This is a genomic window from Peribacillus sp. Bi96 (assembly GCF_918698115.1).
In the GTDB taxonomy this organism is placed as follows: Bacteria; Bacillota; Bacilli; order Bacillales; family DSM-1321; genus Peribacillus.
This window is the reverse complement of sequence record NZ_CAKKLV010000002.1, coordinates 1-461,373: the sequence shown is the minus strand read 5'-3', so window position 1 is coordinate 461,373 and position 461,373 is coordinate 1. Positions and strand designations below refer to the sequence as shown.

Here is a 461,373-nt window from a genome sequence, read left to right as displayed (position 1 = left end):
GGCATCCTGTAACAAGGCACCTTTGTGAAACAAAAGCGCACAATATTCTTTAAATCCATGTATTAAAACTACGTTTTTTTTCTCAAACGTGTAACAAGGATGCATCCACTTAAATTCTTCGGTCAGCTCACAGTCAAGAACGATATTCCTCAACTTCTCATATTCTTCGTTCCAATTTTTAGCTTTACTTAAAAATTCATCAACCTTAGGATTCATTCTACTATTTGTCATCAAGGAACTCTCCTCTTTAATTTTTCGATAAGCTGACAGTCATGAATGATCATTCTTAATTTCTCCACAATTGACATCTAGTCCCTAACCTTATTAGTGCTCGGTAGAATTGGTTGGTCAGCCCTGTAATCATCACAATATCCTGCAATTCCGTCCCATCTGGCTTGCGATTACAGTCGCCACGACTCACTTAAAATCATGACAAAACCTCCCATTAGAGTATTAAGTCTAGTTTGCTTCAAATGGAAGGTTTTCAATTTGTCTGAATTAAATTTCTCCAATAATTTAGCATGGAGGGAGGGGATAGTTAGTACCGAATGCGGTTATTGTTCCAGCACTTTTTCAAGCTCGCCGCACCACTTACTCCAGCCATACTTGGCTCCATTGAGGGCTTGAGCATTGGAGATTCCGGTTTGTTCAAGATGAAGGTTAACCTTTCCGTCGCCTAAATCCTGCAGCGTCCAGATGATTGTGTGCTTCTCTCCTCCACTGGCCCAAGTATAGGACAACCGGTTTGGTTCGTCCACGATAAGCACTTCGCCTTCAACAATTCCATCCCAATATTCGGTCGGCGGTGTGCGAAATTGAAAACGGTGTCCTATGACGGGCTTAAAATCATTTTCCATCGCCTGACCGCTGTGGATGTTGACCACCCACTTGGCAAGCTTGCTTGAATCGGTTATGGCGGACCAAAGCTTCTCAATCGATGTCGTGTACTGAAAATCCAATGATAATGTTAAACTCATTCTTCTTCCTCCTCTAAAAGTTGCTTCAAGCGCAACATATTCGTGCTCCAGAACTTACTGTAATCAGCCACCCAATCTTGAATTTCTCTGAGTGGATGGGCGTTTAGCCTAAATCGCGTTTCTCTGCCGACTTTTCGGTCAAATACAAGGCCGGCCTCTTTAAGGATTGTCAAATGCTTGGATACCGCTGTACGGCCCATTTGAAACTGTGCCGTTAATTCATGAAGCGGTATTTCCTCTGCCTCTGCTAACAGACGAATCAGTCGGCGCCTAGTTGGATCTGCAATCGCGTCAAACACATCACGTAATCTGTTGTTCTCACTCACAACACTCCCTCCCAAATAAGATTTTCTGTAGTAGAGATCTATTGATGGTACGAAGGGTCTTACGTTCATTTCACCAACTTCCTAGAGTTTGCGGCTCTTCGGACGTAACGCCCACGAGGCGATATTAAGTGCAGCATAAAAAAGCGGAAGGATAATAGAAAACCCGAAATCACCATTATCGTTAGCAAACGCATGAGATAAAGCCGCACCAGTCATTAAAAAGAAGATACCAGCGTGAACCCATTCTTTAAGCCGAGGAAAACCTGGCAAGACGAGAGCGATGGCTCCAAGCACTTTCCAAGTCCCGAGAATGGTCAAGACGTATAATGGGTAACCAAGATTCGTCACTAACTCGATGTTTCCCCCATATTGCATAAGTTGCCCGATACCACTTAACATAACAGATGCTGCGAGTAGTAATGTCACTGACCAATAAGCAATCATTTTTCCTCGGGGCTGGGCTTCTACTTTTGCGGCTGTTTCCGTAACGATAATTTTACTCATTTGTTTCCTCCTCATAATTGATTGAAGTGAAACTTATTCGGGTTCCAAACTTTCCAAAAGACTAACTCCTAATTGGACACCATTTGGTGTTGCTTTGATAATACAACACCAAATGGTGTCCTGTCAATCTGTTTCCTTTTTGTTCCAATAATATTATGAATTCAAATATTAACAGGGGTAATGAATCATGATTTTTGGATATGGACGGGTACCGACACACGAACAAAACCTGGAGTTACAATTAGAAGCACTTAAAAAATTCGGGTGTGAAAAAATAAGGTGTCCGGTGCAAAAAAGGAACGACCACAACTAGATGAATGATGGAAGGTATTACGAAATGAAGACATAAATTAGATCGTATTTCACGCTCTACAAAACACTTCATTGAAATAAGTAATACTTTTCAGGAGTTAGTTCAATAGTTGATCATATTGACACTTCAACGGCTATGGGTAAATTAGGTTCTTATTCTCGTCAAAATAGTATAGCTAAAGCCTTACGAGAAATGGGGGAGAATTGAGAAAACCATATTTATTTTAGACTACATTTCAAGTGATTATTAAGAAGGGAAATCTAGAAAGGATTAAACAAAGGAGAAGAAATGCAGGGTTAGCTAGGACTATTTTCTTTGGAAAGCATGGAGAACTTCGGGAGAGGGTACTAAAAAATCAATTGCAACTTGCTAGTGCACTTAAAATCATCATAAATGATATTAAAGTATCTGGTATACCGTTTATTTATCAAAAGCTATTGAATACAAAAAACTGACGATGAAATTATCAAAACAAACTTCTCCGTTAGGATGGGAACATATTAACTTTTTAGGAGAGTATATTTATAACTATGATCAAGGAACAACACTTAATTTCCTCCGCCCACTAATAACAAATTAGAAGAAAAACCAGTCCACTTATCCTAATCAACACATCTAGCCGATTTACCCTTTTATCGTACATTATCCTTAGCATATTTTTTGTTAAAATGTTGGCTTTGCCCCTATTTCACTTAATCATCTAACCGATAGCAAAAAAGACAAAGAAAGCATATTCCAATCTATTAATTCAAGTGACCGGACAAAGCTTGGACTTTAGGGAATGAATAAATGGGTACTAGCATAAATTTAGATGAAGGGGGTGGATAAATGCACATGTTCATTAAATTAAGTGTGGCAAGTGTTTCTGGAGCCGTTGTGTATTTGATATATAATGTCAACCAGACGCTGCGTAAAGGAATGGAAACGCTCGAGGAAACAAATAAGACACTTGCAGAGGTAAGGAATGCAGTTCATGGATTGACGCATGAGTCCAAACAATTGATCCACTCTGCTAATCAAATAACGACAGATGTAAAAGGCAAGATGGAAAATGTCGATCCCTTGCTGGAATCCGCTCAAGATGTTGGGGAAATGATTCATAATGTAACCCATTCCATGAAAGAAGCCAGTTTAAATAACACGAAAGATCTTCTGTCCACTCCGACAGTTTCTTCCACTCAAGCAAAAGCTGAGGACGTACAAATAAAAATAAAATAGTACGAGCCACATAAAAAAACAAGACACCCTGGGATCCACTAACATATTTGATTAAACGCTTTTACATTTACTTTAGAGGGGAGCGTTATCATGATTATCGAATATAGTGTGGCCGCAATTGCTTTAGCGTTCATTTGGTTGGTAGTTTTTTTGATCAGTACACTTCAAAAGGGAATGGTTACGATAGGAGAAGCCAATCAAACATTGGTTGAAGTGAGAAATGCCATCCACGATCTATCTGACGAATCGAAACAACTATTGCAAACAGCAAACGAAATCACTGATGATGTTAAATCTAAAATGAAAACGGTGGAACCGCTTTTGGATTCTGCTCAGGATGTCGGGGAAGCGATACATTCAGTTACAAACTCTGTTAAAAAAGCTACTACTAACGGCTTTCGCACAGATTTTCCTTCGAAAAAAATCAATTCAATCAATCCGACGAGCCAAAGCAGGTAAAAAGATCAGAATAAAACAAGAAAGACACTACCTGGATGGGGAGTGTCTTTTTACTAGTATGTAAAGCTATATAATTGGGGTTACCCGGTTATATATAAAAATTAGACCCATTTCTCTCATACAGATCTCTTAACACCCTGTATGAGAATATGGAACATATGTCTTGTGTGGATTTAATCGAAACAATTATTTTTCAGCCTTGTCAGGTTGGCCCGCTGACTTGGAGTCATTGGAATGTTTGACGCCTTTACTTACATATGGCTTGGCGCTTTTTTTCTTGTTGGCACCCGTTTTCCAACGATTCCAGCCCTTTTTGCCTGTTCCTGTGCCCGTACCTTTACCTGTCCCACTCTTAGCCTTAGCTTTACTCATGAAATCACTCCATTACTATTGTATGGTTCGTTTAAACCATTTTACTTGATTATTACCCAAGTATGTTGAAATATACAGCAACTACGGTGATATGTACAGGGGTAGGCTCAATATTTTTATGTTAAATCCTTAGAAACACATAAACGAATGGAATTTTGCAGAGGTACTTGCTTAATTAAAGTACTGTTTTTTGCTGCTTTTGAATTAGATGGATCATCCTGCCTATCACTTTATTGATATGGATCTGGATTTCGTTAATAAGATGCTTATCCCAATCTTTTTGCAAATGGTCAAGTAGTGCATCAGAGTTAGCAAAACTGCTCCTGTATTCATTCCTATAATGATGCCTCCCATATTAAGTGAAGCTTGAGAGCCTAGGATATACATCATTAAAAATGAAACGATATGGGACCATACTGTATGGATGAAAGCATCTTTCACTAAACCTAAGCCGATAAGATAGGCTTGCATGGGAATGACAAAAAAATGAAACAGGAAATAGGGACATAATAATTTTACATAGTAAGCGGCGGATGTTGAAGAAAAAAAGAGCGAGGTCAAAGGTTCCGCAAAGAAATAAATGAAGAACACCGCGGGAACTCCATACAATACGGTAAATGACATCGATTTTTGCAATAAGACCCTTAATTTTTCCTTATCTTGCTTCTTGTACGCATTCGATACATTCGGAATGAGCATGATCATGAGGGAATGCGCGATAAAAGCCGGAAAAAAGCCGATTGTCATCGCAACACCAGTAAGCATCCCAAAATGCTCAGTAGCCACGACAGCACCGAATCCTGCTGAAAGAAGGGCTGTATGAATCAAAAAAGGTTGAATCGCATTTGTTATCGCATGAAAGATCCTTAACCCCATAGTCGGCAGCGAAACGGCCAATAAGGTTTGTCGTGCATGTTTACCAGTTGTTCGTGAGTTCATACCGCGTCCCATGATTCGCATTTGAAGGATCAGAAGGTTGATCAAGTAAAGGAAAACGAGGAACTCACTGCCTATCAAAACAAAAAAGGCCATCAACAGAGACTTTTCTTGGTTAAAATGAAATAAGTTAAAGAGTAGGAAAAGCAATCCAAACTGAATGACATCTTTTAAAAAGTTGGACAAAGCTATCTTCCCCATTTGTTGGACACCCATGAAATAGCCTCTTGCAATCGACGAAAATGCAACGATGGGGATTGAGGCGATGAGCAACCACTTAATATAAGGATGATATTTGTCCATAATCGATGAATAGGAAAGGATGAAAGGCATGACTACACACATAACCAACACGACGACTGCAGCCATTTTAAGGGCATGAATGATCAGGTTATAATGCAATGCCTGCTTATTTTCTGCAACGAATTTTGAAATGGAAATATGTAATTCAAGGCTGGCAATCACATATATCAAAAAGAAAATAGGCAATAGGGACATATATAACCCCATGCCTTCTTCGTGTAACTCCCTGGCTAGGATCATGTTCACTAAAAATTCGATGCATTCACCAAAAAACGCTGCAACAATCAAAATGAGCGTTCCTTTATAAAAAGACTTCATGATGCCCCACTCCTAACAAGGTGTTTGTATAAAGATATGAGACATGCCATGGATTATTCATCATGAACTCCATTAAGCGGTGATACGTACTCCGTTATTGTCTAGCGAAATACTAAGATATCCTTTATTTGAAAGTTAAAACGGGAAAGGGGAAGGGAGATGAAATGGATTGTTTTTTTTGTAAAGATTTTATTAACACACCCTCCACCACCATCCAAAAACGCTTCATTCATTTATGTTGATTTCATTTCTTTTGAAGTCAAAGACATGAAAGGCTAATAAAATTAATTTTATTCTGCGCATAAATGGGTCATGTTGGTTCAACAGGCTTAATTCGGGCAGGAGAGCATGATGAATCATACATCATTCGATGGAGTTTGATTCTTACTTTCGTTTTGTAATTCATGCTATATTTTGCTATCCTTTAGCAGAGGGGATGATCAATATGAAATTCACATCTATTAGTCAATCAAATATAGATGAATTGTGCATTGCGTTTGAAAGTTGTCTTACAGAACATGACATTACATTTAAATATGTGGACATGACTGAAGATGACGGAATCATTTCGTTTATTTTTTGCAATGATCCGGAGCAGGCGAGATCGGTCGAATTAGAAAGTGAACGGTTCATTGGATTGGATACTGATTACATAGCCAAGGAAATTTTAGAGCCAATCCTGCCTAGATTAAAAGAATATGCAACAGAATAAAATCATCGATTACGATGATTTTTTGTTGTGCTCGATAAATCTCACAAGAAATAGAACAAGAAAATTTACCTTCCTATTATATATACCCTTCCAATGACAGGGGATGTACCATTTTTGTCCATGAAAATAAAAAATGGGGAACCTCATGTGAAGTTATCTAGGATATGATTGCTACCTAGGTGATGGGTATGCCAGAATTGTAAAAAAAATGCCCTGGATTTAGGAAATCTCCAGGGCATTTTTTCTTTCTATAGCATTGATCTTATGGAAGTATGGTAACAAAGATTATCACCATTTTTTCTTCCCAAACAATCCGGTTAGATTTAAATGACCATTTTTTTACCGGCAGTTAATTCAACCTCCTGCATTGGAGATTCCACTTTCTTGTTTTTCTTCACTCTAAAGTGATAAACCGCATAACAAGCAATGAAGAACGTTCCCCCGCAATAAAGGGCCATTCGCTGCTCAGGAACAAACGCTAGACTGATCATGACGATGCAGTTTGCTATCAAGGCAAGCATGGGAATGAATGGATATAGCGGTACTTTGAATTTCAAGTCTTCCACCTGTCCACCATTGCGGATATATGATCTTCTGAAAGCAAGAAGACAAGCCGCGATGGCAATCCAGCCAATTTGTGCTCCTAATCCTGCAAGGGAGAGAAGAAAAACAAACACTGTTTTGGCGGCTACTACACTTGAAAGTAAAGACAAACCAGCTATTGCAAGGGTGATAAGTAAGGCATTAAGCGGAATTCCTCGATTATTTACCATACCGAGCTTTGGACTTGCCATGCCTTCCTTAGAAAGCGAGTAAAGCATACGTGTTGCCGCATAAAGGCCGGAGTTTGCAACAGACAAAAGCGCTATAAGAATGATGAAGTTCATAATATCAGCCGCATAAGGAACACCGATACTATCCAGAACAACAACGAACGGACTTTCAACGATTCCTGCCTGTTCCCTTGGAATCAAAGCTGAAAGAACAGAGACAGAAAGAACGAAGAAGAAAAGGGTACGCCAAACGGTTTGTTTGATCGATTTAGGTATGACCTTTTCTGGATTTTCACTTTCTCCCGCGGCAATTCCGATTAGCTCTGTGCCCTGGAAGGAAAAGTTCACTGTAATCATTGTGATAAGCAGGGCCGATATTCCATTCGGGAAGAGGCCTTCGCTGAAAAAGTTGGAGAAAAATGGTGCTTCTTGTCCACCTTTCATATCAATAAGTCCAAACATGGCAGCACCGCCAACTACGATAAACAGGATTATGGCCAATACTTTTATGCTGGAAAAAACAAATTCAGATTCGCCAAATGCCTTTGCTGATAATGCGTTCAGTAAAAATATGAGTAAAGCAAAGATTGCACACCACATCCAAACGGGTGATTCAGGGAACCATCTCTGCATAAGCTGTCCAGCTGCCAAAAACTCCAAGGCAACCGTAACAGCCCAACCTAACCAGTAAAGCCATCCTATGGCAAAGCCGGTTCCAGGACCGATGAATTTAGTCGCATATGTCTGAAACGAACCGGAAACAGGCATAGCAACCGATAGTTCCCCGAGACAAAGCATCGTTAAATACATGATAAAACCACCGACTATGTATGAGAGGATAGCCCCGATGGCCCCAGCTTCATGAATGGTGTAGCCTGAACCAATGAAAAAGCCAGTACCAATACATCCCCCTATTGAAATCATAAATAAATGTCTTGCTTTCATGCTCCGTTTTAATTCATTTGGTTGATTTTCTATTGTCTTCATTGAAAAACTCCTTTACCTGATGGGTGCAAACGGTTTCATTTATGTCTGGACGTTTAGGGAATTTGTGTATTTTACTCACAAATGTAAAAGATTTGATTTGAATCTTAGATGTTGTTGAATTCCCTAGAATAAGAGATTATTTCTGCATTTAGAGATAGATAGGTTCCAATGCAGAATTAATTTCAGGTAGCGCCGCTTATAAAGAAAAGGAAGCCAAGCGTCAGGAAACTAGGGATGAATGGCTCCGTGTGGACCATCCTTCAATGGGTAACATGCACCCTGTTGAAGTAGGGGCTATTTCCACTGGGCCATCTATTTAACGAAATCTCTCATAATGTACTACAATACCAGTTATCTAGAAAGAAGTTCAACTATTTAACATCAACCAGTAAATCAGAAGTATTAAATTGGTCTTCCGCTCCATAAAGTAATTTTTCACCAAGCAATGAGCCCATTAATGCGACAGCAACTTCAGCAGTTTTATTATGCTCGTCCAATATTGGGTTTATCTCTACAAATTCAGCAGATGTAATGATATTAGCTTCGGCGAGCATTTCCATGGCAAGATGGCTTTCACGGTAACTAATGCCTCCCATTACAGGTGTTCCAACCCCAGGTGCGTCATCTGGATCAAGACCATCAAGATCAAGGGATAAATGTACAAGATCCGTACGTTCTTTCAGATAAGCAATTGATTCTTCCATCACTTTTGTCATACCTAATCTATCAATCTCATGCATTGTAAAAACTTTAATCCCTTTTTCCCTGATTAACTCTTTTTCCCCTTGGTCTAAGGAACGGGCACCAATAATGACAATATTCTCTGGTTTGACTTTTGGGGAATATCCGCCAATGTTAATCAATGCAGGGTGGCCAAGGCCCAAACTAACAGCTAGGGACATACCATGAATATTACCAGATGGAGAAGTTTCTGCTGTGTTCAAATCGCCATGCGCATCATACCAAATTACTCCTAAGTTCTTAGAATGCTTCGCTAAACCGGCTAATGTACCGATAGCGATACTGTGATCTCCGCCCAGTACTAAAGGAAAACGATTTGATTGGATGACTTCATCCACTTTTTGACTCAATTTTTCATTGCCTTCTGCTACATCCTGCAGATTCTTTAAATTTGTGTCTAAATCACTTTGTGCTCTTTCTTGTATTTCTACTTTAATATCACCTTCATCACGAACAGTGTATCCTATACTTTCAAGTCTTTCGCTCAATCCTGCATATCTGATTGCGCTAGGACCCATATCGACTCCTCTTCTAGTTTGACCAAGATCCATTGGAACACCAATGATTGAAATTTCCTTCTTCATGTATATTTCTCCCCTTTCAATTTTTCTTCCCTAGTATAAGGGTAAAAGTATAGATGACTCAACTCGACATTTTTTTGAATATTTATACGATTGAGAAAAGGGTAAAAGTCTTGGGTTAATATCCCTATTTTAAATTTTATGAAAATGTCGAAAACTTTACCGAATGGGGTATATGGAATAATTGGAAAGTGCGTTAAATACAAGAATCCCCCCGCTACTATTGGGTTTGAAAACTCAATAGGAGCGGGGGGATTCTTCCGTTTAACGTTTATTGTTAACGGTATTATAGAGTTTATGAATCTATTTTACTAGGTACATTTATTCATGAAATGGAGCTATAACTCAGATGAAAGGATTTATAATTCTCAAAATGAATAATAAGGTAGACTAAAAATAGATGATTTTACACCTCATTTCACTTTGTTAGCATAATATATTTTTTCGAAATATATATATTTCGAAAAAATATAATGTACTTTTTACAAAAAGTTAGGATGAACACAGTGGGAAAAAGGCCTGGAGCCAAAGGATTGAAAGAATTCAGTATTTAACGAACCACTGCTCAAGAAAAAATTGATAAAAATTTTTGCTGTGTATTTTATTTGAATAAATCTCAAACCTTTAAAATGATTTGTTCCATTCCTCATCTTCCAAAGGCACACCATTCGTACTAATATATTCTACTATCATATGTCCATGTTTAAGCCCTCCATCGTTTTTAAGGGCAACAATCATTTTATTAAAGCGGTCATCATCTGTATCTTGTTTCTTACGTGATAGGGTAATCCGAATGGTCGGGGCAACTTTGTAATCTTTATAGCTGGTTGGCTGGTTCGGATCAATATTCAATTCTTTCACAATCGTTTCATCAAAAACCACGGATAATTGAATGGAATCGCCTATTTTTTCTTGAATCTCTTCCCAATCATCACTTTTTACGATATCTCCAATATCCTTTGATATCAACACGTTCCCTAGTTCATTTTCAAGATAAGGCCTTAACTCCATTTCAGCATCATCTTGCCATTTATCGGAAATGAAGGTATCCTCCATTTCTCCAGTTCCATCATTAAAGAAAACTAAAAATCGAGTGCCATATTTTTCATGTTTCACTTTAGCTGCATATTCAAAATATCCGTTGTTTCCCATATTATCGAATAGGACATCATATATTTCTGTCCGATCATCAAAGTTTTTCTCTAAATATCGCTCATCTTGATTTCTAACCTTTTTTTCTTCATCAGGATCTGCTTTCATACTCTGTGTGAATGAAAACATAAAGATTACGACACCTGCTAAAATGATTAAAAAAACTATTAGTAATGTTAGTAAAATCCTTTTGGTTTTGCTCAAAGAATACCCTCCTGTTATCCGGACTTCCCTTCAATAATTCCCATATTATTCTAATATTTGTATAGTGTATACATCTATGGAAATTGTGAAATGTAGGCGTGATCTTTTTTTTGTGTAAATTCTATACAAATTCCCTTGTTCTCCACATTATCGGGATACTTTGATACAATATTTTAATTGATAGTACCCAAAGGGAGAGATTTACTTGGAAACATTTCAAAGAGAAATGAATCATAATCGAGATGAATTCAGAAAGACAAGGTGGACTCAACATCGTAAACAAATCACAGGATTATTCGATGCCGTTTTTTCAAAAAAAGAGATTGTTGAAAAAGTGGCGATAGTTGGTGCAGGAAATTGCGACGATTTGGATATTGAGTATCTTGCTTCTAAATGCAGCTCGCTATATTTATTTGATATTGATAGGGGAAGTATGGAAAAAGCGACGAATAATTTGCCTGAACATACTCGAAAAAAAATTCAGCTTGTGGAAATCGATGTTACAGGTCTTGATAAAATGAAGTTTGAAGACCAACTAACCTCCATGCTGAATCGCGGTGATAGGGCAGAGGACATTATTCAGTATGTAAAGGAAATAGAAAATCGGTTAAGTCAGGTTTCTGACAGTATTTTCGCCAAGTATTATAATGGATTTGATATTGTTGCAACATCTGCCATTTATACTCAACTTTTTTATAATTGGGCCATTGACCTGCTTTCTCATTTTGAAAAACAATATCAGGAAAATGATGCAGAAGAGATAAAGGATGGATTTTTAGATCTAAGGGATCAGATAGTGCGTACGTTGAATCACTCTGTATCAAAATGTATCAAAGAAGATGGATTCTATATTACATGGTCAGATATTTTAAAGATCGAACCTGAGTATATGGAGACCATTAATGAAGGGCTTAATGCCATCTTTGCCTTAGCTTCGAACGTGGGGTATGGAGCAGCATTGATTGGCATAAAAGATTATATGGAAAAAGTGGATAAAAGTGAATTATCCCTGCGCTATTGGCCGTGGGATTTTAATACCAATAAACAATATTTGACCATTGGGATTATCGGCAGATTGAAAGAGGGATATAAATGAAAATAGATTTATGGGGTAGGTACGCGAAGCAGCAGCTGTATCTACCCTTTTTTGAATGGTTAAAGTCTAAGATGATATTGTTTCTTTCAACCTCTTTCTAAGGAATGATAAATAGAGGGGTGAGCCCGTGAATCATATGAAATTAAGACATAATCTTATGAAAAGTATAAAATAACGATAAAATTTTTAACGATTTGTCTAATGATTTCACAATCTGATGTAGATATAATGAATCTATTGAAAACTGAATATTCCAACAAGTGGAGTTTAGATGTGGAAGTGATTATTGGAGAAATGGTTCGAGTAATAGGGACCATCATTAAGGAAGGAGTGAGGGTTTGAAAGCTAATATCGTATTCATAAACGGCGAGGTCATTACAGTTGATCAAAAAAATTCTGTTGCTGAAGCGATCGCGATTAATGGGAATCGTATCTCGGCAGTCGGAACGAATCAGGAAATTAAAGTTTTAATCGGAGAAGAAACTAAAGTGATGGATTTACAGGGGAAGTCCATACTTCCTGGGTTTATAGATTCTCATATTCATCTTATTTTATACGGTGTCAATCAATTGGCAGTAAGTTGTAAAGCTGGACACATCGAATCTGTAGAGGATTTGTTAAACGATCTTAAGGAAAAAGCTTCTGTTATCCCTAAAGGTGAATGGATCCGGGCATGGGGGTTCAATGAAACCGCTGTGAAAGAAAAACGTTATCCAACAATCTCAGAATTGGATGCCATTTCAACAGACCACCCCATAATGGTTACCAGAACTTGCAGCCATATAAGTGTTGTGAATCGAAGGGCGATGGAGTTTGCAGGACTGGATGAAAACTCTGAGAATCCAGCTGGTGGCATCATTGAAAAGGATAAGGAGGGGCGGATTACAGGCAAACTCATTGAAACAGCAAATATGTTAATGGCCGATATGGCAAGTTATACAGAAAGCGAACTGATGAAAGCAGTCAAAATCGCTTCGGAGCATTTCATCGCCTCAGGCATAACAAGCATTCATGAAGCTGGTGCTTTTGGTCCTGAAAGTTTCCGTTTAATGCAGCAAGCCATTAAATCTAAGGATATACGTGTGCGCATCTATGCGATGGTCGGTTCATTGAATAATTCGCATGAATTTGTAAATAAAATGGTAGAGTCTGGAGTCGTAACCGGTATTGGGGACGAAAAATTTAAAATTGGACCAGCTAAATTGTTTACGGATGGCAGCAGTACGGGCCCAACCATTGCAACCCGCGAGCCCTACACGAGTGATCCCGGTTATTCCGGCATTCTTTATTATGAAGAAGAGGAAATCTATCAAATATTAGGGGAAGCACATAAAAATGGCTATCAGATCACCGTGCATGCCCAAGGTGACAAAGCGATCGAAATGTATTTAAATTGTGTGGAAAAAGCGCTGCAAGAATCTCCAAGAAAAGATCATAGACACAGGATAGAACATGCTGGCATCTCTGCTCCAGATTTACAAAAGAAGATGAAAGAACTTGGCATCATCCCAATCCCCAATCCTCCATTTCCTTATGAATTCGGTGATATATATATCAAACACTACGGCAATAGGGTCAATCACATGTACGCCGCCCGTGACTATATTGATAATGGCATCATGGCTGCTGGTGGGTCCGATGCACCCGTTACTGATCATAACCCGTTATTAGGCATACATGTTGCAGTTAATAGAAGAAGTAAGTCTGGTACGAAAATAGGTACTGGTCAATCGATCAGCGTTATGGAAGCCATTAAACTATACACCTGGAATGGCGCTTTTGCAAGTTTCGATGAAGATGTCAAAGGCAGCATAGAAGTAGGGAAGCTGGCCGATTTAGTCGTATTGAATGATCGTATATTGAAAGTCCATCCCCATAATATCAAGGATTTAAAAGTCGAATCAACGATTTTAAATGGAGAGATTCTTTATCGTAGAGAAACATTGGTAGAAATATAATCTAGATTACGTACGTATGTATTTTTAGCAGGTTATCTTGAAGGGAGATATTCGATATGAAAAAACAAAAATTAGTCATTAATAGTGAAAGGCTGAGCCGTACGCTCGAGGAATTTGCCGATTTTGGACGCACCGAAAACAACGGAGTCACACGGTTATCTTTGTCCGAAGAAGATCGATTGGTCCGTGATTACTTTTGCTCTTGTTGTAAAGACCTGGGAATGGCGATTAAAGTTGATGATATGGGGAATATTTACGCTACTTTAGCAGGTCTTGAAAACAAACCGCCCATTGTAATGGGATCACATATGGATTCCGTAAAAAAGGGCGGGCGGTTTGATGGTATCTTGGGGGTAGCTGCAGGCTTGGAGGTCGTGCGCACTCTCGTGGAAAATAATATCCAACCTAAAATCCCGGTTATGATCGTCAATTTTACAAACGAAGAAGGAGCTAGATTCGAACCTTCCATGATGTCATCCGGAGTTCTTTCAGGTAAATTCGAAAAATCCATCATGATGCAAAAGACGGATAGTGAAGGAACCTCTTTCGAAAATGCCTTACATGCCATTGGTTATGCAGGGGATAAAGAGTCACGTCTAAAAGAAGCGACGGCGTTTCTAGAGCTGCATATTGAACAAGGGCCCATCCTTGAACGTGAATCATTAACGATTGGTGTCGTTGAATGTGTTCTTGGTATGGTGTGCTATGAGATAGAAGTTACTGGAGAATCCGATCATGCAGGAACCACACCAATGAATATGAGAAAAGATGCTTTCTTCACTGCGAATAGTTTGATTATGGAGGCTCGTCAAAAGCTAGGCATGCTTGATGACGATTTGGTTTTTACGATGGGAAGGGTGAATGTATTCCCAAATATCCATACGGTCATTCCTAATAAAGTGGTTTTTTCGTTAGAAGCAAGACATAAGGACCCCAAGGTCATCAAACGGGTAGAAGATATTATCCAAGGTCTTGCAACCACAGGTTCAGAGAGTGGCTGCGACATCCAGGTGAGTAAATTATGGGATAGGGATACCGTTTGGTTCGATAAATCAATTTGTGATTTGCTTGAACAATCAACCATTTCATTAGGTCTATCATATAAAAGAATGGTAAGCGGTGCAGGACATGATGCTCAGTTCATAGCTAGCTTTATTCCTACAGCCATGGTATTCGTGCCAAGCATCAACGGTAAAAGTCATTGTGAAGAAGAACTTACAACGTGGGAAGATTGTGAAAAGGGGGTCAATGTACTATTGGAAACCGTCCTTGCCATACAGTCCACTTAAGGTGAATATCTGGTTTGTTGGCTGAAAGCAGGAAGTGACTGTAACGAACATTGATGCTATAAATCCATCAGTATAGTATGAAATCCTGCTTTACTGATGGTTATCTATCAATGTTAAGAAGCTATTAACAGGGAGGGTATAATTTGAATGCTATTAAGCTATTGCTTTTGGTTCCGTTTATAGGGTTCTTAGCGTTCTTGCCTTATGCAAATAAAATAGAACCGTACATATTGGGAATGCCTTTTTTGTTATTTTGGGTTGCATTTTGGATGGTGATGGCATCGGTTATCTTATTGATTGTCTATAAGTTCGATCCTGATAATAAAGGGAGTGATCCTGAATGAATATCTCATTACTCATCATATCCATCTTTTTGGTGTTAGCACTTTATTTAGGGATCAAAGCAAGAAAAGGGAAGGATATGAATATGGAGCAATTTGCCGTAGGGGGCAGGGGCTTTGGTACATTCTTCATTTTTCTGCTGATAGCAGGTGAAATTTATACCACTTTCACATTTCTGGGCGGTAGTGGATGGGCTTACTCTAAAGGGGCTGCTGCTTATTATGTTCCAGCCTATATATTCCTAGCCTACGTCCTATCATATTGGTTGGTTCCCAAAATCTGGAGATATTCAAAGCGTCATTCCATCATCTCACAGCCTGAGTATTTTGCATCTAAATTCAAGAGTCGATCAATGGGGATGATCGTTGCGGTATTGGGAAGCTTAGCCCTCGTCCCGTACATAGTCATACAGCTTAAAGGTTTAGGTATCATTGTTTCAGAAGCATCCTATGGAGCCATTTCTCCGGTGGCAGCAAGCGTGATCGGTGCTGTAGTCGTAACTACTTATGTAATGATTTCAGGCATTCATGGGTCAGCATGGACAGCCATACTAAAAGATTTCATGATATTGGTAGTCGTAATCTTTTTGGGGATTTACATTCCCTTTCATTACTTCGGTGGCATACAGTCAATGTTCGAAACCGTCCAAGCTGCTAAACCGGAAATGTTGGTTTTGGCAGATCAGGGGTTGAGTCAGTCCTGGTTTGTCTCCACCGTTTTGTTGAATGCACTGGGATTTTATTTATTGCCACAAACATTTATGGTCGTTTTATCGTCGAATGGGGAAAGAACTCTTCGCAAAAATGCGATTGCTTTACCCTTATACACCCTGTTACTGCTTTTCGTTTTTTTCATTGGATTTACAGCCATCATGGAAATACCGGGTTTGCAAGGAGCTGACGGTGACCTCTCACTTTTGCGGCTGGCGATTCAAACATTCGATCCATGGGTGATAGGAGTGATCGGAGCTGCAGGTTTATTGACGGCCCTTGTACCGGCTTCCGTCATGCTAATGGCAGCATCGGTAGGTCTGACAAATAGTTTTTTCAATGTGCTGGTCCCTGCTGCGACTGAAAAACAGCAATTGATCGTCTCAAGATTCATTATTATCGGCATCTCGATCATTGCTTTGATTGTAACGGTTACAGGAGGCGAAGCGCTGGCCATCTTGAATATCATGTCATATAGTTTGATCACCCAATTGGCACCTTCCTTGTTTTGCAGTTTGCCAAAAAACAATATGATCAATAAGTATGGTGCGATGTCCGGAATATTGGCAGGTGTAGGAATCGTGTTATATGCGACAATTGCCAATGTTAAGGTTGCTACATTCCTTCCGGATATCCCACCTGTCATCAATGATATCAGTACAGGTGTCATAGCTTTGTTCATTAATATGATCGTAACTTTCGTAGTAAGTGCACTGACTAAACATAATACTATGCAAGAGAAAGAAATGAATGATATGAATAAGATTTCCTGACCTTCATTTTTAGTCATCTGGGTCGATGGGAAAGGGTTAATGGGAAGAACTATTTGGGAGGTCTTTTGTGAAAATTAAAATAACCGCTTGTCAATTCCGTGTAGAAAAAGTGTCCTCTTTCAATGAATTTCAAAAACAAGTAGAAGACTTAATCAGTCAAGTTCCAGAAAACTCGGACTATATCATTTTTCCGGAGCTGGTGACTATCGGGTTATCAGCGGCTAGTGGAGAATTGGATGTTTCGCCCGTGATCAAGAGTGATGAATACACCAGTCAATATATTAATCTTTTCCGTTCCATTTCTAGGAAAAGAAAGCAGGTAATCATTGCTGGCTCGCATCTGGAACGGCGTGAAAATGAGTACTTCAATATTGCCTACATTTTTGATAAAGACGGTTCATACGTTGAGCATAAAAAAACTCATATTTTTCCCGCTGAAGCAAAATGGCAAACTTCTGAAGGGAACGATCTTGAAGTGTATTCCATAGGTCCTGTTAAGATTGGAATAGCTGTGTGCTATGAAGCGGAAATACCCGAAATTTCAAGAATTTTAGCTGTAAACGGAGCTGACATCATTTTTTGCCCATCCTATACATTTACAGAGGCTGGCTTTTGGCGAGTGCGCCATTGTGCCCATGCACGCGCAATCGAGAATCAGGTTTTTTTCGTTCATTGTCCCACTGTTGGCGAACCAGGGGCACCTTTACCGAACGGATATGGTCGCGCGAGTATACTAAGTCCTTGTGACAACGCTTGGCCAGCGAATGGAATAGTAGCTGAGGCGGAAATGAATGAACATACTGTAATCACAGGTACGGTGGATATGGATGAACTTTATGAGAATCGACAAAGTGGTGCAGCTACCACTTTCAAAGATCGTAATCGCCGAAAAGGTATGTATGCGAAATATGAGCCATATGGAGAACCAAAATAATCAATATGAGAAAAACCACTATTGTTTTAATAGTGTTTTTTTCTTTTATATCCTTTGGGAAATTATAAATGAAGGTAGAGGGTACCTAAATCAAGCATATAGGTTCCGCATACACTTTAAATTAAGTGAATATTCGAACTAATCATTTAAAGAAGAGTCATTTATCGGTTAATATAGAAAGAGAATGATCATGATCGTTTTATTGATCGAATAAGAAATCTATTTAGTAAAGAAATGTACAAAGATTAGCAGAGGGCGCATGCCGTGAAAATTTCTATTATTCAAGCAAAAGACATCACTCGAGATTCGGCCAACCATCGTTACCGTAAGTATTTACACTACAGACGAAGCTCATCCTGATGGCTGTACTTGGCAGTCTACTGGGCACCTATTTTGGAATTCTTACATCATATATACTCTCAAGCTTTAAGGAAGGGTTGTTATTATGAGAATTGAAAGTTTACAAGTATCAGTGGAAAGTTTGCCGCTTGTCAAGCCGTTCAAGACTGCGTTGCGTACCGTAATGGAAATTGAGAATATCAATGTTTCTGTGAAGTTGGAGAATGGAACGGAAGGGGTGGGGGCAGCAGCTCCTACAGTTGCGATCACTGGTGATTCTACAAAGGGGATCGTCAGTATCATTGAAGAAGTGATCTCTCCAAACCTGATTGGCCTAGAGATCGAGAATATCAATGTACTCTCACAGCTGATCCAACTATCCTGTGTAGGTAACACAAGTGCAAAAGCTGCTGTTGAAATCGCTTTATACGACGCTGTCAGCAAACGATGGCAGCTCCCTTTATATCAATATCTAGGCGGTAAGTCGAATGTACTGAAAAATGACATGACAGTCAGCGTTGATGAACCTGAAGAAATGGCTAAGGCGGCATTGTCCCTCATCGATGACGGTTTTTCAACGTTGAAGATAAAGTTAGGAAAAGACTGGAGGGGAGATGTGGAACGAGTTGCCTGCATTCGTGATGCTGTTGGCGACCAGGTCAAGATCAGGATTGACGCGAATCAAGGATGGACGACAAAACAAGCGATTTCCATCATTCATGAACTAGAGGAAAAAAGGGTGGACATTGATTTGGTGGAACAGCCCGTGCAAGCCCATGATATCGAAGGGTTAAAAGAAATAAGGAGATGTGTCCAAGTGCCGATCATGGCTGATGAAAGCTTGTTTTCCCCTCGTGATGCCATGAGACTCCTGAATGAACACGCTGTTGATTTCCTTAATATTAAATTAATGAAAACAGGGGGCATTCGCCGTGCACTACAAATCGCTGATATGGCAGAAGCAGCCGGAGTGGAATGCATGATTGGAAGTATGATGGAATCATCTATAAGTGTAGCAGCCGCAGCACATCTGGCAACCGCCCATCCAAATATAACGAAGATTGATTTAGATGCACCATTGTGGATTAAGAATGAACCCTATGAAGGCATTCAATTTATAAAGGATCAACTCCACATAGCCGATCGACCAGGACTCGGAGTCAAGAGGAAAACCTCTTTTACTCAATAATAACTATTCGAAAGGGTGATTTTTATTTTGAAAAGGTTAACCGTTTTAGTACTATCCTTATTTGCTCTTGGCAATTTAGTATTCAGTCCAAATGAAGCCAGTTCAAAAGAGAAGGAGAAAACCGCTTATATTGATGTAACGGCTGCAACTCTTTGGACGGAGCCAGGCCTTTTAAGGGAACTGGATGCCCCTTCAGCATCGAACCCCGTCGATTTGAATGCATGGATCGGTTCCATGAAGTATGAAGACAAACTGTGGCTTGTGGGTAACCTTGAAACACAAGCGTTATATGGCTCCAAAGTGACTATTCTTGAAGAACGTGGCGAATGGGTAAAAGTAGCAGTAGCCAATCAGCCAACGCCCCGTAATGATGCTGGTTATCCAGGGTGGATGCCAAAGGGGCAAATAAAGATGGGAAAATCCTTTGAGAAGCAGTTTAAGCGAGGATTTGCCCTTGTAAATGCAACAAGGACCTGGCTTTATTCAGATTCGAAACATCGGTCCAAATTCATGGAGGTAAGCTTCGATACTCGTCTTCCGCTATTGCAGGTGAAAAAGGATAAGGTAAAGGTGATGACACCTGGTGATGGTGCAAAATGGATAGACAAAAAAGAGGTGTCTGTCTATCAAAACGAAAGTCAAATTCCAATTACAACAGGTGAGGATATCGTAGAATCAGGAAAAGAATTTTTAGGGCTTCCTTACCTATGGGCTGGAATGTCCGGGTTTGGATTCGATTGCTCGGGCTTTACGTATACAATGTACCATGCTAATGGAATAACGATCCCAAGGGACTCTTCCATTCAGGCGCAGCATGGCAAAAAGGTAGAACAAGCAGAACTTCAACCAGGTGATCTACTATTTTTTGCCCATGATAAAGGGAAAGGAAAGGTCCATCATGTTGGCATGTATATCGGTGACGGGAAAATGATCCATTCACCAAACAGCTCTACACATGTAAGGATAGATGAAATAAAAACTTCCGGATACGGAGAGGAATATGCCGGAGCAAGAAGATATATTGATTGATTTTTTTGAAAACCTGAGAGCACGGTGCCCTCAGGTTTTTTAATAGGTAAACAAAATTTCAAATTTATCTAATGGATGTCCAATAAATGCCCATATCTTGCTGCATACATTGAAAAACCACCATTTCTTCTTGTCTCCTCATCACAATCTATTTCCTCAAAAGTTATATTTTGATATACTTTTTTATTGTTATTAGGTTTATTCTATTTTTTGTGATGTGTGATGAATTCATATGGGGTTTCATGAAAATGAATGGATACAAGTTTTAGGAAAAACAGCCATTCAAAGCGAACGCACGTATCTTATAATTGAAGATAGGAATAGGATAGAAGAACCTGAAATTCTAAATACGATTAGGGTATATTAAGCTGGAACAACCAATCTGTTTTTTCATATTGGGGATTTGACCTTTAAAAAGACAATAAACACCAGTAAAGGGGGCATTAATTTTTGTCGTCCCACTGGTGTTTTCATCATATAAGTTCTTTTGAAATAATTTACTGTAATATTTATTTGATAGAATCGGAACTTTATAGTCTTTCTACTTGATCGTTTCAAAAAGACGCTCTAGATCCTTATCCATTATGAAAACTTCAATTCTTTCACCTGTTTTGGTGCTTATGTCACTGTGAGAAGAAAGAACCTTACATCCCGTATGATCTTCAACAATTTTTTCGTAATCCTTCGTGTACATTTCACGAAGCAGCGAACGCATTTTCTTTACAAGCTTTTTGCCGGAATTGTGACTCACAAGGTGCTTTTCCTCAACAGTCAGAACACCCTTGAAACGGGTTATCAACATATCATTGATAATATACGTTTTAGTTTCTTGAGGTCCTCTTCCTATCAATTCGCGCTGGAACTTAATGAATGCCTCACTTATTTCAGCTTCAAGTCTTTTTTTTGTATTTATCATAATGCCTCCAATTATTTGACCAATTTATGGGATTTATCATAATGCCATGTTTGAGTTCTTGTCAATAACAGTTTGTAAAACTTTAGAAAAAAGAGAAATAGTTAGTATTTTAAAGAAAGAAAGCGATTTTGTATTTTAAATGGTTAAATATGGTCTGTGATGAACGTATATGGATGTTTTTGAAGATTTATATGAGTTTACAAACCTTTGGTGAGGGGCGTACAATAACGTCAAGAAAAACAATTTGATATCGGCCAAATCTCAAGTGATTGAGAACGGAGGACCCACTATTTTTGGGGTTAATTCTGCATTTGCAGAAGGGATGAGATACTCTTTCGCCATCCTACCCGTCAGCTAACTTCGTCGGCTAAAGCGAAGGAGGTCATAAGACCACCTTGATTTCGGGAGGCTCTTTTGTTGTGTCAAAGCAAAAGGGCAACCTGACATTTCCGTAGGTCTTTTTATTATGCCTATAATTGAAAAGGTTTCTTGGAAGGCGGATCGCAAAGTAAGCTTTATGGCTTGCTGGGCGTTAAGTAGACCAATGATTTCTTTTCTCCATCTATATGTTTGCTTCTGCATATCTTTCTTTTTCTGATGCGTCAAAGCTCTTGACGCTGTAGGGATAGAGATTTATTTGGGCAGGGCAGCTGTACTGGAGGAAAGTAAGCATTGGTCTATTTTTTTTATGCCTTAACTGACGTTTTCCCCTCCCAGGGAAAAGTCAAAGTGTTTAAAAATCGAAAGAGGGTGCCCTATTTCATTCAAAGAAATGGGATGTAAACGATTGAAACGGTTTTAGGCTTTTAGCAAAACTTCTAGATTAAGATACTTACCTTTTAAGGAGGTGGATGGGAATAAAGGTTGTTAATAGTTGTGTGGGAGGAGTGATACAAAATGGATGTGATAGCAATTTTACTAATGGTTACACCGTTTATTCTCTTTTTAGGGTTCATTCATTTTTGTAATAAAGTCATAGCAAAAGAGGGTGAGTAGCGAAATGTTACTAATGATCATCGTCGGAGCGGTTACGCTGTATTTAATACATGCCTTAATATATCCGGAAAAATACTAATGGTGACTATCGGAGGAATTGCAAATGGATCTATTACAAATCGTTGTGGTATTGGCAATTGCGGTTATATTAGCCGTGCCATTGGCAAAGTATTTAACGAGTGTTTATTCCCTTGAAATAACGAAACAAGATCGCGTATTTGGAAGGATGGAACGATATATCTTTAAACTGTCTGGAATGAAGACGCATGATATGACATGGCAGCAGTACGCCAAGTCCCTGTTATTGAGTAATTTAGTGATGTTCTTTATCTCTTATTTGATTCTTCGTTTCCAAGGGGAGTTACCAGGCAACCCCAGTGATGTAGACAGCATGGAGCCATTGCTGGCATTCAATACTGCTGCAAGCTTTCTTACGAATACCAATTTACAACATTATAGCGGGGAATCGGGCCTGTCATATTTATCTCAAATGGCAGTTATCATATTCTTGATGTTCACGACCCCCGCTACAGGCCTTTCATTATGTATGGCTTTCTTTAGAGGGTTGACGGGTCAGAGGAGTCTAGGAAACTTCTATGTGGATTTGATCCGTACGATTACTCGAGTGCTGCTTCCCTTATCGATTTTGATTGGTTTAATCCTTGTGTCCCAGGGGGTTCCGCAAACTTTCGGCCCTACTGCAGTAGCTGAAACATTAGAAGGAGCGACCCAACATATAGCAAGGGGACCTGTAGCGGCACTGGAATCGATTAAGCACATAGGTACAAACGGAGGAGGGTTCTTTGGGGTTAACTCAGCCCATCCATTTGAAAATCCTAATGGATTTACGAATGCATTAGAAATATTATCCATGTTCCTTATACCTGCTGCCCTCCCGTTGACGTTTGGAAATATGGCGAGAAATAAGAAGCAAGGCTGGATCTTATTTTCAGCGATGGGACTCATGCTACTTCTCTTCTTGGGCATGACTTATTTCAATGAAAAAAATGGTAATCCAGCTTTAGAACAAATTGGCCTTTCACAAGAGAATGGGAGTATGGAAGGGAAGGAGGTTCGTTTCGGGGTAGCTCAGAGTGCATTATTCACTAGCATCACTACAGCTGCCACTACAGGGTCGGTAAATAATATGCATGATACTCTAACGCCTCTGGGAAGTATAGCTCCACTCGCAATGATGATGTTGAATTGTGTATTTGGCGGAGAAGGTGTGGGGACAATCAATATTCTCATGTATTCAATAATGGCTGTATTTCTTGCCGGCCTTATGGTGGGACGTACACCTGAGTTTTTGGGTAAGAAGATTGAAGGGCAGGAGATGAAATTAATAGCTATAGCCATTCTTCTCCACCCATTGATCATATTAGTTCCATCTGCCATCGCGTTAGCGACACAAATGGGATCAGCAGCTATTTCAAATCCTGGCTTTCACGGTATTTCTCAAGTAGTTTATGAGTTTACCTCTTCTGCTGCCAATAATGGTTCCGGTTTTGAAGGCTTAGGTGACAATACACCTTTTTGGAATATTTCCACCGGTTTAGTCATGTTGTTCGGCCGTTACTTTTCCATGTTCGCAATGATCGCCGTCGCAGGATCATTACTGGTAAAGACACGTGTTCCTGAAACGATGGGAACCTTCAAAACGGATAATGGTACCTTCCTTGTCATTCTATTAGCAACGGTTTTAATTATTGGAGCTTTGACTTTCTTTCCCATAATGGCACTTGGACCAATTGCTGAATGGCTTACGATTAGATAAATGTTGAAAAGGGGCATTCAAAATGAGTACAGAGCGAATAGCAAATTTAAATAAGAACATTATTTATGAGGCAGGTAAAGATGCACTCAAAAAATTGAATCCAAAAGTCATGGCTCGTAATCCAGTCATGTTTGTTGTTGAAGTGGGCTTTGTCATTACCTTAATTCTGTCTATTTTCCCTGAAATTTTTGGTGGAATAGCTGACAGGGGGTATAACTTTGCAGTAACCATCATTTTATTTGTAACGATCATTTTCGCTAATTTTGCGGAAGCTCTTGCTGAGGGACGCGGAAAAGCACAGGCTAATAGCCTGAAAAAGACAAAGCAGGATACAAAAGCAAGGTTAATCCAGAAAGATGGTTCCATAAAAATAATCGATGCCTTGCATTTACGTAAAGGCGATATTGTTTTAGTGGAGGCAAACGATTTAATACCAACCGATGGAGAAATCATCGAAGGAGTGGCTGCCATAGATGAATCAGCGATCACGGGTGAATCAGCTTCCGTAATAAAAGAACCTGGTGGAGATTTCAGTTCAGTAACAGGCGGTACAAAAGTTATCAGTGATTATATCAAAGTTAAAGTCAGTGCAGATCCTGGGGAATCTTTTCTTGATCGGATGATTAATTTGGTGGAAGGAGCTAAAAGGCAAAAAACACCGAATGAAATCGCATTGGGTACACTATTGGTCAGCTTGACCATTATCTTTTTGCTTGTATGTACGACGCTTGTGCCAATTGCGTCATATATACACGTTACCTTGCCCATCACTACACTTGTAGCTTTACTAGTTTGCTTGATCCCCACAACGATAGGCGGTTTGCTCTCAGCCATAGGAATAGCGGGGATGGATAGGGTAACACAATTCAATGTTATTGCGAAGTCTGGAAAATCGGTGGAAGCGGCTGGTGATATCAATACGATCATCCTTGATAAAACAGGAACGATAACACATGGTAACCGCATGGCCTCTGCCTTAATACCGGCTATTGGTATAAGTCAGGAGGAGCTTACCCAATGTTCCGTATATTCATCTTTACATGATGATACCCCTGAGGGCCGTTCCGTTGTGGAATTCGCCAAAAAAAACGGTTTGCCTGAAAACGCGCTGAATAAAACCGATTCGGTAGGAATTGAATTTACAGCTGAAACGAGAATGAGCGGAACTGATTTTCCTGATGGGAAAAGGATCCGAAAAGGTGCGGTTGATACGATCATGAAATATATAGTGCAACAAGGGGGAGAAGTGCCAGACGGTTTAAAAGATACTTGTGATGAGGTGGCCAAAAAAGGCGGTACCCCACTGGTTGTAACAGAGGGAAACCGTATACTTGGCACAATCTACTTGAAAGATACAGTGAAACCAGGCATGAAGGAACGATTTGATGAGTTAAGGAAAATGGGGATTAAAAGCATAATGTGCACGGGGGATAACCCTTTAACCGCTGCAACTATTGCAAAAGAAGCAGGTGTCGATGATTTTATCGCCGAGGCTAAGCCGGAGGATAAAATCTCCGTCATCAAGCGGGAACAAGCGGAGGGCAAGCTTGTTGCTATGACTGGAGATGGCACAAACGATGCCCCTGCATTGGCACAGGCAGATGTAGGGTTGGCGATGAATACAGGAACGAATGCGGCGAAGGAAGCCGCTAATATGGTGGATTTAGATTCAGATCCCACAAAAATCATTGAAGTAGTATCAATTGGGAAACAGTTGCTCATGACCCGGGGGGCACTGACAACCTTTAGCATTGCAAATGATGTAGCTAAATATTTTGCGATAATCCCAGCCATGTTCATGTTGGCGATACCTCAAATGAAAGCCCTGAACATTATGGGTTTAGCAACACCTCAAAGTGCCATATTATCAGCTTTAATATTTAACGCCATTATCATTCCATTGCTAATACCATTGGCCATGAAAGGGGTTAAATATGTTCCTATGAGCGCTACAAGATTGTTGAAGAGGAATTTGGCCCTTTATGGAGTAGGAGGAGTGTTAGTTCCTTTCGTTGGAATTAAAGTGATTGATTTACTTCTTGTCGTGTTAAGAGTGGTTTGAAAATATAAATTAAGGGTGGAAATCCATGTTAAAAAACTTACGTTTGGTTATTGTGCTTTTTCTTATATGTGGAGTGGCCTATCCGGTTCTGATGACAGGCCTGGCACAGTTGACGATGCCCGCAAAAGCAGAGGGCAGTTTAATTAAGAATGAATCGGGAGAAATGATTGGTTCCGAATTGATCGGCCAATCCTTTATAGATCCTCGGTACTTTCAAGGTCGTGTTTCATCTATTGAATATGATGCAGCTAATTCAGGTACGTTAAACTACTCTCCTTCAAATGAGGAGCTCATTGATCGGACAAAAAAGGATATTTTAAAATTTTTAGAAGAAAACCCTACTGTCGATAAAGCAGACATACCATCTGATTTAATGACAAATTCGGGGTCTGGGCTTGATCCCAATATTTCTCCTGATGGTGCCAAGGTACAGGTTCCTCGTATTGCTCTTGAAAGGGAATTGTCTGAAAAAAAGGTATATCTTCTTGTGGAAAAGTATACAAGCAGCCGATCGTTTGGACTTTTTGGAGAACCTCGAATTAATGTTTTGGAGTTAAATATGGCCTTGGACGAATTAAAATAAATTTGTTGTAGAGAGAGATTTTCTCTCCGATTGCAATAGAACTAATAAGGAGGTGGGATTATGTCGGAACAATTTCGCAGAAAAACATCGGATGAAATTCTAGAGTCGATTTCCAATATCCAAAGGGGAAGGCTAAAAATCATACTTGGAGCCGTGAGCGGTTCGGGGAAGACCTACCATTTGCTTCTTGAAGGAAATGAATTGAAAAAACGAGGGATTGACGTTGTTGTCGGAATAGTCAGCAAGCCCTGTAGTCCTAAAACGCTTAAACAATTAGGCAGTCTCGAACTTATACCTGCTATAGAATGGGAACAAAACGGACCCGGAGAGCAGGATCTTGATTTGGAGGGTATTTACAAGCGGAATCCAGAGGTGGTTTTAGTTGATCGATTAGCACATGAAAATCATTGTCATGCAAAAAATCCAACTAGATTGGACGACGTTAAAGAATTAATTAAAAATGAAATCAGTGTCATAACGACCATAAATATTTATGAGTTGAAAGGGGTGAAGGAAGTTGCCGAACAATTACTGAAACTTCCCTTTCACTTACAAGTTACAGTGCCCGAAGATACTCTGACAAATGCTGATGAAGTACGTCTTTTGGACGTCACCCCTGAAGCCATTTTAAAACGACTGCAAAAAGGGGAAATCGAGAAAAAAGACGAAGGGTTGTTACAGTTTTACAACAATGGTAATCTCGCCACTCTTAGGGAATTGTCGCTTCGATATTTAGCTGAAGAAGTTGAAGAGAATCTGACTGAACAAAGGGAACAAGAAGGTTTATTGGGTCCTTCAGGTGCAACGGAGCGAATCTTGGTCTGTGCGCAATACCATTTGAATGGCTCCATATTAATAAGACGAGGAGATCAAATTGCCAAGCGTTTGGGCGGTGAGTTCATAATAGCTACCTTTATCTCAAAAACAAGAAAACTCTCAAAAGAGGAAGAAATCTTTAAAAGGTCCATGCAAAAACTGATCACTAAATTAAAGGGAACGTTTATTGAGATAATAATGAAGGAAGACGAAATAGCAGATGAAATAGTCGGATTTTCCATGCAGCATCAAATAACCCGAATTATCCTTGGCCAATCCAAAAAGTCAGCTTGGGAGGAGATGATCAACGGTTCCATTATCAATAAAATATTGAGAAAATCGAAGAACATTGATGTATTTATTGTAGCAGACAGGGGTAAAGCATTTGGTGAAAGAATCATCCCTGCAATGAAGACGGAAAAAAGGAGTGGAAATCCATATCACAGACTCACAGCTGATGAATTGCACGAAAAAGTCGAAGGGGTGAAGAGAGGGACATTTAAGATTTATATCGGGGCTGCTCCTGGTGTTGGAAAAACATATACGATGCTAAGGGAGGCAAACCACTTAAAAGAAAATGGACTTGATGTGGTAATTGGATTACTGGAGACACATGGGCGAAAAGAAACAGCCTCCCAAGTGGGGAATTTAGAAATCGTGCCTAGAAAGCTCATTCCATATAAAAACGTATTATTGGAGGAAATGGATCTTGATGCCATTATGATACGAAATCCTGAGGTGGTCCTGATAGATGAATTAGCACATACGAACGTACCAGGAATCAAAAATCGAAAAAGATATCAAGATGTAATGACCATTTTGAACTCCGGAATTTCGGTAATTTCCACAATGAATATTCAACATATAGAAAGTTTGAATGATAGTGTAAAGCAAATAACAGGTGTTTCAGTTAGAGAAACAGTACCTGACAGCATTCTACAACTAGCGGATGAACTTGAGTTGATCGATATCTCCCCTAAAGCGCTCCGGCAAAGGATGGTAGAGGGGGATATCTATGCCAAGGATAAAGTGGAACAGTCACTTAGCCATTTCTTCAAGACACAAAACCTTATAGCTCTTAGAGAACTTGCACTCCGTGAATTGGCGGATGAAGTGGATGACAGGTTAGAGTCATTGAAACGTAAGGAAGGAGTAAGGGGGCCATGGAGAGAAAATGAAGTGATTTTTGTCAGCGTCAATCTACGAGCGGATTCAGAGCGACTAATTAGAAGAGGGTTCCGCATAGCCTATCGTCTTAAAGCAAATTGGTTTGTTATATTCGTAAAATATCAAAAAGAGCTGCGGACTGATGAAGAGCTGATACTTGATAAACTCGTAAGCCTTACACATCGATTAGGAGGCCATTTTGTATTGCATACAACCAGGAATAAACGTTCAGTGGTCAATGATATCAAGAAGCAACTACATGACAAAAAAGCTACACAAATTATTTTATCGCAAGCAGCAAGAACGAGATGGCAAGAAATGAAGGGAGGGTCCATTGTTGTTCGTCTTTTAAGGGAAGCTAGACACCTTGATGTTTTGATTGTAGCTGATTAAATTACACGGCAGGTATTTTTTTTGAAAAGATCATGTGGAGTTCAGGGATGCTTTGTCTGTGTAAATTAGGTAAAATATGGTATAGTTAATTACAGATTTTTCATTATAGTATAAATATAGGGGGTTGCAAATGATGATCACTTTTCCAAAACCTGATGTTGAGCAGTTTCTACGGACTTTTTCCATTAGTAATTTTGCGGTTAGTCCAGATGAAAAACAGCTTGTATTCAGCACGAATTTAAGCGGAAAGTATAATCTATGGGCAATGGATTTACCAAATTCCTTTCCATATCCACTTACATCCATTGATCAAAGCTGCCAAGAGCTGCTATATGATAAGGAGAGCAGGTTTATCATTGCTGGTTTTGATCATGACGGTAATGAAAATACTCAGTTTTACGGGATTCCTTTGAAGGGCGGGACAATGAAGGAAATTGCTCATCATGAGAATACCCGAAATTTTATGCCGATTATATCCAATGACAGCAAAAAACTCTATTATACGACCTCGAGAGGAAATCCTTCCTATTTGAATGCTTATTGTATAGATTTAGAATCAGGTCGTGAAACCGAGGTTCTTGAAGGTGATGATGCAGCAACGTATTTATTTGGCATTAGTCCGGATGAAGAAACCTTACTATACTATAAACACTTTGCTAATACATATACACTTCTTTATGCGAAACGCGGGAACGAAAATATCCTGCTTACGCCGCCTACTGAGAAACAACACACAGTTAGTGACGGTGTTTTTGTTACAGATTCAATGATATATTTATTGACTGATTATGATTCGGACTTTACCTATTTGGCATCATACAACCTTGAAACAAACCATTTCAGTAAAGTTAAAGAATTGGAGAATGAGAGTTTTAGTGTCTTGAAATATAGTAAAGAGAATCAACTATTATATGTAACCAGTCAAAAGGGTGTAGAGGATCGATTATATGAATTCAATCTGCAAAATGAAGAATGGAGAAATATCCCTGTGCCGTGCAGCGTTATTAATAAACTTGAGGTTGCTGCAACAGGAGCGCTTTACTTATTTGGCATGAGCGCAACCAAGCCACATAATATTTATAAAAAAACAGGTGACGAGTGGGTATCATTAACTAAATATACTGTTCCTGGGGTCGACTCAAATGAATTGGTTGAACCGGACATTATTAAGTACCGTACATTTGATGGCTTGGAAATTGAATCGTTATTTTTTAGGTCAAAAAAGGAAAATGATAATGGTGAAGTCATTTTTTGGCCCCATGGAGGACCTCAAGCGGCAGAACGAAAATCTTTCAGAGCATCTTTTCAATTTTTCCTGAATCAAGGCTACAGTATTTTTGCTCCAAACTTTCGCGGTTCTACTGGTTATGGTTTGGAATTCAAGAAAATGGTAGAAGGAGATTGGGGAAATGGACCACGCCTTGATAATGTAGCCGGCCTTGATTGGCTCATTAACCAAGGGCATGTACAAAAAGGTAACATTCTATTGATGGGCGGAAGCTTCGGAGGGTATATGGCACTTCTGCTACACGGACGACATGCGGATTATTTTAAGGCGGTTGTCGATATTTTCGGCCCATCCAACCTATTCTCATTCATCAATTCCGTTCCAGAAGACTGGAAGCCAGTTATGGATCAATGGGTAGGGAACCCTGAAAAAGATAAGGAAAAACTAATCGAGTACTCACCCATCACCTATTTAGACTCCATGACAAAACCAATGCTTGTCATTCAAGGAGCCAACGATCCCCGTGTCGTCAAGGAGGAATCAAATCAAATCGTTCAAGCATTGAAGGAAAAAGGAAGAGATGTTGATTATATGCTTTTAGAAGATGAAGGGCATGGATTTTCCAAAAAAGAAAATGAAATTGCCGTTTATCGAAAAATCCTATCATTCTTAAATCAATTCGTGGGAGTAACAGAAAAAGCATAACACGCATCAATCATTCAAGGCATTTACAATATTAAAAAACCCTGCCATTCACGGTCGATGTGACGTAGCAGGGTTTTTCATGTTGGAAAGCTGGATGTTATTGTGGGTTTTCCGGTTTGGGAGTTAGTAAATAGGACTTCCTGATATGTCGTTTTTAGGGGTTCAGCCGAGATACATGTAAAAATGGATAATAGGCATATACAAAAAAATTAAAGAAACACGAATTTTAGAGGCTAAGATATTTTTTGGAAGTAAAAACCTTGATTATTCTGCTTAGTGTAAAAAAATCAAGGTTTATTATTTGTAGAGTGACAATAAAGTTATTTAATTATTGATGCAGATTACTTCACCGCACTTAAAAATATAACAATAAAGTCGTTTAAATCTAAGAGTTATTTCATAATCGCGCCCGATAGTGGAAAAGTGAAGACTGTGAAGGAGTTACATTAATAATCCTCAGTTATTTTACTAAAACTCCCGTGAACCCAAAAAGAAAAACGTCCACACATCTTTCAGGAACGCATAATAAACATATTATTAAGAACATAGGTCTACGAAGTTCTTCTTTCATTTCGGGAATACTCTTTAACATTTTTTCAGAAGGAATTGGCCACTGGAAGTAGGAGAAAACCTCATCGTTTTCACACCAGAGAAACCGGGAACCTACATGTACAGCTGCTGGATGGGAATGATCCACAGTGTAAGCATAGGAGGAAGTAAAAGCTCCAAAAAGAAAATCGGCAGTATCCAATGGGGATAGCTGACTTTAAAAATATTTAGAAAATCCAGTTGACAGCCCAACTACTAGGTGTTACGATATACCTGTAATAGGTCACACTGGATACCGACACCACTGAATAGTGAAATTGCAAAAATTTTTTTAAGAAAAATAGTTGACACCACAACTACTCGGTGTTACAATTTACACGTAATAAGCAATACTTAATAGCGTAATTCCCCAAAAGCTATTCAGTAAATTTTTTTCCTTAGTACTAAGTTATACTTAATATAAGTCAGACTAAATAGAGGAGGCTCTGCACATGGAAAATTTAACTGAAATGCTGAAGGGTTCGCTGGAAGGCTGCGTGCTGGAAATCATCAGCCGCCATGAAACCTATGGCTATGAGATTACCCGCCGCCTGAACGAGCTCGGGTTTACTGAAGTCGTGGAAGGGACGGTCTACACCATCCTCGTGCGCTTAGAAAAGAAACAACTGGTGAACATAGAAAAGAAACCATCAGATATGGGACCGCCCCGCAAGTTTTACTCACTTAATGAGGCTGGCCGCCAGGAACTTGAATTGTTTTGGAAAAAATGGGATTTTGTATCATCAAAAATCAACGTCTTAAAGTCAATCTAGCTTCATAAGATATTCCGTACGATATTTTTGGAGTGTCTTGTTCAGCTTTATAAAAAAGGAGGAAAAATAACATGATAGAAATGTTCAAAAAAATGATTGGTGATAAAAAGGAGTACAAAATGATGATGGCACGGGTTGAAGCCTTGCCAGAGGACTACCAGTTTGTATTTAAGAAAATTCAAAACTACATGTGGAATTTCTCAGCGGGCAACGGGATGGATATGCTGCACATGCAGTATGAATTAATCGAGTTGTTCGAAGCCGGTGCGGCTGAAGGAAGACAAGTGCTGGAAATCACTGGGGACGACGTGGCGTCCTTTGCCGACGAACTAGTGGCAAACGCTAAAACCTATGTTGCCAAGTATCGTGAAGATTTGAATCAGAGTATCATGAAGCGATTGGGAAAAAATAAATTCAATGGATAATACCGACTGAATAGCTGGTTACAAATGTGAATTGCCACCATTGCTATTCAGTCATACTTTTAACTCAGTAATAAGTTATACAGATTATCAGTCAGACTAAATAGAAGAGTATAGGTAACCTAGCTCCGCAAGGCGCTCGACCGGATAATTACGGAGCTCGGAAGCGGCCTTGCAGCGCAATTTATAAGGAGGAAAAAAGTATGAGCAATGCAGCGATTACTGTAAAAGGGTTAAAAAAATCCTTTAAAGACAAGGAAGTTTTAAATGGGGTGGATTTTGAGGTGCGGCGTGGCGAAATTTTCGCACTGCTGGGATCAAATGGAGCGGGCAAGACGACGACGATCAACATCCTCTCGACGCTGATGAAAGGCGATGGCGGCGAAGTAGGTATTTGCGGCTTTGACGTACAGCGTCAACCGGATCATGTTCGCCAGAGCATCAGCCTGACAGGGCAGTTCGCGGCTTTAGACGGCATGCTCACCGGGAGGGAAAACCTGATGATGATCGCCAAGTTGCGGGGAGTTTCCAATCCCGCTCAAGTCGCCGACAATCTGCTTGTAAAATTCAGCCTGACCGATGCGGCCAACCGCCGGGCGGATAAATATTCCGGCGGGATGAAGCGCCGGCTTGACATCGCCATGAGCCTGATCGGTACGCCAGCAGTCATTTTTCTCGACGAACCGACGACAGGACTTGACCCAGAAGCGCGAATTGAAGTCTGGGATACCGTTAAGGAGCTTGCCGGCAGCGGCACGACCATCTTGCTGACGACCCAGTACCTGGAGGAAGCCGAACAACTGGCGGACCGTATCGCCATCCTGCATGGCGGAAAAATCATCTCTACCGGTACCCTTACCGAACTCAAGGAGATGTTCCCACCAGCGAAAGTGGAGTACATCGAGAAGCAGCCGACATTGGAGGAAATTTTCCTCGCGATCATCGGCCAAAAGGAGGAGATGTAAATGAAAAGCAAAACAGGGGTATTACTAGGGCGTTTAATGCGCAACATCATGCGCAGCCCGGATACAATTATCACGGTCGCGATTACGCCAATTATGATGCTGCTGCTGTTTGTCTACGTATTTGGCGGCGCCATAGAAACAGGCACGGACAACTACGTCAATTATTTATTGCCGGGAATCTTGCTGATGGCTATCGCATCCGGCGTCGCTTACACTTCCGTGCGGCTGTTTACTGATGTAAAGAGCGGGCTGATGGCGCGTTTCATTACCATGCCCATCAAACGCTCGTCGGTATTGTGGGCTCATGTGTTGACCTCGCTTGTTTCCAATGCGCTTACTATCATGGTGGTTATCCTCGTAGCGCTCTTGATGGGCTTCCGTTCCAACGCTGATATCCTGGATTGGCTCGCGGTAGCTGGGATACTCGGGCTGTTTACACTGGCGCTGACATGGCTGGCGGTCATTCCCGGATTGACAGCGGGGTCTATGGAAGGGGCGACAGCCTACTCGTACCCGCTGATTTTCCTGCCGTTTATCAGTTCGGCCTTTGTCCCCACCGAAACCATGCCGAAAATTGTTCGTGCGTTCGCTGAGAACCAGCCTGTGACTTCAATCGTAAATGCGATTCGTGCCCTCTTATATGAAGGGTCTGTTGGCAACGATATCTGGATCGCGCTTGCCTGGTGCGTCGGCATCATGGTCATCGCTTACTTCTTCGCCAGTAAAGTATTTAAACGCCAATTAGGGTAAGTACACCAGTATGTGATTAGCCATATCAATAGTCAGCTGCTACGATGAATGCATTTGCTATCACATGGAAGGCTGCTTAGCGAGGTTTGCCATGTATGCTTTAGAAGTATTTACAGCGGGTAGTGCTCTTTTGCAGGAGGAGAAATTAAAAGAATAAAGCCTATAGATATAATTGACAGTAAAAGAGTAGATTCCGAAGCAAAACTTTGGTAATAATTGTCAAAATTAAGGGGCTATGGATTACATTTCAGTTGGAGTGCGATTCATAGTTTTTTTTCGATTGAAGGAAAAAATTTTATTGCAGCACGAAAGGAGAGAATTTTTCTCCCTTAAATCGGATTTTAAGTTGTTGTATTCTATCTTATGCATTAATAGGCTTTCCTTTTGTATATGTGATGCCTGTTTTTCGAACTCGTTGACTGTTCATATTTCCTTCCCTTTCGTATAGGAACGATTTCCTTGAGAATCTTGTTGTGCAATAGATTATATATGCTCCCGTTCCGATGGCTCTTCCCTCAACCATAATGACAATAAAAATCGTTTTATATACCCCACCGCCATATTTATGTTGATTTTCATTTTGTGCTAATAATTCTCTTGAACAATCTCTTCTTCAGCTTCATTTTGGATAGTTTGCAGAAGGTTAAAAACATACATCTGACTATAGATGTCTTGACTAAATGCTGTTATTTTTCAGAATGTTGTTTATATAACGCTCATTTTATGGTCTCTCATGAAGGAAGGGAATAAGTTTTCGAGAGAATATCTTGTTATGCTGAGTCCATACCTTACAAGGCACCTTAAACGTTTGGTGATTATGACATCAATTTACAAAACAGTAGAGGAGAATATACCGATATAAAAATTAAATGGGTCGTCGTCTGAAAAAAAAGTAAGTCTATGGCCCATTTTTACACGTATCTCGGCTGAACCCCTTTTTATCAATCCTGACATTTCAAATTCAGAATTCCCTGAATAAACTCTAGTCACCTAGTCATAAAGTGCTATATAATATACGGAAAAAGTATTTTTTGTTAAACGGAGTTGATTCGCATTGCCACGGGAATTATTGTTATACATACTCGTTGTTATAATGGCAGGTGCTTTAAGCTTGTTCCTGTGTTTGTTTGCAAAGTTAAAGATCAAGGATGCACCTGGAGCAAAGCCCTATATTCTCGTGACATTATTGTCTTCCATTTTTACTTTTTCCTATGCTTTCGAACTTTCCAGTACATCTTTAGAACAAATCAAATTCTGGTTAAGGGTCGAATACTTGGCCTTACCATTCATCCCAGTATTCCTATTGTTGATGTGCATTGAATATGTAGGCGGTGTTGGAAGACCGGTTGAAATTCGTACAAGTAGAGGAACCGTACATCGGGGAATCGTACACCGGGTTACGCCGAACCGTGTATATATTCGTCCACTTGACGTTGGCGGAAACCTTGGGGGTTTTGGTTATGGAGGTTTTAATGCAGGATATGGTTGGGGTGCCGCTAATGGATTTGCTTTTGGTGCAATTGCATCTTTAGTCTTTCTCGCATTTCTCTGGTAATCGAATGATAAAAATATTAAAAAACCTGAAAAATTATCAGGTTTTTTATTTTGTTCCCAATGGACCATTACCAAAAAACAGAAATAAATATGAAGAGATGTACGACTAAGAGACATGTAAGTCAGGTCATTTTTCTGGATTTTAATCTTTGCTGCTCTTTCTTTTTGCTGATATTACAATGCATTAAAATGTCTGTAATAGAACCTTTCATACTATCCTCTTAATCGAGGGGGCAGAAATACTAAAGAAAGTACTGCTGTTTTTTCAATTCTATGATAAAAAATTGAAAATCAAATCCATTATTGATCAATAACGGTCTTAAAAGTTGCTTTTATTGTATTGAAGCTTTTTTCGATATGGGAATGCATTTCCTGTTCGGCTTGTACTGGATCTTTATTCTGAATGGCTATAAGGATCCGTTCATGATCATCTACAAAATCGGAAAAGTTTTTAAAATGTACTTTTAAAATACTAGTCCTTATATATAGTATTTTCGTCTTGATAACATCGCATAATTGGATTAATTGATGGTTGTGGGAAGCAAGATCAATAATATCGTGAAATTCCTGATTTAGTTGTGTAAGCTTTTTTGTATCATTCATATCCACGGCTATTTTAGAGTCATTTATAACTTCGACCAACTTGCTTAATTCCTCGTCAGTGATATTTTGAGTTGCTAATTTAACAGCTAAAGATTCAAGGCTTATTCGGCATTGATATACATCAATTATGTCCTGTGCGCTAGGGTTATAGACAGAAATGGCCTTACCATTACGAACGAGTAGGTAATCTTTCAATAACATCTGAAAGGCTTCTCTAATTGTACCCCTGCTAACCCCGATTCTTTCAGCAACTCTGGTTTCGACCAAACGCTCTCCAGGCTGATATTCACCGTCTATAATCATACCCTTCAGGATATGATATACCTGATTATGAAGCAGTTCAGTTTTCTGTATTTCTTTCATAATAGTGCCCCCTATGTAACAAATTAATATCTATTTAACAAATGGTCTTCAATTTATTTGGGTTTTTCAGTTCATAGATATATTTCAATAATAAAAGCTTAACTCCTACTTTAATAGCTCAAATTATAACATAAAAAAATGTCGACGGTTAACCGTTGACATAGTAACTATTGTCAATTATTATAAGAATTATCAAAAAATTAGGAAAGTTTTTGTTTTAATTGAATTGATTTTTATAGAAAGCAAGCGTTTATATGTAACCGTAATCTACCTAGATAGAAATACTAAAAAGAGGTGAATGCTCATGGGTGAAGTTATAAATCAGGGTGCGTTGAAGGGATTAAAGGTTTTGGAATTAGGGAGTTTGATAGCTGGTCCTTTTGCCGGAAGATTAATGGCCGACTTTGGTGCCGAGGTAATAAAAGTAGAACCTCCAGGAAAGGGGGACCCTATCAGAAATTGGAGATTGCTATATGAGGGCACATCCTTATGGTGGTTTGTTCAATCCAGGAACAAAAAAAGTATTTCATTGGACTTACGCAAAAAGGAAGCCCAAGAAATCATTAGGGAATTAATAAAAGAAGTGGATATTATTATTGAAAATTTCAAACCCGGGACTATGGAAAAGTGGGGGCTTGGCTATGAGGATTTAAGAAAAATTAATCCTAAGATCATAATGGTCAGGGTATCAGGATATGGTCAAGATGGACCGTACCGAAATAAGCCAGGGTTTGGAAGTATTGGAGAAGCAATGGGGGGACTCCGTTATTTAACAGGTTATCCTGATAGGCCACCAACAAGGGTTGGGGTTAGTTTGGGAGATTCTGTAACTGCATTATATGCTGTTATGGGGGCACTAATGGCTGTATATCATAGAGACCAACCTGGGGGAGAAGGACAATGTGTTGACGTCGCTCTATATGAATCAATCTTCAGTTTAATGGAAAGTGCAGTTCCAGAATATGACCATTACGGAGTGGTTCGTGAAAGAACAGGAAGCACCTTACCAGGAATTGCTCCTTCGAATACATATCCTTGCCGGGATGGGAAATACATTGTAATCGGTGCAAATGGAGATGGCATTTTCAAGAGGCTAATGGACGTTATCAAAAGGCCTGATTTAAGGGATGACCTTAAATTCTCAACTAATGACGGTCGTGTACAGAATGCCGAGTATCTAGATGAAGTAATTGGTGGTTGGACAATTCAACATAATTTAGCTGATGCCTTGGTATTACTTGATGATTCAGACATACCCGCAGGATCAATTTATAATGTTGAGGACATGATGCAGGATCCACATTTCCTTGCAAGGGAAATGATCTATAAAATGGATGTTGAAGGCATTGGAAAACTTAAAGTTCCAGGCATTGTACCCAAGTTGAGCAAAACCCCCGGAAGTATTAATTGGGCTGGCCCAAAACTAGGTGAGCACACAGAACAGGTTTTAAAGGGGGATTTGGAAATCGCGGAGGATAAATATGATGAGTGGCTAGCTTCCGGGGTTATTTCAGATCATGAAACTATTAAGCTGAAAAAATAGCAGCACAAAATGAGGAGATGAAATAAAAATGAACTTACCAAAACGTGTTGAAATTATAGAATCTGGACCAAGGGACGGAATTCAGAATGAAAAAATCTTTATTCCAACTGATTCGAAATTGCAATTGATACATGCGCTGAGTGAGACGGGAATTAAAAGAATGGAGGCTACTTCATTCGTTTCACCCAAACATGTACCACAAATGGCAGATGGAGCCGAGGTTTTTAGAAAGATCAACAAACGAGAAGATGTGCAATACATGACATTGATTCCGAATAAGCGGGGATTTGATTTGGCTAGAGATGTAGCGGCAACCAGCCTGGCCTTGTTTGTTGCAGCAAGTGAGACGTTCAATAAAAAAAATGTAAGGATGTCCATTGTAGAATCCTTATTCCAGTTATCCTCTGTCGTAGAGGAGGCTAAGAATGAAAATATGTTCATACGGTTCCATATCTCAACAGCTTTTTATTGCCCATATGAAGGTCTGGTTCAGGAAGAGACAACCCTTGGTCTAGTTCAGGCATTGGAAAAATTAAATGTGGACGAAATTGTGCTTTGCGATACAATTGGTCGGGCTAATCCTAAGCACGTATATCATTTGTTCGGTAAAACATTAGATCTCTCACCCACTGCAAAAATCACAGCCCATTTCCATGATACTTATGGTTTATCAAAAGCCAACTCATTAGCAGCATTGCAAGCAGGTATCACATCTTTTGATACTTCCATAGGAGGATTAGGTGGTTGTCCCTTTGCGCCGGGAGCGGCAGGAAACGATGCAACTGAAGACTTTGTATTCATGCTTCATGAAATGGGAATAGAGACTGGCATTGATTTTGATAAACTAATGCATTGTGTAACTATGATAAAAAAAATGACGAATCGTACATTGACTGGTCACCTCCACAAAATAGCAAATCCATACTCCCCAGATAATAACACCGATGATATTGTAAAACAGAACTCTTAACCGTTTTTTCAGACAAATATATATTACTCTCTCCATATAAAGGGCAACTTGTGATTTCACTTCATGATAAGAAATGTAACCGTTTTCCCGGAAAGTTTGAAAGGTTTTTAGAAATTTCCCTCAAATCCTTTCGTTTGAAATAGATATGAAGGCTACAAATAAATCATTTACAAGGGGATATGTGAATGGCTATTTTAGGATTTCTGATGATTGGTACATTTCTTTATTTAGTAATGTCAAAACGAGTTTCTGTTTTAATCGCATTTGCACTTGTGCCGATTATATTTGCACTTATCGGCGGTTTTGGTTTGGAAATAGGGAAAATGATGTTGGATGGAATTGCAAAAGTTACACCGACAGGTATTATGATTGGTTTCTCCATTTTGTATTTTGGTTTGATGATTGATAGGGGCTTATTTGACCCAATGATATCCCGGCTCATTCGTTTTGCAAAAGGAGATCCTCTAAAAATAGTTATGGCCACGGCTTTCATAACTTTAGTAGTTGCTTTGGATGGGGACGGATCTGCAACTTTCATGATAACAGTCACGGCTTTGTTGCCAATTTATAAGAGGTTGGGCATGAGCTCACTTACCTTAGCAGGGGTAGTAGCGTTGGGTGCGGGTGTCATGAATATTATTCCATGGGGAGGGCCGCTAGCTAGGGCAATGGTTTCCCTTGGGGCGGAATCCTCTGAATTGTTTAATCCCATTATTCCAGCCATGTTAGCTGGGGCTGTATGGGTAGTATTTGTATCGTATATATTTGGTAAGAAAGAACGTAAAAGAATAGGCATTATTACTATTTCGAACAAAGGTGATTCAATGGAATCGGGAGAAATCGCGGCAACATTAGAAATATCATCGAGTCTACCGAAACTCTATTGGTTCAATTTAATCTTAACCATTTCTTTGATTGTTGCTTTAATAATGGAAATAATTCCAGTTCCCGTCTTATTCATTGTTGCGTTCGCCATTGCTTTGTTAGTGAATTTTCCCGACGTGAATAAACAGCAAGAACAAATTGCTTCTCATGCCCAAAGCATGGTTATGGTCTGTACTACCATATTTGCGGCTGGTATTTTCACAGGGATTCTTTCTGGAACTAAGATGATTGACGCTATGGCTGTTTCTATGGTTTCAGCCATACCGGATTGGCTGGGAGGACATTTGCCAATCCAATCCTGGTAGCCGTGGTCAGTATGCCTTTAAGTTTGATATTTTCTCCTGATGCCTTTTATTATGGGCTACTTCCGGTCCTAAGTGAGGCCGGGGCAGCCTTTGGAGTGGACCCAATAGAAATTGGCAGGGCTGCTTTATTAGGGAACGGGACAACGGGCTTTCCCTTGAGTCCATTGAATCCGTCTGTTTTTGTCCTCATTGGATTATGTAAGGTCGATTTAGGAGATCTGCAGAAAAAGATTTTTTTCTGGGCTTTTGGAAGTACTATCGTGATGACAATCGTGGCATTGCTTACAGGGGCAATACCTCTTTAAATAAGACAGGTTGAAAAATTCAATTAGGGAGTGGTTCAATGTTACCTCTTGAGGGAATTACAGTTGTGTCATTAGAACAGGCGGTGGCAGCTCCCTTTGCCTCTCGCCAATTGGCAGACTTGGGAGCGCGTGTGATAAAGGTAGAAAGGCCTGGATCTGGAGACTTTGCACGAAACTATGATGCAACCGTTCACGGAATGTCGAGTCACTTTGTCTGGCTCAATCGATCGAAAGAATCCTTGGCGCTTGATCTAAAACAGGATGGAGCAAAGATGGTTTTGGATAAACTGCTTTCGGAGGCGGACGTATTTATTCAAAACCTGGCACCCGGTGCTGTTGATCGACTTGGTTTTAGTTCCTCTGTCCTCAAAAAAAAATATCCTCATCTTGTGATTTGCGGAATTTCTGGTTATGGTACGTTTGGTCCTTATATGGATAAAAAGGCATACGATTTACTCATTCAATGTGAGACAGGAGTCGTTTCCATTACTGGAACAGAAGACACTCCATCGAAAACAGGCATATCGATTGCAGATATTGCAGCAGGTATGTATGCGTACTCTGGTATATTAACTGCACTTATTTCCCGTTTTAGGACAGGTAAGGGCAAGGTGATGGAGGTTTCCATGCTTGAGGCGTTGGGAGAATGGATGGGATATCCACTTTACTATTCTGGGTATGGTGGGACGGATCCGAAGCGAACTGGGGCAAATCACGCCACGATTTATCCTTATGGCCCGTTCCTTGCAGGGGATGGAAAATTAGTATTCTTTGGCATTCAAAATGAGCGGGAGTGGAAAAGCTTTTGTACACAAGTGTTAGAAAAATCGGAATTAACTACTGATAGAAGGTTTCATAGTAATGCATCACGAGTTTCTAATAGCAGTATTGTCAAGGAAATGATTGACGCTGTTTTTCAAAAAATGAACTCGAGTGAGATAATCGAAAAACTTGAAAAAGCAAAAATTGCGAATGCCCATTTAAATACGGTAGAGGAATTCATCAACCATCCACAATTAAAGATCCGGAAACGTTGGCGAGAAGTCGATTCTCCTGCTGGAAAATTAAATGCACTCATCCCTCCTGTTACTTTCGAAGATGTGGAGCCGGTCATGAATCCTATACCAGATGTTGGCGAGCATACAGAGTCTATACTAAAGGAGTTTGGATTCGAAAACCAAATCATCGGAAAAATATAAGGCATTCAATGCCTAATTATGGGGAAATGCAAAGGGGTGAGGTTATGATTCCTCGGACATGGATGTTCATTCCTGGATCTGATGAAAAGAAATTAAAGAAAGTGCAGCAATTATGTGCAGATGTATTCATTTATGATTTAGAAGATGCTGTTTCTCCAGAAGGAAAAAAAGATGCAAGAGCGTTAGTAAGGAAAGTTATCAAAGCGAATCAGGAAAAAGAAAATTTCATCAGAATAAATGGATTCCACACGCCATATTTTTACGATGATTTACTTGATCTAATCGATTCCGGCCTGACTGGAATTGTTTTACCGAAAACTGAGACAAAAGAAGAAATTATGTCTTTAGATCATTTATTAGTTGAAAGGGAATCTAAAAGGAATTTAAATAAAGGCCAAATAAAAATTGTACCTTTAATAGAGTCTGCTTTAGGATTATATAATTCTTTTGAAATCGCATCTGCTAGTCAGAGAGTTCAGCAGCTTGCATTCGGATCCATGGACTATGCATTCGATATAAAAGCAATATTAACGAAGAATGCCCGTGAATTGCTCTATGCAAGATCCCAATTGGTTGTTACTTCCAGGGCTGCGGGAGTTGGACCTCCTATTGACACGGTCTATGTTGACATTAAAGATCATAAAGGCTTTCTAGCCGAAACCCAGCTTGTTAAGGAGCTTGGATTTCAAGGGAAATTAATCATTCATCCTGATCAGGTCGACCTTGTAAACCAGGTATTTACTCCAAGCCCTGAAGAAATTGAGGAAGCAGAAAGAATTGTAAGAGCGTTCGAACAGGCATTAGTCAAAGGGGAAGGCGTTTTGCAGCTTGACGGGAAAATGATTGACCTTCCTATTGTAGAACGTGCTAAACGTACCCTTCAATCCGTTAATTTATATCAATCGTGACGATCAAGTATCGCTCCAGTTCCTACTGGAGCTTGAAGGGAGGACTTTATTATGAAGAAGATTAGAATTGGTTCGGGTGCAGGATACGCAGGCGATCGAATTGAGCCGGCGATGGAATTAATTCAAAAAGGAGATTTGGATTATATCATCTTTGAATGCTTAGCAGAAAGAACAATTGCCCTTGCCCAGCAGGAGAAAATGAAAAATCCAGATAAGGGGTACAATCATTTATTGAAGTATCGTATGGATAAGGTTTTATCTCTGTGTGTCGAGAATAATGTCACATTAATCACCAATATGGGAGCAGCAAACCCTCTCGCAGCCGCTAAGGTTATTAAGCATTTAGCAGAGGAAAAAGGCATCAGTAATTTAAAAATAGCAGCTGTAAGTGGAGATGATGTATATCTGAACATTGGGAATTACATGGATTGCACAATTATTGAAACCGGAGCCTCATTGAAAGAGTTGAAGTCGTCCATAATTTCTGCAAATGCCTATATCGGAATTTCTGGAATTGTTACCGCTTTGCGGGAAGGGGCTGACATTGTAATTACGGGCCGGGTATCAGACCCTTCATTAGTAGTTGCACCACTTAAGCATGAATTTAATTGGCAGGATACAGACTATGAGCTTCTTGGTAAGGGGACAGCCGCTGGACATTTACTCGAGTGTGCGGCGCAAGTGACCGGTGGTTATTTCGCAGATCCGGGGTATAAGGATGTTCCTGACTTATGGAATGTCGGTTATCCGATCGCCGAAGTACAGGAAAATGGGGACTTTTTTTTAACCAAGCTTGAGGATTCGGGAGGCATGATTACGACTGCTACCGTAAAGGAACAGGTTGTATATGAAATTCACGACCCAGCCCGATATCTTACTCCCGATGTTATCGCTGATTTTTCTCAAATAGAAGTGATAGAAAAAGAAACAAACCAAGTGCATATTAATGGTGTGTCTGGAAAAGAGAAGAGCGGTTACTATAAAACGAGCATCGGCTATTTGGACGGATACATAGTTGAAGCAGAAATTAGTTACGGAGGTTCGGGTTGTTTGGGAAGGTCAAGACTGGCGGAAGAAGTAGTGAGACATCGGTTGATTCAGGCTAATATTGAGATTCAAGAAATGAGAATCGATCATATTGGTTCTAATTCTCTATATGGTTCTTCTATTTCAGCACCGTTGTATGACAGAGAAAGACTATCGGAGGTACGATTAAGGGTGGCAGCCAGGACTGCTGATAAAGGAGCCGCTTATGTGATCGGCCAAGAGGTGGAAGCTCTATATACTAATGGACCTGCTGGAGGCGGTGGTGTTCGGGTTAGTGTCCAAGAGGTTGTATCAGTTGCCTCAATTCTTATTCCTAGCGAAGATATTACAATCAACGTAACGTACGAGGAGGTCGACAAGATTGAAACTCAAGCAAGTCACTCACTCTAGATCAGGGGATAAAGGAAATATTTCAAATGTTTCCGTCATCGTCTATCGTATGGAAGATTTTGAAAAAGTAAAAAAACAGGTAACCGCAGAAAAGGTTAAGGATTACTTTCATGAAATAGTGAAGGGTGATGTGGTTAGGTATGAACTGCCAAAAATCGGAGCGTTGAATTTTGTCATGCAAAACGCACTAGGCGGAGGCGTCACAAAATCACTTACTTTGGATCGGCATGGAAAAAGCTTGAGCTCGGCTCTAATGGATATGGAAATCGATATGGAGGTCGATGTAAATAACTCAAATTATTAATATTGATACGAAGGCGAGCCATTTTGGGGGCTCGTTTTTTGTTTTCCGAAATTCTTGGGACGATAAAAGCTATCTAATATTTAAGCTTTCAATTTGTTATAAATCATTTGGCTTATACATTCCGGTCGCTACGTTAAAGTTATTCTATATCTGCTTGGTTAATATAAGTTAAAGAGCAAGAGAGCTGTAGAATCCCCCTTTTTTAATATCCTAACTATACCAAAAAGGGGTTTGTAATAGATATATTGGCATTTAGATTTTGGTTATGTATTTCAAGTAGTTTTTGAGGTTTTAGAGAAGTTCTCTGTTTTTAACCAAAAACGGTCGTTTATGGCATTTATCCATAACTAATGAATTAAATGACTTTTTTAATTTTGTTCAACAATCGGGCCATTTTCTTGAATTAGAGGAGGGATTATTCGTACGTAAATCGAAGTTAAATCAGGTGATGTTATTTAGTTTATGGTAACTAGAAATGTAGATGGTCTATAGGTTTAGTTTACATACAGGTTTTTTTGGATATGAAGAGAATTATATTATTAGGAGGAGATTGAACTGAAGTTATTACAAATCAGACTGTTGGTTAATGATTTTAAAAAAAGCTCCAATTTTTACAAAGATTTATTAGGACTTTCAATAAGTTGGTACGAGGAAGAAATGGAATATGCACTTTTCAATAATGGAGAAACGAAAATCGAGATTTTATCCCGAAAAGCCATGGCAGAAGTGGTCGGAGAGGAAAATAAATTTTTAGAAGGGGAATCTCAATCAAAATTTTTACTTCAATTTGAAGTAGGAGATGTTGATAAGACCTATTACCGTTTAAAAGAAAATGGGATTGAATTTATTACTAAACCACACGATCGTAAAGAATGGAGATCACGTATTGCACATTTTCGAGACCCAGATAGGAACCTTATTGAAATATATAAAATGCTGTAATTGATTAGGAATTTATCAACACAAATAACTCCGCTTCAATTTATTCGACCGTGTTATTTGTGTTAACTGAAAATGCACCGTATAAAAAACGAATTACTAGAATAATATTAAAAAAGAAAAAGGAGGAATTAACGTGAGAATAAAAATTGAAGAATTTGAACTTCCTTATATAGATTCAGGTCCTTATGGAATTACTAGGGGAAAGGATGGTGCCCTATGGTTTACACAACATAAAGCGAATCAAATAGGTCGAATGACTGTTGATGGTAAAGTGACTCATATTGATCTTCCTACTGTCAATGCAGGTGTGCTATCTATCACTTCTACAGATCAGGGTGATATATGGTTTACTGAAAATAGGACAAATAAAATTGGTAAACTAACAGTAACAGGTGAAATTACTGAATATACGCTACCGAACAGTGATTCGGGACCTTTTGGAATCACGCAAGGACATAATGGAGACATTTGGTTTACAGAAATGAACGGAAATAGAATTGGGAGAATCTTATCATCAGGTGAAATTATTGAGTATAGTTTGCCTATTCCTGATTCTTATCCCTCTTTTATTGTGGCTGGATCTGATCATGCTCTATGGTTTACTCAGAATCAGAGTAATCAAATAGGTCGGATTACGATAGGCGGGGAAGTAACTGCATATAAGTTACCCACAAAACAGGCTGGTCCTGTGGGTATTACAAATGGACCGGATGGTGCCCTTTGGTTTGTAGAAATTAACGGAAATAAAATTGGCAGAATTACTACTGCTGGAATAATAAGTGAGTTTACCATTCCTACTCCGAATGCTCGTCCACACGCAATTGTAACCGGCCCTGATCGTGCTTTATGGTTCACTGAATGGGGAAGTAATCAAATAGGTCGAATTACAATAAACGGTGAAATTACGGAATATCCTATTCCTACGAAAAATGCGGAGCCACATGGTATGGTAGTAGGACCTGACAAGGCCTTGTGGTTCGCTGAGGAATGCAATAAGTTAGGCAGGTTAAGCTTTGAATAAAAACCATGAAAGGTAGTGACTACCTATGGAATCAAATAAGCAGCATGGACCGAATCCTACAGATAAATATCCGATTAAAGGAAATAATATTTTACAATTTATTAAAAATACAATTACGAGACCAAATATTATTGCAGGTGAATATTCTTATTACGATGCAAAAAATGGAGAATCCTTTGAAGATCAAGTGTTGTATCATTACGAATTTTTTGGTGATCGACTTGTTATAGGGAAATTTTGTGCCATTGCACCAGGTGTAACGTTTATTATGAATGGAGCTAATCATAGGATGGATGGCTTCTCCACTTATCCGTTCAATATTTTTGGACAAGGTTGGGAGAAATACACACCAACGCTAGATCAATTGCCGTTTAAAGGGGACACGATAATTGGAAATGACGTCTGGATTGGGATGGATACGGTCATTATGCCTGGAATCAACATAGGTGATGGTGCTATTATAGCAGCCAGATCAGTTATTACTAAAGATGTAGAACCATTTACAATTGTTGGAGGAAACCCTGCAAAGAAAATTAAAACCCGTTTCTCAGAAGAAATCATTAGCAAATTGCTAGAAATAAAATGGTGGAATTTAGATATTGAAGTTATTTCTGATCATATTGGTTTGATAGTAAATGGAGATATAGATAATCTAGAAAACCTGAAAAATAAAATATGACAAATTAACAACTGCCTATAGCACTCGTTATGGTAACAAAAAAAGTTAGGTACTTTTTTAGATATCCAACCTTTTTTGCCGATAAGACACTATATGAAAGTTCTGCAGTAAACACCATTTGAATTAAATTAATCGATCTAGGAGGATTATCATGGTCTATGTCGCACTGCTTAGGGGAATCAATGTTGGTGGGAAAAATAAAATTGACATGAAGTTGCTTAAAAAAACTTTTGAACGAGTAGGTATGAGCTCTGTAGGTACATATATCAATTCAGGTAATATTATTTTCACAGTGAATGGCCAATCAAAAACAACAATATCCCATATTTTAGAAGAGGCTATACATACAAACTTCGGATTACAAATCAAAGTTTTAGTCCGTAGTTTGCATGATTTAAAAAAAGTCATACACTCCCTTCCAGAGTCATGGACGAACGACCAACAGATGAGAAGCGATGTACTGTTTTTATGGGACGAAATTAATGATGAGTCAGTGCTTAATAAGCTGGTCATCAAACCAGAAATTGATACGGTAAAATACGTTCCTGGAGCCATTCTATGGTCGGTTGAAAAAAAGAATATTAGCAAATCCGGTATGACTAAACTCATTGGTTCAAAGTCATATCAACAAATAACAATCAGGAATGTAAATACAACTCGCAAAATATACGAACTTATGAAAGCAACAGAGGCGTGAATTACATGATACTAGCAAGAACAATTTTCTGGTAATCGGAAAATATCTGACAGATTAGAGCCAGAACCCTGTCAATGGGCCTACTAGGCGAATCCGAATAGTTCTATAAATGATTGGATGTACATAATTAAGAAACCCAGCTAATCTTCTCATGTGAAGGTAGCTGGGTTTTATAGTTGGATGTGCAAAATAACACTTAAAATATACACAAATTATCGATCAAAGTGACAGACTAGTAGCATGATAAGAGATTGTTACAAAAAATATGGATTGGGTTATTTATATTAAAAAGAAAGACAAATTAGTGCATAATCAATATTCCAGAAAAGGGCGCTTTAATGAAATAACTAAAGCCTAATTTTTAGGTGTTAAAAGCGAGAAATTAGGCTTTTTTTTATATTTGGATTTCCTTACCGTTGTAAACCCGTATTTTCCTGATGTTACTCTCTTAGCGTATGTTTTCCGCGTTTTGTTGGTAGGACCCCTATATGATAAGGAGAGCAGGTTTATCATTGCTGGTTTCGATCAAGACGGTACAGAAAATACCCAGTATTACGGGGTTCCATTTAATGGCGGGACAATGAAGGAAATTGTCCATCATGAGAATACCCGAAATCCCGCATCAATCATTCAAGGCATTTACAATAGTAAAAACCCTGCCATTCACGGTAAAAGTGACGTAGCCGGGTTTTTACCTTTTGATCCAGCTTGTTGGCAACGTTATGGGGATTTGATCCCGTTCAAATAGGTAAAAAAGAAAAATATTTCTAATCTTTAAAAATATTCAATTTTCGACTTGTCTAGATATTGAATCTGGATAGGATATTAATTTTGTATCATGAGCATTTCATCATAGATTAAGTTTTGTCTAAGCTCAGTTGCTGTTTTTGTGGATATTCGATCCTCTTCAACCATTTGCTGAATGATATCCCGTTCGATTTGCATCGCATTCAATTGAAAATGACTCACCATTTCGTGTAAGCGATTTGCTTCTTTTTCACTTAAAGTTCCGAATGGATTCAGGTAACGATTATATCTTTGGATGACAAGCATGACTTCATGGCGGTTTTCTGGTGTAGTTTGTTGTTTGATTAACGAAATGGCTTCCTTTGAAGCTTCTTTTTGAGCTTTACGGAACTCCCGGATCAGTTCCGAGTTTTTATCCAAGGAGTCCTCCAATTTTGCTTCCCATTTTTTATCCCATTTGACATTGAGCTTTTTCTTGAAAAGAAATGCCTGCAAAAAAATCCAAGCTCTTTGTAGATATGATTTTTGCATGTAATTTAATTTTCTGGAAATATACACTTTATATAGCTCAAAGGCTGTTTCCGATACAGTTCCTTTTTCGACTAATCCAGAAACGACTTCCAATTCCGCAATGGCCCCTTGCTCCACTAAGTTCTGTATTGTCCGATTGTCCGGTCTATTCGTAATGCCTCGTTCCAAATCTATCAGTTGTTCATTTAAATCATCCATTACTTGATAAACCGCTTTTTGATTGTCCATGTTTGATTCTTTGCTCAGCTGATTGATCGTTTTTGTTAATACAATTTTATAAGCTTCCTCAGAGGTTAGGCGTTCATCTGCATATTCAGTCGGTGTCTTTACAAGTATCGGCAAGAGAACCGTTGCCAAGAAGACACTTAACAAAATAACGCAAGCTGCGATAAACAAGACAGTATTACGCATAGGGAATAAGGTGTCATCCGGCATAAAGTATGGCAAGGATAAAGCGGTAGCTAATGTAATGGTTCCGTGAATGCCGCAAACGGATGTCAATAATGCATATCGTGATCTTGTAACATTCTTATCATCGGTGACTTTGATCTCTTCGCGATGGATTCGGGACATAATGAATTGCTCTAATGGATTCACTCTGTTTTTTGTGAAAGTATCATGCAGGATGTATACCCAAATGAAGCGGATCACCAATAATAAAAGAACGATCAATACACTTATTCCAAAGAGAGCACCCCTATTTAAGTTGGACTCGATTTCCTGATAAACGCTCGGCAACATAAATCCTAATAAAGTAAATGCAAGCCCATTCAGTAAATAACCTAATACTGACCATGTATTGGTCGATACAATTTGCAATTTAGTTGTTGAACTCTGAAGGCGGTCCCGCTCAATGCCATGAATGACACCTGCTGAAACCACTGCGAGGATTCCGGAAACATGGAATTCTTCAGCTGCCATATAGATGACAAAAGGTGTAATCAACTCAATTACGATAGACATGGAAATTTCTTCGAGTCCATGAATCCGTAAAAACAATCGCAATTTAACGATTAAATAGCCCAAAAGGAGGCCGATTATGATTCCCCCTAAGGCCACAAATATAAAATTAAGCGAAGCGTCTTTTATAGAAAAAACACCTGTTAAAGCAGCGGCCAAGGCAACTTTAAAAGCAACGATTCCGGCGGCATCATTGAAAAGTGATTCTCCTTCAAGGATCGGCATCATATTTCCCGGCAACTTCAATCCTTTTGTAATCGAGTGAACTGCTACCGCGTCCGTAGGGGTAATTGTAGCTGCCAAAGCAAAAGCAACAGCCATTGGCATATCCGGTATTAACCAGTGTATGAAATACCCTCCTGCAAACACAGTCACAAAAACCAACCCAAATGCCAATAACAGAATAGGCTTGCGCAATTCAAGCATTTCTTTTCGTGAGGTATTTTTCCCTTCTGTAAAGAGTAGTGGAGCTATGACACAAATCATAAATAATTCCGAATGAAAATCCAATGATAAGCGAAGTGGCAATAATGAAAGGGCTGCTCCGATGGCTATCTGGTAAATCGGTAGTGGAATACGAGACCATTTGGCATTTAATACTGTAGCGAGTATTATGGAAATTAATAATCCGAGCAAAGTGATTAAAAATGACATAGAGTCCCCCTATCTTCTTTAATAGTCTGTGGGCCCAACCAAATATTCCTTTATTAAAAGGATAAAAAACAGGGGTATTTTAAAGTGATTATCAATCCTTTAAAAAAGAACCCCTACTTTATAAGTATTGTATTTATATTCAGCATCCACCTAACTGACATGCAGGCATATGTTGTTCAAGAAAAGAGTGCTTAGACAGAAACTTATGTTACTAACATACCCGCCCACGGAATCGTTAATCCTGTCAACATCTATAATTATGGATCACGTAAGCCCAAGATGTTTAGGGAATAACTTCCGCAGCTCCGTTGAAGGATGGCCAAGCTCACGAACTATGTAGAGTAAATCTACAGTAATCCAGCTGGAACCATATAAAAAGCAATTTAAAAGATTAGGCAATGATAAATCGTCCATAATTTATTAATAAGTTTGTAGGCTAAAGAATACAAATAATGGCAGATCATAAGTAGCGTGAAGAATGTTATTATTTAACGAAACTCACTGAATTGACAAACTCGGAAAAACCAAACTGCGATCCAGCAAAACCTCGGCTTGTGGATTAACAAAGTACACAAGGAGACCTCTTATGAATTGGGCTCTATATTTGTTGTATCTACCGGAAAAAGAGGATATGTACACACTTCGAAGAGGCGTTCGGTCACAATCTTTCTGAGCTTTTCCATCTGACATGGTTTACTACATTATTCTTGGTCACTTCCATAACAGGTGCTGTAAAATTATAAGGAAGTTAATTCCTATCCTTATGTTATACTAAAATTAATTATAGAAGTATAGGAGTGCTGAAAGATGTTTGGAAATACTTCCAATTTTACAGATGGCATTTATTTTGGAGAATCGCTGCCACAACAAATCGCTAAACACATTTTAAAAAAAATCATTGAAGGGGAAATAGAAGCTGGAGAGAAAATCGTCGAAGAAGACATTTCCAAAGAATTGAATACGAGCCGCGCACCAGTTCGGGAAGCCCTTTATCTATTGCAGGTTGACGGGATTGTTGAGAGAATACCGAGGCGGGGTACCATCGTCAAGCCATTTTCACAAAACGAAATCGTTGAATACAATGATGTTACGATCGGGTTGATTCAGATGGGCATTGAATTTTCCCAAGGGAAGTGGCATGCAGAAAATAGGCAAGCATTACGTAACCATTTGGAAAGCGCAACGGTTGAGTGTGAGAAAAGTAATGTAATGGAGTATCAAAAAAGAGCTGAACAGATATTTCGATATATTTTTTCAATCGCTAAAAACAAAGCTTTATCCAGGTTTTTTGAGGAAGCCAGTCATATCCTCATGGTTTTTGCCCAAAGTCAATGGAATACAGAAACGATGGAAAATTTCCATTTAAGATTACAAATGTCTATTGAGGCCATTCTCGAAGACGATTTCGTAAAAGCAAAAAATGAAATTCAAGAAGCCTTGAATCGTGGAGTGATGTAGAGTCTTTGACTCTAAAATCAAATTGTCGACAATCGACAAAAATAATGATATGATGTAATCGTATTCAAACAAGAATATCATCACCAAGATCAAAGGGAGAAAGGGAGAATACTATGCAAGCTTTTGATTTTACAGAAAAAGTTGCAATTGTTACCGGTGGCGGCGGGGGAATCGGCCTGGCAGCGTCTATTACACTTTCAGAAAATGGAGCTAAAGTTGTTGTTGTAGACCTTTCCGAAGAGGCTGGCATGTTAACGGTAAATGAAATCAAAGAAAAAGGCGGCGAAGCGAAGTTCGTTAAAGCCGATGTTTCAAAGGAAGACGATATCAAAAATTATGTTCAAAAAACGATAGATTCTTATGGGAAAATCGATATTTTCCTGAACAATGCAGGGTGGGAAGGCAAAATCATGCCGCTTATCGATTATCCTACTGAGGTTTTCGATCAATTAATGTCAATAAATGTACGCGGCGTTTTCTTGGGCTTAAAACATGTATTGCCCCATATGATTGAACAAAAAAGCGGGGCGGTCGTGAATACTGCTTCTGGAGCTGGGTTACTGGCAACGCCAAACATGGTGGCGTATGGCGCAAGTAAACATGCGGTTCTTGGAATGACGAAAACAGCTGGCGTCGAAGCTGCTCCCCACGGTGTCCGGGTGAATGCCGTCTGCCCAGGTGTCGTCAACACGGCTATGATGCGGTCGATAGAAAGCGGCTTTGGTCAAGGTGATTCCGCGGCAGCTGAAACGGCTAGAAAGCAATTGGAAGCAACGACTCCTGATGGCCGATATGCTGAGCCGCAGGAAATTGCAAATCTAATGATGTACTTAGTATCCGATCTTTCCAGCCACATTACGGGTCAAGAACTTGTAATCGATGGCGGGGCCATTTTAATCTAATAAGCAAAAAACTTTATTATAGGGGGACGAATACATGAGTTTAGAAGGAAAAGTCATAGTAATTACAGGAGCAGGCAGTGGAATAGGAAAGGAAACGGCATATAAATTAGCTGAACAGGGAGCTATTGTCGTCGCGGCGGATTACAATGATGTGGCCGCTAAAGAAACGGCTGAGACTATTCAACAAAAGGGAGGCACAGCTTCTTTTGTGAAAGTGGATGTAGCTAAAGCGGAACAAGTTGAAGCGATGGTTGAAGCTGCAGTTGCCAAACATGGCACCATCGATGGCATTTTCAATAATGCTGGAATTGGGCTTGTAAAACCATTTTTAGAGATGGATCCAGAGTCTTACCACAGAGTCGTGGATGTTGACCAACACGGTGTTTACTATGGCATGTATTTTGCAGCAAGGAAGATGGTGGAGCTTGGTGTAACCGGCGCAACGATTGTTAATACAGCCTCAATATATGGGACGATGGTTTCAATTGGCAGCTTTAACTACCATGCGGCAAAAGCTGCAGTCATCGCCATGACTAAATCTGGCGCTATTGAACTTGCGCAATATGGGATTCGTGTTGTCGGTGTGGCACCAGGTTTTATCGAAACTCCGATCATTGGTGATAATCAAGAATTCCTGGACAGTTTGGCACAACTCCATATGAGGAAAAAATTGATTCAGCCAGAAAAAGTTGCTGAAGTTGTAACGTTCTTATTCTCTGAAAAAGCTGATGCCATAAATGGACAAGTCATTCCTGTTGATGATGGATTCTTAAGCTTTAAGGGGTAATCAGTATAATCAAATAGATTTCCAACTAACATAAAGGGGAGTTTTGACATATGAGCAAACGATTCGATGGGAAAGTTGTAATCATAACTGGTGCAGGATCAGGTTTAGGACAAGCAGCTGCATTGGAAATGGCTAAAGAAGGAGCAAAACTTTCTTTAGTTGATTTAAACCATTCATCTTTAGAAGTAACAAAAAAATTAATCTTGGAAATTGCACCAAATTCTGAAGTGCTTTTGATGACTGCAGACGTATCGGATGAAGAAGCAGTAAAAAACTATGTAGACGAAACAGTCAGGAAATACAGTAGAGTCGATGGATTCTATAATAATGCTGGTATCGAAGGTAAACAGGCACCTACAGCGGAATACGATAGTGAGGTTTTCAACAAAGTAACGGACATCAATATCAATGGTGTATTTTATGGTATGAAATACATTCTGCCAATCATGAAAGAACAAGGGACAGGGGCAGTGGTGAATGTTGCTTCTGTGGGTGGAATTCGTGCTGTGCTTAACCAAACTGCGTACGTTGCAAGTAAACATGCTGTAGCAGGTTTAACAAAAACAGCGGCCATAGAATATGGTCAATACGGAATCAGCATAAATGCCATTGCACCCGGAGTAATCTTAACAGCGATGGTAGAAGGATCATTCAGGCAAATAGGCGGAGAGAATTGGGAAGAAGCAATGGCGGATTTCGTCAGTGTGAATCCTAAGAAACGCTTTGGTAAACCTGAAGAAGTCGGCCGTTTAGTCGCCTTCCTTTTATCAGGGGAATCAGAGTTCATCAACGGTGCAGTCATTCCGATTGATGGCGGACAATCTTCACAATACTAATTAAGTAAAGGGAGTGACAGTATTAGGTCACTCCCTTTACTTAATTATATGGCAAAATTGATGTTTATGTAATGCTTTATAGTAAGTGACAAAACGTATTGGGATAGGGAATTCGACGACTTTATAGGTTTTTTTGTATGTCCAAATAATCAGTTTAGATAAAGCTACGTACGGACCTAAAGTATAAGATTCAAGAGTTTCAATAGCGATGAAACTCATAAAAAAAAAACGCCATACAAGGCGCTTAACAAAACTATTAAAGGTACTAATCGTTACTTTTCTTTATCGTGAAGCTTATCCTCATATTCGGTTTCCAGCATCCCATACAAACCATTCATCTCTTGTTCGTCTGGATCTGCCCCAAAGTCATTCGTATATTTATTCTTATTTCTTTCTTCAAGTATTTCTTCTTGATCAATTTTCTTATCCATACATATCACCTCCAACTACTAGGGTGTCTCATTGTCACAAAAATATACGTTTGTGACTAAGTCAGAAATTTATGAGAATACCCATTTAAAAGTAAAAGCAAGATCAATATAAATGGAATTCTAAATAGTTATTACTCTTACTATTTGTTAATATATGAATATATAACCTAGGAATAACGGAGAGATATTGTGAAGAAGAAACGAAAGAAAAGAAAGAAATCAAAGAACATTTTTATCATTTTTATCCTGATTTTTGCATTTTTGCTCATAAAGGAAATCATGAAAAGCCCGTTTTCAGGCAATGTTTCCACATCGGTAAATTCGATTAATTCTTTTACGAACGTCGAAAAGTATCGTTCCCCTCTCAATAACGAATTAGCAAAATATGGCCTCGAGGATCATACCGCGACATTGATTGCTTTGATGCAGCAAGAAAGTCGCGGAAGGGGTGGTGATCCCATGCAGGCCTCAGAATCTGCCGGACTTGATCCGAATACAATCACAGATCCAACGGAGAGCATTAAGTATGGAGTGAAACATTTCAAGAGGATCAATGAATACGGCAACAAAAAGGACGTGGACTTTGCTACGATCCTTCAAGCTTATAACATGGGAATTGGGTACATTGATTACATTGCAAAGAGAGGGGGCAAACATACTGAAGTGCTTGCGAAGAAGTTCTCAATGATTCAGGTCGAAAAAAACCCCACGCTTTATGATTGCGGCGGAGACAAAGGAAATTTCCGATATCCCTATTGCTACGGAGACTACTCATATAGTGCGAAGGTAAAGAAGAACATTGATGAACTTGAAAGCATATCTGCTCAAGCAGATGGAGAGTAAAAAAACTTTTTCACTTTTTAAGTAACATTTTTAAAATCTATTTTCATACAATGAAGACTACTGGCCTACCAAATGAATGTAGGCCTCTTTCTTTTGTGAAGAACCTAGTCTCTAACAACTATTAATTGTTATCAGTTGTTCCACAAGGAAAGAAGGTCTTCATGTTTATATGAATTCTCAGAATCAGAAAGCGTTTGAGAAAGGATACTATCAATGGAATCCAATAAAGTGTTTAGAGATTGTCGGACAGACCCATTCTCAAATCGGTCTAAAGGCACAGGTAACTCGTCCTCGTCTAAAATGAAGTGGTTCCCATTAGGAAGAACCAAAATATCAATGATCAAATCCTCAAAAGAAACCAACCTATCCGTCATATATGTATTTTTTACAATATTGAAATAGGAGCCTAAATAATTCCCTTCATGATCTCTCCAGATGTACAAATTATAAGGCCGGTCTTTCCAATAATATGCGATTGTATAACTGCCGATAGGAATGGTTAATTTTGTAGGACCCGCTTTCATCGTGAAGGAATCCATGATTTCATGAAAAAGCACGACATGTTGTTTGTGTGCTTTTAACAGCAAACAGTTATGTTCTACTACTAAGGAGTCGTAGCGGATTTTTCTTTCTATTAATTCATCTCCACGTTGAATGGCTGGTGTAAATATATTGTCCATCGTTATATTTCTCCTTAAAAAGCTATCTAAATCATTTTACATGTATACTTTGAAAGATTTTTCTTTTCTAATAGGAATTACAACTTAATAGCACAACCTACAAGATTATTTCTTGGATCTTATTCCTTGTATGCCTGCATTAAAGTTTTTATGTCAATTTTCTTCATTTGGAGCAGTGCTTTCATAACACTTTCCGATTTTTCATGATTGGATTCGTTCACCATCTCGGATAGATTCGCAGGGACAATTTGCCATGACACACCAAATTGATCTTTCAGCCAACCGCAGACTTGCGCCTTTTCATCTCCGCCTTCTGAGAGTTTTTCCCAATAATAGTCCAGATCTTCTTGATCCTCGCAATGGATGATAAAAGATATTGCCTCTGTAAATCTGAATTGCGGACCGCCATTTAGCGCTACGAATGATTGTCCTTCTAGTTCAAATTCAACGGTCATTACTGATCCCTCTGGCATTCCGTGGATTTGATTTCCTTCATTTCCATAGCGAGTGATTCTTCCGATCTTAGAATTTTCGAAAATAGAAGTGTAGAACTTCGACGCCTCTTCAGCTTGTGTATCAAACCACAAGTTTGTTGTGATTTTTTGAATTTTATTTTTCATAATTTCTCCTTTTCGGTTTACATGTTTAATACGCTTTTAATAAGTATACCCTGCTGTAATAGGGGGTATCAGTATATGAGGATTTATTCGATAAGATTAAATATCTTGAATGTACCCTAATACTATACACCATTAATCATGAACCAAGAAAACGATGACAATAAGGATTGCTGAAGTCATAAATGTTTTGTGTTATTCATCTTTTACTAACCCTTCTTTTATCAAATCCCTCTATTTTAAAGGCCTTTATATAGCAGCCCCATCATGTCATCTCTATAGATTAACGAAAAGTTATTTTTTTATATGCTAGTATCAGGCATCTTTGCATCATGTTGATGGAAATTACAAAAAGGATATAGAAGCTTTTCACCAGTGAAAAGCCCCATATCCATATTGCAGATGCCTCAAAAAAGTTTCATGTACTTTTCTTAGCTACCAACGTTGAATTGCCAATTAATCCCAAATTTATCCGTTAACTGACCATATAGTTTACTCCAGAATGTTTCTTGAAGATCCATTCCGACCGTGCCGCCTTCCTTAAGTTTATTAAAGACCGATATAATCTCATCCAAATCATTAGAAACAAATGCAAGGCTGATATTATTTCCTTCAATAAAAGGCATACCAGGAAACACATCCGAAAACATGACATTGCTTCCATTAATATTCAGCCTTGTATGCATGACTAAATTTTTTGCTTCATCTGGCAGGGGAAATTCAGGGCTAGGTGGTGTTTCTCCAAAGGTCATGATTTGTGGTGTTTCCGTTCCGAAAACCTGTGCGTAGAACTCGACTGCGTTACGACAATTTCCATTAAAATTAAGATATGCATCAACTGACATTTAACTCACTCCTAAACAAATATAGTTTCTTGAATTCCTAAGTTTTCACTTTTTTTTATAAATGATTCACAAAGATATTAAGTTGCTTTTAATAGACTCGCTTCATGTTCAAATATGCTTATGAATTAGACTATTCCCTGACGAAAAATTCCGGTGGTTCAATCCCAAGTGTTCTAAGATAGATAAAACCCTGTCCCCTATGATGGATCTCATTTTCCAAGGCATATTGAAGTCTCGAAAAATGGCTTTGTGCTGGTCCGAAAAATGGATCCTTTTCAACCACTTCGAGTGTTTCCTCGGTAATTTCCTGCCACATCTTTCTAGTCTCTTCCCTTACTTTCTCACATGCTTTCAGTAGATCGTCTTTTTTAGAAATTGAAGCAAATGAATCTTGAAATTCCCATTCGTTAAGAGCAATTCCACGTATATAAGCTCTCTCAATGTTCATAATTTCTTTAACCATCACTGCAAAAGGACGAAGTTTCTCAACAGGTGTATAGTGAAATAATTCCTCTTCAGGAAAAGCTTCAATCGCCCGGATTGTCAATCTCCTGTTTCCTTCCCATATATCTAGCAAACCTTCTTTCGATAGAAACATATTTCACTCCCCTTTGATTCAATACTCTGTATAGTTGTTCTATGGAAAATTGAAAAGTCCTGCAAATTCTACAATAAATAGCAATTTTGCTTATTTTCAGGGAAGACTCCTTTAAAAAGAGGTATAATTATAATGGGTTTAACGATTGGATAGTTAATGGGGAGAAATTACAAAGTATGTTCGGTTTCTTAAATAAAACAAAATTAATTACAAATGATTTAAAGGGTATGGCTAAACTTATGTATCTGGATGTATCAAAAGATACTTGGGATCAAGAAAACCTATCGAAAAGAAATTTAGACTTCACTATTGAAAGCATTCGTTATATGGATGTTTATACGAAAAGATTACTGACTACTGAAACGGGGAAGTCACTGTTACTTGCTCATTTTGATACGTTAGTGATACGAACCGGTGCATATATTGGAGAAGTAATAAAAAGTGAAATCAAAAAGGATTATAAATGGTATGAGTTTGATTCTGTATTTCATTATTCCTCTATACTTGATGGAATACCTAGAGCCATTAAAGAAGAGACAGTTCTTTACTCCAAAAAGGAAGATATCGCTATATTACCTTTAACGGAGGTAGCGCAATATATGACAGCAAAATCGACGTACCCAGATTTGTTATCATATGTAGAAGAAATGATTAAGCAATATTTGTAAGTGAATTGATTAGCGGAGCAATGGCAGATAAGTTCTCAGACAAGTATCTATAAACATGAGGAGCCTTTGAAAGTGTCCTGTTTCTAAAGCAACAAGTTGGGAAGGTTTCAAAGAAAAAACGGTGGCGCGTTTTTAATTGAATAACCTAGAAGTTATGGGTTATGGTAAAAATTTACTAAATCTCACATTTGGTATAATTTAAATAAGTAGTTGTATGTTAAATGCATTGGTATAACGCTCAAACGAAAAAATAATAATGAAAACAGAACCAATGGAAAGGGAGTAAACAAATGATCAATCAAGTCGGCCAAATAATGTTATATGTAAATAACCAAGATGAGACATTGAAATTTTGGACTGAAAAAGTGGGGTTTAGGGTAGTTTCTGAAGAAGATAACGGCCAAGGGCTAAGGTGGATTGAAATTGCTCCAACAAAGGATGCACAAACGAGTATTATCCTCCACAATAAGGAATTCATTGCTAAAATGCAGCCTGAATTAAATCTTAATACACCCTCTTTAATGTTTTTCTCGGAAAATCTCGATGAATTATATAAAGACTTTTCGGATAAAAACATCAAGGTCGGAGAAATGGTAAGTATGCCTTCTGGACGAGTATTTAATTTTGCTGATAATGAAGAAAATTACTTTGCGGTCATGGAAAAAAAGTAACATGAACGATTATAAGCCGTTTGGATGTTTAACTGAATCACTATAGCAATAGTAGTCAGATATATAGCATTACAAATCGGTATGCAAATCCCCACAAGCGTTGACAGATTGCTGTCGATGCTTTGTGGGGATTTTTGTTTGTTAGTGGGCCATGCTTGTCCCCGCTTAATTGACTCAACATTTATCTACCAGTTGATGCCGGTTCCAGCTTATATTTTTGATGTTAGGATTTTATGAATGGTCCGCTAAATAATATCGGTTCATTTTAGTCAGCTGGTCTTGGTCCAGCGTCAATTCGAGAGTTTTCTACAGTCATGATCGGTCGAATGGTTATGTCACCACTCACATATATTTGACAAGATAAACGCAAATGGTCTTCCATTCCTTTTTCCTCCAAAGCCTTTTTTTCTTTATTTGTTACCTCGCAAAAATCACCTGCCAATATTTCTATTCTGCAAGTCGTACATTTTGCTTTCCCTCCACAACGATGGAGAATATTTATACCGTTATCTTCTAGTGCTAATACTAACTTTTTCCCCATTTCTACTTCAAAAGTTCCCCGGTCAAATACAGTTACGTTAGGCATTTTATACCACCTCAAATTATAAAATATCTTCCAACTACCTTCTAACATGTTTTAGGCTTTAGTTTGCCCCATATGACATTATAAAATGTAGCAATTATTGATGGTGTTAAAGATGAAAGAAGAATGGAAAACTACTTTTGTTTAACATGCTTATTCCATAATGAATAAATAATTCCCGTGAAGACAAACTTTAAGTACATTAATAAATATTTAACAAGCCTTATTAACTGAACTTTTGAGGCAAATTCATTTAGAAGAAAAGGGAGGTACATGGCTGTGAATAATGCCAATTGCGACTTTTCACCAATGAAACAAATTTTAAAAGAAGATATTCGCCAAGTAATAATGGCTTTACAAAATAATTTAGAAGCAATGGATGATGAAAACTATTGTCTCCTCGGAAATTTCGAGAAAATTAAAGAAAATTTTGTAAACATTGATATGAAAGCTGCAACCTTTTATTTAAACTGTTATTTGTCTCCTTTTACTGACAAATATCCGGAATTAACAATTGGCGTACAAAATATGTCGAATTTGAGACATGGTGGATTAATTGTGATTCAACGGGAGGATTCTCTTGAATCTTTGATTCAACCAGGTATTCCAATCAGAGCAGAGTTAACCCATTCTTTATTGGAATCAATTTTCTTTCCTGGAAATCCGCTTCATGATGGTGCTGTCCTGGTTAGTCTTAATCAGATAAATTCAGCAGCAAATGTCCTTCCACTTTCAGATAGATCATCAGGCGGCAAAAAGCTTGGAACACGCCATCGCGCTGCTTTAGGTTTAACTGAACGAAGTGATGCGCTTGTAATGGTTGTATCTGAGGAAACAGGCAGAGTTTCATTTGCCTTAAACGGGAACCTGTACCCAATTACTAATCATGGGTCTCTATAAATGAAATTTTCAGTGCAACCATCTTTTTATTAATTTCAGAAGAACTGTTAATTTGTTAGGCCCTTTTTTGATGTGTATAAAAATAGGTGTTTATTCTTTACAGTACCCAACTTTGGTGGTGGTCTTATCAAAAAGAACGATTCAAACGAATATATGTAGAGCGTGTTTTTGATTAGAAACATTTTCAAAACAGGCTCTTTCTTTGTCCGTTATCAAGGTTAATCGTGAAAATTTGAGTAAACATTCAATTTCATTTTTTTGTAAAAAATATAGCTTGAACAATATTGACCATAGAGGTCAATGGCAGTACAATTTGATTGACTAATGTGGTCAACCGTAAAATTAGAATGAAAGAAAAGAGGGCTCCCCCTATGTTTTCAAAATTTTTAAACATGGATAAGGAAAAACAAGACCGTATAATAAATGCTGCGATAAAGGAATTTGCCCAGAAGGGATATGACAATGCATCCACCAATGAAATCGTCAAGGAAGCAGGAATATCAAAGGGGTTATTATTTCATTATTTTCAGAATAAAAAGCAATTATATTTATTCTTGTATGAACATATGATCGATATTTTAATGGAAAAAATTATGGAAAATATAAATTGGGAGGAAAAAGACATTTTTGTCCGCTATCGGCAAATCGCATTGCTGAAAATTGAAATATATAAAATTTATCCTGAAATGCTAAATTTCGTTAAGTCAATCTATAAAGACTCCTCCCCTACAGTGAAAATTGACATTAACAGCAGGGGTAAGGAATTGTTTGAAAGCTCCTTTAATAAATTATTTTCCGATATTGATCTTTCTAAATTTAAAAAAGGGATTGATAGTAAAAAGGCGATTAACATTATTAATTGGACAGTGGAAGGATTCGCGTATCAAATGCAAGAAAAAGCATTGTCCCTATCCCTGGAGCAAATCGCTAGCGATGAGACAATGGCAGAAATGGAAGAATACTTGGAAATACTAAGGGATTCTTTGTACGAATAAGGCAGTGATCAATCATATATAAAATTAGTAATTCCGCGTACTGAGGAGAAAAAGGGAGGTATGATAAATGAACGTAATAGAAATTAAAAATCTAACCAAAACTTACGGCAAATCTAGAGGAATATCCGATATTAGTTTTAATGTTGAACAGGGTGAAATTTTCGGGTTTATTGGACCGAATGGTGCAGGGAAGTCGACAACGATTCGTACATTATTATCGCTCATTTACCCAACGAGCGGCAGCGCCACGATTTTTGGGAAAGACTGTATTCGATTTGCTCCAGAAATAAAAAAGGAAATTGGCTATTTACCATCAGAAGTCTTTTACTATGACAATATGAAAGTAAAGGAACTTTTAAAATACTCAGCCAGTTTTTATAAAAAGGATTGTAGTAAGAGAATCAAAGATTTAGCGGAAATTATGGACTTGGATCTCAATAAAAAAATTGATGACCTTTCCTTAGGAAACAAGAAAAAGGTCGGGATTGTTCAAGGGCTTCTCCATGAACCTAAACTTATTATTTTGGATGAACCCACGAGCGGGCTTGACCCATTAATGCAGCAAAAGTTCTTTGAACTATTAGAGGAAGAGAATAAAAAAGGTGCAACGATCCTATTTTCGTCACACATCCTTAGCGAGGTTCAAAGATTATGTAATCGAGTTGCCATCATTAAAGAAGGTAAAATCATAACGGTAGAAAAGATTAGTACGTTACAGGAGAACAACTATAAAAAGTTTAAAATTGAGACGAAATATGCTCTAGACAAGGATTATTTCCAAATCGGCGGGGTTAATAAATTAGAGGTTAACAATAACGTAATCAGCTTTTTATTTAGAGGTAATATCAATACGGTGATGAAAAAAATCGCGGAAATCGATATCGCGAACCTGTGGATCGAAGAGCCAGACCTTGAGGAGATCTTTATGCATTATTACGAAAAGGAGGCCTAGGAAACCATGAATATCTTTATGCATGAATTGAAGGCTTATCGAAAGTCTACGATCATATGGTCGCTATCGTTAATTGCGATCATCGTTATTTTCATGTCGATGTATTCTTCATTTGCTGAGGATGCAGAGGATTTTAAAAGAATATTGGAAAATTATCCAGAGGCGTTAAGAAACGCACTCGGGTTTAATCAAGAAAATTTCTTTACTATTTTAGGATTCTATAGCTTCCCATTATCGTTTATTACTCTTTGTGCAGCAATCCAGGCTATGAATCTAGGCACTTCCATTGTCAGCAAGGAAGTCCTTGCAAAAACTGCGGACTTTTTGTTAACGAAGCCTTTTACCCGTAATAAAATTTTGACAGCCAAGTTATTGGCAGCTTTTGTTTCGATTGTCATGACGAATGTCGTTTATTTTGCGGCAGCTAGCTTTGTGGCATTACAAGTCAAGACAGATGATTTTAGCTTGAAAATTTTCTTTTTGCTGTCGCTTACAATTTTTTTCATACAACTCCTATTCTTAGCCTTTGGGATCATCATTTCTGTTATTGTCCAAAGAATCAAATCCGTGCTGACCGTCTCGCTTGCCACTGTCTTTGTTTTCTACTTTGTGGGAATGTTCAGTGATACGACAGGTGATGAAGTGAAACGTTATATTTCGCCGTTTAAATATTTCGACGCGGCCTATATCATTAAACATTCCAGCTATGAAGCAACATTTTTGATTGTTGGTGCAGTTATTATCCTTCTTGCCATAGCAGCTAGTTATGTCGTCTATAACAAGAAGGATATACATGCTGTTTAAGAGTGCTTGCTTTACTTGTGGAACACTAAATGGAGGGGTTGGGTCATGAATATATTTTTAAAAGAAATGAAGTATCATCGAAAATCGCTCATATTTTGGAGCATCGGTGTCTTCCTTATGGTGATATCAGGAATGACTAAATATGAAGCATATTCGTCATCGGGGCAATCGATAAATGATTTGATCGCAGATATTCCAAAATCGTTGCGGGCTGTATTGGGTTTCAGTGATTTAGATTTAACGAAGGCCAGCGGTTACTATGGAATGCTTTTTCTCTATTTATTATTAATGGCAACCATTCATGCGGTAATGCTTGGAGCGACCATTATTGCAAAAGAAGAAAGGGATAAAACATCCGAGTTTTTATTCGTCAAACCAGTATCTAGAAGTAAAGTCATTACAACTAAGCTATTGGCCGCTTTCACTAATATCATAATCTTTAATCTCGCAACATTCCTTTCGTCCATTATTCTGTTAGGGAAATACAGCGATGGAGAGGCGGTTAATAGTGAAATAGCGATATTAATGGCGGCAATGCTCTTTTTACAGGTCTTGTTTATGGTCATCGGCAGCGCACTTGCTGCTGTAAAAAAGAAGCCAAAGTCGGCTGCATCAGTAGCGGCTGGAATCCTTTTACTAACGTATATGTTATCAATCGTTATTGATTTGAATGAGAACATTGAAGGCTTAAGGTATTTTACACCATTTAAATATTTTGAAGCGAAAAATGTAATGTATGGCGGCGGTTTGGATGTATTATTTGTAGTCATTTCACTAATATTGATTCTTACACTTTTGGTCGTCACCTATGTTTTTTATAAAAAAAGAGATTTGAATGTTTAGTACAATGACCGTAATCACTAATCCAATGGCGTGTAAGATGACGAGTTTGTCCAGCAAGAGCTTCCGAAACATGCTATCCACCTTTTATTTACGTCTGGTTTTCCTCAGGGAGAGTCTTGGTCATGATTGATAATAATCAAGCCATAACCTAAGTCAGAGCTAACAACCCCAGTCACGGGAGACGATCTGAAGAAGTATTAGCCATCAAATTATTTTGTTTGTCATCAGATGATTATGGATAAGGAAAGGATCAATTTATTAACCCTGTGATTTTAACCGGGTTTTTGGTTGCTTTTTATATAAAAAAAGGCATATGATAAAAAAGGAGTCTCAATCAGAAAAGATATTAAACGAAAGAGGATTTTAAATGATTACAATAAAAAGTGAACGAGAAATACATTTGATGCATGAAGCTGGCAAGCTTCTTGCTGCGACGCATAGAGAAATCGCTAAAATGATCAAACCGGGCATTACGACTTGGGAAATTGAAGAGTTTGTCGACAAGTATCTTGCAGAGCATGGTGCAACGCCGGAACAAAAAGGCTATAATGGCTACAAATATGCAACGTGCGCATCAGTGAATGATGTAATATGCCATGGCTTCCCGCAAAAGAAAGCTCTAAAAGAGGGCGATATCGTAACGGTTGATATGGTCGTGAATCTTAACGGCGGTTTGGCGGATTCTGCTTGGACATATGCAGTTGGTGAGGTTTCAGAAGAAGCCCAGCGATTGATGGATGTTACCAAGAATGCCCTCTATAGAGGCATCGAAGTGGCACGGGCAGGAAATCGTCTCGGAGACATAGGTCATGCCATTCAATCCTATGCTGAAGGTGAAAAATTTTCTGTCGTCCGCGATTTCACAGGACACGGAATCGGGAAAACCATGCACGAAGACCCAACAGTGCTTCATTATGGGAAACCAGGTAAAGGTGCACGACTAAAAGAAGGAATGGTCATCACGATTGAACCCATGTTGAATGCAGGAACATGGCATATGAAGATGGACCAAGATGGCTGGACGGCAAGAACGGCAGATGGAAAGTTTTCGGCTCAATATGAACATACTCTCGTCATTACAAAAGAAGATCCAATCATATTAACGGAACAGTAATCAATAAAAAGGAATGGCCTAATCATGGGCTGTTTCTTTTTTTTTGGTTAAGACTATTCCATAATAAACCTCGACAGAATATTCTGAATACACTTATCCTAAAATGGAGTAAATCCGCAAAAATAAGTACTAGGTAATTACGGATTAAACACTTTACTAATATGTGGCAGCACAGGATAATAAGGGAGAAGGAAGAAATATTTAATGGATGAGTCATATAACAGGATATCAAGGAGGTTTTGACAGTGAAGAAAGGGGAAAAATTATCGACAACGGTAGAATCGGTTGGGTTAAGTCAACGAGAATTTTTAACGATTTTTTTACTTCATTCTTTGAGAATAAAAGCGAATTATCCAAGGGCGATTCATCAGGACCTGAAAAATACGTTTACTGGAAAAGTGCATAGCTATGACTATCTATGTAAAATATCTAATACGCTTGTCGAATCCAACCATTTATCATTATACACAAGTAAGGGAAGAAATTATTATCAAATAACGGAAAAAGGAAACGAGCTTTATGTATGGTACCAAGAGCATTTCCTGGAAAGGTTTTCAGAAGTGAAAAAGGTCATTGACCGCTTCATGTTCGATTTGAGGGGTTCGGGTGAAAATCCTCCCGTACTTAAAGAACTTCCAGAAGAATATAGGTCGTATTTCTCGAAAATAATATCGGTGAAGGACCTTGTCCGTTATGTCACATTAAAAGCGGCTTTTACTAAAAAGCCCATTTACATGGGGGAAATTGGCGATTTGCTTAAAAATCAATTCGGCTGGATTGCTTCTAACGGGTATTTATACGATCTTTCTCACGAGATGGAAGAGAACGGACTTCTGGTTGGCAGATGGGAAAGTGAAAAACGAACAAAACGTTATTTACGAATTACCGATGAAGGTCAGCATCATTACAAACAGATTGCGGATTCCGCTGCTTTTCAAGTACAGGAAATCCAAAAATACATGGCCAGTGTCGTAATGTTCCTAAAAGAAAAGTCTTAAATCATTATCAGAAATGGTACCCCTTATGCTTGTGAGGAAGATTCAAGTAACGTGCTTAACTTGAATCGTTCAAGGGTAAATGTTACATAAAAACACTTCAAAACAAGGGGGAATGCACGGTGGTAGGAAAACACGATGAAATGGGAAGCATATTCGCTTTCATTAAAGGTCAGGTAGATAAGCTGCCAATTTCACAATCGAAAAAGAACAAAATGCTCGACCAGCTCTTGAAGCTTAAAACGATGACAGTAGATGCAAGGGAACCACGAATTGCTCTGGTCGGGAGGCGCGGGTCCGGAAAGTCATCACTGATTAATGCGATGTTTGGCCAGGAACGGCAATATGTCAGTTCCGTAAAAGCTGGAACAGGTAAGGGTAAATGGCTTTGGTACCCCAGTGATGCAGAGCCCAAAATACGTCTTTTGGATTCCCGCGGATTGGGGGAAAGTGAAGCTCCGACGGAAGAATTTGAAGAAGAAACACCGATGGATGAATTGATAAAAGCGGTTACCGAAGAACAGCCTGACGTGTTTCTTTTCCTGATTAAAGCAAAAGAAACGGATTCACGGATTGAAGAGGATTTACAAGAGTTGAACAAGCTGCGCAAGATCGTTAAAGAGATACACCATTATGAAGTACCCGTTATCTGTGTAGTCACCCAAGTGGATGAATTAGATCCGCCACATTATAAACAAGCGCCTTTTGATGCCAATCCTAAGAAAAAACAGAATATTGATGAAGCCATCGCGTTGATGTCCAAGCGCTTTAACGAAAGTGACATCCCACTATTGAACATCATTCCCATTTGTTCATATATTGATTTTGATGAAAATGGAAATATTGAATACGATATGCGTTGGAACATCGATTTGCTATCTGATTACTTAATCGAGGCCTTACCCAGTGAAGCGAAACTGAAGACGGCCAAAGCGATACAAAGCCAATTCGTTAAAAGGAAATTTGCGCGGACGATCGTGGGAACGTTTACGGCCATCGCCGGCTTAATTGGTGCAGAGCCCATTCCTTTCGCCGATTTTCCCATATTGACAGGCATTCAAGGGTTGATGATTGTGGTCATTGGTTTTATCGCGGATAAGGACATTAATACTAAAACGGCGAGTGAATTCATTACAGCATTAGGGATCAATGTTGGTATCGGTCTCCTTGTCAGGGAAGGTGTCAGGGCAGCAGTCCGATTCATTCCAGGAGCTGGTCTAGTCGTTTCAGGGGCTGTAGCCGGCGCGGTCACGTATGGAATTGGTCAGGCTGCGATCGCTTATTTTATTGAAAACAAAGATATGGATCAGGCGAAGGCAGCTTATAAGAACGCCAACAAAGCGTATAAAAATGAAGACAATGAATCTGAATAAGCAGTTTCAAACCATAAACTCCACTAAAGTGATATGATAAAGGGGAGTTCTAGCGGGCACTGTTTTTGCTGCTAGATGGGTCGGGAATATTGTTTATTACAGAAGGGATGATCTTCATGTCTTTTTTTCAAACACAGAAGCAAAAAGAATATATACAAAAATTAGAGGAAGCGATTCAGTCCTTTTCCGGTCGATCTGAAGCACTGGATGAGTCGAATGGTTTTCCCTTTGAAAACATTCAGGAGTTAAAGGAATTTGGATACCCTAAATTAACGTTAGCAAAAGAGGATGGGGGGTACGGTGGTTCCTTATATGATTTCCTCCTATGCCAAGAAAAAATAGCTCAGCATTGCGGACCAACTGCTTTGGGAATAGGCTGGCATGTCGGAACGGTATTATGCTTAACTGAAAAAAGACCTTGGGAAAAAGAGGTCATGGATGAATTGTTTGATCACGTATCGAAAGGCGCTCTCATCAACACGGCAGCATCAGAGGCGGGTACTGGAAGCCCGACGCGTGGAGGCCGTCCGGAAACGATTGCAATCAAAAAAGGGGAACAATGGTGTTTGAATGGGAGAAAGACGTTCACTACACTCTCTCCCGTCCTTGATATTTTTCTTGTAACCGCATGGGTACCCGAAGATGAACAGCAAGGCACCTTTTTAGTTCATCGTGATGTATTGGGGGTCAGTATAGAAGAAACTTGGGATATGATTTCCATGCAGGGAACAGGAAGTCATGACTTAGTGTTAAATGATGTCAGCGTGCCTGAAAAGTATTTTGTCATGAAAAGCAATGGTCAAAAAAGAAAGCCTGAAGCGTGGCTGCTACATATTCCTGCTTGCTACTTGGGAATTGCTGTGGCTGCCAGAAATTATGCTGTGGAATTTGCAAAGACCTATTCTCCCAATAGTTTACCGGGACCGATCAGAGATCTTCCGAATGTCCAAAGAACAATTGGGGAAATGGAACTTGAATTGAACGAGGCACACCATTTTCTCTACTCTGTTGCTGAAAAATGGGAGCAACACCCCGAAGATCATGAAGAACTATCAAAACAATTGGGTGCGGTCAAATATTCTGTCGTCAATAAATCGATTTCGATTGTCGATAAAGCGATGAGAGTTGTTGGAGCAAAAAGCTTACAACGGAAAAATCCACTGCAACGCTTCTATAGAGATGTGCGTGCAGGACTTCATAATCCTCCGATGGATGATGCGACTATCACATTGCTCGCAAAATCAGCTCTATATTAATGAAAATAATTCCTTATGGCACTGAGATGACTTTGTCGTTTCAGTGTTTTTTCCTGTTCTTTTCTTTGGATGGCACCTCTAAGCCTTAGCTGCCTATTTTTCAGTCCCGCATGATAATTTTACTAGCTTATCATTCTTTATCTTGTTATTATTAAAACACCTGTCTAAATCTTCGAAAAATATCGAAAGTTCGGTGTAAAAATGAATCTTATGACAAAAGATTTACTTATTAACTTTTTAATTATCCTTTTTCCGCTCTTTTTATTGCAAATGAGCTATCTAGTGAAGTTCGTGTACCGTTTAGATTCATTGAAAGGATGGTTCCTATCCATTTTCCCCATTCTTTCACTTGTCCTATGTATGCTATTTCCAGTGGTCATTGAAGCGGATTTTGTTTGGGACCTTCGATGGATCCCTTTTCTTTTAGGCGGTTTATATGGGGGCTGGAGGTTAGGGACCCTATTAATAGTGATCACTTTGCTTATTCGTTTTTTAACTGGGGGGGAAAATGGATTTTATATATCATGCATCACTTTTCCATTAATTGGAATTTCTCTGTTTTTTATATCTAAATACTATCTCAGAATATCTGTCAGTAAAAAAATCTTCATCGGTGTCTCATTAATCTTTTTTGTTCACATTCTCACACAGTTTATTTCAACTCAAATATTTGGTCTAACTATCGGTATAAGTCTATGGAAACAATATTTTACGATCCAAGTCATAGGAATCGTCGTTGTCATCATACTATGTGAAGTCATTTTGGCGAATTTTCAGGTTCTCGATGAATTAGTGAAAGCGGAAAAGTTACAAATCGTTAGTCATCTCGCTGCAAGCATATCTCATGAAGTTCGTAATCCCCTTACCGTTACAAGGGGATATATTCAAATGTTGAGTGAAGATGTTTCTACACAAACAAAGATAAATTATGCGAATATTGCGCTGAAGGAATTAGATCGAGCTACGGATGTCATTAATGATTATTTGACGTTTGCTTCCATTAGTCCTGAAAATAACGAAAGATTAAGGGTATCCGATGAAATTCAGCATGTCGTAAACAGTATCATTCCCTTGGCTAACAATAATGGGACAAAATTGAAGTTATCCCTATTCGAAGATGAAGCTTATTATATCTTGGGGGACAGGAAGAAATTTCAACAGTGCTTGTTCAATATCTTAAAGAATGGCATAGAATCGATGAAGGATGAGGGAGAATTATACATACATTTAATTCAAGCTGCCACTACGATCCAAATAAAGATACAAGATCAAGGAATTGGAATGACCCAGGAACAAATATACCGTTTAGGTGAGCCTTACTTTACGACCAAAAATAAAGGTACTGGATTAGGTATGATGGTTTCATATAGCGTTATCAAAAGTATGGATGGAACGATACATGTGTCAAGTGTACAAGGGAAAGGAACATGTTTCTCTATTAACCTCCCTATTCATAGCCATGAACCCATTTGAGAATAGGGTGTAAATTGACGGTTTTATATGGATACCTTACAATTTAATTAAACCACCAATTATTAGAAAAAAATTCAATAATGCATTAGATACCTAAGGGAGATGATTGTATGAAATCGCTTACAGATGGACAAATCATTTGGGAACCGACAAACGAACAAATCGAGCAAACGGTATTGACTCAATATGTAGGATGGTTAAAAGAAAAAAAGGGTTTATCATTTCATGATTATCACGAATTATGGAAATGGTCAGTTAATGAACTGGAAGACTTTTGGGCTTCAATTTGGGAATATTGTGAGGTAAAAGCCGATAGGAAATATGACACGGTTTTAACGGAACATTCAATGCCAGGTGCGAAGTGGTTCGAGGGGTCTAGGCTTAATTATGCTGAAAATGCATTATTGAATGATCAAGGAGAGAAAACGGCGATTTTTTTTCGTTCCGAACATATCAAACAAAAAGAGGTTAGTTGGAGGGAACTGAAAGAGAAAGTAGCTTCATTCGCCCATTCATTAAGGAAACTCGGTGTGAAATCCGGCGACCGGGTTGTTGCCTATATGCCAAATATACCCGAAGCGGTCATAGCCTTCTTGGCAACAGTGAGTATAGGTGCCATCTGGTCCAGTTGTTCACCTGACTTTGGGGCAAGAAGTGTCATAGATCGTTTCAAACAGATTGAACCGGTTGTATTATTGGCGGTTAATGGGTATCAGTATAATGGAAATGTATATGATAAAACATCCGTTGTATCACAGCTTCAAAAAGAATTGGTCACTGTTAAGCATACAGTATTGGTTCCTTACATAGATAAAAAGATTTTAGAAGAAAATCTAGTAGATACCATTCCATGGGATGACCTTTTAATAGAAACAGCGGAATTATCATTTGAAAGTGTTCCGTTCGATCATCCGCTGTGGATTCTCTATTCATCAGGTACAACAGGAATGCCAAAGCCAATTGTACAAGGGCATGGCGGTATATTATTGGAGCATTTTAAAGCAACAAGATTGCATCAAGACATGACTTCCGAGGATACGGTATTCTGGTTTACGACAACAGGCTGGATGATGTGGAATCTCCTTATGGGTGGTTTGCTGAATGGGGCGAAGATCGTTCTTTATGACGGCAGTCCTTCTTATCCGAATATGGGTGCCCTTTGGGAATTGGCTGAAGATACAGGCATGACTTTCTTTGGAACAAGTGCACCATTCCTTACGAATTCCATGAAGTTAGGCATCAATCCAAAGGAAAACTATGATTTGTCGAAATTGAAGGCCCTTTTTTCAACTGGAGCACCATTGTCGGGTGACGGATACAAATGGGTATATGAGAATGTTAAGAAGGATATCTGGCTCAGTTCATCCAGTGGCGGAACCGATGTATGTGCCGGATTTGTAGGTGGTGTTCCTACATTACCAGTAAGAATCGGGGAGATACAAGGAAGAGCATTAGGTGTACGTGCAGAAGCCTTTGATGAACAAGGTCAAACATTGATTAATGAAGTCGGTGAATTGGTCATTACGAAACCGATGCCTTCCATGCCGCTATATTTCTGGAATGACCAAAACGGGACAAGATACTACGAGAGTTATTTCGATACCTATCCTGGGATATGGAAACACGGTGATTGGATAAAAATCGACGACAAGGGCAGTTGTATCATTTACGGACGTTCCGACTCGACCATCAACCGTTCCGGTGTACGTATGGGAACTAGTGATATCTACCGGGCTGTCGAAGCGATCGACGATGTTATGGAAAGCCTTGTTATTGATAGGGAAGTGCTTGGACGCGGTTCTTCCTTGCTGCTGTTCGTTGTCCTTAAGCCAAGTTTAAACCTCGATGCAACATTGACAGCAAAAATCAAGGAACAAATCAGAGGGCAAGTATCCCCTCGCTTTATCCCTGACCAAATCTATGCTGTTGATCAAATACCTAAAACGTTGAACGGAAAGAAAATGGAAGTCCCGATACGTAAAGTGTTGTTAGGTTTCGAGTTTGATAAAGTAGTGAATGCAGATTCCATGGGGAACCCTGAATCGCTTCAATTCTTCAAGGATTTAGCCATTGAGTTAAATGAGAAAAAAATATTCTGAGATTCCAAGGCGGAGCAAAAAGCTCCGTCTTTTTTGTATGAAATTTTAATAATTGAATGAATCGTGGTCAATAAACGAGACAAAACGAGACATCAATCTCATTTTGTCTCGTTTTGTCTCGTTCAAAAATAATAAAGTCCTAATTTACCAACCTTCCATTTTGGCACGCTATTTGCACTATATATGATTGACTCATTATTAATGATTGGGGGCTGAGAAAATGGAAACGGTTCAATCGAATGAACAAAAGTTATCACAGGACAAGGCTTATTGGATGTATAAAAAAATGCTGGAGATCAGAAAATTCGAAGACCAAGTTCATGAATCCTTTGCAAAGGGTATTTTACCAGGTTTTGTCCATTTGTATGCTGGGGAAGAAGCGGTAGCTGTAGGAGTATGTGCTCACCTAACCGAAAAGGACAGCATTACGAGCACTCACCGAGGCCATGGCCACTGTATTGCAAAAGAATGCGACCTTAACGGGATGATGGCTGAAATCTATGGGAAAGTGACTGGTCTTTGTAAAGGTAAAGGCGGCTCCATGCATATAGCCGATCTGGATAAAGGGATGTTAGGCGCAAACGGGATTGTCGGCGGAGGGTTCCCACTTGCATGTGGTGCAGCATTAACTGCCAAGTATAAAAAGACGGATCATGTAAGTGTTTGTTTTTTTGGTGATGGTGCCAATAATCATGGGACATTTCATGAAGGGATTAATCTGGCGGCCATTTGGAAGCTACCCGTTATATTCATCGCTGAAAATAATGGCTATGGGGAAGCGACGCCTTTCAACTATGCTTCTAGCTGTAAAACGATAGCCGATCGTGCGATAAGCTACAATATCCCGGGTGTCCGGGTGGATGGGAAGGATGTAATGGCTGTGTACAAGGCGGCTGAAGAAGCCGTTCTTAGAGCTCGCAGAGGAGAAGGCCCCTCATTAATTGAATGCGTTACTTATCGTAATTATGGACACTTCGAGGGAGATGCCCAGAAATATAAAAAAGAAGAAGACAAAAAGGAACATAAACAAGAAAAAGATGCGATTGTTCAATTTAGGAATTACTTACTGAATCAGAATCTGCTGGCGGAAAAAGAATTGGTTTCTCTTGAGAATTCAGTTGAAGAGGCTATTAAACAGGCTGTTAAGTTCAGTGAAGATAGTCCGTATCCAGAGGCATCCGATTTATTGAATGATGTATATGTATCTTATTGAACAAAATAAGGGGGAATTAGGATGAGCAGGAAAATCAGTATGTCACAAGCGATAAATGAAGCAATGGCCCTTGCCATGAGAAAGGATGAAAATGTCATCCTTATGGGAGAAGATGTAGCCGGGGGTGCAGAAGTTGACCATCTGCAGGATGACGAAGCATGGGGCGGTGTTTTAGGTGTCACGAAAGGATTGGTTCAAGAATTTGGTCGAGACAGGATCCTTGATACACCTATTGCAGAAGCAGGTTATATGGGAGCGGCCATGGCAGCGGCTTCAACGGGTTTACGTCCGATTGCCGAGTTAATGTTCAACGATTTCATTGGCAGCTGTTTGGATGAAGTATTAAATCAAGGTGCGAAGTTTCGGTATATGTTTGGGGGCAAAGCCCAGGTACCCGTGACGATCCGTACGATGCATGGTGCAGGATTCAGGGCTGCAGCTCAGCATTCACAGAGCCTTTATGCCTTGTTTACAAGCATTCCTGGATTGAAAGTGGTCGTACCATCTTCCCCTTATGATGCAAAAGGGCTGTTACTCTCAGCCATTGAGGATAATGATCCAGTCATTTTTTTCGAAGATAAAACGCTGTATAACATGGTAGGAGAGGTCCCTGAAGGCTACTATACCATCCCAATCGGTAAAGCTGAAATTAAAAGGAAGGGCTCGGATTTGACGATTGTTGCCATCGGTAAACAAGTTCACACGGCAATGGAGGCTGCCCAAAAACTTACAGGTAAAGGCATTGAAGTTGAAATTGTAGACCCACGTAGCTTGTCACCACTGGATGAAGAAACAATTCTCTCCTCTGTAGCCAAGACTAATCGGTTAATCGTTATGGATGAAGCGAATCCAAGGTGCAGCATGGCGACCGATATTGCCGCATTGGTTGCGGATAAAGGATTTGATACGCTCGATGCGCCAATAAAAAGGATTACTGCTCCACATACACCAGTACCTTTTTCACCTCCACTTGAAGATATATATCTTCCAACATCAGAAAAAGTGATCCAAGTCGTTTCAGAATTGTTGGGAGAGCCTTCCATTCTTGGGGTTTAATTTACTCAACATCAAGCTCCAGCTTATCATAAGTTGGAGCAAGAACATCCATTATAGACACCAAAACAAATTTGAAGGGAGATAAAAGATATGGCGGTCGAAGTGGTAATGCCGAAATTGGGCATGGCGATGAAAGAGGGCACTGTTTCGTTATGGAGTAAGGAGGTTGGGGATCCGGTTGAAAAAGGTGAAGCAATCGCAAGCATTAACTCGGAGAAAATAGAAATGGATATTGAATCTCCTGCAGAAGGAACCATTCTGAACATAGCTGTTCAAGAAGGACAGGGTGTACCTCCAGGAACCGTTATCTGTTATATCGGAAATCCGAATGAAAAAATTATGATTGATGAGCCTGTTGCTAAAGAAAACGAGCAGGAAATTCCTGAACACGAAAAGCTGAAAACGACAGAGTCACCGATTTTGCCAAGGGGTGAACGAGTGATGATCACCCCGGTTGCACGGAAAATGGCACAGGCCGCTAATCTAGATATTGAAAAAATTCAAGGGACTGGCCCAAGCGGAAGAATCACAAAAGATGATGTACAGAAAGCTATGAAGCCTGATTTAAAGCCAGAAAATAAGGAAGAAAGTATCTTCGTCCAGGCGCATTCCTTAGACAAAGCACAAGAGATTCCTGTAAATGGGATGCGGAAAATCATTGCCACTCGTATGCAGAATAGCTTGCAAACCAGTGCTCAATTAACTCTCACCATGAAAGCTGATATTACCGATTTAATTATATTACAAAAACAAGCTACTGAAATATTACAAAAACATGAATCAAGTAAACTGACAATAACGGATTTTGTTGCCAAAGCTGTCGTACTTTCACTGAAGGAGCACCCTAAAATGAACAGTGCTTATGTAGATGACAAAATCCATTTGTTTGAGCCTATCCATCTAGGCGTGGCTGTTGCTTTGGAAAAGGGTTTAGTTGTTCCAGTCATAAGAAATGCGGAAGCCTGTACACTAAGGCAGTTAGCAGATAAGGGTAAGGAGCTGGCTAAGCGTGCACGCGACAGTCAATTGCCTAGTGAAAACATGCAAGGTTCAACTTTTACGATCAGTAACCTGGGGGCCTTTGGAGTCGAGCACTTTACACCGATTCTGAATACACCGGAAACAGGAATCCTTGGAATTGGTTCTGCTTTTGATACCCCGCTGTATATTGGCGATGAATTGGAACGGAGAACGATCTTGCCACTCAGTTTAACTTTTGATCACCGTGTACTCGACGGAGCTCCCGCTTCTGCCTTTTTACAAACCATTAAACGGTATTTGGAAGAGCCGCTCACCGTAATTTTATAGAAAAGGAGGGAAAGCTCTTGGATCGTATAGCTATTATAGGTGGAGGTCCTGCTGGGTATGTAGCGGCAATCACTACTGCCCAGCAGGATAAGGAGGTCATACTGGTAGTCGAAGGGCATTTGGGGGGAACTTGTTTAAACGAAGGGTGCATGCCAACGAAGTCATTATTAGAAAGTGCCGATACGTATGAAATGGTGAAAAATGCCGGCCAGATGGGAATTCGCCTTCCCTCCAATTTAATTGAAATCGATTGGGAAGCTGTTCAAGAACGAAAGAATGGTGTCATATCTAATCTCGTGCACGGCATTCAATATTTAATGAGTAAGAATAAAATAAAAGTCATACAGGGAAAAGCATCATTCCTGTCGAGCTCTCGACTAAGGATCGAGAACGGAAATACCATTGAGGAAATTGAAGCTAGTAAGATCATCATTGCAACGGGATCTGAACCAATCCCATTACCTTTTGCTCCGTTTGATGGTGAATGGATCATCCACAGTGGTCAAGCTATGTCACTTCCAGTCATTCCCGATTCACTTTTAATTATCGGAGGGGGCGTCATCGGCTGCGAATTTGCCAGTATTTATAGCAGGGTTGGCACCAAGGTAACCATTATCGAGATGGGGGAAAAGTTACTTCCAGGGGAAGATGATGATATCTCGAGCATCCTGCATCAAGAATTGATTAGCCAAGGAGTAACAGTCCATACCTCGACATCCGTAAAAAACATAAATACAACGAGTAAAAAGGTATTTTGGGAAAAAGAAGATGGTAGAATGGAAGAATTTCATGCTGATTATGTACTGGTTTCAATAGGGAGAAAACCACGAGTGAATGGAATGGACTTAGAGGGCCACAATATTGATTTTTCCCGTTTTGGCATCAAGGTGAATGATCGCATGCAAACTAGTAATTCTTCGGTTTATGCCTGTGGTGATGTGATAGGGGGCATCCAACTTGCCCATGTAGCATTTCATGAGGGTCGGGTAGCTGCTTTGAATGCCTGTGGTCAATTGGCCCAGGTTAATTATCGGGCGATCCCTCGATGCATTTATACCTCGCCGGAGATTGCCAGTGTAGGCTTAACGGAGAAAGAAGCGAGGAACATTTATGGGGAGATTAAAGTTGGGGAATTTGCTTTTTCAGCAAATGGGAAAGCGGCCATTTCCAATAAACAGATTGGAAAGGTCAAAGTCCTTGTGAATCCTCAATTTAACGAGATTTTAGGCTTTTCCATCGTTGGTCAACATGCAACAGAACTAATTGGTCAAGGAACGATCATGCTGCATGCAGAAATAACGACAGATATGTTGGAAGATTTAATAGCGGCACATCCAACCTTATCGGAATCCATCCATGAGGCTCTATTAAATGTTGTTGGTCAAGCTGTACATTCTTAATACAGTCATTGGATATAAATGATTAAAAGGGGGGATTGTATGGCAAGCATTCAACGAACGGCGGTTGTCACTGGTGCAGGACGCGGTATCGGACGTGCCATTGCTCTAAGATTAGCTCAAGATGGATTGAATGTAGTGATTAACGACGTCAATCTGGATACGGCCGAATCGGTCGCAAATGAAATTAAGGAACTAGGACGTGAAAGCTTTGCTATTAAAGCGGATGTAAGCGATAGACGGGAAGTATTCGAAATGGTCGATCAAGTTGTGGAACGTTTTGGGCAACTGGATGTTATGGTTTCAAATGCAGGAATTGCTCAAATCAAGCCACTCTTGGAAGTAACTCAAGAGGATCTTGAACAGATTTTCAATATCAATGTAAATGGTGTACTTTTTTGCCTGCAAGCCGCTGCTGAACAAATGAAAAAGCAAGAAGGAGGGAAAATTATAAGTGCTGCCAGCATCGCCAGTTATAAAGGCTTTAGTTTACTTGGTACATACTCGGCCACAAAATTCGCCGTAAGAGGCATTACACAAGCGGCAGCACAAGAATTGGCCCAGTTCGGCATTACGGTGAATGCATACTGTCCAGGCATTGTCGGGACGCAAATGTGGGAGCTAATTGATGAAAAAATGGGTCAATATATGAATCTTGCTAAAGGGGAAACATTCAAAAAGTTTACTGATTCCATAACCTTAGGACGCTCCGAATCCCCAGAAGATGTTGCGAAGTTCGTATCTTATCTTGCTTCACCTGATTCTGATTATATGACAGGACAATCCATCATGATTGATGGAGGAGTCATTTTTTCATAAACGGATGGTATGATTGGGAAGCTTCATGTGAATCATCACGTGAAGCTTTTTTTTGATAAACTAAACTCTATATATTGTAAGCGTATACATAATCTACTATAATTAAGTGGACCTCGATCAACATCCTTTTTTATTACTCCATGGTTTTTTTTCTCTTGATTGACTAACATATTTTCATTTCATATGAAGGTTTAAACCAAATGATTAGAGGAGGATCATATGCTATCCACTAGTTGTTATCTGCGTACATGGGAACGCTTTGTCAGTGAAGGGGTTCTCGATTCAAATCGTCTGAACAAGCGAATAATGGAATCTTGGCATCGCTGTAAAAAAGAACAAGTCAACCCATATCTCAATAAAGCCGAGCACATATTGACAAATGAATTATTGAACATTCAAAGAGAAAAGAACTCCTTCCTGTTAGAAGTAGCATCGCCCCAATTAATAAGGATGAATCAATCCATAAAAGAATCGGGAATGATGGCTTTATTAGTTGATCCTGATGGATATGTCCTCTCACTTTCCGGAAACGAGAAAATCCTGGATGAGGCAGGCAGAATAAACTTTGTCGAAGGTGTATGCTGGACAGAGGGTGAGGTGGGAACAAACGCCATTGGAACAGCTTTGAAAACGGGAGAAGCCGTCATGATCCAAGGTACTGAACACTATTCCATTGCCTCACATAAATGGAGTTGTTCTGCAATGCCCATTTTAAATGAAGACGGAATGATAATGGGCGTTTTGGATATATCGTGTCCAGTAGAATATTTCCATCCGTCCATGCTGGGTATGGTAGCCAATTTGGCGTATACGATCGAACAGGAAATGGGAGTTCGTTCATATAAAAGAGAGCTGGCTCTGACCCAGCAGTCCATAGAACTTGCAGAAACCTATCCAGAACAGCCCTTTATCGTTTGTAATCATAAAGAAATGATCATTTCGGCCAGCAAACAGGTCCGTAAAAAAATTCCTCAATCCATCGGTATGACATTGATAGATCTATTAAACCATGGATATCGAATTGTTAAGGAAAACCCGCTGCTATCTAAAGAAGATAATAAGATTTCCGGTAAATGTTTATTCTTATCAGAGAAGCAAGGTCATAAAACCAATAGACTCTTTCCAGCTTCCATGCCTTCTGAGGTGTTTAGCTTCAAAGGAGAAAGAGGGATTAGTGAATCCTTTCAAAACACATTACATAAAGTGAATCTTGTTGCACCGACAGAAGCGAATGTGTATATATCTGGTGAAACAGGCGTTGGAAAAGAGCTTATTGCCATGGCTATTCATGAAAATAGCTCTCGTAAAAATGGGCCGTTCATCACGATAAATTGCGGAGCCATCCCTAAAGATTTAATGGAGAGTGAATTATTCGGGTATGTTGAAGGTGCATTTACAGGGGCTAAACGGCAAGGGTACAAAGGAAAGTTCGAGCAGGCTAATGGAGGGACCATTTTTCTCGATGAAATCGGTGAAATCCCCCTAGCGATGCAAGTTGCTTTACTGCGTGTACTTCAAGAAAGAAAAATCGTTCCGCTTGGTGGTTCTAAACTCATTTCATTGGATATTCGCATTATCACTGCGACTCACCGAAAGCTTGAGGAGCTTGTCAATGAAGGGTCCTTTCGCGAGGATTTATACTATCGATTGAATGTTTACCCCATTCATGTCCCCTCTTTAAGAGAAAGGATTGAAGACATTCCTTATCTAGTCAACTACTTGTGCACAAATAATAATTGGAATATTCCATTAACGGAGGATTTATTGAATCGTTTAAAGAATTACAATTGGCCAGGCAATATAAGAGAGCTACAGAATGTTCTCCAGCGGTTAACCATCTTACATGCAGAAGGGACCGTTGATTATGAAGTGTTTAATTCCATGAATTCGATGCCCCTTACGAGGCGTAATGAGTCCCCACCATTGAAGGAAGACGATAAAAATTACAAGAAGGAAAATGAACTGACGATCCGTGAAAAAATTCAACGAGATCTAATGTTAGAGGCATTACAAAAATCAAGTGGAAATGTCGCCGCCGCTGCTAAATTGATGGATATACCAAGAAGTACATTTTATAAGCGGCTCCATAAGTATGGTATATAGCCATGGCGTGTGAACATTATATAGGAAAAGTAGATTTATAGAAATTCATGAAAAATGAAAGGAGTATGGCAAATGAAAACGAAAATTACTGAATTATTAGGGATTGAATATCCGATTATATGCGGTGGGATGTTTCAAGTTGGCCGAGCCCCGCTCGCAGCGGCCGTATCCGAAGCAGGAGGTCTAGGTATCATAACCTCCAAAACACAGGCGACCCCCGAAGGTCTACGTGATGAAGTACGCAAAGTGAAATCTTTAACGAAGAAACCGTTTGCTGTAAATCTAAATCTATTTCCAAGTCAAACGCCAACTCCAAATGATGAGTTTATTGATATTTTAATTGATGAAAATGTAAAAATTGTTGAAACGAGTGGCCGAAGTCCAGAAGGAATTATGCCTAAACTTAAAGAGCACGGCTTTACCGTGATACATAAAGTAGCGGGGGTCAAAAACGCAATCTCGGCAGAGAAATTAGGAGTGGATGCTATAATTATTGTAGGGAATGAAACAGGGGGGCATCCTGGCATGGGGGATGTAGGCACGCTTGTCATGCTCCCTAGAGTAGTTGACTCCGTTACTATACCTGTAATAGCAGGCGGGGGATTTTCGGATGGCAGAGGCCTTATTAGTGCCTTGTCACTCGATGCTGAAGGGATTGTCATGGGAACTCGCTTTATGGCCACGCAAGAAGCGCCGATTCATGATAACGTGAAGAACTGGATGGTATCAGCCGATGAGCTGGATACGGTTGTCATCCAACGGAATATTGGCAGTCGTTCGCGTGTAGCATTAAATGGCGTCAGTAAAGAAGTGGACAAACTTGAAAGTGAAGGAGCCACTTTAGAAGACCTTATTCCGCTAATAACGGGACAAAGGAGCAAAAAAGTATACTTTGATGGCGATTTAGACGGAGGCATCTGGTCCTGCGGTCAATCCGTAGGCCTGATAAAAGAAGTTTTGACCGTCAATGAACTCATAAACCAAATCGTCCAAGAAGCAAAAACCTCGTTCGAATTCATCCAAAGCCGTATCGAATCCCTTCGAACATGAATAACCCTTCGTTCAAAAAGGAACATGAGATCAATGCGATTTCATGTTCCTTTTTTTCTTGTTCAAATCCTTTTTAAAATTACATGAAACAATACATCGATAAAATTTATGAAATATGTGAAGGAGCCACTACCGATATTCATGACAATCGTAAAACCCCCATATAAAATGCTTTGCTATTTTATATGGGGGTTTTTTGCACAGTTTCAATACCTGTAAATTAGCGTGTTACCCAAATACGCTAGAGCTTTATAAGATAAAAGATCGATCTGTTCTTTTGTCATTCTACATTTCTCTATAAGTTGCTGAAATATAATTGAATCTGGATACTTGATCAAAATGGATCATCGCTTTATAACGAGTGCAAAGTAACATTAAGAAGTCTTGTGAGAATTATGGGATAAAAAGAGCACCATATTGTCATTTTTGCTGGAAAGCGGAACCTTTGAGATGAAAAACCGTTTGATTAGTTGTTGTTATCGTTATATTTATATAATTATTTCAAAGTGTTAACCCGTGATTTTTCTCATTTCGCCACTATTTTTGTATATCAATATAATAAAATAACAAGAAAAGCATGATTATACAGGAAATGTACCTTTAGCAAAACACATGTTGATGGCGATTATTGTAATCACGACTTAATAAAGGTCCATAAAGAATCAGGAAAAAGAAGAAAAAGATGGGGGGGGAACAATGGTTATAGCTGCGTATTTGATAGGAGGGGGCATACGTTATTATTTTAAAACTTAATACCTTTTCGAAGTACCTAAAAACGCTGTGCGGGTCATGACTATGAACAAAGGTACAATTATGATTGTTCATAGTCATCTGTAAAATACGTCATGCCTTATGGTTTTTGATTAGGCATTATAACGAATGGGTGGAAAATGGGAGAAAGAGAAGAGGCTCACGTTATACATAAGTGACAGCGTTAAATTTTATCTCTAAAACTAAACAATTAAATATTAGAGTGAAATGATAAAATATTGTAAACACTAATAATGTGCATTAATGGAATCAATTGCGCCAATAAAATATGTCATGGCCTAAAAATGATTTTATAAAGTGATTACAGGCAATTAACAGATAATGATAAGAATCGAGTGAAAAATATCGATTTAAATTACTTTAGATTTTAAATTATTGCTTGATCAAATTATTCATATGAAATTCTATAAGGCAATCTTAAATACTAAAATGACCGTTTAAAATCAGATGATATAATAACAATCATTTAATATTTGTTAAATCTAATGAGTCATTTGATAAAATGATTTAAAAATAAAATTGGATTGTTACAATTGAAAATTTCATATTTTGTCTCACTAAGTTAAGTATTCTTAAGATATGAGATAAAATCAACAATGAAAATATAACTTCCTATAATATATATTATGTAAACTAGAATAAAAAAATTATTATTTTAGCGATTACAACTTCAGTTCTCATATTCTTCATTAGTATCCCCTAACTTCGCTCAAGCTGCCACCTGCTTCCTATAACTCTCATGGTTCTTCCTTTAAGTTGGTTGGTTCTCATAATAGATGGTTTCAAACATAGTTCCTTCGGTTGAACTGAATAATTCCCAGGAGTTCAGTTCAAGCTGCAGCTAATTATCTGATGTACATTACCGATCATTTGACTTAGATGATCTTATATCGTCCAGGATGTGTCGTTTTGACTGAATTTGGTGTATAAATCATTAGGTGTTTGCATGAAATCCGACTACTCAGCAGGTATTCAAACACCTAAAGCTGTTAAAAATCCACCTATATATATGACCTTATTGGAGCTTCACAAATTATTGACCTATTTAGAACATCATCCGCGGCACAAAAGAATTAGTAATGAGGAATGAGACGCCAAGAATTAATAATAATGGAAGCAAGTTAATTTAGATAATCAAACGATCTTAGTTCAAAAAAAAGGGAGAAATGGACGCCTCCTCCCCTTCATCCCATTTGTCTTACCGTTATTGGAGCAGCAAAAAGTGAACCGATCGTTTCCGATATATTTTCAGCCCTTCCCATTAGTTTTCTAATGCCATATTAACAGATTCAACGGCATGAATTACCGTGGTATCAAATAAGGGTACTTCTGAATCCTCTGGTTTTACTAATAATCCAATTTCTGTGCAACCTAATATTATTCCTTCAGCTCCATCATCAACTAACCTCTTGATAACCTTTTTGTAATAATCCCTTGATGATTGTTGAATTTCCCCTAAACATAACTCTTCATAAATTACCTTATTTATTACTTTTCTTTCCTCATTATTTGGTATTAAAACCTTAATACCATTAAACTCAATTCGCGTTTTATAAAAGTCTTGCTCCATCGTATATTTAGTACCAAGTAAACCCACCGTTCTTATTCCGGCCTTTTGAATTTGATTTGCCGTCGAATCAGCAATGTGCAGGATTGGTAAACTAACTTTTTCTTCAATATATTCGATCACTTTATGCATCGTATTTGTACAAATCACAATAATTTCTGCACCTGCCTTTTCCAAAGACTGAGCAACATCCCCTAATAATTTACCAGAACTTTCCCAATCTCCTTGAGCTTGATAGCGTTCGATTTCATCAAAATCCACGCTGTATAAAATGCACTTGGCTGAATGTAATCCTCCCAATTTGTTTTTCACTTCTTCATTAATAATACGATAATATTCTAGCGATGACTCCCAACTCATTCCACCAATAAGGCCAATTGTTTTCATAAAACATTCCCCTTTTCATTTGATATATACAGAAAACCCCATTTGCATTCAAGGACTTTGTACAGTTTGGTTATTGCTTGGTTATGTATGTTTGTGTACTGTAGCAGTTTGAATAGAGATTTCCCCTCTTTATCTAAGCCTTCGAGGGCATCATAAACCCTCTTTAAATCATCCATGTCCAAATGCACGGCTTATGGATTTAAAAGGTTGTCCAAGGACGCTGGATGCCTAATAGGAGTTCGTCTCGTTATTAGTTTTAGTCCACTAAAATCCTATCACCTTTACTTGTCGGCTGAGAAGTCACCAAAAACTCAACTTCATTATTTGACTTGTTAAACATTTGGTGTGACACCAAAGGAGGAACTTCCACTCCCTCTTGCGGATTTAAAGTAATCTCTTTACCATCTACCTCAATGGTTGCTATACCTGATAAGACAAAGAAAAATTGGCGTGCGTGTTGATGATAATGTTTTATTTCAGATGTATGTGCAGGCATACGTTCATGAATGATACTTAAATCTTGATTTTTCACTACATGCCACCCATCACAATTGTCTCCCCATAAGTAATGTTCAGCATTGTGTTTACCTTTTTTCATCATTTCTATTCCCCCTAGTATTTATAATACATTCTTACGCATACCTTATGGAACTATCCTGTAGTAAAAAAAAAGCTGCCCAGCAACCCTGTTTTTGCAGGAGCTGCCTCAGCAACATATCAGCATTAAGAACATTTTTATAGTGCCTTACAACGTTTTTCAGAGGTTATTAGCTTTTTTGCAATGAATAATTAAATTAAAGTTTTTTTACCCTAATTGGACTTACCATTAAGAAAGCAAGCAATAAAGTAATCCACGCATTGCTATATAAAAAGAATCCCATACCAGCCAAAGGTAATCCAGCAGCAGGAATAGGTAATCCTTTAAAATATCCAATGGTTGGTTTAACACTAAACTTAGCTAATCTTAATGCTCCCATCGTTGGGAAAAGGATAAATGCCAAAGACGTTAAAATCGATGGTGCTGCTATCGAATGAAATAGAATGGCAGGAGCTACTCCGAAACTAATAATATCAGCCAAGGAATCCAATTCCACACCAAATTCACTGTTCACTTTTAATTTTCTTGCAACCCTTCCATCAAAAAGATCTAAAAAAGCCGAAAAGAAAATTAAAACCGATGCTACTTCCAAAAAGCCACTCATGATATAGGTAATTGATAATACACCGCACAATAAATTTCCAATCGTAAATAAATTGGGCACAGCTTTTACTATCTGATTGAACAAGGTAGTTCCCCCTGACGTCCTGGAGCATTTTCTATATATTCTTCAAACATACAATGAGTTTGACAATTAACCCGATATTTCTCCTTAAAGCGACTTTTATGAAATACCCCTTCTTAATCGATTTCTTCTCTTCCATAAAAGATAAAAGAATATTGTAAGGACCAATATACTCGTTATCAAATAAATTCTGTATGTTGAAATATACAGTTCAACATTGGTCCAATTTTCGCCTAATATCCTGCCTAGTGTGATAAAAGTAAAACTCCATATTAATGCCCCAGCATAGGCGTAAATAATAAATTTTCTAAAGGAGAAGCGATTGACAGCTGCCATATACGCTGTAAGGTGGCGTACCCCAGGAATAAAATAACCAAATAATAAAAGATAAGGTCCGAATTTCTTGAACAAATTCTTTGTTCTATTAATTTTTTGTTCGGTAATGTGAATTTTGGGTCCAAACTTTTCTAATAAAGGCAGCCCAAATTTATAACCAATGAAGTAGCTAAGCGAAATCCCCACAGTTGCTCCTACAAAGGCACTTACTATTGAAATTAAGTAAGATAATTCACCTTGAAATACATTATAACCAATATATGTAAGGAGAACCTCGTCGGGTATAGGAAGTCCTACAATACCTCCGATTAAAGCAAATATTATTCCGAAGTACCCATAATGCTCTAGAAGGTAAGTAATTTGATTTTCCACTTTTTCACTCCACCTTTTAGGTAATGTCTAATAATCATTCGAAAAGAAAGAATACGAAATGTGTGTGTGTAAACTATTTTATGTTTAGGTTAAATGAACAAAAAAATTCATGATTAAATTTAACAAAAATAAAGAGGCTGTCAATCATATAACGGGTTAGGGATGCAGCATTCCAAGTAAATAGGCTTCTATTGCTGTTTACCTTTAAGTTGATATCCTTAACTTTCGACATAGAGAACCTCTCAATCTCCTTTGGTTTATTTTCCGCTTTCAGCCGCTTCACTACCGTTTCATGAGGTCCTTTTCCCACGGTTTCACTGTTTTATTGCTAAACATTAATGAATGGCATATAGGACAATTAAAATTTACTATTAATAAGTTAACAAGCGATAATGATCTTACTTATTCTATCCCACTAACGCTAAAGTTTTTCTTTTCATTAAAGGGGGTACAGACTATATTATAAAGAGCAGGTAAAAAAAGTAATCTATATTATTGGTTGGAGGAAGCCCTTGTGAACAATGAATTAATAACGTTAGGCAAAATGATTATAGACAAGAAACATGAAATTGCCCACACTGTTCATACAGACAGAATGGCTGGAATCCAAATGACCGAACAGGAAAAAAAGGAGTTTCAACAAATAGAAGCACATATTTTGGACATTCGAGGTAATTTAATTAGCTTATTCGGTGAATCATTAATTGAACATGCTGACAATGAAAAATCCTTTCAAAAAATATTCCAATGGGGGAAAGAAACTGGGGAATACTTTTATACGCTGGGAGCACCACTTGACGAAGCGTTAAAAGATACGAGCTATTACCGAACCTATATATGGAAAGCCGTTGAGAAAGAAGTAAAAGAAAAAAACATGTCTGCATCTACCGTATTTGACGTCATCCATATCTTTGACCCCCTCTTAGACCGAGCTGTTTATAGTTTTAGCCTGACCTATGTAAAATCCTTTCAAAAAACGTTGGAAAATGCGAAAAGTGCATTTTTGGAACTTTCAGTGCCGGTTATTCCTCTTACAAAAGGTATAGGTGTACTGCCGTTGATCGGGAATTTAGATACTGAAAGATCCCATTTACTTATGGAAGAAACACTTAGTCGTTCTAATGAACTAAAGCTATCTCACCTTATCATTGACGTATCTGGAGTTCTGCTTGTTGATACGATGGTAGCCGATCAACTATTTAAAGTAATTGATGCCTTAACTCTTACTGGGGTTGAGACCATAATTACAGGAATTCGTCCAGAGGTTGCCCAGACAATGGTGAGCCTCGAAATCAATTTAACTAAATTAAACTCGAAAGCAAACCTTCAACAAGCATTCAATGAGATTCAATCACTAAAAAACCTTAATTATAACGGGTGTTAAATAAAAAATAAACAAGCAGATGTACTAATTAGTACATCTGCTTGTTTGCAGTACAACACTTACTATGATTTTATCTTACAAATGTAATAAAATCTGTGTTAGCTGGATAATGAGAAATGTTTTGAAGTTTTCTTCATTTTGTTAATTAAGTTTTACACAAATCGCTATATCACCTTCCGACCATATAGGCAATGTTAACTGTCCATTCCTTTTAATCTAGTTACCCATACTTGTTCTGCATAAAGGATATGAGAAAATAATCTTTTCAACTATTGGTTGTCACCCTCAACATTTTGTAACGTATATAGAATGCATGGATTAGCCCAATTTACATGCTCATACATCTTTTGAATTGTTTTCAATGAGTACCTCCCCCACACCATCAATCATCCGGTTTGTATAAATTCTATAAAGCAGCTCTATCCCTTCTTCACTTACCTTTCCTTTGTACAATAAATAACCTTAATATCCGTATGTAGAGTTAGTTTTTGATAGTCATCTGTTGCACATCGAGTGTTGATCGATTCACCCCTGCAGAATGATAATTATTTTGTTGAAACATATGAATAGGGTGCTATTTTTTATCATAGCACCCTCCCCTGTCACCTTTTACCATTCACCGTGATATCCAAAGAATTATTCATTTGACTGACTTTCAATTTGCCGGGTAACCCGTTCCCCCAGTTCCGCTGACGCATTATTCAGATAGGTCAGGACCATGCTTCGCGTCTCATGGGATATCCCGGCAAGATCGGCGGAAAGGTTGTTTACCAGATGTTCTTGACCCGCAGGAGACAGAGTTTGATAATACTGGCCGGCCTGTATGAAATCGTCCTGTTTGGACAGGTCGGACCTTACGAGATGACCCTCTACATATCTTCCTTCTCCGCTTGTTATAAGTGAAGCCGGCGTCCAGTCTTTCTGATCGTTAACGGGTATTCCCCGAAAATCCGGACCGATCCGCCGACGCTGTGAATCCGTGTAAATGTTTGCGCGTCCCTGCAGCATCTTATCGTCTGATAGTTCCGCTCCTTCCAAAAGATTAGACGGCGAAAAAGCCACTTTCTCTACCTGCTCCATATAGTTGTCCGGATTGCGGTTCAATACCATCCGGCCAACCGGTATCAAAGGGTACTGCCGTTCATCCCAGACCTTGGTATCATCCAATGGATCAAAGGGAAGAGTGGCCTCGTCATCAGGATTCATAAGCTGCACATAAAGCCCATATTCAACGGTCTTTCCCGCTGCAATGGTATCATACAAATCCTTGCCTGCAATATCGGGATTCTCGCTATTCCACCTGGCGGCTTCTTTACTGTCTATATACTGCTCGCCAGCAAGAGGAACCCAGTGGTATTTCAGATAATGGCGAACGCCTTGGTCGTTTCTCCAGACGTAGGTGTTCACACTATGGCCAGGGATATGGCGCAAACTTTTTACCGTGCCTGCGTCAGAATAGAGCCTGACAACAAAATGAGTGGATTCCGGCGCTCTGGCAACAAAACTCCAAAACCGTTCGGGGTCGATCAGATTGTTTTTCGGCGAGGGCAAAAAGGCTTTGATGGACTCTGGAAAACGTATGGCGTCACGTACGGAAAACACAGGAATATGGTTGCAAATCAGATCAAAAATTCCTTCTTCCGTGTAAAACTTGGTGGAAAATCCGCGCACATTTCGGGAAGTATCCGGAGTTCCTTTCGTGCTAACGGCAAGCGAAAACCTTACAGTGACTGGAACCTGCTGTCCAGGAGTTTGCAAGAAGCTAAGCTTTGTATATTCCGCCATGGAATGCATGTTCTCAAAGTAACCGAAAGCACCAAAGCCTTTGACGTGCACCGGCCTTTCTATGATTTTTTCATGGACAAAAGTCTCCAGTGTTTCATGTAAAATACTGTCTTGTTCAGTAACGGGACCTCTTTTACCTACAGTCTGTGAATGGAAAGCTGCGGGTATATCCCCTTCCCATTGTGGAGGGCTATTCCTTTTGATCGGTTCATCCTTCACAGTATCCTGCACTGATGACTTTTGAGGAATCATTTCCTTAGCCTGTATTTTTAATTTTGATATATTGTCATTCGTGGGATTTCTTTTGCCTGTTTCATCTTTTACAGTATCCTGCACAAAGGGTCTTTGTTGATCATTTTCGTTAGCCTGTATTACTGACTCTGATATATGATCATCGGTTCTTTCAGTTTCCTGATCTTGTTTTTGCATGCTTTGCTCTCGAACCGACGGACTTTTGGATATAGTTCTGTTTAGGGGCTTTGTGCTTGGTAAGGGAGATTTTGCTTCTAATTGAAACCAACCATTGTTTTCTTCCATAATCCTACCTCCCATGTCCACAATTCTTTCTGATATATTTATGTGAACTGCAAGGCAATTATGATTATATACACTAATTGGAAATGCTTATATCCATTCAACAAAATACAATTTCAGGTAGGAAATAGCAGATCGCGATTGATTTATTCTCAGTAAGCGGGTGAATGATGCTCTATGAAAATTCATATTTATTTCTATAAGGGATGACCATTTAGTAGTGGTAAAAATAAGATGACCCCTATTAACAGGGGTCATCATTTCCTATCATCACATTGTCCTAAATCTAAGATTTCACTTCATTAAACAATTGCGGCAGATCTTCTTTATGCGCTTCATGCATCTCATCCAATATTTTTTTGCGATGGTGTCTGATAGTACGAGAGGATTAATGGTCATCGCTGCTACCAATGCTTTATGATAATCTCCTGTAACGGCAGCTTCAGCAGCCATTCTTTCAAAAGATTTAATTTGCTGGACAAGTCCCCGGACTGCCACTGGCAGGTCGCCGAGGGCAATGGGTCTTGGTCCTTCCTTTGTGATCACACAGTTGATTTCGATGGCTGATTCGTCTGGAATACTAGCAATCGCTCCGTTATAACGTGTGTTAATTGGCTGTAGATCCCGCTTATCGTTATAAATTGAATTGATGAGACTGCACGCCGCTTCACTGTAATATGCTCCACCGCGTTTTTCTAGTTGAGTCGGTTTAACATTCAGTTCTGGGCCCTTTTACAATTCGAGATTCAAAAAAAGCAATTCACATGATGTGAAATTGCTTTTAAAAAACGGCGTGGATAGATATAATAACTCATTTTAACTAGATTTGTTGTTTATTAGATTTATTTAGCTTTACAAATATATACACTATGCCTATTTGAAAACCAGCTTTATTTGTTTCTTACTAACGATAAAATCGTAATGGTGATAATAATGCAAAGTGTACCAAGCCACTCGGCGAAACCGAATGTTACATTTAGCCAGATAACGGAAATAAATGTAGCGGATAATGGCTCAACCGATGCAAATAAACTAACCTCGGAAGCAGAGATGTATTTTGTACTTTCCAAATAAAAATAAAAGGCGATGATCGTCCCGAAAATGATGATGAACAGAACGGCAATAAGGGAAGAAATCGTCCAATTTCCTTCAAATGCCCATGGAGGATGAATGAAACTAAAAGCAATGCCGCCAATTAACATGCCCCATCCAACAACAATCATGGAACCCCATTTTGAAAGTAGTTTATATGGTTGCAATGTATAAAAAGCCAGTGAAAAAGCTGATGTAATTCCCCAAAACACCGCCCACCCCGATATGGAAAGTGCTCGGACACTGCCCCCTGTTACAAGCAAAAAAGTGCCTAGAATCGCTATTATCACAGCAATACTAACAGTACTGGTTGGAAAACGTTTTAAACGAAATGCTATATAACATGTGATTATGGCGGGTGCTAAGTATTGAAGAACAGTGGCAGTAGCTGCATTGCCATGTTCGATTGCTGCAAAATATGTGTATTGGACAGAAAGCATACCCAGAATTGCAAAAAGGATGATTTGGAAGCGATCAGTTTTAGCTTTCAAAATTCCCCAAACTTGTTGTTTTTCCTTTTTATACGCAAGCCCCAATAAGATAACGCCTGAGAGCAATAAGCGAACAACCGTGAGCCATTCAGGACTGAATCCTTGGCGTTGAAATAAATACTGGGCCGCAGTTCCAGATACCCCCCATAATACTGCGCCTGTAAGGACTAAAGCAATCCCTTTATTCCTTGAAGACGATAAAACTAGAGGATCGATTAGCATATTATTCTTCCCCATTTTTCTTATCCTCCTGGTGCGTTTGAATTCTATAAAAACTTTCTTTCCAATTCTTTTCTATCGTTTCAAGCACCAAAGGGAGATTTCTTTGCCTTAATGCCTTTATAATCTGATCATGTTCATCAATTGAAAGGTGAACATCGCTGACTTGATTAAAATAAAACAGTTCAATTCGTATAAGTTTTCGTTTTAGTCCTGAGAGAATCCGCTTCAATTCATCATTTGTAGAAAGATTGCTGTAAATGGAGTGAAATTCATTATCTTTCTGTACTGCAGTACTTTGATTTTCTTCGTTCATTGCTTTTTTCAGCTGCTGATTGATAACGTCCAACTCATGTATGTGTTTTTCTTCAATGATTTCAAAAACTTGTTCCATGGCTAACTTTTCAAGTGTCCACACTAGGGAATAAATGTTTAATATCTCATCGAACCGAATGGGGGACACAATGGTTGAACGACTTGGCTTAGTTTCTACAAATCCCTCATCTTCGAGCCTTAGCAATGCTTCTCTAATAGGGGTACGGCTAACTCCTAATTGTTCTGCTAATTCTTTATCACGTAATTGTTGACCTGGCAGGAGGGCCCCTTGGACAATCCAATCCATTAAAATTGTATAAGCTTCTTCACGTACAGAAGTACGATTGATTTTTTGTGTTGAATGTACCAATGACGATGTCCTCCTTATTATTTTGATTTACCTCACAATATGCAATATATCACATATTGCATATTGTGAGGTAAAGTTTTGAAAAGTTTCATTTTTTTCGGATGTGCATTACTTGGCGTATGACTCAGTCCAGGTGATCTCGTCTCTGAAGACAGAAAAAGCAAAAAATAATATTAGACACTAAAAAAGTTCATACATACCATAAATGCCAAAAAGACAACACTCCAAATCAGAGTACTGTCTTTTTGGCATCTTCTTTTTCGCAGTCCATTTAATTGGATTATTATAAAACTAATCATTTTATTCCGACTAATTACAATGCCGTATTATACCCATTCTGGATCGGTTATTGGTGGTCTTCCGATACTCTTATATCCTTAGAAAGCTTAAAACAAATCGAATCTTTTATAATTAATGAACTGTATAAAAAACTATATATTAAATAAAATTTAAATCCTTCTCTCCATTATCCATCACGATTCCTTTTACGATCTTCAACACCCCTTCGGCATCATTGAGATTAACCAATTCAACTGGAGAGTGGGAATATCTGCGCGGTGTTGATACAACCCCTACCGGTATCCCTTTATTCGCTGAAGTCAAACTTGCGGCATCCGTCGTATAGGCGTCCCCGACTAATGTCATCATTTGCAATGATACATTTACTCTAGCTGCCTGTTCTTCAATGATTTCTCGCACTTTAGGATGGATGTGGTTGAATACCATTGTTCCTCTTACCCCATCCGCAATAGGACAAGCTGGTCCATTCCCAAGGTAGACGGGAAGTGATACTTCCGTATTTATATCCGGCGTATCACCTGCTGGGATAGTATCTAGAACGATTGCATAATCTGGCTCAATTGCATTACCTACCATTGCAGCTCCCAGTTGGCCCACTTGTTCTTGAACAGTTACGACACCATACAACGTTCCAGCAAATTCCGCGCCTTTTAATTCTTTAAATAACTCTATTAATATTGCACAATGAATGCGATTATCCACTGATTTTGTACATACTAGATCTTTGTTTACCATCTCCATAAAATCACTTTGAAATACAATGTTTACTTTCTGTACACTGTGATTAAAATGAACACGCCGTACAAATGGATTTGGATGATTTGTACTCACGAAATGTTAAAACAAAGTTGATTTGATTGGAACGGAAGGTACAAGACCCCTGCGGGAATACGCGTCCAAGGGAGACCCCGCAGGCGCAATGCGCCGAGAGCGGACCGCCCGCGGAAAGCGAGTGCCTGCAGTGGAAATTAACATTCGAAACAGGTAGGACACTTGGTCTTTCAATTGAATTTAAAGCAACGGTCGGTGAAGGGGGTTATGGGTTTATACACCTGATAAATTAGTAGACCTGCTTAGGGAAAAACACAGCTTTTTGCGTTGCTATGTTTATATCTCCTCGGTAATGCACGGTGTAAAACCAGAATGTACCTATTGACTAGTTATGAAGGTGTACTTGTTTTGATGCGCATTAGCTATTGTTTCAGCTGGATTTTCGTTCCGCTCTACGGAAAAAAGCAGAAAATATCGGAGAGGAATACTTCCCTGAATTGTTGGTCATTTTTCAAAAACCAAAGCAAATCGGAGTTAGTGGAACTTTTAACCTCGCAATTTAAACTTCTGATTGCGAATGACTCAATCTTTAACGAATCTCCAAGCCCATTCAAATTCGTTGGACTATTTCTAAAAAAATGTCTTGAAAATCTCTTGGTGCTGACTGCACTCATTACAGGAATATTCTATTTCAAAAGCATCTTCACTTACCGTATGAACTGTCTCTTTTTTACACGTTTCACAAAATCTCTTTTCGGTAATTTCTTTCATTTATCACTCACACTCCGTTTTCTCTTCATTTTTTGTAGGCTTGTTAATATATTTTGCGAATAACTAAAATAAAAATACCTTTTTCCTGAAGTTCCTCAAAAAGAGGAAAAAGTATTCAGGAAAAAGGTACCAAGATATTCAATTACCCTTCGGATTCCAATACATCAAAGCGGCATGAAACGGATATTCGTATTCGAAAACTCCATCTTTTTCCTCGACATATTTATCAAGGATTGTTTTTACTTCATCATGAGAAAAGTCCTCATCTAGAATTTTTGTCGTATTTTCGCGGTACAATTCTTCATATGTAGAATAGATTTTTTTGCTTTTCAATTTCACGATCTTACAGTCCGCCAGTATTCCAAGTTGATACAAAACATTCAAGATGTGTATGTAATCTCGCTTTCTTACATTAATTGTATATCCTCGTTGCTTCAATTCCATATAATGAGGTTTTTCTGGTCCAGTTGTCATACCCACGATAACTAAACGGGTTGCTGACTCATTCATTTTTAATAAGGTATGGCCGATTTCTTTCATACGGTAATAACAATTAAAACCAAAAACCACATCATATTTGTCTCTTTTGGTCTCACTTTCCCACTTATCATGAATCAACTCCATGTTTTCGAAACCTTTCACGTTCGCCTGGGATTTCAAAAAACTGATAATGCTTTTTGAACTATCCATGCAAGTTATCTTCTTGACTTCTTTTGCAATATCAAATGTATAATTGCCCCACCCAGGGCCGATTTCCAATACATGATCGTCGGTTTTTAATAAAGCCATTAACTCTTGCTGCACCAGTTTTGCATAAGGATCTGGTTCATGTTGTTTTTTTCCTGCAACCCTGGAGGACCAAAAAGCTTCTTCTGCTGCATCATCTTTTAGCCTGTTAGGTATTTTTCCTGTATGATCTACCATTGCCTGTCTCCAAAGCTCAATATAATCAGTCATTTTTTCTCCTACCTCAGAATTCATGTACTTTTACGAATTCTCTTTAATTGTTCTGCCGCTTTGTTGCATATTGAAGGTGCTCCCGTTTTAGTTATGGATATGTTAAAAGTCTTTGTTATAATAATTTTCTCAGAAATTCCGAGTGGTAAATGATAATCAAATTCATTTTTTCAAAACCTTTTCTCCTTTATCCACACTTCTCTACATTATAAGTTCTAATCTTTAAGTATCACTGATTATATTTACCCATTTTATTACAGGTATTTGTTTAGTTCCTTTCATAATAGAGGTGTCTATTAACGTGAGAGCATTAGTTGATGCAGTGGTCATTTAAGAGGTTAATGAACTGTTCTTTAAAAAACGTTCCCTACCCCTTAATTATTACGTTTATTTGTCCGAAATCATCGCTATGTGAAACCATATGTTTTGGCGTAGAGGCAAAGTCCTATGATAGTAGGCAATTGTGGTGTATCTACAAATTCACAAATATATTCAGGGTTTTCTCCATATCTTAACGGCCTATAAGTTCTGAATTGAGGATTCAACACTCTGCCCAGGCGATCAAAATAGAAGGTTTCACGCCCACCAAAAGCTAAGCCCATGCTCATTGCACCCATTATTTGCCCTTCTGCAGTTTTTTGATTCAAAACCCTTCCTGCATCAATGACAGATACTGCCCTTATTATCTTGTACGTATATTCACTTATGTCATACTCTATTTCTACTCCTTGTGCACCAACGGTCCATTCAGGGCCTGGTTTGCCTGCACCTGTATCGGGATTCAAATTTGTAATGTGTGGAATGGTATAATACCCTCTGCCGATTATCTGACCTCCAACTGAACTTCCATCAGGATATGTATACCCATATACAAGTTGGTTAAAAGGAATCTCCATATTTGGTTCCCCTCTGACATAGACCTTCTCATGACCAAGGACGATGTCTTCAACGGGTACTCTTAACACACTGGAAGCGAGTTTCTTTACTTGTAAAAGTGCATCTTCAGCAGCCTTGATCGCTGCTCTCCCTGCCATGAAAGTCCCACGGCTTGCGACAGTTTTCCAATGTTCTGGAGTATTTTGAGTATTTACCTCCATCTGAACGTTAACTCGATCAATATCGAGCTTTAATATATCTGAGACAATCTGGGCCAATACCGTTTTCGTTCCAGTACCGATTTCTACTAATCCTGATATAAGGTTTACACTTCCATCAGGATTAAACGTTAAAATGACACCAGATCCGGCGTTGGTATCAATTGTAGAAGTCTTCCATATACAAGCAACCCCTTTTGCCCTTATTTTCTTTTCGTTTATTTTAACTAACTGACCCTCTTCCCAATTCATTTTCTTCTTTAGCACTTGTATACACTTAGGTAGATTACCTACCGAGCTAGAATTTAATTGAACTTGCGTCGGGGTGGAATCCCCTGGGAGTATGGCATTCATTTCACGAAGTTCAAGTGGATCCATTCCGAGCTTTTTTGAGAGAGAATCCATAGTCCGCTCAAAGGCAAATAATACTTCTGAATGCGCAAACCCACGATAAGGCGAAGCGTATGGATGATTTGTATACATACAAAGTGAATCACACCAAATATTTTCAATATGGTAAGGGCCCGTGCAATCAACTGCTCCAGCACGACTTAGATCAGTGGCCTTGTCGGCATAAGCTCCTCCATCCCATAAATACGTCATTTCAGCCATCTTTAGCAAACCAGATTGTGTACAGCCTAATTTCACAATAGCGTCTAGTCCGATATGACAAGGTGATGTCAAAATATCCTCTTCGCGACTATTTTCAACTTTTACTAACCTTCCATTAACGGCCTTTGACGCGATATAGGCTAATAGTTCAAGCTGTACCGAGGCTTTGCCTCCGAATCCGCCTCCAACAAGTGGAGTGTTTACGATGACGTTCCCGATTTCCACACCAAAGTAATCACTAATCAAACGCTTAATCATGAATGGAGCTTGAGAAGATGAAGTGATTATGACCTTACCGTCTGAGTGAATTTCTGCTAAAGAACATCTTGTTTCCATGGCTGCATGATCAGAAGGAGAAAAAGAAAACTTTTCTTCAATAATGATTTCGCTCTGTTGCCAACCTGTTGTTTTATTTCCTTTCCTGATTTTTGTTCGATTTGCTATATTTGTCCCAGGCTCGGGAAATACCTCGGAAATTTTTTTATAGGATTTTAAATCCGGATGCAGTATCGGAGAATTAGGTTGAAAGGCTGATGTTGGTGAATTGATAACAGGTAAAGGATCATAAATCACTTGAATGGCGTCTGCAGCCATTTTTGCTTGTTTCGGTGTTTCAGCAACAACAAGTGCGACAACTTCTCCATGATATCGGACTTTATCTTGAGCTATGGGGTACCGATCTCTAATTTCTTCTCCTGTTAACGGTAAATTCCCACCAGTAATAATAGCTCGAACACCAGCAACTTTTTGAGCCTTCGTTTTGTCTATATTTTTGATATGTGCATGTGCATAAGGACTAATTACCTTTTTAACATGGAGAATTTTTGTTTCGTTATGGTCCCCAGTGTAAATCGCTTGCCCCGTGACCTTATCCCATGCATCTTTACGAATTACCCCTTTTCCGATAATATCCATATAGATCTCCTCGTTATCAATATTATTTAATGGTTATCTATTTTTTCCAAAATAAGTATTCTTTCATATTGTCAATGTCAACAAACCATTATTCCTCATATAAAGGAACAAGTTTCCCAACTTCTCTCTTCTCCATAAGGATCTATTTTGCACCTTGGTCTCCTGGTAAATGGTTCATTTCGGAAAAAAATCTATATCAATTAGAATGGGAGGTTGTAAACTAGAAGCAACAAAGGCGTAATTGTGGTTTCTTTTATACATTTCGATGAGTTGATTTGTGGCCGTCACCCTGACTATAGGGTTTACATCCAATCCAGCTCCAAAAATGACTAAACGGAATTTTTGTGTAGTCATTTGCCTATATATGTAATGAACATTTATTTTTTTGGATTCCATGATACATTCATGCTCTGTTTGGCAGTCTGTTGTTAATAAGTTCCAATCAACTCTAATACTTCCGATGAATGATTGTCTTACCTTCTTTGATAGAATTCAACATACAAGAAAGGTTTTCTTTCCATGTTTGGTCACGTACTCAAGCAATATACAGTTCCGTTACAACCTGTCCCAACTCCAGATACCTTCACGCAAGGACGCTGAACCTTCCATAAGAACCATATAGCCCATACACATTCCGTTGAGGTCGATGGAGCCTCTTCGAGAATAGTATAGAGTTGATTCATTAATCTTCCTCCGCTTTTTGGTGAATTCGAACATTCTACTATTAACTTTATGTTGAGTTATAAAGAAAATGTGTTTAAGCAGGAAATAAATGGTGTTATTCTATATTGCGCATAAAGGATTAGAAAATATGGTTTTTATCGGAATACATTTTATAGATACTTAGTCATGTAATCTTTGTATATAGAGGATGTCTCATTTGGAGTTTAATAGGAAAGGTGTAAGGAGTGTATTTCTTTTTTATAGGTAAACGATAAGAAACAGGAGCAAAAATCTTGCTCCCGCATCAAGTATGACATATTTATCTTTTAGTGGATGAACTTTTATCTTTTTGATAAAGCAGACCAAGTGTCTTCAAGCCACTTATCAAAGTCTGCACCTTTTTCACCTTCATAGGCATCATATATATCCATTCTCATCTTCTGCAGTTTCTCCTTGAAATCAGTATATGTGTGATTTTCTGGTAAACTCTTCTTGATCCGGACTAAGATTTTGGTTAATCCTTTAACCAACTCGCCTTTTTTTCTAGCAGGTAGCTGAACATCCTCACCTAATCTTTTCAGTTGACGGTAGGCGGCTTCTTGAACCTTATAGACAGCATCACTATTCATGATATGTGTTAAAACATCGATTACTTGTTTATTTTTCGATTGACCTAACTCTTCTATCGCATCTAAACGTTCTCTCCAATTAGATTTACGATTGGCGGATTTTTTCAATTCCTCATAATTTGCAGGTAACTCGATAGCTTTTGTTTCTTTATTATTCAAATCAATCATTTCTCCTTCTGTCTTTATGTATCGGGATAGTGACGGAAATATTTCCGATCCTACAAATATCCCATACTAAAAATGAATTATTACTTACTTATTATACCCTTTTCCATATCTTAATATAGTTATATTTCTTATTAACATGCCGCTTCTTTCTTTTAATGTACAAAATTCGCCCTTTTTTCCATGTATATGTTCTCCCAGACATGGCAGCATAACCTTTTATGCCTATAACAATCTAATTTATGGTTAATACCGCAAGATTTAATGAAGAAATAAAAACGTCAGCAATTCCTCCAATGAAGCAGGAAATACTGACGTTTCTTTTTTCAACATTTCTTTTTTCAATCCAAGCCGCAAGCCTTGGCTAGAATTTCAACAAGATGCATGCTTTTTATTTGATTTGCGGCTGCGCCCTCCCTTTGAATGCCAATGCTCATTTGCATTTGGCAGCCAGGGTTAACGGTAACAATTGTCGTGGCTTTTGTTTCTTTTAGGTTCCTCATTTTTTCATCAAGGATTTTCATGGATTCATCAAAATGGAGAAGGTTGTAGATGCCTCCTGATGCACAGCAACGATCGTACCCTTCCATTTCCACATAGGAAATTCCCGGTATGGATTGCAGCAATGAACGCGGTTCTTGTTGTACCTTTTGAACATTGCGTAAATGACAGGAATCTTGGTAAGAAACAACGCCTTGCCATTCTTCAGTAAAGGGGAGTGGCCCCAATTGATACAGGATTTGACTAATATCTTTAGATTTCTTTGAGAAATCCCTTGCTGCTCCAGACCATTCGTGTTCATTGGCCAATAGATGTTCATATTCGAGAAGCGAAGCGCCGCATCCTCCTGCGTTATTAACAATGACATCAGCTTCTGCCTGCATGAAAGCACGAATATTGCTTTTCGCTAACTCTTTCGCTTGTTTAGTTTCACCTTGATGAGAATGAAGAGCACCGCAGCAATTCTGATTCTCGGGAAGAATGACCTCACATCCCACTAAGGTTAGCAGTTCGATCGTAAGACGATTGATTCGTGACATCATGGAATCCATGATACACCCTGTGAAAAACGCAACCCTTAATTTGGTTTCCCCTTTTGCCGGTATTATCGTACCCTTGCGTATGCGTTTGGAGGAAGACTCGGTCGTTGGAAGTGCTTGCTCTAAATGAGCAAGTGCAGGGGACACCTTTTGTAAAACATTTGATCTACGGATAAGTTTGGATAATCCTGTTTTTTGATAGAGATGGACGACACTTCCGACCCGATTCATTCGTTTTGGAAAAGGAAATAGGTGAACCAATGCCAGCTTTTTCATCTTTGTCATTTTATTCTTTTGGTTTGCAGGCTGGGAATTTTCTATGGCCTCCTTCGCCGCTTCCAGGATATGTCCGTAAGGTACACCGACTGGACATGCCGTTTCGCAAGCACGACAACCTAAGCATAGATCGATCGGTTGGGCTAAATCCTTTTGGAAATCTATTTTTCCTTCAGCTGCCATTTTAACTAGATTGATTCGGCCTCGTGGTGAAGCGGATTCTACACCCATTGATTCATATGTAGGGCATGCTGGTAAACAGTACCCGCATTTAACACATTGGTTTGTCCAGTCATAGGCATCAGAATATAAATTTTGAACCTCTGCATTTGTTTCTTTAGATTTAACAGGTAGATTCATGTAACCAACACGACCTTTGTCTGGCCCTTTTCAGGAAAAATCTTTCCGGGATTCAAGATATTATTGGGATCCCAAGCTTCTTTGATTTTTTTCATCATATTCACCCCTGTAATCCCTAATTCCATTTCCATATATGGTGACTTTAACGTACCAATTCCATGTTCTCCGGATAGGGTTCCGCCAAGTTCTATCGCAGCTTCAAAAATTTCACTAACGGCAAGCTCCACTTTTTTCATCTCTGTTATATTGCGTTTATCTGTAATGATGTTCGGGTGTAAATTCCCATCCCCTGCATGACCGAAAACAACCAAGTTCAACTCGTATTTCTCCCGGATTTGGTTTAATCTCTCCATCATCGCCGGAATTTGACTGCGTGGTACTGTCGCATCCTCAGAAATCTTTGTAGGACCCATTTGTGTAATCGCCGGTGAAACCAATTTTCGCGCACTCCAAATGGTTTGCCGTTCTTCCTCCGTTTCAGCGATTTTGACGTAGGAAGCACCCTCAGCCCTGCATAAATCGGCGCATTTAATGATTTCTTCCTCGATGGCCAAAGGGTGACCATCTATTTCTATGATCAAAATGGCTTCTGCATGGAGAGGCAAACCTGAAGGCCGATAGCTTTCAACAGCACGGATACAAGCATTATCCATTAATTCCAAGGCTGATGGTAAAATTCCTGACGATAATATGCTTGTTATGGCATGGCCGGAGTCTATCAAATGATTGAAGTGGGCGACAAACGTATTTTTAGATTGCGGTTTCGGGATTAAGCGAATGATGGCTTCTGTCACAATGCCCAAGGTGCCTTCTGATCCTACAATTAAACGTGTCAAATCGTACCCTGTTACATTTTTCACGGTCTTTCCGCCTGTACGTATAATTTCTCCTGTGGGTGTGACCACCTCTAACCCAATAACATATTCTTTTGTCGTTCCATATTTTAAACCCTTAGGTCCGCTGGAGTTTTCTAATAGATTCCCTCCAATTGTAGCAACATTGGAACTGCTTGGATCTGGTGGGTAGAACAAACCTGCCTCCTCGGCTTTTTTATGGATATTTGCAGTTATTACGCCTGGAGAAACAATGGCAAGCATATTTTCCCGATCAATAATCAATTTATCTCGTAAAAGGGTCATATCAAGAACCATCCCTCCTTTAACAGGTAAGGGACCGCCGCTTAGCGATGTCCCGGAACCCCGAGGGTAAACAGGTATTTTGTGTATATTAGCCAACTTCACTACTTCACTGATTTCTTTGGCGTTTTTTGGCTGTATAACGATTTCTGGTAAATATTCACCGAAAGAAGCATCATAGCTATAACAATACCTTTCTGCCAGGTCAAGGAATATTCTATCACCTGGAATTACTCGGCTAAGGTCGTCTAGGACCCCTTTCTCCATGCTGCACACTTCCTTTCATGACTTAACAGATATTATGGAAACTTCATTCACATGTAATATAATGGAATTTTAATGTTTTGCTAGATATAATGGTGAAAAGAGTAGGAGGGTTTTTATTGAAAATCGCACTGATTCACGCAACCACAACAGCACTAAAACCAATTGAAAGGGCATTTCAGGAAGTTGCTCCATCCATTGAACTCCTTCATTTCATGGATACGAGCCTTCTCTCCTTGATGGAAAAAAGCGGCAAGTTAACCCCGGAAATCATTCACCGCTTTTCTGCATTAGTGAATTTAGCATACAATTCCGGTGTTTCATGTATCCAACTTACTTGCTCTGCCTTTAATGACGTTACTACCATTTTACAACCTCTTTACACTGTAAAATTATTTCGTTCAGATGAAGCCATGCTTGACGAAGCACTACGTTATACGAAGATTGGCTTGGTTTCAACCGTAAAAGAAACGCCGATCGCCCTTCAAAACTACTTATTGAACAAGAATCCAGACTGTATGATCCAATCATTGGTGGATCCCGGTATCATCCACTTATTATCACATGGAAAAAGGAAAGAACATGACGCCCGCGTTATAAAGATGGTGGAGCAATTGGATGGAAAGACAGACGTGATTGTGCTTTCCCAATATAGCATGGAGCATATTGCAAAGCAGGTTAATCCTTCTGTCCCAATCCTAACGGCCCCACTGTTAGCAGCTAAAAGATGTCTAGATCATTTGAATGAAGAGTTTTGATGACATTTTCACATGATGGATTGGTACATTACTTTTTATCCGTTCGTATGATGAGAACCACCAAAAACTTTTCCAACACCTTGAATTTTTTCAAGAATGACGATTAGTAGCACTGATATGAAGATAACCACGCTTGATACGGAAGCAACGATCGGATTGTAGGCATCTTGCATTTGCGAGAAAATCTCAATTGGCAGGGTTCGCATTTCAGGTGATACCATAAAGAGAGAGACCGTTACGTTATCAAATGATGTCAAAAATGCGAATAGCCCTCCTGAGATAGCTGCTGACCCAATTAAAGGCAGCGTCACTTTCATGAATACGGTCAATGGGTTAGCTCCCAATATAGCCGCAGCGCGTTCAAGATTGTAATCAAAACCGCTTAAACCGGTTAATACGAGCCGCATTACATATGGGATACATATGACGATATGGGCAATTAAGAAACCAGTAGACGTACCGGCGAGCATCATTGGTGTAAAATACATTAAGAGTGCAATTCCTAGAACTAATTGCGGCACACTTAATGGTGATGTTAAAAGGGCAGTAATATATGACTTTCCTGGTATATCATATTTTGCGATGCCAAGAGCTCCCAGCGTACCGAAAATGACGGAGAAAAGAGCAGCTAATGCGGCGAACTTCGCACTGTTCAAAAATGCTTCCAAAAATTCAGGACGCTCCAAGATTTTGCTATACCACTGCAACGAGAAGCCCTCAGCCGGAAAACTTGGATAATTGGCACTTGTAAAAGAAGCCGGAATAACCACGATGAGCGGTATCAAGATATAGATTATTGCCAACAAGGCTACGGCAATCCGAAGGCCACCAAACGTTTTCATCATCGGAATACCTCCTTGAATTTCCCTTTTTCAAACACTCTAGTAAAGATGGCAACCGAAATGACAGTTGTTGCTAATAGAATATAAGAAAGGGCAGATCCAAATGTCCAGTGAAGCAGGTTATTTATTTGATCATATATGACTACTGGCATAACTGGTACATTGGCTCCCCCCATCAGTGCTGGCGTAACATAAGCACTCATTGACAAACTAAATACAAGAATGCAACCAGATACGATACCTGGGATACTTAGCGGCAATGTAATGGAAAAGAATCTTCTGAACGGGCTAGCCCCTAGTATAGCTCCTGCCTTGTCCAGGGAAGGATCAATATTATACAAGCTGGCAACGATGGATAAGATCATAAAGGGCAGATAGGCATTTGAAAGCCCAATCACAACTCCGATTTCTGAAAATAATAGTTTCAATGGCGCATTTATTATCCCTAAGGACATCAAGGTTTGATTGATCGTCCCGTTAGGCAATAGCAAGAGGTACCAGCCAAAATTGCGGACCACTATACTTACCAAAAGGGGTGACACGATCAAGAGAGTGATATACCCTCTGATCCGAGCTGAACTTTTTGCCATGGTCAAAGCTACCGGATACCCTAAAAATAAAGCAACCAAGACCGAATACAAACTGATTTTTACAGTCAACCATAAGGATGATAGGTAATAGCTATCGGAAAATAATTGTGTGTAGTTTTTGATGCTATATACAGCATCATTCGCTCCAAGATTATCTGTGGATATGAAGCTTAAATATAAAATGTACAGCATCGGTATGACAAAGAAACCAAATATAAATAATAAGATTGGCGTTAATAGGAGTAATCCCGGTACCCAGACTTTCCTTTTCTTTAATTTAGGTTCCTTTTGCGGCTCAATCTGATTCGTTTCCTGTTTTATTTCTTGACTAGCATAACTTCTGATGGGCTCCATCCGATAAACACCTCACTTCCATTTTTCCATGATGAATCGATGTCAGAAGTTAATACTTGTATGCTTTTCCCTTGTAATAAAACATTGATTTCCCATGAGGTACCTAGATAGTTTATTTGGCTGATATTAGCACGATGGAAATCAATAGGTGAAAAAGAGGTTTCTTCAGCAGAAACAATTTTCAGTTTTTCTGGTCTAATATAAATCTTCACCTCATCCCCTGTTTTCAAGTCACTGTCATTCCCCATGATATTATCCGCGTCGACAAGAGAAATGTCAGAACCTATCTTGACTGAGATTGTCCTCTTATCCACTGCTGACACTTTCCCTTCAAAACAATTCGATTTACCGATGAATTGAAAGACGAATTCTGTCTTGGGATGATTGTAAATATCAGTTGGAGTACTGATTTGTTCAATTTTCCCTGCATTCATGACAACTACTCGATCTGACATGGAAAGAGCTTCTTCTTGATCATGGGTTACAAAAATGGTCGTTACGCCAATTTCTTTTTGTAAACGCTTTATTTCCGCTCTTAATTCATGACGTAATTTGGCGTCTAGGTTTGAAAGTGGTTCGTCGAGCAACAAGAGCTCAGGCTCAACTACAAGTGCCCTGGAAATTGCAACGCGCTGGCGCTGACCTCCCGATAATTCCCTCGGATAACGATTTTCCAATCCAGACATTTTAACTAATTCAAGAGCTTTACTTATCTTCTTTTTTTGTTCGGCTTTACCAACCTTGCGCAACTTCAAGCCAAAACTAAGATTTTCATAAACAGTCATATGAGGAAAAAGTGAATATGTTTGAAAAACCATTCCTAAATCTCTTTTATAAGGAGGAACCTTTGTAACATTGTTTCCTTTAATATGGACTTCGCCCCGATCGGCATCGAGGAATCCTGCTATGAGGTTCAAGGTTGTGGATTTACCGCACCCGGAGGGGCCAAGAAGAGTGAGTAACTCTCCTTGTTTCACCTCCAAATCAATGCCATTCAGGACAACATTCGATCCAAATTGTTTAAACGCGCCCTTAATCTCTACATCATTTTTTTTCGACACACTCTGTTGGACTGGCTCCAGGTGATGCCTTTTGATTTCCACGTCTTTTTTTAATACTTCCATGTGATCAACACGCTCCTTTTTATTTTAGTTTTTTTCCTAATTCAGGAGTAACCTCTTTCGCCCATCTGTCTGAAACCTCTGCTCGAATTTCGGCAAACTTGGCAAAATCAGGTTTGAATGTTTTATCACTTTCTTTAAGTCCGATTGATTCTTCATATTTTTCTGCGATTTTCATACCTTCTACCGTAGGATAAAATCCTTTTTCGGAAATTAATGCTTGTGCTTTTTCACTTATTAAATAGTTCATGAATTCAAGAGCTTCTTCACTATTAGGCGTATTTTTCACAAGCCCCGCGCTGAAAGCTTGAAGCGGCACACCTTCTTTAGGGACAGCCATTTTAATCGGAACTCCTGAAACGGCTAGTTCACCTATAGAGTAACTTCCCATGACCGTTACATCAGCGGCTCCCTGTTGAATGGCCGGCATCATTTGCGTTGAGTTTTTATAAAACGTATTGGAATATCCTGCAAGATCCTTTGCTTTTTCAAGACCTGGTTCCATGTCATCGGTGCTGCCCCCGTTTGAAATCGCTAAGCCATTAAGAGTATTGAAACCCCAGTCATTCGTAATATCTGAAAAAGCCGTTTTACCTTCATAATCTGGAGAAATAAGATCGTTCCATGATTCAATCGGTTTTAATCCTTTCTTTTTAAAGGTATCCGTATTATATCCTGGTGCAATGACTAAGCCGAATACAGGAGCAGCTGCCTTTTCCATCGCACTGAATCGTGGGTCGACGGATTTCATGTTAGGCACATTTGATTCATCGACTGGCACAATCAGATCCTTTTCCTTGGCACGTATTACATCAACAGGTACAAAAAAGGCGATATCTATTTGTGGAGCGTTCTTTTGTAATTCAACTTTAGAAAGGATTTCACCTGATAAACCAGAAATATAATTAACCTTGATACCCGTTTCTTCTTCGAACTTTGGTGCAATCTCATCTCGAATCGTTCTTTCTATGACTCCGCCGTTACCTGCGATCGTTATTTTTTTCACTCCTTTTTCACCTGCACTTGTTTGTGCTGTTTCCCCTGGCTTTTGCGGAGTGGGATTCCCACATCCAGCAAGGGCAATCAATACGATTATCGATAAAAGACTTAATACTTTCTTCATTGTCATTACCTCCCATTTTTCATTGGTTTTCAATAATTCCTTGTTCGGTAAAATAACTCATGGCTCCTGTATGAAAATCGAGTGGAACTTGTTTGGTTGCTTCAATAATTGAAATATCAGAAGCGGCCGGATGTGTATCCTGTAGCTCAGGCAAATGTTCATAAAATGTTTTCACAAGATTGTAAGCATGCAGGTCAGACATTTCATCGTAGGTTACCAAAACATTTTTAATTGAAATCGTTTTGACACTTTTTTTCATCCCCTTGTATGTATTACTGGGAATTTCATTATGAGTGTAAACGCCATATTGTTTCTGAAGGCGTTCGATGATGCCTTCCGGAATTGGAATAAATGAGAGTTCCGTTTGTTTGGACATGTAAGCGATATCATTATTCGGAATGCCAGAAGAGAAGAAAGCCGCATCAATGGTACCATTTCGCAATGCTTCTGCAGATTGAGAAAAAGAAAGATAAGATAAATTCAATTGATCAGGTGGTAAATCAGTTTCTAAAAGGATTCGTTCTGCAATCAGCCTTGTACCGCTTCCGGTTGTACCAACACTAATGCGTTTCCCAACTAAATCTTCTAAGGAATCAATATTACTTTGTTTAGTAGTAACAATTTGAACATAGTTGGAATATAGGGCCGTTAAAGCACGTAACTTTGATCTATCGGTTTCAGGCAAATCTAGTACATCTACTGTGGTAAAACCAATTTCTGCTCGATGCCGGCTTACCAACTCGGTATTTTCGATGGAAGCATCGGTGATTCTTGTCCCCGACACGGCTCCATTATATTTTTCATACATGTATGACAATTTTTGTCCTAATGAAAAATAAACGCCTGACATATCTCCGGTTGCAATGATTAGCATCCTATTATTTAAACCCTGTCCTTCTGAAGTTAATTGTCTCTGAATCAAGGTAGTAGCAGGTTTAGATATTTCCTGCTGCTCATTCATAAAAGTACATCCTGTTATGAAGCAAAATAACAAAGCGACTTTTATAAAGATTGCTCCATATTTCATAGTGGCCCTCCTTTCTTAATGAATTAAAATGCAAGTACTATGCCAATTAGATAAAATGCACTAAAACGCAAATTCTGCCGAATTATTGTATCGTACACTGTTAAAAACCGGCAATTTTTGCCGGTTATCCAGAAAAAAATGCCGATTCATACTAGACATCTATTTTGCCTTTTATTCTCCTTTTGAAATGAGCTTAATTTTATCGCGAAGGCTTCTTTCAGAAATTTTTAGAATTTGAGCTGTCTTTTGCCGATGGTTTTTACAGTATTGAAGAGTGGCCGTAATGACTTTTTCTTCTATTTCTTTCATTGAGATGCCAAGGGGGATCCTAAAACTGTTACCATCCTCGTCAAGGCTATCCGGCTGAAAGATGAACTTCTGTTCTTGAACATATTGTGGCAAGTCGCTATCTTCCATGATTTTCGAGTTTGATAGAGCAACTGCATATTCTATTATGTTACCAAGCTCGCGGACATTCCCAGGGTAATGATATTCCAGCAAAATCCGTCGTGCGCTTGCTGAGAACGTCTTGTCTTCCCGATTCATTTCCTTAGCATGTTTTTTCATAAAATAATCCATAAGGATTGGTAAATCTTCTTTTCTATCTCGTAATGGCGGCATGGAAATGGGAATGACATTTAACCTGAAATACAAATCCTCCCTAAATTCCCCCTCCATCACCATTTGTTCCAGGTTTTTATTGGCTGCACTTATTATACGGACATCCAGTGATATTTTTGCATTGGAGCCTAAGGGAGTCACTTCCCGTTCCTGCAACACCCGTAATATTTTGGCTTGAAGGGGAAGGGGCATTTCACTGATCTCATCCAGAAAAAGAATGCCTCCATTTGCAGCAACGAATTTCCCTTCCTTCCTTTGAGTTGCACCTGAAAATGCTCCCTTTTCATAACCGAACAATTCGGATTCCAGCAGCATCTCCGGAATTGCAGCACAATTGACAATCTGCATGGGTTTGTTTTTCCTTCTACCTAGCGTATGGATGTTCCGGGCTACAAGCTCCTTTCCGGTTCCACTTTCACCTGTAATAAGGACACTTGAATCAATGTCCTTCACCCTTTCGATCATTGAAAAGATACGTTGCATCGCTTTGCTGTTACCAAGGAAGTTCCCAAACCCCCTTTGCATCTCCAATTCTTCATGAAGTGTCTCCAATTGATTCGACATCTGTTTGAATTCTGCTGCCCTCATCAAAAGCAGCGAAAGTTCTTCTATATTGATGGGTTTTTCAATATAATAGTAGGCCCCTTTTTTTATGGCATCGATCGAAGTTTCAATAGATGAATAGGCAGTCATCATAATGACTGTCACGTTAGGCGCTACTTTTTTGATTTTCTGAAGAATATCAAGTCCGCTTATATTTCCAATTCGTAGATCAAGCAAAACAATATCAAAATAGTGATTTTCGATTTTTCGAAGACCTTCTTCCGGCTCCGTTGTTGTCACGACTTGATAAGAATCTTCCAACGCAAAGCTAAGAGCGGTGCAAATAGCTGGTTCATCATCGATTACTAATACATGTATCTTCATAGTACTCGTCCTCCTTCATGGCTACTGTTCAATATACAAAGGCAGTAAAATAATGAATGTCGTTCCTGAATTAGGATAGCTTTTCACTTGTATATCTCCGTTATTTTCTTTAATGAGCCTATACGATAGCGTAAGGCCCAAACCGACACCCTTTTCTTTATTTGTGAAGAAAGGCTCGAAAATATGGTTTTGGTCCTCCTGTTTCATCCCTATTCCGGTATCGGATATGGTAATCCGTCCAGTCTTTTCATTCTCTTTATCAATGGTGATTTTAATGGTCTTTTCCTTTGTTTCTTCAACGGCTTGAATGGAATTTAGCACTAAGTTAAGTAGAACTTGGTGAATTTGCTGTAAATCTATATAAAATATAAGGTCCTCATCAATTGCCTGTTCAAAATTAATTTGTTTTTTTTCCATCGTCACCTTATGAAAAGCAAGTAATGATATAAGTTCATGCGCGTAGCAATTTGTTTTATTTGGCGGGCGAGGTCTTGCATATTCAATCAAATCAGTAACAATTGCATTTAGCCGGTTAACTTCATTTGGCAAGTGCTCCATTAGCACTTGTCGGAATTGAGGATTATCATATTTACTCGGAAGTAAATCAATGAATGTTTTAATGGATGTTAAAGGATTTCTAATTTCATGTGCGACACCTGCAACTAGTTGCCCCAGTGCGTGAAGCTTTTCTTGTGTAACCAATTTTTTCTCCAATGTTTTCTTCTCCGTCTCATCATTCATGGAAAGTAAGTATCCGGTTTGGATTTCTTCAGAATTGAACATCTTATGCATGGAATAAGAAATGACCTTCTGTTCATTTTCCTCATTTATTACCAAGATCCGAAAAGAACCTGTACCGTTTTTCTCTTTTTGATCTTGATGAGATGCTTCGAATAACTTCATTAGTCGTGAATGATTCGAAAGATTCAGAATCATTTCCTTGGAAATGTTAAGAATGTCCGATGCCTTTGCATTGCAGCTAGTAATCATGAAATCGAGGTCGAATGTTATGATGCCTGTATTGATATTGTTTAAAATTTGATCTTTGAATGCTTTACTATTAGCGATGTTTTGACGTTGTTTCTCTAAATCCATATTCAATAAATGTAATTTCATCGTTTGGCTATGAACGGATTTTTTTAGTTTTTGATTCCATATGTAAATAATTAGAAGGATTAGAGCTACTGCAGTTAAGATTATGATTAACCAGAATATGAATTGCTCCAACCTGGCGATTTTTTGATTGGATTGTGGCATGACCCATTTATCGATTATCCCGTTTAAATTTCGATTGGCTTTAAGTTGAGTGAGTGTATTGTCCAACATGAAAAGGAGCGTTTGATTCCCTTTTTTAACTGCAATCGTATAATCGGCGGGCTCAATGACTTCATCGAGAATGATGTACTGCTTTTCTTGGCGGAATTTTTTCAAGTAGAAATCTGCAGTCCATTTGTTTCCGATGAAAGCATCCGCACGGTTGTTCAATAATGTTAAAATACCCGAATATTGATTCGAAACAGTTGTTAAGTTTGTATTCCTCATATTCAGAAAAGTGCTGATTACAGGCGTATTATGATCAAGAACAACATGTGAATCACGTAAATCCGTTAACGTATGAATATCCTTTTTCCTTTGACTAGGGATAATGATTGACTGAGACATTGTGAAATAGGATTGAGTGAAATCAAGCTGATAATCTTTTTCAGTACTATAGGTATTGCCGACAATTGCATCAATGGTTCCGTTCATTAAGGCCTTTTCCGCATCTTGCATCCCCATCGGAATATATTCGAAATCAACCCCATTATATTCAGCTATTTCCTCCATTAAATCAATATTGATACCAGTCAGTTCACCAGCTTCATTTTCAAATGAAAACGGGGGAAGAGCGCTTTCCCCCGCAATGATAAAAGTACTTTGCTCGGCAAAAACAGCATGAGACCATGATATTTGTAAAAAGAAAATAATAAAAAATATACTAAGTAATTTATACAGCTGTTTTTTAATTAGTAGCCCTCCTTTTTGTCGATATTCATGCAGTTAACAATCCTCGGCTAAAAAAACATCTTGATAATAATACTTCTCCAATTAGGACTTGAACCCTTTAAAATGTAAAAGATTATTCATAAAATCTGACACAATCTAACAATTACCTACAAATTTATGTATTTCAAAACGCATGAAACCAATGATTACAAGGTTGCGTTGCAATTGGACTAGTGGAGTATAACGTAAAGGTAGACTCTAAAAACTAAATATAAACCCAGCATTCGGTGCTGGGTTTAAGTCAGGATTTCATACTCTATTTAGAAATCCTTATTAGGTTATATCACTTTTCAATTTCAAGCGTCTTTATCATTTGTCTTAATGCTCCAAGGTGATAAGCCGAGTGGGCAATGGTAGCGTTGACATTTGTCAGCCAATTCTCTAAATCGATTGTATCGATCTCGGTCAAAAGAGTTACGTATTCCCTGTGTAATCCCTTCCTGATTTCCGACCATTTCTCCTCATCAACTTGAGTTATGGTCCAGCTAGCATCCCAATCCTTTTCAAAATCTACGCCACGTATCATTGTTCGAATTACCCATAAATAATAACGTGTATGGTCCGAGTGAGCAGCTATTGTGGAACCATTTATGGAAAGTGAAGCATCTTCTGCGGTTAAGCCCTCAAGTGTACCAAAAATACCTGTATTAGGTCTTGAATCAGTATAATAACTCCCTCCATTTCCCGGCCCCTCAAACGTTTCTTTCAAAAGCGTTTTTATTGAACTCGCCCACGTCTCGCTCATCCCTATTCCCCCTCAAGAGTTTTAATCAACTTGCATTCTTTTATAATACACTAGAAAAATAGATAATCGTTTTTGTTTTGTAAAATAAATCCAAACACAATAAATTAATGAGTAACAAACTCATGTATATACAAGGTGGAAAAACACTGAACTCTAAAAATTCAAGTAGCCCTGTATATCAGGCGCAAATGAAAACTATAAAGGGCTTTTACTGCTGGGAACAGTTCAAACATTCCGTTAAAAGGGGAGATGTTCGACCTTCTTGGTCGCGTGTACGTAATGAACAATAAAAAAAGACCATTCCTTAAATTGATAAGGAATGGTCTTTTTTATCTGAATACATAAATTAAATCTGGAAAGTTAACAACGTAATGTAAAGGCTTTAAATATTTTAGTAGCTTTTCAAACGCTCCTCCAGAGACAAAATTCTAAACCTTAGTTCTTGATTCGAATCTAAGCACCCTATTACAATCTGATTATCTTCCGTAATGGTGACATACCTGAAAGTTTCATCACCATGAATCTTTATTTTTGTTTCCAATGTTGTTTCCATTTTTGCAAAGACATGATCTGTGTACGTAAGCGGAAGAAAATCATCTAATCCTTCTTCAGGGCTACCAAGCCATTTAAACATGAAATCTTTCAATGAATATTGTTCTATCATAGATAAATGATCTTTGAAATTCAATTTGTCTATTGTTATCTCTTTCAACTTAACCACTCCTCAACAGTATATAAAGTTTATATCGATAAACTCCTAACATCAAGGGTATTCCAATGACAAAGGATTACATTTAGATTACTTGCTGACTAACTTGCTTACTAAATAGACCATCTTTACCGATAAATGGTTTAGAATTAAATGATGTAGTACACCAACCAAATAGATATCGACATTCCGTGGAATAACTTCCTTCGGGTTTTCATGTTAGGGTAGTTAATGTTTTATGTTTAAAGTATCCGTTATCAAAATGATCATTTTTGTCAAAAACAGCCTCCGTTTAGTGAAGGAAACGGAGGCTGTTTGTCAATACATAAAATACTTTACACTAAACCTTATAACTTTTTATTTCCTTTAACACCATTTATAGAATAGCTCATGATAATATTTGCATTCAATGAGTGGTATACGGAACAGTACGTATTTTTCGATAACTGGATTGCACGGACCACTTTATCTTCAGGCAGTTCCCCCTCGAGGATATAGTGGATATGAAAGTCGGTAAACCGTTTTGGATGATTTTCTGCGCGTGATCCTTCAATTTCTATTTGAAAACCAGTTGTATCAAATCGCATTTTTTTTAATATCATTACAATATCAATTCCAGTACACCCCGCAAGTGAATGTAAAAGTAACTCTGTAGGTCTTGCTCCACTATTTGTTCCGCCTGATTCTTTGGCAGCATCCATCTTTATTTCATGCCCTGAGGGAGTTGTGCCAGAAAAGGCCATTTCCCCTTCCCATGTAATCATTGTCTTCATTAATGTCATTCCTCCCTTTCTAGTTGCCCGAATAAATCGTTAACATGTCTATTAAAAGTAATTAAGAATCGATTAGTCTTACATAATATTTCCCGTGATTTTTATCCCCTTCAATCAGTGTTACATTTCAAGATCGTCATTTCATGAGGGCCGAAAAAAGGGATCTATACCTTCTATTCTTCCCACAAGCCCTTCTTAGTTAGTCATACTGATTTTGGTTTGTAAAATAGAAGAAACGATTTTCTGAATCATCATTGTATATTTCCTTGGAATCTTATAACGATATCGTTTTCCAGTTTCATTCAACCGTTCCTTTGCTTTCCTATTCCAAGGCTTTTTAAATCTTCATCTACCATGAAGTTTTATAGGTTCCGTTGCCCTTTACAGGAGTTTTATAGCTATTATTTTCGCCGTCTTGCCATGTAATATTCCCATTTTCATCTTTCATGACGAACTTGAATTCATAGTAACGATCTGCGGCTAAATGGAATGTTCCGCTCCAGCTGCCTTCTGGATTTTGAGTGAGCTTATATTCGTATTCTTCAGGCTTCCACCTGCCGATTTCCCCTCTATCACCAATCAAGTAAACACCATGATTCGGTTTGGCAGGTACATTTTCAACAGTGAATGTAACGGTTATTGATTTCCCTTCCAATTTATCTACCATCAGCTTGAACTCATCTGTTGGATTTCCATCTTCATCGAATAAATTAGACATTCTTAGGAAGGTAAAGGCTTCAAAATCATAGTTAAAAATCATTTCTGCAATATTATCAAAGCCCCCTTCATTATTGATCACCGGGAGTGCATTTTCGCCATTTAGAGAAATCCCTTTTTCATTAGCTAAATGAGCGATTTGGGTAACCAATGTTTTTGGAGCGCTATAATATGGTGCTGTATGTGCGTTTTGATCTCCCATTTCCAAACAAGTGAATGTAAGGGCCATATTTGACTTCTTAAATTGATCAAGTAGTTGGGAATAGTTATAGTACCCAGCACTATACTCAGCTGAGTGCGGCATGAGCGGATCATTCATTTTCCAATGGACACCTGAGATCTTAGCGCCAATTGGTACGTTAAAGACTTCATCAAAATGTTTATGGGCAAATTTCGAGATTTTTGAAAGGTGCTTTTCAAGAGTACCTTGATACCACTGCATAAAGTCGTTACCGAATTGTGTGTCGATTGCTCCACCTCTAGTGAAAAACTCATCCCCATTAATAGGTGGTTGAATCTCATTCCAGTTTTTATACTTTTTGCCCCAAGATGCATTTAGTTTTTTTATAGTTGAATATTTTTCTTTCATGGCAAGCCTGAAATCCCGTTTTGCACCCTCCGTATAAACTTGAAGCTGTCCCCTTTCAGGGTATTCCCAACCATCTGCATTTTGATAAGAAGGATATCTTAGTTCTCCTGCTGGACCCGCACTAAGATATATTTTAACGATTAGATCTTTTTTATCAGCAAAGTTCTTTGCAAATGATTTGTACAATTCGTCATATTGAACGGCTGTACCTTCCCACCAAGGTGCAAGTACTTCTTTATTCCAATAACCTCTTTCACTCTTGAAGGCCATGTTTTCGGCAGTGTCTTTATTCCAGAGCCAACTTGGGATAGGATAGTTGCAATCATCCCCCACATTACCGCCACATTGATGCGTAGATAAAATGGGCACCCATTTTAAACCGGAAGCTTCCACTACTTCCCCATACTTTTTATAATAGGACCAATCAAACTGATTATCCTTTTTACTTTCGACCATTCCCCACCATATATCTGTTGTTATTGCATATACTCCATGTTCCTTCAATTGAACCAACTCTGCTTTAAATGCATCCCAATCTGTTATTTCGCCCAATGGGGCCATCACATAAAGCCTGTAATCTGGTTTTACTTCTGCAATTACAGGTGAAGTACTTGATGAAGGAACAAAATACAGCATAAAGGTAACAACACCTATAGATAAATTTTTCAAAAAAAAACACCTCTTCCCCATACTGATAGTAGAAACCGAGACTAAATTAAAATTCAAAACATAGGGGTCATGTTGCAAAAGCGTTTCCTTCTTTATAAAAAAGTTGTTCCTATAAAAAAAGTATATTTCACTTGGAAATATTTATCAATTAATAGTGGGGTTTTCTTCAAATTTCCTTCGCAGTGTAATTGCAAGCAGGCTTCCCATTTGTTCATTTGGATGCTCACTTCTCAAAAAAATAAAAAGGGCTATCCATTTCAGAATGTAGACAATTTAAACGTTAATTTCCCCTCCAGGCACTCGCTTTCCGCGGACGATCTCCCGTAGACACGCTTTTCTAAGCAGGAGTCTCGCACCTTCCGCTCCAATCAACTTATTTATAAATTTAGATAGAACCTCTTTTGCTTTCAGTCTTTTTTGTTTTAAAATGAAAGTAAAAAAACTTGAGGTGATGAGGATGCTTTCTAAACATGATTCTATTCAGCGAGATCAACTTGAAGTGATTACTTTTGATCAATTGGTTCCAGCGAATCACTTGGATCGAAAAAATGGAGGCGGCCATTGACTTTTCTTTCATTTATGATTTGGTAAAAGATATGTATTCTGAGGTAGGACGCCTTCAAGATGAAATAAATCAAGTTCGTGAAAACCATGAAAAAAAGCCTTTTCCACCAGATAAATTTGATAAGGTAGAAAACAAAGCAATTAAAAAAAGTAAAACAGATCTTGAGAGTGGCTATTATGTGGGAGATGAAGGAACAAAACAGTTTGCCTATTCATTCCACTCGACCGCAGACCGCAACGGTTTTGTATTAAGAACGATTGTAACACTGGGTAATACACATGACAGTCATATCTTAGAACACTGTTGAACAAGTGATTGAGAAGGTTGGAAAACCGGAAGCAGTTGCCGCAGATGCAGCTTATAAAACGCCAGCGATTACTAGCTTCCTATTAAGCAAAGAAATCACCTGCTTTCCCCTATACACGTCCTCGCAAAAAAAAGGATACTTTCGCAAACATGACTATGTTTACGATGAACACTTTGATGGTTACCATTGCCCTTCGGGCGAAAATTCTAAAGGGATTTCAAAAGGGGTTCGGAATTTTTTAATTCCGAACCCCTTTTGTCTACAAACTGAAATGGGTAGTCCTTAAAAGGGCTATCCATGTTCCCGATCAACCTTTTTCTTTTACATTCAATTTTATAAAACAATATAAACATCACCATTTTCTATTTCAACATTGAATGTTTTAACGCAGCCATTATCAGGTTTTTGGACTTTTCCATTCTTGACACTGATTTTCCAGTCATGCATCGGGCAAAAGACGTGATCACCACTCACAATGCCTTCCACCAGAACTCCACCTTTATGTGGGCACCGATTTTCAATAGCCCGGAATTCACCATTAGCTAAATGAAAAAGAGCAATTTCTTGAGAGCCTATGGTTACTGTTTTCCCCAGATTTTTTGGCATTTCCTTTACTGTTGAAACCTTTATCTTTTGAAGCGTTTTCCCCATTTAGGCTTCCCCCATATTCATTTATTTGATATAGCTGGAATTTTCACTTTTTGAAATAAACCGGTTTGGATCGCATTGCTCTCAATGATTTCTTTCCACGGTTCTTGCAATACAGATAAAGCTTCATTTAAACGTTGATTAAGCTCAATCCTTTTTTGCTTATCACTAGTAATCGCCTTAATGGAATCGACCCCTACACGCTCAACCCAGACAGACGTTCTTTCTAAATAATTGGCTGTCTCCCGATAATGTTGAATGTATGCACCTGTAATTTCAATTACCTCATCACTTGTTTTCACCTTGCATAATAATTCAGCGGCTCTTAAATGGGTTCCGCCGTTGCCGCCAATATAAATTTCCCACGCACCGTCTACACCGACAACACCAAGATCTTTGATACCGGATTCAGCACAATTACGAGGACATGCAGACACAGCCATCTTAACCTTATGCGGTGTGCCTACACGTTCAAATTTCTTCTCCAGGGCAATGCCCAGCCCAATTGAATCTTGGGTGCCAAAGCGGCAAAAGTTTTCACCGACACATGTTTTCACAGTTCGGAGGGTTTTTCCATATGCATATCCAGAAGGCATATCCAGGTCGGCCCATACACTTGGAAGGTCTTCTTTTTCAACACCGAACAAATCTATTCTTTGCCCGCCTGTAACCTTAAGTAACTTAACATTATACTTATCGGCAACATTTGCTATTTTCCGTAATTGATCAGGATTAGTGACGCCCCCATACATTCTTGGCACAACAGAAAATGTGCCATCCTTTTGAATATTTGCATGCAGTCTTTCATTGACATAGCGGGATTCTTTTTCATCTTCATATTCAACAGGATGAATCATCCCTAAGTAATAGTTCAGTGCCGGTTTACACTTCGAGCATCCGTCACTTGTATTCCAGCCGAGAACATTCATAACTTCTCGAGTATGGGTCAGATTTTTTTCGCGTATTTCAGCAACAACCTCATCTCTGGATAAAGTGGTGCACGTGCATATGGATTCCTTCTGGTTTGACTCACTGAAATCAGCGCCCAATGTCATCTCGAGAATATCACCGACTAACGGCTTACATCCTCCGCACGATCTTGAAGCACTTGTGCAGCCTTTTACTTCCTCAATACTCGTTAACCCATTAGATTCGATAGCCGTCATGATATCGCCTTTCGTTACTCCATTACAACCACAGATGATATCTTCATTTGACATCGTAGTGACCAGGCTGACACTGGGTCCTTCACTCGCTCCAACTTCTAAATATTCGGAAACTTCAGCATTTTTATTAATCATGCTCAATAGGTTATTGCTTTCTGTGGTATCCCCGAATAATACCGCACCAGAAATTCTCCCATTTCGAATCATTACTTTTTTGTAAGTACCATTCCATTCATTAAATTCCTTGATTGATTTAGCTTGTTCATCCTCGAAAATTTCTCCAGCCGAAAATACATCAACACCGGATATTTTTAGCTTAGTAGAGAGCACTGAACCCTCGTAGGCTTTGCCTTCCATCCCGCAAATCCTTTTGGCTAGTACTTTGCCCTGTTCATAAAGGGGAGCGACCAAACCATATACCATCTCACGGTGTTCCGCACATTCACCAACCGCAAAAATATTCGGGATTCTAGTTTGCATATAATCGTCCACGATAATTCCTCGATTGACAGGGATGCCGCATTTTTGGGCCATTTGAACATTTGGTTTAATCCCAACTGCCATGACCACTAAATCGGCGCTGATTTCATCGCCATCACTAAAGCGTAATCCTTTAACATCAATTTCACCTAAAACCTCTTGAGTCTGCTTCCCCAGATGAAAATTCATTCCCTGGCTTTCAAGTTCCCTTTGCAGCATTTTTCCTGCTGTTGGATCTAACTGCCTATCCATCAAATATTCCGAAAGGTGAATAACCTCTACCTGCATTCCTAGATTTAAAAGACCCCTGGCTGCTTCAAGACCCAGTAATCCTCCACCAATAACTGCAGCCTTTTTATTGCTTTTTGAATATTCAATCATTTTTTCGCAATCTTCAATATTTCGAAAGGCTGTCACTCCTTTTTTATCCGCCCCCTTTATAGGTAGTATGAAAGGGATTGATCCGGTAGCTAAAATTAATTGATCATATTCGACTTCACGATTTGTATCTGAGTAAATGATTTGCTTTGCCATGTCGATGTTCATGACCGTTTCACCTGAAAAAAGTGTAATATTGTTTTCTTTGTACCAGTTCCAATCATTTATTGTTATATCATCTATCGTCGTAGCCCCTTGCAATACATTCGATAGTTGGATTCGATCATAATTCGGATGTGGCTCACTTCCGAAGACAGTAACCTCAAACATTTCTGGTTGAATTTTCAAAATTTCTTCTATACATCTTACTCCAGCCATACCATTCCCAATGAGTGCCAATTTCTGCTTAGCCATGTTTTTTCCCCCAATAAGATTTTTTTGAAAGGATTATGTGTTTGATTATAGGTGAGGTCACTATTTATAACAACAAGTGTGTTATAAAATCTTACATGATTTTTGAAAATTAATAATTAATGTTAGTTTTTATTACAAATATTCAGAAAATTAGGATATAATAACCTTATTGAACTAGCATTAATCAAAAATGAGGTGATTTTCATCGTCCAGCAAAAAGAATCTTATATAGACAGAAAAGTAATTTCCATAGGAGTGGTCAGAGAATTAACCGGACTATCAGATAGACAGATCCGCTATTATGAAGAAAGAAAACTAGTTTTCCCCGAAAGGTCTAAGGGAGGTAACCGTAAATACTCTTTTTCCGACGTCAAGGCATTAGTGGAAATCGCCGATAAAATAGAGGATGGAGTACAAACCAATGAAATTAGACAGGAAAAATTAAAAGAAAACAAAAAAATCGAACAGGAAAAAATGCGAAAAAAAATGCTGCAAGGTCAATTAAATGCTCACTTTGGGATGCGCAATTGATTTTGTGTCACTTCCGGCAATATGTACGATTCAATTTTGTTCAATAGCGCACATGTTCAGACGCCGATAAACCTATTCCCGAATTTACACCTTGCTTTTTCGCCCTAAAGTTTGTTTACTAATCTAACATTGCTAGGGATATGGCATCTTCCATGTCCTTTTTTCATTTACTGGAGATTCATAGCGATAAAGGGGAGTCTCACTTTGTTCGGTCGATATTATTTCATTAACGAAGTGAGACCGAATTCCTAAAATGGGATTTTGAACTGACCTCTTTTATCCGAGGGAACTAGCTAGGTAATAAAGAATGACCAAATTCATTCCTTCTGTACGAACTCCTTATCTTTTGTCCTTTCTGAAAACCATGATAATGTACCGGATAATTTCACTACTTCTCCTATTACAATCATTGCGGGATTGGAGATCCCCTCCCTTTTAACAACCTCCACAATTGTATCGATCGTGCCTGTAACGGTCCGTTGAAAGCCAGTCGTTCCTTGTTCAATAACCGCTATAGAGGTTTTGGGTTTCATTCCACATGATTGTAATTGACTGCATATATAAGGAAGGTTATTAATTCCCATATAAATAGCAATCGTGTCAACACCATGTGCCAAATGGTGCCAGTGGATGTTATCCAGTTTACCGTTCTTACAGTGTCCTGTGACAATTGCAAAGGAACTTCCCCACTCCCTATGCGTCACGGGAATTCCCGCATAAGCTGGCGCAGCAATTCCTGATGTAATTCCAGGAACTATTTCAAATTGAATACCGTGCTTTACAAGCTCTTCCGCTTCCTCAGCGCCTCGTCCAAATATGAAAGGATCTCCCCCCTTTAAACGAACGACCATTTTCCCCTCCATTGATTTACTGATTAACAATTGGTGAATTTCCACTTGGGAGACACAATGTTTACCAGGCGCTTTACCACAATAAATGAATTCAGCATCCTTCTTGGCGTATAGCAGCAAATCACGATTTACCAATCGATCATACAGAATAACATCTGCTTGCGCGATGCATTTGGTTGCTTTGACAGTTATTAGATCTGGATCCCCAGGTCCGGCACCAACAATATAAACCTTACCTTTTCCCATACTATTGCCCCTTTTTTCATGAGTCATGAACAAATGCTTTTTCCTCGAAATTTCATTCGGGTGTGTATTTTAATCTTCATTGAAACAGCATAGAACCTGCCTTGTTATATCACTTTAATTCGACGCTTTCTCAATAATAGGATTCACGTTTACCGCACTGACTTTAAAACCAGGCATTTTGCATGTCGGGTCTAAATCCTGCGACACGAGCCGATTGACATTTTGTGAGTCTGCCCAATGAAAGGGAACGAATATAGTATCATGACGAATGGTATCTGACCATTTACTTCTTACAACAATACTTCCCCGCCTTGATTCAATTTTGACCAAAGAATTGTCTGGAATGTGATATTTCTTGGCTGTATCCGAATGAATTTCCATAAATGATTCAAAATTTCTTGCTGCCAATGATGAGCTTTTTCTCGTTTGTACTCCTGTTAAATATTGTGACATGACCCTTCCAGTTGTTAAGTAAAGGGGAAACTCCATACATGTCCGTTCTTTTGGAACAATAGGCTCATTATTAACGACAACCATAGCTGCCTTTCCATCTGGGTGCGCAAAAGACGATTCGAATAACCGTTTTGTCCCTTTATGGTCAAGGTTTGGACATGGCCACAAAATGCCTCCTTCTTTTCTTAGACGATCATACGATATACCATAATAATCAGCAGCTCCCCCGCGGCTTGCCACTCTTAACTCGTTGAAAATCTCTTCTGCAGATTGAAAGGAGAAATGCTCCCCTTTTCCAAGAACTTTTGCTATGTCGCAAATGATTTGCCAATCATGCTTTACTTCTCCCGGTGATGAAAAACTTGCTTCCCTCAAGGTGACTCGTCCCTCTAAATTTGTCATCGTTCCTTCATCCTCCAAATAAGAAGAAGTAGGTAAAATTAAATCTGCCAATCTAGCAGTTTCTGAAACAAACATATCTACTGCGACAAGAAACTTTAATTTTTTCAAAGCTTTTTTAACAAAGTTAGCATTAGGGTTAGAGACAATAGGATTAGAGCACATTAAAAACATGCCGGTAATTTCACCTTCATTTATTTTCTCTATCATTTCGAATGCTGATACACCTTTTCTTGGCAAATCATCAACATCGGTTCCCCATATTCTTGCCATATGTAATCTGTGTTCTTCATTTTCAATCATACGATACCCCGGCAGCTGGTCTGCCTTTTGGCCATGCTCTCTTGCTCCCTGTCCATTTCCCTGTCCAGTAATTGCTCCATAACCCGAATTTACTTTACCGATTTTGCCTGTAGCGATAAGAATATTAAGGAAATTACGAACGGCCGCAGAACCATCTGTTTGTTGCTCAACACCCCTTGCTGTAAAAATCATCCCTGATTTTTCTTCCCCGAAGATTGTAGCTGCTTTACGGATTTGTTCGCTTGGAACTCCAGACAACGATGCAATCTCTTCCAATTTTAAAGAGGAAACATACTCTTTAACTTCCTTAAAGCCATTTGAACGTTCCAGAATAAATGTTTCATCAATAAGCCCCTCATCAATGATTACTTTCAATAATCCGTTTGCTAAGGCGGCATCCATCCCAGGTTTTACTTTCAGATGTAAGTCAGCCATTTTCGTTGTTGCTGTTTCTCGCGGATCAACAGCAATGATATATGCCCCATTCTCTTTCGCTTTCTCAAAGTACGGCATGATTGTCGGTTGGCATTCCGCGATATTTGTACCCGCCAAGATAATGCACTTTGTGAACGGAACTTCTGACAAGCTATTGGTCAGGCCCCTGTCCATACCAAATGTTTGACTTGCAGCAGAAGCAGCCGCGGACATACACAAACGGCCATTATAATCAATATACTTTGTCTTCAAAGCTACTCTTGCAAATTTCCCGAGTAAATAAGCTTCTTCATTCGAAATGGAGGCACTTCCGTAAACGGATAATGCATTTATACCATCTTCCGTTTGAATCTTATTGAAATTCTCCTTAATATGGTTTAATGCTTCCTCCCAAGATATGCGAACAAATTCACCATTTTTTTTAAGCAAAGGGTATTTAATTCGATCGTTATGCAACGCATGTTGGTGTGCATTCATGCCTTTAATGCATAAGCGCCCCTCTGAGGTTGGATTATCTTTTCCAATTGTCATATACTTTTTTCTTGTGACTATTGTTTGTTCCAGCAACTGCATCTTACATTGCACGCTGCAAAATGGACATTGTGTATCATATCTTTTTTCTGATTGGACTTCAATTTGCTTCATACGGAAATACTTTAATAGTAATTCAGTCAAGTCTCCCACCCTTTACTCATGGATTTCTTTGGAACGTTTTCATCTTTAACTGACATTTACCGTATGTCTTAAAGCAAAGAAAGGTGTACTTGCCACTGCTTTCTCCGAGCTACGCCATTTCCAATCGTTGAGACAGTTGCTGATTAAGCTCTTTATCAAATAATACTTCCCTAACATGAATTAATCCCACTCGTTCAATCCATTGCCAAGTACGTTCTAAATAGTTAGCTGTCTCACGATAATATTGAATAAAGCCGATGATGATTTCAATCGCTTCTTCATTTGTCCTGGCTACACATAACAGTTCACCGGCACGTACATTACGCCCGCTGCTTCCGCCCACATAGATTTCCCAGCCCCTGTCAATGCCCATAACTCCTATATCTTTCGTTGTTGATCCTGCACCATTATGCATACAAGCGGATATGCCCATCTTTATACGGTAAGGTGTTAATAGATGCTCCAATCTTTTTTCCAAGTCTACAGCAAGTAAAATGGATTGTTGTTTATCACAATGGCAAACATGTTCCCCGATACATGTTTTGACGTTGTGAACGGTATTGCCATATTTCGAACTTAACGGCATATCTAAATCAGCCCACACACCTGGAAGGTCTTCTTTTTTTACACCCATTAAATGAATCCTTTGTTCACTTGTTATGGCTAACTGCGATATATCATATTTATCTGCAACATTTGCAATTTTTCGCAAGTCTTTCGCATTCGTCATACCGCCGTACATTTGTGGGATAACAGAGAATCTGTCATCACTTTGAACGGTTGCATTCTTTTGTTCGTTTATGTAAAGAGTTTCCTGTTCAATCTCATACTCTGGATGAATCATTCCTAAATAATAGCTCAGGGCTGGCCGGCATGTTGCACAACCTTCGCTATTTCCCCAATCCAGAACATCCATCACTGCTTGAACAGATGTTAAGTCTTGAAGCTGCATTTGATACACCACTTCATCTTCCGTTAATGTCGTACATGAGCACATTACCTTTTGTATCTTAGAATCATCAATAGGATTACTTTGAATAAATGCCAAAAGCTCGTTCACTGCCGGCTTACACCCACCGCAAGAACCGGAAGCCTTTGTACATTGTTTAATTTGTTCCACAGTTGTTAACCCTTTATTTTGAACGGCATCAATGATTGCCCCTTTTGAAACAGCATTACAATTGCAAATGATTTCATGATTTGCCATAGATGCGATTACACCCTCACTCGTATCTGATGAGTGAAACAGCATACTTTTTGCCTCTGTCGATACTTCTTGCCCCTTTAAAATCAGATCAAGTAATCGCGAGCTGACCTTTGTATCTCCATAAAGCACAGCACCTATGATTTTTTTCCCTTGAAAGACCACTTTTTTATAAATACCATCTAATTCATCGAAAGTTGTGATTGATTTCGTCGTTTCATCCCCTAGGAATTGTCCAACAGAGAATAACTCAACACCTGATATTTTCAACTGGGTCGAAAGCACCGAACCCTGGTATCCATGGCATTTCATCTTACAAATGTGCTTTGCCAGCACTTCTCCTTGTTCATATAGAGGTTTCACCAGTCCATAAACAATGCCCTGATGTTCAGCACATTCACCCACCGCATAAATATGAGGGATGCTTGTTTCTAAATGGTCGTTTACAATAATGGCACGATTTGTATCAATTCCGCTTTCTTTGGCCAACTGTATATTCGGTCTGACTCCCGCAGCCATGACAACTAAATCGGCTTCCAGCTCCGTTCCATCTTTAAAACGGACTCGCTCTACACGCTCATTGCCGATTATCTCCTGTGTCTCCTTTTTTAAAAGAAAGTGCATTCCCTGGTCTTCCAACTCTTTTTGAAGCAAAACGGATGCCGTTGTATCAAGCTGCCTTTCCATTAAATGTCTAGAAATATGAACGACATTCACTTCCATGCCAAGATTTAGCAGCCCTCTCGCTGCTTCTAGACCTAATAAACCTCCTCCAATGACAACGGCTTTTTTATACTTCCGTGAAGTTTCAATCATCCTTTGGCAATCTTCAATCGTCCGAAAGGCAATAACTCCTTCTTTATCAAAACCGGTAACTGGAAGAATAAATGGGACAGAACCTGTGGCAAATATGAGCTTATCGTAGTGGACTTCCCTTTCTTTGTCTGTTTTTATCTTCCGAGTCTCTTTATCGATTTTTACGACCGTTTCTCCCGTGTATAATTGGATATTATGCTTCGTATACCAGTTCCGTTCATTTAGCGTAATATCTTCAAACGAGGTATTGCCTTGCAGCACAGACGACAATAAGATTCGATTATAGTTAACATGTGATTCACTTCCGAAAATAGTAATCTCAAAAGCATTCGGATCATTTCTTATAATCGACTCAATGCAGCGCAATCCCGCCATTCCGTTCCCTACTAAGACTAGCTTTTGTTTATTCATTTTATCCCCCCAACAAAAAATGAAAGAAGCCAGTATAACTACATGGATTTAAATCTTAACTGAATTCTTTCCAAGTACCCACGTTTTTCTCCATGAAAGCTGAGCTAGAACCAAGATCATGAACGCCACAATTCCAATTGCTGAAAACACTACAAATCCTGTAGCGTATGTTCCGGTAATCTGTTTTAATGTTCCAAGTATGTTAGGGACCAAGAATCCACCAACACCTCCAGCAGCTCCAACAATGCCAGTAATAAAACCAATTTCGTTAGAAAATCTCTGTGGAACTAACTGAAAGACAGCTCCGTTGCCCATACCAAGAAATAGCATTCCGATAAACAGTAAGATTGTAACGGTAGAAAATGAATAAAGAAAGCTAATTCCAAACATACATAATGTAAGTCCAATGAATAAAAACATAAGCAGTTTAACTCCACCTATTTTATCGGCAATAAATCCTCCCACGGGACGAAAAAAGCTTCCAGCGATGACACATAATGTGACAAACTCCCCGGCCCTTACTCTTGTTAACCCATACTCATCAACAAAAAAGATGCTTAAAAAGCTAGTAAACCCAACAAATCCCCCAAAAGTAACACTATAGAGAATACAGAAATACCAAGTATCTCTTATTTTAAATACGTTTAAATATTCCTTGAGCGGTTTTGCAGGCGGTTGAGATGGCGCGTCCCTTGCGATTAAAATATAAATGACAAACACGATGGTTAAAGGAATCAATGCTAAACCCATCACATTATGCCAGCCAATAGACTCTGCAATACGCGGCCCAAACAATGTCGCAAACAAAGTTCCACTGTTACCAGCTCCCGCGATGCCCATCGCAAGTCCCTGCAAGTGTGGGGGATACCAGCGGCTTGCCATAGGAAGTGCTGCAGCAAAACTTGCACCTGCCACTCCGAGTAAAATCCCAATTAAATATAGTTCTGCTAAACTTTCTCCGAATAACCATCCCCAAAAAAGTGGAATCATCGTAACAAGCATTCCTCCGATTGCAGTTTTTCGTGGACCGATGCGATCTGTCAAAAAACCAAGAACAAGCCGGAAAAACGAGCCTCCCAAAATGGGAATAGCTACAACCAGACCCTTTTCTGCTGGAGAAAGCCCGAAATCTTTTGTAATATAGACACCAAGCGCACCTAATAATACCCAAATCATGAAACTAATATCAAAATATAGGAATGAAGCTAATAAGGATGGGGCATGACCGCTTTTTTTAAAATCAGATATTTTCATTTTTCATCTCTCCTATGCTTTATTAATTGAATATTCGTTTATTTTACTATTATAAAAGAGAGATTTCTTGGTTTATGTAAGAAAACATCACATACTTTTTTTAATAGATATATAATACGGTTTTTTCAAGGAAGTTAGTAGAGAGAAATTCCATAATTGCAGGCTAGATTTCCGTCCATAAACCTCTAACTCTGCAAATCTTTAGGATCATGTCAGTATTCTTACTTGGGTGACATATAAATTCACAAATCGCTGCCGTTAAAGAAGGCTGCATCAATCATTACCTCCAATTGGCTTTTTTCGTAACATCCGTGACATTTCTCTAACAAAAAAAGTGAAGCACGGGTTCTTGGCTTCACTTCATTACATATTAAATATAAGGAGACGATAATATTCTATTGATGATTTTTAAGGATTTATATATATGTACCATGCGATACAATGAGCCTTCATCAGCAAGGTGACTTGTTCCACCAATAGCTCTAAATTGGAGTTTTCATTAAAGATTTTACAACCTTAATATGAACACATTCTTGCTTTATGATGAAAACATCTTTATCTGTGGGTTGGTTCTTCTTATTGCACAAAACAAGGATCCCCTTCATATGATGTATTTAAGGGAACAAGCAGATTTTTTTTCAATAGGTATTAATAGTCGGAGAAAGGTTGGGTGCAATAAAATATGAGGCAATATCCATTTCATAATATTCCATTTCAAAATCTCCAGGAAAAAAACATGTCATTTGAAGAGGTATTCGATCACATTGTAGATTTCATGAAATTAGATCCAGCGGGTAACTATCGATTAATGATCGGTACAGATTCGCAAGTACATAAAAAACATACGGTTTTCATTACAGGCATTGTGATCCAGCTGGTCGGAAATGGTGTGTGGGCTTGTATAAGAAAAGTGATGATACCAAGAAGGATGACGCAATTACATGAACGTATTTCCCATGAATTGTCGTTAACTGAGGGGATCGTATCCATGTTTACGGAGGAAAGAAAAAATCAGTTAATCGATATTGTCCTGCCTGCTGTATATCAAGGGGCAACATTCAGCATGGAAGGCCACATTGATATCGGGATTGGAAAACGGAACAAAACAAGTGAGTTCGTAAAAGAAATGGTTGCCAGGATTGAGTCCATGGGAGTGGAACCTAAAATTAAACCGAATGCTTTCGTTGCCTCAAGTTATGCAAACCGGTATACAAAGCAAGAGTAACTGTTGCCAAAAACAATAGGTTAGACGCCTAAGCGGTGAACATTTGGATTTATCTCTTCCCTCCCTTGTCCGTTTGTCGACAAAAGCCATTTCTAATTTTCACAATAATAGTGATTCGATGTTACACTATTTACAGTTTTTATTTTAGAGTTTTCCTTAACGATTTCTACCAAGGGTGTACAAGCTCTAACGGATCGTTATCTAACCAAATTTTGGAGAAGTTACTTTACGATAATGAACTGCATGCAGAATTCCTTAAGAATAATTTACTATTGATCAAAATAACCGATAAAATCCCCTTTGTTTTTATCTTGTGCATATACTACCGTTTCTTTGTCAGAAAATGTAGGCAGGCCAAAATTTTGTTTATATTTCTCAATTCCCTTTCCTGTTATAATAATCCAATCCCCATCCTTCCCTGCTTGTAACGCTTCCTGAATAGCAAAGGTCCTATCTGGAATAACCATCCCATTTCCAGAAGAGTAATCGCATTGAAGTTTATGGAGTGATGTTTCCATCACCTCCATCCCCTCTGTATTCAAATCATCCATCGTCAAAATTGATACATCACTTAGTTCTGAAGATACCTTAACCATTTCTGCCCTTTTGGTTGTATCTCGACCACCACGGAAACCAAAGATATGATAAATCTTTTCTGCCCCGCATTCTTTTGCAGTTTGAAGCATGTGATGAATGGCATCAGCAGTATGTGCATAATCGATGACAATTGTCGGCCCATCTTCTTTTTTATACATTTCAAATATCCCTGGAACTCCAGAAAATCGATTAAGAGAGAAGAGAATATCCTCTTTTTTAATCGGGAACATCTTCGCTACCGAATAGGCTGCGGTTGCGTTATATAAATTATGAAGTCCAGGCAATGGTAAATTGATTTTCACAGATACATGGTTCTCATTCAATGAAATAAAGGGGTTCTTTGCTGTGTTATAATTGGTGATCAATATATCGCACCGCTTGGATTTACCAAAAACGTAGGTACTGACTTTCTTCTCTCGTAAGTATTCTTGTAATTTTTCTCCCCAGAAATCATCTCCGTTAATAATCGCAAGCCCATTGGTTTTTAATTTTTCAAAAAGCAGTAATTTCGCCAGGAAATAATCCTCCATCGTTCCGTGGAAATCAAGATGGTCATGATATAAATTCGTGAAGACGCAGAAATCAAATTCAATTCCTTCTAAACGGTATTGGGCTAATCCATGTGAAGACACTTCCATGATGACAACCATGTCCTCACTAGCAGACAGTAAGGTATTCAATTCCACCGTACCGGGAGTCGTATTATGAGAATCGACTTTGTTTCCATTGATTATATGTTGTATCGTACCTATGACGGAACAGGATATTCCATTCTCTTCTAAAATTTGTTGAAGCATATAACTTGTTGTGGTTTTACCATTCGTACCCGTAATCCCTATCATTATTTTTTGATTGCTGGGATCCCCATAAAACCTTTTAGCGATTCCCCCTAATACTTTGCGGCTGTTCTTCACTCGTATATAAGGGACATCCAACCCCTTTATATCTCGATCCCCAACCACAACGGATGCCCCTAGACGAATGGCATCTTTAATGTAATTATGTCCATCTGCCTTATAACCGTTTACAGCAACAAAAATGTATCCATTTTTTATTTCCTTAGAGTTATCGGTTACACCTGTGATGAATATATCTTCAACGTCCTTCGGCAAAACCCAGTCGATTGTGTCTTTTATTATATCCTTAAGGATCATTACCTTTTCTCCTTTATTTTAGCTATTAGCATATTCCAAAATATGCGTCTCAAAAAAAGATTTTTATTAACATGCCATTTTTAGTATTCACCTGCACTCCAAAAATACTTGTCATTCAAGAATTTGTTTGATTGTAAAAATACAACTTTCTTTTATCTAATAACCTGGCAGTGAGAACCTCCTTGTCAAAAGGGTAACCTTTCATTTAAAACAAAAAAGACTGTAGGCACAAGTTGATTGGAGCATAAAAGTGCGGGACTCCCGCTGTAAGCGGTGACCTACGTTCCAATCAACGGATTGTAAAACCCATAAAAAAACTGTAGACAAACTCAATTTTCATCGAGTTTATCTACAGTCTGAGGCAGCCGATTCCGGCTGTCTTTCTTTAGGTTCTTTCTACATAGAATTGAAGACATTGACACACTGCAAGAAACTACCCCATCTTAGGGGAATTCCCTATATTGAAGAATGTAATCTCATAATCTCCAGTCAAGCTAATCACTCCACAACCCTTTTTTTAATGCTTCTATTGAACTTCCACGGATTTCGTTTCCATTTTTTGATTGTACAATGGCAAAATGAAAAACATCCCAAGAATAAAAAAGAAAGCCGCGATTTCAAATATGGCAACGAGTGAAAATTGCTCTTTCAACATACCTGCTGCGCTCATGGTCAATACCATCGAACCAGTGAACAACGGGCTTAAGATTCCATTGACTCTTCCAATGAACTCCCCTTCTGTCCTCTGCAATATCAATGTATTAATTCCGATTTGGATACAAGGCAGCATAAGCCCATTAAAGAATTCGGCGGTAAGTGTAATCCAAAGGTTTGTAGAAAGCCCCATTACCGCTAATCCAATGGCATTCATCAGCATTCCTAAGGCTAATAATCTCTGAGGCGCCACCTTTTTGGCAAAAATCATCACTCCAGCTCCGCCTAAAATCATACCAATGCCATTCACCATGAATAACCATTGAAGATTTTCCTTTGGCAAACCTAATTGTTCAGTAACAAGGAAAATCGAAAGCGGCTGAATGAAACCAAGTCCGAGGCCAGCTGCCAGAAAACATAAACCAAGAAGACTCAGTTCTTTTTTCCTCAACACATATTTCACTCCACTTTTCATTTCCTGCCATATTGTTGTTTTTACGGTATCCGCATCCAGTTTGCGATCTTTTGGAAGGAAAGCCAGCGCACCAGCGGAAAGTAAAAACGCTAGACCAGTAATCCCTATGGAGATGTTGATTCCGAATGATTGGAATGCAAATGTACCGAGGATCGGCCCTAAAACCATGAATACGGCAAATACAGTCTGGTATATTGACATCCCTGATTGAATTTGACTTTCCGGCAAATGCATCTTAAATAGCTTCATGCCCGATGGCTGTGAAAATTGTGAAAGTATCGCAGAAATCAAAGTTGCAAAAAATACCACTTTCCAAGTCCCGAAGATAAGGGCGATAAGCACAGCAAAAACGGATATTGCACTTAAAATATCACACCAAACCATCGTTTTTTTCGGGCTCCAACGGTCCGCAAACGTTCCTCCAATAAATGAAAAAATAAAAATGGGTGCAAATTCCGCTACTGAAATCATTGAAATGGCAAAGGCATCACCATTTGTCTGTTCCATGACGAATAACAAAACGGCAAAATTCCGTACCCATATCCCTATTTGTAAAAATAAGCCTGAAAAGATAATGGCCCGAAATACACGATTTGTGAATATGTTAGGTTCCTTATTACTTAATGGTACAGATACGTTTTTTCCCAATATAAAAACCTCCTATCAAATATCTGGACAGGAGGCAGTACAATACAAATTAAAAAGGCAAAATATCCCCAATGGGAGGAATACAATGATCTTTGTTTGTATTTTTAAGTACAGACTAATCCTATCCAGAAAAAAAGATCGTATTTAACACGCATTTTTTCTTAAAAAATAGGATTAAATGATCATTGTTTAAAGGTCACCCTTCCATTTTTTGTTAAGTTTATAATAATCGAATCATTCACATTAATCAAGGTAAATTTCATAAAAATCATGCTATTTTTTTGACCTAACTTGTTCAAGTCTTGTCTATATGACAGTCATTCTTCAAATGAAGAACCGTTATACCCTTACGCTTCCATTGGCAAGAGCTGTGGCCCTTTGAATGAACGCCTTTTTTTCATGACCCTTTCCCGGAATGGCACAAGTGAAAATGAGGATTCTTTTTAGTTCTCCATCAAACGTTCATGTTTTGGATTTGTCTGTACAAGTAAATGGGAAGATGGCATTTGAATTTGGTGCTCATGTAAGGCAGATATCATCTCAAACCTTACATTTCTTGCTGTTTCAAAGTAATCATCTGGTTTCACAAGCCCCACTAAACATAGCTCATATCCAACATATTTAAGATTCGGATTTAAATCCGTGATGCCGATATATCTAAAATCCTCTTCAGGTGTGCCGTCTTCCAGTCTTAAAAGGCTTTCACCATACTTCTCGTTGCAGATAAGACAGATATCTTCCAACAACCGTTTCACCTTATCAGGATTTTCTTGGTAACTAACCGTGATGCGTTCAATGATTCGCATTTTCCCTTTATTATAATTTTGAATCGTCCTGATTTCACTATGTGGAATGGTCAGCAGTTTTCCTGACCATTCCCGAATCTGCATGAACCGGATTCCGATTTCTTCAACCGTTCCGGAGCTTGTCCCATTAAATGTCACAAAATTCCCCACTCGGAATTCATTATCTGACAGCCTTACAAATCCTAATAAAATATCCTTTAGCATTTGCTGAGCGGCAAATCCGATAACGACCCCTACAATCCCAGCTCCAGCTAAAATTCCTTTTAGGTCTATAAACTGTCCAATCAAATAAATGAGGAAAAGCGCGGAAATGCCGTACCTAAGAGAAGAACGAGTAACCCCCTGTATCGTTTTTTCGACTTCTTCCTCAAAAAAATAGGACCTTCGAAAGAACCATTCAACCAATTTATTCAAAATATAATAAATGGCCAATAACATTAAAGCCAATATAAAAAGCCTCAATAATAAAAATTCTTCCAAATAATCCATAGCAAGCTCAGTTAATTTTAAGATATTCATGTTCTCACCTCAATTTCAACTCTTATTCAGAATCGATTAAAATCCAGTCATCATCCTTGCCTATTATCCCTTTATCAAGTATTAGTCTCGTTTTAAGGCGATAGGAAACACCTCGCTTATATGGCTCATTCAATATAGGCAAACAAAAGTTAAAAGGAATTTCATTACTTTCCCCTGAATTTATTTCTCTTGTTGACAAAATGGTGCTCGTCTTAAGGACTTCTTCCATTCCGGTAGAATGAGTATCCATAATTAAATCACATTCGATCCTCCTTATTCTTTGCTCCAAGGTACCACCCTTAATCAAGAAATAACCATTTATGCATTCACCAGATTTATACGTATTTTTCGGAAGGATTAAATCTATCTGTGCAGACCCTATTCCTAAAAGTAACAAAGATTTTCTCAGTATCAAAGAATACACTCCATTTATCATTATTTTTTTCTTTTATCTTCCAACTACTTAAACATTTCTTGAAAAGTCTTTATACTACAGACCTAAAAAAACCTTTACCCATTTTGGTAAAGGTTTTTTAACAGAAAATAGACCTTTACCACTAGGTAAGGTCTGGCTAACAACGATATGTTGCCAACAACACCGAGAGTATGTTACTCCGTAATGACGACATTGTTGTAAAAGCTACTCCCCTTAGGAGAATATATTCAAGTATATTGTTTATCATACGGTAAGATTGGAAAGATTGTCAAACCTTTATATACTATTAATTTAATAATCTGCCCAAAAATCGGGTTCATTGAGCATATGTTTATCGTAATGAAAATATATTGAATGTACTTGCTTGTTTATCCTAGAGAAAAGGTAATATTGAATATTTCAGAATCGGGTTTTAGGTGAACTTGAAAGGGTAATATGAATATAAGTAAACGCACTCTCACTCATAAATCACTTATGGGCACTTACAATGGGGTGAACCTTCCTTTTAGAAATATTAAAATGAACAGTTTGTGAATGTTTTAAAGAAAACTAAAAAAATATAATAAAATTTACAAGATTTCTCTTTTACTTATGGCAAGTTTATTGTAATATAAATGTAACAATTGTAATAGTAATTACACTTTCGTTACATAAGTATCCTAATATGGATTGGGGAGAGAAAGTATGAAAAAATTTTCAGGTATGCTATTATCCATCATCATTCTATTTTTCACATTAAGCTCGGGAGTTACAGCACAAACCACATCACAGAATTTATCTGACACAAATGCGTTAAAGATAGCCGATAATGCCAGCAAGCATTTTTGGAATGCATTACATGGATACAAAAGTCGTTCTTGTTCACAAAAAACGTTCAACTATAAAGGAACAGAGTATTCTTACCTTTGCCAAGAATTCAATACAAAAGATAAACTTGCTGACTACTTAGCAGAAACATTTACTAATAATGCAGTTGAAAAAGGGTTGTCAAAATATAAATACATTACCCATAAAGGAAAATTAGCCCGTCCTATCGGCGACGGCGACGGCATGTTAGAATGGAAAAAAGCAAAAATTAAATTGGTCTATCAAAAACTAAACGTTAGATCCTATAATTTAACTGTACCTACTGTCGACGGTGAATCTGTTAAAAGAACGGTTACCTTTTACAAGTCAGGATCAACGTGGAAAGTCAATCAGTTCGATGCAGTTCAATAAGTTCACGTCTTAATTGAAGTTCCTCTTATGATGTATAGTTAAAAACTATATGTCATAAGAGGTTTTTTATTTGCATGTTTTCCCACCTCAGTATTAAAGAGCTTCCCATTATTTATATACACCCTTCACTCTCTAATTGTTGCTTTCCCTTAATCTCGTTTTTACACTGCCAAATCTTTACACCCTAAAACAAAAAAACACAGCAAGCATGCTGTGTCTTAACGAATTTTTGCTTTGCGGAAGCCTTGAAAAGAATCGTGTGCTGCAAAAAATATGGTCAGTAGGATGAGACCCCAATAAATCGAACCATGCCATTCAAGCGTTGAAAATAATTTTGACATATACGCAATAAATTCATGGGTCAATAAATTCGGATTACTGATGATGATGATGAAAGTTATTGTGGTCAGAAGCTGATACCCAGCATGGAACCAGGCAAGTTTTCGAGTCCATTGCCCTGCAAGCAGTTTATAGATGGCGAGGAAGGCTCCTAAGATGATGATGCAAAATATCAGCGGCCAATAGGAATTCAATACCTCTTGATTAAAAGAAGGTGTCACAAAAGTGAGGCCATCATTACTTTTTTCATAGACTCCCAAAAGATTGGCCGCATTGAAATAAAGGGCAGCAAAAATGGATATACCTAGCAAACTTCCAAAAACCTCGATCTTTGGAACCGCTTTTTTCTTTGATATGTTCGGAATATGTTTTAAATCATCTGGAGTCCAGCGTTTCAAACCTATAGTTAAGGGCAATGAATCCTTTGAAGTATCCGTTCGTTCTAATACGGCAAATAAAAGCGTTAACCAAAAAAATACTTGGATCCCTGTACTGATGATACCTGCTATCCCTTTCCCGATGATGATGATTACAACTTCAATGACCGTTTTTTCACCAATATTGCTAAACAGATCATCCCCAAGTAATGCGATCAGTGAAATAACTGCCGCGATTGGTAAAATCATTTTCAATAAACTGATATATACGTCATAATAACGTGGTCCAATTAGGTGCATCGGCCGATCTCTATAACCACTTGCCAGTGTAGCCGGATCTCCTAACTTTGAAAGAACCCCTTTCACGTCTTGTTCGGTATAATTCTCCGGAAGCATATCTTCAATTGTTGAATGAAGTTCAAGTGCAATATCCTCCCGGTTTTTTTCTGGCAGCCTGCGGGTCACTTCCTGTATATAAAGTTCAATCAGCTCCATCTTCTTCCTCTCCTTTTAATAAGATATAAAGCTCTTGAGACGTTTTTTCCCATTCCTGCTTTAACTGATTGAAGATTTCATCCCCGTAATCACTTAAAGAATAATACTTTCGTGGTCTACTTTCAGAAGTATCCCAACTGCTGGTCACCAATTCTTGCTTTTCCAGGCGGCGAAGCAACGGATATAAAGTACTTTGATCAATAGGTATTCCCGACTTCTCTAAACGCTGGACAAGCGAGTACCCATACTGGGGGCTTTTGAGCTGACTTAGAACCGCTAATGTCAGAGTTCCTCTGCGGAGCTCAGTTGTTAATGAATTAAGTAAAGTGCTCATCCAATCACCTCTCCTCTATACTATGTGACGTACACCATACCTTATACTATGCATCATACACTATTTTAGTTCTAATACTAACATGAAAATGAAAATATATTTTATTAAACCTGAACAAACTCTATGAAAATCTAGTTGTCTACATTTTTTTATGGCTTGTACAATTTGGACGTTGATTGGAACGTAGGGCACTCGCTTTCCGCGGGCGGTCAGGGAGCCTCCTCGGCTTTCGCCTGCGGGGTCTCCCTTAGACGCGCTTTTCCCGCAGGAGTCTCGTACCTTCCGTTCCAATCAACTTTGTTTTAACTTTTAGATAGAACCCTTTTGCCTAGAGTCTTTTTTGTTTTAAAATAGAAGTATTAAAACCTGAGGTGATGAGGATGCTTTCTAAACATGATTTTATTCAGCGAGATCAACTTGAAATGATTAGTTTAGATCAACTGGTGCCACCGAACCATTAGGTTCGTAAAATGGAGGCTGCCATTGATTTCACTTTCATTTATGACTTGGTGAAAGATGAACGAACAAAACAGTTTGCCTATTCATTCCACGCGGCCGCAGACCGCAACGGTTTTGTATTAGGAACGATTGTAACACCTGGAGATACACATGATAGTCAAATCTTAGAGCCACTTGTTGAACAAGTGATTGAGAAAGTTGGAAAACTAGAAGCCGTTGCCGCAGATGCAGCTTATAAAACACCGGCGATTACAAACTACCTATTTAACAAAGAAATCATACCGGCATTACCCTATACACGTCCTCGAACAAAAGAAGGTTTCTTTCGCAAACATGACTATGTATACGATGAACATTTTGATTGTTACCTTGCCCTTCGGGTGAGTCATTAACGAACTCAAAAACAAATAAAGAGGGCTATCGCGAGTACAAATCGCGCAAACACATCTGTGCAACCTGCTCATCTTTATCACATTGTACAGAAAGCAAAGTTTATCAAAAAGTGGTGACACGGCATATCTGGCAAACACATGTGGAAGAAGCAAATCATCTGCGTCATCATCAAGATGTAAGACCTATATATGCGAAACGTAAAGAAACGATTGAGAGTGTATTCGCAGATGCAAAAGAAAAGCATGGTATGCGTTGGACTACTTTAAGGGGACTTAAAAAATTGTCGATGCAGGCGATGTTTACTTTCGCTGCCATTAATTTAAAGAAGATGGCCGATGGACATGGCAAGGTCCCAAAATGGCCTACATAGTGGGCTCGTAGATCCCCAATCTCTTAACTTGAGGCGAAAATTCAAAAGGGATTTCAAAAGGGATTTCAAAAGGGGTTCGGAATTTTTTAATTCCGAACCCCTTTGTCTACAAACTGAGAGAAGCGCTTTACGCTTCTCTGCATTTCGTTTATAAAAATCGGACAAGAGTGCACCCTATTATCATCGTAAGAATTATCGTACTACTACCTATAACAAGGTGCCATCGTTTGAGCTTTGTAAGCATACGGATTGACCACCGAAAAGGAGCTATCATTCACTTGGATTTCAGCCATAAGAACCAGAACCAGTGGAAAGCTCATTTAATATCCGTGGTGGCACCATTGGGGCAAGCAATGAAGTGATGACTAAGAATTCAGTGGCAACATGGAGCTACCGGTACTTTTTCACGTCTTACACAATGATTATCCCCTAATTTTAATGGATGCCAAAAATGTTCGCATTACTTGTTCAGCTGAAAGTTCTAAAAATTCAGCTCCCCTTTCCATAGCTTCCATTAGTGTCATAGGAGCGTTTACAAGACTATGGACGCTGGTGATGCCGTGGTCATATAAACTATCAATACCAGTTCCGATTGATCCAGCTAAAACAAATACGGGAATACCGTGCTTTTTCGCTTCTTGCGCCACGCCCATGGGTGTTTTACCTGAAGCTGTTTGGTAATCAATTTGTCCTTCACCAGTAAAGACACAATCAGCATCGCACATTTTTTCTCTTAGTTTTGCATATTCCATAACAATATCGATGCCCCTTTTTGTTTCTGCCCGGAAAAATGCCTGAAACGCACTTCCAATTCCTCCAGCTGCACCAGCACCGGCTTTATCATGCAAGTGAATACCTGTCTTTATTTCGACCAAATCTGCCCATGAAGATAAAGCTTTATCAAGAATGTCAACCATGACAGGGCTCGCCCCTTTTTGGGGTCCAAATACATACGATGCGCCATCTGGACCGACTAGAGGATTATGAACATCCGAGGCAATCAAAAACTCGGATTCTGCTATTCTTGGATCAAAATCTTCCATATTTATTTCTGATATACGCAATAACTCCGCACCACCGAATCCAATCGGTTTACCTTCATCATCCAATATTCTCATTCCCAAAGCCTGGAGCATTCCAACGCCAGCATCATTAGTCGCGCTTCCGCCAATCGCTAATATGAACTTACGACAGCCAGCATTCAATGCCTTTTGAATGAGCTCCCCTGTCCCGTATGTAGTAGTGATCAACGGGTTCAAATCACCTGGATCGACTAGGCATAAACCGGATGCACTTGCCATTTCAATCACACATGTTTCCTGATCGCCCAATATTCCATATGCTGCCTGTACCTCATCAAGTAATGGTCCTTTTACTGCCACTTCAACTTTTCGCCCATTTGTAGCAGCCACAAGGCTATCCATTGTTCCTTCACCGCCATCCGCTACAGGAACCAATTCCGTTATGGCATCTGGAAGTGCCTTCCTGACCCCTCGCTCGATTGCTTTCGAAGCTTCAAATGATGACAAACTTCCTTTATAGGAATCTGGTGCAATAACAATTTTCATGCTCAATTCCCCCTCGAATGAATTTTTGTTATATTAATTATAATCTTCAGAAATAATTTAATCAGCGGTCAACCTATAGGAAAATCAGTATGACAAGTTTGTTTTTTTTGGCTATTCTATATAGATAATGATTTAAGAAGGTATCATGTCATTTTGCCAATTTCATAATGTATATGAAAGCTGAAGGCTCAAAGTTTGAATCCTATCCTTTTCAAAAAGAAACATAGCTTGTTTATATGAAATATTTTTACCATTGTACTACCAAATAGGATAACTAACTATAAAAACCTTGAAGGATGATTTGCATGTTGGAGCGATCAAAGTGCTGAAGACGGAAAAACCATTTATCATTCATAAAAAGAATCGTCATCTATGTGGTGACGTTTTTTCAGGAATTAATTTACCCATCAACTTCCAAAATGTAATAAAACACCTTAAAATCTTATAAATTAACTAGGTTATGTGAAAGTATATTGCTCTTGAGTAGGACGTTTTTCACATCAAAAAAAGCTCATATGAAATGAGCTTGAATCATATAAGAGCTGGTAAATAAATATCAGATAGATTGATAATACCAAATTCCATCACGCTTAAACTTTCTGCATTGGTCATTCAAAAAGAGGTATTCAAGATGAGCCAATGTTTCACCAACAGCAAATCTAGATTCGTGAATGGGTAGATTTCCAAACAGAATCATGCAAGCACTTTTCACAGTAATAGGCTCCTTCATGTTTTCGTGAATGAGGTGCAATCGGTCCTGATGGTGATCCAATAATTCGATGATTCTTTCATTGGCATTTCGAAACGGCTTCCCATGTGATGGGATGACATATTCAACGTCCAACTTTTGTATTTTTTTCAAAGAAGTAAAAAACTCTTCCAATGGGTTGGAGAGCCCTTTAAACGGAGATATCCTAGGTAATATATGATCTGTTGAGAAAAGGACACTATTTTCCTTATTGTATAAGGAAATCAGGCCATCAGAATGTCCAGGAGTAAAAATCACTTCATACTCGCACTTGCCAAAACGTAACATCATCCCTTCGTCAAGATGATGATTTACAGTAGGATAGGGTTTTACCTTAGGCATAAAGCTGCTTTCGTCACTGGATAAAGCTACGGCTAAGTCCTCATCCATTCCACATGCATCATAATTTTCTTTAAGCTGTTTCAGTGAATCCGATTCCCAATACGTCGTCCCCGTATGTTCATCCACTTGTGTCATCCAAACATCCGCACCGGTTAATTGTTGTAAAGTACCTGCGTACCCGAAATGATCTGGATGATAGTGGGTGATGATAATGTCTTTAATATCATATTTTTCAATAATGGGGTTCCATATATCCCTTGTTGTTTCATTATTTAATCCCGTATCGATGATTGTCCATCCTTTTTCACCTTCTGCTAGGAAACAATGGACATGGTCCAGCCTAAAAGGCATTGGAATGGTAACTCGAGTAACTTTCAATTCGTTCAGCAAGTATAACTTCTCCTTCCAATGTAACTTTCTATCTCCCTTTACTTCAAACAAGAATGAAATGAATTTGCTAAATAAAGGTATATCAATAATCAATTCGACGAATTCCTTCATGTTCCTCTAATCAGCTTCTACATTTATCACATTGATCAAAATATAATGACCAAGGATATGAGCAAAAAAAGACCGCCATCAAAATTGATGACGGTCTTTCGAATTACATCTCTTCCTCGATTGTTTGAACAAGGACAAAAAGAAAATGATGGATCAAATCAAATGCTTCTTCTAATGACAAGTCTTCTCGAAACCCTTTTACGTTATCCAAGGCAAAATTCACATCCCATAGACCGTCGCCCTGGTTAAACATTACACTGAATGATCCGATGCCTTCTTGAAGTTCCTTATTTAAATACGTTTTTAGAACTTCACCCATTTTCTTTTGGAATTTCAATCCGAACATCGCGTTATATGTACCGAAAACATCATCCACTTCAAACGAAAGTGCCTGAACCCCGATTAATTCGAACCATTTAGATTCAAAGTAAAGGAACTCTTCTTTATTATTTTTTAAATAATCGATTGGTTGGGATAAAAATGCAGACTTCTCTACAGAAATCAATTCTTCACTCTCTTTATTGCTGCGCTCAATATAAGCATCTGTAAAACGAGATGTATTTTCTAGTTCCACTATAGTGACATTAGCAGGGATCAATTCATGCTTTACTGCATAATCCCTCTCTTCTTTAAACAACTCAACTTTGTTTTCAATTATGGATTTTGATATGTATGATTCCAATTGTTTTTTTAACATGGTATGTCCTCCTAGTATCTTTTCAAGCTTACGCCTTCTCAATCATAGCATATTCACTACAGATAAAATAACTTTGTGAAAGAAAATACAATATCGGTTGTGGCAATGGTTTCTTGTCTTCGATATAGTAGTAGTAAGCGTTTATACATATGAGAGAAATGAGATGTTAAATATGCAAAAAATCATTGTAGTCGGAGCTGGGATTTTGGGAGCCTCCACTGCCTATCAGCTGACTAAAAATGGAGCCGAAGTGATCATAATAGACCGCCAGGATAATGGACAGGCAACCTCTGCTGCTGCAGGAATCGTATGCCCATGGATTTCGCAAAGGCGCAATCAAGCTTGGTATCACCTTGCTAAAAATGGGGCGGCTTTTTATCCCGGGCTAATTGAAGAACTTAAACGGGATGGAGAAACCGAGACTGGTTATGCCCAAGTCGGGGCAATTAGTTTACATACAGATGAAGAAAAACTGATCGCGATGAAGAATAGAGCTCAAAAACGGAAAGAAGATGCACCGGAGATCGGGACGATCACAATACTTTCCCCTGAGGAAACAAGTGAACTATTCCCACCTCTCTCCAGTGAATATGCAGCAGTTCACGTAAGTGGTGCCGCTCGGGTCGATGGACGCGCACTTCGTGATTCCTTATTGCGGGCTTCACAAAAAAACGGCGCAAAACTTATATATGGTGAGGCTGTACTTAAATATAGCGGTGCACAAGTGCTAGGTGTAACAGTAAAAGATGAATTCATCCCTGCGGATATTGTGATTGTTTGTGCTGGAGCATGGGCCCCGGAATTACTGAAACCCCTTGGCGTGAATTTTCAAGTCAGCTTTCAAAAAGCTCAAATCATTCATCTGGAACTACCACATGCAAATACGGATAACTGGCCTGTCGTCATGCCTCCCAGTGATCAATACCTCTTGGCATTCGATAGCAATAAAATTGTCGCAGGTGCGACACATGAAAATACGGAAGTGTTCGATAATCGTATGACCGCAGGAGGGTTGCAGGAAGTTTTCAATAAAGCCTTGACTACCGCCCCCGGTTTGGCAGATAGTACGTTTGTTGAAGCAAGGGTCGGGTTTCGTCCATTCACGCCTGGATTCCTTCCAGTTATTGGTCCATTACCTGATTGGGATGGCATAATCGTTGCAAATGGTCTCGGAGCTTCCGGATTAACAATGGGTCCCTATGTTGGATCCCAATTGGCTAACCTCGCACTAGACAAAGATATTGATATCGATTTAGAAAAGTATGATGTAAGAGGTGCGATAGAAATATAAATGCCAAATCATCACCTACCTGTCTGAATGTATCTCTAGTTACAAATAACTAAATTGAACTATAATATCACATTATCAAAGACATTAAAGAAGACCATCATACATCAGTGGTCTTCTTTATTTTGCAGAACCTTTAGTAGACCGATGTAAAAGTCCCTCTTATTAAAGTCGTTAGCTATTGTCATTTTCAAAATAGAAACTTTCCATTTACAAGTTTCTGTTGCTCTACTTTTAAACTAATATTGTTAGCAATGTTTTATCTGAATCAATAACCTGCGCTTTAATGTTGTAAACCTTGAATGTGTCATCCTTATTTAACCCATGGTCATATCTTTCGAAAAATAACGCTGTAACATCAGTCGCATTTGTTCTTTATTTTCAGCAAATTGCTTATGTCGATGACCATTTCCGCCTGATGGGTGGGGAAACCCTAGGAGTATGTTGTTTGAATCCAGATAATCTTGGTCAGCTAAATAGTTTAATACCTTGGAAACGTTAACTCCTAAAGGAATAATAAGGGGACGATCGATAGCACCTATTTCGGTTGCAAAGCCATCCATAATATATTTCTTAAGCAACTCTGTCTTCAATATGTTCGGGGTTGTTCCACTGTAGTTTTTCCCGTTGTAAAAGACAGGATAGGCTAAAACGGAGGATGTATGAACTAAGTAACTAGCTTCATTAAAAAGATCGAGAGTGGACGATATTCCTAAGTATTCGTGTAACCCAAGCTCATCTAACATTTGAACCAAATTTTTTCTCATAGGTCCTTCAAAGCTAGATTTCTTTTTTACTTCGAGCAGGATTTCTTCATCGATATGTATGTGCCCTTTTGCGTTAATTACGGTAGAATAAGATTTTTTCATTTGATGTAAACCAGGCGTGATTCCGACGATCACCACTTTGGCCTGTTCATTTACATATTCAAAAGGTGCGTAATAGATTTCGAGTTTTTTCTTTTCATCTCTTTCAAGTAAGAATTCCTCGCTCTGTATCATTTCATCTGTATAGGCAGCAGGTAATGCATTAATTAAGTCCTTATATTTCGTGTAATTAGAAAAATTAGCGATCCCCATAAAATACTATCCCCTTTTTCTTTCATCCATTTTTTTTAGCTATATCAGTATAGCAGAAAAACAGGTTCGCCAACGACCATATAGGGGGCGTTATACTGTTCATTAATAGAAGATACTAAACAACTAGTTCATATCAAGTGTTATAAGCTCTTTAACCATGAGGGGGCATGTCAGCATACTAAAAGGAATTAGACATAGACTTCGCTCCCGTTCTTTATCGTAGAGGACACAATGTTTAAGGTCCTCTTTTTACATTCTTATCTACCAACTTTATCTTTAATAGAACATTTCAAAAAAAAAAGATAAATGCTTTCCAACCATAAGGGTTGAAAAGTATTTATCTTAAAATATAGTTTGGGGATGGAGAAAAACACTTGGGTTTACAAAATGATACTATTGATTGAATCTTCCACGCTGACGAAGTAATTCACGGTTCAGGTTCGAATCCTTTTCGAACGCTGCACGACCGTGCAGCCAAAAAATATTATTAACAACAACTAGATCACCAACAGGAAGTTCCAGTTCTATTACACTTTCATCGTTTTCCAATGAAGCGGATAAATCGCGTAAGTATTTTGCTTGTTCAATGGATTCAGGATATACAAATTGATCGATAAAGCATACACCAGGTTTGTTATTATGATTGAAGAAAGTCAATCTTTCAATTTCTTGATCAATATTTTTACTTTTTGGGGCCTTATACGTGAATTTGTGGCTTGATAATGGATGATTTACGTACGCATCAAGCTCTTTCCAATCGTCAAGGTGCAATAATCGTGATTCGCCACCGCGTGCATTTTGTTCGATCGTCTTCATCATCAGTAACCAGTCCGTTGGTTCATCTACAAAGGTTCCGTCCGTATGAAGTGTAAATAAACGATAGGCCTGACGTAAATATGAATCGCTGCCATCCGTGTCTTGAACACTAAATCGAGCATAATATTTTCCTGACATCGCATCATGGTTTGGCGTTCCCAGCAGGTATGAAATGGCCGTTGCAAAAATAACGTATTCATCCGTATTTTCAGTTACCCCTTCCAAGCCGAGAGTAAAGCCGCCGGAATCCCGATCATAAACGATGTTACGAAGCACTTCGCCAAAGTCTTCCCCTACTTGATCCAATAGATATGATGCAATGATAAGTCTTGCATATGGTGTATATTCCAGATGTTGAACAGACTGATTATCCTTCGATACGTTTTCTAAAAAAGCGCCAATAGCCTCTTTTGAAATTTCAACATGATATAAACGGCTTGTTTGAGGGTGAACTTTCACTTCGTATTTTTCTGTTTTCCTTTCAAATTTAGCTCTCTTCTTTTCTGCAATGCTCATGAATAATTCCTCCTGTTATTTGTAATATAGGTGACAAAGTTAACGGGAAATATAAAAAGCCAGTCGCACATGATCCCCAAATAAAATAGGGATCCAACTGTACAACTGGCTTATATTCACTTCACTGCTCTATGCAAATAGAGTCACAGCGAATATGCAGTTTATGTATGATTTATTTTTCCTGTTTCCAATCATTAAGAGCTTTACACGATTCTGAAAAGGTATTTTCCAAAAGGTGTTAATGTCTTAATATTAGCTTAATTCAATTAAAACGTTTTTTCGTGAAATTGTCAACACTTTTCACAAATTATTCTGATAAATCATATTCCTAACTTGGTAGTTTCGTTTTTTCTCCTGCTTTAATTTGCTTAAAGTGGAGATCCAAATCCTTCAAGGCAGCAATCAAGGCATTAGCTGCTTTCCCCCGGTAATAGGATTGAATCGATTCTATCGCGTCTTCAACACCATCATTCAAACTGATCCCTTTTAACAAACGCCCTATAAATTCCCGGCCATGCTCTGTTGCGAGTGTACAAGATGCTTCCAGGACAACCCCGTATTTAGCATCGACTTCTGCAGTGATGGTCAATGTTTCAAAGACACTTTTCGCTGCCATCCCTTGAGGTAAACGTGCATGACCTGCAATAAAAATTGTTTTACCATTGAACATGAGGCTTCTTCCTCTCTTTCATGTATTTTATTTTGTCAAAATAGCTTCCAATAAGTGTGTTTGTTCTGGAATGCGTGTAACGACCTCTTTTCCAATTTCAATCGATGCTGTTGCTGCAGGTGACGGTGCATTGCATACATGAATGGTCCGTTTCCCCATGATGATATGAAAATCATCCACCATATTACCATCATCCTGTAACGCCTGTGCCCGGACTCCAGCAGGTGCAGGGATTAAATCATCTTCTTGAATTTCCGGAATTAACTCCTGCAGGCTTTTCGTAAATTGCTTTTTGCTAAAAGAACGGACATATTCATCCATCCCTTCCTTCATGAATTTACTGGCCAGTTTCCAAAAACCTTTATAACTTAAAACTTCAGCTAAATCTTTCGCATTGAAGTCGGTTTTTTTATAACCTTCCCGTTTGAAACTCAGTACAGCATTTGGACCCGCATCTACTTCCCCGCTAATCATCCGCGTAAAATGAACCCCTAAAAATGGAAACTTCGGGTTAGGTACCGGATAAATTAAATGATTGACGAGGTAGCGCTTTTCAGGCTTCAATTTAAAATACTCACCGCGAAACGGGACAATTTTCATATCAGTTTTATACCCTGCGGCTGCTGCGATACGGTCACTGTGCAACCCTGCGCAATTAATGACCATCCTGGCCTTTATGGTACCGTTGCTTGTTTCGATGATGACGTCATCAACATCCTCGTCAATCTTCTCCACCTTTGTATTCAGCTTGATTTCACCGCCATTTTCCTTGATGATATCCGCCATCTTTTCACTTACCTGTCGATAATTAACGATGCCGGCTTGCGGGACGCGAATCGCACCAAGCCCATTAACATGTGGTTCGATTTCTTTTAACTCATCCACACCGATCTTTTGTATAGCTAGCTCATTTTGCAAGCCGCGTGTATATAAATCATCTAGAAGGGGCATCTCATCTGGCTTCGCTGCAACTATGACCTTGCCGCAAATATCATGTTCAATTCCATGCGTTTGACAAAATTCCGTCATTGATTTGCTTCCTCGGCGGGCAAACCGTGCCTTGAAGCTCCCCGGTTTATAGTAAATTCCAGAATGGATGACGCCACTGTTATGTCCCGTTTGATGATCAGCTACAACGGCCTCTTTTTCGATGACTACCACTTTTGCATTGGGAAAACGCTGATAAAGTGCCATTCCCGTTGATAAACCTACAATACCCCCACCAACAATTGCGAAATCATACACATTTAACACTCCTTTTATTGATGATTTTTAGTATTCAGTAACTCCATATACGTGATTAAATTATTCTTTGTCCGTAAAATGTGATATTCTACTGCTGCCCTTAATTCTGTTGGGTCGCCCCTTAGTGCCGCTTCATATATCATCCGGTGTTCCCGTTGCGTTTCTGGGTAATAATCAATTAGTAAATTGGGCGCAATAGGAGAGATGCCTAAGGTTTCAACCATTTTTTGAACCCTTGGCCAAGGGCACCCTTTTCGGAGGGTTTCATGAAAAGCCGCATTTAACTGAATATAATGCTCATTGGTTTCGTCAGATAACTGTAAACCTTCCATCTCAATCAAAATTTCCTTTAATTTTTCTTTATCCTCCTTCGTCAAAAAGGGAAGTGATTTTTCTACGGCAAGTCCTTCAAGCAGGGACCGGGTATGGTATATTTCTTCGATATGATCCCGGGTGATCGGTGTGACGATAGCTCCTTTATGCGGAACCATTTCCACCAACCCTTCCATTTGAAGCTGTGTAAGGGCTTCACGAATGGGCATTCTGCTTACATCCAGGCGATCGGCCCATTCTTCTTGAATCAGTCGCTCACCCTTCTTCAGCGTCCCATTTAAAATCGCTTTCCTAAGGCTTTTTGTTACATTTTTAACGATTGTTGACTTATCACTATTGGATTTAGCTTTATCCAATTCAACGTCCACCTTTCGATATTGGATACAATTTTAACTATATCAAGTATATAATGCGTTTACAATACTGAAAATTAAATAAATTGTATCCAATTTAAAAAATACTGGATACAATATGTTTGGAAAACATCGAATTCATATATGAATATAATTTGTGACACCCATTCATATATTCTATTTAAATAACTACCGAGACCATTAAAATTAACAAAGTCCAAACCAAGAACTAGCGACAAGACCAACCCTAAGCACTAAAAGATGCTGGTCATCTGATATGAGTATGATATCATTGATATAACATCCAATTTTATACAAATAAGGAGTTGCTAGTTAATGAGTAAAGAAGTTTACGTTATTGGCGAAATAAGGACGAATAATTTCTCGGATAAGGATCTTTTCGAGAAGATCGGATCACTATGGCGTAAAACAAATGATCATAATATTGAAAATGATATGAAGTATGGTATATACCATCAATACGAAAATCATTATCGTGGTGACTATACCTTATCAATCGCCACAGAAATCCCTTTATCGAATGAAAAAATTCTCATTCCTGAAAACAAATACAAAGTGTTTGAATGCATACAAGATGAACATTCAGTAGGTGAAACTTGGAAAAAGATATGGCAGCTGGAAGATGAAAAAAAATTAAACAGAAATTATAGTCTGGATTTTGAAAAATATTATCCTGATGGAAAAGTGGAAATACATATAGCGATTAAATAATGCCATAAAAAAAATTAGAATTTTTTTATGGCCAAAACATAGTATTATCACAAAAAATGATATATCGCCGCTTATTAAAACTCTTAATACGTGATGATTTATCATATCACTAGTTACCATAATATAATTATCGTAACCAATGGTTTGAAACTCCATTTTTCCGAAAATGGATTGATTCACCCTCATTACATATTCAAAAATGAGAGTACAATAGTGTAAAATGTTTTTAGTATACTAAAGTAAGTATTAGAGAAACAAAAAAAGACTATATTATAGTCTTTTTGAGAAAGTTATTTGGTAGATATAAGTCCCCGGCCAATAAGATTCGCTGAAACAGGTTTTTTCCCTACTTCTCTTGCCCAAATGGATAAATGTCCTGCATGGTGGATTTCGTGAGCAATGACATGACGCATTATCTCACCCCACGTATCCGTTACAATTCTTCCATCCGGCATGGTATCGTAAAATAGTTTATCTCCCATTTCATCTTTCCACCTGTATACAAAGTCCTTTACTTCCGTCTGAAAAGCAAGGTCAAGGTCCACTACTTTCCCCAAACTCTTGTAATTTTCAAAGCTCTCATTAAATTCTTTTTTTCCTTGTAAAAGGCGTATCCAACTCCACTCTACATCAACTATATGGAAGAGTGTTTGCAGAATACTCCCCACTCCGCCAGTTCTGGTGCGGAGAAGCTCTTCCTCCTCCACCTCTTCACACCAATGATACCAGTCAGCACGAATCATCCAGTTATATCGAAATAATGTTTGCACGGGGCTACCTCCCTTATTTAGAACGATAATGAGCAAACGAAAATTACTGAGTAATCAGAAAAAGTTACAACTTCCCATTCTATTAATAATAGAAGTCCATCAATGTTTCGTCCATCAAATCTTGTGTGAGTCCTATGTAAATCATCGTATCTTTTGGATTGGAGTGATTAAGGATTTGCTGTAGTAACGCGATATCCTTGAATTTTTGATAATGCAAATAGCCGAAGGTTTTTCGAAGTGTATGTGTACCGACATCCGGAATATCTGCCATTTCAGCTGCTTTATTTAAGACCCGGTAGGCCTGTACCCTGGTGATTGGGCCATTTCCTTTTCTACTTGGAAACAAATACTGTTCATTTTTCAGGTTCATTTTCCGGACATATTTCCTTACTTCCTTTCGAAGTTGAGGATTGACAAGGAACCGTTTAATTTTCTCTGTCTTTTGTTCGACTATGACGATATGCGTTCCTTCAAGGATATCCTTCACACGCAACTGCAAAAGATCCCCTATACGTAACCCAATGTTTATCCCGATTGTAAACATCATATAATCCCTATAACTGCAATATTTTAATAGTGACTTTTTCATCTTTTCTATGTGATCCAGTCGGCGTATCGGCTGGACATTCTTGATTCTTTGAGAGGTTGCTTGCATGAGTGGCTCATCCCCCTTTCCTCTATATTCATTGTACGTGAACACGCGAAAAAAAGGCAAGTTTTTTAAAATTAGATACTCTTAAAAACGTTGATTTAAAGGGATTTTGAATGTATCAATAGAGGTCCTTTGTTACATTCGGAATATTCTTATAATATAAGATGATCTACTACAAAAAAATACCAACACCAAATAACCTCTCTATAGGTTTAATAGAGGCGTTTTAACGCAATCTAGACCAATGACTCTAGTAATTTAAAACAAACTCTTTAAAAGCTAAATATGAAGCCCGTTTTTTTGTCTTTTCTACTTTTTTTTCGAAAACATGGCTTATTAATATTCTCTATATTGTTCTCAGTATTTATAATGTTTGCAGCCCTTAAAGTATTTGTGTACCGAGGAAGCGCAGGAACTAAAAAGAGTATGATTGCAGGTGAGGCCGGTATTAGCCAAGTTCTTTCCTACCACTATTTCAAATCCAAAGAGGAGTTTTTTTACTTTGCTCGTGAAAGAAGCCATGGAAGAAGCACAGGAGACACTTACTTCTAAAAGTGAATAGAGTATCGAATTAACAATAATCATGTTATGTAAACTAAATCCATTGATAAAGAATCTAATCCATATCCTCTTTATCAAATTTTTGTTATACAGTGAATCAGTGAATATAAAAACTGGCATCATCGATGATCTCTATTTCTTTGTATGCCTTCAGTTGATCCATCAAGTGGAAAAGTGCCCCATCCTTTTGCTTCGCTTCAATCATGCAATCCAATTGCGGTAAGCTTCCTTTAATATGTTGTAAAAATTCCATGAACATACTTGGATCCACATAGTCAGCATGTGCTCGAAATTCTTTATCTGACCTTGGGCTTGAAATATGCATTTTAGGAGGTAGTTTGGAAATACTCCAGGTATTTAGTATACGTGCCCAATGCTCTGTCCATTCTTCACTTGGTAACTGATGTGCTAAGTAATGGTGATAATCAAATACCATTGGTATTCCCAATTTCTCACATAAGTAAAGGGTTTCCGACAATGTATATGTCGTGTCATCATTCTCAAGAATCACCATTCTTTGAATCGGTTCAGGTATCAAGCCCCAATTATGGATAAATTGCTCTAATGCCTGTACGTGTTCTCCATAGCCTCCACCAACATGCAATACACAGCGATGCTCGGGATTCACCCCCATTTTTTGCAATAAAGTATGATGCATTTTTAACGTTTTTAATGATGTTTTCAATATATCGATATGAGAACTATTCAAAACAACAAAATGATCTGGGTGAAAATCTATTCTTATTTCTGGGTGATCGGAAATGAAGGTTCTTAATTTGTCCAGTTCTTCTGAAATTGGATCTATGTAATCCCATTCTGGAATTTCTGGATGATTGGCTAAAGGGATGAGTTTGGATGAAAGCCTAAAAAACTGAATATTATTGGCTTCGTTATGAATCAGTAACCGCCAGCAATTATGCAGATTGGAAATTGAAATGCGTTCAAGTTTTCTTATTGCTGCATCTCTGTCTTTAATTTTCGAAAACTGAGTAAATGTCATCGTTTGGGATGGGGAACAGTTTGGCACATGAGTACTCATGGCTACATAACCAAGGCGGATCAATGTCAAATGGATATCTCCTTTACATTTTATTATTTATTAAAAGTATTCCCGTTACGATCAATAATAATTTCATATTTTAGAAAATCCATAATCCGTAAAAAAATGGCCTTTTTCCGAATGAATTTTCGGGAAAAGACCATTTTCATAATAACCATTTTTACAATCAAATTTTCCTTTGGTGATATTCAATCCCTTAAACTTCAGGAGTTGGTGTTGGTTTGGCATATCCACTTTTATATTTTTCATCCACTTTATTCCTGATATCTTTAATGCTCATACCATCATTCAAGTCCAATATGGATTGTGCTGCTATTTCTAAGCAAACCCCGCATCTCGTCCCATGGTCATCCCAAACCACTTCACCATCTTCTTTATTCTCATGGATAAAACAATCGTAATTATTTTTATGGTTAGCTGATTCCCCGCACCCACAGTAACAAGGTATTTTTTCTAGTAAATCTTTATTTTGAGCAACAGCTAAATAGATTGTCTTCATATCGTCTGGTTTTTCAGATAGAAAATCCGGTGCTATTTCCTTACTGCTGGTCTCCTCCTGAAGATCTCCGGATACTGCATGTTCCGAATGTCCTTCATGGTTGCTTTCTTTTTTTTCGACCACACTTTTTTCTTCACTCGCACAAGCTGAAAGCATTAAAGAAGAGCAGATCGCTATCATCTTCATTAATTTAAGATTCATTTATTCACTCCTCGATCCATTTTGTTACCCCCATTTTATGGCATACAATCCATTTCTACAAGCATAAGGCTCCATCAATTTAAGGTTAAAAGAAAAATTCCATGAACTTCATTATTCAAAATTAAGTGAGTCCTGATTTTTTATAAGATAATACATCCATTTCTATCAGCGGCTATAGATAAGCATCATTGTAATCTATCTTAACTAAATTATCCTGATGTTTTAGTGCATATTTTGATAAGGTAAAGTGAAAGTATTCACTCACTTCTTTATTTTATCTCATCCATTACAAATTTGTTTTAAAACGAATGAACTTAAAGCGGGAACTGTTATATGCCCCCCTTTTATCCTTTCTATTTCTTCCAGACCCGCCTGCTGACCATTCACTAATACGGACCAATTCCCTTCTTGGGGAAGAGTAATGCTTATCGCGTCCCAATTTGCATTATGAATCACTGCGATTTTTGAATCATCTGCACGTAGAGTGTATGCAACGACATTCGATGGGGAATCAATGAATTGTAAATGCGTTTCGATTTCTTCGGGTGTACTTAATCTAAAAACCGAATGGTTTTTTCTTAGCGAAATGAGCCCTTTCATATATTCGACCTCGTAATCAAACTCCGCTCTTCTTTTCCAATCCAAACGGTTAACCCAGTCAGATGATTGATAGCTGTTTTCATCCCCGTCCTTCGTGCGCATAAATTCTTGTCCAGCATGAATCATCGGTATGCCCTGTGACAGTAAGACAATGGCGGAAGCTAATTTATGCATCTGTTTACGGCCATGTTCTGTTGCTTCCGGATTCGTGATGTTAAGTTTATCCCATAAGGTGAAATTATCATGCGCTTCAACATAATTGATGACTTGATCTGGTTTTTGATAAGTTGCAATATGATCATCGTATTTCAATCCGGCAGCGATACTTTTTCTTATAATATCCTCCATACCTGGCTTCCCATTAATAAATCCTTTATCATGCGCGTTCATCACGAATCCTTTTAACCCATCCCGGATTGTATCATTAAAATGTGCGATCCCAGGCATTTTACGTGCGTTTTTTTGATTCGCTTTTTGATCTTGGGCCAATGGTGTATTCATATCCCAGCCTTCGCCTAAAACAATGATGGTGGAATCAATTTCCACAAGTGCTTTTTTCACTTCATTCATCGTTTCCACATCATGAATCCCCATTAAATCAAAACGGAAGCCATCGAGGTTGAATTCTTCGGCCCAATAGGTGACGGATTCTACGATAAATTTACGCATCATTTTATGTTCAGAGGCCGTGTCATTTCCTACACCCGTGCCATTCGATAATGTACCGTCGGCGTTATAGCGAAAAAAGTAGGTGGGTACCAGTTTATTGAAGTTTGAATCAGCCACCGAATAAACGTGATTGTAAACCACATCCATGATCACACGCAGTCCCTGATCATGTAGACCTTGGATCATTTCCTTCAACTCCCGGATCCTTACTTTTGGTTGATACGGGTCAGTCGAGTATGAACCTTCTGGAGCGTTATAATTCTGAGGATCATATCCCCAATTATATTGCGGTTCATTTAATTTTTTTTCATTGACGGTAGCAAAATCGAATATGGGGATGAATTGCACATGGGTTACACCTAAATCTTTAATATGATCCAGACCCGTTTTCACACCATTCGGGCCTTTAGTGCCACTTTCAATTACTCCTAAGAATTTACCTTTATGTTGAATTCCACTTTCAGGATGAATCGACAAATCTCGTGTATGCAATTCGTAGATGATGATGTCCTCTGCTTTTCCGAGCGGTGGTTTATTCCGTGTCCACTTTTGTGGATTCGTGTCCGCTAAATTTATCACGACTCCTTTCTCTCCATTGACAGTGACTGCACGAACATAAGGATCTACAGCTTCACTCCAGATTTCTCCGACTTTTACCTTGTATGTATAAATCAATCCATCCTGATCACCGGTTAATTCAACTGTCCAGGTTCCCTTTTCCGAACGATCCATTTCAATTTCCATTCCATTGGAATTATCCCAATGTTCATAAGTGACAAGCTTAACTTCAGATGCAACGGGGGACCATAACCTGAAAGCCGTTTTATCTTTATGATAGGAATTTCCTAAGTCTTTTCCTTCAAAGTAATATAGCTGATCCAATTCTGCCGGGTTTAGTGAATGAATATTGGCAGTAGGCAGGGATTCCAATTGATTTTCCGTTTCTTTATCAGTAGGTTTTCGATTATTAGTATTTTCCTCTTCAAAATAAGAAAGTGAATCATTAATAGGTCATTCCTCCATTGAAATCCCCATTCCAAAACAGGAATTTATTTAATATATTTTTTCATATGCCTTGTTAAGAATAGGCTTTATCATACACTATTTGATCCCCTTTACCTATGATTCCACCGGAATGACGCTTAAAAACATTCGCACAAAAAATTATGGAGAAAATTCTGAAATTCGTTTCCGGATTATTAGAATTGTAATGTATCAATTTGTTTCGCTTCAATTTCTAACCTATTATAGACCTCTGAAGAATCAAGATAATAAGGAAAAACTTAAAAAAGATAAAAAAATGCCTCCATAACAGTTTTACGGTCTTGGAGGCATTTCTAGTACTCTTTATGGTGTTTTAATAATTTTCATCTGGTTATCTTCAACAATTGCAGTAAAGTTCATCACTTCAGGCTGCTCAAAGATAAAGTCGGTAATGCCGTCTTCGAGTTGTTCCTGAATGACTCTACGAAGCGGTCTAGCCCCGAATGTTGGATGGTATCCTAATTCAATCAGTTTTTGTTTTGCTTCATCTGTCACAACTAATGTTAATTCTTGTGCAGAAAGTGTTTCGTCAAGTTCAGAAATCATGATATCAACGATTTGCAGAAGATCTTCCTTCTTCAATGCTGAGAATTCAATGATGCTATCAAATCTGTTCAAGAATTCCGGCTTGAAGAAACTGCCCAATGACTGCAGAATGGACGCCTCTTCCACGGCTGTACTAGTACCGAATCCCATTACTTTTTGTTTTTCTCCAACACCAGCATTACTTGTCATGATAATCACAGTGTCTTTAAAAGTAACGGTTCGGCCTTGACTGTCGGTCAAACGCCCATCTTCTAGAATTTGCAGGAACATATGCATAACATCTGGATGTGCCTTTTCAATCTCATCCAATAAAATAATACTGTAAGGTTTACGACGAACTTTTTCAGTTAATTGTCCTGCTTCCTCGTGTCCAACGTATCCAGGAGGTGAACCAATTAACTTGGAAACACTATGTTTCTCCATGAACTCACTCATGTCTAGACGAATCATCGCTTCCTTATCTCCAAACAATTCCTCTGCAAGGGTTTTTGCCAATTCTGTTTTACCTACTCCAGTTGGACCAACAAAAAGGAAAGAACCGGTAGGACGTTTTTTGGATTTTAACCCTGCACGACTTCTTCTGACGGCTTTTGCAACCTTTTTAACGGCCTCTTTCTGACCAATGACTTTTTTCATAAGTTCCGCTTGAAGATGAATCATTCTTTCTTGCTCATCCTCCTGTAACTTACCTACCGGTATACCGGTTTTTTGTTCAATGATGACTTGAATATCCTCGACGGTAACAATTGGTTTGACTGAATTTTCTCCAGCTTGCAAGGACTTTTCCAATTTTTCTTCTTCATCACGCAGAACCGCCGCTTTTTCATATGCTTCTTCTTTTAGTGCCAGTTCTTTTTCTTTATAGATTTGGGCAAGACGCTCTTTCATATCTTCTTCCTGACCGTCTTCTATGGTCAAGTTCAATTTAGAACCCGCCTCATCCATCAGGTCAATCGCCTTGTCAGGGAGAAAACGATCTTGAATGTAGCGGTTTGAAAGTTCTACTGCAGCTTTCAGTGCTTCCTCACTATAACTGACCCCATGATACGCTTCATAACTTTCTTTTAATCCTTGTAAAATGACAAGTGCTTCATCTGTGGTCGGTTCATCGACCTGAACGGGCTGAAAGCGACGTTCAAGTGCTCCGTCTTTTTCAATTTTTCGATATTCAGACAATGTAGTCGCTCCGACAAGTTGAAGCTCCCCTCTAGCAAGCGCTGGTTTTAAGATATTTCCAGCATCCATTGATCCTTCTGCTGAACCAGCCCCGACAATTTGGTGAATTTCATCGATGAATAAAATGACATTTTTTCTTTCCTGTAATTCACCGATCAACTGCTTCATCCGTTCTTCGAATTGCCCCCGAATACCAGTGTTCGAAACAAGTGACGCGATATCAAGCATATACACTATTTTATTTCGTAACTTAACAGGTACTGAACCTTCAACGATGGCGAGAGCCAACCCTTCAGCAATGGCTGTTTTACCTACCCCAGGTTCACCAATTAAAACAGGATTATTTTTATTACGTCTATTTAGAACTTCTATGACTCGTTTTATTTCTTCATTCCTGCCGATAACCGGATCAATAAGTCCTGCTTTTGCAGCATCGGTCAGATTGTGTCCATACTCCTCAAGCAATCCTTCGTCTTCGTCTTCAACAGAATCCGATTGTGGCACTTCATTATAATTAAATGGATTGAATGAATTTTGGAATCCATTATATTGGAATTTTCCAGTATTCATCCCCCCCATCGCTGCTCCAAGTTTGTTAGTCTCTTCTTTATAACAAGTGGAGCACAGTTTCACATCATGCTCCTGACCATTCATATTTAGGTGAACATTAATATTAGCGTGGTTTACATGGCATTTTTCACAAAGCATGTAGTACTCCTCCTTTAAAATTATTACATTCACAATAAAACTTTGACCTTCTTTGACTTTCTGACTTTATTATACATTGACCTTCTTTGGCTTTCAATAATTTTGAACTGGAATTTTTTCCATAAAGAAATTAGGAATTTTCTAATACCAATAAGGATAGGTAACTTCATAGAAACATCCGGATTGGTTTGCTAATCATATTAAACTATCTATTTCCAGTCAAATAAAAAGATTCCATGTATGTCCTCTTTTATTGATTACCCCTTTGAGGACGAATCATAACATACACTCTTCTACTTAATTGCATCAAGGTGTCTTAGAGCTAACAAATATGGTTAATGTTGACCATGTCTCATCGACCCTTTTTTTAAACAAAAAAAAGAGACTTCATGAAGTCTCATACTCGTTACTATAAAGATGCTTTCCTTCTATTAAATGCGTTTTGCTCCAATAAACTTTGGCTTCCAATAACTATTATTGGTTTTAGCGTATGACACTCCCTTTGATGAGGAAGAGTGAATGAATTGATTGTCACCTATGTATATTGCCACATGTGTGGGTTTTTTAGCTTTATTTGGTGCAAAAAACATTAAGTCACCTTTTTGTAAGGTCTTAACCTTTGTTCCTTTTTTGTATATATCAGCAGCTGTCCTTGGTAGATTCTTGCCAGCTTTTTGATATGAATATTTCACTAAGCCTGAGCAATCAAAACCTGATGAGGAAATGCCACCCATTTTATATTTTGTACCTAATTCACTTTTGGCCACTTTAATCGCTTTTGTATGATATGAAGCTGCTTCCGCTTGCTCCCCTGCAAAAGATACCAAAGCAAGCATAATAGCTAATGACAATCCGACGACAATTTTCTTGAACAAAATATTTTACCCCCTGATGTAATCTGCTAAACCTAATATACTTGAAAAGCTATATCATTCGCATCACAGGAACTTTACAATTATGTTACATTTAGTAGATATAGGAAGAATGACCATATAAAAACTAAAAAAAAGTCGAATTTTGGCATGGATAATCAACTTTAATTCAATTTACATTTAAGTATCATTTTTCAAAACTAGTAAAGCTTCATTTCATAAAAAACAGTGGTACTGGTATTCAGGCCCAAGGAGACCCAGCAGGGGCAAAGAGCAACGAGTTCGGACTCGCCCCTGAAAGCCAGTACCCTACGTTCCAATCTATGTTCGAATTTTTATAAACCCTGAAAAAAACTGTAGATAAACTCTCGGCTTTCTTCGAGTTCGTCTACAGTCTGAATAGTGGAACTGGAATCCACTATTAAAATTCTTTTGAGAAAAATGGCAAAAATAACTTTACCCCTCGCTTATTAAAAGGTAAAAATTTCATGTCAGCGATTAAATGGCTTATGTATCCTAATAGACAAGTAGTGAAAATTCCTTCGATCTCAAGCGATGCTTGAATTTGAAAAGCAATGATGCCAAAGAAAGCGATGCCAGCAATCGAATGTGTATAACTTCTATGTGGTGTAAAGGATGCTAGAATAATATAAATGCCTAACAGCCATAACCAGTTTTCCTGTAAGGATATTCCGACACCTAAAACCCCTAATCCAGTCAGGGTCAACATATGCCTTTGTGTAATGAATGAGGATATTATGATCAGTCCAATTCCTGCCCCTACACCAATCCACTTTTCCTTTTCAAAACCTTCCAATACACTATAAATAATCAATAGAATCCCAATCGTTTGTGCTAACGTTCGGATAAACTTGTGTGAAAAGGTAATCCTATTACTTAACTTCCCATCAATATCCATGTCTGGCATCAGGCCTGAAACGCCCCCCATCCCAACCAAAAATAAAGTGGTGGTTGGATCGGTTTGTAATGTGTTTGCCGTTAAGAAGCCAACCGTTGCCCCTATTGCCATGTGTGCTGTACCGTTCACTGTCTCTCTCCTGTTCCACTATTGAAGTCGTCTTGCCTCAAAGAAACGAATGTTTGTTCGAACTCTTTATTATTACTATACAATACTTTTGATGGAATTTCTTTATTTCTAATTAAAAAAATGCAGGATTTATTATATTAACTTCTTCAAGAATGTCTATTTAAATGTTTAGATTGATTCAATCCAGTTCTTAATCTCCAAAACATTTTTTAATAAAATGGGGTTTTTCATGAAATTTTATCCAAAATATGAATATACTAATCTATAAGGGGAGTGATTCAGATAGCTTTTTTAAATGCCTTCAATAATTTTAAAAATGGGAAAAAGTCTAAGAAAATAAAGAACATGGATTTTCGGGAACAACACGTAAAGAAATCGTCTGAGCTCATTGGTAATAATGTAATTGTCCAAAATATTATTAACAATCATCTTTCCAAAAAAAATAACCACTTGTAGGGTGGTTTTTTTATTTACTGTGAAAAATCGCTTCATTTTTCTCCATCTTCTCGCTTACTTCATAAATATAGTTATACTGAAGATAGTAATCGTATATGACATTTTGCAGGATCTTGAGTAGTGATTTATCGAACGTATCAAATTCCGTTTGATAGCTATTAAGGACGGTGACAAATTTCCCATCCATGTTTTCAAAATAATGCAATAGGAAGTTCTTGTAATATTCACTATCACTGTTGCTTTTGTTCGAGATGCATGGATCACCAGTTTGGATCGACTTATCAAGCATCGCTTTAATGGATTTAGGCAGTTTTGCTTTCTTGAATTGGTTCAGGGTATATATATCATAAGTGAAGGTCAGTCCCAATTGATTGGAATAAAAGTCCACGGCGCTGTCCAGTGTATATATTAAGGGTGATTTAAAATCCTTGCTATTGGCAATTTCCTCTGATATCTCCAATTGATATTCTTCAGAAGTTAAATACGCTGCAAATTTCATTTTCGAACTGCTCATGCTAAATACTTCATAAACGGCTGCATCTTGTTTTTCAATTTCAATTTCGATATTAAAAAACTTAAAGTGCTTTAAACGGTAAAAAGCAATCGGTGCTAATAGGAAAAGCAGTATCCAAACAAGGTAAAGAAATAAAGTGTTAAAGATGATTTGATAAAATTCAGACGTTACGATCGGTTCGATGATTAATGTTATCAATGTATTTTCAAAGCCCTGAGAAATAGGTGGATTTGTGGCAGGAGCCACGGCTTCCTCTGGCTTATTCAAAGTTTGGATACCTAAATGAGCCATCGCTACTAGCGTATAAACAAAAATTAAAATGGTTCCAATCACATAAAATTTTGGCATGAATCCTATAATCCTGTCGAAAACAGAAATCCGCTTATCTTTCTGCTTCTCTATAGCCAATGTGGTTGCTCCTTTTAAGATTATTAATATCAGGAAAAGTCAAACAGGGACTTAGAACTTCCTGGAGACTACCTACTTAATTTATATGTTTGCAATAATGTGAAAATACGTAAAATTAGCTTATTGATTGACATATTCCAAAATACTTTCGACGTTTTCATTAAAATTAAAAATATTTCGTCGTTAAAAATGCCCACCCTCTTCATTATGAAAGGATGAGCAAATGTTTAGGGTTATTATTTAGGACGGCCCTTTTATCGCATATTCTTCGACCTTCCTTAAGAACAACTCCATGGCTTTTGATGCTTCAAAGTCTTTCTTTTTCACGATTGAAAAAGGTCTGATAATGGGTTCATTTTTCACATGAAAGGTTTTCAACTCATTGGATTTCAATTCTTTTTGTACTGTCAATCTGGATAACAGGGCAATGCCAAGTCCTGCCATCACCGCTTCTTTCACACCTTGGATACTGGTGAAAATGAAGCTTCGCTTGATGCTTAGCTCCAGGCTGCTCAGTAGTTTATCCGAATATGTACGAGTTCCCGATCCTTGCTCCCTAAGTATCCATATTTGGTTTTGCAGCATGTCACCCTCTATAATATCCATCTGTGAAAGTGGATGGACTGGGGGAACGACCACAATCATTTCGTCTTTCATGAATGGGATGACATCGATATCTTTATAATCCGTTTCCCCTTCAATCAAACCTATATCAATCTGATTGGAACGTATCCCTTGAATGACTTCATTAGAATTCGAGATGATGATTTGTATGTCCACCAGCGGATATTTAGCAGCATATTCTGCTAAAACTTTTGGAAGATAATATTCCCCTATCGTGAAGCTTGCCCCTATTTTCATCGTTCCGCTCACCACGTTATTAAATTCATTTATTTCTCTTTTTGCTGTTTCATAATGATTAAGCATTTGCTTTGCATGTCTATACAATATTTTTCCCGGCTCTGTTATTTGAACTTGTTTGGGAGAACGATAAATTAATTTCGTTCCTAACTCATTTTCCAAATTTCTTATGTGCAGACTGACTCCTGGCTGCGACAGGTTCAGTATATCCCCTGCTCTTGAAAAGTTTTTCTGTTCGATTACGGTTACGAATACTTTTAACGGATCCATAGTTACCTCCCTATTTACCTATGCGATTCATTTTATCATAAGTATAAGTTATCATTGATATAGCAAAAATATATTTCACTTATTTTTAATTTAGCATTAATGTTAAGGCATCAACAATGATGGAGTGATCACACTGGAACAAACAAACGTTAAAACAAAAAAACTTGGATTTACAAAAGGAATAGCATTGACTTTGCTAATTGCACTTGCAGCAAAATACTTAGCTGAGCTTCCATTCCTTCATATAATGGGACAGTTAGTCATTGCGATACTGATTGGTGTTGTTTGGAAATCGATAATTGGCGTTCCAGCTTACGCCGTTGCAGGGACAAATTATTCAAGTAAAGTCCTTTTGAGAATGGGCATTATCTTATTAGGAATGCGCTTGAACCTGAAGGATATTTTTAATGCGGGTCCGAAAACATTTGCGGTAGGCGCCATTAGTCTTGTATTTGCTATATTAGTAGTTTATGGATTGACCCGCCTATTTAAAGTTGAGAAAAAGCTAGGCATATTGACAGCTTGCGGAACGGGAATTTGTGGAGCTGCTGCCATCCTGGCAATTTCCTCCCAAATAAAAGCAAAAGAAAAAGATACCGCAATAGCTGTAGCGACGGTTGCTGTATTAGGTACAACCTTCACTTTCGGTTATACGATCCTATATCCAATATTGGAGTTATCCAATCCAGGATATGGTATATTTTCGGGTGCGACACTCCATGAAATTGCTCACGTCATCGCGGCAGCAGCACCGGGGGGAAATGAGGCAGTGGATTTAGCTGTCATGGTCAAGTTAACAAGAGTAGCCCTGCTTATCCCTGTTGCCATGATAATTGGATTCATCATGAATTGGAAAGAGCAATCCCGGGATAACGGAAAGGAATCTTCTTGGAAATCCATTCAGATACCATGGTTTATTTTTGGGTTTTTATTAATGAGCGCTCTCTATTCCTCAGGAGTTGTTCCTGAGTATATAGCCGAAAAGCTTGTTATGCTTTCTTATATCCTCATGGCTATGTCAATGGCCGGACTAGGATTGAATATTGACCTCGTAACCTTTAAGAAATATGGCGGAAAACCTTTTGTCGCTGGGTTGATAGGCTCTGTTCTATTAACATGTCTCGGGTATGGATTGGTTCTCGTTTTCCATTTAAATTAACATTAGCTAAACAAGCATCCCCTTATTAGGAATGCTTGTTTTTCTCTAATGGATGGGGAACATTTGCACCATAAAAAATTTCATCCATCTCCGTTCGAAGCCTTTCTATTATTTCCTGCCTTTCCTCTGTATTTAGTTTTTCCTCTGTATAACCGAATAAATAATTATTAATATCGAATCTTTTTAGTTTACATTTCGTATGGAATATATTTTCCTGATATACATTTACATCTATCATGTCATATAACCCCTTTACTTCTTCGGGGATATAGTTTTGGATCGAATTAATATCATGATCTATGAACAATTTCCGGCCATTTTTATCTCTGGTAAACCCTCTTACACGATAATCGATCGTGATAATGTCAGTATCGAAGGAATGTATGAGATAATTAAGGGCTTTAAGCGGAGAAATCTCTCCACAAGTAGAGACATCGATATCCGCCCTGAAGGTGCTAATGCCTTCATTTGGATGAAATTCAGGGTATGTATGTACGGTTATATGGCTTTTGTCCAGTTGCATGACCACATTATCAGGTAGAGGCCCTGGTGATTCCTCATAAGTTCCAGTGGGTACCTCAACGACAGGACCTTCTGAAACAAGTATGGTTACACTGGCGCCTTGTGGGACATAATCCTGTTTGGCCGTATTTAAAACATGCGCTCCAATTAAATCGGAAACGTTATGCAAAATCTTCGATAGCCTCTCTGCATTGTATTGTTCATCGATATAATCAAGATACGCCTCTCTCTCTTCCCTCGTTTTTGTATAACAGATATCATACATATTAAAGCTTAAAGATTTCGTAAGATTATTAAATCCATGAAGTTCAATTCGTTGCTCTGGTGTTAGTTTCATGATCGATTCCCCTTATATTTTTTTTACGACTACCCTTATAGTTACCCTTTATTTAAAATAAAAAACAAGGCAGGATAAGTTCAACTTCCAATTTCTAATGGTACTTGTACTTTTCGCTAAAAATACTTAAGAAAAAAGCCATTGCATGAAGCATGCAATGGCTTTTTTCCTGTCGTGCTTTGTTTAGATTGTATGAAATTTTTTCTTTTTTATCGGTGAAAGCACTCGTTCCAACCAACCGAGTAAAAGATCTGACAGAATGGCCATCAAAGCCGTCGGGATTGCTCCTGCTAGTATGATTGCAGTCCCATTTGAAGCATTGGTTCCCCTGACAATGATATCCCCGAGACCGCCTGCACCTACGAATGTACCAACGGCAGTTACTCCTATTGCAACAACAAGCGCTGTACGTAAACCAGCCATGATGACAGACAGGGATAATGGCAGTTCGACCATTCTTAATAACTGGAACTTCGTCATGCCCATTGCTTTACCGGATTCTAAATACGCATGATCTATATTTATAATTCCGACATACGTGTTCCTCATGATTGGCAGTAGGGAGTATAAAAACAATGACAAAATTACGGTATTTGTTCCTAACCCCATCACTAGCATAAGTAGAGCAAGCAGAGCCAATGCTGGTGTAGTCTGGATGACATTTGTGATCGAAAATACCCACTTACTCAGTTTTTTATGTTTTGCGATGAAAATGCCTACTGGGATCGCTATGATTGCAGCAAATAATACACCATAAGCGGACATTAAAAAGTGACGATAAAACTCTGTAAGTACATACAACCAATTTTGGGAATAATAAGTTCCTAGCTGTTGTAAAATTTCCATTAGTTTGCACCTCCCATTTATTCAAAATATTTATGTGCTTTGAGGAATTCCGTTGCCACGACCGATGGCTCTTTCAAGTTCCCATCAACTTCATAATTCAATTCCTGCATGGTTTCGGTATTAATTTCGCCAATTAACTTGTTAAGTTCATCTTCTATCTCCGGATACCTTTCCAATAAGTCTTCAGTAACGACTGGAGAACAATCATAGGGAGGGAAATATTGTTTGTCATCTTCTAATAGCTTCAAATCATTAACCTTAATCCGGCCATCTGAAGAGTATGCAAGGACAATATCCATCTGCCCACTTTTGACGGCATCGTATACGAGACCAATCTGCATCGGGTATGTTTCACCAAATTCCAAGCCATATGTATCGACGAATCCCTTATATCCATCTCCTTTTCTTTTCAGCCAAGCGCTATCGACACCTAACCTTAAATGATCGGCATCCTTTTCCAAATCAGATATTTTCTGATAGCCTTTTTTCTCTGCCAATTCATTTGAAATCGTAAAGGCATATGTATTATCAAAGCCATAAGAATCGAAAAATTTAAATCCATATTGCTTTTTAAATTCCCTTTGAACAACCTCCATTGCCTTTACTGGATCCTTTTCAATATCTTGTCCAAGAACGCTTGTTAAGTCCGTTCCCGTATAGCGAGTGGCGGCTATATCTATATCACCGCTCTCCATCGCTTTTTGCTGAACGAAATTCGAGCCTAAATTTTTGATGATTTTCGTATCGAGGTCCGTATTTCGTTCAAGGAGCTGAGCGATCATGTTTGCCAGGATTTCGGATTCTGTCATGCTTTGAGCACCGATTTTTACAGTGGTTTCAGACGACGAACCCAATCCAGGCAAGGAGCAGCCGCTGATGATTAATGTACAAACTATTAGGGCGATTATGATTGAACTTCTTATTTTTTTATGCATGGTATTCCTCCTCAAGCAACTTCCTTCATACCCTTTAATCCTTTTGGAACGACTTTTCGTTCTATGATCGAGAACACATAATCGACGAGGATGGCCATGATGATGACAGGTACTGCCCCAGCGATGATATATTCTGTTTGGTATAAATTCAAACCGATAAAAATGTAATCTCCAAGTCCCCCGCCTCCAATAAAAGAAGCCAAGGTGGCCCATCCAATTAAATAGACGGAAGCCGTACGGATACCAGCCATAATGACGGGGAGTGCAAGTGGGAATTCAACCAGACGAATTCTCTCCCAACTTGTCATACCGATGCCACGTCCGGATTCCAGCAGATTTTCATTTACGCCTTTGATGCCTGTGTATGTATTCCTGAGTATGGGTAAAACAGAATAGAAAAATAACGCAATAATTGCGGGTGTTTTCCCGACGCCTAAGAAAGGAATGAAAAAGGCTAGTACTGCAAGGCTCGGCAGCGTCTGCATAATATTTGCAATTCCAATGATAATGGAGGCGCTCCTTTTCATTCGAGTCAACATAATGCCAAGTGGTACTGCAACGATTATTCCAAGGAACACAGCGATCATAGATATGTATAAATGCTCCCATGCTTTATAAATCAATTCTTGCCAATTCGTTTGTAAAAAAACGAGCAATGATTCCATCTTCTACACCTCCTAGAACATTTCAGCCATTTCAGCCATTTGATTTTCTTCCTCTCCCCATATACTGTCATATACGATGTCGACCAATGTTGCTCTCGTTACAATTCCGACCAATTGTTTATTGTGGTCAACTACCGGCACGTATTTGAATCCCCGCTTCAGTATCTTCTGAACGGAATCACGGATTAAAGAGTCTTGATTCACTGAATAAACTTCTGTATTGATCATTTCACTAATGAATTTAGCTTTTTTACGGTATTCACTGATAGTTTCTACATCTACATACCCCTTTAAGGCATTTTGCTCATCGACCACAAGCAAGGAATCCACCCTTTTCTCGCGCATAATCTTGATGGCATCGGTAAGGGACTTTTCCTCTGTAATGGAAATCGGATTACGACTCATGATTTGTTCCACCAACTCAACATGCGGTCTTGTTTGAAGCAATCGATCTTTACCGATGAATTCTTCGACGAATTCATTCACTGGGTTTCTGAGAATTTCATCCGGTGTCCCCACTTGAACGATTTCCCCAGCCTTCAATATGACGATCCGATCCGCTAACTTAATCGCTTCATCCATGTCATGAGTAACAAAAACGATGGTTTTGTTAAGTGTACGCTGGAGATTTTTGAATTCCTCCTGAAGGGCATCACGAGTAATCGGATCAAGTGCACCAAATGGCTCATCCATTAAAATAAGTGGCGGATTGGAAGCAAGAGCTCTGAGGACCCCAATTCTTTGCTGCTGGCCTCCGCTCAATTCGTGTGGATACCTATCTAAATATTCAGGACCCATATCGACAAGCTGAAGCAATTCAAGAGCCCGGTCTTTTTTTCGTTTTTCCTCCCATTTAAGAAGTTTTGGAACGAGAGTGATATTTTCCAGAATCGTCATGTGTGGGAAAAGTCCGATTTGCTGAATAACGTACCCAATTTCCCTTCTTAACTGAACCGGATCTTTATCCATTATATTTTCCCCATTTATCAGGATCTGTCCTTCTGATGGTTCAATTAGACGGTTAATCATTTTCATGGTTGTCGTTTTACCGCAGCCACTTGGACCAATGAAGCAAATGAACTCCCCTTTTTTTATGTCCAATGAAATATTCTTTACAGCCTTCTTTCCTCCCTTATAGTTTTTCGATACTTTTTCAATTTTTAACATAACAAGCACCTCCATCATTCATAAACAATTACAAATTTTACAAAAACATTTCCTTTTTTTACGCACAGTCTGTTATACCCAGACGATAAGTTCCTTAAACATTTATAGTGTAAAACACTAGTTCTTTGTATTTATATTGAAAAAATGGAATAAAAAAACCACCTTTTTTTAAAAAAGGCAGTCAGTAGATTTACGTTAGGATCATGCCTCAAAACCCGTTATGATTGGCAATGAGGGTTTTCACAGTTGCATCTGACCCAGTATGGAAGGATGGCACAGTAATGTCTCGATGACGCCTGATAATTTTTTCGTCACCCTTATGTCCGTACCCATCATGTAACTGCATGCATCTTACAGAGATTCGCTTAGACATTTCCGTAATCCAATATTTTGCCATCGAAACCTCGGTAATGATATTCTCCCCATTCATATGTTTACAGACTAAATCATCGACAAAAGTACTGCCCAATTGAATATCGGTCGCTATTTCAGCAATGGTAAACCGTGTTTTTTGACATTGACTAATATTCTTATTAAAAGTTTTACGCTCTTTTACATATCCCTTCGTCAAGCGAAACATGTCTTTTGCAGCCACTAAAGATCCTATTGCACACAAAAGTCTTTCCTGCTGCAGGTTTTGCATGATATAAGAGAGACCTTTCCCTTCCTCCCCAAGGAGGTTGCCTACAGGTACTGCAACATCATCAAAAAAAAGGTCAGCTGTTTCCGAGCCATTCCCTCCATCTTTTTCTAGTTTTCTTCCACGTGTTAAGCCCGGAGTATCTTTATCTACCAGCAGCAAACTGATTCCGTCAAGAGAAGAAACAGCGTCAACATCGGTTTTGCAGGCTACAATCATCAAGTCGGCCCTTAACCCGTTTGTGATGAATGTTTTGGCTCCATTGATTCGATAATACCCATCTTTCTTGACGGCTGTGGTCTGAATATTTGCTAATTCGGGACCCGTTCCTGGCTCTGACAGAGCAAAGGCAGAAATCATTTCTCCAGTACTGAATTTAGGTAAATACCTATGTTTTTGATCTATTGTTCCGAATGAAGCAATATAAGGGGCCACAACATCAGAATGAATGGATATCCCTGCTAAGCCAGATCCGATCCTTTCCAATTCCTCTGACAGTACAACTGAATAGCCAAAATCCGCTCCGAATCCACCGAATTCCACATCAAGCCATGGACATAAAAATCCATTTTCTCCGATTCCTTTCCAAAGTAAACGTGGTACTTCCCCATCTTTTTCCCATTGATCATAATAGGGGATAGCTTCCTTTTCAAGAAATTCACGAAATGACTGTTGAAATAATAAGTGTTCCTTCTTGAAGAAGGAACGTGGTTTATCGTTAGTGACCGCCACCGTGTTAAACATAAGTTAACCTCCATTAGCAAATGATTTTGGTTGGTGCATCAATGTGAAATATCTTATATTCCACAACCATTCTCAAAAACAAAGATAATTGAAATATTAATGTAAGCGGTTACGATAAATGAGTTTTCAAACTGATAAAAATGGACCATAATATTCAAGTTCAACAAAACTATGGAATTCCCTTTTATAAATCTATTTTTTACCATTTGGAATTCCTTTTTGTATAGTATATTACATATTGCATACTAAAGAATGTGGTTGATACTTAACTGCCATATTATGGTGTTTCTTATATATTCTGACGAGGTTATTTTTAAAATATTAATCTATTATCATAACATGTGCTATTTAATGAATTTTTGAAGCTATCACACTGCCTGATGGACTAATCGGTTACTATATCAGTCTGTTTCTTTACTGCTTTAATTTATTACTGCCATACCTCGCTAACCTTTACATCTTGTATCGACCTGACCGTATAATCCTTGGAGTTTATTTGATTTACCTTAAGTCCATTTGATTGTTTATTTTTAACACTTCCAAATTAATTGGTTTTACATACCATATTACCGCCAATGATGCGAATATGGCTAAACTACCCGCTAATAGAAATGCTGCTGTATATGTCCCAGATACCTGAACAAGGTATCCTGTTACAGTTGGTCCAAGTATTCCAGCCGTATTTGCTAAGAAGTGCATAAAACCTCCAACTGAGCCAACATTTTGTTGATCTACAACATCCTGAACTATCGCCCAGTAAATAGATCCCGTTAAATACAAGAATAATACAGATGAAGCCACTAAACTTACAGCTCCTATAGTTGTTGTTACAATTCCTGCAAGTCCAATACACACTGCAGAAATAAACAAACATGTAACTAACACAACCTTACGAGAAAATAATATTCCTTTTCCAGCGAACTTTTTGTATACAAAATCGGATAAAAATCCACCGGAAGCTAATCCAATAAAACCCAATATCCACGGGATGACTGTAACAACACTCATTTCTTTGACATTTAATCCATGAGTATCTATTAAATAACTAGGAAACCAAGTTAAAAAGAAAAATAGAATATATGAATATGCAAAATAAGCAAAGGATGTAAATAAAACTGTTTTTTGTTTTAAATAAAAACTTAATGGAATTTTTTTATTTGAGGAAACTTTATTAACATGTTGTTGATTGCTTGGAATAGTTTCATTGTTAACTGCAGGTCTTTCTTTACTAAATAACCACCAAGCTATAGCCCATGCAAAGCCCAGTAGCATGATTATTATAAAAGAGATTCTCCAACCAAAACTAAGTGCTATTATACCAACAATAGGTCCTGCAATCGCTCCCCCTAAAGGAGTACCGCTATTTGCTAAACCGATAGCACCTGCTCGTTTGTCAGCTGGAAACCAATTATTAATCATTTTATTTATTGTTGCAGATAATGGTCCTTCTCCCATTCCAAAAAAAACACGAATAATAATTAAACTGACAAGTCCAAATGTCAGAGCAATTGCACCACTAAATATTGACCAAATAATCATGGCAACAAATAGCGTTAGTTTCGCTCCATAACGATCCGATGCCATTCCTCCAAGAAAATTGAACACAGCATACCCAACAGAAAAACTGCTAAAGACTATGCCCATTTGAGTAGGTGTTAAATTTAAATCATCTTGAATAAAAGGCGCTGCAATCGATAGTGCCGATCTGTCCAAATAATTAATAACACCAGCTAAGAAAAGCAAAATCATAATAGAAGTTCTACCCTTTGAAAACATATTCTTCCCCCTTAAAGTAAGCAGTGCATTTACTAACAACGAGCAGGTTCACCAAAGAATGAAGCCTGCCCGAAATCAAAAGGAATTAATTAGTGAACTATTTGATGTCGCATCCTAATTATCAAGCTAGCAGGAAATTTATGTTCTATTTTTTATTATAGAATCCTTTTCTTGAATAAATGTATTTGTTAATACTCCCAGCTTTTCAATTTCAACGGAAACGACATCGCCAGGCTTTAAATAAATCTGTTTTTCTTCCGGATAACCTAAAATAACTCCCTCCGGCGTTCCTGTTAGAATGATATCACCCGGAACTAACGTCATATGATTGGAAATATAACTCACAATATGGGCAACAGAAAAAATCATGTCCGACGTATTAGAGTTCTGACGCACTTCTCCGTTTACGATTGTTTTTATATTTAAATTCTGGGGATTTCCCACTTCGTCAGCCGTTACCAAATATGGACCCATTGGGCTGAAATCATCACATGTTTTTCCAAGCAGCCATTGTGGTGTCTTAAGCTGTAAATCCCTAGCGGACAAATCATTTACCGGACAATACCCAAACACATAATCGAGAGCATTTTCTTGTGAAACGTATTTTGCTTTCTTTCCAACTACAACACCTAGTTCTACCTCATAGTCTACCTTTTCTGTCATTTTAGGGAGGGCAATATCACATTGATGGCCTGTTAGTGTATTATTAAACTTGTTAAAAAGAATCGGAACTTCCGGATAAGGTGCATTTGTTTCATCTGCATGTTTACGGTAATTAAGCCCAACACAAATGATTTTATTTGGCTGAGTCACACAAGGTTCCCACTTTATATCCTTTTCATCCAAAACATAGGTATTACCACTATATAAATCATGGCGATTTACATATCTTTCTAATGCTGCTACTGCTGTTTGTCCACCTTCGATCACTTCCATGATATTCGTCGGTACGTTTTCCCCACCAATAACGGATAATGCAGATACTATATCAACAATACCATTATCCACTTTCACCCCAAGAGATTGTTTACCATTTTTCTTGAAAGTTAATAATTTCAAAATAACTCCTCCTCATAACCTTTCAAACTATTTCATATCTTTTTTCTCTCATGCATTTTTTCCGAAGACGACGCCACCGTCAATATAAAGCGGGGAGCCCATCATAAACTTTGATTCATCAGACGCTAAAAATAAAGCCGCTTTTGCAACATCTTCCGGTTTTCCGACATCGCCGCTTAATTGGCGAGTTTTTATATGTTCCATCGCTTCTTCCGGATTATCGTAAGAGGTTTTTAAATATTTTTCCACAAATGGTGTTAAAATCGTTCCCGGCAACAGCGCATTAACACGAATTTTGTAAGGAGCGTAATCAACCTGCATTGATTTTGTAAGTGCCAAAATGGCTCCTTTTGTAGTAGCATAAGAGGCTCTTCGCGCCAAGCCAATTTCGGCAACACATGATGACATATTGATAATGGATCCATTTTTTCTCTCCATCATGTGGGGCAAGACATATTTACTTGGCAAATAAACTCCTTTAATATTTACACTCATTACCCTATCCCAGTCGTCGGGTTCAATTTCATGCAGTTCGCCTATACCGCTAATGCCAGCATTATTGAAAAGAACATCAATTCTAGAATATTTTTCAACGACCTGTTGGACCATTTTTTTAACAGAATCGGTATCCGTTACGTCAGCTTGAATAAAGGTGGCTTCCCCGCCTAATGAAGTAATTTCCTCTACTGCTTGGTTCCCTTTATTTCCATCAATATCATTCACGATGATAGTGGCCCCTTCTTTTGCAAAAAGCAGCGCCGTACTTTTTCCAATGCCAGAACCCGAGCCAGTGATTAAAACTATTTTCCCCTGTAATCTCATCACACTCACACCTTTCGTTTCACTAAATTTGCTTCTTATAAGCTAATACCGATTCGATTAATACTAAACTCCTGATGACCGAGAATTTCTGACTTTGTTAAACTTCCCGATGATATATCCACAATCCCATCAAAAATCCGCTTTCCTGCCAGTTCTAACGTTTCTATTCCTTGCAATACAGTACTTATATCAATATCAATGTTATCGTTCATCCGTTTTCCAGTTAGCTCATTTCCGGTAATTTTAATGACTGGGACGATCGGGTTTCCTGTAGGAGTCCCACGGCCGGTTGTAAAGCAAACAACTTGTACCCCGGCGGCTGCCATGCCAGAAACACACTCGATATCATTTCCAGGTGAATCCATAAAGTAAAAACCTTTTCCTGGGATAGATTCCGCGTATTCCACTACCCCTTGCAATGGTGAAGTTCCTGCTTTACTAATACACCCTAACGATTTCTCTTCAATACTTGAAAGTCCACCTTCGATATTTCCTGGACTTGGATTGCCACCACGCATATCAACACCCATACGTTCGATTTCTTTTTCAAACCTCTCAACATAAGAATATAGTTTGTGACTAATGTCTTCGGAAACGGCTTTTTCAGCTACAATATGCTCTGCTCCAATAATTTCCGTTGTTTCTCCCATGACAATGCTTCCTCCTTCGCTGATGATTAAGTCTGAGGCGTTCCCTAAAGCAGGATTACTACATAATCCGGATGTTGAGTCTGATCCTCCGCATTTCACCCCAACAATGATTTCAGACAAAGAAATGTCTTCCTTAGAGATTTGTTGGATATCCATAACAAGTTTACGAGCTGAATCTATGCCTTTTTGAATAGTTTTAACTGAGCCTCCTTCATTTTGTATATCTAACCAGATGACGGGTTTGCCAGTCTCTCTTATTTCATCGCGAATTTGGTCGGCTTTCATCACTTCGCATCCAAGGCTTACGATCAATACAGCGCCGACGTTGGGGCTTTTCCCCATTCCTACAAGTACTTGATGTGTTCTTTCTTTATCATCCCCTACTTGACTACAACCATGTTGATGAGGAATCGCAACTGCTCCCGGCACTTGCTGCTGTATTCTGTTTACTACCTGATTTGCACAAACAACAGTAGGTAATAATAAAACATGATTTCGAATACCTACCTTTCCGTCTGTTCTACGATAACCTTTAATTATTGTCATTATAATTCCTCCTACTGCTCTGCTTTTTGATCTCCGCGTCCTCGAATGCCTTCAATATTATGAACATGTACATGTTCTCCTTCATCAATACACTCAGTTGCTGCTCCAATTGATTCCCCATACTTAATAATACGCTCTCCTTTTTTAAGCGAACGAATCGCAACTTTGTGACAGAATTTCACATCTTGCTGAACGATTATGTTATGTTTAATTCCGTTAAGAATAAAGGAAAGGTTTTCCCCCGCTTTGATATCACAAAGTAAAGTCACTACATTGTCCTTGGAATCCATGACAATACAAGAAACACCCGTTTTAAAAGAATATTCCCCCATCTATTTACACCTCACCACTACTAATTTTTTGGTAAGAAATGATCCAGTCTCCATCCAATATTTGACTGAAAAAAAAGCTCTTTTGAAAGAAAAATGATAGAATTCCCACGTACCTTCGTCCAAAAAAGCATCACAACTGAAGGATTAAGAAGTTTCATTTTTATATAATTTTTAATTTTCAGACTTTTATATTCAAAAAAATTCAACTACATACTTTCTTTAGCTGATAGAGAATCATTAATGAAAATTTTCGTAGGATCTGCCAGTAATTCTGTCCCCTCCTTTATGTTAGTTAAAAGTTTTGGATAATGCTTTCAAATTTCATTACAATTAATAAAGTGTAATCTTTATTAATAAATACCATTGTTTGGCTCTGAAACTTTAACAACATGAGACTTATTTTTTTTCTTATAATTATTGTATCATCAACTTTTTAAACATAAATTCCGGATTTTGTCGTATTTATACGGTTTTTTGATAAATTAGTGTTACCTACAAAACTATAGGGGTGATTTAATTGAAACCAGTGCAAAAAAAATTTGATAACAATACTCTTTTCCCTCTTTCCCTCGTCTATCAAGACACCAAAAGTACCGAAAGTGAACTGCCTGCACATTTTCATGACCGGTATGAAATTATATATGTTTATGATGGAGAAGGCATCTTTTTCATAGACAATGTATTTCATAATATTAAAAAAGGAGATCTAATTATTATCCCGGGGAATACTATTCATCACACAATTCATGATAAGGATAACCCTGTTACTTGTACGGTTATTTTCTTTAATCCTTTACTTATTCACAATAACTCTCTTGGAGAATCCTTCTCTTATCATCAACTTTTTGAAAAAAGCCAAAAAGCAAAGTACTATAAGTATTCCATGCAATTTAATCAACAAAAAGTGTTAGAATCTCATTTTGAAGATATGAACAGAGAGTCGACTGATGCAGAGTTTGGATTTAAACATGCCATTTTATTACAACTTCACATGGTGTTGCATTACCTTAACAGAATGGTTTTTCCATACAAATGCGAGTTCGCTTCTCCTAATTGGGGACCTTTATGGATGAAAGATATTTTATCTTATATTGAAAATAACTTTACGAATGGTTTGAGTCTGGTTGAACTTGCTAATAAGGCAAACGTTAGTACTGCACATTTTAGTAGAGTATTTAAGCAAATGATAGGATTAAACGTCTCCGATTATATCGTCCAAAAAAAAATTATTATGGCTAAAGAACTCCTACTGCATACCGATGAAAACATCTCGGTTATTGCTGAAAGAAGCGGATTTCAAAGTATGCCTCATTTTCATCACACATTTAAAAAACACTTAGGTTCTACACCTGGTGATTATAGGAAAAATAGGATCTTAATACTGGAAACATAATGAATGTGCAAAAGACATGAAAATCACAACGAATTAGAAGTACATTTAACGAAAGAAAGTGAACAATTGAATACAATGCCAAGATGTAATGTGTAAAAAACAAAAGTTTGCATTAAGAAATCATTACAAACTATTTAATTATGAGACAAACTAACCGAATTGTGCAGAATGATGCATAACTGCTAAAGATGGTTTTGTAATATATTCTAGCGAGGTAATGTTTGTAATATTGAATTTGCTTTATATCAGCTTTAACTGACATATAAAATTCCCCAGTCTTCAGCATCCTCTCAAACACTCCAACTCTGATGAGATGATTATCTGTTGTTTTTTGGGAACTTTTAACCGTTGATATTGGGTATTTTAGCACCGATGATGACAACTTCCTTAAGATTCCAAGAATCACGTATTATTATGAAGAAAAAATACCTTCACAAACAGATGAAGTAACCCCCAAGGTAATTGAAATTTTCCATACCAGCTGTCAAAACTATGGCACGCGGAAGATTAAAGTGGAACTCCAGAAATGCGGGTATCAGATTTCAAGAAGACGTATTGGTCGAGTGATGAAAGAAGAAGGCCTCGTGTCCACTTATACGATTGCCCAGTTTAAGCCCCATGGCTCAACGTGTAACGAATCGAAAAAAAAGAATGAGTTAAACCGAGAGTTCAGACAAGAAGAAGCATACAGCGTGGTTGTCAGTGATTTAACGTATGTAAGGGGCGAGAATAAATGGCATGACATCTGTGTATTGGTCGATCTTTATAATTTGGAAATTATCGGATACGGAACTGGCGCTCGGAAGGACGCACAGTTAGTGTACCAAGGCATTTCTTCCATTAAAGTTGAGCTAAATAAGATCATGTTATTCCACACGGATCGTGGAAGTGAATTCAAGAATAAATGGATAGATGAAGCATTAGAAACATTTGAAATCAAGCGTTCTTTGAGTATGAAAGGCTGCCCATATGATAATGCCTGTATTGAATCCTTTAATGCCCTATTAAAAAAGGAAGAAGTCAACCACGTACAATATCTAGACTATCAAACAGCTAAATTAGCGATGTTCCAGTTTATTGAAGGTTGGTATAACCGAAAAAGAATTCACAGCAGCTTGGGCTATCAAATCCCACAAGCCATTGAAGATTTGATTAGGAATACAGCTTAAGATTTAACTTTTTTGTGTCCAAAATATTGACTCACATCCACTGTCTACGAACAGAAACTAGTTCGTAGCTAATTCCTCTGTTTTAGACTTCCCTCCACGCTTTCGAAGTTTACAGTCAGTAATACCGTTTTCCTTTGAAAAGTCGTTTCTCTCATTTCATTAATTAAAAGACCACCAGCAAAAGAAGAATGTCCAACATAGTGTTTACCCCATCGTTAAACTTGTTCTTTTTAGTCAGCTTGACATGATTTAGTAAGAAAATCGTTCGCAATTAAAGGCTCACGGGATATATACAAACCGGATTAAAATCGAATTTGTCTACAATTGTTTAGGTGTGTACCAATAGAACGGTGATTGTATCGTAGTGCACTGTTTTTGAGCGGACGCTCCGCTCTCGGCTTAAGCCTGCTGAATCTCATTTAGACGCGTATTTCCTAAGCCAGATTCTGGCACCTTACGCACCATTCAACTTGGTTTTAACTTTTAGCTTAGTAAAACTTGAGGAATTGAAGTTTCTATCTAAACATGATTCTATTCAGCGAGATCAATTGAAATTATCTATTGATTAATGAATTTATACCGGTTGCTTTCGAACAAAAGAAGGGCCCTTTTTCTTCGCCCCAATACCTGAACCTCTGGCGAAGCAAAAGGAATTACAAAAGTGCGATCCCTTACTGATCATCCGAAGTTGCAAGCTTCTCGATTTCATCAGAATGATAAAGATGAACGCCTGCAGTCGATGTTTGGGCTGCAATAAACATGGCTGCAGCTACCTTTTTTGTTTCTATGGCACGGTAGGGACGCAGTGGTCCAATAAAGATGAATTGGGCGATGGAACTCAATATACCTGAAATCTTCTCACCTGCCCGGAATTCCTCCCGTTCGCCAAGAAGTAGTGAAGGGCGAAATATATGGACTGATTTCATGGCTAATTGTTGAAGTCCGCCTTCGACATCGCCCTTTACACGACTGTAAAAAAAGGCTGATTTTGAATTGGCTCCCATAGCCGTTATGACGAGTAATTTCTCAACATTGCAGCTCTTTGCGATTTTCGCCGCCTCCATAACATAGTCATAATCCACTTTACGAAACGCCTCTTTTGATTTTGCCTTCTTGATTGTTGTACCCAAGCATATAAAAACATCCTTGACGTTAAATAAATGCGCAAACGAAGATAAACGTTCGAAATCTACAGTATGTACGGTGCAATTCGGTTCATTAATTTCCACATGCCTTCTTGTCAGTAAGTGGATTTCCTTATAATTATGGCTATTGCTTAGTTGTTTAACGAGCTGGGTACCGACGACTCCCGTTGCCCCTAAAACCATTGCCGTCTTCTTATTAATCATGATTTCCTTCTTTCCTTCATGAGTTGGTGAAACGCATCCTTCGTTTCATTTATCTGTTATAGCATTATGATAAATGAGTTACTTGATTAAAGTCATTTATGATCCAAGAATCGGCCTCGAATCTAATCGTACTCAAACATGCATTAAACAATCGCATTTCAGTGGAAACGATTGACTCGTTTGACATCAACCGTAATATAAAATGAATCACAGCGCCATGTGCAACGAGTATTACTCTTTTCTTTGGAAACTCTTTTTGAATTTCTTGGAGCCCCTTCATCAGCCTGTTTCGTAAAGATTCTTGACTTTCCTGACCAGGATATACTTTATCTATGTATTTCGCTTCCCTTTCAGCTGATGTCAATCCTTCAGCGACGCCAAAATTCTTTTCAATGAATTCGATTTTTTCAATGACCGGAACATCCATATAATGAGCAATGATATCAGCCGTTTCCCTTGCCCTTATAAGCGGACTTGTAATGATTACATCCCAATCTTCTTTCATCAAAAATTCACCGCATTGCCGTGCCTGTATTTTTCCATGTTCATTCAAAAGTATATCGGTCTGCCCCTGCAGTTTTCCCTGTGCATTCCAATCCGTTTGGCCATGCCGTACTAAACAAATAGTCGTAATTGTCATCAAGCCTTTCTATATTGGATTAAGTTATCTTCCCTGTTCTTCAATGATCGAATGTCCTTCGGTCTGCTCAATATCTAACCATTTCCATTTTTCATGCAATCGTATTCTTCCGTCAGTCAATATCTCTGGTGTGGAAAAACAGCTGCCTCCTCTAATTTCCCCTTTTTCATTGATATGATTATACCTAAATTCTAGAGATCCATCCATATTGACAAACCCTATTAATGTCCCTTTAACAATCTCTCCACCCAGATAACTTCCTGAAAGAATGGAGCCTTCTTGTGAATAATGGAAGGTAGTATTTCCTGATACTTCTCCATTCTCTGAATTGACTTTAGCTTTGAATATCCGCCCATCATAACTAATAATGATACCAAATTAATAAAAAAAAGAATATTGAAAAATCTTATATTATTTTTATTCTATGTTAATGGATATGACACAAAAAATACATAATATTCCCCATTGAATTCTCCTATAATTTTGTGGTTAGATTATGGAAGATGTTACTTATGGAATGAACATACCCAAGAAGAAACATCTAATAATACTGGAAGATATTGGTGAGGTGCTAAATTGAAAGAAATACTTCTGATTCTACTATTGCAACTTATTTATGTTCCGATTTACACGCTGCGAACCATTTTCTTAGTAAAAAATATTACCATACTTGCCTCGATACTGGGTATCGCAGAAATGTTAATATACGTTTTTGGTTTATCCCTAGTATTTGGCGGTGACCAAAGCATACTCGCCATGGTTGTATATGCAGTCGGTTTTGGAATCGGAATAATTTTTGGTACGAAAATTGAGCAAAAACTCGCTATTGGTTTTATTAATGTAACCGTTAATACTCAAACCAAAAATGAACAGTTAGTTGATACATTGAGGAACAACGGATTTGGCGTCACTCTTTATACGGGCGAGGGCAGGGATAGCAACCGTTATCGGATGGAGATCTTGACAAAACGAAACCGGGAACAAGAATTGATAGCAACCGTTGAAAAGTTTGAGCCTAAGGCCTTTATCATTTCATATGAACCTCGTTATTTTAAAGGCGGATTTTTACTTGACCGGTTGAAAAATAAAGCAAGCTGAAATAAAAGGCAAAAGCCATGGGCTTTTGCCTTTTATTTGGTTTTTGATTTTCTTAACTTGACTGCTTTCGTTGCAGGTTGCTTTTTAATCCACTTTACATATTTTTTTAATGATTCATCATCTTTTAGCAAAACTACGTTATATAGTCGGATGGATAGCTCTCGGTTAGAGTACAAGGCGTGAATCTGTTTATGACATGATTTACAGAGATAGGCGATTGGTAAATGGATGCCGCCTTCCTCTCTTGGTGTTAAATGATGAATGGTTAATTCAATCTCATCCCTGTTACAAAGCTCACAAGTACCTTTCATCTCATCACACGGCCGTTACGGCTTTACGGATTTTCCTTCTTCAACAATATGAAACATCAAATGGGCAAGATGATGGATTGGCCCATACTCTTCGTTGTCTTCATCTTTATCATCTTCCGCTTCATCTTCATCCATGCCTTGTAAATAAAGGGCCATGAATTCATAAAAATCGTTTTTAGAAAAGGAGTAACAATCACTTGGATCTTGATTATCTTCTTCATACTGTAAAACAAGATGAGATAAATCCCCCTCATCATCTTCTGCATCAAAAAAGACGAAATACCCAATATTTGTATCCAGTTCGAATAATCTGCGAAATCCACGCGATGTTGTTTTTTCAAACTCAGCTGCCGTCAGTTTTTGCACTTGCATGGTGTCAACATTATCTTCTTGATGAAAGCTCACGATGAATGTGTTCATAATCTAACCTCCTGTTGAATATGGATAACCAATAGTATCCCCATTTAAACGAATTTATTCGATTTTAAAGGTTTGTTTCCAAGACAACCGGGCAATGATCACTGCCCATTATATCGCAGTGAATGTTAGACTCTATTAGAGAATCAGACAAACGTTTTGAAACAATAAAATAATCGATTCTCCACCCAATATTCCGCTCTCTTACTTTACTCATATAGGACCACCAAGTATAGGCACCTTCCTGGTTCGGATAAAAATGGCGGAACGTATCGATAAAACCTGCATCAAGTAGTTCAGACATCTTCCCGCGTTCCTCAGTAGTGAAACCAGAATTCCCAATATTAGGTTTTGGGTTCTTCAAGTCGATTTCCTGGTGTGCGACATTTAAATCGCCACAAAAGATAACTGGCTTCACCTTATCCAGTCCTTTAAGGTAATCAATCATCCCATCTTCCCATTCAAGCCGGTAATCAAGTCTCGATAAATCCCTTTTGGCATTCGGTGTGTATACATTCACCATATAAAATTTCTCGAACTCCAGGGTTATGATTCTTCCCTCCGGTTCCTCATCCTGCCCGCCTACACCATATTTCACTGAAAGTGGTTTTTCCTTAGTGAATATAGCTGTACCGGAATATCCTTTTTTCAATGCATAATTCCAATATTGATGATATCCTTCCAATTCAAGCGAAATTTGTCCTTCTTGTAGCTTAGTTTCTTGAAGGCAAAAAATATCGGCATCCACATCTTTAAAGTAATCTAAAAAACCTTTTTTAACACACGCTCTAATTCCATTAACATTCCAGGAAACCAATTTCATAATCTCTCTAATTCTCCTTATAGCCAACTAATGATTTCATTACATATCAACTATACTATTGATCTTGAATTTTTCCCATTAGAGTACATTCGAAAACAACCTGGCAAATGATTCTTTTGAACGTTCAAGCAGCCCGCGATTGTTATACATGATTGGATCTAATTTGTCGCAATCCTTCATATCCTCTTTGTAATGGCTGACAAGGTCATCTATGGAACGTGTTCCCATAAGAAAGACATTCACTTCGAAATTCAAATGAAAACTCCTCATATCCATGTTTGCCGTCCCTATAGAAGCGGTATCACCATCAACAATGATAAGCTTCTGATGTAAAAAACCTTTTTTATATGAGTATACCTCTACACCGAATTGAAGCAGCTCCCCGAAATAGGAACGACTTCCGTATTGGGTTAAAAAACCATCATTTACTGCCGGAACCATAAGTCTAACTTGTATCCCCTTTATCGCGGCATGTTTGATTGCCGCTTTAATCGCTTGGTTAGGTACGAAGTATGGACTTGCAATCCAGATTGATTCAGTAGCACTAGTGATAAGCGAATAGTAAAAATCACTCATGATTCCCTGTTGTGTATCCGGTCCACTTGCTACAACCTGTACAGCTCCATCACCTTTTTCGATTTTGTTTTTAATCTCCGGACGTTCTTGCAATACACCTTCTCCGCTGACATATTCCCAATCCATAAGGAAAACAGTATGAAGCATATATACAGCTTCCCCTTTAAGGACCATGTGTGTATCTCTCCAAAATCCAATGTTTTTATTTCTTCCTAAATACTCCTCACCTACGTTCAAACCGCCGACAAAGCCAATTTTGCCATCAACGATGATGATTTTTCGGTGATTCCTAAAATTAAACTTTTGATTGAAAAAACCGTGTTTCAAAGGGGAAAATGGATAAGCTTTTATCCCTGCATTTTTCATTCGCTTAACTTCATTATTTGAAAGGCTTAAACTGCCGGCGGCATCAAAAATGAATAAAACTTCCACACCATCTTTTGCTTTTTCAATCAGGATATCTATAATTTCCGTTCCAAGCCTGTCCGATCTAAAAATATAATATTCAATATGGATGAATTTTTCAGCCTTTTTTAACTGTTTAATGATTTCTGTAAATGTTTCATTGCCATTTTTCAAAACTTCTGTTTGCGATGATGTACTTATGGTCGTCTCAGATGCATTTTTGGCAAAATCGGCAAATGTTTGCTGATGATTATTCAAGAACGATAAATCTGGTGAAGATACATGCGTGACAAGACTCTTCCATTCTTCCCGGTCCTTTTTCCTTTTACTTTGAAACAAATACCCCTTTAAATAGAGCTGACCAGAAAATAGATAAAACATATATCCAAATACCGGAATAAACAAAAGCACATACATCCATAAAAGCGTTTCGTGAGCAAATCTGTTTTCCAGCATGAGTGAAAACATCGTAATAAACATAACAAAAATATATAATCCAATAAAAAATAGCTTCACGTCGAAGCTAACATCAGTAAATAGGATCATATACACTGCAGCAATTAAAATAAATAAAAATACGAACTCCATTCTTCTTCTTTTCATCTTTTCATTCTCCTACACAGCAATATTTTATATATATCTATACATATACCCATATTTGATGGTAAAAGAAACAAAACACTCGCGAAGACTTATTTTCGCAAGTGCTTTGTGTAATGCCTATCCAGTTTTCATTTCAATACAGGAGTCAAGCTTTCATATAGCTCCATATATTTTAAGGATGATGATGTCCAACTGAAGTCCAACTTCATTGCATTTTCGGTCAGCTTCTTCCATCTCTTCGGCTGGAATTTGTACAGCCCAACAGATTGTTCAATTGAATGCAGCATATCATGTGCATTATAATTCGTAAAACTGAAGCCATTCCCCTCACCAGTAAATTGATTATAGGGGATGACTGTATCACGAAGTCCGCCTGTCTCTCTCACCAACGGAAGAGTCCCATAACGCAGCGCCAGAAGTTGGCCAATGCCACACGGTTCGAATTGCGATGGCATCAGAAATAAATCAGATCCTGCATATATGCGCCTAGCTAAACCCTCATCAAAATATGTATTTACCGAAACTTGATTTGGATACTGCTCAGCTAAATGACGAAAAGCTGATTCATATTGCTCTTCACCAGTTCCTAAAAGAATGAATTGTATTCCTTGGTTCATCATTTCATGGAAAACATGGAGGATAAGGTCTATTCCTTTTTGATCAACTAGCCTGGTCACCATCGATATAACCGGAATGCCATCATTGACTGGAAGATTCAACGATTCCTGTAACTGACGTTTATTCTCCATCTTCCCCTCATAGGTATCGAAAGGAACTGCAAGGTATTCATCTGCGACAGGATCATATTCATCATAATCAATTCCATTGATTATACCTTTAAGGTCACCATTTCTTTTCCGTAAAAAACCATCCAAATTCTCCCCAAAATAGGGACTTTGAATTTCTTCTGCATAACTTTGGCTTACAGTTGTGACTATGTTAGAGAAGGCTAAGCCTGCTTTCAAATAACTGACATTTCCATGGAATTCAAGACCATCGACATTAAAATATAGCTCACTCAAATCCAGTAATTCTGCTAAAACAGATTTAGAATAAACTCCTTGATAGCGTAAATTATGTATGGTAAATATCGTTTTAATCTCCTTGTAGAAAGGATGATTGTGATAATGGGCTTTCAGTAATACACTGACAAGTCCGGTTTGCCAATCATGACAGTGGATGATATCCGGCTTTTCTTCTAAATAGGGTAAAGCCTCCAATACCGCACGGGAAAAGAACGCGAATCTTTCGCCATCATCGAAAAAACCATAACTCCCATGTCTTTTGAAATAATATTCATTATCCAAAAAGTAATATGTAATTCCATTTGCAACAAGTTTTTCTATTCCGCAAAATTGCTGGCGCCAGCCAACTGGAACTTCGATACTCGTCATATGCTTCATTTCTTGTTTGTAATGGTCAGGAAGGTCCCCATATTTTGGTAGGATGACACTTACATGGACTCCCTGTTTTTTTAGCGCTTTCGGGAGCGCGCCTATTACGTCTCCGAGCCCTCCCGTTTTTATAAAAGGGGCGCATTCTGAAGCAGCAAATACAACGTTCATTGCCGCACCTCCTCTATTAAATTACTTCCGCTTTTTTTATTACAGTTGGCTGATTCAAACCAATGACTGTTTTTTCACTCGTAATTTTCACTTCTTTATCAGTTATGATATTTTCTACGATAGCATCTTCTTCAATCTCACCTTTTTGCATGATGATGCTATTTCTTATGATTGCGCCCTTTTTCACCTTCACCCCTCGGAAGAGTATACTGTTTTCGACAGTTCCTTCAATAACACAACCGTTCGCTATCAAAGAATTGGTAACCTTCGAAGATCGTGAATATTTTGTCGGTGCTTCATGTTTGATCTTAGTATAAACATCCCATGTATCACCGAAGAAAGAACGGATGACGGTAGGGTTCAAGAAATTCATATTACTGGAATGAAAACTTTCAATGGAATGGATGAATGGCATATCTCCAGTAAAATTGTATCCTTTGACTGTAAAACGATGGAGATTGGCTTTCACAGCATCTTTCAAAAAGTCATATTCTCCACTGGCAACACAACTTTTGATCAAGTTCACCAATAAGGCTTTACTAATGACAAAGGTTTCTAAACAAACATGGTCACCAGGTTTTGGAATGGTATAAAAGCTAATGTCCGTGATATCCTCATCGGAATCTACTGAGCAAGTGTTATAGATTGGTTTTTCAATTAACTCCCCTACATAATCCTTATATACGACTGTGATATCCGCTTTATGTTTTTTATGGTAATCAAGCACTTCATTAAAATCCAATTTGCACACATGGCATCCAGGGGAAATGATGACAGTATCTGCCTCTGCCCGCTCGAAAAAGCTAAGGTGATCATAGAATTGCTTCATATCGCCTGTTACTTTTTCATCCGGATGGATCGGTGGCAAGATGTGTAATCCTCCTGACCGCCGATCCAGGTTCCACTCTTTTCCTGAGCCTAGATGATCCATTACTGAAAGATATTTTTCTTTTGGAAAAACGGCTACTTTTGATACATCTGCATTTATGAAGTTCGACATCGTAAAATCAATCAAACGGTAGCGTCCACCAAATGGCACAGATGCTACATTACGGTGAGCGGTCAGCTCTTTTAAATGTTGTTTTTCATTGATTAAGTTAATAATACCCAACACATTTTCCATAGCATCTTCCCCTTTTTCTAGTTAAGAGTAATCTTTTTTTTGTTTGGATTTATAATAGTCTGATTTTCGCCGATTAAAGTAATATCGGATGTAACCGCTGAATTACCAACTACGGCACCATTTTCAATAATGCAATTGCTGGCTATGATGCTTCTTTCTATATGAACATTTTCACCAATTGTAACATTAGGCATGATCACTGAATCTTTTATGGTTGAGCCATAGCCCACCTGTACATTATAGGATAAAACAGAATGTTCAATCTTACCATGTATCATGCACCCTTCATTGATAAGCGACTGACTAACCTCAGCATCTGATGAAATATATTGCGGAGGATGATTTGCATTACGGGCAAAAATTTTCCATTGCTGATCATCCAACTGAAAGTTTGGCTTTTCCTCCAATAAATCCATATGGGCCTGCCAAAGGCTCTCGACCGTACCAACATCTTTCCAATAATCATTAAAACGATAGGCATATAGCTTTTTTCGATCTTCAAGCATTTTTGGAATGATATTGCTACCGAAATCATTAGAAGAAGTTGCATCTTTTTCATCGTTTATTAAATAACGTCTTAGGGTCTTCCAATTGAAAAGGTAAACACCCATGGAAGCGAGGTTGCTTTTTGGATACTTTGGTTTTTCATCGAATTGGGTGACCTTATCATCATCATTGGTATTCATGATTCCAAAACGACTTGCTTCTTGCCATGGCACTTGAATGACAGCTATAGTAGCCTCTGCATTTTTTTCGATATGATAATCCAGCATCTTACTGTAGTCCATCTTATAAATATGGTCACCGGAGAGAATCAGTACATGCTCCGGATCATAGTTATCAATGTATTGAATATTTTGATAAACGGCATTTGCCGTCCCTTTATACCACTCACCGCCTTCTTTCCCTTGATAAGGGGGAAGAACGGAAACTCCGCCAACATCCAAATCCAAATCCCAAGCTTTACCGTTCCCAACATAATCATTTAGAATTAATGGCTGATATTGGGTCAGTACCCCAACCGTATCAATACCAGAATGAGTGCAGTTACTTAATGGAAAATCGATGATTCTATATTTACCGCCAAAGGGAACAGCTGGTTTTGCCAAACCAATGGTTAATTCACCTAACCTTGAACCCTGGCCTCCTGCCAATAACATTGCTATCCATTTTTTCGCTCCCACTATTCGTTCACTCTCCCCCGTCTTTTTTTTGTTTGCTTCATATAGATTGAAATGCCTAGTGGAGGTACAGTTATTTCCATACTGAATGGTTGATTTTGATAAGCTTCTTTTTTAACATTAATGGGTTCTTCATTGACCTGACCAGATCCTCCGAAAGCTGCTGAGTCACTATTGAACACCTCAATATATTTTCCCTGAGATGGTACACCGATTTGATAATGTGTATGAGTCTGTGCAGAAAAATTACAGACCACAATACAATAATCGCCTTTGCGTTTACCTTTTCTCATAAAGGTAATGATACTCTGACTACTATTGTTTGGATCTATCCATTCAAAACCCTCCTGGACATGATCAAGTCTCCACAAGGAGGAAGTTTCTCTATAAAATTTCTGTAGAGTGCGGAAGTAATAGGACAGTTTTTCATGAGATTCATATTCCAAAAGCAGCCAATCCAATTGTTCCTCATCTTTCCATTCTATGAACTGGCCAAATTCACCGCCCATAAAGAGAAGCTTCTTTCCAGGATGCGTCATGAAATATCCAAAGAGCAAACGCAAATTCGCAAATTTCTGCCAATAGTCACCTGGCATCTTATTTAATAGCGACCTCTTGCCATGAACTACTTCATCATGTGAAAAGGGTAAGACAAAATTTTCTGAAAAAGCATAGAAAAATGAGAATGTTAAGAGACTATGGTGATATGGCCTTTCCCCAGTATCAAGTTTCATATATCGCAGGATATCGTTAGTCCATCCCATATTCCACTTATAATTAAACCCTAGACCGCCTATATCGGTAGGTGAAGTGATAAGTGGCCGATCTGTTGCTTCTTCAGCCATCATTAATGCATTGGGATATTTCTTGAAAACCACTTCATTAAGTTTTTGCAAGAATTGAATGGCCTCCAGATTTTCCTCACCGCCAAACTGGTTTTTTAACTTGACCGGCAAAGGGTTGTCGTGATTTAAATAAACCATTGACGATACAGCATCGACACGTACCCCATCAATATGGTATTCATCCATCCAAAACATTACATTCGATATTAGGAAACTGATCACTTCCGGTTTGGTGAAATCAAAGTTATATGTTCCCCATAACGGCCGATCTGCCTTGTTATGATCGATCGGTTCATAAAGTGGCGTACCATCAAAACGGGAAAGTCCATGATCGTCTTTACAAAAATGGGCTGGAACCCAGTCCAAGATGACACCTATACCATTTTGGTGGCAAAGGTTAATCAAATACTTAAAATCTTCCGGTGAACCGTAACGACTAGTTACAGAATAATAGCCCGTAACCTGGTATCCCCAAGATTTATCAAATGGGTGTTCCATTATGGCCATTAATTCTATGTGTGTAAAACTATTATCAATCACATAATCAACTAATCTATCAGCCAAATCACGGTATGAGTAAAATTCACCGCTTTCCGTCTGTTTCCATGTTCCGGGGTGCACTTCATAAATGGACATGGGTTTATGATAAATATTTTCCTTTTTCCTATCCGCTATCCACTTCGAATCTTGCCATTCAAAATTATCCAGCCTTTTAATGATCGAGGCTGTTTTTGGTCTGACTTCCGAATAAAAGGCATATGGATCGGCTTTAAGGATACGTTTATTTCCAGGTGTATGTATTTCGTATTTATAAAGTTCCCCTTCTTGTAATTCTGGTACGAACAACACCCAGATACCTGAACGCCCGATCCGTTTCATCGCATGATCTTTTCCGTCCCAATCATTAAAATTACCGACTACTGAGACTTGCTTGGCATGGGGGGCCCAAACGGCGAATCTTACTCCTTCTTTACCTAATGATGTTACAATGTGTGCCCCAAGCATTTTATAACTTTCATAAAGGGTGCCTTCATGAAATAAAAACAAATCGAAATCGCTTGGACAGTTCTCTTGTAGCTGGTCGATAATTGTATCCAATAAAACCCCTCCATAAATATGAACTCGATAGTATTTTAACCATCCTTCCCCAGTTATTATATATATTCGGTGAAAATGATGTTAATCCTTCCAATGGAGGAGAAGTTATTGTAATAAATGCCCGTTTTTTTCAAAATTAAAACATTTTTTCGAGAAAAATAACCATTTTATGTAAAAATAATGTTATTTCAATAAAAGCTCTCCCTATTTTTTAGGAAGAGCTCTACGTTTTCCTGTATGAATACTTCATGTTACTTGTTCGGTGCGCATCATGTGAGTTTTCGTTAAGAATAAATAAGATAAAGAGACGGACCATGCCAAGGGAGTATTCCTGTTAGGAATATTACTGCCTCCAATATATAACTCAGGGACTTCCCAATTTTCTGGAATGATCATTTTCGTTTTATCTATATATTCCTTTACTTTGTTCATCATACCAAGTTCATGATAGCATAACCCCAACCACGGAAGCCCGAAACACCATTCCGCCTCTTGGCCTTCATTATAATAAAGGTCCTTTTCATATCGTATACAGCCGCTCGTTCTCTCAAGCCGCTCAGTGACATCCTTCAATATTTTAAGCGCTATATTACGATCGACGAGTCGATAAGGATAAATTAAGGATAAAAGAGCTAAATCCGTATCTTTTGAAGAACTTTCTCTTGGAAGTAGGAAACGGAGTGTTTCTTCTCCCTTTTTAATTAGTTCCTCCTTTACGTTGACCAGCATTTTGACTGAATTCAGACCAGCAACACATGCACCGATGCTTGAGGCGTGAATTTCGACATTTTCTTCCCACATCCCGTTATCTTCCGACTGCCAATATTGCAGGCATTCTAAATAATTGACCAACTTTTGAACGATTTGTAAATCACGTTCATTTCTTATCACCCTTTTCCCATGCCTGTATCCTTCTCCAACACCCCATAAAAAGGCACCTACCGCATCATTTTGAGCATGCCCCCACTCATCGGGCAGTTCTTTTAGCTCAGGGGAATATCGGGCATGGATATATTCATATAGATATTGGGGTTTCTGTTCAGTATGAATATCTATCTTCCACTCATAGGATTGAAATAAGTCGAATAAAGCGTGATATGCCTTCTCATAACGATTGGATGGGTCATTTATAAAAGGCAGTACTGTATAAACGACATCCCTTATCCAGACATAATTATAATCATTGGAAACGCTCGCAGTGTACGCACCATTAGGAAGCCGCATACGATCAAGAACCTCTAGGGCACCATTTACATTCATTAATTGAACACCTCCATAGTTACTTGCTTATTCCCATTGTTGACAGACTGCCGTTTTCTAAACGTTGGTTCATTCATTTTAAATTAGAAGCGCTTTCAATTCAGTTAAGCTAAACTGACGTTTCAGAAGTTCATTTACCCTAGTTTATGTAATCACTGCCTTTTTTGATAATCAAGCTTCCAATGTTCATTAAAAAGCGTTATATGCCTAGCCAATTTGAACGGATTCAAATAGGAGCTTGTTTTAAATTAATGAAAATGATTTTTTTTTGCATCTGCGAATTCACGCTCTATCGTTTTGATTTCTTTACACCTTCATCACCTCAAGTTCTAATGCATCTATTTAAAACAAAAAAGACTGTAGACAAAAGGACTATGTAAAAACAAAGTTGATTGGAACGGGTGTGCAAGACTCCTGCGGGGAAAACGCCTCCAAGGGTGACGGTTCCGAGGAGGCTCCCCGGCCACCCGAGGAAAGCGAGTGCCTGGAGCGGAAATCAACGGTCAAGTTTTACAAACACTCAAATGGTCTATAGCAATATCAATTATTATCAAGTTTGTAGGAAAAAGGAGTTCTATCTATCGGTTATTACAAAGTTGATTGGAACGGAAGGTACGAGACTCCTGCGGGAAAAGCGTGTCTACGGGAGACCCCGCAGGCGCAGGGCGCCGAGGAGGCTCCCGGACCGCCCGCGGAAAGCGAGTGCCTGGAGTGGAAATCAACGGTCAAATTTTAAAACCCCCAAAAAAACTGTAGACAAACTCATTATTATCGAGTTTGTCTACATGCTACATTCATGGCAGCGAAAGTAAGCATCGCATGTATCGACAATTTTCTAAGTATTCTTAACGTAGTCCAATGCAAATGGACTTGGAGAGGGCTAAATGTGACCTAAATAATGACCTAGGATATGCCATGGCTTTTCCTTTCAGCTTTATCCTGATCCATCTCATTTTTTAATAAATTTCGTTAATGGGATTCCAATTTGTGGAGCAGAATTGGTATCTCCCTATATATTTCAATGATTTCTTCTATCCGCATTCTCACTAATCCACTGGATGAAGGGGCAACGAATTCCATGCTCCTTTTTGATGAAGGATCTTCTTGCAGACCCCATGCGATTTTTCGTAATTGCCGATATTCCTGATAAACACCCTTGCCTACGAAACAGACAAGTTTAGGTTCATACTTTTCAATTTTCCTTTTTAATTGCTTCCTTCCTTTTATGTACTCTTCTTTTGTGATTTCGTCAGCACCTTTTGTAGGCCTGGAAACGATATTTGTAAAACCATAACCTAAATCCAGTAAAGAAGAATCCTCAGTCGGGTGATATTTCCTTGGTGTCAGCCCGGACTCGAAGAGGATTTTCCAAAAACGGTTGTTAGGATTCGCATAATGATGGCCTGTCTCTCCTGACCGGATACTTGGATTGAATCCAACAAATAATATTTCCAAATTTTCTTTTATATGATCGGGTATGCCTTTCATTTTTTTACTCCTTTTCTAATCCCTTATCTAATTATTGTACAAAACCGAAAAATATTTAACTACCTTTTCCGCCATTTCACAGTACCTTACACTATATACAAGAAAAAATCACAGATTAGGATTCTACAACCATTGAAATATCGGCTAATAACGAACAAAAGAAACAGCCACCTGATAGATGGCTGCTTCTTCTTATAAATTATTGTGCGTTATCTACGCGTACAAATTCTATTTGATCTAATGGGATAGTAATAATATCCAAATCACTTTCATAACCTGGGGCCGATTCTGTTATTCGAATGATTTGGTTGGTTACCCCATGTAACACTCCCTCAAATAAATCACTGCTCGTAGCCACTGTGACCGTGTTCCCAATGTAATGTCTTAATTGTCGATAAAAAATACTAGCTAACAATGCATTCTCCTCCTTAAATAGGCTCTCTAACTGAATTGATTGCTCTTAATGGAACAAATACAACAGTTCCGGCGGTTTCGCTAATTACGATATAATCAGATTCAATAGCACTTAAGATCCCAGTCACTGGGGCAAAGTCATTGGAAACCGTTACTGTTCTTCCTAGTAATTTTCTTAAAACGCTTTTTAAATCATTATACGACTCACCAGTTGGCTCTGTTCCAGGTCTCCCCGGACGCCCATTTTCAACAAGCCATTTATAGAAGAGATAGTCTGAGGTATTGTTTGTACATTGCTTCTCACTTTGCTTCTCACTTTGCTTCTCGTTACTCATTTTTTTACCACCTTTTTGATTGTTATTTCTTTACCTTAATGCTCGCATTTCTTTTTCTAATCTTCCTTTCGGTCCCCCTTTCTTTTCTTTCATACAGCAATGAACTCATTCTCGATCGAAAATGTGAATGCTGGTATGGATCCGACTAAAAATGAATTTTCGGTCTGGATTTGTGCTAGGATTTTTGCCTAGATTCGATCTTCTTGAATTCCTTGATCCACTAGAGTCACTTGATTTCTTTGAGGATCTTGAAATTTTGCTGCGCCTTTCTTATATCGCTTCAAAAGTAGTATATTGATGACTTATCTTTTTGGCTTGGACTAAACCACCTTTTTTTTCATTACTTGAATTTATATTTGAAGGTTTTACAAAACCATGTCCAATTCTTAAAGAACTGAATATGATACGGTTGAGGTGATAATGGTGACATATAGACGAATAAAGGATTACAAAAGCATTGTTCAAACAGATTATGCGGACGGTAATAATGGTTGCGCCATGATAAATGGGATGGTTCTAGATGCCCTCTCTAAATTCTTCATTAAAAAAAGTTCAACTCAAATTAAAGTTCATTCATTTCATGAATCGGACGAATTTTGCCTAATAGGAAAGATATCATGAAAGCCACAAGAGTTCTGATGGTGTTAGATACAATGGATGTAAGTGGAACGGAAACGCATGTGTTAAGTCTTGTGAAGGAATTACAGTCTAGAGGGATATACACAGCGGTACTTACTGGAAATGGAAGCATGATAAGTCGATTACGTGAAACGGGATGTACCATTCATCACATGAATTTCCCTGCCGCATTAACAATAAAGTCAAAGACGGAATCTCTATTGTTAAAAGGGCTGGTTGATTTAATACGTCAAGAACAGATAACACTAGTGCACGGTCACCAGATTACTTCCGGCCACATCTCGGCCAAGGCAGCGAAAATCTCTAATATTCCGTTCGTTTTCACACTTCACGGGACATACTTCCCTGATTGGGAGATTAGAAGTGTCTTACAGTTTACAGATGCCGCGATTGCCGTAAGTGAGCCGGTGAAAAAATATATTCAGCCTTTTTTCCCTAAGAATATATCAGTGATTGCTAATGGAATTGATACTATCGATTTTTCCCCTTCCCCTTCATTGGAATTAAGAAAAAAAATGAATATTCCTTTGAACGCTAAAGTAATTGTTTACTGCAGTAGGATTACTCGTCATAAAGCAAAAATCTGTATGCTTTTAATCAAAGCCTGCAGGGATTTAAAATTAAACGATATTTCCAATCTCCATGTAATCATCGTCGGTGACGGGAGACAACTCAAGGATATTAAGAATATGGCAGCAAGTATCCAATCTTCATGTAAGGAGGAATTCATTCATTTCACTGGGGAACAAAAGAATGTTAGGGACTATTATGCACTTGCTGACTATGTCGTTGGTACGGGGAGAGTGGCATTGGAAGCAATGGCATGCGAAAAGCCCATCATTTCTTGTGGAAATCACGGCTACTTCGGAACGGTAAATAGGAATAATTTTCAACAAGCGTGGGAGTGCTACTTTGGGGATCACGGGGCAAAACAAACATGTAACCAAGCCATTCTATATCAGGACTTACGCAACCTTCATCAATCAAATATCGGTGTTCAAACAGGAAAGGATTTAAGAAAGTTGGTAGTAAAACAATTCGATAGTAAAAAAAACATATTACCGCTTATTGAATTATATGAAAGTACGATTCAATCATTTGAACAGCAGCAGACCATAAACTAATGGTCCTGCTGCATATTCCATAAATGGGATAGATAAAATTGAGCTGATTTTAGGATAGGGGAGCTTTTCATGCCTTATTAGGAGAATAAAGCTACATAGAAACTAGCCGCAGACGTCTCTCAATTATCAAGACAGCCAAAAAGCGAGAAAAATAACAATATGATATAACACTGCTATGTTCTATCTTAGGAACTATAGGGATTCTATCTATGAAACGAATCTAGGAACCCACTTACAAACCTTTCATTAAATGACTTTTCTCGTAGGTATTCTATGAACCTATGATTATTTACATAAAAGCTGCCACTGTCCACCTCGGTTTTTAGGAGGCATTCCGCTGTTGTTCGATATGACCATGTTTTTTTGCTGTGGACATCTTATTGATGGTAAAAAGGATTCCCGAAATCCAAAAAATCACAATACCAGTATAGATATATATATGGGATTCAACCGGAACCCATGCAGTTAAAAGTGTTCGAACATTGATTAATATAATGAAGCCACCTACTAAGACACCCATTAGTTGAGCAGGAAGCATCCTGACGAGCCAGGCTGCGATTGGTGCGGCAACCACTCCACCTATTATCAATGCTACTACCCAAAGCCAATTGACCGCTTCCCATCCAAGAGAAATGATAAAACCGAGACTTCCGAAGAAAGCAATGGCAAATTCACTCGTATCTACAGTCCCTACGGCTTTTCTAGCAGTCATGCCTTTTTTCGACAATAAAACGGGCGTTGCGATCGGGCCCCAACCACCTCCGCCTGTTGCATCACAAAAACCTGCAAAAAGTCCTAATGGAATGGATTGTTTTGCTGTTAATGGTTTTACAGTTTCATTTTCCTTTGACGGTTTAAAAATAAATAAAAAGCGGAACAAAACGTATACCCCAAGACCAAATAAAAATATGGCAATATACGGTTTAGCTAATTCGGCAGGCAGATTGCTCAGGAAACATGCACCTACAAAAGCGCCTACCGAACCAGGAATGACCAAACGGTAGACCATGTTCTTATCCACGTTCCCAAACTTTATGTGTGATGCTCCTGACACAGCTGTCGTAACGACTTCCGATAAATGAACAGATGCTGATGCTACTGCAGGGGCAATCGCAAATGTCAACAAAAGGGAAGTGGAACTCACTCCATACCCCATTCCAAGTGAACCATCGATTAATTGGGCTAAAAACCCGATAAAGGCTAAAACAATTAACTTTTTCATGACCTTCCCCTTTTTCCACTAAAATAGAACCTTGATATCATAGACCCGAATGGCGGTTACAGTTTGCCTGAAAAGAACATTCAGATTTCAATTCAGATACAAAAGGCACCTAACCAATGTAAAACACATGTTGGTTAGGTGCCTTCAGTTTTCTGATCAGCCCAATGATTTTTATTCAGTTTCTACTGGCAAAAGCCTGGCTAAAAAACGATATCTTTCTTTATGGGAATATTTATAAATATCCTCTATGGAATCTTTCAACAACTTAGATTTTTCCTCTTTTGAAAAAGAACCCTTTTTAATGATCATCCTTGCTTCGAAAAGAAATTCAAGATATTCTTCATATGACTCATCATACATTTCCCCTAAGTCATTCCGGATTTTTTTTGCGAGAGCTGGACTTGCACCTTGGGTAGAAACGCTTATGGAAAGCATGCCTCTATTCAATGTTGCTGGTATATGAAAATTACCCAGCTCATGATTACTAATTACGTTGATCAATTGATTTTGGGATGCATTCTCATACACTAGTTCATTAACTTCAGTAGAATCTGTTGCAACAATGATTAAAAAAGCATCTTTATAGTCATTTTCTTCCACTTCTTTAAGAAAAACATGAACCTTACCTTCTTTTTCCAATCGTTGAAATCCTTCGCATACCTCGGGACTTACGACGGTCACTTCAGCACCAGCTTCTAATAAGGGGCCAGCTTTAAAGTAACCTATTTTACCACCGCCGATAATGACACACTTTCTGTTCTCAATATTAAGCGTAATTGGATACATAAGCTCCCTCCCCACTCACTTCATGAATTCGTTCCGATATAGCTTGTTCAATCATTGGATGATAACCTAGATAACGGCAAAGTATGATTTGTTGTTCTCCCTTTTTCTGGATCTTTTTCAAATTGCTTTGGATGGACTGCATTAAGATACCGGTAAACAATAGATACGGAATGATAAATACTTGGTTTGATTGAGAATTCTCTGCAATATCCAATGCTTCTGCAAAGCTTGGTGATGCAGCGGTCAGATAACATTCTTCCACTTTGCTTTTTGGTAACCTGCTCCTTAGTAAATCCGCTAATTGACCTAAATCCCGTTTTACATCGGGATCGCTGCTGCCCCTTCCAACCAATAAAACCAATGAATCCTCCGTAACCTTTTCATTTGTTTCTTCCAACCGTTCCACTAATATGTCAACCATTTTATCACTGACACCTATGGGTCTTCCGTATTTCAAGACTACATTTGGATACCGTTGTTTCATTTTGTTCAAAATGACCGGAATATCATATTTTGCATGTACAGCAGTTAGCAATAGAACTGGAATGGCAATGATTCTAGTCGCACCTTGTTGTACACACCTTTCGTAAGCTTCTTCGATCGTAGGAGTTTCCATTTCTAAAAAGCAATACTCCTGAATGGCATTTGGCTGTGCTTCCATACAAACTTTAATAAAATCAATGGCTTGGGCTGAAGCTTCTTTAACACGGCTGCCATGGCAAATATATAAAATGGCCTCCATTAATAGGCCTCATTTGCCAACAAATTTTCGGTTTGTTTTGCTTCAAACCATTTGATTTTTTCTCGTAAATGAACGACATCGCCCACTACTATCATGCAAGGGTTGGAAATCTGTTCGTCATTGGCCGTTTCCACTACCTTAGCCAATGTACTGACAGCCGTTTTTTGCGTTTTTAATGTCCCCCAGTGAATAAGAGCTACAGGGGTTTCTGGACTTTTACCATGCTCCAATAGTTTCCCTTGAATATATGGCAGGTTTTTTACTCCCATGTAAATGGCTAATGTATCAATCCCTTTTGCCAGGGACTCCCACTTGATATTATCCTCTTCATCCTTTTTCCGATGACCGGTAACAATCGCGAAGGATGAAGCGTGATCTCTATGGGTGACTGGAATTCCTGCATAGGCGGAAGCAGCAATTCCAGCCGTAATTCCTGGTACGATTTCAAAGCTCACACCACTTTTGGCAAGGGCTTCCGCTTCCTCTCCACCGCGTCCAAAGACAAATGGATCGCCACCTTTCAAGCGGGTGACTACTTTTCCTTTTTTTGCAAATTTGACTAAGAATCGATTGATCGTTTCTTGCTGCAACAAATGATAATTTGGCAGTTTACCACAATTAATCAATTCCACACCGTCTTTTGCATAATTTAGTAGTTCTTTATTGACAAGTCGATCATATAAAATGACATCAGCTTCTTGAATACATTTTAATCCTTTTAATGTAATTAAATCTGGATCTCCGGGACCGGCTCCTACTAGATAGACTTTTCCCATTTTTGCAACCTGCCCTCCCTTAGAGAATTGTTTCGAATTCCGCTAAAACGAAACCTGCTCCATTTTTAATTTTCTTTTTTTCGTATAAAGAAATATCATCAACTTCCGGCATTTTCAAATAATGCTTTTCCAGCTCAATATCAACAAGCTGAAACGCCTGTTCATCTGAATCAGCGACAATGATGACATGGATTGGTTCTTCCTTGATCGTGACTTCAAAACGATATAGATTCATAAATAGCTTACCTTCCCTTAGACGGCCACTTCTTCTAATATATCATCAAGCTTGCTTTGTAACTCTGTTTTCCCTACCCTTTCCACAAAATCAAGGAAGGTTTCGGAAAGGAGCTTTGTTTCTTTGAAAAATAGGATAAGTTCTTTCAGAACATAATAGAGTTGTTCAGCCTCCACTTTCCCTTTAAGTTTTTCATTGAACTTCCCGCCCTCATTCAGGGTACCGCCGATGTATATCTCAAAAGCTTCCACCATCTGTTTTTCCTGGTTTTTCATTTTTATGCCTTGCAGTCCTATTTCGGCAATCGCTCTTTGACCACAGTTATTAGGACAACCTACCATATGCATCCTTACTGGTACATCCAGATCGATTTCCTCATCAAGTGTTTCAGAAATGGTCCTCATTCTGTTTTTTGTTTCGACGAGTGCCAGGTTACAATACTCGATGCCTGTACAAGATACGGAATAACCAATGAATTTTTTTGGTTGATAAGGAAATCTTTCAAAGATGGGTTCCTGTTTCAATTCCTCAAGTTTTGCATCCGGCACATTTGGAATAATTAGATTTTGAGAATTACAGTTGCGGATTTCACCATTACCATATTTTTTAGCAAGTTCTGCAAACTCAATCACTTCGTCTGGAGTTAGACGGCCAACTGGAATATTGACTCCAACATAGTTGAGTCCTTCTTGCTTTTGTTTATGGATGCCGTAGAAATAACCTGCATTCCACCCCTTTACTGCACTTTCTCCCTTTTCAGGAAGCGGACCGGTGTATTCCAGCAATTTTTCCTTGAATTTTTCAGGACCCCAGTCAGCTACAAGAAATTTCAATCGCGAGCGATGCCGTTTTTCACGGTACCCAAAGTCACGGAATATCGTCGTGATGGCGGCCGCCACTTCGACTGTTTTTTCAGGTAAAATGAATAAATCAAGTTCTTCTGCCAGCATCGGAACGGAGGATAGCCCGCCTCCTACTTTTACGTGAAAACCTACTTCCGTTACTCCATCAATTACTTTAGTAGCTGGATTGAAAGAGACACAGTTGATTTCGGCATTGGAAGCATTGTGAATATTAGCACTAATGGACATTTTATATTTCCTTGGAAGGTTTGAATAGTCTTCGTTAAGGCGGAAATATTCAAATACATCATAAAGGACATCACGTGTATCAAAAAGTTCGTCACGATCGAGACCAGCTAATGCATTCCCGATAATATTACGTGTAATATCTCCACAAGCACCAGCCGTAGTCATTCCAACCTTTTCCAAACGATTTAAGATATCCGGGACTTGTTCGATGGTCAGCCAGTGGAATTGAATGGCTTGACGGGTTGTAATGTCATATACATCCCTCCCATAATCTTTGGCGATGTTAGCTAGTGTGATTTGTTGATCATAAGAAAGGATTCCCCCGGGAATAACGACACGCATCATCCAATAACCAGCTTCTTTTGGGCGTTGCAAGTAAAGACCTGCCCACTTGAACATATCCCAATTCTCTTTAGGGATGGATTCAAAACCATTTGCAGCGTAATGTGGAATATCATCAAATATCTTCAATCCGTCTTTTTCCAATTTCCAGATTTCCGTTTTATTTTTAGCGATTAGTGGATTTTCCGACCAAAACTTCTCATAAACCATTACATTTCCTCCTTGATTAAATCGCTCTCTTTGCTGTCAAATAACCAATGACCTGTTCAACGCACTCTTCAATGCTGTATTGGTCGGATTCTAAAACGATTTCCGGTTGTACAGGTTCTTCGTACGGAGAATCGATTCCAGTAAAGTCTTTAATGATACCCTTACGAGCCTTGTCATAAAGACCTTTAGGATCCCGAACTTCACACTCTTCGATTGGGCACTTTATGTATACTTCAATAAACTCCCCGTCTTCAAGTAAATCACGCACAATCTGGCGATCTGCCCGAAAAGGCGATATAAAAGCGGTCAATACGAACTGCCCACTATCCACGAATAGCTTGGAAACCTCACCGATCCGCCTAATATTTTCTGTTCGATCCTCTTCAGAAAAACCCAAATCTTTATTTAAACCATGACGGATATTATCCCCATCCAAAACATAACTTCTAATATTCCGGTTATATAACTCCTTAGCCACTGCATTCGCAATCGTTGATTTTCCTGACCCAGATAGTCCCGTAAACCATAGAACAGTACTCTCATGTCCGTTCTGTTTTCGGCGAAGTTCCTTGGTCAATGTCGATTCATGCCAAGTTATGTTAGTATTTTTATTCATTATGATCCCCCTCTTACTTCATTCCTTCATTTTGAAACGCTTTAGTTAAAAACTTCATTCTTCTTTAAACCCTCGATCAATACCTCGATTACTTCTTTACGACTAAAGGTAACTGGAGGAATTTCACCATTACGTAACATTTCCCTAACCTTCGTACCGGAGAGGATAACATGGTCTTCCTTGCCATGCGGACAAGTTTTAGCAGAAGCCATATTGCCACATGCTTTACAATAAAAACTATGTTCAAAGAATAATAGCGTGATCCCTAACTCATCAGCGTTAAAATTCCCAAAGATTTTTTGAGCATCATATGTGCCATAATAATCGCCCACACCTGCATGATCACGTCCGACAATAAAATGGGTGCAACCATAATTTTTACGGACCATCGCATGGAAAATGGCTTCCCTTGGTCCTGCATAACGCATTGCAGCAGGGAAAACGGCAAGGGAGACGCGATCCTTAGGATAATATTTTTCAAGCAGAACTTTATAGCTCTCCATTCGTACATCTGCTGGAATGTCATCCGATTTGGTGGCACCTACAAGAGGATTCAAGAATAAACCGTCGACAATCTCCAGTGCTGTCTTTTGTATATATTCATGTGCACGGTGAACAGGGTTCCTCGTTTGGAATCCAACAACCGTTTCCCAACCTTTTTCTGCAAAAGCTTTCCTTGTCTCAACAGGATCCAAATAATGATCTTGAAATAACGGACGCTCGATTCTCTTAACCAATTTTATCTCTCCACCGACATATACATTTCCGCGGTTATATAAATTTTTCACACCTGGATGCTTCTCATCATCCGTTTGATATACTAATGTCGCTTCCAATTGTTTATCAGGTGTGAAAATATCGGAAACAAGGAGAACTCCGTATGTTTCACCTTCATGATTCAACTTTACTTCTTCTCCGATCGTGATTGTTTTTGCAGATTCTTCGGTTAACGGCAGTGTAATCGGGATGCTCCATACATGACCGCTACTAAGCCTCATATCTTTGACAACTGCCTCATAGTCACTTTTTGTGAAAAAACCTTTAATCGGACTGTAGGCACCAGTGCCTATCAATTCAAGATCACTTAAAGCAATTTCATCAATTTCGATTGAATTTGTTATTTTACTAAAATCATATTTTGGTTCCCAAAGATCGATTAATGTTCCTCCGTGCGGTAAACTGGTTGTCATGCTAATTTCCCCCTATGGTTTCTATTTATTTAAGATAAATGCAATCCGCATTCTGTTTTTTGAGCCCCTTGCCAACGGCCAGAGCGTAAATCATCTGCATTGAAGGCAGGTGCCGTACACGTTTTACAGCCAATGCTCGGATATCCATTATCATGTAGGATATTATATGGAAGTCCATTTTTGTGTGCATAACGCCAAACATCTTTCCATGTCCAATGAATGAGTGGACATATTTTAACTGACTTGAATTTATTATCTTTATTGACATACTCGGTAAGAGCCCTTGTTTCTGATTGCTCCCGCCTCAGTCCTGAAAGCCAAGCTGTCGCCGTTGAGAGCACATCGGTAAGCGGGATGATTTTACGGATATTGCAACACTTGTTGGAATCATTAACCCATAATTCATCGCCATATTCCGCTGCTTGTTCCTCAAGCGTCAAAGCAGGTTTCTTCATTTCTATAGAAAGCTTTGGATACCGCTTTTTCACTTGGTCGATCAATTGGTAAGTTTCCTCAAAATGAACATCGGTATCCAGGAAAACAATCTTTGCCGAAGGATTGACCTTTGCCAATAAATCCGTAAGCACTATGCCTTCAATTCCAAAGCTACATGCATATATGAGTTTATTGCCATATTGTTCATTTGCCCATTGCAGAACTTCTAATGCTCCTTTTGTCTCACTTTCTTCAGGAAAAGCAGGTAAAACTTCAGTGTTGAAATTTTCATAGTTTATTAATGCAGCCAACTTTATTGCCCCCTCTAAAACTTGCAGTATGTTTCACTGGCTAGAGTAACTGGTGATCAATATCCGCTGTAATTTTCTCAAGTTTATATGACTCTAGGAAAAAGAGACGAATTTAACCAATACTCTCTTTATATTAGTTAAACACGCCTCTAGTTTTTCTAGTCAGCAGATACCTTATTTAATTCTCAGCTTTTCATTTCTTTCCATTTGAATGATTTTACCATCCTGGACAATAAGTGTAATGGACCCATATTTCATTGACTGAAGCATTTCTTGAAGTCGTTCAAATATTTCTTCAAGCTGATTCTCTTTTTCCAAACCTGTTCCTCCTTTAAGAAAATCCGCGAATCATTTATTTCACCGCTGATTAATTGAATTCTTAAATTTTTATAATTTATATAATTCCAAACAACCTTACATTGTTATGGTTTGCCAACGATTTTTTTCAAAAACAAAAATCTTTCCATGATGGAAAGATTCCTAGGTAAATATTCTTTACCTTATCTTCCAAAATGATCAACATTTTGTTGGATGTAGCACCTTGCATCCATCATGCAGGTTGCTGGACTTCAAAGGGCCAATTCCCTCCGTCGCTCTGGATAAGTTTTATTATTTTAAATATTAACATAAATTTATTCCTTGTCAATGGAGTTTTCTTATAAAATAACTTGGATTTATAAAATGGATGAACTGTTATTATTATACACATTATTCCACTTGTAATTATATGTTCTTTTTCATATGAATATAGACTCATTTTTTTTTAGAGAAAGTCTCTAAAAAAATGAGTCTATTTTACAATTCTGTCAATCATTCAAAGGATAAGTACTCAAATATTCCTTATCTGAATCGCTTCTACAAATTCTTGAACCTGACTCTGAACGCGATCAACTAAATTCATGTCCTTAATAGGGCTTTCCGGATCCTGTTTATCAATTTCCTTATCTACAAAATAGATGCCCTGCAACGGCTCACCTTTTAATATAGAAATTAATGGTTTAAGCGCAAAGTCAATTGCCAATAAATGCCTGTTACTTCCACCAATCATAATTGGCAGCACAGGCTTTCCCTTAAAAGCTCCTTCAGGCAGCAAATCAATCAAGGCTTTCAACACACCTGTGTAAGATGCTTTATATACCGGTGAACCAATAATGATACCTCTAGCTTCTTGAATTTTTTCTGAGAGCTTTATAATATCTTCACTCTTATATCGCCCTTGAAATAAATCATCAGCTGAAAAATCCGTAATTGAGTAATATGCCGAGGTATATCCTTCTTTTTCAACCAATGATTGAATATGTTTTAGTGAAATGTCCGTTCTTGATGGAATCGCTGGGCTTCCTGATAAAATTACGATATCGCTCATATTTATCCCCCTATTTTACATGATATCCTGATACGAATCCTCGAAATAGCTTTTCATGAAGCATGCATTTATCGTAATAGTCTGAAAAATATATGTCAAATCTTAAACTCCAGTTTATTGATATTGGCACGGATTCACCAGTTCATCAGCTTGCTTGATTGCTACCTAATCGAAAAAACGGTCCTATTTGTGGCATGATACCCATGCCTTTAATAGGACCGTTTCATTATGTATGATTTTATTTTCCGTGAATACCATAAACTAAAAGCTGGGCAATGCTATTGATTCTTTCAGAACTAAAATATGGTTCCTTTTTCTGGTGATGTATCTCATTATGAGTAGATAATGCCAATGTAAAAGAAATAATCCCAACATTAAATAGGGTGATATCAGAGATATATTGTATCTCTCCTCTATCTATTCTCTTCTGTATTTCAATATGTTTGGCATTCGGCTTAAAAATTTGTTCAATATATTGTTTTGAAATATCTTGATCGAGTTGTGTTTCCCTGAATAATATTGAAAACTGTTCTTTATTTTCAAGAATTTTCTTTATCATTGTGGAAACATGATTCTCCATAAGATCATCTGTAGATAGATGGCTAATCCCTTCTTCAGACTCTTCTTTTTCATTAGGTGTAATTGTAGCCAAAAGTAAATCTTTTTTACTAACAAAATATTTGTAAATAGTAGCTTCGGAAACATTGCAAGCAGAGGCAATTTCATTCGTCCTGGTCATATCAAAACCTTTAGTGGCAAAAAGAGTCCGGGCTACATTCATGATTCGTTCTTTAGTTTGCTGCCCTTTTTTCAAAAATATCAACCTTCTTTTAAAAAGATAAAACTGTTTCACCCATCATTTTTTCATTATTCTTAGATGGTATTTAACAGTCATTATTACCTTTGATCATTGAGAAATCCCATTTGTAGAAAACAGTGTCTATGAAATGATTTCTTTTCTAAAAAATCATGTATAAAATGCCTAGCCATCCTCAACCATGACTACACTTCAACTGATCGCTTAAGGTCACATTAATATACCGCGCATATCTCTTGCATTCTTTATAACCTTGATTGAAACGAGCATCCTGCTCCATCTTTTCATTAATATATGCAACAACGACATGGTCCTCTTCAATGTTCAAAACTAAAGATGTGAGTGACCACTCACTTATTTAGTATAGATTTATCGAATGGTAAATTCAAGCAATATGATTTCGTTCCCTTTTTGGAAAGGAGCATACAAAAGCTGTCCTAATAATAGGACAGCTTGATGATGTTTAGCAGGTTTTCAATTCAGCTTTATTTATAGATGTCTTTACCATTTGAATAAAAAGTTGCATAATACGATCATCCCCTGTTAATTCTGGATGAAACGCACTAACCAGGACATGTTCTTGTCTCGCGGCCACAACATTCTCTTCATAAACTGCCAATATCTCTACATCTTCTCCAATATCCTCCGCGAATGGCGCTCGGATGAAAACAGCTTTAAATGGTTCATCCAATCCTTTGATTGAGAGATCGGCTTCGAAACTATCCCGTTGACGTCCAAATCCGTTCCTTTTCACGGAAATGTCCATTAGTTCAAGATAGGCCTCCTCATCACCAGTCAATTGATTGGCCGCCAATACCATCCCCGCACATGTACCGAAAATAGGTTTTTTATCTTCGAAGAAAGTTTTGATTGGTTCCATAAATCCGTATCGATCCATTAGCTTTCTCATCGTAGTGCTTTCTCCGCCTGGAATGATTAAGCCATCGATTTCTTCCAACTGTTCTGGTTTTTTTACTATGATTGCTTGTTCACCAGCAGCTTTGATTTGGTTCAAGTGTTCTTCAACTGCACCCTGTAATCCCAAAACACCGATCGTTAACATATTACCAACCACGTTCCTGCATCCGTTCTGCTGGAGCCAGTTTGGAAATATCAATTCCTTTCATTGCACTGCCCAACTCTTTTGACAATCGGCCTATCAATTCATAATCAGTGAAATATGTAGTTGCTTGAACGATTGCGGATGCGAATTTTTCTGGATTTTCAGATTTAAATATACCAGATCCGACAAATACGCCATCTGCTCCCAATTCCATCATCAGTGCTGCATCTGCAGGAGTGGCAATTCCGCCAGCTGCAAAGTTAACTACCGGCAATTTACCTGTCCGTTTGATTTCTCTTAGAATCTCATAAGGAGCACCTAAGATTTTTGCTTCTGTCATTAATTCATCGTCACTCATTACGCTCACTTTACGAATTTGGGACAAAACCTTTCTCATATGTCGCACAGCTTCCACAATATTTCCCGTTCCAGGTTCTCCTTTTGTACGAAGCATTGATGCTCCTTCGCCAATCCGGCGTGCAGCTTCGCCTAAGTCACGGCATCCACAAACGAAAGGTACTGTGAAATCGCTTTTTAACAAATGATATTCTTCATCAGCAGGCGTCAGCACTTCGCTTTCGTCAATATAATCAACCCCCATTGATTCCAGAATCCTGGCTTCAACGATATGACCAATCCTTCCTTTTGCCATGACAGGAATGGAAACAGCATTCATTACTTCCTCAACGATTCGAGGATCTGCCATTCTTGCTACACCACCAGCTGCACGAATATCAGAAGGTACCCTTTCTAATGCCATGACTGCAACAGCACCAGATGCTTCAGCGATTTTTGCTTGTTCGGCATTAATGACGTCCATAATTACGCCACCTTTTTGCATTTGTGCCATTCCTCTTTTTACTGTGTCAGTTCCTAATAATTTTTCCATTTCTCTTCCCCCTAATATTTGCATTTTTTTGATTTGTTAGGCTTAGTATAAAAAAATGTTGACCGCATTGAAAGTGTCAGTTTTAATTAATTTAATGGGTTCAGGTTATTTTATCTAAAAAGGTGGAAACAAAATGAATATGCTTTCATGCGATTTAAATCGGTTTAGTGATGTACCTTTGTACGAACAATTATATTCACATATTAAAAAAGAGATTATTGATGGCCGTCTTCTTTTTGGTACAAAACTGCCTTCAAAACGTAAATTGGCAGAGTTCCTTCAGATCAGTCAAAATACTGTCGAAACTGCATATGAACAGTTAACTGCTGAAGGATATGTTGAAGTCATACCAAGAAAAGGGTACTATATTCAAACGTACGAAGATTTAGAGTATACGCAAACGAACCAAGTTTCCTTGGAACAAATGAGGGATAATGAAGGGGAATTGCTGTACCATTTTCATCCCAGCCAAATTGACACGGAAAACTTCCCATTTGAAAAATGGCGAAAATATACAAAAAATAAAATCGATGAATCACATCAAGAGTTGCTTTTACTGGGGGATTCCCAAGGGGAATATGAATTGCGGTGTGAAATTGCGCATTATTTGTATCATGCACGTGGTGTTCAATGTGTACCTGAACAGATCATCATTGGCGCAGGAATGGAAATTTTATTGCAGCAGCTAGTCCTTCTTTTCGATAAAAATACGATATATGGTGTAGAAGATCCTGGTTATCACTTGATACACAGGATTTTACGCAGCTACCCAAATGAAGTCCATCCCCTGCAAATTGATGAGGAAGGCGTAAAGGTCAACCCAATTGAAGATTCCAATATCGACGTAGTATATGTCACGCCTTCCCATCACTTTCCCTATGGGACGATCCTTTCCGTTAACAGAAGGACGCGATTGTTGAACTGGGCTCAAGGTGCAGCAAACCGCTATATAATCGAAGACGATTATGATAGCGAATTTCGTTATAGTGGAAAAACGATTCCTTCCTTACAAAGTATGGATGCTGGAGAAAAGGTGGTTTACTTAGGATCATTCTCCAAATCATTGATGCCTTCCATTCGGATCAGTTATATGGTTCTTCCCGCTCCGTTGTTACAAAGGCATCAACAGGAATTATCTTTTTACCATTCTACCGTTTCTAGGATTGATCAACATGTATTGACACAGTTCATGAAGGAAGGGGATTTCGAAAAGCATTTAAACCGGATGCGGAAAGTATACCGGCGCAAATTGGATAAAGTGATCGATTTGTTTAAGCCCCATTCACAAATATCCATCATTGGTGAGCGGTCAGGATTACATATCGTCCTGATCGTGAAGAACGGCATGGATGAGCAAACACTCATTCAAAAGGCAAACGAACACCATATTAAAATTTATGGATTATCCTCATATTCAATTGAAAAGTTTGACGAACATCCTCCAAAAATCATATTGGGCTTTGCAGGGATCCCAGAAGCTGAATTGGAAAAAGCGATTCACCTTTTATTGAACGCATGGGGTTTATAAGGAACAAAAGGTTCACGACAGTGATCTTCTCAGACTGTAGACAAACTCGCTGAAAATCGAGCTTGTCTACGGTTTTTTGGTTTGTACAATTTGAACGTTGATTTTCACTACAGGCACACGCTTTTTCCATGGGCGGTCCCGGCAGCCTCCATGGCGCCTTTGCGGCTGTGGGGTCTCCCCTTTAACGCGCTTTTCCCAAAGGAGTCGTGTACACCCGTTCCAATACACTTTGTTTTAATCCTGTTATTTTAGTTAAACGAACTTCATTCCATATATTTTCTGTATTCGCTCGATACGTAAGGCCATTGAGGAGAAATATACGAACAAAGCCTATCGCTGGTTTTAGTTACGTCTTTCATGATAAAGGATCTCTTCTTTAAAAACTACGAGCGTCGCTTTAAAGATCACTAAAGAGATTCAGTAAATCGGTACAGAAACACGTTTTGTTGATTCCACACAAGTGAAGGAGAATGAAATAAACGTAAATTTGAAAAGAGGATTGTGCGGAAGAAACGCGTGCTTATCAAGAACTCCAAAATGAGATGAACGAAGACCGTAAAGACCACGAAAAAGTCAATCTCTCCAAGAAAAGTTTTGATAAGTAAGTGCGACAAAGACGAACGTACAAAACAGTTTACTTATTCATTCCAGCCTGCTTCAAATCCAATAAAAATCAAAAGGGTTTCGGAATGAGACCATTCCAAAACCCTTTTGTCTTTAAACTAAGAATATCACCACTGTGGACATTTTTTTAGATAAATATTGTTCCATCATATCTTTTGGCATCATGCTGCCGCCTGTCGCCCAAATGATAGGAGTGGACTGGTTCATTTTATCCAGCGGTTTTTGATCCATAAGATAATTCCTACCTTCCAAACGTGACAAAAGTTGGACGGGAACAAATGCTCCTGCGAGAGCAGATGGCTCTAAATAATCCCCCACTGTCTCAGCCATTTTTAGCAGTTCAAATAACCTATTATCCTGAATGGTATAGCTGCCGCTTAGAATGAGGGTCATCAATTTTGAAACTAGTTCCGAAGGCCTTTTTTTGCATGGAAGGAATCTCTGCAAATGGTGAATCAATGATCCCCTTCAGCCGCTTTAACCTGTTCCTTTTGAACGACTGTGTTTTCCTGATCAGATGCGTAATCTGGATTCATCAAGAAGACTTCATCCATCACCATACGTCTTTTTAGTAATGGATATCTATCCTTCCACTCCATCATCGATAAACCTGCAATTTTTTGAGCATTCATTATCAACTATAACTCAACAAATTGCTATGCAGGTCAAACTATTCTTTTTTCAGCCATACATATCCATTTATAATATTAAATGTACTTTTAATCTCCCCCGCACACTATTAATAAACCAAATTTCCTCAGCCATATTAAGATCAGCCTTTGAAATTAGTTTTTCCTTGATTTCCTTCTTCCTTATTAAGTCGCAACGAAAAGTGCCAGCAAGTAGACCTGATTCAATTGGAGGGGTATAAAGGTCCCCATTTATCTTCACCACAACATTTCCATTCGTGAATTCCGTGATGTATCCTTCTTCATTCCAAAGCAGAACGTCATAGAAGTCAGGATGATTCTTTTGAAAACTTTCATAAACTTCACGATTCGTCGTCTTATGAAAAAGAAATGGATTTCCACTTGATATGGGAGTTTCAGCCACAATCACCTTTAATTCAGAATCGAGGGGATTGATTGCTTGTCCGGATATTTCAAAATCCCCGTTATCACTAAGTAATATCCTTACTTTTTGCACGGTTCCTTGATTTAAATCCGCATACTTTTGCAGTTGATCTCTAAGATTCCATTCAGGGAACCGATAATTGAAGTAATCAGCAGATTGTTTCATTCGATCGATATGATCATTCAACAAATCATATTCGCCATCGCTGAGCTTCATCGATTCCAAAAGTTCAAAAGTGGGCCTTTCCACCGTCAATAATTTGGCCTTTAAAAAGGCTTCGTCATATTCCTCCAATAGCTCAGAATCCCAAGTGATTCCACCGCCTACTCCATACTCAGCTTTACCTGTCTCCTTTTCAATTACAACCGTACGAATCGGCACATTAAAAACAGCTTCGGACTCCGGAGTGATGAATCCAATTGCACCGCAATACACTTCACGTGGTGAATTCTCTATTTCAGAGATGATTTCCATCGTTTTTATTTTAGGTGCCCCTGTAATGGATCCACATGGAAAAAGTGCCTTGAATATATCAATGATTGTTGTTTCTGGTTTTGTTTTGGCTGTTATTGTGGATGTCATCTGCCAAACGGTCGGGTATTTTTCAATTTCCTTAAGTTGTGGAACCTCTACGCTTCCTTGTTCTGCAATCATCCCCAGGTCATTTCTGAGCAGGTCAACAATCATATAGTTCTCAGCTTGATTCTTTTCCGAGGCTGCTAACCAGTCTGCATTAACCTGATCCATTTTTAGTGTCGTTCCCCGCTTCACCGTTCCTTTCATAGGTCGGGTAATTAGCTGATCATCTTCCCAACGGAAAAATAACTCGGGGGAAGCTGAGAGTATTCGATGTGTTCCCACGTTCAAATAAGCACTATAGTTCGATCGTTGTGCTCTCTTTAAGCGTTCGAAAAAAGAAAAATCGTCCCCTTTGAACATGGATTGCAAACGCATCGTATAATTCACCTGATACGTATTCCCTATCTCGATTTCGGACTTTATCTTTTCAAATCCTGAATGATAGGTTTTTGAATCCGTTTCGGATTTCCAATCAGCCAATTGAAAAGTACCGGGCATTTTTTCCGGTAATTCCTCCGGTTTCTCAAAAATCCCGAACCATAATAAAGGCATTGTGGCTCCGTTTTTTACTTTAAAAGACTTTTCAAAAGCAGGTGCCGCTTCATACGAAACAAATCCTGCTGCATAATGCCCCTGCTCAATCGCTTCCTGGACTTTTTGAAATTGAGGAAGGACTTCATCGATTGATTCGGCAATACACACTTCTTTCGGGTTCGTAAAATATAGCGGTTTGCTGTCACCTTGTTTATCAGTGAAGTGAAATATTAAGGATATAGGATCTTCTCGTTTCATTCTTCTCTCCTGCCTTTTTTATAGGTCTATCGTTATGTATTTTATAAAAAAGCTTGCAGATACATCATCTGCAAGCTCATTGACACTTATTTCATTCCAGTAACTTCTGCAATGATTTCATAAGAACGAAGGCGTGCATCCTGATCATATATGGCAGAGTTTATTATCATTTCATCCGCCTGTGTTTCATCTAAAAAGGTCTGCAGCTGTTCTTTTACCTCTTCATGGTTTCCTATGATGGAAGCGTTCAGCTGTTTCATGACAATGGACTTTTCATATTCTGTCCAAATGCCTTCCATCGTATCAACTGGCGGCGCCAACTGTCCAGGTGTATTTCGTATCAAATTCAAAAACTGCTGTTGATAAGATGTAGCAATCCTTTGAGCTTCTTCCCTAGTATCAGCTGCAAATACATTGATACCTACCATCACGTACGGTTTATCCAGAACTTCTGATGGCTGGAAATTATTGCGATAACGAGCTAAAGCTGGTTGAGTATTTTCAGGGGAAAAATGGCTTGCAAAAGAAAATGGCAGACCCAGCTGTGCTGATAATGCTGCACTGAAGCCACTAGACCCAAGCAGCCAAATCGGGATGTCCTGTCCCTCACCAGGGATGGCACGGACTCGATTATGTTTTGAATCTGCATCTAAATAACTCCGTAGCTGTGCCAATTGTTCAGGGAAATCCTGACCGTTATTTCGCACATCGCCCCGGAGTGCCATGGCAGTAAATTGGTCGCTTCCTGGAGCACGACCAAGTCCCAAATCTATTCTACCAGGATACATTGCTTCCAATGTTCCAAATTGTTCTGCGATAACCAGTGGTGCGTGATTAGGTAGCATTATGCCTCCTGAACCCACGCGAATTCTTTCTGTCCTTCCAGCAACATACCCTATCAGCACTGATGTTGCAGAACTTGCGATCCCAGGCATGCTATGGTGTTCGGCAACCCAGAAACGGTTGTAATTCCATTGCTCCGCATGCTTAGCCAATTCGATTGTATTTTTAAAAGCTCCCGAAACTGTACCACCCTCGACAATAGAAGCTAGGTCCAGAACGGAATAAGAAATGTCGCTAAGTTTTTTTGCATGGTGATCAGCATTCATATCTTCAACTTCTTTCTCTTATTTATGATTAAAAGGACGCAAAGCCATCATATAGAAAATGCAGAAAAAATGCACACAAAATGCTCGAAGTAATTAACTGTTCAGTAGTTCCCTAGCGATCAATCGATACGAATTCAACCTATCCTCCAACTTATGAGTGATGGTTATGATCATTATTTCATCTGCTTTATAGGCCTCCTGAATTTCTAAAAGCCGATACTTCACTTGAGAAGGTGTACCAATTATCAGTTTTTTATGCATTGTTTCCTTCAGTACTTTTTCTTTTTCACTCCAAACATGTTCCCTTACCTCTTCTATACTTGGTACCTGTTTTCTTTCCCCATGTCCACTTTGAATTTTCCATAGTGTCTCGCTAAGAGCGATTTCTTTCGCATGTTCCTCGGTTTCTGCACATATGGCCGAAACCGCAACGATTGTTTTTGGCCCTTTAAGCACTCCTTTTGATTGAAAGTGTTCTCGATACTGCTGAAAACTTTGCATTCCATCATTTTCACTCATAAATTCACCAAATGCGTATGCAGTACCATTTTCTGCAGCAAGTTTTGCACTTTTTTCGCTTGTTCCCAAAATCCATGGTTCAGGCGAAATCTGTGGGATAGGAGCAGCAGAGGTCTTTGTATACAAATGACCTGTCGGAAAATCATCTCTAAGAAACTGCAACAGTTCCTTAACAAGTTCAGGCATTTTGTAAACATTCTGCAGAAAATTATCGGATAATGCCATCGTAGCTTCGGCAGATCCCCCAGGAGCACGACCAAGTCCCATATCAATCCTGCCTGGTAAAAGAGTGGCAAGCATATTATAGGTTTCTGCTACCCGAAACGGCTTATAATGCGGAAGCAGCACTGCACCTGATCCAATTCGGATATTTTTTGTTTGTGCACCTATGTAGCTGATCAATACCTCCGGAACGGAACAGGCTAATCCTGGCAGGTCATGATGTTCAGTTAACCAGATCCTGCTGTAACCAAGCCTGTCTCCTTCCTGTGCAAGTTGAAGTGATGCCTGCAATGCTTCTTGAGCTGTTTGACCGGTTGCAATTGGTGATTGATCTAAAATGCTTAGTTTCATTTTTGCGCCCCCTCTTTTCTTTCGTAACTTAATGGTAAAACATAAACAATCGGAAGTCGCTTAAAAAGCTTGCTTAGATATTTTAGTTTGCAGCCTTTAGCTGAATTTATAAGGAGTTAAAACGAGACTTGAGATTAAGAGTGTATTATATATTCTAGCGAGGACATTGTTTCAATATGTTTTCTTCGTATGTAACTCACAATTAGCCTATATTCTTACGAGGTCTTTTAAGGAATATACATGTTAATGACGAAAAGACCCTGAAAATAGGGTCTTTCTAAGTACTATTCACTTTTTTTGAATTGAGATAGTAATTCATCAGCCATAATTGGTGAATCTAAGCGAGCCGCTAAAAAAGGAGGCTGGACCCGATCATTCGCCTCAACAGGCAAACCTAACCAGATAACTCGTTTATCCAAGATAAAAAATGAAAAGGAAACGGGCAAACAAATGAATTGATTTGAGACGACATCAGGATTTCTTTTTGATGAAATGATCGTCAATTTCACTTCGGGGTTTCGTTTCATCAAATATCGCTGCCATTCTTCTGACAAACTATTCAAATCAGGCACTGCCATAACCATCTCTTGTTTTGTGGATTCGATATCTTCTAAAAAATCCCCCAATTTCCGGGCATGCATCCATCGCAATTTCGGGTGCTGATTGTTCACCCATTTTCCAATGTCTTTCTTTGCCACTAGTTGATTATTTTGAATTTGATGATCGACAAGCTGACGAAGCGTTTTACTGCGATAAACGTGTTTATTAACAAACGAAGTGTCACTAACATGCACGAACTTCCCTTTTGTCCTTGTTATCGCCACATTTATCAGCCTTTCACTTTCTCTTCCGGTCAATAGCATTCCCGCCCTGTTTTGCGGATAACTATCAACTGTGTCAAAAATCATCATATCACGTTCACTTCCCTGGAAACGATGTACAGTTGCAGCGATGATATCAGATGTTTGCCGTTCTTTTTCATATAAATCATCCAATAATTTTTCCATCAAGTCTGACTGTGCACGATAAGGAGCCACATAACCAATGGACTTTGCCCCGCCAACATAGGCCTCATGAATCAGTTGAAAAGATAAAAGTAATTGCCAAAGATTCATTCGCGAGTGAGAAGTACGTTCAGTGATGCAATATTCCCCAGATAGGCTGGTATCGACAAGTACTGCTGCCTTATTGGCAAACGGTTCAGCCAACATTATGCTCTCCCTGCTAGTTGAAACACTTTCATGATCACCGACCAAATTGTTATAGACGACACGATTAGTAAATGCGGAAATATCAGGATGCATGCGGCGCTGTTCTTTCAATAGGAATAAATGAGGGTGAAGTTCCCCTTCCTCCACTGACTGAGCGACACCTGCTCTATGAAAGATGTCTTCTTTCAGCCAAAGTTTCACGAGGGAATCACGTGCAGAAGCAATCGGTGGCAATTGTTTGAAATCACCGCAAACGATTATATGTTTTGATAACGCTGCAGCAAAAGCCACCTGTGGTACGTAAGCCATACTTGCTTCGTCCAAGATGACCAGATCATATTCCTTTTGATAAACCGTTTCATCATTTGCGGCTTTAGCCAAAGTCGTGCCAATGATTTTCGCTTCTTTTACGAATTGCATTTCTTTTTGACGAATTTTCTCCAATACTTTTGCCAGTTTTTTCTCTAACTCGATTAATTGATCGGTATCTCTTTTACTGAAGGAGCCTGACAAATCGTGTTTTAATAATCGTTTCTCTTCTGCAAGCTGTTCTTTTTCCTTAACTAATATCGGTTCATGTTTCCCTAATAATTGCCCCGTAACAATATCGTCATGAAGGGCTAAAGATTCACCTACTTGAGACCCATAGCGCAGCACCTCACCTTCCTTGAAACGATCTTTCTTTTTAATGAAGGAAGAAATCTCAGCCATCAAAACATCAACAGCCTGGTTGCTATGAGACAAGACCAACACTTTTTTATCCTGTAAATAATGATTGGCCACTGTTCTTGCCAATGTATAGGTTTTTCCAGTTCCAGGTGGTCCCCAGACAAAAGTGACAGGATTGAACTTCGAACGGGCATATAATTCTTTGACACTGCTTTGACTTTCAATTACAGGATGCTTTTGCGGCATAGACGGATCCATCAGGCGTTTGATCCTAAGCCTTTTCTTTTTGCTTCGTTTGATTTCATCCAAGCGGATAATCAATTGTTCAAGCAATTCCCAAGGATCATGATATAAAAATGCTTCGCCGATTATATCGCCTAACGATCGTTCAAAAACAATGATTATACTTTTTCCTTCCGAAGAGAGAATCCTTCCATCCTGTTTAATTCCTCCCCATTCCAGTCGAACGATCGCACCTATAGGAATTTTTATCGATGAACCTGTTTCAAAGTAATAGCTGAAGGAACCATCACTAGTAAGTAGATGGCCGTTAGAAACCAAGTATTTTGTGCTGCCATATTTTTTCAAATGCAGGATTTCAAGTTGAAGGGCCTGCTGCCATTCTTTTATATAATTAACTGTCGAATTCATTTTCACTTTCCTCACAATATATGCCATTTAATGTATAAAGAAACTGGCCCTTAGCTGGGCTCCGATGTAGAAAATACGTTGATCCCTATGACTTTTATCGTGCAGGTACGTGTTTCTTTAACATATAAAATAAGGCCCAATCAAAAAGATTGGGCCTCTCTTTACATCAATAGTTTAACTATAGCATTTTTTAAACACACATACCATGGGCTCTTTTGGAAGAAATGGTTTAGATTAGCCCTTTGTCAAATCCGTGAATTGGTCGACCAGTTCACTGAAAATCCTCATTGCATTTTCGATCGGTTCAGATTTAGTTAAATCTACGCCCGTTTTTTTAAGCAATTCCAATGGGAAATCCGAACTCCCGCTTTTCAAGAAGGCCAAATAACTTTCAAGTGTTTTTTGATCCCCGGAAAGGATCTTATCTGCAATCGTAATCGCTGAAACATAACCTGTAGCATATTTATACACGTAAAACGGTCGATAAAAGTGAGGAATCCGTGACCAGCCATACTTCACTTCTTCATCGAAAATTATTTCATCTCCATTATAAGTGCGGAATATCGATTCATAAGCTGTATTAAAAACCTCGGCATTCAAGGGCTCATCATTTTCAGCTTTCTCATGTACGATCTTTTCAAATTCCGCGAACATCACCTGTGTAAAGAATGTACCCTTAAAACTATCTATGAAATGGTTAAGTAAGTGCTTTTTCTTTTGCACGTCTTTTGTTGTCTTAATTAAATGGCGTATTAGCAGAATTTCATTCACGGTGGATGCTACTTCCGCCACGAAAATGGAATACCCTGCCGTTATTTGCGGCTGGTATTTTGAGCTATAGTAGGAATGCATGCCATGACCAGATTCATGTGCAAGTGTAAATACACTATCTAAATCATCACGGTGGTTTAACAAAATGAAAGGATGAACACCATAAAGACCTAAATTATAAGCCCCTGAGCGTTTTCCAGGTGTTTCTCGAACATCGATATATCTTTTTTCCTTAAAAGTTTTCAAAATCGTGATATACTCTTCGCCAAGAGGCTTCAGTGCCTCTACCATCAAAGCAAAACCATCATCATAAGAAATTTCCTCTTTAGCACCCTCGACCAAAGGTACACTTAAATCATAAGCCCTTAATTCATTTACTCCCAGCAGTTTTTTCCTTAACTGAATGTATTTATGCATCGGACCGATATTTTGCTTAGTAGACATAATTAAGTTATCATATACTTCTTTTGGTACTTGATCACCAAATAAGGATTTTTCCAAGGCAGACGGATAATGTCTTAGTTTCGAAAGGTTCACATTATTTTTGATGGCAGTGGAAAGTGTGGATGCGATAGTATTTTTTAATTGTATATATGGCTGATAATAAGCGATATACGCTTCTTTTCTTTTTTCACGATCATCATCTTCAATTAATTTAGAGTACATCCCTCGAGTAAGCTCTACTTTATCTCCCTCTTCATTTGTGACATCTCCAAATTTAATATCCGCGTTGTTGATCATTCCAAAGGTCTTTTGGGGTGCTGAAAATGCCTCGCCTATTTGGGAAAGTACCTCTTCTTGTTCTTTCGATAACACATGGTCTTTATAGCGATATGAATCAAGTAAATCTTCTTCGAAATATTTTAAACCCTCAACTTCTTTTATGTACCCTTTTAATGTTGATTCCTCCAAGCTTAAGAGGAACGGCATGAAAAATGAAGATGCATTACTAATTTTCTGTCCTAGCTGACCTGCTCGATCAAGTAATGCCTGTGATGATGTAACCCGTGTATCCAAGTCTGTTTGCAGCATGGCAAACACATATAACTTGTTATAAATGTAACCAAGCTCCTCACTTAAACGTAAATACTCAAATAAATCTTGCGCGGATTGAATATGACCATCGAAAGTCTTTAATTTTTCTGTCATCTCCAGGACTTCTTGATGGTCTTTTTCCCAATTAGCCTGATCACCGTAAATATCCTTCAAATTCCAAGTTTCTTCACTCTTGATTTCGTCACGCGATTTATACGTTTGCATATTATCGGCACTTCCTTTCATGCTTATAGGCTTACTCTTTATTATAATCGACTTTCAGAAAAATCTGCATAGAAAAACCAGTATGCTAAAATTACATACTGGTTTTTCTTTTTATCAATTAGAATTTTGCTGCAGTTTCAGCAACTTTCGCCAATCCTTCTGCAACGATATCTTGTGTACGATCTGGATATTGATTATGTCCTTCGATAACGACTGTTTCTGGGTTTGTAATACCCCATAATCTTAAATTCATCGTTACGTATTTCTCTGCCATTTCGCCAGCATCCATGCCTGGTAATGCATAATCTGATCCCCTAGCATTTAGTAAAGCCACTTTTTTACCTCCAGCTAAACCGACAGGACCTTCAGCTGTGTATTTGAATGTTATACCTGCTTGTGCAAGATAAGAAATATAAGTTACAAGCGGTGCAGGAACCGTTGAATTCCATAATGGGAAGGCAAATACTACTTTGTCGGCAGCAAGGAATTGGTTCAAATATTGTTGCACGATATCAGCAATATTCACTTCTTCTTCAGTCAGTTCCATGCCTTGGCTACGTTTATATAGCGCAGTAATTGCTGTATTACCGTAGTAAGGTAAGTTAAGTTTAAATAAATCCAATTCAGTTATTTCATCTTGACTATTTGCTTCCTTGTATGTGTTCAAAAACGTTTCATACATTTTCACGCTAATAGCTTGTTCCGCTGGACGGTCGTTTGATTTAACAAATAATACTTTAGACATGATCAGTTCCCCCAATAGTTTGTTTAGTATTTCAAATAGCATTTAATCCATATATCTCGAATTAACTGCAATTGCTACTTTCACATTATATGGCTGAAAATCAAATAAGGCAAGAAATATGTTTCTCATAAAGTTTTTTATTTTTAAAGGTCATTTTTCGAACTTGCAAAAATGTTTGTCCTGGATTTCCCCCCCTTCCTTTCATTTAGTTTTAGTCTTGCAAAAAAATAACGAGAGCAATTTGCTCTCGTTTAAGTTAGCTCTTTATGATGGAAAGGACACTGACCTTTTATCGGTTCAATATCATCCCCAATGAAAAATTGTTTCCATTCATTATGGTTTATATCACCAAAGTGACTGATATCAGGATGTTTAGGGAGATTATCCCATTTTTCTACCCGTTCACGAACCTTTTCACGTGACATGATACCGCCTTTTTCCGTTCCTTCTAAACCTTCGAAAATCATACGGGGTTGGAAGCCAAGAACAAGGCTATTTCCTAAATCACGGGTTTTACGCTGTTTATAAGCAGGTGCATTTCCAAAAACAAAAATGGGTTCACCTGAAAAATGATAGTCCCATAAATAATGTTCAGGATCTTTAGGCTTTTCAATAGGCCAAGGTTTCTTATCCTCTTTATGCAGGAATTGCAGAATATCCCAAAATCGTTTTCGGTATAGTTCTATATCCCCTTCAATCGATTCAGGCTCCATAAAGACAAACAGGCCATGCCTGATGTATGGTGGTTCTTGAAATAACTCAAGAAAGCTTTCCACGGCCTTTGGAAGGTTGGTCCAATCTTCCTGTGTGATATACGCATAACGTAGTTCCCCTTTATTTTCAGCTTTCATACCAAAATAACAAGGAAATGTTTTATCCGTCACTGTATTATGGAAAGTTTGATATTCGTTAATTAGCCATTGTGGCACCCGATCGGGATTTGTCATATCCTCTTTCGTCAATAAACTAGAATTAGCAGTTTGCATCACTGTTCTCCTTAATCTTTTTGCTATATAATACCCGCTTAAAATAAACTAAAACTTTCTCGAACACCTCAAACAATATGTAAATACAATATTTCTCTTTACATAAGATATTTCTTTATTTACTTCTAATTCAAGAAATTTAACTAAAATCAAAAATTCTCGTGATAATCATTTCTTTCCTTACGGGTAAACTAAAAAAAACTTAGGAGTGATGCTTGATGGCTAGAAGAAAAAGAATCCTGGTACCAGAAGCAAGGAAAGGTCTTGATGATTTAAAAGCCAAAGTTGCTGGTACGAAGAATCCAGAAGAGGCAAAGTTTGAAGCAGCAAAAGAAATGGGCGTACCGTTGAAAAGAGACTATAACGGTCTATTGACAGCGAAAGAAAACGGGAAAGTAGGCGGAAAGTTGGGAGGCAGCATGGTTAAGGAACTTATTAAAATGGCTCAGGAAAACTTAGGAAAAAAATAATAACCAAAGATATCTTATTTGGATCATGGCTGAAAGAATCAAAGAATGGATGTTCGTTTTCTTTCAGATTTCATTTCAACAGGAAAGAACTAAAGCGTAAGGAAAGTTCTCATGTTGCAAGCAAAAAAGGCCAGCCGAGTTGGCAGGACTTTTTTGCTTTACATTAATTTATTCTCACAGGTACAACTTGAGAAGCTATTGACTGTATTATTTCGGATGATATCGGAAAATTAGCGGCAGCCGGATCAGTCTTGACGGCTGTAAGGATTCTTTCCAAATCCACTTGGGTAACACCATAGTCACTGAACCCAGAAGGCAGGCCAAGATCATTCAGGAAGATACGCAGCTTTTCAATTACTTTCGCCAGAATCCCATTTGCATCCTCATCGTGGATTCTCACCTTAAAAGCCTCCGCTATCAGATGTATCTTAGGCAGATATAACTCAGGAATGGACTCCATGACAACAGGTAAGAAAACAGCATTGGCCAATCCATGCGGAATACGGAATAAAGCTCCATATGCGTGGGCAAAGTTATGAATCGGTATCGCATTTAATGCGCTACAAAAAGCGGTAATTCCCATCATGCTCCCATGCAGCATTTCCATTCTGGCTTCAATATCCGTTCCATTCTTTACTGCCCTTGGTAAATTTTTTTCTATAACTCGAATGGCTTGAAATGCATATGCATCTGTTAATGATGTTGCAGCAGGTGAAACAATCGCTTCAATCGCATGTGTCAATGCATCTGCACCAGTAAAAGCAGTGATATTAGGTGGCAATCCGACTGTTAACTCAGGATCCAGAATGGCCACATCCGAACTTAAAAAGACATTGTATATATTCATTTTAACTTTTTTATGTTCATTATATATAACAGCAATTGGCGATACTTCTGAACCAGTCCCTGCTGTTGTCGCTACCGTGATATGCGGTATATTCATTGGTTGCGCTTTTGGGACTCCCTCATACAGATATCCTTTTGGGATTGCATCGTTTATATCGGAAATCCCTTTATATAGTCCATATTTCAATGCTTTTGCAGTATCTATGACACTTCCGCCCCCAACAGCAAGTATCGCATCTGCATTCACTTCGCGTGCAAATTTCAATGCTTCGTTTACACAATTACTTGCTGCATCTTGTGTAACCTCGAGAAATTCCCCTACTATTTTCGCTCCATTACCTAAACTTGATGACCCAAAAACGTTGGCTACTTTTTTAACGATCCCTGCATTTTCTAAACCTTCATCACTCACGAGAAGAATCCTTTTTGCTCCAAGACCAATAAAAAGTTCTGGAATGAGTGAACGTGTATTAGCACCACTGTAAACCGAAGACCTTAACCAAAAATTAGAATGAGTATTTACTGCCATCTTCTTTCACCTCTGATAAATTAGACTTTTCAGATAAGGTTGTACAATTAGTGCGTTCAAGTACAATATTCGATTTAAACTAGAAGCATTCAGCAGATCATCCATCGATGTTTAAATACTGGAAACATCACGGTAGGCTTGTAATGTACCCTTCAGCCATTCATTACAAGACGCCATATTCCTTCTCGGTACTTCGATAGATTTCTTCAATCCCCTTTCCTTTTGCCCTTGCCAAAATCTCCATCCTTACTGATAATTGTTTCATCGTGAAATTGAACACAGCCTGTTTGTCATGACCAAATGGATTGCCTAACAAATCATATCCCTCTGTATTTAACTGGATGGCAAGTGGTGAAAGTTCCGCCATTCTCTTCTCAACTTGCTTAAAAATATGTGGATGTTCACTTATAATTCTTTGCAGCAGGAATGTCCCATAAGCAATATGGCGTGACTCATCTTTCTTCAAAAGACCTACCCCTTTTAATAAGCCAGGCATCATTTCATTAGCTTCGAGTGTCTGATAAAACCCAAAATATCCTGTTTCCGCAAGAACTCCCTCGGTAAACATATTATAAACTGTGGCTGCTTCCGCCAAAGCTTCAGGGGATTGATCAGATAAAAGTTTCCCCATTGCTTCAGGCAATATTTCATAAAAAATGGATTTATAAGTGTCTGAGTGATAGACCGTCAGATCTCCTGTTTCACCAATTTGATCTAAAGTATAACGAAAGAACTCCATATGCTTCGCTTCCTCGAACAAGAATGTCGTTAAGTACATTTCTTCTTCGATCCTGCCTTCATTGGCAATCGTCATAATGAGCGGCAGCAAATCTAAAGTCACTGCTTCCTCTCCGCCCTGAAAAAGGGAAATGATCCGTAATAACACTTCCCTTTCAATATCGGTAAATGAGTTCCAATCTTCTTTATCCTGGCTGAAATCAATATCACGAGGATTCCATATACCGAATTTCTTGGCCTTTTGATAAAGTTTAAATGGAAGGGTATCTTCTCTAAAACTCCGGGTGGTAGTCGATAAAGTCTTTCTTTTCATTTTATTGCCTCCTTGAATTTAGGAACGCTAAATTTCTGAACCACTAAGGAATTTAAAAAAATTGTAAGAGTTTCCATTTCATTGTAAGATATTAGTAGTATTTATCCTAGCACTGAAAATGTAGGGAGGAATAAAGTCGAATGCTTGAGGAAACTCTGATGAATCATGTCAAAAAGATTTCCCACCAAAAAAATATGGCAAATAAAACACAAATGATAGTAAGGGGATGTGTGGATTTTTTTTCATTTCAACGAGCATCCTTATTCAGTTACTCATGCTTAACAGGAATGAGTGAAGGAATATGTGCCTGTACAAGTGAAGATATCTTTTCATTACATAATGTTAAAGAAAATATACATGATATATACCCCATCCACCAGGCAGTCATCAATAACAAACCCATATACTTAACAATCCAACATACGAAATCCTCCATCCCTGCGAAATACGTTAAAAGGTTTGCCCTCTCTTCACTGGCAATCATCCCGATTATCGTGAATGATATGGTCATTGGCTTAGTTCTAGTTGACCCTATACATGTTGACGAGCCTGTTACCAAGAATGATTTAATGAAACTTTCCTATTATTTGGAACTTGCTGCAAGTTCAACAATCGATTTCGCTCCTTCCACTTACCTTCTAAGTAAACGGGAAGTAGAAGTCTTACAATACTTAGCTAATGGTTTGGGAATAAAGCAAATGGCACCAAAAATGAGAGTAAGTGAATATACCGTCAGGGATCATATTTCTTCTGCAATCAGGAAATTAGGGGTCACACACCGGACTGAAGCAGTAGCTGTTGCTTTAAGACAAAAAATGATTATGTAAGAGGGAAGAAACAAAAAAATTCAATGAAGATTTCAGACTAGACAAACTTATAAAGTAAAGACACTGCCTAACTCGATAATAATTGAGTTTACCTACAGTTTTTTGGAGGTATAAAATTGAACATTGCGAGGAACGTAAGGCACTCGCTTCCGCGAGCGGTCTTTGCGCCTGCGGGGTCTCCGTTGGACGCACTTTCCCCGCAGGAGTCTCGTACACCGCTCCACTCAACTTTGTTTTTACCTATAGATAAAACTCCATTTGCCTACAGTCAGATAAAGAAACATCTCTAAAAAGAGATCAACCAAGGTCGTGAAGATCACGAAAAAATGCGAATTTCTCCAGAAAATTCGATAAGGGAGTAGTGAAAGAAATTAAATAAAGTAAAACCGATCCAGAGGTACTACGTCAAAGAAGAACGTACAAAACAGTTTGCTTATTCATTCCATGCTGCCTCCGTTTTTGTAGTAGGATGACTGTAACAAAAGATGCCACACATAAATCCAATAAAAAATCAAAAAGGCCTCGGAATGAGAAATTCCGAAACCTTTTCTGATACCTTCAAAGGAAGGTATTTATTTACGTATTATTGGGTAACTTTTTCTTCCACTTTCGTAGTCCAGTTTAACTCATCAGCAATTTTGCCTGTTTGGACACCTGTCAGTGTATCATAAAGCTTTTTAGATAGTTCGCCAGTTTCCCCGCTTTGAACGCTCATTTCTTCACCATTCCACAAAAACTCACCAATTGGCGATATTACCGCTGCTGTACCCGTTCCGAAAGCCTCTTCCAAGTGACCTGATTTATAGGCTTCATAGACTTCTTCCATGGAAATGCGTCTTTCTGTCACGGGAAGATTCCAATGTTTCAGCAATTCTATAATGGAATCACGAGTAATACCAGGAAGAATACTGCCATTTAACGCTGGAGTGATAATTTCACCATTAATTTTGAAGAAAACATTCATGCTTCCAACTTCTTCAATATACTTTTTCTCCACTCCATCTAACCAAAGAACTTGAGAGTAACCGAGCTTTTCGGATACTTCCTGGGCTTTGAGGCTTGATGCATAATTGCCACCTGTTTTAGCCTCTCCTGTACCACCATTCACTGCACGTGTGAAAGCTGATTCAACTGCTATTTTAACAGGGTGAATGCCTTCCTTATAATAAGAACCTACAGGTGACATGATGATGATGAATTGATATTTATCTGATGGGGAAACTCCAAGATAAGGCTCAGTAGCTATGATGAAAGGCCTGATATATAGAGATGTCCCTTCTTCCTGAGGAATCCATTCTTTATCCACGCTAATTAAAGTTTTTAAAGCATTCAACGCAAAATCGACATCGACATCCGGGATGCATAATCGACTATTTGAACTATTTAAGCGTTGAAAATTCTTTTCAGGACGGAATAAAATAATTTCACTTTCTGGTGTTGCATATGCTTTTAATCCTTCAAAAACAGATTGACCATAGTGAAAAATCATCGCGGAAGGCTCTAATGCGAGCGGTTGATAAGGAACAATTCTTGGATCATGCCACCCTTGCCCTTGTGTGTAATCCATAATAAACATATGATCGGTAAACTGCTTACCGAACTCAAGCTGGTCCGCCTGTGGTTTTTCTTTCTTTGCTGTACTAAGCGTGATTTGCATGTCATGTTCCTTCATTACCAAAACTCCTTGTTGAATAAAATTTACAAGATTTCACTTCCATAAAATCTATCTATAATTAGTTTACTCCTATCAGGAATCATAGTTCAAGTCCTTAAGACTAAATTTTCGGAATTTTTTCAAAATATTTGTTTTTTTTGATTTCCTTACGTATGATTCCTGAAAAAAGAACTGATTATTCCTAAAACCACACAAAAAATAACAATACCGGTTGTTCGATTAACCAACCCCATATATTCCGTTTATTTTAACAAATCATCTGCAATAATGCCAGTGTAATAGAAATCCATTTATAAATAATGAGATAAGTGACTTTATATACCATGAACCTTTTGAGATTAAACCAGATTAACAAGTCATATCATTGCCTTTTAAACCTTTTTCATCTAATTTCATCAATCCATAAAAATGGATCACTACTGATTTTTGGCAATGTTTCAATTTTTATTACATTCTGGAATATAGCGACAATTTTTTCAGATAAATTTAATTTAGTAGTTTACTAGTAAAAAATATTCTTATATACTTATTCCACAAGATAGATAAAATGCATGCAACTTACAATATTATAGATAAAACGCATGCAACTTTCTTATTTTTGACGAAAAGGGGTAACAACATGACAAAAAACAGGTGGTTAATTGCTTTATCCGCTATTGCTATTCACCTCTCCATTGGTGGAGCATACGCATATAGCGTATACAAAAAGCCTTTAGTTGAGACTATGGGGTGGTCAGAAACTGAAGTCACTTTAGCCTTTACAATAATGATGGCGCTTGCAGGAACTTCTGCAGCCTTCTTTGGGAAATTCGTAGAAAAAAATGGTCCCAGAAAATCAGCATTAGTTGCAGCCGTATTATTCGGTTTAGGACAAGCTGGTTCTGGTTTGGCTGTAATGATCGATTCACTGCCACTTTACCTATTAACATATGGTGTTTTAAGTGGGCTAGGTATGGGGATCGGGTACATTTCACCGGTATCCACACTAGTCAAATGGTTCCCCGATCGCAGGGGATTAGCAACAGGAATGGCTGTATTAGGTTTCGGTGCCGGAGCTCTTATAACAGCCCCAGTCGCTGCAAGCCTTATGGAATCCGTTGGCATATATACTACATATTATATTTTAGGTGCAGGCTACTTCATTCTTATGTTCTTAGGTGCTTCCTATATTGCACCTCCAAAGGCAAACTGGCTGCCTGAAGGCATGAAGAAAGATATTGAGTCAGGCAAGAAAGAACTGAAGAAAGATCTAAGGCAGTTAACTGCAAAGGAAGCGGTTAAAACTAAACATTTCTGGATGCTATGGTCAATGAAACTGATCAATACATCTGCAGGGATTATGATGATTTCTGTCGCTTCTCCAATGGCCCAAGATGTAGTTGGATTGTCTGTAGCCGGAGCAGCAACATTAGTCGGCATTATGGGAATTTTTAATGGTGGAGGCAGACTTGGCTGGGCCGCAGCCTCTGATTATATTGGTCGTCCAAATGTTTTCGTCATTTTCTTTATCATTCAAATCGGGGCGTTCCTTCTACTTCCAACTACTACAAACACTCTATTGTTCCAAGGACTTATCTTGTTAGTCGTTAGTTGTTATGGCGGAGGATTTTCAAATCTTCCTGCATTTGCAGGGGATTTATTTGGAACAAAAGAAATTGGAGCCATCCACGGTTACCTTTTAACCACATGGTCTCTTGGTGGAGTTTGCGGACCAATGTTGGTTACGGCAATAAGAGAAAGCACAAACAGCTACATTCCAGTCTTCTATGTATTCGCTGTATTAATCACGATTGCTTTCATTATCTCCATCTGGTTGCGTTTAGACATAAAAAAAATGCAAAAAGACCAAAAGCAGGGATTAAAGAATACATTAAGTAAAATATCTTAATGTAAACCAGGTCTTATAAGCTAATATAAAGGCATTATCAAGTAAACTTCCACACCCGGAGTTAACTATGATGATGCCTTTTCAATTATGTTTATGACAAATTAATCGGACTAATAAAGCAACAAACCCCATTCCATGGCAATATTACTTCATTTTTTCCCACGAAAACGTTTGTGACCATCATTTTATCCATAATTGCAGAAAAAAATATTGTCCTTGAGCTTGCTAATTTATTTCGCCTCTATAAATGCAATATAGCCCGAATTTATTATTTCAACATAACTTTTTTTAACACTTATTAACAATAATTTGGTTGTCATGCTAGTGAGCAATCTCCATTATATACATTTTTACATCTATTTAAAACCTATGAAAAAGGAGCAAAGTGAGCTGTAATACCACGCAATAGGTGAATATTTCACCATCTTTCATTCCTAGTATTCCAGGCAATACAGTTGGAGGTTATGCAATTCTTGCAGGCGGTATTAATTATGGAGCATTTGCACGTAAGCATTAGAAAATAGCAAAATGAATAATATTTAAAAACAAGGGCTTCATGATCGTGAAGCCCTTGTTTTCTATCAATGGAATTCATCTTCTTACGATTCTGATAATGGGAATTTCGTAGCATTTCATCTTTTTTATAAAAGCATTTTTTTGCCTATTCTTATCGGCCAGCTAAGTACCCCATTCATTGATTCCTAATTGAATTAAGTACACTCCTTTTAAAGATAGGTCATTATTTTACTAATAAAAATCAGCTTGAACCGTTAAAAAGTTTAACATGTAGGCGATTCAGGGAATCAATTAAAGACTGGAATGAGGGGGGATTTTCTTGTGGATCAATAAACCATTTTTTAAATATGCATGCGCGATTATTTTGATCATTATCATTATTTTTTTACTTGGTAAGATTGATTATGTTCTGCTACCGATACAAAAAGTCATTGCTGCTATGTTCTTCCCAATTATAGCAGCTGGGCTTTTATATTACATTTTACGGCCAGTCGTTAACTTTTTGACTGAATTTATCCCTAGGACATTAAGCATTTTCACCGTCTTTTTGATAATATTTGGTTTGATTGGGACAGGAAGCTATTTTGGAAGCCCTGTAATTGTTGATCAATTTCAAAAATTATCCGAAAAATTACCGGGCAAAGTCAAGGAACTTTCTAAAGAGTCTGAAGTCATGATTGAAAAAAATGATTTTGGAATGGTTAATACTGAAGATTTGAAGGATAATGTCGCTACACACTTGAAGGATTATTCTGAAAAACTCTTGGTGAATGTCAGTACTATTTTCTCCACGATTACTAGTGTATTAACAGTCTTGGTCATTACACCCTTCATTTTATTTTATTTCTTGAAGGATGGAGAAAAACTTAGACCATTTCTATTAAAGTATATTCCGACTGATGTTGAACCAGAGGGAAACAAAATTTTAAAAGATGTCGATAAAACTCTTTCAACTTATATTATCGGTCAATTCATCGTATCCATCGTAATTGGGACTTTGATGTATGTGGGCTACCTAATTATTGATCTCGATTATGCCCTAGTACTAGCCCTTTTAGCCATGATTTTTACTGTCGTTCCATTTCTAGGACCGTTAATAAGCATTCTCCCTGCCCTTTTCATTGCCCTTCAGCAAGACATTGGGTTGGCAGTAAAAGTACTCATTGTCCTTACTGTCGTTCAACAAGTCGAGGGTCACTTGGTTACACCGAACATTATGGGAAAACGTCTTAACATACACCCATTGACCATTATCTTATTGTTGCTTGCTGCAGGTTCGATATACGGTTTCATTGGCATTTTAATAGCTATTCCTACTTATTCTGTAGTAAAAACGATAATCGGTAACTTTAGGAAGTTTTATAGATTAAGACAGAAGGTTACATAATATGGCTATATGATCCTTGTTCCGCAATCAATAAAAGGAGGCCTACCTTTAAGTGGATAGGTCTCCTTCTTAATTTACTCATTGATTAGCGTTAGTTCAAGATTTTTTTAACCCATCGTTTGAAAAACGATTTGACACTCCTCTTTTTTTTAACTTCAAACACTTGTTTTTGCTTCTCTATATATATTTTTTCTTTGTTTATGGCATTACTTTCTGCTAATACTAGACCCAATTCGGAATTATGGTCTTTGTTTAGGACAATTTTGTAAGGAATATTATGGCTCATAGCCAATTTAATATATTTCCCAAGGTATTGATAGTCCATCTGACCATTTAAAAACAAATTTGAACGGGGATGCCGCTTCATCATTTGCTCAATTTCCGGATATACATTCTTTTCAAAGACTTGATTTTTTTTTAGGACGATAACGACGCGCTCCCGTAATGTGCCCAGAAATTCCCTTCGTTCACCAGGTTTGATTTCTTTAGGACCATAAATCCCTTGTTCTAGATAGTCCTCCACTTTTAGGCGTGACAATGCTTACCCACCTCCGCTTTCACTTCAATAATGTATGTAATGTGGCCACAAACAGTGCCCACCAATCTTTGGTATGCAAACATGTGAAAATTAGTTTGGGCCAGCTCTTCCCTTTTTTAGTCTACCCTTCCTTTAAAAAATTGTCACTTCTACTTCACTTCATGCATAGGATAGTATATGCGTGAATATGAGGTTGCTTAAAAAAGGGACGGGGAAAAACATGAAAAAATTGATTGTATGTGTATTGATATTCGTCTTTAGTTTTGTTGGGTTCAGTCATTCTTCAAGTGCGGCACCTAGACAACTGATTATCATCAATAAAGCCAATAATCAGCTGGCCTATTATGAAAATGATAAATTAGTGAGGGTGTTTCTCGTAGCGACAGGAAAGAAGGCCTCCTATACTCCAGAAGGAAAGTTCAAGGTAGTGTCAAAGATTGTGAATCGTCCTTATTATACAGGCAACATTAGAGGCGGAGATCCAAAAAATCCTCTCGGAAAACGATGGCTGGGGATAAATGCACGGAATACACCAGGTAATACGTATGCAATACATGGCAATAATGATCCTAAATCAATCGGGAAATATATAAGTGCCGGTTGCATTCGCATGTATAACGAGGATGTTCAATGGATGTATGATAGGGTAAAAATGAACACTGTAGTCTTAATAGCCAGTTCGAATAAATCATTTGCTTCCATAGCTGCCACGAATGGCTATAAGGTTACTGGATCCTCTAGTCTCCCTGTACACACTGCCAATTCAACTTTGAAAAAAGGAAGCAGCGGTCCTAAAGTAAGTGAACTACAAAAAAGATTAACTGAACTTGGATACAGCACGAAAGGAATAGATGGGACATTTGGGAAAAATACCGAAACGGCAGTAAAAAAATTTCAAAGAGCAAAAAAACTTACGGCTGATGGGATCGTCGGACCTCAAACGAAAAAAGCGCTTAATATTAAATGATAGATGCTAGTGATATCCTCTTATTGGAGGATATCTTTTTTTGTCTAAACTATAACGATCGATACTTTATTATCCATACTTACAGTAATTTTCCACCATCACTTATTAGCTTTATGTTATAATTTATACATAAACAGCTAATCATAATCGCACTGTCCATCATTACATACAAGGAGGTAATACAATGTACGATGAACTTCTCATAATGATCATTAAGGCAACTTTTGTTATCGGTACCATTGCGATGTTTGTGATATTAGGATTCGTAAAAGGACGCAAGTTTTAGTTTATCCACTACTTAACATCCTCATCGCCTGATTACTGTTACATGTAATCAGGTTATTTTTCGCTCAGAAAAAAAAGCATATCCTCACAGGGCATGCTTTACCTTACCAATTCCAGTTATCCGTGTTATCTAAAAGCTGATCAATGTCAAATGTATCAAGATGGAATGGAGCTGATTCTTCTGCAATCTCCTCAGTAGCTAGCAATAGTTGGTCAATATCAATAATGGCCAAAACAGTCCTCCCCTTTTTTAATTGGTCTTTACCCTCATTTTTAATATGTTAAACAGTTCGTTCAAAAGATATTTTATTAGAGGGTAGCCTTTTAATTTCTACATTTGACATTTTATTTACGGTGCAAATGAACCGTTTTTTTCAGATTCTTCCGGAGCGAGCGTATGTATCAATTTAACCAGCTTATACAATGTCCCGCTGCAAATGGTTACCTCGGGCAGATTATGAAAAATTGATTTTTTATTAATATGATAATTGTCTTTCTCTGGTGAATATACAATGATTTTCTTATTTAACGATAGCGCATATCCAAGCTCAGAAAGATTACCTTTTCCGGCTGTCAGGAAGATTAACATAAAGTCAGCTTCCTCAATCCCCTTTTTTTCATAATCCTCTATACCTTCTGTCATTTGATTATCTTCATCATCCGCAATTAAATTCCAGTCATTCACACATGTAAAGCCTTTTGAAGTCAATTTCTTAATCAATGACCTTACTTGCTTCTTATTTTTTTCGTCTGATGCTATATAATATTTCACACACACACCTCCAAAATCTATAACTATTGATACTTTTTACCTACGTTACCTATACTATACATATTCGTTATAAAGAACGCAATATCCTTTCCCCAAAAATAAAAAAATTTAATATAAGGCACAGTTCCTAATGCAAAACAAAACCATCACCCTTTGCAAAGGAATGACGGTTTAATGTTTCAAAATATGATATTCACAGATCTTCTTGCATCAGTACTCAATTAGATTCAAATACAAGTACCTTCGCCTTATATTGATTTATGTAATTTTTCTGGTCAACGGATGACCCATTCTGGTAGTAAGCGTTTTTTCCTTTTTTCATTCCAAACTAACTGAATGTCCTGAAACAAAAGAATCACATCCTTCAAAATCCAAAATAAAAACCTTGTCCCCTACTCGGCAAGGTTTTTTTATTTTTCATATGTGATATTTTCTATTTCAATTCGGAATGGGGCTGCCTCACAAATATTAATCCCCCTATCAAGATTTACCTTTTCCATTTCAGTTGCATCTGGTATTGTTTTTTTATCGTGAATAAAATGTTCGACCATGGTTTCCAACAGTTCTTGAGCACAAGCTATAGCATCTATCCGATTCTTACCGCTAACTGAAGAAATAAATCCATTTCGCTTAAAATCCGGGAAACAAACCTGAACGGAAAAAGAGTCAATAATCAACGGGTGTTTTTCATAATAGAATACAGCTGGATACTCAAAGATTTGAATGGTCAAAATATCATCCCTTCATGAATATTTAGAATTTTAAGTTAATTATAACATACAAATTCTTTAAAAATAGGTTTAACTGATATTTTCTTTGATTGTCAAGTTTAGATATACAATCAAAATGTTGTTCCTTCAGTTACTATAAAAGTAAAAAACACCAGGAAAATCAAAATCATGATAACATTCAAGATTATTCCAATAATGCTGCACACTTTACCAGCGGTCATTAATCCCTTCCCGGTTTCCCCAGTAAGATTGATTTCTTGTTTACTCTTCGATGCAAAAATTAATCCTACAATTCCTAATATGATGCCTAAGACTGGAATAAGCAGGGATAATACCCCCAAGATCAGTGCTGCGATCGCTTTGCTATTGCTCGTTTTCATTTCCGACATATTATTCCACCTTCTTTCTTATGCTTATATATACGGTTATTGAAAGCAAAAGATTCTTTTTTTTATGTTCTTATTAATTCTTCATCATTCCTTGCTTCTTCTGCTGTTGAAATACATGCACCGTACCTCAAATGCAAAAAAAACGACTCATATAAATGAGTCGTTTTTTTTAAGTTCGTTTCAATTCAAGTCTCTGTGCTACTAAAGACAGACTATAGTTAACGATGAAATACATGAGAGCAACCAGGATTAAAATGGGTATCAAAAACTTTTGACTTTGGCCATAGATAATTTGTCCATGATGTGTCAGCTCCGGTAATGAGATGACAACCGCTAAAGAGGTATCCTTTAACAAAGAAATGAATTGGCTGACAATAGGAGGAACCATGCGGCGCAGCGCTTGGGGCAGGATGATGTATATCAATGCCTGTGTATAGCTCAGGCCTGATGAACGAGCAGCTTCCATTTGGCCTTTATCAACAGATTTCAAACCGCTTCGAATGACTTCGGAAAGCATGGCTGATTCGAAAATGGTCAAGGCAACGATAGCTGCTGGAATGATTTCTAATTTTATCCGTACCTCAGGTAAAGCAAAATACGTAAAGAATATTATTAGTAATAACGGTAAATTACGAACCGTTTCTACAATCAAGGCTAATATTTGTGATAAAACCGGCACCTTTGCGTAACGTATTATACCCACAAGCCCGCCAATAATGAAACTTAGAATAATGGATATAAATGCTACCTGGAGCGTTACCCAAAATCCCTCTAATAAAAACTTTAGATTATCCGGTGAATAAGCACCTGCAAAATCCATATCTTATACCTCCCTCAATTACTCTTAGCCAGACGTTTTTCTAAATAACCAACGCCAAGACTTAAAGGAATGGTAAGTATTAAGTAAAACGCTGCGACGAAAATGTAGACATCGAACACGACAAATGTCCTTGAAGAAATCAAATCTCCATGGTACATGAGATCAAGTCCTGCAACCACGGCTAAAATGGAAGAATTTTTAACTAGATTGATAAATTGGTTTCCAAGTGGCGGAATGACTATTTTAACCGCCTGTGGCAAAATGACGAGCCTCATTGCCTGCCCATATGTCAGTCCTGATGAACGAGCAGCTTCCATTTGGCCTTTAGGAACGGAAAGTATGCCAGCACGAATTGCCTCAGCTATAAAAGATGAAGTGTAAATGGTTAAGGCTAAGGTTCCTGCGTATAGTCCACTTAGTTTTAGACCAAGAAAGAAGAAAAAGGTAATAATCAATAATGGTATATTCCGAATGAACTCGACATAAGCGGTTCCAAGCCAGTTTAGAGGCTTTATTGGGGCAATCCGCATGATAGCAACAAACACACCTAGTATCAAACTTGCTACCAGCGCGATTAAACTCGACATAATTGTATTTTTAAAGCCTAATAAATACATATCCAGATTCTCTGTTAAAATGGAGAAATCAAGCACGGCATACACTCCTTTAACTAGTAAGGATGAGCAAATCGCTCATCCTTACATACAAAAATGTTCAAATGTTTTTAAGGTCATTTATCCGTACATATTTGGTAAAATGAATTAATGTTTAATCCATTTATCATGGATTTCATCATACTTGCCAGAATCTTTAAGTGACTTTAGCGCTTTGTTCAATTCGGCAACAAAGTCTTCATTACCTTTTTTAACAGCAATTCCATACGGCTCGTCTGTAAATGTTCCGCCAACAAGCTCATAATTTGGATCTTCATCTGCCATTCCATATAGGATGGAATCATCCGTAGTCAATGCATCCCCTTGCCCGGATTTAAGTGCAGCGAACGCTTCTGAATAATTTTCAAATTCAAGCACTTGTGCGTCAGGTGCTTTTTCACGAATATTAATGGAAGAGGTAGAGCCTTTTACAGCCAATACTTTTTTACCTTTTAAATCATCAATACCCTTTATATCGCTGCCTTTTTTGACCAACAAAGATTGTCCAGCATCGAAATAAACATCAGTGAAATCAACTTCTTTTTTACGATCTTCCGTGATGGTCATGGTCGCTACAATCGCATCGATATCCCCATTATTCAACAATGCCATCCTTGTTTTTGAAGTCACTTCTTTAAATTTAACTTTATTTTCATCACCTAGAATTTCAGCAGCAAGAGCTTTGGCGATATCAATATCAAAGCCTTCCACCTCACCAGTACTTGGGTTTTTCAAACCGAATAATCTTGTATCATTTTTAACCCCAAAAACAATCTCATCCTTATCCTTCACTTGTGAAAGGACATCTTTACCTGTTTCCTTACTTCCACCCTCTTTACCTTCGTCCGTGCTTTTCCCTCCGCCGCATCCAGCTAATAAAATGACAGCAAGTAGGGATAGCAAAGATGCCTTCAACCATTTCTTTTTCTTCAACATGAAAAATCACCCCTGTTTTTTATTTAATGATTTAATATACGGCTAAGAAATAAACGGGCCCTCTCCTCACGAGGATTCGCGTAAAACTCAGCCGGTGTTGCCTCTTCTAAAACCCTGCCTTCGTCCATGAATACGATTCGATCAGCAACCTCTCGGGCAAATCCCATTTCGTGCGTGACCACCACCATCGTCATCCCTTCATGGGCAAGTGCTTTCATTACATCCAGTACCTCGCCGATCATTTCTGGATCCAAGGCTGAGGTAGGTTCATCAAACAGCATGATATCAGGCCCCATTGCCAAACCTCTAGCTATGGCAACCCGTTGCTGCTGCCCGCCTGAAAGCTGAGAAGGGAAGGAATTTGCTTTATCTCCAATTCCTACTTTCTCCAGATACTTTTGTGCGATCTTCTTCGCTTCCGATTCGGATTGTCCTAAAACTTTCCGTGGAGCAAGCATGATATTCTCGAGCACTGTTTTATGGGGATACAGGTGAAAATGCTGGAAAACCATACCGATATTCCGACGCAGTTTGTTTATGTCCGTTTTTTTATCCGCTACATTTAAACCATTGATGGAAAGGGAACCTTCAGAAATGGTCTCTAGGCGGTTAATACATCGAAGCAGTGTACTTTTCCCTGACCCGGACGGACCGATGACAACTACTACCTCCCCCTTATTAATTGTCAGGTTAATCTCTTTCAAAACTTGAAAGTCACCAAAATACTTATTCACTCGATCAAAAACGATCATAATTAGCCTCCCTGCCCCATAATCAATCATACTAAACTTAAAATTTATAATAATCAGAATTCAATGTGTATAAACTATCATTCTCTCACCTTATGTATATAACCTTTCTTAAGTTATTATTTCCCAATTAAAACGATAACGTTAGTGAAAAGGCAACTTTATATTGTTATTTTAAACTAGTAAATTAAATAATTTATTCAATATTCACATTTTTAATTATATCTAATATTGCTTAAAATTACCATATAAACTTTAAATTGTTAAATATGATATTATATTCATATTTAAGTCGATTTTTCATGAACACTTCTTTTATTAAAATACAAAAGCATTTATTTCCCGTAATCCCCATGCGGTCTACAAATCAAATATGTAATGAACAATAAAAAAAAGACAGCAACAGCTGTCTTTTTTATTCATTTATAGCATCATCAAATGGCGCTGAAAATAAGCCTCTTGGTGCAAGCATATCCGTATCGGATTCACGACTTTCCCCAGCAACCATATATATGCCTGCCGGAAAAAAATCAAACATATCACTTTCCTTATGTATGACTTGGAAATAATCGTATAAATCATCCATCAGTTCTTGATGTTCATCAACCTTAATAATTTCACCACATTCATCAATTTCAAAGTTTTCATTAATGGCATCTTGAAGTTCTTCATTATTTGTAGATGCGATATAAAGATCAACATCGCCACACTCCATACACAGTAGAAGTTTTTCTTCCAGTGCCTCATCATAGGATTCTTGAACGATTTTCTTCAAAATGGCATCAATCTTTTCAGGATTAGACAGTTTAATTTTTGTTTGAAACACAAAATCCCTCCCCAATTTAATACAATGGCTGAGCCAGCTGAACGAAAAGTTAAATAAGCAAGCTCAACTTTTGAGTAATATTAAAAACTGTTAAAACTAGTTTGGTTGTAACCCTTATACTCTAATGTATTCCAATCCCCTTAATTCCTCCAGTAATCGGGACGTGCAAGATATCACGAATTCTGTCCACTCACTATTGTCTATTCATTAAGTTTGCCCACATATTTTAATGATAATCTTCTATAATACAAAGAAAAAGATGATTGGAAGGGTAATCAGGCTTAATGATGTACTTATGAATGTAGCACTTGATACGAATTCGGGCTCTGTATTGAATTGGAGCGCATACATCGTAGTGTTCGCCGCAGTTGGCATAGCAGCTACGATAATCATAATATGCCTGACCATTTCATTCACTGGCAAAGCAAGTGATAAGAGGAAAGCAATAGCCGGGGAGACGGCAAGTTTAAGTAGAAGTGAAACCGATAGCTTTCGATAAGGAATTTTTTTCAGCGAAATGTTGGCAAGCTGCATCCCAAGAGTAATCATGATCGTTGGAATCGCCGCACTTGCCACAAGGTTAATGGCTTCCATAACCGAATTGCTTAGAGGTATGTTCACAAACTGAAAAACCGTCCCTCCAATGGCTCCATACACAGTTGGCATCCTGCACACTGCTTTAAGCGCTGTTTTAACTCCATTACCTTCCGGGCTGCCCTTCGCTGCGAAATAAATGCCGATCGTGCACATCACTAACTGCTGGCCCACCATCAGAATGATTGCATAATCGAGTCCTGCTGCTCCGAATAAAAGGAAAATGACTGGTGTTCCGTAGTTCCCGTTATTCATGAATGCGGACGCCAATATCATGCCGCTCGTTTCAGTCACTGAATAATTACGGAAAAACGATATGAGGTAGACCGCCAATATAAGAGATAGACAGAGTAGTATCGTAAATAAGAACAGGTAAAAATAATTAATCGAAAATTCTGCGGAATAAAACGTTCGGAACACAAGAAAAGGTGACATTAAATATAATGCCATTGTGGAAATGGATTTCGTATCAAGATTAAACTTTTTCTGACCGACGAACCCTAAAACAAAAATACCGAATATCGGTAAAAGAACTCCCAAAAACCCCATACATTTCACCTTCATAATCTTAATGATTTTCTTCTTACAATATCAGTTTTAATATTATTTGTAAAAATTTTTTAAACGGACCCCGAGGTGTAATGTCATGTGTTCTAACGTTGTATGATTTTTCTTTATTTTCAGGAAACTACATTCCATTTTCACCTATATATGGTATATTATTTATTATATTTACGTGACTAAACGTAACACCGACACTTTTAAACTACAAATATACGAAGGGGTGTTGTTAAATGGATATAAAATTCATGGAGATGGCTGTTCAACTTGCACACGAAAATGTATTGGCAAAGAACGGAGGACCTTTTGGTGCTGTAATCGTTAAAGATGGCACAGTTATAGGAAGAGGATGTAATAATGTGACAACTGCCAACGATCCTACAGCTCACGCCGAAGTACAGGCGATTCGTGATGCTTGCAGAACTCTCAATAGCTTCCAGCTTACCGATTGTGAAATATACACAAGCTGCGAACCTTGCCCCATGTGCATTGGTGCTATTTATTGGGCACGTCCAAAAGCCATTTATTATGCATGTACTAAAGATGATGCTGCACGAATTGGCTTTGATGATCACTTTATATACCAAGAACTTGCCATACCGATGGAAAACCGCTCCATTAAAATGGAACAAACGTCATTCAGTAACCATGATTTACCTTTCCGGACCTGGGAAACCTATGGTGAAAAAGTGAAATACTAATCTGCAATAGTTTATCAAAGGAGGTTTGCATTTGAAAAATAATTTGCTAAAAAAAAGAATAAACGTGGCTACAGGGACTATACCTGCAGATTGCGTCATTAAAAACGGTCGCATCATAGATGTATTCAATGGTGAGACCTTTACAGGCGACATTGCAATTGTAGATGGCTTTTTCGCTGGCATCGGGAGTTATGAGGGCATTTCAGAAATCGATGCTGCTGGAAAATTCGTTGCGCCTGCTTTCATTGACGGTCATGTCCATATTGAATCCTCTATGGTTCGACCTTCTGAACTCGCAAAAATCCTCCTTATACACGGAGTGACCTGCATTGTTGCAGATCCTCATGAAATCGCCAATGTTTCTGGTAAAAAGGGCATTCAATATATGTTAGACCAATCTGATCAGCTTCCTTTCGACTTCTACTTCATGATGCCATCTTGTGTACCAGCTACGGAGTTTGAACATTCTGGTGCTGTCCTAAGAAGTGAAGATTTACTTCCCTTTTACCAAAACCCGAGAGTGCTTGGTTTAGCCGAAGTGATGAATTTCCCTGCCGTTTCACATGCCGAAGAGGATATGCTGCAAAAATTATCCGATGCTAATAAACTTGTCAAAAGCATTGATGGCCACGCAGCTGGATTAAGTGAACAACAACTCGATGTTTATACGAGTGCCGGCATAAAAACAGATCATGAATGCACTACAGCGGAAGAGGCAAAAGAGAGACTACGAAAAGGAATGTATCTAATGATCAGGGAAGGAACTGTTGCCAAAGACTTAATGAACCTGGTTCCAGCCATTAACGAGAAAAATTCCCGTCGTTGTTTATTCGTCACAGATGACCGTCACCTGGATGATATTATAGCTGAAGGAAGTATCGATCATAACGTTCGACTTTCCATAGAAAAAGGGGTCCAACCCATTACCGCCATTCAAATGGCGACCATTAACACTGCAGAATGTTTTGGTTTAAAAGAACAGGGTGCCATAGCGCCTGGATACAAGGCAGACTTCCTTCTATTAGAAGAACTTGATTCAGTCACCATCCACTCGGTCTTTAAAGACGGGGAACTTATTGTTCAAAATAATCGATTACTTAACTTTCCGACAGAAAAGGAACAGGTTATAGACGATGGTTTAAGGCACTCTGTTAAATTTCATGAATTGACGGAAAAGGATTTGGCGATATCCTTCAAAGGTAATCTGGCTAATATTATTGAAATAACACCTAACAGTTTGATTACAAAACATTCGATTGAACCGGTTACACTTAATGACGGTCATTTCCAGTTCTCTGAACATGTTGATCATATTAAACTTGCTGTTATTGAACGACATCATATGACTAAACAAATAGGTCTTGGAATCGTTAAAGGACTCGGCTTGCAATCAGGTGCTATTGCCACGACGGTTTCCCATGATTCCCATAATTTAATCATTGCGGGTACGAATGACCAAGATATGCTAATGGCAGCAAAAGAAATTAAAAAAATGCAGGGTGGATTGGTTGTCATTCAAAATGGAAATATACTCTCTTCCCTTCCGCTTCCGATAGCTGGATTGATGAGTGAATGTACATATCTGGAAGTAGTTCATTCATTGAAACGTATCGATGGAGCCCTATGGAAACTCGGTGCAAACCGGAATTTTAACCCTTTCCTTACACTCGCTTTCTTGGCGCTACCTGTCATTCCGGAAATTAAACTGACGGTTCAGGGCTTATTTTCCGTTTCTCAGTTTACGCATATTCCTATCGAAGCCGTACTGCCAGTCGATAATATGGAGAATATCTGCCCCCCTGTAAACAATCTCGATAATATTTGATTTTGCCAACATTTTTTACGGTTTGTAAACTGTAAACGTTAATTTCCTCTCCTGGCACACCCGTTCCAATCAACTTTGTTTTAACATTGATATACCCCTTTGTCTACAAACTCTGCCCCCATTAAGGGGGTATTCCTATTCACCTCAAAATTTTATAAATAAAAAAGGTTCCAACTCAACTTAAACCGGGAAAAGAATAAAATGGATGCCATCTATGTTAAAATATAAAATAAACACAAATCTTTCTTGGAGGAGATAAATATGGTAAAACATGATCAACACACCATAATTGGATATATCGGAACATACACAAAAGGGAACAGTAAAGGAATATACCGCTTTACTTTAGATACAGCAGAAGGCAAACTAAGTACACCGGTTCTTGCAGCAGAACTAACCGATCCGACGTATATCACGATCAGCCAGGACAAAAAGAATCTATACGCCATCCTAAAAGAAGCGGGAAGCGGTGGTGTTTCAGCCTATTCCATTAATGAAGATTCAGGTGAGCTTACTTACCTTGGCAAGCAACTGACACCCAATGGTTCTTCCTGCCACATTAGTGTTGACAGCAAGAAACAAGTCTTAGTCACTTCCAGCTATGGCGAAGGTCTGATTGAAACATATCAGCTTCAGAACGATGCGACCCCAATGCCTATATCATCCACCATTCGGCATGAAGGCCACGGACCGAATGAAGATCGTCAGGAAAAGGCGCATACTCACTTCGCTGGTTTCACACCGGATGAAAGATTCATTGCTGTAGTCGATCTCGGAATCGACAAAGTGATAACTTATAAAATACATAATGGGATATTGGAAGAAGTAAACAATTTATCGGTTACGCCAGGCAGCGGACCGCGGCATCTGACCTTCCACCCAAACGGAAAATTCGCGTATGTGATGGCAGAACTTGTACCCGAAGTCATTGCTTTAAGCTTCGATAGTAAAACTGGGAGCTTTTCTGAATTACAAACGGTTCGGACCACCCCGGAAGATTTCAAGGAAAATAATCAAGGCAGTGCCATTCATATTTCTGAAGACGGGCAATTCGTCTATGCAGCAAACCGCGGACATGATAGTATTGCCGTCTACAAAATCAATCAAGAAACAGGCAAACTAACATTCGTCGAACTTGTTTCTACCGAAGGACATTGGCCGCGTGATTTTTCAATCGACACTAGCGGAAAATTCCTGATTGCTTCAAATGAACATTCCGGAAACCTGACACTATATTCTCGGAATGAAAATAGTGGAAAATTAACATTATTGCAACAAGATATTCAGGTTCCCTTTCCTGTTTGCGTTAAATTCCTCTAATCTCTTATTATAAAAAAGGATTGAAGCATGTAATCATGCTTCAATCCTTTTTTTCATAAGTCGTTCTTTAGCTCCATTTCTCTGCCATTTCAGGGAAATCAATAAATGGGTTTCGGTTGCCCTGAATTTCATGTATCGCTTGGTTTCTATGTTTTTCATACATGCTGACCGGAAAAAGCCGATGCCATTCCAGAAGCAGCGCCATGTTAACTTTGCTGGTATCAATGATTCCCTCATATCTGAGTAAAAAATACATAGTTGCCCTAGCTACGACACCTTTGCCGTATTCAGGTTCGAATTTGCCTTCCTCTGATTTCCCGCAACCTTCTTTTATGCCTGCAGCAGATGCCTCTGGTTTATAATCTTCAAAATCATGGTATGGATAGTTACCTCGGCTACTATTACAAGCTGGTTCACAGGCGAACAGATGATGCAAATCCCCTCTCATTGGTTCTTTTTTATTGAACCATGACTGTGGTACGACATGTTCACAATTAACGAGCATGTCCTCCTTCTTCGTTGATTGGACTCCTCTTGTCAACATTTCTAGTATCCGAATATCTTCCTCAATGACTTTCACAGGATCCATCCCTTTACCGGAATACAGACTTTTCAGTTTGCCATTTTCCTGTAAGTCCACCCAAGGGTAAACATGACGATGTGGTGAGTAGTTAAGCTGGTTTTTATGGGTGGCCACTAGTAAGTCCTTCAAGTTACCTCGGTCCAAGGAACCATCTTGGTAGTATACTTGCTTAAGTTCCAGATCCTTGGTTTCATTGTAGTATTCGCGATTCTCACTGTAGTTCACAAGTGCAGCCATAGCCATTTCCCGTTCTTTTTCAAGTACTTCAAAACTATTATTCATCCACTCATCCCCCCCGCTTCTATTAAAACCTAACTTTTACCATAATTTAAGTTTAATAGAAATCAAATGATAAAAAAAGGTGCTTTAGAAGGGTCTAACGAAGAATTTCAATAAAATGGGTAAGGATTTTGGCTGTCATCCCCCAGATTACTCGATCGTTATATAAGTAAAAATATTCTTCCATCTGTTTGGGCTGCCATTTATAATTCTCCCCGCCAACGATTAAATCATGGGGGAAGTTTTCATGCGGTTCGATTTTATAATTCACATGATAGATCTCTGGCGGTTTTTCCATGAAAAAGGAAAGCGGTACCGTAAAAATGGTTTCAACTTCAGCGGGATTAGGCATTATCCGTTGATGGTTAAGGACAAATCCTGCATAAGGATATACAATCATCCCAAAAGGGGATACCAAATAATCAATTGGAAAGACATTATAGATATCTTCTTTTTTCAAACCTAGCTCCTCATGAGTTTCCCTTAGGGCCGCCGCCTGCTCATCTTGGTCATATTTGTCGATTTTCCCACCAGGAAAGCAGATATCCCCTGGCTGCCTTCTTAGTTTGTGTGAACGCTCTTCAAAAAGAACATGTATTCCATCTTCTTTTTCTATTAACGGCACCAATACAGCATACTTGGAAAAATTGCCACTCCCTAGAATTTCAGGTTTATGTATATTGAGTTTTTTTGTTATATCTTCACTATTCATTTCCCACACCTCTTCTGACGGATAATATTCACGATATGAGATCGGTTTACCTTCACCCACTCCTTTTTATTCCATTTTCAAACATCCGTTAAAACTAAGCAAGGAAAACGATTCCAATAGGTTCTCTATATTGTGCAAGGGAACCTAGCATTTGAAGTCCTTCATCCAGAATTCCCTTAGTTTTAACTACCCCTTTTCATTATAAAAAAGTTACGGCATCATGATATAAAAAGTTTTCCGCATAAGCCGCTCTCCAACTAAAATCATTGAATCGAATTTATTTTACTCATTAACCTCTATGATAATCCAATTTATGCACCAGTTATTTTTGGCCACCCATAGGCTTTAATCCACAGGAAAAACACCGTACAAAGTTTTGAACGGTGCAAGGAGATAAAAAAACAACAGTTACTCATAAAGACTCTCATAAAAATAACTAAACGTCATGGCCAAAAGTTTTTTATTTTATAATTCAGCCAGCGTACGTTTTACCGTCGCTACGATGAAAGAGAAATCCTCTTCTGTAATACTTAATGGGGGAGAAAGAGTAAGGACATTATTGAAACCTGCAACTGTATCACCATTTTTACCGATGATAAGCCCCTTTTCTTTACATGATGCGATTACTTTATTGATTTTGGAGAGAGCTATCGGTTGTTTTGTCTGTTTATCTTCCACTAGTTCGATCCCTACCAGCATACCTTTCCCACGTACATCTCCAACATTAGGATGAGATTTGATTTCTTCAAACTCTTGCAAAAAACGAAGTCCTAACTCTTTTGACCGTTCGATTAGTTTTTCATTTTCATATATTTCAATATTCTTCAAAGCTACTGCGCATGAAGCAGGGTTACCACCGAATGTATTCACATGTCGAAAGCGGTCATAATCATCAGAACCAATGTATGCTTCATAAATATCGCGTTTGACTGCTGTCGCGGATAATGGCAGGTAAGCGCTCGTGATACCTTTAGCCATTGTTACGATATCCGGTTTGACATCGTAATTCATAAAGCCGAATTTTTTTCCAGTTCGCCCAAAACCGCAAATAACCTCATCTGAAATAAGAAGGACACCATTTTTCTCACAAATTTCTTTGACCCGCTTCATATATCCATCAGGTGGCATCAGAATTCCACCTCCAGTGATGATTGGTTCCATAATGACCGCTGCAACCGTTTCGTTCAATTCCCATGTAATGGTACGATCAATTTCCGCCGCACTTTTTTCACCGCTTTCATCCTCTGGGTTTCGGTAAGAATCCGGTGGCGATACATGAAGAAATCCAGGGGCAAGTGGTTCATATTTATACTTTCGTTGTGCCTGCCCAGTAGCAGCCAGGGCTCCCATTGAATTCCCATGATACCCGCGATAGCGGGAAATGATTTTATAACGTCCATGTTCGCCTTTTTGCTTATGATATTGGCGAGCTATTTTAAAAGCAGCTTCATTTGCTTCTGAACCACTGTTAGAGAAAAAAATGACATAATCCCCACCCAGCCAATCGTTTAACTTTTCTGCTAGTTTAATAGCCGGGATATGACTGTTCGTTAAAGGGGCATAAGGAAGTTCCTTCAATTGCTCGTATGCCGCTTCCGCAAGTTCAGTCCGACCGTAACCAACGTTGACACACCATAAACCTGACATCCCATCCAGGTACCGATTCCCATCAATATCGGTAATCCATGCTCCTTGCCCTTTTTGGACCACCATTGTCCCAGGGTTCGGTTCAGCCCCTTTCATATGATGCCAAATATATTTCCCATCCGTCGTTTTAAGATCCTGACCCTTTTTTTCAACCTGCATAAGCCACACTCCTCCTAAAATAATGTATAAAGGAAGGTCGACCAAAGATTGCGCCGACCTCCTTTTCCATATCAGTATCTTGCCGTTAACATTTTCTTTCTAGTGTAGAATTCCACGCCGTCTTTCCCATTGGCATGAAGGTCTCCATAAAATGAACTTTTATAGCCGGAGAAAGGAAAAAATGCCATCGGTGCCGGTACACCAAGGTTAACACCAAGCATCCCTGCATCAATTTCTTCACGAAATTCCCGGATTGCTTTTGCGCTATCCGTATAGAGGCAGGCACCATTGGCAAATTCGGATTGATTGGTCAATTCAATTGCCTCTTCTAGGGTATTAACCCGTACTATGGATAAGACAGGAGCAAAAATTTCATCCTTCCATATTTTCATATTTGTTTTTACATGATCAAATAATGTCGGTCCAACAAAATAGCCATTTTCCTGATCTCCTTCATTCCTGCCATCTCGAAGGAGAACAGCTCCTTCTTTTTCCCCGATCTCAATATATTTTTCTGTTCTCTTTTTATGAGAATCACGGATCACGGGTCCTAGGAAAACGTCCTTATCCATCCCATTTCCGATCTTGATGTCATCGGCTGAAGCCTTTAATCTTTCAACAAGCAAGTCTCCCACTTCTCCAACTGCCACTACGACCGAAGCAGCCATGCAACGCTCTCCTGCTGATCCGAAGGCGGCATTCGTGATGTTCGTTACGGCATTGTCGAGATCGGCATCAGGCATTACGATTGAATGGTTTTTCGCACCCGATAAAGCCTGGACACGTTTTTTATTGGCAGCTGCCGTTTTGTAGACATACTCAGCAACGGGCTGGGAACCAACAAAAGATACCGCTTTAATGTCCTCATGTTCCAAAATCGCATTCACGACATCGTGGGCACCGTGGACAATATTGACAACACCATCCGGGACTCCTGCTTCCGTCAATAATTCCACAAGTCGATTGGCTAAGAGCGGAGTGCGTTCAGATGGTTTTAAGATGAATGTATTTCCACAAGCTATCGCAAGCGGGAACATCCAACATGGCACCATCATTGGGAAATTAAAAGGTGTTATCCCTGCAACGACTCCCAATGGATAACGGTACATTCCAGATTCAATACCTGGGGAAATATCAGGAAGTTGGCTACCCATCATTAATGTAGGTGCACCTGCGGCAAACTCCACACATTCAATTCCACGCTGGACCTCCCCATATGCTTCTGTATAGCTTTTTCCGTTTTCGATCGTGACAAGCTTTGCTAGCTCATCCCAGTTTTCGATCAACAACTGCTGGTAACGGAATAAGAAACGCGCTCTTTTAGGCACGGCTACCTTTTTCCACTCTTTAAATGCTTTTTTTGCAACCTGCACAGCTTGGTCGACATCTTCTTTTGTGGAAAGAGGTACGATTGCCAAAGCTTCTCCTGTTGCAGGATTAGGCACTTCTTCATGTTTGGACGTTGTGGAATCTACCCACTTGCCACCAATATAATTTTTCAACGTTTCTACATCATTAATAACGGCCATTTTGAAACCCTCCATTTTCAACCCGATTTCATAGTTTTATTATATTTTTCAATTGAATATTTTTCATTAGACGTTTTGTATAGTTTTTGATTCAATATTTGCACATATTGTTTGTTTTTTGATTTTCCAATATTTATAAGAATCATGGGATGATATCCGCTTTCATCCCATCCCATACTAAAGCAGGCTTTCGGCTGCTTCATTTAATAATGGAGTATAGCTTAAGGTCCTCATGCTTTCCTTTAACAAGCATCCCTTTTCTTATGATTCCTTCAAAAGACATTCCAGTCTTTTGCATGACACGCTCAGAAGCCAAATTTTCAACAAAGCATCGCGCTTGTATGCGCACAAGGTCCATATTTTCGAAACCAAAGGCGATTATCGTTTTGGCTGCCTCTGTCATCAAGCCACTTCCCCAGTATTCGGGTGCCAGCACGTACCCTATTTCAGCACTATGATGATTCACCTGCCATGAAACAAAGTCAATAGTACCAATCAGCTTGCCACTTTCCTTGTGTTGTATCCCCCAAGGTGCGATTTTCTTATCCTCATAGCTCTGTAAGACAAACTGAATAAAGTCCTTGGTATCACATAGGGAACGGTGTGCTTCCCATGTGACAAAACGGGAAACTTTCCTATTGGATGAATAAGCGAACATTTCTTCGGCATCATTCATGGTGACTTTCCTCATAACTAAACGTTTTGATTCTATAGAAGGCAACCGTCCATATATATCTTTCACATTCATGATTACACCCCATTCCATTTATTTGTATTATAACAAGATTGAAAAGCAATCACTGTTCCCAATTGAAAAAATATCTAAATCTACGTATAATTCAGAAAATGACGAAGGAGGATGGTTATGTCAAATAGAAAACTGGTAATCAGCCAAAATTTGAATGAACCTTTATTACAGAAAGTTAAAGAAATGATCCCTGACTGGACTGTTATCACTGGAAGATCACCGGAAATATGGAAGGATCATATAATTGATGCAGAAGTGATCGCTGGCTGGAAATCGTCCATGTCTGCGCCCATTCACACAAGTGAAGTGAAATGGATCCAGACATGGAGTGCTGGAGTTAATGCTCTACCTCTGGAAACGTTAAAACAAAGGAAGGTGCGTATTACAACGGCAAATGGCGTTCACGCCTATCCCATTTCAGAAACCATTTTTGCACTAATGCTTTCCTTAACTAGAAAAATAGATACATATATTAAGCAACAGCAGGAAAAGACTTGGCATCATGCGAATATGAAGCAGGAAATTCATGAGAAAACCATCGGAATCATCGGAGTTGGAAAAATCGGAAAGGAAACGGCTAAGATTGCTAAAGCTTTTGGTATGTCTGTTTTGGGAATGCGTCATTCTGGGAAATCTGAAGAATTTGTTGACGAGATGTTCACACAGGAACAATTGAACACTCTCCTTCCAAGGTGCGACTATATTGTCGTGACTTTACCCTTGACCCCAGAAACACAGGGTATGTTCGGCAAAACCGAATTCCAGCTAATGAAGCCTTCCGCTTTTTTCATTAATATAGGCAGAGGAAATCTCGTTGTCGAAAATGAATTGGTCCATGCACTTAAGGACAATCAAATTGCAGGAGCTGGACTGGATGTGTTTGAAATGGAGCCACTTCCGGAGAAAAGTCCGTTATGGGAAATGAACAATGTCATCATCACGCCACATACATCCGGAAATACGGAGTTTTACGACCAACGGCTGATTCAGGATATTTTCATTCCGAATTTAAAGGACTATCTGGACAGTAAAAACCCTTCAATAAATTTACTTGATTACAAAAAAGGCTATTAACACCTTTTCTTCTCAGGTTCACAATAAATATTCTGCTTTGATTACTTGCAGAATCCGACATTATCTGTTATATTTAATAAGAATTATTTTTGTTCGGGAAGATTGATAAGTGAAACACTTTTCGTCTAATGATTGAGCAAGGGTAGTAACACAATGTGTGGATTCACACTAGGAGGCAACAACAATGGAACAAGGTAAAGTAAAATGGTTTAACGCAGAAAAAGGATTTGGCTTCATCGAACGCGAAAACGGAGACGATGTATTCGTACATTTCTCAGCTATCCAAAGCGAAGGATTCAAATCATTAGACGAAGGTCAAGAAGTTACTTTTGAAGTTGAGCAAGGTCAACGTGGACCTCAAGCTACAAACGTTCAAAAAGCGTAATTTTAAATACAATATATAACAGACTCTACTTGTAGGGTCTGTTTTTTTGTTTTTAAAATTAAATAATTCCAAATAAAAAAACCCCATTCACAAGGAATAGGGAACATGAAACAAGTTTAGTAAATGGTAAACACAGTATAACACACTAAGAATGGAAACCCTAATTTATCCGAAAAGTAAAAATTATCATGCACTTCCATACCGATTTCCTAAATGCATCAATCATTTATTTCTTATCGACTTCATAGGTTCGATCCGTGCCCCATGGGTAAAACGGAGGCATATCCGAGCTGCTTTTCATTTTAAAATCAGCTTTCCTTTTTTCCAAGAAAGCATCGATCCCTTCTTGTGCATCCGCTTGTTTTCCTGTCCAATGAATCATTTTCGATTCAATTTTATGAGATTCAACTGGATGGTTAGCACCTAGCATGGTCCACATTAGCTGCCGGGATAACGTCACTGAGACGGAAGATGTATTTTCTGCAATTTCTGATGCGATTTCCATTGCCACTGTCATCAATTCTTCCGGCTCGACAATCTTGTTTACCAGCCTGCCCTCATACGCCTCGCTGGCCGTGATCATTCTACCAGTAAAAATCCATTCGGAAGCTTTACCCATCCCGACAAGTCTAGGTAAGAACCAACCGCTGCAGGCCTCCATTGTAATTCCTCGCCTCGCAAATACAAAACCCATTTTTGCATCAGTTGAAGCAATTCTAATATCCATTGGTAAAGTCATGGTTATTCCAATTCCAACTGCCGCTCCATTAATCGCCGCTATCATGGGTTTCTTCATCTCAAAAATCCTTAATGATAAAATCCCACCTCCATCGCGGTATTCAACCAAAGGAGTGTGATCCATAAATGTTTCTGCGCCTTTCTCCAAATCCATTCCTGCACAATAAGCATCTCCGGCGCCAGTTAATATAACAGCACGTACGTCATCATTTTCATCCGCTTCATCAAAAGCTTGAATTAATTCATGACACATCTTTTCATTGAAAGCATTCATTCTCTCTGGACGATTAAGAGTAACAATCATGACATGATTAACGACTTCACTAGTTATCGTGGAATACAATTTCAGTCCCTCCTTCTCTCACAAATTGAACACACTTTACAAATTTTCTATTTTTACATATAATTACATTTTATATGTTTTATTTTCATATTCCTAGCTATTATTTTAATAAGCTGATAAAAATTTTTCGTTTGCAAGATTATCCCTTATATTTAAAGCGATGTTAGATGTAAAAAAAAGACCAGCCGCAATATGCAACTGGTTTTTTTGTTTACCAATATAAATGACAAGCAACGAAATGTCCAGGTTTTTGTTCTTTCCATTCTGGTACAGCACTTGAGCATATCTCCATCGCTTTAGGGCACCTAGTTCGAAATACACAACCACTCGGCGGATTGATCGGACTTGGTACATCTCCTTTTAGTACGATTCTTTCCCGTTTAATAGTGGGATCTGGAATCGGAACTGCAGAGAGCAAGGCTTGTGTGTATGGATGAAGCGGATCCTTCGTTAAAGAATCACTATCCGAAAGTTCCATCATTCTCCCAAGGTACATGACTAAAATACGATCTGAAATATACTTGACCATCGATAAATCATGGGCAATGAATAAATAAGTCAAGCCCATTTCTTTTTGTAGCTCTTTTAATAAATTAACTACCTGAGCTTGAATCGATACATCAAGTGCAGAAATCGGTTCATCACAAACGATGAATTTAGGATTTAATGCCAATGCCCTTGCAATTCCAATACGCTGGCGTTGGCCACCACTGAATTCATGTGGAAAACGAGTGATATGTTCCGGACTTAAACCAACCAGCTTTAACAGGTCTTCCACCCGTTTTTTTCGCTCTTTACCCTTAGATATCCCATGAATGGCAAGTGGTTCCCCAATCAATTCCTCGACCTTCATCCTTGGATTCAAGGATGCGTACGGATCTTGGAAAATCATTTGAATTTCACGGCGGATTTGTGACATTTCCCCCGGTTTGTAATCATAAATATTTTTCCCCTGAAAAAGAACTTCTCCTTCCGTCGGTTCATACAGGCGGGTGATAGTACGCCCTGCAGTCGATTTACCACATCCACTTTCCCCAACTAGACCAACCGTTTCCCCTGGGTAGATTTTGAGATCCAAACCATCAACCGCTTTTAGTGACTGAGAACCAATGGGAAAATATTTCTTCAGGTTCTTTATTTCAACAAGAGGAGAATTTTCGTTGACTGCCTTTTCTGTTACTGACTTATTTTTTAGTGAAACCATTGTCTCTCCTCCTTTAAACATTAGTCTGTGCTTGTGCCAGTACTGCCTTTGCCATTGGATGGTGAAGCCAGCATGCAGCTGTCTGTCCATCTTCCACTACCTCAAGTTCGGGATCATGATCTTTACACACTTTCATCGCTGATTCACATCTTGGATAAAATGGGCAGCCTTTAGGGGGATCCAACAAATCCGGTGGTGATCCGATAATGGGTACCAATGGAGCCGTTTTTTCCATATCCAGCCTTGGCACCGTTTTAAGCAGCCCTCTTGTATATGGATGCTGCGGGTTTGAAAATATTGCTTCTACTGTACCGGTTTCCACAACCTTACCTGCATACATAACGACTACACGTTCGCAAGTTTCCGCAACTACACCTAAATCATGAGTGATTAGAATGATGGAAGTATCCATTCTACGTTGAATATCTTTCATCAGTTCTAAAATTTGCGCTTGTATCGTTACATCCAATGCCGTTGTAGGTTCATCGGCAATTAATAATTTCGGTTCACAGGCTAGGGCCATCGCTATCATCGCCCGCTGGCGCATACCGCCTGAAAACTCATGTGGATATTGCTGCATCCTTTTTTCAGGCTGAGGAATCCCTACTAGTTTAAGGGTTTCCAACGCTCGTTCATATGCATCTTTTCGGGAGATATTATTACTATGCTTTAGGATACCCTCCATAATTTGGCTGCCAATTTTTGTCGTTGGATTGAGCGAAGTCATCGGATCCTGGAAAATCATGCTGATTTCATTTCCCCGGATCTTCTGCATTTCCTTTTCACTCATTTTAATAAGGTCTTTACCGCCAAAATTTATTGACCCTTTTCCATACTCTGCTGGAGGTGTTTCCAATAATCTCATGATAGATTTCGCAGTAACACTTTTGCCGCATCCGGACTCCCCAACAATGGCGACGGCTTCCCCTTTTTTCACTTCAAAGTTCACACCGCGCACAGCCTGCACTTTTCCTGCATACGTATGGAAGGTGATGTGTAAATCATTCACTTCTAATAGGTTCTCCATCATCGTCCCTCCTATTCTAGTAATATCAATTCTTTATGTTAGGACTCATTTATTTCCGTAGTTTTGGATCCAGGGCATCCTGCAGTCCATCACCAGCTACATTGAACGCGAACATGGTTAAGGAGATCAATATTGCCGGGATTAAAAGTTGGTAGAAATTCCCTACCAAAATACTTCCCAGGGCATCACTTGTCAAGGTTCCCCAACTTGCCTGAGGAGCTGGAACTCCAAGTCCCAAAAAGCTTAATGTAGCTTCGGCAAAAATCGCCGTAGGTACAGTCAACGTTAAATTGACAAGGATCGGTCCCATTGTATTTGGAATCATGTGTTTTCTAAGAGTCCAGCTCGTATTAGCACCAGAGATGGTTGCTGCATGAATGTATTCATTCTCTTTTAGCTGCAAAACCTGTCCCCTTACTAGTCGTGCCATAGGAATCCATCCTGTAATCGACATGGCTATGATAATTGGCAATATACCAGGTTTTAATACGACCATCATCAAGATAACCATCAATAGGTAAGGAATCGCATAGATCACTTCTGCAAAACGCATCATCATGTTATCGGTGCGTCCGCCGCGGATGGCTGATATCCCGCCATAAAGCACACCAATCAAAAAGTCTATCAGTGCTGCCATCAATCCGATGAACAAGGAAATCCTCGCACCATACCAAGCTCGCGTAAATAAATCCCTTCCTGATGAATCCGTACCAAACCAATGCTCGGCATTGGGACTAAGATTCTTTTTCTCGAAATCTTGACCATAATAAGTATATCCGTTAATATATGGACCAAAGATCGCCAGCAAGACCAAGAGGATAATCAGGACGAAACCAGTCATCGCCAGTTTATTTTCCTTGAAACGACGCCAGACGTCAGACCAGTATGAAACTGTCGGTCTTGCAATTTTTTCAGCTTCCTTAAAGTTTCCTTCAGCGGGTTGGAACATATCTTCAGTAAAATGCATTTTATCTGCCATTATTTTTTCTCCCCCGTCACTTTAATTCTTGGATCAATCAACGTATAGGCTATATCAACGATGAATATCAATAGGATAAGCACTGCACTATACACAATTGTGGAGCCAAGAATGACCGGGTAGTCTCGGTTGGATATTCCCTTTACGAACATATCTCCCATGCCCGGAATACCAAAAATACGTTCAATAATGAAGCTTCCTGTCACGATATTAGCCGTAAGGATACCTAGAATCGTAATAATCGGCAATAACGCATTCCGAATCGCATGTTTGATTATGACACCGCTTCGTTTCAATCCTTTTGCCTTTGCTGTCAATATATAATCCTGCCCCATTACTTCGAGCATGCTCGTCCGCATTAATCTAGCGATGAAAGCAAGTGGCATCATTGACAGGGCAATGGATGGTAAAATGGTATGCTGCCACGTCGCCCATGTAGCCACCGGGAAAATGTGCCATTTTATTGCAAAATAATTGATTAAAATAGTCGCCAAAATAAAGTTTGGAACGGAAATCCCTACTATGGCAATGACCATTGATAGATAGTCAGGCCATTTATTTCGTTTCAACGAAGCCACTACACCCAAGATGAGCCCAAAGAAGATGGCAATCACCAAAGCTTGCGCCCCTAAATGCAAGGACACTGGAAAACCCTTCAAAATGTAATCATTCACTGATATGGATGAAGATTTCAAAGATGGGCCAAAATCAAATTGAACGACTTCCAATAAATAATTCCCATATTGGGTCAACAAAGGCTTGTCCAATCCATAGTGGACTTGAAGATTTTCATAAACAGCTGGAGGCATTGCCCCCTCTTTCGCAAATGGATTTCCCGGAATCGTATGCATTATGATGAACGTTAATGTAATAACCGCCCACAAAGTAATAATCGCCCATTTAAAACGATTTAATGTATATCTCAACATGGTAATCACCCCAATCATCGATTTTCTAAGGAGTTGAAAACGGAAATGAATTCATGAAATATTCAAATTCGCAATAGAAAATGGGGTATGTCCTTATCGGACATACCTTCCATTTCACTTTAATCCTTCTGTTATTTTTTATCCGCGTAAATAAAGTTCGGATAAGCGTTTATCGGTGCATAAACTCCAGTAACATTCGATTTAACCATATATGGTTTTGTGTAGAAATAAACCGGAAGGATCGGCATTTCGTCAATCATAACTTTCTCTGCTTTATGTAAAGCAGCCATGCGTTCTTTCGGTTCCATTGTAGATTTTGCTTCTTTTAGTAAACTATCATATTCCTTATTTGACCAGCCAGCATCATTATAGGCTCCGTCCGTTTCCCAAAGCATGAAGGTCATTGGATCTACATAGTCACCAACCCATCCTGCACGGGAAATTTCAAAGTCACCAGCTTTTTCACGGTCTAGCTTAACTTGGAATTCAGCATTTTCGAGTGTCACTTCAACACCCAGGTTATCGCGCCACATACCTTGAACGGCTTCAGCAATTTTCTTATGAGAATCCAATGTATTATACAAAATTGAAAAATCAGGTAATTCTTTCATGCCTTCTTCAGCAAGACCTTCTTTTAACAATTTCTTAGCTTCAGCAACATTTTCCTCAAACAAGTTGCCTGTATTCTCCTGGAAATCTCCAGTTGCATCAGGAATACCCGGAGGGACTACTCCAAAGGCAGGCTTCTGGCCGCCTTGAGCAACATTTTCCGTAATTTTTTCACGTTCGATAGCCATTGATAGCGCTTTCCTTACTTTTGCGTTGTTGAAAGGTTTTACTTTTGTATTAAAGTTGTAATAGTAAACAGCAAGTTCTGCGCCGTTATTGAATTCTTTGTCGCCAGAATTAACCAATTGTCCTTGCACGTCCACTGGAAGTGGATAAGCGATGTCCAATTCACCACTCTGGTACATTTGCCAAGCTGTATTTTCATCTTCAATTAGAGCAAAGTTAACTGCATCCAATTTGATTTTGTCTTTATCGTAGTAATTTTCATTCTTTTCAATTTTCAGGCTTTCTTTATGTTTCCACTCCGTTAATTTGAATGGACCGTTTGATACGTGAGTTTTTGCATCCAATGCCCATTTAGGATTTTCTTCCTGTACCTTTTTATCGATTGGATAGAAAGTATAGAAGGAAGTCAAATCAAGGAAATATGGTGTAGGCTGCTCCAATGTAACCTCTAATGTAAGGTCGTCTGTCGCTTTGACTCCTACATCCTCTTCCTTGCCTTTGTTACTGTTGTAGGCTTCCCCACCTTTAAGGTAATAAAGTTGGTAAGCATAATCAGCAGCAGTTTCTGGTTTCAATGCATACTTCCAAGCATATTCAAAATCATTCGCTGTAAGCGGATCCCCATTTGACCATTTCAAACCATCTTTCAATTTAAAAGTCCATTTTAATCCATCATCACTGATTTCCCATGATTCTGCAGCACCTGGTACGATTTTACCTTCTTCTGTTTTCTTTGTCAGACCTTCAAACGTATGTTCAAGGATCCATGATTCATGAGTACCTTGCGCATTTGCAGGGTGAAGCGAACCAGGTTCACTCGAGTTGTTTACGTTTAATACTTTTGATTTGGCTGAGTCGCCTGATCCACCTTCTTTTTCATTCGAAGTTTCCTTCGAGCCGCCGTTGCATGCCGCTAGTATAAGCATGATGGCCATAAGAAGAGCAAGCACTGAAAATTTAGACTTTTTCAAAAAATATTCCCCCTCATCTTTAATCTTTATTCGAATAATCCCATTAAAGGAATTATCCTTCTACCACCTATTAATCCTTCGTATAGTACATGTTTAATGTCAGCGAGGACAGTCAGGAGCATTCATTGCAGAAATTCACCTAAAACAACTAGCGAACCGTTTGCATAAATCTACGTTTCTTCCTAAAAAACACTAATTGCAGTAGTTTACTAGTTAAAAACCACCCACTTTCAAACCTCGCTAGGGTACTATACCTCGAATTAAAGATGTTGAATTTTAAGTATATTACGAATAAATCAAAAAATCAATAAACCAGTGAGTACTTTTTCACAAGATAATAATTAATTGCTAATCATTTCGATCTAGATGATAGGTAAAAAGAATGTTATAACCCCATCTACCTTTTAATTCCTATATTTTTTTTCGCATGAATACCCCAGGATCCATATATATTCGCTCGACATCAAATGATTATTTTTTCTGAATATTCAAATTCCATAAGACAGCTCTTGCTTTAAGACCAGATTCCTAGAAAATTGTTTTCGTTCAAATTATATATTTTGGTAGAATAATGCATGTGCCAAAATAGAAAACGAATTATCTATTAATAAATTCCATATAAAGGTAAATTGCTATAGGGGAATAGAAATAGTATCTTTCTCTTTCATGTTCATTTTCTCATGATCTCGATGCGTAGAACCCCCTACCTAACCGCCCTATACATTTACAATAATGCCCCTTTCATTACTTCATTTATGATTAAATAAATATAGTGACACGAAAAGTAAACATATACCTGCCACCTTTTTCACATCCAACGGGATGCGCACCCCTCCCAATAATCCGAAATGGTCAATGACGGCCCCAATCAGTACTTGGCCTACAATAACCCCAGCCATTGCAGGCGCCACTCCAATCCGGGGTACGACCAGGACTATTACAATGACGTAAAACGCTCCCAATACGCCACCCAACAATTGCCATTTGGGCACAGTCGCTATGGATGAAATATTGCCCTGCAAACAAAACAATGAATAATAAAGCGAGTGTCCCGATTCCAAACGAAATGAATGAGGCTTCAATGACCCCAACTTTTTTCCCTAAACCACCATTGATTTGTCCTTGAACGGCGATGGTGATACCACCTAGGACCGCAAGCACCGGAAATAAGATTTTCACAATGATTATGCTCCTTTTCATGTCCACCCGGACTGATTATGAAATCGCTCTCTAATTTTAACATGGAGAAAATACATTTTGTCCCTGATTTAATTAAAATGACCAATCACGAATGGGATTTTCTTTAACAAAAAAACTGGCCCTATTGGCCAGTTCCAATCATCTATTATTACCTTGATTTAAAATTGGACTAAGACACTAAACCGAATTACGCAGCTGCAAATATTCTTCACATAACAAGGAAAATACCAAGGCATCATGCGATTGGTCACGAAGAAATATATAACTCCGGAGACTGCCTTCCTCTTTAAAACCAAATTTCTTCAATAGGTTTGCTGATGCCAAATTATCCTTGAAAATTAAAGCAGCCATTCGATTTAATTTCAATTCTTGAAATGAATAACGTAATACTTCATTGACCGCTTCGGATGTGAAATGTTTTCTCCAATAATCCGGATGGATTTCATACCCGATTTCTGCGCGTTTGTTGGTAAGACTCAATTGATTTAGACCAACGGTGCCTATGAATTTCTCGGAATCTTTCAAAACAACTCCCCACCGTATCCCCCGTTTATTTAAATACGCACTTTTAAACAAGTCGATTAAGCGACGGGCATCCTCCACAATCGTTAAACTTTCTATCCCATCATATTTGGTCACCTCATCTTTAGAGAGAATTTCAAACAGACTCTCTGTATGCTGATGACCTATTTCGATTAAACGCAGCCTTTCCGTTTCCAATGCCTTAAACGCCATCGAATAATCCCCCCGTTAATTCAGCTGACTATATATTCTATTTAAGAAGAGAAGATACCTGTCTTAATGGACAATACTTTTCGATAAATTTCGCTCCTTAAGATACAAGGCCGAGTCCGGATGCCCTCCCTTTGTAATCAAATCCCTGATGATTTGTGAAAGTATGACACTGTATACCGTCCCGTTTCCGCCATACCCCAATAAGAAATAACAATTTGGGTGATCAGGGTATATTCCTATTGTCGGTAAACCATCATGGGTCTCTCCAAAAAAAGCACCCCAATAATAATCAGCCTGGATCCGATGCTCTAATTCAGGAAATAAAATGTTAAGCTGATTCAATAATTCATCCCTTTTATGTATAATCATTGAATCCCTTTTCTCCAGATATTTCGTTGATTCATCCAGACCACCTATGATAATCCGGTTGTCAAATGTTTTTCTCGCATATAAATATGGTCGCGCCGTCTCCCAAATCATCATATCGTCATGCCATTTAGCTTGATCGGCAATTTGATTCGTTGCGATGGCATATGAACTAAGAATCATTGCATTTTTATCCCTCACCTCTTCTTGGGCCTCATATCCTGTAGCGAAAATGACCGACTGTGCTCGTACCATATGCCCGTTTTCAGTAAAAAGCTGGGTTTGATTCTTTTTTAAAATCTTTCCATTGATTTTAGTATTTGAATAGACCCGCACTCCTTTCTGATATGCCTTTTCAATCAAGAAATGTGCATGTTTATAAGGATTGATTTCAGCATCATTAGCTGTAACCAGCGCTGCTAATTTCGAAAATGAAAATTTACTCTCAATATCTTTTTCAGTATAATATTCTACTGGAAAATCACGAGATTTAAGATTGTCATATTCTTCTCTCAGCATCGATACATCCTCAAGGCTGGATGCGTAATACAAGCTTTTTCTAATTTTAAAATCCGGATTTTCCTCTAAACTCGGAACAACCTCTTTCTCCAGTGTCCGAATGGCATTCAAACAAAGCTGAACATGGCGTGTACCCACATCTTCTCCAAAACTATGAATAAGGGACGTTAATGTTTTATCATTTGAATATTGTAAAAGTCCAGTATTCGCTACTGTACTGCCTTCACTTATATCACGTTTATCAATCAGGACGACATTTAAACCTGTCTCCGCTAAAAAATATGCACAGTGTGCCCCCGATGATCCACTACCCACAATACATACATCACATGATAGATCCTCTTCCAAAATGGGATATGTCCTATGTTCTTTAAATGTCTCCTTCCAATACACTTTTCCTGCGTTTAAATCCATATGAGCTCCACCTTTACGACGATTTATCATTTCCATCATTATTTAGTTCCATATTGCTACTTAACTTATTTATTATCCTTCTTATTTACCCTGACAAACATAGCTGGCAAACGTAAAAATGATTCTTTTTCTACATGTAATAAATCTTCTGTTCTATCAAAAAGGCCTATTATTATCATAACCATACTCTTATTTCAGGTTATATGGACCCCTATCCTGTACGTTTTCAATCGATACCTTTCTCCCATTCCGATAAAGAATGAGAAATACCTAATTTTACACACACTGATTTTTATAGGATACTAGACTTCCAATCCAGATATCTTACTAGGAGGAAACAAAATGAAGAAAATCATCCTTTTATCAGCGCTGTCCTTATCCTTATTTTCTCCGACAGTTGCCCTAGGAGCCAATACTTACGAAGTAGCAAGTGGTGATACCCTAACGAAAATAGCAGCTGAATTTGAAGTTAGCCTTTCCGATTTACTTAAAACAAACTCTACAATTAAGGATTCGAATCAAATTAAAGTAGGACAAAACATAACTATCCCTACAAATAAGCAAGAGAACAGTCAATCAGTTCCTACAACTGACCAAGAGAACAATCAATCAGTCCCCACATCTGACCAAGAGAACAATCAATCAGTTGAACAGCAGATTCTTAGTTTAGTTAACGAAGAACGGTCAAAAAAGGGACTCCCTTCCCTTGCAATGGATTCAGCCATTTCCCATGTTGCCATTCTGAAATCTGAAGATATGCGTGATAATAATTATTTCAATCATACAAGTCCACGTTATGGCTCGCCTTTCGAAATGATGAAATCCTTTGGAGTCAGCTATAATTACGCAGGGGAAAATATTGCAGCAGGTCAACCTAGTGCAGAAGCTGTCATGAATTCATGGATGAACAGTCCGGGACACAAGGCCAATATTCTGAACAAGAACTATAGCAAAATTGGAATTGGGCATGCGACAGGTGGAAAGTACAGCCACTATTGGACCCAGCAATTCACTGGAAAATAAATTCCAAATTCGTGAGGGGCGGCAAATTGCCGCTTCTTTTTTATCCTTATCCCCTACCTTTCAAATCTCCGGCTTCCTTTCAAAAATAATTCAATCCAAAATATTTTCAGCGTTGAAAAAAAGGAAGAACATATACATATAGAACAAGATAGCATTTAGCCGTGCTTGTACCTTTTACTCAATTTTGAAAAAAAGATAGAGATGCTTTACTATAAGGATTTCACGGACTGTAGAGATACTCGATAATAGTTAATTTTTTCCTACAGTTTTTTTGGGGGATTTGACCGTTGCCTCCAGGCACCCGCTTTTCCCGGGCAGTCTGCCCTCTGCGCCTATACACCTGCGGGGGAGAGGGTCCCTTGGACGGGCTTTCCCCTCAGGAGTGTCTTACATTCCGTTTTAATCAACTTTGTTTAACAGGTAGATAGAACTCCTTTTGCCTATAGTCTTAGCAGTTCTATCTCGGCTTTACTAGCTTGTTACACCGTGTTTTAAGTAGTGTTGTAGACATCTTTACCTGGATCTTTCTAACAAGACCATTTAATACAATGCATCACACTTTCAAACGCTATCATATGTCAGCTATAATAGATAAATGAAGCCAAATTGGAGGAAAATAAATTGTCTAATAGATTAGGTTTAGTGCTAGACGTAGAAACGACAGGTTTACGTCCCTCTTCTGATGAAATTATCGAACTTGCCCTTATACTGTTCACTTATAACAGTGAAACAGGGGAAATTATTAATCTTATTGATCAAGAATCGTTTTTAAGAGAGCCTCTCTCCTATCAAGCAAGAAGAAATTATGATCAAGCATATAGGATTCATGGAATTCCATACAGTTCAATCGAAGGAAAAAAATTTCACGATGAAAAAATTAAATCTTTCATAGCACGTACTGATTCGATTTTCGCACATAATGCCTCATTCGATAGAAGTTTTCTTTACCAAATGTATCCGGAAATCAATGACCAAAAGTGGTTCTGCACAATGCGGAATGTACCTTGGAAGCAATACGGCTTTGAAAATAGTAAACTGTTAACATTGCTGCAAGCACATAATATCACCAATTTCCAAACTCACAGGGCTATGGACGATATATCTTACCTTATGGAACTTATGAAAATACCGGGTCCTTCCGGTCATCCATATTTAAAAGATGTCATTGCTAAAAATCCGATGAAGAAATACGCACCTGCTTCCCAAAAATCGAGGGTGTAGTGTTGCATTAATTTTACAATCTCCCGTAAACGTTGGACGCAGTTATGGCACATTCCGTTTTTTTATAAAATTGTTCCTTCATAGAGGACGGAGGTACATATAAAAAGTTCATTACGACAAATGTGGAAAATCCTTACCAAAGACAACACGATTATAATAAAAAACAGCGTCCCGTAAGGGGCGCTGTTTTTTATTATACTGTTGCATCTTCCTGTTTTTCGGTCACTGCATCGTTCAATTTTTTAAATCGATAAATAAAGTAAAGAAGTGATAATACTAATGCCACAACAAGGAATATGGCTAATATGCTAAGATTATGCCACATGAAGCTATAATCTCCTGTTGAGATGACTGCTCGAAAAGCATTTATCGAATAAGTCATCGGTAAGAATGGTGTGAAACCTTGCAGGAAGCCGGGAACCAATTCATTTGGGAATGTTCCGCCACTGCTCGTCAGTTGAAGAATTAAAATTAATAATGCTATAAACCGACCCGGATTATCAAGGGCTGATCCTAGGAACTGAATGATAGCCATGAATGTACAGCTTGCAAGGATGCTTACTGCAAAAAATAACGGAAGACTCGTGACATTGATTCCAAGTCCTAATATTAATATTGAGTCCACCAAAATGGCTTGACAGATTCCTATGAGAGCCATGACACTGTATTTACTAATAAACCAGCTGAATCCATTAGCAGGCTTAACAGCAGGCTCTCTTAACTTGAAGATAATCGTCAGAACGATAGCCCCGATATATAAACTCAATGAAATTAAATATGGTGCAAAACTAGTGCCATAGTTAGGTACATTATTTATTGGCAGTTTATCCACTTTCACTGGACTTGCAAACATGTCATATACATCTTCATTGGATTTAATTTTACCTGCTTCGTTTGCTCCATCCTTCAATTCGTCATGTAATTCTTCCGATCCATCAGAAAGTTTGGCGATTCCATCTTGTAGCTTAATGGCTCCATTCGCCAGTTCTCCCATACCACTCGTTAGGCTGGATGAACCTTCTTTCAACTTATCTGTTCCTGTAATCAGGCTTTTCGAACCTTCCGAAAGCTGTGAGGTTCCACTAGATAATTGCTTGGATCCATCTTCTAGCTGATCAAGCCCGCTGACTAAGTTATTGCTGCCTTCGGTTAACTGTCCAAGCCCACTCTGAGCTGAATCTATGCTATCGCCAAATGTTGTCAATCCAGACACCAATTGACCTTGACCGTTTTTCAGTTCATTCGCACCATTTGCAAGTTTATCTTGAGCTTGTTTCAATTGAGTGAAACCGCCGCTTAGCGCACTTGTGCCTTCTCCCAATTGTTCTGCTCCATCACTTAGGCTGTTTCCGCCTTTAGCAATTTCAGAAGCACTCGCCGAGAGTTTCCCTACACCTTCAGAAACACCTCTACTCCCTTCGCTAATACGAGACAGAGAAGCAATCACTCCATCCAAACGTGCTTTCTCGTCAGGATCATCCGTAGCTCCGGATTGTTGTTTTAATCCGGAAATAACTTCTTCCAAGCCTGCAGAAACTTCAGAAGCTCCTGCTTTCGCTTCACTCGAAGCTGCACTCCATTCAGACAATGAACCTGAAAGCTGACTAGCCCCAGCAGCTACCCCATTTGCTCCCTCTGTCAAGGCTGGCAGCTTTTCTTCTATCTGGTTGAAACCTTCTAATGATTGTTGCAGTCCAGTGGCCAATTCACCAGTTCCCGCTTCAGATTTTTGGGCTCCTTGTAAGAGCTTGGTTTGCCCATCTTTCATTTGTCCAACACCAGAGCTAAATTGCTGTAACCCTTGATTTAGCTCTTTTGATCCCATAGCTGCCGAACCGACCCCATTGGAAAAGGTCAGTGATTTTTCAGCCAGTTTTTCTAGATTTTCGTGGATTTCAACAGAACCTGAATGGACGGAATCTATTCCTTCATCCACTTTTTTGGAACCTTCTTTAGCAGAGTTAATTCCATCACCAAGTTCACTCGATCCATTTTTCACTGTATCGGTTCCATCTTTCAATTTTCCCGCACCATCACTGGCACTTTTTAGTCCGTCAGCAACTTCGTTCAAATTGTCGAACATTGATTCGGCATAGGTTTTCGTAACGGCTGCCGAAACTTCCCCTTTGATTTTCTCGGAAGCTGCGTCACCTATCTTAGTAGATATATAGTTAAACCCTTCATTCGACGTGTAAATTAAATCGAGTTTTTCCGGATTGTCCTCTTGCAAGGTCGTTGCATTTTTCGAAAAGTTTTTCGGGATTTCTATTTTCATGTAATAATCTTGATTTTCCAGACCTTCATTCGCTTCTTTTTGACTGACGAAATGCCAATCGAAATCCTTTTTTTCCTTTAGCTCTTTCACTAAGTCTTTTCCTATTGTCAGTTCCGATTCATTAAACTCGGCACCCTCATCCATATTGACAATGGCGACAGGCAATTGGTCGACCTTACCATATGGATCCCAAAACGCCCAAAGGAACGTTCCGCTGTATAGCAAGGGAATCATGATGATCCCTATTATCGAAATGAGTATCATAGGATGTTTTATTATTGCTAAGAATTCACCCTTTAAAGATTTTAACACGCCTACCAAGTCCTCCTTAACGACGAATATGCCGTTTAATTTAATAATTTTCATCAGTGAAAAATGGGTTGAAGAATACATGAATTAAGTCATTTGCTTCTGCAATATATAGATTGGATTTTTTATCTTGATCCTTTATATATATTACTTTCCAAACAAAAAATGACTAATGACTATATTGTTCATTCGGTCATTAACACGAAAGTAATATAACATTTATCACCCTTTTTATCAATATTTTTTCACTTTTCACATCCTGAATTTACTATTTTCAAACCTGATATAACACGCAAAGAAGGGCATCCATAATGGATGCCCTTCTTTGCGTGTTATAATAAGCTATATTCAAATAACTAAATAAAGCGCTTTCATATCACTTGGATATGATTCCTTTTAATTTTTCCGCCTGCCCGGTCAATTTCTCTAAAGATTCCTGATACTCTTTTTCTAGTTGTTTAACGATGCCGGCAACGGTATCTATTTTTTTTATTGCCCCTACACCATGCCCTGCAGACCAAATATCGCGCCACGCTTTAGACTCAGATGATTTGGACATGCTGTCAAAATCGACATTTTCTTTTTTGGTTAATTGTTCAGGGTCCATGCCTGCCTTACTTATACTCGGTTTCAGCATATTACAATTCACTCCTGAAAATGCATCAGTCAAGATGATATCATCATGATCCGAATCGACAAGCATTTCCCTATATTCATCATTTGCCCTGCTCTCTTTCGCAACGATAAAACGCGTGCCCATATAAGCTAGATCAGCTCCTGCAGCTTGAGCAGCTAATATGCTATGACCTGTACTTATGGAACCTGCCAGCAAAATGATACCATCCCAGAATGTCCTTACGCTGTCCACGAAAGCAAAACTATTGATCTCACCCGCATGACCACCAGCCCCCGAAGCAACTAAGATCAATCCATCCACACCTGAATCAGCGGCTTTTTTTGCAAATTCCACACTGCTGACATCCGAAAAGACCAACCCGCCATAGTTATGTACGACATCGACCACATGTTTTGGGGAACCTAATGATGTAATGACGATGGGAGGCTGATGCTTCTTGACCAATTCCAACTCTTCTTCAAGGCGGCTATAAGTACGGTGGACAACCATATTCATTGCCCATGGAGCAATCTTTTTGTCTGGTTCTTTATCCTTAGCAGCAATCAATGTGTCGTTTATGTCACCCATCCATTGATCCAGTACCTCTATCGGCCGTGCATTCGGTGCTGGAAACGAGCCAATCACGCCATTCAAACAGCATTCTTTCACTAACTCAGGACCGGATATTAAAAACATAGGTGCTGAAATAACTGGTAAAGATAATTGATTCCACCAATGTTCAGGCAAAGTTCTTCTCATCTATGAAACCTCCCATTTTTAATATATTACCAAAATATAACACTACAAGATTATCATACTTCTTACATTCACATTTTTCAAGAATTAATTCCGGAGCTTAATTTCATCATTACACAGAATGTATCAATAAAAAAACTGCATATGGAAAGCACTCCATATACAGTTTCGATTTAATTTGTAAGCACCCATTTACGAATGGCTTTCGCCACACCATCCTCTTCGTTCGTTACCGTGACCCAATCCGCTTTTTCTTTCACTATTTTTTGGGCGTTTCCCATCGCTACTCCCACTTTAGCTTCAGAAATCATGGCTAGGTCATTAAGGCTGTCTCCTACTGCCATTACATTATCCATCGTAATATTTAACAATGAACAAACAAGCTTTATCGCTTTCGCTTTATTTACGCCCATAGCATTCACTTCAATATTTGTAGGGCTCGAATTGCTAATTTCAAAATTACCTTTTGCTACCAATTCATCCATGATGATGTGGCGGATGGCTTCATCATTTGTATCAAAGCCAAATTTAAGCCATTGAGAATCATGGATTTTTTCTGGCATTTCAGCCCTGTAAATATTATCACAGCTTATTGCCCAAAAATGTGTACCATGTTTTTGGCTTAATTCCCACATCCATTGTATCGACTCACTATCGACGATATTCCTTTCCACCAGTTTTCCTTGATTATCGTAAATTTCGCTTCCATTTACCGTAATGAGATATGATTGGAGTTCCATTGACTTTGCAAAATCACTGCATGTCGCAAAGGATCTCCCAGTGCTCAATACAACAAATACCCCCTGATTTTCGGCATCTTTAATCGCTCTCCGATTTTCTTCAGAAATCTCACCGGCGAGATTTAAAAGCGTGCCATCCATGTCAAGCGCAACTAGTTTAATATCCGGCTTCTTCATTTTTATTCACCCTTTCATAATCTATCACTATGTACCTTATTACATGATAGCTTATTTTTCATATTCTTGGAAAGAACGTGAAAAATTGAACAGGTCCTATCATGTAAAGAAATGTTGAAATTTTCAATTCCAAAAGAAGATGTTCGAGTTGCCATGGGTACTGGCATCATTAATATGAAGAAATTTAAAAACCGAATGTTTTTAATGATAGAGTATGGAAATGAATACCCTGATGACTTTTTACACGTTTGATACCATTTAAAATTATGAACTGAATACTTGCTATTCCTTTTCTTTTTCCAATTGATTCAATTCTTTTTTTATCTGACCTTCCCATTTAGCAACACCATCATTTTCATCAAATTCTATAATCACATCCGTTACACCTCTTTCCTTGAATATTTCATCAAACAGACGATCCTTTATTTCATCAGCCTGGGCGATTGAAATATGGGGATCAAGTTCTACCTCAAGTTCGACATGAAAGTCTTCCCCTTCCTTTATTACAGCCAGTTTCTGGATATCTCTTACATCCGGATCATCCATGACCATGGTTCCAATTTTTTGACGCATTTCTATATCCGCTTCCCCAAGTGCACCCGCTGCATTATCAAGAAAAACCCTTCCAACCACGTAAAACATCCCCAGACCGATCATGACAGAAGCAACCCCTTCTGCTTGTATGAACGAGGTGAAGTTTGCTAATAGAATCGCAATTATCGCAAGTAATCCACCGCCGGTTGCTACCATATCTTCCATGAATACTAATTTCGTCGCTGGTTTAGCTCTTTTTAAACCAGAGAAGCTCTTAAATATGACTGCTGCTCCTTTAGCTTCGATTCCAGTCTCATGGACCACTTCTTTCATCGCTTTAAATAATACATATGATTCCAATACAACGGATAACGAAAGGACAGACAAGTTAATAACAATCCCAGTTGATTCTGCAGGGTGCATAATATGATGGAACCCTTCTTTAATCGTTTCATAAGACATGATTCCGACAACCAATACTGCCCCTAATAAAACAAGGTTAACCAATCGTCCAAAACCATCAGGGAATCGATCAGTTGGTGACTTTTTACTTAGTGCAGAACCAATGAAGACGAAAAACTGATTCGCAGCATCGCCCAATGTATGTAAAGTTTCGGCAAACATGGCGACATTCCCTGTCATGAAATAAGCAACCCCCTTTAGCACAGCGATGATACTATTCACACAGGCAGCAATGAACGCCGATTTATTACCTTGTTTTAATAACCGAAATAATTCTTTCATATAAAAATCCCCCCTAATCTTTTATAAATCCATTATCATAATGTATTATCCCCAACACTGGAATATATGAAACCACAAAAGCGAAACCCCACCCTATACGAGTGAAGAAGGTTATAAGTTCTATCTCCCACAAACGAATATATTCCAGGGTTGGCCACATCTATTCTAATAAGTTCACTATGAGCGATAAAAAAATGATTAATGCAACAAAAAATGGAGTAAGCGGCGGCTTACTCCCTATCATGCAAGATCTTCTTCGTTTAAGCTTCCATCTCCTTTTTCACTAACTTAGATGGATTATTTACTTTATACCGTATTTCTTTATTGTATTTTTTGTCGACCACTTTTCCATCAAATTCGATTGAGTCCCCTTCTTCGAGCTCAGCTTTTTTTAATGTCTTGCTATATCCACACCAAGCTTCTCCGATTGTCAGTTCAGGTTCCGTTGTCACTTTGACATTCTCCAAGAGTATGACTTCATCTTCTTCACCAGTGAAATGGTTCATTTTCGCAGTGAACTCCTTGACTGTTGCAGTGAAATGCACTTTTTCCTCAGGTAAGTCCAACTTAGGCTTTGCTGTCGTCTTTTTAGTTTTGGTTTTTGCTTTTTTTGGTTGTTCACTTAGCTGATCGGAGTTTTCCGTAATTGGAGCTTCTATTACCCGCTCAGTTTCACTTGGAACAGCGGGTAGTTCGGAAACCGGCCCACTCAACAATTCTTTTCCGAAACTGGAGCTTTGCATTTCCTTTAAATAGGAAGGGTTAATGCAACTAAGGTTACCATTTTCAAATTCAACGACTACAGTGTCAAGACCGTTGCCATATTGTTCATAACCTGCCAATTTGACTTTTGCTTGTAAACTGCCGCTTTTATATAATAGTTCTCTTTTTACCGAACGGGCAGTGAATAATTTCCATTCCAATCCTTTAGCGATATAGTCCGTATCATCTAAAAAAGGGATATACTCTCCTTTTGGTGCGATATAATGAATCAAATCTTCAGCTGGAGTTTCAGCCATAATCACCACTCCTAATCTTTTCTATAGATTATATTCTAGCAAAGGAATTCAAAGTTGCAAATGAATGCGAATCATATTCAACCGTCCGCTCTAAAAAAATGTCCGGACATGTTGAAATCAAAAAAGCTGCTCACTAAGAGCAGCCCAGTTTGCTGACAAAAGAGGTTTCATCTTTCAAAACGAAGTTGATTGGAACGGGTGTGCGAGCCTCCTGCGGGAATACGCGTCCAAGGGAGACACCGCAGGCGCAAAGAGCGCCGAGGGCGGACCACCCGCGGATAGCGAGCGCCTGGGGTGGAAATCAACGTTCAAATTTTACAAGCACTCAAAAAAAGACTGTAGACAAACTCAATTATTATCGAGTTTGTCTACAGTTGCACTGTACTTCTTTACATCTGACTTCTTTATCAATATTTAATTATTGAATTTTTTTTAGTTGTTCATCTCGTTCAGGAATAATAACCTGTTTCTTATGATAAAACAGAAAGTATGAACCTATAACTAGAATCGTAAGAAGGCTTGTTAGTAAAAATTGTAATCGCATGGAATCAATAAAAGCTTGAGCAACAAAGATAATAAACAACATTGCAATAGTTGCGTAGGTTAAGTATGGGAATAGCCACATTTTCACTTTGAGTGTTCCCGGATTCTCTTTTTCATTCTTTTTCCTTAAGTACAGATGAGAAAAGGCGATAAAAATATACATGATCATTGTGACTCCTCCCGAACTATTTGCGAGAAAAGCAAACAATTTATCAGGAGATACAAATTTAAATGTCGTACACACATAAGCAAAGAAAACACTTGCCATCAACGCCCAAATCGGTATACCCCTCTTATTCACTCGTGATAAAATTTGGGGAGCATCGCCTTTTTTTGATAAAGAATATAACATACGTGAGCTTGTATATAGACCTGAATTCAAAACAGAAAGCAATGATGTGAAGATTACGATATTCATAACTTGACCCGCGGCTGGAAGGCCTGCCAAATCAAATACGCTGGCATAAGGGGTTTTCAGTAAATCTTCTGCCCCCTGCGGAATCACGATAACTAACACGGCCACTGAGCCAACAAAGAAAAGAAGGAGACGCCATACCACAGCGTTTATCGCTCTTATAATATTTTTTTCAGGGTTTTCAGACTCACCTGCTGCAATGGCAGCTACTTCACTTCCCGATAAAGAGAAAGTAATAAATATTACACTAAGGAGTACAGGAAGAAAACCATTTGGAAAAAAACCTCCATCTCCTGAAATGTTGGAAAGGCCCGGTGAATCAAATCCAGGAACAAACCCAAAAATCATGGCTGTACCTAGAATTAGAAATATTACAATGGCAGACACTTTAATAAAAGCTAACCAGTATTCAAATTCCCCATAAGCTTTGACGGAATAAATATTCGTTATTGTCATTAAAATAGGGAAAGATAAACTAGCGACCCACATTGGTATGGCAGGAAACCAATCATGAACCATACTACCCAATAAAGTTGTTTCAATAGCAATAATGATAACCCAGTTGAACCAGTACAACCAGCCGATCGTATATCCGGCCCAAGGACCAAATGCTTGATGGGCGTAAGTGGAAAAGGAACCACTATCGGGATTTACCACAGCCATTTCACCAAGCATCCGCATTATTAGCACGATCATTAACCCCGCGATTATATACGATAAAATAGCACCAGGCCCTGCGGAACCAATTATTGTTCCACTCCCTATAAATAGGCCTGCCCCAATAACACCACCAATTGAAATCATTGTTACATGTCTTGTCTTGAGACCATGTTTCAGTTCATTTGTTTGAAAAGCCACTATTGTCACCATCCTTTAAAACTGTCAATATGCCGTTTTGAAAGCAAAAAAACTAAATTTCCTTTTTTTGCTCATGGGTACCCTAGTAGAAATCTTTCATTCAAAAAGAATTCATGCAGTCCTATCTACCTGTTTCTCCAATACTATTAACAAGATAAATTTCACAATCGATAATTAAAGTGTTATATGTACATTCGTTAAAAAAGAAAAGCATTATAATTTACTAGTAATCGCTTTCAAGTAAAAATTCCTCAATAGCTGTCAAAGCCCATAAACGAAACCCCTGGGATTACAGTGATTCCTCATGCCATTTATTACAAAATGGTGTCCTTTTGTTTATCATTATTTACATCATCCTATATTAATGCTTTCCTAACCTACCCTTTAAATTTATTAAGGCACCCTCTCTCTCAAAAGTTTTATTTATATATTTATAGTAAAAGCAATATCCATGCCAAAAAAAGGATAGGTAGTTTATAAGGGTTTAACGCGTGTATTCATTAAATACGATCCATTATTGAATTATTATTCCGTTTTATGATTCACATATTAATTATTTCCATTTTTTGATTCAAATTTGAATCAAAAACTACAAATTAATTGATTTTTTTTAAAATTCGACGCATTTCACTACTGACTTAGCTCAAGTTAAATTTTATGAGGTAAGGAAATGCGTGAAAAGTTCCAGGAAAGGAAAGCTTCTCATTAATCTTGATGTGGTGGAAAATAAAAATAGACTAAGGAGATAAAAAGAAGATGCCTAAATTCAAATTATGAATATTGACATCTTCCAAATGGTTTAGTTTTTTCTGATTCTGTTTTTATGTTAATGATCTGGCAACCCCCGAAAGGTTCCTCCGCTATAGATCTAGTTACAGGCTAAAAAAATAATACGAATATGTATAAAACAATGTAAAGCTTCGTTAAGTAAGCGTCTTATAAAAATTTAGTACCGATCGATTGGGAAATGTATGCTGAATGTAGTGAAATTTTCATTGGATTCACAATTCATATACCCATCATTACTTTCAATGATTTTTTTACATACGTATAGGCCAATCCCAGTTCCTAACTCTTTTGTCGTGACAAAGGGCTCAAAAATTGATTCGATCATTTCACTGGCAATGGCAGGTCCATTATTTGAAATACGAATTATTCGTTCGTTCCCCTCTATTAAAGACTGGATCCTCAATATTCTCGGGTGTTCTTTATCCTTTAATGCATCAATGGAATTTATAAAGAGATTTAAGAATACTTGTTTTAACCCGTCCTTACTTGCTGTCATGACTAAGTTTGGATAAATCTCTATTTCTACATTAACGCTGGCATCCACAATATTTGCATAAGTCAGTTCTTGAATTTCTTCAATTAACTTTAACACGGAAACTTCCTCTCTTTGTTCCTCATTAAAATTAGATTTAGAGGTATGGAGGAATTGGGTTATCCTGAAATTCAACTGATTTAATTCATAATCAATAATATCCAAATATTTTAAGCTTGGGTTCTCCCTTTTCAGTAATTTATTGAAACCCATGATAGCTGTAAGCGGATTGCGGAACTCATGTACAAAGCTTGATGATATTTGTCCCAGTACCGCTAATTTATCTTTATGATTTTCACTTATGTAAGACTTCTTTTCCTCAATCACTTCATTTGTAAGATTCGTATATTTTGTTACAGCATGATAGCTGAAAGTATCAAAGTGCAAGTTGATGGCATCAATGAATTTCCTCATATACTCAATGGGAATATTGGCACCAAAAACATTTCTGATTATGATATTTCTTCCTAAATTAATATTATATAGAAAATCCCCGATGTTAATATTCGCTTCAAGACGTTCTTTGGCTACCTGATGAGCCAATTTTATCAGCACTTCATCAGACAATGCCTCCTTAAACGTTTGGATGACCATGGAGTACATGCCATATCCATTTTCTTTAATCTTGTCTTTGTAGGGGTCTATTTCATTGATTTTAATGGTCTCGTTCCATTCATTTAAAAATAAGGATTGATTTTCTTCCATATAATGAATCAATACTTTTTTATACTTCATATTTTCAGATGACAACTCCATACTCGTGACCACACATCCCCTTGCGGAATTTTAGATACTATATCAATAACATCATTCTATATGAGATTTTGTTTTCTTGCACTTCATAAATTATTGTTTTTTGAAAATCTGTCAAAATTGCCATGTTTTCCCTTGGTGAATCATAATGAACACATTAAAAGCAGCTGATACGGAGGCAAAGTACTACACATGTATGGAAATAGTGCTTACGATAACAAAGAAACCGACCAAATTTGGCCGGAATCAAATATTGTAAAAAAAGGGAGTACGCCATGCCTAAAATACCTTAATAATCCTTATAATAGAAGAAACAGGACAAATAGTAACGAACATTCGCCCGTGCGCGTTTTGAAAATCAAGAAGTCTTCTGGCCATATATACCACAAAAACCATGAAGCTAGACTGAAGTCCATTTGAATGGTACCGCTTTTAGTACACCAATTTTATACTAATATTGAAATATATTAATGAGCCCTCCGAGGAATATCCATGTGTCTTTTTATTGTTCCGTCATCCTTCATGAAAACATTATGGAAGTTTACAATTTCAATGACTAAAGGGTTCATTTATATAATGTAATTATAACAGAAAATTCAGATTTTAACTAAAAAAATACTAACTGAAGGCAAAGATTACCCTTTATTATTCTACTGATTTAAGATTACTTTTTTTATAAAAGTGTGTAGTTAAAAACTTTCGTTAACACTTTCCCATGACTTTAACTTCTGCAAATTCTTTTCCCATTTAACATCTAACTTATCAGCTTCTACTTTAGCAATACACCCATTGCAACCTTTATAGCTTATCCATCTATTTAAGTTTACTTGTAATTCCATTTTTAAATTTTGTGCCTCCGAGGTAAGGCTGTCTTTCTCATCTTAATTGATTAATTTGGCCAAGTATCCTTAATCTATATAAAAAAAATCCAGCTCCAGCCAATGTAGGTAAGTAAGTTTGGATATAAACAAAGAACCAATTGCATGGAGGCAATTGGTTTAGAGAGAGTTTCATTAAAATTACCTACTTACAAAGTCAAATTAGCAACTTCTAAATTGAAGATGATCGGGGTTATTTCCAAACTTCCGCTAATGCTGCTTTAAATAGTTGGTCTAATGCCTCTGTCGGATCTTCTACTTTAATATCTATTGTTTTAACATAGTTGGTCAAATGTTCTATTTCATTTTCCAAAAATTCATTAATAACATCAATTCTAGGTTCAAGGTCTAACTCTTCACCACTTATTTTTCTCGCTAATAATTTTCTGATTTCAGTTTTTAATTGACCGTCCGGAATGATTTCTTCCAATAATAACGGAAATTCTAATGGAGGGATCGTGTTATATTTTTCGATCCATTTGCAAGCTAGTATTGGGCGTAAAACATAAAAATACTTTTTGATTTTTACCTGTTCATTCTGCAAATAGTCTCTATGATTCCCCTTGGCCATATTCAAGTAGTGATATAAAGCTGCGGTAGGTAAATAAACCTGGCTGCTCATTTCCTTCATCTTGTCAATTACAGAATAAGAGGTATAATATACAATCCCTGAGTTTAACCATTCGAGTAGTGGCGGGTTGGATTTTCTATATAAACGTAAAGCTTTAGTTAGTTCCCATCCGTTAATATCCAATAAATCATTAATCGGCAGTTCGATTACATCTCTTTTTTTATCAATTGACAAATACCAATCTTTTTTATGTATATAGATAAACCTAACATCGTAATCGCTATCTTTTGATGGAAATTCCCATGCACGACTTCCGGATTCACAAGCGTACAATACTTTTACATCATAGGTTTCTTCAATACTCATTAACTCTTCTACTATTTTTTCTTTCATTGCATTCACTCCTTAGCATGATTATTAAAACTATTATCCTTTTCTCCATTATTCAAAATAAGGTTAAAAACGAAGGGGTTGGAGTTACATTGTGTTCGTCGTTTTGTATGCATGGCGCTCAAAAAAAAATATTCAAATGAAGATTGAGTTTTTACTGCCCCTGTTATACTTTATATTCTCCTTCAATCAGTCGATCCTCCATTACATTTCGCTCAAAAAACTGCGAAGGATACAAGTATCTTACCCTTTCATGGTTAATAAAGGAAATATTAATTTAGTATCGTCTTAACAACCACCGTTTATATCATTGGATTAGTTGTACCGGTTTAGCAGCTTCTCCTTTTGCAGTTATATTAAAAAAAGAGACCTTTCATTATCGAAAAGTCCCTTTTTGCCACACATTATCCATTTCGTTCGATTTGCATTTTATCTCTGTTCGCTTTTTCTTTTTCTACTTTTTTCTGTCTCGTAGTTCCGGCCACTAGTATCCCGATCACTACTAAAGCTTCAAATCCATATTTCAAGAAAGGATTATCAAAATAGTTGTGCATGAAAGGTTCAGCTACGATCATTTTAGCGGCTGTCCAGCCTAGTATTCCCGCACCAATAATTATAATGAATGGGAAACGTTCGATCAGTTTCAATATCAAAGTACTTCCATACATCACTACTGGAATAGATACGAGTAAACCGATTACCACTAAAGTGAAGTTACCATGAGAAGCACCTGCTACAGCCAGGACATTATCCAATCCCATCAAGGCATCTGCAATAATGATAGTTTTAATGGCAGCCCACATGGAATCCGCAGGCTTTAAATCAGGTTCATCTTCATCGATAAGGAGCTTATAAGCTATCCATACAAGAAGTAATCCCCCTATTAAATGCAGTCCAGGCACCTTTAAGATTACAACAACCAACAGCGTTGCTATGATCCTGATCACGATTGCCCCGACAGCTCCCCAAATTATCACCTTTTTTTGCTGATCTTTTGGTAACTTTCTTGCAGCCAATCCAATAAGGATAGCATTATCACCAGCAAGAACCAAATCTATCATAATGATTGCTAAAAGTCCTGAAATAAATTCACCAGTTAAAAAATCCAACACTTCTTCCTCCTTTTATACAAAAATAAAGAGACCTCTGCCATAAATGGCAAAGGTCTCGCTAAGCACTAAAGAAATTAGGCCAATAAAGCCGGTGGAAATTCCACGTAATGACGACTTTATTTCAGGTTATACCTGACGCTACTCCCCTTCACGGGAATAAAGATTTATATAATTTTCATCACTTTTGGTACCCTTCCCTAAGGAATATACCAAGTAAATCTATCACTCATACATTATACCAGAATTACTAATAAAATAAAGGAAAAATAATGATAGGATAGACAATTATTTTTATTACATCATTATTGAACATACCTACTTGGTATGGGAACGATGTCGGCCTATTATATAAAGAGCCCCACTCCTTTCAGCCAGTCAATCAATCATCGTTTCTAAGTAATGGCCTATTTCATCTGCCAGGTTCAAGATCTTATTCAGATCCTTCCCCCATAAATATTGATTACTTAATGTCGACTCTATCAATTTTCTAAGTGAAATTTCTTCCATTTCATAACGGTGCCATTGTTCGCTAAAAAATTCAATTGTCTTTATATCATCTTTAATGACATATTCTTTACCCTCAAAGCTTTTCCCTATATATCTCCCCTCTACTTCTTGTACCCTATAAAATCGAATCAGTCCCGCAAAACCTCTTATTATGGAGGCAGGCAGTTTGCCTTTCATTTCGTAATATCCTTCTAAGGTAGGTAGGAGCCGAACCTTAAACTTCGAAACACTATTTAATGATATATCGGCTAGCTGGTGGTGTACGAAGGGATTCATAAATCGCTCCAGAACGCTTTCCCCATATACCATCATCTCACTTTGATCAAAAGGTAAAGATGGAATGATTTCCTCTTCGATTGCCTTACGGAGAAATCGATTGAAATCCGGGTGATCGATTGCCTGTTTTACTTCTTCCAAGCCAGATAATATTCCCAGAGGAGCCATTAATGTATGCGAACCATTTAGAATCCTTACCTTTCTCATTTGATAAGGTACTATATCCTTTACCCAATGCACATTTATGCCCGATTGTTGTAAAGGAAGACGCTTATCCATAGAAGGGTCACCTTCAATAGCCCATAAATGATAAGGTTCAGCCGTATTTAGCAGCGTATCCTCAAATCCCCATTTCTCAAATAGTTTTTCCGACTCATTAGCCGGAAAACCTGTTACGATACGGTCTACGAGCGAGTTAAGAAAGAGATTGTCTTGCTCCACCCAATCCATGAAAGACTTTGGTAAATCCCAATCCCTGCTATGCTTTAGTACGCATTGCTTTAATGTATCACCATTTCTCTCCAAAAGCTCACATGGAAGCATGATTAGGCCCTTGTCCGCTTCTCCGTTGAAATATAGATAGCGCCGATATAATAATGCCGTCAGCTTTCCTGGAAAAGATTCATTCGGTACGCCTTCTTCCCACGGAATTGGCACATATTTGATTCCGGCTTCGGTCGTGTTGGATACTACAAATTCCAATGTAGGGTTTTCTGCCAACCCCAAAAATTCCATCCATTCTTCATATGGATTTATTACCTTTGAAAAAACGGAAATGATTTCTGTATGCTCCACTTTCTCGCCATGGTGAAACCCTCGTAACATTAGCGTATAGAGTCCATCTTGCTGTTTTAATTCTTCTATTTTTCCCTTTCCAGTGGGGCGCGGCTGGGTAACCGCGATACTTCCTTGGAAATGACCTTGCTTATTGCATTCAGAAATCATCCAATCGAAGAAACCACGAAGAAAATTACCCTCACCGATTTGCAACACTTTTATGGGATAATCCATCATTTGTGAATATTGTACAGTCTCTGTATCTTTATTCATATTCTTCAGATGACCTTTATTTATGTTCATGATCGCTAAACTCCTTTCTCTCATTAATTATCCAATCTTCATTTGGTTACCTGTACCTTTAAGCTTATATTTCGACTATGGCTTTAATCACTTTAGCTTCAGGAGTTAACCATCCCTCGAACTTATGGATCATTTCATCCAAATGTGTGCGATGTGTAATATATTGACTCAAATCCAACCTATTGTTTTTCAACGTTTTCACCACATAATCAAAATCTTCCCTGGTAGCATTTCTACTTCCCATTAATGTAAGCTCTTTACTGTGGAATTCAGGATCATTAAAGGAAATATCGGATTTCACTAGACCTACATAGATCAATTTTCCGCCGTGAGCAGGGTAATTAAATGAATTCATCATTGATTTAGCGTTACCTGTTGCGTCAAACACCACGCTTGGCATATCCCCATTTGTCAACTGGGCTAATTTCTCCATTGGATTCTCCAAAACGTTCAACAAATGATCTACATTTGCCCATTTGCCAGCAAACGCAAGACGTTCATCGTTTACATCCATTGCAATTACTTTCGCACCTTGTTCTTTAGCAAATGCCATGACTCCCAAGCCAATGGGTCCCGCACCAATGATAAGTGCAATATCCCCTTCATGAATGTCAGCCCGTCTAACCGCATGAGCCCCTATACTTAAAGGCTCGATCATGGCTGATTCGTCAAGTGAGAGCCCCTCAGTTTTCACCAAATGATCTAAGGGAACCGTAATCCATTCACACATGCCACCTTCTGCATGTACACCTAACACTTTCATATTCGTACAGCAATTCGTTTTTCCACTTTTGCAAGCGATACATTTTCCACACTCCATATAGGGAATGATCGATACTTGATCCCCGACATTCAGTCCCGTTGCGTTTTCTGGTATGGATTCAATATTACCCGATAGTTCATGGCCAAGTATTCTTGGATAGCTAAAGAAGGGTTGATTGCCTCCGTAGGCATGAATATCCGTTCCGCATATTCCTATGCGGCGCACCCTGATCAGAGCTTCCCCTGAGTTTGGAACTGGTTTTTCAGACTCGATCATCTTAAATTCATAAGGTTGTTCACAAACAATACTTTTCATTGAATAACACTCCTTTTAATTAAAAAACATAAAATTTACGAAAATTACAGCAATTAAAGAATGACTCCTTCTTTAAAAATGCTTATCTCCCTATATCCGAATTTTTCATTATTCGTTTTCTTTTTACCGGATGAAAGCTCAAGTATGTATTGGAATAAATCGCTCTTTAATTCATCGATCGTTTGGCCTTCAATTAACTGTCCGGCATTATAATCAATCCAGTGTTTTTTACGATTAGCCAATTCTGTATTCGTAGCTATTTTCACAGTTGGCACTGGTCCGCCAAAAGGTGTGCCTCTTCCTGTGGTGAATAAAACGATATGTGCGCCTGCTGCTGCCAAGGCCGTCACCGAAATCAGATCATTACCGGGAGAATTTATCAAATTCAATCCTTGCTTCACTACTCTTTCTCCATATGGACTAACGTCAATAACAGGGGCATGACCGCCTTTTTGCGTACAGCCCAAGGATTTTTCCTCAAGTGTACTAATGCCGCCTTCCTTATTTCCAGGTGAAGGATTTTCATAAATTTCCTGATCATGGCGAATGAAGTATCGTTTGAAGTCATTAACAAGTTCAACGATTTTATTAAAGGTTTCTTTATCCTTTGCCCTGTTCATCAATATCGTTTCCGCTCCAAACATCTCAGGAACCTCTGTCAAAATCGTTGTTCCGCCATTTTCTACAATAAGATCGGAAACTGCGCCCACTAATGGATTAGCTGTAATGCCTGACAAACCGTCGGAACCTCCACACTTTAAACCTATTTTCAACTTTGAAACCGGTACGGGCATCCGTTCAAATCCTTCCGCATATTCCACTAATTCTCCCATTAAACGTAGGCCGCTCTCCAATTCATCTTGAACCTCCTGGGCTTTTAAAAACTTTATGCGATTTGGGGGGAATTCGCCGATTACTTCTTTAAATGCTTCAATCTGATTGTTCTCACATCCTAATCCTACAACCAATACTCCAGCTGCATTCGGATGTTGAACTAACGACGCCAATAGTTTCTGTGTATGGGATAAATCATCTCCCAATTGAGAACAACCGTAGGGGTGGGGGAAATGATGAACTCCATCTATTTGTCGATCTTTAAACTGCTCATTCCCCATTTTAGCGAGAACTTCACAAGTTTTATTAATACAACCAACCGTATTGATGATCCAGATTTCATTCCGGATGCCCGCTTCTCCATTTTCACGGATATATCCTTGGAAGGTTTGATTGGAACTATCCCCTTCTGTATATGCAATGCTGGGCTGATAAGAATAATCCAATATACCCTGCAATCCGGATTTTAGATTATGAGTGTGAACCCACTCGCCAATTGAGATATCAAATTTAGCTTTTCCGATAGAGTAGCCGAATTTGATTACGTCCCCCCCTCGTTTAACCGGTTTCACTAACATCTTATGCCCTTTAGGAATGTCTTCACTTGCCTTTATATTGATCATTCCCCTGTCTTCCGTTTGAATCTGGAGGCTCTGTCCTTTAGGAATCCCCTCCAAGGAAATAACAACATCATCAATTGAATGCAATTGCACAAATTTATTCATTTTGTCCCCTCCTTATCTTGAGTGATGGCGTCCATCGACCAAAAGTAAATATGTAGAAAGCCCTTTCATTTTTTAAAAATGAAATAGCTTTTTATGGAATCTATTATCATTTTAACATCAATTTTTGAAATATAAATTGCATATTTTGCTATAAATATACTCATTCTTGTTGTATTATACTTTCAGGAGATGAACGAAATGACAAAAACCCATAATGCATTAAATCATGATTTACTCTTCCCATTATCTTTTGTCTATCAAGATACGAAAAGTCCTCAGAATGAATTGTCCGATCATATGCATGACTATTATGAAATTGTTTATGTTTATAACGGTAAAGGGACTTTTTTTATCGGTGATGTGTTTTATGATATGCAGCAAGGGGATGTATTCCTGATCCCGAATAATACTATTCATAGGGCTTTACCCAATAAGGACGACCCTGTTACATCCACCATTATCTTTTTCAGTCCCACATTGATATATAAAGATATGGTTGATGATTCTTTTTCCTATTTACATTTGTTTGACCTGACAAAAAAGAGTAAGACTTATAAAATATCATTGCCGCAAAAGAAACAAGTAAAGTTGGAGGAACAGCTACAACTCATCCTGCAAGAAACAACTAGCCAATCAATGGGCTCGAGGCATGCTTGTTTGCTGACCGTTCACCAAATCATACTTGATTTATACCGTACACGGATAAATGGCCAAGAAGATTTACCCGAAGGCAATAGCTATAGTTCAGAATGGATCAAAGATATTTTCTTTTATATTAATGACCATATCGATGAAGTATTGACTTTGACGACACTTGCACAAAAAGCATTGGTAAGTCCCGCTCATTTCAGCAGAGTTTTTAAGGAAACGACTGGAATTGGCTTAATAGTATATTTAAATACGAAAAGAATCATCAAGGCAAAGGAACTTTTACTAGAAACGACTCACACCGTTGCTACTATTGCCGAGATGAGTGGCTTTGAAAGTATGCCCCAATTTTATCGTACATTTAAAAAGTACACTGATCTGACACCTGCTGCATTTCGAAAAGAAAATCGGATGCACTAGGCATGCCTAGTAAACATGAAAAATATTAATTCATTAAAAATGGAAGTGTCTTTGAGAGACACTTCCATACTAACAATCTATTACACAGGCTTTACTATCGGTCTTACAAAACGGATGACTGCAAGCGATGCAACGATGGCCAATCCACCTGCAAGCAAGAATGCAACTGTGTATGTGCCTGAGGTATCGACAATGTATCCTGTCAACGTCGGTCCGATGATTCCTGCTGTATTTGCCAAGAAATGCATAAAACCTCCAACAGATCCAACATTACCAGGGTCGACAACATCGTTGACGATTGCCCAGTAAATGGCACCAGTCAAATATAGGAAGAAGACGGAAAGTGCGACAAGCGTTACCGCACTGACCGTTGTGGTTACAAGTCCGGCAAAACCGATACATACCGCCGATAAGAACAAACATGTTACAAGCACGAGCTTCCGTGAGAATAAAACACCTTTTTGAGCGAATTTTTTATGGAAGAAATCCGACACGAATCCACCTAAAGCAAGTCCGATGAATCCAAAAATCCAAGGAATCACTGTAATGATACTCATATTTTCTACACTTAGGCCGCGTGCATCCACCAAATAGCTTGGGAACCATGTTAAGAAAAAGAATAATATATAGTTGTAAGAAAAAAACGCAAGTGCTGTAAATAAAACGGTTTTTTGTTTTAAATAAAAGGTGAATTTCAACTTACCTTCCGTTGTTGCAGCTACATATGATTTACCCATATTATCCTGTTCTTTGGAGTCTTTAGGTTTGTCTTTAGCAAATTTCCACCAGCAAGCGGCCCATATAAGACCAATCACCATAATGGCAATGAATGAAACTCTCCATCCATAGGAGATCGCAATAAAACCAACTATTGGACCTGCAATGGCACCACCAAGCGGTGTTCCACTGTTCGTCAAGCCAACGACGGATGCCCGCTGATTAGCAGGGAACCAGTTATTGACCATTTTATTGATGGTTGCCGAAAGAGGGCCTTCACCCATTCCAAACAAGATGCGGATGACGATCATACTGGCAAATCCGACAACCAGTACAAGTGCACCACTGAATAAAGACCAAACGATCATCGCTACGAAAAGCGTTAACTTTGCACCCCATCTATCGGATGCCATTCCTCCAAGGAAATTAAATATGGCATACCCAACAGAAAAACTACTAAAAATAATCCCCATCTGTGTTGCTGTTAAAGATAAATCATCTTGAATGAACGGTGCTGCTATTGAAAGTGCAGAACGATCGAGATAATTGATTACACCAGCCAAGAACAAGAAAACGATGATCATTCCTCTACCATTTGAAAACATAAAGTACCCCCCTATACGCTTCAATAAATGCAACTGCATTTTTGGAAACGTTTCCATTTAATAACCAAGAGTAAAGCCTATGTGACCTTTAACTAAATCGGTTTAGAATTTCCGTAAAAAAGCGCTTTCTTTTTCACGGAAATTCTTAAATCCGGCCCTAGCAAGAATTTCTTGAAAGCAAAGTCGGTTTCAAGCGATGCACACTTGTATCCTCTTTTCCTGTTTTATTGATTTGGCTAAGCAGTAACTCTGCTGCCAAGTTGGCCATTTCAATGGCTGGCTGATTAACCGTTGTGATGGTCGGTGTATAGAAACTGGCATATGGTACCTCATCGATTCCTATGACCGCCATGTCATCTGGTATATTGATTTCGTGCTGTTTCATATAACGCAATACTTCATTAAGTACGATATCATTTCCTGCCAATACGGCTTGAGGCGGCTTTTCCAATTCGAAAAATTCTGAAAGTGCAACCGGAATTTCATCTGCGTTCACTGTTTTAATATATTCAGCATTGAGTGGTATCCCATGTGTCGCGAGTGAATCCTTGTACCCTTGGATCCGTTCGATTCTAGGACTGATATCGCGTATTATTGAAGTGGTTATGATAGCTATGTTTTCAAAACCCTTTTCAATAAATCGATCGATCGCTAACTTGGAAGCAAGGTGATTATCAAGCATGACTGTTGCAATATCCAATTCTTCGATCGTCCTATCCATGAAAACAATCGGGAATTGATCACTCTTCATACGTTGATATAAATCAAGATTGTCCCCTGTAGGGAAAATGATGATCCCATCCACTTGTTTAGCTCTTAGCATTTCAATATAATTCTTTTCCTTTTCAGGATTGTCATCTGCATTGCATACGATAATATGGAACCCTTGTTCATAAAAGTAGTTTTCTATCGCTCTAATAACTTGCGTTGAAAACGTGTGAAGGATATTGGCAACCACTACCCCAACAGTAAAAGTGGATTTTTGTTTTAAACTGCGCGCGATTATATTAGGCTGATAGTTTAACTCTTCTATAGTTTCTTCAATCTTTTTCCTAGTTTTTTCACTCATATATTCGTATCGCTTGTTCAGGTATTGGGAAACTGTGCTTTTTGATACTTTCGCGTGATTGGCGACATCAGTAATTGTAATGGTTTTCATTTCATTCATTCCTGTCATGTGATTTCATTTCTCTGCCGAATACAAAAACACCTTAGATTTATAAGGAATATTGTATTATAATAAGGAACGCTTTACAATCACCTTTTGAAGCAGCATTAAAGTCCATTTCCCATACCGTGGAACTAATTTAATCAACTAACGTACAATCGGTCACTTGATTGCTTGATTATTGAATCTGAATTCAGACGCCTGAGTATGCCATGAATCCGCCATCGACTGGTACCGTAATACCTGTGACAAAACCCGAATAGGATTCATCAACGAGCCAAAGCAAGGTACCAAGTAAATCCTCTGGCTGCCCGAAACGCTTCATGGGGGTAGAAGTAATGATTTTATTAGACCTTTTCGTCAGGCTGCCATCTTCATTAAGCAAAAGATTGCGATTTTGCTGCGTCAAAAAGAATCCTGGTGCAATGGCATTCACCCGTAAACCCTCTTCGGCAAAATGAACAGCCATCCACATGGTAAAATTATTTATCGAAGCTTTGGCAGCACTATATGCTGGCACCTTAGTCATTGGAGCGTAAGCGCTCATGGAAGATACATTTACGATAACTGGCGCTTCCACTTGCAATAACTCTTTCCCAAAAACCTGACTGGCCAAAAATGTACCGGTGAAATTACTGGCAAAAACTTGGGAGAAACCATTTTCATCCAGATCAAAAAATGATTTTCCTTCTGCTTCTTCCCCATACTTCTCTGGAGCTGTAATGGCATCAGGGTGATTGCCTCCCGCTCCATTTATTAATAGATCCACTCTTCCGAACGTTTCTATTATTTTCCCTCTTGCATTCTCCAATGAGGTTCTATTCAAAACATCTGCAGCGATGGATATCGCAGTGCCCCCTGTTTGTTCAATCAGTTTGACCACTTCTTGCCCTTTTTCCGCCGTTCTGTTCAATATAGCTATCTTGACACCATGGCGGGCCAATTCCACAGCCATTTTGGAACATAGGACACCGCTGCCTCCAGTGATCACTGCCACCCTGTTCGTTAAGTTTTCATGGATGGGAATCATGATCGTTCACCTAATTTAGTAGCCTCATGAGCATCCCATAATCCAAGCAAATACATGATTCCTAGGGCACGATCATATAAACCATAACCTGGGCGGCAAACCTCTCCCCATATATGGCGGCCGTGGTCTGGTCTGACATATCCAGAATAATTTTGCTTATTCAATTCTGCTACAACACCCTGCACGTTGATGGATCCATCCTGTGTATAATGCGATGTTTCCACAAAGTCACCGTTTTCATAAATTTTCACATTTCTGATATGGGAGAAGGGAGAACGATTAGCATACTTTTTAGCTATTTGAACCATATCATTTTTAGGGTTAGCACCCATCGAGCCAGTGCACAACGTAAACGCATTCGATGGTGAGTCCGAAATCGAGATCAGCTTTTCATAACTCGATTCTCCGGTGATGATTCTTGGTAAGCCAAAAATGGACCATGGTGGATCATCCGGATGGATTGCCATTTTAATGCCGCATGCTTCCGCAACAGGCAATATTTCCTTAAGAAAAATTCCCAAATTCGCCCATAGCTGTTCTTCATCCACACTTTTATATGCTTCGAATAATTCAGATATTTTCTCCATCTTTTCTGGTTCCCAACCAGGCAATGTTAAATCGGAAGCTTCTGCTACAGTACGAATTAACTCTTTTGGATCTAACGTATCTACTTTTGCTTTTTCATAAAATAGGGCAGTTGAGCCATCTTCCAAAGGATGAAACATTTCTGTTCGGGTCCAATCAAAAATCGGCATAAAGTTATAACAAATCACTTTTACTCCAGCTTCTGAAAGGTTTCGGATCGTCTGTTTGTAATTCTCGATATATATCATACGATCTTCATTTCCTAATTTAATCGATTCATGAACATTTACACTTTCCACCACATCCGTATGAAAACCAAATGATTGGATATACTCGATTTCTTTTCTTATTTCTTCCTTTTCCCATATCTCACCAACAGGTTTTTGGTGCAATGCCCAAACAATTCCCTCTACTCCAGGGATTTGTTTAACATGCTCCAATGTAACGGTGTCATTGCCTTTCCCATACCATCTGAATGTAATATTCATCATGCACCTCCATCATTCCGCAATTTTCTGCATGTATTTTCTACTTAATTCAACAACCGCTTCATAGCCACCATTCTTATAGGCTTTATTCAAGTCACTTCCAATTCCAGTTGCCACTGCACCTGCATTCAGCCAGTCATTCATATTGTCCAAATTAATTCCGCCGGTTGGCATAATCCTTACATTAGGCAGCGGACCATTGACGGACTTGATGAAAGAAGGTTCAAAATGGTTTGCCGGAAATAACTTCAAAACATCACAGCCTGCTTCAAGCGCTGTAGCCATTTCCCGAATTGTCATACAACCAGGCATATAGGGAATGCCATATCGATTGCAAAGCGTCGCAACACCTTCTACAAAGTAAGGACTGACAATAAAATTGGCACCAGCCAAAATCGCATGGCGTGCTGTTTCAGAATCCAATACTGAGCCTGCTCCTAAAAGCGCATCCGTATTTTGCAGTTCCTTGAAAGCCTCTTCTATTCTTGGTGTTGTATAAGTCAATTCAATTGCCCGAATACCGCCTTCCACAGCTGCTTTAGACAGTTGTGCCGCTTCCACCGCATCCTGTCCCCTGATAACAGCTACAACTTTCGTTTCCGTTATTTGATGAATTATTGATTGTTTATCCATTACCTCAACCCCCTTAATTAAATACGATGATCGCTTTTCGAACCTGTTCTGGATGACTTTCAACAAAATCAAAAGCTTCTTGGACATCATCTAGGGAAAAAGTATGGGTAACTAATCCTTCATGTCTGAGCCTGCCTTCATTTAGAAGCTTTACCACTTTTGGGAACTGGTTGGTTTGCAATCTAGAACCTTTTACGGATACTTCCTTTTTAGTGATTGGAAGCTGGGAAATCGATGCAGGACGTTCATCAAAACCTAGTACGACAATACTGCCAGCCGTTGAAACGACTTCGAAGGATAATTCAAACGTCATCGGCAAACAGACAGCATCAATGACGACATTTGCACCTTCGCCCTTCGTCCATTCCTCTACTCGCTGTCGAACATCTTCATTTCCCGCATGAACGGTGATATCAGCACCACATTCTTCAGCAAATTTCAATCGTTCATCACTTAAATCCGTGATCATTACCGATGCACCTTGAAGCTTTGCCATTTTTAATATACATACCCCAATAGGGCCTGCTCCTTGGATAAGTACTGTGTCGCCTTCCTCCACGTCACCTCTCCATACCGCTTGTGCACCGATTGTATAAGGTTCAGCCAATACTATTTCATCCCAAGCTAAATCTGGATCCACAACATGTAGTTGTTTTTCGGGAAGAACGCACCATTCCCTCATCCCACCATCCTCATGGACACCAAAAACAGACAGTGTTTCACAAACATTTTGGCGACCCTTACGGCAGGCATAACACTTTCCACAGTATTTGATCGGCTCAATAACCACGTGGTCCCCAACTTTAATCCCCGTGACACCTTGCCCAATTTCCTCAACTTCTCCCGCCACTTCATGCCCAACGACTCGTGGCAACGTTGCAAGAGGATTCGTGCCGTGGTAAATATGCATATCCGATCCACAAATGCCGACTCTTTTTACTTTCACAAGGACATCCGTTGAGTTCGAAATCTTTGGTTTATCCATTTCTTGAAGAACAAGATCACGTGCTTTCCTTACTTGAACCGCTTTCATAAATCATCTTCCTTTGTAAGAAATTCATAAACACTTGAGGCTATCGTTATACCTTGTTTCAGGTTTTTTTCTTCATTGATTTGCTCGATCTCACCCGGTACATATACCCGATCGAACCCTGGAGCAGGTTCAGCCTGTTGCAGCTCTTCAATCATTTGATCCATTTGCTCTAAAAATGAATCAGTATCGGTAAAGAACGAAGGATTGATTACACAAAAGTAATGTCCCAGCTTCCGCTTCTTATCAAGATCGTCATACATTTTTCCAATATGTGGACCAAATGCCGCTCCTGCCAATAATCCAGAAAATACATCCACAATTACGGATAGGCCATAGCCTTTTGGTCCTCCAAAAGTGGAAAGGGAAACGACTTTACTTGGGTCCGTGACTGTTGCTCCATTTTCATCCACTCCCCAACCTTCAGGGATTTCCTTTTCTTCTTCGCGTGCTTGAAGGATTTTCCCCCATGCAACATTGGAAGTTGCCATGTCAAGAATAAAAGGTTTCTTTGTTTTTGTAGGAACCCCATAAGCGATAGGGTTTGTACCAAGAAACGATGTTTTTCCTCCGAATGGAACCACAATTTTATCAGTATGTGACATCGCTATGCCGATTAACTTTGCATCAGTAGCTTTTTGAACGAAATAGCTTAGTGCTCCGCAATGGCTGCTATTAAAAACTGTCACCATGCCTACACCATTATTTCGTGCCATTTCAATGGCATGTTCCATGGCCACTTCACCAATGACATGGCCAAATCCATCATCTCCATCAACCACACCTGTTACTGGCCCTGTCTTTTCGAAGGAAATCTGCCCGTCAGGATTTATGCCTCCTGCCTTTAAACGATTTACATAATGCTCCGTTCGCAATACACCATGGGAATTGACATTTCTTAGATCTGCGTGAATCAATACCTCTGCGACTTTTCCGGCATTTTCCTCATTTAAACCCACTTTGGTCAGCTTTTTTATGACTAATTGTTTTGCTTCCTCAGCTTGTATCGAAACTGTTGTCATTTTCTATCCCCATTTCCTTCTGTCATCTATCTTTCAATCACAGCCTCGCTTTGTATGAAAGGCATTACTTCATCTAAATATGGTAAGCCTTCATTGTCCCCTGAAACTGTGGTTACAAGAGCCCCCACACCATTTGCAAATGTCAATCTTTCATCAATCGACAAGCCATGAAGATATCCATATATATAACCGGCATCATAACCATCCCCTGCACCAACAGTATCCACCGGTATGACCGGGAAGGCTTCTTTTTTATGCCATTCACTTTTTGTATAGAGTTTTGAACCATGTTTCCCGTCCTTGATGACAAGCTGCTCAATGTCATACACTTTTGCGCATGCCGCCAATGATTCTTCAGAGTCATTTCCGGTGATCAATCTTATTTCATCTAAACCTGTAAGTAAAATATCAACATATGGAAAAATCTTAAAATATACTGATCTCGCTTCCTCGATGGACCATAGCTTTAGGCGGATATTCGGATCAAATGAAACGGGAATATCTTTTTGTTTTGCAATGTCCATAACCCTCATGGCAATATCTACATTTTTAGGGTCTATAGCCAAAAAAACACCAGTGAGATGGACTATATCAATCCCTTCAAACATCTTCTCCGTTATATCTTCAGGCTTTAGTGTTAAAATGGGCGATTGATAACGGTAATAAAAGGTCTTTCCTGAACCATCTTCGCGAATTTCTTTAAAGTTAAGGGATGTTGGGTATCCATTTACATAGGCAACATCACTCATGTCAACGCCTTCCCCACGAGCGAAATTATAAATAACCCTACCGAACTCATCCCTTCCTAAACGGCTTAACCATTTTGACCGCATGCCAAGCCTTGCACAGCCAATGGCAAAATTCAGTTCAGCCCCTCCCACCTTTCGCTCAAAACGGGTGACAAATCGTAAAGGTCCTGTTTCTTCCGGATTTAGCGTAATCATGGCGTCACCCAGCGTTAAAACACCATATTTTGATGACAATACAGTACCTCCTTCTTTCGAACACTCACAAATAAAGGTAAAACATTTGATCATATCGAATTTCTATAAAAGATCCTAAATCGGTTTAGTAAAGAACTAAACCGGTTTGGTAATTCATAAGGAAATTGTAAATGAAAACCCTACCAAAAACAATAGAAAAGTTTGATAATTTACAATTTTATTATTATTCATCATTTTGAATTACATATATCGGTAATTACAAATGGATTTTAATGGGAATTTTTGCATTTTTCACCCCCTGTTTTTATGGATTAGCAGTTTCTAATTTTCTCCTTATGAGCAATATCAAATTTTACTCTTTGCTATTAATTTGGAGAAAGTTGTATAATATATCAATTGTTAATAATGTTTGAAAGGTTGTTTTGAATGAGTTATGTGAAAATTTACATCTTGCTTACCGTAATTATGATTACATGGGGATTGAACGTTTCAGTTATTAAAGTTTTAGTTGCAAATACACAGCCCGTAACTATAACATCTTTGAGAATCTTTACAGCTTCACTTATAGTCATTACATTCTGTTTCTTTTTTGGTCTAATACGTCTTCCTAAAAAAAGTGAACTTTTTTACGTTTTTGGTGGGGCATTTTTGAGTGTCGTTTTTCACCATTATTTTTTAGCTGAAGGATTAACGAAAACTTCCGCCTCGAATGCTGGCCTGATTTTGGGCATGGGGCCCATATTGACTGTCATCCTGACTATGATTTTCTTTCGTAAAAAGCCAACATTAATTCGTCTTATCGGCTTTATTTGCGGTGCTTTAGGTGTGAGTTTTACCGTTATGGCAGGAAGTGGAGGAATTCATTCTATTAATCTGGGAGATGTGGATATATTGCTATCCATTCTTTCACAGGCTTTAAGTTTCATTCTTATTAATAAAGCCTCTAAAACAATGGATCCACGATTATTAACCGGCTACATGATGCTAATCGGGTCTTTTATTCTTTTTGCCATCAGCCTATGGAAGGAACCTGATGGCTTATCGTCACTTGCATCTTTACCACCCTCTATCTGGGGAGCTTTCTTTTTCTCCGCTATTATCGCTACTGCTCTTGGGCACATGAGCTATAATTATGCAATTGGCATGGTAGGTGCTGCCGAATCATCTATATTTCTTAATTTAAACACCTTATTTTCTCTTGTAGGTGCTGCCATTTTTCTAAATGAAGCAATTGTGCCTGAACATTTCATTGGACTGATCTTCATTGTTTCCGGAGTATTGCTTGGATCCGGGGCAATTGAAATCTGGATTCTTCAAAGAAAAAATAAAGATATCTCTGCTTAGTAGCAGCCGCAATACCAGGATTCCATGTCTTCCTACAATATACAGATGACTGTCTTCGTACTAAAAATAAGAGACCCTATGAAGCTATTCTATTACTATATTAAAAAGGGATTTTGCCATTAATGCAAAATCCCTTTTTTAATATTTTTACTTAGTTAATTTTAATTTCAAATTACCTTCATAAGGTATATGTTCGACCGTTATCGTTATTTCTTTTCCATCTTTATCTTTACCGATTCTTTTATAAGTGAATTTATTTTCATTAAGCTCTGTAAGTTCAAGAACTGCACCATACTTATTTTCCCCTTGTGAAACATGAGCTCTTATCTTATTTCCATGAACAATATCGTAAAAGCCGTAATCACCGCGGCTTTCACCAGTTTTAGCATCAAAAAATTCATACTTATTCGTTTTATCATCATATTTTGCTAGACCTAGATAATTCGAGTTATAGCTTGATACATCATTGCCATTTTCATCCAACGCCACTGTTCCTTGCCATGGGGTGCTAGATAGAATTTTGTCCCCATCAACGTCTGTATCTACTTCTCCTGTGAAAGATTCCAAGGTTTTATCTGGATCAGTAAAGGAAAGTTCTGTTTCATTATAAGGAATATGTTCAACAAACACCTCTACGTCGTTACCCTTTGCATCTTTACCCATTCTTTTATAGGTAAACATATCCTTATTTAGTTTCGTTATTTCAACAACGGCTTGGTAACCCATTGATTCTGAAATTAACACTCGAATCTTATCATTAGTGATAAAAAATGTTCCTTTATCACCACGACTTTTTTTTGTGTTTTGATCAAAAAATTCATATCTAGATGTTTCTTCGTCATATTTTGCAAGACCAATGAAGTTTGCATTTTCCTTTGTTAAGTCATTATTATTCTTATCATAAACTTTTGTACCTTGCCAATTCGTGCCACTAAGAATTTCAGTCAATTCCTGTCCTGCAGTTAACTTATTTTCTTTTTTATTCTCTTTAGCAGTTTGTTCATGCTTCTGTGAACTATGATTGTCTTGTGCGTTTGTGTTACATCCTGTTATGACCAATGTTAACCCGAGTAGTATAGATGATGAAACTTTTGCTCTTTTATTCATTTTGTCTGCTCCTCATTATATAGTGTGGTTGTAGATATTCAGTCCTGCAAATTTTTTTTTATGGTCTATGATCTGATTATTTTGCTCCTGCTGTTAGTAAAATTTGTTCAATCTCTTTAAATCCTTTTTCGCGTGCATGTTGTAAAGGGCTCGCATTATTATTATCAGGAATGTTGACATCTGCCCCATGATCTATTAACAATTGCACGGTTTGCTGCTGTTTTCCATCACCATCATTCAATATGATAGCTTCCAGTAAAGCTGTCCAACCGAGATCATTAACATGATTAACATCAATATCAGTATTCGTAACCAGTTCTTTAATAACATCAACATATCCATGTTCTGAAGCAGGGATTAAAGCTGTTCCTCCATACCGATTGGTTATTGACGGGTCGGCACCTGCTTCAATCGTAAGGTTTAGTATATCTACATAACCTTCTGCCCCGGCATACAAGAAGGGGTTATGTTTCATGTCATCTTGAATGTTGACATCTGCACCCGCTTCAATTAGGATTTTTGCCGACTTTACATCATTGTTATAAGTCGCAATCATAGTGGCGGTTCGCCCGTTTGAGTCCTGTGTATTAATATCCACACCTTGCTCAATCAACCTGCTTATCGTTTCCGTTTCTTTACGTTCTACAGCTTGAATCAGTTGTTCATTCATACCCTTTCCTGCCTCCTTTTCTTGTATTTTTAGTTCTCTTTCGTTATCTAAGACACAGCCTTGAAGGATGAAAAGGCATCCACTGACAATGGTTAGCCGTCTCCACATGAACACACCTTCCTTTCCAATGCAACATTAGTGCCGATACCCCGAGTACATCAACAGCACCAAAAGAATTTTTAGTTGTTATGACGTGTCAATAAAGTGGCTTGTTCAAAAGGGTTTTGAGGTTCTAATGAGGATTTTTTACTCCCTTTCAATTTTTGGTCACGCTTTGTTATTCCGTCTTCATTATGTTAGTACTTAACCTTAAACTCCATCTAAACAATTTCTTAAAAAAAGATTAACTTATTAATAAAATTTCTTAATGTTTTAAAAAAATCCCGCCACCTTTGTGACGGGACATAAAAAATGCTATTTACCTATTAAACGATCCACTGTCTTCCAAAAATTTTGGATGTGCAGGATCTTTTTCAACCTACCTTTTTGAATGAAAGATGTTACAACAATGGGGAAGGAGCTGTAAACATTTACAAATAACAGCCCCTATTTAGATAACATATCTTGTGAATTTTTCATAACCAGTGCTTTGGATATTGCCTTTTTTGAAATAAATTATTATAAATCATTGATATAAAAACTAATAAAAAGGTACCTATTACTATTGAAATCAGGAATCCCCAACCAGCTTGAGAATTGATAGAAACAATGGCACTTGCTGCTGCTGGAGGATGAACAGTTTTTGTAAAAGTCATGATAATTAATACAATAGCCAATACCAGACCGATTATGAATAGGCTTTTACCAAAGATACTCCAAATGATAAGAGCTGAAGTAGTGGAGATTATATGTCCTCCAATAACATTACGAGGTTGAGACAAGAGACTTTTATGGGCACCAAAAACAATGACGCAGCTTGCCCCAAGAGGCGCTAATGCCATAGGATATCCTATATAGACAGCTATAAAACTAATTATAATAATAGCTATGAGCCCGCCTATAGCTGAAACAAAGGAATCTACATAATCAATTCTGTCTTTTTCTCTAGCTTCTCCCTTCATCTTCTTTAAATACGCTGTTAAACCTATGTTTTTTTGATTACTCCAATTTTTTTCAAGACTTTTTTCAAAATCCATAATGTATGTTATCCTCACGTTTTCTAAGTAAGTCGACAAGTCGACAGGGAATTTCATATATGGTTATCTTACAGGAAAACAATGAATATTTAAATCTATATATCTGAATTTTCATTTTTTGGAAATAAGGTTTTTACACTCCTTCATCCTGGATTTTCCCATTAAACAGATAACAATCTCCCCTTATGTCTGTGAACCTATCATTTCTTTTGCCAGTATCCATTATATATAGTTCGTGCGGTGAGACCTTAAATAATAGAAAGCGATGGAAAACTCGGATTTCCTCATCTCGGATTTACTTAGCCTATATAATTCGGTCAAAAAAATCACCATTGCAATAATGCGATCCTTCCCTTTCAATTCAATTCCCCATTTAATTCCACGTTTCACATCAAAATCGTTTGAACAGTTCCTAATAATTTGCTTTATTTGTAAATCGAGTTTGCACATAATATAAACATTTTGATGCGTCACCCTCAGCCAATTCTTCCAAGACTACCCTTTCCAGTTAATCTGGCAAGTGATATATCAGACTTCCATCTAAAAAAAGGTCAACCAGTTTGTTATTATCCAGACCTAAATCGTAGAAAATCATAAAAAATAAAGAGCGATACATATTAGTCATGTATAATATGTATCGCCCTCTTAATTCTTGCTCAACAATCGCTCCCTTTTGTTGAATAACTAATAGGCTTTTAGTAGCTGGAATTGGTAAAGATCAAAGTATGATAAAGCCGGTCCTATTGGCACCCTCTTAGCATAAAACACCTCAACTTTTATATATTTTCTTTATTGCAAAGTCCTTCTATAATTCTTACTTCTTTAAAAATGTAAAAAAAAACCTTCTTTTGTTGTTTTAAAATTACAATTTCAACCATTATGGTAAATATAATACTTGAATGAATAACGAAAGGGATAATTAATAATATTAAATAACAAATTAATATTATTGATTTTTTTTAATTAAAAAATTAAATTTTATTATTTATATTTTTGATTACTTGTTATATAATCGAATTCGAATCAACTAAAAGGGAATGATTTCATTATGGCTTATAAAGTAATTACAAATTGTCCTGTCTGCAGTAAAACATTGAAAATTACAAAGTTGCAGTGCTCTCATTGTCACACTACGATTGAAAATGAGTTTGAATTATCTAAGCTGGCATCCTTATCAAAGGATCAACTTCATTTTGTGGAAGTATTTTTAACATGCAGAGGGAATATCAAAGAAGTTGAAAAAGAACTGGGGATTTCGTATCCAACGGTTCGAGGCAAGCTAACAGACATCATTTCATCCCTTGGATATGTGCAGAAGAAGAAAAATGAAGTAGACGAGAAAAAAGTTGTCACCATGTTGGAAAATGGCGAAATCACACCTGAAGAAGCCATTAAGCTCTTAAAAGAGGAATAGGGAGGAATTTATCATGAAAGAGGAAATTAAAAGAGTGTTAACAATGGTTCAAGAAGGGAAGATTGATGCAGATAAGGGCTCAGAACTGATTCAAGTATTAAAAGAGAAAGAAGAAACAGGTAATAAGCTGTTTGAAAAACCGACTAAATATTTAGATAAAACATTAAAAATTCGTGTTGTATCAGCCGAAAATGATAACGTCACGGTCAATTTGCCTATAAAACTTGTCAAGGCGGTATTAATGGCTGGACAAAGCATCGCAGCGAGTATTCCTCAATCGGAAAAATACGTTAAAGATATAGACATAAGCCTTATTATTGAAGCAATCGAAAACGAATTAGATGGCCAAATTGTTGATATTAAATCGGCAAACGGGGATACCGTTTCGGTCATCATTGATTAGTGATTTGCTTATGATGCATGTAAAAGTGAAAGCAAAAGACGTTCGGTTTACCATCCCAATTCCATATACTATTTTAAACCTTGTTATTTCAATTTTGTCTTCAAAATTTTTTCAACAAAATGCAAACAAATGGACAAAAGAGCACTTCGAAAGAAAAAAACTGGACTTTACCTTTCCACTAATAGACAAAAAAACGCTAAAGCCTATCGTCAAGGAACTGAAAAATTATAAGGGGATCGTGCTAGTAGATGTCAAAGCTAAGGACGGTACTGAGGTTAAGGTTAGACTATAATTTATTATAGAATACACCGACCATTAACTGGCATTTTGAAGAAAAAGCCTAATTTCTCGTTTACAATACCGAGAAAATTGTAAAAAGACAATAAAGTTATTTAATTTTAAAAGCTCAAACAAGCATAACCCCGTTCTAAAATTAGGACGGGGTTATGCTTGTTTAATTTTTGATGTAAGATACCTCACTATACTAAAAAAATATAACAATAAAGCCGTTTAAAAATTTCATTTTCCTTGGGAATAGGTTTTTCCATTTCATTCACTTGAAGAACACCGGGGGGACCGTACTTTGTGTACACGATTGCTTTCATTAATCCTCCTCAATTCGTCACGTAATATCTACGAATCTTCTATAATTGTTCTTAAATGAACCTGCTCCGTCAGTTAATGAAGAATAAACAATTCTGGCCATTGCAATGAAAGTGTCCGCCCTTTTTAATAGGAATGACGTTAACAGGAATCCTTGAATGTTATGTTTTGCACTTTCATTGCATGGTTCCGGATCTTATCCAAGAAACGATCAACTTTTGAATAATCGCTTTAAACGTTTTACAATAGCTTACTCGCCTTCATTTGACTTCATGCCTCTAATCAGAACCTCCGCCACTTCAGGACGCGTAAACTCAAGGGGAGGAATAAGGCCACTCCGGAGCATTTCCCTGACTTTGGTCCCACTTAATATAAACCTATCTTCATCTTTATGGGGGCATGTTTTCATGGAAGCCATGTTCAAACACTTTTTGCAGTAAAAGCTATGTTCAAAGAACAGTGGTTTTATGACTATTTTCAGTGGATCAAACTGGCTAAAGATTTCTTGGGCATCATATGTGCCATAATAATCGCCTACACCCGCATGATCTCGCCCGACGATAAAATGGGTGCACCCATAATTCTTTCGGACAATTGCATGAAATACTGCTTCCCTTGGCCCTGCATAGCGCATTGCCGCTGGGTATATGGCCAGTAAGACCCTATCCAACGGGTAGTAGGCTTTTAGTAAGGCTTGATAGCTTTCCATCCGAACATCCGCAGGTATATCATCTTTTTTCGTTTCGCCGACAAGAGGATGTAATAATAGTCCATCAACGGTTTCCAATGCTGTTTTTTGCAAGTATTCATGAGCCCGATGTACAGGGTTCCTCGTTTGAAATCCGACAACTGTATTCCACCCTAAATCCGTGAACTTCTTTCTCGTTTCGGAAGGAGTCATATGAAATTCATCGAATGGCTCATGTGATGACCTATTTATTACATATATTGGGCCAGCAACATATATATCCCCTTGTCCAAACAGCTTTTTAACCCCAGGATGATTGGGATCGACTGTTTTATAAACAAGTTCGGCTTCCACCCGTTTATCGTATTCAAAAGTTTCTTCAACCTGAATGATACCAATAAGTTCCCCGTCATCACTGTATAAAGCTACTTCATCCCCAATGTTCAGCCGACTTGCCTCTTCCTTCGTGACAGGCAGAGTGATCGGTATCGTCCATGGTAAGCCATTTGCCAGATGCATATCTTTGATGACGCCTCGGTAGTCCTCTTTACCCATGAATCCTACAAGTGGGCTGAACCCCCCGTTTGAAATCATTTCCAGATCGGAAACATTCCATTTCGAGATGGTCAGGGACGATAAGGATTTACACTTTTCCAAATATTGTTCACGGTCATTTCCTGATAATTCACGTTGAATCAGTTTCCCGCCATGTGGATCGATACTGGTTCTTTGAACCTTCATTTATAACCCCTCAATCATTAGATTTGGTTTGTTTTATATTCTCCTTTTCAAATTCGGTCATGAACTATTTAAAGGCCATTATCCTTTAAATAGTTCATGACCTGATGCACACATTCTTCAATGGTATATTGACTGGTTTCTATAAGTATCTCCGGATTTTCCGGTTCTTCATAAGGAGCGGAAACGCCTGTGAAGTGGGTGATTTCCCCTATTCTAGCTTTCTTGTACAATCCTTTTGGATCTCGTTTTTCGCAGGCTTCAATGGGACACTTTACATAAACCTCAATAAATTCATCCTTTTGTACCTTTTTCCTGACTTTCTCCCTGTCACTGGCATAAGGCGAGATGAAAGTGGCCAATACGACAATTCCGCCATCAACAAAAATCTTGGAGACTTCCCCAATTCGCCTTATATTCTCTTTACGGTCATCCGAGGTGAAACCAAGGTCTTCATTTAAGCCATTGCGTAAATTATCTCCATCTAAAATATATGTCGAGATTCCCTTATCATGAAGTCTACTCTCAACCATATTCGCAATGGTAGACTTGCCTGACCCAGATAAGCCTGTAAACCAAAGAATATAGCTTTTATGTCCATGCAGAGTTTGCCTAAGTTCTTTTGTAATAGAAAATGAATGTTGATGAATATTCTCTTGCTGACTCACACTATCTCCCCTTTATTCGCTTTTGTTGTTCCGGATGACAAAGATTAAAGAAACAGCCCACCCGATCAATATCAGCATATAAATTATGGGGGCCCAAAAATCTTGAATGGTCGATGTGATAATCAACGTTCTAGCATTCGTCAAAATGATAAAACCCCCTACAAGGACACCCAATAAATAGGATGGCAATTTCGTAACGATCCAAGCCGCAATGGGAGCAGCGATAATTCCACCCACCATCAGGGAGATTACCCAAAACCAGTTCACCTCCTGCCAACCTAATGCAAGGAGAAACCCTAAGGTGGCGGAAATGGCTATAGCAAACTCACTTGTATCAACTGTCCCAACCACTTTTCTGACAGGAACACCTTTTTGTGATAATAGGACTGGAGTTGTGATGGGACCCCATCCTCCCCCACCGGTTGCATCTGAGAAACCCGCTATTAATCCCAATATTATTGATTTCTTCCTTGAAAGATTAATTGATTTCTTTTCCCTTTTCGTCTTAGTCGTCATTAAAAAGCGAAAAAGGACATACACCCCAAGGATCAGCAAAAATAGTGAAATATATGGCTTTATCAAATCACCCGGTAAATTACTTAAAAAACACGCTCCTGCAAATGCCCCTATAGATCCAGGGATGATTAATTTAAAAAGTGCTTGGCGATCGACATTCCCGAACTTCAAATGAGAAATGCCAGATGCCGCCGTTGTCACAACTTCTGCCAGATGAACGGATGCAGAGGCCACTGCTGGGGCGATTCCGAATGTCAGCAACATCGATGTTGATGTTACCCCATATGCCATACCTAATGAACCATCGATCAGTTGAGCCAGAAATCCGATAAACGCGAATATAATGAGCTTTCTCATTTTCTCCTCCTAGCTTGTCGTTTTTGTCAGACACTTGATGCTCGTCCGACGTCGATTATCCGAATGTCCTAACAAATGCTTTTTCAAATTGGTTGGTGACAATCCCCTATAGATATGGTATTTGTATGATTTCTATAAGATATGCAAAGAACGCTTTGGATGTTATAGACTCATATATGGAGTTGGAAAATTCAATTACCCACTTCCTGGGTCTACTGAAGAAAAACAACCCTTCAGTCAACTAAAAAAGGTCCCTGTTAAATAACAAGGACCCTCGCTTTCCATCAAATCATCTACTGTTTCCTAAGTTCATTTACCAATAATTGTTTCATTTTGGCATGATGTCGATTAATCACAAGCCTATTTTCCATTTTGACGCTGCCTTCATGCCTTATAGAGCCCATTTGTGTATGAATTCTATAAAGTAATAGAGGTTGAGGCACAAAGCATAATTTGAAATTCTGCATGACTCGCAGCCATAAATCATAATCGTGTGTGTACAGAAGCTTTTCATCAAAAACTCCGATGAGATCAAATACCTTCCGCTGAATCATGACCGAGCAGCCATTAATTATATTTCCTCTAATCATTGCTTTAATAAGTTCAAGTTGATTAGGTGGATCGATCCCTATAATCGGAGTAATGATTTCTCCATTTTCATTTATGCAATAATAGCTAGTATAACTAAATTGGGCAATATTCCTTTTCATTACGTCCAACTGGACTTCCGTTTTTTCAGGGTAAAAGATGTCATCCGAACTAAGCCAACATAAATAGTCACCTGTTGCATTTTTGATGCCGGTATTTAATGCACTGGCCGTTCCCCCATTTTCCTTTTTGATGTACAAAATTTCATCTAGATACGGTTCGATTTTTTCTGCATATAATGTAGAGCCATCGTCGACTACGATAATTTCAATATTCTTGTAGGTTTGGTTGATTAAACTCTCCAATGCTTTATCAATGTATGGACAATTATAGAATGGAACAACAATTGATACTTTTGACATATTTGAACCGCCCTTTCAAGTATTTACGCTTTCTTTCCATGCACTTCTTGTCTAACAATGCGTATAAATAGTGATGATTCATTTTCATTCTTCATATTTACGGCACACTATATAAGATATGTTCTATTCCCTTTTGGGTCATTCCCCAAATTGGCTATAAATCCTAAAAGAGAATCATACGTATATTACAAGGCTTTTTGTCACACCCATTCAAAAAGGAGGGGAAAAATGAATATATTATTTGTTTTTTATGTTCCAAGTGGTGGAGTTGAAACATTAAATCGACAACGATTTAAAGCTCTAAAAGAACATGATATCCATGCACATTTTCTTTATTATGATAATAGAAGAAGTTTCTTGAATGACCACTGTGCGCCAACATTTATAACGAACGATGATGCTGAAATCAAAAAAATATTAGAAGATGGAGATTATTCCGCTATCGTTGTCGTTTCAGATTTCCAAGCACTACCAAGATTCAGGTCTCTAGGTTATAAAGGAAAAATGATTATAGAAATTCAGGGATACGGGCCGAAAAATGTTGCCAGAGAGGTATTTACTAATGCCATCCGACATGTCAATGCCCATGCTGATGGATTTCTTAACCCAAAAACTCCGCACATCATGCAATTATTAGATGAACTTTACCCTTCGTTCCCAACATTCAGTTTTAATAATTGTTTTGATACAAATAACTTCTCTTACAAACCATTACCATTAGATGGCTTTAGAAAAGTTGCCTGGATAGGAAGAATCGAGGACAACAAAAATTGGAGTGAATTCCTCAAAATAGGTTATCAACTCATTAACAATCATAATCCCAAAATACAATTACTTATGTTCGAGGATCCCACGTTAAGTGACCCTGAAGAGAGAATGAAATTTAATAAATTAATAGACCGATTACGTTTAAGCACAAAGCTCACTTTACACTCCAATGTTCCAAATTCCCAAATGGCAGATTATTTTTCCATAATTGGCGATTCCGGAGGCTTTTTATGTTCCACTTCTAAAGTGGAAGGAGCCCCTTACGCACTCCTAGAAGCGATGAGTTGTAGATGCCCTGTGCTGACGACGGATTCCGATGGTGTAAGGAGCTCAATCATTCATAATCAAACTGGAAAGTTTTACACGTTAGGAAACCTCGATAATGCCGTCAAAGAGGCAAAGGAATTAATGAATAACCAGAACTTAAGGGAAAGTATCCGATCGAATGCCCTCGAGCATGTAAAGACTAATTTTAGTCCTGATTTGTATGCTCGAAATTTCATCAATATGCTTGAATCCTTAGGAATACACTCTGAATAACAAGAAACAGCCGGAATTTTCGCATTCCGGCTGTCTTTTTAAAGGGAACAGTCCAACTATGGAACTATTTTATGTGCTTTGTTCCAGGTTGAACTTTTTCAATTGATTTTGTTCATCTTCTGTAAGTGATTGAAGTTTATCATTAAGAAGTTGTTTAGCCAAATCATAAAGTTCTATATCCCATGCGTTATATGTTTTAATCAAATTTATTAATTCTGATGGCACTTCATCTTTTGCCAAACGATTTTTAGTTATATTTTTTCTAGTATAATGAATATCTCCCCAAGCATATTCCTTTTTTAGGCAAAAAAGTGTTTCATTGAACAATTCGGTGACTCCAACCACGGAAAATGTCTTTAGGTTTTCTTTCGCTATTTCAATATCAGGCTCCTCAGCATTACCGCATACTAACCTGGTTTGTAAATTTTGGGCTTCAGGATCCTTTAACACAAATTCCTCTAGAGTCATGTCCCTAACTCTCTCATATCCTGGCTGGTTTTGTAGAAAGAAATATAAGGATATGACACGGTCCACTGGATCACGTAACATCGTAAAGTAATTAGAGGGTTTTGAAAAATGCTGATGAATTCCATAATAGTAATGACCCGCTACAGCTTTGATTTTTCTCTTTTCCTCTGCCCCTAATTGATCAACTTTTTTAATCTGGGATTCGTACGAATCATGATCGAATATTTCATGAACTTGATATTGTTTTCTAAAGATTGCACTTAAGGTTGTTCCCCCTGTTTTGGGAACATGCATAAAAATATCCAGATGATCTTCGGACATAGATGATTCCCTCCATTTCATGTCATAAAAAGCGTGCTTTATAAATTCTCCAGATTTTTTTTAAGAAGTGGTCGGTAATGGGTTTCAATCGTGAGGATATCTTCTAACATTTCAGGTTGGAACCTGCTTGTACCCGATTCTTCATGTATCCTGAATTTTGTTAAGACTTCATCTAAATAATACATTTTAAAGCCATTTACCAATAAGCGAAGCCACATTTCATAATCATGTGTATAACGATGATACGGATTGAAGTAACCAACCGCATCGAATACATCTTTCTTCAAAACGACAGTACAGCCATTCACGGCATTACGAAGTAAAAAAGCATGGTACACTCCGTTTTCAATATCGGAAAAGCGCTCACCGGTCCAAGAAAGAATGACTTCATCATTTTTGTTTATACTATCAAAATTCGTAAAACTCACCTTTGCATTATGTTCGTGCATAAACGAAATTTGCAGTGACACCTTTTCAGGAAGAAAATAATCATCCGAGCTTAACCAAGCGACATATTCTCCTGTAGCAGCCTGTATCCCGTGATTCAATGCCGTTGCAGTTCCTCCGTTCTCTTTTTTTAAGTAACGGATCTTCTCCAAGAACGGCTCGATTTTTCCAGTGAAAGTTGTTGATCCGTCATCAACAACAATTACCTCTATATTCTTATAGGTTTGATCTAGCGCACTTTGAATGGCTTGATCTATATAGGAACAATTATAAAAGGGAATAATGATTGATACTTTCGGCTCCATCGTCTACCTCCTAAAAAACATTTTATAAAAAGTATTCATCCAACTACATTCATTTGTTTTAGTCACTATTCCTTTAATCCTCGATGAAAGGCAAGGATGTCCATTAAAGATGATTCAAGTGGGATACTTGGCTTCCACCCTAAATTCATTAGCTTAATCGGCAAAATGGCCCTACTATTTTCAATTAAATCATTTCGTTGTGAATTTACCTTTATTTCATCTGTCGTTATTGTCCTAAATCCTTCAATGATTTCTTCCAGGGTTCGATTATTGCCAGAAGCAACATCATACGTTTCGCCAGGCTTCCCCCTTTTCAAAAGAAGGTCATAAGCTCTCACTGCATCTCTAACGTCCAGAAAATCACGTTGAACATTCGGATTATCGACTTCAAGGACCTTTTCCGTTCCTTTTATTTCCATATCGATAATTTTTTGTGCAAAAATGGAACAAACTCCATTGGATAATCCCGGTCCGATTAGATTGGATGGTTTGGCAATGGTGATGTCCATGTTATATAAAACCTTCCATGATTGTGCTATAAGTACTTGAATTGTTTTACTTAAACTATAAGGATGGGGAATTGAGGAGATGGAATTTAGATCAATTTGAAGAGCTGAGCCGACTATCACGATTTTACAGGTTGGACTTTCTTTACGAATGGCATCGAGTAGGTATGCGGTGGACATGGAATTTGCCTCCAGTGACGATATGGGGTCCATCCATGATTCCCCAACATGGTTTTGGCCTGCTAAATGAAGAAGGTATTGAGGTTTGGTCCTTTTGACAAGCTTGTAAACCTCTTTGCTATTCGTAAGATCACAGAATTCCACCTGAATCCCATCATCGGTATTCAACTTTTTTCTTGAAACGGCGGTAATATCATATCCTGATTTTAGAAAGTGTTCGCATGCATGCTGGCCCGTAAACCCACTAGCCCCAGTGATGATTAATTTACTTCGTTGATTCATTGATTTCTCATCCAATCGTTATTGATGTTAGTACTCGTTTTAAATCAACTCAAGGTAAAAATTACCTCAACTTTTATAACTCTCCTTAATACTCACAAATCATCTTTCTGCAGTTTCAACGCCTTCGAATATTTAATAATTTTTATTAATTGTTGGTTCATCACAAACAGAGTCTCTTAATTACAATATGCACCCACTCCTCTGTTGCTATGGGCTACACTCTCCTTCTAATAACAAAAGGGCAATCTCGCTATGATTTATTAATTATTGAATATCGTTATATGTTATTTGCCACGCTTCAAACGTATCACTTTGAGAGACAGGGTGCCCAACCATTATTCAAAATGTAAAGTCACGGTAAATGAATGGTTAGTCCATATCGATATGTTGTTGATGCATACGATAATAACAGGCTTCTTTCTGTTGCCTTCCGGAAAAAAGAAGCCACAATGCAAAAGGTAATAATATCGATTTGCAGTTCATGTATGTTCCTGTTTTGACAATAATTAACGAAAACATTTCTTTCTACCTCTTCTATAAAATTATCATTCTTGAACATTTAGATATCACAGGTAAGTAACAAAAAAATACATTAATTGGATTATTTTCACCATATTACAGTAATGAGAAGGCAACGCCACAATAATTTAAACGTTAAATGTTGGTGCACTTAACGAGGCATTGATAAATCTTATAACTAAGGAGAGATAAAATAATGGCGAATGGATGTAATCAAAATCCAATTGGATTTTGTTCAGAATCTGAAGGTATCAATACAATAGCCAACGGGGCGGCTTCCCATGCCGAAGGAAATAGTACAATTGCGGGTGGAGACGCATCTCATACAGAAGGGTATCAGACCGAAACGACAGCTGGTGTGGCCCATGCAGAAGGAGCTAACACATCAGCCACAGGGCTGGCTTCCCACGCGGAGGGATATATGACCAATGCTAATGGAAGTTCTTCCCACGCGGAAGGTTCCACTACGGTGGCGGGAGGTGTGGCCTCCCACGCGGAGGGATATTTTTCGAGTGCAAGTGCAAATACGGCCCATGCAGAAGGTAGCTCAACCTTAGCCTCCGGTTATGCTTCCCATGCGGAGGGATCAAACACAAGCGCCTTGAACTTATATGCCCACTCAGAGGGAAATGTAACGACTGCCTCGGGTATTGCATCCCATGCAGAGGGAGAAAACACAATCGCAAGTGGGCTAGTCTCTCATGCGGAGGGACAAGCCACTAGAGCTCAAGGTGAATCTTCGCATGCCGAAGGAGATCAGACTGCTGCTAACGGAAGGGCCTCACACGCTGAAGGAAATTTGACGTTGGCCAGCGGTATTTTTGCGCATGCGGAGGGTCAACGCACCATCGCTTCAGGTGACCTTTCTCACGCTGAAGGAAATCAAACTCAAGCGCTCGGACAAAACTCTCATGCTGAAGGTGCTCTTAACATAGCAAGCGGTTTCACCTCACACGCAGAAGGAGTAAACTCGGTTGCTTCTGGTTTCTTCTCCCACACAGAAGGACAATCGACTAATGCTAACTTTTTGGAAGGTGTTCATGTCATGGGGCAATTTGGTGCAGCAAACGAGCTGCCGTATTCTTGGTATCTGGCAAATGGCATAAATACCTCAACGCCGGGCTTGGCTGCCAAAATTTTAAGCAATGGTAATGTGAAAATTGACGGAACCGTCACCACCCCTGCGGCAGATTATGCGGAAATGTTCGAAACTGCAGATGGGAATCCTATCGATTTCGGATACTTCGTCACCTTGTCAGGAAATAAAGTGCTTATAGCAAATGGCCAAGATGATTTTATATTGGGAATTTCAAGCGCAAAACCTGCCTTCTTAGCTGATAGTGGAGAGCTTCGATGGAAACACAAGTACTTGACTACAGAGTGGGGTGAAATTTTGTATGAAGAAACCATACTTCCTTCTGTATTAGACGCTGGCGGCAATGTAGTCGTGCCGAAACGGGCAGAACTGAAGCCGGTATTAAACCCTGATTGGGATGCCACCATCGAATACAAACCTCGCAGTAGCAGACCTGAATGGATAGCCATAGGACTTTTAGGAAAACTGTTTGTTAGAGATGATGGCAGTTGCGAAGTTAATGGCTACTGTATGCCAAATGGTGAAGGAATAGCAACAAAAGCAAGACAAGGATATCGGGTGCTTGAACGCACAGGTACAAATCAAATATTGGTATTGTTTACTTCTGTCCCAGTAAATAATTCCAATAAAGTTGAGGATTATAAAACGTTAGCCGAATTAAAAGAACAAGGTTACCTTACTGAGGAAGAATTTCTAATAGAAAAACAAAAGCTATTAAACTCATGAGAATCTGGTTTTTATTGTTTTACTAATAAGCACCATAGAAACTACTCGTATACATTTACTCTCATTCTGCCGGGCAGATTTCGTATTTTTGGTGAAATCCCCTTTATCGTTTGATATGCATACTGCTTATCAGGATTTGGAGTGAATATGGGATGATTACAATGCCCTGGAGATTTATAAAATACAAGTCTATGTATTAATTTGATTGAAAAAAAATTAATCATTTAAAAATAAATGGATAACTTGTCCACACCAAAAACATAAAACATTAATAAACTGGATGTATCCCTTTAGAAAAGAGGTGTTAATTATGGGAAAATTTTTAGACGCTCAGATTTCGCAAAATATAAGTGGTAGTGGTCAGATCTCCATTCCAGTTTCCTCTACTCCCGCGCTTTTTGCAACACTAGGCCTAAACACATCAGGTGCTGGACCTAACCTTCGTGTTCAATTCACCGCAACTGTTTCCCTTAGCTCTTTAGCTGCTGTATTAGTCCCCGTCACCATCCAAATTTACAGAGGCGTAGGACCAGGACGTGTCCTTGTTTATTCAGCTATAGAAACAGCACCAGCTGCTGGCGCCTTATTAGTTGCTTCTAGAAATATAATCACTGTTACCGGTGCTGACTATAGACCACCTAACCCAGGTTCTTTGATTTATCAAGCGTTTATTAGTATACCTGGCGGGATACCAATTGTACCAACTCGTACAGGCCCTGAAAGTTTTAACGCGGCTGCATACTCCGACTAATTACGTACGCTAATAGGATATCAAGCCAAAATATTCACCAAATAATTTAATAATTAAGCAGTGAGCATAACCATATTCAACAAGTGCTCACTGTTTATTTTTCCACTTGAAAATATACATATAATCCTCATCACTTGAAAAACAAAAATAAAAACTATTTTCAGGTCTTTGCTTTGCAGGAATATTGGAATAGGAAGACACCCGTCTATAACACAAGTTTATCTCCTGAATACTTATATAAAAACGAATTTGAAATGATAATTACTAAGTACTAACAGATGGGAGATATCTTAATGAAAATTCTGCTTGCCACCTTTTGGGTAACGCCACATGTAGGTGGGGTTTGGAACTATATGCAGCAATTAAAAGAAAAGCTTGAAACTCTAGGTCATGAGGTCGATTTCCTCGGCTTTGGCGAGGACCATGAATATGTTCACATCATTAACGAAAATCGAAGGATATATAGGGATGCACTGCTGCCAGAGGAAATCTCCATATTGATGGAGCAACATAATTCCCCCACTCATGGAGACCCAGTGATTCACTATTATGAAACACGATGTAACTTTTTCCAGCTAGGAGCCAAACATATAGGTTTGGAACAATATGATGTCATTCATACCCAAGATATTTTTTCCACCGTCTGCATTAACAGAATAAGATCCGAAAAGACTGCTCTAGTCGCCACCCTTCATGGTTGTGTTGCCCACGAGCTTAAGAACGCGTATTACAACTCCAAAACGCAAAAAAAAAGCATCGCAAAAAAAGGGCGTTATTATTTTAATCAATTTGAATATGATGGCGCGACTTCAGCTGATCATACGATTGTAGCCAATGAATGGATGAGAAATATTTTAACAGAAGAATTTAAAGTTCCGAAAGAACAACTAAGTGTTTTTCATTATGGATATGATATCGAATCCTTCCTGAAGCGAGTGGACGAAAAATCCGATATTCAACGCCCAGCCGATAAGAAAGTGATTATTTATACAGGTCGATTGAATGAGTTTAAAGGAGTGCATCATTTAATAGGCGCACTTATGCAATTAAAGGAAACCAGAAATGATTGGGTTTGTTGGATAGTTGGGGACGGTCCCCAGGAAAAGGAATTGAAAAGTAAAAGCAAGGCCATGGGGCTGGAAACTGACGTGATCTTTTTGGGGAGACGGGATGATATTCCCTATTTATTGTCCATTTCGGATATTTTCGTTCTGCCAACCTTGATGGAAAATCAGCCCTTATCAGTAATAGAAGCACAAATTACTGGAAAGGCTGTCATTGCCAGTGATGTGGGAGGAGTTCCTGAAATCATTGAACATGGAGTTACAGGTGTATTATCACCTGCCGGGGATGAACAAATGTTAACCACCCATATTAATTACTTATTGGAGCATGAATCATACATGAAAAACCTTGGAATTAACGCCAAAAAATGGGGTATTGATCATTGGTCCCCTGATAAAGCCGTTCAAAAAGTGCTAGGTGTATATGAAAGTGCCCTTTCCAAAAAAAGAAGTAACTAATATGATGCTGCCACTTTCCATGTTGTCAGCTTCTATCTTCCTCCTCTTTTTAGAGAATGCTAGGTAACTGCTTAAACCATTATTATTCATATAACATACAATAATAAAAACATATAAAAGGAGTATGATGTATGAAGGCTATCGTGACTGGAGGGGCTGGGTTCATAGGTTCCCATCTCGTTGAAGAACTTATCTCAAATGGTGCCGAGGTACATGTATTGGATAACATGATATCTGGACACTTGGACTATGTACATCCCAATGCCATCATCCATACTGAAGATATATGCAGCGAGGCAGCTGGACAAATCATGGTTAAGGAAAAGCCTGATGTTGTTTTCCATTTGGCTGCACAAGCGGATGTGAGCCGCTCCATTCTCGAACCCCAATATGATGCAGATGTAAATATCAACGGAACAATAAACATTCTCAAGGCATGTCATGATTCCTCTGTAAGTAAGCTGATCTTTTCTTCTACCTCCGGTGTTTATGGTGATTTACAAAAAGACCTGATTTCCGAAGATGACTTGACAGGACCCATTTCTTATTATGGTTTATCAAAGTTAACTGCCGAATCATATATCCGTTTATTTCATCAGCTATATGGGCTTCCGTATACGATTCTCCGTTATGGAAACGTTTATGGGCCTAGACAAACAGCAAAAGGCGAAGGCGGAGTCGTTGCAGTCTTTTTAGAAAAACTCAAAAAAGGGATGCCTCTAAGCATTCACGGTGATGGTGAACAAACCCGTGATTTCATATATGTGAAAGATATCATACATGCAAATATCGCTTCAGTGAATCGAGGAAACCAAGAAACAATCCAGGTCAGCACTGCACAGAAAACATCTGTAAATCACCTATTGAAAATGCTAACACAAATTCATGGCTCCAAGGTGGATACGGTTCATTCTGCCGCAAGAACAGGAGATATTAAACACAGCTGCCTTGATAACAGGAAAGCACAGCAATCGCTGAATTGGTATCCTAAGACCGATATTTTCCAAGGTTTATCCGAAACGTATTCTTTCTCAACTAAAAAATAGTTCAATCGATAATCCGCATATATGTCCGCCCTCACTAAGACCACCAATTTTCAGGATATTTAATCCCAAACTTTACATTTTCGATTTATCCATTTACTGATCTGTGGAGTGAATGAAGAGACTTTTTATCTGGAGTTAAGTTAATTATTCATTGAATAAAAGTGTATCGTTTCTGACTTTACACTTTATACGGCAAGAACAGTTCATAAATAAAACCGGATAAAAAAAGAAGCTGTGTTTTTATCCTAATAATCTCCCGAATACCTTTGTTTCGGGAGATTATTAGCAGTATTGAACGCTTTTAAAACGGCTTCATTAAACGATGATGCCCCTAAGTTTGGACAAGTTTAATTGTCTATTTATCATTCCTTCCAAGTGAGTTACCCCATCAATCATAAGGCAGCCCGCTAAATATAATAACGCTTACAACCCTCTTGACAGTTTACTAGTTTACAATCTCCTCTTGCCAAAGATTCTATGAAGTGAAAGCCAAAAATGATGCTACTATTTTTTCTTTTTCAATATGGAACTTAATATGTAATATACTAATGGCCCCTCAAAGTAATTGACCATTAATACTAGTTGTTCATTCAGGAAAAAGACTCCTCGGAAGGTAACTAGCCTTTCACATTTCTTTGGATGTAACTTTTCTTGACTGAATACTTCTATGCGAAAGGAAGTTTCTTACACGAAGAGATCTTTACATTACAAGAAAAATAAATATATTTCGTTTTTTAGTCTTCAATGTTTTGGTTTGCCTACCCCATCAAAAACTTAGGTGGTTTTGTTCTTCCAGACTCCATACAAATCGCTTTCATCATGATTCATTTAGCGAATTCTTCTATTTTCTTACTGCTTTTTCATCCAATCTCTTAATTCCACTAACATTTTTTCGTAAGTAGGCATTTTGTATTGAAAATCGTTTCTTGTATTTTTTATGGATCGATCCAGAACTATATTTGAATCTGGAATGATTTCCACATCCGTTTTCTTAAAGGTTTGCTGTATCAATTTTAATAGGGCCGCTTTTGATATTTTTTCATCTGAACCAAGATGATATAATCCGGTAATATTCATCTGGATCATCGTGTCCAGCGCCCTAGCAAGCTCGAGAGTCGTTACACCATTCCATAGAACTTTTTCGTATCCTTTTATTTTTCCTTTTTGCTTCATGAACCAAAGGAATAAACCAATTCCATCTTCTTTTAGCTCCGGGCCAATTATGGAGGTGCGTATTGTCAAATGTTTTTCACTAATAATTTCCCCCAAATGTTTGGATTGACCATAAATGGTCGAACTGTCAGGAATATCATCCTCGGTATAATCTCCTTTATTACCTGAAAATACACAATCTGTACTGATATGGATCAATTTTCCATTATTGCGTTCTGTCAATTTAACAAGCTGATGGGGAAAAACACTGTTTACCTGAAAAGCGAGTTTCGTATTATCATTTGCATGATTATTTAAAATGCCGATACAATTTATCGTAATGTCGGGTTTTACTTTGTCCATAATTTCCTCAAGACCCGTTAAATCGGTTACATCCAAATATAAACCCTTTTTATCATTCCGATCCCTTGATGTATAGCTAACCTGATACTTGGGGTCCCCTGTGAAATAGTCCTTTATTACATGGCCTGCCATCCCTTGTCCACCAAGGACTAGTACCTTCATGTTAAATGAAGCCCCCTTTCTTTAACATTTCCTTAATTTGGGCTTTTTCCATTAGTCCTGTGCCAGAGTTGTAGTCTTCCAAACTAACAGACTGGTATTTGGAATAATGCTCCTTTATACCCTCTATGTGAATGGCTGGCAGTATAACATAATATTCATCATCATAGGCAATTGCCGTTGTGCTTTCGTATTCTGAAAGAAGGATCTCATGGAGTTTTTCACCTGGACGGATGCCTAGGACATCCACTTCCACATCTGCTTTATTGGATGCTTCTATCAACACTTCGGCTAGGTCGATAATCTTACAGGAAGGCATTTTCATCACGAATATTTCTCCGCCGACACTTTCAAATGTTGCCTTGAACACCAATTTTATCGCTTCTTGAATGGTTAGAAAGAATCTTGTCATATTTAAGTCCGTTATACCGATTTTTCCCTTTTCCTTGATTTGCTTTTTGAATACATGAATGACACTTCCGTTAGTTCCCAAAACGTTTCCGCCTCGGATACATACAAACCTAGTTTTCGTGTTTAATGTATTAGCGTGAATGATCAGCCTTTCTGCCATCGCTTTTGAAAGGCCATAAAAATTGGATGGATTTGAAGCCTTGTCTGTAGAAATATTTATAACTGAATGAACATTACAGCTAATGGCTGCTTCTATGACATTCTGTGTTCCAGTCACATTTGTTTTTAATGCTTCAATGGGTTGGTCCTCACAAACAGGTACATGCTTTAACGCTGCCAAATGAAAGATATAATCAACACCTTGGCATGCTTCCAATAAAGCTTCCTTCTCTTTTACGTCTCCAATAATGAAATGCAATTTCGGATTATTATCAAACTCCTGTTTCATTGTGAATTGATTGGACTCATTCCTTGAAAAAATACGGATTTCGCTTGGTTCATATTCTAATAGCTGTCTAACCAATTCATAACCCCATGAGCCTGTACCGCCTGTTACCAAGATTGTTCGATTCTTAATCAATTTCATGGCCTCCCAGTATTATTTTAAGTACTTTATCCGAAACGTTTCTATGGTCGTAGCCTTCTGGAAAAGTCCAGTCTTTTTGCTGGTTAACCATAATGTTTACACAATTGACGATTTGTTTTGCATTAATTCCCGATAACATATTGCTGCCCGACTCAATCGTTTCAGGCCGTTCCGTAGTTTTTCGAATTGTAACGGCAGGTACATGGAACAAGCAACATTCTTCTTGGACGGTTCCACTATCGGTCAGCACACAAAAAGCGTTTTTTTCAAGCTTTACAAAGTCGAAGAAACCAAAGGGTTCATGGAATTCTATCAGTGGATGTACATCTAATTTAGGACTGAGTTCAATGCGGGATTTTGTCCGGGGATGTAAACTGCAAATGATTCTTTTTTGATAGGTTTCGGCTACTAAATTAATGCCCTTCATAATTTCCAGCAAACGATCTTCATAGTCTACATTTTCAGCACGATGGGCCGTAACGAGGAAATAATCCTCCTTACCCAGATTCAATTTATCCAAAATGACACTTTGCTCAATCTCATTGTTGAAATGGTTCAAAACCTCGTAAATTGGGTTCCCCGATAAATAGATTCTTTTACTTGGGATACCTTCATTCAAAAGATTCTCCTTACTTTGTGGAGTGTAAGGTAAATTCAAGCTTGAAACAGCATCAATGATCCGACGATTTTTTTCTTCTGGCACTTCCAGGTCAAAGCAACGGTTTCCCGCTTCCATATGAATGACCGGGATCCCCATTCTTTCTGCCAGGATGGAGCTAAGCCCGGAGTTCGTATCACCTAACACTAATACTTTGTCTGGCTTTTCATTTAACAGAATGGTTTCTAAATTCATGAAAATGGCCGATAACTGTTCTCCGAGGGTTTTTTGTTGATTCAGCAAGACATAATCAGGTTTCCTTACCTGTAGCTGTTGGAAGAATATTTCGCTTAAGGATGTAGTGAAATTTTGTCCAGTGTGTACTAGAATATGTGAATCAGCATACTGATCCAATTTCTTTATTATGAGACTTAATCTGATGATTTCAGGTCGGGTCCCTAAAATGGTCATTACTTTCACGATTTGCACTCCTTACTCTTTTCTGGTATATGGCCTCTCCGTCTACCCTTTATTGTATGCACTGCCAATCCTATTGATATAGGCTAACCTATTAGATTTCGGTCTATTTAAACAAATAACCGCCTTTATAGTCTGCACTTCCCCCCCCCTGGCCTAGTTGCGTTTATAGACCTTTTTTCCTGAAATCATTATTGATTGAACTCCATATCATTCTATTAAAAAAGCTATATATCCTTGTGAGGACATATAGCTTTTTATCATTTTTGGAATTGTAATTGATGCAGATTGGCAAAGATGCCACCCTGTTTAAGTAAGTAATCGTGACGTCCCTCTTCGGCAATTCCTTCTTCCGTAACAACAATGATTTTGTCAGCGTTTCGAATGGTCGCCAATCGGTGAGCGATGATCAATGTAGTTCTGTTTTCAGCAAGTTCAGTAAGTGCCTGCTGAATGATTCTTTCCGTCTCAGTATCGAGTGCAGAGGTGGCTTCATCGAGAATTAATATTGGCGGGTTCTTCAAGAACATCCTCGCTATTGCAATTCTTTGTTTCTGTCCTCCCGATAATTTCAAACCACGTTCACCTATTTGTGTTTCATAGCCATCCGGAAGTCCTTCAATGAAAGTCTCCAAATGGGCTTTTCTTGCAGCTTCAGAAATTTGTTCATCCTTTGCATCAAGCATTCCGTAAGCAATGTTCTCTTTTAAAGTGCCTGTAAAAAGAAACACATCTTGCTGAACAATGCCAATTTGTGACCGCAGCGACTTTTTCGTCATCTCACGAATATCAATTCCATCAATGGAAATTGAGCCGGAATTAACATCATAAAATCGCGGGATCAATGAACATATGGTTGTTTTGCCTGCTCCTGATGGCCCCACAAAAGCGACGGTTTCACCAGATTTAATATTCAGGTCAATTCCTTTTAAAACGTTTTTTTTATCTTCATATTTAAAAGAAACGTCTTTAAAGGAAATATCCCCCAAAAGGGAAGTAACTGCTATTGCATCCTTTTTATCCACGACATCAGGCGCTACATCCAAAAGTTCAGTAAAACGTTTAAAACCAGCCATTCCTTTCGGATAGAGTTCCATCAGCGCACTGATTTTGTCAACTGGCTTAAATAAGACGTTAACATATAAAACGAATGCAACTAGTTCTCCATATGAAAGCTCCCCATGAAAGGTTAGCCAAGCTCCCATCACCAATACGGCAAGGGTCATAAACCTTGTCATCATGTAGATGCCTGATAGACTAAAGGACATTACCTTATATCCAACGAGTTTCGCTTTACGGAATCTGCGATTATTCGTGGTAAATCGGTCCATTTCGTATGTTTCATTAGTAAAGGATTGTACAACCCTCACTCCTGAGACGCTGTCTTCCACACGTGCATTTACATCCGCAACTTCTGTATACATTTGCTTCCAGGCTTTATTCATCTTTAAATTACTTATGACAATTAACAAAACGAGGAATGGTAATATACAAACGGAGATGAGTGCCAGTTTCACATTGATTGTCAACATAATCCAAAACGCGCCAATAAAAGTCATGAAGGCAATAAATAAATCTTCGGGCCCATGGTGAGCAAGTTCCCCTATATCGAACAGATCATTGGTTATCCGGCTCATGATATGGCCGGTTTTCGTGTTATCAAAAAAACGAAAAGATTGTTTTTGCACATGTTCAAATAATTCCTCACGCATATCAGTCTCAATATTGATACCCAATTTGTGACCCCAGTACCCTACAATGAACTGTAACAAGGTACTAATGATATAAATAAGTAATAAACCGGCACTTACTGATACAATTGCAGGCCAATCATCGCCAGGAAGCAGTGTATCTATAAACCACTGAACGGCTAGCGGAAATGCCAGTTCAAGTACAGCAACTACTACTGCACTGAAGAAGTCAATAATGAATAACCGCTTATGCGGCAGGTAATACGAAGCAAAACGTCGAATCATCAAATTTTTCTCCTTTTTAACATATATTAAGGAGTATAATTGCATATTCAATAATCAGCAAGCATTTCAGGTTCCCATGCTTAAATCATGGTAAGATTATCTGTATAAAAAAACCAACCCGGCTCATACAATTTATTCGTTTAAGGAGTGAATCCAGTGTAAATAAAAAAACCCATCTATAAAACAATGGACTTTTATCTCGCTAAAGGATGGTATACATGAATAATAAATCGTTTCGACGCCTTTGGATTTCTCAGGCGTTTGCAAATCTAGGGGATATATTTTATGTAGTCGGGTTGATTTCACTTATATATGCCTTAACTGGTTCTGCCTTTTATTTGAGTTTGCTTCCGTTCACAACAACGATTTTTCGGTTTATCAGTAGTTTACTTGCACCACTCGTAATCGACAGGTTTCCTTTAAAAAGAATTCTTGTACAATCGCAATGGTGGAAGACCATTTTACTTGTTTTCCTGGGAATCTATATTACAAATTTCAATCAAGGTTTCGCTGTGGTCGTTATATCCTTCATTGCCTTGATCTCCTTATTGGATGGAGTCGCTGCCCCGGTTAGCGCAGCTTTGGTTCCTCAATTAGTTCCAAAAGAAGAGCGGATGAAAGCGAATGGTTTCTTGAATGTGATCACCCAGACGATTTTTGTCGCTGGATGGCCGCTTGGTTCTGTCTTATTAATAAGTACCAACAGTAGTTTCATAATTTGGCTTACGGTCATACTATTTGCCGTTTCAACGATCTATTCAGTAAAAATGGAAGTCTCTGAACAAACAACGGATAGCATTCCTACATCAAACCGGGATTCGATAATATCCGGATGGGTAGCGATCCGCCAAATCCCAACGATACGTACACTCATTTCCCTTGATTTTATTTCAACTTTAGCTTCAAGCGTTTGGGTAGCTGCCGTAATATATGTATATGTAGAACAGAACTTACAACTAGGTGAAGAGTGGTGGGGTTATATTAACACTAGCTACTTTATCGGCATGATCATCAGTGGATTGATCGTCATCCGTTTTGCCAAGTTACTTGAAAAACATGTCGGCTTCTTTATTATTTTCGGGCTATTTCTCAGTTCACTTCTGATATTTCTTTTCGGATCGACGAGCATTCCAGCATTGGCTTTGTTGTTTGCATGTCTTTACGGTCTCCCAGAACAAATCCGGGAAGTGATCTACACCAAGCTATTCCAAGACCATGCATCAGAAAAGACTCTAGCGAAAATTTATGCAGTTTGGGGAGCGGTCATCAATCTAACATTTGCCGGTTCTATTTTGCTATTAGGCTATATCACGGAAACATATAGTGTCAAAACAACGTTTCAATTTTCTTCTACCTTGATATTCCTGGCCTTTCTTTATGCGATTTTTAAAAGAAAGGAATTACAAGGGAAGGAAGTATGATCATCACGCTCAAGTCATTTTATATGCTTCACTGATCTTTCATTCATTTTGTTCACCGTATATGAAAAGGAGCCTTCATTTCATGGCTCCTTTTCTTTTTAATGGTTTTAAGGCAGATTTGGGAACGATTGACTCTTCTCATAATCTTACCTGGTGTTAGTTGGATGGGTCCTGACAGAAGTCCCTCATCTACACGAGTCAAACCATTCGAAATTGCCATGATAAAAGAGGAACTACGTCCTCTTTTTTACTGCCTACACGAAATCCTTCTATTTAATGGTTATTATATTCTGTTTTATGAACGCCCAATTCTGCGGAAATTCCAAACCAATCTGCCAATAAGTTGCACCTATCAGTTCATATGAATCAATCGTTTCATATTTTGCACTTATCGAGCGAATATCTTCAAACCAGACGACATGATCCAAGTTTTCTCTTCTATAAGAATAGGTAGGTGATGCCGCTGTAGTGTCGAATGTGATTTCAGAACCGGTTGCAATGGCAAGATTTTGGGCATTTTTAGCTGATAATGCCTTCGTATCATTGCTTGATACAATCCAATCGTATCCATACATAGGAAATGCCGACTGCAATTTATACTCAGGGATATTCGTCAAAGCATATCGGAGTACCTCGACCATCCACCAAAGTGGGGAAATTGGTTCGGGTGGGCCCGTTGGATATCCATAATCAATGGTCATCACGGCAACAAGGTCGGCTACCTCTCCAATCCCCCGATAATCATGACCGCCTACAATTCGATTGTCAGGATTATCTGCTGTTTTTGCATGTACGTTAACATGAAGAATTAGTTCGTTCAAACCCTCTTTTAATTCTTTTAAAAAAACCACGTAATCAGAACGTCTTGCTGGAGGGATGAATTCAATGTCCATGCTGACCCCTCCATAGCCCTTCTCCCTTACGAAATTAAGCAAACTATTGATTAAATTCCTTCTATAAACTGAACTAGTTAGTACTCCACCAGCCAAGTCAGCATCAAAATCACCGTCTTGAAAATTCCGGATCATCAATAGCGGTGTCACCCCGGTTTGTTCACATTTAGCAATAAGGGGAAGATCATCACCATCAACGAAAGCATAGCCTTCCTCGTTAAAGGAATAAGCAACAATGGCTAAATAGGATAATTTGTCACCATTATTCTCAAGTGTTTCAAACACTACTCCCCCTGAACTTGGGAAGGCAAAACCCAGCGTGATCAATTGATTTTTGTAAGGAGACGGAATCATGATTTCCGTGCCGACCTTTAGTGAATTTGCATCCATTTCGGGATTGGCTTTCATGATGGATGCAACACTCGTGCCAAAACGACTGGCAATTCCATCGAGGTTATCCAGGCTTTTTATTAGATACCTTCGATTCACCACATTTGCATCTGGTATATACAACGCCAGGCCAGGAACCAAAGTTGTTGATTCCAATCCATTGACTTCGATTATCCTTGACGGGTCAACTTTATTTTTCTTGGCGATTTCCGTAAGGCTATCACCTTTTTTCACAATGATGATCGTCATTCATAACCCTCCAAACTCCCTCCAAAAAGTTTATGTTATTCATGTATTTAGATAGAACGAATTATTACATTTTCATAGGATGAATATCCTGCACATGTATATTTCAAATGTTGTCTGAAGTCTAAAACATCAAGTCCTTTCAGCCAACAAAAAGAGGTTGTCCAAAAGGACAACCTCATACTATACGCCATCATTCGATTTCTCGTTCCACCCATTCTTCAATGACACATTAAAGTAAATTCTTTATATCATAAAACTTCCCATTCTCCAGTTCTTCCACTTCAAGTAACTGCAATAGTTTTTCTGCCACCAATTCAGGACTCCTTAACATGCCCTTTTCTTTATATTCATGAAATTTGTTTCGGTCGGAAAAGTCATGTTCGTCTGCTGAACGGATTATTCCTTGCATCTCCGTGTCCATTACACCTGGTGAAAAAGAAATGAGAGACGTAGGGAAGGACACTTTATCCTGTTCCACCCCCGCTACCCTCGTGAACATTTCAAGCCCCGCCTTTGTGCTGCAGTAGGCTGCCCAGCCATGATAAGGATTCTTTGCTGCCCCTGAAGATATGTTGACCATTACCTTCTTTCTGTTCCAATCCTTAGTTTGTTTGATGAATTCATCGGCCAATACGATGGGTGCCAAGAAATTCACCCGCATGCTGGTTTCCAAGTTTTCCTGACCAAGATTTCCAATTGGCTTGATTGGTTCGATAACACCTGCGTTATTAATGAAGTATATGTCACTTTTTTGATCCACTACCGCCAAGACCTCATTGATCAACGAAGTTAACTTTTCCGTTTCATTTAAGTCCATGGAAATAACAGTAAGCTTCGTCCCGAATTGAGCGGCCAGTAAAGCCATATCAGGATGGGCTGTACGAGAAATTAAAATGCAATGATCACTCGTCTGCAAACATTTCTTGGCAATGGCAGCACCTAAACCTTTTGAAGCTCCTGTGATAATGAAAGTTTTCATAGCAGTTCCCCCTTTTATTGATTATTCTCCATTGTACCAAAAGAAACAGCCCATATAGTAATGGGCCGCTTCTATTATATTTACAAAATGGGTGATAACAGTCTTGCAATGGACTCTTTAAAACGAATCCATTTTGAACGCTTTTCAAACTCTTCAATGGTAAGTTGCCTGCACACTTCTACATCCTTATAAAAAATCCTTGTAAGTGTTTCGGCCATGCCTTCGTCGTATATGAAGGCATTGACTTCAAAATTCAATTTAAAACTTCGGACATCAATATTTGCGGTCCCCACCGAAGAAACTTCTTCATCCACGACAATCATCTTCGCATGGATAAATCCGTTATCATAGATGTAAATTTTAGCCCCTGCTCTTAATAACTGCCCTGCATTGAAAGTTGTCGCCCAATATACGAAAAGGTGATCAGGCTTATTGGGTATCATGATCTTTACATCCAATCCTGACAAGCTGGCTATCCTGAGTGCATCCAATAAACTTGCATCCGGAATGAAGTAAGGTGTTTGAATGAGAATCGATTTTTTAGCTGAAGAAATTAATTTAATATAGCCGTTTTTAATTTGTTCCCATTCAGAATCCGGCCCACTTGTCACAATTTGCAAATCTATATTTCCTTGAGGCTCCAGAGTAGGAAAATAATGGGGCTGATAAATGATATCATGGTGCTTCGATGCCTGGTTCCAGTCCAGAATAAAGCGGGTTTGAATGGCTTTGACTGCCGCTCCCTTTATCCGGAGGTGTGTATCTCGCCAATAACCGAATTTTGGATTAAGCCCTAAATATTCATCACCTACATTAAAGCCGCCGACATACCCTACCTTTCCATCTATGATGACGAGCTTTCTATGGTTACGGAAATTCAACCGTAGATTTATAAACTTTAACTTGGATGGAAAGAATGCCTCCACACGGCCGCCAGCCTGCCTAAAATCCCTAAAAAATCTTTTGGTCATTCCTCTTGATCCCAACTCATCGTAAAGCAGGCGAACTTTGACACCTTCATTGGCTTTTTTAGTCAAAGCATCAATGAATTGTTTACCAAGACCGTCCCTTTGAATGATGTAATATTGTATGTGAATGTGGTTTTCAGCCTCTTCGATATCTTTAAATAGCTGTTCAAACTTCATTTTTCCTTCCGTAAAGATATCAACTTGGTTATCTTCCGTAAGAACGGCATCATTGTTTCGAAGGTGCATATAAATCAAATCACGATAATTACTCGAAGGCGCATTTCGAAAAGGAAAATGATCCGCAGATAGCTCTTCCATCTGTTTATCAAGGATTTCTTCAATCCCGATCTTCTTCTTATCCTCCCATTGGAATAAGTGGGCGTGCCTCAAACTCGTTCCAAAAAGAAGATATAAAATAAAACCGACTACAGGCAAAAAATATAAAACCAATAACCAAGCCCAGGTCGTGCTTGCTTCCCTTCTTTCAAAAAATATAACGATCGTAGCGAATAATATATTAAGAATGATAACGAGGCCGAGCAAAACCGATGTAACATGCGTAAATTCCATAGCATAACCTCACTCAATTTTTATCCCTTTAAGGATAACATGCCAATTCTTTATATCAAAGGATTTGCTTATTTGAAAAAGAAAACCGAGAATTCACAAAAATGGGCCTCTCCTATAGAGGCCCATTTTTTAAAAAACATCCACCGAACCTTAAAATTCCACAATATGACAGGATGCCTTATGCAATTATTAACAAAAAAAAGCAAAATGTCTTACCGGCTTTTCACTAATAAATTCACGGCTTCTTTAACAAGATCCTCGGGATTATTTTCTCCGGTTTCATTAGCTTCCCGTACGCATTCTACAAGATTCGAGCTTACGATTACCCCTATTGTCCTATCGATCGCAGATCTTGTGGCAGATAACTGCGTGACTACATCTCTACAATCTTTATTTTCTTCCATCATTTTCAAAATACCACGAAGCTGCCCTTCAATTCGCTTCACTCTATTTTTCATCTGCTTTTCATATTCCATATGAGGTGGACCTCCTACCCCTATAACTAATAATTTTCATCCTGACATCATACCAAATTTAAATCAATTTGAAATGAAGCTTGATAAAAATCTTACAATTTATAATACATACCCAATAGGTATAATTGTCAAGTGCCAATACCCAACATTGCTTGATCGATATGTAATTTCTATTTTTGCACGAGAAGATTTTGTGCCATGGCCTCAGAAAACTCAATCGTCATTTGGGGAACGTAAGTTTTTAACAAAGCATTAACGATCGGGGCTTTAGCTCCTTTTGCCGTTATCGCCAAGCAGCCAGTCATTTTAGTCTGTCCCATACCGCACTGTTCTGCTAAGAAATAGCCATACCCATCAAATTTTTCATTTAATCCCCGTAGTTTAAATGTTACCTTGTCGGGTTCGTTCCATTCCAAAATATTCACTTCAAGTTTAATTTTCTTTTTCATCAATCCTAAATCGCTTTTAAACTCCCATATAAGTGTCCTATCATTAATCATCTCATGATTGATATACCCTGGTACAAGAGGTGCCCAACGATCTATGACACTTACAAACCCCCATACAGTGTCTATTGAAACCGGTAAAATGATACTATGCAATCCTTCTGACAAAGCAGTTCCCCCCTAAATCATTTTACTTACATCTTCTTAATGTATGGCTGAACAATATTGATTAGAACGGTAAGATTAGATTCTTAAATAAAATTCTCCCGGTGGTAAGAAAAAGATAATAACAGCAAAGAATCGCCCCGCTGCAATAAAGGGACGATTTCTTTTGTGTGGTGGTTTCTTATTGATCTGTCGCAAATTCAACCGTATACATATTCAATCTTGGATCAGGGTTAATCCAGGCGCTTTCAAACACGAAGACCACTTTATAATTTGCGTAATCGGTATAAGTGACATAGTACATCCCTTCTTGCTCCACTTCACTTATAGGTTCACCAATCAATCCCTTCAACATGGATAAATGAATGGATTGCAATTTCGGATCAAAATCATCAATGCCGGTAATCGTTTTTCTACCTGTTGAACCGTCATAGAGGAATCGGACATTCCGGCTCCAATAATTGGCTGCAGCAGTACTTAAATCTTCCGGTGCACCCCATGCTTTTTCCACTTTCTTCAATGAATCACCTACAGAAAATGGTCCACTGTTAATGGATTGTTGGGATTCATAGGCTAAACCCATGATTTGCCGAATCAAAAGGTCTGGCGTGGATTGCGATGATATTGAATCTGATGAAGCACAAGCGGCCTGCCCACTAAACATGAGCAATGCGAGCATTAGTAATGTAACGCTTCGGATAAAGCGATTCACTTGTTTCAAAGTTATCCTCCCTTTCCCACCTAGAAATGACTAATTGCATTTTTTTAAATAGCTTAAAAAAGATGAAAAAGTGCGTATGTCATTCTGGTTTTACCTTTACTATTACTATTCATTGGCACTTTGGACACATACCATTGGTTCAGAAAAAAACCTTAAATGAAATATTAAAACGGATTAAGCCATTTCAAGTGAGCCGCATTTTTATTTTTATATTTATTTATTTTTATCCTGATATAAAACTAGTGCTAATAAGGACTTAGTTAACTTGAAGCCAATGGTGCCTTCTTTGTCTGAATTGCACAAAAAAATGTTGACAGCGTTTTCTTATGAAGATAGTATAATTATTACAAGTTAACGATGGTGGAGATTTGGAGACTCATGCTTTAATAGGACCTTATAAACAATAAGGTTGCTATTTTGGTATGAGTTTTTTTGTGTCATCATCAAAACTTTACTAAATTAGGTTCAAAAATATCATATTAAGGAGGAATTGGATGCTCAAATTATTTAAGCCAGCTCTACCAGTTGAAAGATTGCCTGAAGGAAAAATAGATTCTGAATATAAGAAACTCAGATTACAAGTTTTCATCGGTATCTTCATTTTTAAGCGAAGAAAAAGGCTTCAACATGGACGAGTCCAGTACGGCTTATTTCTTATACGAATGGGCAGGCATTCCGGGAACTTTATTATGCGGTTATATCTCGGATAAAGTTTTTAAAGGACGTCGTGGACCGGCGGGGGTTGTCTTTATGCTGGGAGTATTAATCGCAGTCCTTGTTTACTGGTTTAACCCTGCAGGCAACCCGATGATTGATATTATTTCCCTAATTGCGATTGGATTCTTAATTTATGGACCTGTTATGTTGATAGGTCTGCAAGCACTTGATTTAGTTCCTAAAAAAGCTGCAGGCACTGCAGCAGGACTGACTGGCTTATTTGGATATTTAGGTGGATCTGTAGCGGCTAATGCTATTATGGGATATGTAGTAGACTTTGCAGGTTGGAATGCAGGTTTTACATTAATAACGATTTCTTGTGTTCTGGCAGTAGTGGTTTTTGCAATTACATGGAATGTTCGTGGACAGGAAGTAGTAAAAGGCTAATACGGATATATTATTACAGGCACTATTGAGCTCAAGCTTCCCCATCGCCCATAGATTTATACTAAGGCGATGGGTTTTATATGAATAGTTAAACCCGCTCCATAATTTTGATTAGTACTACTGTCAAAAATAACCCCGATTTGAAAAAGACCTATAACACAGATGAAATTGCATAAGCTTTATTCTTTACCTGTTTTTTGAATATTCAGTTTCCAGTACTCACACGCAGGTGACGGATGATTGGGGGAAATTTCATATTAGATGTATATAATTAATGACTATGCCTATAAACCAACGCTCGGTCCTAAAGGCATAGTCATTACATCAAAAATCATATAGATTAATGTTTTCAACTAATTTACTGATTATAGCCTATCAAAAAGAGAAGCTTCCGCAATACCTGGTTTGTCATCTCATAAGGATTTAGAATCAAATCCAATTCTTCTTCTGTCAACACATCATATTGTACACAAAGTTCGCGAACTGATTTGCCTTTTAAAATCGTTTCACGCGCAATACGTAATACAAGGAATACTTCCCCTTGCTCCTTTGTATGTTGATCATGTAATATCCTCTGCTATCGGTGTTTCCATCATTTCCTTCACTTTCTTTGAATCCTGTGTCTTGGCTAATATCCACATCAATTTGGGAACGATGGCTTCTGTATTCATATTTCTGGAACGAATGATGACATTCTGATTTACTTTTCGTCCCACTTCATATATATCCATATCTTCCCCTTCCTCTAAACATTGGGTAGTAATGACAACGGATATTCCACACTGTACCAGTTCATTCAATTTCTCTAAAATATTTCTACCTTGAAATGGAATACCGCCGCTCCCATAACTTTCAATGACAATACCTCGATATTGATGTTTCAGAAAATCAAAGAATTCTGGCTTAATTCCGGGATGCAGCTTTACCAAAGCAACATCAGTGCAAATGGAAGTATCCAACTTAACTTCTTTATTATTCGGTATAGGAACAGGCTTACCATACTCAATTTTATCTTTGTATATAGAAGCAATATAAGGGTAATTAATACTTTCAAATGAATCATAACTTTTCGTTCTCAGCTTAATGGCCCTTGTACCCTGAATGACTCTACCATCAAAAACTACATATACTCCGCCAATCTCTTCACAAGCAAACCGAATCGCGTCAGAGATATTTCTTTTGGCATCTGTCTTTTTAAAGGCAATTGGGATTTGAGAACCTGTAATAACAATTGGTTTCCCTAAATCTTGTAACATATATGAGAGCGCAGCTGAAGTGTAACCCATGGTATCTGTTCCATGGGTGATAACAAAGCCATCGTAATCATGATAGTGCTCATGGATGGATTTTGCCATTACTGTCCAATCTTCCGGCTGCATATTTGTACTATCAATATTCATCAAAGGCATACTATCAATCTGACATAGTAAATCCAAACCCGGTAGGTGACCTAAAATTTCCTCCGCTTTCATCTCTGGAACAAGTCCGTTTTTCCCTTCTAACGAAGCAATTGTCCCACCGGTAGTAATCAACATCAACTTCTTCTTTTTTACCTTCAAATTCTCCACCATTCTACCTCCCATAAGCCTCCCCGATTCTCCATCATTCTATGCATCTCAGAAAAGGATGAATTCTCTGCATTTGTCTACGTTACGCGTACATATTATGTAATTATAGTCATATTACCGAGTGAAATCAAGTGAAAGTTATTCATTACGCGTACACTTTATTGCCATATGATGCTATAATGGTTTCATACAAAGGAGAGTAATAAGGATGATTTTAAATAGTTTAACTACATTAAGGAAGGGCAAAAGGTGGTCTTTGCAATATACGGCTGACAGACTCGGAATCGCCAAAAGTACTTATGCCGGTTATGAATCTGGTCATCGCCGCCCTTCATTGGAAACGATTAATTTATTAGCTGGCTTATATGAGACGTCCACGGATTACATTCTAGGCAGAATTGATGATCCAGCTTTTAAGCCTGAAGGGGTTTCCACAGAGTCCAGTCAAGCCAGGGAATTAACGGATTTTTCATCAAATTTGGAGCTTTCTGTCGACGGAACCTCTCTTTCTGAAGAGGAAATGATTCAATTTATTGCATTTATAAGAGCTAAGCGAGAAGTGGAAGTAAATCGCTATAAACAAACTGAACCAAAAGATCCATTGGGCTAGGGTCTTGTAGATGGGTTCTTCTATGAACCTCGTAAGGAAATATTAACACTTAACCTGTGGGTCACGGGAAAGTTAAGATCTGTTCCCATCGAAATGTTATTGAAATCCGGTTTGGTGCGAGAAGCATAGCTGAACCTGAATATAGATACTAAAAAGAACAGGTTGCTTCATTCCTGTTCTTTTTGTTTTCATTTAATGACTATTTACGAGTATCCCTTCTTCTTACATATCTTATAAAAAGTTTTCTATTAAAAATGGCTATGAGGACACGACCTCAGTTGGTCTCCACTTTCTTGAAATCTCTTCAATATGATGAGGTGCCGTTCTACAGCATCCTCCTATTAAACGTGCCCCTGCATGGTGCCATTCTTCAGATTTCAGGTCGAGACTGTTACATGATTCTTGGCCATGCCATGTTTTAGTTTCTGGATTATAGGTTTCACCAGAGTTAGGATAAACAATTATTGGCTTTTGTGTGTTTGCACTCAACACCTTGATAGCTTCCGTGATGCCTGATACTGGGGCACAGTTAATGCCAATTGCTGCAATTTGCTCACTGTTCCCAAACAATCTCGCACACTCCTGCAGCGTTGTACCGTCACTTATCGCTTTCTCATTTTTCAAAGAAAACGATAGCCAAGCATACACATCTGGATAATCTTTCAATAATGAATCCAATACTTTTGCTTCTTGCTGGGAAGGAATCGTTTCAAATGCTAATAGATCAGCTCCTGCTTCAATTAAAGCTGATATTCTTGAGCGATGAAAATCCGCTAAAGTTTCATCTGAAACACCATAGTTTCCTATATACTCTGAACCATCTGCAAGGAAAGCCCCATAAGGTCCAACGGATGCAGCGACCAATGGCTTAGGTCTAATCGTTTGATTTTCTTCCTTCCAAAAATCATCCCTTGCTCTTCTGGCAAGTAACACCGTTTTCTTTATTAACTCCAAAGCCTCTTTTTCTTGTATTCCACGGAAGGCGAAACCTTCAACAGTAGCTTGGTAACTTGCCGTTATCGCACAGTCTGCTCCAGCACGAAAATAGTCAGAGTGAACCTGATAAATCACTTCTGGATTTTCAATTAATACACGTGCAGACCACAGGGGATCATCCAAATCACACCCATGCCTCTCAAGCTCTGTAGCTAGAGCTCCGTCCAAAATCATGACTGAATGATCTCGTAAAATAGCATCAATCGGATTCATTTTATTCTTCATGACCTTCTCCTCTTTTCTTTATAGTTTGTGTTAGATAATAACTTCCATAGCAAAATAAAATAAATGGAATACCACAATATAGTGCTATTCGTTGTTTAGGATCAAATGCTATTCCTATGCAAGAAGCAAGACATAGCATGAAGGAAACGATTGGTACGAGTGGATATAATGGTGTACGATAAGCCAAATCATTTACTGAATTTCCTTCTTTTATAAATCGTCTGCGAAAAAGAAGCTGTGACGCGCTAATACTCATCCAAACTATAACCACGGCTAGACCCGAAATGGATACAAGCACTATGTATACAGTATCCGGAGCAATAATACTCGAGAACAGGGCTAAGCCTCCGCCCAACATACTGAAAATGACTGCATATATTGGAACACCCCGTTTTGTCAATTTTGCAAATATTGGGGATATAGTTTTTTTATCTGCAAGTGACCAAAGCATTCTGGATGAGGCATAAAGTCCTGAGTTTGCAGCAGACAAAATGGCAGTTAAAATAACAAAGTTCATAATATCCGCTGAATATGGCACTCCAATACGTTCAAGAACTGCTACAAAAGGGCTCTCTAATACGCTTGCATCCGAAATAGGCAATAATGCGGATAATACGACGATGGTTCCTACAAAAAAGATAATTAATCTCCATAATGTCATACGGATTGCCTTTGGTATCGTTTTTTCTGGATTAACCGTTTCTCCAGCTGCAATTCCGATTAATTCCGTTCCAGAAAATGCAAAATTCACTGCAAGCATCGTCATTAGAATGGCAAAAGCCCCATTAGGGAATAAACCTGCATGTGTAAAATTGGAAAATAACGGAGCTGATTGCGAATGTATGATGGGAATAAAACCTAGCATTGCCGCTGCTCCTAAAATAATAAATATCACAATCGCAAATACCTTTATAGACGCAAACCAGAATTCGGATTCAGCAAAAAACTTAACAGTCCACGCATTTAAGACAAAAACCAAAATGGCAAATAAAGCGCTCCATATCCAGACATTGATTGAGGGAAACCATCGCTGCATCAACAAACCTGCAGCCGTGAATTCCGAACCCAGTGCGACAGTCCAAGTTAGCCAGTACAACCAGGCTACTGTATACCCTGTCCCAGGTCCTATGTATTTCGCTGCATAGCTATGAAATGCACCTGTCTCGGGCATTTGCACTGCCAGTTCACCTAAACATAACATGACTAGATAAACCACTAATGCTCCAATCAAATACGAAAGGATTGTACCAAACGGGCCAGCCTGTTGAATCGTATAACCCGAACTTAAGAATAAACCAGTTCCAATCACCCCGCCAAGCGATAGCATTATTATATGACGTGCTTGCATTTCCCTTTGAAAATTATGCTTCCTTTTGTTCCCCATTCTTACTCTCCTCTATCTTGCATCCAGAAAAAACGAAAACGCACTCTAATAAAGAGTGCGTTACTGACAAATAAAAACGTTCGGTCTTATCTATCAAGGTTTCACCCCCTGGAATTAGCACAGTGTCCTTGTAGACCTGTTGCTGAGGTTTCATAGGGCCAGTCCCTCCACCTCTCTGGATAAGAAATTATTTTTTATAACTCTATCAACCTATGAAAAAATTGTCAAGTTTTGTTTTGGATAGTAAAGACTTCCTTTAAATTCCTACAAGTTTGATTCCCTGGCATAGTATGAAAGGATTGCTTGTTTTAGGACAGTCGTTCACCATATTTGATTGGAGTTAATACTGGTTTAACAAAAATGGCGACATCTTAAAAGATGTCACCATTTTTTTCTTTTTCCTTAAGGCCGTTCTATTTCAAATAATTCCCCTAGTTTGGTATAAGTATGACCCGCTAATCTTGCTACAGGTTTTAGCCCATTCTGGTCAATTCGGCCATTATGGTAAATATCTTGCTCTATATGATAGCAGACTATTTTTCCTATCAATAAATCACAACCAGGTTTATTCTTGGAACCTGCCAATGGTATCGCATGCTCTAATATACATTCAAAGCGTACCTTCGCTTCTTGCAATCCTGGTACGGATACCTTATCACTAACCGCCGGCGTGAAATTAGTAAGACTCAATTCACTTTCGTCCGGTGGGAGTTCCTTCGCTGTTCGATTTGCATCAGCAACATTGTTTTCATCAGTGATATGAACAACGAATTCACCCGATTGAATGGCATTTCGGGCTGTATCCTTTGAAACTCCTTCTTTCCGTTGAATAGATATGGAAATCATTGGAGGATTGGAACTGACGATATTAAAAAAACTGAACGGCGCTATATTGATTGTACCGGTTTCGGATTGTGTAGTAACAAGGGCTATAGGTCTCGGTATTATGCTTCCAGTCAAAAACTTATAATTTTCCCGTTCAGTCAGACTTTCAGGATTAACTGAAATCATCTTCATTCCCTCTTTCATTCTTATAAAAATTTCTGTTGAAACCATGAACCTGCTGCCTCAACCTCTGAACGTGTTAACTGATGCCCGTAATTTTCCCAATGAACATCCACCGTAGCACCAGCTTGCAGTAAAAGTTGATTAAGTTCTTCCGTTTCTTCTGCAGGGCAAATCGGATCGTTTTTACCTGCAGCAATAAAAACAGGTATATCCGAGAGGGACGGTAATGCAAGCCCGCGTCTAGGCACCATTGGATGATGAAGAATCGCTCCCTGTAATACCCCTTCGAAATGGAACATCAAACTTGCCGCTATATTGGCACCATTAGAATAACCTAATGCTACCACTTTGTCACGATCAAAGTCATATTTTCCGGAAGCTAAGTCCAAGAACTCATAAAGCTCCTTCGTACGGAAGATCAAATCTTCTTCATCAAAAACCCCTTCAGCTAACCGGCGGAAATATCGAGGCATTCCGTTTTCAAGTACATTTCCCCGTACGCTCAATACGGATGAACCCGATGAAACCATTTCCGCTAACGGCAAGAGGTCTGTTTCCGTTCCTCCCGTACCATGTAAAAGCAATAGTAAAGGTGCCTCCGGATTACTTCCTTTTTGAAAAATATGCTTCATCATTTATCCTCCTCCAGTACTCTCGGCACTGCCGGCAGTAACGTTTTCTCCATGATTCCCCTTTTTTCTTCCAGCCATGGCGGCAGCATTAATTTACTACCCATCGTTTCCTTTGTCTCATCATGAGCAAATCCAGGTGGATCTGTGGCAACTTCAAAGAGAATGCCTCCATCCTCCCTGAAATAAATGGCATCGAAGTATTGACGGTCTTTAAAGGGTGTCACTCCATAACCATGGTTACCGATATGCTCTCTCCACTCTTTATGATCTTCATTATCGATCGCACGCCATGCAAGATGATGGACAGTTCCCACTCCGATTTCCCCATTTGGCAAAACTGATTTTTTAACATCTATCAAATTTCCGATATCCGAAGTGGATTTATAGCGGATGAAATCCCCCTCTTCCCCAATCTTTTGCAGGCCCATCACTTCCTCTAATAGTTCCATCGTTTTGATCGGTTTTGACGTCAATAATACGGCACCGCCGAATCCCTTTACCGCCTTATCGGCTGGTACACCGCCGAATGACCACGCGCTATTTTTACCTTCTTTACGTTCAACCAATTCAAGTTGCAAACCATGGGGATCTTGAAATTCGAGATATTCCTCACCGAAACGTGAAACCTTTTCAAAGTCTACGTTAAATTTATCCAAACGCGTTTCCCAGAAACCCATTGAACCTTCCGGAACGGCATATGTCGTTATCCCCACTTGTCCAGAGCCAATTGTTCCTTTGTATGCTCCAGGCCATGGAAAGAAAGTGATAATTGTGCCAGGTGAACCTGATTCATCTCCGAAATATAAATGGTAGGTGCCTGGATCATCAAAATTAACGGTTTTCTTCACCATACGCATCCCCAAAACTCCAGCATAAAAATCCACATTCTCTTGAGGATTACCTACAATGGCGGTTATATGATGTATTCCCGCAGTTTGCTTTTGCATACCGATTACTCCCTTTCCCGTTGATTAATTTGTCAATTTTGTATTCAATGGTTTTAAATTGGATTCAATATCCTTCCTTTTCGATTCTAAAAAAGGTGGCAGGGCAAGGTTCTCACCTAGGTGCTGTTCTGCTTCATCCACAGCAAAACCAGGTCCATCAGTAGCTAGTTCGAATAATATACCATTCGGCTCCCTAAAATAGAGTGAACGAAAATAAAAACGGTCCACATATCCAGAGTTTACGTAATTCGATTCACTAATTTTCTCTATCCATTTTCTCAGTTCCCCTTCATTTTCCACCCGGAAGGCAACATGGTGTACTCCGCCCCTCCCTAACCGTTCTCGAGGTATGTCATTCCTTTCTTCAATATGGACTTCCGCCCCTGTTCCTCCCTCACCTGTCTCATATACGACAATCGGATTTTGCCCTCTGATGGAGGATGGGTATGTGCCTGACCTCCTGAACCCCAATAACTCAGTAAGAACGCTTTCTGTCTGTTCAATATTGGGTACAGTAAGTTTTACTGGTCCTAATCCAAGGATGGAATACTCTTGCGGTACCGGGCTCCCATCCCAGGGCAATCCTCCTTGAACGCCATTATTATCCTGATCGGAAACCAGAAGAAGCCTTTGCCCTTCCGGATCTTTAAAAGAAAGCACCTTCCGTTGAAAACGGGTCGATACTTCATCATGCTCAACATTGAATTCCTCAAATCGTTGTTTCCAAAATCCAAGTGCTTCATCACCCCTCACCCTTAAAGAAATTTCTGAAATACTATTGTTTCCCTCATGAGTGCGGGCAGCATTGGAAATTTCAAAAAACGTCAATTCCGTACCCGGTGAACCAATTTGATCTCCATAAAATAAGTGATACACACGAACATCATCTTGATTCACCGTTTTTTTGATTAATCGCATCCCTAAGACTTTGGTGTAGAATTCAAAGTTGTTTCCCGCTCGAGCTGTAATCGCCGAAACATGATGTAATCCTTTTAATTCCATCCGTACCCCTCCTATCTTTTTAAATCTCCCCTGTCAGAGAGAAATTACTCTTCGAATAATATCTCGAATTCAAGATATCTATCTAAACGAGTAATACTTTTAATGCAGATATCTTGATTTAAAGATAAACGATATTGATTTATTTGTCAACCATTTACATTCAAATATTTCAACCGCATCCACTTATAATAAAAAAAATAAAAACAGGTCAAAATAAGTCGGTATAATGATTGGAGGTGTGATTTATGGCAAAAGATTTTCTAAGCGCAATTGAAGATAGACGATCTTATTATTCCCTTAGTAAGGAACGTGTTGTCCCTGATAAAAGGATTAAAGAAGTTATCGATCATGCCGTTCAATATTCCCCTTCCGCTTTCAACTCCCAAAGTGCAAGAGTGATTGTTTTATCTGGTCAAAGCCACGACCAATTATGGGATATCACGAAAGAAACATTACGAAAAACAGTCGGTAACAAAGATTTTGAAAAAACGGAGGAAAAAATGAAGTCATTTAAAAATGGTTATGGTACGGTTTTATTCTTTGAAGACCAGGCCATTATAGATAGGCTTCAAGAACAGTTCAAAACATATTCCACAAACTTTCCGATTTGGTCGAACCAATCGTCTGCCATTTTACAATTTATCGTATGGACTTCATTGGAAATTGAGGGGTTTGGTGCAAGTCTTCAGCATTATAATCCCTTAATTGATGATGAAGTGAAAAAGACATGGGACATATCTCGCAACTGGAAACTGATTGCACAAATGCCCTTTGGAAAACCGACCGCAGAACCTGGCGATAAAGACTTTACACCACTGGAAGAACGAGTGAAATATTTTCAATAATACAAGAGGGCTGGCTCTTCACAGAGCCAACCCTTTACGATATTACACTTTAATAATCCTGAAATGTTGCAATAAATCTGAAAATACAATGAAGCAAAGCTTAAATCTTCTCCAACAGGCCTGAGTTTGATATACTCACTGTCGTTCAAGACGTTCATTTCACATCTCCCTAATACACTATTGAATGGGTGAAGATCGCTTTGGCAGCCAGTCCTTCAAATAAGGTGGGAGTCCACCCGAGTATTGTTTAGCAGCATGTCCACTTTTCAGTAGGCTATATGTCTTATCCTTACATGTTAAATGCTCCATGATCGGATAAATCATTTCTTGAGGGACCAATCGATCATTCTTATTTGCTAAGACCAAAACATTAGCATCAATTTTCGATAGCTTCGCTTTTTTCCCCTTAACCTTAAAGCCCCCATTAACCAAGCGATTTTTTATCACAAGGTCTTTGGTTATCTGTTTTGCAGCGGCTCCCGATAATGGCACATGCCCATTGGTCCACGCATTGAAGCGGCGCCAATTTTGTACGTATTCCTCATTATCCGCCTCGTTCAATAAAGATAAATAGGGTGATATATAGATAGGAGATGTCATTAAGCGGATTCCATATTGAACTGCACTGGCTGGAATCGTTTGAAAAATATCAATCGTCTCGTCAAAATCCGCAGTACCTTCTTTTATGGCTTCCTGCCATTGATCAAAAAATGGCGAGGCACTAAAATCTATTGGTGTAACGGAGAGAATTAAATTCTTGACCGGCTCGTCTGCCATGGCAGCATATATTGCGGCTATTGTACCGCCGAGGCAAAATCCCATAACTGTAATTTCTGATGCTCCGGAGTGAAGTAGTGCACGCTGCACTCCTTTTTGAATATAATCGACGACATAATCTTCGATTGATATTTCTCCATCTTCATAACCCGGACTTCCAAAATCAAGCAAATATACATCAAAACCTTCGTTAACATACGATTCTATTAAACTATTTCCTGGCGACAAGTCAAGAATCAAAGGAGTGTTGATTAGTGAATAAATAAGAAAAACCGGCACATTGTACTTTTTTTGTACCGACGGATAGTACCAGAGAGTTGACTTGTTTTTTTTCCACACCGCTATTTTCGGTGTCATTCCCATTTCAGGCATTGGCTGAGTGGGAATATCCAAAAAATGTTTCCATTTAGGTATTGCATCGGATTGATTTTTCGGCATTTTCCGTTTAGACATTTGAATTCCCCTGTCCAAAAGATTTAAACTCAGGTAATTGTGCACTTAACAATAAAGAGTCATTTATAAAATCCGATATTCTTTTTCTACTCCCTTCCTTTTCATTGGATTGCCATCTTGACTTCCTTTTCTTACCGCGTGATGACGTGTTACTTCGGAGATTACCATTTCTCTCAAGCGTAGATAGGAGCTCTTCAATCCTGTCAATTTTTTCTTCGAGCTGAATGACTAATTTAGCAACACCCGCTACGTCTTTTTTTGTTGGGTAATTCATGATGATGGACATTCTTTCCGAGGCTTCGTGCATCCTATTTACTTTCGGAACCTGCATTTGTGCATTGTCACTTACTGCTTCTATTAATTCACGATTATTTAGCAAATCTTGGATTTTACCATTTAGCTGCCGTTCTCTTTGTGCGCCAAGCAGTTTTAGCCCTTTATAAAAATTTGAGTTTGCTGCCATATTCATCTTCCTTTCCTCTCCGTTTATACTAATGCCGATATTCCCCCATCAATGATTAAAACATGACCAACCATATAGTCAGAAGCTTGTGAGGCTAAAAATACGGCGGCTCCTTTTAAATCATTTTCATTGCCAAAACGGCGAGCGGGAGTTTTACCTAGGATGTCATAGTTAGATTTTCCAAGAATTTCCTTTGTAATTTTAGTCGGAAAAAATCCTGGTGCTATCGCATTGACTTGGATGCCGTATCTAGCAAGTTTAACTCCTAAATCCTTGGTCATTGTAATGACAGCACCCTTACTTGTGTTATAAGCTATCGTATCCAATAGTTCAGGAAACGTACCGCCAAGACCTGACACCGATGCAATATTTATGATTTTTCCGGAATTTTGCTGCTTCATGACCTTCGCAACAGCCTGAGAAAACAAGAATGTGCCTGTAACATTTACATTCAATACTTTTTCCCACTTATCCCTAGGAAGATCCAAAAGGGGACCTGACCAGGACGTGCCGCTATTATTGACAAGAATATCAATCGTACCGAATTGAGCAATCGTTTCCTGTACCACAAGATCAATGTCACCCTCATCTGTGATATCACATTCAAGGGCCAGGGCTTTTACACCCAATGATTGCAAGTGTTCACATACCTCTTTACATACAGGAAGATTTCTTGAAGCAATGACGATATTAGCTCCAGCCTCAGCATACGCCATGGCAATCTGCTTTCCCAATCCCCTGCCGCCTCCGGTAATGATAGCCGTTTTATTAGTTAAATCGAACATATTACTCAATGTTGTCAACTTTTCAGCCCTTCCATAATGAATTCTTATTTTTATAAAACCATCTATATCATTATAGAAAAGCCTATCCAATATGGTGCTTAAAATAGCCTAATGCCTTTAGCCTTTTGTTTCACTAGCCTTTCTCCTATTTAAAAAATTCTCTTTTACATTGGATTGCCTCGTGATTTAGAGCAAAATCGAATACTAAACTTGTTTTATCGTATACACTAAAAGAATAGTAAGGAGGTTTATAAAATGACGATACATCACTTTCATTTAACCGCGGAATGGCCAGGAGGCAGAAATGATATCGGTACGATCCATTCGGGGAATCTTCAAACACAGATAAGCATTCCTCCCGAAATGGAGGGACCAGGGATCGGCACCAATCCCGACGAAATGCTGCTTGGAGCCGCATCCACGTGCTATATCATTACCTTTGCTGCCATGTTAGAGCGAAGCCATATAGAAAAATCCAGCTTGACCATGCAATCGGAAGCTTTAGTGGATGTTACGAATGGTGTATTCACCTACAAAAAAATCATTCATCGCCCAACACTTGTTTTGGCTTCGGATACATCTGAAAAAGTGATTGAAAAAGCGAGAAAACTCGCAGAAAAGGCTGAAACATCATGTATGATTTCCAGGGCGATCAAAGGAAATGTAATTGTGGAATTGAACGCAACAATTTCCATAGCGCAGCAGACATGAACGAAGAAAGGTGCCTAATCCGGTATAGGGTTAGGCACCTTTTGTACTATTGAATTTCGTTCACTTTATTTTCAACCTTTTGGCATACCTCATCAGCCGTTAAACCATCAGCCTCTATGATAGAAGCTTTAAATGAAGTATCGCTTATTCCCATCACATTACTTTCCAATCCTGTTACCACACAACAATCCAAGTTTCTTGCGTCAGCTTCTTGTTTAATCTCCACAACATCAAAACCTTTTTCACGAAGTGCTTCCTGAATATTCGTTAATGATTCTTCAACACCGATTTTTGACATCAACACACACCTCCTCTACTTTCTAACCTGTCCTTTTTGCCTTCAATATATGTATAGGATACAAAGGAAATAGGGAAAGTAATATCGAGGTGATAAATATGAATGGAAAAAACAAGAAAGATGCTACACAAACTCGTTTAGGTTCTTCCCAAGTAGAGGGGCAGGGTACCACTACGAAAGAAACAGGGTCCTTCACTCAACCATCTTCACTTAAAAAACAAAAGCGTTCATGATAAAAAAGAATCCTTAAACCCAACATGGAAATTCTGGTTTTTGATGAAAATTCTGACAAATACATGATACTCAAAAACGCTTGGTTACTGCCAAGCGTTTTCTTATGCAATCCAATGTTATTTCATCGCCAATACGCTACTTTCATATATTTTGTTTTATGATTTCCTGTTGGATCTTCACATCATTTAATTGATCACCATCAATGGTTTCTGAACCCATTTTTGTTTTCTTTGCTTCATCCTGGTTTATATCATTTGCTTTTAAGTTATTATCGGGAGCTGCTTGCTCGTTCCATTTTGTCATCATGATCTCCTCCTTTGTCCCATTATCCTCCCCAAACCTAAGAATATTCATGAATACACCACATCATTTATTGCAAAAATACTAATGGAGGTGTTTTTTTGGAACCAAACAAAACAGGCAATAAGAATGTACCGGATTTTAAAGAGTTGAACGATCGTATCATCGGGGAACCATCACAGAGCCCCCGTTTAGTCATTAAAACAAATTGGGATACCAAAAATGTAAACGATGAGAATCCTTATGCAGATCGGATTAACAGTGAAGGATTTGAAGAGTATTTTGAGGAATAAACAAAACCGGCTTAACAAGCCGGTTAATTTTAAAAATATTTCTTTTTCCAAAAAATGAACGCCGTCGTACCCGCAAAAGTAATCGCAATTAATAAAGTAAAGATAAAAGCATACGGATTATGCTCAAATGGCAGTTCCACATTCATTCCGTAAAAACTTGCCACCATCGTCGGCAGCGTTAAAATTATTGTCACCGAGGTTAGAAACTTCATGGCATTATTGACATTATTGGAGATAATCGAAGCGAATGCATCCATCATCCCACTAAGAATCGAGAGATACACTTCCGCCATTTCGATTGCCTGCGCATTTTCGATGATTACATCTTCAAGTAATTCTTTATCTTCCTCATACATTTTCAAATAATTAAAACGGAGGATTTTATCAAGTACAACCCGATTGGATTTCAATGATGTCGTAAAATAAACCAGGCTTTTTTCCAAAGCCAAAAAGGTATAAAGTTCTTTATTTTTCATTGACTGGTGCAATTCACGTTCCGCTTCATTCGTCATTTTGTTAATCTGTTTCAGGTACCGTAAATAATAGGATGAAATTTCAAATAATAATTGTAAGGCAAATCTAGTTTTCTTATTGGTGAAAAATCCTTTGATCTTATTGTTTTTGAAATTCGCCAATATGGGTGTTTCTTTCAAAGAGACCGTAATGAAACAGTCTTTGGTAAAGATCATCCCTATCGGTATCGTTTCAAAGATGGGTAAGTTAGCTTCGTCCTTGGTCAAATAAGGGAAGTCGACAATAATTAAAACATTGTCATCCTCTTTTTCAATTCTAGGCCTTTCCTCATCGTCCAGCGGATCTTTCATAAAATTGATCGGTAACTTCAAAGTTGTGCATATATATTCTATTTCGGCCTCTGTGGGCGCGACAATATTCACCCAGGAACCTTTTGTCATTTCCTCGATATTGTTTAGGAGACGGTTTTCATTCGTCTTGTAGATTTCAATCATTCGTTGACCTCCTCTTCTATAGAGAAAGCCTTATTTACCTTCTTCGAGCAGATACTCAGGAAGAATAACAGTCTCGACTTCTAGCATCATATTGGCTTCCTCTTGCTTACTGGGTTCAGGATCATAAGAACTGCTGCTCACTCGTATCCACTTCCTTTCGATTCTTTAATCTTAATCCTTATTCTTTTAAAGCACAATAACGAATTTACCACCTTGAATACTCACTTTTATATTTAGACTTATCTGAAAAAATAAAAAATCGCTTGGGAATTCCCAAGCGATTCTTGATAAATTATCCATGCTTTGCCTGATTATAATAGTGAACACCATACATAGCGCCTTCATCTACCATTTTATTATCTTCATGATCATATGGATCCGGGTGACCTGCCTTTTCAATTACAGGGTCTAGCTCTGAAGCTCTCCTATTCAAAAAGCTCATTGCCTTATCTTTTGCATTGAACCATATACCCTTCACTTTTCCTCTGTTCGTTTTCGTTGATAAAAATGAGACTCCGGCAACTCCGACTCCTAGTAGTACTACATTTCTTCCTAATGCCATCATTACCTTCCCCCTTAATAATTGGATTAATATAAATATACCCGATGCTGCGTATTGTAAACCTATTTATATGGAGGCTTTTGATAAAAGAAATTAGGCGTCATTATTTCATTATTAAACGGTTTATGAAAAACGTGTGTCGTAGCTGGAGAGACCGGGGGAATTAACCATGTCCAGTCCCCCGTTACTTTCCGGTCAAGTGACGCTTCCTTTTCTTCGAATTTCTTGAATTGTTTAGCTGCTGTATGGTGATCCACAATGCTGACACCAGATTTTTTAAACGAATGAAGGACCGCTTCATTCAATTCGATCAAGGCTCGATCTTTCCATAAATTAGAATCTCGTTTAATATCCAAGCCCATTCGCTCCCCTATTACTGGAAGCATATTGTAGCGATCTTCATCAGCAAGATTTCTCGCCCCGATTTCCGTTCCCATGTACCACCCATTGAATGGTGCAGCTGAATAAGTAATGCCGCCGATTTCCAGTCTCATACCAGAAATGATTGGTACTGCATACCATTTAATTTGAAGGTCTTTGAACCATGTAAACTCCGGGTGGATGATTGGAACTTCTTTAACCAGTCCATCAGGAATTTCAAAAATACTAGGGGTTTGTCCGTCCAATTGGATGACAAGTGGTAATATATCGAATGGACCATATTCCCCCTTCCAGCCTAATGCAAGACATTGCTTCGTAAATTCGATTGAACTTGAATCACCAATTACACCATGTTCCGTCTCATATCCTGCATAACGAATAAGCTGATGATTCCAGATATCGATTTTTTCATCATGATCTTTCTGTTTAAAAATTGTAATCACAGGCCTGATGTTTCCTTTATTCGTCGCGTAATCGATATGTTCAAAAAGGGCCGATGCAATCTCTTCTTCGCTCTGAATCAACCTTTTATCAATCACCCGCAGCGACTCCCAAAAAAAGCGACCGATGCAACGATTACTATTCCGCCAAGCTAATTTAGCACCATGTACTAATTCTTCATTTGTATGTTCATATTTGTCTGTTTCATTAATTTCTTTTTTGATTTGTTCAATCCTACTAGTTATTTCTTCTTCCGTTTTCAACAATTCTGAATAGCTTGTCCTGATAAAGGATACGGCCTCTTGCAGTAAATCACTCATCTTTCCCACGGATCCTTCCATTTGCAAAACTTTGAATTCAATAATAAAGTAACATATTTCTCATAGTATCTCTAAAGGAACACCTTTTTTTATGGAGATTTCTTTTAAAATGTGGCAATTCCGAGGCAGAAATAATTTTTCCGCATGATACTTAAAGTAAGTTCATAAATTTTTTATACTATAATATCTCTAGTAACTAAATAATAATCGGTAAAGCTGTTACAGAAGCGGTAAATGGATTATAATATAATAATATGGGGTGATATGATGAATAATACGACACTTTGTCCGCGATTTGAAAAAGGGATGCAAATCTTGAGTAAACGCTGGACTGGATTGATTGTCAATCAATTGCTTAATGGCCCTCAACGGTTTTGTAATATTGAATCTGCCTTCCCGATCAGCGGGAGGATTCTTTCTGAACGTTTAAAGGACTTGGAGATTGAAGGTATTGTAAAAAGAGACGTATATCCAGAGACACCGGTCAGGATTGAATATTCATTAACTGAAAAAGGCAAGGCACTTGCACCGGTAATGAGAGAAATTCAAAACTGGGCTCAAGAATGGCTCGAACCAATACAGAATCAATAGCATAGGCAAAAGGAAAAAAGGGAAAGTTCGCCAGCTGGCTGACTTTCCCTTTTTTATGTCTTGCTTTTGTTTAACCGCTCACGACTAGTGGTATATTTTTTACAGATAGAATAACACTAGGTTTATTCTAAATTATATGGGCGGTGAATTCATGAAGCAAGCAGACTGCATAGTAATTGGTGGCGGAATAGCCGGTATTCAGGCAGCCATTCAGCTCGGAAGATATAAACATCGTATACTCGTCATTGATTCTGCACAGGGCCGTTCTTCCATAGCCAAGGCTTACCATAACATCCTTGGATGGCCTGATGGGGTAAGCGGCAATCATTTAAGGACTTTGGGCAGACAGCACGCTGAAAAATTCGATGTCGAATTCTTGAATGATACTGTGATATCTATTGAAAAAAAGCAGGACGAGTTTTTTATCAAAACAAAGAATGACACGGAATATCAAGCAAAAACGATTTTTCTCGGAACGGGAATTACCGATAACATCCCTCCAATCAAAAATATTTATTCAACGCTTGGGACATCCACCTATATATGCCCAGACTGTGATGGGTATGAGATCATGGATAAGCAAACTGTTGTTATTGGCGGTGGGAATGCGGGAGCAGGTATGGCCCTTACCCTATTATATTGGTCAAAAGATATCATTTACGTAAATCATGTGAAATCAAAAATTGATGATCAATACAGGGAAAAGTTGAAGAAAAACCAGATTCCCCTATTCGAAGAAGAAGTTGAAGAAGTTCTTGTTGATGCTAAACAACAGATGACGGCGATACAATTAATAACTGGTAAAATAATTGAAGCTGAAAAGGCATTCACTGCCTTTAAAGGGAACAAACTGAATAATGAACTCGCCATACAATTGGGTGTGGGGGTAAACGAAAACAATCATGTGGTGGTCCACCCTCGCACTAAAGAAACGAATATCGAGGGAGTTTGGGCCGGCGGCGACCTCGTTGCGCACTCTGAACAAGTAACCATTTCGATGGGCGATGGGACCCAAGCAGCGATTTGGATTCATAAGAGACTGCTGGGCCAGCCACTTCCTTATGATTAAAGCGCCGCGGTAGAAAAATTAAAACGGCGACTTGTTTACCAGACTGTAGACAAAATGGATAATAATTGAGTTTGTCTACAGTTTTTTTAGGCATTTCAAATTTGACCGTTGATTTCCACTGCAGGCACTCGCTTTCCGCGGGCGGTCCGGGAGCCTCCTCGGCGCTCTTTGCGCCTGCGGGGTCTCCCTTGGACACGTATTCCCGCAGGAGTCTCGCACCTTCCGTTCCAATCACCTTGTTTTAACAGTTAGATAGAACTCCTTTTTCCTACAGTCTTTTTTGTTCTAAAATTTTCACATGTGTGGAATAAACAAAAGAGACTCTGTACTTAGATAGAAAATCTGTTCAAACAGGTCAGTATCTTTATAGCAGCGTTCATAATTTTTCCCTAACGTAGAGAAGTGTGGCACTTTATCATGGAAACCCTAACCTAATGAGACCTTCCGAAACCTTAATGTATAAAAAATGGGGCGACCTGTTATCCAGGACGCCCTTTCCATTCCTATATGTTTCTTCGTAAGCCTTCGGCTCAAATGTATATCTACATTCGACTCCTTCCTTTAAAAACTTTGACCAGAATGAGAATGACCGCGATGATGAGCAAGATATGTATAAAGCCTGCTGCCACTTTAAAGACTAAACCAAGTACCCATAATAATATTATTGCGCCAATAATTGTCCAAAGCATAATGATCTCCCCTTTCTTTTTACTATTCTCATTAATGGAACTTTCTTTAATAGAAGTTCCTCCAATATTTTTAGCTTACATTTAAACTACCCATTTCTTTCTTTCACAAACCCTTTAGTGGGAGATCCAAAAAAATATTACATAAAGCTGTAAATCCTGTAAAAGATAATAAAGAAATAAGGAATCTTCCTTCAGCAAAAACTTAATTCTCCAAAGGAAGAGACTATCAGTTTTAAAGGTCCTAAGGATAGCGCTTTACAAGAAAATATAAAAGGAGTCGTTCATTCATGAAAAAGTTTTTAGTCATCTGTTTAACAGCCTGTTCCCTTTTCTTGGTTAACCTGAACCAGCCGTCTGCAGAGGAAACTAAGGCAAAACCGGAAAGCGTACAATTCACTGATGCGCAAAAAACAGAAATTGCAAAGATCCAAAAGCAGATACTCGCGGACAAAAAGAAATTAATTGAAAAATACGTAGAGTTTGGTGCGCTTTCAAAAGAAGAAGCAGATAAAATGTTATCTCACTTTGAAAAACATTATAAAATGATGGAAGAACATAATTTCCAAATCCCGCCGCATCGCCCGCATACACGACATATGCATGAGTAATTTTATGTTCTTTACCTATGAAGCATGCTAATCCGTCCTTATAAAAAAAGGCCGGATTTTTTTCATTTCTTTCATTCTTGATAAATAAACCTTACGTGTTTACCATTTACTAAAGGATTTATATTTCCCTTTAGCGAAATACATAATTATGAGAAATGAAAGGGTGAAAAGGATGAACAAAATAGGGATAACAGCAAGAGACTTATTTCACTTGAAATCAGTGACAGATCCAAAGCTATCACCAGATGGCAGCATGGCGGTTTATGTCCAAACGAGAATTGATGAAAAAACAGAAAAATACATTTCCAATCTGTATATGTACAGCTTGATTACGAATGAAACAAAGCAATGGACGTTTGGGGATAATCGTGATACATCTCCAGCATGGTCTCCTGATGGAAAGGATATCGCCTTTATATCAGACAGATCAGGAAAAAAACAAGTTCACCTAATTGGGAGCATTGGTGGGGAAGCTCGACAGCTGACCCATTTCATAAACGGTGTAACCAAACCGATTTGGTCACCATGTTCCTCCAAGTTGTTGCTTTCTACCGGTTTAAAAGAGGGAGAAACCCTTAATACAGTAAAGGAAAATGATTTGTCTAAAGAAGTACACCGGTATGACCGGATTAAGTATAAATGGGATGGGAGAGGCTATTTCGATCAGTTATATCAACAGCTCGTTGTAGTGGATATTTTTCAAAACGAATCTGTATTGCTAACGGAAAATAATATTGATCATCACCCTAATGCGTGGTCCCCTGATGGTCAGCACGTTGCTTTCATAAGCGGGGATGCAGAAAAAAGTGATGATGAACTTTTTTCTTCTGATATTTTCACTATGGATCTTGAAACGAAGTCTTTACAGAAGATAACGGATAGTACGGGTTTCTTTAAAGACCCGAAATGGTCTCCAAATGGTAAATATCTTTCCTTCATTGGACATAATAAAGAATTTGCAGGTGCCACCTTTTCAAATATCTGGTTGCACTCCATATCCGATCAAACGATTCAGTGCTTAACGGATGGGTGGGACGTCGAAATCGGGGATTCCGCAATCGGGGATTTCCAAATCGGGGCAGTCGACCCCGGTATTTTATGGACAAACGATAGCCAAGGCTTTTATTTTTTAATAAGTGATTATGGAAATACTGGAGTTTATTATGGTTCGATTGAGGGCGCTATGTATCCATCCATCCTCGATCCACAGCATATATATGGACTGACCATAGATCCCGAAAGCCATCGTGCCGTCGTGGCCATAAGTACACCCGCTCATCCAGGCGATCTCTTTGCTTATAACCTTACGAATGGAGATAAAGAACAAATCAGTTTTGTGAATGATGAATTTTTAAGGAATAAACATTTATCCATAGCTGAACCCATTTCTTTTCCTGTTGCAGATGGTCTGACCATCCACGGCTGGATCATGAGGCCGACCGAATTTAATGAAAATCTTAAATATCCACTCATTTTGGAAATTCACGGCGGTCCTCATATGATGTATGCCAATACCTATGTTCATGAATTCCAGACCTTGGCTAATGAAGGGTATACTGTTTTGTTCACTAACCCGCGTGGAAGTTTGGGATATGGTCAGGACTTCGCAAATGCCTGCCGAGGTGATTATGGTGGCATGGATTATCAGGACTTAATGGCTGGAGTGGATCATGTTTTAACTACATATGATTTTATAAACCATGAAGATTTGGGTGTCTCCGGCGGAAGTTATGGAGGGTTCATGACAAATTGGATAATCGGTCATACCAACCGTTTCAAGGCTGCTGTAACTCAGCGTTGCATTAGTAACTGGTTAAGCTTTTATGGTGTCAGTGACATCGGCTATTATTTTACAGAATGGGAAATTGGCGGCGATATCATAAACTCGGCTGATAAATTGTGGCAGCACTCACCTTTAAAGTATATTTCCAATGTGAATACTCCTTTACTTTTACTTCACGGTGAAAAAGATTTCCGATGTCCCATTGAACAGAGCGAGCAATTCTTTGTCGCTTTAAAACGGCAAAACAAAGAAGCTGTACTTGTTTCCTTCCCGGATGAAACTCATGAAATTACCCGAAGCGGATCTCCCAAAATGCGTCTGCGACATTTAGAAGAAATCAAAGGATGGTTCAATAAATATTTTTAAAAACAAAACTCTGTTAGCATTTGCTAACAGAGTTTTGTTTTAGTGTTGAATTTGATCTCTGTCCTCGGAAATAGAACTTAAAGCATTACCCGCGATAGAATTTGACTGACGGTGTACAGCAAGATCTCCTAATGCCACAACTCCGACGAGCTTGTCATTTTCCACTATAGGGAGTCTTCTGATTTGTTCATTCCCCATTAACTCCTCAGCATCATCAACTGACATATCAGGAGTACCCGTTACAAGATTGGTGGAAATAACATCAGTAATTCTCGTCGAGTTTGGCTTTTTCTCTGCCACACAGCGGATAACGATATCCCTGTCTGTAATGACACCAATTAAATGGTTATTCTCCAGTACAGGAATGACTCCAACATCGTCATCCTTCATTTTGACTGCTGCTTCATAGATATTATCTTCCGCTGTGCAACAGTCAACATCTGTTGTCATAATATCTCTTAGTGTAGTCATGGATTTCCCCCCCATATTTCAAAATTTCATTAGTTGCTTGTTTATTGTTGGCCTTTTAAAAGATATTATTCATCAGCTTCAAACAGGATTCGATTTGGACTGGCAGACAATTTATATCTTCCTCACAATCTGAATATCTCCACTGGAAACTGAAGTCATTGGCAGGAATTTTTCATTCAGATGATGATCATCCATATATAAACCTCCAATTTGAATGATATTTAATTAAGGATACCAAGTATAAAATAAAAAACAGCCTATAGTTTAATAGGCTGCCTATCTTTAGTAAACATCCTTTTTGGTAAATGCCGCAAAGGATACAATTAAAGCTAGCCCCCACCAGACAAGCAATGTAATGACGGAGGATAATAAGGTCATTCCCTCGATTGGCGGAGCCGTACCGCTAATATAAGTGGTTAATTTCAAATTCACCATAAAAAAATATTTCGCTGATTCCCATGATGAAACCATATTATTCAGGATAGCCCCTGAAATTAATGCAGCCAGCATGATGCCCATGCCAGCGGGTGTACTGCGTACCAAAACAGATAGCATGAAAGAAAGGGTCCCTACTACTACCGCAACCAGCCAAACAAGTCCCAAATCCATCAATAGGAATTTCCATTGTGCAACTAACCTTACTTGACTGACATCCACATTAGCGCCCTTCAAATCAAATCCGGTTATGACGGGTGCCCCCCATCCCTGATACCCAAAAACAAGTCCCGATAACAAATACGAAAGTAAAGCTGTCATCGCCACAATTAGCGAAACCGACAATAATAATGTTACATACTTACTCATTAAAATTTTCCATCGTTCCACTGGCCTTGTTAACAGAAGTTTGATTGTACCTTGACTATTTTCGGAAGAAACCAAATCACTTGCTACAATCATGATCAGTAGCGGAATGAACAAATCAATGGCATTTTCCAAAAACATACGTGTAAAAGTAGCTGCACCTGGTTCTGAGGGGTTTATGTCATGATCCAGGTAATATTGCTGCTGCTTTAGACTGACTTCGAGTTGTTCACGCCACTCATCCAGCATCCTATTTGAGCTCAATCGATTTTGAGTATCAATGATTTGCTGTTGAAGAGCAGCACGCCAATCAGAAGTACCTAACTTCTCCTGCTGCTCTTTCACTTGTTTATATTGTGCATACGTGAACATCATCACTAAAATGCCAACGATGATACCTATTATGACTAACCGTTTTTTTGCCAACAATTTCATCATTTCATTTTGGATCAAATTATTCAATGCGTGCACCTCCGCTACCGGTTACCTGCAAAAATAATTCTTCCAATCCCGGGAGGTTTCGGTTCATTTCATGCACCTTAACCCCTGCTTGGTTCAGCGCGGCATTCCATTCAGGAGTTTCGACTTCATCATAAGCTGTAATGATAAAGTTTTGTTCTACGGTAATATCGGTGTAACCGCTAAGGATTTCCACACCCTTTTTTAAGGGTTCTACCCTCCAAATTATCCGCTCTTGTGTGGATAATAGACTTTCCACTGTATCGGTTTTGATTATTTCTCCATTTTTTATGATCGCGACCCGGTCACATAGTAGCTGGATTTCTCCTAATAAGTGTGAAGAAACGAGAACACTCATACCTTCATCTTCAGCCAACTTTCTGATAAATTGCCTCATTTCACGGATTCCAGCAGGATCTAGACCATTGGTTGGTTCATCCAAAATCAATAGCTTTGGACGATTCAGCATCGCCTGCGCAATTCCTAGACGCTGCCTCATACCTAGAGAATAGGTCTTCACTTTATCATGAATTCTTACTTCTAGACCGACTAGTTCAGTAACCTCATTCATTCTTGATTCATCAACTTTTGGTAACATTCTTGCAAAGTGGAGCAAATTATCCCAACCACTCAAAAATGGATATAACTCCGGATTTTCTACGATACAACCCATATGCTGCATGGCCTTCGTGAATTCCTTACGCACATCATATCCGCATATATGGATGGATCCCGATGATGGCTTAATCAGACCGACCAACATGCGGATCGTCGTCGTTTTACCGGCGCCATTCGGTCCTAAAAAGCCGAAAACCTCACCTTCATTCAGCTCAAAATCTAATCCTTTAATAATTTCCCTTTTACCAATCTTTTTTTTCAAGCCCTTAACAGACAATGTTACCTGTTTCATCGTTCCTCATCCTCCCATTTTATTAAAGGAGCAACCCTATCAGCAATTAAACGATACCCCTCCTTATTAGGGTGAAATTTATCTGAATACAAATATTCATTTACCGATAATTGAAATAAGTCGAATGTTGGTACGAAAATCGCGTTTTTATAATGAGCCACGACTTCTGCCGTTTCATTATTCCAGTCCCGTACTATGCGGTTAGTATCTAAGTCTTCATCCAACTCTATAAATGGATTATACAAGCCAAGTAAAAATATGGTGGCTGTATCATTGACATGATTGAGATCTTTTAAAATTTCATGCAAATTTTTCAAATATTTCTTTTGTGAAACGGATGCAGCCTCCCTATCATAATCAATCAAGGTCTGGCCCTTCTGAAAGAGGTCGTTGCCGCCAATAGTAACTAAAATTACATCAGCTGCCTGGATTTGACGCTTCACTTCCGTTTGTTTCACTTGCTGCACCAATTCTTGAGACACTTGTCCATTAATGCCGAGGTTATGAATGAGCGGTTTTCTATGGTATTCACTCTCCAAATCTTCCATAACAAGTCCAACATAACCTTTTCCTGTTTCATCACCTGTACCACGTGTCAATGAATCACCCAACGCCACTACCGTAAAGTCATCAGGAAGATTCTTTTTAATGGGGGTCGTTTCATTAGCTCCCATTTCAGAAGTTTTTTTCCCATAATGGTCAATAATAGTCCAACCAAGGCAAAATAAACAAAACAGCCCGATAAAAGCTGAAACAATGGTAGCCGCCAACACTTTTGGTTTGCTCAAAAACACTCATCCTTCCATTCATTCTCTACCTTCCATTAAATCATATTTTTTCCAAAAACAAAAAAACTGATTGCTCTTGGTAAGAAAAATTCCGGATACTCCCGTCCCCTATTCATTTTCAATAGCTCAATTAGTAAGTAATAAAGGCTGAAAGAGATTCATGAAATCAAGTTAAACTCTTTTAACCTCCTTTATTCCTCCCTTGATAAACTTTCTGGTGGAAAAGGCTTATTTCGTCTGTTTTCACGATCCTTAGAAGGCGAGTCCCTTACGCTCCAATCAACGGTCAAATTTTAAAAACCTAAAAAAACACCCCGTAAATGTTAGTTTGGTGTCTAACATTTACGGGGCAGTTCAACTCCATTATTATCGAGTTTGTCTACAGTCAGACCTCTTCACGTTGTAAGGTGAAGAAGCTTCTTACTTTCTAAAATTTTATAAAAAAGATACTCAACTCAGGTTCCTACTATACGCTTTGTTCTCCCATTACTTTTTGTTTTTTATCCAATCCCATGAGCCATATTGTAAGCAGCATCCCAATTAATGTGAGCATAGCGTAAAATAAATACACCGCATATATCCCTGACTTATCCAAAATAATCCCGCCGCTGAAGGTACTGAACCAGTTTCCCAACCCATTGCCAATTGCGGAATAAAGCGTTATGGCAGTAACGGTTATATGGGCCGGTACGACTTCCCGGATATATTGCACAGCCGCAGGAATGAATAAGCCAAGTGAAAAACCTTGCATGATGGAAGTCACGTATACGGTTGTCAAACTGGGTTCGGTAAAATACAAACCCCAGCGAACCAACGAAGCCGCTCCCGCCAATAAGGTTATAGGCATCAATCCCATTTTATGAATCCAGCTGCCTGCCATTCTCATAAACGGAATTTCCGACAATACTGCTAACAGGAACGCAATGCCAATCCCCGTATATGTACCACCTCTTGCTTCTACAAACAAACCATAGTATACATTATTTGCAAGGTTTGGACCGAAAAGCAAAAACGTGATTGCAAGAAAGATAAGGAAACGTTTCATGGTAATCAATTCTTTAATTCCACTAAAAAGTTTTACCTTTTCTCGAGCAGGCTCTTCAGGTAAGCGGAGAGCTAGAAGAGCCGCAATCAATAGACCGAAGAAAAAGGCGTAAAATATAACGGATGGACCAATTAATGATTCCGATAACTTCCCCATTACAAAAACGGCGATACCGTAACCAAGTGAACCGAATAAACGGATTTTTCCATAATTCGATTTGATTCTTGTAGTATATTGAAGGGTGATGCTATCTGAAATTGGTATAATGGCACTTTGAAAGATAGCCAAAGCAATTGCAACGGATACTAAAAGGAAATAAGGCTCAAACAGTAAGTAACCTAACCCGAATAAACCAGCTAGGAATGATGTCAGTGCCAGTATTTTTGCTGGTTTTCCGCTCCAATCACAGACAATTCCCCAAAAAGGCTGAAAAACGATCATCACTATCGGTCCAACCGACATGATCGTACCTATTTCAATACCTGACAAACCTGCCTCATTGGTTAAATAAACGCTTAAAAGTGGTGTTAAACTGCCCACTGAAAAAAAAGAAAATAAGTAAAATACCTTCAAACTTATAATATTAGCATGCTTTTGTTTTTCCAAATCCAGCTTCCCCCATGCAGTTTATCTTCTACCAAGTCCTCATATACAACAACCGAATTTTGAATAGTATTATAACCTGTTTTAAACGATTCTTCACGTCGAACGAAGATTTCCTCTTACGAGATAAATGTGGTTCCGTTAGTAAAATGTTTGGAAAGATGATTCAATATTTTTCTTTTCCAAAATCAATGTCTGTGGTTTGGCCAATGGCAAGAATTCTTCCACTCTCTCATTAATACGATTGATTTCATCATCATTATTTCCGGATCCACAAATCTATTTTCATTTAAATAATTATTGTAGAAAAATTGTTTTCTGACATTCATGAATTATCGTTCGCAAGTTGGCACATAAAAAGCCACTCCCATCGAGCGGCCGCTTCCTATACGAAAGACGTTTACATTTGTTTCCACTACCAGTAGGTTCCAATACACTGCAATCATAAATAGGATGGTGCCTAATGATACATTTGATCGTACCATTGTCTATTTTCCTATAATTTAATGGAAATTCATAGTACCTCAAGGTTTTTATTTCTTTACAATGATTTATTTACACCCTATATCTTCCAGAGTATTCCATTCACAAATAAATTGCAGGTTTCTTTCATAAAATCAATAAATTTAGAAATACTATTCTTTTGTATAGAGTAAAATAAAAAGTGCATGGCAGTTACAAGCTTTCATTGTCATGAAATTCAAAATAATTATTCAGAAATATATTAATTAAGAATGTTAATTCCTTTATTTAATTATACCTATAGGTTTATAATCAAATAGTACATATATAGAGAGAAGGAGTGGTGGGCATGATAATGTCAGACCTGGCAGGTGCAAGCACAGCTGAAATTGTGCACAAAAAGACCCAGCACAAAAAATTAACGCTAAGACAAATTTTACAGAGAGGTCTTTTAATTACAATTGGTGCGGTTTTGATGGCTGTCGGCCTCGAGATTTTTTTAGTGCCGAATAACGTTATCGACGGAGGCATAACAGGTATATCGATTATGTTATCTTACATTACTGGTTGGAAACTCGGTATCTTCCTTTTCATTTTGAATCTTCCTTTCTTTTTTGTCGGTTATAAACAAATTGGAAAAACCTTCGCATTATCTACTCTGTATGGAATCTTGGTCCTTTCCATCACAACTACATTGCTTCATCACGTACCAGCTTTCACTCAAGATATCCTCCTGGCGTCCGCATTTGGCGGAATGATTCTTGGCATTGGTGTCGGAATGGTCATTCGATATGGCGGATCATTGGATGGTACAGAAATACTAGCAATTCTCGCCAGCAAAAAGATTCCTTTTTCAGTTGGAGAGATTGTCATGTTCTTTAATTTATTCATCCTTGGCAGTGCTGGTTTCGTTTTCTCTTGGGATCGTGCCATGTATTCGATTATAGCTTATTTCGTAGCTTATAAAACGATGGATATCGTCATTGCCGGTTTGGATGAATCAAAATTTGTGTGGATTATCAGTGATGAATTCGATGATATCGGCGACGCTATAATGAATCGCCTTGGACGGGGCGTTACCTTTTTGGCTGGCGAAGGAGCTTATTCTGGTGATGACAAAAAAGTCATCTTCTGTGTAATTAACAGGCTCGAGGAAGCCAAACTTAAAGATATAGTTAAAAGCTTCGATCCTTCTGCTTTTCTTGCCGTAGGGGATATCGCCGAAGTGCGAGGGGGCAGGTTCAAGAAAAAGGATATTCACTGATCTTTTAACTGGTTTTCCTGCTTTTTGTTTCATCCAATTGACAAAAAGATAAAAAAAGCTGAAGGGGAATCCCTTCAGCTTTTTTTATAAAGACTTAATAGTTTCTCGGATTGTTGATGGCTTGAAGCATTCTAGTGCCGGGTTTCATCTCGCTGCTACATAGCGGACAAACGTGTTCATCATTACTTGTAAAGTTATCGCGAATCCAACCTTTGCAATCTTCTGATGTACATTCCCACACCTTAGTTTCTTCAGGAATGATTTCTTCCGTATTATTTCTTCTATACATGTATCTCACTCCTTAGAATTGAATTAACTCCGTCCTGCATAACAGATCCCAAGCCATAAAAATAAAAGAAGAATAGATGGCGATTAATATAAAAAAATTGCATCCATTGGCTTATCTAAGATTTGTTTATATTCCCCACACTCAAATTTCCAAGTGCCAAGAACTAGAGATTAAAACCATGGATTTTTAATATCCAAATACCATTATATCATATATATGCTTTTTTTATTTGAGTAAATGCTTCAAAGAAGAAAAGATTCCATAAATCCATGCTTTCTTAATCCTTTTAAATCATGAAACACAGTCTCTGACTTACCGAAATTGGTAATCGAGACTGCGTCAGTTGAGAATCCATTTCATATGGTTCTTCCTGCTCGTTCGATTGATTTTTCAAAGCGAATCAAGCATGAGAGTAATTTTAATGCCAAAACCTAAAACAATGAAAGCCCTGCCTCTCTCCCATCCATACGGTTCCTAGACCGTGCCTGCGAGAATCAGATAAAAGCTTATAAGTACATGTTTATTAATTAAACCGTCCGTAATTCCAATTGGGAAAATTAAATTCCAAAAGATAAATGGTACATAGAAGTAAGTTAATGAAGAACAAAAATGGATCGAGGAAAATACTTGGTGATTACATGTATTTCTTTTTTCTAGATGTGTTTAACTTGATTCTACTCCATCATATTGATGATGGAAAATTATTTTATTAATAAAAATGTTACTTTCAATTACCCTCTAGTGTTTTCTTTTAATAACACTGAAACTTTATAATAGCATATTTATATTTATATGTAAAGTCTATAACGAAAAGGTAACACTTCGTCATTATTTTTTGTCGTGAAAATAAAAAATAAAGAGGCAATATTCACCTCTTTTATTTAAACGCATTATATTCATTTTCAATTTTCGGAAGTTCCCTGACTTCTTCAACTAATTGGCTACCACACATTGGGCAATCATAGTTTTCAGAAGCAAAATCTTTTCTCATCCATCCATTACAATCATCCGATCCGCACGCATATACAATCGTATCTTCCATAATGATTTCTGGTTCCTCTGAATTCTTTTTTCCAAAATACATGAGCAACCTCCTCTTTTTTATATAAATACTCTGATTAAAGGCACGTTATTTCACCCTTTGATCATTCCTAGTATACGCATTAAATCAAATTCTTATTTATTCCATGAAAAAAATTACATTACCATATAACCTATTCCTGTTCTAATCCTGCTTTCATCATGATCGCTTTAATCATAAAGTATGAAAAATGCTCAGGTAAAGCTTCTTTTAGTGGTTTAAGTTTTTCAGAATCCAATTGTTTGGCAGTCTCCAATACAAGCTGATACTCTTCTTTCGAGTAAATCTCTTCCCATTTGATCTCTAAGTGTTCTTCTGCACACTTCAATAAATGATTTTCAATCGAGATGGAAGACAGTCCTCTTAATATCCCAATTTCTTTGATCGATTTCCCTTCCTGATATAAGCGGTAGCTTTCTAAATGAGATGGTTTAGTACTTCGTTTTAGCGTTTCCTTTGTAACCATTGTATTCATTTCTAATTCAGGATGTGCCTGTACATATTTTGAAATCGCTTCTAAGAACACGGCACCGAAGCGTTCGAATTTCTGGGTGCCAACCCCTTTGACGTCAAGGAATTCCTGTTCCGTCCTCGGCAATCTGGCGGCCATGTCTTTCAAAGATGCATCGGAAAAAATAATGAACGGCGGTACATTTTCCTTGGCAGCCATTTCTTTTCTTAACTGCCTCAATTCTTCAAACAATCCATGATCAATACTGATGCTGCTTACTTGTTTTATTTCTTTACGGAGGACTTTTTTTTGTCCTAAAAGCACTTCCCTGCCAGCATTGGTTACTTTAAGAACTGGAAATTGCCCGCCTGTCATTTCGATATACTGTTTAGCTGTCAGGAAATCAATGAAATCAGCTACATCCTTAGCCGATTGATTTTTGATGATTCCATAGGTCGAAAGCTTCTGAAAACCGAACTCTTCAATTTTCTTATTGCGTGAACCAGTAAGCACTTGAGAGATCATCGTTTTTCCGAATCGCTCGCCCATTCGCAACATGCATGAAAGGACCATCTGTGCCTGTGTCGTTACTTCAACAGAGTCACGTTTATCTGTACAATTTTCACAATGACCGCAATCTTCAGGGTTTTCTTCACCAAAGTATTGCAGAATGAAAGCTTGCAAACACCCTTCAGTAAAACAATAATCCTTCATTCTATTTAACTTCATCAATTCCTGGGATTGCCTCTCCTGAGATGGATTTGATTGTTCAATCAAAAAACGCTGGATCTGTATATCCTGGGGAGAGTACAATAAAATACATTCACTATCCAAACCATCCCGCCCAGCACGTCCCGCTTCCTGATAGTAACTCTCCATATTCTTTGGAGTTTGGTAATGGATGACGAATCTAACATTCGACTTATCGATTCCCATCCCAAAGGCTGATGTCGCAACCATCAAGGGAACGTCATCACGAATGAATTGGTCTTGCTGTTCCGAACGGTCTTGTTCATTCATGCCAGCATGGTATCGACCTGTCAGAAAACCGGCTTTATTAAGCTTGTCATACAATGAATCGACTTCTTTCCTCGTGGCTGCATATATGATACCCGACTCATTTTTGTTTTTCTCTATATAGCGCATTAAAAACCGTCCGCGATTTTCTTCCTTAACGACTGAAAAAAACAAATTATCTCTGGAAAACCCCGTTGATATGGTATGTTGCCCTGATATTCCAAGCGAATGACATATATCATCTGTCACATTTGGAGTGGCTGTTGCCGTTAATGCGAGAACAGTCGGAGCAGATGGCATATTTTTCAACAAAGTTTTGATTTTTAAATAGCTTGGTCTAAAATCATGACCCCATTGAGATATACAGTGCGCTTCATCAATGGCCACCAATGAAATTTCCACGTTATTTAAATCTTGTTGAAATGAAGGATTTTCCAACCGTTCCGGTGCCACATAAACCAACTTATACCTTCCTTGTTTGATATCATTCATTCTATTGGAAGATTCTAACCCTGAAATGGAGCTATTAAGAAATGTGGCATCAATCCCGTTTTGTTCGAGGGCATCAACTTGGTCCTTCATCAAGGAAATAAGTGGGGATATCACGAGTGTTACACCAGGTAATAGAAGCGCTGGAATCTGATAACAAATTGATTTACCTCCGCCAGTAGGCATGATTCCTGCTGTATTTATTCCTCCTAACACCTGTTCGATAATTTGTTCCTGACCTTTTCGAAATGATTCATAACCAAAATATTTTTGTAAATATTCACGTGCTTTTTCCATCAATTTACTACTCCTCCTATTTACCTTGCAAGGACATATAAAGATAAAGATTTATTACTTTCATTGTACCTGCTTTTTCCATGAACCAAAAGCACAAAAAGAGTAGACTCATTCTCTGTGTCTACAGTTTTTTAAATTTTTAATATATGACCGTTGATTTCCGTTGCAGGCACTCGCTTTTCGTGTGCGGTCCGGAGTATCGTACTCCCGTTCCAATCAATTTTATTTTTACGTATCCATTCACTATTCTCTATCACTGCTTCCCATCCAATAAAAAATCAAAAAGGTTTCGGAATGAGTCCATTCCGAAACCTTTTTGTCTACTCTTTTCAATATATAAACATGTATGGCATGGTTAATTTAATTCAGGATTTGCACTTTAACGTTTTTAACGCCCCAATTATTAGCATCTTGTTCATTAGGGATAAAGATGTCCACTCTATTTCCTTTGATGGCACTGCCTGTATCAGCAGCTGTCGCGTAGCCGTAACCTTCGACATAGACTTTTGATCCAAGTGGAATGACTGATGGATCTACGGAAATTACTTTTGCATTCGGGTTAGCTTTCAAGTCAACTCCTGTAGCTGTCGTGCCGCTACATCCTTGGCAGCTAGCCGTATAAGCAGTTGCTCTAACCGTTAGCTCTTTTTCTACACCTGCTTGATCCTTGGATTCATTATTTGTGTCTGTTTTTTCTGATTGTTCAACCGGTTTGGCTTGTTCAGTTGGTTTGGCTTGTTCAACTGGTTCTGCTTTTTTAACTGGTTCTGCTTTTTCAACTGGTGCAGCTTGCTCTGATTTCTGCTCAGGCCCTACACTCGCTGCTTCGACTTTGTTAGCCGCCGGTTTAATGACAAGTTCCTGTTTTGGATGGATTGTATCTGAACTTAAACCGTTCCAAGATTTAATATCCTTTACTGCTACATCATATTTGTCTGCAATTTCCGATAAGGTATCCCCAGACTTGACTTTATAGTGCTCTTCTTGAGAAATATGTATGTTTTCCCCTGCATAAATCGTGTCTGAAGACAAATCGTTCCAAGACTTAATATCTTCTATTGATACTTTATACGTTTGAGATATCCCCCATAATGTGTCTCCATCTTTCACTTTGACATCTTCTGCTTGTACCGGAATTGTGAATGCACCGGATATAGCAGCCGCTGCCGCTAACGATAAGATTGATTTTTTCATATGTTGTTACCTCCTTGTGAGCTACTTTATAAGCTACGAGACCAATCTTACCATAGTTTTTTTCTATACAAAGAACAAACAGATAAAGAATAGATGACAAACATCTCAGTAAGATAACGAGACTATAACGATTAGTCTTAATATTCTGATAATTAATAATCTACCAGACCCTTCCTTTTCAATCACTTGGAGTCATATAAAATGTTACTCTTGCATAATTATTAAAGGCTATATCTTTATAAAGGAGGTATATTTTTTGACACGCGAAAAGACTTTTACTTTAGTCAAGTCATATAAACCTTTCCATAGCAAATTTGATCCATGCACTCCTATTGGGAGAAAATACTTTAGAACACCTCCCAATTTGTATATTAATTTTCAACCGCCTAATCTGGAACAATTCACACCAGAAGAAGCTCTGAAGTATGGCACACTTTGGAAATTCTTTTACGATTTTTATGATAATCCGTATCGGGAAAGGGAGACATAAATGAAAAATAAACTGGATGATGAATATTATCAGTTGCTTGAGCAAATCCAAGCTGCGGATTTTGTACTGGTCGAGTTGACTCATTATCTGGATACACATCCTAACGACCAGCAGGCATTGCAGCAATTCAACCAATTTCATGAATACTCAAAACAATTGAAATCGGTTTTTGAGCCTAAATATGGTCCATTATTGGGCTTCGGAAACAGTTCAGGCGGTGAAAATAAATGGGAATGGAGCCAAGGCCCATGGCCATGGCAGGTATAAGGAGAGATATCTATGTGGGTTTATGAAAAAAAGCTGCAATATCCGGTTAAAGTCAGGGACTGTAATCCTAGATTAGCTAAATATTTGATAGAGCAATATGGAGGTGCAGATGGTGAGTTGGCTGCAGCACTCCGTTACTTAAATCAGCGTTATACAATTCCCGATAAAGTAATTGGCCTGTTAACGGATATCGGAACGGAAGAATTCGCCCATCTAGAAATGATCGCCACGATGATTTATAAACTTACAAAGGACGCTACCCCCCAGCAGATGACAGCAGCCGGCCTAGGGGAACATTATGTCAATCATGATAGTGCTCTTTTTTATCAGAACGCGGCAGGAAATCCGTGGACTGCCACGTATATTCAAGCTAAAGGCGACCCGATTGCTGATTTATATGAAGATATTGCCGCTGAAGAGAAGGCAAGAGCAACCTATCAGTGGCTGATTGACATCTCGGATGATCCGGATATCAATGATTCACTCAGATTTTTGCGTGAGAGGGAGATTGTCCATTCCATGAGATTCAGAGAGGCAGTGGAAATATTAAAAGAAGAAAAAGGTAAAAAGAAGTTTTTTTAATAATGAGATTCACATGAAAAAACGCAGCGGAGGAATTTGAACTATGCCCCATTATTCGGACAGTATAAAAAAAGTGCCTAAGCGGCTAATAGGTGGTCTCGGTATTGTACCGGGGCCATTTTCTTTAGTCCCCATTGATAACGACACTCATTGTATTCTTCTATAACACGATCAACTTCTTCCTTCACATCCGTTAAATTCGTACATGTTTTATATTCTGCTAGATCTTTAAAGTGGCCAAAAAAACTTTCCATCGGCGCATTATCCCAACAGTTTCCGTTACGGGACATGGATTGGGCTAACCCAAGTTCCTTCACTTTGTTTTGAAATAACGGATGGGTGTAGTGGAATCCTTGGTCAGAATGCAGGATTGCACTCGGATGGAACTCGTGTTCCACTGCCTGCCGTAGCTTGTTTAAAGTTTCATAAACGATATTCATATCTAATGACGTTGATAAATGATACGTAACGATTTCTTTTGTAGCCACATCTTTTACGCAGGACAAATATGCTTTTTGACCCTTTCCATAATAAAGGTAGGTAATGTCAGTAAGCAGAATTCCCCTGGCTCCTTCTGTTTGAATTCACGATTAAGAAGGTTAGGACAAGTAAGGTACTCCTTGGTTGCCTTAGCCATCTTTCGATACGGATTAGCACTTCTGATTTTTGCGAAGAGATTATATTTTGCCATCAACCGTCTGATTTTCTTATGATTCATGACGGCCGAATAATCATTTTCCATAACCATTTTGATTTGAAGGGCGCCTACTTTTTCCTTTTTACTGAGGAATATATTTTTAATTAATTCTATGTCCAAATCATCTTGGTCCTCTCGTAGCTCACGGGTTGGAGCTGCCTTTAACCAATCGTAGTAGCCACTTCGACTTACACCAGCCAATTTGCATAGATAGGAAACAGCCTTCTTTAACTGGTATGTCCTGATCGTTCTTTCAATCAGATAGAACTTCTCAGCTGCAGATAGAATTATTTCTTTTTCAACGCCCGCCTTTCTAACTCCTCCAGCTTTTTTAGGAAGTCATTTTCTGCTTCAAGAAATTTGATTCTCGATTCGGCCTTCCTAAGTTGATCCTCTACAGATTGTGGCTTGGAAGAAGGGCGTCCTGTACTTCCTTTTCCACGGCGTTCCGTAAGGACGCCATCCACACCAAACCTTTCGAAGGGATCACGCCAGCGCTGTAAACAACGCTTAGGTTGTTCCTTCCCCATTATTTCGAGATTAAATCCATGTTCTATAAAAATTTGAGAGGGTGATTTCGCCTTTTTATATGCCTTAACTGCTTTTGTTTTAAATTCAGGAATATAGGAAATCGAACGCTCGGAAGCACTAATGATATTTGGATTCTTTTCAAGTTCTTTTATTTGAAATTCAGTATATATATTCTAACTCTTAGAAACCCTCCGTCCATACTCTTACACCTATTGAAACATAAAAAAACCCCGGATAAGGGACACTTTTTTATGTGTGTCCGTTATCCGGGATATAGTTCAATTCCCGCTGCTTTTTTTATTTACGATCTGAAGAATAGGTCCAACCATCTTCCTGATAAATTTTGTCTTCCTTCATCAATTTACCAAGAGCACGTTTGAATGCTCCCTTACTTAAACCGAAGTGAAACTGGATATCATCAGGTGGCGTTTTATCGCCATAAGGCATCGCACCGCCGCGATTCATTAAATAAGTGAAAATAACCTCGGCATCTTCGCCCATTAAATCTTGCTTAAAGGGAAATAAAGAAACATTAAGCGTTCCATCTTCTTTACTATCAATGACGCGTCCTTCAACTAATTCACCAAGACGCGGCTCCTCCTTGCGCTCACTTTCGTGAATGAAACAGCGATATCCTTCTTGTGAAACAAAGAAAGATCCAACCATTAGCAAACGATAGACATTTCCTTTCACTGTTGTGTTACGAATACCCTTTAATGGAGCTTGTACAGCAATCTCCTGGATTACATCTTCCGTTGCAAGTTTACCAAACAAGCGGTCATTACGATCTGTCTTAAGAGATACATATAGACGATCGCCAACCTCAGGCCATAAACGATCAATATTCGGAAGGTCATCCAACGATACAAGGATATCTTTGGAAAGGCCAATGTTCACAAAAACCCCAAGTTTCTTTTTCACATTGACAACTTCTGCCCATCCATATTGACCAATTTGAATTTCTGGAATTTTCATTGTCGCTGTTAGCCTGGCTTGTTTATCATGGTAGATGAATACCGTAACTTCATCGCCAATCTCAAGCTCGGTTCCTTCATTCATTTCATTATGATGAAGTAAGACATCTTCTGAACCATCAGTTAAAAACCAACCGAAATCCGCCTTACGCTCTACTTCTAGCTCTACAGCCATACCGGCCTGAATTTTTTGCATGTATATAAATCCTCCTGTAACTTACCTTTACCTACAATTGTACCCAATTATTTATTTTTCCAACATCATTGAATTTATCATTTTTTTGTTGTTCTGTATACCTATTACGTTTTTTTTATTTTTTACACCTGATCATCTACACTGAATGTTTGAGGAATCTACATCTGTCCTTGTTTCCCATTGGCCTCTCAACTTCAAAGCAATCAGGCTCAATCGTAACCCCTCCATATATCCCTAAAATGGCATGGTTTAAATTAACTTTGTCATCAGACGCTCTATCCTTGCCTGCAGTTCCTTAATGCTAAATGGCTTTGTTACATAATCATCCGCCCCAAGTTTCAATGCATTTGCGATATCGTCCGTACTTTTCCTACCAGTTAGCATTAAAACAGTAAATAAATCGGCATTTCTGCTTTGTTTCACTTTCTGCAGCACTTCAATTCCATCCATGATGGGCATCACTCCATCAAGGATTAGGAAATGTCCTATATCTTCTTTTGCTCGATCGGATTTCAAAAAGGAATGACCGTCTTCATACACGGCAATATTCAAGTCAAAGTGGGGAATTTGAAGCGAATGCAAAGCTTTAGTTAAGATGGTCCGGATAATGATATCATCATCAATAACTGACACATTGAGAGATTTCTTGTTGAATCCGTTTTTTTGAATGCTCTCCACTTTTGCACGTCCTGAGCGTTTCGCTTCATATAAAGAATTGTCAGCTTCCTCAAAAGCCTCCTTCGGCGTAACATTTTCATTTTCAACCGTAAATACACCAGCAGAAAATGTAACCGAAAATGTTTGATCATTCTGGTTAAATGGCTTTGCGGAAAAGTCCTTGATTAATCCTGTTAACTTTTTTTTAGCTTCTTCATTCGAAGTATCAGGGAAAATAACGACGAATTCTTCCCCGCCATACCGGCAGAGTAAATCTGAACTCCTGATATTGCATTTAATGAATTGTGCAAACTCAACCAGTATATGGTCACCTACCGAATGTCCGTATAGATCATTCACTCTTTTAAAGTGATCTATATCAATCATGCTGATCGAAAACGGCTGTCCTGATCGTTTATAGTCATTAAAGTAGCGCGGAAGGGTATCTTCCAGGAATCGTCGATTATATACCTGTGTCAACTCATCGATTAGGACCGATTGATCAAAAATCTTCTTTCGCTGTATATGCCTTTCCATTTTGACAATAAACTCTTCGAAATCAATCGGCTTACCAATAAAATCATCCGCGCCCATCTTGAATGCTTTTATACGGGAGTGTTTATCATTCTGTATGCTGATCATGATTTTCGGTATGAAATATTTCTCATTATGTAGGTGAATATCCTGAAGTATCTGAAACCCATCCTTTACAGGTAACTGTATTTCAAGAATCAGGCAATCCGGCTGCATTTCAAAGTAATGCTTTGTCGCTTTTACTGGGTCGGCATTCGTGATAACCATCCATCCCTTTTCCTCCAAAAGATCTTTCAATAGAATCAACATGGAGATGTCATCATCAATGATTTGAATGAGCGGGGCTTGAGAATCGCGGACAGGCTTTTCTTTTATTTCAACTTCATCAAAACGTTCATAATCATATGAATGTTCAATGAGATCAAAAAGGAAATTCCTAAGGTCCGATCGACTCCAGACTCTTGCACTTTCTTCATCAATTCCTTCCAATAGCTTTTCGATGATTGCCATAAGTCCACATAATTGCAGCGTTCCTGCCGTCCCTTTGATTGAATGCAGAAAACGGAATATCTCTTGATTCGGAATCGTCTCCGCTTCGTCCAGCTCTAGCCAAGCAGAAAGCTTGTTTTTTATATTTTCAAATAAGCTATTTTTGTAATTTTCCATATTTGCAAGATTCACTTCTAATCACTTGACCCTTTCTTAATTTACAAATGTGAATTTTACGTCATCTTACTAACATTTCTTAATCATAAGGACTTTTTAACTATAAATACATTTTGCATTATCGATATTTAGGTCTAAAGTATCCTCTTTCAGGAATATTTTACATCATAAAGGTTTGTCTATAAATAGAATTTTCCCATCTAACACAATTTATTTTTAATATGTCATATAGATTACTTATTTACCCGACTGATCTTCTAATTGTTCTTTTTATGTATAGGTATTACGATGTTATAATTTAATGACTAACTGAAAGGAATAGGGTATCATTATGACAAAAAAATTGTATTACACGTCCTCCAAGGCTTCCCAATGGGATGCAAAAATCCTGGAGTGCATTGAAGAGAATGGCTTTTATTACATCACCCTTGATGAAACGGCTTTCTATCCAGAAGGGGGCGGTCAGCCCTCAGATACTGGCACAATAGAAGGAATCACTGTTCTTGACGTTATAAAAACCGATGATGGAAATATCCTTCATAAGGTTGAGAGTAGGCCAGTTTCCAAGGTTGTTCACTGTGAACTTGATTGGTCTCGCCGTTTCGATCATATGCAGCAGCATAGCGGCCAGCATTTACTCTCGGCAGTCTGCCGGGAATTGTTTGATGCGAATACAGTCAGCTTTCATCTTGGTAAGGAATATTTAACGATCGATATAACTGAATCCAGATGGACCGAAGTACATACGATTGCTGCTGAAAAGCAGGTTAATCAATATATCATTGAGAATCACGAATTACTCACATATTATGTGTCAAAAGAGCAGTTACAAAAGCTACCTGTCGTCAAAATGCCAAAAGTGACTGAAAACATCCGGATTGTTGAAATTGAAGGGATTGAGTATAACCCTTGCGGTGGAACCCATGTAGAGCGAACCGGGGAGATTGGCTTAATTAAAATTTTCAAAACAGAAAAGCAAAAAGAACTTACCCGCCTCTATTTTAAGTGCGGATTCAGGGCATTGAACGATTTTTCCGAAAGTCTTGATATTCTTTCAGCCTTATCGAATAAATTCAATACCGGACGTAAAGAGATCTTCAATAGGGTGGAGAAGCTGGAAAGTGACTACAATCAGCTGCTATCAGCGAACGAAAAACTAAAGCTTGAAAATGCAAACTTTCTCGCTGATTCCATACTTGCAGCAAATAAAGAAGGATTCATCTCTCATATTTTCGAAGATAGCACAGTGAAAGAACTGCAATACCTTTCAGCTACGATCGTTAAAAAGAAAAAGGTGCTCGTATTACTTGCTTCACGGAAGGAACAAAAGGTAATGCTTTCGCACAGCGGGTCCTTCCCCGTACATTGCGGACAATATTTTAAAGCTGAGTTAGGTCCGTTTAATGGGAGAGGCGGAGGAAGTGAACAGGCTGCACAGGCAGGTTTTGCAACACAAAATGACTTAATCGCATTTTACCAATTCACAATTGAAAAATTCCGCCAAGATTCCGGTGAATAAAATCTTCTCGAAAGAGTCGGTTCCCATTGTAGGATGAACTGTAATCTTTTTAATAAAGGAGGGAGGACCATTTCTGTCCTCCCTCCTAATTCTTCCATCTTATTCTTCTAGTTTCAATTTCTGTAACCCTTGTTCTTCAATATGAACATGATATTTTTCTTCGAGCTCCATGATCCGTTTAAACGCTTCTTCTTGACTATATTCATGGTTGTCCGATTCCTCTGCAAACTCTTTTCTCGCCATGTGATAAGCTAGTTTATCCCTGAACACCCCTTCTTCATATTCATCTATGACTTGATGAAGTTGATCCTCCAGTTCCCTGCTTAAATCATAAATTCCATATTCCTTCACAAAATGAACTCCATCCATGCCGAAATCTTTGGCATAGGAATTGAGATACTGTTCCAACTCACTGAATTCTTTATTATTTTCAGTATCGGAAGCAACCCAATATCCGTACTGAACCATTTTGAATAATGTTTCATATTGTTTTTTAGTAAAATTAATTTTCATGTGTTCATTTACTCCTTTTCAGGTATTCCCATACCAAAAAGAATAAACCGCAATGGAACAAATGTCCAATGCGGTTTATTCTCAATCCGATATTTCCGTTACAGAAAAATAAGCTGCTTTTTCCGTATCCACTACATAATGGGAATCGCCTTTAACTAAATTATAATAGCGGTGCTTTTGAATATTTGAAATCATTTGAGTGGAGTCATCGCCTTCTACCTCATGCTCTATTTCTTTACCACCCGGAAAATAAAAACCAACTTTCAGTTTCATCTTTCTCATCCTTCCCTTCATCTGGTTGAATCGCTCTTTTATTTCTTATCCTTTCTAGTGTAGTTATAAACATAAATTACATGCTTATTCACTTTTACCATGATATTCTAAGAAAAATACTAAAACCAGAAGGTGATTTTTATGAATATAAGGAAAGCTACTGAAAACGATGTAAATGGAATAGCTCATGTACATATAAACAGTTGGCAAACGACTTATACAGGAATATTGCCGAATCAATATTTGTCTTCTTTGAACATTGAAGCAAGAAAGAAAAATTGGCAAAGGAATTTAAAAATGCTGCATAGCGCCACCTTTGTAGCGGAAAATGCCAATGGCGAAATCATCGGTTTTGCTGCGGGCGGACCTGAACAAACGCATGATCCGCTAATTCAAGGTGAAGTTTATGCGATTTATATATTAAAAGAATATCAAAGAGAAGGACTCGGCCGAAAGATGATTAAAGCGGTCATACATGAGCTAATGGAAATGGAACATAAGAATTTAATCATCTGGGCATTAAAGGATAATCCTTCTTGCGGTTTTTACAAGGCCCTCGGTGGTCAAGTCATTGCTGAAAAAACGGTTAAAATGGCTGGCATCGAGCTTATCGAAGTCGGTTATGGGTGGGAAGACATTCAAGATATCCTGTTGCATTTGTGAGCATAACCCGGAGGTCGGTTACCTACCAGCCTCCTCTTCTCCATTCTCTATAAGAAAAGCCTTATTATCATTGCCTAAAAAATAAAGCCGGTGCAATGGCCTTGTCATTGTGACGTAAAGCAATTTAATATCAAGTTCTTTTTCACGGCAATACACTTCTTCCAGGGATATTGCAAATACAACATCGAATTCCAAACCCTTGGCTAAATAGGAGGGGACAATTAACGTTTTGTCTTTCGGAATGTTTCCCCCTTCATCAATTAAATGAAAGCCTTGATGTACTCCAGTTAGTTTCTCGTTTGCCAGTTTACAATCTTTCATCGTTTTGGCAATCACGGCAAACGTTTTAAATCCTTCCCCTTTTAGTTTATCAATAAGCTCGATCAACTCTTCTTCCCAACCATCCTTTTCAATGGAAATGAATTCCGGTTCTCTGCCATGACGGACAACAGGCTCAACTTCAGGGAAATCATATGTTAATAATTGAAGGATTCGGTTAGCTTGTTTCATGATTTCTACAGTGGTTCTGTAGCTTTTTTGTAATTCGGTATACGTCGCCCGTGGAAAAATACGACGGTGAACCTCTTCCCATGTTTGCAATCCCCGGTATGAATGGATGCCTTGTGCAAGATCGCCTACAAGTGTGAACATATCAGTATCCACTGCCGTCTTAAGTGCCTGCAACTGCATGAAACTATAATCCTGAGCCTCATCAATGACGACATTTTTTGCTTTGTTTTCTTTGTCCACACCAAAAAGGCGCTCCTGTAGATACAATAATGCACCCAAGTCTTCCATTTCATAACTTTTATCAGAAAATAATTTATGGTTATATTCACATAGTGCACCGGCATCTTCAAAAGTAAGTTTACCGTTACTGTAGAAGGCCAGTCGCTCGGGGTCTTCGTATAATTCCTGATAGTACGTTAGAAGATCCTTAATTTTGAATTGTTTAAAATAGCCTTTTACCGAAGTACGGATCGCCTTTTGAACCTGTTTGATCCGCTCTTCTTTTTTATCGAGGCATTTTGTAACAAAATCCTTGCGTATGACTGGATCGATATTCTTGTAGAGCGCCTTCTCAATTTTGGCCTCATAAAAATCAATAACCCGGTCAAGCATTATATTCTTTTTCATCTTCACTTCACTTTTTAAAACGGCCTTCAGTTTATCCAGTCTGGTGTATAACGGCAAGTACCAATAATCCTCTTCTAATAATCTGATGAACTTCTTAGCCGAATAGATGCGATATTTATCACAATAGAAATCCTCATCCGGATGAAACCCCCTGAAAATATCCTTCACATATTCGTCCAAAATTAATTTAAATGCTGGCGAGCCCTTTAAACCTGATATCCAGACAGCGACCTTTATTTCTTCATCATCTTTTTCCAGCATTCGAGTTAATTTATCATCTGCTACAAGCTTTATTTGCTTTCCTATCGCTAACTGCACGTATTCGGAAAATGTGAATTGTTTTACTTTTTCAACACCCAATTCAGGTAACGCTTCAGATATGTAATCGATGAACACACGGCTCGGAGCAAGAATCATTAATTGTCTTGGGTCGAACAAATCTTTATAATGGTAAATGAAATATGAGATCCGATGTAAAGCAATTGTTGTTTTTCCACTGCCTGCTGCACCCTGAACAATGATTGGTTTATTCAAATCTGCACGAATGATTTTATTTTGTTCTTCCTGAATCGTAGTAATGATATCTGTCAGTCGATTGCTGGAACTTTTAGAAAGGGATTCCTGCAGCAACTCATCGGTTGTTGTTAAATCTATGTCCCTAACCTCTTCCAGGACGCCATCTTCTATCATTAGCTGTCTCTTTAAAGTGATGTTCCCGTTAAATGTTTCCCCTTCCGCTTCATATTCAATTTCACCAATCCGCCCCTCATAATATAGGTTTGCAATCGGGGATCGCCAATCGACGATAATCTGTTCCTGGCTTTCTCTCTGATAAAGCGAGGTTTTTCCGAAATAAAGCACTTCACCGCTATCACCATCATTCCTTTCAAAATCCACTCTTGCAAAATATGGCTTTTTACGTGCTTTACGTAAGCCCTCTAATTCAGTTTTTGACATTTCAAAAAAGTTGGCTGTCGTCAGCAACTGAGAATATAAGCCGGACTCAGACCAATCGGCATCACCAAAAGCTTCTTGCATATTCCTTTGAAATTGATCTTTGCTGGTTTCTGATGTTTTAATGACTACGTCTATATAACGTTTAGTAAAATCCAGCCGCTGGCGTTCCTGTTCAAAATCGGGGTGGCTTCCCAATAAACCCACTCTCCCTTCCACTTTTATTTATAATTAAAAAAGCCGATGCTTAGACGAAATGGATATTTATACTATCAGAAAACCCAATGGTTGACAAATCTGAACACATAGAGTTATATCCTTTAAATTCACCCCCAAATATTCCTTATAACGAGAGAAATACACTATATATTCCAGAGTGGATATTGCCATATGTTGATTGATAAAAGAGCACCTCGATGCTTTCAGGAGGAGAATGAATGTCTACTTTACAAAAAAGATCGTACAATCATCTTGGAAAATAACTTCATACAGGGAGAAGGATGTTTAATTTTATTTCACCTCTTGGATATTAATGAAAATGGCAATTATACTTACCTCTTTATTCTTAATGATATGCTATGAATTTTTTTAAAGCCCGATTGGAAAAAAAGACCCTTCACTGCTCTTCCTTCAAACCCCTTTTACGAACTAGGAATGCCTGGAAAAGGGATCTTAATATGCCCAATGCTTCTTCGAAATGAAAAATACGAACTTTTGCAATTTGAATCAGACTCAAGGTTATGGAATGGGTAAGGCAGAACTTCACGATATCCATGGAGAAACGGGCATACAGATTCATTTTATCGTTTCAGGGATAAAGAAAGAGCAGGAAATCAGCTATAGCCAGGATTATTCATCTAGGTCCCAACAAAAGAATCAGACAACACGAACAAGCACTCTCCCATTAAGGTAAAGTGCTTGTTATACCTTCCTTCTACAATTGTCATCAATTCTTAACATAAATAACTGTAATTTAATGTTTCGTTTGAAACTCACAATATATACTTAAAGTACAATTAAACAATTTTCCGAGAAAGAGGGTACTATCATGGAAATCAATGAAAGACAACCAATGCTATCCCCTAAATTAATCCATGAACTTGAAGTATTATCTTCAAAAACAAATATGTCTATTCCTGAATTGTTAGAAATATCCGTAGTATCACTCCTAGAAAAGGTGAATAAGACCACAGAACCGAATGTTGGACTTAATAATAAAGAAATGATTTTAAGAAATAAAATAATCATTAATCAAAATAAGGAAGTATTGAATAATAAAAGCACTTAACCATTTATGTTAAGTGCTTTTTGGTGCGTTTGCATAACCACCAAAGTAGTATAAAAATATTTTAACAGCAACAATGTTTAATGGATTAGATATTCTACCGTGGTTTTCTATGAAATATTCATTTACATCATTTTTCACCAAGCAACAAATTTCGATTTGTTTTGCCTTTTTATTTTGCCTAGATTTCATTTAAATTAAGGGTTTTCCATGAATTTGTACCTTCGCACAAACGCACAAAAAAAGCAGCTATTAAACTGCTTATCAATTATTCAAGGTTTATTTGTAGTCACGTATGTACCTGCTATAAAATCATGTATGGCTCTGTGATCTTTTCTTATGCCAACCATTAATGCACTAACTTAATCTTTATAATATGTCCCTTTTCTTTCGCCAACTCTAAATGAATTTTCTTAGTTAACCGATCTATTCGAAGTACCCACCCTATAATCGCAATCAAAATCATCTTCCCACATGGTAAACTTCACCAGCTAAGCAAACTCCATAGCAGTATGTATCTTGTTCTCAAACTCTTCTAATTGGTATTCATCTATTAATGGTTTTTTTTGACGATAGTAATCCTAATTTTAACCTTTTAGTATTTTAATATGTTCAAGCATAAAGAATCCTTGCCACTTTAGCTTCCCGCGATCTTTTATAGACATAAGAACATCTCCATTCATTCTATAACTCCACTTTAGAACATTCGTTCTTATTTATGCATAAAAAAAGAAGAGAAAAATTTCCCTTCTTAAAGATAACGTATGATTTCTTACAACTTTTATTTGTTTAATAGAAAATACAGCCGAACTTAATACAGGAAGAATTGTCCCTAAAAGATTATCCCCCAAAAATTTGATTTATAAAGAAAAACGACATGTTATATTGAATATTTATCCAAAATAAAAAGCACCCATAAGGATGCTCTTACATTACTTTGAAGCTTTTCATTTTAAATTCATTCAAAGGTCGATGAATCGCCTTCCCCAACCTTTCACTAAGTTCTTGGAAATCCTTCATATCGTCAGGATTAATATCTTCTCTAACGTTTAGTATCTCGTACCGGTCATATTCCTCTGGGATGAGTCTTTCGTTAAAAAGAATAAAAAGTCTATATTGAACTCTGAGATTCATTTTACCATCTCCTTTACTAACAATTCGATAAAAGGTGCTGATTTCCTTCAATAATAAAAAGCACCCTTGAAAGGATGATTCAGTTTGTAGACAAAAGGGTTCGGAATTAAAAAATTACGAACCCCTTTTGAAATCACTTTTGAATTTCCGCCTAAAGTTAAGAGATTGGGGCTCTACGAGCCCACTATGTTAGGCCATTTTTGGACCTTCCATGTCCAATTGGCCATCTTCTTTAAATTAATGGCAGCGAAAGTAAGCATCGCCTGCATCGACAATTTTTTAAGTCCCCTTAAAGTAGTCCAACGCATACCATGCTTTTCTTTTGCATCTGCGGCAACGGCTTCCGGTTTTCCAACTTTCTCAATCACTTGTTCAACAAGTGGCTCTAAGATTGACTATCATGTGTATTTCCAGGTGTTACAATCGTTCCTAATACAAAACCGTTGCGGTCTGCGGTCGCGTGGAATGAATAGGCAAACTGTTTTGTTCGTTCATCTTTCACATAGTAGCCACTCTCAGAATCAGTTGTACTTTCTTTTATTTCTTTGGTTTCTTCCTTAACAAATGGCTTTGTTAAGGATTAATGTTGATTTTTGAACAAATAAAAAGGCCACCTAAAAAGTGGTCTTCTTTAGTGCTTACTATGCAACTAACGCATGCGTTAGTTGCATAAGTAAGAGGTTTGAAAAAATAGCCTGTATATATTTGAACGATGAATAACTTACCTATTTTCTTGTGCTTGTTTGCACCATATACAGAAAATTGGGAAAAACGTAATCAAAAACGTAACTAAGTTTATAAATTCATCAAAAAATACGTTAGAAACATTGATATATCAACAATTTAATAGATTGCAGTTTATTTAATCCAGGTATATTTTTCCTATTATTTAAAATTATTCTATATTAGCTCTTACGATGAATACAATGTTTCTTAACTATCGCAATTGACTAGAATTGATTTACAACCATTTAGAAACGTAACCAAAACCGTAACCATTTTTATAAAAAATTCGTCAAGCGTAAAATTGAAAGTATGAATTAAAGCAGCCGTTTCTATATTGGAATGCGTTGCTTTATTTTTTATTGGAGCATATCAGAAATGTTTAGCTGTGGTAAGAAAACTACTAGCAATAAAAGCTATTAAGCTAAACGCTGGTAGCTTGCTACATTCCATCTATGCTTATTAATCAGCTTTGTGTATTCAGAAAACCATTCTAAGCGATATTCAAACTTTCTAATGATGATTGATAAGCTAATTTTGTCTAAGGCTTACTCTAACTCATCATCTATCTATTTTTTTATATAAAGAATTCCATAATTGCGTAAACCTCGTAAACCTGTAAACCTTTTAACCTATAAACGTTGATATAGTAGGTTTTTTATAGGTTTACTCATTGGTTTACCTTTAAGTTATTAGAAGTAAATTCAGCGCATTGGTATTCCCTGACTTTCTTTGAATGTGGGGTGTTGAGAAAGTATCTTGCTGAAAAGAACGAGACTTATCTTTTTATTCAGCTACCTAAGCCAAGTGAGTATCCAAATGTTTTAAAAATTTCTGCTGGAGATTACTGGTGTATCCAAAATAACGGCTGGTCTATTGATTCTGCTACTGAAATTTTTAGTGAGGAATGGATATCTGATGACGAGTTTTTTGTCACCGAATCTGAAATTTATGGGAATAATAAACTCTATCATCAATTTAAAAAAAGAACTTCGAATAAGAAAAACATAGGGAGGTTTTAGTCTTCCTATGTTTTCATTCATATTATTTATCTGTTTGTTTTTGCTTCTTTTTCAAATACTCCGCACGTATTTTTTCAAGTTGCTGCTTTTTATCAAATTTGGCAGGCGTCTGTTTTTCATGAAACTTTGTCACAGCTGCCTGACCTTTGTAATCCAATTGATATTTTCCCACTTTGTTCACCTACTTTTCTTGTCTTTAAAGAGAATCTATTCAACAAATATAATATACCTTATTTTACTGAAGTAAACCCTATTACTTTATTTAGTGTACTGCTAACTTTGCATATATCATTAAAAACATTAAAAACTTAGTAAAATAATCATCCCCAAATGGTATTCATTTCATTGCTATAATCAAAATAAAATGCCTTGACACTCAGCATAAGCCTCAATAATTCTATTTCTTGTTTGTTCAGCTCTCTTCTAAAGTTCCAATTGTTCGGTAAATAAGGTTTAAAATATTAAAACAATCTAAGTCTACTCCATCTTTTACATGGTTCTTAATGCTAATAACGATTACGTTCTCGATGATTTCAAATTTAGGTTTCTGAGGGGAAATATTGTTTTTTTTGTAAAGTCTTTATACTACTTGTTTAAAAAAATCTACATCCCCAATATTTTTCTCCAAAAAATCACCCCTTGTTATTAACTTTTCTACTTATATCTATCTTAATCCAAATATTACCTTATTCAACTAACCTGCCCCATTAGTTCATCAAGAAAATCAACAACATCTTTTAACAGAGCCTAACAAATTTATCTGGTGGAAAAAGCTTCTTTCCATGATTTACACGATCTTGATTTATTTCATCTTGAAGGCGTCCTTGATTCGCTCGTGCTTCTTTGTGAACGATTTTCTTTTCAAATTCCCTCTTGTTCGCACTGACTTTCACATGTGTGGAATCGACGAATATGTGCTCTGCACTTATTAACTTTCTATCAGCAGCTGTCATTAAAATGCGATAGAAAATCTGTTCAAACAGGTCTGTATCTTTAAAGCGTCGCTCATAATTTTCCCCGAACGTAGAGAAATGAGGTGCTTTATCATGGAAACCGTAGCCTAAGAACCCAACGGTAAGCCATATTTGTTTCAACTTCTTCAATCGTTTTACGCATGGAACGAATACCGAAGGTATATTGGATGAATGTCAGTTTAACTAAAATAACTGGATCAATACTTGGGCGTCCTACCTCTGAATACATATCTTTCACCAAGTCATAAATGAAAGTGAAATCAATGGCAGCCTCCATTTTTACGAACCAAATGGTTCGGTGGCACCAGTTGATCTAAAGTAATCATTTCAAGTAGATCTCGCTGAATAGAATCATGTTTAGAAAGCATCCTCATCACCTCAAGTTTGAATACTTCTATTTTAAAACAAAAAAGACTCTAGGCAAAAGGGTTCTATCTAAATGTTAAAACAAAGTTGATTGGAACGGAAGGTACGAGACTCCAGCATAGTAAAGCGCGTCTAAGGGAGACGCCGAGGGCGGACCGTCCGCGGAAAGCGAGCGCCCTACGTTCCAATCAACGTCCAAATTGTACAAGCCATAAAAAAATGTAGACAAACTCGATTTTCATCGAATTTGTCTACATTCTGAAGCACCCTTGAAAGGATGATTTACTCCTTTTGTTGACTTCCCCAATAAATAACAATAACAGCACAGATTATTATCGCCCACCAATATTGACCAAACTGAGCCTTTATTACAGCAATTGTGAATGAAATAGGAGCAAAAGCCAAGACATGTATATAAGAACCTAGTAAATCCATAATGTTCCATTCTAGAATTTAAATAACTGAATCCTGTTACCATCATTATGCCGACTTTCAAAACCATTAATATAAATGGTGCATTTTGGTCTAAAACGTCCGTCAAATTTAGCAAGTCGATATCTTGGATATTTCGTGTAAAATGAAGAAACAGTCCCTAACGTTTGAAAAATTCCTTTTGAAGTCATACTATCATCCAGTTGCCTTAATAATAAAAATCAGAGGAATTCACTTTATAATTATACCTATAAATGAATAAGGATTTACTTTCCACCATTTTTTATTTAGGATTTCCTTATACTTACGTTCGTTTTTCTTTTCATTTTTTCGGTTATATTGATGATTAATACATTTAGATTAAGCAAAAGAAAAAATGATAACTATGATGATCCAAGTAATGCTTTATTGAACAAATATGGATTATTAAGACGATATCAAATAATCTCTATGGACTTTAAAAAATATCGAATACTCAAAGTTTTGTTTATGAACCTTTAACTTTTTGCAGAAATAAGATACAATTCAAATGATGGCACAGTTTAAAAAATACATAAACGTAAACTGCTGTTTATGTGAATCAGCGCAAAAATAACCTAAACTAATGTTGGAAACGTTGAAACAAAAGTATTTTGGAGGAATGTAAATAAATGATTACTGTAAATAATGTTGGTTTACGCTATGGCGATCGTAAGCTGTTTGAAGATGTTAATATAAAATTCACGCCTGGTAACTGCTACGGACTAATTGGGGCAAATGGCGCCGGTAAATCCACGTTCTTAAAAATCCTTTCCGGTGAAATTGAAGCACAATCCGGGGATGTCCATATGGGGCCTGGCGAACGCCTTGCCGTCCTAAAACAAGATCACTTCGCTTTTGAAGAAGAAGAAGTCCTTAAAGTTGTCATTATGGGACATGAAAGATTATATGAAGTCATGCAAGAAAAAGATGCCATCTATATGAAAGAAAACTTCACGGACGAAGACGGAATGAAAGCAGCCGAACTAGAAGGTGAATTTGCCGAATTAAACGGTTGGGAAGCTGAACCTGAAGCTTCTATCCTCTTAAAAGGCCTTGGTATTCAAGAAGACCTGCACACAAAAAAAATGGCTGAATTAAACGGTGGCGACAAGGTTAAAGTATTACTTGCCCAAGCACTATTCGGAAAACCAGATGTTCTTCTACTGGATGAGCCTACCAACCACTTGGATTTAAAAGCGATCAAATGGCTGGAAGAGTTCTTGATCAATTTTGAAAACACTGTTATCGTAGTTTCCCATGATCGTTACTTCCTGAATAAAGTTTGTACACATATCGCGGATCTGGATTTCGGTAAAATTAAAGTTTATATCGGTAACTATGACTTCTGGTATGAATCAAGCCAGCTTGCCCTTAAGCTGACACAAGATGCCAATAAGAAAAAAGAAGAAAAAATCAAAGAGCTCCAAAATTTCATCGCTCGTTTCAGTGCTAATGCATCCAAATCGAGTCAAGCAACATCCCGTAAGAAATTATTGGATAAGATCAGCTTAGATGATATACAGCCTTCATCTCGCCGCTATCCATATGTCGGTTTTACACCTGAGCGTGAAATCGGGAACGATTTGCTTCGTGTAGATGGAATTTCGAAAACGATCGATGGCATAAAAATATTGGATAACGTCAGCTTCACAATGAATAAAGGTGATAAGATTGCTTTTGTCGGCAAAGATGAGATTGCTAAAACAACAATGTTCAAAATTTTAGCAGGTGAAATTGAACCGGACAACGGATCTTTCAAATGGGGCGTTACGACCTCTCAGGCATACTTCCCTAAAGATAATGCCGAATTCTTTGAAGGTGTCGATTTAACCCTTGTCGATTGGCTCCGTCAATATTCTCCTAATGATCAAAGCGAAAGCTTCCTACGCGGTTTCTTAGGCAGAATGTTGTTCTCTGGTGATGAAGTCACGAAAAAGGCCAGTGTCCTTTCAGGGGGCGAAAAAGTCCGCTGTATGCTTTCTAAAATGATGTTAAGCGGTTCTAACGTCCTAATGCTTGATGAACCTACCAACCATTTAGACTTAGAGTCGATTACAGCATTGAACAACGGTTTAATCAGCTTTAAAGGTTCAATGATCTTCGCTTCTCATGACCATCAGTTCATCCAAACTGTTGCGAACCGAATCATTGAACTTACACCAAAAGGTACGGTAGATAAGCAAATGAGTTATGATGAGTACCTTGAAAATAGCCAATTGCAAAAACAAGTGGCTGAAATGTATAAATAAGAAGTTTGTTAAATGCGGCACATCCTTATGGGATGTGCTTTTTTCGTTGCGCTTCCCTCCTTCATGCATTTGTTTTAATCCTTCCAACTTATTGATGGTATATTAATTGATCTGCATTAAATATAATAATATTCCACCACAAATGAGCACTGAATAAATTCATGAATAAAAAGGTATATTGGTAAGAAAGGAGTGAGTTAGATTGGATGGGCATTCAGTGAAAAATATTTTTGAGGATACAGGATACCTTTTTTTATATGATAAATTCAGTTATCAATTTTATGTATCCGGATTATTCGACCTCGTGGATCAAGAAACAATAATTTCGGATTTTTTACATTCTTATGGATTCGATGAAAAACATTCACTCTTTTTTGACGACTTTTCCTTTTACTTTAATTGTTTTCATTATTCTTTCCAAAAGGAAAAGATGTTAAATTACTTAAAAGCGGAATATGATGAACATATTTGTTAAGTACAAAAGAACTGGTAATCCTAACTAGTCAAACAATACCAGAAAAAAGTAAGGGCATATATGGCGCTCTTACCTCAGACTGTAGACAAACTCGACCATAATGGAGTTTGTCTACAGGTTTTTTTAGGTTTTTAAATATGATTGTTGTGTGGAACGTAGGGCAGTCGCTTTCCGCGGGGGTAATGAAAACATAAGATACACCTTCAATCCTTCTGTCAATTGGTAAGGCTAAATAAATGGTAGCTAAATACCTATAGTATAGGGTATATAATCTAGAATGAAAATGTGAGCGGATTATCCTCTTAATGGAATAATCCGCATTTGATAAATTATGTAATTTCCAGTTTGCAAGTTATCCATCTCCCCTTTCATCATCGAATATTCATTAGAAATAATGACCTAACCCGCTTTATATTAGATAATCCTTTTATACGCAATAGGTTAATAATTCAAGTAATTGTTCACTGTCACCTTAGTCCACAACCGCAATATTCCTAGGTTTTCTGAACACGATTAATGACTAATAAATCTTTCTTGGTTTATATTACTACCTTCATAACATCTTTTTTGATATGAGCAGCTTTTGCAAACTGTTAAGGAATCCGTTTTCAAATACTTTTTGGGTTCTTGTAAAAGATTCTTGATAATGTTGAGGTATTCCAATCCATCCGAAACATCCTTCATCGTTGGAATATACGTTTCTATTTTACCTTCCATAAGCGAGAATATCTCTATTCTTTCTGGTAATTGACCAAATGCCTTTTTACAAAATACCGATATCATATTATTAAATAAAAGGTTCATGTCTTCATGTGTATCAACTAAATACTTCTTTATGATGAATGAGTTGCTTGTCCATTCTGCTACTTCAATAGTTAAGGAAAGTTCCGTCCCCAACTCCTCAATATTAGTATTAAACTTTTCATATAAAAATAAAGGTGGATATTCAATCTTTTTAGAAGTTAAAAATTGGAGTAAATGGTCTGTTATATTAGCAAGTGCCCTATAATAATGAACCTTTGACTCGAACTGACGTACATCAATGGCACTCCAATGATCATCTATGAGCTCCATAACTTTCTTAGGCGTCTGACTTTTTGGAGGAAGTTTATAATATCGGCTTACAACTTGATTAACCACAAATTGAACCTTCTTCCTCCTATCCAATTGAGTTGTGATTTTCCCTTCAATATGTTGAAAGTAAAATTGATAAGGACATCTTATAAAATCTTGTAAATGGTAATCAGTTAAAGTAACAATGGAAATCCGATGTTCCTTACCCCTCATTCCCGACATCTCTCTTTCCTCATAAAATTTCTCAATCTATATTGAAGAGACAAAACTTTTCTTTATAAAATCCCTCCCAAAATTTTGGCAGTTTTTGATATCCTCATCATCTGGGGTTAATTCTACTTTTAACCCTTCTAGGACGATATCAGCACCCTGTTCCCTTAATTTTTCTGTCAAAATATCTACGGCTGCACCATATTGTGAGTAAGATGAATCGCAGGGACCAAACACCGCAGCTTTCTTTCCTGTTAGATCAATATGATCCATTTCGTCATAAAAGTCTAAAAAATCATCCGGCAATTCTCCGTCTCCCCACGTATAGGCACCTAATAAGATACCATCATAATCTCCAAGTATGGAGGCTTCAGGACCTTCCATTATATCTATCTTTTCGATTTTCACATCACTGATTTCTATGATTCCTTCTGCAATGGTATTTGCCATTTCTTCTGTATTTCCACTCATACTGGCAAAAATTATAATGATAGACATGATACGTTCCCCTTCTAACAATGATAATTATTATCAATTATTATTAAAATTTTTTAACCACTTACTGGTACGTCATCACCTTTAAATAAAATTTGGTAAATCGAAGCTTTTAGCAAAAAAGATAGGTATCGATTGTTTTTTTGCTTTATCTCTAAAAATTGATAAAGTATGATTAACAAAATTAGTTAACACGAGAATCATGTCAATGTTATTGGGCATTTCTTTTTTTCTTTTTTTCTTTACGTCCGCTAATATGGAACACCTCATCCAGCAGATGATAATTTTTTAGGAATCACTCCTAAATGATCTCCACCTACAACAAGTAATGAACATGGCTTATTTACCCACATCCTGCATGTAACAGTTTAAACTTCTTCAAGGTAATCAACATCATAACAGCTCACACCACTGCTAGGACATGACATATAACTGTTCACTTCTAACACCGGAAACATGTTTCTCTTGATATAGCAACACGAATCACATTGAAAAAATATTATAGATACTGCCCTTCCTTTTTATTGAACTATCCTTTTGAAAGAAGTCTCTTCTCGAACGATTTATTGTTTTTATTTTATATGTTCATGAAAATGCCCTATTTTCTTAAACAGCATGTACATCTCCAGAGTTCATTTTACTCTTTATTTTCTGTACGTTGCTCAGTTCATCGGCAAATAAAAGAAATGACTCCCTATCATGTGCATCGAGTGCTTCGTTTACTTTAAAGCTCAAATGGTTAATTTTTAGGTTCAAATCTAAAATGGAACAAATGGTACCCTTGGAATACAGTTCCTCAATATCTTCCACATGCATAAAAAACTGAAACTCGTTGTTGACAACTATTAAAGAGTGCCATCCTAGGCAATCAACGTACTTCCGTTCGTCTGTAATTGTCCAAACATCACCTTGACGAAACTCAATCATATGTTGGTGCTTTTGCCCCGGACAGCAGCAGCTTACTTGATGCTGAAATAATTCTAATATTATAAAATCTTTATTCATACGTGTTCCTCACTCACATTCAGTTTTTTTGAATTCTTCTTCAATCTTAACTCTTTGTCAGTCAAACTGTTTTTTGTCATAATAACCGTCTATTCTGTTAAAGTTGACTTATTTTTTAATTTTTCTTCCTGGTTTAAAACTGTTTATTCAATATTGTCGCCTTTTTAATTTCGAAATTCTTTTGATAGACATGCAATAGGAATTTGCAAGAGAATTAAATGAAATTGATAATCATTATCATTTAATATTTTATATGATAATGATTATCATTGTCAATCTGTTTTAGCTAATTTTTCATATTTTTGTATTGTTGCCTCGGAAAAAATAGATGCCTAGCGACTGCTACCAAGCGCCATCTTACGTATTATATAAGTCTTTCATATTCCACCCGTAAGTCCTACCCTGGCTTCTGATCTAATAGATTCTATTAAAAAAGAGGTCAACCAGTAATTTTGTTTACTGTTCGACCTTATAATACGAACGCATTTGTTAACTTAATAAGACCATCTTTACTTACTTTCTAAAATATCATTATTAGTATTCAATATTTCTCGGCTAAGTAATGATGCAGAGTTGCTTCTTCCTATAAATCCGTTAGGAATAGATTGTTCTAAGTTTCGTTTTTAAATTCCTGTAATAGATAGAATTCATGCTTGTACCTTACCTCCTCAATGCTATAATTTCTTTAATAGCCATAATAATAAACAAATACCTATTGTAAATCGTTAAGGGGAGATTTATTTGAAACACTTATCTTTAACTCAGAAAAAATGGTGGTTGACTGCACATATATTATTTTCTGCCATCTGGCTTGGCGTTACTGTAACTTTTTTAATACTAAGTATCAGTGTCCTAATGACTAAAGATATTGGGACAATAAAAGCGTATTATTTAAGTATGCTGCAACTGGAACAAACTGCAGGTAGAGTTTCGATTATTGGAACAGTTATTACTGGTTTTTTCCTTTCCATTCTAACAAAATGGGGATTACTTAAATTTTATTGGATTATTTTCAAGGAAATCATCACGTTGATTTGTATGGCATTGGGATTTTTATTTATTTATTTTTGGACTTTAAAAGGTTTAAATGACTATAAGTTTTTAAGTGATGCTTTCTTTGTTAACCACTATCAACTGATGACAGGAATTGCTTTACAAATAATTTTACTAACAACGCTTTTTATAATATCAGTGTTCAAGCCCTGGGGACAGAGAGTGCAGAAAAAATGAAATATCAACCAAAGGAGAATAAATAGAGGGTTTCTCTGATACAGATAATAGATTCGTAAAGCCAGGAGAGTATGAAAATCGACTTTGAAGATGGGAAAGGCCACATTGTAAACGGCAGTAGGCTTTCTGTTTTCGCTACAATACCAAACGGCAACAACTATGAATACAATCGAGTTCACAGAATAAATGTCAAAGTACTTCAACAAAAAGAAGCAACAGTTCGTATATCTGTTGCTTCTTTTTGTATGATTTGGCCCTACTGCCTTTATGTTATTTACATTCTTTTTTGTCTTTTGCAGTACTTCTTCTTCCAATGCATCAGCTTTAATTTCATGTGATGAGCAGTATTATTTAATAGTTGCATAAACCGCCTTGTCTTTCTATACGAGATATGGGCTTTATAATTTTGAAGGTAATAACCTTTTTTCACGATGGTTGAAACATAATTGCCCAAGTACAGTATCTTTAAAATCATCTTTCGAAAGTTGATTGGAACGTAGGGCACTCGCTTTCCGCGGGCGGTCTGCCCTCGGCGCCTTTGCGCCTGCGAGGTCTCCCTTGGACGCACATTCCTAAGCGGGAGTCTCGCACACCCGTTCCCCTCAACCCTGCATTAGAACAATTACACTTCAATTTTACGAGGCTAACGTTAACATCTTACATACTTGCGTTTAAAACCCAGCCGTCCTTTATCGACTGCTTTTTGAATGCTTTCATGAGCATTTAGAAAACTGCTTTTTTTCTTGTCCCGTTTGACCTCTACTGTTCCTATCGCCTTTGCGGTCTCGACTGCCTTTTCATGGAGCGGCACATATGATATCCCCACGGTGTTTAGAAAATTATTCATAGCGGATTTCGCTCGTTCTGGCGAATCGTGAATCGTATTTTTCACAATATCAAGCATATTGGAAATCTTGCGTTCTGAAAATTCAACGTCTAGTCGATTCCCTAAAAGCCAACAGTAGCAACTCCAGCCAGCTGACATTCTCAGCTCTTCACCGCTTGCGATCCATTTATCAGCAACTTCTTGTGCAATATCTGACTCTGATAAAGTTACGGCCACTACATAATCGGACAGCATATAAAAATATGCAGCATCCATCCAACGATCATAATCCGACTCAGTCATGGCTTTTGGATCTACAATAATGCCTGCAAAGTACATTGCATCGTAGTTCCCAGTGGAATAAAGCTCTTCAGCTAAACGGTGATTTATTTTTATTTTCTTTGCAATTGGTTTCATAGCGCCTGTAGCCACGCCAAAAAGCGGCTCATGCGCACCATTGGATATGTACATTTTTTTAGTTCGTTCCTTGCCAAGAGCTTCAAGCTCCTGCATAACCATTTCTAAATTCAACGTTTAGCACTTCCTTCTTTTTGAAGTTTTCCATCTAATATTTTACCCATCAAATATATCACCATTATCCTATAACAAACTACCATTTGTCAGCAAAACTACCATCAAAGCACATGAATGTTACGCAGTAGGAATCCACTTAATGCATGTTGTCACATTGTTTTCGAAATGGTGGTAAGAAGTGTTACTGTTGCTACAACGCTTAGAGACATGGGATTTCCCCTTTGTTCTTGTTCAACTATACTGCCCCTCTAGTTCCGTAAGATAAAAGGTTGCCGAAACAACCCTTTTTATGAAAGTAAACACTAGCTATACTGTGAACTAAATAAATATAGTGTGTATTTTTCATACTTTAAGGAAAGCCAATTAAATGGATTTAATACAACTGGACACAGCAATATTGAAAAAAATTGATAACTTCATTATGCAATCTGAACAATGGAAAACGAAATAAAAGATGTTTTTGTACAGAAATTTTTCAATGATACTAAATGCTTCGGGTTAGTGGCACTCATGCCGCCCGGGACCAAAGCCATCAATCTTCAAAGTTTAAAAAACTGCATGTAGGTATATATGGTAAATTCAAATGTAGATCATGAAGAATTGTGCTTACACTAACGAAGCAGGTAAGTTTAATAAGAGCTTGAAATCTCATATTAATATAAGGTGTTTTTTTGGAAAATTAACAGATAAATAGAAAAAGGTTTATTTAAATCCTATTCATTGTGGGCTAAAAGGTATATGAACTGCTTTCGAGAAGGTGAATCGGGGCATCAGCATACTTTATAGTAAGGACTAGCTATTTTTTTTGAACTCTTCCTAATTTAATTATAGCATTTAAAAAATGGTTAATATAGACTTTTTATTCTCATTTACTACTGCTAAAATCAATAGAACATTAATAGTTAGGGGAGATGTAGGATGAGTTCTGTGGTTCTCGATTTTCAGGAGATAGAAAAAACACAGCTTTTGCTCGTTGGCGGAAAAGGGTTAAATTTAGGGGAATTATCAAAAATTCAAGGAATACAAGTACCAGAAGGATTTTGTGTTACAACAGAGGCTTATCAAAAAGCCCTCGAACAAAACGAAGCCTTCTACGCATTGTTGGATCAACTAACACTGCTAAAAGTAGAGGATCGAGGTCAAATTGGTGAAATCAGCAGGAAGATTCGACAAATCATTATGGAGATAGAAATTCCTTCCGATGTTGTGAAAGCAGTTGCTCACTATCTCTCCCAGTTTGGCGATGAACATGCTTATGCAGTGCGTTCTAGTGCGACTGCTGAAGATTTACCACACGCCTCTTTTGCCGGTCAACAAGATACCTATTTAAATATCATCGGAAAAGAAGCCATCTTGCAGCAGATCAGCAAATGCTGGGCTTCCCTATTTACGGATCGAGCGGTCATATACCGAATACAAAATAGATTTGACCACAGACAAGTTTATATATCCGTTATCGTTCAAAGGATGGTTTTCCCACAGGCTTCAGGGGTTTTATTTACCGCTGATCCGATTACTTCTAACCGAAAACTGCTATCAATCGATGCCAGCTTTGGACTTGGGGAAGCACTGGTCTCTGGCTTGGTATCTCCCGATTGTTATAAAGTACAGGAAGAGGAAATCGTCGATAAGATGATAGCAACCAAAAAATTGGCTATCTATGCACTAAAAGAAGGCGGAACAGAGACTCAGCAGATCGATCCTGATCAGCAAAAGACTCAAACGCTTACTGAACAACAAATTTTACAGCTCGCACGCACAGGAAGACAGGTCGAAGCTTATTTTGGTTGCCCACAAGATATCGAATGGTGTTTGGTTGATGATACATTTTATATTGTCCAGAGTCGGCCAATCACTACTTTATACCCGATCCCTGAAGCAAATGATCAAGAAAATCACGTTTACGTATCTGTCGGTCATCAACAAATGATGACCGATCCCATGAAACCACTTGGAATGTCTTTATTCCAGTTAACATCTTTTGGACCCAGATTTAAAGCTGGTGGAAGGTTGTTTGTTGATGTCATACACAGGCTGTCTTCATCTGACAGCAGAAAAATGTTATTAGATGCCATGGGACAACATGATCCGCTCATGAAAGACGCACTTATGACCATAATAGAGCGAGAAGATTTCATAAAATATTTACCAAATGATAAGCAAGAACAGAGTTCCGGTAAAAGCAATAAAAGTGTGTCGTCTGCGGATTCTAGGGCACAAATCGAAAACGACCCGACAATCGTTTCTGATTTGATTAAGAGTAGTCAAACATCGATAGAAGAGTTAAAACAAAACATCCAAACGAAATTAGGATCGGATTTATTTGATTTTATTCTGGAAGATATCCAGATATTAAAGAAGATTTTATTTGACCCACAAAGTTCAGCTGTGTTTATGGCTGCTATAGATGCTTCATCATGGATCAATGAAAATATGAATGAGTGGTTAGGTGAAAAAAACGCAGCCGACACCCTTTCTCAATCTGTACCAAACAATATTACTTCGGAAATGGGTCTGGCGCTATTGGATATCGCGGATGTGATTCGTCCTTATCCAGAAGTAATTGATTATTTACAACATGTAAAAGATGATAACTTTTTGGATGAACTGGTTAAGTTTGATGGTGGACAGGAAGCCCAAGACGCTATCTATGATTATCTCCGCAAATTCGGAATGCGATGTACCGGAGAAATCGATATTACTAAAACTCGTTGGAGCGAAAAACCAACTACACTCATCCCTATGATTCTCAGTAATATCAAAAACTTTGAGCCTAATGCTAGCAATCGGAAATTTGAGCAAGGGCGACAGGAAGCTTTGAAAAAAGAACAAGAGTTATTAGATCGATTGAAGCAATTACCGGATGGTGAACAAAAAGCCAAAGAAACAAAACGAATGATCAGCCTAATCCGGAATTTCATCGGTTATCGGGAATATCCAAAATACGGCATGGTTAATCGCTACTTTGTTTATAAGCAGGCTTTACTGAAAGAAGCCGAACAACTTGTACAAGCCAAAGTCATTCGTGAAAAAGGAGATATATACTATCTCACTTTTGAAGAACTTGGCGAAGTCGTACGGACAAATAAACTGGATTACCAGATCATCAGCAAACGAAAAGACGAGTACAATTTATATGAAAAACTAACTCCCCCACGTGTTATAACGTCTGATGGTGAAATCATTGTAGGTGAGTACAAACGAGAAAATCTCCCAGCCGAAGCTATTGTAGGTCTACCTGTTTCTTCTGGAGTTATAGAAGGGCGAGCACGTGTCATCTTAAACATGGAAGATGCTAATCTAGAAGATGGAGATATATTAGTCACCGCCTTTACTGACCCTAGCTGGACACCATTGTTTGTATCCATAAAAGGCTTAGTCACCGAAGTTGGTGGACTGATGACCCATGGAGCAGTTATCGCACGTGAATATGGCTTACCAGCAGTTGTCGGAGTAGAAAATGCTACCAAACTGATAAAAGATGGGCAACGAATTCGAGTACATGGGACAGAAGGGTATATCGAAATATTGTAATTGCTGAATACGTCCAGATTTAATTAGTAGTAACGCTCCAGTGGTTACCAGAGCGGTTTGATACGAAAATTGTGCCACCTATAATAAACCGTAAAATATAACCCACTAATTTCTCACCTTACAGTGTGACAAGATGTTATATTGAAAGTCTTATCAATTTTGTGCAATATTATGGAGATAGCTTTAGCTTGATGGTATCAGATTAATACTTTCTATGTTTGATGATCGAATTAAATTATACACTCGTCACAACAATGAAATCAGTTCTAAATTCCCAGAATAGCTTCATTGGATATTCCGGATGGAGCAAATTATCAAGACTTACATTATAAATATCCTAAAAAATAAAGGATAATACATATTAGACATGTCTAATATGTATTATCCTTGTTTTTCCATTATAGCGCCCTTTATTGGAATAACATAAAATTACCCTCATTCTAATCACTTTTTTAGTTCAACTAAAGCACCCGTTCGTTTAAAATCATTAAAATAAATAATTACCAAGAACAATATCAGTTTTCTGAAATATTTGAGAGGTAATCAGCCAGTTGAACGAAGGTTACTGAAAAGCCCTCCTGAACCATTTCTTGCGTCTCCTCGTAAGTTTTCCTTTCCTCCTCAGTTGGGGATACAGGTGTCCCAATCATCGTAAGTATTGTTTTACCTTCATGCTCGGAGAATGTAAAAGTATTGAGGATTTCCAATGGCCAGTTGTCGTTAAAAGGAGCACGTAATATGTTACCCTTTTCATCAGAAAAGAAAGAGGTGTACACGAGTTTCACTGGAGCATTTACTTCATGATAAAAAAACTTGACCCACATACATTACTGTCAGGAAATGTCTGGATGTAATGTAAGAAACCCTCCTGGCGAAGCTCAAACATCTGCCCCGTTAGTTGCATAAAGAAATCTCTTATTTCCCTTGAAAATGCGGCTTTCTTTTTTCCAAAAATGCAGTTGTTCCTTCTTTCTTATCTTCTGATGAAAAGAGAACAGCCTGGGCTAATTTTTCAATCATTAATCCAGTTTTTAAATCAACATCAGATCCCAAATTTACAGCAATCTTAGCTAACTTAACTGCTAAAGGGCCTTTTGCAAGGATTTGAGAGGCTACTTCTCCTACCTTTACCTTAAGGTCTTCTGGACTTGTCACTTCCGATATGAGTCCAATACGAAACGCTTCATTTGCATCAATAATTTTCCCCATTAAAATCATTTCCAGCGCTTTTCCTTTGCCGACGATTCTAGCTAAACGCTGTGTGCCTCCAGCACCTGGAATAATTGATAAATTTAGTTCCGGAAGACCAATTTTTGCGTTTGTAGAAGCAATTCGAATGTCACAGGACATTGCTAATTCGCATCGAAAAAATGATCTGTTAGATGAACAGTCCGAAGAAAATTTGTCTTATCAAACAAACCTCCCTCAATATTGAAATCGAAATCTCTCGATTTCTCGTGTTTTCTTAGAGTTTCATAGTCATCTGATTTATCGGATTATCACCCAAATGGATTATACTATCTTAAAAGGATAAAAATGGAGGTTAAAAGAAAAAGACTCATAACCCGGTAATAAGAGAAATTATGATTGTACAAGTGGATGTCCACATATCTCATGGAGGTCAACACCCGCCACATTGTTTTGATTAACACTTGATGTTTGTTTATTCTTGGAATAGGCACATCGTTGATGCGAGCTTCTAGCTTTTTCGAATAACTTTGTATTTGGACTGCTCTCATCATGTTCCCCTTAAAAATTAATAATCACTTTCCCTTTTGGTCGTCCATTTGCAACTAGTTCTAGCGCTTCATTTACGTTGTCTATGGTAAATAGTGTTGGATGAATTGCTGGAACAATATTGTTTTCTTCAATGATTTTGGTAATATCTTTGAGTTGTGCGCCGTCAGAACGAACGAAGATAAAATGGTATTCCACATCGTGTTTCTTGGCTTTGTGGTCATACTTTGCGCCAGCAACAGAAAATAGCTTTTGTTTCCACAATGGAAAATTTCTGTCTTTTCCGAAACGTTTATTTGGTCCTGTACGGAGAGAGAGCAATCTTCCGCCCGGTTTGATGATACTCAATTCATTGTCAAATTCTTTAGGCCCCAGTGTATCAATCACGTAATCCACATTCGACAACAAGTCAACGTAGTTTTCTGTTGTATAATCCAAATATTTTTCTGCACCAATTTTCAAAGTGCGTTCGCGCGCTTCTGAGTTGCCACTAACAATGACATTTAGACCCATAGCCTTTGCGATTGGTACAGCCGTTTGACCAAAGCTACCTGATCCACCTGGAATGAAAACAGATTTACCAGACTGTGCCTCAAGTTCTTCATGTAGACCTTGATACGCTGTGAGTCCAGCCAATGCTGCAGCAGCGGCTTCCACGTAGGACAAGTTTTTTGGCATGGGTGCAATTGCGGCAGCGTCAATTGCAGCATATTCCGCAAAAGCGCCGATTTTTTCTAGTGGGAGACGTGTATAAATGGCGTCTCCTACGTGAAAGTCTGTCACATTTTTTCCTGCTTTTTCGATAACGCCTGTCAATTCATTACCAAGCGTTAATGGAAATTCATAATCTTGAATCAGTTTCACGCTACCTGTGCTAATCAACATTTCGAGCGGATTGACCGCGGCAGCTTTTACCTTTACCAAGACTTCGTTGTCATCTATTTCTGGAATTGGAATGCCATTGACTTGGGCATGGATATTTTTTGAGTACTTGGTGATCTGAGCTGCTTTCATGAGTGTTTTCATTTTTTCATCAGCATCCTTCCATCGAGTTCCATTTATTAGGTTTCATTACCAAGATATATCTTTGTTAAGCGTATAGGTTTAACGAAGAATTCTTCGTTTGTCTGCTTGTAACCAATCGGGAGTCCATCCTTTTTCCATCGCATCCAGGGTTACTCCTGGTGGAACAATCGTATCTATCGCATCGAGTAGATCGGTGCTTAATCGGATGCCACTACCTTTTAAAGTTTCCCGAAGTTGCTCGATCGTTCTAGCCCCAATAATCGCAGAAGTGATGGAAGGATGAGATTGTGTGAATGCCATGGCAAGATGTGGTAAAGTTAATCCAGCTTCATCTGCAAGTATTTGTAGTTTGGCTATGACTTCAAACTTGGTGCGATTTTCTTCTCGAATAGGGTCAACAATAGATTTTAAGCGTCCAGAGAAGGTGGCTGCTCTTGAATTTGAGGAGACTACCTCACCTAAACGGTATTTTCCAGTTAATAAGCCGCCCGAAAGTGGGCTCCAAACTAAAACTCCCATTCCGTATTTTGCTGTGGCAGCAAGCAAGTCAAATTCGATACTTCGATTTAAGATGGAATACGGGGCCTGCTCAGAGACAAAACGTGCTATATTTTTGCGTTCGCTAGTCCATTGAGCCTCTGTTACTTGCCATGCTTGAAAATTGGATGTACCAATGTAACGAATCTTCCCTTCACTGACCAGATCCGTAAGTACACCAAGAGTCTCTTCAATATCGGTATCAAGGTCAGGCTGATGCAGATGATACAAATCGATATAATCGGTTTGCAGCCTTCTCAAACTGTCCTCTACAGCTCGCTTGATCCAAAATTTCGAATTTCCAGATTGATTTTGTCCACTGCCCATAGGAAGTCCACCCTTAGTGGCCAGAATGACATCCTGCCTGCGACCTTTTAGAATTTCACCTAAAATTTCTTCTGATTCACCACTTGAATAGACATCTGCAGTATCGATCAGGTTAATTCCTCCAGCCAAAGCTTCTTCCAGAATTAGTGCAGACTCTTTCTCAGTATTGTTCCCCCAAAAACCAAATGTACCAGTACCTAATACAAAACTGCTTACTTTAAGACCTGTACGACCTAATACACGATATTCCATGTTCACTCAATCCCTTCTTAGATTTATATATTTAGAATAATCATTCTAATTCAGATAAAAAACTTTTCCCGAATGATCGAAGAGGCCGGTTGCCGTCGCCTTGATTTTTTGCCATATAAGCTATACTTACACCTCTTGAGATTCTAATTCTTTCATCGTAGGATAATCCGTATATCCCTTGCTTCCGCATAAAGATCTTTGAGTAATCCAAGTCTGCTTTTTTTGGGATCTAAATAATAATAATTCATCGTTCCCTGACGATGTCCGTTAATGATTCGAGAGTATTTCAATACTTTTAGATGATGGGATACTGCAATTAAATCAATTACTACATTTTTAGCGGTTTGGGTAATCCTTAATTTTACAACCACATTCTTTATGGTAAATATTACTCTCTTTATCTCAAAAACAGGGAGACATGCTTCGGGAACAACTCAGGAATCTGGAACAAGTAGCTTTGCCCCAGCATCAGGATATATAATAAGTAGGTGCCCCTCGAAGGTGGCGCCTCAATGTACAGAGAGGATAAACTGACGATCTCGCCTGAGACTATACATCAAGAAACATCTTCACATGTGCAGCAAACAGTTCGGGGTATTGGAACAAGTGTCCATGCCCGGAGTCCGGGTAAATGATAAGCTGGGCGTTAGGCAGATGCTGGACCAGAATATAGCTGTTTTCGGTTGGAACCATTATGTCTTGAACTCCATTTGTCACAAGTACCGGTTGTGTAACCTTCTGCAACCAGTCGTATTTCTGCTCATGAACCCGGTCGCCCCATTGCGCGATTGCCTGTAATTGCGCGTCACGTACTTGAAGTGAACTTTCCACTTTTTTCTGAGTGAAGATTCGTTTTAGTGAAGATACTCCAGCCGCGCGACTCGTTTCTGTCGGACTATAAAATAGGAACAAGAAAGTCTCCAGGGCATCATTCGCATCTCTATCACCTTGAGTCATCGCTTCATGCACGTCTTTTCTAGCATCATTGACGCCAGATTGTGGAGCAGTCCCCGCCAAGACGATGCGTCGTACCAAATTTGGCTGCTGCAATACTAACTCCTGTGCAACAAATCCGCCAATTGAGAAGCCAAGGATATCGACTTGTTCTAAGCCAAGTGCTTTAATGAAGGTCGCTGCATCCTTTGCCATCTCAGATATAGTAGTCGGCGTTTCGCCACTGGTTTCACCGACACCGGTATTATCAAAAAGAATAATCGGTCGATTTTCAGCTAAAGCACCAATCATTTCAGGATCCCAGTTTTCCATTGTTCCGCGGAAGTGAATGAAAAAAATCAGTGGAATTCCTGTTTCTTTGCCGAACTTTCTGTAGGCAAACCGGATTCCTTCGGCTTCGATATAGCTTGATACTGTTGGAATTGTAAATGTAGACATCATTTTTCCCCTTTCGAACGATAAGTTCGGATAGTTTTGAAATATTTATTATTCGTTGCTGGTTCTCTTCTTGAATACGAATGCTGTATTTTTTTGAGAATGAACGTTCTCGAATTATCAAAAAAAGAAAGCCTAATCTATAACAGAAACTGTCATGTCGATAATACTTTCTAATTTTTTGTTATCATCGGTAGTCTTCACTAATACGCGTAACCCTAAAAGTGAATTATGGAGAAACTGGGAAAGGCTTTTAGGGTCATGCTGACTGGAAATTTCGCCAGATTGTTGGCCGTGCTGCAATAGCTCGTAAAACAGATTTTCTGTCTTGGAAAAACTCTCAACCACTTTTTCTGCTACTTCCTCGTCATGCATGGCCATTTCGACTGCCGTATTCACCATCAAGCATCCGATCAGTTGTTGTTCGTCCTGCTGGATGACTATCTCGAATATGCGTCTGATCGCTTGCTTGACCGAACCTATTGGCTGAATCTGCTTTTCGATTTTGGATTTCACTATCTCGCCATAGCGTTCCAATCCTCTCATGAACAAGGCATGCTTGTCTCCAAACGTGTCATACAAGCTCCTGCGATGGATTCCCATATGCTCCACCAAGTCCTGCATCGAGGTTTTCTCGTAGCCTTGTTTCCAAAAGAGCTCCATGGCTTTTCGCAAAACTTCATTTTCATCATACTCTCTGTTTCTAGCCATATTACCCCTCCTTTCTCAAATACAATACTTACTGGATTTTGAACCATAAAGGTTTAAATGCAGGAACTGGCTGTTCGTTACATGTTCTTAAAATACAACCAATTAAATTTAACAACAATCATTCCCATTGATACAAAAAAATTGGTTCAACCGTTTCTTACACAATCTATCCTATCATTTTGAGAACGTTCAGTAAAGAATTAAATCTTTACTTGTATATAGTACTGTTCTATAAATTCAAGACTCCCCCGTACTAAGGAAGATATCAAAAGTGAAAATACTCTATTCAATATTCCTTATAGACTAATCAAATAGCAAAAATCCCTTGTTTTGATCAAACTTTGTTCAAAACGAGGGATTTTTCTTTTATTTTTCATCAGATCCGGTTCAAGATGGTAGAAAGCATCTATGAGAGCTATAAAGTAGAGATGTCAATAACGAATCGATAACGCACATCACTACGAAGAATACGCTCATATGCTTCGTCTACTTGATCAGCACGGATTACTTCAATCATAGGGACAATACCATGTTCAGCAGCGAAATCGAGCATCTCTTGTGTTTCTCGAATTCCACCAACGAGTGAGCCTGCAATGCTACGGCGACCCATGATTAAGGAAAACACTTTGTACTGATCTGGCTCGGCTGGTGCACCGACATTTACAAGTGTTCCGTCTACTCGAAGCAAGGATAAATACTGATCAACGTTAAGATTTGCAGACACTGTGTTTAAGATGAGGTCAAAACGACCAACTAATTCAGTGAAGGTAGCCGGATCACTAGTTGCAAAGTAATCATCTGCACCAAAACCAAGGGCTTCCTCCTTCTTATTCATAGACCGACTTAAGACCGTTACTTCAGCACCCATGGCATGAGCAAATTGGATTGCTACGTGGCCAAGACCTCCCATTCCCACAATGGCAACCTTCTTACCTGGACCAGCGTTCCAGTGTTTCAAAGGAGAGAATGTGGTAATGCCTGCACATAATAGTGGGCTTGCCACATCCATATCCAGACCGTCTGGGATACGGATAACGAACCCTTCCGTTACAACTATTTTTTGGCTATATCCACCGTGTGTTGGATTACCATCGTAATCTAATCCATTATATGTGTTGATAACACCTTTCGTACAGTATTGCTCCTCACCACTGAGGCAGTATTCGCATTCTCCGCAGGAGTCAACAAAACAACCAACGCCAACGCGATCACCAATAGCAAATTTTGTAACGTCTGATCCTACTGCTACCACGAATCCGGCGATTTCGTGACCAGGAACCATTGGGAAGATTCCGCCACCCCATTCATCGAATGCACTGTGAATGTCGGAGTGACAAATACCGCTAAATTTAATATCTATTAAGACGTCGTCTGGTCGTAATTCTCTCCGCTCAATAGTGGTCTTTTCAAATGGTGCTTTTGCACTTGGGACACTTAAAACACGTGTCGTAGTCATGTTTTTATGATTATTGCACATAAGAGACAACACAATCCTTTCTTTTGTAAAAATAAAAAGTTCACTGAAGAAGTAACATCACATCAACTTATTTTTAATGTATGTCACAAGAATAGCTTAATCCTTAAAGTTGACTTTAAGGCAAGGGGGTTTTTGAATTTTTTTTAACTTTTTTTCTTAAATTAATTTTTACTGTATTATAATGAGCTACTTTATACTTGATTTGCTCTAGAGAAGTGGAATACTTATAGTATGTTTTCTATTGCTCCTTTAATTACACATTACTAGTTGCATTAAAGTGCACTTTAAGGTCTATAATAAAACGAAAGATATAGATCATAGTAAAGGGATATAAATGAGGATATAACTGATATAAAAGTTCATTTTAGAAACTGGTGAATGTTGTTATTGATATGACTACATTTGTACTAATGGATATGTTACCTGACGTAGTCGTAACATTTAGCTAGATAAAGGTTTACGGACTGACCAAGCACCTAAGCTTTCTATTCTTCTCTATATTTTATTGGGAGAGGCAGTTTATTAGAAACCAAATACCACCATATAGTGTCCTTAAAAGATTTAGAAGATGAATGATGAACAAAATAGTAAAAAGAAATATGGAGGATACAATGGAATTTTCTATAAAAGAAGCAGCTGAAAAGGTAGGTTTGCCTGCACACACACTCCGATATTATGAACAAAAGGGTCTTCTACCTATTATAAAAAGAGATGAAAATGGAAATCGTATTTTTGACGAAACAGATTTATCATGGTTAGAGCTTATTGTATGTTTCCGAAAAACTGATATAGCTCTCTCAGAATTAAGTGCGATCGTGGAATTAACAAAAGAAGGAGACAGCACAGCCACGAAACGCAAACAGATATTTGAAAAACATAAAGAGAAAATGATGGAGAAGCAAAGAGACTTGAATAACGCTTTTATAAAAATTGAAACGAAGATAGAGTACTACGATCAATTAGAAAAGAAGTATCACAAAGAAAAAGAAAACATGTCATTTAAAGCTTAATTGAGAATTTACCTTAATAAGATTTTTTTGTTGTAAAAAAAGCCGTTAAAGGCCATATCCATGAAATTCGGGATATTCAAACCAACCATTCCATCTGCTATCCAGGTAAAGCCAAATCCAATTACCACAGCTACAACCGCACCCATAAAATTTGCCAGACCTTTGTGACAAAGGTTTCTTTTCTAGTGCGGATCGGCATTTTGCTAATAGAAATAAAGATTATCGCAGCACTAGCCAAACTAGCCATCCATAATGGCTGGAATAAGGAAACAGGAGCATTTCCTTTTGCACTATTCGTGCCGATTTCATTGACATTTGTGACTTTCTTAGCTTGGAACTGCAAGGTTTGCTGCCTGTTTTGCTGTCAAGGTTGCTCCTTGTTTTTCAAAATCAGCAAGTAGTTTTTTTCAGGCAGTGTTGTTCATGTTGTCAACTACTCCATTCAAGACCTGTCCTGTCATCGTTGAAGCAGCCGTATTCATTCCCTGATTAATAAATATTTGTACTTCAGGTGCGGAAGGTGCTGGTGTCCGTAATGATGCTTGCTTTGCAAATCTTTGGGAATAACTAAACCGCGTAATACTTTTGATTATCTAAACCTTTTTGGACTGCCTCAATACTGTCTACTTCCACCCATTTTACAGTAGGGTCTTTATCCTTTGCTGATGCTGAAGACTTTTATGTCATTTCAACAATCGTCTGCCCAGTACCCTGTAGTTTAAGTACATAAGTTCACAAACTTTACTCTTATTATTTCGCATTTTTCACGCAAAAAAACTAATCGGTAAATCCCGATTAGTTTTTCTTATTTTCAACATAAGCACCAAATAGACTTAAGTGAATTTTTTAGTTTAACAGAAACACCTTTGTACTCAAGAAATATAGTACTATTCGAGTTCTTCCAGAAAGGAATTTCTTGATCAACACTAATGTTTACCAAGGAATTTGTTTTCCATCTCTAAAGAACCTTCCAGAAGGTCCTTCAGGTCCAATCGTCGCTAACCAAAGGATAGACTCCGCCGCCTGCTTTGGCGATCTTGGAGCCGATGGTCCACCCATATCTGAGCTTACCCATCCCGGATCGACCGCGTTTATTTTAATATCACCCTTGATTTCTGCAGCTACCAATCGAGTCAATCCATTTAGTGCAAGTTTAGACAACTTATATGCGCCTACTCCTTGATATGACATTTCACTCATCGCCCCATATTCTGAAGAAACATTAATAATTCTCCCATAACCTTGCTTTTCCATGAGTGGAATAAACGAATGGATCACATGGTAAACCCCAAAGAAATTAGTTGCCATCGTTTTCTCTAGAATGGACTGATCCATATTCAATAACTTTTTATTCTCATCCAAATAAACGCCAGCATTATTAATTAATACGTCTAATCTTCCATACCGCTCATTTACTGTAACCGCAGCTTGACGGATACTATCTTGATTGTCTACATCCATTACTACAAACGAAACATCAAGATTTGACTCCCTAATTTTTTGCGCAGCTTCATCACCCATCTCTGGATCCCGACTTGCCAAAATGACCTTAAAACCTTTCAACGACAATTGCTTGACCAGCTCATATCCAATTCCTCGATTCCCGCCGGTGACAAGTGCAACTTGTTTATCGTGTGACATTTAACTCCTCCATTTCTCACCTAATAATAACCTTGGTTGTAGGCTAGGTTATTATTAGATTTTTTGGCTTATTAATTAAGGTAACACCTGGAAATTCAGTCAAAGAAAATTGGACAGGGATGATAAATCAATAATGATTAGAAAACTGTTATAGATTGTTGAATGAATACCTTATCTAGAAAATTGTCTTATAGGACTATGCATGTAGTTTCTTAGTAAAATAAATACTACACTCAATATTAACGATAATAACCCCACTAACATGACGTATTGTGTACCCATTTCTGATATAAATAATCCACCTACAGCTGTACCAATGGTTGTTCCTAAGTTAACGGATGATAAAAATAATCCATTAGCGAAATCAGGAGCTCCTGGAGCTGCAGACGTAATCCAGTATTGATTAATATTAGTTCCTATTCCAGCCAATACTCCCCAAACTAAAGTAATGATAGCCATAGGTAAAGTAAATTTTCCTAACAAGAATAATATGATGTAAACGGCTCCCAATGCAAAAGGAAAAGATACTACAAGTTTGATGGCATCTTTAGTAAGTAACTTCCCTGCCACAATGTTTCCAATAATACTTGCCCCCCCGAATATGACTAACATTAAACTAATTGATTTCCCAGAGATATTCGTAACGGTTTTAAGATACTCAGCAAGATAACTATACACCCCAAATACTGCTGAATTTAGTAAAATGACAGCAACAATGGAAAGCCATATAATTGGTTGTTTTAATACCGATAATTGAGCTCCGTAAGAAAGTCTTTCTTTAACAGGCATAGAAGGGAAAAATACTAATATAGCAATAAATACTAGAGCGTTCACGATGGCGAAAAATGCCATTGATATTTGAAATGAAACTGTACTAGCAAGAAAACTTGCGATTGGTACACCAAGTACCATACCCGCAGATACTCCAATAAAAACTTTTGAAACAGCTTTTGGAGCTTCTTCCTTGCTAACTGAGTTAGCAGCCATTGTAAAAGCTGCTGAAAAATAGATTGGATGAAATATGGCTGGAATCACACGCGCAATTATTGCAATGGTAAAGTTAGATGTAAATATGGAGACAATGTTACCTAGAACGAAAATACCAAGTACAAATAACATTGCCTTCTTACGATTTATACCCGAAAATAATAACGGCATAGTTGGACCAGATATTGTGACAGTGAGTGCGAAGAGACTTACCAGCAACCCGGCCTTAGATACACTGATATGAAAGTGATCAGCAATATAGGGCAATATCCCTATAACCCCCATTTCAGTATTTATGATGCCGAAAGCCCCTAGTGCCAATGTAAATATAAGTAAATTGTTTCTTTTTGACATAAAAATTGATTTCCTTCTTTCTTGAAAGTGTCATTATCTAGTTGCGTAAAGGTGTGTTATTTAAGGAGCTATCTTATCTTTATCATTTAGTCAGCTTTTTCAATTGTATCTGTAAAATCACTATGAATATTTTCAAAGTTTTCTTTTCCTGATTCAATCTGACCTAATATAATAAGATCACTTGTGGCATCTTCAAGGCCTTTATAAAAAATAGCTAAATTTCCCCAAGGTGAAAAATAAGCAAAGTCTCCTTTTTTTGGTTGGTTTTCGGATTGCACATTATCTGCTGATAACTTTTTTTGTAAAATACTTATTTTCTCTTTACCTACGTAATCTTCAAATGTTACCGTTAACGGCAATTGAGCTAAAAAATCCCTACTTGCTGGATTATCGTACATCCTAACAAGTACTTCCTCCTTGTTAAACGATAATTTTATTCTTATTTCTGAAATACTATCTTCTGTTGGTTCTTCTTGTGTACGGTTTGATTTATAACTTTCATTGTGACCTCTGTCGGTTTCAGATAAATTATTGTCATTACTGCTGCAAGCAGCGAGGACAAAGCTCATAACTAAAATACTCAGACATAACAGTTTTTTCATCTTGTTAGCCTCCTTCTATTTGTGCATTTTATATACAGAAGTTGTCCCAATCACAACGTGATTGTTTCATTGGTGGAGCCTAGCGTTCGATATTTTTTAATAATGGATTCGTTAATTTGTAGTAAACTGTGGTTTCAGGGAACATTTTTAATTAAACTTTATTTCAAAGCTACAATAACATCATAAAATGATAGGATTCAGATATCAAATACCTATATCAAATAACTTGATATACCTTTTGGTTATATGAAGGAGTTTATAGAAATCCGATTGTTGCGATATTTTATTGCGGTAGCGAACCAACAGAGTATTTCGGCTGTGTCACAATATTTGCATTTATCACAGCAGTCGTTATTGAGGCAATTAAGTTTAGAGAAATTCTTAATCCGATAGGGTCAATTTCCCATCCCCAATCATCCTTCTTTTTGAATCGCAAAATCAAGACACATAATTGGCATTTCTAGACCGGAATTTATTTGGAAATGTGAGCCAATACTTTACCTTGTTTTGTACCGGTTAAAAATTGCTTTTGCGTATCTTTCAAAAAATGTAACAACTCCGTGGCTTCTCCAACCACCGTATTCTCTATTGAACTGATGCCTGAAAACCCAATGCAAAACATTCATTTGATATCCATCCGTTTTAAACCTATATCATTTTTTTTGAACCGCTTTTTGTTCCTGCCTCTGAATAAATTTCAAAGCATAATATGTCCCAGCAATATAGATCCCCATGATCGATAAGTGGTCAATTAAAAACCTTATTGTAGAATCATCATTGAACCAACCAAATGGGTTGTAAATGAATAGCTTAGTTCCCATTTCTCCCTCGAAAGAGGATTGTACCCCGTAGGCAACAATTAATACCGCCAAAATACGCAAAGCAATGGTACGAATATGACTAGTACCGGTGATTCCCGTCATCCCCCGTACTGAATTGATAATCATTCCCCATGATAATCCTATGTGTACTGCCATGATGATAAATCCCCAATAGGCTGTCTGAACATGTATTTGCCGGAAGTTCATGTCATTATTAATCGGTATAAAGGGAAAAATATCACTGGATATTAGTATTCCACATATCATCATCAAAATCATTGCTACTAGAAAAAGCAGATTGAATCCGATTTGCAGAATACGACGAAAATTATGCTTTCCCTTAAAAACCGCTTTATACCAACGTCGATTTAAAAAATTATGGAAGATAAATAATACAAGCACCACAATTCCTACGACTTCATGGATCCTATTTCCGGTAATATAGTAAGCCATTGCTATTAACATAAGAACTGTCATAACAAGGTCATTAATAAGCCTAAATAACATCTTTCGATTCAAAGTATTCTCCTCTTTCTATTTAATCGCTTGATTAGCTTTTATATTGCTGTAAATACATCTTCAAAAGAACGTCCTGAATTTTTTTCACTTTTTCCTCATCATCCATTACATTACTTGCTTCTTTATTTACCTCCTTAGAATCATTCACATGATCAGATATTTCACTAACCTTCCAATGCTCTGTAGGGATAGCTACGAGTGGGGTGTCTGAACTGCTTTTTTTTGATTGTGAAATCTCTCTCAAATCAAACTCCTTCATCTGATCCATCGAATTCATATAGTCATCTCTTTCCTGATTTGCGTGGCAGGAAAAGCAACGGCCAATATTGTCTTTTGCAACTTCTCTGTTAGGTGTAAAATGCTGGTATTCCCATTCCCCATTACGCTCTTCAGGCGAGTACTGGGAACCCCAGCCGGTACGCTTTTCCATCACTAAATAATGCTCAATCTCTCCATCTCGAAATCCTTCGAGAGTGATAACGGTGCCGCTCGGAAGCTCATCTCCGTTCTGCACCGCTTCAATTGCTTTTCTACTATTTACATAGATGTTTTCATGAATATCTCCTCGATCGTAAGTGGCAAACACGATCCCCTTTTCAAGGTCTTCAGGGAATTTTACAAGGTTAGCACCGGATCCAATCTCAGCGTATTCCCCAGACTTAGCCCCAGAGGAACCCTCTTCTTGTTGAGAGTTGTTCTTTGTATCAGTATCATTGTTATTGCAAGCAGTAAGGGTGAGGGCTAGCAACAATGCAAATGAAAGAATGAATCGTTTTTTCATCCCGTTTTCCGCCTCCAAGTTTCGTTTTTTTGTCTCGTAAATTCATGCGACTTGGCTTCTATCTGATTATTAATCTAATTTGAATATCGTTGTCTCTAGATGGTAAGGGAATTATTTTCATACTGACTTCTTCTCTATTCGTTAAATCCCCAAGCATAAAAAACTCTGAAAAGCAGTTGCAGATGTAACGAATAAAGTTGTTGTTATCATTGGAGCAACCAATGGAATTGACGAAGCAAAACTACTAAGAAATTTGCACTAGAAGGAGCAAATTAAGTCATTGAGGCTCATCGTAATTATTACAACACCCTTCAAATCTATATAAGGTGCTGAAATTACATATGTCGTGAAGGTCGCTTGAAAGCTCTTTTTGAATCCTTACCAAAATTTGAATTCTCTTTGAAAAAAAATATGAATCCCGACAAGATATACGGGATTCACACAGTGGTTTCACTCAAAAATACCATTAGCACGTAAAGCTCATTACGATCTTCCAACACAAGCCCTATTTTTTCTTGAGATTTTCTTTGAAGAAGGACTCAAGCTTGTAATAAGCGCTTTCAATTGAACTCCATGACGAGCGGCAATGACTATTTTTGCTCCTTATTCTCCTTGTTTCTTATTGGTTGCATTACCAATTCCACTTGATATACCCATTATTACAACAACTTTATCTTAATTAGTAGACATAATAGATAACATCATCCTTTCTTTACTCTATACAATTTATTTTAGCTGTGCCTTTCGTTTATAACAAATACTTATATCACATATCAAGACATGCTTGTTAAGCATTTCTGAAGCGTATATACTAAAATAATAAAAAGGAGGCGTGATAGATGGAATTTAGAGTTTTGCGATATTTTCTTACTGTTGCAAGAGAAGGAAGCATTACAGGTGCTGCTAATTTTTTGCATGTGACACAGCCAACCTTGTCAAGACAATTAAAAGATCTTGAACAAGAGTTAGGAAAAAAACTATTTATTCGCAGTAGTCACAGTATCATTCTCACAGATGAAGGAATGCTCCTCCGAAAGAGAGCAGAAGAAATCGTTGATATGGTTGATAAATTAGGTGTAGAATTTAGTTCTATGGAAGAAACAATAAGTGGTGACGTTTATGTAGGTGGTGGGGAAACGGACGCCATGAGACTGATTGCACGGGTAGTAAAAGATTTACAATTACGTTATCCAAATATACGGTATCACCTGTACAGCGGAAACGAAGACGATGTGACTGAACGACTTGACAAAGGATTGCTTGATTTTGGTATTTTAATTGAACCAGCTGATTTATCCAAATACAATTATATCAATATCCCAACCAAAGATGTTTGGGGCGTTGTTATGAGGAAAGACAGTCCTCTTGCTTTCAAAGATACCATTCAAGCACTGGATTTATTAAATTTTCCGCTAATCTGTTCACGGCAGGCTATGAAAAAGACATTGTCTAAAAATGAATTTGCGGATTGGTTTGGTGAAAATTTTGACATTTTAAACGTCGTGACTACATACAATCTTGCATATAATGCTGCAATCATGGTTGAAGAGGGTATTGGTTATGCAATAACCCTTGATAAAATAGTAAATACGTCTAGTGATAGTAACCTTTGTTTTAGACCGCTAGAGCCAAGACTTGAATCTGGCTTAAACATTGTTTGGAAAAAACATCAGGTTTTTTCCGCTGCTGCTGAAATATTTTTAAAAGAAATTCAGGGAAAATTTACAAATTTTTCATCAGATGAATAGGAAAATCACGTAACAATATTAACAATTATTTATTATAATTTATTTCTCGAATTGGCCACTATAGGATTACCTGAGTTGTTAACCAGCACATCAATGCGCCTAAATCCGGCAACTCCCAACTTAACGGTAGCCTAAGCGGCAGAATTTAGTTCCATGGAAGAAACAATAACTGGTGATGTTTACATAGGTATTGGGTAACCAGCTTCTAATATTACTGAATATGAAAATAATTTAAAATCATTGGAAGAGTTGATGCAATCGTAGAAAACGATTGCTGGCATCAAAATCTTGAATAACCGTCAGCTTCATGATGAATAAAGTCGATACGATTATGTGTGCTGACATAGATGAGATTGCCAAAACAACCTAAAAAGGTATCGGAATGGGTCTCCCATTCCGATACCTTTTTAACTCGCTTACAATGTTTTAGTTCTATCTGTTACTCCTCCTTGCCTGCTGCCCCATTCATGTTCTTTCCAGCACTTTCTTGTTTGTTTAGTTAACCAATTTATGTGCATGATTTATGTACACAAAAGAAATTTAATATACTGGATTTGAGTCAATATTTTGGACACAAAAAAGTTAAATCTTAAGCTGTATTCCTAATTAAATCTTCAATGGCTTGTGGGGTTTGATAGCCCAAGCTGCTGTGAATTCATTTTCGGTTATACCAACCTTCAATAAATTGGAACATCGCTAATTTAGCTGTTTGATAGTCTAGATATTGTACGTGGTTGACTTCTTCCTTTTTTAATAGGGCATGAAAGGATTCAATACAGGCATTATCGTACGGGCAACCTTTCTGACTAAAGGATCGCTTAATATGATGATTTTGAATATGTTAAGTATACTCACTACTTGTATATTGTGAGTCAAGATCCGTATGAAGAACTAAGCCCTCCGAGGGCTTTTGGGAAAAGTGAGCGTTATTGAATGCTTGTATGACCAGTTCTGTCGTCATTGAACGAGAAAATGAATACCCTACTATTATCTTAGAATGAAGATCCAATATCGAAGCTAAATAACACCATCCGTCTTTTAACGTGTGGATATACGTAATATCTGCTACCCCTTTCTCATTAATGGTCTGAGTAGTAAAGTCTCGTTTTAGCAAATTATCCAATTGAATAATCTTTTCTTTAGATAGATAGGGACGGTATTTTTTCTTAGTAATAGAACGAATTCTGGTAATAAAAAAAATCTGTAGCAGCTGGACTGGGTGTGAGTATTGTATCAAAAATGATGATTGAAGATGATCCATATATTGAGAGTGGCCGCATTAAAGCGATACCGTTAATCGGTTATCCCTTTAATTTTTCTTTATCTTTTGGTGCCATTTATGACCCAAATCGTTCGAATTATAAATTGATCCAAAGCATGCTTGCTTATTTCAATAAATAGAATTAAAAATTCCGATTAGCATCAGGCGAGATATAATGTTTTTTACAACATAACGATGAATAAAATCCTGTCAACTTTACACTCAATTTGACTTTGATCAAACGATATTCCAAAGCGACAATAAGAAAAAAGCCGAGTTTCAAATAGAGATTGGCTTTATCTGTAACTTTGTGAAGGGTTCTACTTAAAAAAACTCCCGTTAGCTTAAAAAGAACTCAAAAGAACTCAAAACAACCATAAATCTTCACCAATCTGGCCCTATAGTTGAATAAGAACAAAATAATATAATGAAAACAGCCAGATATTATTCTGGCTGTTTTTGAAATCAAAATCATCATAATCTTGCAGAGTACGTACTTTAACTATTTTTACAGTTTATGAAGTTCTCCTTACTCCACTTCGTTATGTGTATAAGGACTAGGGCATTAAATATCAAGTTTACGGTTACCGAGCGATTTTACCATTCCAGGATCCCTATGTGAGAAGAACAAGCTCTCTTTCGTATCTAACGTCGCAATCTTCTCCAGGTCCTCTTGGCTTAATTCAAAGTCAAAGATATTAAAGTTTTCGATGATTCTTTCTTTACGAACAGACTTCGGAATCACTACGACTCCTCTTTGTGTCAGCCAACGTAAAATTACTTGAGCAACAGATTTATTATGCTTTTCAGCAATTGATACTAATACTTCATTTTGGAACATGTCATTTTTCCCTTCAGCAAAAGGCGCCCAGGACTCGATTTGAACATTGTTTTCTTCCATAAGTTTAGCACTTTCTACTTGCTGGCAGAAAGGATTTGTTTCAACCTGGTTTACAGCTGGAACCACTTCATTATGGGTAATTAAATCTACTAGACGGTCTGCGTAGAAGTTACTAACTCCGATTGCCTTGATCTTACCTTCACGGTATAATTCCTCCATCGCACGCCAAGAGCCATATACATCACCAAATGGTTGATGAATTAAATACAAATCTAGATAATCCAATTGCAATCTTTCCAGTGACTTTACGAATGCTTTCTTTGTATTCTCATAACCAGCATCTTGAACCCAAAGTTTTGTCGTAATAAATAGTTCCTCTCTTGGCACGCCACTTCGTTTGATTGCTCGGCCGACCTCCTCTTCATTTAAATAAGACGCGGCCGTATCAATCAAACGATATCCTGCCATAAGGGCATCATAAACGGCTTGTTCACATTCCTTTGGATCGTTCATTTGAAAAACACCAAATCCAAGTATAGGCATCTCAACACCATTGTTTAAAATTACTTTTTGCATATAAAATCCTCCTGTTTTTCAATATTAAATGTCAGTCATTTGCCTGTTCTTTTTGCGAAATCTGAACCTGCCGGATAGCGATTCCCGAAATCTTGATCTTTGAGAGCACATCGTTCAAATTCCTTAATTCCTCTTGCGCGTACCGGGAGTTGGTACAATGTTTCTGGGCATGCACCCATGCGAGTACGATTTGTGCCGTTGTTATTTCTTTCCCTACTGGACTCTTCTTTATCAGTTCGACCAAGACCTGATTTGCTTCAAGATTATTCAGTTGGAAGCGCGGAACAATACCGCGAAAGTCAGAGCTAACAAATGTTGTTTTCTTATCAATCTTCCTTATATCTTAATAAAATGATGGCTTCGCCCAATCTGTATCAGGTTCACTCACTCCTAGACTGGCTTGAAGATATTTATCACTTTTTTCTTCGATGATATCCATTATTAATTGAGTTACTGCTTGACGCGTAACTTGTGCACCTTTAAATGGCTCTCCTTTTTGGGTAATCATATATTTAGTATTCCCAGCTTGGTTGTAAAGCCATGTTATTCTTAATAGTGTATAATCGAGGTTAGAATTTTCAAGCAACCGTGCAGATTCAATCTGGGAACGCATTCTGGTGCTTCCACCAATCATACGTTTATTCCATTCCCCAAAAGCTCCCAATACTTCATCATAAATTCCAAGAATGGATGCCGCGATTACTCTTCTCACTCCTGCATTATGCATTGCATCAATTATTGTTTTCGTTGATTCTTCATCACCCATGTCATTAATATATACAAGGTCAACATCTTTCATAGCATCGATCAGTTCATCTCTGTCTTTAAAATCACCATCAAAAATAACTTCCCGGCTATCATCAATAATAGTTAAACGCTTATGCCCGTTTCTTGCATAAAGAACGATAGAATGGTCAGTTTTATTGAGCAATTCATTTGTTAGCATACGGGTTATTTGGCCTGCTGCACCTAAAATCAAAATTTTCATAATACCACTCCTCGTATAATAAATTTTGTTCCTTGCAAAACACACCAAAGCCGAGTATAGGCATCTCAACACCATTGTTTAAAAATACTTTTTAAATATATAAGTCTCCTGTTTTTAAACAATCGGAACATACTACTTAAATTAAACAAAATTTATTGGTGTTAAATTATCTCTCTTGATGTGTAGGACGAATAAGCATTTCATTAATTGCTACATCTGATCGTTGTTCAATGGCAAAAGCAATTGCACCAGCAATACTCTCAGCGTCAATCGCACCTTCATAAACTTTATCGATTCCTGGCTTGAGGTCCATATCTGTAATGGAATTTATTAATTCACTTGTAACTGCTCCTGGTGAGATAATGGTTGTGCGGATATTATTGCTATACTCTTCTTTACGTAAACCTTCCGTAATCGCACGTACAGCAAACTTTGTTCCTGCATAGACCGTACTTCCAGCTCCAACAACATGTCCAGCTACTGAAGACAAATTAATGACATGCCCTGATTTTTGTTCTCGCATGGATGGAAGAACAGCGGCAATCCCATAAAGTACGCCTTTAATATTGACGTCAATCATCTTATTCCAGTCATCGATTCTTTTCTTATAAAGAAATGAATGCGGCATGACGCCAGCATTATTCACTAATACATCAATTCTTCCGAACTCTTGAAGCGCATACTCAGCAAGCTCTTCCATTTGTTCATGTGACGTTACATCGGTTACTTTATAAAGAGCTTTTCCACCATTTTTTTCGATGTCTTTCTGTAACTGTTGTAAACGTTCTTCACGACGAGCTGCCAAGACCAACTTCGCACCTGTAGAAGCAAGTTTTTTAGCTGTTGCCTCTCCAATTCCACTAGAAGCACCTGTAATAATCACAACTTTATCTTTTTTATTAGACATCATTTATATCTATCCTTTCTTAATAAAAAGTAAATTTATTGATTCAGATGATTTGCCATCTAAAAGCAAATCATCTGCTGAATCTATTTTCTAAAACTTCACTGCTGTGCACTTGAGAGCTCACGGCTGCGTCTAAATGAAAACACTCCAATCAGTAGAGCAATCACGACTGATGTAGCTCCAACCCAACTGATCTCTTGTATTGATGACCTTCCCGCAACAATACCTCCAATTCCAGCACCAGCGGCAAATCCAAGTTGTACAAAGGAACTGTTCAGACTAAGCACGATACTAGAGGCTTCTGGAGTAAGCAAGACTAGGTTAAAGTTTTGGGTAGGTCCGAACGTCCAAGCAGCGATTTCCCAAATCATGAGCAACGGGAGGGTAACCATTACCCATCCAAATCCAGAGACAGTAGACAGCAATACTAGCGAGATGATGTGGACAGCCATGGATCCGACCAGCGTGCGGACGATGCCGATCCGGTCTGCCAGTAAGCCACCAACCTTAGAGCCAATCAAGCTCGCGATACCCATAGCTAAGAGAATCATACTCAATTTTTCTTTCATAGTTGGCATAACGGCGGTCAGAAAGGGTGTGATATACGTATTGAGCATTGAATAACTAATAAATACAAAGAAGGTTACACCAAGAGTGAGTGCGACTCTCGGATTCTTCAAGAGAGCAAGACGCTTACCCAGAGAAACAGCCGCCTCGCTTTCCATGACTGGAATCGTCCGTGCAACGGCAAAGATAGCCAGTAGGCTGAAGAGTCCGATGCCCCAGAAGATGACCTTCCAATCATAAGACGAAGCAATCATACGGCCAAGGGGAACGCCAAAGACAAGGGAAGAGCTATACCCCATTGCGACATTGGCCATCGCTCCACCCTGACGTCCAGGAGCAGCCAGTTTTGCAGCTATACCATAGGCGGTGACAACGAAGACCCCTGTTCCAATCCCTAGTAAAACGCGAGAGGCCATCAGCAATCCAAAGCCTGGAAGAGCAATTACCCCAATGACGCCGAGTAATATGATGGCGAGAGCCAGTAACAATTGCTTACGCTGATCCATCTTCGAGGTTGCTACCATAACAAGGGGCGTTCCGATTGCGTTACCGAGAGCGAATACGGTAATAAGCTGACCTGCGGTTGCTACCGATACTTCGACGGAAGCAGCCACTTGATCCAACGTACCTACGATGACGAATTGTGAAGTACCGACCACGAAGCTAATAAGGGTCAGCATGTAAATTTTCCAAGTATTATTCATTCTGTTCTATCTACTCCTTTATCTATGATGTGATATATTAAAGCTTACATTTTAGACTATTTGTATTTATTGTTTAGTTACCAGTAAAAATTCCCCTCAAACTTCTACACTTGGAAGCCACAGCATAACCAGGCCTTATTTTCATACAATCAGCACGATAGAAGAAACTTCTAAATCACTTCTTCATAATCTACGCTTTTGTATTATTGTTTTTCCATTCTTTGCATTATTCTCACTTTAAATGGTTATATTATTTAGCCGCGTCCTTATTATGCAACAAATGAGAAAGTAACCGGTATCCCATTCTTCTCAAATGATTGCCTAATCCTCTCAATGATACTTGCATAACGTTACATAACAGAGAGATATGCATTATAATGGCACTATCAAAGAGAAAGGAACAAGGAGGATCTTATGTCTGAACAAATTTATAAATGGCAGGGTGAGCTTGCTAAAATGATTGAGCATTATTCAGGGCGGGATGGTACCCACTCAACTGCTATTCCATCTTTATTTTTCAGTCGTCAATCTAATGCTATCGGACCGAATTATGGAGTTTACAATCCTTCCTTATGCATTATCGTCCAGGGTATGAAGGAGGTATTACTGGCGAAGGAACGCTTTACATACAATCCTGCCGATTACCTTGTTGCATCTGTTGATTTACCGGTTACCGCCCAAGTCATAGAAGCCTCTCCAGATGTTCCCTATTTAGCTTTCAAACTTGAATTTACACCAAGTCAAATCTTAGAGGTTTTAGGTAATGCTGAAATTCAAGCTGATTCGAAAAAAAATACGAAGAGAGCCATGTTTGTCAGCCCGATAGACTCATCCATGTTAGATGCGGTGATTAGATTAGTTCGCTTGCTAGATAACCCTCAGGATATTCCAGTACTTGCGCCTCTATTCAAACAGGAGATTCTCTATAGGGTTCTGCAAGGGCCACATGGAGGGACACTAGAGCAGATGGCAATAGAAGGTAGCTATACCTATCGTATTAGAGACGTAATCGAACATATCATGCATCACTATGATCAGTCTTTTCGAATTGAGGAGCTTTCAGATATAGCAAGCATGAGTGTTTCTTCGCTCCATAGACACTTTAAAGAGGTCACAGCGATGAGTCCGATTCAGTTCCAAAAACAAATAAGACTACAGGAAGCCCGGCACTTGTTATTATCCGAGTCAACAGATGCAGCTGATGTCTCCTTTCGAGTCGGATATGAAAGCCCATCACAATTCAGTCGTGAATATTCACGACTGTTTGGGCTTCCACCTAGAGAAGATATAAAGCGTCTGAGAGAGAAAAATAATCAAAGAACAAACGCATGAATTCCCTGCTCAACAGGCAGGATAGTAAAAAAATCAAGTAATAAAAAAGGCCTTACTATACTTTTTCCCTAGTAAGGCCTTTCATGTTGATTTGAGGATAAAACGTCTTCTCAAATGAGTACTACGTATTCTGCTTGAGGCCCCTTTTGCTCCTTATACAATTTAAGAGACTTTCTGCCCCCAATTCTAATAAACTAGAGTTAGATTGATTACGAATAGAACTAAAATGGACAAACAAATCTTCTCCATTACTATCTGGAGAAATAAGTCCAAAGCCTTTTACATAATCGAAACACTTTATTTTACCCTCTTACTTTTCAACACAAACACTCCTCCGACAGTATCATTTATAGGGGAATAATATAATCGAAAGATTATTTTTCGTTAACGATTAGATCATGTAATTTAAATGCTTCGCTAGAATTAGTTGCTAAACCCATATATTTCATATGGAAACGACGACAGAGATGGCGTATTACATTTGTAATATAAGGAATAGCATCTTCAGGTGCCGTACCTTGAACTAACAGATAAACACGTTTGCCTGCTAATGGGGCGTCCAAGACGTCTGCAAAATGATCAATTTTATACTTATCGGCATTCGCTTCTGTAATTTGTTTCATCTTGTTAGCGGAAGCAGCCTGCTCTACCGCATAACGGTCGGCATCCGCCTTTTTCTTCACTTCTGAATCATATTGCTTTTCACGGCGGAGGATTTCTTTTTCCTCTAACTCGATCTGCTTCTGTCGTTCGATGATCCTGATTTGCATTTCCTGTTCCGTTACATCCTGCTTGGATCTGGCCGTTTCAAGATCATATGCTTGGTCAGCCCGTGCTTTGGCAATATCTTGCTCACGTCTGAACTCAGCTACCTTCAACTTGTTTATTTTTTCAGCTTCGGCAATTTCTGTTGCCCTCTCAAGTTCGGCTTGCTGTGCTTCCTTCGACGCTTCGGCACGCTTGATTCGCGTTTCTTTCTCTGCTTCTGCGGTAGCTATATCGGCATCTCTCTTGACTTGTGCAATTCTTGGCTTACCAAGGGATTCAAGATATCCATTTTTGTCACGAACATCTTTTATTGTGAATGATACGATGATGAGCCCCATTTTAGCTAAATCCTGGGAGGCTACCCTCTGTACTTCCTGGGAAAACTTTTCGCGATTTTTATAAATTTCCTCGACTGTCATCGACCCAAGGATGGAACGAAGATGTCCCTCGTTGTAACAGGGCTATATTATGGGAGAAATAAAAGAATCTATATATGGTATATGGAGTATTCATTTAACCCAAGTGTTGCTGGGAGAAATAAAACCTAAAATGTATCATTTTCCGAAAGGTGTTAAGACAGTAGTTCATCCTAATATAGTTTCAATTTTTGAACCACATACTCACTACTTATTCTTTTGTTATTTTTCTTATTATAGGTCCCTAAAAGATTTTTCTAGAATTAGAGTGAAAATAAACAATAGGTAGTAGATATTATTGTGTAGTACTTAAGAGTATTTATTTTAAGAAGCAATAAAATTAATCATAAGCATGGGGGAATATTAAGTCTTAGAATTCAGTCGTACCAGTTACATCTTTCCATAGTGCTCCCGCAATGCAATTTCCGTAGGCAGTACATTAAATGAAGCTGATTTTGATAACCATAAACATAAAAAATCCAGATTCAAGATGAACTGGACTCATAAAAATACTAGAATTTCATTCAAAAATAAACGATTAAGGGCATTTTGTGGATCAATAATCAGTATTATGTAAACTTAAGACGATATCAATTAGTACTAAAGAAAAGAGAGGCTCCTTCTTTAAGATCAATAAACGTCTATTGTGATTTTGTTTCCAAAGAATTCTTTAATATTTTTAATAATTTGTTTTTTTTCAATATCATTAGTTATATTATTTATAAAATTAATGACTAATGATTGTTTAGCTCTAGTACAGCCTACGTAGAATAATCTATGCGTTTTTTTAGAAATGAAATTTTCATTTTCTAAACCATTTTTAAAGAGATTACAAAAATTATAATTTGTCCAAGTTGAATTTTCATCAATATTAATAATAACTTTTTCAAATTCCTCCCCCTTGACTCCATGCAGCGTTCTAAGCCCAGTATTTTCAAATATCTGAGAATATAGCAATAAAAATTCTTTTAGCTCAAAGTTTAAATTTTTCATTAATATTGTCAGGTGTTCCAATTTGCGAACACTTTTTAATAAATAAAAAACATGGTCATAAAGTAACCATGTTTTCTTTTTACTCATATAGCGGTGTCTACACTAAGAGTTATTTATTGATAAATTCTTTGTTAATTTTTTCAGCCTCAGCCATGTATTCTGTTTTAATCCCGCTCTTAACTCCCCACCAATAGAAGCCAAGTGCTAAGCATGTGATGATCACCATATCCCAGCCAAATGTAAGAATATTTTTTCCGCCGAACTTCTCACTTCCAATATAAGAAATGAAAATCATACAACCTAAGTAAAGAAGCATCCAAACACCTGATAAAAATTGTTTTTTGAATCCATTCCACTTATTTTTCGCTTGATAATAAAAGTAAATAGGTAGTCCAATAGCAATGATGAAAACGACTTCTCCTGTTAATGGCCAACGCGCCCAGTATAAAGTAAGCGATGCGAAAACAAATCCACAAGGTGCAATAATAGAAGCGCCTTTTAAGTGAAATGGACGATTAAAATGAGAAGCTGTACGTCTTAATGTTGTCAATGCAACTGGCCCCATGATGTACGAGATAAGTGTAGCAACTGAAATCACTTCAGCAAGTACGCCCCATCCACGGAATAAAAATAAAAAGATAAAACATACACCTAAGTTTAATAACATCGCTGGACGAGGAACACCATAAAGTGGATGTAATGTACCAAAGATATTCGGTAAGTACCCATTTTTCTGCATTCCATAAAGCATACGCGAAGTTGTAGCTGTATAAGTAGCTCCTGTACCAGACGGTGAAACAAACGCATCTACATACAATACAATCGCTAACCAGTTAAGACTAAGAGCAATTGCCAAATCAGCAAAAGGTGAATTGAAATTCAGATGACTCCATCCGTTCAGGATCATAGACGGATCAACTGCACCGATAAACACAACTTGTAAAATAACGTATATAAAACCTGCAATTAGAATAGACCCAATAACAGCAATAGGTATAGACTTATTCGGCGACTTCGCTTCTCCTGCCATATTAACGGGACTTTGAAATCCATTAAACGCAAACACGATACCAGAAGTAGCTACTGCTGTTAAAACGCTTGCCCAACCATATGGTGCGATACCTTGAGAACTTGTAAAGTTTTCACCATGAAATCCAGCAAAAAATAACGATCCTGCCATTACACCTGGAACAATTAATTTAAAAATAGTAATAAATGAATTTGCCTTAGCAAAAAGGTTAACTGTCCAATAGTTGACGAAGAAATAGAACAATAGTAGTAAAGAAGCTATGAATAATCCTTTGGTCGTTAAGATATTATTATCAACTAAAGAATGAGACCATCTGGCCCATTCCCAAGGCCACGTACTCATATATTGTACGGAAGCAATGGCCTCAACGGTAATAGTCGAAGCGATAGATATCCAGTTTGCCCACGCAGCTATAAATCCAATAAAAGAGCCATGCGAATATTGAGGATACTTAACCATTCCTCCAGCTTCAGGAAACATTGCCCCAAGCTCTGCGTAAGATAATGCAATAAATAAAATTACAACCATACCGATAATCCAAGAAAAAATAGCTGCTGGTCCAGCAATCTGTGCAGCTTTCCACGCTCCGAACAACCAACCAGAGCCGATAATAGAACCAATACCTGTCATAGTTAAAGCAAAAGTCCCCATTTTTCTATGCATATTACTCATCTCTACCTACACCTCTTCCTAGGAAAATAAAAAACACTTGATCTATAGATCAAGTGTTTGCCCAGGCGCGCGGCTTATACTCTATATGCTCCCCCATGGTACTCCATGTTGCGCCAGTTACATATAGGAAAATAGCTTTTTTTTTAGTATATAGGATTATTTTAAATTTCACAATACTTAAAAATATTTATATTTTATTTATAATCTTATTTATTTTACGTAATTCCCTATCAATATTCATTTTAATTTGAAAAAATTAGGTGAATTAAAGTTCAAAAAACAAACATTCGATTTCCACAACACATGCTACATCAATAAAATCATTTCTCTTTAACATTATACTTAAAAATCTTCAAGAGCTTATATGGCAAAATAAACCGTTCATATTTTACAAATTATATCCCAACAACATTTACACTGAAGTAATGAACCAGTTAGTTAAAATCTTATGATCTAACAGAGGAAATACTTGGAATACTCCATACCTTTATTGAGCATTTTTCTACAATATCTGTTCTTTTCTTCCTCAAAACAAAGCCATGCACAAGTTGGGGAAAATACCTGAGGGATGAAGATCTCTCTTTATCTCTCTTTGTTTTGTCCACAATTTATGCACAACTTTAATTAGTGTCTATTATATTTAACTAATGTGAAACACACTCGGCATAGCTAGAGTGATGAACGTAGATTAAATTTCCTTAAACAAGATGATGTCCCTAAATCCTTATAATAGAATAACTCGTATCACTCATCTTTTTATTGAAATGGCACGAGGCTTCTTAACTGGAAATATCATCATCGGATTTAACATCCAATGGTGTTCGTTTATCCATTTTCACCATGTAATAACTTGCTACGACCAAGGCTAGGAAAACGATCCCGACAACCAAGGAAGTCCGGGTACTGGGATTGAACCACATACCAACCAGAACCATCAGTAAAAAGGCAATTGTTGCATAGTTACTGTAAGGGGCCAACGACATTTTGAACGGATGTTTCTCCTGCTTTAACTTACGAATTTTGCTTAGACCTATACTAACTCCACTTTTTAGTGTCCAAAATATTGACTCAAATCCAATTATTCAATTCATAAATGAGTTATTAAAATCCTTATCTCCTTTAATGAACTAATCTCCTTCAATAAACTAAGCACAATCTCACGTTTGCTCTAGAATTCTTAGGATTTCATAGCCATATCATTACCCATTATCTATAAAAGATTAGCATTACTCCTCAAGGATAGGGGTTTTACTTCTGTATGAGTCATTCCACTTTTTAATGTACGATCGCCCAATGCAGCATTACTAACCAACGGATTTGATAGTAACAATCCAGACACTACAAAAGATGCTATTATTTTTTTCATTTTCTCCCCCGATAAAATCTCTTTTTTATAATTTTAACATCTTTAAGTGACACACATATTTACCTAATTTTACATTATCAATACAAATTAATTCATAAAGTGTGCATAAAATACAAAATAACTAAAATATCCCTACCATTCCCGAAAGGTAGTACTTAAGAGTAAATTCTTCGCTTTTTCTAGTAGTAACAATCCGGTTTTTGGCTCCTCTACATTTTCCATTATAGTATTGTGATATATTCTCCACTCCTTATATTATTTTGTTTTCACTAGCTAAAACTCATTGAGATTATTATATAAATCAAAGTTATGACCTTAATTTGGGTTTTTCCATTTAAGTATATAAACATCTTCATATCCTAAATTGGGTGGTGTCTAACAAAGGCATATCCCTTACAACTTTATCTGCCTGAATATTTTTCGTGATGTAATTTCCATCCTTGTAGAATTTCTTCCTTGTTTCGTCCAAAACGATCGAGTGAATGAATATAAAGGACATCCCCTTTCCGGATCACCCGTTTTAATAATTGATATTGTTCTCGGTCATCGTAAAGATTTTTTTATTTTCGGCATGTAATGTAACGGGGACAATCGTTAATTTTTGTTGAGGCATTGGAAAAGCACCTCCTTTGATACAAGTATCGTATCAGGAGGTGCTACGTATAGAATATGTACTGTTTAAATAGGGGCTTACCTTTAACCGTAGTTTACGGCCCACCATCTAACTGTTTACGCTTAAAGATATAAGTTATCCTCTATCCTCCAAAACTCTGTTCGAGTGAGTGGCTAACTCTTATTCGGCGGGAATCCCACCCGCTATATGTAGAGCTATGCTCGATCGCTCTTACAGGCACCGGATGTTGATCCTAACTAGCAGCCGAATCGATGTAAAATTATCGAAACCAAATGCACCTATTCCTTTAACACAATAACTGGAAACCTCAGCTGAGTGGGGTCCTGACCTCAATTTTGTATTTTGTTTGGGAAGTATAATTTTCGCCTGCTAAAAGAAGAATATCTCCAAAATCTTCAAACTCAATCGCTCCTGGAGCAGCTTGGGTTTCAAACGTTATTCCGCCGTGTTGAATTAATTTTTCTCCGTGCATGAGTGGCACACCTTTCACAAATTTTGCAGTGTAAATGACAACCGCAGGCTCTTCTGTGTATACCTCGACTGTTATTTTCTGGTCAGGACTAATTAATTTGGCTGCAGTTTGATGAAGTCCTGAGCAAATAAGGAAGAATGGATGATCGATTCCTCGAACCTTTTTAACTTCTGCGTCAATTGCTTCAAAGGTTGATTTTAATTTCTTTGGGGTTCGAAAATCATAAGGCGTGCAAATTCTTCAGAAAAGATTTGTAAGAAATGATCATCGATTGGATTGCTGGGATGCCCTGTTAAGTTAAAATAGACGTGATTGGTCGGATTAAAAATTGTGTCTTTATCACTAGTTGCTTGATAGCTGACTGACCAAATATTTAAGTTGTCTAATGTATAAGTCACACTTACTTTCAAATTCCCCGGAAAACCATTCTCGCCATCAGGTGAGTGGGTTGAAAAGATGATCGATGCACTTTCATCCGTCTCCTTCACTTCATAATCCCAGATTTTTTCATCGAATCCAGGGTTGCCACCGTGTAATGTATTTCCTAATTGATTTACAGATGTTTGGTAACGTGATTCACCAATTGAAAATTGGCCATTTTTTATTCTTCCAGCGACTCTTCCTATTGTTGCTCCATAATATGTTTCTTTTTTGTAATCCTCAATCGAGTCAAATCCCAATACGATATTATTACGACCCGTTTCCGTTAGGACGAACAGATTGACGATTCTTGCACCAAAGTTTGTAACTTCTATTCTTACTCCATGATCATTTTCTATAGTAAACAGCAAGACTTCATTTCCAAACGAGCTTTGTGATGTTTTCATTTTTTACGGCTCCTCCCTATTAAATTCCTTCATATAAATAAAAGCTATAACACCATGAATTGCACAAAAAGTTCAGCAAACATTTTAATAGTTGAAAAGCCGAAGTAGCAACTTCGGCCTTAAGAAAGGGAATCATATTAGTAAATCAACATGTTCATGATGTGTATGTGTAGATCATAATTACAGAAGTATTTTCCCTTATGACCCCCTGATTTAAAATGCATGCTTAACTCTCCTATTTGTGTATATCTTCTTTGAATTCTGCTCCAAATCTCATAGGTCTAATTTAAGCACTTTTTCCCTTAGCATGTTTACTTTCTCCAATTTTTTCAATTTCCTCCAAAGTATGACCTCGAGTTTCAGGAACGCATGTCCGGATAAATAAAACACCAAGTAAACAAACAGCACCAAAGATTGCAAAAACAGCTTCTTGAGACATCGAAGCGATCATGATTGGAAATAGCAATCCTACCAAGAAAGAACCAATCCAGTTAAATGATGAAGCTAATCCTGACGCACGCCCGCGAATTACCAGCGGGAAAATTTCTCCAACTATGACCCAAGTTAAAGGAGCCCACGTGAATGAATAAAGTGCTACATAGATACTTAAAAAGACAACCATCATCATCGGATTTGCATTAGGAATTAATAAATTCAATATTGCCGGCAAAATAAAGGATAGCCCCATAATAGTTCCACCTATTGTTAATAAAGTACGGCGATTAAATTTATCAGCAATCATAAGGAATATTAATGAACCTAGTACGAGAATAACTCCTTGAATAATTGGCCACATCAATACTGAGCTGGCTTCATGCCCTGTTGCTTTTTCCACAATCATAGGAATATAATAAAAAATTGCATTTGCGCCCTGGAATTGTTGAAACGCAGCAACACCCACACCCGCAATTACTAAATAACGGTATTTATTACTTAAAAGTGTACCCCATGATGCTTTTTGATTTACCTTTGCTTCCTCTTTAACAGTTTCTTGAATTTGTGTTATTTCAGAATCAATTTGTTCTTTGTTAGAGCGAATATAGCCCAACACCTTACGAGCTTCATCAATTTTATTGTTCTTAATTAAAAAACGTGGTGATTCGGGTAACCTTGACACTCCAATAAATAAGATCAAAGCAGGTACGGCAGCCAAACTAAGCATCAATCGCCATGCCATTGTTCCTGGTAAGTCTTTCAATAAATAAGCGACAATGTACGAAAGCAACATTCCAGAGACAATCATTGTTTGATTAATTCCTGACAGACGTCCACGTAAACGTGCTGGCGCCATTTCCGACATATAGGCTGGGACCAATGCAGATGCAGCACCAACAGCCAACCCTAATAAAATCCGGGCAACAATCATAAAAAGGATCCCATTATGAGGGGATATTCCTGCCAAAATGGATCCAACAGCAAAAATGATAGAAGATATTAAAATCATTTTGCGCCGTCCTAAACGATCAGAAAGTTGTCCGGCCAGCGCACCTCCAAATATAGCTCCAAACATCAACGAAGAGGTAATCCAGCCAATAGCACCAGGGTTGTTTTGAAGGTTCCAATCATGTTGCAGAAAAGGCAAAGCACCCGTCATAACGCCGATATCATAACCGAAGAGAATGCCTCCAAAAGCCCCAAAAAAATAAATGAATCCACTTGAGATTTTCTTTTCATTAACCATTAAAATTCCCTCCTCAAGGTTTTGAAATTATATTCCCATAAAAAATTCCACTACTAAAAATTATTTATTAGGATGAATTCTGTGTCGTTATTCTGCTATTAAAACGCTTTCATCTTTTCCCTGAAAACCACGAACACGCTTACGATTAATGGGATCATACTAATGGTTACCATTTCCAGTCTACAACTTCTGGATTACCTATTTTCCCCTCCAAGGAAGCACAGCCTCCTTGGAGGGGAGAGACATTACTTAATAACTACGTATTCCAAGCCAACAAGTTTTGCATAGGTTATGATTTGGTCTGTTGTTAAATTCAATGAAACAACTGTATGGTGACCGCCACCATTCTCAAGCCAAGCTTTCACTCCATCTTGGAAGTTTGGCTTCACTTCCCAAAGTACACGGGCCACTGGAAGGTTTGGTGCTGGAACAGTTGGCTCAAATGCAGAAACCTCATTAATCAAAAGTTTATAGTTTGTACCAAAGTCAGCCATGGAAACAACGACACCGTCTCCTGCTTTGCCGTCGAATACTAAACGTGCTGGATCTTCACGATCACCTATACCTAATGGAGATACGACAATTTTTGGTTTGTTACTTGCTAAAGATGGGTCGACTTCAAGCATATGTGATTGAAGGATTGATTCTTGTCCAGCAGCTAATTCATATGTGTAATCTTCCATAAAGCCTGTTGATTGGTTATGGCTCATCACTTTCAGTAAGCGATCAAGTGCTGCCGTCTTCCAATCTCCTTCACCCGCAAAGCCATATCCTTGTGCCATCAAACGTTGGACGGCAAGACCAGGAAGTTGTTTCATCCCATATAAATCTTCGAAGTTCGTTGTGAAGGCCGTGTAACCACCATCATCAAGGAAACGTTTAATCGCAATTTCATAGCTTACCTGTACCTTTACGCTTTTCTCCCAATCTTCCCTACTGTAGGTACCATAATCAAATTCATAAAGGCCTTCGTATTCTGCAAATAAAGCATCAATTTCTTCATCAGTAACCGCATTTACATATTGAACAAGGTCTCCGATTCCAAAATAGTCAACTGTCCACCCAAATTGGATTTGCGCTTCAACCTTATCCCCTTCGGTTACTCCAACGTTACGCATGTTGTCTCCAAAGCGAGCGACCTTAATGTTAAAGCTTTCGTTATAAGCAACCGCTACGTCCATCCATTGTGCAATTTGCTGTCGCACTTCAGGGCGCTCCCAATAACCTACAACAACTTTATTTTGTTTTTTCAAACGTGCATTGATAAAACCATATTCACGGTCACCATGAGCGGATTGGTTTAGGTTCATAAAGTCCATATCAATCGTTGCCCAAGGAATACTTTCATTGAATTGTGTAGCTAAATGAAGCAATGGTTTTTGTAATAATTTTGTTCCACGAATCCACATTTTTGCAGGTGAGAAAGTATGCATCCAAGTGATGACACCGGCAACTTCGTTACGATAGTTGACTTCTTTCATGATGCTTGTGATTTTATCTGCACTAACAGCTAAATCTTGCAATACAAGTGGATAAGGTAAAATACCGCTTTCATTTAATGCATCGGTTATCGTTTGTGCATGCGCCTTGACCTCTGCTAACGCTTCTTCCCCATATAGATGTTGTGATCCTACGACAAACCAAAATTCCCTTTTTTCTGTTGTTAACATAATAATCCTCTTTTCTTAATCTAATGGTTTAATAATTTGATAGAGTTGATCTTATTTTTGACCGTAATAAGCATATTTTCCATGTTTTCGTAAATAGTGTTTATCCAAAATATTTTGTGGTAATTCTTTTGCAAAATGATTTAATTCCCGTGTAAATAAATTCATTTTCGAAACTTCATCCAACACCACACTATTCATTACGGCGGATTTTGCATCTTTGCCCCAAGTAAACGGACCATGACCATGAAGTAAGACACCAGGAACGGCTAAAATGTCTAACCCACGCTCTTCAAATGTTTCGATGATTAACTTCCCAGTCTCCACTTCGTACCCACGATCAATCTCCTCTTGTGTTAGGTAGCGGGCACATGGGACGGATCCGTAAAATGTGTCTGCATGAGTGGTCCCCATCGCTGGAACATCAAGGCCTGCTTGAGCCCAGATTGTCGCCCAAGTTGAATGAGTATGCACAATGCCGCCGATTTCTTGGTAATACTTATAAAGTACTGCGTGAGTCGCTGTATCTGATGAAGGCCTCATCTCTCCTTCAACAACATTGCCATCTAAATCAACAACAACCATATCACTTGCTTTCATCGTGTCATAATCAACACCACTAGGTTTGATAACAAATAAACCACTTTCACGAGCAATGGCACTTGCATTTCCCCATGTATATTTCACGAGTCCATATTTAGGCAAGTCCAAATTTGCTTGAAATACCTCTTCTTTCAGTTGTTCTAACACGTCAATCCCTCCAGTTTTCCACTCATAACATCAAATTGTCTACAGCGGCCTGCTCAATCACTAAACCCTTCCTGTATCTTTCAATAAATGCTTCAAATCCTTTAACATCTACTTGATCAGGATAAATTTCTTGCCCATCAACCTCTTCGAATACTTTTTTGTCGAGGAAGTCTTCTAAACTTTCTTTTTGATCTTTATTCATCATGTAAGATGCAAGAATCGCCATTCCCCACGCGCCGCCTTCTCCTGCTGTTGACATAACTGATACTGGAGTATTCAATGCAGCGGCAACAATTTTTTGTCCAACAAGAGGAGTTTTAAATAAACCACCGTGAGCCAAAATACGATCAATTGCAACATTTTCTTCCTTTGTCAAAATACCCATTCCGATTTTCAAAGCACCGAAAGCAGTAAATAGGTGAGTCCGCATGAAGTTTGCTAAATTGAAATGACTCTCAGGCGAACGAACAAATAATGGTCGCCCTTTTTCTAATCCTGTGATATTTTCACCTGAGAAATAACCGTAGCTAAGCAAACCGCCACCATCTGGATCCGCTTCCAAAGCCTTATTCAACATTACTTCAAATAATTTATTTGTATCAACCTTTTGTCCCATTGCCTCAGAAAATTCACGGAACAATCCCAGCCAAGCATTGAGATCACTTGAACAGTTATTCGCGTGAACCATTCCAACTGGACTTCCGTTTGGTGTAGTTACCAAATCAATTTCTGGATATACTTTTGAAAGTTCTTTCTCTAGTACAATCATGGCAAAAACAGAAGTTCCTACTGATACGTTTCCAGTACGTTTCCTCACACTATTCGTAGCAACCATTCCAGTTCCAGCATCGCCTTCTGGTGGGCAAATTGGAGTGCCTGGTTGTAAATTTCTTGATCTATCTAGGATTTTCGCTCCAATTTCGGTTAATTCACCCGCTTGCTCGCCTGAAATGTATACTTTAGGAAGAATCTCTTTTAGCTTCCAAGGATAACCTTTCGTCGCAATTAAATCGTCAAACTGCTTGACCATTGATTCATTGTAATCTTGCGTTGATTCATCAATTGGGAACATGCCTGAAGCATCTCCAACTCCAATTGCTTTATTACCAGTCAATAACCAGTGAATGTATCCAGCCAAAGTCGTAATACAATCAATGCGAGGCAAATGTTTCTCTTCATTTAATATTGCTTGATAAAGGTGAGCAATACTCCATCGTTCAGGGATATTAAATTGAAATTGATTAGTTAATTCTTTTGCTGCAACACCAGTTGTTGAGTTACGCCAAGTTCGAAACGGAACAAGTAGCTCCCCTGTACTGTCAAAAGCCATATACCCATGCATCATTGCAGAAAATCCAATAGAACCTATCTTTCGAATTGTAATTCCGTAATTTCGTTCAACTTCTTGCTTCATTTCACTATAAGCTGTTTGCAGACCAGTGATAATATCCACTAAGTTGTACGTCCAAATTCCATCTTCCAAGAGGTTCTCCCACTCATAACTTCCAGATGCGATTGTTTCATAACGATTATCAATCAACACCGCTTTAATACGTGTGGATCCAAATTCGATTCCAAGTGAAGTTTCTCCCTCGGTAATCGCTTGTTTATTTTTTAATATAGTGGTTTGCACGTTAATCCCCCTCCTGACAGCGCTTTCAATAAAAGGAGGCGCTTAAATTTATTTACAACCATATTATATTTTTTTGTACGTACATTTGTCAACAGTCAATATTATTTATACTTACAACTTTTAAGAGATATCCTCCATCCTCACCTTAAAATTAGTAATTAGTAATAAAGGAATTTATATGACATAAAACCTAAATGGTAAATAGGCAGAATTTATAACTTTTCAATAGTTTATACAAAAAACTCAGGTGATTTGTTTTAATTTATTTAAAATCATGTTAAAATATGTCCGCACAAATATTTTAAGCAAATAAATTAGAATGCAAACAACTATGAAAGAAGTGAGGTTTAATGAAACCAAAGTATCAGGTAATCATTGATGATTTAAAAAATAAAATCCTTACAGGTGAATTTAGTGTAGGGGAACAAATTCCTACTGAAACAGTCATGCAAGAAATGTACAACGTTAGCCGACACACTGTACGAAAGTCCATTTTAGAATTATCAAACGAGGGATTCTTAAGAAGTGAAAAAGGATCTGGCACATATGTTAGTAACCAATATCAATCAAAATATGGTGGCAATTCCAAAAATAAAACGATCGGTGTAATCACGACCTACATTTCTGATTACATTTTCCCTTCTATTATCCGCGGAATTGAAAGAAGATTGAATGAAGATAATTATTCGTTACTATTAGCCAGTACAAATAATGATGTCGAACAAGAAAAAAAAGCCTTGGAAATGATGTTGTCATTTGGCGTGGATGGTTTGATTATTGAACCTACAAAAAGCAATCTTTACAATCCCAACATCGCTTACTACCTATTGTTTAAGGAACAAGAGGTTCCATTCATCATGATCAACGCTTATTATGAAGAATTAGAGGTTCCTTTCTTTTGCCTAGATGATGTGCAGTCAAGCTACCTCGCAACAAAAGAATTGATTTCGAAAGGACACACCCAAATTGGACTCATTTCGAAAATGGATGATTTACAAGGAAAGTATCGAATGAAGGGATATATAAAAGCACTGGGAGAAGCCAAATTACGCTTTCAACCAGAGCAATTGCTTTCGTATACTACAGAAACGAAGCTAGACCTATACACGAACTTGAAAGGGTTCCTAAATGAAAATAGAGACGTGTTGACTGCCATTGTTTGCTATAACGACGAGGTAGGGTTGGAAGTAGCAAATGTATGCAGACAACTTGATATTTCTATTCCCGAACAATTATCAATTATTGGCCAGGACAATTCTTATATTGCGAAAAATGCTAATATCAAACTAACGACATTGACACACCCACAAGAACAAATGGGACATGATGCAGCTGATTGGGTCATTAAGAAATTACAAGGAAAGAAGGATTTACCAAACGAAACCTATTATCAACCAGTGTTAATTGAAGGCGAAACTGTCAAAGAGTTAGAAATACAATAATCTTAGTGTGTGATGCCTGTAGGCTCCATTCCCACAATGGCTGCCTCCAGTTTATTAAATCTTTGAAGGCTTATCCATCCATTTTAATAAACCAGCAAATCCATCTTCATTATTTTCAAATGCAAGTGGGTCTACGACTACAATTCCACGGAAGTTCACTGCTCTAGCCACATGTAATTGTTGGGCAATATCCACTCTAACTACAAGGTGTTTATCGGAAATTCTCTCGATTAGTTGATTTTGTTTATCTTGCATTTTAAACTTCATATTAGGGTTCCTCCTAAGGTTTTGAGTTAGAGTGGTGTCTTACTCATATCTTACTGAGGAGCCCTATTTTTTTCAAAGCTAAAAAATAACGAACTACAGGAATGGCTGCCTCAGCAACCTCCCTTTTTGAAGTATGCACCTATTAGTTCAGTAAGGGTGTAAGGGTTCTTGGAAGTATTTTAATAAAACAAGTATCATCTAAGGAAATTGGAACAAATATTATAACTGTTCCAAACCAAGTGAGGTGGCTAAACGAACAGAAAAAATTGCTTCTTCGCCAATTATGGCTAATGTAACCTACAACGAGAGAAGTATCTACATCGAGCACGTAGATGAACAAAATGGAACAGCTTCAATCCATTCCCTTGATGAACCAAATAAAAAACAGAGTGTTTCTGTAACCAGCTTAAAAGAACAGTAATTTGTCAATATTTCCTCAATACATTAATAAACTTCCACCTTGGGCTGGTGGTTTCATGTTAGATTAAGTTCATTGACCATCTTCTTTAACAATCTATCCCCTTGTTTAAGTCTACACTATATCTCTTTGCCACCTCTTTCCTGGTGGATTCCTGAAGCTCCCTAGATATAAATAAAGTACAAATATCAAATGATACATACATGCCAACTATAGAGAATTTTGATATGAAATTTGACTCGTCTGCTAGTGACCATATAAGAAGAATTTGGGCATTTACAATAGCTTTATTACAAACTTCAAATGCATATGCTGGGAACCATTCAGGAATGCTGATTTTTGATGAACCTGGGCAGCACAGTATTGTAGTAGTTTTAAGGGGGCTTATAGGCTAAACTATAATTTATCTTTATACTCCCTAACTTCTTATAAAAAGTTAGTCTTTTTGATTCCGATTTCTTGTATTTATTCTATTACTATAATCTCTTTTGATTTCCAGTGAGCATACGCTTCTTTATAATCTTCAGTTATCATGACTATCATGACCTTTGGTCGGCCAAAAACTGTGCCATTTTGCCCAGCGACATCAATTCCTTCTTGCTGCCGTTTTCGAATCCGGTCCCGATCTTCTTCAGCCATCCAGGAAAGAATCTGCAAAACTATATCCGCAATTAACGTCCCCAAACTATATTAAATTAAGTCGTATCCACCATTAATATCTAGTGAATATTCCTGAGGAATCTCGAAACTCTTCCTTGTTCCTCCAAGTATTGAATAACAGTGGCAATGCCCTGTAGATTCTAAAATGACATAGGCATCTGCCCTGCCACTTCTTCAATCTCTTTTAAAAAATCTAAAAAAATGATCTAATTCCGTCAATTGTTAACTAAAGCAGGATCAGTGCTTCTTTTCTATATGGGATGCCACCAGAAAAGCAGATTAACAACGTTAAGGATACTTCTGTGTTAAATCCCAATCTCACAGTATTAAAAATAAGAAATTGGGATTTAATATTTAAAAACTACTCCCCTCTTGTTGAATAGGGTTATAATCTAGAAATCTAGTTATCTACTTCTGATGTTATGAAGTAACGCGATTCATGAATATACGGGTTTCATAGTTGGATTCAAGAAGATACATTTGTCACTTATCTTAAATCTTGTCTGTTTTGAAAACATTGGATAAATCGTACTTTGAATCTAATTCCAAACATCCCCAGAACAAAATATCATTTTTAAACGCTATTTGACTAATCAAAGATTGTAATTTCCCTATTATTAATATCTAACACTTCAATCTTCACAATACCACCAAGTTTATGTGACACTAAATCAGCCAATACTTTAAGCGCCATATGAAACTCATCACTTCTTGTTTCATCTATTAATTCAATACAGAGGAATGCATTTTTCGTATTTTCTGTTAGCATCGTCCTCAGAGTTTCACGCCAATTCCAGCATCTGCATATTGCACCGTCATCATCTTTATAAACAACTTCACCTTCATATGGTGAAGCATTTCCATCATTTCCCAACGGGATAAACGGTTCGTTACCATTTGCCTGCGTTAGCCGAATATCGCCTACAAAAGTGTCGATATCTTCTCCGCCACATGGAAGCCCATAACGCAATGAAATTGAATTATAGATGTCAACAAGCGGGTTTATTGTTCCGATATGATTGCCATTTTTCACTCTTTTTAATAAAGCTTCAATGGAGCACCTTGCCCCTTTCTTTGTCTTGAATTTCTGAAAAGCTTCTCGCCAAACAAATATGACTGGATTACTACTGAATTCTTCCATTTTGAGAAATTTATGTGCTTCTTTCTCTGCCTCCCTCAGCAGCTTTTCGTAGAATTCAACGTCCTTTATTGAATTATCAATCCCCTGGCAAATAACGGTGCCTATTTTTGCATGAGGGAATAACGACCAAAAATCATCTTCAATGATAAATCTAGGCATAAAATATCTCTCCATTCATTTTACTTATTGTCTTAGTAGAATCGCTATTTGTTGTGTAACAATACGATAAATTTCATCGTAACATTCTTATGTTTTGGAGGGGCTCGCAAAGACGGAGAATACCCCTAGAACAATATATAAATAACCAGTTACCCGATTCTGTAACTTTGAATTCTTTTTACTACCCAGAATCCGCTTTCTAATACTTGCTGCAAGAACTGCATACAGACCATCACTAATAAAAGCTAGGATAATAAATATAGTTCCTAAAAGTAAAAATTGTATTGTGACTGATCCGGCAGAAGGTGATATGAATTGCGGAAAGAAAGCTAAAAAAAAGAGTGCTGTCTTAGGATTCATTACTTCTACGAGCGCTGATTCGTAAAATATCTTTACTAACTTTTTACGAGGGGCTTTTGGAGTTTCTAAAGTCGCTCTATCAGATGTAGCAAATAAAGTCTTACACCCCAGATAGATAAGATAAGCAGCACCCAAGTATTTAACGATATTAAAGGCTGTTGCTGATGTCATAAGGATCGCAGAAACTCCAATGGCTCCAGCTAAAACGTGAACAGAACCACCAAGGGATACACCAAGAACTGATACTAGGCCCGCTTTCTTCCCTTGATCTATACTTCTTGCCATAATATACAACACAGCTGGTCCAGGTATTATTAACAATGTAGCTGCAGTAATTACAAATAGCCAAATATTTGAAAACTCCATTAAAAGCAACTCCTTGTTGTATTTTTGCACATGATTTGATTGGGCTCCTCCTTGAATGGTGAAAGCAAGGTTACACTTTTTTAAGGTTCGCTTTCATCAAGGAGGCGATTTGTTACTCATTTAGAAAAGGATTCTGTTCCAACTGTTTTTTTAATGAGCTCTTGACTGTGTAAGGAATGGTTTTGACTTACCTTTACTTTCCCTTAAAAAGTGATAAACACCATTTTTGCTTTTAGGGGTGCCACCCAAAACGTAATAATGAGGCCAATCATTTAATTAACCCTTTCCGTTGCTCACGCATCCATTGAGCAACCTGAAATTCCCTAGGTTCATTTGATTTTTCAAGCTCTGTAATAATCGCTTTGTAATCGGTGTTATTACGATTCTGACTCATTTTGGCTGCAGCTTGAATAGATGTGATTTCAATTTCAAAACCCACTATTCCTTTCATTTCACTCTTAAGCAACTCTGGATCAAACGTTTCCCAGGTTCGACCATTTTCTCGGTGAGACTCATAGTGTTTAAGCATAGTATCCAAAGAGGATTTCAGCTCGTCTTCAGTGATTACACGTACTGATCCATACGCATGTACGGCTAGATAGTCCCATGTAGGAACCTCTTCGCACTGATACCAACTTGATGAAATGTAAGCGTGCGGCCCTTGAAAAATGAGTAACACATCGCTATTATTGTCTAAAGTTTTTTTCTGCATGTTTCCGTATGCAATGTGCCCAGTCGCATAGATTTTCCCTTCATCTTCCCGAATTTCCAAAGGAATATGCGTAGCCAAGGGACGATGTTCATCAACAGTAATCATTAAGGCAAATGGGTTAGACTTCATCATTTGAACTGCTTCTTCATTTTTCATACGATATTGCTTAGGTATGTACACAATAATCATCCTTTCAACTTGTATTTGAGTTTTTAAAAATATAAGCATTAAAAATAAATATCCGATAGAAAAATAATATTATACAAATTGACATGAAAAAAGGTACAATAATAAAAAAATATACATGTCAGAGGGAATGCAAATGAATAATACCATTTTTACTTTTAATGATAACTCCCCAAAATACAAACAAATCTACGAGAAATTTAAATCATATATTGAACAAGGAGACATTTTGGCGAATGAGCAATTACCCTCCATTCGTCAACTTGCAGATTCCTTACATGTAAGCCGTAATACAACTTTACTGGCATATGAACAACTTGTTGCTGAAGGGTATATTCGTGGAGAGGGCAGAAAAGGTTATTTTGCAAATGAGTTAGAACCGCTAATATTTCAGGAGCCATTAACCTCTTATAATAAAAAGCAGACTGAGTCCAAGAAACCTCCGGTAGTTAATTTCAGGGCAGATGCCGTTGATCAAGCACATTTCCCACTAAAAATTTGGAGGAGAATTGCTAATCAAGTATTAACATTACAGGATAGCTTTCGATACGGAGAACCATTTGGGGAAGAATGCCTGCGCGAACAAATCTCCACATATTTATTTCAATCACGCGGAGTGAAAACAAATGCAAATGCAATTATTATCGGAAGCAGTACCCAACAAATGCTTGTATACCTTGGACATATACTGAAGGATGAATTCCAGAGTATTATAGTTGAAGACCCTGGTTACGACGGTGCTAGGGAAGCCTTTCAATTCCATCGTTTTATGTTTGAAACTTTGCCTGTTTATGAAACAGGTGCTGAGCTTGCACAATTAGAACAAATGAAATCACGATTAATCTATGTAACCCCTTCCCATCAAAGTCCAATTGGAGTAAGCATGTCTATTCAACAACGGCAAATGCTTATTCATTGGGTTAACAAGATGCGTGGATATATTATAGAAGACGATTATGATAGTGAATTTCGCTATACACAAAAACCATTTCCTGCTCTTGCCTCCATTGATTCAGCAAGAGTCATTTATTTAGGGAATTTCTCGAAGTCCTTTCTTCCAGGAATTCGTTTAAGTTATATGGTCTTGCCACAGCCATTATTAAATCGTTTTAAAAATCAGTTTCTTCATTTTGAAGCTACTACCTCCCTTCTTAGCCAGCTTACAATGGCCAAACTAATGGAAGAGGGAGAATGGAGTCGACATATAAAACGAATGCGCCTTGTTTATAAAAGAAAAATGCAGCACTTAGTATCCGCATTACAAGAGCAATTCGCTCAAAATATATCCATTATTGGTGAACAATCTGGTCTGTACGTATTAGTCAAAGTACATCTGAAGCATTCAGAAGAATGGTTAATTCAACAAGCTTCCTTTCATGGTGTTACGGTGTATCCTACGTCCCTCTACTTCATTAAAAATAACACCGACGGACCAATGGTTAAACTAGGTTTCAGTAATCTTTCTTCAAATGAAATTGATGTGGGTGTGAAACTCTTAAAGAAGGCATGGTTAAAAGAATAACTCCACAATTTTTTGAACAAACGAATTGTAGGTGTTTTATCCTGTTTTATTTGAGTTGTTTGGTGTTGCAAAAATATTCTTCATAGGGACCTTAAAAATCTCTAGCCTTATTAGTTATTGGATTTGGAGCAAGATTTACATTTTTATCCTATGCAATGGAAACACTTCTACGGGGACAGCTTATGGAATATGGACGGGAATTGGTGCGTCAGGTGGAGCAATATTTGGAATGATTTTATACGGAGATTCTAAAGATTGGAAGAGCTAGTTTTTATTAGGATGGCATTAAGTGCAACTGGAGGTCTAAAACTTGTTTCTTAATAAATAAATTGAAGGATAATTTAAAGCCTAATTTCCATCTAAAATTAGGCTTAATTATTTAACAAATCTACCACATTAGTTGAACAAGACAAAGTCGAATAACTTTTATTTTTGTAAATTTTTCTTCATAAGAGATGCTACTTGTATATTATCTTGTTGAGAAGTGTTTTCTAGATGCTTAATAATTAATTCTTGACGTTCCACAGGGTGATTTTGACTTAATTTAGATTTCGCTTCAATTTTTGTGATTTTTATTTTAAATGCTACAATCCCTTTACTCATTCCTTCGATAAATCTGGAATCTACATCCTTTAAATTGTATGGGCTATCTGGACTTTCATATTTGTTTACCAGATCATTTAGAGAATCGAATATGACTTTTTGATCTTCGACAATCTCCATCTTTCCATATACATGGATAGACACATAATTCCAAGTAGGAACTGCCTTCGTTGTTTCATACCAAGACGGAGATATATAACAGTGAGGACCTTGGAAAACCGCAAGAACTTATTGGTATTCTATTTCCTTCCATTGTTCGTTTGGGCGGGCAAAATGACCATATAAAGCACTTTCACCTTTATTTAATTTGAGTGGAAGATGGGTAGCGTATGGTTCTCCATTGTGTTGAGAAAATAAAGTGGCAAAGCTGTACTTTTCGATAAAATCATAAATTTTTTCTTCATCCTTGAGTTGAAAATGGTTAGGTATATACATGATTTAGCTCCTCCTTGATAAAGCCTTTGTAATTTGCGGCTATCTCAAATTTTAAGTATTTTATGAAATATTTTATAATGTAAACTGACATCTAAAAAGGAACAATTATTAATAATTTAACATGTCAACGGAGATTACAATTTTTCAAACAACAGATATATTTGAAGTTGCAAAGCAAGAGAACACTCCTAAGACATCTGCCGATCTTGATCGTATTCTTTGTTCCGAAAATACTAAAGCTCTACTTACACTTATAAATCAAGTGGTGAAGTAAACTTGAATATAAATTCCATCCTATGGATGGGGACAATTATGAGTTTATAATTCGTTTGCCTTTTAATGGAACAAAATATGAAACTGAAAATATAATGATATTAGCAGTACTAACAACTTCAACAACAAAATAAGCTATTACTATATTCTAATACCAAGTTGATCCACTCTTCACTGTTAAGTAATCACATACACAACAAGTTTTACAAGCAAAGTAACTTAAAAACAAGTCTGATGACATCAGACTTGTTTTTTATTAGGTATAATAAAAAAATATTTCGAAAGGAATGAAGCCGAAGGTTGATGACCACCAGCTTACCTCTCTACTTCATGAAAGAACTCTAATAAACTATCTAAACCTTCAGAGTGTTTGATACTAAAGCTCTTACGATATGGTTTTCCTTTATCTAAATATGCTTGGACCTGACTTTCCCGTTTTAAAAATCCAGACCAATGAATAAATTCATACTCTATCTCCGCCTAAAATATTAAAATAGCCGGTATCCCCTAATGGCTCCTTGTAATGTCATAGGTCCGCTTGTTAAACGGGATCGTTGTCCCAACTAGGCCTGAAACATGTTTATACAAGTAGGGGATGAACAGTTTAGCTGACGGATTAAGTCCGGCGGGTAGAACGTTCTACCCCGAATACAGTTATAATATGACCCTATAGAAAAAAGTCAACCAGAATATCCGGCAAATCTTATGACGAACGCGTGCAATAGCTTCAAGAACCGAGCTGTCTTTTAAGGCTGTCACTTTAGGAGTTATTTTGCACTTATTTTTGCTTTCAAATCAAAAATAAGTGTGTTCAGAAAAATTAGAAACTTATTTATGAACCAAAATAACAGATTGCTAATGGTGTTTTTTTTATCCAGCAATCAGGTCAAAATGTGGAATAATTCCATCAAATAAAGTAACTTAATAACTAGATTATTTTATTGGAAGCATACAGATAGCAAATAATTATTTTCATTAGAAAGGATTGAAATAGTATCGAACTAAGACATTTAGAATATTTTTTAATGGTCAGTAAAGAACTACACTTTACAAAAGCAGCTGAAAAATTAGGTATTTCGCAACCAACTTTAAGCCATCAAATTAAAATGCTAGAACAAGATGTAGGCTATGCACTTTTTAACCGTATTGGTAAGAAGATAGAGCTTACTAAGGTGGGAGCAATTGTACAACAAGAAGCATTGAATATTCAAAATTCCTTACAAAGTATATCTTCTCAAATTAAAGCCCTTACAAAAGTAGAAATCGGGGAATTGAAAATTGCTGTGTTACCAGGAGAAATAACTGATTTGGTAGCTACTTTGTGCATTAAATTTAACCAATTATATCCGAACATAAAAGTGTTTGTTCAAAGTACGGATCAAGTGGAAAAGGCTGTTTTAGAGAATCAAGCTGATTTTGGTATTGGTTTTGAATTCAATCGCAATGATATGTTGCTGGTAACGAAGTTGTATAATGAAGAATTTTACCTGATTAGTAATCAAAGTAATGAAGATCAGAAGGTTTCATTTTCCGATGTTTTAGACAGTACTCTTATTTTATTTCCAAATATCCATCAATGCAGAAAAATACTTGATAAAACGAGTATTGAGGTTGGCAGGCAGTTAGAACCTATTGTCGAAACGTCTAGCATTGAATCTATCTTGAAGCTCGTTCGAAATGGGGTTGGCCGCAGTTTTGTTTCGCGTACATTATATGAATTTTATGATACTGAGGATTTATTTTTCCAACGTATTGAAAAACCATCTTTGACTAGAGCTGTTTATCTCGTGATGAAAAAGAATTGTTTTATCAATTATGCAGCACGTAAGTATATTAAGTTATTATTATGTGAAATCGAAAGGCTACGTTTTCATACAGAAAAAGATGAAATAACTTCTTTGAAACGTTCTATATTATAGTTTTTATCTATTATTATCATAGAAATGAAGGAATAGATAAATGATAAATTCCTCTTTACAATGAATACAAGTTCATGAGGATGAGAACTATCAAATTGTAAAGGGGATTTCCAATTATGTCTCAAGAAGTAGCAGGTATTAAAATTCCAGATTCCCGATTGGCTAAAGAAGCAGCAGATATTTTACGCGAGCATGGGGACGACTTGTTGTGGAATCATTCAAATCGTGTGTTTTTATTTGGTGCAGTCAACGGAAAAAAAACGAAGCATAATTATGATTTAGAGTTGCTATATGTTAGTGCATTATTCCATGATTTAGGCTTAACAAAAAAATTCAGTAGTCCAGATTTACGATTTGAAGTAGATGGAGCAAATGCAGCGAGAAGTTTTTTACAGCAGTATCAAATTCCAGATGAGTCGATTCGTCTTGTATGGGATGCTATTGCGTTACATACGACACCTGGCGTTGCAGAACATAAAGAGTCTGAAGTGGCACTACTCTTTTCAGGTGTTGGTTTAGATGTGATGGGAGATGGTTTTGAACAATTCCCTGACGACTTGCGTGAAGAAATTATAAAAGCCTTCCCACGTAACAATTTCAAGAAGGACATTATTCCAGCGTTTTATGAGGGCTTTAAGCATAAGCTAGAAACTACTTTTGGCAATATGAAGGAAGATATTATTGAATATTTTAGACCGGAATATAAAAATAAAAATTTCTGTGATTGTATTTTGCATTCACCATGGACAGAATAGGGAAATTGGACCTTCATTCTAAGAAAATAGTTGGGTGTTCATTTTCTCGATCAATGACGACAGAACTGGTTATACAAGCTTTCAATAACGCTCACTTTTCCCAAAAGCCCTCGGAGGGCTTAGTTCTTAATACGGATTTTTCTCACAATATACAAGTAGTGAGTTTACTCAACATATCCAAAATCATCAGATTAAGCGATCCTTTAGTCAGAAAGGTTGCCCGTACGATAATGCCTGTATTGAATCCTTTCATGCCCTATTAAAAAAGGAAGAAGTCAACCACGTACAATATCTAGACTATCAAACAGCTAAATTAACGATGTTCCAATTTATTGAAGGTTGGTATAACCGAAAAAGAATCCACAGCAACTTGGGCTATCAAACCCCACAAGCCATTGAAGATTTAATTAGGAATACAGCTTAAGATTTAACTTTTTTGTATCCAAAATATTGACTCAAATCCAAGGATTGGGCTTACTGTTTTAGATACATATTCGTATAGTTTAATAATAGTTAACTTTCTCCAAACTTACCCACCAGAGGACTTAGCTGATTTGGAGTTGTAGCTAGTATTGATCCGTCATCCTCAATGAGTATGGGAATCGACTTTGAAGATGGGAAAGGACCCATTGTATACGGCAGTAGGATTTCTGTTTCGCTACAATACCAAACGGCAACACCTATGAATATTCAATCGAGTTCACAGAATAAATGTCCATGCACTTCAACAAGAAGAAGCAACAGATTGTATATCTGTTGCTTCTTCTTGTATGATTTGGCCCTATTGCTCTTAATGGCTATTTCTTCAATATTATTTATGTTATTTACATTCTTTTTTGTCTTTTGCAGTACTTCTTATTCTAATGCAACAGCTTTAATTTCATGTGATGAACAGTATTATTAACATCTTCTCTGCTACTCTTCCTTGCCTGCTGCCAAATTCTTATTTGCTTCAACATTCTCTTGATTGATGGCGGACAATGGTATATTTCGCTTTCCTGAGAAATTCTCAAGCAAGTCTTTAACATCAATGCCCGAAGAAGCCTTTAATGATTCCTGCAGTGTCGCCATTAAATTCGTTGCATACCCGGTCACTTTATTAGCCCCGCCATTCGCACCGCTTCCACCCGTGTCCACAACAGTAATTTTGTCAATATTACTAAGAGGGCTTGCCACTTGTTTAGCATACTCCGGCAGCATTTTCAAAATCATATCCATAACGGCCGCTTGGCCGAACTGTTCAAAAGCTTCAGCAATCTTCTGCTTGGCTTCAGCCTCGGCTACCCCTTTTAACCGGATGATTTCGGCTTCAGTGGTACCTTGTGCCCTTTGTGCGTCCGCTTTAGCAAGACCATCCATTCGAACACGTTCCGCTTCTGCTTTCGCCATGGCTTCAATTTTATACTTATCGGCATCCGCTTCTGTAATTTGTTTCATCTTGTTAGCGGAAGCAGCCTGCTCTACCGCATAACGGTCGGCATCCGCCTTTTTCTTCACTTCTGAATCATATTGCTTTTCACGGCGGAGGATTTCTTTTTCCTCTAACTCGATCTGCTTCTGTCGTTCGATGATCCTGATTTGCATTTCCTGTTCCGTTACATCCTGCTTGGATCTGGCCGTTTCAAGATCATATGCTTGGTCAGCACGTGCTTTGGCAATATCTTGCTCACGTCTGAACTCAGCTACCTTCAGCTTGTTTATTTTTTCAGCTTCGGCAATTTCTGTTGCCCTCTCAAGTTCGGCTTGCTGTGCTTCCTTCGACGCTTCGGCACGCTTGATTCGCGTTTCTTTCTCTGCTTCTGCGGTAGCTATATCGGCATCTCTCTTGACTTGTGCAATTCTTGGCTTACCAAGGGATTCAAGATATCCATTTTTGTCACGAACATCTTTTATTGTGAATGATACGATGATGAGCCCCATTTTAGCTAAATCCTGGGAGGCTACCCTCTGTACTTCCTGGGAAAACTTTTCGCGATTTTTATAAATTTCCTCTACTGTCATCGAACCAAGTATGGAGCGAAGATGTCCTTCTAATACTTCACGGGCTTCCTGTTCTCGGTCATCTTTCGATTTGCCAAGAAATTGCTCAGCCGCTGTGGCAATATCCGTGATCGAGCTGCCAATCTTGATAATTGACACGCCATCAGCCATGACTGGAACACCCTGTTCTGTGTATACTTCGGGAGTTGAGACCTCAAGTTTGCTTGACAACAAGCTCAACGGTTCTGCTTGCTGGAACACCGGCAGAACGAAAGCCCCTCCACCTCGAACGATCTTGATTTTATTTCCTGATTCGTCGATGTGAACATTTTTGCTTCCTAAGTAGCTTCCGGTCACAATCAATGCTTCATCAGGACCGGCCGTTCGATATTTTGTAATAAAGACAGCAATAAGTGCGATAAGTAAAAATGCAACAATGGCGACGACAACCCAAATCAAATTAAACATAAACTACCTCCTACCCTTTTTTTAATCCTGATGGGGCAATACATAGACAACCCCATTTTTAACTTCGATGATCAAGACTTTTGTATCCGAAACAATTCCTTCATTTTTATAACTGGCCGCAGTTTTCGCGATGCTTCCACTGAGACTTTCAATCAGGACTTCCCCAAATCCGTCAACAGGGATTGATGTCAGGACCCTGCCAACCCTCCCTCTCAGGTCATTTTCATGAAATGTTAGACTCTCTTCCGCTGATGAGATGGGAATCAAAACAAATACATTCAATAAGGTGACGATGGAAAATGAAAAAAGCAGTGAAATGCCAGCACTCCATCCACTATTCAGTCCTGTAAGTGATTCAAGCAAAAAACCACTGGCAAAAAATACGGTCAAAAAACTAAAAATGAGCGTTGGATTAAATATATCCGGTAATTCCAGGCCAGAAAATATATCATTAAACAAGATAAATAAGAAAGTTAGCCCTCCGAATATGATTAATCCATATAAATAGACTGTTTCAAATGGAACTCCAAATAAATCCATCTCTTTCATCCTTTAAATTTGATTTTTCTAAGTCGCATCCTTTTTACGACCTAGGCTAAGCGTCTTATCTTCCTAATGAAAAAACTATGTTCATAATCCCCTCCAATTTCTTTGCTTACCATTCATACGAATAACAGCTTCAAAAAGTTTCATATTTTTCCAAGTTTGAAGATACCCTCCATTTTTTCGTTTTTTTTATTACTCGACCATTTTACAAACAGCTTGATAAAATTCATAATATTATTGACAGTGTTTGCTTAACAGATTAAAATTCATTATATGTTAACTAGTTCGATAATAGGTTTACAATAGGAGGAAGCACGATGAAGGAAAGGCATGAGAAGTTAAGAATGATGATGGTTACAGCCTTATTTGCAGCACTTATTGGAATACTTGCCCAAATTACAATTCCACTGCCCTTGGTACCGATTACAGGACAGACTCTGGCTGTAGGACTGGCTGCCACGATACTAGGTTCACGTTATGGAACTTCATCCGTTTTATTATACTTGTTCATAGGAGCTGCAGGAGTACCAGTGTTCGCTGAAATGTCTGGAGGACTAGCCAAAATATTCGGTCCAACCGGTGGTTATTTATTATCCTATATCCCGACAGTATATATAACCGGCTTGATATTGGAAAAAACTCGTTTTTCAGTTGCTATGGCTTTTGTCGCAAATATAATCGGGATGATCCTCACCTTGATCATCGGTACGGTTTGGTTAAAATATATGAGCTCATTATCATGGACAGTAGCGTTTGCCAGTGGTTTTGCTCCATTTATAATTGTAGGCATTCTGAAGGCCTTCCTTGCATCATGGCTTGGTATTACAATCCGGTCAAGGTTAGCGTCGGCTAACATGCTGCCAAAGAAAAATCCAACAATTTCCCAATGAGGATCATTGGGTGAATGAAAGAGAGGGTACCGCTTTGCGGTACCCTCTCTCATCTTGTTACTATTTACTGAAATCATAATTTTAAAAAAGACCACTTTTACAAAAAAAGACTCTTATAAAAAGAATCTTTTTTTACAAGTGTTTATTGCGGTCCTATCCCCATAAGTCCGAATATGAATAGCAATTGTATGTGAACCCCTTTGCTAACCGTACTTATTTTACTATAGGAACAGCTTTTTGACAACTATTGCGGATACACGTTACCATTTTTTTGACTTTAAGAAGAGGATAGTAACGGTTTTAGTTATTTATTATTCACTTTATATTCTTTCTTCGTATTATCATCGAAAACGACCTCTAAGTCGAATTCTTCATAGTCATCCTTCAAATCAAAAGCTTTTGTCACTTCTTGAATGACTTCTTCCTCTGTTGAATCCTTGGTGAATGTCAATTTTTCTAAAATCGGTGTCAATTCTTCCATTGCTTCATCACCTTGAACTTCATGTTTGTTTAGTTTGTCATCGATTGAAGCTTCTGTTTGAGCTCCCATTGTATCATATTCAGCTTCGTATTCGTTATCATTGCCCGCATAATCCACTTCTAATTGAAAATCCTTGTAAGTGAAAGGCAGTTTATCATTATTATCCGTCCCTGTTCCAGGATTTGTTTCTGCTTGATTTTCATTTTCCTGAACCGGGGGGTTTTTCACTTCATCGTTTTCTTCCCCGCATCCAGCCAAAACAAGCATAGCGGCAAACGGGACTGATATTATTTTGATGGTTTTTCTCATTAGCACTTCCTCCTTAGTCTATATACCTTATCTATTTCCTAATAGGGTTTATTTAAAACCTCAAAAATCCCTCAGATATAAAATCGACCAAGTTAGATAACTTTCAGGATTGATCATAGTGGAATGATATAAAGCAATACAGCAAAAAAGTGTGTTACAGACCCCCCAAGCACGAATACATGCCAAACTGCGTGATGGAACGGAAAACCGCGCCAAACATAAAAGATAGCCCCAAACGTATAAAGCAATCCCCCTGCAATCAGTAACTGTATACCAGCTGAAGGCATCGTGGCTGTAAGCGGTCCCCATACGATAACGATCATCCACCCCATCGCAATATAGAGAATGGTTGAAAGGAATAGGAATTTTTTCACATAGAAAGCTTTGAAGACGACGCCAATGATTGCGACTGCCCAAATGATTCCAAGCAATGTCCAGCCTAGTGACCCTTGTATCACTAGCAGCATGATCGGTGTGTATGTTCCTGCGATGAAAATATATATGGCTGAATGATCAAAGATTTCAAATATATCCTTCGTTTTTCCTTGTGGAAAACTATGAACTAAAGTAGATGAGACATATAAAATAAGCATCGAAACGCCATAAATGACTGAAATGACTACATGCCACGGCGAGCCTTTCTGGACTGAGAAAATGATTAAAAATACAAGAGCCGCAATACTCAGCAAAGCACCGACTCCGTGAGTTATCGCATTGACCACTTCTTCTTTTTTTGTATAAACATGCGTATTAGCCATTTTACAGCTCCTTAATCAACGAATAAAAATCTATTACTATACATCTCAATTATACATTAGTTCTTCAAATCAATATAGAAAAGTAAAAATTAACTTGAAAACCACTGACTAGTTAGACTATCATCTAATTAGACATTGATCTAACTAGGGGGATGAACGTGCAATTAGAAAAATTGGTCGCTTTCCATAAAACGATAGGTGATGTGACTAGGATAAGGATTCTATCCATTCTTGCAAATGGTCCCAAACACGGCCAGGCACTTGCCGGAATATTAAAGTTAACAGCTCCAACCATATCGCACCATATAACGAAATTGAAAGACGTTAATTTGGTGACGGATCGGAGGGAAAAAAATACGGTATATTATTTTTTGAATGAAGATGTCCTGGAGCATTATTCTGCAGCATTACCTAAAATGGTTTCAAATAAGGGGGATACTAATAAAGTGGATAATCAAAAGCTGATTGTAGAGCATAAAAAAATCCTTGATAATTTCTTTACAGCAGATGGTCGATTAAAAACCATCCCAGCCCAAAGAAAAAAGAAAATGATCGTTCTATATCATATAGCCAACTCATTGGAAAACGGGCGTAAGTATTCAGAAAAAGAATTGAATGAATTCATTCAGACCTTCCATGATGATTATGCAACAATAAGACGTGAACTCATTATCGGCAGCATCATGTACCGCGAAAACAACATATATGAATTGAATCCCCGAGAAATGTGGGCTGATATCGTTTAATAAACCTTTTTATAGGTAAAAAACCGGCCCTCCCTTAACACGGGTGTGCCGGTTCTTCATTTAAGTTGATATAGCAAAATGGTGGCCGCCGATAATTTTGATTACCTCCAAATGTTTCATCCATTCACTGTCCGAAATACTCGGGTTCCAGAAATACAATGCATCATTTGTGTAACCATGAATTGCTAACGCTTCATTGACAGCCTTCTTGGCATCAGCTCCGGCAGGTTTGTTTATGCTGCCATCACCAACAGGCGAGAATTGATTTTTTTGATAGATCACTTCCCGGACCGTATCAGGAAATTCTTTGCTATCAAGGCGATTCAATACTACTCCTGCTACCTCTACCTTTCCTCTGTAAGGCTCCCCTTTTGCTTCTGCGTGCACAAGTCTTGCCAATAATTCTTTATCTTTTTCATTCATTACATGTGGAATAATCAATGTTTTACCAGGCTCGGCAACATTATTGACATTATGATTGACTTCTTTTAACTTCCCGATTGGTACTCCATACTGCTTCGCAATATCCCATATCGATTCACCTTGTTTGATGACATGTTCGGTTGCCCCATCAGAAGCTTTACTGGTCGTTCCTTTAGGAAAAACTATCCCAAGTACGATGACGCTTAGAGTTATTATCACGGGTATTAATATTGATAATTTCATCCTGTAACCTCCTCGTTAAGCATCTACCTAGGATAACAGACCCTTTTCGATAAAACAGTGCTAAATTTTTTCCAAGGAAAACAAGGAAAATAATTACATAGATCAGTTAACTTCGATATTTTAAAGATTCCCATTCTTCACGCAGTATTCCCATTCTGATTGAATCATAATAAAATCCATTAAAATAACGGCATTTTCTCATTCTTCCCTCTACCTGCATTCCTACTTTTTCTCCAACAGCCATCATACGCTCATTACCTGACCAAGTCGTCAGTCCTACTCGTTCAATAAGCATATTTTCAAACAAATAGCCTATAAACATCTTTAATGCCTCGGTTCCATAACCGCCATTCCAATACTTAGGATTAAAAATCGTTATGCCGATTTCAAGCCAACGTGATGGTTCATGTTCCCAATAATGTACAACCGAACCGATTATTTGATTATTTTTCTCCATCAAAAGCTCGGAATAAGCCCCCATCTTCTCATCATAGGCTCTATGCTTCATTTCTTTATCTGTATACGTATTGAAATCAATGAGTTCAAGAGGGTAATAAGGGGCATCCCACTTTTTCCATTCTGGATTGACTTCTCCATATTTCAGACTCCACAAACGTTTTAAATCGGCTTGTTTAACGTTCCTCAATATCACTCTGCTTCCTTCAATCCAAACATCATCCAATCCGTTTCCTCCCACTTCATCCTTGGTGAACCTGCGATTTTACCGGTCGACACCTAATTTTATAAAATATTGTCTCTCTCTAGGGCCATCGAATTCACAAAAATACACCCCTTGCCATGTACCAAGGATTAAACTCCCTTTATGAATGATCACCTGTTGTGAAGAACCAACCGTACTTGATTTCAAGTGGGCTGCTGTATTTCCTTCCATATGTAAATCCAAAGTATGATTCCATGGGTATTGCTCATCCAATCTTCTAAGCATATCCTTTTTGACATCTGGATCTGCATTTTCATTAATTGTGATCCCAGCAGTTGTATGTGGGCAATAAATAAGAGCTATCCCCTCTTGAATCCCGCTTTCCGAGATGAATGCCTGTACTTCTATCGTAACATCAATCATATCATCCCTTTTAGTCGTTTTTAAGATATTTTTCTTCAACATGTTCGTTCACTCCTTTTGTTCGTTTTTATATTCCTTTACCCATAAACATAAAAATTCACGCTTTAATAAGACAGTCGATATTAAGATTAGCAAAACTTATCGACTGTAATCAAAAGATTTAGCCACCCTTATTATTTTTTTTGTTTTAATATTGGATTTATAAGCAATGAGGGGGTATTTTAAATCACAATTCCAATTAGCCTCTCCTACATAAAGTCGACCGATTGAGGAAGTTTTTCTCGGAGATTCTATTGTTAGAGGGGATACCTGCAGCCTTAAAAAGGTATGGGGGAGTATGGTTTGAATCCGGATTGATCAATTGAGGACTGCGCGAAAAATCCAATCCAAACCACATTTAATAAATAATCATATATCTTTTATTACATTAGTTCTCACCCAATTCTAACTCCTTTATGGTCGTGCCATCCGTGGTTAATCGGAACAGACCGAACATAACTGGATTAGCTTGCACGAATCCTTCACGCATTAAATCTTTAAGCGACTGATTTACACAGGATAGATTTCCCCATTCTTTCGGAAGACGGCCAGCAATTTGCATCGGTGTCTGCCATTCAGTGGTTAATGATAGCAACAAGCTTCGTTGTTTTTGGGTCAAGTCCATACTTTCTTCCTCCCTGTTTTTAGGTCATCATTACAATATTGTACGTTCTTAATGACTGATACGTTTCGTTAATCGGTAACAAACATCTATCTACAATGATTTTTCTTATAGATACATTATCACTTCAATATTGTGAAAACCCAATTAGACAAAGCTCGATGAAGAAAACAAGGAGATTAAAGAAAGTTCAAGTGATTCTTAAGAGTGGCTACTATGTGCAACAGAGCAAAACCGTTTGACTATTCGTTTTATGCGGCAGCAGACAATACGCATGATAGTCATATCTTAGAGCCTCTATCTATAACTGCTTCCATCCAATAAAAAAATCAAAAAGGTTTCGGAATGAGGCCATTCCGAAACCTTTTTGTCTACAAACTGAATGCGGATCCAATGTACTTGGACCCGCTTTCTTTCAGTGTTTTTTATATCCGTTTCTTTTTCCAGAACCCCAATAGTAAGGCGGTGATGAGGGATCCTATTAAAATGGCCAGTAAATAGAGAAATGGGTGATTGACAAGTGGGATGACAAATATTCCACCATGTGGTGCAGGGAGAGTCACGTTAAAAGCCATTGATAGTGCTCCCGCTGTCGCTGCACCGATAACACTGCTAATGATAACACGCAATGGATCCGCTGCCGCAAAAGGAATGGCTCCTTCTGTAATGAACGAAGCACCCATGAAGTAATTAGTGAACCCTGATTTTCTTTCCATTTCAGTGAATTTGCTTTTAAAGAATGTAGTGGCAAAGGCAATCCCTAGAGGAGGAACCATTCCACCAGCCATTACAGCAGCATGCGGTCCAAAACTTTGAGCTTCAATGGCCGCTAGCCCAAAAGTGAAGGCAGCCTTGTTTAGGGGACCACCCATATCTACAGCCATCATCCCCCCAAGAATCAATCCAAGGAATATTGCGTTCGTACCAGATAAACCTTGCAGCCAATTGGTCAAGCCCATGTTAATTGCGGTTACTGGTTCATTTATGAGAAATAGCATGATCAAACCTGTAATTAACATGCCGAAGACTGGATAAAGTAAAACTGGTTTAATGCCTTCGAGCGTATGTGGTAACTTGGAGAACACTTTCTTTAAAAGTAAGACGACATATCCTGCAAGGAAACCGGCTATTAGTCCGCCAAGAAAACCGGCGTTCGCTTGTGCTGCTAATAATCCCCCAACCATACCAGGAGCAAAACCTGGTCGATCGGCTATACTCGAAGCAATGAATCCGGCAAGGACAGGAACAAGTAAGAAGAAAGCACCATTCGTTCCACCCCCAATATCACTTAATGCTTTGGCAATGGGATTATATTCCGGATTAGCGGGATCGGCTGCCTCGATTCCAAAAAAGAAAGAAAGCGCAACCAAGATACCGCCTCCGACAACAAATGGAAGCATATTACTTACACCATTCATCAAGTGCTTGTATATCCCAAGCCCTCCTTTTGAAGAATCACCTTCATCACTTTTATCATTTCTATTTCCATTTCCATTGAAAACAGGGGCATCTTGATTCAAGGCTCTTGTTAATAGCTCCTCGGTCTTCCGAATCCCATGAGCAACCGGAACAATGATGACATGTTTTCCATTAAAACGATCCATTTCCACCTGCTTATCCGCTGCAACGATAATTGCATCCGCCTCTTCAATTTCGGCAGATGTTAAACCATTCTTGATTCCTGTTGAACCATTTGTTTCTACTTTGAAATCAATTCCCATTTCCTTCGCTTTCGCCTTTAACGCATCAGCTGCCATATAAGTATGGGCAATTCCTGTTGGACAGGCTGTAACGGCAAGGATTTTTCCTTTTTTATAACTGCCATCACCGTTATTTGATTGCTTCTCTTCTCTTTCTTCTTCATCCGCTTCCATTTCTTTTTGATTGATGATCTCTAACACTTCTTCACCAGAGGAAGCCGAAATCAATTTGGCTCTGAATTTATCATCCATCAGTAGTGATGAAAGTCGGGAAAGGGTTTCCAAGTGATCCGCATTCGCACCTTCACTTGCTGCAATCATAAAGAACAGATGGGCTGGCTGGCCGTCCAGCGATTCATAATCCACTCCATTAACTGATTTGCCGAAACAGATGGCAGGAATCCTTACAGCACTTGTTTTAGCGTGTGGAATGGCTATCCCTTCACCAATCCCTGTTGTGCTTTGTTCTTCACGTTTTAAGATAGCGGCTTTGAAAGCCTCCCTATCGTTTAATCTGTCAGCCTTGGCTAACTGCCCTGATAGTTCATCAATGACAGCTTGCTTTGTAACACTTTGTAAATTGATTATGATTGTATCCAATTTTAATAAATCAGTAATCTTCATAGAGTCAGCCTCCTGTTAGTTGAACGATTTCAATTTGCGGTGTTAACTCTTCGATTTTATCCATAGTACAAAGATCGGATGAGAAGGCTGTTGCGCTCCCTGCTGCAAGGCTGAATCGAAAAGCAGATAATATATCCTCAGTTTTTTCATATGTCCCTATAAAACCAGCCACCATGGAATCACCGGCACCTACTGAGTTAATGACTTTTCCTTTTGGTACATTTGCGGAATATGACTCTCCCATCGAACAAAGCACGGCACCCTGTCCTGCCATTGAAACAATGACATTCTGTGCTCCTGCTTCAACCAATTTCGTGCCATATTCGATTGCATCATCAACAGTTCTAATTTCAGTAGAAAAAAGGTCACCCAATTCATGATGGTTAGGCTTTATCAGAAATGGCCGATATGGAAGGACATTCAATAATTCCTTACCACTCGTATCTACCACCACTTTAATGCCGTTATCTGAACAAGACTTAGCCATGGCTTCGTATACATCCGAAGGAACGCTTGAAGGGATGCTGCCTGACAAAATGAGAATATCATTATTTTGCAACTGTTCAATCTGGCTAAATAATTGTTGATAATTCCCTTTAGATATAACGGGCCCTTGGCTATTAATTTCGGTCTCCAACCCAGTTTTCAATTTAATGTTGATTCTTGTATCTCCCGCTATCTCTGTAAAGTCGGTGAAGATCTCTTCTTGTCTTAAAAATCTTTTTACAAATTCACCAGTTTGTCCCCCGATGAATCCTAAAGCTGTCGTAACATTTCCAAGTCTTTTAAGCACTCGGGAAACATTAATCCCTTTCCCTCCTGGGAATTTGGCATCATAACTAGTTCGATTCACCTTGCCTATTTGAAAGCTTTCCACCTCGACCAGATAATCGATGGATGGGTTGAGTGTCACTGTATATATCATTAAATGGTCACGACCTTTACCTGAGGATTTTTATGAAGTTGAGCAATCGCCTCTTCATCATTGCAATCAGTAATGATTATGGCATCGCTTACATCTGCAACCTTTGCGAAAGTGGCATCATTCAGTTTTGAACTGTCAGCAAGCACGTAGGTTTCGTTAGAAAGCCGTAATGCCATCTTCTTCAATAGAGCTTCTTCCGGGTCCGGAGTTGTAAAACCCAGTTCTTGATGGATTCCGTTCATTCCCAAGAAACATTTATCAAAACGGTATTCATTTAAAAATTGTACAGCATTACTTCCTATAACCGCATTTGTCGAGAATTTAATCGTTCCACCAACTAAAACAGTCTTGATTTCCAATTCGATCAGTTTTGGAATATGCATAAGACCATTTGTCAGGACAGTTACATTCTTATCCTTTAAATAAGGAATCATTTCTGCAGTTGTGGTACCAGCATCAAGATATATACAATCATTTTTCTCAATGAATGAAGACGCTAGCTTTGCTATCCGTTGTTTTTCAGCTATTGCTTTATTTAGCTTTTCCATAGTAGTTGGTTCAAGGCCTTTTCTTTGAAGTAAAGAGGCCCCGCCATGCACACGTTTCAAGTGCTTCATTTCTTCTAGTTGCACTAAATCTCTACGTATGGTCGACTCCGAGGCTTGTAATTGATCTACAAGCTCCTGAAGCTTTATCGTTCCTTGTTCTTTAAGAATCGATAAGATGATCTGGTGCCTTTCAGTTGTCAGCAATCCGCCCACCTCACTTTAATATCATCATCATATATGAAATAGTAGCAATAATCAATCACAAACGTTTAAAAATATTCAAATTCATTCAAAATTTCTTCCAAAACCATTCATCCAGACTCTCTATCTCTTCTTTTTCTATTAAAATACGCCTTTTTATTAACACAAAAAACCCCTCTGTCATAATGACAGAGGGGTTTTTTCATATTATTTCATTAACCTTGAAGTAAAAGTTGCTCTGGATCTTCAAGCATATCTTTGATTGCTACTAAGAATCCAACTGCTTCTTTACCATCAACGATACGGTGATCGTAAGATAATGCAAGGTACATCATTGGTCTGTTTTCGATTTGATCTCCAACAGCGATTGGGCGTGTCTTAATTGTATGCATGCCCAAGATCCCAACTTGAGGGGCATTCAAGATTGGTGTAGATAATAGGGAACCGAAAGTCCCTCCGTTTGTAATCGTGAAAGTTCCACCAGATAAATCTGAAAGTCCTAGTTTATTGTTACGCGCTTTAACAGCTAAATCCGAAATGTTCTTTTCGATTTCAGCGAAGCTTTTGCGGTCAGCATCCCTTACAACCGGAACGACTAAACCTTCGTCAGTGGATACGGCTACACCGATATCATAAAAGTTCTTTTTAAGGATATGGTCGCCTTTGATTTCTGCATTCAATAACGGATATTTCTTCAATGCGCCAATGACTGCTTTAGTGAAAAATGACATGAAACCAAGTTTAACATCATTTGTTTTCACGAAAGAATCTTTATGGCGGCTACGCAATTCCATGACTGCTGAAAGATCGACTTCGTTAAAAGTAGTAAGCATGGCTGCTTCGGATTGTACTTGAACTAGGCGCTTGGCAATGGTTTGACGACGGCGAGTCATCTTAACCACTTCAATACGATCATCATTCACTTCAACAGGAGCTGCTGCTTGTTTTGCTGCAGGTGCTGGTTTTGAAGCTGCAGCTGGTGCCGCAGGTGCATTACTTGCAGCTTCTACGTCTTGTACACGTACACGACCAAGTGGGTCGGCTACAGGCACTTGAGTCAAGTCAATTCCTTTTTCACGAGCCAATTTCCTTGCAGCTGGTGAAGCAATAACTTGTTGAGTGGATGATGCTTCTCTCGTTTCTGCTTTAGGAGCCTCTTTAGCTGGAGATGGAGCTGGAGCTTCTTCCGCTTTAGCTGGCTCTGCTTTGGCTTCTTCAGCCTTAGGAGCTTCCGCTTTTGGAGCTGCTGCAGCTGATCCATTTTCATCAACGATAGCGATAGCTTGTCCAACTTGGACAGTATCGCCTTCTTCTGCTAAATGTTCCGAAAGTGTACCCGTATAATCTGAAATGATTTCTACGTTTACTTTATCCGTTTCCAGTTCAAGGACATATTCGCCTTTTTCTACGTGGTCACCGGGTTGTTTTAACCATTGCGCAATAGATCCTTCAGAAATTGATTCTGCTAATTCAGGTACTTTTACTTCAGCCATTTTTATTTCTCCCCCTCATTATTGCGTGTAATTGCTTGAGTCATAATCCGTTGTTGTTCATTTTTATGGACAAGTGGATCTCCCTCAGCCGGGCTTGATCTGCGCTTCCTTCCTATATATGTTACTGAAAGGTTACCAGGAGCCGCTGCATTAAGGCGTGGTTCAACAAATGTCCAAGCCCCCATGTTTTTAGGTTCTTCTTGAGCCCAGAAGATTTCTTTAAGATTTGTATATTTTTTCAACGCTTCTTGAACGCCAGTGAACGGGAATGGATAAATTTCTTCGATACTGATGATTTGCAACCAATCCGTTTTTTGTTCAGCTGCCGCTTTTTCACGAAGTTCAACCGCCAATTTACCTGATGCAAAAACAATGCGTTCAACCGATTTAGGTTTTTTGCCAAGTGCTTTTGTTTCTACGAAAGATTCAAATGAGCCTTCACTGAATTCTTCAGCTGTAGAGGCCATCACTTGATTACGAAGCATGCTCTTAGGTGTCATGATGACAAGTGGACGTACTTGCTCTTGATCCAAAATCTTGGCTTGTCTTCTAAGGATATGGAAATATTGAGCTGCCGAACTTAAGTTAGCAACTGTCCAGTTGTTCTCAGCCGCCAATTGAAGGAAACGTTCTAGGCGTGCACTGGAATGCTCTGGTCCTTGTCCTTCATAACCATGCGGAAGCAGCATGACAAGACCTGATTTTTGACCCCATTTTGCACGGCCTGCCGCGATAAATTGGTCAAAGATCACTTGTGCTGTATTTGCAAAGTCACCGAATTGGCCTTCCCATAGTACAAGTGTTTCAGGTGCAAATACATTATAACCATATTCAAAAGCAAGAACTGCCGTTTCCGTAAGCGGGCTGTTATGAACAGCGAAAGAAGCTTTAGCAGTATCAAGTGTGTGAAGTGGTGAATATGTTTTTCCATTAACACTGTCATGTAACATGATATTACGTTGGGCGAATGTTCCACGTTCTGAATCTTGTCCTGTCAAACGGATTGGAGTAGCGTCACTCAAGATGGATGCAAATGCAAGTGTTTCAGCATGAGCCCAATCAATTTTACCGTCAGCACCAAAGGAATCCAAACGACGTGATAAAATCTTTCCTAATTTTTTATTAGGGGTGAATCCTTCAGGCCAATTAACAAGTTCTTCGTTAATTGAAACCAGTTCTTGTTTCGGAACTGCCGTTTCAATGGCTGGAAGTCCTTTTTCAATAATGCCAGGAGGGTTACACTCTTTAGAAGCTTCCGGTTTATTTCCGGAAATTTTCGCATATGCATCTGCAAGTCTTGTATCCACTTGCTCAGCAACTGCTTTAACTTCATCTTCAGTGAACACGCCGGATTGAATGAGTTTTTTACCATAAAGCTCTTTAACGGTTGGGTGCTTATGGATTAATGCATACATTTCAGGTTGTGTCACCAATGGCTCATCCATTTCGTTATGGCCGAAACGTCTGTAACCGATAAGGTCGATCAAGAAATCTTTCTTGTATTTTTCGCGATATTGGTTAGCAAGGTTCACAGCGGCAATACATGCCTCTGGGTCATCTGCGTTAACATGTACGATCGGCACTTCAAAGCCTTTTGCCAAATCACTAGCATATTTAGTTGAACGTGAATCTTCACTTTCCGTTGTAAAACCAATCATGTTATTGGCGATGATATGGATAGCTCCGCCAACCTGATAACCGCGTAAACGGCTTAAGTTAATCGTTTCCGGTACAATTCCTTCACCAGGGAATGCTGCATCACCATGAATTAGGATTGCAAGTGATTTGGAAATGTCTTGAACAGGGTATCCTTTTTCAGAACGGTCTTCTTGTGCCGCACGAGAATACCCTTCCACGATTGGACCGACTACTTCCAAGTGACTTGGGTTATTGGCAAGTGTAATTCTTGCTTTTTGTATATTTGCTTTAGTAATTTGTTTATCCAGACCTAAATGGTATTTAACATCGCCAGTCCAACCATTGTTAATGCCAGTTGAACCTTCGGAAGGAACCAAATCTTTATTAGGTGAATGTTGGAATTCAGAGAAAATGACCTCATAAGGCTTTCCAAGTACGTGTGCAAGAACATTCAAACGTCCCCGGTGAGCCATGGCAATATTCACATTACCCGTTCCATTTTGAACAGTTTGTGAAATCATTTCATCTAAAATCGGCACTAGTGTATCCAGTCCTTCAATAGAGAAACGTTTTTGCCCTACATATGTGCGATGAAGGAACTTTTCAAAACCTTCGACTTCATTCAATCGCTTAAGTAATAGTTCCTTTTTATCTTTGGACACTTCCGGGAACATGCTTCCGGATTCGACCATATCTGTAAGCCATTGCTTTTCGTCCAAGTCATTAACATGGTGAAATTCAAAGGCTATCGTTTTTGTATAAAGTTGTTTTAGGTATTGTACGGCTTCGTATCCGTCTTTCACGTCTTCAGGTGATTCCGGACAAATTAAGTCAGCCGGTATTTTCCTTAAATCATCTGCAGTCAACCCATATTTTTCAAAGTGAATTTCTTCAGTGTCAAGTGGTTCTTCTTTTAAAGGATAGATAGTTGCAGCAAGATGTCCGTATGCACGGATGTTTTCCGCTAACGTTACTGCAGACATAATTTTCTTCATTGGAAGAACTTCTCCAGATTGTACAGTTGGTGCACTTCCGATTGTTGTTTCAGCCGATACATCGAATGAAGGAGGACCTGATACTTCAAAGAAGTTTTTCAGTTCCGGATCTACTTCCTCCGGATTGGCTTGAAATAGATCGTACTGCTCCATGACATACCCAAGGTTTGGACCAGAAAAAGCTTTCCATGGGTCGTATGCCTTAGCATCCTTGATGGTCATTTTGTAAACCCCCAAATTTCTCTCATAATTTTTTGCATTTCGTTTTATCCATCCCCAAATTTCTTTCTTCTAACTTTTCCCCAAATATATGATTTATAATTAATAACTTTGGTATTTGAATAATAAAATTTTAAAGGATAAAACGTTTTCAGATGTTATATTAACATGTTTTTGTCGAAATATCCAAAGGTTAAACCACTTTATGCAACCTTTTTGCAACAATATTTCTGTTTAATTCGTCATAATACGCTTTTAATTGACTTTTTTGCTCATTTAAGTCTTTTTTCGCTAAAAAAAGATTTTTGTATAATGACCAGTTTCCTGTATTTTTAACTAGGTTGCAAACCTTTAAATCAATCAAACTTCCAAGCTGTTAAACTCAGATTCCCATATTGAAATGTCCTGTGCAGGAGAGCCGCTTTTTTGCTGTCATCTCCTGAGCCCATAGCAATGACCAATGGAATGAAATGCTCTTTGGAAGGTACAGCATCAGTACTAAAAGGAGCAATTTGTTCATAATTAAACAAAGATTCCAAATCCCAATTCATGATTTTCTCTTCGACCCAGTTCTCAAAATTGATTGCCCACCCCTCTGCCACAAGCATATCCTTCTGTAAATGGGTGAAATTATGGACAATTCCACCACTTCCGATGATTAGGACATTACTTTCCTTTAATTCTCCCAAAGCTTTCCCGATTTCATACTGCTTGTCTAATGGAAGATCAGGATTAATCGACAAAGATACGATCGGGATATCAGCTTTTGGGTACATGATGTGTAAAAGCCCCCATGCTCCATGATCCAAGGGGCGCCTTTCATCAAGTTCGCCCCATACATCTATCTTGGACAACAAGGTCAATATTTTATCTGACAGCTCTAGGCATCCCGAAGCAGGATATGTTATCTGGAATATTTCTTCAGGAAAACCAACAAAATCATAAATGACTTCATGCTTCTTTACTGCTGAAATTAACTGCTCCTCACTTTCCCAATGCGCAGACAATATAACGATGGCAGCAGGTTTATTCATATCTTTCATATAATCCTTCAAAAAGGAAGTGTAGCTATTCTTTTCCAAAGCTAATAGAGGTGTTCCATGTGATAAAAACAATGATGGCATCATAGAAACGATAAATCCTTTCGCAATATAATCTCTTATCCCTATACCTTAATTTACTATATATAATCAATGTGTTCATCAATTAAATTGTATTTTTGGAGTTGTCTCATCAATAGTATCAAAATAATACCCTTCTTTTTTAAGATATTCTATAATATCCGGCAATGCTTTCACTGTATTTTTCATACTATTGATATCATGCAATAAGATATTAACATGCTTTTGATCTTTCGTCCCTTTTTGTACGGAATTAATGATTTGTTGTTCACTTATTGATGGACTGATGCCATCTGTTGAATCGATGGTCCAATCAAAGTAAATATACCCTTTTTCCGATAATTGTTGAAGGATTCCATTTATGATGGGTTTAGTTGCAGCCTGATGCCGAAGATGATTATTCGAGCCTCCAGGAAGGCGTACAATACGGCTTTTTATCCCAAACTCCTTTTGCAGCATGGTTTCAAGCCTATTCAAATCTTGAAAGAAACTTTCAGTTGATCGATAAACGATAGAATAATCATGTGTATAGGAATGGAGGGCAATCACATGACCCCGTGAAATCATTTCCTGATAATATTCCTTTGCGTATGGTTCTTCATTACCTTTTACGAAAAATGTTGCCTTAACATGATAGCGGTCCAAAATATCTAATATATCCATGGTATTCAAAGATGGACCATCATCGAAAGTCAAATAAGCGACTTTCTGATCTTCTTTACTTTTTACGAGCGGTGTCATCTCTTCGGGAACCATTGCATGTACTTTAACCGCCTGCACATTGGTCATGGACAAAATGATAATGAAAGAACTCACCATGGAAAGAAATATTTTAAGCAGATCCTTCATAAATTGCATCCCCTTCCTTTTGACCATTAAGATGTACCAATCGAGGGGTTTCATGCGCAATAAGGCAGCGGTAAAAAATACCGCTGCCTTACCATTATGTTATCGATCGACATTGAAGTACCGAGCTTCTGGATGAGCAAATACAATGGCTGAAACGGAAGCCTCAGGCTCCATCATGCATCCTTCAGTCAATTCCACGCCAATATCTTGAGGCTGTAACAAGCGGAATAACTTCTCCTGGTCTTCCAGATTAGGACAAGCTGGATAACCAAATGAAAATCTTTGCCCCGTATACTTAGCTGCAAAACGCTCTTTCATAGACATTTCTATCGGATCGCTTATACCTAAATCATCACGCATTAATTGATGTATTCTTTCCGCGAATCCTTCAGCTGTTTCGAGAGCAAGTGATTGAAGGGCATGGTTTTTCAAGAAATCACCTTCAAGTTTTAGCTTTTCTGCCCATTTTCTGATCCCTTTTCCGGCAGTAACCAAGAAAAAGCCGACATAATCCATTTCACCTGAGGAAACCGGCTTTGCGAAGTCCGCTAAACAAAGGTGCGGACTCGTATCTTGCCGTGGGAAGTCAAATGTCTCCAAAACTTCCTTATGATTATCCGGGTTGTAAACCAATAGCCTGTCTCCTTCACTTTGAGCAGGAAAAAATTGATAAACCGCTTGTAAGCCGTAGTCTGGTTCGTTCTTTAAGAATTCAATCAATTCATCAACAAGACTATTCAGCTGTACTGCTTTTTCATTCCCCTGTTTAAGTAATTCGGCAACTTTGCCTTTTAGCCCCAAATGATGCCCAATCAACATTTGGCGATTAATGTATGGCTGAATGACATCCAATGGATAGTTTTTTAGGACATGGCGCTTGATATCACGTGGTATTTGAACAGGAACATTGCTTAGAGAAGCAGCAGTGGACTGCTTCCGCACTGGTTTTTCCAATGTGGCGGCAATAGCTGCATTAGCCTTCGATCTTTCTCTTTTCTCGACCAACTCCTCTAAATACAACACTTTTTTGTCCGCATCATGTAAAATATTGGTGACAGCCAAACCGTCCATCGCATCTTTGGCATATAAAACCGAGCCGCCATATTCTGGTGATATTTTGAAATCGGTGAATTTACGGGATAAAGCTGCCCCTCCCACTAAAATTGGGGTGTCTATTCCCGCTTGTTTTAAATCCTGTGCAGTTAAAACCATTTGCTGTGCTGATTTAACAAGTAAACCAGAAAGGCCAATGATGGTGGGTTCATGTTTGCGGACCTCTTCAATGATTTGTTGTGGTGCGACCTTGATTCCCAAATCAATGACTTCATAGCCATTATTGGATAGGATGATATCCACTAGGTTCTTGCCGATGTCATGTACGTCTCCCTTGACTGTCGCTAAAAGGATTTTTCCTTTTTTAGCACTATCTTCAGAGTTTTCCATGAGTGGCTCAAGGTGAGATACTGCCGCCTTCATCGCCTCTGCACTTTGAAGTACTTCTGCAACTATAAGTTGATTGTCATTAAATAACCGACCCACTTCACTCATTCCATCCATCAATGGTCCATTGATGATTTCCAATGGGTTATCACCGCGCTCAATGGCTTTATTTAAATCCTCAATTAATCCTTCTTTCGTTCCTTCGATAATATAATTACCTAAACGTTCGTCCAATGGCAGAATGACACCATTGTCCTTCTTCTCCGCTTTTTTCCCACGATAAAACTCAGTAAAGATAGCTAAAGTTTCTGTAGATGTATCAAACAGGAGTGCTTCAGCCAATTTCACTTCCTCTTCCGGAATTAGAGCGAAACGTTCAAGCTTTTCTGTATTCACGATCGCATAATCGAGACCGGCTTTTGTACAATGGTAGAGGAAAACGGCATTTAGAATTTCCCTTCCCCGTTCTGGCAGACCGAAAGAAACATTCGAAATGCCAAGTATCGTTAAGCATTCGGGAAACTTTTCTTTGATAGCCTGAATTCCTTTCACCGTCTCTAACGCAGATCCGATATACTGTTCATCCCCTGTACCAACAGGAAATACCAGTGGATCAAAAATGATGTCACTTCTGTTTATTCCATACTTATTAACAAGTAAGTCCACAGACCGTGTAGCCACTTCGATTTTCCGTTCGGCATGGACGGCCATCCCAATTTCATCAATCGTTCCTACCACAACGGCAGCACCATATTGATGGACGAATGGGACAATTTTTTCAAAGCGCTCTTCACCATCTTCAAGGTTAATGGAATTTATGATGGATTTCCCTTGTGAATGTTTTAACGCTTGTTCAAGTACGGCTTCATCTGTAGTATCGATGACCAAGGGGACCTTGACTTTTTTGACGACCTCTTCTACAAACTCCTTCATATCGCCAAGCTCATCCCCATCAGGATCAGCAAGGCAAATATCAATGACATGGGCGCCTTTTTTCACTTGGGCACGTGCTATTTCCGCAGCTGGCTCGTAATGCTTTCCACGAATTAGCTCTTTGAACTTTCGAGATCCGATAACATTCGTTCTCTCACCTACAAATAAAGGACGCATTGAATCATCATAGATGAGCGGCTCTATGCCTGATACGGCATGGCCATGGGCAGATTCCGTTATTGTACGGGGCTGGATGCCCTCAAGGACCCTGGATAGTTCCTTAATATGCTCAGGGGTCGTACCACAACATCCTCCAATGATATTGACCCAACCCTTTTCAGCAAATTGCTTCATTTTCTCTGCAAGGGAAGTCGGTGACTCATGATAGTGACCTTCTTCATCAGGGAGTCCGGCATTTGGATAACAACTGATGGCGCTGTTTGATATATCTGCAAGCGTACGAATGTGATCTATCATGAATTCCGGGCCGGTTGCACAATTCAGTCCGACTGCCACTGGCTTCATATGTTCAACCGATAAATAGAAAGCTTCTATCGACTGGCCAGCAAGTGTCGTGCCCATCGGTTCGATCGTACCTGATATGATGACAGGCACATCTTTTCCCGTTTTAGCAAAAGCTGCTTTGATTCCGGAAAAGGCAGCCTTGACATTAAGCATATCCTGACAGGTCTCCACCAATAGCAAGTCTACTCCGCCATCCAATAGGCCGAGTGCCTGTTCTTCATAAGACTCGGTTAAAATATCGAAAGTCGTTCCCCCTGTTACGGAAAGCGTTTTTGTAGTGGGACCCATCGAGCCAGCTACATATCTCGGCCATTCATCATTTGAATATTTTTCACAAGCTTTAACGGCTAGCTCTGCTGAAATTTTATTAAGCTTGTAAGCAATCGTGCTTATTTGGTATTCGTCAAGTACGATGCTTGTGGCTCCGAAGGTATTTGTTTCAATGATATCAGCACCTGCTGCTAAATACTTTTCATGGATGGATTGAATGATTTCTGGTTGCGTCAATGATAGGTACTCATTGCAGCCCTCGAACTGTTCCCCGCCAAAATCCTCTGCTGTTAAATTCTCCGCCTGAAGCATCGTTCCCATGGCTCCATCAAGAAGGAGAATCTTAGAATCCAATTGCTTTTGAATCGCTTTTTTATTCATGTATTGCCACCTCTGATGTCTGTTTACTATCGACTTTTCTAATATATTTCGTAAGTTCCGCCGTCATTTCGTAGCGGAGGAAAGGTGTGATTAAATAAATGCCCTTGAATTTCTCTCTTGCTGCGTCCACTAGCTCTCGCGCGATATTTACGCCTTCAATTCTTGACTTTACTGGGTCATTCCCTGCTAAAGCCATAGCCCTTCTAACATTATCAGGCAGTTTGATACCTGGGATTTCGTTATGGATGAATTCGGCATTTCGTGTGCTTGTCAAGGGCATGATACCAACGAAAATTGGTGTTTCTAAATGTTTTGTTGCTTCATATACTTCTTCGATCTGTTCAACTGAATAAATTGGCTGTGTCAAAAAGGATTGAGCTCCACAGGCAATCTTCTTTTCCATCCGCTGTACGGCTTTATCCAAATATTTTACATTGGGATTAAAAGCTGCGGCAATTTTAAAATTTGACCGTTGCCCCAAACTTTGGCCGGAATAGGAGACACCTTCATTAAATTGTTTGACCATGCTTATCAAGTCAAACGACGATAAATCATAAACGGAAGTGGCACCAGGGAAGTCCCCTATTTTAGAGGGATCTCCGGTGATGATCAATAACTCGTTCAGCCCCACCGTCTGAAGGCCCATTAAATGTGACTGCAGGCCAATTAAATTCCGGTCACGGCATGTTATGTGCACCATTGGCTTTATATTCAATTGGTTCTTCAGTAAATTAGCAAGTGCATCATTCGATATCCTTGGTGAAGCAAGTGAGTTATCCGCTAAAGTAATCGAATCGACCCCTGCATTTTTCAAAACTTCCGCACCAGTCATGAAACCTTCTATTCCCAACTTTTTCGGTGGATCAAGTTCAACAAGAATTGTTCTTTCCGTTTTGGCTTTTTCGTACAGAGGGAGTTCCAATTCCCTATCATTCACTTCAATTATTTCTATCTCACGGGATTTCGTAATTTTCTCTTTCACTGGAACCAGACTTTCAATCGCATTCTTTACAGCTTGAATGTGTAGAGGAGTCGTTCCACAGCACCCTCCAATGATCGTTGCACCTTGCTCACGAAGTTCCAGGGCACTTGAACCGAAATATTCCGGCACTGCTTTATAGACAAGTCTTCCATCCACATAATCCGGGAGACTGGCATTAGGATAAATGGCAATCGAGGCTTGCTTTGGCAAATTCACTTCTTCTAAGGCACGAATCATATGATGTGGACCGAGACGGCAATTCACTCCAACAACATCGGCACCCAATTGCTCCAGTCTTTGAAATGCTTCATTTAAATGGATCCCATTTTGTAGGTTACCCAGTTCATGCATTGAAACATTTGCGATGATTGGCAGTTCCGTTTCTTTTTTAACGATTTGCAGCACGGTTTCCAGTTCTTCCATGTCATAAAATGTTTCAAGGAGAATTCCATCCGGATCTTCCATCAGCAAACTGTATAGCTGCTCACGAAAACCTCGCTTAATTTCTTCCATGCTTAAATCCGATTTCCGTATACTCCTCTGCGCACCTATCGTACCGAAGACATATGCCTTGCCTTTTGCCGCTTTTCTAGCCAGGATGACTCCCTGGCGATTGATCCTGCTTACTTCATCTTCAAGTCCATGCCGTTTCAATTTGTTGAAATTGGCTCCATATGTATTCGATTGAAGGATATCTGCGCCTGCTTCTAAATAGGCGCTATGGATGGATTCTATTTGATGGGGATTCGTGCAGTTTAATTCCTCATAACATTGATCGATACCATAAGAGTACAATAAGGTTCCAATTGCCCCTTCGCCAACTAACATTCTTTCTTTTAATTCTTTACGAAAATTCATCATTACACCCTCTCTCAAAAACAATCCTGTTTTTGTCGTTTTTTATGAGTATGAGAGAAAAGAAAAAAAACCTTCTCAAAGAAGAAGGTTTTTTGAAACATTCTCCTCATCTATCAAGCTCTGCTTGCTGGATTTAGCACCTTTGCCTAGGCTGGTTGCTGAGGTTTCTTCGGGCCAGTCCCTCCACCTCTCTCGATAAGATCCATTTATATAATTGTCACAAGATTTCAAAATTAATTTATATTTAATTTACATTAATAATCTGTCAATTTCAATACCTTAAACGTCATTTTTTTTACTTTTTCCAAAAATCACTCAATCTTTTGCAGCTTGAACTCTCTTTTCTACCCTCTGTTTCCAGTCTTCCGCAAGCGAATCTAGAGTAAGCAAAGTGTATGCCCCATCCAGCCCATCCCGATTATGAAGGATCACCTCAGTAGCATAATGAACTGAAATCTTTTCTTGCAAACGATCTAATAGCACGATTTCGTTTTGTTTCTTTAACGTTCCTTCTTGAATGACTTTTGCAAAATAACCAGTGTAACCAGTTTTAAAGACGAATTCCAAAAACTTAGGTTCCTGGTTAAAGTGGGAAATCGTCGAGCAAGGAATCCTCCCTTGATTAATTTGAACGATTACTTCGCCTATTTGATATAGATCACCGATAAATGTTGTTTCTTCCCTCATCCCCGCTATAGTTAAGTTTTCACCGAATGCAGGGATTTCCAGCTTTTTAGCGAATTTTTCATTCCATAGTGAATAATGTTCAATGGGGTAAAAACACAAAGCCCGATCAGGGCCTCCATGGAACTTTACATTACCAACCCCATCGCCAATTATGCCTGATTTAGTCACTGTCACTTTATCCTGTGCTTGTTTATCCATGGCTGAAAAGATATCAACATTCGAAAATTTTTCCTGTTTTGGCTTTCCTGCATGAAGTGATACGATTTTACCATTTTCCATTTTGTATCTTCCAATCCTATTGAATTTATATCATCTTAATATGAATAAATTATACTAAAAATCCATTATATTCTATAGTGATTTAAAAGAATCTACAAAATCAGATAATGCAAAAGCCCCCTTTCAACCGTTAAATTGGCCTAATATCATTGATTTTCCAGAAAAAAACATAGGTTAGTTATAGTAATTTTGTTGCTATTTCAGAATTAAATATGGTAGAATATGAACACAATATATAGTCGAAAACTACAACCGTTCGCCTATATGTTGATTTTCACGATTGAAATCCTCATTGTCGCTCTTTAGGGAGCGAATTTTTTTGCCTTCATTCACAACCACCCATTTTTTCTCTTTATTCCGTTCATTATCCGCATCACGTACCGCTTTTCTATTTGTACATGTTTTACATATGTATTTTCAGCAATCCAATCTATAAAGTCTACTTTCATATCTTTCTCATGCCCATTCCCAACAAGAAGCCGAGCGACTCAAGACTCCCGCTCAGCTTCTTGTTTAGGCTTGTTTCTTTTTCTTCGGTGCCGCTTTCTTCCGTGTCGTCTTTTTCTTTACCGGTTCTTCATGTTTCGTTCGGTCAATGGATGCCTGTAAAGCCTCCATTAAATCGGTTACATTGCTGGAAACAGGTTCTTTTGTTTTGGTTGTGATCGTCTTCTGTCCCGTTTTCTTTGATTCAATCAATTCCAGTAACGCTGTCCGATAATCATCGGTGTATTTTGTCGGATCGAAAGTAGACGTTAATTGATCTATCAATAAAACGGCCGTCTCGATTTCTTTTTCAACAACGGAATCAGTGGCAGGGATATTCGGAACATCCGCTGTGGATCGGACTTCATCCGGATAATGAATCGTTTCCATCACTAAAGTATTATCAACGACTCGAATGACCGCCATTTGTTCCTTTGAGCGGATGATGATTTTCGCTAATCCCACCTTCTTCGATTCCTTGAGGGCCTGTCTCAAAAGGGAATAAGCTTTTATCCCTCCATCATTCGGGGACATGTAATAGCTTCGGTTAAAATAAATGGGATCTATTTCTTCTATTTTTACGAAATCCACGATTTCCACGGCTTTTTCTTCATTTTGTTTTTTTAACTGTTCCAGTTCACTGTCTTCCAATACAACAAACTTTCCCTTTGTATATTCAAAAGCGCGGACTATATCGTCCTTCCCCACTTCTTTTTGGCAGACCGGACATACTTTTTCGTATTTAATCGGTGAATGACACTCCTTATGCAACGTCCTTAAAGAAATATCCTTATCTTCCGTTGCAGCATGAAGTTTAATCGGAATGTTCACCAAACCGAATGATATGCTCCCCTTCCACATCGTATGCATATTCGTCACCTCATAACGTATTTTTAAATGGAAGAACAATTGTTATTATTCCCTTTTATCAAAAAAAAACCGAAAAAACATTTGCCAACTCTAACACTTCGTTTTTTTGGCAAAATAATGTTAATCACTTTTTTCGGAGGGATATACACAAAATGAAACCGATGCTGCCAACCTATTACACCGAAGCCCCTAGCTCCAAGGATTGGCGTTATGAAGTCAAATATGACGGTTTTAGGGCCATTTTAACGATTGACTTCGATACGATTAGCATCTCGAGCCGAAACGAAAAGGAAATGTCTCCCCTCTTCCCGGAAATCATTGATTTCATTAAACAGCTGGGCCTAGAAGATTATCTCCCGCTGCAGTTGGATGGAGAATTGGTCTGGCTGACTAATCAAGCAAAAGCTGACTTCTTTCAAATACAGTGGCGTGGTCGCCTACGGAAACAATCATTGATTTCCGAAACAGCTAATTTTTCCCCTTGCCGTTTTATAGCGTTTGACCTGCTACGTATCAAAGGAATGGATATAACGACTAAATCGATGGAAGAACGAAGGGGATTCATGTTGAATCTGGGTGAAAAACTTGGGTTTCCTATGCCTCCTAACCCAACTTCTGAAGCTTTGATCCAATTAATTGAAAGTTTCGACGTTTTGGATAAGGCATTAAATACAGTCACTTTATTAGATGGTGAGGGGGTTGTAGCCAAAGAAACCCGGGGTACTTGGCAAGAAGGAAAGCGTTCCACTAACTGGATTAAAGTGAAAAATTGGAAGACTGTCTCCTGTTTCATTACAGCATTGCATAAAGAAAATGGTTATGTTTCCCTCGCAGTTTTCAAGGAAGGTGCGGTAACGAAAATCGGTAGCGTCAAAAATGGAATAAGTGCAAAAGATAAAAAGATCTTATATGAACTGATCAAGCAAAATGCTTCAAATGAAGACGCAAAATTTTTTTATATCCATCCATCCATTTGCATCGAGGTACAATTTTTACACGTATATGAGGAAAATGAATTGCGTGAACCTCAGTTTTCGCATTGGCTATTACACACGTCTCCCACTGAATGTACTTGGGAAAAATTCGTGATAAACCAATACACATTTCCCGATACTGTACAAATAACCTCACCGGATAAACCATTATGGATAACCGATGATAAACAGGTGATAAAAGTTGAATACCTGCATTATTTGAGGGAGGTTTCAGCTTTCTTCTTACCGTTTTTAAAAGATAAACTGTTGACGACGATCCGCTATCCTCATGGCACCATGGATCAAGAGAAATTTTTCCAGAAAAACAAGCCTGATTATGCGCCTGCATTTATTAAAACATTCATGGATGAAGATATAGAATATATGCTGTGTAACGACATTGAAACGCTTCTTTGGTTTGGTAACCAACTGGCATTGGAATTCCATGCCCCATTTCAGAAAGCTGGAAAAACAAGACCCGATGAAATCGTCCTGGACTTAGATCCACCTTCGATCGAATTTTTTTCCTTAGCGATAAAAGCCGCACAAGAAATAAAAAAGGTGATGGACTCCTTAAGGATAATAGCTTATGTGAAAACCTCAGGTAACAAAGGCCTGCAAATTCACATCCCTTTACCTGAAGACAGATTTACTTATCAGGAAACAAGGATATTCACCGATTTTCTCGGTCATTACTTAACAAGTTCCAATCCCGATGATTTTACAGTGGAAAGATTGAAAATAAAACGGAATAATCGGCTTTACTTGGACTTTGTACAGCATAGTGAAGGAAAAACCATCATTGTGCCTTATTCCCCACGCGGAAATTCTTTCGCAGGGGTTGCTACACCATTATTTTGGGAGGAAGTGGAAGAAAACCTCCAGCTCAAAGACTTTACGGTTGATACCGTACCAAATAGAATCAAAAGGGACGGATGTCCATTCTTGGATTACCGGCATGTCGATAATGGACCAGCCTTTCTTGATGTACTGTCTTTTCTAAAACAAAAAAAGACCAACTTATGAAGTGTATCCAAAAAGTTAGACATTTCATTTAATTAAGCAGCCCTTTAGGCTACGAACCCGGAAATCTACCGGGCACATTCCCTTTGATTTATTGTTGATCAAAGTAGTGAAGATATCTTCTAATGCTGTTTGACATGAATCAAAAAACATTAGATTGGCACATTTACGTTTGATTTTTAGACTTTACTCGTGAATTTCGTACTTTTACTCGTGAATCTCGCGCATTTACTCGTGAGTTTCGCGCCTTTACTCGTGAGTTTGGCACTTTTACTCGTGAATTTCGCGCCTTTACTCGTGAATTTCGCGCCTTTACTCGTGAATTTCGCGCCTTTACTCGTGAATTTCGCGCCTTTACTCGTGAATTTCGCGCCTTTATTCTAGAGTTTCCCAATTTA

At 38.3% G+C, this 461,373-nt stretch carries 401 protein-coding genes, 29 pseudogenes and 5 riboswitches (1 of these 435 only partly in view); of the genes and pseudogenes, 140 read left to right on the top strand and 290 right to left on the bottom strand.

Features of this window, described 5'->3' with window-relative positions:
- The 4 genes from LQ203_RS04635 to LQ203_RS04620 form a co-directional block, all read right to left on the bottom strand.
- Nucleotides 1–231 carry the start of a YdeI family protein gene (locus tag LQ203_RS04635; RefSeq protein WP_230156104.1) on the bottom strand. 363 nt of this gene lie to the left of the window's left edge, so 231 of the gene's 594 nt are visible here — the first part of the coding sequence; its start codon is at nucleotides 229–231; its stop codon lies off the left edge, out of view.
- Nucleotides 232–554: 323 nt separating this feature from the next.
- Nucleotides 555–977, bottom strand: coding sequence for an SRPBCC domain-containing protein (locus LQ203_RS04630; RefSeq protein WP_230156103.1), 423 nt, complete (start codon nucleotides 975–977; stop codon nucleotides 555–557).
- Nucleotides 974–1,303: a metalloregulator ArsR/SmtB family transcription factor gene (locus LQ203_RS04625; RefSeq protein WP_230156102.1), complete on the bottom strand. Its 330-nt coding sequence runs from the start codon at nucleotides 1,301–1,303 to the stop codon at nucleotides 974–976. The genes LQ203_RS04630 and LQ203_RS04625 overlap by 4 nt, the downstream gene beginning before the upstream one ends.
- Before the next feature lie 81 nt (nucleotides 1,304–1,384).
- Nucleotides 1,385–1,807, bottom strand: coding sequence for a DoxX family protein (locus tag LQ203_RS04620; protein ID WP_230156101.1), 423 nt, complete (start codon nucleotides 1,805–1,807; stop codon nucleotides 1,385–1,387).
- A gap of 187 nt (nucleotides 1,808–1,994) precedes the next feature.
- Between LQ203_RS04620 and LQ203_RS04615 the strand changes: the two are divergent.
- The 4 genes and pseudogenes from LQ203_RS04615 to LQ203_RS04600 form a co-directional block, all read left to right on the top strand.
- Nucleotides 1,995–2,261 (top strand): annotated as a pseudogene (locus tag LQ203_RS04615) (recombinase family protein); the annotation flags it as partial.
- A pseudogene (locus tag LQ203_RS04610) lies at nucleotides 2,256–2,700 on the top strand (Tn3 family transposase); the annotation flags it as partial. The pseudogenes LQ203_RS04615 and LQ203_RS04610, both read left to right, overlap by 6 nt.
- A gap of 248 nt (nucleotides 2,701–2,948) precedes the next feature.
- Nucleotides 2,949–3,338, top strand: coding sequence for a DUF948 domain-containing protein (locus tag LQ203_RS04605; protein ID WP_230156100.1), 390 nt, complete (start codon nucleotides 2,949–2,951; stop codon nucleotides 3,336–3,338).
- A gap of 90 nt (nucleotides 3,339–3,428) precedes the next feature.
- The gene (locus LQ203_RS04600) at nucleotides 3,429–3,797 is read left to right on the top strand and encodes a DUF948 domain-containing protein (RefSeq protein WP_230156098.1); all 369 of its coding nucleotides are present in this window, start codon (nucleotides 3,429–3,431) and stop codon (nucleotides 3,795–3,797) included.
- A 186-nt stretch (nucleotides 3,798–3,983) separates the two neighbouring features.
- On the opposite strand, the gene LQ203_RS04595 is transcribed toward LQ203_RS04600, so the two are convergent.
- Together LQ203_RS04595 and LQ203_RS04590 are read right to left on the bottom strand one after the other, a co-directional pair.
- Nucleotides 3,984–4,169 (bottom strand): DUF3934 family protein, encoded by a 186-nt coding sequence (locus LQ203_RS04595; RefSeq protein ID WP_230156096.1) that lies wholly within the window; start codon nucleotides 4,167–4,169, stop codon nucleotides 3,984–3,986.
- Nucleotides 4,170–4,394: 225 nt separating this feature from the next.
- A complete protein-coding gene (locus LQ203_RS04590) occupies nucleotides 4,395–5,726 on the bottom strand; it encodes an oligosaccharide flippase family protein (RefSeq protein ID WP_230156094.1) in 1,332 nt (443 codons plus the stop codon).
- A gap of 445 nt (nucleotides 5,727–6,171) precedes the next feature.
- Between LQ203_RS04590 and LQ203_RS04585 the strand changes: the two genes are divergently transcribed.
- On the top strand, nucleotides 6,172–6,438 hold the full coding sequence (locus tag LQ203_RS04585) for a hypothetical protein (RefSeq protein WP_230156092.1): 267 nt from the start codon (nucleotides 6,172–6,174) through the stop codon (nucleotides 6,436–6,438).
- Between the two features lie 323 nt (nucleotides 6,439–6,761).
- Here LQ203_RS04585 and LQ203_RS04580 read toward each other — a convergent pair whose 3' ends face one another.
- The 3 genes from LQ203_RS04580 to LQ203_RS04570 form a co-directional block, all read right to left on the bottom strand.
- A complete protein-coding gene (locus LQ203_RS04580) occupies nucleotides 6,762–8,198 on the bottom strand; it encodes an amino acid permease (RefSeq protein WP_230156090.1) in 1,437 nt (478 codons plus the stop codon).
- Nucleotides 8,199–8,569: 371 nt separating this feature from the next.
- Complete coding sequence (gene rocF / locus LQ203_RS04575; RefSeq protein WP_230156089.1) at nucleotides 8,570–9,523, bottom strand: arginase; 954 nt, start codon at nucleotides 9,521–9,523, stop codon at nucleotides 8,570–8,572.
- Between the two features lie 621 nt (nucleotides 9,524–10,144).
- Complete coding sequence (locus LQ203_RS04570; protein WP_230156088.1) at nucleotides 10,145–10,876, bottom strand: hypothetical protein; 732 nt, start codon at nucleotides 10,874–10,876, stop codon at nucleotides 10,145–10,147.
- Nucleotides 10,877–11,081: 205 nt separating this feature from the next.
- On the opposite strand from LQ203_RS04570, the gene LQ203_RS04565 reads away from it, so the two are divergent.
- The 8 genes from LQ203_RS04565 to LQ203_RS04530 all read left to right on the top strand — a co-directional run bounded on the left by LQ203_RS04565 (nucleotide 11,082) and on the right by LQ203_RS04530 (nucleotide 20,535).
- Entirely contained in the window at nucleotides 11,082–11,972 is an 891-nt protein-coding gene (locus LQ203_RS04565) for a hypothetical protein (RefSeq protein WP_230156087.1), read from the top strand.
- A gap of 338 nt (nucleotides 11,973–12,310) precedes the next feature.
- A complete protein-coding gene (locus LQ203_RS04560) occupies nucleotides 12,311–13,930 on the top strand; it encodes an amidohydrolase (protein WP_230156086.1) in 1,620 nt (539 codons plus the stop codon).
- Nucleotides 13,931–13,986: 56 nt separating this feature from the next.
- A complete protein-coding gene (locus LQ203_RS04555; RefSeq protein ID WP_230156085.1) occupies nucleotides 13,987–15,219 on the top strand; it encodes a Zn-dependent hydrolase in 1,233 nt (410 codons plus the stop codon).
- Nucleotides 15,220–15,362: 143 nt separating this feature from the next.
- Nucleotides 15,363–15,563, top strand: a complete 201-nt coding sequence (locus tag LQ203_RS04550; RefSeq protein ID WP_230156084.1) for a DUF3311 domain-containing protein — start codon at nucleotides 15,363–15,365, stop codon at nucleotides 15,561–15,563.
- Nucleotides 15,560–17,044 (top strand): sodium:solute symporter family protein, encoded by a 1,485-nt coding sequence (locus LQ203_RS04545; RefSeq protein WP_230156082.1) that lies wholly within the window; start codon nucleotides 15,560–15,562, stop codon nucleotides 17,042–17,044. Before LQ203_RS04550 ends, LQ203_RS04545 begins: the two co-directional genes overlap by 4 nt.
- A 67-nt stretch (nucleotides 17,045–17,111) precedes the next feature.
- Complete coding sequence (locus LQ203_RS04540) at nucleotides 17,112–17,978, top strand: nitrilase-related carbon-nitrogen hydrolase (RefSeq protein ID WP_230156080.1); 867 nt, start codon at nucleotides 17,112–17,114, stop codon at nucleotides 17,976–17,978.
- 445 nt (nucleotides 17,979–18,423) lie between these two features.
- On the top strand, nucleotides 18,424–19,506 hold the full coding sequence (locus LQ203_RS04535) for a dipeptide epimerase (protein WP_230156079.1): 1,083 nt from the start codon (nucleotides 18,424–18,426) through the stop codon (nucleotides 19,504–19,506).
- Between the two features lie 27 nt (nucleotides 19,507–19,533).
- Nucleotides 19,534–20,535 (top strand): C40 family peptidase, encoded by a 1,002-nt coding sequence (locus LQ203_RS04530; protein WP_230156077.1) that lies wholly within the window; start codon nucleotides 19,534–19,536, stop codon nucleotides 20,533–20,535.
- A 541-nt stretch (nucleotides 20,536–21,076) separates the two neighbouring features.
- Here LQ203_RS04530 and LQ203_RS04525 read toward each other — a convergent pair.
- Nucleotides 21,077–21,451 (bottom strand): DUF2294 domain-containing protein, encoded by a 375-nt coding sequence (locus LQ203_RS04525; protein WP_179086106.1) that lies wholly within the window; start codon nucleotides 21,449–21,451, stop codon nucleotides 21,077–21,079.
- Between the two features lie 242 nt (nucleotides 21,452–21,693).
- Nucleotides 21,694–21,835: riboswitch (cyclic di-AMP (ydaO/yuaA leader) on the top strand.
- Nucleotides 21,836–22,451: 616 nt separating this feature from the next.
- Between LQ203_RS04525 and LQ203_RS27640 the strand changes: the two genes are divergently transcribed.
- From LQ203_RS27640 to LQ203_RS27635, 12 genes are all read left to right on the top strand, one after another.
- On the top strand, nucleotides 22,452–22,526 hold the full coding sequence (locus tag LQ203_RS27640) for a potassium-transporting ATPase subunit F (protein ID WP_356713880.1): 75 nt from the start codon (nucleotides 22,452–22,454) through the stop codon (nucleotides 22,524–22,526).
- Between the two features lie 24 nt (nucleotides 22,527–22,550).
- Nucleotides 22,551–24,224, top strand: coding sequence for a potassium-transporting ATPase subunit KdpA (gene kdpA / locus LQ203_RS04520; protein ID WP_230156075.1), 1,674 nt, complete (start codon nucleotides 22,551–22,553; stop codon nucleotides 24,222–24,224).
- Between the two features lie 22 nt (nucleotides 24,225–24,246).
- The gene (kdpB, locus tag LQ203_RS04515) at nucleotides 24,247–26,286 is read left to right on the top strand and encodes a potassium-transporting ATPase subunit KdpB (protein WP_230156073.1); all 2,040 of its coding nucleotides are present in this window, start codon (nucleotides 24,247–24,249) and stop codon (nucleotides 26,284–26,286) included.
- A 25-nt stretch (nucleotides 26,287–26,311) separates the two neighbouring features.
- Nucleotides 26,312–26,869 carry a potassium-transporting ATPase subunit KdpC gene (gene kdpC / locus LQ203_RS04510; RefSeq protein ID WP_230156071.1) on the top strand — a complete coding sequence of 186 codons (558 nt, stop codon included), beginning with the start codon at nucleotides 26,312–26,314 and terminating at the stop codon, nucleotides 26,867–26,869.
- A gap of 60 nt (nucleotides 26,870–26,929) precedes the next feature.
- The gene (locus LQ203_RS04505; protein WP_230156069.1) at nucleotides 26,930–29,245 is read left to right on the top strand and encodes a universal stress protein; all 2,316 of its coding nucleotides are present in this window, start codon (nucleotides 26,930–26,932) and stop codon (nucleotides 29,243–29,245) included.
- A gap of 133 nt (nucleotides 29,246–29,378) precedes the next feature.
- Nucleotides 29,379–31,178, top strand: coding sequence for a S9 family peptidase (locus tag LQ203_RS04500; RefSeq protein WP_230156153.1), 1,800 nt, complete (start codon nucleotides 29,379–29,381; stop codon nucleotides 31,176–31,178).
- Between the two features lie 1,040 nt (nucleotides 31,179–32,218).
- A complete protein-coding gene (locus tag LQ203_RS04495) occupies nucleotides 32,219–32,539 on the top strand; it encodes a PadR family transcriptional regulator (RefSeq protein ID WP_230156066.1) in 321 nt (106 codons plus the stop codon).
- Nucleotides 32,540–32,610: 71 nt separating this feature from the next.
- Nucleotides 32,611–32,964 carry a DUF1048 domain-containing protein gene (locus LQ203_RS04490; protein ID WP_230156065.1) on the top strand — a complete coding sequence of 118 codons (354 nt, stop codon included), beginning with the start codon at nucleotides 32,611–32,613 and terminating at the stop codon, nucleotides 32,962–32,964.
- A 200-nt stretch (nucleotides 32,965–33,164) separates the two neighbouring features.
- Nucleotides 33,165–33,926 (top strand): ATP-binding cassette domain-containing protein, encoded by a 762-nt coding sequence (locus LQ203_RS04485; protein ID WP_230156064.1) that lies wholly within the window; start codon nucleotides 33,165–33,167, stop codon nucleotides 33,924–33,926.
- Entirely contained in the window at nucleotides 33,927–34,676 is a 750-nt protein-coding gene (locus tag LQ203_RS04480; RefSeq protein WP_230156063.1) for an ABC transporter permease, read from the top strand.
- A 733-nt stretch (nucleotides 34,677–35,409) separates the two neighbouring features.
- Nucleotides 35,410–35,538: a hypothetical protein gene (locus tag LQ203_RS04475; RefSeq protein ID WP_230156062.1), complete on the top strand. Its 129-nt coding sequence runs from the start codon at nucleotides 35,410–35,412 to the stop codon at nucleotides 35,536–35,538.
- A 192-nt stretch (nucleotides 35,539–35,730) separates the two neighbouring features.
- Nucleotides 35,731–36,231 carry a histidine kinase N-terminal 7TM domain-containing protein gene (locus LQ203_RS27635; RefSeq protein WP_356713853.1) on the top strand — a complete coding sequence of 167 codons (501 nt, stop codon included), beginning with the start codon at nucleotides 35,731–35,733 and terminating at the stop codon, nucleotides 36,229–36,231.
- Between the two features lie 299 nt (nucleotides 36,232–36,530).
- Here the strand turns inward: LQ203_RS27635 and LQ203_RS04460 are convergent, their stop codons facing one another.
- Complete coding sequence (locus LQ203_RS04460; RefSeq protein WP_230156061.1) at nucleotides 36,531–37,196, bottom strand: GntR family transcriptional regulator; 666 nt, start codon at nucleotides 37,194–37,196, stop codon at nucleotides 36,531–36,533.
- A 304-nt stretch (nucleotides 37,197–37,500) separates the two neighbouring features.
- Here LQ203_RS04460 and LQ203_RS04455 point away from each other — a divergent pair, with 304 nt between their 5' ends.
- From LQ203_RS04455 to LQ203_RS04400, 12 genes and pseudogenes are all read left to right on the top strand, one after another.
- Nucleotides 37,501–38,739 (top strand): CoA transferase, encoded by a 1,239-nt coding sequence (locus tag LQ203_RS04455; RefSeq protein WP_356713878.1) that lies wholly within the window; start codon nucleotides 37,501–37,503, stop codon nucleotides 38,737–38,739.
- Nucleotides 38,740–38,767: 28 nt separating this feature from the next.
- Nucleotides 38,768–39,709, top strand: coding sequence for a hydroxymethylglutaryl-CoA lyase (locus LQ203_RS04450; protein ID WP_230156059.1), 942 nt, complete (start codon nucleotides 38,768–38,770; stop codon nucleotides 39,707–39,709).
- 185 nt (nucleotides 39,710–39,894) lie between these two features.
- Nucleotides 39,895–41,204: pseudogene (locus LQ203_RS04445) on the top strand (citrate:proton symporter).
- A gap of 38 nt (nucleotides 41,205–41,242) precedes the next feature.
- Nucleotides 41,243–42,403 (top strand): CaiB/BaiF CoA-transferase family protein, encoded by a 1,161-nt coding sequence (locus LQ203_RS04440; RefSeq protein WP_230156056.1) that lies wholly within the window; start codon nucleotides 41,243–41,245, stop codon nucleotides 42,401–42,403.
- Between the two features lie 44 nt (nucleotides 42,404–42,447).
- Nucleotides 42,448–43,311, top strand: coding sequence for a CoA ester lyase (locus LQ203_RS04435; RefSeq protein WP_230156054.1), 864 nt, complete (start codon nucleotides 42,448–42,450; stop codon nucleotides 43,309–43,311).
- Nucleotides 43,312–43,362: 51 nt separating this feature from the next.
- Nucleotides 43,363–44,748, top strand: coding sequence for an acyclic terpene utilization AtuA family protein (locus LQ203_RS04430; protein ID WP_230156052.1), 1,386 nt, complete (start codon nucleotides 43,363–43,365; stop codon nucleotides 44,746–44,748).
- Nucleotides 44,720–45,052 carry a hypothetical protein gene (locus tag LQ203_RS04425; protein WP_230156050.1) on the top strand — a complete coding sequence of 111 codons (333 nt, stop codon included), beginning with the start codon at nucleotides 44,720–44,722 and terminating at the stop codon, nucleotides 45,050–45,052. The genes LQ203_RS04430 and LQ203_RS04425 overlap by 29 nt, the downstream gene beginning before the upstream one ends.
- 555 nt (nucleotides 45,053–45,607) lie before the next feature.
- Nucleotides 45,608–45,994, top strand: a complete 387-nt coding sequence (locus LQ203_RS04420; protein WP_230156151.1) for a VOC family protein — start codon at nucleotides 45,608–45,610, stop codon at nucleotides 45,992–45,994.
- Between the two features lie 133 nt (nucleotides 45,995–46,127).
- Nucleotides 46,128–47,015: a Virginiamycin B lyase gene (locus LQ203_RS04415; RefSeq protein WP_230156048.1), complete on the top strand. Its 888-nt coding sequence runs from the start codon at nucleotides 46,128–46,130 to the stop codon at nucleotides 47,013–47,015.
- A gap of 25 nt (nucleotides 47,016–47,040) precedes the next feature.
- Nucleotides 47,041–47,694 carry a Vat family streptogramin A O-acetyltransferase gene (locus LQ203_RS04410; RefSeq protein WP_230156046.1) on the top strand — a complete coding sequence of 218 codons (654 nt, stop codon included), beginning with the start codon at nucleotides 47,041–47,043 and terminating at the stop codon, nucleotides 47,692–47,694.
- A 151-nt stretch (nucleotides 47,695–47,845) separates the two neighbouring features.
- Nucleotides 47,846–48,391, top strand: a complete 546-nt coding sequence (locus LQ203_RS04405; protein WP_230156044.1) for a DUF1697 domain-containing protein — start codon at nucleotides 47,846–47,848, stop codon at nucleotides 48,389–48,391.
- 400 nt (nucleotides 48,392–48,791) lie between these two features.
- Entirely contained in the window at nucleotides 48,792–49,139 is a 348-nt protein-coding gene (locus LQ203_RS04400; RefSeq protein WP_230156042.1) for a hypothetical protein, read from the top strand.
- Between the two features lie 77 nt (nucleotides 49,140–49,216).
- Here LQ203_RS04400 and LQ203_RS04395 read toward each other — a convergent pair whose 3' ends face one another.
- Nucleotides 49,217–51,283, bottom strand: a complete 2,067-nt coding sequence (locus LQ203_RS04395) for a Na+/H+ antiporter (RefSeq protein WP_230156039.1) — start codon at nucleotides 51,281–51,283, stop codon at nucleotides 49,217–49,219.
- Nucleotides 51,284–52,090: 807 nt separating this feature from the next.
- Here LQ203_RS04395 and LQ203_RS04385 point away from each other — a divergent pair.
- The 4 genes from LQ203_RS04385 to LQ203_RS04370 all read left to right on the top strand — a co-directional run bounded on the left by LQ203_RS04385 (nucleotide 52,091) and on the right by LQ203_RS04370 (nucleotide 55,266).
- On the top strand, nucleotides 52,091–52,741 hold the full coding sequence (locus tag LQ203_RS04385; protein ID WP_230156036.1) for a GntR family transcriptional regulator: 651 nt from the start codon (nucleotides 52,091–52,093) through the stop codon (nucleotides 52,739–52,741).
- A gap of 113 nt (nucleotides 52,742–52,854) precedes the next feature.
- Entirely contained in the window at nucleotides 52,855–53,643 is a 789-nt protein-coding gene (locus tag LQ203_RS04380) for a glucose 1-dehydrogenase (protein WP_230156032.1), read from the top strand.
- Nucleotides 53,644–53,677: 34 nt separating this feature from the next.
- Nucleotides 53,678–54,430 carry an SDR family NAD(P)-dependent oxidoreductase gene (locus LQ203_RS04375; protein ID WP_230156030.1) on the top strand — a complete coding sequence of 251 codons (753 nt, stop codon included), beginning with the start codon at nucleotides 53,678–53,680 and terminating at the stop codon, nucleotides 54,428–54,430.
- A gap of 50 nt (nucleotides 54,431–54,480) precedes the next feature.
- A complete protein-coding gene (locus LQ203_RS04370) occupies nucleotides 54,481–55,266 on the top strand; it encodes a glucose 1-dehydrogenase (RefSeq protein WP_230156028.1) in 786 nt (261 codons plus the stop codon).
- 272 nt (nucleotides 55,267–55,538) lie between these two features.
- Here LQ203_RS04370 and LQ203_RS04365 read toward each other — a convergent pair whose 3' ends face one another.
- Complete coding sequence (locus LQ203_RS04365) at nucleotides 55,539–55,697, bottom strand: DUF4021 domain-containing protein (RefSeq protein WP_230156026.1); 159 nt, start codon at nucleotides 55,695–55,697, stop codon at nucleotides 55,539–55,541.
- Between the two features lie 189 nt (nucleotides 55,698–55,886).
- Here LQ203_RS04365 and LQ203_RS04360 point away from each other — a divergent pair, with 189 nt between their 5' ends.
- The gene (locus tag LQ203_RS04360; RefSeq protein WP_230156024.1) at nucleotides 55,887–56,540 is read left to right on the top strand and encodes a lysozyme family protein; all 654 of its coding nucleotides are present in this window, start codon (nucleotides 55,887–55,889) and stop codon (nucleotides 56,538–56,540) included.
- A 131-nt stretch (nucleotides 56,541–56,671) separates the two neighbouring features.
- Here LQ203_RS04360 and LQ203_RS04355 read toward each other — a convergent pair whose 3' ends face one another.
- From LQ203_RS04355 to LQ203_RS04340, 4 genes are all read right to left on the bottom strand, one after another.
- Nucleotides 56,672–57,220: a DUF402 domain-containing protein gene (locus LQ203_RS04355; RefSeq protein WP_230156023.1), complete on the bottom strand. Its 549-nt coding sequence runs from the start codon at nucleotides 57,218–57,220 to the stop codon at nucleotides 56,672–56,674.
- 119 nt (nucleotides 57,221–57,339) lie between these two features.
- Nucleotides 57,340–57,840: a VOC family protein gene (locus tag LQ203_RS04350; protein WP_230156022.1), complete on the bottom strand. Its 501-nt coding sequence runs from the start codon at nucleotides 57,838–57,840 to the stop codon at nucleotides 57,340–57,342.
- Nucleotides 57,841–58,268: 428 nt separating this feature from the next.
- Nucleotides 58,269–58,682 (bottom strand): VOC family protein, encoded by a 414-nt coding sequence (locus tag LQ203_RS04345; protein ID WP_230156020.1) that lies wholly within the window; start codon nucleotides 58,680–58,682, stop codon nucleotides 58,269–58,271.
- Between the two features lie 130 nt (nucleotides 58,683–58,812).
- Nucleotides 58,813–59,280, bottom strand: a complete 468-nt coding sequence (locus LQ203_RS04340; protein WP_230156018.1) for a DinB family protein — start codon at nucleotides 59,278–59,280, stop codon at nucleotides 58,813–58,815.
- A 176-nt stretch (nucleotides 59,281–59,456) separates the two neighbouring features.
- On the opposite strand from LQ203_RS04340, the gene LQ203_RS04335 reads away from it, so the two are divergent.
- Together LQ203_RS04335 and LQ203_RS04330 are read left to right on the top strand one after the other, a co-directional pair.
- Entirely contained in the window at nucleotides 59,457–59,948 is a 492-nt protein-coding gene (locus tag LQ203_RS04335) for a hypothetical protein (RefSeq protein ID WP_230156017.1), read from the top strand.
- A 290-nt stretch (nucleotides 59,949–60,238) separates the two neighbouring features.
- Complete coding sequence (locus LQ203_RS04330) at nucleotides 60,239–60,619, top strand: VOC family protein (protein ID WP_230156014.1); 381 nt, start codon at nucleotides 60,239–60,241, stop codon at nucleotides 60,617–60,619.
- Between the two features lie 265 nt (nucleotides 60,620–60,884).
- On the opposite strand, the gene LQ203_RS04325 is transcribed toward LQ203_RS04330, so the two are convergent.
- A complete protein-coding gene (locus tag LQ203_RS04325; RefSeq protein ID WP_230156013.1) occupies nucleotides 60,885–61,205 on the bottom strand; it encodes a 2Fe-2S iron-sulfur cluster-binding protein in 321 nt (106 codons plus the stop codon).
- A gap of 276 nt (nucleotides 61,206–61,481) precedes the next feature.
- Between LQ203_RS04325 and cdaS the strand changes: the two genes are divergently transcribed.
- From cdaS to LQ203_RS04235, 18 genes are all read left to right on the top strand, one after another.
- The gene (gene cdaS / locus LQ203_RS04320) at nucleotides 61,482–62,102 is read left to right on the top strand and encodes a sporulation-specific diadenylate cyclase CdaS (RefSeq protein ID WP_230156008.1); all 621 of its coding nucleotides are present in this window, start codon (nucleotides 61,482–61,484) and stop codon (nucleotides 62,100–62,102) included.
- Between the two features lie 371 nt (nucleotides 62,103–62,473).
- On the top strand, nucleotides 62,474–63,097 hold the full coding sequence (locus LQ203_RS04315) for a TetR/AcrR family transcriptional regulator (RefSeq protein ID WP_230156006.1): 624 nt from the start codon (nucleotides 62,474–62,476) through the stop codon (nucleotides 63,095–63,097).
- A 67-nt stretch (nucleotides 63,098–63,164) separates the two neighbouring features.
- Nucleotides 63,165–64,049: an ABC transporter ATP-binding protein gene (locus tag LQ203_RS04310; protein ID WP_230156003.1), complete on the top strand. Its 885-nt coding sequence runs from the start codon at nucleotides 63,165–63,167 to the stop codon at nucleotides 64,047–64,049.
- Nucleotides 64,050–64,055: 6 nt separating this feature from the next.
- Nucleotides 64,056–64,853, top strand: a complete 798-nt coding sequence (locus tag LQ203_RS04305) for an ABC transporter permease subunit (RefSeq protein ID WP_230156001.1) — start codon at nucleotides 64,056–64,058, stop codon at nucleotides 64,851–64,853.
- Nucleotides 64,854–64,898: 45 nt separating this feature from the next.
- Nucleotides 64,899–65,696, top strand: coding sequence for an ABC transporter permease subunit (locus LQ203_RS04300; protein WP_230155999.1), 798 nt, complete (start codon nucleotides 64,899–64,901; stop codon nucleotides 65,694–65,696).
- 367 nt (nucleotides 65,697–66,063) lie between these two features.
- Nucleotides 66,064–66,810, top strand: a complete 747-nt coding sequence (map, locus tag LQ203_RS04295; protein WP_230155997.1) for a type I methionyl aminopeptidase — start codon at nucleotides 66,064–66,066, stop codon at nucleotides 66,808–66,810.
- A gap of 245 nt (nucleotides 66,811–67,055) precedes the next feature.
- Nucleotides 67,056–67,808, top strand: coding sequence for a helix-turn-helix transcriptional regulator (locus LQ203_RS04290; protein ID WP_230155995.1), 753 nt, complete (start codon nucleotides 67,056–67,058; stop codon nucleotides 67,806–67,808).
- Nucleotides 67,809–67,927: 119 nt separating this feature from the next.
- Nucleotides 67,928–69,178: a GTPase gene (locus LQ203_RS04285; RefSeq protein WP_230155993.1), complete on the top strand. Its 1,251-nt coding sequence runs from the start codon at nucleotides 67,928–67,930 to the stop codon at nucleotides 69,176–69,178.
- 116 nt (nucleotides 69,179–69,294) lie between these two features.
- Nucleotides 69,295–70,434, top strand: a complete 1,140-nt coding sequence (locus tag LQ203_RS04280) for an acyl-CoA dehydrogenase family protein (protein WP_230155990.1) — start codon at nucleotides 69,295–69,297, stop codon at nucleotides 70,432–70,434.
- A gap of 282 nt (nucleotides 70,435–70,716) precedes the next feature.
- Nucleotides 70,717–71,907, top strand: a complete 1,191-nt coding sequence (locus LQ203_RS04275; protein ID WP_230155987.1) for a sensor histidine kinase — start codon at nucleotides 70,717–70,719, stop codon at nucleotides 71,905–71,907.
- 110 nt (nucleotides 71,908–72,017) lie between these two features.
- Entirely contained in the window at nucleotides 72,018–74,006 is a 1,989-nt protein-coding gene (locus LQ203_RS04270; protein WP_230155985.1) for an acetoacetate--CoA ligase, read from the top strand.
- A gap of 220 nt (nucleotides 74,007–74,226) precedes the next feature.
- Nucleotides 74,227–75,219 (top strand): thiamine pyrophosphate-dependent dehydrogenase E1 component subunit alpha, encoded by a 993-nt coding sequence (locus LQ203_RS04265; RefSeq protein ID WP_230155984.1) that lies wholly within the window; start codon nucleotides 74,227–74,229, stop codon nucleotides 75,217–75,219.
- Nucleotides 75,220–75,240: 21 nt separating this feature from the next.
- Entirely contained in the window at nucleotides 75,241–76,275 is a 1,035-nt protein-coding gene (locus LQ203_RS04260) for an alpha-ketoacid dehydrogenase subunit beta (protein WP_230155983.1), read from the top strand.
- A 90-nt stretch (nucleotides 76,276–76,365) separates the two neighbouring features.
- Complete coding sequence (locus LQ203_RS04255) at nucleotides 76,366–77,583, top strand: dihydrolipoamide acetyltransferase family protein (protein WP_230155982.1); 1,218 nt, start codon at nucleotides 76,366–76,368, stop codon at nucleotides 77,581–77,583.
- Between the two features lie 17 nt (nucleotides 77,584–77,600).
- Nucleotides 77,601–78,983 (top strand): dihydrolipoyl dehydrogenase, encoded by a 1,383-nt coding sequence (gene lpdA / locus LQ203_RS04250; RefSeq protein WP_230155981.1) that lies wholly within the window; start codon nucleotides 77,601–77,603, stop codon nucleotides 78,981–78,983.
- A gap of 48 nt (nucleotides 78,984–79,031) precedes the next feature.
- Entirely contained in the window at nucleotides 79,032–79,799 is a 768-nt protein-coding gene (locus tag LQ203_RS04245; protein WP_230156150.1) for an acetoin reductase, read from the top strand.
- Nucleotides 79,800–80,018: 219 nt separating this feature from the next.
- Nucleotides 80,019–81,902, top strand: coding sequence for a sigma-54-dependent Fis family transcriptional regulator (locus LQ203_RS04240; RefSeq protein ID WP_230155980.1), 1,884 nt, complete (start codon nucleotides 80,019–80,021; stop codon nucleotides 81,900–81,902).
- 72 nt (nucleotides 81,903–81,974) lie between these two features.
- Nucleotides 81,975–82,952, top strand: coding sequence for a nitronate monooxygenase (locus LQ203_RS04235; protein ID WP_230155978.1), 978 nt, complete (start codon nucleotides 81,975–81,977; stop codon nucleotides 82,950–82,952).
- A 2,032-nt stretch (nucleotides 82,953–84,984) separates the two neighbouring features.
- Here the strand turns inward: LQ203_RS04235 and LQ203_RS04230 are convergent.
- The 4 genes from LQ203_RS04230 to LQ203_RS04215 all read right to left on the bottom strand — a co-directional run bounded on the left by LQ203_RS04230 (nucleotide 84,985) and on the right by LQ203_RS04215 (nucleotide 87,668).
- The gene (locus LQ203_RS04230) at nucleotides 84,985–85,677 is read right to left on the bottom strand and encodes an aspartate/glutamate racemase family protein (protein ID WP_230155975.1); all 693 of its coding nucleotides are present in this window, start codon (nucleotides 85,675–85,677) and stop codon (nucleotides 84,985–84,987) included.
- 256 nt (nucleotides 85,678–85,933) lie between these two features.
- The gene (locus LQ203_RS04225) at nucleotides 85,934–86,275 is read right to left on the bottom strand and encodes a cupin domain-containing protein (RefSeq protein WP_230156149.1); all 342 of its coding nucleotides are present in this window, start codon (nucleotides 86,273–86,275) and stop codon (nucleotides 85,934–85,936) included.
- Between the two features lie 196 nt (nucleotides 86,276–86,471).
- Nucleotides 86,472–86,963: a CDP-diacylglycerol--serine O-phosphatidyltransferase gene (pssA, locus tag LQ203_RS04220; RefSeq protein WP_230155973.1), complete on the bottom strand. Its 492-nt coding sequence runs from the start codon at nucleotides 86,961–86,963 to the stop codon at nucleotides 86,472–86,474.
- A 96-nt stretch (nucleotides 86,964–87,059) separates the two neighbouring features.
- Nucleotides 87,060–87,668, bottom strand: coding sequence for a DedA family protein (locus LQ203_RS04215; protein ID WP_230155971.1), 609 nt, complete (start codon nucleotides 87,666–87,668; stop codon nucleotides 87,060–87,062).
- Between the two features lie 514 nt (nucleotides 87,669–88,182).
- Here LQ203_RS04215 and LQ203_RS04210 point away from each other — a divergent pair.
- Nucleotides 88,183–89,052, top strand: coding sequence for an STAS domain-containing protein (locus tag LQ203_RS04210; protein ID WP_230155970.1), 870 nt, complete (start codon nucleotides 88,183–88,185; stop codon nucleotides 89,050–89,052).
- Nucleotides 89,053–89,688: 636 nt separating this feature from the next.
- Here LQ203_RS04210 and LQ203_RS04205 read toward each other — a convergent pair.
- The 10 genes and pseudogenes from LQ203_RS04205 to LQ203_RS04160 all read right to left on the bottom strand — a co-directional run bounded on the left by LQ203_RS04205 (nucleotide 89,689) and on the right by LQ203_RS04160 (nucleotide 103,814).
- Complete coding sequence (locus LQ203_RS04205; protein WP_230155969.1) at nucleotides 89,689–91,374, bottom strand: catalase; 1,686 nt, start codon at nucleotides 91,372–91,374, stop codon at nucleotides 89,689–89,691.
- 283 nt (nucleotides 91,375–91,657) lie between these two features.
- Nucleotides 91,658–92,112 (bottom strand): annotated as a pseudogene (locus LQ203_RS04200) (6-phospho-beta-glucosidase); the annotation flags it as partial.
- A 149-nt stretch (nucleotides 92,113–92,261) separates the two neighbouring features.
- Nucleotides 92,262–93,176 carry an EamA family transporter gene (locus LQ203_RS04195; RefSeq protein ID WP_230156148.1) on the bottom strand — a complete coding sequence of 305 codons (915 nt, stop codon included), beginning with the start codon at nucleotides 93,174–93,176 and terminating at the stop codon, nucleotides 92,262–92,264.
- 1 nt (nucleotide 93,177) lies between these two features.
- Complete coding sequence (locus LQ203_RS04190) at nucleotides 93,178–93,858, bottom strand: GntR family transcriptional regulator (RefSeq protein ID WP_230155967.1); 681 nt, start codon at nucleotides 93,856–93,858, stop codon at nucleotides 93,178–93,180.
- Between the two features lie 438 nt (nucleotides 93,859–94,296).
- Nucleotides 94,297–94,989, bottom strand: a complete 693-nt coding sequence (locus LQ203_RS04185; protein WP_290370519.1) for a hypothetical protein — start codon at nucleotides 94,987–94,989, stop codon at nucleotides 94,297–94,299.
- Between the two features lie 849 nt (nucleotides 94,990–95,838).
- Entirely contained in the window at nucleotides 95,839–96,657 is an 819-nt protein-coding gene (locus tag LQ203_RS04180; protein ID WP_230155964.1) for a methyltransferase domain-containing protein, read from the bottom strand.
- A gap of 407 nt (nucleotides 96,658–97,064) precedes the next feature.
- Nucleotides 97,065–99,278 (bottom strand): xanthine dehydrogenase family protein molybdopterin-binding subunit, encoded by a 2,214-nt coding sequence (locus LQ203_RS04175; RefSeq protein WP_230155962.1) that lies wholly within the window; start codon nucleotides 99,276–99,278, stop codon nucleotides 97,065–97,067.
- A gap of 1,004 nt (nucleotides 99,279–100,282) precedes the next feature.
- Complete coding sequence (locus tag LQ203_RS04170) at nucleotides 100,283–100,729, bottom strand: HEAT repeat domain-containing protein (protein WP_230155959.1); 447 nt, start codon at nucleotides 100,727–100,729, stop codon at nucleotides 100,283–100,285.
- Between the two features lie 347 nt (nucleotides 100,730–101,076).
- Nucleotides 101,077–102,411, bottom strand: a complete 1,335-nt coding sequence (locus LQ203_RS04165) for a (Fe-S)-binding protein (protein WP_230155958.1) — start codon at nucleotides 102,409–102,411, stop codon at nucleotides 101,077–101,079.
- Entirely contained in the window at nucleotides 102,408–103,814 is a 1,407-nt protein-coding gene (locus LQ203_RS04160; RefSeq protein ID WP_230155956.1) for an FAD-linked oxidase C-terminal domain-containing protein, read from the bottom strand. Before LQ203_RS04160 ends, LQ203_RS04165 begins: the two co-directional genes overlap by 4 nt.
- 116 nt (nucleotides 103,815–103,930) lie before the next feature.
- On the opposite strand from LQ203_RS04160, the gene LQ203_RS04155 reads away from it, so the two are divergent.
- Nucleotides 103,931–104,569, top strand: a complete 639-nt coding sequence (locus tag LQ203_RS04155) for a hypothetical protein (protein ID WP_230155954.1) — start codon at nucleotides 103,931–103,933, stop codon at nucleotides 104,567–104,569.
- 35 nt (nucleotides 104,570–104,604) lie between these two features.
- Here LQ203_RS04155 and LQ203_RS04150 read toward each other — a convergent pair whose 3' ends face one another.
- The 11 genes from LQ203_RS04150 to LQ203_RS04100 form a co-directional block, all read right to left on the bottom strand.
- Nucleotides 104,605–105,411 (bottom strand): ABC transporter permease, encoded by an 807-nt coding sequence (locus LQ203_RS04150; RefSeq protein ID WP_230156146.1) that lies wholly within the window; start codon nucleotides 105,409–105,411, stop codon nucleotides 104,605–104,607.
- The gene (locus LQ203_RS04145; RefSeq protein WP_230155952.1) at nucleotides 105,411–106,355 is read right to left on the bottom strand and encodes an ABC transporter permease; all 945 of its coding nucleotides are present in this window, start codon (nucleotides 106,353–106,355) and stop codon (nucleotides 105,411–105,413) included. The genes LQ203_RS04150 and LQ203_RS04145 overlap by 1 nt, the downstream gene beginning before the upstream one ends.
- The gene (locus LQ203_RS04140; protein ID WP_230155950.1) at nucleotides 106,319–107,479 is read right to left on the bottom strand and encodes an ABC transporter ATP-binding protein; all 1,161 of its coding nucleotides are present in this window, start codon (nucleotides 107,477–107,479) and stop codon (nucleotides 106,319–106,321) included. The genes LQ203_RS04145 and LQ203_RS04140 overlap by 37 nt, the downstream gene beginning before the upstream one ends.
- 19 nt (nucleotides 107,480–107,498) lie before the next feature.
- Complete coding sequence (locus LQ203_RS04135; RefSeq protein ID WP_230155949.1) at nucleotides 107,499–108,599, bottom strand: ABC transporter substrate-binding protein; 1,101 nt, start codon at nucleotides 108,597–108,599, stop codon at nucleotides 107,499–107,501.
- 19 nt (nucleotides 108,600–108,618) lie between these two features.
- Entirely contained in the window at nucleotides 108,619–109,626 is a 1,008-nt protein-coding gene (locus LQ203_RS04130) for a TAXI family TRAP transporter solute-binding subunit (protein ID WP_230155947.1), read from the bottom strand.
- A 171-nt stretch (nucleotides 109,627–109,797) separates the two neighbouring features.
- Complete coding sequence (locus tag LQ203_RS04125; RefSeq protein WP_230155946.1) at nucleotides 109,798–111,174, bottom strand: sigma-54 dependent transcriptional regulator; 1,377 nt, start codon at nucleotides 111,172–111,174, stop codon at nucleotides 109,798–109,800.
- A 21-nt stretch (nucleotides 111,175–111,195) separates the two neighbouring features.
- Entirely contained in the window at nucleotides 111,196–113,079 is a 1,884-nt protein-coding gene (locus LQ203_RS04120; protein ID WP_290370522.1) for a transporter substrate-binding domain-containing protein, read from the bottom strand.
- A gap of 424 nt (nucleotides 113,080–113,503) precedes the next feature.
- Nucleotides 113,504–113,965 (bottom strand): hypothetical protein, encoded by a 462-nt coding sequence (locus LQ203_RS04115; RefSeq protein WP_230155945.1) that lies wholly within the window; start codon nucleotides 113,963–113,965, stop codon nucleotides 113,504–113,506.
- A 391-nt stretch (nucleotides 113,966–114,356) separates the two neighbouring features.
- Nucleotides 114,357–114,677 carry a hypothetical protein gene (locus tag LQ203_RS04110; protein WP_230155944.1) on the bottom strand — a complete coding sequence of 107 codons (321 nt, stop codon included), beginning with the start codon at nucleotides 114,675–114,677 and terminating at the stop codon, nucleotides 114,357–114,359.
- Nucleotides 114,678–115,021: 344 nt separating this feature from the next.
- Nucleotides 115,022–115,447, bottom strand: coding sequence for an OsmC family protein (locus LQ203_RS04105; RefSeq protein WP_230155942.1), 426 nt, complete (start codon nucleotides 115,445–115,447; stop codon nucleotides 115,022–115,024).
- 349 nt (nucleotides 115,448–115,796) lie between these two features.
- On the bottom strand, nucleotides 115,797–117,422 hold the full coding sequence (locus tag LQ203_RS04100; RefSeq protein WP_230155940.1) for a family 14 glycosylhydrolase: 1,626 nt from the start codon (nucleotides 117,420–117,422) through the stop codon (nucleotides 115,797–115,799).
- Between the two features lie 457 nt (nucleotides 117,423–117,879).
- On the opposite strand from LQ203_RS04100, the pseudogene LQ203_RS04095 reads away from it, so the two are divergent.
- A pseudogene (locus tag LQ203_RS04095) lies at nucleotides 117,880–118,496 on the top strand (transposase); the annotation flags it as partial.
- A gap of 131 nt (nucleotides 118,497–118,627) precedes the next feature.
- Here LQ203_RS04095 and nirD read toward each other — a convergent pair.
- Both nirD and nirB (LQ203_RS04085) read right to left on the bottom strand, forming a co-directional pair.
- Complete coding sequence (gene nirD, locus LQ203_RS04090) at nucleotides 118,628–118,945, bottom strand: nitrite reductase small subunit NirD (RefSeq protein WP_230155938.1); 318 nt, start codon at nucleotides 118,943–118,945, stop codon at nucleotides 118,628–118,630.
- A gap of 17 nt (nucleotides 118,946–118,962) precedes the next feature.
- The gene (gene nirB / locus LQ203_RS04085; RefSeq protein WP_230155935.1) at nucleotides 118,963–121,380 is read right to left on the bottom strand and encodes a nitrite reductase large subunit NirB; all 2,418 of its coding nucleotides are present in this window, start codon (nucleotides 121,378–121,380) and stop codon (nucleotides 118,963–118,965) included.
- 255 nt (nucleotides 121,381–121,635) lie between these two features.
- Here nirB (LQ203_RS04085) and LQ203_RS04080 point away from each other — a divergent pair, with 255 nt between their 5' ends.
- On the top strand, nucleotides 121,636–121,911 hold the full coding sequence (locus LQ203_RS04080; protein ID WP_290370518.1) for a MerR family transcriptional regulator: 276 nt from the start codon (nucleotides 121,636–121,638) through the stop codon (nucleotides 121,909–121,911).
- A gap of 317 nt (nucleotides 121,912–122,228) precedes the next feature.
- Here the strand turns inward: LQ203_RS04080 and cobA (LQ203_RS04075) are convergent, their stop codons facing one another.
- The 4 genes from cobA (LQ203_RS04075) to LQ203_RS04060 form a co-directional block, all read right to left on the bottom strand.
- The gene (gene cobA / locus LQ203_RS04075) at nucleotides 122,229–123,008 is read right to left on the bottom strand and encodes a uroporphyrinogen-III C-methyltransferase (RefSeq protein WP_230155933.1); all 780 of its coding nucleotides are present in this window, start codon (nucleotides 123,006–123,008) and stop codon (nucleotides 122,229–122,231) included.
- A 114-nt stretch (nucleotides 123,009–123,122) separates the two neighbouring features.
- The gene (locus tag LQ203_RS04070; RefSeq protein WP_230155929.1) at nucleotides 123,123–125,273 is read right to left on the bottom strand and encodes a molybdopterin oxidoreductase family protein; all 2,151 of its coding nucleotides are present in this window, start codon (nucleotides 125,271–125,273) and stop codon (nucleotides 123,123–123,125) included.
- 109 nt (nucleotides 125,274–125,382) lie between these two features.
- Entirely contained in the window at nucleotides 125,383–127,704 is a 2,322-nt protein-coding gene (nirB, locus tag LQ203_RS04065) for a nitrite reductase large subunit NirB (RefSeq protein WP_230155927.1), read from the bottom strand.
- 48 nt (nucleotides 127,705–127,752) lie between these two features.
- Entirely contained in the window at nucleotides 127,753–128,958 is a 1,206-nt protein-coding gene (locus LQ203_RS04060) for a nitrate/nitrite transporter (RefSeq protein ID WP_230155925.1), read from the bottom strand.
- 682 nt (nucleotides 128,959–129,640) lie between these two features.
- Between LQ203_RS04060 and LQ203_RS04055 the strand changes: the two genes are divergently transcribed.
- Nucleotides 129,641–130,183 (top strand): ribonuclease H-like YkuK family protein, encoded by a 543-nt coding sequence (locus LQ203_RS04055; protein WP_230155923.1) that lies wholly within the window; start codon nucleotides 129,641–129,643, stop codon nucleotides 130,181–130,183.
- Nucleotides 130,184–130,452: 269 nt separating this feature from the next.
- Here LQ203_RS04055 and LQ203_RS04050 read toward each other — a convergent pair whose 3' ends face one another.
- The 4 genes from LQ203_RS04050 to LQ203_RS04035 all read right to left on the bottom strand — a co-directional run bounded on the left by LQ203_RS04050 (nucleotide 130,453) and on the right by LQ203_RS04035 (nucleotide 135,451).
- Complete coding sequence (locus tag LQ203_RS04050) at nucleotides 130,453–131,934, bottom strand: UDP-N-acetylmuramoyl-L-alanyl-D-glutamate--2,6-diaminopimelate ligase (protein WP_230155920.1); 1,482 nt, start codon at nucleotides 131,932–131,934, stop codon at nucleotides 130,453–130,455.
- 526 nt (nucleotides 131,935–132,460) lie between these two features.
- Nucleotides 132,461–133,711 carry an MFS transporter gene (locus LQ203_RS04045; RefSeq protein WP_290370517.1) on the bottom strand — a complete coding sequence of 417 codons (1,251 nt, stop codon included), beginning with the start codon at nucleotides 133,709–133,711 and terminating at the stop codon, nucleotides 132,461–132,463.
- A 443-nt stretch (nucleotides 133,712–134,154) separates the two neighbouring features.
- On the bottom strand, nucleotides 134,155–135,036 hold the full coding sequence (locus LQ203_RS04040; protein ID WP_230155919.1) for a mechanosensitive ion channel family protein: 882 nt from the start codon (nucleotides 135,034–135,036) through the stop codon (nucleotides 134,155–134,157).
- A 22-nt stretch (nucleotides 135,037–135,058) separates the two neighbouring features.
- Nucleotides 135,059–135,451, bottom strand: coding sequence for a sporulation protein (locus LQ203_RS04035; RefSeq protein ID WP_230155917.1), 393 nt, complete (start codon nucleotides 135,449–135,451; stop codon nucleotides 135,059–135,061).
- Nucleotides 135,452–136,156: 705 nt separating this feature from the next.
- Here LQ203_RS04035 and LQ203_RS04030 point away from each other — a divergent pair.
- A complete protein-coding gene (locus LQ203_RS04030) occupies nucleotides 136,157–136,690 on the top strand; it encodes an IseA DL-endopeptidase inhibitor family protein (RefSeq protein WP_230155915.1) in 534 nt (177 codons plus the stop codon).
- 218 nt (nucleotides 136,691–136,908) lie between these two features.
- Here LQ203_RS04030 and LQ203_RS04025 read toward each other — a convergent pair whose 3' ends face one another.
- Together LQ203_RS04025 and LQ203_RS04020 are read right to left on the bottom strand one after the other, a co-directional pair.
- On the bottom strand, nucleotides 136,909–137,901 hold the full coding sequence (locus LQ203_RS04025) for a hypothetical protein (protein ID WP_230155914.1): 993 nt from the start codon (nucleotides 137,899–137,901) through the stop codon (nucleotides 136,909–136,911).
- Nucleotides 137,888–138,235, bottom strand: a complete 348-nt coding sequence (locus LQ203_RS04020; protein ID WP_230155912.1) for a PadR family transcriptional regulator — start codon at nucleotides 138,233–138,235, stop codon at nucleotides 137,888–137,890. Before LQ203_RS04020 ends, LQ203_RS04025 begins: the two co-directional genes overlap by 14 nt.
- Before the next feature lie 509 nt (nucleotides 138,236–138,744).
- Here LQ203_RS04020 and LQ203_RS04015 point away from each other — a divergent pair.
- Nucleotides 138,745–139,468, top strand: a pseudogene (locus LQ203_RS04015) (transposase); the annotation flags it as partial.
- A gap of 411 nt (nucleotides 139,469–139,879) precedes the next feature.
- Here the strand turns inward: LQ203_RS04015 and LQ203_RS04010 are convergent.
- Entirely contained in the window at nucleotides 139,880–141,025 is a 1,146-nt protein-coding gene (locus LQ203_RS04010; RefSeq protein WP_230155911.1) for a glycerate kinase, read from the bottom strand.
- Nucleotides 141,026–141,314: 289 nt separating this feature from the next.
- Between LQ203_RS04010 and LQ203_RS27630 the strand changes: the two genes are divergently transcribed.
- Complete coding sequence (locus tag LQ203_RS27630; RefSeq protein ID WP_356713826.1) at nucleotides 141,315–141,473, top strand: sugar diacid recognition domain-containing protein; 159 nt, start codon at nucleotides 141,315–141,317, stop codon at nucleotides 141,471–141,473.
- Between the two features lie 108 nt (nucleotides 141,474–141,581).
- On the opposite strand, the gene LQ203_RS04005 is transcribed toward LQ203_RS27630, so the two are convergent.
- Together LQ203_RS04005 and LQ203_RS04000 are read right to left on the bottom strand one after the other, a co-directional pair.
- Nucleotides 141,582–142,505, bottom strand: coding sequence for an MBL fold metallo-hydrolase (locus LQ203_RS04005; RefSeq protein ID WP_230155910.1), 924 nt, complete (start codon nucleotides 142,503–142,505; stop codon nucleotides 141,582–141,584).
- A 214-nt stretch (nucleotides 142,506–142,719) separates the two neighbouring features.
- Complete coding sequence (locus tag LQ203_RS04000; protein WP_230155909.1) at nucleotides 142,720–143,313, bottom strand: branched-chain amino acid aminotransferase; 594 nt, start codon at nucleotides 143,311–143,313, stop codon at nucleotides 142,720–142,722.
- A 172-nt stretch (nucleotides 143,314–143,485) separates the two neighbouring features.
- Between LQ203_RS04000 and LQ203_RS03995 the strand changes: the two genes are divergently transcribed.
- Complete coding sequence (locus tag LQ203_RS03995; protein WP_230155908.1) at nucleotides 143,486–144,604, top strand: FAD-binding oxidoreductase; 1,119 nt, start codon at nucleotides 143,486–143,488, stop codon at nucleotides 144,602–144,604.
- Between the two features lie 314 nt (nucleotides 144,605–144,918).
- Here the strand turns inward: LQ203_RS03995 and LQ203_RS03990 are convergent, their stop codons facing one another.
- From LQ203_RS03990 to LQ203_RS03970, 5 genes are all read right to left on the bottom strand, one after another.
- Complete coding sequence (locus tag LQ203_RS03990) at nucleotides 144,919–145,680, bottom strand: hypothetical protein (protein WP_230155907.1); 762 nt, start codon at nucleotides 145,678–145,680, stop codon at nucleotides 144,919–144,921.
- A gap of 393 nt (nucleotides 145,681–146,073) precedes the next feature.
- Complete coding sequence (gene glaH, locus LQ203_RS03985) at nucleotides 146,074–147,012, bottom strand: glutarate dioxygenase GlaH (protein ID WP_230155906.1); 939 nt, start codon at nucleotides 147,010–147,012, stop codon at nucleotides 146,074–146,076.
- Between the two features lie 328 nt (nucleotides 147,013–147,340).
- Nucleotides 147,341–147,682 carry a DUF3870 domain-containing protein gene (locus LQ203_RS03980; protein ID WP_230155899.1) on the bottom strand — a complete coding sequence of 114 codons (342 nt, stop codon included), beginning with the start codon at nucleotides 147,680–147,682 and terminating at the stop codon, nucleotides 147,341–147,343.
- A 27-nt stretch (nucleotides 147,683–147,709) separates the two neighbouring features.
- Nucleotides 147,710–148,927: an L-2-hydroxyglutarate oxidase gene (gene lhgO / locus LQ203_RS03975; protein ID WP_230155897.1), complete on the bottom strand. Its 1,218-nt coding sequence runs from the start codon at nucleotides 148,925–148,927 to the stop codon at nucleotides 147,710–147,712.
- A gap of 14 nt (nucleotides 148,928–148,941) precedes the next feature.
- Nucleotides 148,942–149,616 carry a GntR family transcriptional regulator gene (locus LQ203_RS03970; protein WP_230155896.1) on the bottom strand — a complete coding sequence of 225 codons (675 nt, stop codon included), beginning with the start codon at nucleotides 149,614–149,616 and terminating at the stop codon, nucleotides 148,942–148,944.
- 333 nt (nucleotides 149,617–149,949) lie between these two features.
- On the opposite strand from LQ203_RS03970, the gene LQ203_RS03965 reads away from it, so the two are divergent.
- Nucleotides 149,950–150,345: an effector binding domain-containing protein gene (locus tag LQ203_RS03965; protein ID WP_230155895.1), complete on the top strand. Its 396-nt coding sequence runs from the start codon at nucleotides 149,950–149,952 to the stop codon at nucleotides 150,343–150,345.
- 290 nt (nucleotides 150,346–150,635) lie between these two features.
- Here LQ203_RS03965 and LQ203_RS03960 read toward each other — a convergent pair whose 3' ends face one another.
- Together LQ203_RS03960 and LQ203_RS03955 are read right to left on the bottom strand one after the other, a co-directional pair.
- Nucleotides 150,636–151,115 (bottom strand): DinB family protein, encoded by a 480-nt coding sequence (locus LQ203_RS03960; protein WP_230155894.1) that lies wholly within the window; start codon nucleotides 151,113–151,115, stop codon nucleotides 150,636–150,638.
- A gap of 82 nt (nucleotides 151,116–151,197) precedes the next feature.
- Nucleotides 151,198–151,770 carry a site-specific integrase gene (locus LQ203_RS03955; protein ID WP_230155893.1) on the bottom strand — a complete coding sequence of 191 codons (573 nt, stop codon included), beginning with the start codon at nucleotides 151,768–151,770 and terminating at the stop codon, nucleotides 151,198–151,200.
- 366 nt (nucleotides 151,771–152,136) lie between these two features.
- Between LQ203_RS03955 and LQ203_RS03950 the strand changes: the two are divergent.
- Nucleotides 152,137–152,302: pseudogene (locus LQ203_RS03950) on the top strand (TetR/AcrR family transcriptional regulator); the annotation flags it as partial.
- A 123-nt stretch (nucleotides 152,303–152,425) separates the two neighbouring features.
- Here LQ203_RS03950 and uvsE read toward each other — a convergent pair.
- From uvsE to LQ203_RS03910, 8 genes and pseudogenes are all read right to left on the bottom strand, one after another.
- A complete protein-coding gene (gene uvsE / locus LQ203_RS03945) occupies nucleotides 152,426–153,397 on the bottom strand; it encodes a UV DNA damage repair endonuclease UvsE (RefSeq protein WP_230155892.1) in 972 nt (323 codons plus the stop codon).
- Nucleotides 153,398–153,584: 187 nt separating this feature from the next.
- Complete coding sequence (locus LQ203_RS03940; RefSeq protein ID WP_230155891.1) at nucleotides 153,585–154,088, bottom strand: PCYCGC domain-containing protein; 504 nt, start codon at nucleotides 154,086–154,088, stop codon at nucleotides 153,585–153,587.
- A 279-nt stretch (nucleotides 154,089–154,367) separates the two neighbouring features.
- Nucleotides 154,368–156,242: pseudogene (gene pulA, locus LQ203_RS03935) on the bottom strand (type I pullulanase); the annotation flags it as partial.
- Nucleotides 156,243–156,704: 462 nt separating this feature from the next.
- Nucleotides 156,705–158,831, bottom strand: coding sequence for an ATP-dependent Clp protease ATP-binding subunit (locus LQ203_RS03930; RefSeq protein WP_230155890.1), 2,127 nt, complete (start codon nucleotides 158,829–158,831; stop codon nucleotides 156,705–156,707).
- A gap of 431 nt (nucleotides 158,832–159,262) precedes the next feature.
- Nucleotides 159,263–159,706, bottom strand: coding sequence for a C40 family peptidase (locus tag LQ203_RS03925; RefSeq protein ID WP_230155889.1), 444 nt, complete (start codon nucleotides 159,704–159,706; stop codon nucleotides 159,263–159,265).
- Between the two features lie 418 nt (nucleotides 159,707–160,124).
- Nucleotides 160,125–160,751, bottom strand: a complete 627-nt coding sequence (locus LQ203_RS03920) for a metal-dependent hydrolase (protein ID WP_230155888.1) — start codon at nucleotides 160,749–160,751, stop codon at nucleotides 160,125–160,127.
- Between the two features lie 466 nt (nucleotides 160,752–161,217).
- Nucleotides 161,218–162,129 (bottom strand): hypothetical protein, encoded by a 912-nt coding sequence (locus LQ203_RS03915; RefSeq protein ID WP_230155886.1) that lies wholly within the window; start codon nucleotides 162,127–162,129, stop codon nucleotides 161,218–161,220.
- A 240-nt stretch (nucleotides 162,130–162,369) separates the two neighbouring features.
- Nucleotides 162,370–163,260: a selenium metabolism-associated LysR family transcriptional regulator gene (locus LQ203_RS03910; protein WP_230155884.1), complete on the bottom strand. Its 891-nt coding sequence runs from the start codon at nucleotides 163,258–163,260 to the stop codon at nucleotides 162,370–162,372.
- A gap of 133 nt (nucleotides 163,261–163,393) precedes the next feature.
- On the opposite strand from LQ203_RS03910, the gene LQ203_RS03905 reads away from it, so the two are divergent.
- Nucleotides 163,394–164,419, top strand: a complete 1,026-nt coding sequence (locus tag LQ203_RS03905; protein WP_230156138.1) for a YeiH family protein — start codon at nucleotides 163,394–163,396, stop codon at nucleotides 164,417–164,419.
- A gap of 25 nt (nucleotides 164,420–164,444) precedes the next feature.
- On the opposite strand, the gene speD is transcribed toward LQ203_RS03905, so the two are convergent.
- From speD to LQ203_RS03850, 11 genes are all read right to left on the bottom strand, one after another.
- Nucleotides 164,445–165,278, bottom strand: coding sequence for an adenosylmethionine decarboxylase (speD, locus tag LQ203_RS03900; RefSeq protein ID WP_230155882.1), 834 nt, complete (start codon nucleotides 165,276–165,278; stop codon nucleotides 164,445–164,447).
- 183 nt (nucleotides 165,279–165,461) lie between these two features.
- Entirely contained in the window at nucleotides 165,462–166,124 is a 663-nt protein-coding gene (locus LQ203_RS03895; RefSeq protein ID WP_230155880.1) for an ABC transporter permease, read from the bottom strand.
- 17 nt (nucleotides 166,125–166,141) lie between these two features.
- Nucleotides 166,142–167,059 carry an osmoprotectant ABC transporter substrate-binding protein gene (locus LQ203_RS03890; protein ID WP_230155878.1) on the bottom strand — a complete coding sequence of 306 codons (918 nt, stop codon included), beginning with the start codon at nucleotides 167,057–167,059 and terminating at the stop codon, nucleotides 166,142–166,144.
- Between the two features lie 11 nt (nucleotides 167,060–167,070).
- Nucleotides 167,071–167,724, bottom strand: a complete 654-nt coding sequence (locus LQ203_RS03885; RefSeq protein WP_230155876.1) for an ABC transporter permease — start codon at nucleotides 167,722–167,724, stop codon at nucleotides 167,071–167,073.
- Between the two features lie 12 nt (nucleotides 167,725–167,736).
- A complete protein-coding gene (locus tag LQ203_RS03880; RefSeq protein WP_230155875.1) occupies nucleotides 167,737–168,891 on the bottom strand; it encodes a betaine/proline/choline family ABC transporter ATP-binding protein in 1,155 nt (384 codons plus the stop codon).
- 208 nt (nucleotides 168,892–169,099) lie between these two features.
- Nucleotides 169,100–170,275, bottom strand: coding sequence for an acyl-CoA dehydrogenase family protein (locus LQ203_RS03875; protein WP_230155873.1), 1,176 nt, complete (start codon nucleotides 170,273–170,275; stop codon nucleotides 169,100–169,102).
- A gap of 501 nt (nucleotides 170,276–170,776) precedes the next feature.
- Complete coding sequence (locus LQ203_RS03870; RefSeq protein ID WP_230155871.1) at nucleotides 170,777–172,051, bottom strand: MFS transporter; 1,275 nt, start codon at nucleotides 172,049–172,051, stop codon at nucleotides 170,777–170,779.
- 138 nt (nucleotides 172,052–172,189) lie between these two features.
- Nucleotides 172,190–173,110 (bottom strand): fumarylacetoacetate hydrolase family protein, encoded by a 921-nt coding sequence (locus LQ203_RS03865; protein WP_230155864.1) that lies wholly within the window; start codon nucleotides 173,108–173,110, stop codon nucleotides 172,190–172,192.
- A 48-nt stretch (nucleotides 173,111–173,158) separates the two neighbouring features.
- Nucleotides 173,159–173,932, bottom strand: coding sequence for a glucose 1-dehydrogenase (locus tag LQ203_RS03860; protein WP_230155862.1), 774 nt, complete (start codon nucleotides 173,930–173,932; stop codon nucleotides 173,159–173,161).
- A 35-nt stretch (nucleotides 173,933–173,967) separates the two neighbouring features.
- Nucleotides 173,968–175,128, bottom strand: coding sequence for a UxaA family hydrolase (locus LQ203_RS03855; RefSeq protein WP_230155860.1), 1,161 nt, complete (start codon nucleotides 175,126–175,128; stop codon nucleotides 173,968–173,970).
- Between the two features lie 11 nt (nucleotides 175,129–175,139).
- On the bottom strand, nucleotides 175,140–175,460 hold the full coding sequence (locus LQ203_RS03850) for a UxaA family hydrolase (protein ID WP_230155859.1): 321 nt from the start codon (nucleotides 175,458–175,460) through the stop codon (nucleotides 175,140–175,142).
- 526 nt (nucleotides 175,461–175,986) lie between these two features.
- Between LQ203_RS03850 and LQ203_RS03845 the strand changes: the two genes are divergently transcribed.
- Nucleotides 175,987–176,853: an AraC family transcriptional regulator gene (locus LQ203_RS03845; protein WP_230156136.1), complete on the top strand. Its 867-nt coding sequence runs from the start codon at nucleotides 175,987–175,989 to the stop codon at nucleotides 176,851–176,853.
- A gap of 353 nt (nucleotides 176,854–177,206) precedes the next feature.
- Complete coding sequence (locus LQ203_RS03840; protein WP_356713873.1) at nucleotides 177,207–178,022, top strand: IS3 family transposase; 816 nt, start codon at nucleotides 177,207–177,209, stop codon at nucleotides 178,020–178,022.
- A gap of 671 nt (nucleotides 178,023–178,693) precedes the next feature.
- On the opposite strand, the gene LQ203_RS03835 is transcribed toward LQ203_RS03840, so the two are convergent.
- The 3 genes from LQ203_RS03835 to LQ203_RS03825 all read right to left on the bottom strand — a co-directional run bounded on the left by LQ203_RS03835 (nucleotide 178,694) and on the right by LQ203_RS03825 (nucleotide 180,380).
- Nucleotides 178,694–179,371 (bottom strand): NAD(P)H-binding protein, encoded by a 678-nt coding sequence (locus tag LQ203_RS03835; protein ID WP_230155858.1) that lies wholly within the window; start codon nucleotides 179,369–179,371, stop codon nucleotides 178,694–178,696.
- 64 nt (nucleotides 179,372–179,435) lie between these two features.
- Complete coding sequence (locus LQ203_RS03830; RefSeq protein WP_356713815.1) at nucleotides 179,436–180,011, bottom strand: histidine phosphatase family protein; 576 nt, start codon at nucleotides 180,009–180,011, stop codon at nucleotides 179,436–179,438.
- A 24-nt stretch (nucleotides 180,012–180,035) separates the two neighbouring features.
- Nucleotides 180,036–180,380, bottom strand: a complete 345-nt coding sequence (locus tag LQ203_RS03825; RefSeq protein WP_230156130.1) for a n-acetylglutamate synthase — start codon at nucleotides 180,378–180,380, stop codon at nucleotides 180,036–180,038.
- 207 nt (nucleotides 180,381–180,587) lie between these two features.
- Between LQ203_RS03825 and LQ203_RS03820 the strand changes: the two genes are divergently transcribed.
- A complete protein-coding gene (locus LQ203_RS03820) occupies nucleotides 180,588–181,109 on the top strand; it encodes a DUF2179 domain-containing protein (RefSeq protein WP_063233682.1) in 522 nt (173 codons plus the stop codon).
- Nucleotides 181,110–181,141: 32 nt separating this feature from the next.
- On the opposite strand, the gene LQ203_RS03815 is transcribed toward LQ203_RS03820, so the two are convergent.
- The 12 genes from LQ203_RS03815 to LQ203_RS03760 all read right to left on the bottom strand — a co-directional run bounded on the left by LQ203_RS03815 (nucleotide 181,142) and on the right by LQ203_RS03760 (nucleotide 193,553).
- Nucleotides 181,142–181,420 (bottom strand): HNH endonuclease, encoded by a 279-nt coding sequence (locus tag LQ203_RS03815; protein WP_230155857.1) that lies wholly within the window; start codon nucleotides 181,418–181,420, stop codon nucleotides 181,142–181,144.
- A gap of 15 nt (nucleotides 181,421–181,435) precedes the next feature.
- Entirely contained in the window at nucleotides 181,436–181,840 is a 405-nt protein-coding gene (locus LQ203_RS03810) for a cytosolic protein (RefSeq protein ID WP_230155856.1), read from the bottom strand.
- A gap of 64 nt (nucleotides 181,841–181,904) precedes the next feature.
- Entirely contained in the window at nucleotides 181,905–182,660 is a 756-nt protein-coding gene (locus LQ203_RS03805) for an exodeoxyribonuclease III (RefSeq protein WP_230155855.1), read from the bottom strand.
- Between the two features lie 78 nt (nucleotides 182,661–182,738).
- A complete protein-coding gene (gene cls, locus LQ203_RS03800; protein WP_230155854.1) occupies nucleotides 182,739–184,244 on the bottom strand; it encodes a cardiolipin synthase in 1,506 nt (501 codons plus the stop codon).
- A gap of 128 nt (nucleotides 184,245–184,372) precedes the next feature.
- Entirely contained in the window at nucleotides 184,373–185,809 is a 1,437-nt protein-coding gene (glgA, locus tag LQ203_RS03795; protein ID WP_230155852.1) for a glycogen synthase GlgA, read from the bottom strand.
- Between the two features lie 16 nt (nucleotides 185,810–185,825).
- Nucleotides 185,826–186,932 carry a glucose-1-phosphate adenylyltransferase subunit GlgD gene (gene glgD, locus LQ203_RS03790; RefSeq protein ID WP_230155850.1) on the bottom strand — a complete coding sequence of 369 codons (1,107 nt, stop codon included), beginning with the start codon at nucleotides 186,930–186,932 and terminating at the stop codon, nucleotides 185,826–185,828.
- Between the two features lie 17 nt (nucleotides 186,933–186,949).
- Complete coding sequence (locus LQ203_RS03785) at nucleotides 186,950–188,116, bottom strand: glucose-1-phosphate adenylyltransferase (RefSeq protein ID WP_290370516.1); 1,167 nt, start codon at nucleotides 188,114–188,116, stop codon at nucleotides 186,950–186,952.
- Nucleotides 188,116–190,056: a 1,4-alpha-glucan branching protein GlgB gene (gene glgB / locus LQ203_RS03780; protein WP_230155848.1), complete on the bottom strand. Its 1,941-nt coding sequence runs from the start codon at nucleotides 190,054–190,056 to the stop codon at nucleotides 188,116–188,118. The genes LQ203_RS03785 and glgB overlap by 1 nt, the downstream gene beginning before the upstream one ends.
- Nucleotides 190,057–190,302: 246 nt before the next feature.
- Entirely contained in the window at nucleotides 190,303–191,316 is a 1,014-nt protein-coding gene (locus LQ203_RS03775) for a glycoside hydrolase family 15 protein (RefSeq protein ID WP_230155846.1), read from the bottom strand.
- A 969-nt stretch (nucleotides 191,317–192,285) separates the two neighbouring features.
- The gene (locus LQ203_RS03770; protein WP_230155844.1) at nucleotides 192,286–192,804 is read right to left on the bottom strand and encodes a mismatch-specific DNA-glycosylase; all 519 of its coding nucleotides are present in this window, start codon (nucleotides 192,802–192,804) and stop codon (nucleotides 192,286–192,288) included.
- Between the two features lie 199 nt (nucleotides 192,805–193,003).
- Nucleotides 193,004–193,219: a hypothetical protein gene (locus LQ203_RS03765; RefSeq protein ID WP_230155841.1), complete on the bottom strand. Its 216-nt coding sequence runs from the start codon at nucleotides 193,217–193,219 to the stop codon at nucleotides 193,004–193,006.
- A 13-nt stretch (nucleotides 193,220–193,232) separates the two neighbouring features.
- Nucleotides 193,233–193,553, bottom strand: a complete 321-nt coding sequence (locus LQ203_RS03760) for a DUF2642 domain-containing protein (protein ID WP_230155839.1) — start codon at nucleotides 193,551–193,553, stop codon at nucleotides 193,233–193,235.
- 617 nt (nucleotides 193,554–194,170) lie between these two features.
- Between LQ203_RS03760 and LQ203_RS03755 the strand changes: the two genes are divergently transcribed.
- A complete protein-coding gene (locus tag LQ203_RS03755) occupies nucleotides 194,171–195,316 on the top strand; it encodes a glycosyltransferase (RefSeq protein ID WP_230155837.1) in 1,146 nt (381 codons plus the stop codon).
- Nucleotides 195,317–195,638: 322 nt separating this feature from the next.
- Here the strand turns inward: LQ203_RS03755 and LQ203_RS03750 are convergent, their stop codons facing one another.
- From LQ203_RS03750 to pdxS, 14 genes are all read right to left on the bottom strand, one after another.
- Nucleotides 195,639–196,538: a sulfite exporter TauE/SafE family protein gene (locus tag LQ203_RS03750; protein ID WP_230155832.1), complete on the bottom strand. Its 900-nt coding sequence runs from the start codon at nucleotides 196,536–196,538 to the stop codon at nucleotides 195,639–195,641.
- A 171-nt stretch (nucleotides 196,539–196,709) separates the two neighbouring features.
- Complete coding sequence (locus LQ203_RS03745) at nucleotides 196,710–197,324, bottom strand: NAD(P)-binding protein (protein WP_230155830.1); 615 nt, start codon at nucleotides 197,322–197,324, stop codon at nucleotides 196,710–196,712.
- Nucleotides 197,305–198,066 carry a sirohydrochlorin chelatase gene (locus LQ203_RS03740; protein WP_230155828.1) on the bottom strand — a complete coding sequence of 254 codons (762 nt, stop codon included), beginning with the start codon at nucleotides 198,064–198,066 and terminating at the stop codon, nucleotides 197,305–197,307. Before LQ203_RS03740 ends, LQ203_RS03745 begins: the two co-directional genes overlap by 20 nt.
- On the bottom strand, nucleotides 198,066–198,842 hold the full coding sequence (cobA, locus tag LQ203_RS03735) for a uroporphyrinogen-III C-methyltransferase (RefSeq protein ID WP_230155826.1): 777 nt from the start codon (nucleotides 198,840–198,842) through the stop codon (nucleotides 198,066–198,068). The genes LQ203_RS03740 and cobA (LQ203_RS03735) overlap by 1 nt, the downstream gene beginning before the upstream one ends.
- 19 nt (nucleotides 198,843–198,861) lie before the next feature.
- Nucleotides 198,862–199,077, bottom strand: coding sequence for a DUF3906 family protein (locus tag LQ203_RS03730; RefSeq protein WP_230155822.1), 216 nt, complete (start codon nucleotides 199,075–199,077; stop codon nucleotides 198,862–198,864).
- Nucleotides 199,078–199,094: 17 nt separating this feature from the next.
- Nucleotides 199,095–200,720 carry a nitrite/sulfite reductase gene (locus LQ203_RS03725; RefSeq protein ID WP_230155820.1) on the bottom strand — a complete coding sequence of 542 codons (1,626 nt, stop codon included), beginning with the start codon at nucleotides 200,718–200,720 and terminating at the stop codon, nucleotides 199,095–199,097.
- A gap of 16 nt (nucleotides 200,721–200,736) precedes the next feature.
- The gene (gene cysC / locus LQ203_RS03720) at nucleotides 200,737–201,336 is read right to left on the bottom strand and encodes an adenylyl-sulfate kinase (RefSeq protein WP_230155817.1); all 600 of its coding nucleotides are present in this window, start codon (nucleotides 201,334–201,336) and stop codon (nucleotides 200,737–200,739) included.
- A gap of 41 nt (nucleotides 201,337–201,377) precedes the next feature.
- Nucleotides 201,378–202,526: a sulfate adenylyltransferase gene (gene sat, locus LQ203_RS03715; RefSeq protein ID WP_230155815.1), complete on the bottom strand. Its 1,149-nt coding sequence runs from the start codon at nucleotides 202,524–202,526 to the stop codon at nucleotides 201,378–201,380.
- A 29-nt stretch (nucleotides 202,527–202,555) separates the two neighbouring features.
- The gene (locus LQ203_RS03710; RefSeq protein WP_230155813.1) at nucleotides 202,556–203,272 is read right to left on the bottom strand and encodes a phosphoadenylyl-sulfate reductase; all 717 of its coding nucleotides are present in this window, start codon (nucleotides 203,270–203,272) and stop codon (nucleotides 202,556–202,558) included.
- A gap of 174 nt (nucleotides 203,273–203,446) precedes the next feature.
- Nucleotides 203,447–203,590 (bottom strand): YezD family protein, encoded by a 144-nt coding sequence (locus tag LQ203_RS03705; protein WP_230155811.1) that lies wholly within the window; start codon nucleotides 203,588–203,590, stop codon nucleotides 203,447–203,449.
- 179 nt (nucleotides 203,591–203,769) lie between these two features.
- Nucleotides 203,770–203,878, bottom strand: a riboswitch (SAM riboswitch).
- A gap of 223 nt (nucleotides 203,879–204,101) precedes the next feature.
- Entirely contained in the window at nucleotides 204,102–204,638 is a 537-nt protein-coding gene (ssuE, locus tag LQ203_RS03700; protein ID WP_230155810.1) for an NADPH-dependent FMN reductase, read from the bottom strand.
- A 238-nt stretch (nucleotides 204,639–204,876) separates the two neighbouring features.
- Complete coding sequence (locus LQ203_RS03695; protein ID WP_230155809.1) at nucleotides 204,877–205,452, bottom strand: TetR/AcrR family transcriptional regulator; 576 nt, start codon at nucleotides 205,450–205,452, stop codon at nucleotides 204,877–204,879.
- A 466-nt stretch (nucleotides 205,453–205,918) separates the two neighbouring features.
- Nucleotides 205,919–206,518, bottom strand: a complete 600-nt coding sequence (gene pdxT / locus LQ203_RS03690) for a pyridoxal 5'-phosphate synthase glutaminase subunit PdxT (RefSeq protein ID WP_230156128.1) — start codon at nucleotides 206,516–206,518, stop codon at nucleotides 205,919–205,921.
- A 1-nt stretch (nucleotide 206,519) separates the two neighbouring features.
- A complete protein-coding gene (pdxS, locus tag LQ203_RS03685) occupies nucleotides 206,520–207,407 on the bottom strand; it encodes a pyridoxal 5'-phosphate synthase lyase subunit PdxS (protein WP_230155808.1) in 888 nt (295 codons plus the stop codon).
- A 133-nt stretch (nucleotides 207,408–207,540) separates the two neighbouring features.
- Between pdxS and LQ203_RS03680 the strand changes: the two genes are divergently transcribed.
- A complete protein-coding gene (locus LQ203_RS03680) occupies nucleotides 207,541–208,935 on the top strand; it encodes a PLP-dependent aminotransferase family protein (RefSeq protein WP_230155807.1) in 1,395 nt (464 codons plus the stop codon).
- Nucleotides 208,936–209,652: 717 nt separating this feature from the next.
- Here the strand turns inward: LQ203_RS03680 and LQ203_RS03675 are convergent.
- The 9 genes from LQ203_RS03675 to LQ203_RS03635 all read right to left on the bottom strand — a co-directional run bounded on the left by LQ203_RS03675 (nucleotide 209,653) and on the right by LQ203_RS03635 (nucleotide 220,498).
- On the bottom strand, nucleotides 209,653–210,018 hold the full coding sequence (locus LQ203_RS03675; RefSeq protein ID WP_230155806.1) for a hypothetical protein: 366 nt from the start codon (nucleotides 210,016–210,018) through the stop codon (nucleotides 209,653–209,655).
- Nucleotides 210,015–210,191: a hypothetical protein gene (locus LQ203_RS03670; protein WP_230155804.1), complete on the bottom strand. Its 177-nt coding sequence runs from the start codon at nucleotides 210,189–210,191 to the stop codon at nucleotides 210,015–210,017. Before LQ203_RS03670 ends, LQ203_RS03675 begins: the two co-directional genes overlap by 4 nt.
- A gap of 67 nt (nucleotides 210,192–210,258) precedes the next feature.
- Nucleotides 210,259–212,004, bottom strand: coding sequence for an aminodeoxychorismate synthase component I (pabB, locus tag LQ203_RS03665; RefSeq protein ID WP_230155802.1), 1,746 nt, complete (start codon nucleotides 212,002–212,004; stop codon nucleotides 210,259–210,261).
- 86 nt (nucleotides 212,005–212,090) lie between these two features.
- The gene (locus tag LQ203_RS03660) at nucleotides 212,091–213,113 is read right to left on the bottom strand and encodes an LLM class flavin-dependent oxidoreductase (protein ID WP_230155799.1); all 1,023 of its coding nucleotides are present in this window, start codon (nucleotides 213,111–213,113) and stop codon (nucleotides 212,091–212,093) included.
- A 93-nt stretch (nucleotides 213,114–213,206) separates the two neighbouring features.
- Nucleotides 213,207–214,205, bottom strand: coding sequence for an LLM class flavin-dependent oxidoreductase (locus LQ203_RS03655; RefSeq protein ID WP_230155797.1), 999 nt, complete (start codon nucleotides 214,203–214,205; stop codon nucleotides 213,207–213,209).
- Between the two features lie 284 nt (nucleotides 214,206–214,489).
- A complete protein-coding gene (locus LQ203_RS03650; protein ID WP_230155791.1) occupies nucleotides 214,490–216,736 on the bottom strand; it encodes an AAA domain-containing protein in 2,247 nt (748 codons plus the stop codon).
- A gap of 234 nt (nucleotides 216,737–216,970) precedes the next feature.
- Nucleotides 216,971–218,767 (bottom strand): oligoendopeptidase F, encoded by a 1,797-nt coding sequence (pepF, locus tag LQ203_RS03645; RefSeq protein WP_230155789.1) that lies wholly within the window; start codon nucleotides 218,765–218,767, stop codon nucleotides 216,971–216,973.
- A 118-nt stretch (nucleotides 218,768–218,885) separates the two neighbouring features.
- Nucleotides 218,886–219,554, bottom strand: coding sequence for an FMN-dependent NADH-azoreductase (locus tag LQ203_RS03640; RefSeq protein ID WP_290370515.1), 669 nt, complete (start codon nucleotides 219,552–219,554; stop codon nucleotides 218,886–218,888).
- Between the two features lie 209 nt (nucleotides 219,555–219,763).
- Nucleotides 219,764–220,498, bottom strand: coding sequence for a YqcI/YcgG family protein (locus tag LQ203_RS03635; RefSeq protein ID WP_230155782.1), 735 nt, complete (start codon nucleotides 220,496–220,498; stop codon nucleotides 219,764–219,766).
- Nucleotides 220,499–220,716: 218 nt separating this feature from the next.
- Between LQ203_RS03635 and LQ203_RS03630 the strand changes: the two genes are divergently transcribed.
- Nucleotides 220,717–220,968, top strand: a complete 252-nt coding sequence (locus LQ203_RS03630) for an alpha/beta-type small acid-soluble spore protein (RefSeq protein ID WP_230155781.1) — start codon at nucleotides 220,717–220,719, stop codon at nucleotides 220,966–220,968.
- Between the two features lie 163 nt (nucleotides 220,969–221,131).
- Here LQ203_RS03630 and LQ203_RS03625 read toward each other — a convergent pair whose 3' ends face one another.
- Complete coding sequence (locus LQ203_RS03625) at nucleotides 221,132–222,343, bottom strand: iron-containing alcohol dehydrogenase (RefSeq protein ID WP_230155780.1); 1,212 nt, start codon at nucleotides 222,341–222,343, stop codon at nucleotides 221,132–221,134.
- Nucleotides 222,344–222,506: 163 nt separating this feature from the next.
- Complete coding sequence (locus tag LQ203_RS03620; protein WP_230155779.1) at nucleotides 222,507–223,394, bottom strand: R2-like ligand-binding oxidase; 888 nt, start codon at nucleotides 223,392–223,394, stop codon at nucleotides 222,507–222,509.
- Between the two features lie 140 nt (nucleotides 223,395–223,534).
- Here LQ203_RS03620 and LQ203_RS03615 point away from each other — a divergent pair, with 140 nt between their 5' ends.
- Complete coding sequence (locus tag LQ203_RS03615) at nucleotides 223,535–224,221, top strand: LuxR C-terminal-related transcriptional regulator (RefSeq protein WP_230155778.1); 687 nt, start codon at nucleotides 223,535–223,537, stop codon at nucleotides 224,219–224,221.
- 583 nt (nucleotides 224,222–224,804) lie between these two features.
- Here the strand turns inward: LQ203_RS03615 and LQ203_RS03610 are convergent.
- Nucleotides 224,805–225,893 (bottom strand): branched-chain amino acid aminotransferase, encoded by a 1,089-nt coding sequence (locus tag LQ203_RS03610; RefSeq protein ID WP_230155776.1) that lies wholly within the window; start codon nucleotides 225,891–225,893, stop codon nucleotides 224,805–224,807.
- Nucleotides 225,894–226,515: 622 nt separating this feature from the next.
- Between LQ203_RS03610 and LQ203_RS03605 the strand changes: the two genes are divergently transcribed.
- Both LQ203_RS03605 and LQ203_RS03600 read left to right on the top strand, forming a co-directional pair.
- A complete protein-coding gene (locus LQ203_RS03605) occupies nucleotides 226,516–227,784 on the top strand; it encodes an OFA family MFS transporter (protein WP_230155774.1) in 1,269 nt (422 codons plus the stop codon).
- Between the two features lie 835 nt (nucleotides 227,785–228,619).
- Entirely contained in the window at nucleotides 228,620–229,687 is a 1,068-nt protein-coding gene (locus LQ203_RS03600; RefSeq protein WP_230155771.1) for an AI-2E family transporter, read from the top strand.
- A 91-nt stretch (nucleotides 229,688–229,778) separates the two neighbouring features.
- On the opposite strand, the gene LQ203_RS03595 is transcribed toward LQ203_RS03600, so the two are convergent.
- Nucleotides 229,779–230,225 carry a YueI family protein gene (locus LQ203_RS03595; RefSeq protein WP_230155769.1) on the bottom strand — a complete coding sequence of 149 codons (447 nt, stop codon included), beginning with the start codon at nucleotides 230,223–230,225 and terminating at the stop codon, nucleotides 229,779–229,781.
- A 220-nt stretch (nucleotides 230,226–230,445) separates the two neighbouring features.
- Between LQ203_RS03595 and LQ203_RS03590 the strand changes: the two genes are divergently transcribed.
- Nucleotides 230,446–231,192, top strand: a complete 747-nt coding sequence (locus tag LQ203_RS03590; protein ID WP_230155767.1) for a L,D-transpeptidase family protein — start codon at nucleotides 230,446–230,448, stop codon at nucleotides 231,190–231,192.
- A gap of 389 nt (nucleotides 231,193–231,581) precedes the next feature.
- On the opposite strand, the gene LQ203_RS27425 is transcribed toward LQ203_RS03590, so the two are convergent.
- The 10 genes from LQ203_RS27425 to LQ203_RS03545 form a co-directional block, all read right to left on the bottom strand.
- Nucleotides 231,582–231,710: a hypothetical protein gene (locus LQ203_RS27425; RefSeq protein ID WP_290370514.1), complete on the bottom strand. Its 129-nt coding sequence runs from the start codon at nucleotides 231,708–231,710 to the stop codon at nucleotides 231,582–231,584.
- Nucleotides 231,711–231,826: 116 nt separating this feature from the next.
- Nucleotides 231,827–232,249, bottom strand: a complete 423-nt coding sequence (locus LQ203_RS03585) for a nucleoside 2-deoxyribosyltransferase (RefSeq protein WP_230155765.1) — start codon at nucleotides 232,247–232,249, stop codon at nucleotides 231,827–231,829.
- 410 nt (nucleotides 232,250–232,659) lie between these two features.
- Nucleotides 232,660–232,980, bottom strand: coding sequence for a hypothetical protein (locus LQ203_RS03580; RefSeq protein WP_230155763.1), 321 nt, complete (start codon nucleotides 232,978–232,980; stop codon nucleotides 232,660–232,662).
- 110 nt (nucleotides 232,981–233,090) lie between these two features.
- A complete protein-coding gene (locus LQ203_RS03575; protein ID WP_230155761.1) occupies nucleotides 233,091–233,369 on the bottom strand; it encodes a DUF4190 domain-containing protein in 279 nt (92 codons plus the stop codon).
- A gap of 169 nt (nucleotides 233,370–233,538) precedes the next feature.
- Nucleotides 233,539–234,189, bottom strand: a complete 651-nt coding sequence (locus tag LQ203_RS03570; RefSeq protein WP_230155759.1) for an amino acid ABC transporter permease — start codon at nucleotides 234,187–234,189, stop codon at nucleotides 233,539–233,541.
- Nucleotides 234,190–234,203: 14 nt separating this feature from the next.
- Nucleotides 234,204–234,842: an amino acid ABC transporter permease gene (locus LQ203_RS03565; protein WP_230155752.1), complete on the bottom strand. Its 639-nt coding sequence runs from the start codon at nucleotides 234,840–234,842 to the stop codon at nucleotides 234,204–234,206.
- 108 nt (nucleotides 234,843–234,950) lie between these two features.
- The gene (locus LQ203_RS03560; RefSeq protein WP_230155750.1) at nucleotides 234,951–235,778 is read right to left on the bottom strand and encodes a transporter substrate-binding domain-containing protein; all 828 of its coding nucleotides are present in this window, start codon (nucleotides 235,776–235,778) and stop codon (nucleotides 234,951–234,953) included.
- Nucleotides 235,779–235,801: 23 nt separating this feature from the next.
- Nucleotides 235,802–236,530 carry an amino acid ABC transporter ATP-binding protein gene (locus LQ203_RS03555; RefSeq protein WP_230155748.1) on the bottom strand — a complete coding sequence of 243 codons (729 nt, stop codon included), beginning with the start codon at nucleotides 236,528–236,530 and terminating at the stop codon, nucleotides 235,802–235,804.
- A 412-nt stretch (nucleotides 236,531–236,942) separates the two neighbouring features.
- A complete protein-coding gene (locus tag LQ203_RS03550; protein WP_230155745.1) occupies nucleotides 236,943–237,353 on the bottom strand; it encodes a hypothetical protein in 411 nt (136 codons plus the stop codon).
- A gap of 240 nt (nucleotides 237,354–237,593) precedes the next feature.
- Nucleotides 237,594–238,496, bottom strand: a complete 903-nt coding sequence (locus LQ203_RS03545; RefSeq protein WP_230155743.1) for an AEC family transporter — start codon at nucleotides 238,494–238,496, stop codon at nucleotides 237,594–237,596.
- A gap of 245 nt (nucleotides 238,497–238,741) precedes the next feature.
- On the opposite strand from LQ203_RS03545, the gene LQ203_RS03540 reads away from it, so the two are divergent.
- From LQ203_RS03540 to LQ203_RS03530, 3 genes are all read left to right on the top strand, one after another.
- Entirely contained in the window at nucleotides 238,742–239,209 is a 468-nt protein-coding gene (locus tag LQ203_RS03540) for a nucleoside deaminase (protein ID WP_230155741.1), read from the top strand.
- Nucleotides 239,210–239,234: 25 nt separating this feature from the next.
- Nucleotides 239,235–241,034: an adenine deaminase gene (gene ade / locus LQ203_RS03535; RefSeq protein WP_230155739.1), complete on the top strand. Its 1,800-nt coding sequence runs from the start codon at nucleotides 239,235–239,237 to the stop codon at nucleotides 241,032–241,034.
- A 261-nt stretch (nucleotides 241,035–241,295) separates the two neighbouring features.
- On the top strand, nucleotides 241,296–242,354 hold the full coding sequence (locus LQ203_RS03530) for a lactonase family protein (RefSeq protein ID WP_230155737.1): 1,059 nt from the start codon (nucleotides 241,296–241,298) through the stop codon (nucleotides 242,352–242,354).
- A 67-nt stretch (nucleotides 242,355–242,421) separates the two neighbouring features.
- On the opposite strand, the gene LQ203_RS03525 is transcribed toward LQ203_RS03530, so the two are convergent.
- From LQ203_RS03525 to LQ203_RS03505, 5 genes are all read right to left on the bottom strand, one after another.
- Complete coding sequence (locus LQ203_RS03525; protein WP_230155734.1) at nucleotides 242,422–243,219, bottom strand: endonuclease; 798 nt, start codon at nucleotides 243,217–243,219, stop codon at nucleotides 242,422–242,424.
- A gap of 94 nt (nucleotides 243,220–243,313) precedes the next feature.
- On the bottom strand, nucleotides 243,314–243,928 hold the full coding sequence (locus tag LQ203_RS03520) for a CoA pyrophosphatase (protein ID WP_230155726.1): 615 nt from the start codon (nucleotides 243,926–243,928) through the stop codon (nucleotides 243,314–243,316).
- A gap of 465 nt (nucleotides 243,929–244,393) precedes the next feature.
- A complete protein-coding gene (locus LQ203_RS03515) occupies nucleotides 244,394–245,734 on the bottom strand; it encodes an aspartate aminotransferase family protein (RefSeq protein WP_230155724.1) in 1,341 nt (446 codons plus the stop codon).
- Between the two features lie 71 nt (nucleotides 245,735–245,805).
- A complete protein-coding gene (locus LQ203_RS03510; protein ID WP_290370513.1) occupies nucleotides 245,806–247,263 on the bottom strand; it encodes a CoA-acylating methylmalonate-semialdehyde dehydrogenase in 1,458 nt (485 codons plus the stop codon).
- Between the two features lie 199 nt (nucleotides 247,264–247,462).
- Nucleotides 247,463–248,011 carry a GNAT family protein gene (locus tag LQ203_RS03505; RefSeq protein WP_230155722.1) on the bottom strand — a complete coding sequence of 183 codons (549 nt, stop codon included), beginning with the start codon at nucleotides 248,009–248,011 and terminating at the stop codon, nucleotides 247,463–247,465.
- Nucleotides 248,012–248,128: 117 nt separating this feature from the next.
- Between LQ203_RS03505 and LQ203_RS03500 the strand changes: the two genes are divergently transcribed.
- Together LQ203_RS03500 and LQ203_RS03495 are read left to right on the top strand one after the other, a co-directional pair.
- Nucleotides 248,129–249,085, top strand: coding sequence for a D-2-hydroxyacid dehydrogenase (locus LQ203_RS03500; RefSeq protein WP_230155720.1), 957 nt, complete (start codon nucleotides 248,129–248,131; stop codon nucleotides 249,083–249,085).
- 184 nt (nucleotides 249,086–249,269) lie between these two features.
- The gene (locus tag LQ203_RS03495) at nucleotides 249,270–249,470 is read left to right on the top strand and encodes a cold-shock protein (RefSeq protein ID WP_029714163.1); all 201 of its coding nucleotides are present in this window, start codon (nucleotides 249,270–249,272) and stop codon (nucleotides 249,468–249,470) included.
- 226 nt (nucleotides 249,471–249,696) lie between these two features.
- Here LQ203_RS03495 and LQ203_RS03490 read toward each other — a convergent pair whose 3' ends face one another.
- From LQ203_RS03490 to LQ203_RS03450, 9 genes and pseudogenes are all read right to left on the bottom strand, one after another.
- A complete protein-coding gene (locus LQ203_RS03490; RefSeq protein WP_230155718.1) occupies nucleotides 249,697–250,551 on the bottom strand; it encodes a crotonase/enoyl-CoA hydratase family protein in 855 nt (284 codons plus the stop codon).
- 211 nt (nucleotides 250,552–250,762) lie between these two features.
- Complete coding sequence (locus LQ203_RS03485) at nucleotides 250,763–251,755, bottom strand: oligopeptide/dipeptide ABC transporter ATP-binding protein (RefSeq protein WP_230155716.1); 993 nt, start codon at nucleotides 251,753–251,755, stop codon at nucleotides 250,763–250,765.
- A 13-nt stretch (nucleotides 251,756–251,768) separates the two neighbouring features.
- Nucleotides 251,769–252,782, bottom strand: a complete 1,014-nt coding sequence (locus LQ203_RS03480; RefSeq protein WP_230155714.1) for an ABC transporter ATP-binding protein — start codon at nucleotides 252,780–252,782, stop codon at nucleotides 251,769–251,771.
- 49 nt (nucleotides 252,783–252,831) lie between these two features.
- Nucleotides 252,832–253,761: an ABC transporter permease gene (locus LQ203_RS03475; protein WP_230155712.1), complete on the bottom strand. Its 930-nt coding sequence runs from the start codon at nucleotides 253,759–253,761 to the stop codon at nucleotides 252,832–252,834.
- The gene (locus tag LQ203_RS03470; protein WP_053346403.1) at nucleotides 253,761–254,690 is read right to left on the bottom strand and encodes an ABC transporter permease; all 930 of its coding nucleotides are present in this window, start codon (nucleotides 254,688–254,690) and stop codon (nucleotides 253,761–253,763) included. The genes LQ203_RS03475 and LQ203_RS03470 overlap by 1 nt, the downstream gene beginning before the upstream one ends.
- 131 nt (nucleotides 254,691–254,821) lie before the next feature.
- Complete coding sequence (locus LQ203_RS03465; protein ID WP_230155710.1) at nucleotides 254,822–256,456, bottom strand: peptide ABC transporter substrate-binding protein; 1,635 nt, start codon at nucleotides 256,454–256,456, stop codon at nucleotides 254,822–254,824.
- A gap of 749 nt (nucleotides 256,457–257,205) precedes the next feature.
- A pseudogene (locus tag LQ203_RS03460) lies at nucleotides 257,206–257,635 on the bottom strand (DMT family transporter).
- Nucleotides 257,636–257,833: 198 nt separating this feature from the next.
- Nucleotides 257,834–258,391, bottom strand: a complete 558-nt coding sequence (locus LQ203_RS03455; protein WP_230155708.1) for a GNAT family N-acetyltransferase — start codon at nucleotides 258,389–258,391, stop codon at nucleotides 257,834–257,836.
- Nucleotides 258,392–258,454: 63 nt separating this feature from the next.
- Nucleotides 258,455–259,690, bottom strand: coding sequence for an FAD-dependent oxidoreductase (locus LQ203_RS03450; RefSeq protein ID WP_230155706.1), 1,236 nt, complete (start codon nucleotides 259,688–259,690; stop codon nucleotides 258,455–258,457).
- A 342-nt stretch (nucleotides 259,691–260,032) separates the two neighbouring features.
- Between LQ203_RS03450 and LQ203_RS03445 the strand changes: the two genes are divergently transcribed.
- Together LQ203_RS03445 and LQ203_RS03440 are read left to right on the top strand one after the other, a co-directional pair.
- A complete protein-coding gene (locus tag LQ203_RS03445; protein ID WP_230155699.1) occupies nucleotides 260,033–260,713 on the top strand; it encodes a CAP domain-containing protein in 681 nt (226 codons plus the stop codon).
- A gap of 621 nt (nucleotides 260,714–261,334) precedes the next feature.
- A complete protein-coding gene (locus LQ203_RS03440; protein ID WP_230155696.1) occupies nucleotides 261,335–261,934 on the top strand; it encodes an exonuclease domain-containing protein in 600 nt (199 codons plus the stop codon).
- 193 nt (nucleotides 261,935–262,127) lie between these two features.
- On the opposite strand, the gene LQ203_RS03435 is transcribed toward LQ203_RS03440, so the two are convergent.
- The 12 genes from LQ203_RS03435 to LQ203_RS03380 form a co-directional block, all read right to left on the bottom strand.
- Nucleotides 262,128–264,521, bottom strand: a complete 2,394-nt coding sequence (locus LQ203_RS03435; protein ID WP_230155694.1) for a YhgE/Pip domain-containing protein — start codon at nucleotides 264,519–264,521, stop codon at nucleotides 262,128–262,130.
- A gap of 373 nt (nucleotides 264,522–264,894) precedes the next feature.
- Entirely contained in the window at nucleotides 264,895–265,893 is a 999-nt protein-coding gene (locus tag LQ203_RS03430; protein ID WP_230155692.1) for a nitronate monooxygenase, read from the bottom strand.
- Nucleotides 265,894–266,063: 170 nt separating this feature from the next.
- On the bottom strand, nucleotides 266,064–266,807 hold the full coding sequence (locus LQ203_RS03425) for a Cof-type HAD-IIB family hydrolase (RefSeq protein WP_230155689.1): 744 nt from the start codon (nucleotides 266,805–266,807) through the stop codon (nucleotides 266,064–266,066).
- A 282-nt stretch (nucleotides 266,808–267,089) separates the two neighbouring features.
- Nucleotides 267,090–268,085, bottom strand: a complete 996-nt coding sequence (locus LQ203_RS03420; protein ID WP_230155687.1) for a cation diffusion facilitator family transporter — start codon at nucleotides 268,083–268,085, stop codon at nucleotides 267,090–267,092.
- Between the two features lie 260 nt (nucleotides 268,086–268,345).
- Nucleotides 268,346–269,104: a hypothetical protein gene (locus LQ203_RS03415; protein ID WP_230155686.1), complete on the bottom strand. Its 759-nt coding sequence runs from the start codon at nucleotides 269,102–269,104 to the stop codon at nucleotides 268,346–268,348.
- Between the two features lie 418 nt (nucleotides 269,105–269,522).
- Nucleotides 269,523–270,929: an amino acid permease gene (locus tag LQ203_RS03410; protein WP_230156126.1), complete on the bottom strand. Its 1,407-nt coding sequence runs from the start codon at nucleotides 270,927–270,929 to the stop codon at nucleotides 269,523–269,525.
- Between the two features lie 937 nt (nucleotides 270,930–271,866).
- On the bottom strand, nucleotides 271,867–272,997 hold the full coding sequence (locus tag LQ203_RS03405) for a histidine kinase N-terminal domain-containing protein (RefSeq protein WP_230155685.1): 1,131 nt from the start codon (nucleotides 272,995–272,997) through the stop codon (nucleotides 271,867–271,869).
- Nucleotides 272,998–274,065: 1,068 nt separating this feature from the next.
- Nucleotides 274,066–274,836: a nucleotidyltransferase domain-containing protein gene (locus LQ203_RS03400; RefSeq protein WP_230155684.1), complete on the bottom strand. Its 771-nt coding sequence runs from the start codon at nucleotides 274,834–274,836 to the stop codon at nucleotides 274,066–274,068.
- Nucleotides 274,837–275,237: 401 nt separating this feature from the next.
- Nucleotides 275,238–275,942, bottom strand: a complete 705-nt coding sequence (locus LQ203_RS03395) for a TerC family protein (protein WP_230155683.1) — start codon at nucleotides 275,940–275,942, stop codon at nucleotides 275,238–275,240.
- A 378-nt stretch (nucleotides 275,943–276,320) separates the two neighbouring features.
- Nucleotides 276,321–277,808, bottom strand: coding sequence for a tagaturonate reductase (locus LQ203_RS03390; protein WP_230155682.1), 1,488 nt, complete (start codon nucleotides 277,806–277,808; stop codon nucleotides 276,321–276,323).
- Nucleotides 277,809–277,872: 64 nt separating this feature from the next.
- On the bottom strand, nucleotides 277,873–278,886 hold the full coding sequence (locus LQ203_RS03385) for a zinc-binding alcohol dehydrogenase family protein (RefSeq protein ID WP_230155680.1): 1,014 nt from the start codon (nucleotides 278,884–278,886) through the stop codon (nucleotides 277,873–277,875).
- Between the two features lie 53 nt (nucleotides 278,887–278,939).
- The gene (locus LQ203_RS03380) at nucleotides 278,940–280,445 is read right to left on the bottom strand and encodes an altronate dehydratase family protein (RefSeq protein ID WP_230155679.1); all 1,506 of its coding nucleotides are present in this window, start codon (nucleotides 280,443–280,445) and stop codon (nucleotides 278,940–278,942) included.
- Between the two features lie 198 nt (nucleotides 280,446–280,643).
- On the opposite strand from LQ203_RS03380, the gene LQ203_RS03375 reads away from it, so the two are divergent.
- The gene (locus LQ203_RS03375) at nucleotides 280,644–281,513 is read left to right on the top strand and encodes an AraC family transcriptional regulator (protein ID WP_230155676.1); all 870 of its coding nucleotides are present in this window, start codon (nucleotides 280,644–280,646) and stop codon (nucleotides 281,511–281,513) included.
- Nucleotides 281,514–281,593: 80 nt separating this feature from the next.
- Here LQ203_RS03375 and LQ203_RS03370 read toward each other — a convergent pair whose 3' ends face one another.
- From LQ203_RS03370 to LQ203_RS03335, 8 genes are all read right to left on the bottom strand, one after another.
- Nucleotides 281,594–282,835 (bottom strand): MFS transporter, encoded by a 1,242-nt coding sequence (locus tag LQ203_RS03370; RefSeq protein ID WP_230155674.1) that lies wholly within the window; start codon nucleotides 282,833–282,835, stop codon nucleotides 281,594–281,596.
- 157 nt (nucleotides 282,836–282,992) lie between these two features.
- Entirely contained in the window at nucleotides 282,993–283,994 is a 1,002-nt protein-coding gene (locus LQ203_RS03365) for a substrate-binding domain-containing protein (protein ID WP_230155672.1), read from the bottom strand.
- 202 nt (nucleotides 283,995–284,196) lie between these two features.
- Nucleotides 284,197–285,033 carry an SDR family oxidoreductase gene (locus tag LQ203_RS03360; RefSeq protein ID WP_230155670.1) on the bottom strand — a complete coding sequence of 279 codons (837 nt, stop codon included), beginning with the start codon at nucleotides 285,031–285,033 and terminating at the stop codon, nucleotides 284,197–284,199.
- Nucleotides 285,030–286,106, bottom strand: a complete 1,077-nt coding sequence (gene uxuA, locus LQ203_RS03355) for a mannonate dehydratase (protein WP_230155668.1) — start codon at nucleotides 286,104–286,106, stop codon at nucleotides 285,030–285,032. The genes LQ203_RS03360 and uxuA overlap by 4 nt, the downstream gene beginning before the upstream one ends.
- Nucleotides 286,107–286,118: 12 nt before the next feature.
- Entirely contained in the window at nucleotides 286,119–286,739 is a 621-nt protein-coding gene (locus tag LQ203_RS03350; protein WP_230155666.1) for a bifunctional 2-keto-4-hydroxyglutarate aldolase/2-keto-3-deoxy-6-phosphogluconate aldolase, read from the bottom strand.
- A gap of 13 nt (nucleotides 286,740–286,752) precedes the next feature.
- Nucleotides 286,753–287,772, bottom strand: coding sequence for a zinc-binding alcohol dehydrogenase family protein (locus LQ203_RS03345; RefSeq protein ID WP_230155664.1), 1,020 nt, complete (start codon nucleotides 287,770–287,772; stop codon nucleotides 286,753–286,755).
- On the bottom strand, nucleotides 287,769–288,791 hold the full coding sequence (allD, locus tag LQ203_RS03340; RefSeq protein ID WP_230155662.1) for an ureidoglycolate dehydrogenase: 1,023 nt from the start codon (nucleotides 288,789–288,791) through the stop codon (nucleotides 287,769–287,771). Before allD ends, LQ203_RS03345 begins: the two co-directional genes overlap by 4 nt.
- Nucleotides 288,792–288,817: 26 nt before the next feature.
- Entirely contained in the window at nucleotides 288,818–289,774 is a 957-nt protein-coding gene (locus LQ203_RS03335; protein ID WP_230155660.1) for a sugar kinase, read from the bottom strand.
- Nucleotides 289,775–290,161: 387 nt separating this feature from the next.
- Between LQ203_RS03335 and LQ203_RS03330 the strand changes: the two genes are divergently transcribed.
- Nucleotides 290,162–291,079: a DMT family transporter gene (locus LQ203_RS03330; RefSeq protein WP_230155658.1), complete on the top strand. Its 918-nt coding sequence runs from the start codon at nucleotides 290,162–290,164 to the stop codon at nucleotides 291,077–291,079.
- A gap of 147 nt (nucleotides 291,080–291,226) precedes the next feature.
- Here LQ203_RS03330 and LQ203_RS03325 read toward each other — a convergent pair whose 3' ends face one another.
- From LQ203_RS03325 to LQ203_RS03315, 3 genes are all read right to left on the bottom strand, one after another.
- Complete coding sequence (locus LQ203_RS03325) at nucleotides 291,227–292,186, bottom strand: DUF4822 domain-containing protein (RefSeq protein WP_230155655.1); 960 nt, start codon at nucleotides 292,184–292,186, stop codon at nucleotides 291,227–291,229.
- A 76-nt stretch (nucleotides 292,187–292,262) separates the two neighbouring features.
- A complete protein-coding gene (locus tag LQ203_RS03320; protein ID WP_230155653.1) occupies nucleotides 292,263–292,964 on the bottom strand; it encodes an ankyrin repeat domain-containing protein in 702 nt (233 codons plus the stop codon).
- Nucleotides 292,965–293,431: 467 nt separating this feature from the next.
- Nucleotides 293,432–293,992: an HPP family protein gene (locus LQ203_RS03315; protein WP_230155651.1), complete on the bottom strand. Its 561-nt coding sequence runs from the start codon at nucleotides 293,990–293,992 to the stop codon at nucleotides 293,432–293,434.
- Nucleotides 293,993–295,040: 1,048 nt separating this feature from the next.
- Between LQ203_RS03315 and LQ203_RS03310 the strand changes: the two genes are divergently transcribed.
- From LQ203_RS03310 to LQ203_RS03300, 3 genes are read left to right on the top strand one after another with little or no spacing between them, the layout of a single operon-like run.
- A complete protein-coding gene (locus tag LQ203_RS03310; protein ID WP_018393054.1) occupies nucleotides 295,041–295,406 on the top strand; it encodes a DUF2089 domain-containing protein in 366 nt (121 codons plus the stop codon).
- A gap of 13 nt (nucleotides 295,407–295,419) precedes the next feature.
- On the top strand, nucleotides 295,420–295,809 hold the full coding sequence (locus LQ203_RS03305; protein WP_230155649.1) for a hypothetical protein: 390 nt from the start codon (nucleotides 295,420–295,422) through the stop codon (nucleotides 295,807–295,809).
- Nucleotides 295,810–295,819: 10 nt separating this feature from the next.
- Nucleotides 295,820–296,101, top strand: coding sequence for a hypothetical protein (locus LQ203_RS03300; RefSeq protein WP_230155647.1), 282 nt, complete (start codon nucleotides 295,820–295,822; stop codon nucleotides 296,099–296,101).
- 211 nt (nucleotides 296,102–296,312) lie between these two features.
- Here LQ203_RS03300 and LQ203_RS03295 read toward each other — a convergent pair.
- The 5 genes and pseudogenes from LQ203_RS03295 to LQ203_RS03275 all read right to left on the bottom strand — a co-directional run.
- A pseudogene (locus LQ203_RS03295) lies at nucleotides 296,313–296,414 on the bottom strand (NAD(P)-dependent alcohol dehydrogenase); the annotation flags it as partial.
- 248 nt (nucleotides 296,415–296,662) lie between these two features.
- Complete coding sequence (sat, locus tag LQ203_RS03290; RefSeq protein WP_230155645.1) at nucleotides 296,663–297,841, bottom strand: sulfate adenylyltransferase; 1,179 nt, start codon at nucleotides 297,839–297,841, stop codon at nucleotides 296,663–296,665.
- A 68-nt stretch (nucleotides 297,842–297,909) separates the two neighbouring features.
- Entirely contained in the window at nucleotides 297,910–298,506 is a 597-nt protein-coding gene (gene cysC, locus LQ203_RS03285) for an adenylyl-sulfate kinase (protein WP_230155643.1), read from the bottom strand.
- Between the two features lie 12 nt (nucleotides 298,507–298,518).
- Nucleotides 298,519–299,379, bottom strand: a complete 861-nt coding sequence (locus LQ203_RS03280; RefSeq protein WP_230155641.1) for a sulfite exporter TauE/SafE family protein — start codon at nucleotides 299,377–299,379, stop codon at nucleotides 298,519–298,521.
- 293 nt (nucleotides 299,380–299,672) lie between these two features.
- The gene (locus LQ203_RS03275) at nucleotides 299,673–300,389 is read right to left on the bottom strand and encodes a glycosyltransferase (RefSeq protein WP_230155639.1); all 717 of its coding nucleotides are present in this window, start codon (nucleotides 300,387–300,389) and stop codon (nucleotides 299,673–299,675) included.
- A gap of 228 nt (nucleotides 300,390–300,617) precedes the next feature.
- On the opposite strand from LQ203_RS03275, the gene LQ203_RS03270 reads away from it, so the two are divergent.
- Nucleotides 300,618–301,697: a glycosyltransferase gene (locus LQ203_RS03270; protein WP_230155634.1), complete on the top strand. Its 1,080-nt coding sequence runs from the start codon at nucleotides 300,618–300,620 to the stop codon at nucleotides 301,695–301,697.
- Nucleotides 301,698–301,766: 69 nt separating this feature from the next.
- On the opposite strand, the gene LQ203_RS03265 is transcribed toward LQ203_RS03270, so the two are convergent.
- From LQ203_RS03265 to LQ203_RS03255, 3 genes are all read right to left on the bottom strand, one after another.
- Complete coding sequence (locus LQ203_RS03265; protein WP_230155632.1) at nucleotides 301,767–302,486, bottom strand: sulfotransferase family 2 domain-containing protein; 720 nt, start codon at nucleotides 302,484–302,486, stop codon at nucleotides 301,767–301,769.
- A 38-nt stretch (nucleotides 302,487–302,524) separates the two neighbouring features.
- Nucleotides 302,525–303,238, bottom strand: coding sequence for a glycosyltransferase (locus tag LQ203_RS03260; RefSeq protein WP_230155629.1), 714 nt, complete (start codon nucleotides 303,236–303,238; stop codon nucleotides 302,525–302,527).
- A 65-nt stretch (nucleotides 303,239–303,303) separates the two neighbouring features.
- Nucleotides 303,304–304,206 carry an NAD-dependent epimerase/dehydratase family protein gene (locus LQ203_RS03255; RefSeq protein ID WP_230155626.1) on the bottom strand — a complete coding sequence of 301 codons (903 nt, stop codon included), beginning with the start codon at nucleotides 304,204–304,206 and terminating at the stop codon, nucleotides 303,304–303,306.
- A 715-nt stretch (nucleotides 304,207–304,921) separates the two neighbouring features.
- Here LQ203_RS03255 and LQ203_RS03250 point away from each other — a divergent pair.
- The 4 genes from LQ203_RS03250 (at nucleotide 304,922) to LQ203_RS03235 (ending at nucleotide 309,867) form a co-directional block, all read left to right on the top strand.
- A complete protein-coding gene (locus tag LQ203_RS03250) occupies nucleotides 304,922–306,547 on the top strand; it encodes a peptidase G2 autoproteolytic cleavage domain-containing protein (protein ID WP_230155624.1) in 1,626 nt (541 codons plus the stop codon).
- Nucleotides 306,548–306,827: 280 nt separating this feature from the next.
- Entirely contained in the window at nucleotides 306,828–307,298 is a 471-nt protein-coding gene (locus tag LQ203_RS03245; RefSeq protein WP_230155623.1) for a hypothetical protein, read from the top strand.
- 293 nt (nucleotides 307,299–307,591) lie between these two features.
- Nucleotides 307,592–308,821: a glycosyltransferase family 4 protein gene (locus LQ203_RS03240; protein ID WP_230155622.1), complete on the top strand. Its 1,230-nt coding sequence runs from the start codon at nucleotides 307,592–307,594 to the stop codon at nucleotides 308,819–308,821.
- 131 nt (nucleotides 308,822–308,952) lie between these two features.
- Entirely contained in the window at nucleotides 308,953–309,867 is a 915-nt protein-coding gene (locus LQ203_RS03235; RefSeq protein ID WP_230155621.1) for an NAD-dependent epimerase/dehydratase family protein, read from the top strand.
- An 849-nt stretch (nucleotides 309,868–310,716) separates the two neighbouring features.
- Here LQ203_RS03235 and LQ203_RS03230 read toward each other — a convergent pair.
- The 4 genes from LQ203_RS03230 to LQ203_RS03215 all read right to left on the bottom strand — a co-directional run bounded on the left by LQ203_RS03230 (nucleotide 310,717) and on the right by LQ203_RS03215 (nucleotide 315,589).
- Nucleotides 310,717–311,544: an SDR family oxidoreductase gene (locus tag LQ203_RS03230; RefSeq protein WP_230155620.1), complete on the bottom strand. Its 828-nt coding sequence runs from the start codon at nucleotides 311,542–311,544 to the stop codon at nucleotides 310,717–310,719.
- A gap of 1 nt (nucleotide 311,545) precedes the next feature.
- Complete coding sequence (locus tag LQ203_RS03225) at nucleotides 311,546–312,532, bottom strand: SDR family NAD(P)-dependent oxidoreductase (RefSeq protein WP_230155619.1); 987 nt, start codon at nucleotides 312,530–312,532, stop codon at nucleotides 311,546–311,548.
- Nucleotides 312,525–313,616, bottom strand: a complete 1,092-nt coding sequence (gene wecB / locus LQ203_RS03220) for a UDP-N-acetylglucosamine 2-epimerase (non-hydrolyzing) (protein ID WP_230155618.1) — start codon at nucleotides 313,614–313,616, stop codon at nucleotides 312,525–312,527. Before wecB ends, LQ203_RS03225 begins: the two co-directional genes overlap by 8 nt.
- A gap of 257 nt (nucleotides 313,617–313,873) precedes the next feature.
- Entirely contained in the window at nucleotides 313,874–315,589 is a 1,716-nt protein-coding gene (locus LQ203_RS03215; RefSeq protein WP_230155616.1) for an ABC transporter ATP-binding protein, read from the bottom strand.
- Between the two features lie 218 nt (nucleotides 315,590–315,807).
- Here LQ203_RS03215 and LQ203_RS03210 point away from each other — a divergent pair, with 218 nt between their 5' ends.
- Nucleotides 315,808–317,010: an MFS transporter gene (locus LQ203_RS03210; RefSeq protein ID WP_230155614.1), complete on the top strand. Its 1,203-nt coding sequence runs from the start codon at nucleotides 315,808–315,810 to the stop codon at nucleotides 317,008–317,010.
- A gap of 269 nt (nucleotides 317,011–317,279) precedes the next feature.
- Here the strand turns inward: LQ203_RS03210 and LQ203_RS03205 are convergent, their stop codons facing one another.
- From LQ203_RS03205 to LQ203_RS03180, 6 genes are all read right to left on the bottom strand, one after another.
- Nucleotides 317,280–318,542 carry a glycosyl hydrolase family 18 protein gene (locus LQ203_RS03205; RefSeq protein ID WP_230155612.1) on the bottom strand — a complete coding sequence of 421 codons (1,263 nt, stop codon included), beginning with the start codon at nucleotides 318,540–318,542 and terminating at the stop codon, nucleotides 317,280–317,282.
- 229 nt (nucleotides 318,543–318,771) lie between these two features.
- Complete coding sequence (locus tag LQ203_RS03200) at nucleotides 318,772–319,521, bottom strand: (S)-benzoin forming benzil reductase (protein ID WP_230155610.1); 750 nt, start codon at nucleotides 319,519–319,521, stop codon at nucleotides 318,772–318,774.
- 80 nt (nucleotides 319,522–319,601) lie between these two features.
- Complete coding sequence (gene cls, locus LQ203_RS03195) at nucleotides 319,602–321,059, bottom strand: cardiolipin synthase (protein WP_230155608.1); 1,458 nt, start codon at nucleotides 321,057–321,059, stop codon at nucleotides 319,602–319,604.
- A 212-nt stretch (nucleotides 321,060–321,271) separates the two neighbouring features.
- Nucleotides 321,272–321,535 carry a metal-sensitive transcriptional regulator gene (locus tag LQ203_RS03190; RefSeq protein ID WP_230155606.1) on the bottom strand — a complete coding sequence of 88 codons (264 nt, stop codon included), beginning with the start codon at nucleotides 321,533–321,535 and terminating at the stop codon, nucleotides 321,272–321,274.
- Between the two features lie 170 nt (nucleotides 321,536–321,705).
- Complete coding sequence (locus LQ203_RS03185) at nucleotides 321,706–322,149, bottom strand: SRPBCC family protein (protein WP_230155604.1); 444 nt, start codon at nucleotides 322,147–322,149, stop codon at nucleotides 321,706–321,708.
- A gap of 178 nt (nucleotides 322,150–322,327) precedes the next feature.
- Nucleotides 322,328–322,858 carry a DUF4309 domain-containing protein gene (locus LQ203_RS03180; protein ID WP_230156125.1) on the bottom strand — a complete coding sequence of 177 codons (531 nt, stop codon included), beginning with the start codon at nucleotides 322,856–322,858 and terminating at the stop codon, nucleotides 322,328–322,330.
- A gap of 606 nt (nucleotides 322,859–323,464) precedes the next feature.
- On the opposite strand from LQ203_RS03180, the pseudogene LQ203_RS03175 reads away from it, so the two are divergent.
- Nucleotides 323,465–323,971, top strand: a pseudogene (locus LQ203_RS03175) (MFS transporter); the annotation flags it as partial.
- Nucleotides 323,972–324,336: 365 nt separating this feature from the next.
- Here LQ203_RS03175 and aspA read toward each other — a convergent pair.
- Together aspA and LQ203_RS03165 are read right to left on the bottom strand one after the other, a co-directional pair.
- Nucleotides 324,337–324,491 (bottom strand): annotated as a pseudogene (gene aspA, locus LQ203_RS03170) (aspartate ammonia-lyase); the annotation flags it as partial.
- A gap of 40 nt (nucleotides 324,492–324,531) precedes the next feature.
- Nucleotides 324,532–325,506 (bottom strand): asparaginase, encoded by a 975-nt coding sequence (locus LQ203_RS03165; RefSeq protein WP_230156123.1) that lies wholly within the window; start codon nucleotides 325,504–325,506, stop codon nucleotides 324,532–324,534.
- Between the two features lie 241 nt (nucleotides 325,507–325,747).
- Here LQ203_RS03165 and LQ203_RS03160 point away from each other — a divergent pair, with 241 nt between their 5' ends.
- Nucleotides 325,748–326,149: a helix-turn-helix transcriptional regulator gene (locus LQ203_RS03160; protein WP_230155602.1), complete on the top strand. Its 402-nt coding sequence runs from the start codon at nucleotides 325,748–325,750 to the stop codon at nucleotides 326,147–326,149.
- Between the two features lie 258 nt (nucleotides 326,150–326,407).
- Here LQ203_RS03160 and mmuM read toward each other — a convergent pair whose 3' ends face one another.
- From mmuM to LQ203_RS03130, 6 genes are all read right to left on the bottom strand, one after another.
- Complete coding sequence (mmuM, locus tag LQ203_RS03155) at nucleotides 326,408–327,370, bottom strand: homocysteine S-methyltransferase (protein ID WP_230155600.1); 963 nt, start codon at nucleotides 327,368–327,370, stop codon at nucleotides 326,408–326,410.
- Entirely contained in the window at nucleotides 327,360–328,754 is a 1,395-nt protein-coding gene (mmuP, locus tag LQ203_RS03150) for an S-methylmethionine permease (RefSeq protein ID WP_230155598.1), read from the bottom strand. Before mmuP ends, mmuM begins: the two co-directional genes overlap by 11 nt.
- A gap of 83 nt (nucleotides 328,755–328,837) precedes the next feature.
- A riboswitch (SAM riboswitch) is annotated at nucleotides 328,838–328,940 on the bottom strand.
- A 216-nt stretch (nucleotides 328,941–329,156) separates the two neighbouring features.
- On the bottom strand, nucleotides 329,157–329,765 hold the full coding sequence (locus LQ203_RS03145; protein ID WP_230155596.1) for a flavin reductase family protein: 609 nt from the start codon (nucleotides 329,763–329,765) through the stop codon (nucleotides 329,157–329,159).
- 20 nt (nucleotides 329,766–329,785) lie between these two features.
- A complete protein-coding gene (locus tag LQ203_RS03140; RefSeq protein ID WP_230155594.1) occupies nucleotides 329,786–330,394 on the bottom strand; it encodes an alpha/beta hydrolase in 609 nt (202 codons plus the stop codon).
- Complete coding sequence (locus LQ203_RS03135; protein ID WP_230155592.1) at nucleotides 330,394–331,341, bottom strand: ring-cleaving dioxygenase; 948 nt, start codon at nucleotides 331,339–331,341, stop codon at nucleotides 330,394–330,396. Before LQ203_RS03135 ends, LQ203_RS03140 begins: the two co-directional genes overlap by 1 nt.
- A 24-nt stretch (nucleotides 331,342–331,365) precedes the next feature.
- Nucleotides 331,366–332,343 carry a ring-cleaving dioxygenase gene (locus LQ203_RS03130; protein WP_230155590.1) on the bottom strand — a complete coding sequence of 326 codons (978 nt, stop codon included), beginning with the start codon at nucleotides 332,341–332,343 and terminating at the stop codon, nucleotides 331,366–331,368.
- Nucleotides 332,344–332,588: 245 nt separating this feature from the next.
- Between LQ203_RS03130 and LQ203_RS03125 the strand changes: the two genes are divergently transcribed.
- Nucleotides 332,589–333,188 (top strand): nitroreductase family protein, encoded by a 600-nt coding sequence (locus LQ203_RS03125; RefSeq protein WP_230155588.1) that lies wholly within the window; start codon nucleotides 332,589–332,591, stop codon nucleotides 333,186–333,188.
- Between the two features lie 177 nt (nucleotides 333,189–333,365).
- On the opposite strand, the gene LQ203_RS03120 is transcribed toward LQ203_RS03125, so the two are convergent.
- From LQ203_RS03120 to LQ203_RS03110, 3 genes are read right to left on the bottom strand one after another with little or no spacing between them, the layout of a single operon-like run.
- Complete coding sequence (locus LQ203_RS03120; protein ID WP_230155581.1) at nucleotides 333,366–334,418, bottom strand: alpha/beta fold hydrolase; 1,053 nt, start codon at nucleotides 334,416–334,418, stop codon at nucleotides 333,366–333,368.
- Nucleotides 334,411–334,881: a hypothetical protein gene (locus LQ203_RS03115; protein WP_230155580.1), complete on the bottom strand. Its 471-nt coding sequence runs from the start codon at nucleotides 334,879–334,881 to the stop codon at nucleotides 334,411–334,413. The genes LQ203_RS03120 and LQ203_RS03115 overlap by 8 nt, the downstream gene beginning before the upstream one ends.
- A 23-nt stretch (nucleotides 334,882–334,904) precedes the next feature.
- Nucleotides 334,905–335,666: an SDR family oxidoreductase gene (locus tag LQ203_RS03110; protein ID WP_230156121.1), complete on the bottom strand. Its 762-nt coding sequence runs from the start codon at nucleotides 335,664–335,666 to the stop codon at nucleotides 334,905–334,907.
- A gap of 255 nt (nucleotides 335,667–335,921) precedes the next feature.
- Between LQ203_RS03110 and LQ203_RS03105 the strand changes: the two genes are divergently transcribed.
- A complete protein-coding gene (locus LQ203_RS03105) occupies nucleotides 335,922–336,377 on the top strand; it encodes an OsmC family protein (RefSeq protein ID WP_230155579.1) in 456 nt (151 codons plus the stop codon).
- Nucleotides 336,378–336,423: 46 nt separating this feature from the next.
- On the opposite strand, the gene LQ203_RS03100 is transcribed toward LQ203_RS03105, so the two are convergent.
- On the bottom strand, nucleotides 336,424–336,675 hold the full coding sequence (locus tag LQ203_RS03100) for a YkuS family protein (protein ID WP_230155578.1): 252 nt from the start codon (nucleotides 336,673–336,675) through the stop codon (nucleotides 336,424–336,426).
- Nucleotides 336,676–336,773: 98 nt separating this feature from the next.
- Here LQ203_RS03100 and LQ203_RS03095 point away from each other — a divergent pair, with 98 nt between their 5' ends.
- Nucleotides 336,774–336,908, top strand: coding sequence for a YuzL family protein (locus tag LQ203_RS03095; protein ID WP_230155577.1), 135 nt, complete (start codon nucleotides 336,774–336,776; stop codon nucleotides 336,906–336,908).
- A 142-nt stretch (nucleotides 336,909–337,050) separates the two neighbouring features.
- Here LQ203_RS03095 and LQ203_RS03090 read toward each other — a convergent pair whose 3' ends face one another.
- Nucleotides 337,051–337,215, bottom strand: a complete 165-nt coding sequence (locus LQ203_RS03090; RefSeq protein WP_230155576.1) for a hypothetical protein — start codon at nucleotides 337,213–337,215, stop codon at nucleotides 337,051–337,053.
- A 95-nt stretch (nucleotides 337,216–337,310) separates the two neighbouring features.
- On the opposite strand from LQ203_RS03090, the gene LQ203_RS03085 reads away from it, so the two are divergent.
- On the top strand, nucleotides 337,311–337,502 hold the full coding sequence (locus LQ203_RS03085; RefSeq protein WP_230155574.1) for a hypothetical protein: 192 nt from the start codon (nucleotides 337,311–337,313) through the stop codon (nucleotides 337,500–337,502).
- Nucleotides 337,503–337,531: 29 nt separating this feature from the next.
- Here LQ203_RS03085 and LQ203_RS03080 read toward each other — a convergent pair whose 3' ends face one another.
- The 3 genes from LQ203_RS03080 to LQ203_RS03070 all read right to left on the bottom strand — a co-directional run bounded on the left by LQ203_RS03080 (nucleotide 337,532) and on the right by LQ203_RS03070 (nucleotide 340,174).
- Entirely contained in the window at nucleotides 337,532–338,470 is a 939-nt protein-coding gene (locus LQ203_RS03080) for a magnesium transporter CorA family protein (RefSeq protein WP_230155572.1), read from the bottom strand.
- Nucleotides 338,471–338,762: 292 nt separating this feature from the next.
- On the bottom strand, nucleotides 338,763–339,035 hold the full coding sequence (locus tag LQ203_RS03075; RefSeq protein ID WP_230155570.1) for a hypothetical protein: 273 nt from the start codon (nucleotides 339,033–339,035) through the stop codon (nucleotides 338,763–338,765).
- Nucleotides 339,036–339,094: 59 nt separating this feature from the next.
- Nucleotides 339,095–340,174 carry a nitric oxide synthase oxygenase gene (locus LQ203_RS03070; protein ID WP_230155568.1) on the bottom strand — a complete coding sequence of 360 codons (1,080 nt, stop codon included), beginning with the start codon at nucleotides 340,172–340,174 and terminating at the stop codon, nucleotides 339,095–339,097.
- Nucleotides 340,175–340,441: 267 nt separating this feature from the next.
- Between LQ203_RS03070 and LQ203_RS03065 the strand changes: the two genes are divergently transcribed.
- The gene (locus tag LQ203_RS03065; protein ID WP_230155565.1) at nucleotides 340,442–340,765 is read left to right on the top strand and encodes a winged helix-turn-helix transcriptional regulator; all 324 of its coding nucleotides are present in this window, start codon (nucleotides 340,442–340,444) and stop codon (nucleotides 340,763–340,765) included.
- 151 nt (nucleotides 340,766–340,916) lie between these two features.
- Nucleotides 340,917–341,834 carry an NAD(P)/FAD-dependent oxidoreductase gene (locus LQ203_RS03060; RefSeq protein WP_230155563.1) on the top strand — a complete coding sequence of 306 codons (918 nt, stop codon included), beginning with the start codon at nucleotides 340,917–340,919 and terminating at the stop codon, nucleotides 341,832–341,834.
- 542 nt (nucleotides 341,835–342,376) lie between these two features.
- Here the strand turns inward: LQ203_RS03060 and LQ203_RS03055 are convergent.
- A complete protein-coding gene (locus LQ203_RS03055; RefSeq protein WP_230155562.1) occupies nucleotides 342,377–342,523 on the bottom strand; it encodes a lmo0937 family membrane protein in 147 nt (48 codons plus the stop codon).
- A gap of 287 nt (nucleotides 342,524–342,810) precedes the next feature.
- Between LQ203_RS03055 and LQ203_RS03050 the strand changes: the two genes are divergently transcribed.
- Nucleotides 342,811–343,131 carry a YckD family protein gene (locus LQ203_RS03050; RefSeq protein WP_230155559.1) on the top strand — a complete coding sequence of 107 codons (321 nt, stop codon included), beginning with the start codon at nucleotides 342,811–342,813 and terminating at the stop codon, nucleotides 343,129–343,131.
- 172 nt (nucleotides 343,132–343,303) lie between these two features.
- Nucleotides 343,304–345,280 carry a S9 family peptidase gene (locus tag LQ203_RS03045; RefSeq protein WP_230155558.1) on the top strand — a complete coding sequence of 659 codons (1,977 nt, stop codon included), beginning with the start codon at nucleotides 343,304–343,306 and terminating at the stop codon, nucleotides 345,278–345,280.
- Nucleotides 345,281–345,319: 39 nt separating this feature from the next.
- Here the strand turns inward: LQ203_RS03045 and LQ203_RS03040 are convergent, their stop codons facing one another.
- The 6 genes from LQ203_RS03040 to LQ203_RS03015 all read right to left on the bottom strand — a co-directional run bounded on the left by LQ203_RS03040 (nucleotide 345,320) and on the right by LQ203_RS03015 (nucleotide 350,842).
- Nucleotides 345,320–345,751 (bottom strand): CBS domain-containing protein, encoded by a 432-nt coding sequence (locus tag LQ203_RS03040; protein WP_230155557.1) that lies wholly within the window; start codon nucleotides 345,749–345,751, stop codon nucleotides 345,320–345,322.
- A 282-nt stretch (nucleotides 345,752–346,033) separates the two neighbouring features.
- Nucleotides 346,034–347,014, bottom strand: coding sequence for an ABC transporter permease (locus LQ203_RS03035; RefSeq protein ID WP_230155556.1), 981 nt, complete (start codon nucleotides 347,012–347,014; stop codon nucleotides 346,034–346,036).
- A complete protein-coding gene (locus LQ203_RS03030) occupies nucleotides 347,007–347,921 on the bottom strand; it encodes an ABC transporter ATP-binding protein (protein WP_230155555.1) in 915 nt (304 codons plus the stop codon). Before LQ203_RS03030 ends, LQ203_RS03035 begins: the two co-directional genes overlap by 8 nt.
- Nucleotides 347,918–348,709 carry an SGNH/GDSL hydrolase family protein gene (locus LQ203_RS03025; protein ID WP_230155554.1) on the bottom strand — a complete coding sequence of 264 codons (792 nt, stop codon included), beginning with the start codon at nucleotides 348,707–348,709 and terminating at the stop codon, nucleotides 347,918–347,920. Before LQ203_RS03025 ends, LQ203_RS03030 begins: the two co-directional genes overlap by 4 nt.
- 466 nt (nucleotides 348,710–349,175) lie before the next feature.
- Nucleotides 349,176–350,360 carry an MFS transporter gene (locus LQ203_RS03020; protein ID WP_230155553.1) on the bottom strand — a complete coding sequence of 395 codons (1,185 nt, stop codon included), beginning with the start codon at nucleotides 350,358–350,360 and terminating at the stop codon, nucleotides 349,176–349,178.
- Nucleotides 350,361–350,689: 329 nt separating this feature from the next.
- Complete coding sequence (locus LQ203_RS03015) at nucleotides 350,690–350,842, bottom strand: hypothetical protein (RefSeq protein WP_230155551.1); 153 nt, start codon at nucleotides 350,840–350,842, stop codon at nucleotides 350,690–350,692.
- A gap of 326 nt (nucleotides 350,843–351,168) precedes the next feature.
- On the opposite strand from LQ203_RS03015, the gene LQ203_RS03010 reads away from it, so the two are divergent.
- A complete protein-coding gene (locus tag LQ203_RS03010; protein WP_230155549.1) occupies nucleotides 351,169–352,083 on the top strand; it encodes a YitT family protein in 915 nt (304 codons plus the stop codon).
- A 94-nt stretch (nucleotides 352,084–352,177) separates the two neighbouring features.
- Here the strand turns inward: LQ203_RS03010 and LQ203_RS03005 are convergent, their stop codons facing one another.
- From LQ203_RS03005 to LQ203_RS02990, 4 genes are all read right to left on the bottom strand, one after another.
- Nucleotides 352,178–352,372 (bottom strand): cold-shock protein, encoded by a 195-nt coding sequence (locus LQ203_RS03005; RefSeq protein WP_034307294.1) that lies wholly within the window; start codon nucleotides 352,370–352,372, stop codon nucleotides 352,178–352,180.
- Nucleotides 352,373–353,249: 877 nt separating this feature from the next.
- On the bottom strand, nucleotides 353,250–353,456 hold the full coding sequence (locus LQ203_RS03000; protein WP_230155547.1) for a cold-inducible protein YdjO-related protein: 207 nt from the start codon (nucleotides 353,454–353,456) through the stop codon (nucleotides 353,250–353,252).
- A gap of 130 nt (nucleotides 353,457–353,586) precedes the next feature.
- On the bottom strand, nucleotides 353,587–355,710 hold the full coding sequence (gene recQ / locus LQ203_RS02995; protein WP_230155545.1) for a DNA helicase RecQ: 2,124 nt from the start codon (nucleotides 355,708–355,710) through the stop codon (nucleotides 353,587–353,589).
- Between the two features lie 357 nt (nucleotides 355,711–356,067).
- Nucleotides 356,068–356,901 (bottom strand): 3D domain-containing protein, encoded by an 834-nt coding sequence (locus tag LQ203_RS02990; RefSeq protein ID WP_230155543.1) that lies wholly within the window; start codon nucleotides 356,899–356,901, stop codon nucleotides 356,068–356,070.
- A gap of 256 nt (nucleotides 356,902–357,157) precedes the next feature.
- On the opposite strand from LQ203_RS02990, the gene LQ203_RS02985 reads away from it, so the two are divergent.
- Genes LQ203_RS02985 through cotJC form a run of 3 tightly spaced genes read left to right on the top strand, consistent with a single transcriptional unit; the run spans nucleotide 357,158 to nucleotide 358,240 of the window.
- Nucleotides 357,158–357,391, top strand: coding sequence for a spore coat associated protein CotJA (locus LQ203_RS02985; RefSeq protein ID WP_230155541.1), 234 nt, complete (start codon nucleotides 357,158–357,160; stop codon nucleotides 357,389–357,391).
- Complete coding sequence (locus LQ203_RS02980) at nucleotides 357,392–357,658, top strand: spore coat protein CotJB (RefSeq protein ID WP_230155539.1); 267 nt, start codon at nucleotides 357,392–357,394, stop codon at nucleotides 357,656–357,658.
- Nucleotides 357,659–357,670: 12 nt separating this feature from the next.
- Complete coding sequence (gene cotJC, locus LQ203_RS02975; RefSeq protein WP_230155538.1) at nucleotides 357,671–358,240, top strand: spore coat protein CotJC; 570 nt, start codon at nucleotides 357,671–357,673, stop codon at nucleotides 358,238–358,240.
- Nucleotides 358,241–358,317: 77 nt separating this feature from the next.
- Here cotJC and LQ203_RS02970 read toward each other — a convergent pair.
- The 3 genes and pseudogenes from LQ203_RS02970 to LQ203_RS02960 form a co-directional block, all read right to left on the bottom strand.
- A pseudogene (locus tag LQ203_RS02970) lies at nucleotides 358,318–359,638 on the bottom strand (IS3 family transposase).
- A 127-nt stretch (nucleotides 359,639–359,765) separates the two neighbouring features.
- Nucleotides 359,766–360,638: a S1-like domain-containing RNA-binding protein gene (locus tag LQ203_RS02965; RefSeq protein ID WP_230155537.1), complete on the bottom strand. Its 873-nt coding sequence runs from the start codon at nucleotides 360,636–360,638 to the stop codon at nucleotides 359,766–359,768.
- 249 nt (nucleotides 360,639–360,887) lie between these two features.
- Nucleotides 360,888–362,495, bottom strand: a complete 1,608-nt coding sequence (locus LQ203_RS02960; protein WP_230155536.1) for a diguanylate cyclase — start codon at nucleotides 362,493–362,495, stop codon at nucleotides 360,888–360,890.
- A gap of 331 nt (nucleotides 362,496–362,826) precedes the next feature.
- Here LQ203_RS02960 and LQ203_RS02955 point away from each other — a divergent pair, with 331 nt between their 5' ends.
- Nucleotides 362,827–364,014: an alanyl-tRNA editing protein gene (locus LQ203_RS02955; protein WP_230155531.1), complete on the top strand. Its 1,188-nt coding sequence runs from the start codon at nucleotides 362,827–362,829 to the stop codon at nucleotides 364,012–364,014.
- Between the two features lie 99 nt (nucleotides 364,015–364,113).
- Here the strand turns inward: LQ203_RS02955 and LQ203_RS02950 are convergent, their stop codons facing one another.
- Both LQ203_RS02950 and LQ203_RS02945 read right to left on the bottom strand, forming a co-directional pair.
- Entirely contained in the window at nucleotides 364,114–364,527 is a 414-nt protein-coding gene (locus LQ203_RS02950) for a hypothetical protein (protein ID WP_230155529.1), read from the bottom strand.
- A gap of 81 nt (nucleotides 364,528–364,608) precedes the next feature.
- Nucleotides 364,609–364,800 (bottom strand): hypothetical protein, encoded by a 192-nt coding sequence (locus LQ203_RS02945; protein ID WP_230155527.1) that lies wholly within the window; start codon nucleotides 364,798–364,800, stop codon nucleotides 364,609–364,611.
- A gap of 141 nt (nucleotides 364,801–364,941) precedes the next feature.
- Between LQ203_RS02945 and LQ203_RS02940 the strand changes: the two genes are divergently transcribed.
- Nucleotides 364,942–365,463: a GNAT family N-acetyltransferase gene (locus tag LQ203_RS02940; RefSeq protein WP_230155519.1), complete on the top strand. Its 522-nt coding sequence runs from the start codon at nucleotides 364,942–364,944 to the stop codon at nucleotides 365,461–365,463.
- Nucleotides 365,464–365,481: 18 nt separating this feature from the next.
- Here the strand turns inward: LQ203_RS02940 and LQ203_RS02935 are convergent, their stop codons facing one another.
- A complete protein-coding gene (locus LQ203_RS02935) occupies nucleotides 365,482–367,761 on the bottom strand; it encodes a UvrD-helicase domain-containing protein (RefSeq protein ID WP_230155517.1) in 2,280 nt (759 codons plus the stop codon).
- An 841-nt stretch (nucleotides 367,762–368,602) separates the two neighbouring features.
- Between LQ203_RS02935 and LQ203_RS02930 the strand changes: the two genes are divergently transcribed.
- Nucleotides 368,603–368,842, top strand: a complete 240-nt coding sequence (locus LQ203_RS02930) for a hypothetical protein (protein ID WP_230155515.1) — start codon at nucleotides 368,603–368,605, stop codon at nucleotides 368,840–368,842.
- A gap of 269 nt (nucleotides 368,843–369,111) precedes the next feature.
- Here LQ203_RS02930 and LQ203_RS02925 read toward each other — a convergent pair.
- The 3 genes and pseudogenes from LQ203_RS02925 to LQ203_RS02915 form a co-directional block, all read right to left on the bottom strand.
- Nucleotides 369,112–369,201, bottom strand: a pseudogene (locus LQ203_RS02925) (RDD family protein); the annotation flags it as partial.
- Nucleotides 369,202–369,766: 565 nt separating this feature from the next.
- Entirely contained in the window at nucleotides 369,767–369,973 is a 207-nt protein-coding gene (locus LQ203_RS02920; protein WP_230155513.1) for a hypothetical protein, read from the bottom strand.
- 173 nt (nucleotides 369,974–370,146) lie between these two features.
- Nucleotides 370,147–370,532: pseudogene (locus tag LQ203_RS02915) on the bottom strand (transposase); the annotation flags it as partial.
- 910 nt (nucleotides 370,533–371,442) lie between these two features.
- On the opposite strand from LQ203_RS02915, the gene LQ203_RS02910 reads away from it, so the two are divergent.
- On the top strand, nucleotides 371,443–371,718 hold the full coding sequence (locus tag LQ203_RS02910; RefSeq protein WP_230155512.1) for a hypothetical protein: 276 nt from the start codon (nucleotides 371,443–371,445) through the stop codon (nucleotides 371,716–371,718).
- 22 nt (nucleotides 371,719–371,740) lie between these two features.
- Here the strand turns inward: LQ203_RS02910 and LQ203_RS02905 are convergent, their stop codons facing one another.
- On the bottom strand, nucleotides 371,741–371,890 hold the full coding sequence (locus LQ203_RS02905) for a hypothetical protein (protein WP_191090669.1): 150 nt from the start codon (nucleotides 371,888–371,890) through the stop codon (nucleotides 371,741–371,743).
- A 589-nt stretch (nucleotides 371,891–372,479) separates the two neighbouring features.
- Nucleotides 372,480–373,060: pseudogene (locus tag LQ203_RS02900) on the bottom strand (transposase); the annotation flags it as partial.
- Between the two features lie 1,080 nt (nucleotides 373,061–374,140).
- Here LQ203_RS02900 and LQ203_RS02895 point away from each other — a divergent pair.
- Nucleotides 374,141–375,760 (top strand): ATP-binding cassette domain-containing protein, encoded by a 1,620-nt coding sequence (locus LQ203_RS02895; RefSeq protein ID WP_230155511.1) that lies wholly within the window; start codon nucleotides 374,141–374,143, stop codon nucleotides 375,758–375,760.
- 988 nt (nucleotides 375,761–376,748) lie between these two features.
- Here the strand turns inward: LQ203_RS02895 and LQ203_RS02890 are convergent.
- The 3 genes from LQ203_RS02890 to LQ203_RS02880 all read right to left on the bottom strand — a co-directional run bounded on the left by LQ203_RS02890 (nucleotide 376,749) and on the right by LQ203_RS02880 (nucleotide 379,019).
- Nucleotides 376,749–377,375 carry a hypothetical protein gene (locus tag LQ203_RS02890; RefSeq protein ID WP_230155510.1) on the bottom strand — a complete coding sequence of 209 codons (627 nt, stop codon included), beginning with the start codon at nucleotides 377,373–377,375 and terminating at the stop codon, nucleotides 376,749–376,751.
- A gap of 183 nt (nucleotides 377,376–377,558) precedes the next feature.
- Nucleotides 377,559–378,020 (bottom strand): flavodoxin, encoded by a 462-nt coding sequence (locus tag LQ203_RS02885; RefSeq protein ID WP_230156119.1) that lies wholly within the window; start codon nucleotides 378,018–378,020, stop codon nucleotides 377,559–377,561.
- Nucleotides 378,021–378,620: 600 nt separating this feature from the next.
- Nucleotides 378,621–379,019, bottom strand: a complete 399-nt coding sequence (locus LQ203_RS02880; RefSeq protein ID WP_230155509.1) for a hypothetical protein — start codon at nucleotides 379,017–379,019, stop codon at nucleotides 378,621–378,623.
- 741 nt (nucleotides 379,020–379,760) lie between these two features.
- Here LQ203_RS02880 and LQ203_RS02875 point away from each other — a divergent pair.
- A complete protein-coding gene (locus LQ203_RS02875) occupies nucleotides 379,761–380,249 on the top strand; it encodes a hypothetical protein (RefSeq protein WP_230155508.1) in 489 nt (162 codons plus the stop codon).
- Nucleotides 380,250–380,898: 649 nt separating this feature from the next.
- Here the strand turns inward: LQ203_RS02875 and LQ203_RS02870 are convergent.
- Nucleotides 380,899–381,606, bottom strand: coding sequence for a DNA alkylation repair protein (locus LQ203_RS02870; RefSeq protein WP_230155507.1), 708 nt, complete (start codon nucleotides 381,604–381,606; stop codon nucleotides 380,899–380,901).
- A gap of 921 nt (nucleotides 381,607–382,527) precedes the next feature.
- Here LQ203_RS02870 and ppsA point away from each other — a divergent pair.
- Both ppsA and LQ203_RS02860 read left to right on the top strand, forming a co-directional pair.
- Nucleotides 382,528–385,143: a phosphoenolpyruvate synthase gene (ppsA, locus tag LQ203_RS02865; RefSeq protein ID WP_230155505.1), complete on the top strand. Its 2,616-nt coding sequence runs from the start codon at nucleotides 382,528–382,530 to the stop codon at nucleotides 385,141–385,143.
- 196 nt (nucleotides 385,144–385,339) lie between these two features.
- A pseudogene (locus LQ203_RS02860) lies at nucleotides 385,340–385,449 on the top strand (ATP-dependent DNA ligase); the annotation flags it as partial.
- 209 nt (nucleotides 385,450–385,658) lie between these two features.
- Here LQ203_RS02860 and LQ203_RS02855 read toward each other — a convergent pair.
- From LQ203_RS02855 to LQ203_RS02825, 7 genes and pseudogenes are all read right to left on the bottom strand, one after another.
- Nucleotides 385,659–385,967 carry an SRPBCC domain-containing protein gene (locus LQ203_RS02855; protein ID WP_290370512.1) on the bottom strand — a complete coding sequence of 103 codons (309 nt, stop codon included), beginning with the start codon at nucleotides 385,965–385,967 and terminating at the stop codon, nucleotides 385,659–385,661.
- A 91-nt stretch (nucleotides 385,968–386,058) separates the two neighbouring features.
- Nucleotides 386,059–386,505, bottom strand: a pseudogene (locus LQ203_RS02850) (enoyl-CoA hydratase-related protein); the annotation flags it as partial.
- Between the two features lie 387 nt (nucleotides 386,506–386,892).
- Complete coding sequence (locus LQ203_RS02845; RefSeq protein ID WP_230155501.1) at nucleotides 386,893–387,906, bottom strand: NADP-dependent oxidoreductase; 1,014 nt, start codon at nucleotides 387,904–387,906, stop codon at nucleotides 386,893–386,895.
- A gap of 78 nt (nucleotides 387,907–387,984) precedes the next feature.
- Nucleotides 387,985–389,022 carry an aldo/keto reductase gene (locus LQ203_RS02840; RefSeq protein WP_230155499.1) on the bottom strand — a complete coding sequence of 346 codons (1,038 nt, stop codon included), beginning with the start codon at nucleotides 389,020–389,022 and terminating at the stop codon, nucleotides 387,985–387,987.
- Nucleotides 389,023–389,571: 549 nt separating this feature from the next.
- The gene (locus LQ203_RS02835) at nucleotides 389,572–390,414 is read right to left on the bottom strand and encodes an alpha/beta hydrolase (RefSeq protein WP_230155497.1); all 843 of its coding nucleotides are present in this window, start codon (nucleotides 390,412–390,414) and stop codon (nucleotides 389,572–389,574) included.
- A 132-nt stretch (nucleotides 390,415–390,546) separates the two neighbouring features.
- Nucleotides 390,547–391,122, bottom strand: coding sequence for a TetR/AcrR family transcriptional regulator (locus LQ203_RS02830; protein WP_230155495.1), 576 nt, complete (start codon nucleotides 391,120–391,122; stop codon nucleotides 390,547–390,549).
- A 415-nt stretch (nucleotides 391,123–391,537) separates the two neighbouring features.
- Complete coding sequence (locus LQ203_RS02825) at nucleotides 391,538–392,599, bottom strand: NAD(P)-dependent alcohol dehydrogenase (protein ID WP_230155493.1); 1,062 nt, start codon at nucleotides 392,597–392,599, stop codon at nucleotides 391,538–391,540.
- Nucleotides 392,600–393,210: 611 nt separating this feature from the next.
- Here LQ203_RS02825 and LQ203_RS02820 point away from each other — a divergent pair.
- On the top strand, nucleotides 393,211–393,609 hold the full coding sequence (locus tag LQ203_RS02820; protein WP_356713869.1) for a MerR family transcriptional regulator: 399 nt from the start codon (nucleotides 393,211–393,213) through the stop codon (nucleotides 393,607–393,609).
- A 50-nt stretch (nucleotides 393,610–393,659) separates the two neighbouring features.
- Here LQ203_RS02820 and LQ203_RS02815 read toward each other — a convergent pair.
- From LQ203_RS02815 to LQ203_RS02800, 4 genes and pseudogenes are all read right to left on the bottom strand, one after another.
- Nucleotides 393,660–394,314: pseudogene (locus tag LQ203_RS02815) on the bottom strand (phage infection protein); the annotation flags it as partial.
- A gap of 228 nt (nucleotides 394,315–394,542) precedes the next feature.
- Nucleotides 394,543–395,250, bottom strand: a complete 708-nt coding sequence (locus LQ203_RS02810; protein WP_230155490.1) for an SDR family oxidoreductase — start codon at nucleotides 395,248–395,250, stop codon at nucleotides 394,543–394,545.
- A 171-nt stretch (nucleotides 395,251–395,421) separates the two neighbouring features.
- Complete coding sequence (locus tag LQ203_RS02805; RefSeq protein WP_230155489.1) at nucleotides 395,422–396,591, bottom strand: MFS transporter; 1,170 nt, start codon at nucleotides 396,589–396,591, stop codon at nucleotides 395,422–395,424.
- A gap of 86 nt (nucleotides 396,592–396,677) precedes the next feature.
- Nucleotides 396,678–397,193 (bottom strand): cyclophilin-like fold protein, encoded by a 516-nt coding sequence (locus tag LQ203_RS02800; RefSeq protein ID WP_230155488.1) that lies wholly within the window; start codon nucleotides 397,191–397,193, stop codon nucleotides 396,678–396,680.
- A 258-nt stretch (nucleotides 397,194–397,451) separates the two neighbouring features.
- Here LQ203_RS02800 and LQ203_RS02795 point away from each other — a divergent pair.
- Nucleotides 397,452–397,571: pseudogene (locus LQ203_RS02795) on the top strand (LysR family transcriptional regulator); the annotation flags it as partial.
- A 275-nt stretch (nucleotides 397,572–397,846) separates the two neighbouring features.
- Here LQ203_RS02795 and LQ203_RS02790 read toward each other — a convergent pair.
- Complete coding sequence (locus LQ203_RS02790) at nucleotides 397,847–398,533, bottom strand: DUF4405 domain-containing protein (protein WP_230155487.1); 687 nt, start codon at nucleotides 398,531–398,533, stop codon at nucleotides 397,847–397,849.
- A 31-nt stretch (nucleotides 398,534–398,564) separates the two neighbouring features.
- Nucleotides 398,565–399,314, bottom strand: coding sequence for a cytochrome P460 family protein (locus LQ203_RS02785; RefSeq protein WP_230155485.1), 750 nt, complete (start codon nucleotides 399,312–399,314; stop codon nucleotides 398,565–398,567).
- Between the two features lie 839 nt (nucleotides 399,315–400,153).
- Between LQ203_RS02785 and LQ203_RS02780 the strand changes: the two genes are divergently transcribed.
- Complete coding sequence (locus tag LQ203_RS02780; RefSeq protein ID WP_230155483.1) at nucleotides 400,154–401,062, top strand: LysR family transcriptional regulator; 909 nt, start codon at nucleotides 400,154–400,156, stop codon at nucleotides 401,060–401,062.
- A gap of 658 nt (nucleotides 401,063–401,720) precedes the next feature.
- On the opposite strand, the pseudogene LQ203_RS02775 reads toward LQ203_RS02780, so the two are convergent.
- A pseudogene (locus LQ203_RS02775) lies at nucleotides 401,721–402,245 on the bottom strand (IS3 family transposase); the annotation flags it as partial.
- A 38-nt stretch (nucleotides 402,246–402,283) separates the two neighbouring features.
- Here LQ203_RS02775 and LQ203_RS02770 point away from each other — a divergent pair.
- Complete coding sequence (locus LQ203_RS02770) at nucleotides 402,284–402,463, top strand: hypothetical protein (RefSeq protein ID WP_230155481.1); 180 nt, start codon at nucleotides 402,284–402,286, stop codon at nucleotides 402,461–402,463.
- Nucleotides 402,464–402,888: 425 nt separating this feature from the next.
- On the opposite strand, the gene LQ203_RS02765 is transcribed toward LQ203_RS02770, so the two are convergent.
- From LQ203_RS02765 to LQ203_RS02745, 5 genes are all read right to left on the bottom strand, one after another.
- On the bottom strand, nucleotides 402,889–403,740 hold the full coding sequence (locus LQ203_RS02765; RefSeq protein WP_230155479.1) for an aldo/keto reductase: 852 nt from the start codon (nucleotides 403,738–403,740) through the stop codon (nucleotides 402,889–402,891).
- Between the two features lie 31 nt (nucleotides 403,741–403,771).
- Nucleotides 403,772–403,984, bottom strand: a complete 213-nt coding sequence (locus tag LQ203_RS02760; RefSeq protein WP_230155477.1) for a hypothetical protein — start codon at nucleotides 403,982–403,984, stop codon at nucleotides 403,772–403,774.
- 99 nt (nucleotides 403,985–404,083) lie between these two features.
- The gene (locus LQ203_RS02755; protein WP_230155475.1) at nucleotides 404,084–404,728 is read right to left on the bottom strand and encodes an NAD(P)H-binding protein; all 645 of its coding nucleotides are present in this window, start codon (nucleotides 404,726–404,728) and stop codon (nucleotides 404,084–404,086) included.
- A gap of 166 nt (nucleotides 404,729–404,894) precedes the next feature.
- Entirely contained in the window at nucleotides 404,895–405,635 is a 741-nt protein-coding gene (locus LQ203_RS02750) for an SDR family oxidoreductase (protein WP_230155473.1), read from the bottom strand.
- 98 nt (nucleotides 405,636–405,733) lie between these two features.
- Nucleotides 405,734–406,906 (bottom strand): MFS transporter, encoded by a 1,173-nt coding sequence (locus LQ203_RS02745; protein WP_230155471.1) that lies wholly within the window; start codon nucleotides 406,904–406,906, stop codon nucleotides 405,734–405,736.
- Nucleotides 406,907–407,320: 414 nt separating this feature from the next.
- Between LQ203_RS02745 and LQ203_RS02740 the strand changes: the two genes are divergently transcribed.
- Nucleotides 407,321–408,238, top strand: coding sequence for an AraC family transcriptional regulator (locus tag LQ203_RS02740; RefSeq protein ID WP_230155468.1), 918 nt, complete (start codon nucleotides 407,321–407,323; stop codon nucleotides 408,236–408,238).
- 121 nt (nucleotides 408,239–408,359) lie between these two features.
- On the opposite strand, the gene LQ203_RS02735 is transcribed toward LQ203_RS02740, so the two are convergent.
- The 12 genes and pseudogenes from LQ203_RS02735 to LQ203_RS02685 form a co-directional block, all read right to left on the bottom strand.
- Complete coding sequence (locus LQ203_RS02735) at nucleotides 408,360–408,539, bottom strand: cold shock domain-containing protein (RefSeq protein WP_356713868.1); 180 nt, start codon at nucleotides 408,537–408,539, stop codon at nucleotides 408,360–408,362.
- 277 nt (nucleotides 408,540–408,816) lie between these two features.
- Nucleotides 408,817–409,455: pseudogene (locus LQ203_RS02730) on the bottom strand (SPFH domain-containing protein); the annotation flags it as partial.
- A 597-nt stretch (nucleotides 409,456–410,052) separates the two neighbouring features.
- Nucleotides 410,053–410,502, bottom strand: coding sequence for a 3'-5' exonuclease (locus LQ203_RS02725; RefSeq protein ID WP_230155466.1), 450 nt, complete (start codon nucleotides 410,500–410,502; stop codon nucleotides 410,053–410,055).
- A 22-nt stretch (nucleotides 410,503–410,524) separates the two neighbouring features.
- Nucleotides 410,525–412,117, bottom strand: a complete 1,593-nt coding sequence (locus LQ203_RS02720) for an APC family permease (RefSeq protein ID WP_230155464.1) — start codon at nucleotides 412,115–412,117, stop codon at nucleotides 410,525–410,527.
- A gap of 52 nt (nucleotides 412,118–412,169) precedes the next feature.
- Nucleotides 412,170–412,248, bottom strand: a riboswitch (ZMP/ZTP riboswitch).
- Between the two features lie 648 nt (nucleotides 412,249–412,896).
- Nucleotides 412,897–413,130 (bottom strand): annotated as a pseudogene (locus LQ203_RS02715) (amino acid permease); the annotation flags it as partial.
- 711 nt (nucleotides 413,131–413,841) lie between these two features.
- A pseudogene (locus tag LQ203_RS02710) lies at nucleotides 413,842–413,998 on the bottom strand (recombinase family protein); the annotation flags it as partial.
- 426 nt (nucleotides 413,999–414,424) lie between these two features.
- Entirely contained in the window at nucleotides 414,425–414,769 is a 345-nt protein-coding gene (locus tag LQ203_RS27625; RefSeq protein ID WP_356713866.1) for a hypothetical protein, read from the bottom strand.
- A gap of 17 nt (nucleotides 414,770–414,786) precedes the next feature.
- Nucleotides 414,787–415,416, bottom strand: coding sequence for an aldose epimerase family protein (locus LQ203_RS27620; protein ID WP_356713749.1), 630 nt, complete (start codon nucleotides 415,414–415,416; stop codon nucleotides 414,787–414,789).
- 286 nt (nucleotides 415,417–415,702) lie between these two features.
- Complete coding sequence (locus tag LQ203_RS02700; RefSeq protein ID WP_230155462.1) at nucleotides 415,703–417,097, bottom strand: sugar porter family MFS transporter; 1,395 nt, start codon at nucleotides 417,095–417,097, stop codon at nucleotides 415,703–415,705.
- A gap of 245 nt (nucleotides 417,098–417,342) precedes the next feature.
- Nucleotides 417,343–418,767 (bottom strand): L-arabinose isomerase, encoded by a 1,425-nt coding sequence (araA, locus tag LQ203_RS02695; RefSeq protein ID WP_230155461.1) that lies wholly within the window; start codon nucleotides 418,765–418,767, stop codon nucleotides 417,343–417,345.
- 51 nt (nucleotides 418,768–418,818) lie between these two features.
- Nucleotides 418,819–419,514, bottom strand: coding sequence for an L-ribulose-5-phosphate 4-epimerase (locus LQ203_RS02690; RefSeq protein ID WP_230155460.1), 696 nt, complete (start codon nucleotides 419,512–419,514; stop codon nucleotides 418,819–418,821).
- A gap of 22 nt (nucleotides 419,515–419,536) precedes the next feature.
- A complete protein-coding gene (locus tag LQ203_RS02685) occupies nucleotides 419,537–421,147 on the bottom strand; it encodes an FGGY-family carbohydrate kinase (protein WP_230155458.1) in 1,611 nt (536 codons plus the stop codon).
- Nucleotides 421,148–421,497: 350 nt separating this feature from the next.
- On the opposite strand from LQ203_RS02685, the gene LQ203_RS02680 reads away from it, so the two are divergent.
- On the top strand, nucleotides 421,498–422,589 hold the full coding sequence (locus LQ203_RS02680) for a GntR family transcriptional regulator (protein WP_230155456.1): 1,092 nt from the start codon (nucleotides 421,498–421,500) through the stop codon (nucleotides 422,587–422,589).
- A 14-nt stretch (nucleotides 422,590–422,603) separates the two neighbouring features.
- On the opposite strand, the pseudogene LQ203_RS02675 reads toward LQ203_RS02680, so the two are convergent.
- Nucleotides 422,604–422,856, bottom strand: a pseudogene (locus tag LQ203_RS02675) (IS110 family transposase); the annotation flags it as partial.
- A gap of 244 nt (nucleotides 422,857–423,100) precedes the next feature.
- Between LQ203_RS02675 and LQ203_RS02670 the strand changes: the two are divergent.
- A complete protein-coding gene (locus LQ203_RS02670; RefSeq protein ID WP_290370511.1) occupies nucleotides 423,101–423,277 on the top strand; it encodes a small acid-soluble spore protein H in 177 nt (58 codons plus the stop codon).
- A gap of 462 nt (nucleotides 423,278–423,739) precedes the next feature.
- Here the strand turns inward: LQ203_RS02670 and LQ203_RS02665 are convergent, their stop codons facing one another.
- From LQ203_RS02665 to LQ203_RS02650, 4 genes are all read right to left on the bottom strand, one after another.
- Nucleotides 423,740–423,913: a hypothetical protein gene (locus LQ203_RS02665; protein WP_230155454.1), complete on the bottom strand. Its 174-nt coding sequence runs from the start codon at nucleotides 423,911–423,913 to the stop codon at nucleotides 423,740–423,742.
- A 610-nt stretch (nucleotides 423,914–424,523) separates the two neighbouring features.
- Nucleotides 424,524–425,234, bottom strand: coding sequence for a B3/4 domain-containing protein (locus LQ203_RS02660; protein ID WP_230155452.1), 711 nt, complete (start codon nucleotides 425,232–425,234; stop codon nucleotides 424,524–424,526).
- Between the two features lie 87 nt (nucleotides 425,235–425,321).
- Nucleotides 425,322–425,960 carry a LysE family translocator gene (locus LQ203_RS02655; protein ID WP_230155450.1) on the bottom strand — a complete coding sequence of 213 codons (639 nt, stop codon included), beginning with the start codon at nucleotides 425,958–425,960 and terminating at the stop codon, nucleotides 425,322–425,324.
- A gap of 268 nt (nucleotides 425,961–426,228) precedes the next feature.
- Entirely contained in the window at nucleotides 426,229–426,861 is a 633-nt protein-coding gene (locus LQ203_RS02650) for an FMN-binding negative transcriptional regulator (protein ID WP_230156115.1), read from the bottom strand.
- 133 nt (nucleotides 426,862–426,994) lie between these two features.
- Between LQ203_RS02650 and LQ203_RS02645 the strand changes: the two genes are divergently transcribed.
- Nucleotides 426,995–428,380 (top strand): PLP-dependent aminotransferase family protein, encoded by a 1,386-nt coding sequence (locus tag LQ203_RS02645; RefSeq protein ID WP_230155448.1) that lies wholly within the window; start codon nucleotides 426,995–426,997, stop codon nucleotides 428,378–428,380.
- A gap of 95 nt (nucleotides 428,381–428,475) precedes the next feature.
- Nucleotides 428,476–428,701: pseudogene (locus LQ203_RS02640) on the top strand (SMR family transporter); the annotation flags it as partial.
- 105 nt (nucleotides 428,702–428,806) lie between these two features.
- On the opposite strand, the pseudogene LQ203_RS02635 reads toward LQ203_RS02640, so the two are convergent.
- Nucleotides 428,807–429,418: pseudogene (locus tag LQ203_RS02635) on the bottom strand (FMN-binding negative transcriptional regulator).
- A 591-nt stretch (nucleotides 429,419–430,009) separates the two neighbouring features.
- Nucleotides 430,010–430,158, bottom strand: a pseudogene (locus tag LQ203_RS02630) (IS110 family transposase); the annotation flags it as partial.
- 528 nt (nucleotides 430,159–430,686) lie between these two features.
- Here LQ203_RS02630 and LQ203_RS02625 point away from each other — a divergent pair.
- The 3 genes and pseudogenes from LQ203_RS02625 to LQ203_RS02615 all read left to right on the top strand — a co-directional run.
- The gene (locus LQ203_RS02625; RefSeq protein WP_290370520.1) at nucleotides 430,687–431,610 is read left to right on the top strand and encodes a LysR family transcriptional regulator; all 924 of its coding nucleotides are present in this window, start codon (nucleotides 430,687–430,689) and stop codon (nucleotides 431,608–431,610) included.
- A gap of 116 nt (nucleotides 431,611–431,726) precedes the next feature.
- Nucleotides 431,727–432,365 carry an HD domain-containing protein gene (locus LQ203_RS02620; protein WP_230155444.1) on the top strand — a complete coding sequence of 213 codons (639 nt, stop codon included), beginning with the start codon at nucleotides 431,727–431,729 and terminating at the stop codon, nucleotides 432,363–432,365.
- Nucleotides 432,366–432,373: 8 nt separating this feature from the next.
- Nucleotides 432,374–432,789 (top strand): annotated as a pseudogene (locus LQ203_RS02615) (integrase core domain-containing protein); the annotation flags it as partial.
- A 491-nt stretch (nucleotides 432,790–433,280) separates the two neighbouring features.
- Here the strand turns inward: LQ203_RS02615 and LQ203_RS02610 are convergent.
- Together LQ203_RS02610 and LQ203_RS02605 are read right to left on the bottom strand one after the other, a co-directional pair.
- The gene (locus LQ203_RS02610; RefSeq protein ID WP_230155442.1) at nucleotides 433,281–434,813 is read right to left on the bottom strand and encodes a flotillin family protein; all 1,533 of its coding nucleotides are present in this window, start codon (nucleotides 434,811–434,813) and stop codon (nucleotides 433,281–433,283) included.
- Between the two features lie 21 nt (nucleotides 434,814–434,834).
- Nucleotides 434,835–435,353, bottom strand: coding sequence for a hypothetical protein (locus LQ203_RS02605; protein ID WP_230155440.1), 519 nt, complete (start codon nucleotides 435,351–435,353; stop codon nucleotides 434,835–434,837).
- A 323-nt stretch (nucleotides 435,354–435,676) separates the two neighbouring features.
- Between LQ203_RS02605 and LQ203_RS02600 the strand changes: the two genes are divergently transcribed.
- A complete protein-coding gene (locus LQ203_RS02600; protein ID WP_230155438.1) occupies nucleotides 435,677–436,249 on the top strand; it encodes a biotin transporter BioY in 573 nt (190 codons plus the stop codon).
- 304 nt (nucleotides 436,250–436,553) lie between these two features.
- Here LQ203_RS02600 and LQ203_RS02595 read toward each other — a convergent pair whose 3' ends face one another.
- Nucleotides 436,554–437,039 carry a YusW family protein gene (locus LQ203_RS02595; RefSeq protein ID WP_230155436.1) on the bottom strand — a complete coding sequence of 162 codons (486 nt, stop codon included), beginning with the start codon at nucleotides 437,037–437,039 and terminating at the stop codon, nucleotides 436,554–436,556.
- Between the two features lie 113 nt (nucleotides 437,040–437,152).
- On the bottom strand, nucleotides 437,153–437,797 hold the full coding sequence (locus tag LQ203_RS02590) for a hemolysin III family protein (protein WP_230155428.1): 645 nt from the start codon (nucleotides 437,795–437,797) through the stop codon (nucleotides 437,153–437,155).
- Between the two features lie 158 nt (nucleotides 437,798–437,955).
- Between LQ203_RS02590 and LQ203_RS02585 the strand changes: the two genes are divergently transcribed.
- Entirely contained in the window at nucleotides 437,956–438,543 is a 588-nt protein-coding gene (locus LQ203_RS02585; protein WP_230155427.1) for a metalloregulator ArsR/SmtB family transcription factor, read from the top strand.
- Between the two features lie 60 nt (nucleotides 438,544–438,603).
- Here LQ203_RS02585 and LQ203_RS02580 read toward each other — a convergent pair whose 3' ends face one another.
- The 15 genes from LQ203_RS02580 to LQ203_RS02510 all read right to left on the bottom strand — a co-directional run bounded on the left by LQ203_RS02580 (nucleotide 438,604) and on the right by LQ203_RS02510 (nucleotide 458,978).
- Nucleotides 438,604–439,209 carry a cell wall hydrolase gene (locus LQ203_RS02580; protein WP_230155426.1) on the bottom strand — a complete coding sequence of 202 codons (606 nt, stop codon included), beginning with the start codon at nucleotides 439,207–439,209 and terminating at the stop codon, nucleotides 438,604–438,606.
- A gap of 106 nt (nucleotides 439,210–439,315) precedes the next feature.
- Nucleotides 439,316–439,891: a GNAT family protein gene (locus LQ203_RS02575; protein ID WP_230155425.1), complete on the bottom strand. Its 576-nt coding sequence runs from the start codon at nucleotides 439,889–439,891 to the stop codon at nucleotides 439,316–439,318.
- Nucleotides 439,892–439,930: 39 nt separating this feature from the next.
- Entirely contained in the window at nucleotides 439,931–440,335 is a 405-nt protein-coding gene (locus LQ203_RS02570; protein WP_230155424.1) for a secondary thiamine-phosphate synthase enzyme YjbQ, read from the bottom strand.
- 385 nt (nucleotides 440,336–440,720) lie between these two features.
- The gene (locus LQ203_RS02565; RefSeq protein WP_230155423.1) at nucleotides 440,721–440,957 is read right to left on the bottom strand and encodes a hypothetical protein; all 237 of its coding nucleotides are present in this window, start codon (nucleotides 440,955–440,957) and stop codon (nucleotides 440,721–440,723) included.
- 422 nt (nucleotides 440,958–441,379) lie between these two features.
- Nucleotides 441,380–443,278: a PTS fructose transporter subunit IIABC gene (locus LQ203_RS02560; protein ID WP_230155421.1), complete on the bottom strand. Its 1,899-nt coding sequence runs from the start codon at nucleotides 443,276–443,278 to the stop codon at nucleotides 441,380–441,382.
- A 4-nt stretch (nucleotides 443,279–443,282) separates the two neighbouring features.
- Nucleotides 443,283–444,203: a 1-phosphofructokinase gene (gene pfkB / locus LQ203_RS02555; RefSeq protein ID WP_230155419.1), complete on the bottom strand. Its 921-nt coding sequence runs from the start codon at nucleotides 444,201–444,203 to the stop codon at nucleotides 443,283–443,285.
- The gene (locus LQ203_RS02550; protein WP_230155417.1) at nucleotides 444,203–444,955 is read right to left on the bottom strand and encodes a DeoR/GlpR family DNA-binding transcription regulator; all 753 of its coding nucleotides are present in this window, start codon (nucleotides 444,953–444,955) and stop codon (nucleotides 444,203–444,205) included. Before LQ203_RS02550 ends, pfkB begins: the two co-directional genes overlap by 1 nt.
- A 212-nt stretch (nucleotides 444,956–445,167) precedes the next feature.
- A complete protein-coding gene (odhB, locus tag LQ203_RS02545; protein WP_230155415.1) occupies nucleotides 445,168–446,445 on the bottom strand; it encodes a 2-oxoglutarate dehydrogenase complex dihydrolipoyllysine-residue succinyltransferase in 1,278 nt (425 codons plus the stop codon).
- Nucleotides 446,446–446,447: 2 nt separating this feature from the next.
- Complete coding sequence (locus LQ203_RS02540) at nucleotides 446,448–449,300, bottom strand: 2-oxoglutarate dehydrogenase E1 component (RefSeq protein ID WP_230155413.1); 2,853 nt, start codon at nucleotides 449,298–449,300, stop codon at nucleotides 446,448–446,450.
- A 353-nt stretch (nucleotides 449,301–449,653) separates the two neighbouring features.
- Nucleotides 449,654–450,424 (bottom strand): class III extradiol ring-cleavage dioxygenase, encoded by a 771-nt coding sequence (locus LQ203_RS02535; protein ID WP_230155412.1) that lies wholly within the window; start codon nucleotides 450,422–450,424, stop codon nucleotides 449,654–449,656.
- A gap of 75 nt (nucleotides 450,425–450,499) precedes the next feature.
- The gene (locus LQ203_RS02530; RefSeq protein ID WP_230155411.1) at nucleotides 450,500–451,267 is read right to left on the bottom strand and encodes a polysaccharide deacetylase family protein; all 768 of its coding nucleotides are present in this window, start codon (nucleotides 451,265–451,267) and stop codon (nucleotides 450,500–450,502) included.
- A 99-nt stretch (nucleotides 451,268–451,366) separates the two neighbouring features.
- Nucleotides 451,367–454,816 (bottom strand): methionine synthase, encoded by a 3,450-nt coding sequence (metH, locus tag LQ203_RS02525; RefSeq protein WP_230155410.1) that lies wholly within the window; start codon nucleotides 454,814–454,816, stop codon nucleotides 451,367–451,369.
- Entirely contained in the window at nucleotides 454,809–456,656 is a 1,848-nt protein-coding gene (locus LQ203_RS02520; protein WP_230155408.1) for a bifunctional homocysteine S-methyltransferase/methylenetetrahydrofolate reductase, read from the bottom strand. The genes metH and LQ203_RS02520 overlap by 8 nt, the downstream gene beginning before the upstream one ends.
- Before the next feature lie 103 nt (nucleotides 456,657–456,759).
- Nucleotides 456,760–456,858, bottom strand: a riboswitch (SAM riboswitch).
- Between the two features lie 113 nt (nucleotides 456,859–456,971).
- Nucleotides 456,972–457,622 carry an MOSC domain-containing protein gene (locus LQ203_RS02515; RefSeq protein ID WP_230155406.1) on the bottom strand — a complete coding sequence of 217 codons (651 nt, stop codon included), beginning with the start codon at nucleotides 457,620–457,622 and terminating at the stop codon, nucleotides 456,972–456,974.
- 513 nt (nucleotides 457,623–458,135) lie between these two features.
- Entirely contained in the window at nucleotides 458,136–458,978 is an 843-nt protein-coding gene (locus LQ203_RS02510) for a Ku protein (protein ID WP_230155404.1), read from the bottom strand.
- 152 nt (nucleotides 458,979–459,130) lie between these two features.
- Here LQ203_RS02510 and LQ203_RS02505 point away from each other — a divergent pair, with 152 nt between their 5' ends.
- Complete coding sequence (locus LQ203_RS02505) at nucleotides 459,131–460,978, top strand: DNA ligase D (RefSeq protein ID WP_230155402.1); 1,848 nt, start codon at nucleotides 459,131–459,133, stop codon at nucleotides 460,976–460,978.
- Between the two features lie 189 nt (nucleotides 460,979–461,167).
- Nucleotides 461,168–461,359, top strand: a complete 192-nt coding sequence (locus LQ203_RS02500) for a hypothetical protein (protein WP_230155399.1) — start codon at nucleotides 461,168–461,170, stop codon at nucleotides 461,357–461,359.
- Nucleotides 461,360–461,373: the final 14 nt, after the last annotated feature.

Bases quoted from the DNA above. Each gene is read 5' to 3' on its own strand.
- LQ203_RS03570 (WP_230155759.1), bottom strand. From the start codon at position 234,189: ATGGATTTTGCAGGTGCTTATTCACCGGATAATCTAAAGTTTTTATTA.
- LQ203_RS04480 (WP_230156063.1), top strand. From the start codon at position 33,927: ATGAAAAGCAAAACAGGGGTATTACTAGGGCGTTTAATGCGCAACATC.
- LQ203_RS03530 (WP_230155737.1), top strand. From the start codon at position 241,296: ATGGTAAAACATGATCAACACACCATAATTGGATATATCGGAACATAC.
- LQ203_RS02765 (WP_230155479.1), bottom strand. From the start codon at position 403,740: ATGCAAAAAGTAATTTTAAACAATGGTGTTGAGATGCCTATACTTGGA.
- LQ203_RS04040 (WP_230155919.1), bottom strand. From the start codon at position 135,036: ATGAATATCTTAAAATTAACTGAGCTTGCTATGGATTATTTGGAAGAA.
- cobA (WP_230155826.1), bottom strand. From the start codon at position 198,842: ATGGGAAAAGTCTATCTAGTAGGAGCCGGTCCCGGAGATCCAGATTTA.
- LQ203_RS03430 (WP_230155692.1), bottom strand. From the start codon at position 265,893: ATGAGAAGAACTTTGCCTGAACATTGGTGGAATCAATTATCTTTACCA.
- LQ203_RS02595 (WP_230155436.1), bottom strand. From the start codon at position 437,039: ATGAGAAAAACCATCAAAATAATATCAGTCCCGTTTGCCGCTATGCTT.
- LQ203_RS02565 (WP_230155423.1), bottom strand. From the start codon at position 440,957: ATGGACTTGACCCAAAAACAACGAAGCTTGTTGCTATCATTAACCACT.
- LQ203_RS02840 (WP_230155499.1), bottom strand. From the start codon at position 389,022: ATGGAATATCGTGTATTAGGTCGTACAGGTCTTAAAGTAAGCAGTTTT.
- LQ203_RS04365 (WP_230156026.1), bottom strand. From the start codon at position 55,697: ATGGATAAGAAAATTGATCAAGAAGAAATACTTGAAGAAAGAAATAAG.
- LQ203_RS02620 (WP_230155444.1), top strand. From the start codon at position 431,727: ATGTCTCAAGAAGTAGCAGGTATTAAAATTCCAGATTCCCGATTGGCT.
- araA (WP_230155461.1), bottom strand. From the start codon at position 418,767: ATGTTAACAACAGAAAAAAGGGAATTTTGGTTTGTCGTAGGATCACAA.
- LQ203_RS04535 (WP_230156079.1), top strand. From the start codon at position 18,424: ATGAGAATTGAAAGTTTACAAGTATCAGTGGAAAGTTTGCCGCTTGTC.
- LQ203_RS03405 (WP_230155685.1), bottom strand. From the start codon at position 272,997: ATGGAGTTGTCATCTGAAAATATGAAGTATAAAAAAGTATTGATTCAT.
- LQ203_RS03050 (WP_230155559.1), top strand. From the start codon at position 342,811: ATGAAAAAGTTTTTAGTCATCTGTTTAACAGCCTGTTCCCTTTTCTTG.
- LQ203_RS03425 (WP_230155689.1), bottom strand. From the start codon at position 266,807: ATGAAGAAGCCGGATATTAAACTAGTTGCGCTTGACATGGATGGCACG.
- LQ203_RS02920 (WP_230155513.1), bottom strand. From the start codon at position 369,973: ATGAATCTCAGAGTTCAATATAGACTTTTTATTCTTTTTAACGAAAGA.
- LQ203_RS04395 (WP_230156039.1), bottom strand. From the start codon at position 51,283: ATGTCATTTTTAATCACTTTGCTCGGATTATTAATTTCCATAATACTC.
- pdxS (WP_230155808.1), bottom strand. From the start codon at position 207,407: ATGGAAAAATTATTAGGAACTGACACAGTAAAAAGAGGAATGGCACAA.
- LQ203_RS02820 (WP_356713869.1), top strand. From the start codon at position 393,211: ATGGAATTTTCTATAAAAGAAGCAGCTGAAAAGGTAGGTTTGCCTGCA.
- LQ203_RS02835 (WP_230155497.1), bottom strand. From the start codon at position 390,414: ATGTCTACATTTACAATTCCAACAGTATCAAGCTATATCGAAGCCGAA.
- LQ203_RS04105 (WP_230155942.1), bottom strand. From the start codon at position 115,447: ATGAAGACAATGATTACATGGGAAGGGGAAATGGCCTTTTCTGGCACA.
- LQ203_RS04240 (WP_230155980.1), top strand. From the start codon at position 80,019: ATGCTATCCACTAGTTGTTATCTGCGTACATGGGAACGCTTTGTCAGT.
- LQ203_RS03545 (WP_230155743.1), bottom strand. From the start codon at position 238,496: ATGGGGTTTTTGGGAGTTCTTTTACCGATATTCGGTATTTTTGTTTTA.
- LQ203_RS03730 (WP_230155822.1), bottom strand. From the start codon at position 199,077: ATGAATCTATATCGTTTTGAAGTCACGATCAAGGAAGAACCAATCCAT.
- LQ203_RS02950 (WP_230155529.1), bottom strand. From the start codon at position 364,527: ATGAAAATTAATTTTACTAAAAAACAATATGAAACATTATTCAAAATG.
- LQ203_RS04195 (WP_230156148.1), bottom strand. From the start codon at position 93,176: ATGCTAATCGATCCTCTAGTTTTATCGTCTTCAAGGAATAAAGGGATT.
- LQ203_RS02560 (WP_230155421.1), bottom strand. From the start codon at position 443,278: ATGAAGATTACTGATTTATTAAAATTGGATACAATCATAATCAATTTA.
- LQ203_RS03655 (WP_230155797.1), bottom strand. From the start codon at position 214,205: ATGAAACTAAGCATTTTAGATCAATCACCAATTGCAACCGGTCAAACA.
- LQ203_RS04630 (WP_230156103.1), bottom strand. From the start codon at position 977: ATGAGTTTAACATTATCATTGGATTTTCAGTACACGACATCGATTGAG.
- LQ203_RS04485 (WP_230156064.1), top strand. From the start codon at position 33,165: ATGAGCAATGCAGCGATTACTGTAAAAGGGTTAAAAAAATCCTTTAAA.
- LQ203_RS03270 (WP_230155634.1), top strand. From the start codon at position 300,618: ATGAATATATTATTTGTTTTTTATGTTCCAAGTGGTGGAGTTGAAACA.
- LQ203_RS04605 (WP_230156100.1), top strand. From the start codon at position 2,949: ATGCACATGTTCATTAAATTAAGTGTGGCAAGTGTTTCTGGAGCCGTT.
- glaH (WP_230155906.1), bottom strand. From the start codon at position 147,012: ATGAGCATTGCAGAAAAGAAGAGAGCTAAATTTGAAAGGAAAACAGAA.
- LQ203_RS03500 (WP_230155720.1), top strand. From the start codon at position 248,129: ATGTCAAATAGAAAACTGGTAATCAGCCAAAATTTGAATGAACCTTTA.
- LQ203_RS03620 (WP_230155779.1), bottom strand. From the start codon at position 223,394: ATGAAAAGAAAGACTTTATCGACTACCACCCGGAGTTTTAGAGAAGAT.
- LQ203_RS02980 (WP_230155539.1), top strand. From the start codon at position 357,392: ATGAAAAATAAACTGGATGATGAATATTATCAGTTGCTTGAGCAAATC.
- LQ203_RS03855 (WP_230155860.1), bottom strand. From the start codon at position 175,128: ATGACAATAATTAAAGGTTATCGTAGAACAGACGGAAAGGTAGGTATT.
- LQ203_RS03885 (WP_230155876.1), bottom strand. From the start codon at position 167,724: ATGGAATCATTGCTCGTTTTTTTACAAACGAATTGGCAAGAATTGATT.
- LQ203_RS03015 (WP_230155551.1), bottom strand. From the start codon at position 350,842: ATGGTACGATCAAATGTATCATTAGGCACCATCCTATTTATGATTGCA.
- LQ203_RS03520 (WP_230155726.1), bottom strand. From the start codon at position 243,928: ATGAATAGTGAAGATATAACAAAAAAACTCAATATACATAAACCTGAA.
- LQ203_RS03095 (WP_230155577.1), top strand. From the start codon at position 336,774: ATGAATGGAAAAAACAAGAAAGATGCTACACAAACTCGTTTAGGTTCT.
- LQ203_RS03660 (WP_230155799.1), bottom strand. From the start codon at position 213,113: ATGAATGCTGATCACCATGCAAAAAAACTTAGCGACATTTCTTATTCC.
- LQ203_RS03130 (WP_230155590.1), bottom strand. From the start codon at position 332,343: ATGGAATTAAAAGGATTACATCATGTTTCGGCGATTACAGCTCGAGCG.
- LQ203_RS04175 (WP_230155962.1), bottom strand. From the start codon at position 99,278: ATGGATATTATCGGAAAAGGGGTAATTCGTAAAGATGCATGGGATAAG.
- LQ203_RS04145 (WP_230155952.1), bottom strand. From the start codon at position 106,355: ATGGAGCCCATCAGAAGTTATGCTAGTCAAGAAATAAAACAGGAAACG.
- speD (WP_230155882.1), bottom strand. From the start codon at position 165,278: ATGAAACTAACACCAGAGCAACGAATTGAACTTCATGGATTTAATAAT.
- LQ203_RS04580 (WP_230156090.1), bottom strand. From the start codon at position 8,198: ATGAAGACAATAGAAAATCAACCAAATGAATTAAAACGGAGCATGAAA.
- LQ203_RS04305 (WP_230156001.1), top strand. From the start codon at position 64,056: ATGAATATCTTTATGCATGAATTGAAGGCTTATCGAAAGTCTACGATC.
- LQ203_RS03740 (WP_230155828.1), bottom strand. From the start codon at position 198,066: ATGGAGGCCATTTTATATATTTGCCATGGCAGCCGTGTTAAAGAAGCT.
- LQ203_RS04335 (WP_230156017.1), top strand. From the start codon at position 59,457: ATGTTCGGTTTCTTAAATAAAACAAAATTAATTACAAATGATTTAAAG.
- LQ203_RS03045 (WP_230155558.1), top strand. From the start codon at position 343,304: ATGAACAAAATAGGGATAACAGCAAGAGACTTATTTCACTTGAAATCA.
- LQ203_RS04555 (WP_230156085.1), top strand. From the start codon at position 13,987: ATGAAAAAACAAAAATTAGTCATTAATAGTGAAAGGCTGAGCCGTACG.
- map (WP_230155997.1), top strand. From the start codon at position 66,064: ATGATTACAATAAAAAGTGAACGAGAAATACATTTGATGCATGAAGCT.
- LQ203_RS03605 (WP_230155774.1), top strand. From the start codon at position 226,516: ATGACAAAAAACAGGTGGTTAATTGCTTTATCCGCTATTGCTATTCAC.
- LQ203_RS03475 (WP_230155712.1), bottom strand. From the start codon at position 253,761: ATGGCAGATAAAATGCATTTTACTGAAGATATGTTCCAACCCGCTGAA.
- LQ203_RS03515 (WP_230155724.1), bottom strand. From the start codon at position 245,734: ATGCAGGTTGAAAAAAAGGGTCAGGATCTTAAAACGACGGATGGGAAA.
- LQ203_RS03850 (WP_230155859.1), bottom strand. From the start codon at position 175,460: ATGGGGGAATATTCTTTTAAAACGGGTGTTTCTTGTATTGTCATGGAT.
- LQ203_RS02600 (WP_230155438.1), top strand. From the start codon at position 435,677: ATGAAGGAAAGGCATGAGAAGTTAAGAATGATGATGGTTACAGCCTTA.
- LQ203_RS03640 (WP_290370515.1), bottom strand. From the start codon at position 219,554: ATGCTATTTGAAATACTAAACAAACTATTGGGGGAACTGATCATGTCT.
- LQ203_RS03450 (WP_230155706.1), bottom strand. From the start codon at position 259,690: ATGGATTTAAACGCAGGAAAAGTGTATTGGAAGGAGACATTTAAAGAA.
- allD (WP_230155662.1), bottom strand. From the start codon at position 288,791: ATGACAACAGTTTCGATACAAGCTGAGGAAGCAAAACAATTAGTCATA.
- LQ203_RS03135 (WP_230155592.1), bottom strand. From the start codon at position 331,341: ATGCAAAAGCAAACTGCGGGAATACATCATATAACCGCCATTGTAGGT.
- LQ203_RS04225 (WP_230156149.1), bottom strand. From the start codon at position 86,275: ATGAAAAAAGGTAAACACAATGCTGAACATTACTTATGGGGAGACAAT.
- LQ203_RS03075 (WP_230155570.1), bottom strand. From the start codon at position 339,035: ATGATGGCATTAGGAAGAAATGTAGTACTACTAGGAGTCGGAGTTGCC.
- LQ203_RS03990 (WP_230155907.1), bottom strand. From the start codon at position 145,680: ATGGGGATCGCTAATTTTTCTAATTACACGAAATATAAGGACTTAATT.
- LQ203_RS03350 (WP_230155666.1), bottom strand. From the start codon at position 286,739: ATGGATAAACAATCAATAATTCATCAAATAACGGAAACGAAAGTTGTA.
- LQ203_RS04345 (WP_230156020.1), bottom strand. From the start codon at position 58,682: ATGTCAGTTGATGCATATCTTAATTTTAATGGAAATTGTCGTAACGCA.
- LQ203_RS02785 (WP_230155485.1), bottom strand. From the start codon at position 399,314: ATGAAAAAACGATTCATTCTTTCATTTGCATTGTTGCTAGCCCTCACC.
- LQ203_RS03120 (WP_230155581.1), bottom strand. From the start codon at position 334,418: ATGTCTAAACGGAAAATGCCGAAAAATCAATCCGATGCAATACCTAAA.
- LQ203_RS03835 (WP_230155858.1), bottom strand. From the start codon at position 179,371: ATGATTAATAAGAAGACGGCAATGGTTTTAGGGGCAACGGGAGTCGTC.
- LQ203_RS02755 (WP_230155475.1), bottom strand. From the start codon at position 404,728: ATGAAAATTTTGATTTTAGGTGCAGCAGGCCAAATAACCCGTATGCTA.
- LQ203_RS02725 (WP_230155466.1), bottom strand. From the start codon at position 410,502: ATGAGTAAAAAGAAAACATGGTTACTTTATGACCATGTTTTTTATTTA.
- LQ203_RS03365 (WP_230155672.1), bottom strand. From the start codon at position 283,994: ATGAAAACCATTACAATTACTGATGTCGCCAATCACGCGAAAGTATCA.
- LQ203_RS03670 (WP_230155804.1), bottom strand. From the start codon at position 210,191: ATGAATGCTCAAAAAATTGCAGGTTTATCGATGATGGAGTGGAAGGAT.
- LQ203_RS02655 (WP_230155450.1), bottom strand. From the start codon at position 425,960: ATGGAGTTTTCAAATATTTGGCTATTTGTAATTACTGCAGCTACATTG.
- LQ203_RS04010 (WP_230155911.1), bottom strand. From the start codon at position 141,025: ATGAAAATTGTTATTGCACCAGATTCCTATAAAGGAAGTTTGTCATCA.
- LQ203_RS04270 (WP_230155985.1), top strand. From the start codon at position 72,018: ATGAAATCGCTTACAGATGGACAAATCATTTGGGAACCGACAAACGAA.
- LQ203_RS03380 (WP_230155679.1), bottom strand. From the start codon at position 280,445: ATGAATAAATTTGTGCAATTGCATTCAATTGATGATGTTGTTATTTCC.
- LQ203_RS02580 (WP_230155426.1), bottom strand. From the start codon at position 439,209: ATGAAATTATCAATATTAATACCCGTGATAATAACTCTAAGCGTCATC.
- LQ203_RS04590 (WP_230156094.1), bottom strand. From the start codon at position 5,726: ATGAAGTCTTTTTATAAAGGAACGCTCATTTTGATTGTTGCAGCGTTT.
- mmuP (WP_230155598.1), bottom strand. From the start codon at position 328,754: ATGGGGAACAAAAGGAAGCATAATTTTCAAAGGGAAATGCAAGCACGT.
- LQ203_RS02855 (WP_290370512.1), bottom strand. From the start codon at position 385,967: ATGTGGGTCAAGTTTTTTTATCATGAAGTAAATGCTCCAGTGAAACTC.
- LQ203_RS04125 (WP_230155946.1), bottom strand. From the start codon at position 111,174: ATGAAGATACATGTATTAGTAATCGATGATGAACCAGCTATTTGCACC.
- LQ203_RS03215 (WP_230155616.1), bottom strand. From the start codon at position 315,589: ATGATTCGACGTTTTGCTTCGTATTACCTGCCGCATAAGCGGTTATTC.
- LQ203_RS03610 (WP_230155776.1), bottom strand. From the start codon at position 225,893: ATGAAGGAACATGACATGCAAATCACGCTTAGTACAGCAAAGAAAGAA.
- LQ203_RS02605 (WP_230155440.1), bottom strand. From the start codon at position 435,353: ATGGATTTATTTGGAGTTCCATTTGAAACAGTCTATTTATATGGATTA.
- LQ203_RS04500 (WP_230156153.1), top strand. From the start codon at position 29,379: ATGATCACTTTTCCAAAACCTGATGTTGAGCAGTTTCTACGGACTTTT.
- LQ203_RS04475 (WP_230156062.1), top strand. From the start codon at position 35,410: ATGAAGGAAGGGAATAAGTTTTCGAGAGAATATCTTGTTATGCTGAGT.
- LQ203_RS03930 (WP_230155890.1), bottom strand. From the start codon at position 158,831: ATGCTTTGTGAAAAATGCCATGTAAACCACGCTAATATTAATGTTCAC.
- LQ203_RS02930 (WP_230155515.1), top strand. From the start codon at position 368,603: ATGGAAATCAATGAAAGACAACCAATGCTATCCCCTAAATTAATCCAT.
- LQ203_RS03890 (WP_230155878.1), bottom strand. From the start codon at position 167,059: ATGCATAAAAAAATAAGAAGTTCAATCATAATCGCCCTAATAGTTTGT.
- LQ203_RS02800 (WP_230155488.1), bottom strand. From the start codon at position 397,193: ATGAAAAAACTGTTATGTCTGAGTATTTTAGTTATGAGCTTTGTCCTC.
- LQ203_RS02805 (WP_230155489.1), bottom strand. From the start codon at position 396,591: ATGTCAAAAAGAAACAATTTACTTATATTTACATTGGCACTAGGGGCT.
- LQ203_RS03210 (WP_230155614.1), top strand. From the start codon at position 315,808: ATGAATAATAAATCGTTTCGACGCCTTTGGATTTCTCAGGCGTTTGCA.
- LQ203_RS03390 (WP_230155682.1), bottom strand. From the start codon at position 277,808: ATGAACATAAATAAAGGTCATCTGAAGAATATGAATAAAGATACAGAG.
- LQ203_RS04600 (WP_230156098.1), top strand. From the start codon at position 3,429: ATGATTATCGAATATAGTGTGGCCGCAATTGCTTTAGCGTTCATTTGG.
- LQ203_RS02895 (WP_230155511.1), top strand. From the start codon at position 374,141: ATGATTACTGTAAATAATGTTGGTTTACGCTATGGCGATCGTAAGCTG.
- LQ203_RS03420 (WP_230155687.1), bottom strand. From the start codon at position 268,085: ATGAAAGAATTATTTCGGTTATTAAAACAAGGTAATAAATCGGCGTTC.
- LQ203_RS03875 (WP_230155873.1), bottom strand. From the start codon at position 170,275: ATGTTTAACACGGTGGCGGTCACTAACGATAAACCACGTTCCTTCTTC.
- LQ203_RS04380 (WP_230156032.1), top strand. From the start codon at position 52,855: ATGCAAGCTTTTGATTTTACAGAAAAAGTTGCAATTGTTACCGGTGGC.
- LQ203_RS03615 (WP_230155778.1), top strand. From the start codon at position 223,535: ATGCTTGAGGAAACTCTGATGAATCATGTCAAAAAGATTTCCCACCAA.
- cls (WP_230155608.1), bottom strand. From the start codon at position 321,059: ATGGAATTTACGCATGTTACATCGGTTTTGCTCGGCCTCGTTATCATT.
- LQ203_RS03190 (WP_230155606.1), bottom strand. From the start codon at position 321,535: ATGGAATATGAAAAGCAGATGAAAAATAGAGTGAAGCGAATTGAAGGG.
- LQ203_RS02645 (WP_230155448.1), top strand. From the start codon at position 426,995: ATGAATAATACCATTTTTACTTTTAATGATAACTCCCCAAAATACAAA.
- LQ203_RS04135 (WP_230155949.1), bottom strand. From the start codon at position 108,599: ATGAAGAAAGTATTAAGTCTTTTATCGATAATCGTATTGATTGCCCTT.
- LQ203_RS04460 (WP_230156061.1), bottom strand. From the start codon at position 37,196: ATGAAAGAAATACAGAAAACTGAACTGCTTCATAATCAGGTATATCAT.
- LQ203_RS04255 (WP_230155982.1), top strand. From the start codon at position 76,366: ATGGCGGTCGAAGTGGTAATGCCGAAATTGGGCATGGCGATGAAAGAG.
- LQ203_RS03235 (WP_230155621.1), top strand. From the start codon at position 308,953: ATGAAGGCTATCGTGACTGGAGGGGCTGGGTTCATAGGTTCCCATCTC.
- LQ203_RS03385 (WP_230155680.1), bottom strand. From the start codon at position 278,886: ATGAAAAGTATTGTTTGTGAACAACCTTATGAATTTAAGATGATCGAG.
- LQ203_RS04030 (WP_230155915.1), top strand. From the start codon at position 136,157: ATGAAAAAATTTTCAGGTATGCTATTATCCATCATCATTCTATTTTTC.
- LQ203_RS03955 (WP_230155893.1), bottom strand. From the start codon at position 151,770: ATGCAAGCAACCTCTCAAAGAATCAAGAATGTCCAGCCGATACGCCGA.
- LQ203_RS03060 (WP_230155563.1), top strand. From the start codon at position 340,917: ATGAAGCAAGCAGACTGCATAGTAATTGGTGGCGGAATAGCCGGTATT.
- LQ203_RS04440 (WP_230156056.1), top strand. From the start codon at position 41,243: ATGTTACCTCTTGAGGGAATTACAGTTGTGTCATTAGAACAGGCGGTG.
- LQ203_RS03880 (WP_230155875.1), bottom strand. From the start codon at position 168,891: ATGTTAAAAATTGAAAAAGTATCGAAAAACTATAAGGGAGGAAAGAAG.
- pepF (WP_230155789.1), bottom strand. From the start codon at position 218,767: ATGCAAACGTATAAATCGCGTGACGAAATCAAGAGTGAAGAAACTTGG.
- nirD (WP_230155938.1), bottom strand. From the start codon at position 118,945: ATGGGGAAAACGCTTCAAAAGATAAAGGTTTCAACAGTAAAGGAAATG.
- LQ203_RS03870 (WP_230155871.1), bottom strand. From the start codon at position 172,051: ATGTTTTCAAAGGGTAGAACTTCTATTATGATTTTGCTTTTCTTAGCT.
- LQ203_RS04235 (WP_230155978.1), top strand. From the start codon at position 81,975: ATGAAAACGAAAATTACTGAATTATTAGGGATTGAATATCCGATTATA.
- LQ203_RS02680 (WP_230155456.1), top strand. From the start codon at position 421,498: ATGAAACCAAAGTATCAGGTAATCATTGATGATTTAAAAAATAAAATC.
- pdxT (WP_230156128.1), bottom strand. From the start codon at position 206,518: ATGTTAACGATCGGTGTTTTGGGATTACAGGGTGCAGTTGAAGAACAC.
- LQ203_RS03305 (WP_230155649.1), top strand. From the start codon at position 295,420: ATGAAAGAGGAAATTAAAAGAGTGTTAACAATGGTTCAAGAAGGGAAG.
- LQ203_RS03540 (WP_230155741.1), top strand. From the start codon at position 238,742: ATGGATATAAAATTCATGGAGATGGCTGTTCAACTTGCACACGAAAAT.
- LQ203_RS03260 (WP_230155629.1), bottom strand. From the start codon at position 303,238: ATGGAGCCGAAAGTATCAATCATTATTCCCTTTTATAATTGTTCCTAT.
- LQ203_RS04330 (WP_230156014.1), top strand. From the start codon at position 60,239: ATGATCAATCAAGTCGGCCAAATAATGTTATATGTAAATAACCAAGAT.
- metH (WP_230155410.1), bottom strand. From the start codon at position 454,816: ATGAATAAAAAAGCGATTCAAAAGCAATTGGATTCTAAGATTCTCCTT.
- LQ203_RS02880 (WP_230155509.1), bottom strand. From the start codon at position 379,019: ATGAATAAAGATTTTATAATATTAGAATTATTTCAGCATCAAGTAAGC.
- kdpB (WP_230156073.1), top strand. From the start codon at position 24,247: ATGAGTACAGAGCGAATAGCAAATTTAAATAAGAACATTATTTATGAG.
- LQ203_RS04265 (WP_230155984.1), top strand. From the start codon at position 74,227: ATGGAAACGGTTCAATCGAATGAACAAAAGTTATCACAGGACAAGGCT.
- LQ203_RS04620 (WP_230156101.1), bottom strand. From the start codon at position 1,807: ATGAGTAAAATTATCGTTACGGAAACAGCCGCAAAAGTAGAAGCCCAG.
- LQ203_RS03070 (WP_230155568.1), bottom strand. From the start codon at position 340,174: ATGAGTGATTTACTGCAAGAGGCCGTATCCTTTATCAGGACAAGCTAT.
- LQ203_RS03360 (WP_230155670.1), bottom strand. From the start codon at position 285,033: ATGATTCCCATCCATGAAAACTTAACGAACAGGGTGGCAGTGATCACT.
- LQ203_RS02825 (WP_230155493.1), bottom strand. From the start codon at position 392,599: ATGTGCAATAATCATAAAAACATGACTACGACACGTGTTTTAAGTGTC.
- glgD (WP_230155850.1), bottom strand. From the start codon at position 186,932: ATGGAAAATGTGTTGGGTATTATTAACTTAATCAATGAAAAACAACAT.
- sat (WP_230155815.1), bottom strand. From the start codon at position 202,526: ATGACAACCAGTTTACCGCACGGAGGAACATTAATCGATCTTTGGGAA.
- LQ203_RS02520 (WP_230155408.1), bottom strand. From the start codon at position 456,656: ATGAATTTTCGTAAAGAATTAAAAGAAAGAATGTTAGTTGGCGAAGGG.
- LQ203_RS02590 (WP_230155428.1), bottom strand. From the start codon at position 437,797: ATGGCTAATACGCATGTTTATACAAAAAAAGAAGAAGTGGTCAATGCG.
- LQ203_RS03630 (WP_230155781.1), top strand. From the start codon at position 220,717: ATGGCTAGAAGAAAAAGAATCCTGGTACCAGAAGCAAGGAAAGGTCTT.
- LQ203_RS03080 (WP_230155572.1), bottom strand. From the start codon at position 338,470: ATGATTGAAATCTACAAGACGAATGAAAACCGTCTCCTAAACAATATC.
- LQ203_RS02745 (WP_230155471.1), bottom strand. From the start codon at position 406,906: ATGAATAATACTTGGAAAATTTACATGCTGACCCTTATTAGCTTCGTG.
- LQ203_RS03625 (WP_230155780.1), bottom strand. From the start codon at position 222,343: ATGGCAGTAAATACTCATTCTAATTTTTGGTTAAGGTCTTCGGTTTAC.
- LQ203_RS02530 (WP_230155411.1), bottom strand. From the start codon at position 451,267: ATGAAGGATCTGCTTAAAATATTTCTTTCCATGGTGAGTTCTTTCATT.
- LQ203_RS03280 (WP_230155641.1), bottom strand. From the start codon at position 299,379: ATGAGAAAGCTCATTATATTCGCGTTTATCGGATTTCTGGCTCAACTG.
- LQ203_RS03105 (WP_230155579.1), top strand. From the start codon at position 335,922: ATGACGATACATCACTTTCATTTAACCGCGGAATGGCCAGGAGGCAGA.
- LQ203_RS04050 (WP_230155920.1), bottom strand. From the start codon at position 131,934: ATGATCCTTAAGGATATAATAAAAGACACAATCGACTGGGTTTTGCCG.
- LQ203_RS03090 (WP_230155576.1), bottom strand. From the start codon at position 337,215: ATGATGACAAAATGGAACGAGCAAGCAGCTCCCGATAATAACTTAAAA.
- LQ203_RS03200 (WP_230155610.1), bottom strand. From the start codon at position 319,521: ATGAAAACTTTCATTATCACAGGAGCTTCAAAAGGTTTAGGTGCTGCC.
- LQ203_RS02955 (WP_230155531.1), top strand. From the start codon at position 362,827: ATGACAAAAAAATTGTATTACACGTCCTCCAAGGCTTCCCAATGGGAT.
- LQ203_RS03065 (WP_230155565.1), top strand. From the start codon at position 340,442: ATGAATAATACGACACTTTGTCCGCGATTTGAAAAAGGGATGCAAATC.
- LQ203_RS03375 (WP_230155676.1), top strand. From the start codon at position 280,644: ATGACAAAAACCCATAATGCATTAAATCATGATTTACTCTTCCCATTA.
- LQ203_RS03650 (WP_230155791.1), bottom strand. From the start codon at position 216,736: ATGAATTCGACAGTTAATTATATAAAAGAATGGCAGCAGGCCCTTCAA.
- LQ203_RS03115 (WP_230155580.1), bottom strand. From the start codon at position 334,881: ATGGCAGCAAACTCAAATTTTTATAAAGGGCTAAAACTGCTTGGCGCA.
- LQ203_RS03445 (WP_230155699.1), top strand. From the start codon at position 260,033: ATGAAGAAAATCATCCTTTTATCAGCGCTGTCCTTATCCTTATTTTCT.
- LQ203_RS03965 (WP_230155895.1), top strand. From the start codon at position 149,950: ATGAGTAAAGAAGTTTACGTTATTGGCGAAATAAGGACGAATAATTTC.
- LQ203_RS03140 (WP_230155594.1), bottom strand. From the start codon at position 330,394: ATGAAGCATATTTTTCAAAAAGGAAGTAATCCGGAGGCACCTTTACTA.
- LQ203_RS04060 (WP_230155925.1), bottom strand. From the start codon at position 128,958: ATGAAAATATCTGATTTTAAAAAAAGCGGTCATGCCCCATCCTTATTA.
- LQ203_RS02650 (WP_230156115.1), bottom strand. From the start codon at position 426,861: ATGATTATTGTGTACATACCTAAGCAATATCGTATGAAAAATGAAGAA.
- LQ203_RS02990 (WP_230155543.1), bottom strand. From the start codon at position 356,901: ATGAAAAAATCAATCTTATCGTTAGCGGCAGCGGCTGCTATATCCGGT.
- LQ203_RS04495 (WP_230156066.1), top strand. From the start codon at position 32,219: ATGGAAAATTTAACTGAAATGCTGAAGGGTTCGCTGGAAGGCTGCGTG.
- LQ203_RS03525 (WP_230155734.1), bottom strand. From the start codon at position 243,219: ATGAATAATAGTTTTGAAGTACTTGAAAAAGAACGGGAAATGGCTATG.
- LQ203_RS03480 (WP_230155714.1), bottom strand. From the start codon at position 252,782: ATGGAGAACCTATTAGAAGTGAATGATTTACACATCACCTTCCATACG.
- LQ203_RS03165 (WP_230156123.1), bottom strand. From the start codon at position 325,506: ATGTTGATTACTACCGGTGGGACAATTGCTTCGTTAGAAGGGAAAAAC.
- rocF (WP_230156089.1), bottom strand. From the start codon at position 9,523: ATGAAGAAGGAAATTTCAATCATTGGTGTTCCAATGGATCTTGGTCAA.
- cotJC (WP_230155538.1), top strand. From the start codon at position 357,671: ATGTGGGTTTATGAAAAAAAGCTGCAATATCCGGTTAAAGTCAGGGAC.
- LQ203_RS03575 (WP_230155761.1), bottom strand. From the start codon at position 233,369: ATGTCGGAAATGAAAACGAGCAATAGCAAAGCGATCGCAGCACTGATC.
- cysC (WP_230155817.1), bottom strand. From the start codon at position 201,336: ATGAATAAAAATACTAACATAACTTGGCATGAATCGACATTGACCAAG.
- LQ203_RS03245 (WP_230155623.1), top strand. From the start codon at position 306,828: ATGTATCCCTTTAGAAAAGAGGTGTTAATTATGGGAAAATTTTTAGAC.
- LQ203_RS03505 (WP_230155722.1), bottom strand. From the start codon at position 248,011: ATGAATGTGAAAGATATATATGGACGGTTGCCTTCTATAGAATCAAAA.
- LQ203_RS02515 (WP_230155406.1), bottom strand. From the start codon at position 457,622: ATGGAAAATGGTAAAATCGTATCACTTCATGCAGGAAAGCCAAAACAG.
- LQ203_RS04140 (WP_230155950.1), bottom strand. From the start codon at position 107,479: ATGGAAGTATTAAAAAAAGACGTGGAAATCAAAAGGCATCACCTGGAG.
- LQ203_RS03680 (WP_230155807.1), top strand. From the start codon at position 207,541: ATGAATATGCTTTCATGCGATTTAAATCGGTTTAGTGATGTACCTTTG.
- LQ203_RS03415 (WP_230155686.1), bottom strand. From the start codon at position 269,104: ATGGCTGAAACTCCAGCTGAAGATTTGATTCATTATATCGCACCAAAA.
- odhB (WP_230155415.1), bottom strand. From the start codon at position 446,445: ATGGCTGAAGTAAAAGTACCTGAATTAGCAGAATCAATTTCTGAAGGA.
- LQ203_RS02960 (WP_230155536.1), bottom strand. From the start codon at position 362,495: ATGGAAAATTACAAAAATAGCTTATTTGAAAATATAAAAAACAAGCTT.
- LQ203_RS03995 (WP_230155908.1), top strand. From the start codon at position 143,486: ATGCAAAAAATCATTGTAGTCGGAGCTGGGATTTTGGGAGCCTCCACT.
- ppsA (WP_230155505.1), top strand. From the start codon at position 382,528: ATGAGTTCTGTGGTTCTCGATTTTCAGGAGATAGAAAAAACACAGCTT.
- LQ203_RS02845 (WP_230155501.1), bottom strand. From the start codon at position 387,906: ATGAAAACACTCATGAAAGCAGCTCAGATCACCAAGTACTCAAAAAAT.
- LQ203_RS02660 (WP_230155452.1), bottom strand. From the start codon at position 425,234: ATGCCTAGATTTATCATTGAAGATGATTTTTGGTCGTTATTCCCTCAT.
- LQ203_RS04405 (WP_230156044.1), top strand. From the start codon at position 47,846: ATGGTCTATGTCGCACTGCTTAGGGGAATCAATGTTGGTGGGAAAAAT.
- LQ203_RS03910 (WP_230155884.1), bottom strand. From the start codon at position 163,260: ATGGATCCGTTAAAAGTATTCGTAACCGTAATCGAACAGAAAAACTTT.
- LQ203_RS02830 (WP_230155495.1), bottom strand. From the start codon at position 391,122: ATGGCTAGAAACAGAGAGTATGATGAAAATGAAGTTTTGCGAAAAGCC.
- kdpC (WP_230156071.1), top strand. From the start codon at position 26,312: ATGTTAAAAAACTTACGTTTGGTTATTGTGCTTTTTCTTATATGTGGA.
- LQ203_RS02810 (WP_230155490.1), bottom strand. From the start codon at position 395,250: ATGTCACACGATAAACAAGTTGCACTTGTCACCGGCGGGAATCGAGGA.
- ssuE (WP_230155810.1), bottom strand. From the start codon at position 204,638: ATGAGCGATATCGTAATTTTATCAGGAAGCCCAGCGATTCCATCAAGA.
- LQ203_RS04115 (WP_230155945.1), bottom strand. From the start codon at position 113,965: ATGAGCGAGACGTGGGCGAGTTCAATAAAAACGCTTTTGAAAGAAACG.
- LQ203_RS03315 (WP_230155651.1), bottom strand. From the start codon at position 293,992: ATGGATTTTGAAAAAAGTCTTGAAAAAAATTGGAGTAATCAAAAAAAC.
- LQ203_RS03250 (WP_230155624.1), top strand. From the start codon at position 304,922: ATGGCGAATGGATGTAATCAAAATCCAATTGGATTTTGTTCAGAATCT.
- LQ203_RS03370 (WP_230155674.1), bottom strand. From the start codon at position 282,835: ATGTTTTCAAATGGTAGAGGAATGATCATCGTTTTCTTGTTCTTGGCT.
- LQ203_RS03145 (WP_230155596.1), bottom strand. From the start codon at position 329,765: ATGATTTCAGTTAATCCTGAAAGTCTGACTGAACGGGAAAATTATAAG.
- LQ203_RS02945 (WP_230155527.1), bottom strand. From the start codon at position 364,800: ATGAAACTGAAAGTTGGTTTTTATTTTCCGGGTGGTAAAGAAATAGAG.
- LQ203_RS04150 (WP_230156146.1), bottom strand. From the start codon at position 105,411: ATGAAAACGTTTGGTGGCCTTCGGATTGCCGTAGCCTTGTTGGCAATA.
- LQ203_RS04315 (WP_230156006.1), top strand. From the start codon at position 62,474: ATGTTTTCAAAATTTTTAAACATGGATAAGGAAAAACAAGACCGTATA.
- LQ203_RS04545 (WP_230156082.1), top strand. From the start codon at position 15,560: ATGAATATCTCATTACTCATCATATCCATCTTTTTGGTGTTAGCACTT.
- LQ203_RS04340 (WP_230156018.1), bottom strand. From the start codon at position 59,280: ATGTTTCTATCGAAAGAAGGTTTGCTAGATATATGGGAAGGAAACAGG.
- LQ203_RS02750 (WP_230155473.1), bottom strand. From the start codon at position 405,635: ATGTCTAATAAAAAAGATAAAGTTGTGATTATTACAGGTGCTTCTAGT.
- LQ203_RS03100 (WP_230155578.1), bottom strand. From the start codon at position 336,675: ATGTCAAAAATCGGTGTTGAAGAATCATTAACGAATATTCAGGAAGCA.
- LQ203_RS04260 (WP_230155983.1), top strand. From the start codon at position 75,241: ATGAGCAGGAAAATCAGTATGTCACAAGCGATAAATGAAGCAATGGCC.
- cobA (WP_230155933.1), bottom strand. From the start codon at position 123,008: ATGGGAAAAGGTAAGGTTTATATTGTTGGTGCCGGACCTGGGGATCCA.
- LQ203_RS03805 (WP_230155855.1), bottom strand. From the start codon at position 182,660: ATGAAATTGGTTTCCTGGAATGTTAATGGAATTAGAGCGTGTGTTAAA.
- LQ203_RS03240 (WP_230155622.1), top strand. From the start codon at position 307,592: ATGAAAATTCTGCTTGCCACCTTTTGGGTAACGCCACATGTAGGTGGG.
- LQ203_RS04375 (WP_230156030.1), top strand. From the start codon at position 53,678: ATGAGTTTAGAAGGAAAAGTCATAGTAATTACAGGAGCAGGCAGTGGA.
- LQ203_RS02665 (WP_230155454.1), bottom strand. From the start codon at position 423,913: ATGGCTGAAGAAGATCGGGACCGGATTCGAAAACGGCAGCAAGAAGGA.
- LQ203_RS03255 (WP_230155626.1), bottom strand. From the start codon at position 304,206: ATGAATCAACGAAGTAAATTAATCATCACTGGGGCTAGTGGGTTTACG.
- LQ203_RS03160 (WP_230155602.1), top strand. From the start codon at position 325,748: ATGATTTTAAATAGTTTAACTACATTAAGGAAGGGCAAAAGGTGGTCT.
- LQ203_RS04325 (WP_230156013.1), bottom strand. From the start codon at position 61,205: ATGCCTAACGTAACTGTATTTGACCGGGGAACTTTTGAAGTAGAAATG.
- LQ203_RS04595 (WP_230156096.1), bottom strand. From the start codon at position 4,169: ATGAGTAAAGCTAAGGCTAAGAGTGGGACAGGTAAAGGTACGGGCACA.
- LQ203_RS03745 (WP_230155830.1), bottom strand. From the start codon at position 197,324: ATGTATCCAATTACGCTTAATATTGAGAACAGAAAGTGTGTCATTATC.
- LQ203_RS04430 (WP_230156052.1), top strand. From the start codon at position 43,363: ATGAAGAAGATTAGAATTGGTTCGGGTGCAGGATACGCAGGCGATCGA.
- LQ203_RS04385 (WP_230156036.1), top strand. From the start codon at position 52,091: ATGTTTGGAAATACTTCCAATTTTACAGATGGCATTTATTTTGGAGAA.
- LQ203_RS04350 (WP_230156022.1), bottom strand. From the start codon at position 57,840: ATGAAAAATAAAATTCAAAAAATCACAACAAACTTGTGGTTTGATACA.
- LQ203_RS04370 (WP_230156028.1), top strand. From the start codon at position 54,481: ATGAGCAAACGATTCGATGGGAAAGTTGTAATCATAACTGGTGCAGGA.
- LQ203_RS03555 (WP_230155748.1), bottom strand. From the start codon at position 236,530: ATGATCGTTTTTGATCGAGTGAATAAGTATTTTGGTGACTTTCAAGTT.
- LQ203_RS03485 (WP_230155716.1), bottom strand. From the start codon at position 251,755: ATGGTTTCACTAAAAAATAAGTCAGTAACAGAAAAGGCAGTCAACGAA.
- LQ203_RS02720 (WP_230155464.1), bottom strand. From the start codon at position 412,117: ATGAGTAATATGCATAGAAAAATGGGGACTTTTGCTTTAACTATGACA.
- LQ203_RS02505 (WP_230155402.1), top strand. From the start codon at position 459,131: ATGAAACCGATGCTGCCAACCTATTACACCGAAGCCCCTAGCTCCAAG.
- LQ203_RS02610 (WP_230155442.1), bottom strand. From the start codon at position 434,813: ATGTTTAATTTGATTTGGGTTGTCGTCGCCATTGTTGCATTTTTACTT.
- LQ203_RS03330 (WP_230155658.1), top strand. From the start codon at position 290,162: ATGAGTTATGTGAAAATTTACATCTTGCTTACCGTAATTATGATTACA.
- LQ203_RS03770 (WP_230155844.1), bottom strand. From the start codon at position 192,804: ATGAAAGGCATACCCGATCATATAAAAGAAAATTTGGAAATATTATTT.
- LQ203_RS03345 (WP_230155664.1), bottom strand. From the start codon at position 287,772: ATGAAAGCGGTTCAAGTAAGGAAAGCACGTGATCTTGTTCTTCAAGAA.
- LQ203_RS03860 (WP_230155862.1), bottom strand. From the start codon at position 173,932: ATGAGATTACAGGGGAAAATAGTTTTAATCACTGGCTCGGGTTCTGGC.
- LQ203_RS04450 (WP_230156059.1), top strand. From the start codon at position 38,768: ATGAACTTACCAAAACGTGTTGAAATTATAGAATCTGGACCAAGGGAC.
- pfkB (WP_230155419.1), bottom strand. From the start codon at position 444,203: ATGATATATACAGTGACACTCAACCCATCCATCGATTATCTGGTCGAG.
- nirB (WP_230155927.1), bottom strand. From the start codon at position 127,704: ATGAATAAACAAAAGCTAGTCTTAGTAGGGAACGGAATGGCGGGATTG.
- LQ203_RS03010 (WP_230155549.1), top strand. From the start codon at position 351,169: ATGATAATGTCAGACCTGGCAGGTGCAAGCACAGCTGAAATTGTGCAC.
- LQ203_RS03005 (WP_034307294.1), bottom strand. From the start codon at position 352,372: ATGTATAGAAGAAATAATACGGAAGAAATCATTCCTGAAGAAACTAAG.
- glgA (WP_230155852.1), bottom strand. From the start codon at position 185,809: ATGAACGTTGTATTTGCTGCTTCAGAATGCGCCCCTTTTATAAAAACG.
- LQ203_RS03275 (WP_230155639.1), bottom strand. From the start codon at position 300,389: ATGTCAAAAGTATCAATTGTTGTTCCATTCTATAATTGTCCATACATT.
- LQ203_RS03265 (WP_230155632.1), bottom strand. From the start codon at position 302,486: ATGTCCGAAGATCATCTGGATATTTTTATGCATGTTCCCAAAACAGGG.
- LQ203_RS03310 (WP_018393054.1), top strand. From the start codon at position 295,041: ATGGCTTATAAAGTAATTACAAATTGTCCTGTCTGCAGTAAAACATTG.
- LQ203_RS03750 (WP_230155832.1), bottom strand. From the start codon at position 196,538: ATGAAAAAGTTAATTGTTTTAGCCTTTATCGGGTTTTTAGCCCAATTA.
- pabB (WP_230155802.1), bottom strand. From the start codon at position 212,004: ATGAAACGAGAAGATCCTATATCCTTAATATTTCACTTCACTGATAAA.
- LQ203_RS03325 (WP_230155655.1), bottom strand. From the start codon at position 292,186: ATGAATAAAAGAGCAAAAGTTTCATCATCTATACTACTCGGGTTAACA.
- LQ203_RS04130 (WP_230155947.1), bottom strand. From the start codon at position 109,626: ATGAAATATGGAGCAATCTTTATAAAAGTCGCTTTGTTATTTTGCTTC.
- LQ203_RS04055 (WP_230155923.1), top strand. From the start codon at position 129,641: ATGAGGCAATATCCATTTCATAATATTCCATTTCAAAATCTCCAGGAA.
- LQ203_RS02570 (WP_230155424.1), bottom strand. From the start codon at position 440,335: ATGTTGAAGAAAAATATCTTAAAAACGACTAAAAGGGATGATATGATT.
- LQ203_RS04410 (WP_230156046.1), top strand. From the start codon at position 47,041: ATGGAATCAAATAAGCAGCATGGACCGAATCCTACAGATAAATATCCG.
- LQ203_RS03895 (WP_230155880.1), bottom strand. From the start codon at position 166,124: ATGGAAATTTTACAACAGCTAGGAACTTATTATTCCCAAAATTGGTTG.
- LQ203_RS04585 (WP_230156092.1), top strand. From the start codon at position 6,172: ATGAAATTCACATCTATTAGTCAATCAAATATAGATGAATTGTGCATT.
- LQ203_RS02940 (WP_230155519.1), top strand. From the start codon at position 364,942: ATGAATATAAGGAAAGCTACTGAAAACGATGTAAATGGAATAGCTCAT.
- LQ203_RS02540 (WP_230155413.1), bottom strand. From the start codon at position 449,300: ATGACCATCAAGGATGCTAAGGCATACGACCCATGGAAAGCTTTTTCT.
- mmuM (WP_230155600.1), bottom strand. From the start codon at position 327,370: ATGAAGAATAAAATGAATCCGATTGATGCTATTTTACGAGATCATTCA.
- LQ203_RS04310 (WP_230156003.1), top strand. From the start codon at position 63,165: ATGAACGTAATAGAAATTAAAAATCTAACCAAAACTTACGGCAAATCT.
- LQ203_RS03635 (WP_230155782.1), bottom strand. From the start codon at position 220,498: ATGCAAACTGCTAATTCTAGTTTATTGACGAAAGAGGATATGACAAAT.
- LQ203_RS04435 (WP_230156054.1), top strand. From the start codon at position 42,448: ATGATTCCTCGGACATGGATGTTCATTCCTGGATCTGATGAAAAGAAA.
- LQ203_RS03725 (WP_230155820.1), bottom strand. From the start codon at position 200,720: ATGGTTTATGAGAAGTTTTGGTCGGAAAATCCACTAATCGCTAAAAAT.
- LQ203_RS03810 (WP_230155856.1), bottom strand. From the start codon at position 181,840: ATGAACACATTCATCGTGAGCTTTCATCAAGAAGATAATGTTGACACC.
- LQ203_RS04355 (WP_230156023.1), bottom strand. From the start codon at position 57,220: ATGGACAATATATTTACACCAGCCATTCAACGTGGAGATGAATTAATA.
- LQ203_RS04490 (WP_230156065.1), top strand. From the start codon at position 32,611: ATGATAGAAATGTTCAAAAAAATGATTGGTGATAAAAAGGAGTACAAA.
- nirB (WP_230155935.1), bottom strand. From the start codon at position 121,380: ATGGCTAAGCAGAAATTGGCACTCATTGGGAATGGTATGGCTGGAGTA.
- LQ203_RS03775 (WP_230155846.1), bottom strand. From the start codon at position 191,316: ATGAATGTAAATGGTGCCCTAGAGGTTCTTGATCGTATGCGGCTTCCT.
- LQ203_RS02965 (WP_230155537.1), bottom strand. From the start codon at position 360,638: ATGCAAAAAATTCAGGCCGGTATGGCTGTAGAGCTAGAAGTAGAGCGT.
- kdpA (WP_230156075.1), top strand. From the start codon at position 22,551: ATGGATCTATTACAAATCGTTGTGGTATTGGCAATTGCGGTTATATTA.
- LQ203_RS04020 (WP_230155912.1), bottom strand. From the start codon at position 138,235: ATGAGCACTTTACTTAATTCATTAACAACTGAGCTCCGCAGAGGAACT.
- LQ203_RS04280 (WP_230155990.1), top strand. From the start codon at position 69,295: ATGTCTTTTTTTCAAACACAGAAGCAAAAAGAATATATACAAAAATTA.
- LQ203_RS04505 (WP_230156069.1), top strand. From the start codon at position 26,930: ATGTCGGAACAATTTCGCAGAAAAACATCGGATGAAATTCTAGAGTCG.
- LQ203_RS03830 (WP_356713815.1), bottom strand. From the start codon at position 180,011: ATGACAATTACGACTATTTGTTTAGTACGGCATGGCCAAACGGATTGG.
- LQ203_RS03755 (WP_230155837.1), top strand. From the start codon at position 194,171: ATGAAAGCCACAAGAGTTCTGATGGTGTTAGATACAATGGATGTAAGT.
- LQ203_RS03125 (WP_230155588.1), top strand. From the start codon at position 332,589: ATGGCAAAAGATTTTCTAAGCGCAATTGAAGATAGACGATCTTATTAT.
- LQ203_RS02780 (WP_230155483.1), top strand. From the start codon at position 400,154: ATGGAATTTAGAGTTTTGCGATATTTTCTTACTGTTGCAAGAGAAGGA.
- LQ203_RS27620 (WP_356713749.1), bottom strand. From the start codon at position 415,416: ATGAAAACATCACAAAGCTCGTTTGGAAATGAAGTCTTGCTGTTTACT.
- LQ203_RS03815 (WP_230155857.1), bottom strand. From the start codon at position 181,420: ATGAAAGGTACTTGTGAGCTTTGTAACAGGGATGAGATTGAATTAACC.
- LQ203_RS04205 (WP_230155969.1), bottom strand. From the start codon at position 91,374: ATGGAAGAAAACAATGGTTGGTTTCAATTAGAAGCAAAATCTCCCTTA.
- LQ203_RS04165 (WP_230155958.1), bottom strand. From the start codon at position 102,411: ATGAATCTACCTGTTAAATCTAAAGAAACAAATGCAGAGGTTCAAAAT.
- LQ203_RS03300 (WP_230155647.1), top strand. From the start codon at position 295,820: ATGATGCATGTAAAAGTGAAAGCAAAAGACGTTCGGTTTACCATCCCA.
- LQ203_RS04525 (WP_179086106.1), bottom strand. From the start codon at position 21,451: ATGATAAATACAAAAAAAAGACTTGAAGCTGAAATAAGTGAGGCATTC.
- LQ203_RS04000 (WP_230155909.1), bottom strand. From the start codon at position 143,313: ATGTTAAAAAAACAATTGGAATCATACATATCAAAATCCATAATTGAA.
- LQ203_RS04455 (WP_356713878.1), top strand. From the start codon at position 37,501: ATGGGTGAAGTTATAAATCAGGGTGCGTTGAAGGGATTAAAGGTTTTG.
- LQ203_RS04230 (WP_230155975.1), bottom strand. From the start codon at position 85,677: ATGAAAACAATTGGCCTTATTGGTGGAATGAGTTGGGAGTCATCGCTA.
- LQ203_RS03205 (WP_230155612.1), bottom strand. From the start codon at position 318,542: ATGACGATCATCATTGTGAAAAAAGGTGATAGCCTTACGGAAATCGCC.
- LQ203_RS03400 (WP_230155684.1), bottom strand. From the start codon at position 274,836: ATGAAAGAAAAAATAGTAGAAGAGTTAATGAGTATTGAAGAAACCTAT.
- LQ203_RS03230 (WP_230155620.1), bottom strand. From the start codon at position 311,544: ATGAAGGTACTAGTCCTTGGTGGACAAGGGATGGCAGGCCATGTAATA.
- LQ203_RS03320 (WP_230155653.1), bottom strand. From the start codon at position 292,964: ATGTGGAGACGGCTAACCATTGTCAGTGGATGCCTTTTCATCCTTCAA.
- LQ203_RS03510 (WP_290370513.1), bottom strand. From the start codon at position 247,263: ATGGCCGTTATTAATGATGTAGAAACGTTGAAAAATTATATTGGTGGC.
- LQ203_RS03980 (WP_230155899.1), bottom strand. From the start codon at position 147,682: ATGTTCAATGGTAAAACAATTTTTATTGCAGGTCATGCACGTTTACCT.
- LQ203_RS03560 (WP_230155750.1), bottom strand. From the start codon at position 235,778: ATGTTGAAGAAAAAGAAATGGTTGAAGGCATCTTTGCTATCCCTACTT.
- LQ203_RS04025 (WP_230155914.1), bottom strand. From the start codon at position 137,901: ATGGAGCTGATTGAACTTTATATACAGGAAGTGACCCGCAGGCTGCCA.
- LQ203_RS02510 (WP_230155404.1), bottom strand. From the start codon at position 458,978: ATGCATACGATGTGGAAGGGGAGCATATCATTCGGTTTGGTGAACATT.
- LQ203_RS02535 (WP_230155412.1), bottom strand. From the start codon at position 450,424: ATGATGCCATCATTGTTTTTATCACATGGAACACCTCTATTAGCTTTG.
- LQ203_RS03110 (WP_230156121.1), bottom strand. From the start codon at position 335,666: ATGTTCGATTTAACTAATAAAACGGCTATCATTACCGGAGGCGGCAGG.
- LQ203_RS02740 (WP_230155468.1), top strand. From the start codon at position 407,321: ATGTCTGAACAAATTTATAAATGGCAGGGTGAGCTTGCTAAAATGATT.
- LQ203_RS03455 (WP_230155708.1), bottom strand. From the start codon at position 258,391: ATGGCGTTTAAGGCATTGGAAACGGAAAGGCTGCGTTTAATCGAAATA.
- LQ203_RS02700 (WP_230155462.1), bottom strand. From the start codon at position 417,097: ATGGTTAATGAAAAGAAAATCTCAAGTGGATTCATTTATTTTTTTGGG.
- LQ203_RS03000 (WP_230155547.1), bottom strand. From the start codon at position 353,456: ATGTATTTTGGAAAAAAGAATTCAGAGGAACCAGAAATCATTATGGAA.
- LQ203_RS04160 (WP_230155956.1), bottom strand. From the start codon at position 103,814: ATGGAGAAAGGGGTCCTAGACGACCTTAGCCGAGTAATTCCAGGTGAT.
- LQ203_RS03040 (WP_230155557.1), bottom strand. From the start codon at position 345,751: ATGACTACACTAAGAGATATTATGACAACAGATGTTGACTGTTGCACA.
- LQ203_RS03940 (WP_230155891.1), bottom strand. From the start codon at position 154,088: ATGAATCTTAAATTAATGAAGATGATAGCGATCTGCTCTTCTTTAATG.
- LQ203_RS03590 (WP_230155767.1), top strand. From the start codon at position 230,446: ATGAAAAAATTGATTGTATGTGTATTGATATTCGTCTTTAGTTTTGTT.
- uxuA (WP_230155668.1), bottom strand. From the start codon at position 286,106: ATGAATATTACATTCAGATGGTATGGGAAAGGCAATGACACCGTTACA.
- LQ203_RS03030 (WP_230155555.1), bottom strand. From the start codon at position 347,921: ATGAAACAGGTAACATTGTCTGTTAAGGGCTTGAAAAAAAAGATTGGT.
- LQ203_RS04180 (WP_230155964.1), bottom strand. From the start codon at position 96,657: ATGACTGATTATATTGAGCTTTGGAGACAGGCAATGGTAGATCATACA.
- sat (WP_230155645.1), bottom strand. From the start codon at position 297,841: ATGAAGGTTCAAAGAACCAGTATCGATCCACATGGCGGGAAACTGATT.
- LQ203_RS03495 (WP_029714163.1), top strand. From the start codon at position 249,270: ATGGAACAAGGTAAAGTAAAATGGTTTAACGCAGAAAAAGGATTTGGC.
- cls (WP_230155854.1), bottom strand. From the start codon at position 184,244: ATGAAAAGAAGAAGAATGGAGTTCGTATTTTTATTTATTTTAATTGCT.
- LQ203_RS03470 (WP_053346403.1), bottom strand. From the start codon at position 254,690: ATGTTGAGATATACATTAAATCGTTTTAAATGGGCGATTATTACTTTG.
- LQ203_RS04300 (WP_230155999.1), top strand. From the start codon at position 64,899: ATGAATATATTTTTAAAAGAAATGAAGTATCATCGAAAATCGCTCATA.
- LQ203_RS03760 (WP_230155839.1), bottom strand. From the start codon at position 193,553: ATGAGTAACGAGAAGCAAAGTGAGAAGCAAAGTGAGAAGCAATGTACA.
- LQ203_RS03055 (WP_230155562.1), bottom strand. From the start codon at position 342,523: ATGCTTTGGACAATTATTGGCGCAATAATATTATTATGGGTACTTGGT.